Origin of the sequence: Burkholderia theae (assembly GCF_048565265.1) — a bacterium.
GTDB lineage: Bacteria > Pseudomonadota > Gammaproteobacteria > Burkholderiales > Burkholderiaceae > Burkholderia > Burkholderia theae.
Genome location: NZ_CP183461.1, coordinates 282514 through 734575 on the forward strand (window position 1 = coordinate 282514; position 452062 = coordinate 734575).

421 protein-coding genes, 11 tRNA genes, 6 rRNA genes, 1 other RNA gene and 1 riboswitch (2 of these 440 running past the window's edge) are annotated in these 452062 nt (G+C 65.8%); of the genes, 290 read left to right on the forward strand and 149 right to left on the reverse strand.

Translation table 11 applies throughout. From position 1 onward, the window contains the following. Both ACN22W_RS01320 and ACN22W_RS01325 read left to right on the forward strand, forming a co-directional pair. A protein-coding gene (locus ACN22W_RS01320) for an NAD(P)H-dependent flavin oxidoreductase (RefSeq protein WP_419685855.1) crosses the window boundary here: on the forward strand, nucleotides 1-1023 show its 3' portion. 57 nt of this gene lie to the left of the window's left edge; only the last 1023 of its 1080 coding nucleotides appear in the window; its start codon lies off the left edge, out of view; the stop codon is at nucleotides 1021-1023. 442 nt (nucleotides 1024-1465) lie between these two features. Further along, nucleotides 1466-2608 carry a branched-chain amino acid ABC transporter substrate-binding protein gene (locus ACN22W_RS01325; protein WP_343495499.1) on the forward strand — a complete coding sequence of 381 codons (1143 nt, stop codon included), beginning with the start codon at nucleotides 1466-1468 and terminating at the stop codon, nucleotides 2606-2608. A gap of 85 nt (nucleotides 2609-2693) precedes the next feature. Here ACN22W_RS01325 and ACN22W_RS01330 read toward each other — a convergent pair whose 3' ends face one another. Then, nucleotides 2694-3911 (reverse strand): MFS transporter, encoded by a 1218-nt coding sequence (locus ACN22W_RS01330; protein ID WP_419685858.1) that lies wholly within the window; start codon nucleotides 3909-3911, stop codon nucleotides 2694-2696. 221 nt (nucleotides 3912-4132) lie between these two features. On the opposite strand from ACN22W_RS01330, the gene ACN22W_RS01335 reads away from it, so the two are divergent. The 3 genes from ACN22W_RS01335 (at nucleotide 4133) to ACN22W_RS01345 (ending at nucleotide 6840) form a co-directional block, all read left to right on the forward strand. Next, nucleotides 4133-4792 carry a HugZ family protein gene (locus ACN22W_RS01335; protein ID WP_419685859.1) on the forward strand — a complete coding sequence of 220 codons (660 nt, stop codon included), beginning with the start codon at nucleotides 4133-4135 and terminating at the stop codon, nucleotides 4790-4792. Nucleotides 4793-5146: 354 nt separating this feature from the next. Next, the gene (locus tag ACN22W_RS01340) at nucleotides 5147-5440 is read left to right on the forward strand and encodes an H-NS family nucleoid-associated regulatory protein (RefSeq protein ID WP_039324408.1); all 294 of its coding nucleotides are present in this window, start codon (nucleotides 5147-5149) and stop codon (nucleotides 5438-5440) included. Between the two features lie 242 nt (nucleotides 5441-5682). Beyond that, entirely contained in the window at nucleotides 5683-6840 is a 1158-nt protein-coding gene (locus ACN22W_RS01345) for a cation diffusion facilitator family transporter (protein ID WP_129513467.1), read from the forward strand. Between the two features lie 63 nt (nucleotides 6841-6903). On the opposite strand, the gene ACN22W_RS01350 is transcribed toward ACN22W_RS01345, so the two are convergent. The 3 genes from ACN22W_RS01350 to ACN22W_RS01360 all read right to left on the reverse strand — a co-directional run bounded on the left by ACN22W_RS01350 (nucleotide 6904) and on the right by ACN22W_RS01360 (nucleotide 8754). Then, nucleotides 6904-7374, reverse strand: a complete 471-nt coding sequence (locus ACN22W_RS01350) for an Lrp/AsnC family transcriptional regulator (RefSeq protein ID WP_006477376.1) — start codon at nucleotides 7372-7374, stop codon at nucleotides 6904-6906. A 79-nt stretch (nucleotides 7375-7453) separates the two neighbouring features. Continuing rightward, complete coding sequence (locus tag ACN22W_RS01355; RefSeq protein ID WP_419685860.1) at nucleotides 7454-8113, reverse strand: exonuclease; 660 nt, start codon at nucleotides 8111-8113, stop codon at nucleotides 7454-7456. Next, nucleotides 8110-8754 carry an MBL fold metallo-hydrolase gene (locus ACN22W_RS01360; protein ID WP_048248141.1) on the reverse strand — a complete coding sequence of 215 codons (645 nt, stop codon included), beginning with the start codon at nucleotides 8752-8754 and terminating at the stop codon, nucleotides 8110-8112. Before ACN22W_RS01360 ends, ACN22W_RS01355 begins: the two co-directional genes overlap by 4 nt. Nucleotides 8755-9410: 656 nt before the next feature. Between ACN22W_RS01360 and ACN22W_RS01365 the strand changes: the two genes are divergently transcribed. Then, nucleotides 9411-10022: a septal ring lytic transglycosylase RlpA family protein gene (locus ACN22W_RS01365; RefSeq protein WP_193097454.1), complete on the forward strand. Its 612-nt coding sequence runs from the start codon at nucleotides 9411-9413 to the stop codon at nucleotides 10020-10022. Between the two features lie 78 nt (nucleotides 10023-10100). Here ACN22W_RS01365 and rsmI read toward each other — a convergent pair whose 3' ends face one another. Beyond that, a complete protein-coding gene (rsmI, locus tag ACN22W_RS01370) occupies nucleotides 10101-10979 on the reverse strand; it encodes a 16S rRNA (cytidine(1402)-2'-O)-methyltransferase (RefSeq protein WP_419685862.1) in 879 nt (292 codons plus the stop codon). 46 nt (nucleotides 10980-11025) lie between these two features. Here rsmI and ACN22W_RS01375 point away from each other — a divergent pair, with 46 nt between their 5' ends. From ACN22W_RS01375 to ACN22W_RS01395, 5 genes are all read left to right on the forward strand, one after another. After that, nucleotides 11026-11454, forward strand: a complete 429-nt coding sequence (locus tag ACN22W_RS01375; RefSeq protein WP_419687352.1) for a YraN family protein — start codon at nucleotides 11026-11028, stop codon at nucleotides 11452-11454. Between the two features lie 126 nt (nucleotides 11455-11580). Beyond that, on the forward strand, nucleotides 11581-12165 hold the full coding sequence (locus ACN22W_RS01380; protein WP_048248145.1) for an SIS domain-containing protein: 585 nt from the start codon (nucleotides 11581-11583) through the stop codon (nucleotides 12163-12165). Nucleotides 12166-12182: 17 nt separating this feature from the next. Next, the gene (locus tag ACN22W_RS01385) at nucleotides 12183-12983 is read left to right on the forward strand and encodes a BON domain-containing protein (RefSeq protein WP_129513472.1); all 801 of its coding nucleotides are present in this window, start codon (nucleotides 12183-12185) and stop codon (nucleotides 12981-12983) included. 11 nt (nucleotides 12984-12994) lie between these two features. After that, entirely contained in the window at nucleotides 12995-13342 is a 348-nt protein-coding gene (locus tag ACN22W_RS01390; protein ID WP_419685864.1) for a c-type cytochrome, read from the forward strand. 66 nt (nucleotides 13343-13408) lie between these two features. Beyond that, nucleotides 13409-13484 (forward strand) — tRNA-Ala (locus ACN22W_RS01395). 114 nt (nucleotides 13485-13598) lie between these two features. Here the strand turns inward: ACN22W_RS01395 and ACN22W_RS01400 are convergent. The 4 genes from ACN22W_RS01400 to ACN22W_RS01415 form a co-directional block, all read right to left on the reverse strand. Further along, the gene (locus ACN22W_RS01400) at nucleotides 13599-13910 is read right to left on the reverse strand and encodes a hypothetical protein (RefSeq protein WP_419685866.1); all 312 of its coding nucleotides are present in this window, start codon (nucleotides 13908-13910) and stop codon (nucleotides 13599-13601) included. Nucleotides 13911-14034: 124 nt separating this feature from the next. Then, nucleotides 14035-15438, reverse strand: a complete 1404-nt coding sequence (locus ACN22W_RS01405) for an enolase C-terminal domain-like protein (RefSeq protein WP_419685868.1) — start codon at nucleotides 15436-15438, stop codon at nucleotides 14035-14037. A gap of 62 nt (nucleotides 15439-15500) precedes the next feature. After that, nucleotides 15501-16841 carry an MFS transporter gene (locus ACN22W_RS01410; RefSeq protein WP_419685869.1) on the reverse strand — a complete coding sequence of 447 codons (1341 nt, stop codon included), beginning with the start codon at nucleotides 16839-16841 and terminating at the stop codon, nucleotides 15501-15503. A gap of 200 nt (nucleotides 16842-17041) precedes the next feature. Next, nucleotides 17042-18043 carry a LysR family transcriptional regulator gene (locus ACN22W_RS01415; RefSeq protein ID WP_419685870.1) on the reverse strand — a complete coding sequence of 334 codons (1002 nt, stop codon included), beginning with the start codon at nucleotides 18041-18043 and terminating at the stop codon, nucleotides 17042-17044. A gap of 39 nt (nucleotides 18044-18082) precedes the next feature. On the opposite strand from ACN22W_RS01415, the gene ACN22W_RS01420 reads away from it, so the two are divergent. From ACN22W_RS01420 to ACN22W_RS01430, 3 genes are all read left to right on the forward strand, one after another. After that, nucleotides 18083-18799, forward strand: a complete 717-nt coding sequence (locus tag ACN22W_RS01420; RefSeq protein WP_419685872.1) for a glutathione S-transferase family protein — start codon at nucleotides 18083-18085, stop codon at nucleotides 18797-18799. 123 nt (nucleotides 18800-18922) lie between these two features. Next, the gene (locus ACN22W_RS01425; RefSeq protein ID WP_419685873.1) at nucleotides 18923-19549 is read left to right on the forward strand and encodes a DUF2239 family protein; all 627 of its coding nucleotides are present in this window, start codon (nucleotides 18923-18925) and stop codon (nucleotides 19547-19549) included. 16 nt (nucleotides 19550-19565) lie between these two features. Continuing rightward, complete coding sequence (locus ACN22W_RS01430) at nucleotides 19566-20897, forward strand: carotenoid oxygenase family protein (protein ID WP_419685874.1); 1332 nt, start codon at nucleotides 19566-19568, stop codon at nucleotides 20895-20897. Between the two features lie 13 nt (nucleotides 20898-20910). On the opposite strand, the gene ACN22W_RS01435 is transcribed toward ACN22W_RS01430, so the two are convergent. From ACN22W_RS01435 to ACN22W_RS01450, 4 genes are read right to left on the reverse strand one after another with little or no spacing between them, the layout of a single operon-like run. Further along, nucleotides 20911-22077 carry an ABC transporter permease gene (locus ACN22W_RS01435; RefSeq protein WP_419685876.1) on the reverse strand — a complete coding sequence of 389 codons (1167 nt, stop codon included), beginning with the start codon at nucleotides 22075-22077 and terminating at the stop codon, nucleotides 20911-20913. A gap of 2 nt (nucleotides 22078-22079) precedes the next feature. Continuing rightward, on the reverse strand, nucleotides 22080-23234 hold the full coding sequence (locus ACN22W_RS01440; protein WP_419685878.1) for an ABC transporter permease: 1155 nt from the start codon (nucleotides 23232-23234) through the stop codon (nucleotides 22080-22082). A 21-nt stretch (nucleotides 23235-23255) separates the two neighbouring features. Then, a complete protein-coding gene (locus ACN22W_RS01445; RefSeq protein ID WP_419685879.1) occupies nucleotides 23256-23954 on the reverse strand; it encodes an ABC transporter ATP-binding protein in 699 nt (232 codons plus the stop codon). 7 nt (nucleotides 23955-23961) lie between these two features. Then, entirely contained in the window at nucleotides 23962-25167 is a 1206-nt protein-coding gene (locus tag ACN22W_RS01450; protein WP_419685880.1) for an efflux RND transporter periplasmic adaptor subunit, read from the reverse strand. Between the two features lie 239 nt (nucleotides 25168-25406). On the opposite strand from ACN22W_RS01450, the gene ACN22W_RS01455 reads away from it, so the two are divergent. Next, nucleotides 25407-25772, forward strand: coding sequence for a hypothetical protein (locus tag ACN22W_RS01455; RefSeq protein ID WP_226799902.1), 366 nt, complete (start codon nucleotides 25407-25409; stop codon nucleotides 25770-25772). 76 nt (nucleotides 25773-25848) lie between these two features. Here the strand turns inward: ACN22W_RS01455 and ACN22W_RS01460 are convergent, their stop codons facing one another. Further along, nucleotides 25849-26607, reverse strand: coding sequence for a Mut7-C RNAse domain-containing protein (locus tag ACN22W_RS01460; protein ID WP_419685882.1), 759 nt, complete (start codon nucleotides 26605-26607; stop codon nucleotides 25849-25851). A 96-nt stretch (nucleotides 26608-26703) separates the two neighbouring features. On the opposite strand from ACN22W_RS01460, the gene ACN22W_RS01465 reads away from it, so the two are divergent. Both ACN22W_RS01465 and ACN22W_RS01470 read left to right on the forward strand, forming a co-directional pair. Beyond that, nucleotides 26704-27573 (forward strand): NAD(P)-dependent oxidoreductase, encoded by an 870-nt coding sequence (locus ACN22W_RS01465; RefSeq protein ID WP_193097470.1) that lies wholly within the window; start codon nucleotides 26704-26706, stop codon nucleotides 27571-27573. A 74-nt stretch (nucleotides 27574-27647) separates the two neighbouring features. Next, nucleotides 27648-28289 (forward strand): LysE family translocator, encoded by a 642-nt coding sequence (locus ACN22W_RS01470; RefSeq protein ID WP_412022620.1) that lies wholly within the window; start codon nucleotides 27648-27650, stop codon nucleotides 28287-28289. A gap of 75 nt (nucleotides 28290-28364) precedes the next feature. On the opposite strand, the gene ACN22W_RS01475 is transcribed toward ACN22W_RS01470, so the two are convergent. Beyond that, nucleotides 28365-29648, reverse strand: a complete 1284-nt coding sequence (locus ACN22W_RS01475) for an MFS transporter (RefSeq protein ID WP_419685883.1) — start codon at nucleotides 29646-29648, stop codon at nucleotides 28365-28367. 97 nt (nucleotides 29649-29745) lie between these two features. Here ACN22W_RS01475 and ACN22W_RS01480 point away from each other — a divergent pair, with 97 nt between their 5' ends. Continuing rightward, nucleotides 29746-30675, forward strand: a complete 930-nt coding sequence (locus tag ACN22W_RS01480) for a LysR family transcriptional regulator (protein WP_412022618.1) — start codon at nucleotides 29746-29748, stop codon at nucleotides 30673-30675. Nucleotides 30676-30859: 184 nt separating this feature from the next. Here ACN22W_RS01480 and ACN22W_RS01485 read toward each other — a convergent pair whose 3' ends face one another. The 7 genes from ACN22W_RS01485 to ACN22W_RS01515 all read right to left on the reverse strand — a co-directional run bounded on the left by ACN22W_RS01485 (nucleotide 30860) and on the right by ACN22W_RS01515 (nucleotide 38376). Further along, entirely contained in the window at nucleotides 30860-31693 is an 834-nt protein-coding gene (locus tag ACN22W_RS01485; protein WP_129513495.1) for an OmpW/AlkL family protein, read from the reverse strand. 18 nt (nucleotides 31694-31711) lie between these two features. After that, nucleotides 31712-32953 carry a DUF2957 domain-containing protein gene (locus tag ACN22W_RS01490; RefSeq protein ID WP_129513496.1) on the reverse strand — a complete coding sequence of 414 codons (1242 nt, stop codon included), beginning with the start codon at nucleotides 32951-32953 and terminating at the stop codon, nucleotides 31712-31714. Between the two features lie 141 nt (nucleotides 32954-33094). Further along, entirely contained in the window at nucleotides 33095-34525 is a 1431-nt protein-coding gene (locus ACN22W_RS01495) for a DUF2957 domain-containing protein (RefSeq protein ID WP_419685884.1), read from the reverse strand. A gap of 430 nt (nucleotides 34526-34955) precedes the next feature. Then, nucleotides 34956-35906 carry an N-acetyl-gamma-glutamyl-phosphate reductase gene (gene argC / locus ACN22W_RS01500; protein WP_419685885.1) on the reverse strand — a complete coding sequence of 317 codons (951 nt, stop codon included), beginning with the start codon at nucleotides 35904-35906 and terminating at the stop codon, nucleotides 34956-34958. 164 nt (nucleotides 35907-36070) lie between these two features. Further along, complete coding sequence (locus tag ACN22W_RS01505) at nucleotides 36071-36643, reverse strand: flavodoxin family protein (RefSeq protein ID WP_048248166.1); 573 nt, start codon at nucleotides 36641-36643, stop codon at nucleotides 36071-36073. 209 nt (nucleotides 36644-36852) lie between these two features. Continuing rightward, entirely contained in the window at nucleotides 36853-37449 is a 597-nt protein-coding gene (locus ACN22W_RS01510; RefSeq protein WP_419685887.1) for a YbhB/YbcL family Raf kinase inhibitor-like protein, read from the reverse strand. Between the two features lie 240 nt (nucleotides 37450-37689). Next, the gene (locus ACN22W_RS01515; RefSeq protein ID WP_048248168.1) at nucleotides 37690-38376 is read right to left on the reverse strand and encodes an orotate phosphoribosyltransferase; all 687 of its coding nucleotides are present in this window, start codon (nucleotides 38374-38376) and stop codon (nucleotides 37690-37692) included. A gap of 460 nt (nucleotides 38377-38836) precedes the next feature. Between ACN22W_RS01515 and ACN22W_RS01520 the strand changes: the two genes are divergently transcribed. Beyond that, nucleotides 38837-41107, forward strand: coding sequence for an NADP-dependent malic enzyme (locus tag ACN22W_RS01520; RefSeq protein ID WP_129513499.1), 2271 nt, complete (start codon nucleotides 38837-38839; stop codon nucleotides 41105-41107). A gap of 138 nt (nucleotides 41108-41245) precedes the next feature. Here ACN22W_RS01520 and ACN22W_RS01525 read toward each other — a convergent pair whose 3' ends face one another. Further along, nucleotides 41246-44836 (reverse strand): indolepyruvate ferredoxin oxidoreductase family protein, encoded by a 3591-nt coding sequence (locus ACN22W_RS01525; RefSeq protein ID WP_419685889.1) that lies wholly within the window; start codon nucleotides 44834-44836, stop codon nucleotides 41246-41248. A gap of 318 nt (nucleotides 44837-45154) precedes the next feature. On the opposite strand from ACN22W_RS01525, the gene ACN22W_RS01530 reads away from it, so the two are divergent. Continuing rightward, on the forward strand, nucleotides 45155-45349 hold the full coding sequence (locus ACN22W_RS01530; RefSeq protein ID WP_048248171.1) for a hypothetical protein: 195 nt from the start codon (nucleotides 45155-45157) through the stop codon (nucleotides 45347-45349). Nucleotides 45350-45482: 133 nt separating this feature from the next. Here the strand turns inward: ACN22W_RS01530 and hppD are convergent, their stop codons facing one another. After that, nucleotides 45483-46580, reverse strand: coding sequence for a 4-hydroxyphenylpyruvate dioxygenase (hppD, locus tag ACN22W_RS01535; RefSeq protein ID WP_048248172.1), 1098 nt, complete (start codon nucleotides 46578-46580; stop codon nucleotides 45483-45485). A gap of 217 nt (nucleotides 46581-46797) precedes the next feature. Between hppD and ACN22W_RS01540 the strand changes: the two genes are divergently transcribed. Beyond that, nucleotides 46798-47322 (forward strand): Lrp/AsnC family transcriptional regulator, encoded by a 525-nt coding sequence (locus ACN22W_RS01540; RefSeq protein ID WP_011350656.1) that lies wholly within the window; start codon nucleotides 46798-46800, stop codon nucleotides 47320-47322. A gap of 60 nt (nucleotides 47323-47382) precedes the next feature. Here ACN22W_RS01540 and ACN22W_RS01545 read toward each other — a convergent pair whose 3' ends face one another. From ACN22W_RS01545 to paaA, 8 genes are all read right to left on the reverse strand, one after another. Beyond that, nucleotides 47383-48030, reverse strand: coding sequence for a GNAT family N-acetyltransferase (locus ACN22W_RS01545; protein WP_129513502.1), 648 nt, complete (start codon nucleotides 48028-48030; stop codon nucleotides 47383-47385). Nucleotides 48031-48273: 243 nt separating this feature from the next. Next, nucleotides 48274-48879, reverse strand: coding sequence for a TetR/AcrR family transcriptional regulator (locus tag ACN22W_RS01550; protein WP_419685890.1), 606 nt, complete (start codon nucleotides 48877-48879; stop codon nucleotides 48274-48276). Between the two features lie 16 nt (nucleotides 48880-48895). Beyond that, the gene (locus tag ACN22W_RS01555) at nucleotides 48896-49711 is read right to left on the reverse strand and encodes a DUF1835 domain-containing protein (protein WP_419685891.1); all 816 of its coding nucleotides are present in this window, start codon (nucleotides 49709-49711) and stop codon (nucleotides 48896-48898) included. 128 nt (nucleotides 49712-49839) lie between these two features. Continuing rightward, the gene (gene paaE / locus ACN22W_RS01560; protein WP_419685892.1) at nucleotides 49840-50928 is read right to left on the reverse strand and encodes a 1,2-phenylacetyl-CoA epoxidase subunit PaaE; all 1089 of its coding nucleotides are present in this window, start codon (nucleotides 50926-50928) and stop codon (nucleotides 49840-49842) included. A gap of 2 nt (nucleotides 50929-50930) precedes the next feature. Then, nucleotides 50931-51494 carry a 1,2-phenylacetyl-CoA epoxidase subunit PaaD gene (paaD, locus tag ACN22W_RS01565; RefSeq protein ID WP_129513507.1) on the reverse strand — a complete coding sequence of 188 codons (564 nt, stop codon included), beginning with the start codon at nucleotides 51492-51494 and terminating at the stop codon, nucleotides 50931-50933. A gap of 23 nt (nucleotides 51495-51517) precedes the next feature. Next, a complete protein-coding gene (gene paaC, locus ACN22W_RS01570; RefSeq protein WP_048248177.1) occupies nucleotides 51518-52321 on the reverse strand; it encodes a 1,2-phenylacetyl-CoA epoxidase subunit PaaC in 804 nt (267 codons plus the stop codon). Nucleotides 52322-52331: 10 nt separating this feature from the next. Further along, on the reverse strand, nucleotides 52332-52616 hold the full coding sequence (paaB, locus tag ACN22W_RS01575; RefSeq protein WP_034188015.1) for a 1,2-phenylacetyl-CoA epoxidase subunit PaaB: 285 nt from the start codon (nucleotides 52614-52616) through the stop codon (nucleotides 52332-52334). 44 nt (nucleotides 52617-52660) lie between these two features. Next, entirely contained in the window at nucleotides 52661-53659 is a 999-nt protein-coding gene (gene paaA, locus ACN22W_RS01580) for a 1,2-phenylacetyl-CoA epoxidase subunit PaaA (RefSeq protein ID WP_419685894.1), read from the reverse strand. Nucleotides 53660-53858: 199 nt separating this feature from the next. On the opposite strand from paaA, the gene ACN22W_RS01585 reads away from it, so the two are divergent. From ACN22W_RS01585 to rrf (ACN22W_RS01610), 6 genes are all read left to right on the forward strand, one after another. Continuing rightward, entirely contained in the window at nucleotides 53859-55124 is a 1266-nt protein-coding gene (locus ACN22W_RS01585) for an SGNH/GDSL hydrolase family protein (RefSeq protein WP_419685895.1), read from the forward strand. 566 nt (nucleotides 55125-55690) lie between these two features. Beyond that, nucleotides 55691-57223: ribosomal RNA gene (locus ACN22W_RS01590) — 16S ribosomal RNA — on the forward strand. Nucleotides 57224-57286: 63 nt separating this feature from the next. After that, nucleotides 57287-57363, forward strand: a tRNA-Ile gene (locus ACN22W_RS01595). Nucleotides 57364-57404: 41 nt separating this feature from the next. Next, nucleotides 57405-57480, forward strand: a tRNA-Ala gene (locus tag ACN22W_RS01600). A 297-nt stretch (nucleotides 57481-57777) separates the two neighbouring features. Further along, nucleotides 57778-60659 (forward strand): 23S ribosomal RNA (locus tag ACN22W_RS01605). A 183-nt stretch (nucleotides 60660-60842) separates the two neighbouring features. Further along, a 5S ribosomal RNA gene (gene rrf, locus ACN22W_RS01610) occupies nucleotides 60843-60955 on the forward strand. The 16S, 23S and 5S rRNA genes sit together here with 2 tRNA genes alongside, the layout of an rRNA operon. Nucleotides 60956-61690: 735 nt before the next feature. Here the strand turns inward: rrf (ACN22W_RS01610) and ACN22W_RS01615 are convergent. Next, nucleotides 61691-62644, reverse strand: a complete 954-nt coding sequence (locus ACN22W_RS01615; protein WP_419685897.1) for a hypothetical protein — start codon at nucleotides 62642-62644, stop codon at nucleotides 61691-61693. A gap of 554 nt (nucleotides 62645-63198) precedes the next feature. Here ACN22W_RS01615 and ACN22W_RS01620 point away from each other — a divergent pair. From ACN22W_RS01620 to rpsG, 17 genes are all read left to right on the forward strand, one after another. Beyond that, nucleotides 63199-63284, forward strand: a tRNA-Tyr gene (locus tag ACN22W_RS01620). 44 nt (nucleotides 63285-63328) lie between these two features. Further along, nucleotides 63329-63402: transfer RNA gene (locus tag ACN22W_RS01625), tRNA-Gly, on the forward strand. 25 nt (nucleotides 63403-63427) lie between these two features. Further along, nucleotides 63428-63502, forward strand: a tRNA-Thr gene (locus tag ACN22W_RS01630). 64 nt (nucleotides 63503-63566) lie between these two features. Further along, nucleotides 63567-64757 (forward strand): elongation factor Tu, encoded by a 1191-nt coding sequence (gene tuf / locus ACN22W_RS01635; RefSeq protein ID WP_129513512.1) that lies wholly within the window; start codon nucleotides 63567-63569, stop codon nucleotides 64755-64757. A gap of 59 nt (nucleotides 64758-64816) precedes the next feature. Further along, nucleotides 64817-64892 (forward strand) — tRNA-Trp (locus tag ACN22W_RS01640). A 44-nt stretch (nucleotides 64893-64936) separates the two neighbouring features. Continuing rightward, nucleotides 64937-65317: a preprotein translocase subunit SecE gene (gene secE / locus ACN22W_RS01645; protein WP_006482892.1), complete on the forward strand. Its 381-nt coding sequence runs from the start codon at nucleotides 64937-64939 to the stop codon at nucleotides 65315-65317. 1 nt (nucleotide 65318) lies between these two features. Next, nucleotides 65319-65876, forward strand: coding sequence for a transcription termination/antitermination protein NusG (gene nusG, locus ACN22W_RS01650; protein ID WP_006400672.1), 558 nt, complete (start codon nucleotides 65319-65321; stop codon nucleotides 65874-65876). 140 nt (nucleotides 65877-66016) lie between these two features. Beyond that, complete coding sequence (gene rplK, locus ACN22W_RS01655) at nucleotides 66017-66448, forward strand: 50S ribosomal protein L11 (RefSeq protein ID WP_006753591.1); 432 nt, start codon at nucleotides 66017-66019, stop codon at nucleotides 66446-66448. Then, nucleotides 66449-67147 carry a 50S ribosomal protein L1 gene (rplA, locus tag ACN22W_RS01660; RefSeq protein WP_006482906.1) on the forward strand — a complete coding sequence of 233 codons (699 nt, stop codon included), beginning with the start codon at nucleotides 66449-66451 and terminating at the stop codon, nucleotides 67145-67147. A gap of 308 nt (nucleotides 67148-67455) precedes the next feature. Beyond that, nucleotides 67456-67953, forward strand: a complete 498-nt coding sequence (gene rplJ, locus ACN22W_RS01665) for a 50S ribosomal protein L10 (RefSeq protein WP_129513513.1) — start codon at nucleotides 67456-67458, stop codon at nucleotides 67951-67953. Nucleotides 67954-68016: 63 nt separating this feature from the next. After that, nucleotides 68017-68391: a 50S ribosomal protein L7/L12 gene (rplL, locus tag ACN22W_RS01670; protein ID WP_129513514.1), complete on the forward strand. Its 375-nt coding sequence runs from the start codon at nucleotides 68017-68019 to the stop codon at nucleotides 68389-68391. A 377-nt stretch (nucleotides 68392-68768) separates the two neighbouring features. After that, the gene (gene rpoB / locus ACN22W_RS01675) at nucleotides 68769-72875 is read left to right on the forward strand and encodes a DNA-directed RNA polymerase subunit beta (protein WP_129513515.1); all 4107 of its coding nucleotides are present in this window, start codon (nucleotides 68769-68771) and stop codon (nucleotides 72873-72875) included. 21 nt (nucleotides 72876-72896) lie between these two features. Further along, entirely contained in the window at nucleotides 72897-77144 is a 4248-nt protein-coding gene (rpoC, locus tag ACN22W_RS01680) for a DNA-directed RNA polymerase subunit beta' (RefSeq protein ID WP_343494075.1), read from the forward strand. A 152-nt stretch (nucleotides 77145-77296) separates the two neighbouring features. Continuing rightward, the gene (locus tag ACN22W_RS01685; protein WP_419684184.1) at nucleotides 77297-78517 is read left to right on the forward strand and encodes an ISL3 family transposase; all 1221 of its coding nucleotides are present in this window, start codon (nucleotides 77297-77299) and stop codon (nucleotides 78515-78517) included. Nucleotides 78518-78700: 183 nt separating this feature from the next. After that, nucleotides 78701-80548, forward strand: coding sequence for a DNA helicase RecQ (gene recQ / locus ACN22W_RS01690; RefSeq protein WP_129513517.1), 1848 nt, complete (start codon nucleotides 78701-78703; stop codon nucleotides 80546-80548). 227 nt (nucleotides 80549-80775) lie between these two features. After that, nucleotides 80776-81156, forward strand: a complete 381-nt coding sequence (gene rpsL / locus ACN22W_RS01695; protein WP_006400662.1) for a 30S ribosomal protein S12 — start codon at nucleotides 80776-80778, stop codon at nucleotides 81154-81156. A gap of 172 nt (nucleotides 81157-81328) precedes the next feature. Beyond that, nucleotides 81329-81799: a 30S ribosomal protein S7 gene (rpsG, locus tag ACN22W_RS01700; protein WP_006477195.1), complete on the forward strand. Its 471-nt coding sequence runs from the start codon at nucleotides 81329-81331 to the stop codon at nucleotides 81797-81799. Here rpsG and ACN22W_RS01705 read toward each other — a convergent pair. Then, complete coding sequence (locus tag ACN22W_RS01705) at nucleotides 81796-82053, reverse strand: hypothetical protein (RefSeq protein WP_240674427.1); 258 nt, start codon at nucleotides 82051-82053, stop codon at nucleotides 81796-81798. The two genes, rpsG and ACN22W_RS01705, sit on opposite strands and share 4 nt — an antisense overlap. On the opposite strand from ACN22W_RS01705, the gene fusA reads away from it, so the two are divergent. From fusA to dsbD, 33 genes are all read left to right on the forward strand, one after another. Beyond that, entirely contained in the window at nucleotides 81940-84024 is a 2085-nt protein-coding gene (gene fusA / locus ACN22W_RS01710) for an elongation factor G (RefSeq protein WP_240674415.1), read from the forward strand. The two genes, ACN22W_RS01705 and fusA, sit on opposite strands and share 114 nt — an antisense overlap. Before the next feature lie 39 nt (nucleotides 84025-84063). Further along, on the forward strand, nucleotides 84064-85254 hold the full coding sequence (gene tuf / locus ACN22W_RS01715) for an elongation factor Tu (RefSeq protein ID WP_129513512.1): 1191 nt from the start codon (nucleotides 84064-84066) through the stop codon (nucleotides 85252-85254). A gap of 285 nt (nucleotides 85255-85539) precedes the next feature. Beyond that, nucleotides 85540-85851: a 30S ribosomal protein S10 gene (rpsJ, locus tag ACN22W_RS01720; RefSeq protein WP_004199280.1), complete on the forward strand. Its 312-nt coding sequence runs from the start codon at nucleotides 85540-85542 to the stop codon at nucleotides 85849-85851. Between the two features lie 177 nt (nucleotides 85852-86028). Beyond that, nucleotides 86029-86679 carry a 50S ribosomal protein L3 gene (gene rplC, locus ACN22W_RS01725; protein WP_006482922.1) on the forward strand — a complete coding sequence of 217 codons (651 nt, stop codon included), beginning with the start codon at nucleotides 86029-86031 and terminating at the stop codon, nucleotides 86677-86679. Then, on the forward strand, nucleotides 86679-87299 hold the full coding sequence (rplD, locus tag ACN22W_RS01730) for a 50S ribosomal protein L4 (protein WP_011350675.1): 621 nt from the start codon (nucleotides 86679-86681) through the stop codon (nucleotides 87297-87299). The genes rplC and rplD overlap by 1 nt, the downstream gene beginning before the upstream one ends. Next, nucleotides 87296-87610 carry a 50S ribosomal protein L23 gene (rplW, locus tag ACN22W_RS01735; protein WP_004199275.1) on the forward strand — a complete coding sequence of 105 codons (315 nt, stop codon included), beginning with the start codon at nucleotides 87296-87298 and terminating at the stop codon, nucleotides 87608-87610. The genes rplD and rplW overlap by 4 nt, the downstream gene beginning before the upstream one ends. Nucleotides 87611-87612: 2 nt before the next feature. After that, nucleotides 87613-88440, forward strand: a complete 828-nt coding sequence (gene rplB / locus ACN22W_RS01740) for a 50S ribosomal protein L2 (RefSeq protein WP_006482900.1) — start codon at nucleotides 87613-87615, stop codon at nucleotides 88438-88440. Nucleotides 88441-88450: 10 nt separating this feature from the next. Beyond that, nucleotides 88451-88726, forward strand: coding sequence for a 30S ribosomal protein S19 (gene rpsS, locus ACN22W_RS01745; protein WP_004199273.1), 276 nt, complete (start codon nucleotides 88451-88453; stop codon nucleotides 88724-88726). A gap of 12 nt (nucleotides 88727-88738) precedes the next feature. Next, the gene (rplV, locus tag ACN22W_RS01750) at nucleotides 88739-89068 is read left to right on the forward strand and encodes a 50S ribosomal protein L22 (protein ID WP_004199272.1); all 330 of its coding nucleotides are present in this window, start codon (nucleotides 88739-88741) and stop codon (nucleotides 89066-89068) included. An 11-nt stretch (nucleotides 89069-89079) separates the two neighbouring features. Further along, a complete protein-coding gene (rpsC, locus tag ACN22W_RS01755) occupies nucleotides 89080-89880 on the forward strand; it encodes a 30S ribosomal protein S3 (protein WP_006482899.1) in 801 nt (266 codons plus the stop codon). A 2-nt stretch (nucleotides 89881-89882) separates the two neighbouring features. Continuing rightward, nucleotides 89883-90299: a 50S ribosomal protein L16 gene (gene rplP, locus ACN22W_RS01760; protein ID WP_006752927.1), complete on the forward strand. Its 417-nt coding sequence runs from the start codon at nucleotides 89883-89885 to the stop codon at nucleotides 90297-90299. Between the two features lie 9 nt (nucleotides 90300-90308). Further along, complete coding sequence (gene rpmC / locus ACN22W_RS01765; protein ID WP_006400652.1) at nucleotides 90309-90503, forward strand: 50S ribosomal protein L29; 195 nt, start codon at nucleotides 90309-90311, stop codon at nucleotides 90501-90503. Next, nucleotides 90500-90772 carry a 30S ribosomal protein S17 gene (rpsQ, locus tag ACN22W_RS01770; RefSeq protein ID WP_047899582.1) on the forward strand — a complete coding sequence of 91 codons (273 nt, stop codon included), beginning with the start codon at nucleotides 90500-90502 and terminating at the stop codon, nucleotides 90770-90772. Before rpmC ends, rpsQ begins: the two co-directional genes overlap by 4 nt. A gap of 309 nt (nucleotides 90773-91081) precedes the next feature. After that, complete coding sequence (gene rplN / locus ACN22W_RS01775; RefSeq protein WP_006752929.1) at nucleotides 91082-91450, forward strand: 50S ribosomal protein L14; 369 nt, start codon at nucleotides 91082-91084, stop codon at nucleotides 91448-91450. A gap of 9 nt (nucleotides 91451-91459) precedes the next feature. After that, nucleotides 91460-91768: a 50S ribosomal protein L24 gene (gene rplX / locus ACN22W_RS01780; protein ID WP_006477187.1), complete on the forward strand. Its 309-nt coding sequence runs from the start codon at nucleotides 91460-91462 to the stop codon at nucleotides 91766-91768. Between the two features lie 16 nt (nucleotides 91769-91784). Continuing rightward, nucleotides 91785-92324, forward strand: coding sequence for a 50S ribosomal protein L5 (gene rplE / locus ACN22W_RS01785; protein WP_006477186.1), 540 nt, complete (start codon nucleotides 91785-91787; stop codon nucleotides 92322-92324). 7 nt (nucleotides 92325-92331) lie between these two features. Further along, nucleotides 92332-92637, forward strand: coding sequence for a 30S ribosomal protein S14 (rpsN, locus tag ACN22W_RS01790; RefSeq protein ID WP_006482884.1), 306 nt, complete (start codon nucleotides 92332-92334; stop codon nucleotides 92635-92637). A gap of 14 nt (nucleotides 92638-92651) precedes the next feature. After that, nucleotides 92652-93047 carry a 30S ribosomal protein S8 gene (gene rpsH / locus ACN22W_RS01795; RefSeq protein WP_009687199.1) on the forward strand — a complete coding sequence of 132 codons (396 nt, stop codon included), beginning with the start codon at nucleotides 92652-92654 and terminating at the stop codon, nucleotides 93045-93047. Between the two features lie 18 nt (nucleotides 93048-93065). Beyond that, nucleotides 93066-93596: a 50S ribosomal protein L6 gene (rplF, locus tag ACN22W_RS01800; RefSeq protein WP_006758786.1), complete on the forward strand. Its 531-nt coding sequence runs from the start codon at nucleotides 93066-93068 to the stop codon at nucleotides 93594-93596. Nucleotides 93597-93608: 12 nt separating this feature from the next. Then, nucleotides 93609-93974 carry a 50S ribosomal protein L18 gene (gene rplR / locus ACN22W_RS01805; RefSeq protein WP_006477183.1) on the forward strand — a complete coding sequence of 122 codons (366 nt, stop codon included), beginning with the start codon at nucleotides 93609-93611 and terminating at the stop codon, nucleotides 93972-93974. A gap of 14 nt (nucleotides 93975-93988) precedes the next feature. Beyond that, a complete protein-coding gene (rpsE, locus tag ACN22W_RS01810) occupies nucleotides 93989-94507 on the forward strand; it encodes a 30S ribosomal protein S5 (protein ID WP_006752931.1) in 519 nt (172 codons plus the stop codon). 15 nt (nucleotides 94508-94522) lie between these two features. Next, complete coding sequence (gene rpmD, locus ACN22W_RS01815; protein WP_006400644.1) at nucleotides 94523-94705, forward strand: 50S ribosomal protein L30; 183 nt, start codon at nucleotides 94523-94525, stop codon at nucleotides 94703-94705. Nucleotides 94706-94731: 26 nt separating this feature from the next. Then, nucleotides 94732-95166 carry a 50S ribosomal protein L15 gene (rplO, locus tag ACN22W_RS01820; RefSeq protein ID WP_006477180.1) on the forward strand — a complete coding sequence of 145 codons (435 nt, stop codon included), beginning with the start codon at nucleotides 94732-94734 and terminating at the stop codon, nucleotides 95164-95166. Nucleotides 95167-95208: 42 nt separating this feature from the next. Then, nucleotides 95209-96558, forward strand: a complete 1350-nt coding sequence (gene secY, locus ACN22W_RS01825; RefSeq protein WP_006482915.1) for a preprotein translocase subunit SecY — start codon at nucleotides 95209-95211, stop codon at nucleotides 96556-96558. An 8-nt stretch (nucleotides 96559-96566) separates the two neighbouring features. Beyond that, complete coding sequence (gene infA, locus ACN22W_RS01830) at nucleotides 96567-96785, forward strand: translation initiation factor IF-1 (protein ID WP_004521905.1); 219 nt, start codon at nucleotides 96567-96569, stop codon at nucleotides 96783-96785. A 20-nt stretch (nucleotides 96786-96805) separates the two neighbouring features. Further along, nucleotides 96806-96922, forward strand: coding sequence for a 50S ribosomal protein L36 (gene rpmJ / locus ACN22W_RS01835; RefSeq protein ID WP_004199844.1), 117 nt, complete (start codon nucleotides 96806-96808; stop codon nucleotides 96920-96922). 38 nt (nucleotides 96923-96960) lie between these two features. Beyond that, nucleotides 96961-97326, forward strand: coding sequence for a 30S ribosomal protein S13 (gene rpsM / locus ACN22W_RS01840; RefSeq protein ID WP_047899584.1), 366 nt, complete (start codon nucleotides 96961-96963; stop codon nucleotides 97324-97326). 28 nt (nucleotides 97327-97354) lie between these two features. Beyond that, complete coding sequence (gene rpsK, locus ACN22W_RS01845) at nucleotides 97355-97756, forward strand: 30S ribosomal protein S11 (RefSeq protein ID WP_004197937.1); 402 nt, start codon at nucleotides 97355-97357, stop codon at nucleotides 97754-97756. A gap of 154 nt (nucleotides 97757-97910) precedes the next feature. Continuing rightward, nucleotides 97911-98534: a 30S ribosomal protein S4 gene (gene rpsD, locus ACN22W_RS01850; protein WP_129513518.1), complete on the forward strand. Its 624-nt coding sequence runs from the start codon at nucleotides 97911-97913 to the stop codon at nucleotides 98532-98534. A 124-nt stretch (nucleotides 98535-98658) separates the two neighbouring features. After that, nucleotides 98659-99636 (forward strand): DNA-directed RNA polymerase subunit alpha, encoded by a 978-nt coding sequence (locus ACN22W_RS01855; RefSeq protein ID WP_006477176.1) that lies wholly within the window; start codon nucleotides 98659-98661, stop codon nucleotides 99634-99636. Between the two features lie 137 nt (nucleotides 99637-99773). Beyond that, on the forward strand, nucleotides 99774-100169 hold the full coding sequence (gene rplQ / locus ACN22W_RS01860) for a 50S ribosomal protein L17 (protein ID WP_006477175.1): 396 nt from the start codon (nucleotides 99774-99776) through the stop codon (nucleotides 100167-100169). A 201-nt stretch (nucleotides 100170-100370) separates the two neighbouring features. Next, nucleotides 100371-100679, forward strand: coding sequence for a divalent-cation tolerance protein CutA (gene cutA / locus ACN22W_RS01865; RefSeq protein ID WP_419685972.1), 309 nt, complete (start codon nucleotides 100371-100373; stop codon nucleotides 100677-100679). 10 nt (nucleotides 100680-100689) lie between these two features. Continuing rightward, nucleotides 100690-102534, forward strand: a complete 1845-nt coding sequence (gene dsbD / locus ACN22W_RS01870; protein WP_419685973.1) for a protein-disulfide reductase DsbD — start codon at nucleotides 100690-100692, stop codon at nucleotides 102532-102534. A gap of 157 nt (nucleotides 102535-102691) precedes the next feature. Here the strand turns inward: dsbD and hemB are convergent, their stop codons facing one another. Then, on the reverse strand, nucleotides 102692-103690 hold the full coding sequence (gene hemB / locus ACN22W_RS01875) for a porphobilinogen synthase (RefSeq protein ID WP_034209736.1): 999 nt from the start codon (nucleotides 103688-103690) through the stop codon (nucleotides 102692-102694). Between the two features lie 253 nt (nucleotides 103691-103943). After that, a complete protein-coding gene (gene yihA / locus ACN22W_RS01880) occupies nucleotides 103944-104603 on the reverse strand; it encodes a ribosome biogenesis GTP-binding protein YihA/YsxC (RefSeq protein WP_193097485.1) in 660 nt (219 codons plus the stop codon). A gap of 214 nt (nucleotides 104604-104817) precedes the next feature. Here yihA and ACN22W_RS01885 point away from each other — a divergent pair, with 214 nt between their 5' ends. The 5 genes from ACN22W_RS01885 (at nucleotide 104818) to msrQ (ending at nucleotide 110945) form a co-directional block, all read left to right on the forward strand. Continuing rightward, nucleotides 104818-105471 carry a c-type cytochrome gene (locus ACN22W_RS01885; RefSeq protein WP_412022606.1) on the forward strand — a complete coding sequence of 218 codons (654 nt, stop codon included), beginning with the start codon at nucleotides 104818-104820 and terminating at the stop codon, nucleotides 105469-105471. A 200-nt stretch (nucleotides 105472-105671) separates the two neighbouring features. Continuing rightward, nucleotides 105672-107888, forward strand: coding sequence for a cytochrome c biogenesis protein ResB (locus ACN22W_RS01890; protein WP_412022605.1), 2217 nt, complete (start codon nucleotides 105672-105674; stop codon nucleotides 107886-107888). 4 nt (nucleotides 107889-107892) lie between these two features. Beyond that, nucleotides 107893-109083: a c-type cytochrome biogenesis protein CcsB gene (ccsB, locus tag ACN22W_RS01895; protein WP_419685976.1), complete on the forward strand. Its 1191-nt coding sequence runs from the start codon at nucleotides 107893-107895 to the stop codon at nucleotides 109081-109083. 159 nt (nucleotides 109084-109242) lie between these two features. Then, nucleotides 109243-110238, forward strand: a complete 996-nt coding sequence (msrP, locus tag ACN22W_RS01900; protein ID WP_419685978.1) for a protein-methionine-sulfoxide reductase catalytic subunit MsrP — start codon at nucleotides 109243-109245, stop codon at nucleotides 110236-110238. A gap of 20 nt (nucleotides 110239-110258) precedes the next feature. Further along, nucleotides 110259-110945 carry a protein-methionine-sulfoxide reductase heme-binding subunit MsrQ gene (msrQ, locus tag ACN22W_RS01905; protein ID WP_419685980.1) on the forward strand — a complete coding sequence of 229 codons (687 nt, stop codon included), beginning with the start codon at nucleotides 110259-110261 and terminating at the stop codon, nucleotides 110943-110945. 81 nt (nucleotides 110946-111026) lie between these two features. Here msrQ and lptM read toward each other — a convergent pair whose 3' ends face one another. Further along, nucleotides 111027-111305: an LPS translocon maturation chaperone LptM gene (gene lptM / locus ACN22W_RS01910; RefSeq protein WP_419685982.1), complete on the reverse strand. Its 279-nt coding sequence runs from the start codon at nucleotides 111303-111305 to the stop codon at nucleotides 111027-111029. Nucleotides 111306-111341: 36 nt separating this feature from the next. Here lptM and cyaY point away from each other — a divergent pair, with 36 nt between their 5' ends. Then, nucleotides 111342-111668, forward strand: a complete 327-nt coding sequence (gene cyaY / locus ACN22W_RS01915; RefSeq protein ID WP_419685984.1) for an iron donor protein CyaY — start codon at nucleotides 111342-111344, stop codon at nucleotides 111666-111668. An 81-nt stretch (nucleotides 111669-111749) separates the two neighbouring features. On the opposite strand, the gene ACN22W_RS01920 is transcribed toward cyaY, so the two are convergent. Then, nucleotides 111750-114143 (reverse strand): penicillin-binding protein 1A, encoded by a 2394-nt coding sequence (locus tag ACN22W_RS01920; protein ID WP_193097491.1) that lies wholly within the window; start codon nucleotides 114141-114143, stop codon nucleotides 111750-111752. A 220-nt stretch (nucleotides 114144-114363) separates the two neighbouring features. Between ACN22W_RS01920 and ACN22W_RS01925 the strand changes: the two genes are divergently transcribed. From ACN22W_RS01925 to ugpQ, 12 genes are all read left to right on the forward strand, one after another. Further along, on the forward strand, nucleotides 114364-115287 hold the full coding sequence (locus tag ACN22W_RS01925) for a competence protein ComA (protein ID WP_419685985.1): 924 nt from the start codon (nucleotides 114364-114366) through the stop codon (nucleotides 115285-115287). Then, the gene (locus ACN22W_RS01930; RefSeq protein ID WP_419687354.1) at nucleotides 115287-115931 is read left to right on the forward strand and encodes a fimbrial protein; all 645 of its coding nucleotides are present in this window, start codon (nucleotides 115287-115289) and stop codon (nucleotides 115929-115931) included. Before ACN22W_RS01925 ends, ACN22W_RS01930 begins: the two co-directional genes overlap by 1 nt. Further along, nucleotides 115928-116794 carry a pilus assembly protein gene (locus ACN22W_RS01935; protein WP_419685986.1) on the forward strand — a complete coding sequence of 289 codons (867 nt, stop codon included), beginning with the start codon at nucleotides 115928-115930 and terminating at the stop codon, nucleotides 116792-116794. The genes ACN22W_RS01930 and ACN22W_RS01935 overlap by 4 nt, the downstream gene beginning before the upstream one ends. Continuing rightward, on the forward strand, nucleotides 116791-118428 hold the full coding sequence (locus ACN22W_RS01940) for a type IV pilus secretin PilQ (protein ID WP_419685987.1): 1638 nt from the start codon (nucleotides 116791-116793) through the stop codon (nucleotides 118426-118428). Before ACN22W_RS01935 ends, ACN22W_RS01940 begins: the two co-directional genes overlap by 4 nt. Nucleotides 118429-118468: 40 nt before the next feature. Next, nucleotides 118469-119023: a shikimate kinase gene (locus ACN22W_RS01945; RefSeq protein WP_419687356.1), complete on the forward strand. Its 555-nt coding sequence runs from the start codon at nucleotides 118469-118471 to the stop codon at nucleotides 119021-119023. Further along, nucleotides 119020-120099, forward strand: coding sequence for a 3-dehydroquinate synthase (gene aroB / locus ACN22W_RS01950; protein WP_419685990.1), 1080 nt, complete (start codon nucleotides 119020-119022; stop codon nucleotides 120097-120099). Before ACN22W_RS01945 ends, aroB begins: the two co-directional genes overlap by 4 nt. A gap of 40 nt (nucleotides 120100-120139) precedes the next feature. Further along, complete coding sequence (locus ACN22W_RS01955) at nucleotides 120140-121348, forward strand: deoxyguanosinetriphosphate triphosphohydrolase (RefSeq protein ID WP_193097496.1); 1209 nt, start codon at nucleotides 120140-120142, stop codon at nucleotides 121346-121348. A 90-nt stretch (nucleotides 121349-121438) separates the two neighbouring features. Continuing rightward, nucleotides 121439-122773 (forward strand): sn-glycerol-3-phosphate ABC transporter substrate-binding protein UgpB, encoded by a 1335-nt coding sequence (gene ugpB, locus ACN22W_RS01960; protein WP_419685991.1) that lies wholly within the window; start codon nucleotides 121439-121441, stop codon nucleotides 122771-122773. Between the two features lie 96 nt (nucleotides 122774-122869). Then, nucleotides 122870-123754 (forward strand): sn-glycerol-3-phosphate ABC transporter permease UgpA, encoded by an 885-nt coding sequence (ugpA, locus tag ACN22W_RS01965; protein WP_193097497.1) that lies wholly within the window; start codon nucleotides 122870-122872, stop codon nucleotides 123752-123754. Continuing rightward, nucleotides 123751-124596, forward strand: coding sequence for a sn-glycerol-3-phosphate ABC transporter permease UgpE (ugpE, locus tag ACN22W_RS01970; RefSeq protein WP_129513535.1), 846 nt, complete (start codon nucleotides 123751-123753; stop codon nucleotides 124594-124596). The genes ugpA and ugpE overlap by 4 nt, the downstream gene beginning before the upstream one ends. A 32-nt stretch (nucleotides 124597-124628) precedes the next feature. After that, nucleotides 124629-125714 (forward strand): sn-glycerol-3-phosphate import ATP-binding protein UgpC, encoded by a 1086-nt coding sequence (locus tag ACN22W_RS01975; protein WP_048251426.1) that lies wholly within the window; start codon nucleotides 124629-124631, stop codon nucleotides 125712-125714. A gap of 28 nt (nucleotides 125715-125742) precedes the next feature. Next, nucleotides 125743-126507 carry a glycerophosphodiester phosphodiesterase gene (gene ugpQ, locus ACN22W_RS01980; RefSeq protein WP_129513537.1) on the forward strand — a complete coding sequence of 255 codons (765 nt, stop codon included), beginning with the start codon at nucleotides 125743-125745 and terminating at the stop codon, nucleotides 126505-126507. Nucleotides 126508-126670: 163 nt separating this feature from the next. Here the strand turns inward: ugpQ and ACN22W_RS01985 are convergent, their stop codons facing one another. Continuing rightward, nucleotides 126671-127402: an OmpW/AlkL family protein gene (locus ACN22W_RS01985; RefSeq protein WP_193097500.1), complete on the reverse strand. Its 732-nt coding sequence runs from the start codon at nucleotides 127400-127402 to the stop codon at nucleotides 126671-126673. A gap of 193 nt (nucleotides 127403-127595) precedes the next feature. Here ACN22W_RS01985 and ACN22W_RS01990 point away from each other — a divergent pair, with 193 nt between their 5' ends. The 6 genes from ACN22W_RS01990 (at nucleotide 127596) to thpR (ending at nucleotide 138344) form a co-directional block, all read left to right on the forward strand. After that, entirely contained in the window at nucleotides 127596-128309 is a 714-nt protein-coding gene (locus ACN22W_RS01990) for a transposase (RefSeq protein WP_006477151.1), read from the forward strand. Nucleotides 128310-128597: 288 nt separating this feature from the next. Then, the gene (locus ACN22W_RS01995) at nucleotides 128598-133301 is read left to right on the forward strand and encodes a glutamate synthase-related protein (RefSeq protein ID WP_419685994.1); all 4704 of its coding nucleotides are present in this window, start codon (nucleotides 128598-128600) and stop codon (nucleotides 133299-133301) included. A gap of 85 nt (nucleotides 133302-133386) precedes the next feature. Beyond that, entirely contained in the window at nucleotides 133387-134853 is a 1467-nt protein-coding gene (locus ACN22W_RS02000; protein ID WP_048251422.1) for a glutamate synthase subunit beta, read from the forward strand. Nucleotides 134854-135023: 170 nt separating this feature from the next. Continuing rightward, nucleotides 135024-135995, forward strand: coding sequence for a phytanoyl-CoA dioxygenase family protein (locus ACN22W_RS02005; RefSeq protein WP_419685996.1), 972 nt, complete (start codon nucleotides 135024-135026; stop codon nucleotides 135993-135995). A gap of 295 nt (nucleotides 135996-136290) precedes the next feature. Beyond that, entirely contained in the window at nucleotides 136291-137781 is a 1491-nt protein-coding gene (locus tag ACN22W_RS02010; protein ID WP_343494095.1) for an alanine/glycine:cation symporter family protein, read from the forward strand. Beyond that, nucleotides 137778-138344 carry an RNA 2',3'-cyclic phosphodiesterase gene (gene thpR / locus ACN22W_RS02015; RefSeq protein WP_419685998.1) on the forward strand — a complete coding sequence of 189 codons (567 nt, stop codon included), beginning with the start codon at nucleotides 137778-137780 and terminating at the stop codon, nucleotides 138342-138344. The genes ACN22W_RS02010 and thpR overlap by 4 nt, the downstream gene beginning before the upstream one ends. Before the next feature lie 85 nt (nucleotides 138345-138429). On the opposite strand, the gene ACN22W_RS02020 is transcribed toward thpR, so the two are convergent. The 4 genes from ACN22W_RS02020 to ACN22W_RS02035 form a co-directional block, all read right to left on the reverse strand. Then, nucleotides 138430-139713 (reverse strand): D-amino acid dehydrogenase, encoded by a 1284-nt coding sequence (locus ACN22W_RS02020; RefSeq protein ID WP_419686000.1) that lies wholly within the window; start codon nucleotides 139711-139713, stop codon nucleotides 138430-138432. Between the two features lie 25 nt (nucleotides 139714-139738). Further along, nucleotides 139739-141001 (reverse strand): MFS transporter, encoded by a 1263-nt coding sequence (locus ACN22W_RS02025; protein ID WP_129513542.1) that lies wholly within the window; start codon nucleotides 140999-141001, stop codon nucleotides 139739-139741. Nucleotides 141002-141137: 136 nt separating this feature from the next. Then, complete coding sequence (locus tag ACN22W_RS02030; RefSeq protein ID WP_419686002.1) at nucleotides 141138-141905, reverse strand: SDR family NAD(P)-dependent oxidoreductase; 768 nt, start codon at nucleotides 141903-141905, stop codon at nucleotides 141138-141140. Continuing rightward, nucleotides 141902-143671 carry an ABC transporter ATP-binding protein/permease gene (locus tag ACN22W_RS02035; protein ID WP_129513544.1) on the reverse strand — a complete coding sequence of 590 codons (1770 nt, stop codon included), beginning with the start codon at nucleotides 143669-143671 and terminating at the stop codon, nucleotides 141902-141904. The genes ACN22W_RS02030 and ACN22W_RS02035 overlap by 4 nt, the downstream gene beginning before the upstream one ends. A 269-nt stretch (nucleotides 143672-143940) precedes the next feature. Further along, nucleotides 143941-144063, forward strand: a riboswitch (TPP riboswitch). A 225-nt stretch (nucleotides 144064-144288) separates the two neighbouring features. Here ACN22W_RS02035 and ACN22W_RS02040 point away from each other — a divergent pair. The 29 genes from ACN22W_RS02040 to tatC all read left to right on the forward strand — a co-directional run bounded on the left by ACN22W_RS02040 (nucleotide 144289) and on the right by tatC (nucleotide 165703). Further along, a complete protein-coding gene (locus tag ACN22W_RS02040) occupies nucleotides 144289-145425 on the forward strand; it encodes an FAD-dependent oxidoreductase (protein ID WP_419686004.1) in 1137 nt (378 codons plus the stop codon). Between the two features lie 32 nt (nucleotides 145426-145457). Then, nucleotides 145458-145655 (forward strand): sulfur carrier protein ThiS, encoded by a 198-nt coding sequence (gene thiS, locus ACN22W_RS02045; RefSeq protein ID WP_027783340.1) that lies wholly within the window; start codon nucleotides 145458-145460, stop codon nucleotides 145653-145655. Nucleotides 145656-145693: 38 nt separating this feature from the next. After that, complete coding sequence (locus ACN22W_RS02050; protein ID WP_034183640.1) at nucleotides 145694-146509, forward strand: thiazole synthase; 816 nt, start codon at nucleotides 145694-145696, stop codon at nucleotides 146507-146509. Further along, nucleotides 146506-147630: a thiamine phosphate synthase gene (thiE, locus tag ACN22W_RS02055; protein WP_419686007.1), complete on the forward strand. Its 1125-nt coding sequence runs from the start codon at nucleotides 146506-146508 to the stop codon at nucleotides 147628-147630. The genes ACN22W_RS02050 and thiE overlap by 4 nt, the downstream gene beginning before the upstream one ends. A gap of 84 nt (nucleotides 147631-147714) precedes the next feature. Next, nucleotides 147715-148536: an ABC transporter ATP-binding protein gene (locus ACN22W_RS02060; protein WP_027783343.1), complete on the forward strand. Its 822-nt coding sequence runs from the start codon at nucleotides 147715-147717 to the stop codon at nucleotides 148534-148536. Further along, nucleotides 148533-149300 carry a lipid asymmetry maintenance ABC transporter permease subunit MlaE gene (gene mlaE / locus ACN22W_RS02065; RefSeq protein ID WP_419686009.1) on the forward strand — a complete coding sequence of 256 codons (768 nt, stop codon included), beginning with the start codon at nucleotides 148533-148535 and terminating at the stop codon, nucleotides 149298-149300. Before ACN22W_RS02060 ends, mlaE begins: the two co-directional genes overlap by 4 nt. 24 nt (nucleotides 149301-149324) lie before the next feature. After that, nucleotides 149325-149876: an outer membrane lipid asymmetry maintenance protein MlaD gene (gene mlaD / locus ACN22W_RS02070; RefSeq protein ID WP_129513548.1), complete on the forward strand. Its 552-nt coding sequence runs from the start codon at nucleotides 149325-149327 to the stop codon at nucleotides 149874-149876. A gap of 30 nt (nucleotides 149877-149906) precedes the next feature. Further along, the gene (locus ACN22W_RS02075; RefSeq protein WP_343494168.1) at nucleotides 149907-150836 is read left to right on the forward strand and encodes a VacJ family lipoprotein; all 930 of its coding nucleotides are present in this window, start codon (nucleotides 149907-149909) and stop codon (nucleotides 150834-150836) included. A 111-nt stretch (nucleotides 150837-150947) separates the two neighbouring features. Beyond that, entirely contained in the window at nucleotides 150948-151577 is a 630-nt protein-coding gene (locus tag ACN22W_RS02080; protein ID WP_129513550.1) for an MlaC/ttg2D family ABC transporter substrate-binding protein, read from the forward strand. Then, nucleotides 151574-151849, forward strand: coding sequence for an STAS domain-containing protein (locus ACN22W_RS02085; protein ID WP_027788544.1), 276 nt, complete (start codon nucleotides 151574-151576; stop codon nucleotides 151847-151849). The genes ACN22W_RS02080 and ACN22W_RS02085 overlap by 4 nt, the downstream gene beginning before the upstream one ends. 192 nt (nucleotides 151850-152041) lie before the next feature. Continuing rightward, on the forward strand, nucleotides 152042-152968 hold the full coding sequence (locus tag ACN22W_RS02090) for an ABC transporter ATP-binding protein (RefSeq protein WP_419686011.1): 927 nt from the start codon (nucleotides 152042-152044) through the stop codon (nucleotides 152966-152968). Beyond that, nucleotides 152965-153720 (forward strand): ABC transporter permease, encoded by a 756-nt coding sequence (locus ACN22W_RS02095; protein ID WP_048251411.1) that lies wholly within the window; start codon nucleotides 152965-152967, stop codon nucleotides 153718-153720. Before ACN22W_RS02090 ends, ACN22W_RS02095 begins: the two co-directional genes overlap by 4 nt. Before the next feature lie 53 nt (nucleotides 153721-153773). Then, nucleotides 153774-154013: a BolA family protein gene (locus ACN22W_RS02100; RefSeq protein ID WP_006477131.1), complete on the forward strand. Its 240-nt coding sequence runs from the start codon at nucleotides 153774-153776 to the stop codon at nucleotides 154011-154013. A gap of 13 nt (nucleotides 154014-154026) precedes the next feature. Next, nucleotides 154027-155376: a UDP-N-acetylglucosamine 1-carboxyvinyltransferase gene (murA, locus tag ACN22W_RS02105; RefSeq protein WP_419686015.1), complete on the forward strand. Its 1350-nt coding sequence runs from the start codon at nucleotides 154027-154029 to the stop codon at nucleotides 155374-155376. Beyond that, entirely contained in the window at nucleotides 155373-156026 is a 654-nt protein-coding gene (gene hisG, locus ACN22W_RS02110) for an ATP phosphoribosyltransferase (protein WP_048251409.1), read from the forward strand. The genes murA and hisG overlap by 4 nt, the downstream gene beginning before the upstream one ends. Before the next feature lie 24 nt (nucleotides 156027-156050). Further along, nucleotides 156051-157367 carry a histidinol dehydrogenase gene (gene hisD / locus ACN22W_RS02115; RefSeq protein WP_343494105.1) on the forward strand — a complete coding sequence of 439 codons (1317 nt, stop codon included), beginning with the start codon at nucleotides 156051-156053 and terminating at the stop codon, nucleotides 157365-157367. A 143-nt stretch (nucleotides 157368-157510) separates the two neighbouring features. Beyond that, complete coding sequence (gene hisC, locus ACN22W_RS02120) at nucleotides 157511-158584, forward strand: histidinol-phosphate transaminase (protein ID WP_419686017.1); 1074 nt, start codon at nucleotides 157511-157513, stop codon at nucleotides 158582-158584. Between the two features lie 65 nt (nucleotides 158585-158649). After that, nucleotides 158650-159237 (forward strand): imidazoleglycerol-phosphate dehydratase HisB, encoded by a 588-nt coding sequence (gene hisB, locus ACN22W_RS02125; RefSeq protein ID WP_011546606.1) that lies wholly within the window; start codon nucleotides 158650-158652, stop codon nucleotides 159235-159237. Nucleotides 159238-159299: 62 nt separating this feature from the next. Beyond that, nucleotides 159300-159920, forward strand: coding sequence for a YchE family NAAT transporter (locus ACN22W_RS02130; RefSeq protein ID WP_419686019.1), 621 nt, complete (start codon nucleotides 159300-159302; stop codon nucleotides 159918-159920). Continuing rightward, nucleotides 159917-160558 carry an imidazole glycerol phosphate synthase subunit HisH gene (hisH, locus tag ACN22W_RS02135; RefSeq protein WP_129513555.1) on the forward strand — a complete coding sequence of 214 codons (642 nt, stop codon included), beginning with the start codon at nucleotides 159917-159919 and terminating at the stop codon, nucleotides 160556-160558. The genes ACN22W_RS02130 and hisH overlap by 4 nt, the downstream gene beginning before the upstream one ends. Before the next feature lie 163 nt (nucleotides 160559-160721). Next, complete coding sequence (hisA, locus tag ACN22W_RS02140) at nucleotides 160722-161477, forward strand: 1-(5-phosphoribosyl)-5-[(5-phosphoribosylamino)methylideneamino]imidazole-4-carboxamide isomerase (protein WP_343494106.1); 756 nt, start codon at nucleotides 160722-160724, stop codon at nucleotides 161475-161477. Nucleotides 161478-161583: 106 nt separating this feature from the next. After that, nucleotides 161584-162357 (forward strand): imidazole glycerol phosphate synthase subunit HisF, encoded by a 774-nt coding sequence (gene hisF, locus ACN22W_RS02145; protein ID WP_047899625.1) that lies wholly within the window; start codon nucleotides 161584-161586, stop codon nucleotides 162355-162357. After that, nucleotides 162357-162773 (forward strand): phosphoribosyl-AMP cyclohydrolase, encoded by a 417-nt coding sequence (gene hisI / locus ACN22W_RS02150; protein WP_048251404.1) that lies wholly within the window; start codon nucleotides 162357-162359, stop codon nucleotides 162771-162773. Before hisF ends, hisI begins: the two co-directional genes overlap by 1 nt. Continuing rightward, entirely contained in the window at nucleotides 162770-163135 is a 366-nt protein-coding gene (locus ACN22W_RS02155; protein WP_006485344.1) for a phosphoribosyl-ATP diphosphatase, read from the forward strand. Before hisI ends, ACN22W_RS02155 begins: the two co-directional genes overlap by 4 nt. A gap of 68 nt (nucleotides 163136-163203) precedes the next feature. Then, the gene (locus ACN22W_RS02160; protein ID WP_048251403.1) at nucleotides 163204-163596 is read left to right on the forward strand and encodes a DUF4870 family protein; all 393 of its coding nucleotides are present in this window, start codon (nucleotides 163204-163206) and stop codon (nucleotides 163594-163596) included. Between the two features lie 31 nt (nucleotides 163597-163627). Next, nucleotides 163628-163993, forward strand: a complete 366-nt coding sequence (locus ACN22W_RS02165) for a histidine triad nucleotide-binding protein (RefSeq protein WP_129513557.1) — start codon at nucleotides 163628-163630, stop codon at nucleotides 163991-163993. A 94-nt stretch (nucleotides 163994-164087) separates the two neighbouring features. Then, the gene (gene tatA / locus ACN22W_RS02170; protein WP_059232563.1) at nucleotides 164088-164318 is read left to right on the forward strand and encodes a Sec-independent protein translocase subunit TatA; all 231 of its coding nucleotides are present in this window, start codon (nucleotides 164088-164090) and stop codon (nucleotides 164316-164318) included. A 24-nt stretch (nucleotides 164319-164342) separates the two neighbouring features. Continuing rightward, nucleotides 164343-164873 carry a Sec-independent protein translocase protein TatB gene (gene tatB / locus ACN22W_RS02175; RefSeq protein WP_129513558.1) on the forward strand — a complete coding sequence of 177 codons (531 nt, stop codon included), beginning with the start codon at nucleotides 164343-164345 and terminating at the stop codon, nucleotides 164871-164873. A gap of 41 nt (nucleotides 164874-164914) precedes the next feature. Then, a complete protein-coding gene (gene tatC, locus ACN22W_RS02180) occupies nucleotides 164915-165703 on the forward strand; it encodes a twin-arginine translocase subunit TatC (RefSeq protein ID WP_048251400.1) in 789 nt (262 codons plus the stop codon). 206 nt (nucleotides 165704-165909) lie between these two features. Here tatC and ACN22W_RS02185 read toward each other — a convergent pair whose 3' ends face one another. Then, complete coding sequence (locus ACN22W_RS02185) at nucleotides 165910-167115, reverse strand: Do family serine endopeptidase (protein WP_419686022.1); 1206 nt, start codon at nucleotides 167113-167115, stop codon at nucleotides 165910-165912. Nucleotides 167116-167136: 21 nt separating this feature from the next. Here ACN22W_RS02185 and ACN22W_RS02190 point away from each other — a divergent pair, with 21 nt between their 5' ends. The 7 genes from ACN22W_RS02190 to ACN22W_RS02220 all read left to right on the forward strand — a co-directional run bounded on the left by ACN22W_RS02190 (nucleotide 167137) and on the right by ACN22W_RS02220 (nucleotide 172267). Then, entirely contained in the window at nucleotides 167137-167883 is a 747-nt protein-coding gene (locus ACN22W_RS02190; protein WP_419686024.1) for a Nif3-like dinuclear metal center hexameric protein, read from the forward strand. Between the two features lie 218 nt (nucleotides 167884-168101). Continuing rightward, on the forward strand, nucleotides 168102-168722 hold the full coding sequence (gene petA / locus ACN22W_RS02195; RefSeq protein ID WP_129514728.1) for a ubiquinol-cytochrome c reductase iron-sulfur subunit: 621 nt from the start codon (nucleotides 168102-168104) through the stop codon (nucleotides 168720-168722). Further along, nucleotides 168722-170104 (forward strand): cytochrome b, encoded by a 1383-nt coding sequence (locus tag ACN22W_RS02200; protein WP_129513560.1) that lies wholly within the window; start codon nucleotides 168722-168724, stop codon nucleotides 170102-170104. Before petA ends, ACN22W_RS02200 begins: the two co-directional genes overlap by 1 nt. 21 nt (nucleotides 170105-170125) lie before the next feature. Continuing rightward, nucleotides 170126-170884 (forward strand): cytochrome c1, encoded by a 759-nt coding sequence (locus ACN22W_RS02205; protein WP_129513561.1) that lies wholly within the window; start codon nucleotides 170126-170128, stop codon nucleotides 170882-170884. A 94-nt stretch (nucleotides 170885-170978) separates the two neighbouring features. Further along, complete coding sequence (locus ACN22W_RS02210) at nucleotides 170979-171590, forward strand: glutathione S-transferase N-terminal domain-containing protein (protein ID WP_014898290.1); 612 nt, start codon at nucleotides 170979-170981, stop codon at nucleotides 171588-171590. 60 nt (nucleotides 171591-171650) lie between these two features. Further along, a complete protein-coding gene (locus ACN22W_RS02215) occupies nucleotides 171651-172172 on the forward strand; it encodes a ClpXP protease specificity-enhancing factor (protein ID WP_193097516.1) in 522 nt (173 codons plus the stop codon). Nucleotides 172173-172191: 19 nt separating this feature from the next. Then, a tRNA-Thr gene (locus ACN22W_RS02220) sits at nucleotides 172192-172267 on the forward strand. A gap of 68 nt (nucleotides 172268-172335) precedes the next feature. On the opposite strand, the gene ACN22W_RS02225 is transcribed toward ACN22W_RS02220, so the two are convergent. From ACN22W_RS02225 to ACN22W_RS02245, 5 genes are all read right to left on the reverse strand, one after another. After that, nucleotides 172336-172635, reverse strand: a complete 300-nt coding sequence (locus ACN22W_RS02225) for a helix-turn-helix domain-containing protein (protein ID WP_419686026.1) — start codon at nucleotides 172633-172635, stop codon at nucleotides 172336-172338. Nucleotides 172636-172809: 174 nt separating this feature from the next. Then, the gene (locus ACN22W_RS02230; protein WP_080971056.1) at nucleotides 172810-173127 is read right to left on the reverse strand and encodes a hypothetical protein; all 318 of its coding nucleotides are present in this window, start codon (nucleotides 173125-173127) and stop codon (nucleotides 172810-172812) included. Nucleotides 173128-173200: 73 nt separating this feature from the next. Then, nucleotides 173201-173542 (reverse strand): helix-turn-helix domain-containing protein, encoded by a 342-nt coding sequence (locus ACN22W_RS02235; RefSeq protein WP_419686027.1) that lies wholly within the window; start codon nucleotides 173540-173542, stop codon nucleotides 173201-173203. A 274-nt stretch (nucleotides 173543-173816) separates the two neighbouring features. Next, nucleotides 173817-174509, reverse strand: a complete 693-nt coding sequence (locus ACN22W_RS02240; protein ID WP_419686028.1) for a hypothetical protein — start codon at nucleotides 174507-174509, stop codon at nucleotides 173817-173819. Between the two features lie 56 nt (nucleotides 174510-174565). Then, nucleotides 174566-174760, reverse strand: a complete 195-nt coding sequence (locus ACN22W_RS02245; RefSeq protein WP_419686029.1) for a LytTR family DNA-binding domain-containing protein — start codon at nucleotides 174758-174760, stop codon at nucleotides 174566-174568. A gap of 273 nt (nucleotides 174761-175033) precedes the next feature. Between ACN22W_RS02245 and ACN22W_RS02250 the strand changes: the two genes are divergently transcribed. Then, on the forward strand, nucleotides 175034-175237 hold the full coding sequence (locus ACN22W_RS02250) for a hypothetical protein (RefSeq protein WP_048251442.1): 204 nt from the start codon (nucleotides 175034-175036) through the stop codon (nucleotides 175235-175237). Nucleotides 175238-175296: 59 nt separating this feature from the next. On the opposite strand, the gene ACN22W_RS02255 is transcribed toward ACN22W_RS02250, so the two are convergent. Beyond that, on the reverse strand, nucleotides 175297-176097 hold the full coding sequence (locus ACN22W_RS02255; protein WP_129513568.1) for a transporter substrate-binding domain-containing protein: 801 nt from the start codon (nucleotides 176095-176097) through the stop codon (nucleotides 175297-175299). A 328-nt stretch (nucleotides 176098-176425) separates the two neighbouring features. Between ACN22W_RS02255 and ACN22W_RS02260 the strand changes: the two genes are divergently transcribed. From ACN22W_RS02260 to ACN22W_RS02290, 7 genes are all read left to right on the forward strand, one after another. After that, nucleotides 176426-179605 carry a type VI secretion system Vgr family protein gene (locus tag ACN22W_RS02260; protein WP_419686031.1) on the forward strand — a complete coding sequence of 1060 codons (3180 nt, stop codon included), beginning with the start codon at nucleotides 176426-176428 and terminating at the stop codon, nucleotides 179603-179605. A 57-nt stretch (nucleotides 179606-179662) separates the two neighbouring features. Then, complete coding sequence (locus tag ACN22W_RS02265) at nucleotides 179663-184282, forward strand: RHS repeat-associated core domain-containing protein (RefSeq protein WP_419686033.1); 4620 nt, start codon at nucleotides 179663-179665, stop codon at nucleotides 184280-184282. A 2-nt stretch (nucleotides 184283-184284) separates the two neighbouring features. After that, nucleotides 184285-184749: a hypothetical protein gene (locus ACN22W_RS02270; protein ID WP_419686034.1), complete on the forward strand. Its 465-nt coding sequence runs from the start codon at nucleotides 184285-184287 to the stop codon at nucleotides 184747-184749. A gap of 464 nt (nucleotides 184750-185213) precedes the next feature. Continuing rightward, nucleotides 185214-185537, forward strand: a complete 324-nt coding sequence (locus tag ACN22W_RS02275; protein WP_419686035.1) for a DUF7716 domain-containing protein — start codon at nucleotides 185214-185216, stop codon at nucleotides 185535-185537. A gap of 104 nt (nucleotides 185538-185641) precedes the next feature. Next, nucleotides 185642-186079 carry a hypothetical protein gene (locus tag ACN22W_RS02280; protein WP_419686036.1) on the forward strand — a complete coding sequence of 146 codons (438 nt, stop codon included), beginning with the start codon at nucleotides 185642-185644 and terminating at the stop codon, nucleotides 186077-186079. Nucleotides 186080-186185: 106 nt separating this feature from the next. Next, nucleotides 186186-186668 carry a DUF4265 domain-containing protein gene (locus ACN22W_RS02285; RefSeq protein ID WP_419686038.1) on the forward strand — a complete coding sequence of 161 codons (483 nt, stop codon included), beginning with the start codon at nucleotides 186186-186188 and terminating at the stop codon, nucleotides 186666-186668. A gap of 101 nt (nucleotides 186669-186769) precedes the next feature. Further along, nucleotides 186770-187135, forward strand: a complete 366-nt coding sequence (locus tag ACN22W_RS02290; RefSeq protein ID WP_419686040.1) for an immunity protein Imm33 domain-containing protein — start codon at nucleotides 186770-186772, stop codon at nucleotides 187133-187135. A gap of 78 nt (nucleotides 187136-187213) precedes the next feature. On the opposite strand, the gene icmH is transcribed toward ACN22W_RS02290, so the two are convergent. The 3 genes from icmH to tssJ all read right to left on the reverse strand — a co-directional run bounded on the left by icmH (nucleotide 187214) and on the right by tssJ (nucleotide 190053). Next, nucleotides 187214-187996 (reverse strand): type IVB secretion system protein IcmH/DotU, encoded by a 783-nt coding sequence (icmH, locus tag ACN22W_RS02295; RefSeq protein WP_048251034.1) that lies wholly within the window; start codon nucleotides 187994-187996, stop codon nucleotides 187214-187216. After that, entirely contained in the window at nucleotides 187993-189339 is a 1347-nt protein-coding gene (gene tssK / locus ACN22W_RS02300) for a type VI secretion system baseplate subunit TssK (protein ID WP_048251033.1), read from the reverse strand. Before tssK ends, icmH begins: the two co-directional genes overlap by 4 nt. A 102-nt stretch (nucleotides 189340-189441) precedes the next feature. Further along, nucleotides 189442-190053 (reverse strand): type VI secretion system lipoprotein TssJ, encoded by a 612-nt coding sequence (tssJ, locus tag ACN22W_RS02305; RefSeq protein WP_048251032.1) that lies wholly within the window; start codon nucleotides 190051-190053, stop codon nucleotides 189442-189444. A 373-nt stretch (nucleotides 190054-190426) separates the two neighbouring features. Here tssJ and ACN22W_RS02310 point away from each other — a divergent pair, with 373 nt between their 5' ends. From ACN22W_RS02310 to tssA, 9 genes are all read left to right on the forward strand, one after another. After that, entirely contained in the window at nucleotides 190427-191056 is a 630-nt protein-coding gene (locus ACN22W_RS02310) for a tetratricopeptide repeat protein (RefSeq protein ID WP_419686043.1), read from the forward strand. 32 nt (nucleotides 191057-191088) lie between these two features. Continuing rightward, nucleotides 191089-191604 (forward strand): type VI secretion system contractile sheath small subunit, encoded by a 516-nt coding sequence (tssB, locus tag ACN22W_RS02315; protein WP_006484395.1) that lies wholly within the window; start codon nucleotides 191089-191091, stop codon nucleotides 191602-191604. Between the two features lie 15 nt (nucleotides 191605-191619). Next, a complete protein-coding gene (gene tssC, locus ACN22W_RS02320; RefSeq protein WP_048251030.1) occupies nucleotides 191620-193110 on the forward strand; it encodes a type VI secretion system contractile sheath large subunit in 1491 nt (496 codons plus the stop codon). A 71-nt stretch (nucleotides 193111-193181) separates the two neighbouring features. Beyond that, nucleotides 193182-193685, forward strand: a complete 504-nt coding sequence (locus ACN22W_RS02325; RefSeq protein ID WP_048251029.1) for an Hcp family type VI secretion system effector — start codon at nucleotides 193182-193184, stop codon at nucleotides 193683-193685. A 62-nt stretch (nucleotides 193686-193747) separates the two neighbouring features. Beyond that, nucleotides 193748-194233, forward strand: coding sequence for a type VI secretion system baseplate subunit TssE (gene tssE, locus ACN22W_RS02330; protein ID WP_048251028.1), 486 nt, complete (start codon nucleotides 193748-193750; stop codon nucleotides 194231-194233). A 76-nt stretch (nucleotides 194234-194309) separates the two neighbouring features. Then, nucleotides 194310-196145: a type VI secretion system baseplate subunit TssF gene (gene tssF, locus ACN22W_RS02335; protein WP_419686047.1), complete on the forward strand. Its 1836-nt coding sequence runs from the start codon at nucleotides 194310-194312 to the stop codon at nucleotides 196143-196145. Then, the gene (tssG, locus tag ACN22W_RS02340; RefSeq protein WP_412022574.1) at nucleotides 196109-197209 is read left to right on the forward strand and encodes a type VI secretion system baseplate subunit TssG; all 1101 of its coding nucleotides are present in this window, start codon (nucleotides 196109-196111) and stop codon (nucleotides 197207-197209) included. Before tssF ends, tssG begins: the two co-directional genes overlap by 37 nt. 325 nt (nucleotides 197210-197534) lie before the next feature. Next, the gene (gene tssH, locus ACN22W_RS02345) at nucleotides 197535-200204 is read left to right on the forward strand and encodes a type VI secretion system ATPase TssH (protein ID WP_419686048.1); all 2670 of its coding nucleotides are present in this window, start codon (nucleotides 197535-197537) and stop codon (nucleotides 200202-200204) included. Nucleotides 200205-200245: 41 nt separating this feature from the next. Next, the gene (gene tssA, locus ACN22W_RS02350; protein WP_129513580.1) at nucleotides 200246-201367 is read left to right on the forward strand and encodes a type VI secretion system protein TssA; all 1122 of its coding nucleotides are present in this window, start codon (nucleotides 200246-200248) and stop codon (nucleotides 201365-201367) included. A 79-nt stretch (nucleotides 201368-201446) separates the two neighbouring features. Here tssA and ACN22W_RS02355 read toward each other — a convergent pair whose 3' ends face one another. From ACN22W_RS02355 to ACN22W_RS02370, 4 genes are all read right to left on the reverse strand, one after another. Next, nucleotides 201447-202385: an OmpA family protein gene (locus ACN22W_RS02355; protein ID WP_419686050.1), complete on the reverse strand. Its 939-nt coding sequence runs from the start codon at nucleotides 202383-202385 to the stop codon at nucleotides 201447-201449. 4 nt (nucleotides 202386-202389) lie between these two features. Continuing rightward, nucleotides 202390-203379 (reverse strand): type VI secretion system-associated protein TagF, encoded by a 990-nt coding sequence (gene tagF / locus ACN22W_RS02360; RefSeq protein ID WP_048251022.1) that lies wholly within the window; start codon nucleotides 203377-203379, stop codon nucleotides 202390-202392. Continuing rightward, the gene (gene tssM, locus ACN22W_RS02365; RefSeq protein ID WP_419686052.1) at nucleotides 203376-207320 is read right to left on the reverse strand and encodes a type VI secretion system membrane subunit TssM; all 3945 of its coding nucleotides are present in this window, start codon (nucleotides 207318-207320) and stop codon (nucleotides 203376-203378) included. The genes tagF and tssM overlap by 4 nt, the downstream gene beginning before the upstream one ends. A gap of 304 nt (nucleotides 207321-207624) precedes the next feature. Continuing rightward, nucleotides 207625-208470: a M15 family metallopeptidase gene (locus ACN22W_RS02370; protein WP_129513586.1), complete on the reverse strand. Its 846-nt coding sequence runs from the start codon at nucleotides 208468-208470 to the stop codon at nucleotides 207625-207627. A 121-nt stretch (nucleotides 208471-208591) separates the two neighbouring features. Here ACN22W_RS02370 and ACN22W_RS02375 point away from each other — a divergent pair, with 121 nt between their 5' ends. Both ACN22W_RS02375 and ACN22W_RS02380 read left to right on the forward strand, forming a co-directional pair. Then, nucleotides 208592-209539: a phage tail protein gene (locus ACN22W_RS02375; protein ID WP_419686054.1), complete on the forward strand. Its 948-nt coding sequence runs from the start codon at nucleotides 208592-208594 to the stop codon at nucleotides 209537-209539. A 206-nt stretch (nucleotides 209540-209745) separates the two neighbouring features. Beyond that, entirely contained in the window at nucleotides 209746-210774 is a 1029-nt protein-coding gene (locus ACN22W_RS02380; protein ID WP_419686055.1) for a transporter, read from the forward strand. Nucleotides 210775-210795: 21 nt separating this feature from the next. Here the strand turns inward: ACN22W_RS02380 and ACN22W_RS02385 are convergent, their stop codons facing one another. Further along, the gene (locus ACN22W_RS02385; RefSeq protein ID WP_081051886.1) at nucleotides 210796-210948 is read right to left on the reverse strand and encodes a DUF1427 family protein; all 153 of its coding nucleotides are present in this window, start codon (nucleotides 210946-210948) and stop codon (nucleotides 210796-210798) included. A gap of 24 nt (nucleotides 210949-210972) precedes the next feature. Continuing rightward, nucleotides 210973-211950 carry a quinone oxidoreductase family protein gene (locus ACN22W_RS02390; protein ID WP_419686056.1) on the reverse strand — a complete coding sequence of 326 codons (978 nt, stop codon included), beginning with the start codon at nucleotides 211948-211950 and terminating at the stop codon, nucleotides 210973-210975. 161 nt (nucleotides 211951-212111) lie between these two features. Between ACN22W_RS02390 and ACN22W_RS02395 the strand changes: the two genes are divergently transcribed. Next, the gene (locus ACN22W_RS02395) at nucleotides 212112-213032 is read left to right on the forward strand and encodes a LysR family transcriptional regulator (protein WP_419686057.1); all 921 of its coding nucleotides are present in this window, start codon (nucleotides 212112-212114) and stop codon (nucleotides 213030-213032) included. 144 nt (nucleotides 213033-213176) lie between these two features. Here ACN22W_RS02395 and ACN22W_RS02400 read toward each other — a convergent pair whose 3' ends face one another. Then, entirely contained in the window at nucleotides 213177-215345 is a 2169-nt protein-coding gene (locus ACN22W_RS02400; protein ID WP_419686059.1) for a M1 family metallopeptidase, read from the reverse strand. A 642-nt stretch (nucleotides 215346-215987) separates the two neighbouring features. Between ACN22W_RS02400 and ACN22W_RS02405 the strand changes: the two genes are divergently transcribed. From ACN22W_RS02405 to ACN22W_RS02415, 3 genes are all read left to right on the forward strand, one after another. Beyond that, nucleotides 215988-216482, forward strand: coding sequence for an LEA type 2 family protein (locus tag ACN22W_RS02405; RefSeq protein WP_129513593.1), 495 nt, complete (start codon nucleotides 215988-215990; stop codon nucleotides 216480-216482). 117 nt (nucleotides 216483-216599) lie between these two features. Beyond that, nucleotides 216600-217742, forward strand: a complete 1143-nt coding sequence (locus ACN22W_RS02410; RefSeq protein WP_419686060.1) for a methyltransferase — start codon at nucleotides 216600-216602, stop codon at nucleotides 217740-217742. A gap of 89 nt (nucleotides 217743-217831) precedes the next feature. After that, nucleotides 217832-218722: a class I SAM-dependent methyltransferase gene (locus ACN22W_RS02415; RefSeq protein WP_419686062.1), complete on the forward strand. Its 891-nt coding sequence runs from the start codon at nucleotides 217832-217834 to the stop codon at nucleotides 218720-218722. A 40-nt stretch (nucleotides 218723-218762) separates the two neighbouring features. On the opposite strand, the gene ACN22W_RS02420 is transcribed toward ACN22W_RS02415, so the two are convergent. Next, the gene (locus tag ACN22W_RS02420) at nucleotides 218763-219335 is read right to left on the reverse strand and encodes a DUF1415 domain-containing protein (RefSeq protein ID WP_419686064.1); all 573 of its coding nucleotides are present in this window, start codon (nucleotides 219333-219335) and stop codon (nucleotides 218763-218765) included. Between the two features lie 73 nt (nucleotides 219336-219408). Next, nucleotides 219409-220029 carry a TetR/AcrR family transcriptional regulator gene (locus ACN22W_RS02425; protein WP_129513597.1) on the reverse strand — a complete coding sequence of 207 codons (621 nt, stop codon included), beginning with the start codon at nucleotides 220027-220029 and terminating at the stop codon, nucleotides 219409-219411. Nucleotides 220030-220245: 216 nt separating this feature from the next. On the opposite strand from ACN22W_RS02425, the gene ACN22W_RS02430 reads away from it, so the two are divergent. From ACN22W_RS02430 to ACN22W_RS02440, 3 genes are all read left to right on the forward strand, one after another. Then, on the forward strand, nucleotides 220246-221529 hold the full coding sequence (locus tag ACN22W_RS02430) for an MFS transporter (protein ID WP_419687358.1): 1284 nt from the start codon (nucleotides 220246-220248) through the stop codon (nucleotides 221527-221529). A gap of 157 nt (nucleotides 221530-221686) precedes the next feature. Further along, on the forward strand, nucleotides 221687-222292 hold the full coding sequence (locus tag ACN22W_RS02435; RefSeq protein WP_419686066.1) for a nitroreductase family protein: 606 nt from the start codon (nucleotides 221687-221689) through the stop codon (nucleotides 222290-222292). A 187-nt stretch (nucleotides 222293-222479) separates the two neighbouring features. After that, a complete protein-coding gene (locus tag ACN22W_RS02440) occupies nucleotides 222480-223730 on the forward strand; it encodes an Hsp70 family protein (RefSeq protein WP_048251010.1) in 1251 nt (416 codons plus the stop codon). A 96-nt stretch (nucleotides 223731-223826) separates the two neighbouring features. Here the strand turns inward: ACN22W_RS02440 and ACN22W_RS02445 are convergent, their stop codons facing one another. Further along, nucleotides 223827-224030, reverse strand: a complete 204-nt coding sequence (locus ACN22W_RS02445; RefSeq protein WP_006477070.1) for a cold-shock protein — start codon at nucleotides 224028-224030, stop codon at nucleotides 223827-223829. A gap of 420 nt (nucleotides 224031-224450) precedes the next feature. Here ACN22W_RS02445 and ACN22W_RS02450 point away from each other — a divergent pair, with 420 nt between their 5' ends. Continuing rightward, nucleotides 224451-226049 (forward strand): APC family permease, encoded by a 1599-nt coding sequence (locus ACN22W_RS02450; protein ID WP_129513599.1) that lies wholly within the window; start codon nucleotides 224451-224453, stop codon nucleotides 226047-226049. Between the two features lie 109 nt (nucleotides 226050-226158). On the opposite strand, the gene ACN22W_RS02455 is transcribed toward ACN22W_RS02450, so the two are convergent. From ACN22W_RS02455 to ACN22W_RS02485, 7 genes are all read right to left on the reverse strand, one after another. Beyond that, nucleotides 226159-226950 (reverse strand): DODA-type extradiol aromatic ring-opening family dioxygenase, encoded by a 792-nt coding sequence (locus ACN22W_RS02455; protein ID WP_419686070.1) that lies wholly within the window; start codon nucleotides 226948-226950, stop codon nucleotides 226159-226161. A 211-nt stretch (nucleotides 226951-227161) separates the two neighbouring features. Further along, nucleotides 227162-227758, reverse strand: coding sequence for a UbiX family flavin prenyltransferase (locus tag ACN22W_RS02460; protein WP_034183704.1), 597 nt, complete (start codon nucleotides 227756-227758; stop codon nucleotides 227162-227164). A 13-nt stretch (nucleotides 227759-227771) separates the two neighbouring features. Continuing rightward, a complete protein-coding gene (grxD, locus tag ACN22W_RS02465; protein WP_006753626.1) occupies nucleotides 227772-228083 on the reverse strand; it encodes a Grx4 family monothiol glutaredoxin in 312 nt (103 codons plus the stop codon). Between the two features lie 69 nt (nucleotides 228084-228152). Beyond that, nucleotides 228153-228995 carry a peptide chain release factor N(5)-glutamine methyltransferase gene (prmC, locus tag ACN22W_RS02470; RefSeq protein WP_419686072.1) on the reverse strand — a complete coding sequence of 281 codons (843 nt, stop codon included), beginning with the start codon at nucleotides 228993-228995 and terminating at the stop codon, nucleotides 228153-228155. Between the two features lie 7 nt (nucleotides 228996-229002). Further along, nucleotides 229003-230085 carry a peptide chain release factor 1 gene (prfA, locus tag ACN22W_RS02475; protein ID WP_129513602.1) on the reverse strand — a complete coding sequence of 361 codons (1083 nt, stop codon included), beginning with the start codon at nucleotides 230083-230085 and terminating at the stop codon, nucleotides 229003-229005. An 82-nt stretch (nucleotides 230086-230167) separates the two neighbouring features. Next, nucleotides 230168-231466: a glutamyl-tRNA reductase gene (gene hemA / locus ACN22W_RS02480; protein ID WP_048251004.1), complete on the reverse strand. Its 1299-nt coding sequence runs from the start codon at nucleotides 231464-231466 to the stop codon at nucleotides 230168-230170. Between the two features lie 26 nt (nucleotides 231467-231492). Beyond that, nucleotides 231493-232254: a response regulator transcription factor gene (locus ACN22W_RS02485; RefSeq protein ID WP_048251003.1), complete on the reverse strand. Its 762-nt coding sequence runs from the start codon at nucleotides 232252-232254 to the stop codon at nucleotides 231493-231495. Nucleotides 232255-232425: 171 nt separating this feature from the next. Between ACN22W_RS02485 and ACN22W_RS02490 the strand changes: the two genes are divergently transcribed. From ACN22W_RS02490 to ACN22W_RS02505, 4 genes are read left to right on the forward strand one after another with little or no spacing between them, the layout of a single operon-like run. Beyond that, nucleotides 232426-232680: a hypothetical protein gene (locus ACN22W_RS02490; protein ID WP_048251002.1), complete on the forward strand. Its 255-nt coding sequence runs from the start codon at nucleotides 232426-232428 to the stop codon at nucleotides 232678-232680. Nucleotides 232681-232698: 18 nt separating this feature from the next. Continuing rightward, nucleotides 232699-234513: an aminopeptidase P family protein gene (locus tag ACN22W_RS02495; protein ID WP_419686074.1), complete on the forward strand. Its 1815-nt coding sequence runs from the start codon at nucleotides 232699-232701 to the stop codon at nucleotides 234511-234513. 55 nt (nucleotides 234514-234568) lie between these two features. Further along, entirely contained in the window at nucleotides 234569-235120 is a 552-nt protein-coding gene (locus tag ACN22W_RS02500) for a cysteine hydrolase family protein (RefSeq protein WP_419686075.1), read from the forward strand. Next, nucleotides 235117-235740, forward strand: a complete 624-nt coding sequence (locus ACN22W_RS02505) for an HAD family hydrolase (protein WP_129513605.1) — start codon at nucleotides 235117-235119, stop codon at nucleotides 235738-235740. The genes ACN22W_RS02500 and ACN22W_RS02505 overlap by 4 nt, the downstream gene beginning before the upstream one ends. Nucleotides 235741-235870: 130 nt before the next feature. On the opposite strand, the gene ettA is transcribed toward ACN22W_RS02505, so the two are convergent. The 3 genes from ettA to gcvA form a co-directional block, all read right to left on the reverse strand. Next, nucleotides 235871-237538, reverse strand: a complete 1668-nt coding sequence (gene ettA, locus ACN22W_RS02510; RefSeq protein WP_048249762.1) for an energy-dependent translational throttle protein EttA — start codon at nucleotides 237536-237538, stop codon at nucleotides 235871-235873. A 187-nt stretch (nucleotides 237539-237725) separates the two neighbouring features. Further along, entirely contained in the window at nucleotides 237726-238034 is a 309-nt protein-coding gene (locus ACN22W_RS02515) for a DUF3761 domain-containing protein (protein WP_419686077.1), read from the reverse strand. 118 nt (nucleotides 238035-238152) lie between these two features. Further along, nucleotides 238153-239070, reverse strand: a complete 918-nt coding sequence (gene gcvA, locus ACN22W_RS02520) for a transcriptional regulator GcvA (RefSeq protein WP_412022552.1) — start codon at nucleotides 239068-239070, stop codon at nucleotides 238153-238155. 193 nt (nucleotides 239071-239263) lie between these two features. Here gcvA and ACN22W_RS02525 point away from each other — a divergent pair, with 193 nt between their 5' ends. The 5 genes from ACN22W_RS02525 (at nucleotide 239264) to ACN22W_RS02545 (ending at nucleotide 245111) form a co-directional block, all read left to right on the forward strand. After that, on the forward strand, nucleotides 239264-240529 hold the full coding sequence (locus ACN22W_RS02525) for an MFS transporter (RefSeq protein ID WP_419686079.1): 1266 nt from the start codon (nucleotides 239264-239266) through the stop codon (nucleotides 240527-240529). Between the two features lie 81 nt (nucleotides 240530-240610). Continuing rightward, entirely contained in the window at nucleotides 240611-240955 is a 345-nt protein-coding gene (locus ACN22W_RS02530; RefSeq protein ID WP_419686081.1) for an MmcQ/YjbR family DNA-binding protein, read from the forward strand. Between the two features lie 415 nt (nucleotides 240956-241370). After that, nucleotides 241371-242762: a GABA permease gene (gene gabP, locus ACN22W_RS02535; protein WP_419686083.1), complete on the forward strand. Its 1392-nt coding sequence runs from the start codon at nucleotides 241371-241373 to the stop codon at nucleotides 242760-242762. A 378-nt stretch (nucleotides 242763-243140) separates the two neighbouring features. Beyond that, nucleotides 243141-244010 carry an alpha/beta fold hydrolase gene (locus tag ACN22W_RS02540; RefSeq protein WP_419686084.1) on the forward strand — a complete coding sequence of 290 codons (870 nt, stop codon included), beginning with the start codon at nucleotides 243141-243143 and terminating at the stop codon, nucleotides 244008-244010. A gap of 39 nt (nucleotides 244011-244049) precedes the next feature. Then, nucleotides 244050-245111 (forward strand): radical SAM protein, encoded by a 1062-nt coding sequence (locus tag ACN22W_RS02545; protein WP_419686085.1) that lies wholly within the window; start codon nucleotides 244050-244052, stop codon nucleotides 245109-245111. Between the two features lie 75 nt (nucleotides 245112-245186). Here the strand turns inward: ACN22W_RS02545 and ychF are convergent, their stop codons facing one another. Next, nucleotides 245187-246281 carry a redox-regulated ATPase YchF gene (ychF, locus tag ACN22W_RS02550; protein ID WP_343494153.1) on the reverse strand — a complete coding sequence of 365 codons (1095 nt, stop codon included), beginning with the start codon at nucleotides 246279-246281 and terminating at the stop codon, nucleotides 245187-245189. Between the two features lie 246 nt (nucleotides 246282-246527). Between ychF and ACN22W_RS02555 the strand changes: the two genes are divergently transcribed. From ACN22W_RS02555 to ACN22W_RS02570, 4 genes are all read left to right on the forward strand, one after another. Beyond that, nucleotides 246528-247706, forward strand: coding sequence for a UbiH/UbiF family hydroxylase (locus tag ACN22W_RS02555; RefSeq protein ID WP_419686087.1), 1179 nt, complete (start codon nucleotides 246528-246530; stop codon nucleotides 247704-247706). A 90-nt stretch (nucleotides 247707-247796) separates the two neighbouring features. Then, the gene (locus tag ACN22W_RS02560) at nucleotides 247797-248525 is read left to right on the forward strand and encodes a DsbC family protein (RefSeq protein WP_129513613.1); all 729 of its coding nucleotides are present in this window, start codon (nucleotides 247797-247799) and stop codon (nucleotides 248523-248525) included. Nucleotides 248526-248628: 103 nt separating this feature from the next. Beyond that, nucleotides 248629-250428 (forward strand): M61 family metallopeptidase, encoded by a 1800-nt coding sequence (locus ACN22W_RS02565; protein ID WP_419686089.1) that lies wholly within the window; start codon nucleotides 248629-248631, stop codon nucleotides 250426-250428. Between the two features lie 147 nt (nucleotides 250429-250575). Beyond that, the gene (locus tag ACN22W_RS02570; RefSeq protein WP_096472359.1) at nucleotides 250576-251172 is read left to right on the forward strand and encodes an FMN-dependent NADH-azoreductase; all 597 of its coding nucleotides are present in this window, start codon (nucleotides 250576-250578) and stop codon (nucleotides 251170-251172) included. Nucleotides 251173-251282: 110 nt separating this feature from the next. Here the strand turns inward: ACN22W_RS02570 and ACN22W_RS02575 are convergent, their stop codons facing one another. From ACN22W_RS02575 to rpe, 8 genes are all read right to left on the reverse strand, one after another. After that, on the reverse strand, nucleotides 251283-252182 hold the full coding sequence (locus ACN22W_RS02575; protein WP_419686092.1) for a uracil-DNA glycosylase: 900 nt from the start codon (nucleotides 252180-252182) through the stop codon (nucleotides 251283-251285). Nucleotides 252183-252195: 13 nt separating this feature from the next. Further along, a complete protein-coding gene (locus ACN22W_RS02580) occupies nucleotides 252196-252822 on the reverse strand; it encodes a CYTH domain-containing protein (RefSeq protein ID WP_129513617.1) in 627 nt (208 codons plus the stop codon). Further along, the gene (trpC, locus tag ACN22W_RS02585; protein ID WP_419686094.1) at nucleotides 252822-253607 is read right to left on the reverse strand and encodes an indole-3-glycerol phosphate synthase TrpC; all 786 of its coding nucleotides are present in this window, start codon (nucleotides 253605-253607) and stop codon (nucleotides 252822-252824) included. Before trpC ends, ACN22W_RS02580 begins: the two co-directional genes overlap by 1 nt. Before the next feature lie 29 nt (nucleotides 253608-253636). After that, nucleotides 253637-254668, reverse strand: coding sequence for an anthranilate phosphoribosyltransferase (gene trpD / locus ACN22W_RS02590; RefSeq protein ID WP_048249744.1), 1032 nt, complete (start codon nucleotides 254666-254668; stop codon nucleotides 253637-253639). Nucleotides 254669-254681: 13 nt separating this feature from the next. Beyond that, entirely contained in the window at nucleotides 254682-255272 is a 591-nt protein-coding gene (locus tag ACN22W_RS02595; RefSeq protein ID WP_419686096.1) for an aminodeoxychorismate/anthranilate synthase component II, read from the reverse strand. A gap of 13 nt (nucleotides 255273-255285) precedes the next feature. After that, nucleotides 255286-256779, reverse strand: a complete 1494-nt coding sequence (gene trpE, locus ACN22W_RS02600) for an anthranilate synthase component I (protein ID WP_129513619.1) — start codon at nucleotides 256777-256779, stop codon at nucleotides 255286-255288. Nucleotides 256780-257137: 358 nt separating this feature from the next. After that, the gene (locus ACN22W_RS02605) at nucleotides 257138-257902 is read right to left on the reverse strand and encodes a phosphoglycolate phosphatase (protein WP_419686098.1); all 765 of its coding nucleotides are present in this window, start codon (nucleotides 257900-257902) and stop codon (nucleotides 257138-257140) included. A 4-nt stretch (nucleotides 257903-257906) separates the two neighbouring features. Further along, nucleotides 257907-258593, reverse strand: coding sequence for a ribulose-phosphate 3-epimerase (gene rpe, locus ACN22W_RS02610; protein WP_129513621.1), 687 nt, complete (start codon nucleotides 258591-258593; stop codon nucleotides 257907-257909). Between the two features lie 182 nt (nucleotides 258594-258775). Between rpe and apaG the strand changes: the two genes are divergently transcribed. After that, nucleotides 258776-259150 carry a Co2+/Mg2+ efflux protein ApaG gene (apaG, locus tag ACN22W_RS02615; protein WP_083534227.1) on the forward strand — a complete coding sequence of 125 codons (375 nt, stop codon included), beginning with the start codon at nucleotides 258776-258778 and terminating at the stop codon, nucleotides 259148-259150. 19 nt (nucleotides 259151-259169) lie between these two features. Here apaG and ACN22W_RS02620 read toward each other — a convergent pair whose 3' ends face one another. Further along, nucleotides 259170-259313 carry a hypothetical protein gene (locus ACN22W_RS02620; protein WP_014898203.1) on the reverse strand — a complete coding sequence of 48 codons (144 nt, stop codon included), beginning with the start codon at nucleotides 259311-259313 and terminating at the stop codon, nucleotides 259170-259172. 28 nt (nucleotides 259314-259341) lie between these two features. Between ACN22W_RS02620 and ACN22W_RS02625 the strand changes: the two genes are divergently transcribed. Next, nucleotides 259342-260466, forward strand: a complete 1125-nt coding sequence (locus ACN22W_RS02625) for a murein transglycosylase A (protein WP_419686100.1) — start codon at nucleotides 259342-259344, stop codon at nucleotides 260464-260466. A 190-nt stretch (nucleotides 260467-260656) separates the two neighbouring features. Here the strand turns inward: ACN22W_RS02625 and paaK are convergent, their stop codons facing one another. The 5 genes from paaK to paaN form a co-directional block, all read right to left on the reverse strand. Next, a complete protein-coding gene (gene paaK / locus ACN22W_RS02630) occupies nucleotides 260657-261955 on the reverse strand; it encodes a phenylacetate--CoA ligase PaaK (RefSeq protein ID WP_419686102.1) in 1299 nt (432 codons plus the stop codon). 38 nt (nucleotides 261956-261993) lie between these two features. Beyond that, nucleotides 261994-262446, reverse strand: a complete 453-nt coding sequence (gene paaI, locus ACN22W_RS02635) for a hydroxyphenylacetyl-CoA thioesterase PaaI (protein ID WP_048249737.1) — start codon at nucleotides 262444-262446, stop codon at nucleotides 261994-261996. A 1-nt stretch (nucleotide 262447) separates the two neighbouring features. Continuing rightward, complete coding sequence (gene paaG / locus ACN22W_RS02640; RefSeq protein WP_412022540.1) at nucleotides 262448-263239, reverse strand: 2-(1,2-epoxy-1,2-dihydrophenyl)acetyl-CoA isomerase PaaG; 792 nt, start codon at nucleotides 263237-263239, stop codon at nucleotides 262448-262450. A gap of 45 nt (nucleotides 263240-263284) precedes the next feature. Beyond that, on the reverse strand, nucleotides 263285-264487 hold the full coding sequence (gene pcaF, locus ACN22W_RS02645; protein WP_419686103.1) for a 3-oxoadipyl-CoA thiolase: 1203 nt from the start codon (nucleotides 264485-264487) through the stop codon (nucleotides 263285-263287). Nucleotides 264488-264574: 87 nt separating this feature from the next. Next, nucleotides 264575-266281: a phenylacetic acid degradation protein PaaN gene (gene paaN, locus ACN22W_RS02650; protein WP_419686104.1), complete on the reverse strand. Its 1707-nt coding sequence runs from the start codon at nucleotides 266279-266281 to the stop codon at nucleotides 264575-264577. A 129-nt stretch (nucleotides 266282-266410) separates the two neighbouring features. Here paaN and ACN22W_RS02655 point away from each other — a divergent pair, with 129 nt between their 5' ends. From ACN22W_RS02655 to ACN22W_RS02690, 8 genes are all read left to right on the forward strand, one after another. Then, entirely contained in the window at nucleotides 266411-267187 is a 777-nt protein-coding gene (locus ACN22W_RS02655) for an enoyl-CoA hydratase (protein WP_129513627.1), read from the forward strand. A gap of 567 nt (nucleotides 267188-267754) precedes the next feature. After that, nucleotides 267755-269287 (forward strand): 16S ribosomal RNA (locus ACN22W_RS02660). Nucleotides 269288-269350: 63 nt separating this feature from the next. After that, nucleotides 269351-269427 (forward strand) — tRNA-Ile (locus ACN22W_RS02665). Between the two features lie 86 nt (nucleotides 269428-269513). Beyond that, nucleotides 269514-269589 (forward strand) — tRNA-Ala (locus ACN22W_RS02670). 288 nt (nucleotides 269590-269877) lie between these two features. Further along, nucleotides 269878-272759, forward strand: a 23S ribosomal RNA gene (locus ACN22W_RS02675). 184 nt (nucleotides 272760-272943) lie between these two features. Beyond that, nucleotides 272944-273056 (forward strand): 5S ribosomal RNA (gene rrf / locus ACN22W_RS02680). 379 nt (nucleotides 273057-273435) lie between these two features. After that, entirely contained in the window at nucleotides 273436-275511 is a 2076-nt protein-coding gene (locus ACN22W_RS02685) for a molybdopterin-containing oxidoreductase family protein (RefSeq protein ID WP_419686106.1), read from the forward strand. Between the two features lie 136 nt (nucleotides 275512-275647). After that, nucleotides 275648-277321, forward strand: coding sequence for a long-chain fatty acid--CoA ligase (locus ACN22W_RS02690; protein WP_193097571.1), 1674 nt, complete (start codon nucleotides 275648-275650; stop codon nucleotides 277319-277321). Nucleotides 277322-277583: 262 nt separating this feature from the next. On the opposite strand, the gene ACN22W_RS02695 is transcribed toward ACN22W_RS02690, so the two are convergent. Further along, nucleotides 277584-278735, reverse strand: a complete 1152-nt coding sequence (locus tag ACN22W_RS02695) for a porin (protein WP_412022534.1) — start codon at nucleotides 278733-278735, stop codon at nucleotides 277584-277586. 276 nt (nucleotides 278736-279011) lie between these two features. Between ACN22W_RS02695 and coq7 the strand changes: the two genes are divergently transcribed. From coq7 to ACN22W_RS02790, 19 genes are all read left to right on the forward strand, one after another. Further along, nucleotides 279012-279638 (forward strand): 2-polyprenyl-3-methyl-6-methoxy-1,4-benzoquinone monooxygenase, encoded by a 627-nt coding sequence (gene coq7, locus ACN22W_RS02700; RefSeq protein WP_419686108.1) that lies wholly within the window; start codon nucleotides 279012-279014, stop codon nucleotides 279636-279638. Nucleotides 279639-280023: 385 nt separating this feature from the next. Further along, entirely contained in the window at nucleotides 280024-280452 is a 429-nt protein-coding gene (gene mraZ, locus ACN22W_RS02705) for a division/cell wall cluster transcriptional repressor MraZ (RefSeq protein ID WP_006487094.1), read from the forward strand. Nucleotides 280453-280475: 23 nt separating this feature from the next. Further along, nucleotides 280476-281417 (forward strand): 16S rRNA (cytosine(1402)-N(4))-methyltransferase RsmH, encoded by a 942-nt coding sequence (gene rsmH / locus ACN22W_RS02710; RefSeq protein ID WP_419686112.1) that lies wholly within the window; start codon nucleotides 280476-280478, stop codon nucleotides 281415-281417. Further along, nucleotides 281414-281755: a cell division protein FtsL gene (gene ftsL / locus ACN22W_RS02715; RefSeq protein WP_048251118.1), complete on the forward strand. Its 342-nt coding sequence runs from the start codon at nucleotides 281414-281416 to the stop codon at nucleotides 281753-281755. Before rsmH ends, ftsL begins: the two co-directional genes overlap by 4 nt. Continuing rightward, nucleotides 281752-283599: a peptidoglycan D,D-transpeptidase FtsI family protein gene (locus ACN22W_RS02720; protein WP_129513633.1), complete on the forward strand. Its 1848-nt coding sequence runs from the start codon at nucleotides 281752-281754 to the stop codon at nucleotides 283597-283599. Before ftsL ends, ACN22W_RS02720 begins: the two co-directional genes overlap by 4 nt. Then, complete coding sequence (locus ACN22W_RS02725; protein WP_419686115.1) at nucleotides 283596-285134, forward strand: UDP-N-acetylmuramoyl-L-alanyl-D-glutamate--2,6-diaminopimelate ligase; 1539 nt, start codon at nucleotides 283596-283598, stop codon at nucleotides 285132-285134. Before ACN22W_RS02720 ends, ACN22W_RS02725 begins: the two co-directional genes overlap by 4 nt. Next, entirely contained in the window at nucleotides 285131-286537 is a 1407-nt protein-coding gene (locus ACN22W_RS02730; protein ID WP_419686117.1) for a UDP-N-acetylmuramoyl-tripeptide--D-alanyl-D-alanine ligase, read from the forward strand. Before ACN22W_RS02725 ends, ACN22W_RS02730 begins: the two co-directional genes overlap by 4 nt. Before the next feature lie 16 nt (nucleotides 286538-286553). Continuing rightward, on the forward strand, nucleotides 286554-287723 hold the full coding sequence (gene mraY / locus ACN22W_RS02735; RefSeq protein WP_006477019.1) for a phospho-N-acetylmuramoyl-pentapeptide-transferase: 1170 nt from the start codon (nucleotides 286554-286556) through the stop codon (nucleotides 287721-287723). A gap of 28 nt (nucleotides 287724-287751) precedes the next feature. Continuing rightward, on the forward strand, nucleotides 287752-289263 hold the full coding sequence (gene murD, locus ACN22W_RS02740) for a UDP-N-acetylmuramoyl-L-alanine--D-glutamate ligase (RefSeq protein WP_412022530.1): 1512 nt from the start codon (nucleotides 287752-287754) through the stop codon (nucleotides 289261-289263). Next, entirely contained in the window at nucleotides 289260-290543 is a 1284-nt protein-coding gene (gene ftsW, locus ACN22W_RS02745; RefSeq protein WP_048251123.1) for a putative lipid II flippase FtsW, read from the forward strand. Before murD ends, ftsW begins: the two co-directional genes overlap by 4 nt. A gap of 121 nt (nucleotides 290544-290664) precedes the next feature. Further along, the gene (murG, locus tag ACN22W_RS02750; RefSeq protein ID WP_129513637.1) at nucleotides 290665-291768 is read left to right on the forward strand and encodes an undecaprenyldiphospho-muramoylpentapeptide beta-N-acetylglucosaminyltransferase; all 1104 of its coding nucleotides are present in this window, start codon (nucleotides 290665-290667) and stop codon (nucleotides 291766-291768) included. Further along, nucleotides 291765-293162, forward strand: a complete 1398-nt coding sequence (murC, locus tag ACN22W_RS02755; RefSeq protein WP_412022527.1) for a UDP-N-acetylmuramate--L-alanine ligase — start codon at nucleotides 291765-291767, stop codon at nucleotides 293160-293162. Before murG ends, murC begins: the two co-directional genes overlap by 4 nt. Nucleotide 293163: 1 nt before the next feature. Then, nucleotides 293164-294105 (forward strand): D-alanine--D-alanine ligase, encoded by a 942-nt coding sequence (locus ACN22W_RS02760; protein ID WP_048251126.1) that lies wholly within the window; start codon nucleotides 293164-293166, stop codon nucleotides 294103-294105. Between the two features lie 19 nt (nucleotides 294106-294124). Beyond that, nucleotides 294125-294877, forward strand: a complete 753-nt coding sequence (locus ACN22W_RS02765; protein ID WP_129513639.1) for a cell division protein FtsQ/DivIB — start codon at nucleotides 294125-294127, stop codon at nucleotides 294875-294877. 26 nt (nucleotides 294878-294903) lie between these two features. Then, nucleotides 294904-296136 (forward strand): cell division protein FtsA, encoded by a 1233-nt coding sequence (ftsA, locus tag ACN22W_RS02770; protein ID WP_034182640.1) that lies wholly within the window; start codon nucleotides 294904-294906, stop codon nucleotides 296134-296136. Nucleotides 296137-296247: 111 nt separating this feature from the next. After that, nucleotides 296248-297444: a cell division protein FtsZ gene (ftsZ, locus tag ACN22W_RS02775; RefSeq protein ID WP_021159911.1), complete on the forward strand. Its 1197-nt coding sequence runs from the start codon at nucleotides 296248-296250 to the stop codon at nucleotides 297442-297444. 188 nt (nucleotides 297445-297632) lie between these two features. Then, on the forward strand, nucleotides 297633-298139 hold the full coding sequence (locus tag ACN22W_RS02780; protein ID WP_419686123.1) for a peroxiredoxin: 507 nt from the start codon (nucleotides 297633-297635) through the stop codon (nucleotides 298137-298139). A 240-nt stretch (nucleotides 298140-298379) separates the two neighbouring features. Beyond that, a complete protein-coding gene (lpxC, locus tag ACN22W_RS02785) occupies nucleotides 298380-299297 on the forward strand; it encodes a UDP-3-O-acyl-N-acetylglucosamine deacetylase (protein WP_048251129.1) in 918 nt (305 codons plus the stop codon). Nucleotides 299298-299384: 87 nt separating this feature from the next. Then, nucleotides 299385-300748, forward strand: a protein-coding gene (locus ACN22W_RS02790; protein ID WP_419686126.1) for an IS3 family transposase whose coding sequence is annotated in 2 segments (ribosomal slippage) — nucleotides 299385-299847 and nucleotides 299847-300748 — 1365 coding nt in all. Because the reading frame shifts where the segments join, the coding sequence is not laid out codon by codon here. A 76-nt stretch (nucleotides 300749-300824) separates the two neighbouring features. Here the strand turns inward: ACN22W_RS02790 and ACN22W_RS02795 are convergent. Beyond that, entirely contained in the window at nucleotides 300825-301304 is a 480-nt protein-coding gene (locus ACN22W_RS02795; RefSeq protein ID WP_419686128.1) for a DciA family protein, read from the reverse strand. A 256-nt stretch (nucleotides 301305-301560) separates the two neighbouring features. Between ACN22W_RS02795 and secA the strand changes: the two genes are divergently transcribed. From secA to ACN22W_RS02815, 4 genes are all read left to right on the forward strand, one after another. Continuing rightward, on the forward strand, nucleotides 301561-304359 hold the full coding sequence (gene secA, locus ACN22W_RS02800; RefSeq protein WP_129513641.1) for a preprotein translocase subunit SecA: 2799 nt from the start codon (nucleotides 301561-301563) through the stop codon (nucleotides 304357-304359). A 144-nt stretch (nucleotides 304360-304503) separates the two neighbouring features. Next, nucleotides 304504-305745: a bifunctional glutamate N-acetyltransferase/amino-acid acetyltransferase ArgJ gene (gene argJ / locus ACN22W_RS02805; protein ID WP_412022525.1), complete on the forward strand. Its 1242-nt coding sequence runs from the start codon at nucleotides 304504-304506 to the stop codon at nucleotides 305743-305745. Between the two features lie 19 nt (nucleotides 305746-305764). Beyond that, nucleotides 305765-306634, forward strand: coding sequence for an ATP-binding protein (locus tag ACN22W_RS02810; protein ID WP_048251133.1), 870 nt, complete (start codon nucleotides 305765-305767; stop codon nucleotides 306632-306634). Beyond that, on the forward strand, nucleotides 306631-307074 hold the full coding sequence (locus ACN22W_RS02815) for an NUDIX domain-containing protein (RefSeq protein WP_419686131.1): 444 nt from the start codon (nucleotides 306631-306633) through the stop codon (nucleotides 307072-307074). The genes ACN22W_RS02810 and ACN22W_RS02815 overlap by 4 nt, the downstream gene beginning before the upstream one ends. Before the next feature lie 60 nt (nucleotides 307075-307134). Here ACN22W_RS02815 and ACN22W_RS02820 read toward each other — a convergent pair whose 3' ends face one another. From ACN22W_RS02820 to ACN22W_RS02860, 9 genes are all read right to left on the reverse strand, one after another. Then, nucleotides 307135-307335: a DNA gyrase inhibitor YacG gene (locus ACN22W_RS02820; protein WP_193097580.1), complete on the reverse strand. Its 201-nt coding sequence runs from the start codon at nucleotides 307333-307335 to the stop codon at nucleotides 307135-307137. A gap of 28 nt (nucleotides 307336-307363) precedes the next feature. Further along, nucleotides 307364-308119, reverse strand: coding sequence for a cell division protein ZapD (gene zapD / locus ACN22W_RS02825; protein ID WP_048251136.1), 756 nt, complete (start codon nucleotides 308117-308119; stop codon nucleotides 307364-307366). A 109-nt stretch (nucleotides 308120-308228) separates the two neighbouring features. Further along, nucleotides 308229-308837: a dephospho-CoA kinase gene (gene coaE, locus ACN22W_RS02830; protein WP_419686133.1), complete on the reverse strand. Its 609-nt coding sequence runs from the start codon at nucleotides 308835-308837 to the stop codon at nucleotides 308229-308231. A gap of 1 nt (nucleotide 308838) precedes the next feature. Next, entirely contained in the window at nucleotides 308839-309750 is a 912-nt protein-coding gene (locus ACN22W_RS02835; RefSeq protein WP_048251138.1) for a prepilin peptidase, read from the reverse strand. A gap of 45 nt (nucleotides 309751-309795) precedes the next feature. Continuing rightward, complete coding sequence (locus ACN22W_RS02840; protein WP_419686135.1) at nucleotides 309796-311007, reverse strand: type II secretion system F family protein; 1212 nt, start codon at nucleotides 311005-311007, stop codon at nucleotides 309796-309798. After that, a complete protein-coding gene (locus tag ACN22W_RS02845) occupies nucleotides 311004-312278 on the reverse strand; it encodes a GspE/PulE family protein (protein WP_419686137.1) in 1275 nt (424 codons plus the stop codon). Before ACN22W_RS02845 ends, ACN22W_RS02840 begins: the two co-directional genes overlap by 4 nt. A gap of 83 nt (nucleotides 312279-312361) precedes the next feature. Continuing rightward, a complete protein-coding gene (locus ACN22W_RS02850) occupies nucleotides 312362-313657 on the reverse strand; it encodes an HlyC/CorC family transporter (RefSeq protein ID WP_193097585.1) in 1296 nt (431 codons plus the stop codon). 142 nt (nucleotides 313658-313799) lie between these two features. Then, nucleotides 313800-313876 (reverse strand) — tRNA-Pro (locus tag ACN22W_RS02855). A 177-nt stretch (nucleotides 313877-314053) separates the two neighbouring features. Continuing rightward, on the reverse strand, nucleotides 314054-315049 hold the full coding sequence (locus ACN22W_RS02860; RefSeq protein ID WP_129513649.1) for a polyprenyl synthetase family protein: 996 nt from the start codon (nucleotides 315047-315049) through the stop codon (nucleotides 314054-314056). A 210-nt stretch (nucleotides 315050-315259) separates the two neighbouring features. On the opposite strand from ACN22W_RS02860, the gene rplU reads away from it, so the two are divergent. From rplU to proB, 4 genes are all read left to right on the forward strand, one after another. Continuing rightward, nucleotides 315260-315571, forward strand: a complete 312-nt coding sequence (gene rplU / locus ACN22W_RS02865) for a 50S ribosomal protein L21 (RefSeq protein ID WP_006025184.1) — start codon at nucleotides 315260-315262, stop codon at nucleotides 315569-315571. A 24-nt stretch (nucleotides 315572-315595) separates the two neighbouring features. Then, nucleotides 315596-315859 carry a 50S ribosomal protein L27 gene (rpmA, locus tag ACN22W_RS02870; RefSeq protein ID WP_006476999.1) on the forward strand — a complete coding sequence of 88 codons (264 nt, stop codon included), beginning with the start codon at nucleotides 315596-315598 and terminating at the stop codon, nucleotides 315857-315859. A 191-nt stretch (nucleotides 315860-316050) separates the two neighbouring features. Next, complete coding sequence (gene obgE, locus ACN22W_RS02875) at nucleotides 316051-317166, forward strand: GTPase ObgE (RefSeq protein WP_129513650.1); 1116 nt, start codon at nucleotides 316051-316053, stop codon at nucleotides 317164-317166. Between the two features lie 90 nt (nucleotides 317167-317256). Continuing rightward, on the forward strand, nucleotides 317257-318375 hold the full coding sequence (gene proB / locus ACN22W_RS02880; RefSeq protein WP_419686153.1) for a glutamate 5-kinase: 1119 nt from the start codon (nucleotides 317257-317259) through the stop codon (nucleotides 318373-318375). Nucleotides 318376-318471: 96 nt separating this feature from the next. Here the strand turns inward: proB and ACN22W_RS02885 are convergent, their stop codons facing one another. Continuing rightward, nucleotides 318472-319080, reverse strand: coding sequence for a CNP1-like family protein (locus ACN22W_RS02885; protein ID WP_412022520.1), 609 nt, complete (start codon nucleotides 319078-319080; stop codon nucleotides 318472-318474). A gap of 13 nt (nucleotides 319081-319093) precedes the next feature. After that, entirely contained in the window at nucleotides 319094-319741 is a 648-nt protein-coding gene (locus ACN22W_RS02890; protein ID WP_129513651.1) for an RNA pyrophosphohydrolase, read from the reverse strand. Nucleotides 319742-319959: 218 nt separating this feature from the next. On the opposite strand from ACN22W_RS02890, the gene ACN22W_RS02895 reads away from it, so the two are divergent. Together ACN22W_RS02895 and ACN22W_RS02900 are read left to right on the forward strand one after the other, a co-directional pair. Next, nucleotides 319960-321696, forward strand: a complete 1737-nt coding sequence (locus tag ACN22W_RS02895; RefSeq protein ID WP_193097588.1) for a proline--tRNA ligase — start codon at nucleotides 319960-319962, stop codon at nucleotides 321694-321696. Between the two features lie 21 nt (nucleotides 321697-321717). Next, nucleotides 321718-322320, forward strand: coding sequence for a MarC family protein (locus ACN22W_RS02900; RefSeq protein ID WP_129513653.1), 603 nt, complete (start codon nucleotides 321718-321720; stop codon nucleotides 322318-322320). Between the two features lie 81 nt (nucleotides 322321-322401). Here the strand turns inward: ACN22W_RS02900 and ACN22W_RS02905 are convergent, their stop codons facing one another. Together ACN22W_RS02905 and ffh are read right to left on the reverse strand one after the other, a co-directional pair. Next, nucleotides 322402-322953, reverse strand: a complete 552-nt coding sequence (locus ACN22W_RS02905) for a hypoxanthine-guanine phosphoribosyltransferase (protein ID WP_048251149.1) — start codon at nucleotides 322951-322953, stop codon at nucleotides 322402-322404. 94 nt (nucleotides 322954-323047) lie between these two features. After that, nucleotides 323048-324415, reverse strand: a complete 1368-nt coding sequence (gene ffh, locus ACN22W_RS02910) for a signal recognition particle protein (protein ID WP_262540818.1) — start codon at nucleotides 324413-324415, stop codon at nucleotides 323048-323050. Nucleotides 324416-324504: 89 nt separating this feature from the next. Between ffh and ACN22W_RS02915 the strand changes: the two genes are divergently transcribed. The 7 genes from ACN22W_RS02915 (at nucleotide 324505) to ACN22W_RS02945 (ending at nucleotide 332437) form a co-directional block, all read left to right on the forward strand. Beyond that, entirely contained in the window at nucleotides 324505-325398 is an 894-nt protein-coding gene (locus ACN22W_RS02915; protein ID WP_419686157.1) for a cytochrome C assembly family protein, read from the forward strand. 13 nt (nucleotides 325399-325411) lie between these two features. Continuing rightward, nucleotides 325412-325729, forward strand: a complete 318-nt coding sequence (locus ACN22W_RS02920) for a PP0621 family protein (protein WP_419686159.1) — start codon at nucleotides 325412-325414, stop codon at nucleotides 325727-325729. Then, nucleotides 325726-326316 (forward strand): 1,6-anhydro-N-acetylmuramyl-L-alanine amidase AmpD, encoded by a 591-nt coding sequence (ampD, locus tag ACN22W_RS02925; protein WP_193097589.1) that lies wholly within the window; start codon nucleotides 325726-325728, stop codon nucleotides 326314-326316. Before ACN22W_RS02920 ends, ampD begins: the two co-directional genes overlap by 4 nt. A gap of 461 nt (nucleotides 326317-326777) precedes the next feature. Next, a complete protein-coding gene (locus ACN22W_RS02930) occupies nucleotides 326778-329762 on the forward strand; it encodes a ribonucleoside-diphosphate reductase subunit alpha (RefSeq protein ID WP_419686162.1) in 2985 nt (994 codons plus the stop codon). Nucleotides 329763-330125: 363 nt separating this feature from the next. Continuing rightward, nucleotides 330126-331337, forward strand: coding sequence for a ribonucleotide-diphosphate reductase subunit beta (locus ACN22W_RS02935; RefSeq protein ID WP_048251156.1), 1212 nt, complete (start codon nucleotides 330126-330128; stop codon nucleotides 331335-331337). An 82-nt stretch (nucleotides 331338-331419) separates the two neighbouring features. After that, entirely contained in the window at nucleotides 331420-331746 is a 327-nt protein-coding gene (locus tag ACN22W_RS02940; RefSeq protein WP_080971037.1) for a hypothetical protein, read from the forward strand. Nucleotides 331747-331774: 28 nt separating this feature from the next. Next, entirely contained in the window at nucleotides 331775-332437 is a 663-nt protein-coding gene (locus ACN22W_RS02945; protein WP_080971038.1) for a histone H1-like DNA-binding protein, read from the forward strand. Between the two features lie 218 nt (nucleotides 332438-332655). Here ACN22W_RS02945 and ACN22W_RS02950 read toward each other — a convergent pair whose 3' ends face one another. The 10 genes from ACN22W_RS02950 to ACN22W_RS02995 all read right to left on the reverse strand — a co-directional run bounded on the left by ACN22W_RS02950 (nucleotide 332656) and on the right by ACN22W_RS02995 (nucleotide 340911). Further along, nucleotides 332656-333129: a glycine zipper 2TM domain-containing protein gene (locus tag ACN22W_RS02950; RefSeq protein ID WP_047899750.1), complete on the reverse strand. Its 474-nt coding sequence runs from the start codon at nucleotides 333127-333129 to the stop codon at nucleotides 332656-332658. A 19-nt stretch (nucleotides 333130-333148) separates the two neighbouring features. Next, nucleotides 333149-334087, reverse strand: a complete 939-nt coding sequence (locus ACN22W_RS02955) for a carbohydrate kinase family protein (RefSeq protein ID WP_048251158.1) — start codon at nucleotides 334085-334087, stop codon at nucleotides 333149-333151. Nucleotides 334088-334182: 95 nt separating this feature from the next. After that, on the reverse strand, nucleotides 334183-334686 hold the full coding sequence (gene tpx, locus ACN22W_RS02960) for a thiol peroxidase (RefSeq protein WP_048251159.1): 504 nt from the start codon (nucleotides 334684-334686) through the stop codon (nucleotides 334183-334185). 73 nt (nucleotides 334687-334759) lie between these two features. After that, a complete protein-coding gene (locus ACN22W_RS02965) occupies nucleotides 334760-336121 on the reverse strand; it encodes a DUF3426 domain-containing protein (RefSeq protein WP_419686164.1) in 1362 nt (453 codons plus the stop codon). Between the two features lie 45 nt (nucleotides 336122-336166). Further along, nucleotides 336167-337069 (reverse strand): 50S ribosomal protein L11 methyltransferase, encoded by a 903-nt coding sequence (prmA, locus tag ACN22W_RS02970; protein WP_419686165.1) that lies wholly within the window; start codon nucleotides 337067-337069, stop codon nucleotides 336167-336169. 2 nt (nucleotides 337070-337071) lie between these two features. Continuing rightward, nucleotides 337072-338439, reverse strand: coding sequence for an acetyl-CoA carboxylase biotin carboxylase subunit (gene accC, locus ACN22W_RS02975; protein ID WP_193097593.1), 1368 nt, complete (start codon nucleotides 338437-338439; stop codon nucleotides 337072-337074). 84 nt (nucleotides 338440-338523) lie between these two features. Then, complete coding sequence (accB, locus tag ACN22W_RS02980) at nucleotides 338524-338994, reverse strand: acetyl-CoA carboxylase biotin carboxyl carrier protein (protein WP_412022513.1); 471 nt, start codon at nucleotides 338992-338994, stop codon at nucleotides 338524-338526. 66 nt (nucleotides 338995-339060) lie between these two features. After that, a complete protein-coding gene (aroQ, locus tag ACN22W_RS02985) occupies nucleotides 339061-339513 on the reverse strand; it encodes a type II 3-dehydroquinate dehydratase (RefSeq protein WP_111015348.1) in 453 nt (150 codons plus the stop codon). A gap of 194 nt (nucleotides 339514-339707) precedes the next feature. Then, nucleotides 339708-340259, reverse strand: a complete 552-nt coding sequence (locus ACN22W_RS02990; protein ID WP_129513667.1) for a TlpA family protein disulfide reductase — start codon at nucleotides 340257-340259, stop codon at nucleotides 339708-339710. A 7-nt stretch (nucleotides 340260-340266) separates the two neighbouring features. Next, nucleotides 340267-340911, reverse strand: a complete 645-nt coding sequence (locus tag ACN22W_RS02995; RefSeq protein WP_412022511.1) for a UDP-N-acetylmuramate--alanine ligase — start codon at nucleotides 340909-340911, stop codon at nucleotides 340267-340269. A 235-nt stretch (nucleotides 340912-341146) separates the two neighbouring features. On the opposite strand from ACN22W_RS02995, the gene mpl reads away from it, so the two are divergent. From mpl to pyrF, 17 genes are all read left to right on the forward strand, one after another. Continuing rightward, the gene (gene mpl, locus ACN22W_RS03000; RefSeq protein WP_419686166.1) at nucleotides 341147-342532 is read left to right on the forward strand and encodes a UDP-N-acetylmuramate:L-alanyl-gamma-D-glutamyl-meso-diaminopimelate ligase; all 1386 of its coding nucleotides are present in this window, start codon (nucleotides 341147-341149) and stop codon (nucleotides 342530-342532) included. Beyond that, entirely contained in the window at nucleotides 342529-343098 is a 570-nt protein-coding gene (locus ACN22W_RS03005; protein ID WP_048251166.1) for a YqiA/YcfP family alpha/beta fold hydrolase, read from the forward strand. The genes mpl and ACN22W_RS03005 overlap by 4 nt, the downstream gene beginning before the upstream one ends. Nucleotides 343099-343178: 80 nt before the next feature. Continuing rightward, nucleotides 343179-345272 carry an RNB domain-containing ribonuclease gene (locus ACN22W_RS03010; RefSeq protein WP_419686167.1) on the forward strand — a complete coding sequence of 698 codons (2094 nt, stop codon included), beginning with the start codon at nucleotides 343179-343181 and terminating at the stop codon, nucleotides 345270-345272. Continuing rightward, nucleotides 345269-346135: a shikimate dehydrogenase gene (gene aroE / locus ACN22W_RS03015; protein WP_419686168.1), complete on the forward strand. Its 867-nt coding sequence runs from the start codon at nucleotides 345269-345271 to the stop codon at nucleotides 346133-346135. The genes ACN22W_RS03010 and aroE overlap by 4 nt, the downstream gene beginning before the upstream one ends. Nucleotides 346136-346149: 14 nt before the next feature. Continuing rightward, nucleotides 346150-346887 carry a monofunctional biosynthetic peptidoglycan transglycosylase gene (gene mtgA / locus ACN22W_RS03020; RefSeq protein WP_419686170.1) on the forward strand — a complete coding sequence of 246 codons (738 nt, stop codon included), beginning with the start codon at nucleotides 346150-346152 and terminating at the stop codon, nucleotides 346885-346887. A 425-nt stretch (nucleotides 346888-347312) separates the two neighbouring features. After that, nucleotides 347313-348923 (forward strand): S10 family peptidase, encoded by a 1611-nt coding sequence (locus ACN22W_RS03025; RefSeq protein WP_419686172.1) that lies wholly within the window; start codon nucleotides 347313-347315, stop codon nucleotides 348921-348923. An 82-nt stretch (nucleotides 348924-349005) separates the two neighbouring features. Further along, nucleotides 349006-349404, forward strand: a complete 399-nt coding sequence (locus ACN22W_RS03030; protein WP_129513673.1) for an EF-hand domain-containing protein — start codon at nucleotides 349006-349008, stop codon at nucleotides 349402-349404. A gap of 348 nt (nucleotides 349405-349752) precedes the next feature. Further along, on the forward strand, nucleotides 349753-350652 hold the full coding sequence (locus ACN22W_RS03035; protein ID WP_048251172.1) for an IclR family transcriptional regulator: 900 nt from the start codon (nucleotides 349753-349755) through the stop codon (nucleotides 350650-350652). Further along, nucleotides 350649-351674, forward strand: a complete 1026-nt coding sequence (locus ACN22W_RS03040) for a 2-dehydro-3-deoxygalactonokinase (protein WP_419686173.1) — start codon at nucleotides 350649-350651, stop codon at nucleotides 351672-351674. The genes ACN22W_RS03035 and ACN22W_RS03040 overlap by 4 nt, the downstream gene beginning before the upstream one ends. Before the next feature lie 23 nt (nucleotides 351675-351697). Next, nucleotides 351698-352375, forward strand: a complete 678-nt coding sequence (locus ACN22W_RS03045; protein ID WP_419686175.1) for a 2-dehydro-3-deoxy-6-phosphogalactonate aldolase — start codon at nucleotides 351698-351700, stop codon at nucleotides 352373-352375. Next, a complete protein-coding gene (locus ACN22W_RS03050; RefSeq protein WP_193099437.1) occupies nucleotides 352375-353154 on the forward strand; it encodes an SDR family oxidoreductase in 780 nt (259 codons plus the stop codon). The genes ACN22W_RS03045 and ACN22W_RS03050 overlap by 1 nt, the downstream gene beginning before the upstream one ends. Nucleotides 353155-353256: 102 nt before the next feature. Further along, nucleotides 353257-354252, forward strand: a complete 996-nt coding sequence (locus tag ACN22W_RS03055; protein ID WP_129513676.1) for an arabinose ABC transporter substrate-binding protein — start codon at nucleotides 353257-353259, stop codon at nucleotides 354250-354252. A gap of 68 nt (nucleotides 354253-354320) precedes the next feature. Continuing rightward, a complete protein-coding gene (gene araG / locus ACN22W_RS03060; protein WP_129513677.1) occupies nucleotides 354321-355832 on the forward strand; it encodes an L-arabinose ABC transporter ATP-binding protein AraG in 1512 nt (503 codons plus the stop codon). A 70-nt stretch (nucleotides 355833-355902) separates the two neighbouring features. Beyond that, on the forward strand, nucleotides 355903-356916 hold the full coding sequence (gene araH, locus ACN22W_RS03065; protein WP_412022501.1) for an L-arabinose ABC transporter permease AraH: 1014 nt from the start codon (nucleotides 355903-355905) through the stop codon (nucleotides 356914-356916). 29 nt (nucleotides 356917-356945) lie between these two features. After that, nucleotides 356946-357761, forward strand: a complete 816-nt coding sequence (locus tag ACN22W_RS03070; protein ID WP_419686178.1) for an SDR family NAD(P)-dependent oxidoreductase — start codon at nucleotides 356946-356948, stop codon at nucleotides 357759-357761. Nucleotides 357762-357811: 50 nt separating this feature from the next. Continuing rightward, a complete protein-coding gene (locus ACN22W_RS03075) occupies nucleotides 357812-358873 on the forward strand; it encodes an aldose 1-epimerase (RefSeq protein WP_419686180.1) in 1062 nt (353 codons plus the stop codon). Between the two features lie 39 nt (nucleotides 358874-358912). After that, on the forward strand, nucleotides 358913-359740 hold the full coding sequence (gene pyrF / locus ACN22W_RS03080; protein ID WP_048251180.1) for an orotidine-5'-phosphate decarboxylase: 828 nt from the start codon (nucleotides 358913-358915) through the stop codon (nucleotides 359738-359740). 60 nt (nucleotides 359741-359800) lie between these two features. On the opposite strand, the gene ACN22W_RS03085 is transcribed toward pyrF, so the two are convergent. Genes ACN22W_RS03085 through thiL form a run of 3 tightly spaced genes read right to left on the reverse strand, consistent with a single transcriptional unit; the run spans nucleotide 359801 to nucleotide 361866 of the window. Beyond that, the gene (locus tag ACN22W_RS03085) at nucleotides 359801-360301 is read right to left on the reverse strand and encodes a CinA family protein (RefSeq protein WP_129513682.1); all 501 of its coding nucleotides are present in this window, start codon (nucleotides 360299-360301) and stop codon (nucleotides 359801-359803) included. A gap of 31 nt (nucleotides 360302-360332) precedes the next feature. Further along, a complete protein-coding gene (locus tag ACN22W_RS03090) occupies nucleotides 360333-360878 on the reverse strand; it encodes a phosphatidylglycerophosphatase A (protein ID WP_419686181.1) in 546 nt (181 codons plus the stop codon). Beyond that, nucleotides 360868-361866: a thiamine-phosphate kinase gene (thiL, locus tag ACN22W_RS03095; protein WP_419686183.1), complete on the reverse strand. Its 999-nt coding sequence runs from the start codon at nucleotides 361864-361866 to the stop codon at nucleotides 360868-360870. Before thiL ends, ACN22W_RS03090 begins: the two co-directional genes overlap by 11 nt. Nucleotides 361867-362002: 136 nt before the next feature. Here thiL and ACN22W_RS03100 point away from each other — a divergent pair, with 136 nt between their 5' ends. The 4 genes from ACN22W_RS03100 to ACN22W_RS03115 all read left to right on the forward strand — a co-directional run bounded on the left by ACN22W_RS03100 (nucleotide 362003) and on the right by ACN22W_RS03115 (nucleotide 366655). After that, nucleotides 362003-364345: an NADP-dependent malic enzyme gene (locus tag ACN22W_RS03100; protein WP_419687360.1), complete on the forward strand. Its 2343-nt coding sequence runs from the start codon at nucleotides 362003-362005 to the stop codon at nucleotides 364343-364345. A 377-nt stretch (nucleotides 364346-364722) separates the two neighbouring features. Continuing rightward, a complete protein-coding gene (locus tag ACN22W_RS03105) occupies nucleotides 364723-365154 on the forward strand; it encodes a ribonuclease domain-containing protein (protein WP_048251184.1) in 432 nt (143 codons plus the stop codon). 16 nt (nucleotides 365155-365170) lie between these two features. Further along, nucleotides 365171-365737, forward strand: a complete 567-nt coding sequence (locus ACN22W_RS03110) for a barstar family protein (protein ID WP_048251226.1) — start codon at nucleotides 365171-365173, stop codon at nucleotides 365735-365737. Between the two features lie 210 nt (nucleotides 365738-365947). After that, the gene (locus ACN22W_RS03115; RefSeq protein ID WP_419686184.1) at nucleotides 365948-366655 is read left to right on the forward strand and encodes a hypothetical protein; all 708 of its coding nucleotides are present in this window, start codon (nucleotides 365948-365950) and stop codon (nucleotides 366653-366655) included. A 78-nt stretch (nucleotides 366656-366733) separates the two neighbouring features. On the opposite strand, the gene ACN22W_RS03120 is transcribed toward ACN22W_RS03115, so the two are convergent. The 3 genes from ACN22W_RS03120 to speE are packed head-to-tail and all read right to left on the reverse strand — an operon-like array spanning nucleotide 366734 to nucleotide 368843. Next, complete coding sequence (locus ACN22W_RS03120) at nucleotides 366734-367501, reverse strand: 16S rRNA (uracil(1498)-N(3))-methyltransferase (RefSeq protein WP_193097608.1); 768 nt, start codon at nucleotides 367499-367501, stop codon at nucleotides 366734-366736. Nucleotides 367502-367518: 17 nt separating this feature from the next. Continuing rightward, complete coding sequence (locus ACN22W_RS03125; protein WP_193097609.1) at nucleotides 367519-367935, reverse strand: VOC family protein; 417 nt, start codon at nucleotides 367933-367935, stop codon at nucleotides 367519-367521. A 50-nt stretch (nucleotides 367936-367985) separates the two neighbouring features. Further along, complete coding sequence (gene speE, locus ACN22W_RS03130; RefSeq protein WP_048251188.1) at nucleotides 367986-368843, reverse strand: polyamine aminopropyltransferase; 858 nt, start codon at nucleotides 368841-368843, stop codon at nucleotides 367986-367988. Between the two features lie 217 nt (nucleotides 368844-369060). On the opposite strand from speE, the gene tkt reads away from it, so the two are divergent. Next, on the forward strand, nucleotides 369061-371133 hold the full coding sequence (tkt, locus tag ACN22W_RS03135; protein ID WP_419686185.1) for a transketolase: 2073 nt from the start codon (nucleotides 369061-369063) through the stop codon (nucleotides 371131-371133). A gap of 87 nt (nucleotides 371134-371220) precedes the next feature. Further along, nucleotides 371221-372231, forward strand: a complete 1011-nt coding sequence (gap, locus tag ACN22W_RS03140; protein WP_014898111.1) for a type I glyceraldehyde-3-phosphate dehydrogenase — start codon at nucleotides 371221-371223, stop codon at nucleotides 372229-372231. A 77-nt stretch (nucleotides 372232-372308) separates the two neighbouring features. Here the strand turns inward: gap and ACN22W_RS03145 are convergent, their stop codons facing one another. Further along, on the reverse strand, nucleotides 372309-373199 hold the full coding sequence (locus ACN22W_RS03145; protein WP_419686188.1) for a LysR substrate-binding domain-containing protein: 891 nt from the start codon (nucleotides 373197-373199) through the stop codon (nucleotides 372309-372311). A 151-nt stretch (nucleotides 373200-373350) separates the two neighbouring features. Here ACN22W_RS03145 and ACN22W_RS03150 point away from each other — a divergent pair, with 151 nt between their 5' ends. The 4 genes from ACN22W_RS03150 to ACN22W_RS03165 all read left to right on the forward strand — a co-directional run bounded on the left by ACN22W_RS03150 (nucleotide 373351) and on the right by ACN22W_RS03165 (nucleotide 377812). Beyond that, nucleotides 373351-374124 carry an SDR family NAD(P)-dependent oxidoreductase gene (locus tag ACN22W_RS03150; RefSeq protein WP_419686189.1) on the forward strand — a complete coding sequence of 258 codons (774 nt, stop codon included), beginning with the start codon at nucleotides 373351-373353 and terminating at the stop codon, nucleotides 374122-374124. Nucleotides 374125-374277: 153 nt separating this feature from the next. Next, a complete protein-coding gene (locus tag ACN22W_RS03155) occupies nucleotides 374278-375717 on the forward strand; it encodes an MFS transporter (protein WP_419686191.1) in 1440 nt (479 codons plus the stop codon). A gap of 69 nt (nucleotides 375718-375786) precedes the next feature. Next, a complete protein-coding gene (locus tag ACN22W_RS03160; protein ID WP_419686192.1) occupies nucleotides 375787-376743 on the forward strand; it encodes a 2-hydroxyacid dehydrogenase in 957 nt (318 codons plus the stop codon). 10 nt (nucleotides 376744-376753) lie between these two features. Beyond that, nucleotides 376754-377812: an L-idonate 5-dehydrogenase gene (locus ACN22W_RS03165; RefSeq protein ID WP_419686194.1), complete on the forward strand. Its 1059-nt coding sequence runs from the start codon at nucleotides 376754-376756 to the stop codon at nucleotides 377810-377812. Between the two features lie 96 nt (nucleotides 377813-377908). On the opposite strand, the gene ACN22W_RS03170 is transcribed toward ACN22W_RS03165, so the two are convergent. Beyond that, on the reverse strand, nucleotides 377909-379108 hold the full coding sequence (locus ACN22W_RS03170; protein WP_419686196.1) for an MFS transporter: 1200 nt from the start codon (nucleotides 379106-379108) through the stop codon (nucleotides 377909-377911). A 310-nt stretch (nucleotides 379109-379418) separates the two neighbouring features. Here ACN22W_RS03170 and cynR point away from each other — a divergent pair, with 310 nt between their 5' ends. Next, nucleotides 379419-380309, forward strand: a complete 891-nt coding sequence (gene cynR, locus ACN22W_RS03175) for a transcriptional regulator CynR (RefSeq protein ID WP_193097617.1) — start codon at nucleotides 379419-379421, stop codon at nucleotides 380307-380309. A gap of 30 nt (nucleotides 380310-380339) precedes the next feature. On the opposite strand, the gene ACN22W_RS03180 is transcribed toward cynR, so the two are convergent. After that, nucleotides 380340-381062, reverse strand: coding sequence for a FadR/GntR family transcriptional regulator (locus tag ACN22W_RS03180; RefSeq protein WP_412022489.1), 723 nt, complete (start codon nucleotides 381060-381062; stop codon nucleotides 380340-380342). Nucleotides 381063-381275: 213 nt separating this feature from the next. Between ACN22W_RS03180 and ACN22W_RS03185 the strand changes: the two genes are divergently transcribed. The 3 genes from ACN22W_RS03185 (at nucleotide 381276) to ACN22W_RS03195 (ending at nucleotide 384253) form a co-directional block, all read left to right on the forward strand. Continuing rightward, nucleotides 381276-382598, forward strand: a complete 1323-nt coding sequence (locus tag ACN22W_RS03185) for a C4-dicarboxylate transporter DctA (protein ID WP_048251228.1) — start codon at nucleotides 381276-381278, stop codon at nucleotides 382596-382598. 108 nt (nucleotides 382599-382706) lie between these two features. Next, nucleotides 382707-383714, forward strand: coding sequence for an allantoicase (gene alc / locus ACN22W_RS03190; RefSeq protein WP_419686199.1), 1008 nt, complete (start codon nucleotides 382707-382709; stop codon nucleotides 383712-383714). 14 nt (nucleotides 383715-383728) lie between these two features. Continuing rightward, nucleotides 383729-384253, forward strand: coding sequence for an ureidoglycolate lyase (locus ACN22W_RS03195; protein ID WP_048251196.1), 525 nt, complete (start codon nucleotides 383729-383731; stop codon nucleotides 384251-384253). 172 nt (nucleotides 384254-384425) lie between these two features. Here ACN22W_RS03195 and fur read toward each other — a convergent pair whose 3' ends face one another. Beyond that, a complete protein-coding gene (fur, locus tag ACN22W_RS03200) occupies nucleotides 384426-384854 on the reverse strand; it encodes a ferric iron uptake transcriptional regulator (RefSeq protein ID WP_011350926.1) in 429 nt (142 codons plus the stop codon). Between the two features lie 141 nt (nucleotides 384855-384995). On the opposite strand from fur, the gene ACN22W_RS03205 reads away from it, so the two are divergent. From ACN22W_RS03205 to ACN22W_RS03245, 9 genes are all read left to right on the forward strand, one after another. After that, the gene (locus ACN22W_RS03205) at nucleotides 384996-385814 is read left to right on the forward strand and encodes an outer membrane protein assembly factor BamE (protein ID WP_129513698.1); all 819 of its coding nucleotides are present in this window, start codon (nucleotides 384996-384998) and stop codon (nucleotides 385812-385814) included. Nucleotides 385815-385879: 65 nt separating this feature from the next. Then, nucleotides 385880-386677: a 4-hydroxy-tetrahydrodipicolinate reductase gene (dapB, locus tag ACN22W_RS03210; RefSeq protein WP_048251198.1), complete on the forward strand. Its 798-nt coding sequence runs from the start codon at nucleotides 385880-385882 to the stop codon at nucleotides 386675-386677. 18 nt (nucleotides 386678-386695) lie between these two features. Continuing rightward, nucleotides 386696-387364, forward strand: coding sequence for a MotA/TolQ/ExbB proton channel family protein (locus ACN22W_RS03215; RefSeq protein ID WP_193097620.1), 669 nt, complete (start codon nucleotides 386696-386698; stop codon nucleotides 387362-387364). 24 nt (nucleotides 387365-387388) lie between these two features. Further along, on the forward strand, nucleotides 387389-387832 hold the full coding sequence (locus tag ACN22W_RS03220; protein WP_419686203.1) for an ExbD/TolR family protein: 444 nt from the start codon (nucleotides 387389-387391) through the stop codon (nucleotides 387830-387832). Nucleotides 387833-388085: 253 nt separating this feature from the next. Beyond that, nucleotides 388086-390680 carry a leucine--tRNA ligase gene (leuS, locus tag ACN22W_RS03225; RefSeq protein ID WP_193097622.1) on the forward strand — a complete coding sequence of 865 codons (2595 nt, stop codon included), beginning with the start codon at nucleotides 388086-388088 and terminating at the stop codon, nucleotides 390678-390680. 38 nt (nucleotides 390681-390718) lie between these two features. Further along, nucleotides 390719-391270, forward strand: a complete 552-nt coding sequence (gene lptE / locus ACN22W_RS03230; RefSeq protein ID WP_129513702.1) for an LPS assembly lipoprotein LptE — start codon at nucleotides 390719-390721, stop codon at nucleotides 391268-391270. An 18-nt stretch (nucleotides 391271-391288) separates the two neighbouring features. Next, nucleotides 391289-392383, forward strand: a complete 1095-nt coding sequence (holA, locus tag ACN22W_RS03235; protein WP_129513703.1) for a DNA polymerase III subunit delta — start codon at nucleotides 391289-391291, stop codon at nucleotides 392381-392383. 137 nt (nucleotides 392384-392520) lie between these two features. Next, nucleotides 392521-393792 (forward strand): glutamate-5-semialdehyde dehydrogenase, encoded by a 1272-nt coding sequence (locus ACN22W_RS03240; protein ID WP_419686206.1) that lies wholly within the window; start codon nucleotides 392521-392523, stop codon nucleotides 393790-393792. A 17-nt stretch (nucleotides 393793-393809) separates the two neighbouring features. Continuing rightward, nucleotides 393810-394232 carry a CopD family protein gene (locus tag ACN22W_RS03245; protein WP_006760213.1) on the forward strand — a complete coding sequence of 141 codons (423 nt, stop codon included), beginning with the start codon at nucleotides 393810-393812 and terminating at the stop codon, nucleotides 394230-394232. An 89-nt stretch (nucleotides 394233-394321) separates the two neighbouring features. On the opposite strand, the gene ACN22W_RS03250 is transcribed toward ACN22W_RS03245, so the two are convergent. Next, complete coding sequence (locus tag ACN22W_RS03250) at nucleotides 394322-395170, reverse strand: MurR/RpiR family transcriptional regulator (RefSeq protein ID WP_419686208.1); 849 nt, start codon at nucleotides 395168-395170, stop codon at nucleotides 394322-394324. A gap of 293 nt (nucleotides 395171-395463) precedes the next feature. Between ACN22W_RS03250 and edd the strand changes: the two genes are divergently transcribed. From edd to ACN22W_RS03270, 4 genes are all read left to right on the forward strand, one after another. Then, the gene (gene edd / locus ACN22W_RS03255) at nucleotides 395464-397320 is read left to right on the forward strand and encodes a phosphogluconate dehydratase (RefSeq protein WP_419686209.1); all 1857 of its coding nucleotides are present in this window, start codon (nucleotides 395464-395466) and stop codon (nucleotides 397318-397320) included. Nucleotides 397321-397339: 19 nt separating this feature from the next. Beyond that, a complete protein-coding gene (gene eda, locus ACN22W_RS03260) occupies nucleotides 397340-397966 on the forward strand; it encodes a bifunctional 4-hydroxy-2-oxoglutarate aldolase/2-dehydro-3-deoxy-phosphogluconate aldolase (protein WP_048251206.1) in 627 nt (208 codons plus the stop codon). A 223-nt stretch (nucleotides 397967-398189) separates the two neighbouring features. Beyond that, nucleotides 398190-399551, forward strand: a complete 1362-nt coding sequence (locus ACN22W_RS03265) for a GntP family permease (protein ID WP_048251207.1) — start codon at nucleotides 398190-398192, stop codon at nucleotides 399549-399551. A 13-nt stretch (nucleotides 399552-399564) separates the two neighbouring features. Further along, nucleotides 399565-400068 carry a gluconokinase gene (locus tag ACN22W_RS03270; protein WP_419686211.1) on the forward strand — a complete coding sequence of 168 codons (504 nt, stop codon included), beginning with the start codon at nucleotides 399565-399567 and terminating at the stop codon, nucleotides 400066-400068. Nucleotides 400069-400142: 74 nt separating this feature from the next. On the opposite strand, the gene ACN22W_RS03275 is transcribed toward ACN22W_RS03270, so the two are convergent. After that, nucleotides 400143-400790: a TetR/AcrR family transcriptional regulator gene (locus tag ACN22W_RS03275; RefSeq protein WP_419686212.1), complete on the reverse strand. Its 648-nt coding sequence runs from the start codon at nucleotides 400788-400790 to the stop codon at nucleotides 400143-400145. A 274-nt stretch (nucleotides 400791-401064) separates the two neighbouring features. Between ACN22W_RS03275 and ACN22W_RS03280 the strand changes: the two genes are divergently transcribed. Then, entirely contained in the window at nucleotides 401065-402486 is a 1422-nt protein-coding gene (locus ACN22W_RS03280) for an NAD(P)/FAD-dependent oxidoreductase (RefSeq protein ID WP_419686214.1), read from the forward strand. A gap of 70 nt (nucleotides 402487-402556) precedes the next feature. Here ACN22W_RS03280 and purB read toward each other — a convergent pair whose 3' ends face one another. Beyond that, nucleotides 402557-403945 (reverse strand): adenylosuccinate lyase, encoded by a 1389-nt coding sequence (gene purB, locus ACN22W_RS03285; protein ID WP_048251211.1) that lies wholly within the window; start codon nucleotides 403943-403945, stop codon nucleotides 402557-402559. 230 nt (nucleotides 403946-404175) lie between these two features. Here purB and ACN22W_RS03290 point away from each other — a divergent pair, with 230 nt between their 5' ends. From ACN22W_RS03290 to ACN22W_RS03315, 6 genes are all read left to right on the forward strand, one after another. Then, nucleotides 404176-405129 (forward strand): LysR substrate-binding domain-containing protein, encoded by a 954-nt coding sequence (locus ACN22W_RS03290; protein ID WP_048251213.1) that lies wholly within the window; start codon nucleotides 404176-404178, stop codon nucleotides 405127-405129. Nucleotides 405130-405391: 262 nt separating this feature from the next. Next, nucleotides 405392-406678 (forward strand): Glu/Leu/Phe/Val family dehydrogenase, encoded by a 1287-nt coding sequence (locus ACN22W_RS03295; RefSeq protein ID WP_129513711.1) that lies wholly within the window; start codon nucleotides 405392-405394, stop codon nucleotides 406676-406678. Between the two features lie 219 nt (nucleotides 406679-406897). Further along, nucleotides 406898-407791 (forward strand): glutamate/aspartate ABC transporter substrate-binding protein, encoded by an 894-nt coding sequence (locus ACN22W_RS03300; protein WP_164991988.1) that lies wholly within the window; start codon nucleotides 406898-406900, stop codon nucleotides 407789-407791. A gap of 84 nt (nucleotides 407792-407875) precedes the next feature. Continuing rightward, nucleotides 407876-408616: an amino acid ABC transporter permease gene (locus tag ACN22W_RS03305; protein ID WP_129513713.1), complete on the forward strand. Its 741-nt coding sequence runs from the start codon at nucleotides 407876-407878 to the stop codon at nucleotides 408614-408616. Beyond that, nucleotides 408616-409293 carry a glutamate/aspartate ABC transporter permease GltK gene (gltK, locus tag ACN22W_RS03310; RefSeq protein ID WP_129513714.1) on the forward strand — a complete coding sequence of 226 codons (678 nt, stop codon included), beginning with the start codon at nucleotides 408616-408618 and terminating at the stop codon, nucleotides 409291-409293. The genes ACN22W_RS03305 and gltK overlap by 1 nt, the downstream gene beginning before the upstream one ends. Further along, the gene (locus ACN22W_RS03315) at nucleotides 409290-410015 is read left to right on the forward strand and encodes an amino acid ABC transporter ATP-binding protein (RefSeq protein WP_046544940.1); all 726 of its coding nucleotides are present in this window, start codon (nucleotides 409290-409292) and stop codon (nucleotides 410013-410015) included. Before gltK ends, ACN22W_RS03315 begins: the two co-directional genes overlap by 4 nt. Before the next feature lie 122 nt (nucleotides 410016-410137). Here ACN22W_RS03315 and ACN22W_RS03320 read toward each other — a convergent pair whose 3' ends face one another. Both ACN22W_RS03320 and ACN22W_RS03325 read right to left on the reverse strand, forming a co-directional pair. Then, nucleotides 410138-415405, reverse strand: coding sequence for an autotransporter outer membrane beta-barrel domain-containing protein (locus tag ACN22W_RS03320; RefSeq protein ID WP_419686217.1), 5268 nt, complete (start codon nucleotides 415403-415405; stop codon nucleotides 410138-410140). Nucleotides 415406-416055: 650 nt separating this feature from the next. Further along, nucleotides 416056-416967: a class II glutamine amidotransferase gene (locus ACN22W_RS03325; protein WP_419686219.1), complete on the reverse strand. Its 912-nt coding sequence runs from the start codon at nucleotides 416965-416967 to the stop codon at nucleotides 416056-416058. 205 nt (nucleotides 416968-417172) lie between these two features. Here ACN22W_RS03325 and pyrC point away from each other — a divergent pair, with 205 nt between their 5' ends. Both pyrC and rnpB read left to right on the forward strand, forming a co-directional pair. Next, a complete protein-coding gene (gene pyrC / locus ACN22W_RS03330) occupies nucleotides 417173-418237 on the forward strand; it encodes a dihydroorotase (RefSeq protein WP_027788369.1) in 1065 nt (354 codons plus the stop codon). Nucleotides 418238-418374: 137 nt separating this feature from the next. Continuing rightward, nucleotides 418375-418786: RNase P RNA component class A (gene rnpB, locus ACN22W_RS03335), an RNA gene on the forward strand. Between the two features lie 70 nt (nucleotides 418787-418856). Here the strand turns inward: rnpB and ACN22W_RS03340 are convergent. Both ACN22W_RS03340 and ACN22W_RS03345 read right to left on the reverse strand, forming a co-directional pair. Beyond that, complete coding sequence (locus ACN22W_RS03340) at nucleotides 418857-419321, reverse strand: OsmC family protein (protein WP_419686221.1); 465 nt, start codon at nucleotides 419319-419321, stop codon at nucleotides 418857-418859. A 420-nt stretch (nucleotides 419322-419741) separates the two neighbouring features. Then, on the reverse strand, nucleotides 419742-420026 hold the full coding sequence (locus ACN22W_RS03345) for a hypothetical protein (protein ID WP_419686222.1): 285 nt from the start codon (nucleotides 420024-420026) through the stop codon (nucleotides 419742-419744). 311 nt (nucleotides 420027-420337) lie between these two features. On the opposite strand from ACN22W_RS03345, the gene rplM reads away from it, so the two are divergent. From rplM to erpA, 3 genes are all read left to right on the forward strand, one after another. Continuing rightward, on the forward strand, nucleotides 420338-420766 hold the full coding sequence (gene rplM, locus ACN22W_RS03350; RefSeq protein ID WP_009687896.1) for a 50S ribosomal protein L13: 429 nt from the start codon (nucleotides 420338-420340) through the stop codon (nucleotides 420764-420766). A 10-nt stretch (nucleotides 420767-420776) separates the two neighbouring features. Next, nucleotides 420777-421169, forward strand: coding sequence for a 30S ribosomal protein S9 (gene rpsI / locus ACN22W_RS03355; protein WP_048251223.1), 393 nt, complete (start codon nucleotides 420777-420779; stop codon nucleotides 421167-421169). Nucleotides 421170-421386: 217 nt separating this feature from the next. Further along, entirely contained in the window at nucleotides 421387-421758 is a 372-nt protein-coding gene (gene erpA / locus ACN22W_RS03360; RefSeq protein WP_011350956.1) for an iron-sulfur cluster insertion protein ErpA, read from the forward strand. Between the two features lie 102 nt (nucleotides 421759-421860). Here erpA and ACN22W_RS03365 read toward each other — a convergent pair whose 3' ends face one another. Next, nucleotides 421861-423009: an anhydro-N-acetylmuramic acid kinase gene (locus tag ACN22W_RS03365; RefSeq protein ID WP_419686228.1), complete on the reverse strand. Its 1149-nt coding sequence runs from the start codon at nucleotides 423007-423009 to the stop codon at nucleotides 421861-421863. A 142-nt stretch (nucleotides 423010-423151) separates the two neighbouring features. Here ACN22W_RS03365 and tyrS point away from each other — a divergent pair, with 142 nt between their 5' ends. Genes tyrS through ACN22W_RS03380 form a run of 3 tightly spaced genes read left to right on the forward strand, consistent with a single transcriptional unit; the run spans nucleotide 423152 to nucleotide 425534 of the window. After that, nucleotides 423152-424393, forward strand: coding sequence for a tyrosine--tRNA ligase (gene tyrS, locus ACN22W_RS03370; protein ID WP_129513720.1), 1242 nt, complete (start codon nucleotides 423152-423154; stop codon nucleotides 424391-424393). Then, on the forward strand, nucleotides 424390-424848 hold the full coding sequence (dtd, locus tag ACN22W_RS03375) for a D-aminoacyl-tRNA deacylase (protein WP_048251602.1): 459 nt from the start codon (nucleotides 424390-424392) through the stop codon (nucleotides 424846-424848). Before tyrS ends, dtd begins: the two co-directional genes overlap by 4 nt. 23 nt (nucleotides 424849-424871) lie before the next feature. Further along, entirely contained in the window at nucleotides 424872-425534 is a 663-nt protein-coding gene (locus ACN22W_RS03380) for a histidine phosphatase family protein (RefSeq protein WP_193097636.1), read from the forward strand. 57 nt (nucleotides 425535-425591) lie between these two features. On the opposite strand, the gene ACN22W_RS03385 is transcribed toward ACN22W_RS03380, so the two are convergent. The 10 genes from ACN22W_RS03385 to ACN22W_RS03430 all read right to left on the reverse strand — a co-directional run bounded on the left by ACN22W_RS03385 (nucleotide 425592) and on the right by ACN22W_RS03430 (nucleotide 436437). Beyond that, on the reverse strand, nucleotides 425592-426719 hold the full coding sequence (locus ACN22W_RS03385) for a ParB/Srx family N-terminal domain-containing protein (RefSeq protein ID WP_419686229.1): 1128 nt from the start codon (nucleotides 426717-426719) through the stop codon (nucleotides 425592-425594). 143 nt (nucleotides 426720-426862) lie between these two features. Continuing rightward, nucleotides 426863-427816, reverse strand: coding sequence for an oxygenase MpaB family protein (locus tag ACN22W_RS03390; RefSeq protein ID WP_419686230.1), 954 nt, complete (start codon nucleotides 427814-427816; stop codon nucleotides 426863-426865). 24 nt (nucleotides 427817-427840) lie between these two features. Next, nucleotides 427841-428911, reverse strand: a complete 1071-nt coding sequence (ruvB, locus tag ACN22W_RS03395) for a Holliday junction branch migration DNA helicase RuvB (protein WP_412022472.1) — start codon at nucleotides 428909-428911, stop codon at nucleotides 427841-427843. A 394-nt stretch (nucleotides 428912-429305) separates the two neighbouring features. Further along, nucleotides 429306-429887, reverse strand: coding sequence for a Holliday junction branch migration protein RuvA (ruvA, locus tag ACN22W_RS03400; RefSeq protein ID WP_129513724.1), 582 nt, complete (start codon nucleotides 429885-429887; stop codon nucleotides 429306-429308). Nucleotides 429888-430043: 156 nt separating this feature from the next. Next, complete coding sequence (gene ruvC, locus ACN22W_RS03405) at nucleotides 430044-430586, reverse strand: crossover junction endodeoxyribonuclease RuvC (RefSeq protein ID WP_419686231.1); 543 nt, start codon at nucleotides 430584-430586, stop codon at nucleotides 430044-430046. A 151-nt stretch (nucleotides 430587-430737) separates the two neighbouring features. Further along, the gene (gene purH, locus ACN22W_RS03410) at nucleotides 430738-432303 is read right to left on the reverse strand and encodes a bifunctional phosphoribosylaminoimidazolecarboxamide formyltransferase/IMP cyclohydrolase (RefSeq protein ID WP_129513725.1); all 1566 of its coding nucleotides are present in this window, start codon (nucleotides 432301-432303) and stop codon (nucleotides 430738-430740) included. 44 nt (nucleotides 432304-432347) lie between these two features. After that, the gene (locus ACN22W_RS03415; RefSeq protein ID WP_006476892.1) at nucleotides 432348-432581 is read right to left on the reverse strand and encodes a Fis family transcriptional regulator; all 234 of its coding nucleotides are present in this window, start codon (nucleotides 432579-432581) and stop codon (nucleotides 432348-432350) included. Beyond that, nucleotides 432578-433645 carry a tRNA dihydrouridine synthase DusB gene (dusB, locus tag ACN22W_RS03420; protein WP_419687362.1) on the reverse strand — a complete coding sequence of 356 codons (1068 nt, stop codon included), beginning with the start codon at nucleotides 433643-433645 and terminating at the stop codon, nucleotides 432578-432580. Before dusB ends, ACN22W_RS03415 begins: the two co-directional genes overlap by 4 nt. Nucleotides 433646-433781: 136 nt before the next feature. Beyond that, nucleotides 433782-434969, reverse strand: a complete 1188-nt coding sequence (locus ACN22W_RS03425) for a UbiH/UbiF/VisC/COQ6 family ubiquinone biosynthesis hydroxylase (RefSeq protein WP_419686233.1) — start codon at nucleotides 434967-434969, stop codon at nucleotides 433782-433784. A 70-nt stretch (nucleotides 434970-435039) separates the two neighbouring features. Next, entirely contained in the window at nucleotides 435040-436437 is a 1398-nt protein-coding gene (locus ACN22W_RS03430; protein ID WP_419686234.1) for an aminopeptidase P N-terminal domain-containing protein, read from the reverse strand. 186 nt (nucleotides 436438-436623) lie between these two features. On the opposite strand from ACN22W_RS03430, the gene ACN22W_RS03435 reads away from it, so the two are divergent. Continuing rightward, nucleotides 436624-437235, forward strand: coding sequence for a glutathione S-transferase family protein (locus tag ACN22W_RS03435; RefSeq protein WP_048251619.1), 612 nt, complete (start codon nucleotides 436624-436626; stop codon nucleotides 437233-437235). A gap of 122 nt (nucleotides 437236-437357) precedes the next feature. Here the strand turns inward: ACN22W_RS03435 and ACN22W_RS03440 are convergent, their stop codons facing one another. From ACN22W_RS03440 to ACN22W_RS03450, 3 genes are all read right to left on the reverse strand, one after another. Next, nucleotides 437358-438977, reverse strand: a complete 1620-nt coding sequence (locus ACN22W_RS03440) for an FMN-binding glutamate synthase family protein (protein ID WP_419686236.1) — start codon at nucleotides 438975-438977, stop codon at nucleotides 437358-437360. 366 nt (nucleotides 438978-439343) lie between these two features. Beyond that, nucleotides 439344-440498 carry a tRNA 2-thiouridine(34) synthase MnmA gene (gene mnmA / locus ACN22W_RS03445; protein WP_419686238.1) on the reverse strand — a complete coding sequence of 385 codons (1155 nt, stop codon included), beginning with the start codon at nucleotides 440496-440498 and terminating at the stop codon, nucleotides 439344-439346. Continuing rightward, complete coding sequence (locus tag ACN22W_RS03450) at nucleotides 440495-441004, reverse strand: NUDIX hydrolase (protein ID WP_048250763.1); 510 nt, start codon at nucleotides 441002-441004, stop codon at nucleotides 440495-440497. The genes mnmA and ACN22W_RS03450 overlap by 4 nt, the downstream gene beginning before the upstream one ends. Before the next feature lie 286 nt (nucleotides 441005-441290). Between ACN22W_RS03450 and ACN22W_RS03455 the strand changes: the two genes are divergently transcribed. From ACN22W_RS03455 to ACN22W_RS03470, 4 genes are all read left to right on the forward strand, one after another. Then, nucleotides 441291-442430, forward strand: coding sequence for a Re/Si-specific NAD(P)(+) transhydrogenase subunit alpha (locus tag ACN22W_RS03455; protein WP_343492945.1), 1140 nt, complete (start codon nucleotides 441291-441293; stop codon nucleotides 442428-442430). Between the two features lie 11 nt (nucleotides 442431-442441). After that, nucleotides 442442-442759, forward strand: coding sequence for an NAD(P) transhydrogenase subunit alpha (locus ACN22W_RS03460; protein WP_129513733.1), 318 nt, complete (start codon nucleotides 442442-442444; stop codon nucleotides 442757-442759). Beyond that, nucleotides 442756-444210, forward strand: a complete 1455-nt coding sequence (locus ACN22W_RS03465) for an NAD(P)(+) transhydrogenase (Re/Si-specific) subunit beta (protein ID WP_419686239.1) — start codon at nucleotides 442756-442758, stop codon at nucleotides 444208-444210. Before ACN22W_RS03460 ends, ACN22W_RS03465 begins: the two co-directional genes overlap by 4 nt. A 162-nt stretch (nucleotides 444211-444372) precedes the next feature. Then, nucleotides 444373-445398, forward strand: a complete 1026-nt coding sequence (locus ACN22W_RS03470; protein WP_419686240.1) for an IS110 family transposase — start codon at nucleotides 444373-444375, stop codon at nucleotides 445396-445398. 244 nt (nucleotides 445399-445642) lie between these two features. On the opposite strand, the gene ACN22W_RS03475 is transcribed toward ACN22W_RS03470, so the two are convergent. Then, entirely contained in the window at nucleotides 445643-446563 is a 921-nt protein-coding gene (locus tag ACN22W_RS03475) for a LysR family transcriptional regulator (RefSeq protein WP_419686242.1), read from the reverse strand. A gap of 80 nt (nucleotides 446564-446643) precedes the next feature. Here ACN22W_RS03475 and ACN22W_RS03480 point away from each other — a divergent pair, with 80 nt between their 5' ends. Further along, nucleotides 446644-447567, forward strand: coding sequence for a carbon-nitrogen hydrolase family protein (locus ACN22W_RS03480; protein ID WP_048250772.1), 924 nt, complete (start codon nucleotides 446644-446646; stop codon nucleotides 447565-447567). A gap of 72 nt (nucleotides 447568-447639) precedes the next feature. Here the strand turns inward: ACN22W_RS03480 and ACN22W_RS03485 are convergent, their stop codons facing one another. Both ACN22W_RS03485 and ACN22W_RS03490 read right to left on the reverse strand, forming a co-directional pair. Continuing rightward, nucleotides 447640-448326, reverse strand: coding sequence for a helix-turn-helix transcriptional regulator (locus tag ACN22W_RS03485; protein ID WP_419686244.1), 687 nt, complete (start codon nucleotides 448324-448326; stop codon nucleotides 447640-447642). 73 nt (nucleotides 448327-448399) lie between these two features. After that, a complete protein-coding gene (locus ACN22W_RS03490; protein WP_048250823.1) occupies nucleotides 448400-448804 on the reverse strand; it encodes a VOC family protein in 405 nt (134 codons plus the stop codon). A gap of 162 nt (nucleotides 448805-448966) precedes the next feature. On the opposite strand from ACN22W_RS03490, the gene ACN22W_RS03495 reads away from it, so the two are divergent. Together ACN22W_RS03495 and ACN22W_RS03500 are read left to right on the forward strand one after the other, a co-directional pair. Further along, nucleotides 448967-449299 carry an ArsR/SmtB family transcription factor gene (locus tag ACN22W_RS03495; protein WP_129513735.1) on the forward strand — a complete coding sequence of 111 codons (333 nt, stop codon included), beginning with the start codon at nucleotides 448967-448969 and terminating at the stop codon, nucleotides 449297-449299. Next, a complete protein-coding gene (locus ACN22W_RS03500; RefSeq protein ID WP_419686246.1) occupies nucleotides 449292-449756 on the forward strand; it encodes an SRPBCC family protein in 465 nt (154 codons plus the stop codon). The genes ACN22W_RS03495 and ACN22W_RS03500 overlap by 8 nt, the downstream gene beginning before the upstream one ends. 60 nt (nucleotides 449757-449816) lie before the next feature. Here ACN22W_RS03500 and ACN22W_RS03505 read toward each other — a convergent pair whose 3' ends face one another. Together ACN22W_RS03505 and ACN22W_RS03510 are read right to left on the reverse strand one after the other, a co-directional pair. Continuing rightward, nucleotides 449817-451118 carry a THUMP domain-containing class I SAM-dependent RNA methyltransferase gene (locus ACN22W_RS03505; RefSeq protein WP_343492950.1) on the reverse strand — a complete coding sequence of 434 codons (1302 nt, stop codon included), beginning with the start codon at nucleotides 451116-451118 and terminating at the stop codon, nucleotides 449817-449819. A 178-nt stretch (nucleotides 451119-451296) separates the two neighbouring features. Further along, nucleotides 451297-452062: the end of a site-specific recombinase gene (locus ACN22W_RS03510; RefSeq protein ID WP_419686247.1), read on the reverse strand. It continues 1358 nt past the right edge of the window; only the last 766 of its 2124 coding nucleotides appear in the window; its start codon lies beyond the right edge, outside the window; its stop codon occupies nucleotides 451297-451299.

Consider the following 452062-nt stretch of genomic DNA (forward strand, 5'->3'; position numbering starts at 1 on the left):
CTCGTGCAGGCGCCGATGGTCGGCGCGACCACGACCGCGATGGTCGCCGCCGCATCGAACGCCGGCGCGCTCGGCAGCCTCGGCGCCGGCGCGTTCGCGCCCGAGCGCCTCGCGACCGAAGTCGAAGCCATCCGCGCGGCGACCGATCGCCCGTTCGCGGTCAACCTGTTCGTGTTGCCGGACGCCGCGCCCGATGCGGCCACCGTCGCGCGCGCACTGGCGGCGATCGATCCGCTGAACGCGACGCTCGGGCTGCCGCCGGGCGTCGCGCCCGCACGTTACGCACCCGACTTCCGCGCACAGCTCGATGCGCTCGTGGCGTTGCGCGTGCCGGTCGCGAGCTTCACGTTCGGCGTGCTCGACGCGGCCGACGTCGCGCGCCTGAAGGCTGCCGGCACCTACGTGATCGGCACCGCGACGCACGTCGCCGAAGGGCTCGCGTGGCAGGCGGCCGGCGCCGATGCGCTGTCCGCGCAGGGCGCAGAAGCGGGCGGCCATCGCGGCACCTTCATCGGCTCCGCCGACGATGCGCTGATCGGCACGTTCGCGCTCGTGCCGCAGCTCGTCGACGCGACCGGGCTGCCGGTGCTCGCCGCGGGCGGCATCATGGACGGCCGCGGGATCGCGGCCGCGCTCGCGCTCGGCGCGCAGGGCGCGCAGCTCGGCACGGCGTTCCTCACCTGCACGGAAAGCGCGATCGCGGCGGACTGGAAGGCGCGCCTCCTCGCCAGTACCGACACGTCGACACAGGTCACGCGCGCGATCACCGGCCGCCACGCGCGCGGGCTGCGCAACACGCTGATGGCGCGGCTCGGCGAACACGTGGCCGATGCGGCGCCGTACCCGGTTCAGAACGCGTTGACGCAGCCGCTGCGCCAGGCCGCCGCGCGCGCGAACGACGGCGACTACCTGTCGCTGTGGGCCGGCCAGGGCGCGCCGCTCGCGCGGCGGCGCGGCGACGCGCTGACGACGTCGCAGCTCGTCGCTGCACTGGACGCCGAATGGCGTGCGTCGGCCGCGTGAACGACGGGTTCCGTCGACCGCCCGAACGGTCATATCGGACGACGAAACGCGCGTGCTGTCACGCGTGTTTCATTCAATGATCCCGTGCACAAAATACCGAATCGAAATGACACGGGAATGCTTTAAAACCACCTTTCAGCCGGATCCCGGGAATTAGCGGAAACCCTTATCAGGCGGGGCTTGCGACGATATTCGAGTAGTCATTCCAGTGTGTGCATATCAGTAGTGTTACCACTACCCCAAAAAAGTCCCACAAATTAATTTGATCACCTACACTTGCGCGCAAGTACGAGCGGGTGGCTGCTAAAAGCGGCTGTTTTCACGTGCTTGAGGCCAAGTGCATGAACGATGCAACCGGCGAATCGTCCAGTGATTGCAAACACAAGGATGGCAGCGGGGCACCGGGCGATGGCGTTTATTGGGACCGAAACTGGAGACTTACATGAATATCAAAATGCAGAAGCTGTTGCCGATCACCGCTGCGGCGATGCTGTGCGTTGCAGCTGCAAGCAACGCGGCCGCCGATCAAGTCGTCAAGATCGGCCACGTCGCGCCCTTGACGGGCGGCATTGCACACCTGGGCAAGGACAACGAAAACGGTGCACGTCTCGCAGTCGAGGAGATCAACGCCAAGGGTCTCACGATCGGCGGCCAGAAGATTACGCTGCAACTCGACGCGCAGGATGACGCGGCCGACCCGCGGCAGGCCACGCAGGTTGCGCAGAAGCTCGTCGACGACAAGGTCGTCGCGGTGGTCGGCCACCTGAACTCGGGCACGTCGATCCCGGCCTCGAAGATCTACAGCGATGCGGGCATCGTGCAGATCTCGCCGTCGGCGACCAACCCGGCCTACACGCAGCAAGGCTTCAAGACCACGTACCGCGTGGTGGCGACCGATGCGCAGCAGGGCCCGGCACTCGCGAACTACGCGCACTCGAAGGGCATCAAGAGCGTGGCGGTGGTCGACGATTCGACCGCCTACGGCCAGGGTCTCGCGAACGAGTTCGAGAAGAAGGCCAAGGCGCTTGGCCTGAACGTGATGTCGCACGACGCGACCAACGACAAGGCAGTCGACTTCCGCGCGATTCTGACGAAGATCAAGGGCGAAAACCCGGACGCGATCATGTACGGCGGCATGGACGCCACGGGCGGCCCGTTCGCGAAGCAGGCGAAGCAGCTCGGCCTGCGCGCGAAGATCTTCGCGGGCGACGGCGTGTGCACGGAAAAGCTGGCCGACCTGGCCGGCGACGCGACCGACAACATCGTGTGCTCGGAAGCCGGTGCCTCGCTCGAGAAGATGCCGGGCGGCGGCGCGTTCAAGGCGAAGTACGAGAAGCGTTTCGGCCAGCCGATCCAGATCTACGCTCCGTTCACGTATGACGCCGTGTACATCATCGTCGATGCGATGAAGCGCTCGAACTCGACGGATCCGGCGAAGATCCTGTCGGCGATGCCGGCGACGAACTACACGGGCGTGATCGGCAAGACGACCTTCGATTCGAAGGGCGACCTGCAGCACGGCGTGATCTCGCTGTACAACTACAAGAGCGGCAAGAAGTCGCTGCTCGACGAAGTGAAGATGTAACGCAAAAAGCGGTCAACAGTAGGGGTGAAAGCGCGCATGCGGCAACGCATGCGCGCTTTCTTTTTGGCCGGCGTGCGCCGTGCCGTCAGATCTTCAGGTGCGCGAGCACCTTCGGCGCGACGGCCGCGACGAGCGCCGCGCACAGCGCGACGACCGACAGGCCGATGGTCAGGTTCGCGGCCTGCGCGACCGCGCCGATCACGACCGGACCGAACAGCAGTCCGAAATACGCGAGCCCCGCCACATGCGCGAGCCCTTCGGCTGCGTGGATGCCCTTCACGCGCGCGGCGGCCGCGAACAGCACGGGCATCATGTTCGCGAGGCCGAGGCCCATCAGCGTGAAGCCGGTCAGCACCGCGGCCGGATACGGCAGCAGCAGCGCGCCGATCATCCCGGCGCACGCGAGCGACGCGCTCGCGAACACGAGCTGCGGCGCGCCGAAGCGGGCGCGCACGGCGTCGCCCGCGAAGCGCGCGATGGCCATCCCGCCCGAGAACGCCGCGTACGCGGCGCTCGCGAGCGCGGGGCTCGCCGCGACGACGTCGCGCATGTAGACCGTCGCCCAGTCGTACATCGCGCCTTCGGCGATCAGCGCGACGAGCGCGATGCCGCCGAGCATCCACAATGCGGGCGAGCGCCAGCGGTTGCCGCCGCCGTGCGCGTGTTCGTGATGCGGCACATGCGGCAGCACGGCCGGGCTCGCGACCACGAGCACCGTCGCGCTCGCCGCCGCCGCGAGCGCGAGATGCACGGCCGGCGCCATGCCGGCCGACAGCACTGCGCCGCCGGCCGCCGCGCCCGACATCCCGCCGATGCTGAACATGCCGTGCAGCGACGACATGATCGGCTTGCCGAGCGCGATCTCGACCGCGCTGGCCTCGGCGTTCATCGCGACGTCGAGCGTCGCCATCGAGAAGCCGAACAGCGCGAGCACGGCGAGCAGCATCCAGTAGTCGGGCACGACGAGGATCAGCGCCGCGCACGCGGACATCACGAGCCCGCCCGCGAGGCACGCGGTGCGCGAGCCGACGCGCGTGATCCAGCGCGCGATGGTCAGCATCGCGGCGATCGAGCCGCCGGCGACCGCGAACAGCGCGATCGACAGCAGCCCGGGGCTCAGCGCGAACTTGTCGCGCACGGTCGGCACGTGCACGCCCCATGACGCGTACATCATGCCGGCGACGAAGAACAGCGCCATCGACGCGGTGCGCGCGCGCTGGCGGGCCGGGAGCGACAGCACGCGATGCGCGTCGGGCGGCGCGGCGAACGGGGACGACGATTCGGGGGAAGCGGATTCGGACACGGGGAGGCTCGTCAAAAAATGCGCGGACGCACGCGGCGTCCGTCGGATTTGTCCGATTCTATCGAACCGCTTACGATCCTGCCGGGCGATGTCCGTTCGGCCGATGGCCGGGGGCGGGCCGCATCGGCCGTTCGACCGATGCGCGACACGCAGCGCCCGCGGGTAACATCGAAGCACACGCGGCGCGCCCGGCTCGCCGTCCTTCGACCGCAGGAGTCCTCTTGAACATCGATCCCGCCTTCGCCCTGCACCTGCTGCACCGCTGCGCGCTCGGCACGCTCGCCACCCATGCGCGCGATCCGCAGGGCTTCCCGTATCCGACCGTCGTCCCGTTTGCACCCGATGCAAGCCATCGGCCCGTGATCCTCGTGAGCGGCCTTGCCGAGCACACGCGCAATCTCGCCGCCGATCCGCGCGCGGGCTTCCTCGTCGTCGACGCACCCGGCGGCGACGTGCTGAATGCCGAGCGCGCGACGCTGCTCGGCCGGTTCGTGCCGCTCGGCGACGATCCGCATGTGAGCGCGCGCTACCGGCGCTACGAGCCGGACGCCGCGCGCTATCTTGCGCTCGGCGATTTCACGTTCTGGGCGCTCGACATCGAGCGGCTGCGTTATATCGGCGGCTTCGGGCGCATGGGCTGGGTCGACGGCACCCTTCTCGACGCGCTGCCGCCGCTCGCTTTCGACGAGGAGCAGGCGCTGTGGGACGCATACGATGCCGGCGATGCGCGCCGCGACGGGCTCGAATTGCTTGGCGTCGATCGCCATGGCGCCGACTGGCGATGCGACGGCCGCCGCGTGCGCACGCCATTCGACGCGCCGTCGGCCGATACCGGCGCGCTGTGCGACCAGCTGATCGCGTGCGCTCGGGATGTGGCGTGACGTCGCGGGTGCCGATTTGTCCGTTTAGCAAAACGTGCCGTCCGATTTTTGCAAAGCTGTCGTCCTATGAAAGCTTTGATTTTTCGAATGCAGGGTAATTGCGTATGTTGATAGGCCGAATAGACAATCGCTAATGTCCTAATCTCTGTGGAGAGACGTAAAAATTTGAGAAATGGCCGCGGCCGGTCAAAATGACATGTGCGAAATTCAATTGGCCTCGGGATTTTCATGAATACCGCTTCTATCAAATCTTTTTTGTGCTAATCTCTGCCTTCGAAAATCCGAGGCACATATATTTCATGAATGGTGAGCTGGCTGCAGACCGGCGCCATTGGTCAGATAGAAAGGGAAACTATGTCTTCTTACAAGGACCTGCTGGCCCAGCGGGAGAAGCTGGAGAAGCAAATCGAAGAAGCGAAGTCGCGTGAATACGCTGAAGTGCTGAATGACGTGAAGCAGAAAATTGCCGACTATGGCTTTTCGCTCGCCGATCTCGGTCTCAGCCGCGCGAAGGCAGGTAAGGTCGGCCGTCCGCGCGCTGGCGTGGCCGCGAAATACCGCGATCCGGAAACGGGCGCGACGTGGTCGGGCCGCGGCAAGCCGCCGCGCTGGATTGCAGGCAAGAACCGCGAACAGTTTGCGATTTAAACGTTTGTTTAAGTCGTCTGTTCTTCAAAAGAGCCGCGTGTCCGTTCAGGAGCGCGGCTTTTTTGTTTCCGGGTGCCGGCAGGCGCCTGTGCATTGTCATAAAAATGTAAGAATTGCATGTGAATGGAAATGCGACACGTTCGCATAAGCAGTTGATTTAAATGAGGAATTTGTGGGTATTGGACGGGTTCGCGACACGCCTTTGATAGAATTGCGCATCGCACACCGATATCTCATATTTCATGTCCACGTTTTCCGGCGACGCTCAGAGCGCAGATAAGCACGCGGTTGCGCGCAAGAGCACACTCGTCAGTATTGTTCTGAATGTCGTGCTTGCGACATTTCAGATCGTCGTCGGCACGATTGCGCATTCGCAGGCATTGATTGCCGACGGTGTGCATTCGATATCCGATTTGATCTCGGATTTTGTCGTGCTGGTTGCGAATCGGCATAGCGGTGCATCGCCCGATGCCGACCACAATTACGGACACAGCCGCTACGAGACGGTTGCGTCGCTGTTTCTCGGCGCGATCCTGATTGCGGTCGGGATCGGCATGCTCTGGCGGGCCGGCGACCGGCTCGTTAATCTCGAAAACATTCCGGCCGTGCATTTTTCCGCGCTGATCGTTGCGCTGACGGTGCTCGTGTCGAAAGAAGCGCTGTTTCGCTACATGCTGCGCGAGGCGCGGCGCGTGCGCTCGGCGATGCTCGTCGCGAACGCATGGCACGCGCGTTCGGATGCCGCGTCGTCGCTCGTCGTCGCGATCGGCATCGTCGGCAGCCTGGCCGGCGTGCGGCTGCTCGACCCGATCGCGGCCGCGATCGTCGGCTTCATGGTCGCGCGTATGGGCTGGACGTTCGGTTATGACGCGTTGCAGGACCTGTCCGACCGCGCGCTCGATACGGCCGACACGGCCGAGATCCGCGCGCTGCTCGCGGCGACGCCCGGTGTGCGCGACGTGCACGACCTGCGCACGCGCAAGATGGGCGATGCCGCGCTCGTCGACGCGCACATCCTCGTCGATCCGAAGATCTCCGTTTCCGAAGGGCATTACATCGCCGAGACCGCGCGTGCGCGCGTGCTGTCCGACCAGCGTGTGCTCGACGCGCTGATCCATGTCGACCCGGAGAACGACGCGGCGCGCCGTCCGGCGCTCGCGCTGCCGCCGCGCGGCGAGATCGCGGCACGGCTCGAGGCCGCGCTCGCGCAGCGCGGGCTGCGCGCGGCGGCGATCAACCTGCATTACCTGAGTACGGGGCTCGAGATCGACGTGACGCTCGCCAGCGATCCGCACGACACCGATGCGGCGCTGGGCAGCCGGCTCGACGTCGCCGCGCTGGAGCGCGAGTTCGGCGCGCGCCGGATCGGCTTCACGCGCGCGATGCCCGTGCAGGCGTAACAGGGCCGCCGATAACGGTCACCGCGACCGGGAGCCGGCCGGGGAGTCGGCCGCGCCCGCGTGTTACAGCGGCAGTTGCGTGTCGAACTTGATTTCGCGCAGCACGACGCTCGTGCGCACCTGCGACACGGCCGGAATCTTGAAGATGCGCTCGTGCAGGAACACGTCGTAGGCCTTGATGTCCGGCGCGACGATCTTGAGGATGTAATCGGCTTCGCCGGTCGTGCTGTAGCACTCGGTGACTTCCGGGCAGGTCGCGATCTCGCGCTCGAACTGCTCGACGCCGCCTTCGTTGTGGCGGGTCAAGTGCACGTGCGCGAGCGCGCAAACGTGCAGGCCGAGCTTCTCGCGATCGAGCAGCGCCGTGTAGCGCTGGATCACGCCCGACTGTTCCATGTCCTTGATGCGCCGCCAGCATGGCGTGCTCGACAGACCGACCTGGTCGGAGATTTCCTGTACGGAACGGCGCGCGTCGAGCTGCAACAGGCGAAGGATTTTTTGCGAAAAGGAATCGAGCGTCACCTGCGCCTCCATGCGGCAGCTACAACATGCTGAATGTTAGAGGGCCGGGAAAGGAAAGGCAATCTGATGCGGCGCTGTTGAGCGAGATTCGCTAATTTGCCCGCGGATCCGTGGGAATTTGTCCCGCCCCCGCGTTTTCCGACCGATCGGTGTCCGACACGGCGAGGCCCGCGAGCGCGGCCTGCTGCCGGCGCAGGTCGGCGAGCATGTTGCAGAACAGCGCGCCTTGCTCGATCGCGTCGTCGAGCGCGACGTGCGTGTGCGGATGATCGTCGAACCAGTGCTTCGGAAAGCGCGGCTTGATCGCCTTGCGGTACGGCAGGCCCGTGATCGCGAACGCGAGCGTCTTGATGTCGAGCGCCGACCACGAGAACGGGCAACGTCCCGCGAAGCGCATCATGTACCAGAACATGAACGTGAAGTCGAAGCCGGCCGGCATCGCCACGAACACCGGCTTGCCGGGCAGCGCCTCGACCCAGTCGACGTACGCGACCAGCGCTGCCTCGGGCGCCTGCAGGTCGCGCCGGCAGGCGGCCCAGGCTTCGGGCTCGGTCTTCCACCATGCTTCCTGCACCGGATGCGCCTGCGCGCCGGGCAGCGTCTCGAGGTTCGCCGAGAACGTCGCGATCAGCTGCTTGTCCTCGGTGTAGGCGGCCGATGCGAAGCTCAGCATCGAGTGCGGGCCGGGAATCGGGCCGTCGGCCTCGACGTCGGTGCTGACGTAGATTTCCGGGATGGCGGTCTGGTTCATCCGAATACCTTGTCGGACACGAACGGGTTCGTGCGGCGCTCGTCGCCGAATGTCGAGACGGGGCCGTGGCCCGGCACGAACGTGACGTCGTCGCCGAGCGGCCACAGCTTTTCCTTGATCGAACGGACGAGATCCGCGTGATTGCCGCGCGGGAAATCGGTACGGCCGATCGAGCCGGCGAACAGCACGTCGCCGACGATCGCGACGCGATGCGCGCGGCTGAAGAACACGACATGGCCGGGCGTGTGGCCCGGGCAGTGATAGACCTCGAGCGTCTCGTCGCCGAACTGCACGGTGTCGCCATCGTTCAGCCAGTGGTCCGGCTCGAAGGTTTCGGCGGCCGGAAAGCCGAAGCGCTCGCTCTGCATCGGCAGTTTCTCGATCCAGAAGCGCTCTTCTTCCTGCGGCCCCTCGATCGGCACGCCGTAGTGCGTCGCGAGCGTCTTCGCGCCCGCGCAGTGATCGATGTGCCCGTGCGTGAGCAGCACCTTCTCGACCTGCACGTTCTGCCGCGCGACTTCCTGTTCGATCCGGTCGAGATCGCCGCCCGGATCGACGACGGCGGCGCGGCCGGTCTTCTCGCAGACGAGCAGCGAGCAGTTCTGCTGGAACGGCGTGACCGGAATGAGCGTGACTTTCATGGAGACACCGGCGGCTAAAAGGAGCGATTGTACCGGTCGCGCGCGCTGCCTGCCGCCCGCGCGGCGCACGGCGCGACACGCGGCCGAGGGGATTCCCGGAGCATCCCGATTGTTACAACCATAGAGAGAATCAATGGTGTGGAGGGGGTGCTTTTCGAGACAGCCTTTTGGTTTATGTATAATGCGCTCCATTGCGCGTGAATTTCACGCAATTCGCTGGTGTTTCGGCCCCGTTAAATGGGGCGCCGGAAGCACCGTCAAGCATCGGCCGCCGGGGAGTCCGGCGGTGTATCCAGCACCGAATATTCGGTGCTCACGTCTTGTCCGGCCGGGTGCTGCGCGCCCGCCTGCGGCCCTGCTGCCGCGCCGCCGGATGAGGCCTGTGCCGCCGTTCCTGTGCGTTGGTCGTTTCGACGCGCGCGAACGTGAAGTCATGTTCGATGGCGGCATGTGGGGTCTGGTCAGGCTGTTGGGGACAGGTTGCGCCAGACGTGAAAGCTAATCAGGACGGTTGCGGCATAGAGATGAGCCGCGCCCATGCTAGCCGCCTGCTCGCATTGCGAGCGGGGCGTGCACGCATTTGCCGTCCGGGCCGCGTGTCTGCGTTGTGAAGCAGCGTCGTCAAGCACCGGCCCGAACCAGAAGGCGACACGTCGATGAACGTACGAATTCCGAGCCGATTCGGGACCATTGCATTATTTTTTGCGTTGACGGGCTGTGCGGTGCCACCCAGCCAGACCACCGGAAGCGCGAACCAGAAGAACGCGGTCGACAAGACGGCCGCTGCCGCGAAGGCGGACAACGACAAGCAGCAACTGAATTTCGATTCCGCGCTGGCATCGATGCCGGCTGCCGACAGCAAGGACGCGAAGAAACCGTCGCTGGCGGACGCCGAGCCGATCGATGGCAAGGATGTGTCCGACTTCCGCCAGACGGGTCGCGCATCGTGGTACGGGCGGGATTTCCACGGCCGCCGCACCGCGAACGGCGAGCGTTTCAACATGAATGCGCTTACTGCCGCGCACCGCACGCTGCCGCTGTCGTCGTATATCAAGGTGACGAACGCGTCGACCGGCAAGTGGGTCGTCGTGAAGGTCAACGATCGCGGGCCGTTCAAGCGCGGCCGTGTGCTCGACCTGTCGTATGCGGCCGCCAAGGTGATCGGCCTCGTGCATGCCGGCACGGGCCGCGTGAAGATCGAAGGGCTGTCGCCGCAGGAAGCGCGCGAGGCGCGCGACGAAATGGTCGCGTCGCTGTCGGCGAAGTAACGCGGCGGATCGTCCGCTTTTGCACAAAGGGCTGCCTTCCGGCAGCCCTTTGTCGTTTCTGCGCGGCGCCGTCGCGCGTCAGCCTTCCTTCAGCGCGAGCGCACGCGCATACAGCGTGTTGCGCGACGCGCCCGTCAGCGCGGCCGCGAGCTTGGCCGCGCTCTTCACCGGCACTTCTTCCAGCAGCAGCCTGAGCAGCGCGTCGTGCGCGGTGTCGTCGGCTTCGCCGCTCGTTGCCGGTGCGCCTTCGACGACCAGCACGAACTCGCCGCGCTGCCGGTTCGCATCGCCGGCGAGCCAGGTCTGCCCTTCGGCCAGGGTGCCCTGGAACAGCTGCTCGTGTAGCTTGGTGAGCTCGCGCGCGATCAGCAGCCGGCGCGCGGGGCCGAACGCGTCGGCGAGTGCGGCGACGGTTTCGGCGATCCGGTGCGGCGCTTCGTAGAACACCAGCGCGTACGGGTGCGACACCAGCGCCTGCAGCGCGGTCGCGCGCTGCTTGGTCTTCGGCGGCAGGAAGCCTGCGAACGTGAACGCGCCGGCCCAGCCGCCGGCCACGCTCAGCGCGGTCACGGCCGCGCTTGCGCCGGGCAGCGGGATCACCGCGAAGCCGGCGTCGCGCACCGCGTCGACGAGCCGCGCGCCGGGGTCGGAAATGCCGGGCGTGCCGGCGTCCGATACGTAGGCCACGCGTTCGCCGGCGCGCAGCAGGTCGACCACGCGCTGCGCGGCTTCGCGTTCGTTGTGCTCGTGCACGGCGACGAGCGGTTTCGAGATCCCGTAGCGGGCGAGCAACTGGCCCGTGTTGCGGGTGTCTTCGGCCGCGATGCGGTCGACGAGGCCGAGCACGTGCAGCGCGCGCAGCGTGATGTCGGCGGTATTGCCGATCGGCGTGGCGACCACATAGAGCGCGGCGCTCGGGTAGTGCTGCGTATGCGCGAGTTCGAGGAGGGCAGTCATGGCGGGCAATGCGCGCAATCGCGGCGCAGGCGGAACAAGGACGGCATTGTGCCACGCGGCGCCGGCCCGGCCGGGCGACGGGCGCGGTTTGCCGCGTGCGGGCGACAACTTTTCCGGCGCGGCGGGATCCAAACCGGTCGGCGCGGCGTTCGAGCTGCGCGCGCGGCAGTTTCTCGAGCGCCGCGGCCTCGGGTTCGTCGCGGCGAACGTGACGATGCGCGGCGGCGAGCTCGATCTCGTGATGCGCGAGCCCGACGGCATGCTCGTGTTTGTCGAAGTGCGCGCGCGGCGCAGCGTCCGGCATGGCGGCGCGGCCGCGAGCGTCGGCTGGCGCAAGCGGCGTCGTCTGGTCGCGGCGGCGCTCCAGTTCTGGGCACGCCACGGTGCCGGGGCCGCGTGCCGTTTCGACGTCGTCGCGTTCGAGGCCGGGCGGCTCGCGTGGCTGCGCGACGCATTTCGTACCGACGATGCGTAGCCGCGAGCTGTGACCAGATGTAAAGAGTTCTTGCCGGACCCCCGGAGAGGGTGTCGGAGTACGGTAAACTCGCCGCACCCATGATGTCGCGTGATGCGAGCCACGCGCCCAGTTCACCAGGAATCGATGTCAGTCGAACGTATTCAGCAACATTTCCGCGACAGCGTCGCGCTTCATGCCGAAGCGGCCGACGCGCTGTCGCTGCCGATCGCAGCCGCGGTCGACGCGATGTTCGCCGCGCTGGCGAACGGCAACAAGATCGTCGCCTGCGGTGACGGCCCGTCGGCCGCCGCCGCGCACTATCTCGCCGTGTCGCTCGTCGGCGGCTTCGAGCGCGAGCGCCCGGGCCTGCCCGCGATCGCGCTGGCCACCGACGCATCGCAGGCCGGCCTCGTGGGCACGGCGGCTGCGGAACAACTGTTCGCGCAGCAAGTGCGCGTGCTCGGCCAGACGGGCGACATCCTGCTGGTGCTCGATCCGGGCGGCGCATCGCCGCGCGTACTGGCGGCGATCGACGAGGCGCACGAGCGCGAGATGACCGTCGTCGCGCTGACTGGCGGCAACGGCCACGCGGTCGCGGCGGCGCTGTCCGACACCGATATTCCGATCAGCGTGCCCGCCGTTCGCGCGGCACGCATCCACGAAGTCCATCTGCTGACTATCCACTGCCTGTGCGACGGCATCGACGCGATGCTGCTGGGTGAGGATTGAACGAAGGAGAGCCGTCGATGAATCAAAGCCGCGTCAAACAGACGCTCGTCAGAACCACGCTGCTCGTCGCGCTGACGGCGGGCCTCGCCGTGTCGCTGCAGGGTTGCGTGCTCGGAGTCTTGGGCGCAGCGGCCGGTGGTGGTGCGCTGATCGCGACCGATCGCCGTACGCTCGGCGCGCAGACGGAAGATCGCGAGATCCAGGTCAAGGCGCTGTCGCAGATCAACAGCGGGCTGCCGGACCAGTCGCACGTGAACGTGACGGTGTTCAACCGTCGCGTGCTGCTGACGGGCGAAGTGCCGAACGATGCCTCGAAGCAGCGCGCCGAGGAAATCGTGCGCGCGATCAACAACGTGAACGGCATCATCAACGAACTGTCGGTCGAGCCGGCGTCGTCGCTGTCGTCGCGCGCGAACGACTCGTATCTCGAAGGGCGCGTGAAGTCCGAGCTGATCGCGACGAAGGGCTTGTCGGCGAACAACTACAAGATCGTCAGCGAGCGCGGCAACCTGTATCTGATGGGCCTCGTGACGGTCGACGAAGGCAACCGCGGTGCGGAAGCGACGAGCCAGGTGCCGGGCGTCGAGAAGGTCGTGAAGGTGTTCCAGTACATCAAGCCGCAGGACGCGCAGGCGCTGCAGGCCGCGTCGCCCGCGAGCGGCGCGTCCGGCGCGCAGGCTGCCGCCGCGCCGGCGGATGCCGCGACGGTCGGTGCGGTGCCTGACGCGTCGGTGCAGTCCACGCCGCTTCAGCCGCCCGCGCCGATCTCGAATTCGTCGAACGTGCACCCGGGCAACCCGAAGGCCCCGTCGCAATGAAGATCGCGCAGATGAAGCAGATGAAACAGTGGGTGGCGCAGGGCGCCGCGGCCGCGGCGCTCGTGGCCGGCACGCTGGGCGCCGCGCACGCGGACGTCGGCGACGGCCTGAAGGTGGCGCGCAGCAACGCATGCATGGGCTGCCACGCGGTCGACCGCAAGCTTGTCGGCCCGTCGTTCAAGGATATCGCTACACGCTACAAGTCCGATCCGCAGGCCGTGCCGAAGTTGTCGAAGAAGGTGAAGGAAGGCGGCTCCGGCGTTTGGGGTGCGATTCCGATGCCTGCGCATCCGCGCATGAGCGACGCCGACGTCCGTTCGGTGGTCGAATGGGTGCTGGCTGGCGCGCCGTCAAAGTGACGCGTTCGGGGTGACGTAACCCCTATTGCCAAGCGCGGAAATGCGTGTGTATGATGGTCGACTGTTGGGGCGGTAGCTCAGCTGGGAGAGCGTCGCGTTCGCAATGCGAAGGTCGGGAGTTCGATCCTCCTCCGCTCCACCAACGGAATTCGAAGGGCTCGGTCGCAAGACCGGGCCCTTTTTGTTTTCCGCCTTTCCAGCGACCCCTGGCAACGCCGGGGCATGGCTTTCGACGTGGCGCGATGGCTGGCGGCGACTAGGTCAGCAGTTCGTGCACCAGCCGGAACGTCGGCACCGACAACGCGGCGAATCCCGCGGTGATGGCCGCCAGAATCGCCGTCCGCTTCCGCAGCAGCGCGAAGACGACGACCGACAGCACGCAGAACGCGCAGGTCAGCAGGATCATCCACCAGAGCGCCGCATAACCCGCGCCGCCTTCGAAGTTCGACACGTTGCGCGTCATCCAGGTCGCGACATAGCCGGCGACGGTCATGCTCGCGGGCAGGCACAGCACCGAATACAGGACGAAGACGATGATCTGCCGCGGAGTCGGGTCGGGAGACGTCATGGCAAGCGTTACTTTCCGGGTGGACGGGGTACCGAACCGGTCGCCGCGCGGGCAGGTTCAGGCAGCCGGCAGGATGCGGGCGTTTTCGGGGTTTGGCAACCACCGCCCGCCACCCGCCAGCCCGTCACCCGCGCCCGAAACTCGGCCGTTTCGGATCGTACGTCCACCCCGGCACGAGATAGCGCATCGCAACCGCATCGTCGCGCGCCGTGCCGCCAACCGCCTGATACAGCGCATGTGCGGCCTCGACCTGCGCCATGTCGAGTTCGATCCCGAGCCCCGGCCGCTCCGGCACGGCCACCTTGCCGCCGACGATCGCGAGCGGCTCGCGCGTGAGCCGCGCGTCGCCTTCCTGCCAGATCCAGTGCGTGTCGATCGCGGTGATCGTGCCGGGCGCCGCCGCCGCCGCATGCGTGAACATCGCGAGCGACACGTCGAAGTGGTTGTTCGAGTGCGAACCCCACGTGAGCCCCCAGTCGCGGCACAGCTGCGCGAGCCGCACCGAACCCCGCATCGTCCAGAAATGCGGATCGGCGAGCGGGATGTCGACCGCCTGCAGCCGCACCGCGTGATCCATCTGCCGCCAGTCTGTCGCGATCATGTTGGTCGCGGTCGGAATGCCCGTCGCGCGGCGGAATTCGGCCATCACCTCGCGGCCCGAATAGCCGCCTTCCGGTCCGCACGGGTCTTCCGCATAGGCGAGCAGGTGACCTTGCCCGCGGCACAGCGCGACGGCCTCGTCGAGCGACCACGCGCCGTTCGGGTCGAGCGTCGCGCGCGCGTCGGGGAAGCGCGCCTTGATCGCCGCGATCGCTTCCATCTCGTCGGCGCCGGCCATCACGCCGCCCTTCAGCTTGAAGTCGGCGAAGCCGTAGCGCTCGACCGCGGCTTCGGCCTGCTGTGCGATCGCGGCCGGCGTCAACGCCGCTTCGTTGCGCAGCCGGAACCACGGATCCGCCGCATGCGTTTCGTCGCGATAAGGCAGGTCGGTGCGGTGCCGGTCGCCCAGGTAGAACAGGTACGCGAGCATCGGCACCGCGTCGCGCTGCTGGCCTTCGCCGAGCAGCGCCGCGACCGGCACGTCGAGATGCTGGCCGAGCAGGTCGAGCAGCGCGGCCTCGATCGCGGTGATCACGTTGTCGAGCCGCAGGTTGATCTCGTGCGGCTGGCGCAGCACGGCGGCCTCGCCGGCCGACGTGACCTCGTGCCGGATCGTGCGGCCCGCACCTGCATCCGCGCCCGCGCCGGACAGCGCCGCGCGCACCGCGTTCAGCGTCGCCTGGTAGCGGCCGATCGACTGGCCGACCACGAGATCCGTCATGCGCTCGAGCGCGTGGCGGATGCCTTCGCCGCCCGGTACTTCGCCGACGCCCGTGTGGCCGCTGCTGTCGTCGAGGATCACGAGGTTGCGCGTGAAATAAGGCGCGTGCGCGCCGCACAGGTTGAGCAGCATGCTGTCGCGGCCGGCGACGGGAATCACCTGCATGCGCGTGACGCGCGGGGTGCCGGCACGGCGGGATTCGGACATCGGTTCGCTCCTGGTTCCGGTGGCGCGCGGGCCGCCGGACGCGCCGGCGCGGCCCGCGCCGTTCAATGAAGCTCGACGCGGCGGATCTCGCCGACGACGAACAGGTAGCAGATCACGGCGACGAGCGCGTGCGCGACGACATAGACGAGCGCGCCGTTGAACGAGCCGCTGCGGTCGACGATGTAGCCGATCGCGATCGGCGTCGTGATGCTCGACAGGTTGCCGCACGTGTTGAGCAGCGCGCCGCTCAGCCCCGCGATCTGGCGCGGCGCGGTGTCGGCGTTGACGGCCCAGCCGAGCGCGCCGAGCCCCTTGCCGAAGAACGACAGCGCCATGAACAGCACGACGAGCACGTGCGAATCGGTGTAGTTGCAGACGATCATCGACATCGACAGCAGCATGCCGATCACGATCGGCACCTTGCGCGCGACCGACAGCGACCGGCCCTGCTTGAGCAGCGCGTCGGACACGACGCCGCCGAGAATCCCGCCGAGGAACCCGCACACGGCCGGGATCGACGCGACGAGCCCCGCGTTGAGGATCGACATCCCGCGCGCCTGCACGAGATAGACGGGAAACCACGTGATGAAGAAGTAGGTGAGCGCGTTGATGCAGTACTGCGCGACGTACACGCCGATCAGCATCCGGCTCTTCAGCAGCGCCTTCACGTGACGCATCGACGGGCCGCCGCCGCGCGCGCCCGTCGCCTGGTCGATGTTGACGAGCGCGCCGCCTTCGGCGAGATAGTCGAGTTCCGCGCGGTTGATGCTCGGGTGGTCCTTCGGGTCGTACATGGTGCGATTCCACACCAGGACGAACGCGAAGCCGAGCACGCCCATCACCGCGAACACCGACTGCCAGCCGAACGCGTGCACGAGCCAGCCCATCAGCGGCGCGAACACGACGGTCGCCGCGTACTGCGCGGCGTTGAAGATCGCCGACGCGGTGCCGCGTTCGGCGGCCGGGAACCACGCGGACACGATCCGGCTGTTGGCCGGAAACGAAGGCGCCTCGGCCGCGCCGACCAGGAAGCGCAGCCCGAACAGCAGCGCGAACGCGGCCGCGCCGCCGAAGAAGCCGATCGAGCCCTGCAGCAGCGTGAACAGCGACCAGAAGAAGATGCTGAACGCATAGACGATGCGCGACCCGTAGCGGTCGAGCAGCCAGCCGCCCGGCAGTTGCGCGACCACGTACGACCAGCCGAACGCGGAGAAGATGAAACCGATCTGCACGTGGCTCAGGTGCAGCGCGCGGGCGAGGCTCGGGCCCGCGATCGCGATGGCCGCGCGATCCGCGTAGTTGATCGTCGTGACCGCGAACAGGACGGCCAGCACGAGCCAGCGCACGCGCGTGCGCCGGGCCGTTGCCGACGCGGATGCCGGCAGCGCGTGAAGCGGATTCATGACTGTCTCCTCCGAATGGCGGAAGGTGCCGTCGTGCGGCAGGCGCGTCGGGTGCGCGCGTTTTCGTATCGGGTGCCGTCGGCCGGAGGCCGGGCGCCAGACGCCGATGCCGACAGGCAGGGCGTCCGGATCATTCTGTCATGTCGATATTTGCGCTTTCATGCCAATTGCTGACTTGATCGATTCAGCATTTGAATCGATCAAGTCGGTTGATCGCCCGGCGCGCCCGCGTCGCCCGCGTCGTCGCCACCGTCGCCATGATGACGCGCCACGTGCCGCACGAGAAACTCGACGGCCGCGCGTACGCCGGGCAGTTGGCCGCGCCGGTGCGGCATCAGCAGCGTCGTCGTGACGGTGCCGGCCCGCCAGCCGGGCAGCACGCGCACGAGCGCGCCGGATGCAAGCGCGTCGCTTGCGATCCAGTCGGGCAGGCAGGCCAGGCCGAGGCCGGCCGTCGCGGCCTGCAGCAGCAGCGTCGATTCGTCGGCCTGCAGGCGGATGCGCGGCGTCACGTCGACGCTGTCGCCGCCGCGTTGCAGACACCACGGCTGCTGGCTCGGATGGAGCCCGTCGTGCCGCGCGAGGTCGGCCGGCTCGTGCGGTGCGCCGGCGCGCGCGAGATAGTCCGGCGACGCAACGACGACGATCGGCGACGTCGCGAGCGGCCGCTGCACGAGCGCGGAATCGGGCAGCGGGGCGAAATGGCTGCGCACCGCGATGTCGAAGCCTTCCTGCGCGATGTCGACCAGGCGGTCGCTCGCATGAATCTGCAGCAGCAGCTTCGGGTGTGCGATGGCCAGCGCCGGCAGGCAGGGCGCGAGGATGTGCTGCGCAACCGGCACCGAACTCGTGATCCGCGCGACGCCCGCCGGTTCGGCGGCCTGCCGCAGCACCGCGTCGCGCGCGCTCTCGGCCTCGATCACGGCCGCGCGCGCATGCTCGAAGAATTCAGTGCCCACCGGCGTCAGCCGGAAGCTGCGCGACGTGCGATGCACGAGCCGTGCGCCGAGCGTGCGCTCGAGCTCGGCAACGCGCTTGCTGACCGTCGATTTCGGCAGGTCGAGCCGGCGCGCGGCCGCCGACATGCTGCCCGCGTCGACCGCCTGCACGAACAAGTAGAGATCGTTCAGATTCACTGTCAGCGTCCACATGGAGAAACGACGGGTTTCAATTCTAGCGGCTACTGCGCCATCGTTCGCCATGGGAGCATGGTCGCTCGTTCAACTTCCGCGGAATATCCGATGTCCCCGATCCTTCTCTACGGCATTCCCGCCGGCTGCTCGTTCGGCTCGATCGTCGCGCTCGAATGGGCCGGTCGCCCGTATCGGCTGTCGCGCATCACGATGCCCGACCTCGCGACGAGCGACGCGTTCCTCGCACTGAACCCCGTCGCCGAAACACCGGCGTTCGTGACCGCGAACGGCGACGTGCTGACCGAAAGCCTCGCGATCCTCGGCCACGTCGGCGCGCAAGTGCTCGACAGCGGCCTCGCGTTCCGCCAGGGCAGCGCGGATTTCGACCGGCTGAACCGGATGCTGGCCTGGCTGAACACGACATTCTTCAACGCGTTCGGTGCGCTCTGGTACGTGTACGAACACAACATCGAGGGTGCCGAGAAAGCAGCGTTGCAGGCCTACGGCCGCGGCAAGGTGCTGAAGGCGCACCGGCAGCTCGAAGCGCAGCTCGCGCGCGGCGTTGGCCCGTGGCTGCTGGGCGTACGGCGCACGCTGGCCGATGCGTATTTCGCGGGGATCGCCCGCTGGGCCGACTATCACGCGGTGTTCGAGCGCGACGCGTTTCCGCGCATCGCCGCGCTGCGCGCGCGGCTCGCCGACGATGCTGGCGTGCATTTCGCGCACGCGGTCGAGGAAGGCTTGCCGCTGCCGGCCTCGTCGGCGTTCGAAGGGCATGTGTCGCTCGACGACGCGGTGGCAAGCGCGCACGTCATGGCGACCTGACCGCGCAACGCGGTCGCCCGAAGGGCAGGGTATCGGCGATATTTTTACCCGGGTAATATTGACATTCAATTAATACCCGGATAAAAATGGCGTCATTCCGATTCCTGCCCGCAGGTGACCACGATGACAACCTCCATGCTCCTTCCTTCCTACACGGCCTTCGACGGCCACCGCCGGCTCGTGTCGGGCCCGCTTGCGGCGGTCGCGCTCGCGGTCCGGCAGGCGGCCGGCGACGCGATGGCCGGTTCGATCCTGATCTTCGACGATGCGACGGGCCGCTCGATCGACCTCGACCTGCGCGGCACCGCGGACGAAGTGCGCGCGCGTTTCGCGCCGCCGCCGGGCGACGCAGCGGGTGCCGCCGGCGAACCGGCCGGCGCGGGCGAGCAGCGCGGCCGCGGGCGGCCGAAGCTCGGCGTCGTGTCGCGCGAGGTCACGCTGCTGCCGCGTCACTGGGAATGGCTCGGCGCGCAGCCGGGCGGCGCGTCCGTCGCGCTGCGCAAGCTCGTCGAGGACGCGCGGCGCACGCACGCGGCGGCCGACCGGCACCGCGACGCGCAGACGCGCGCGTATCACTTCATGTCGGCGATGGCGGGCGACCTGCCCGGTTTCGAGGAGGCCGCGCGGGCGCTGTATGCGAACGACCCGGCGCGGCTCGCCGAGCTGATCGCCGGCTGGCCGGACGACGTGCGCGACCATGCGCTCGCGCTGGCGCGCGGCGATCTGCCGCCGCCCGCCGAAGACTGCTGAAGGAGCACTGGACACGATGACCGTATTCGATCTGAACCGCGGCGCGCTCGCGCCGGTTACCGACGAGGTCGATCTCGTCGACCTGCGCGTGACCGGCGCCGTCCCGCGCGAACTCGATGGCACGCTGCTGCGCAACGGCCCGAATCCACCGGGCGGCCGCTTCGAAGGGAGCGACATGCTGTCGTGGTGGCCGGAAGCCGCGATGCTGCACGCGATCGCGTTCGAAAACGGCCGCGCGACCGGCTACCGGAACCGCTGGGCGCGCACGCAGCGCTGGGCCGCGGTGCATGCGCCCGGGCAGGTGCCGCATCTGCCCGACACCAATCCGAACGTGAGCGTGCTGCAGCATGCCGGCGAATTGCTCGCGATGGCGGAGGGCGGCGCGCCGTTCGCGATCACGGCCGCGCTCGATTCGCTCGGCGCGTCGCGCCGGTTGGCGGGTTTCGACGGCGGCATGACCGCGCATCCGAAGGTCGACCCGGTGACCGGCGAGCTGATCGCGTTTCGCGCGGACTGGCGCGCGCCGTGGCTGCGCTACGGCGTCGCCGACGCGCAGGGCGTGCAGCGCGTCGATATTGCTATCGATCTGTCGGCGCCGTCGATGATGCACGACTTCGCGATCACCGAAACCCGCAGCCTGCTGCTCGACCTGAACGTCGGCTACGACTTCTCGCTGCTGAAGCAGGGCCACCGGATGCCGCTGCGCTGGCACGACGACCGTCCTGCACGCATCGGCGTGATCCCGCGTCACGGCGGCGACGTGCGCTGGTTCGGCGTCGAGCCGTGCTTCGTCCAGCACGTCGTGAACGCGTACGACTGCGACGCATCGTGCCTCGTGCTCGACGTGGTGCGTTATCCGTGGTTCCTGCGGCTCGACGCGCGCACTGGCCGGTTCGAGGACAACCCGGTCGGCGAGTTGTGGCGCTACGTGATCGATACGGCGAACGGGCTGATCGACGAAGGGCCGCTCGCCGACGGCGGTATCGAGCTGCCGCGCATCAACGAAAGCCGGACCGGGCGCAGCTATCGCTATCTGTATGCGGTCGAGCAGCCGAACAACGCGGAAATGCGCGGCGTGATGCGCTTCGACCACGCGCGCGGTACGTCAATGCATTACGCGGTGCCGGCCGGCGACCAGAATGGCGAACCCGTGTTCGTGCCGCGCCCGGGCGGTGTCGACGAGGACGACGGCTGGCTGCTGGTGATGGTCTACCGCGCGGCGACGGAGTCGAGCGACGTCGTGATCCTCGATGCGCGCGCGATCGACGCGGGGCCGGTCGCGACCGTGCACCTGCCGCGCCGCGTGCCGGCCGGGTTCCACGGCGCGTGGGTGCCACGCATGCGCTGAGCGGCCGTGCGCGTCACTGCGCGCGCAGCGCGTCGACGATCTTCAGCCGCGACGCGCGCATCGCCGGCAGCAACCCGCCGACGAGCCCCATCACGAGCGAGAACAGCAGCGTCTTCACGGCGATCGCGGGCGTCAGCACGAAGCGGAACGACAGGTCCGAGAAGGTCTGGAAGTTGGTCGTCGAGAACGACGCGAACTGCATCAGCGACGCGCACGCGAGCCCCGCGACACCGCCGACGAAGCCGAGCAGCAGCGCTTCCAGCAGGAACGCGGCGAGCACGTTCCTGCGCTTGAAGCCGAGCGCGCGCAGCGTGCCGATCTCGGCGACGCGGTTCGCGACCGACGCATACATCGTGATCATCGCGCCGATCATCGCGGCGATCGAGAAGATCGTCGACAGCGTGATGCCGAGGATGTTGATGAACGTCGACAGCGCCTTCGACTGGTCGCCGTAGAAGGTTTGCTCGCGTTTCGCCTCGTCGGTCAGCCGCGGGTCGACGTCGATGTCGGCCTTGAAGCGCGCGAAGCCGTCGGCGCTCGGGATGCGCAGCACCATCGACGAATAGCTGGTGCGCCGGAACGACTGCATCAGTTGATCGACGTCGCCCCAGATCTCCGAATCGAAGCCGCTGCCGCCCGCGTCGAAGATGCCGACGATGGTCCAGTCGCGCTGCGCGAAATGCAGGCTGTCGCCGAGTTGCGTGCCGCTGAAGCCTTTCGCGATCGCGCTGCCGACGATGATCTCCGACGAGCCGGGCACGAACATGCGGCCCGCCGCCAGTTTCACGTGCGGCCGCAGCGCGAGGCCGGCCGGCGACACGCCGCGGATCACGACGTTCGACGGCTTGCCGGTCGACGTCTTCACGAGCGAGATCAGCACGACGGCTTCCTTCGACACGAGCGGCCGTCCGTCGGGGCCGAGCGCGACGGCCGGGTGCATCTCGAGCGCGTTGGCCTGCTGGTGGTCGATCGAACTCTGGATCTCGGTTTCGGCGCCCTTGCGGATCACCACGGCGTTGTCGGGCTCGCCGGTCGACACGAGCGTCTGCGTGAGCCCCGCGTCGAGCATCTGGACCGTCGCGAACACGAAGATCACGAGCGCCATCCCGCCCGCGGTCAGCGCGGTGGTGAGCCGCCGGGTCCACAGGTTGCGCGCGATGTAGTTGAGCGGGATCGCCATGCCTACCCGATCGCCCGCAGGCCTTCGACGACGCGCACGCGTGCCGCCTGCCACGCCGGCACGATCGCGGCCGCGACGCCGACCGCGACCGAGCACGCGGCCTGTAGCACGACCGTCTCGGTCGACACCTTGAACACCGGGAAGATGCCGCCGGCCGCCTGCTTGAACAGGCTCGCGGCCGGCGGCGTCGCGAGGATCCCGAGCCCGCCGCCGGCCACCGCGATCACGACCGATTCACCGAATACGATCAGCGCGAGAAAGCCGGGGCCGAAACCGAGCGCCTTCAGCGTCGCGTATTCGGCCGTGCGCTCGCGCGCGCTCATCGCCATCGCGTTGGCCATCACGGCCATGATGATCAGGATCACCACGTACGACACCAGGCGGATCGCCGCGATGATCTGGTTCGACATCGCGACGAAGCCGAGCTGGAACGCCTGCTCGGTCTCGGTCAGCGTCTCGGCGAGCGAGTTCTTGAACACGGCGTCGACGCCGCGCGCGATCGTCGCGCCGTCGTCGGGGTTCGCGACGCCGAGCACGAATACGCCGACCTGGTCGGCCTGTTTCGGCGTGCGCTGGCGCACCGTCTCGTTCAGGTAGTCCCAGTGGAACACCATCTGGCGCGTGATCGTCGAATCGTCGCGGCCGTCGAGAATCCCGCGCACGACGAAATCCCACGTGCCGGGATAGATCGTGCCCTTGAGCGGGATCACGTCGCCGATCTTGAAGCCGAACTGCGTCGCGAGCTGGCGCCCGACGAGGCAGCCGCGGCGGTCGCGGTCGTAGTCGGCGCGCTGCTGCGCCGGGATGATGAATTCCGGATACAGGTCGAGATAGTTGTCCGACACCGCGAAGCTCGCGAAGAAGTTCTTCGGGTCGCGGTAGATGCCGCCGAACCAGTTCGAGCGGACCACGGCCGTCACGCCGTCGACGCCGCGAATCCGGTTCTCGTAGCTGACGGGCAGCGGAAACACCAGCGAGATCGCATTGCGCGTGACGAGCCGTCCGCTGGACGCGGCGGCCGCGCCCGCGTACCACGCGTCGACGACGGTGTGCAGCAGCCCGAACGCCAGCACCGCGATCGTGAGCCCGAGCACGGTCAGCAGCGTGCGCAGCCGGTGCCGCATTGCGTTGCGCGCGATCAGCTTCAGCACATACATCGCGCGCGCTCCCGCCGCCGGTCAGCCGGCGTGCCCATCGATCAGCTCCCCTTTTTCCAGATGCACGAGCGACTGCGCGGCGCTGGCCGCGTGCGCATCGTGGGTCACCATGATGATCGTCTTGCCGAGCTCGGCGTTCATCCGCTGCAGCATCGCGAGCACGTCGGTGGCCGACGTGCGGTCGAGGTCGCCGGTCGGCTCGTCCGCGACGATCAGCACGGGGTCGGTGATCAGCGCGCGCGCGATCGCGACGCGCTGCTGCTGGCCGCCCGACAGCTCGGACGGGTAATGGCTCGTCCGGTCGCCGAGATTCACCATGTCGAGCACGAGCTCGACGCGCTCGCGCCGCTCGCGGCGCGACAGGTGCGTGAGCATCAGCGGCAGCTCGACGTTCTCGAACGCGGTGAGCACGGGCATCAGGTTGTAGAACTGGAAGATAAAGCCGACGTTCGCCGCGCGCCATTCGGCCAGTTGCGCCTCGGCGAGCTGCGAGATGTCGAGGCCGCCCACGCGCAGCTCGCCGCTGTCGGGCCGGTCGATGCCGGCCACGAGGTTCAGCAGCGTGCTCTTGCCGGAGCCCGACGGCCCCATCAGCGCGACGAAATCGCCTTCGCCGATGTCGAGCGTGATGTCGGTCAGCACGGGCACGATCTGGTTGCCGCGCCGGTACGACTTCGCGACGTGGCTGATCTCGACGAGGGGCGGCGACGTGTCGTTCACGCTCGCGCTACTTCTTCGCGACGGTCACTTTCGCGCCGTCCTTCAGCTTCTCGCCCGGTGCGAGCACGACCGTGTCGCCGGGTTTCACGCCGCGGAGCGCGACCAGCTCGCCGATCCGCATGCCCGTCGTCACGGCCGCCGCGCGCACGCTGTCGTCCTTCACGACGAACACGACCGGCCGGCCGTCGCGCTCGACCACCGCGCTCGCCTGCACGGCCGTCACGGGTTGCCGGTCCTGCGCCGACACGGGCTTCGACAGGAACGCGATCTTCGCGCTCATGTCGGGCAGCACGCGGTCGTCGCGATCGACGAAGCGCACCTTCACGAGCACGGTCGCCTTCGAGCGGTCGACGGTCGGCACGATGCGCGACACGCGGCCCGCGAAGCGCATGTCGGGCAGCGCGTCGAGCTGGATCTCGCACGGCTGCTCGGCGCGGATCTTCGCGATGTTCGATTCGGCGACGTCGGCCTCGACCTCGAGCGTGTCCATGTCGGCGATCGTCACGACCGCGCCCTTGCTGTCCGACGCGGACGAGAACGGCGTGATGTTGTCGCCGACGTTCGCATGCTTCGCGAGCACGATGCCGTCGAACGGCGCGCGGATCACCGTCTGGTCGACCGCGACCTGCGCGGCCTGCGCATTGGCGTCGGCGGACACGATCGCGGCCTCGCCGCTGCTGAGCGACGCGCGCGCCTTGTTCACGCGGGCCGTGTCGATGTCGAGCTGCGCGGCCGGCACGGCGCCCTTCGGCGCGAGCGCCGCGGTGCGGCGGAATGCGATTTCGGCGTCCTTCAGCTCGGCCTGCTGCACGCCGAGGTTCGCGCGGGCGACCTTCGCCTGGGCCAGCGCCTGCGCGAGCGCCGCCTCGACGTCGCGGCTTTCGAGCCGCGCGATGATCTCGTCCTTCTTCACGCGCGTGCCCTCGAGCACGCCGAGCCATTCGACCCGCCCCTGGCCCTTCGACGCGACCGCGGCCTTGCGCTGCGGCACGACGTAGCCGGTCGCATTCAGTTGCGTGTCGTTCTGGTACGGGTAGGCGGACGTGACGGACGTCGTTTCGACGGTCGGCCGGCCGGTGAGCGCAAGGCCGGCGATGATCGTGACGAGGGCGATCGCGGCGGCGGCCGCATAGCGGACCCACCGGCGTCGGCGGGGTGCCGGTGCGACCGGACGCCGGTCGATTTTCAGTTTGTCCAGATTGTGATCGGGCAATTTGAGCGCCTCGAGACAGCGGCGGTCTGGCGACCGGCCGCGATCCGGTTTCCGGGGAAGGGGACGGATGGACGCCAGTATAAGCGTCGCCCCGATGGCACGCGAGCGCGTTTGTGGGGCCAGTGCGGCGGCCGCCGCACCGGCGCGCCGACGCGGGAAGACGCGGAAAGAAGCGCTCGCCCCCGGGGAAACCCGAGGGGCGCAAGCAACGTGTCAACTCGCCGCGAAGGCGGTGCGTTATGGAACCAGTGCGTCAGGTTTTATTGAGGCGGAACGGCGAAAGCCGGCCTCCCGGCCTGGCGCTCCGATGCGAATGCCTCGCATCTTTCACCGGTTCGTTTGATTTTTTCTCCGCTAAAGGAAGAACAATGAAGAAGACGCTCGCTTCGATCATGACCGCAGCAATCGCACTCGCATCGGTTTCGGCATTCGCACAGGAGTCGGCGTCGGCTCCGGCAGGCGCGATGGCACCCGCCTCCGCACCGATGAAGAAGGATCACAGCAAGCCGAAGCACGCGCTGAAGCAACACGGTTCGGCCAAGGGCAAGGCAAAGGCCGCAGCCGCATCGGCAGCCGGCACGAACGACGCAGGCGCAGCAAACTAAGCGCTTCGCCGGGGCCGGCACTGCCGGCCGCCAGTCGCGAGACCCCGCATGTTTCGGCATGCGGGGTTTTGTTTTTTCAGGCGCCGTGTTCGTCCGCCGGCGTCGGCGGCGTGCGCATCGCGTCGACCACCGTGCGCATGCGCCGCCAGTGCGAGCCTTCCCAGAACACGCGCCGGCACACGTCGCACGCGGCGAAGCGCCGGTGCCGCAGCCCGACGCCGGCCGGCACGCGCGGCGCGGCAGCCGCCGCGTCGAGCGGATGCAGCGGTGCATTGCAGCGCAGGCATAGCCGGAATGGCCGCATGTGCGGCGCGAGATCGAGCCGCGCGAACAGCTCGCGCAGCTGGTCGGCCGGTTGCAGCGCGTGCAGGTAGCAGCCGCGCGCGATCGTGCGCCGCTTGAGCAGTTCGCGGTCGCGGGTCAGCACGATCCGGCCCTCTCGTGCGGCGAGCGCCGCGAGCTCGTCGTCGCGATAGTGGTTGTCGTAGCAGGTGTCGAAGCCCGCGAGGCGCAACAGTTGCGCGAGGCCGCCGAGATGCGCGTCGGCGATGAAGCACCATTGCGCCGGCTGCGGCGCGGTGGCACCGTTTGCCGCCGGCTGCGCGCGCTCCGGAAAGGCTTCGACGCGGTCGCCGTCGCCCAGCGGCCGGTCGAGCGCGGCCGGTGCATCGTTCACGTGGAGCCGGCCGATTTCCGTGTGAGGAATGCCGAGCGCCTCGATCGCGTGCTTCACCGTCGCATCGCGCGCGCACGCGTGCCCGAACGCGCGGTCGCGCTGCGCGCGCGGGAGAAAGGCGTTCAGTTCGTCGTGGAAGCGGAAGGTCGCGGTCGCCATCCGTGCAGTATCGCACCGCGCACGGCCGGCGGCGGGCGCTGCAGACGGCCGCCATCTGTGTTTAACTCGCGGCTCCACGGAGCGAAGGAGCAGGCAATGGATCTCGGATTTATCGGGCTGGGCGAAATGGGGCAGGCGATCGCAACGAACCTGCTGAAGGCGGGCCACACGGTGCGGGTCTGGAACCGGTCGCGCGAGCGTGCGGAGCCGCTCGCGGCATTCGGCGCGCAGATCGTCGACACGCCGGCCGACGCGTTTCGCGGCGATGCCGTGTTCTCGATGCTCGGCGACGACGCGGCCGCGCGCGCCGTGTTCGACGACGCGCTGCTCGCGCAGGCGCCGCGCGGCCTGATCCACGTGAACATGGCGACGGTGTCGGTCGCGCTCGCCGAATCGCTCGCGCACGCGCATGCGTCGCGCGGCATCGATTATGTCGCCGCGCCGGTGATGGGGCGGCCCGACGTCGCGGCCGCCGCGCGCCTGACTATCATGGCGGGCGGCCCGGCCGAGGCGATCGACCGCGTGCAGCCGCTGTTCGACGCGATCGGCCAGAAGACCTGGCGGTTCGGCTCGCTGCCGCAGCACGCGAACGTCGCGAAGATCGCGGCGAACTTCACGCTCGCGTCGGCGATCGAGACGCTCGGCGAGGCGTCCGCGCTGCTGGGCGCGCACGGCGTCGCGATGCGCGATTTCCTCGACGTGATCACGAGCAGCGTGTTTCCGGGGCCCGTCTACGCAGGCTACGGCGGGATGATCGCCGAGCGGCAATACGAGCCCGCGCGCTTCAAGGCGCGCCTCGGGCTGAAGGATGTCCGGCTCGCGCTGGAGGCTGGCGACACCGCGTCGGTGCCGCTGCCGATCGCGAGCGTCGTGCGCGACAGCCTGCTTGACGCGCTCGCGCACGGCGGCGGAGATCAGGACTTCGCGGTGCTCGGCGAAGTCGCGCTGCGCCGCGCCGGCCGCTGACACGACGCGACAGAAGCGCCGCGCGCACGGCATAATCGACGTTTCGGTTTTCCTACATTCAGGCAGAGGCACGCATGAACTTGCATACGTGGTGGCTTTTCGTGGCGACGGTGTTCGTCGTGTCGGCGATTCCGGGCCCGAACATGCTGCTCGTGATGACGCACGGCGCGCGGCACGGGCTGCGGCGCTCGTCGTCGACGATGGCCGGCTGCCTGAGCGCGCTGGTGCTGATGCTGTCGGTTTCGGCGGCCGGCCTCGGCGTGTTCCTCGAAGCGTGGCCCGCGATGTTCAACGCGCTGCGCTTCGCGGGCGCCGCGTACCTGATCTACCTCGGCGTGAAGGCGTGGCGTGCGCGCGTCGATGATGCGCCGCCGGCCGCCGACGTCGAATCGGTGTCGCGCCAGGCTGCGTCGGCATCGCGCTGGGTGCTGTTCCGCAACGGCTTCCTGGTCGCGGGCAGCAACCCGAAGGCGATCCTGTTCGCGGCCGCGCTGCTGCCGCAGTTCATCAACGCGGCCGAGCCGACGCTGCCGCAGTTCGGCATTCTCGTCGTCACGTTCGCGGTGATCGAGGTGAGCTGGTATCTCGTCTACGCGTCGTTCGGCACGCGCATCGGCGCGACGCTGAAGAGCCAGAGCGTCGCGAAGGTGTTCAACCGGCTGACGGGCGGGCTGTTCGTCGGCTTCGGCGCGATGATGGCGCTGGTGCGTCACTGATTTCGAACGGATTCCGGTGCGCCGAACGCCCCGTCCCTCGCAAGAGGGCGGGGCGTTCGACTTTTTACGTCCGCTTCACGGATGCGGGCGAGTCAGCGCCGCAGTGCCGACCCGGCGCCCGGCCGTGAGGCCGAACACCGCGGCCGCGCCGGCGAACGCGAACCCGATGCCGCACACGGCGCTCCAACCGCCCCATGCCCACGCGCTGCCCGCGAGCGCCGCGCCGAGCGCGCCGCCGACGAAGAACAGCCCGACGAACAGCCCGTTCAGGCGCCCGCGCGCGGCCGGGTTCAGCAGGTTGATCTCGCGGCGGCCGATCGTCTGGTCGACGATGACACCCGCGTCGAGCAGCGCCGCGCCGCCGGCGAGCAGCGCAAGCGCGAGGCCGCGATGCGCATGCGCGTCGAAGCCGAACCAGCCGGCGCCCGCGATGCCGAGCACGGCGAGCGCCACGAGCATCGTGCCGTGCGCGATCCGCTGCGCGGCCGGGCCGTGGCCGCGATCGCCGGCGCGGCCGGCGAGCGGCGTGACGATCGCACCGCTGGCGCCGGCGAACGCGAACAGCGCGATCCCGTGCAGGTCGAGACCGAACGGCGGCTGCGCGAGCCGCAGCCCGACGGCGGTCCAGAAGGCGCTGAACGCAGCCATCGCGAGCGCGGCCGACAGCGCGTGCCGGCGCAGCACCGGTTCGTCGGCGAGCAGGCGCCCCATCGACGCGAGCAGCGCGCGGTAGCCGGCCGTGATCGACGGCGTGCGCGACGGCAGGCGCAGCGCGAGCACGACGGCGATCGCGACGTTCGCGAGCGCGGCCAGCGCGTAGAACGCGCGCCAGCCGGCCGAGCCCGCGATCAGGCTCGCGAGCGGCCGCGACAGCAGGATGCCGAGCATCAGCCCGCTCATCACGTTGCCGACCGCGCGGCCGCGCTGCGCTTCGGGCGCCATCGACGCGGCCATCGGCACGAGCATCTGGATCACGCTCGACGCGGCGCCGGCGACCAGCGTCGCCAGCAGAAACACGACGCCCGACCGCGTGAACGCAGGCAGCGCGAGCGCGGCCGCGCAGGCGACGAGCGTCGCGACGATCAGGCGGCGGTTTTCGAGCAGATCGACGAGCGGCACGAGCAGCACGAGCCCGGCCGCGTAGCCGAGCTGCGGCAGCATCGCGACGAGGCCGGCGAGGCCGGGCGGCAGGTGCAGGTCCGCGCTGATCGGGCCCGTCAGCGGTTGCGCGGCGAACAGGTCCATCACGATCACGCCGACCGTCGCGGCGAAGAACAGCGTCATGCCCGCGCTCAGCGCGGGCGGCGCGCCGACGGGTGCGCGAACGGCGCCGGGACAAGGGTTGGCAGGGCAGTTCATCGGAAGCCTGGGGTATGGGTCGAAGGAGTTCCCATCGTAGGCGGCCGATGTTTATGCGACAATTGAAATATGTCTAACATGATTATGCGAGTTTGTTTTGAATACGCGTGATCTCCTGGCGTTCGTCGCGGTGGTCGACAGCGGCTCGATGGTTGCCGCGGCCGCGAAGCTCCACCTGACGCAGCCCGGCCTGACGCGGCGCGTGCAGAACCTCGAAACGCTGCTCGGCGTGCCGCTGCTCGAACGGCAAAGCAAGCCGCTGAAGCCGACCGCGGCCGGGCGCGACGTCTATGCGCTCGCGCGCAACGTGCTGGGCGCGGTCGACGAGCTGATGGCGGCCGGCGCGCCGGACAGCGAGCCGTCGGGCGAGCTGCGCATCGGCGTCCCGCCGTTCCTGTCCGAGCTGGCGCTCGAGCGGCCGATCGACCGGCTGCGCGACGCATTCCCGCGCCTCACGCTGCGCGTGACGGCCGGCTGGTCGCCGGCGCTGCTGCAGGGCATCGAGCGCGGCACGCTCGACGTCGCGGCCGTGATGGTGCCGGCGAGCACGGTGCTGCCCGACGCGTTCACGGCGACGCTGCTCGCCACGCAGCCGACGGTGCTCGTCGCCGCGCGCGACTTTCCGCTGCCGGACGGCCCGTTGTCGCTCGACACGCTGTCGGGTTTTCCGTGGGTGCTGAGTCAGGACGGCTGCGGGATGCGTTCGGCGCTGAGTCGCGCGCTCGGCGCGGCCGGGCTGCCGTTCGACGTCGCGGTCGAGGCGTTCGGCTCGGAGCTGCAGCTGTCGCTCGTCGCGCGCGGCGCGGGCATCGGGATCGCGCCGCCGAACGCGCTCGCGCGCAGCGCGCATCGCGATGCGCTGCGGGTGGTGGAAACGGTGGGGCTGGAGACGCGGATCAACGTGTGGATCGTGCACGCCGCGCTGCCGGGCCGCCTGGTGCGGCCCGTCGCGCTGCTGCGCGACGCGCTGGGCGAGGTGCTGGACGGGGAGATCAGGAAGGGGTCAGAAGCGAACGAAGCGATTTAGAGCCAGCATTCGAGGGAAAATCCTTATTTTCTCTACGGAAATGTTGCATTGCGGAAACTGTTTCGCTATAGTTGCACCTGTCTCCTCCATGTCTCCTCTGATATGGATTCAGCCCGCCTCTTAGGCGGGCTTTTTTTTGCCTGCGATTTTGCCGCAGCGTGCCATTCGTCGCCCGTCGCCGGGCTCAGAACTTGTACGTCATCCCGACGTAGCTGATGATCGGGTCGGCCTTCAGGTCCGATTTCGACTCGGCGAGCACCGAACCGTCGGCCGCCTTGATCGTCACCGTCGACGTCGTCTTCAGCGGGATGTACGTCACCGACGCGATCAGCCCGAAATGCTCGGTCATGTTGTACTGCAGACCCGCGTTGAACACCGGCTGCCATGACGACGACGCCTTCGCCTCCACCGATGTCGTACCCGGCTTGCCCGCGCCCGCCGCGAGAATCGCGCCGAGGTTCTCCTGCGTCTGCTTGATGAAGTTCGTGTTGAGCTGCAGGTCGCTGAACCAGTTGTACGACACGCCGAGGCCGAGGAACGGCCGGAACTTCGCGGTCGCCTGCCCGAAGTAGTATTGCAGCAGCACGGCCGGGCTCCACTGCCGCACGCTCTTCACGATCGGGTTGACCGACGCCAGCCCGATGTTCTGCGTGCCGAGCGCGCCGGCCGGGCCGGGCGGCCTGATCGTGCCCTGGCCCGACACCTTGAACACCGGCGGCACGCCCGCCACCGACGTGACCGCGATGTGGTCGGTCAGGAAGTGGCTGACCGTCAGGCCGACGGTGTCGGCGCCGCTGGTACGCAGCCCGGTGCCCGGCGACGTGAACGACGGCGGCAGCCGCAGCGGCGTGTTGATCGGCGTCGGTGCGACGTTGGTCGTCATCGGCGTGCTGCTCTGTTGCGGCATCACGTGGAACCAGCCCAGCGTGACGACGTTGCTGCCGGCGCTCTGCGCGTGCGCCGCGAGCGGCGCCAGGGCGGCGGCGCCGGCCGCCGCGCAGAGTAGGGTTTTCTTCATCACGGCTTTCCCCTCTGCTTACTGGACGAACGCGCCGATCGTGAAATACGGCGTCGATCCGGCGTTATCGAGGAAACCGAACACGCCACCCGTGAAGATGAACTTGCCGGTCGGCGACGTGCTGCCCGAACCCGTGTGGATCGTCGTGACCGTGCCCGGCACCTTCTGCGTGTAGTCGAGGTCGAGTGCGGTCGCGAGCGAGGCCTGCGACGGCTGGAACGGATCGAGCAGCGTGGCCTGGGTGTTGGTCAGCGCGGTGGTCCGGTAATTGAACTGGCTGTCGACGCCGATGTACTCGCCGTTCTGCGAACCGACCGCGACCATCGATTGCGGCGCGAGGATCGAGATGCTCGATTCGTCGTCGGCGGTGAGGCCCGGCACGCCGTTGCTGTCGGGCGTCGGGTTCGGGTTCGCGACGCCCGTGCGCACGAGGATCGGCACCAGCTGGTTGCGCAGCTTGCCGACGATCATGAAGCCCTTGCCCTGCGGCGTCGTCGACAGCGTCGGCTTCAACTGGCTCTGGTAGTTGTTGGACTGGAATGCGCCGCTGCCGTCCGCGGACTGCACGAAGTTCGTGCCCTGCTGCGTGCACGCGCCGCCGGCGAACTGGCCGGTCGTGTCGCACTTGGTCCACGAGCCGTCCGCGTTGATCGTCACCTTCGCGTCGATCGACGCGGGCGCGAAGTTCTGCGACGGCACTTCGCCGAAGCCGACATGGCTGTACGTGCCCGCGACGTTCGCGATGTTGGTCTCGATCGACGAGAAGCCGATGAACGGGTAGTACGGGAATTTCGTGTCGGGCACCGCGGCCTGGCCGAGCACGCCGCCGAACTGGATTTCCTTGCCGGGAATCGTGCCGCCCGCGACACCTTCGCCGACGAAGATCCGTGCCGGGCGCGTCGGGTCGAGGCTTGCGCCGTTCAGGCGGAACGCGCACTGGTTCAGCTTGTTGGTCGGCAGCAGCGTTTCCTGCGTGAGCGTGCCGCTGTCGACGGTGCCCGCGCGGGTCGGCACGACGGTGCCGGTCGTTTGCGGCACCGGCGATTCGACGTACGTGACCTGCCACGTCATCTTGGTCGTGTCGAGCTGGACCTTGGCGAGTTCGCCGCTGCCCGCACCGCCCGTAAACACGGTGGTGTAATCGAGCGAGGCGGGACAGAGCCGGTCTTCGACGAGCGGGGGCGGATTGTCGCTGCCGCCGCCGCAGGCGGAAAGAAGGGGGGCGGCAAGGGCCGCCGCCAGAATGAGGTTGCGCTTCATGTTGCTCCTCCAGATTTGTCTTGTGCGGCGGCCAGCTCCCTGTCGGCCGCTTCTGTTACTTGTGCTCGTCCTGCCCGCGCCGTGCCACGCGCGTCCTTGCGTCACGCGGCAGCGGGCTGGCCGCCGCCGCGTCCTCGTACGCTATTTGCTGATCTGCGCGCCCACGCCGAAGTACGGTGTCGACGACGTGCTCGAGTTCGCCGACGTCGACGTGACGCCACCGTTCACCGTGCCCTGGATGAGCGCCGCGTACAGCCCGCCCGTCGCGATCACCACGCCCGACGCGGACGGGTAGGCCGCGCCGCTCGGCGGCGTCGTCTTCGCGTTCAGCAGGCCCGGCGTCGCCTGGCCGTAGTCGAGCGAGAAGGCGTCTTCCTCGGCCTGCGTGGTCGGGTTGATGAACGATGCGTTGCTGCCGCGGATCAGTGCGGCCGTGTACTTGAAGTTCGAGTCCGCGCCCGCGTAGCCGCCGTCGATCGCGCCCGACTGGATCGCCGTCGCCGAGCCGAGTACCGCGATGCCCGATTCGTCGTCGACCTGCGCGTCGGTGTGCAGCGGCGGCGTGCCGAGGTTCACGTTGCCCGTGCGCACGATCACCGGCACGGTCGCGCCGTTGAGCTGGCCGATCACCATGTGCGCGGTCGCCGACTTGCCGGTTGCGCCGATGATCGGCAGCTTCGTCTGCGGCAGGATCTGCGGTGCCTTCGTGCTGTCGAAGTAGCCGCCGTTCGCGCTCGTCTTCCACGGATCGCCGGTCGTTTCGCAGCCCGACGCATTCGTCGACGTGCACGCGCCGTTCGCATCGAACGTCTCGCTCGAACTCGCACCTTGCGTCGCGTAGTTGCCCGACGGCACGAGGTGGTAGATCAGCGCGTTGTAGGTGCCCGGCAGCTTCGTGAGGTCCGTCGTCGTGTTCGCGAAACCGAGGAACGGATAGAAGTCGAAGTGACGGTTCGGCACCTGGCCGACGTTCTGGTAGAGCGGGATGCCGGCGAGGCTGATCGTCAGCCCGTCGTACTGCACCGTCGCACCCGGAATGCCGCCGCCCGCGACGCCCATGCCGACCAGCAGCATCGGCGGGTTCGCCGGATTGAAGTCGGCGGCCGTCGAATAGGTCGAGCCGTTCGGTGCGGTGCCCGTGCCCGGCGTGAGGACGAACGCGCAGCGCGTCTGTTCGGCGGTCGGCAGCGTGCCGGTCGGCGGATGGATGACCTTGCCGGCGATCGACGTGCCGACGCGGCTCGGCGTGACCGTGCCGGTCGCGAGCGGAATCGGCGATTCGAGCCACTTGAGCGTGTAGGTCATCGCGACCGCGTCGATGTTGACGCTGACGATCTCGCCGCTACCGGCGCCACCGAGATACGTGCTCTTCACGATGTCGGCGTCGGCCGGGCACAGCGAACCGTTGACGGGCTGCGAAGGCGGCGGCCCTTGCGTGCCGCAGCTCGATCCGGAACATTGGGGCGCATTGATCGGCGCAGGCGCGCCGCCAGAATCCCCCCCACCACAGGCAAGCAGGAAAGGGGTAATGGCAAAGGCCGTTGCCACCCCCTTCGATAAGGTGTGCGACATGCCGCTGTCTCCAATCGTTTAATTGTGCGAGCTAATGTCGCCGCCTTGATTTTTGCTGTCAATTGATGAACCCGTCTAAAAAAGGCGATTGAAACGGATATCGCGTTTTGATTCCTTGTCCGACGCGGCATTCGGTAAGAATTAAAACGAGACGGGGGCTGCCGGAAGCTGCCGGAGTGGGGGATGTGCCACGCTCGGCAGGCTGTCGAACGGCCTTCCCGCGTATAACGGCAGCGTTTAAAGCGACGGTATCCGGTTTATCCCTATTCGGGATTGACTGGAGAAAGAGGGGTGGGCTTAATTCACTGGTAATCGCGCAATGGAAAGCTTGTAAATAATTGTAAATACGCGAACCGGATTTTATTTATTGCCTGATACGAGTAAATAAAAAGCCGGCCAGCGGCCGGCTTTGCATCGCATGAGATGATGATCAGCGCTTGAGGCCCGCGTCCTCGGCTGCGCCGATGTTGAGGTTCATGCACTGGATCGCGGCGCCCGACGCGCCCTTGCCGAGGTTGTCGAGGCGCGCGACCGTGACGAAGCGCTCTTCGTTGCCGAACACGAACAGGTCGACGCGGTTCGTGTCGTTGTTCGCCTGCACGTCGAAGAAACCGCCGTCGAGGTTCGCGTCCGCGTTGAACGGCGCGACGCGCACGAACGCTTCGTCCGCGTAGTACTCGGCGAACACGCGCTGCACGTCCTGCGGCGTCGCGCGCTTCGCGAGCTGTTCGGCCGTGAAGTAGGTCGTCACCGCGAGGCCCTTCAGGAACGGGCCGACGATCGGCGTGAAGATCGGCGGGTTCGCGAGGCCCGTGTGCGCGGCCATTTCCGGCAGGTGCTTGTGCGTGAGGCCGAGCGCATACGGGCGCGGGCTCGCGAGCTTGCCGCCCGGCGCGGCGCTTTCGTATTCGGCGATCATCGACTTGCCGCCGCCGCTGTAGCCGGTGATCGAGTAGCTGTGCGCGGCGAACGTCGGCGCGACGATGCCCGCATCGACGAGCGGACGCATCGCGAGCACGAAGGCCGATGCATGGCAGCCCGGCACCGCGATGCGCTTCGACGTGCGGATCTTCTCGCGCTGCGCGCGGGTCAGTTCGGGCAGGCCGTAGGCCCAGTCGGCGCTGGTGCGGAACGCGGTGCTCGCGTCGATCAGCGTCGTGTTCGGGTTCTCGACCAGCGAGGCCGATTCGCGCGATGCGACGTCCGGCAGGCACAGGAACGTGACGTCCGACGCGTTGATCAGGCGGCGGCGCTCGTCGACGTCCTTGCGCTTCGCTTCATCGATGCGCAGGATCTCGATGTCGCTGCGTGCCGACAGGTATTCGAAGATCTTGAGGCCGGTCGTGCCTTCCTGGCCGTCGACAAAAACTTTGGTGCTCATTTCGCTCTCACTGAATGAAACGGAGGGGCCGCGCCCTGAAACCGCCATTTTAAGACGTCATCCGGCGGGCCTGCACCGCGCGGGGCGAAAAAAAGACGGCCGGCGGGCCGTCTTGTGTCCCTTTGACGCCCGCCGGCGCGGGCGCGAGGGCGTCAGGGGCGTGCTCAGCGGCCGCCGGCAACCCAGCGGGCCGTCGCTTCGGCGATGCGCCGGCCGAACGCCTTCCCGGTCTCGAGGTCACCCGGCAGCGGACCCTCGTCGGGCGTCGAATCCGCCGGCGACTGCGCGAGCAGGCCCGTGGAGCCGCCGAGGTAGTTGATGTCGTTGCGCGTGGCCGCCTTCGAGTTGGCCGGCATCAGGCTCGTGCCGACCCACACCATCCCATGCTGCATCGACAGCGTGACGAAATATTGAATCGTCGAGAACTTGTCGCCGTTCATCGTCGCGGAGTTCGTGAAGCCCGCGGCGATCTTGTCTTTCCACTTCTGCGTGAACCACGCTTTCGACGTTGCGTCGGCAAACTGCTTGAACTGCGCGGACGGGCCGCCCATGTAGGTCGGCGCGCCGAAGACGATCGCATCGGCCGCGTCGAGTGCGGCCCAGCCTGCGTCGTCGAGGTCGCCGACGGCGATCAGGCGCACGGTCGCGCCGGCGTCCTGCGCGCCGGTGTGCACGGCCTCGGCCAGTTTCTGCGTGTGACCGTAGCCGCTGTGATAGACGATGACGATGTTCGACATGAAGCGTTCTCCGGAAAGGAACGGGGTCGGCGGCCGCGGCGGCCTGCCGGGTTATGCGTCGCCGGTGGGCGGCGCGACGGATGCGCGGCGAGGCGCCGCGACCGGTGACCACGAGTCTAGCAAGCTGAAATGACGGGAAAAACGCGCGCGTGCCATGCACGGAAATTCCCGATGGCCGGCAATCGCGACGTGGCGGGGCACGGCGCCCGTTACTGCCCGTAGCTGACCGTGAATTGCGCGGTGCCGATCGCGAGCGTGCCGATCTCGTGCTCGAACATCGGCGCGGGGCGGCCCTGCGCGACGCGCAGGTCGGTGCCCTTCAGCGCGTAGACGGTGATCACGTAGCGGTGCGGCTTGCCGGGCGGCGGGCACGGGCCGCCATAACCGTCGATCCCGAAGTCGTTGCGGGCCTCGCTCGCGCCGATGCGTCGCAGGAAGCCGGACGCGCTCGCGTCGGCGGGCAGGCTCGTGACCGTCGCGGGGATGCCCGCCACGGCCCAGTGCCACCAGCCGTGTCCGGGCGCGTCGGGGTCGAAGATCGTGACCGCGTAGCCGCGCGTGCCGGGCGGCGGGTTGTGCCAGGTGAGCTGCGGCGAGTGGTTGCCGCCCTTGCAGTCGCCGCGGTCGAACACGTTCGCGGCGCGGACGTGTCCGCCGGGTGCCAGGTCGTCGCTCGTCAAGGTGAACGGGCCTTCCGCATGCGCGGGCAGCGCCGCGAAGACGGCGGCGCACAGGAGGGCGGAGAGGATGAATGGAGACGGGCGACCCGATGGCGCAGGCGGGGTGATCCGGCGATCCACACGCATATGGCGCTTCTCCCGTCACGTGGGCCGGGCTGATGCTCCCGGCGTTGTTGGCGTTGTGCGTTGCCCGAGCAGCTGATGGCGGCGATGGATCAAGTCTAGCATTAGGGTTCGATGAGCGATGCACACCGCGACCCGTGGTCGCGACCGGTTCTCGCGCGGGACGATGGACGAAAAAAAGCCGCCTGCGACGAAGCAGGCGGCTTTTTCAGCCAGGGCGCCGGCATGCGAGCCGGCGCGGCGTCACTCCTGGGCGCCCGTCGCGCCGCCGTGCGCGGCCGACCACTCGGCCGGTGCGTGCAGGAACTTCTCGACTTCGTCGAGCGTCTTCGTCTCGAAGTAGCCCGAGGCCTTCGCGACGCGCAGCACGTCCCACCACGTCGCCAGCGCGTGCAGGTCGACGTCGATGTCCTTCAGGACCGACACGCTTTCCTTGAAGATGTTGTAGTGGAACAGCACGAAGCAGTGGTTCACCGTCGCGCCCGCGGTGCGCAGCGCGTTGATGAAGTTGATCTTGCTGCGGCTGTCGGTCGTCAGGTCTTCCACCAGCAGCACGCGCGAGCCTTCTTCCAGATGGCCTTCGATCTGCGCGTTGCGGCCGAAACCCTTCGGCTTCTTGCGCACGTACTGCATCGGCACCATCATCCGATCCGCGATCCATGCCGCGAACGGGATGCCGGCCGTTTCGCCGCCCGCCACCGCGTCGATCTGCTCGAAACCGATGTCGCGCAGGATCGTCGTTTCCGCCATTTCCATCAGGCCGCGGCGCACGCGCGGATACGAGATCAGCTTGCGGCAGTCGATATAGACGGGGCTTGCCCAGCCCGACGTGAAGACGAAGGGTTTTTCGGCGTTGAAGTGCACCGCCTGCACTTCGAGCAGCATTTTGGCGGTCGTATCCGAGATCGACTGACGATCGTAGCCTGTCATGGGCATTCCTTGGGTGTTGAGCGAGGAGCGGGCGCGGGCCCGGTGGCGCAGCAAGGGGAACCTGCCCGGAGGGCCGGGGCGCGATCGGAGAACCAATCGCATCGCTGCGCGCGTAGCCCGACATTTTACCCGATTCAGGCCGGTTTTCGGCGGAATTCGCGCGGGTTCGCCGCGCCGCTCACCACCGGCGAAACAAACGGGGGCGGACCGCTCGCAAGCCGATCTCGGGGATGCGGCGCTGCACCAACGCGTGTCATGCGCGGGGTGTACACTAGGCGACCCTTAGAAATCGTTCAGTACTTTGTACTTTCCTCTTGCCACCCGCCAAGGTTCGATGGCGTGCCGATCCGGCGCGTCGCGTGCCGTCTCGCAGTCGACCATCCCCTCGATTCAAGCAGACGCGGCCGAAGGTGCTGTGAACTGAACCGTCAAAATTTCGCATGTCTCTCGCAGGTCAATCATGGACGAACAACTGAAGCAGGCCGCTCTCGCTTATCACCTGAACCCGAAACCCGGCAAGATTTCGGTCACCCCGACCAAGCCGCTGTCGAACCAGCTCGATCTGTCGCTCGCGTATTCGCCGGGCGTCGCCGCCGCGTGCGAGGCGATCCACGCCGATCCGCTCGACGCGCAGAAGTACACGTCGCGCGGCAACCTCGTCGGCGTGATCACGAACGGCACGGCCGTGCTCGGTCTCGGCAACATCGGCCCGCTCGCCGCGAAGCCGGTGATGGAAGGCAAGGGCTGCCTCTTCAAGAAATTCGCGGGCATCGACGTGTTCGACATCGAACTGTCGGAGTCCGACCCCGACAAGCTCGTCGAGGCGATCGCGATGCTCGAGCCGACGCTCGGCGGCATCAACCTCGAGGACATCAAGGCGCCGGAATGCTTCTACATCGAGCAGAAGCTGCGCGAGCGCATGAAGATCCCCGTCTTCCACGATGACCAGCACGGCACCGCGATCATCGCGTCGGCCGCGATCCTGAACGGCCTGAAGGTCGTCGGCAAGCAGCTGTCCGAAGTGAAGCTCGTGTGCTCGGGCGCCGGCGCCGCGGCGATCGCGTGTCTGGACCTGCTGGTGAACCTCGGCCTGACGAAGTCGAACATCCTCGTCGCTGATTCGAAGGGCGTGATCTACGAAGGGCGCGGCAATCTCGATCCGTCGAAGCAGCGTTATGCGGCCACGACCGACGCGCGCACGCTCGCCGATGCGATCGTCGGCGCCGACGTGTTCCTCGGCTGCTCGAGCGCGGGCGTGCTGAAGCAGGACATGGTCAAGACGATGGGCGACCGGCCGTTGATCCTGGCGCTCGCGAACCCGGAACCGGAAATCCGCCCGGAAGACGCGAAGGCCGTGCGCCCGGACGCGATCGTCGCGACCGGCCGTTCGGACTACCCGAACCAGGTCAACAACGTACTGTGCTTCCCGTTCATCTTCCGCGGCGCGCTCGACGTCGGCGCGACGACGATCACGGAAGAAATGAAGCTCGCCTGCGTGCGCGCGATCGCCGAGCTGGCGCAGGAAACCGACCAGAGCGAGGAAGTCGCGAAGGCGTATGAAGGTCACTCGCTCGAATTCGGGCCGGATTACCTGATTCCGAAGCCGTTCGACCCGCGCCTGATCATCAAGATCGCGCCGGCCGTCGCGCAGGCCGCGATGGATTCGGGCGTCGCCACGCGTCCGATCCAGGACATGGACGCGTACCGCGAGCAGCTCGGCGCGACCGTCTACCGCACCGGCATGGTGATGCGCCCGGTGTTCGCGACCGCGAAGAAGAAGCAGGCCCGCATCGTGTTCGCCGAGGGCGAGGACGAGCGCGTGCTGCGCGCCGCGCAGTTCGTGCTGCAGGAAAAGATCGCGCAGCCGATCATCGTCGGCCGTCCGTCGGTCGTCGAAATGCGCCTGCAGAAGATCGGCTCGAAGCTGAAGGCCGGTGTCGATTTCGAAATCGTCAATCCGGAAGACGACACGCGCTACCACCGCTACTGGCAGGCCTACCACGACATCGCCGCGCGCGATGGCGTGACGCCGGAAGTCGCGAAGGCCGCGCTGCGCAAGTTCAACACGCTGATCGGCGCGATGCTCGTGCACCTGGGCGACGCGGACGGGATGATCTGCGGGATGATCGACACGTTCCACAGCCACCTGAAGTTCATCGAGCAGGTGCTGGGTCGCGCGAAGGGCGCCGAGCACTTCGCGGCGATGAACCTGCTGATGCTGCCGGGCCGCAACCTGTTCGTGTGCGACACGTACGTGAACGAGCTGCCGAGCGCCGAACAGCTCGCCGACATGACGATCCAGGCCGCGGCCGAGATCGAGCGCTTCGGCATCGCGCCGAAGGCCGCGCTGCTGTCGAACTCGAACTTCGGCAGCGCGCCGTCGGCGTCGTCGCGCCGGATGGCCGAGGCCCGCAAGCTGATCGTCGAACGTGCGCCGAACCTGGAAGTCGACGGCGAAATGCACGGTGACGCCGCGCTGTCGGAAATGATCCGCAAGCAGGCATTCCCGGGCACGACGCTGTCGGGCGAAGCGAACCTGCTGATCATGCCGAACGTCGAAGCCGCGAACATCGCGTACAACCTGCTGAAGATGGTCGGCGGCGAAGGCGTGACGGTCGGCCCGTTCCTGCTCGGCGCCGCGAAGCCGGCCCACATCCTGACGCCGGCCGCGACCGTGCGCCGGATCATCAACATGACGGCCGTTGCCGCCGCGAACGTGAACACGAAGTAAGTTCGCGCCCGCGTGTGCCGCGCGTCACGCGCGGCGCAATGAAAAACGCCACGAAGCTTGCGCTCCGTGGCGTTTTTTTATCGCGAAGCGCCGGCGGCGCGGGCGGGCGTCCGTACCGCGAACGCCCGTCGCGTGCCGTTACGCGACCTGCTGGTGCGACTGGCTGCCCGTCGGCGAACGCCACTTCGCGAGCAGCGTGTCCCACTTCTGGCGTACCGCGCGCAGGTTGTTCTCCTTCACGTGGCCGTAGCCGCGAATGCCGTCCGGCAGCGCCGCGAGTTCGAGCGCGAGCGGGCGGTTGGCCGCGTTCAGCTTGGCTGTCACTTCGTCGATCAGCGCTTCGTACTCGCCGATCAGCGCGCGCTCGGTGCGGCGTTCCTCGGTGCGGCCGAACGGGTCGAGCCCCGTGCCGCGCAGGAACTTCGCCTTCGCGAGCAGCCGGAACGCCGACATCATCCACGGGCCGTACGCCTTCTTCACGAGATGGCCATGGGCGTCCGTCTTCGCGAACAGCGGCGGCGCGAGGTGGAATTTCAGCTTCCAGTCGCCTTCGAACTGCGCGGACAGGCGTGCGAGGAACGCGGGATCGGACTGCAGCCGCGCGACTTCGTATTCGTCCTTGTACGCCATCAGCTTGAACAGGTTGCGCGCGACCGCCTCGGTCAGTTGCTCCTGCATCGTGTCGCCGTCCGCCAGCGCGCGCTCGGCTGCGCGCACCTTGTCGACGAACGCCGCATAGCGCGATGCGTACGCGGCGTTCTGGTACGCGGTGAGAAATTCCACGCGCTTAGCGATCAATGCGTCGACCGCCTTCTTCGTGTGCAGCGCGATCACCGTGGCGCCTTGCGCGGGGCGTGCATCGCCGGCCGCGGCCTGCTTCACGCTGGCAAGGTCGTACGCGGCGCGGCGGCCCCAGTCGAATGCGGCGCGGTTCTTGTCGACCGACACGGCGTTCAGTTCGATCGCGCGTTCGAGCGATGCGAGCGTGAGCGGCAGCCAGCCTTTCTGCCACGCGTAACCGAGCACGAACGGGTTCGTGTAGATCGCGTCGCCGAGCAGCGCCACCGCGAAGCGGTTCGCGTCGATGAAATCGACGGCTTCACCGGCCGCCGCGCGAATGTCGTTCTCCGCGGACAGGCCGGGGAATGCCCAGTTCGGGTTCTTGATGAACTCGGCGGTCGGCGTCTGCGCGCTGTTGACGACCACGCGCGTCGTGTCGTGCCGCATCCGCGATGTGCATTCGTCGCCGGCCGTGACGATCGCGTCGCAGCCGATCACGAGATCGGCTTCGCCCATCGCGATCCGCGTCGCGTGGATGTCGGTCGGCGCATGCGAGATCTGCACGTGGCTCATCACCGCGCCGCCTTTCTGCGCGAGGCCGGTGACGTCGAGCACGGTCACGCCCTTGTTCTCGAGGTGCGCGGCCATCCCGAGCAGCGCGCCGATCGTGACGACGCCCGTGCCGCCGACGCCCGTGACGAGCACGCCGTAGGCCCGGTCGATGTCCGGCAGCGTCGGTTCCGGGATCGGCGGCAGTGCGTTGCCGTCGACCGAAACCGCCTTCGGCTTCTTCAACTGGCCGCCCTCGACCGTGACGAAGCTCGGGCAGAAGCCCTTCACGCACGAGAAGTCCTTGTTGCAGCTCGACTGGTTGATCTGGCGCTTCGTGCCGAATTCGGTTTCCAGCGGCTCGACCGACAGGCAGTTCGACTGCACCGAGCAGTCGCCGCAGCCTTCGCACACCGCGTCGTTGATCACGACGCGCTTGGCCGGGTCCGGATACGTGCCGCGCTTGCGGCGACGGCGTTTCTCGGTCGCGCAGGTCTGGTCGTAGATCAGGATCGTCGTGCCTTCGATCTCGCGCAGCTCGCGCTGCACGTCGTCGAGCTGGTCGCGATGATGGATCGTCACGCCCGGCGCGAGCAGCGCCTTCTGGCTGTCGTACTTCTCCGGCTCGTCGGTGACGATCACGATCTTCTTCGCGCCTTCGGACGCGAGCTGGTGCGTGATCTGCGGCACCGTCAGCACGCCGTCGACCGGCTGGCCGCCCGTCATCGCGACGGCGTCGTTGTAGAGAATCTTGTAGGTGATGTTCGCCTTCGACGAGATCGCCGCCCGCACCGCCAGCAGGCCCGAGTGGAAATAGGTGCCGTCGCCGAGGTTCGCGAACACGTGCTTCTCGTCCGTGAACGGCGCCTGGCCGATCCACGGCACGCCTTCGCCGCCCATCTGGCTGAAGGTGCTCGTGCTGCGGTCCATCCACACGGTCATGTAGTGGCAGCCGATGCCTGCGATCGCGCGCGAGCCTTCCGGCACGTTGGTCGACGTGTTGTGCGGGCAGCCCGAGCAGAACCACGGCTTGCGCTCGGTCTGCACGTGCGGCTTCGCGAGCGCCATTTCCTTCGCGTTGATCACCGCGAGCCGCGCGGCGATGCGCGCACGCACGTCGGACGGCAGCTCGAACTTCTCGAGGCGCGTCGCGATCGCCTTCGCGATGATCGCGGGCGACAGTTCGTAGTGCGCGGGCAGCAGCCAGTTGCCCATCGGCACCGACCATTCGCCGCCGGCGCCGTCCTTCTCGTCGAACTTGCCGAACACGCGCGGCCGTTGCCCGTCGGGCCAGTTGTACAGCTCTTCCTTGATCGCGTATTCGAGGATCTGGCGCTTTTCCTCGACGACGAGGATTTCGTCGAGGCCGCGCGCGAACGCTTGCGCGCCCTGCGCTTCGAGCGGCCACACGCAGCCGACCTTGTAGAGCCGGATGCCGATCCGCGCGCAGGTTTCATCGTCGAGACCGAGGTCGGTCAGCGCCTGGCGCACGTCGAGGTACGCCTTGCCGCCGGTCATGATCCCGAAGCGCGCGCTCGGCGAATCGATCTCGATCCGGTCGAGCTTGTTCGCGCGCACATAGGCGAGCGCCGCGTACCACTTGTAGTCGAGCAGCCGCGCTTCCTGCACGAGCGGCGGGTCGGGCCAGCGGATGTTCAGGCCGCCGTCCGGGACGATGAAGTCGGTCGGCAGCACGATCTCGGTGCGATGCGGGTCGATGTCGACCGACGCCGACGATTCGACGACGTCCGTCACGCACTTGAGCGCGACCCACAGGCCCGAGTAGCGGCTCATCGCCCAGCCGTGCAGGCCGAAATCGAGATATTCCTGCACGTTGGACGGGAACAGCACGGGCAGCCCGCAGGCCTTGAAGATGTGCTCGGACTGATGTGCGAGCGTCGACGATTTCGCCGCGTGGTCGTCGCCGGCGAGCACCAGCACGCCGCCGTGCTGCGACGAGCCGGCCGAGTTCGCGTGCTTGAATACGTCGCCCGTGCGGTCGACGCCCGGGCCCTTGCCGTACCACATGCCGAACACGCCGTCGTGCTTCGCGCCGGGGTACAGGTTCACCTGCTGCGAGCCCCACACGGCGGTGGCGGCGAGATCTTCGTTGAGGCCGGGCTGGAAGACGATCTGGTGGGCCGCCAGGTGCTGCTTGGCCTTCCAGAGCGAGAGGTCGAGGCCGCCGAGGGGCGAACCGCGATAGCCGGAAATGAACCCGGCCGTATTGAGACCGGCGGCGCGGTCGCGTTCCTGCTGGAGCATCGGCAGGCGCACGAGGGCCTGAATGCCGCTCATGTACGCGCGACCGCGTTCCAGTGTGTATTTGTCATCAAGCGTGACGGACTTCAGCGCGGCTTCTAGCGACGCGCGTTGGTCTGCGTCTAGCGGGGCATTCATTAACAGTCTCCTCCACCCAGTTTGGGATCACCAAAACTCGACTGCTCCGGCGTCTTTTGAACGCGTCGGCAGTGGCCGGCATATTGGCCGGTTTTAAGCGATGGTAGCACTGGGGCAAACCCGCCGCCCACCGGCCGGATGGCGGCGGCGGGCCAGGAAAACAGGGCACGATGATGCGTTACATCATGTAAATGCATGTAAAGCTGGCCCCATCTGTGGGCAAATGCCGTTAATCTTGTCGGCCTGCCGGAGGTGCCCGGTCGCGTGGGTTTATTTCGACGCAATCGGGGAGGCGCCGGCAGTTTTACAGGAGGTGCAATGAACACACGTCATATCCAGAGTTTTCTGGTCGTGTCCGCCGCGTTTTTCGCGATGACCGGCCCGGTGCACGCGCAAGGCGCAAGCGCACTGGCGGCAGCCGGCGCGCAGATGCGTCAGATCGTGCCGGCCCAGAACACCGACGCGCAGCCGTCGGCCGAGCGCGCCGTCGAGTCGAAGGCGAACGCGCGTTGATCCGGTCGCGCGACCCGCGGGTCGCGCCGGAACGCAAAAAAGGGCGGGAATCCTCGGATTCCCGCCCTTTTTCTTTGTGCCGCCGGATCGCGCAGCCGGCCGGGTTGCCCCGGGCCGCCGCGCGCCGGATGCGTCAGGCCTTGTCCTGCACGACGCCGCGGCGGATCTGGTCGAGTTCGATCGATTCGAACAGCGCCTTGAAGTTGCCTTCGCCGAAACCCTGGTTGCCCTTGCGCTGGATGATCTCGAAGAAGATCGGCCCGATCTGGTTCTCGGTGAAGATCTGCAGCAGCAGGTCGTCGCGTGCGCCGTCGATCAGGATCTTGCGCTTCTTCAGCTCGTCCAGCGATTCGCCGTGGTCCGGCACGCGGCGGTCGACCAGTTCGTAATAGGTGTCGATCGTGTCGAGCAGCTTCACTTCCTTGCTGCGCAGGCCATCGACCGCGCCGTAGATATCGCTGGCGCCGAGCGCGATGTGCTGGATGCCTTCGCCGTGATACGCGTCGAGGTATTCCTGGATCTGGCCGGCGGTGTCCGAGCCTTCCTCGTTGATCGGGATGCGGATCTTGCCGCACGGCGACGTCATCGCCTTCGACTTCACGCCCGTCACCTTGCCTTCGATGTCGAAGTAGCGCACTTCGCGGAAGTTGAACAGGCGTTCGTAGAACTCGGCCCATTCCTGCATGCGGCCGCGGTGCACGTTGTGCGTCAGGTGGTCGATGTAGGTGAGGCCGTGACCGACCGGGTTCGGGTTCGCGCCGGCGATCGGCTCGAAGTCGACGTCGTAGATGCTGATGTCACCGATCGCGCCCGGCTGCGCGCCGTTCTTGCCGCGCCAGCGGTCGACGAAGTAGATCAGCGAATCGCCGATGCCCTTGATCGCCGGGATGTTCAGCTCCATCGGGCCCGTCTTGTTGTCGAAGCCCCATGCACCGAGTTCCAGCGCGTGCTTGTACGCCTTCGCGGCGTCCTGCACGCGGAACGCGATCGCGCAGATCGACGGGCCGTGCAGGCGCGCGAAGCGTTGCGCGAACGAATCCGGTTCGGCGTTGATGATGAAGTTGATGTCGCCCTGGCGGTACACCGTCACGTCCTTGTGGCGGTGGCGTGCGATCGCGGTGAAACCCATCCGTTCGAACAGTTGTCCGAGCGCTTTCGGGTCCGGTGCCGTGTATTCGATGAATTCGAAGCCGTCGGTGCCGACGGGGTTGTCCCAGTTGGGGATCTGCATGGCGTGTCTCCTGTGCTTGGCGATCGGCCGGGGCGATCGACGTGCGCGTGCCCGGCCCGGTTCGATGTCGAAGGCGGCGCACGCGTCGGCGTGCGCAACGAATCGGTACGTGCGACAGAGTGTAGCGGGCGGCCGCGAGCGGAAACTTGCGAAGTTAATCGCGCGCCCCTACGATGGCGCAATTTCCAGTCTCTAAACAATCATTGGAGGGCAGAAGATGGCGCAAGCCGAATTGGATGCCATCGACCGGCGGATTCTCGCGATTCTTCAGGAGAACGGGCGCCTGTCGAACCAGGAGATCGCCGAGCGCGTGAACCTGTCGCCGAGCCCGTGCCTGAGGCGGATCCGGCGGCTCGAGGAGATCGGCGTGATCACCGGTTATGTCGCGCTGCTGAATCCGCAGAAGCTCGGGCTCGACCTGCTGGCGTACGTGAGCGTGCGACTCGAGAAGCGCGGCGGCCTGGCGCCGGTCCGGGCCGACGAGACGTCGGCGCGCGCGGGCGCGACCCATGCGGAGCTGTTTCGCGCAGCCGTGCAGACCTGGCCGGAAGTGGTCGCGTGCCACGCGATGACGGGAGACATGGATTACCTGCTGCGCGTGCAGGTCGAGGACATGGCGCATTTCTCCCGCTTCGTGCAGGAGCATTTGCTGCATCACCCGTCGGTCATCGACGTGAAGACGAGCTTTTCGCTCGAATGCTTCAAGGAGACGACCGCGTTGCCGATTCGATCGGTGCGGTAGTGCGCCGGGCGGGGAAAGGAGGAGCCGGGCGCGCCGCAGGCGCGGCCCGGTCGGCCGACGTTACGCCGTCAGTGCGGCGGGCATCAGCGATTCGATGAACTTCGTCGTGCGGTGTGCCTGGCGCTTGAGCGCGTAGTCGAACACCGCAGCCTGTTCCTGCAGCATCTCGGCGATGATCGTCGAGTGGTCGGCCGGCGGCAACGACAGGTACGCATCGGCTTCGCCGTACGCGTACTCGATCCGCATCCCGGACTTCTTCGCGATGTGCATCATCGTCGCATTGCGCGACAGGCAGTGCATGTACAGCATCGTCACGTGCGTGTTGCGGCTGCGGATCGCCGCGCGCTCGAACAGCTTCGAGCCGACACCGCGGCCGCGCGCGCTTTCGAGCACCGACACGCCGAATTCGGCCGTGCGCTTGTCGCCCTCGGCCGGCAGGTAGGCCAGGTGGCCGACGCCGATCAGTTCGAGGTTGTGGTCGAACACGCCGAACACGGTGTCGCGACCGAAGTCCATCGTGCGGACATAGTTCTCGATCACGTGGTCGGGCACCATCTGGCCGAAGCGCAGCAGGCGGTCCTCTACGTCGAGCGAGAGAAAGTGGGTGAGCATTTGCTCACGGTCTTTGGAAGCCAGTTCCCTGACGAGAACCGGCGCACTACCGGCGGTGCCGACGACATCGGCATTGCCGTTCAATTGCGTGTTCATCGTGGGTTCCTCAAGTGTGACCGTACAGCGGGTTGTGCAACGCAACAGCATTTTACCCGACCGTCAGCCCCCGGATTGGGGAAAACCCGTATTTAACCTTATTTGTGCTGGAGGATGAATTCTAAATCCGCTTAGTTAATTTTCTATCTATTTGATTTTTAACGGATTAAAAATTCATCATATGAAATGCGTGGCGGGCTGTCGCAGTGTGCCCGTCGCGCAACGTTTGCTGCTGCGCGGCAATCAGGCCGTCGGCGTCAGCCCGTGCTCGATCAGGTCGATCACCTGTTCGGCGAAATCGCGGTAGCCGAGGCGGCCGCCCGGCTTCAGCCACGTGAACGTCCAGTTGATCATCCCGAACACCATCATCGTCACGGAAGTCTGGTTTTCCTTCGAGATGCGGTCCGGGTAGGCGCGCGCGAGCTGCCGCGCGAACGCCGCGACGATGTCGCGCTGGCGGTCGAGCACGATTTCCCGCTGCGCGTCCTCGAGATACTTCACGTCGTTGAGCAGCGCGACATGGCGGCTGTGCGACGTCTCGTATTCCGCGAGGAACGCGCGCACGAGCTCGGCGAACGCGTCGCGCTCGCTGAGGCCGCGCCGCTGGCTCGCGGCTTCGACCTCGGCGATGATCAGCATCAGCCGCTTCGTGTAGCGGTCGAGCAGGTCGAACAGGATCGCTTCCTTGCTCTCGTAATAGTGATAGAGGCGTGCCTTCGACGTGCCGCTCGCGGTCGCGAGATCGGACATCGACGTGCTCGGGTAGCTCGTCTGCGCGAACTTCTCGGCGGCCAGATCGAGGATCTGCTCGCGCTGGGATTCGTGGTCGGGCGCTCGGGTACGGGCCATGGTCGAATGCGGAAGATTAGCGGGGCGCGACGGTCGCGCGCACCTGCGTGGAGGAGAGGGCGTCAGGCGCGTCATCCTGCAGCTCGAGCCGGCCGGCGGCCGCGAGTTCGCGGCAGCGCCACCAGGCGATCGAGTCGCTGACGAACAGCCCGCCGCGGTCGGCGTCGGCCATGATGCTGCCGACGAGGCGCCGTGCGGGCAGCCAGTCGGATTCCGCGCGCGCGACGATCAGCGTGTCGAGGTCGGCATAGTGGCCGCTCTTGATCGTGTTGCTGACCCAGTAGCGCAGTTCGGCGTTCAGGTGCTTCGCTTCCTGCCATTCAAGCGCGAGGCGGCCGATGCGCAGCACCGAGATCGGCGCGGCCATCGGCCGTTTCCGCGCGAGTTCGGCCGGCGAGAACATCCCGGTCGCGCACGCCTGGTCGGTGCGCGACAGCGACGCGCGCTGCGCGGCGTCGAGGTCGGCGGCCGACAGCCGCACTTCGTTCAGCCGCTGCGGGACGTTGCGCAGGTGATAGGCGACGCGGCGCAGCAGCAGCTTGTCGCCGACGCTCGGCGCGTGCCATACGACCACCTGGCCCGTGTCCATCGCGAGTTGGTCGAGGCGTGCGAATTCGTCGTCGATTTCCGCGTTCCAGTCGGGAATCTGGTCGCCGAGCACGCGCTGCCAGAAGGCGGCGCGCGTGTCGGGCGTCTCGTCGGCGCCCTTGAGCGGCCCGACGCCGAGATCGTCGAGCAATCCGACGACGCGCTCGTCGCGTCCGGCTTGCGCGAGAGCCTCGCGCAGCGACGCGGCGGCGGTGCCGCCCTGAATCACATGAATGGTACTCATCGGCCTGTCGTCAACAAAAGAAAACCGCCGGCCGGGCGGACGTTGCGATGTCCAGCCGGCCGGCGGCCCCTAGTGTAAGCGAGATGTGTGACGGCGAGAAACCGTCCGGCGCCGCGACGCGACGTCGCTTAACGCTCGTCGTAGCTCACCACGACCTTGTCGCTGATCGGGTGGCACTGGCACGTGAGCACGAAACCGTCCTTCACTTCGTGGTCCTCGAGCGTGTAGTTCTTCTCCATCCGCACTTCGCCCTCGATCACCTTCGCGCGGCACGTGCAGCACACGCCGCCCTTGCACGCGTACGGCAGCGCGAGGCCCGCGCGCAGGCCGACGTCGAGCAGGCTCACGCCTTCGTACGGCAGGCGCAGCTTGCGCTTCTTGCCGTCGAGCACGATTTCCAGGTCGGCGGCCGGCGTCTGGTCGGTGATGTCGACGACCGGCGCACCGGCCTGCGGCAACGGCGTGCCGAAGCGCTCGACATGCACCTTCTCCCGCGGTACGCCGGCTCCCTGCAGCGCGGCTTCGGCCGCGTCCATCATCGGCGCGGGGCCGCAGATGAATGCCTCGTCGATCGCGTCGGCCGGCGTCAGCGTGCCGAGGAATTCCGCGCATTTCGCCTGGTCGAGCACGCCGTTGAACAGCTCGACGTCCTGCTGGTCGTCCGACAGCACGTGATAGAGGACGAAGCGGTTCATGTAGCGGTTCTTCAGGTCCTCGAGCTCCTCCGCGAACATGATCGCGTCGACGCTGCGGTTGCCGTAGATCAGCGTGAACGTGCTGCGTGGCTCGACTTCGAGCGTCGTCTTCACGATCGCGAGCACCGGCGTGATCCCCGAGCCGCCGGAAAACGCGACGTACTGCTTGCCGTGGTCGGCGTTCAGGTGCGTGAAGAAGCGGCCGTCCGGCGTCATCACGTCGATCGTGTGGCCCGGCTTCAGCGAATCGAACGCAAAGTTCGAGAAGCGGCCACCGCGTACGCGCTTGATGCCGATGCGCAGTTCGCCGTCACGGTCGTAGTCCGTCGTGCCGACGCAGATCGAATACGAGCGGCGCGTCTCCTCGCCGTCGATGTGGGTCTTCAGCGTGACGAACTGGCCCTGCGTGAAGCGGTACGCGTCGCGCAGTTCGGGCGGCACGTCGAAGGAGACGGTGACGGCGTCGGCGGTCTCGGGCCGCACGTCGCGGATACGCAGCGAGTGAAATTGCGGGGTCGCCATATTCAGTAGGGTTTGAAGTAGTCGAAGGGTTCGCGGCAGTCGACGCAGCGATACAGCGCCTTGCAGGCCGTGGACGCGAATTGCGCGAGACGCTCGGTGCGGGCGGAGCCGCAGCGCGGGCACGCGGGTGCCGCGACCGGCCGCGGCACGAAACGCACGACGTTTTCCCGCGGCGCGGCGCTGCCGCACTGGCCGACCGGCGGCGCGATGCCGTACGCGCGCAGCTTCTCGCGCGCTTCCTGCGTGATCCAGTCGGTCGTCCACGCGGGTGCGAGCACCGTCTCGATCCGGTGCGGCGGGAGATCGGCGCCCTGCAGCGCGGCGGCGATGTCCTCGGCGATCTGCGACATGGCTGGGCAGCCCGAGTAGGTCGGCGTGATCACGACCTCGAGCAGGCCGTCGTCCGCGCGGCGGACGTCGCGCAGGATGCCGAGCTCGCGGATCGACACGACCGGGATCTCGGGATCGGGCACGGCTTCGAGCAGGTCCCAAGCGCGGGCGAGCAGCGGATCGTCGCGGCGCGCGGCGGGCGTGGCGTGGGCGTGGGCGGCGGTCTGGACGGACATCGTCGGGCTCCGTGGCGTCGGGGTTACCAGGTCGCGCCGGGATGCTGGCGCGCGAGGCTCTGCATTTCCGCGAGCAGGTAGCCCATGTGCTCCGAGTGCTCGCCCTGCTTGCCGGTCGTCACATGCTTCACCGGCGCCGGCAGCGTGAGTGTCGCTTCCGCGAGCGCATCGTCCACGTCCGCGCGCCATGCGGCTTCGATCGAAGCCGGGGCCGGGCCGATGCCCGGTGCGGCGATCGCGTCGTCGACCGCATCGGCGGCGAAGAATTCGCGCGTGTACGGGGCCAGGTAGTCGAGCGCATCCTGCGCGCGGCGGTGCGACTCGTCGGTGCCGTCACCGAGCCGAACGAGCCACTCGCGCGCGTGCTGCACGTGATAGCGGGTTTCCTTCACCGATTTCGCGGCGATCGCGGCAAGCTGCGTGTCGGTCGACGTTTCCAGCGCGCTCCACACGTGGAGCATCAGCGCCGCGTACAGGAAGTTGCGCACGATCGTCACCGCGTAGTCCTTGTCGGCGTGCGCGGTGCCGGCGACCGGGCCGTAGTGCGGCAGCTCGGCGAGCGTGAAGTTCGCGAACTCGCGCTCGGTCCGGAAGTACGCGTAGTCGTCCTCGGTCTTCGTCGCGCCGGTGAGCTGGCGCTCGAGTTCGGCCGCGTGCGTATACAGCATGCGCGCCTGGCCGATGAGATCGAGGCTCATGTTGGTGAGCGCGATGTCTTCTTCGAGGATCGGGCCGTGGCCGCACCATTCGGCATTGCGCTGACCGAGGATCAGCGCGTTGTCCGCGAGGCGCAGCACGTAGGAGAGGTGTTCGGGCGTGATCGTCATGGCGCGGGCGTTACATGTGGTTGACTTCGTCGGGCAGCGTGTAGAACGTCGGGTGACGGTAGATCTTGTCGCCCGCCGGTTCGAACAGTTCGGCCTTCTCGTTCGGATCCGATGCGGTGATCGCCGACGACGGCACGACCCAGATGCTCACGCCTTCCTGGCGGCGCGTGTAGACGTCGCGCGCCATGCGCAGCGCCATCGTCGCGTCGGCGGCGTGCAGGCTGCCGCAATGCTTGTGGTCGAGGCCCTGCTTGCTGCGCACGAACACTTCCCAGATCGGCCATTCCTTGTTCATCACTTTCTCCTGATTCCCTGATTCCTGAATTCGATGGTTGCCGCTCAGGCGGCGTGCTGTTCGGCGCGGGCGCGGCGCTTCGCTTCGTGCGCGAGCGCGGCTTCGCGCACCCATGCGCCGTCCTCGTGCGCTTTCACGCGGGTCGCGAGGCGTTCCTTGTTGCACGGGCCGTCGCCGTTGACGACGCGCCAGAATTCGTCCCAGTCGATCGTGCCGTAGTCGTGGTGGCCGCGCGCATCGTTCCACTTCAGGTCGGGGTCGGGCAGCGTCACGCCGAGTACCTTCGCCTGGTCGACCGTCGCGTCGACGAATTTCTGCCGCAGGTCGTCGTTCGAGATACGCTTGATGCCCCATTTCGCGGACTGGCTGCTGTGGACCGAATCGGCGTCGCTCGGGCCGAACATCATCAGCACCGGCCACCACCAGCGGTCCACGGCCTGCTGGACCATCGCGCGCTGCGCGTCGCTGCCCTTCATCATCGACAGCAGTGCGTCGAAACCCTGGCGCTGGTGGAACGACTCTTCCTTGCACACGCGGATCATCGCGCGTGCGTACGGGCCGTACGTGCAGCGGCACAGCGGGATCTGGTTCATGATCGCGGCGCCGTCGACGAGCCAGCCGATCACGCCGACATCGGCCCAGGTCGGCGTCGGATAGTTGAAGATGCTCGAGTATTTCGCCTTGCCGGCATGCAGCGCGTCGATCAGCGAATCGCGCGACACGCCGAGCGTTTCGGCCGCGCTATATAGATAGAGGCCGTGACCGGCTTCGTCCTGGACCTTCGCGAGCAGGATCGCCTTGCGCTTCAGGCTCGGCGCGCGCGAGATCCAGTTGCCTTCAGGCAGCATGCCGACGACTTCCGAATGCGCGTGCTGCGAGATCTGGCGAACCAGCGTCTTGCGATAGGCGTCGGGCATCCAGTCCTGCGGTTCGATCTTGCCGTCCGCGGCCATCACCGCATCGAACCGCGCCTGCTCGGGCGACTCGGCTGCGGCGTCGAGCGGCGCGACGTTGCCGGGGATGTCGAGGGATTGCGTGTACATGGCGAGGCTCTCGTCCGGTTGAATGTCTGCGAAGTATAAACCAACCGACCGGTCGGTTAATAAATTTCTTGCGGATTTGCGGCGAGACGCGGGTAAACGAGAAACGTCGGGGCGCGATCAGGCGTCGCGACCGCGCTCCGGTGCGTGGTCACCGCATCTTCTGCGGCACAATGCCCGCTTTCCGATGAGGATTTTGCCGATGTCATTTCGAAGCAGTTTCGCCGCGGCCGTGCTGGGTGCGGCCGTTTTTGTGTCGCCGCTCGCAGTGTCGGCCGCGCCGTCCGGGTGGGTTGCTGCGTGGGCAACCGCGCTGCAGCCGATTCCCGACCTTGCCGCGCCGCCGCCGCTCTATCGCGCACCCGACGTGGCCGGGCGGACCGTGCGCCAGATCGTCTATCCGACGGTGTCGGGGCGGGCCGCGCGGATTCGCGTCAGCAATGCCTACGGTCGTGCGCCGCTGGTCGTCGAGGCCGCGAGCCTCGCGCGCGCCGGTGAGGGTGCCGCGCTCGCAGGCGGCGCGGCGGTGCCGGTCCGGTTCGGCGGAAAGGCGTCGGTGACGCTCGCGCCGGGCCAGGAACTCGAAAGCGATCCGGTAGCGATCGACGTGGCGGCCGGGCGGCCGGTTGCAATCAGCCTCCAGATGGGACCGAACCAGCGGATGACGGTCTGGCACCGCGTGTCGAACCAGTTCAACTATGTCTCTGCGCCGGGCGACCACGTGGGGGATCCGAACGCCGCCACGTTCCGCACCCGTTTTACTCAATATGCATGGGTGACCGAGCTGGCCGTCGAAGCGGGTTCCGCGCGAGCCAGCGTGGCGGCGATCGGCGATTCGATCACCGACGGGCTGCGCTCGAGCCTGAACCGGAACCGTCGCTGGCCGGACGCGCTGGCGCGTCGGCTGACGGCGTCGGGCGTGGAGTCGGTCGGCGTCGCGAATCTCGGTATCAGCGGGAACCGGCTGCTCAGCGATTCGGCGTGCTACGGCACGTCGCTGGCGTCGCGGTTCGAGCGCGATGCGCTGTCGCGCGCGGGCGTGAAGGCGGCGATCGTGCTGATCGGGATCAACGACATCAATTTCGCGGCGATGCCGCCGCGCGCGGGGCTCGATTGCGACCACCCACATACGCAGGTCACGACCGCGTCGCTGATCGACGGTTATCGCCGGCTGATCGAGGCGGCACACCGCCAGGGGGTGAAGGTCTTTGGCGCGACACTCACGCCGGCCGGTTTGCCGGCCGGGCGCGAGGAGATCCGGCTCGAGGTGAACCGGTGGATCCGGAGCGGCGGCGGGTTCGACGGTGTGGTCGACTTCGACGCGGTGCTGCGCGATCCGGCACGCCCGAGCGTGCTGCAGCGCCGATACGATAGCGGTGACGGCATTCACCCGAGCGATGCGGGCTACACGGCGATGGCCGAAGCGGTACCGGTCGAGCAGCTCCAGGCTGCCGTGGGCGGCAAGTGACACCCTTCTATATATAGAGTGAAGCGCTGCCGGCGGCCTGGAGGTCGGCAGCGACACCCGGTCCGTCGAGCCCCAAGCCACCGTGCGCGTCAGCGCACGGGGGCTTTTTTTCAAATTTTCTTCACAAAGGGGCTTGCGCGAACGGGGCGGGGTGCATAGAATCACGCCTCTTTCGCGCTAACGGAAACGCAACGCGGGAGAGGGAAGCGGTGCGGTTGGGGTGCGGTGGTAACGAGCCCTGGTAGCACTCGAAGTTGAACCCCGCAGTCGCAACGAAGCAGTAAAAAAGTTGTTGACGAACTGCGAAACACGGTTCATAATCTCGCTTCTCTGCTGCTGAAAACGCAGCGCTGCTGAGAAACACGAAGTTCCTCGCAGATTGCTCTTTAAAAATTAACAGCCGATAAGTGTGGGCGCTTGATGGAAGCGAGCTGATCCTCGGATCAGATAGCAAAAGTATCAAGAGTCTCACACTAAAGTAAGTCAGGTTTATGAAGCAATTCATATTCCTGTCAGCTTTGAGTGAGCGACCGGTTCTTAACCGAACCGAAAACAGTAACAGGTTTAAACTGAAGAGTTTGATCCTGGCTCAGATTGAACGCTGGCGGCATGCCTTACACATGCAAGTCGAACGGCAGCACGGGTGCTTGCACCTGGTGGCGAGTGGCGAACGGGTGAGTAATACATCGGAACATGTCCTGTAGTGGGGGATAGCCCGGCGAAAGCCGGATTAATACCGCATACGATCTACGGATGAAAGCGGGGGACCTTCGGGCCTCGCGCTATAGGGTTGGCCGATGGCTGATTAGCTAGTTGGTGGGGTAAAGGCCTACCAAGGCGACGATCAGTAGCTGGTCTGAGAGGACGACCAGCCACACTGGGACTGAGACACGGCCCAGACTCCTACGGGAGGCAGCAGTGGGGAATTTTGGACAATGGGCGAAAGCCTGATCCAGCAATGCCGCGTGTGTGAAGAAGGCCTTCGGGTTGTAAAGCACTTTTGTCCGGAAAGAAATCCTTGGCTCTAATACAGTCGGGGGATGACGGTACCGGAAGAATAAGCACCGGCTAACTACGTGCCAGCAGCCGCGGTAATACGTAGGGTGCGAGCGTTAATCGGAATTACTGGGCGTAAAGCGTGCGCAGGCGGTTTGCTAAGACCGATGTGAAATCCCCGGGCTCAACCTGGGAACTGCATTGGTGACTGGCAGGCTAGAGTATGGCAGAGGGGGGTAGAATTCCACGTGTAGCAGTGAAATGCGTAGAGATGTGGAGGAATACCGATGGCGAAGGCAGCCCCCTGGGCCAATACTGACGCTCATGCACGAAAGCGTGGGGAGCAAACAGGATTAGATACCCTGGTAGTCCACGCCCTAAACGATGTCAACTAGTTGTTGGGGATTCATTTCCTTAGTAACGTAGCTAACGCGTGAAGTTGACCGCCTGGGGAGTACGGTCGCAAGATTAAAACTCAAAGGAATTGACGGGGACCCGCACAAGCGGTGGATGATGTGGATTAATTCGATGCAACGCGAAAAACCTTACCTACCCTTGACATGGTCGGAATCCCGCTGAGAGGTGGGAGTGCTCGAAAGAGAACCGATACACAGGTGCTGCATGGCTGTCGTCAGCTCGTGTCGTGAGATGTTGGGTTAAGTCCCGCAACGAGCGCAACCCTTGTCCTTAGTTGCTACGCAAGAGCACTCTAAGGAGACTGCCGGTGACAAACCGGAGGAAGGTGGGGATGACGTCAAGTCCTCATGGCCCTTATGGGTAGGGCTTCACACGTCATACAATGGTCGGAACAGAGGGTTGCCAACCCGCGAGGGGGAGCTAATCCCAGAAAACCGATCGTAGTCCGGATTGCACTCTGCAACTCGAGTGCATGAAGCTGGAATCGCTAGTAATCGCGGATCAGCATGCCGCGGTGAATACGTTCCCGGGTCTTGTACACACCGCCCGTCACACCATGGGAGTGGGTTTTACCAGAAGTGGCTAGTCTAACCGCAAGGAGGACGGTCACCACGGTAGGATTCATGACTGGGGTGAAGTCGTAACAAGGTAGCCGTATCGGAAGGTGCGGCTGGATCACCTCCTTTCCAGAGCTATCTCGCAAAGTTGAGCGCTCACGCTTATCGGCTGTAAATTAAAGACAGACTCAGGGGTCTGTAGCTCAGTCGGTTAGAGCACCGTCTTGATAAGGCGGGGGTCGTTGGTTCGAATCCAACCAGACCCACCATTGTCTTGTCTGGCGGTAGTACCTGAGGAATCTGTACTCATGGGGGCATAGCTCAGCTGGGAGAGCACCTGCTTTGCAAGCAGGGGGTCGTCGGTTCGATCCCGTCTGCCTCCACCAATCTTCAACGGGAAGCGTTTGGATCACACGTAAGTGACGTGTGAGACGAGCATTTGCCATTGGCGATTGAGCCAGTCAGAGCGGTACGAAAGTATCGGCTGTCGTTCTTTAACAATCTGGAAGAAGTAAGTAATTTGGATAGCGGAAGCGTCTTGAGATGGACGTGAAAACTATCCGGGTTGTGATTGTATCGATGTATCTCAAGATGATTCGAACTCTATGTTTGACTCAATTGGAATACGGCACAACGCGAAAACTCAACCTGTAACGACTGTCGGAGAGACAGACTCGTTATAGGGTCAAGCGAACAAGTGCATGTGGTGGATGCCTTGGCGATCACAGGCGATGAAGGACGCGGTAGCCTGCGAAAAGCTACGGGGAGCTGGCAAACGAGCTTTGATCCGTAGATGTCCGAATGGGGAAACCCACTCCTTTTGGAGTATCCATGGCTGAATACATAGGCCATGCGAAGCGAACGCGGTGAACTGAAACATCTAAGTAACCGCAGGAAAAGAAATCAACCGAGATTCCCAAAGTAGTGGCGAGCGAAATGGGATGAGCCTTGTACTCTTTATTTGTATTGTTAGCCGAACGCTCTGGAAAGTGCGGCCATAGCAGGTGATAGCCCTGTAGGCGAAAACAGTATGAAAGAACTAGGTGTACGACAAGTAGGGCGGGACACGTGAAATCCTGTCTGAAGATGGGGGGACCATCCTCCAAGGCTAAATACTCGTGATCGACCGATAGTGAACCAGTACCGTGAGGGAAAGGCGAAAAGAACCCCGGGAGGGGAGTGAAATAGATCCTGAAACCGCATGCATACAAACAGTCGGAGCCTCGCAAGGGGTGACGGCGTACCTTTTGTATAATGGGTCAGCGACTTACGTTCAGTAGCAAGCTTAACCGTATAGGGCAGGCGTAGCGAAAGCGAGTCCGAATAGGGCGTTCAGTTGCTGGGCGTAGACCCGAAACCAAGTGATCTATCCATGGCCAGGATGAAGGTGCGGTAACACGTACTGGAGGTCCGAACCCACTAACGTTGAAAAGTTAGGGGATGAGCTGTGGATAGGGGTGAAAGGCTAAACAAACTTGGAAATAGCTGGTTCTCTCCGAAAACTATTTAGGTAGTGCCTCGTGTCTCACCTTCGGGGGTAGAGCACTGTCATGGTTGGGGGGTCTATTGCAGATTACCCCGCCATAGCAAACTCCGAATACCGAAGAGTGCAATCACGGGAGACAGACATCGGGTGCTAACGTCCGGTGTCAAGAGGGAAACAACCCAGACCGCCAGCTAAGGTCCCCAAATATAGCTAAGTGGGAAACGAAGTGGGAAGGCTAAAACAGTCAGGAGGTTGGCTTAGAAGCAGCCACCCTTTAAAGAAAGCGTAATAGCTCACTGATCGAGTCGTCCTGCGCGGAAGATGTAACGGGGCTAAGCTATATACCGAAGCTGCGGATGCGTGCTTTGCACGCATGGTAGGAGAGCGTTCCGTAAGCCTGCGAAGGTGCGTTGAAAAGCGTGCTGGAGGTATCGGAAGTGCGAATGCTGACATGAGTAGCGATAAAGGGGGTGAAAGGCCCCCTCGCCGTAAGCCCAAGGTTTCCTACGCAACGTTCATCGGCGTAGGGTGAGTCGGCCCCTAAGGCGAGGCAGAAATGCGTAGCTGATGGGAAGCAGGTCAATATTCCTGCACCATTGTTAGATGCGATGGGGGGACGGATCGCGGAAGGTTGTCCGGGTGTTGGAAGTCCCGGTCGCTGCATTGGAGAAGGCGCTTAGGCAAATCCGGGCGCAGGATTCAAGGGTGTGGCGCGAGCTCCTTAGGGAGCGAAGCAATTGGAAGTGGTTCCAAGAAAAGCCTCTAAGCTTCAGTCTAATGATGACCGTACCGCAAACCGACACAGGTGGGCGAGATGAGTATTCTAAGGCGCTTGAGAGAACTCGGGAGAAGGAACTCGGCAAATTGGTACCGTAACTTCGGGATAAGGTACGCCCTTGTAGCTTGATGCCCCTGCGGGCAAAGGGTGAAGGGGTTGCAATAAACTGGTGGCTGCGACTGTTTAATAAAAACACAGCACTCTGCAAACACGAAAGTGGACGTATAGGGTGTGACGCCTGCCCGGTGCCGGAAGATTAAATGATGGGGTGCAAGCTCTTGATTGAAGTCCCGGTAAACGGCGGCCGTAACTATAACGGTCCTAAGGTAGCGAAATTCCTTGTCGGGTAAGTTCCGACCTGCACGAATGGCGTAACGATGGCCACACTGTCTCCTCCCGAGACTCAGCGAAGTTGAAGTGTTTGTGATGATGCAATCTACCCGCGGCTAGACGGAAAGACCCCATGAACCTTTACTGTAGCTTTGCATTGGACTTTGAACCGATCTGTGTAGGATAGGTGGGAGGCTATGAAACCGGAACGCTAGTTTCGGTGGAGCCGTCCTTGAAATACCACCCTGGTTTGTTTGAGGTTCTAACCTTGGTCCGTGATCCGGATCGGGGACAGTGCATGGTAGGCAGTTTGACTGGGGCGGTCTCCTCCCAAAGCGTAACGGAGGAGTACGAAGGTACGCTAGGTACGGTCGGAAATCGTGCTGATAGTGCAATGGCATAAGCGTGCTTAACTGCGAGACCGACAAGTCGAGCAGGTGCGAAAGCAGGTCATAGTGATCCGGTGGTTCTGTATGGAAGGGCCATCGCTCAACGGATAAAAGGTACTCTGGGGATAACAGGCTGATACCGCCCAAGAGTTCATATCGACGGCGGTGTTTGGCACCTCGATGTCGGCTCATCTCATCCTGGGGCTGTAGCCGGTCCCAAGGGTATGGCTGTTCGCCATTTAAAGAGGTACGTGAGCTGGGTTTAAAACGTCGTGAGACAGTTTGGTCCCTATCTGCCGTGGGCGTTGGATATTTGAAGGGGGCTGCTCCTAGTACGAGAGGACCGGAGTGGACGAACCTCTGGTGTACCGGTTGTCACGCCAGTGGCATCGCCGGGTAGCTATGTTCGGAAGAGATAACCGCTGAAAGCATCTAAGCGGGAAACTCGCCTTAAGATGAGATATCCCTGGGGACTAGATCCCCTTGAAGGGTCGTTCGAGACCAGGACGTTGATAGGTCAGGTGTGTAAGCGCAGTAATGCGTTCAGCTAACTGATACTAATTGCCCGTAAGGCTTGATCCTATAACAAGTCTGTCTCGATGCCCGTTAGCGCTTTAGCGCTTACGGACATCGAGCGTCGAGTGCAAGGCACTCGACGTACAGCGGTTGAGTAACCGCGTACGTGTGAGATACAACCTCACAACCCCAAAATTACTGCTTCTTCCCGATTGGTCGCGCTGCGAAGCAACGCGACAACCCTCTTTGCCTGATGACCATAGCGAGTCGGTCCCACCCCTTCCCATCCCGAACAGGACCGTGAAACGACTCTACGCCGATGATAGTGCGGATTCCCGTGTGAAAGTAGGTAATCGTCAGGCTCCCTAAGCCAAGAACCCCCGCCCGAAAGGCGGGGGTTTTTGCATTGGAGCGGTGGAAATGTGCACGCCGGTGAAGGGCGGTGCGGCCCCCGAGCTGGCGCTTCGATGGCGTTGATTCAGTCCGGAGCCGGCCACCCACGCGGTTGGCGAAACGTGCTCGGAGCACTCCGGTCGGCCACGCAACAACAACTCGCGCTGCCGAGACCTACATCTTCCTACCCACCCCACGGTTCGCGGCGACAGCGATCGAGTCGGCAGCTAGGCCGATTACACTCGCCAACTCCTACGCTGCAATCCTCCGTCACGGATTTGTTCGTCGTCGGGCTTGGCCTGATGTGGCGTCCCCTCGCGGCTCAATGATCGGCTATCTTGCTCCGTTCAATGCCATACTGAACGCATCATCTGCCAAAGTTGCGATTGCTATTCTGCGGCTACATCGCATGCCGGCGCCCTTGGCGCGGTTCGCATGAGCCAGGTGTCGTGTGCCGCACATGCCCAGCTTTCAGCATGTTTTTGACGTGAGCTCAGAACGGTTGTTACCAGTTGAAGCCGCGCGACCGAACTTTGCCAGGGCCGGCGCCGTGTTGCTATCAGGCTGCGTTCTTGACTCACTCCACCGATCATCATTGAAATTGGCTTCATTCGAGGCCAGGCCAGGGGCGTGCGCAGCTCACTGCAAAAAATCTCGATCTTGGCACCAACCACGACGTGCGAGAGCTCGCGGGCAGGCTGCCATCAGAAGTCGGCGCTGTTCCTTCTGACGAGCACGGGTTGTCCGTCTCGCAACACGTAGATCTCTTCGATGAGCGAATAGGCGGTGCCGCCGAAACAGTCTCGCCCTTCACCCATCAACGCGAAGTGCGTGCCGCCTGCGTCGACGCCGGTCGATCGCACCGTGCACGCGGTACTCGGATCACTGAGTGCGGAATGCTCGGCCGGTGGAAACCGGCGCGTCGTGTTCCGGCCGTGATCCCGAGTCAGCACGAGCATTGCCGGGCAACGAGTGGCGGACGTTGACGACCGATCGTCGCATGTCAGTTTCCCGGCCTCGTCGTACGTATGGGGCGTGGCGAAAGCGCCCGCGTCGAACCCGACGCAGATTCCGTCGTTCAGCTGCACGACGCGGGCATCGTACGGGCATGCGGGATGCCGTGTGTACGCTGCGGATTCGCTGCGATACGCCGACCAGATGCTGACGTTGGTCGGTTTGCACGACGGGGCGACGCAACGAGTGCCGCACTGCAGGACATTCGCCGCGATGGCGGCATCGAGGTTGCGGGGCACCCCAGCGCGTGGGCGCATGTCGTCGCCTAGCAATGGCTGCAGCACGCCGAGGCAGGCTGGGCTGCCGGACTCGTCTTGAGGCGGGTCATCTCGGGCGCCTGCGGCGATCAGGTACGCGGAGGCGTCGTTGAGTAGCCACGCATACGCGATCGCATCCTGATTCACGGGGCGCACCGAGGGCGAGTCAAGGCGCGTCGATCCCAGGCATCCGGCATCGAGCGCCGGCTTCAACCGGTCGTACGCAGCGAGCGCAGCGACTGCCTTTGAAGGTCCCGCTGCGTGGCTTTCAGCCAGCGCCTGCTGGCGAACCTTTGCGATCGTGCTCGAGCGGCACCAGGCATCAGCCGGGCCGGTGGCATGTGCGGTCAAGGCCATGAAAGCCATCACAAGAGCAAGCAGGCGCATGAGAATTGGAACCGGGAGCGGGCAGGTGACCCGGGATGGTATCGCGCGTGCCGCAGAAGTCGGCAAAAACAGGGCGGGGCGACCAGGAACCCGTGCCGAAAGTACAGTCGCAATGTCCGGTGCGGATGCCGGAGTGCTCACGAGCCAATGCTATTGCGCGTGCCGGCCATTGGGCGTGACGAGGCGTCCCCGCGGCACTCGGCAAGGGGCTCGTGCCCATCCATCGATAACCGAGCTGAAGCCCCCGCGAACACTGAAGAAGAGGTCGCCGGCGCCGTCCGGCACGAAATTTGCGGAAATTTGTGCTTACCCGCTTGGCATTGTGCGCCGGAGGCCTTATGATGGCGGTCTTTCGTTTTTAGCGCAGATGAAGTTTGGCGCTGGAAACGGAGTCTGACGAAGATGTGGCGCCGATCGGCAACATCGCGTGCTTGCCTTAGCCGGGCAAGGGGCGAAGATCGGTGGCTGAGCAAGTGTTAGGAAGAGAGTGAAAATAATCTTCCGGATGTGCTTGACAGGGGTGCGATGCACCCCCATAATCGTCAGTTCTCTACGGAGGGGTGCCCGAGTGGCTAAAGGGGGCAGACTGTAAATCTGTTGGCTTACGCCTACGTTGGTTCGAATCCAACCTCCTCCACCAAGAACATCAGCTGAAAGAGCGGTAGGGAATCGTTAGTCGCCCGTGCGGGTGTAGCTCAATGGTAGAGCAGAAGCCTTCCAAGCTTACGACGAGGGTTCGATTCCCTTCACCCGCTCCAGACCGTGAAGTTGAAGCGTAAAAGCGCCCATGTGGCTCAGTGGTAGAGCACTCCCTTGGTAAGGGAGAGGTCGGCAGTTCGATCCTGCCCATGGGCACCAGCAGTACAAGTCAGTGTCTGTTTGCGCGCGGCGCAACCTGTGAAATTCCTTTTGGGAGTCGAAAATGGCCAAGGGTAAATTTGAGCGGACCAAGCCGCACGTGAACGTTGGTACGATTGGTCACGTTGACCACGGCAAGACGACGCTGACGGCAGCGATCACGACGGTGCTGACGAAGAAGTTCGGCGGCGAAGCGAAGGCATACGACCAGATCGACGCGGCACCGGAAGAAAAGGCGCGCGGCATCACGATCAACACGGCACACGTCGAGTACGAAACGGCTAACCGCCACTACGCACACGTCGACTGCCCGGGCCACGCTGACTATGTGAAGAACATGATCACGGGCGCGGCACAGATGGACGGCGCGATCCTGGTTTGCTCGGCAGCAGACGGCCCGATGCCGCAAACGCGTGAGCACATCCTGCTGGCGCGTCAGGTTGGCGTTCCGTACATCATCGTGTTCCTGAACAAGTGCGACATGGTGGACGACGCTGAACTGCTCGAGCTGGTCGAGATGGAAGTTCGCGAACTCCTGTCGAAGTACGACTTCCCGGGCGACGACACGCCGATCGTGAAGGGTTCGGCAAAGCTGGCGCTGGAAGGCGACACGGGCGAGCTGGGCGAAGTGGCGATCATGAGCCTGGCCGATGCGCTGGACACGTACATCCCGACGCCGGAGCGTGCAGTTGACGGCGCGTTCCTGATGCCGGTGGAAGACGTGTTCTCGATCTCGGGCCGTGGCACGGTGGTGACGGGTCGTATCGAGCGCGGCGTCGTGAAGGTCGGCGAAGAAATCGAAATCGTCGGTATCAAGCCGACGGTGAAGACGACCTGCACGGGCGTTGAAATGTTCCGTAAGCTGCTGGACCAAGGTCAAGCAGGCGACAACGTTGGTATCCTGCTGCGCGGCACGAAGCGTGAAGACGTGGAGCGTGGCCAGGTTCTGGCGAAGCCGGGTTCGATCACGCCGCACACGCACTTCACGGCTGAAGTGTACGTGCTGAGCAAGGACGAAGGCGGTCGTCACACGCCGTTCTTCAACAACTACCGTCCGCAGTTCTACTTCCGTACGACGGACGTGACGGGCTCGATCGAGCTGCCGAAGGACAAGGAAATGGTGATGCCGGGCGACAACGTGTCGATCACGGTGAAGCTGATTGCTCCGATCGCGATGGAAGAAGGTCTGCGCTTCGCAATCCGCGAAGGCGGCCGTACGGTCGGCGCCGGCGTCGTCGCCAAGGTCATCGAGTAAGCCAGTTATTCGTTGATCGACAGTTTTGGGGCTGGCAACAGCCGGCCCCAACATGGTTTAGGGGTATAGCTCAACTGGCAGAGCGTCGGTCTCCAAAACCGAAGGTTGGGGGTTCGATTCCCTCTGCCCCTGCCAAAAAAATAGCCACGTGTCCTACGTGGCATTTGTTTTAAGGTGTTATGGCGAATCCATCCGTCGAAACTGTAAATACCTCCGGCGATAAGCTGATGCTGGCCCTGGGCGTATTGTTGGTCTTGGCCGGATTCGTGGGCTTCTTCTGGCTGGCCAATCAGCAGTGGTATGTCCGCGGTGCCGCGTTGGCGGTAGGTATCATCGCCGGCGTGGCCGTCGGGCTCATGTCCGCACCTGGCAAAAGCCTCATCGCCTTTGCCAAGGATTCGTACAAGGAAGTCCGGAAGGTCGTGTGGCCTACCCGCAAGGAAGCGACGCAAACCACACTCGTCGTGTTCGGTTTCGTGCTCGTAATGGCGATTTTCCTCTGGTTGAGTGACAAATCGATCGAATGGGTGATTTTCTCGGCGATTCTGGGTTGGAAATGATATGAGCGATACTCCGGCATCCCCGAGCGGAAAACGTTGGTACGTCGTGCACGCCTACTCCGGTATGGAGAAGAGCGTGCAACGCGCGCTTCAGGAGCGCATCGAACGTGCTGGCATGCAGGACAAATTCGGTCAGATCCTGGTTCCGACCGAAGAAGTGGTCGAAGTCAAAGGCGGCCACAAGGCTGTGACCGAGCGCCGTTTCTTCCCCGGCTACGTGCTGGTGGAAATGGAAATGACGGACGAAACGTGGCACCTCGTGAAGAATACCGCGAAGGTCACCGGTTTCGTCGGTGGTGCGCGTAACCGCCCGACCCCGATTTCCCCGAAGGAAGTCGAGAAGATCATGTCGCAGATGCAGGAAGGCGTCGAAAAGCCGCGCCCGAAGACCCTGTTCGAAGTTGGCGAGATGGTGCGTGTCAAGGAAGGTCCTTTCACGGACTTCAACGGCACCGTCGAGGAAGTCAACTACGAAAAATCGCGCGTGCGTGTGTCGGTCACCATCTTTGGCCGCTCAACACCGGTCGAACTCGAGTTCGGTCAGGTCGAAAAAGTTTGATCCCGATTCGGTGGGCAGCCTTGGCTGCCCACCTTCGCGCTTACGGTCCGCGTTATGGCCGTTGAGGAGCGTCAGTAGCCAGCGGCGAAAGCGCGTTATCACTCACCGAACGTCGTCTGGCGTTCCAACGAGGTTTACAAATGGCAAAGAAAATTGTCGGCTTTATCAAGCTGCAGATTCCTGCAGGTAAAGCCAACCCGTCGCCGCCGGTCGGTCCGGCACTGGGCCAGCGCGGCCTGAACATCATGGAGTTCTGCAAGGCGTTCAACGCGCAGACTCAAGGCATGGAGCCGGGTCTGCCGGTGCCGGTGGTCATCACGGCATTCGCTGACAAGAGCTTCACGTTCGTGATGAAGACGCCGCCGGCGACCGTCCTGATCAAGAAGGCGGCGAAGGTGGACAAGGGCTCGAGCAAGCCGCACACCGACAAGGTCGGTTCGATCACGCGCGCTCAAGCCGAAGAAATCGCGAAGACCAAGATGCCGGACCTTACGGCAGCTGATCTGGACGCAGCCGTTCGCACCATCGCTGGTAGCGCACGCTCGATGGGCATCACTGTGGAGGGCGTGTAAATGGCTAAGATCTCCAAGCGCCGTCAGGCATTTGCCGCCAAGGTTGATCGTCAGAAGCTGTACGCGATCGAAGACGCACTGAGCCTCGTGAAGGAATGCGCGAGCGCGAAGTTCGACGAGTCGATCGACGTCGCAGTCCAGCTCGGCATCGATGCGAAGAAGTCGGACCAGGTCGTTCGTGGTTCGGTCGTTCTGCCGGCCGGTACGGGCAAGTCGGTTCGCGTTGCGGTGTTCGCGCAAGGCGAGAAGGCTGAGCAAGCGCGTGCAGCAGGCGCGGAAATCGTCGGTATGGAAGACCTGGCAGAGCAGATCAAGGCTGGCCAGATGGACTTCGATATCGTGATCGCTTCGCCGGACACGATGCGTATCGTCGGTACGCTGGGTCAGATCCTCGGCCCGCGCGGCCTGATGCCGAACCCGAAGGTCGGTACGGTCACGCCGGACGTCGCAACCGCCGTCAAGAATGCGAAGGCTGGTCAGGTGCAATTCCGCGTCGACAAGGCCGGTATCATCCACGCGACCATCGGCCGTGCATCGTTCGAGCCGACCGCACTGCGTTCGAACCTGTCGGCGCTGATCGAAGCGCTGCAGAAGGCGAAGCCGGCAACGAGCAAGGGCGTGTACCTGCGCAAGATCGCACTGTCGAGCACGATGGGCGTCGGCGTGCGTGTCGACCAGGCTACGCTGGCAGCACAGTAAGCAAGTATTCGGGCCGCTTCGCTCGCGAAGCGGCCTTCATGGGCTTTGGGCGGTTGTTCGTGCGGTAAGGCGGGCAACCGGTTATCAAAGACCGTTGGTGGGGCGCAGCAGGCAGGCGATCCCTTAATTCAAGCCAACGCAGATGGCGAACCCGAAAAAGTTTTGCAGTGGTGAAGCCGCAGGCCGCGAAGTGATTCGCGGTGTGAGGTGGAAATACTCCTAACGAGGTCGGACGCCGTTGTTGAACGAGGTACGTGAGGTTTCGGCCATGCCGGCCGCGCCGAACGTATCGTTTCTGGAGGCTAACCGTGCCGCTTAATAGAGAAGACAAGCAAGCCGTCGTCGCTGAGGTTTCCGCGCAAGTCGCGAAGGCCCAGACCGTTGTGCTGGCTGAGTATCGTGGAATTGCGGTTGGCGATCTGACCAAGCTGCGCGCGCAAGCGCGTGAGCAACAGGTTTACCTGCGCGTGTTGAAGAACACGCTGGCGCGTCGCGCTGTTGAAGGTACGCCGTTTGCTCCGCTGGCAGAGCAGATGACTGGCCCGTTGATCTACGGCATCTCGGAAGATGCAATTGCTGCTGCTAAGGTCGTCAACGACTTCAGCAAGAGCAATGACAAGTTGGTCATCAAGGCTGGTTCGTTCGATGGCAAGGTGATGGACAAGGCTGGCGTGCAAGCGCTGGCAAGCATCCCGAGCCGCGAAGAACTGCTCTCGAAGCTGCTGTTCGTTATGCAAGCGCCTGTTTCGGGCTTCGCGCGTGCACTCGCCGCGCTGGCCGAGAAGAAGCAAGCAGAAGCTGCGTAATCGAGCGTGCATCAGCGTCATTGATCGCTGGCTGTATCCGAATTCAATTTAGGAGTATTTCAAATGGCAATCGCAAAAGAAGACATCCTGGCAGCAGTCGAAGGGATGACCGTTCTGGAACTGAACGAACTGGTCAAGGCATTCGAAGAGAAGTTTGGCGTGTCGGCAGCTGCAGTGGCAGTCGCTGGCCCGGCAGGCGGCGGCGCTGCTGCTGCTGCTGAAGAAAAGACCGAATTCACGGTCGTTCTGGCTGAAACCGGTAGCAACAAGGTCAGCGTCATCAAGGCCGTTCGCGAACTGACGGGCCTGGGCCTGAAGGAAGCGAAGGACCTGGTTGACGGTGCACCGAAGCCCGTCAAGGAAGGCGTCGACAAGGCTGCTGCTGACGAAGCCAAGAAGAAGCTGGAAGAAGCAGGCGCGAAGGTCGAAATCAAGTAAGTTTCGACGCGCTGTGCGAAGGCTGGCGGTATTTTCACCGCCGGCCTTTTTGTGCTTTGTGGGGACGTTATTCTGGCACTCATTCGGGAGCCCGAATAATTGGCCCCAGAAGCCAAAGATAACCGTCTAATCGTTGTCGTTGGTCACGATTGGCGTTTCTCTTTGTCTTCTGAAGCGACTGCAGAAGGCAAGTTTGGTCGGGTAGCGGGCAACACAGGCATCCGCTGCCGTCAGCCAGCGGTTGGTAGCGGCCAACCACCAAGCTTCTCGGCTCGTTCAAGCCGTCGGACGGCCATCGGGTCTCAGTCGGTGAACACTCGGGTTTGAAACGTCCAGGTATTCCGCCTCGATAGCACCCGCCGTGATTCGGAGATCGTATGCAATATTCCTTCACCGAGAAGAAGCGCATTCGCAAGAGTTTCGCGAAGCGCCCCATCGTTCACCAAGTTCCGTTCTTGCTGGCTACCCAGCTTGAATCATTCAGCACGTTTCTGCAAGCCGATGTGCTGGCGACGCAACGCAAGCCTGAAGGTTTGCAGGCCGCCTTCACATCGGTATTTCCCATTGTTTCGCACAACGGTTTCGCGCGCCTCGAGTTCGTGAGCTATGCGCTGTCCTCGCCGGCATTCAACATCAAGGAATGCCAGCAGCGTGGCCTGACGTACTGCTCCGCGCTGCGCGCGAAGGTCCGCCTTGTCATCCTCGACAAGGAATCGCCGAACAAGCCGGTCGTCAAGGAAGTGAAGGAGCAGGAAGTGTACATGGGCGAAATTCCGCTCATGACGCCGACGGGCTCGTTCGTCATCAACGGCACCGAGCGTGTCATCGTCTCGCAGCTGCACCGTTCGCCGGGCGTGTTCTTCGAACACGACAAGGGCAAGACGCACAGCTCGGGCAAGCTGCTGTTCTCGGCACGGATCATTCCGTACCGCGGCTCGTGGCTCGACTTCGAATTCGATCCGAAGGACATCCTGTACTTCCGCGTCGACCGTCGCCGCAAGATGCCGGTCACGATCCTGCTGAAGGCCATCGGCCTCACGCCGGAACAGATCCTCGCGAACTTCTTCGTTTTCGACAACTTCACGCTGATGGACGAAGGCGCGCAACTCGAGTTCGTGCCCGAGCGCCTGCGCGGTGAAGTCGCGCGTTTCGACATCACGGATCGCGACGGCAAGGTCATCGTCCAGAAGGACAAGCGGATCAACGCGAAGCACATTCGCGACCTCGAAGCCGCGAAGACCAAGTTCATCTCGGTGCCGGAAGACTATCTGCTCGGCCGCGTGCTGGCGAAGAACGTCGTCGACGGCGATACCGGCGAAGTGATCGCGAGCGCGAACGACGAAGTCACGGAAAGCGTGCTCGAGAAGCTGCGCGAAGCGGGCATCAAGGACATCCAGACGCTCTACACGAACGATCTGGACCAGGGCCCGTACATCTCGTCGACGCTGCGTGTCGACGAAACGACCGACCGCACCGCAGCGCGCATCGCGATCTACCGCATGATGCGTCCGGGCGAGCCGCCGACCGAAGAAGCGGTCGAGGCACTGTTCAACCGTCTGTTCTACAGCGAAGAAGCGTACGACCTGTCGAAGGTCGGCCGCATGAAGTTCAACCGCCGCGTCAGCCGTGACGAGATCACCGGCCCGATGACGCTGCAGGACGACGACATCCTCGCGACGATCAAGATCCTCGTCGAGCTGCGCAACGGCAAGGGCGAAGTGGACGATATCGACCACCTCGGCAACCGTCGCGTGCGTTGCGTCGGCGAACTGGCGGAAAACCAGTTCCGCGCAGGTCTCGTGCGTGTCGAGCGCGCGGTCAAGGAACGCCTCGGCCAGGCCGAAAGCGAAAACCTGATGCCGCACGACCTGATCAACTCGAAGCCGATTTCGTCGGCGATTCGCGAGTTCTTCGGTTCGTCGCAGCTTTCGCAGTTCATGGACCAGACCAACCCGCTGTCGGAAATCACGCACAAGCGCCGTGTTTCCGCACTGGGCCCGGGCGGTCTGACGCGCGAGCGCGCAGGCTTTGAAGTCCGTGACGTGCACCCGACCCACTATGGCCGCGTGTGCCCGATCGAAACGCCGGAAGGTCCGAACATCGGCCTGATCAACTCGCTCGCACTGTATGCGCACCTGAACGAGTACGGCTTCCTCGAGACGCCGTACCGCAAGGTCGTGGACAGCAAGGTGACCGACCAGATCGACTACCTGTCGGCGATCGAGGAAGGCCGCTACATGATCGCGCAGGCGAACGCCGCGATCGACGAGAACGGCCAGCTGATCGACGAACTCGTGTCGTCGCGTGAAGCCGGCGAAACGATGATGGTCACGCCGGACCGTATCCAGTACATGGACGTGGCGCCGTCGCAGATCGTGTCGGTCGCAGCCTCGCTGATCCCGTTCCTCGAGCACGACGATGCGAACCGTGCACTGATGGGCTCGAACATGCAACGTCAGGCCGTGCCGTGTCTGCGTCCGGAAAAGCCGGTCGTCGGTACGGGCATCGAGCGCACTTGTGCGGTCGACTCGGGCACGACGGTTCAGGCGTTCCGCGGCGGCGTCGTCGACTATGTCGACGCAGGCCGTATCGTGATTCGCGTGAACGACGACGAAGCGGTCGCAGGTGAAGTCGGTGTCGACATCTACAACCTGATCAAGTACACGCGTTCGAACCAGAACACGAACATCAACCAGCGTCCGATCGTGAAGATGGGCGACAAGGTTTCGCGCGGCGACGTGCTGGCCGACGGCGCCTCGACGGACCTGGGTGAGCTCGCGCTCGGCCAGAACATGCTGATCGCGTTCATGCCGTGGAACGGCTACAACTTCGAGGATTCGATCCTGATCTCGGAGAAGGTCGTGGCCGACGATCGCTACACGTCGATCCACATCGAAGAGCTGAACGTCGTTGCACGCGACACGAAGCTCGGGCCGGAAGAAATCACGCGCGACATCTCGAACCTGGCGGAAGTCCAGCTCGGCCGTCTCGACGAATCGGGCATCGTGTACATCGGTGCGGAGGTCGAAGCGGGCGACGTGATGGTCGGCAAGGTCACGCCGAAGGGCGAGACCCAGCTAACGCCGGAAGAGAAGCTGCTGCGCGCGATCTTCGGCGAGAAGGCATCGGACGTGAAGGACACGTCGCTGCGCGTGCCGTCGGGCATGAGCGGTACCGTGATCGACGTCCAGGTGTTCACGCGTGAAGGCATCCAGCGCGACAAGCGTGCGCAACAGATCATCGACGATGAACTGAAGCGCTACCGTCTCGACCTGAACGACCAGCTGCGCATCGTGGAAGGCGACGCGTTCCAGCGTCTCGCGCGCATGCTCGTGGGCAAGGTCGCGAACGGCGGTCCGAAGAAGCTCGCGAAGGGCACGAAGATCGACCAGGCTTACCTGGAAGACCTCGACCACTACCACTGGTTCGACATCCGCCTGGCGGACGACGAGGCAGCGGCGCAGCTCGAAGCGATCAAGAACTCGATCGAAGAAAAGCGTCACCAGTTCGACCTCGCGTTCGAAGAGAAGCGCAAGAAGCTCACGCAAGGCGACGAACTGCCGCCGGGCGTGCTGAAGATGGTCAAGGTGTACCTCGCGGTGAAGCGCCGTCTGCAGCCTGGCGACAAGATGGCAGGCCGTCACGGTAACAAGGGTGTCGTGTCGAAGATCGTCCCGATCGAAGACATGCCGTACATGGCCGACGGCCGTCCGGCAGACGTCGTGCTGAACCCGCTCGGCGTGCCGTCGCGGATGAACGTGGGTCAGGTTCTGGAAGTGCACCTCGGTTGGGCCGCGAAGGGTCTCGGCTGGCGTATCGGCGAAATGCTGCAGCGTCAGGCGAAGATCGAGGAAATGCGCGTGTTCCTGACGAAGATCTACAACGAGTCGGGCCGCCAGGAAGATCTGGAAAGCTTCACCGACGACGAGATCCTCGAACTCGCGCGGAACCTGCGCGAAGGCGTGCCGTTCGCAACGCCGGTGTTCGACGGTGCGACCGAGGAAGAAATGGGCAAGATGCTCAATCTGGCCTTCCCGGACGACATCGCGGAACAGCTCGGCATGAACCCGTCGAAGAACCAGGTCCGTCTGTACGACGGCCGCACGGGTGAAATGTTCGAACGTCGCGTGACGCTTGGCTACATGCACTACCTGAAGCTGCACCACTTGGTCGACGACAAGATGCACGCGCGTTCGACGGGCCCGTACTCGCTCGTCACGCAGCAGCCGCTGGGCGGCAAGGCACAGTTCGGTGGCCAGCGTTTCGGTGAAATGGAAGTGTGGGCACTCGAAGCGTACGGCGCGTCCTACGTGCTGCAGGAAATGCTGACGGTGAAGTCGGACGACGTGAACGGCCGGACCAAGGTCTATGAGAACCTGGTCAAGGGTGATCACGTCATCGATGCAGGCATGCCGGAATCCTTCAACGTGCTCGTGAAGGAAATCCGCTCGCTCGGTATCGACATCGATCTCGACCGCAATTAATCGGACTACGGAGAGAAAGCAATGAAAGCTCTGCTCGATCTATTCAAGCAAGTCCAACAGGAAGAAGTTTTCGACGCGATCAAGATCGGTCTGGCTTCGCCTGACAAGATCCGTTCGTGGTCGTTCGGCGAAGTGAAGAAGCCGGAGACCATCAACTACCGTACGTTCAAGCCGGAACGCGATGGTCTCTTCTGCGCGAAGATCTTCGGGCCGATCAAGGACTACGAGTGCCTGTGCGGCAAGTACAAGCGTCTGAAGCACCGCGGCGTGATCTGCGAGAAGTGCGGCGTCGAAGTGACGCTGGCGAAGGTGCGTCGCGAACGCATGGGCCATATCGAACTGGCCTCGCCGGTCGCGCACATCTGGTTCCTGAAGTCGCTGCCGTCGCGTCTGGGCATGGTGCTCGACATGACGCTGCGCGACATCGAACGCGTGCTGTACTTCGAAGCATACGTGGTGATCGAACCGGGCATGACGCCGCTGAAGGCGCGGCAGATCATGACCGAAGAGGATTACTACAACAAGGTCGAGGAATACGGCGACGAATTCCGTGCCGAGATGGGCGCGGAAGGCGTGCGTGAACTGCTGCGCGCGATCAACATCGACGAACAGGTCGAGACGCTGCGCACCGAGCTGAAGAACACCGGCTCGGAAGCGAAGATCAAGAAGTACGCGAAGCGCCTGAAGGTCCTCGAGGCATTCCAGCGCTCGGGCATCAAGCCCGAGTGGATGATCCTCGAAGTGCTGCCGGTGCTGCCGCCGGAACTGCGTCCGCTCGTGCCGCTGGACGGCGGCCGTTTCGCGACGTCGGACCTGAACGACCTGTATCGCCGCGTGATCAACCGTAACAACCGGTTGAAGCGTCTGCTCGAGCTGAAGGCACCTGAAATCATCGTCCGCAACGAAAAGCGGATGCTGCAGGAAGCCGTCGACTCGCTGCTCGACAACGGTCGTCGCGGCAAGGCGATGACGGGCGCGAACAAGCGTCCGCTGAAGTCGCTCGCCGACATGATCAAGGGCAAGGGCGGTCGTTTCCGTCAGAACCTGCTGGGCAAGCGCGTCGACTACTCGGGCCGTTCGGTCATCGTGGTCGGCCCGACGCTGAAGCTGCACCAGTGCGGTCTGCCGAAGCTGATGGCGCTCGAGCTGTTCAAGCCGTTCATCTTCAACAAGCTGGAAGTGATGGGCGTCGCGACGACCATCAAGGCTGCGAAGAAGGAAGTCGAGAACCAGACGCCGGTGGTGTGGGACATCCTCGAAGAGGTGATCCGCGAGCACCCGGTGATGCTGAACCGTGCGCCGACGCTGCACCGTCTCGGTATCCAGGCGTTCGAGCCCGTGCTGATCGAAGGCAAGGCAATTCAGCTGCACCCGCTCGTCTGCGCGGCGTTCAACGCCGACTTCGACGGTGACCAGATGGCCGTTCACGTGCCGCTGTCGCTCGAAGCGCAGATGGAAGCGCGCACGCTGATGCTTGCGTCGAACAACGTGCTGTTCCCGGCCAACGGCGATCCGTCGATCGTGCCGTCGCAGGATATCGTGCTGGGTCTGTACTACGCGACCCGCGAAGCGATCAACGGCAAGGGCGAAGGCCTGTCGTTCACGGGCGTGTCGGAAGCGATCCGCGCGTACGAGAACAAGGAAGTCGAGCTCGCATCGCGCGTCAACGTGCGGATCACCGAAATGGTCCGCAACGAAGACACGTCGGAAGGCGCGCCGGAATTCGTGCCGAAGATCTCGCTGTACGCGACGACCGTCGGCCGCGCGATCCTGTCGGAGATCCTGCCGCACGGCCTGCCGTTCTCGGTGCTGAACAAGCCGCTGAAGAAGAAGGAAATCTCGCGCCTGATCAACACGGCGTTCCGCAAGTGCGGTCTGCGCGCGACGGTGGTGTTCGCCGATCAGCTGATGCAGTCGGGTTTCCGTCTCGCGACGCGCGCCGGCATTTCGATCTGCGTGGACGACATGCTCGTGCCGCCGCAGAAGGAAACGATCGTCGGTGACGCCGCGAAGAAGGTGAAGGAATACGACCGCCAGTACATGTCGGGTCTCGTCACCGCGCAGGAACGCTACAACAACGTGGTCGACATCTGGTCGGCGACGTCGGAAGCGGTCGGCAAGGCGATGATGGAGCAGCTGTCGACGGAGCCGGTGACGGACCGCGACGGCAACGAGACGCGCCAGGAGTCGTTCAACTCGATCTACATGATGGCCGACTCGGGCGCCCGGGGTTCGGCGGTGCAGATTCGTCAGCTGGCCGGTATGCGTGGCCTGATGGCGAAGCCGGACGGCTCGATTATCGAGACGCCGATTACCGCGAACTTCCGCGAAGGCCTGAACGTGTTGCAGTACTTCATCTCGACCCACGGTGCACGTAAGGGTCTGGCTGATACGGCACTGAAGACCGCGAACTCGGGTTACCTGACGCGTCGTCTCGTCGACGTCACGCAGGATCTGGTCGTGGTGGAAGACGATTGCGGCACGTCGAACGGCGTCGCGATGAAGGCGTTGGTCGAAGGCGGTGAAGTCGTCGAAGCGCTGCGCGACCGTATCCTCGGCCGCGTCGCGGTCGCGGACGTCGTGAACCCGGAAACGCAGGAAACGCTGTACGAATCGGGCACGCTGCTCGACGAAACGGCGGTCGAGGAAATCGAACGCCTCGGCATCGACGAAGTGCGCGTGCGCACGCCGCTGACCTGCGAAACGCGTTACGGCCTGTGCGCAGCCTGCTACGGCCGTGACCTCGGCCGCGGCTCGCTCGTGAACGTCGGCGAAGCAGTCGGCGTGATCGCGGCACAGTCGATCGGTGAACCGGGCACGCAGCTGACGATGCGTACGTTCCACATCGGTGGTGCGGCATCGCGTGCGGCAGTGGCTTCTTCGGTTGAAGCGAAGAGCAACGGTATCGTGCGCTTCACGGCCACGATGCGCTACGTCACGAACGCGAAGGGCGAGCAGATCGTCATTTCCCGTTCGGGCGAAGCGATGATCACCGACGACTTCGGTCGCGAGCGCGAGCGTCACAAAGTGCCGTACGGCGCGACGCTGCTGCAGCTCGACGGCGCAACCATCAAGGCCGGCACGCAGCTCGCCACGTGGGATCCGCTGACGCGCCCGATCATCACCGAGTACGGTGGTACGGTGAAGTTCGAGAACGTCGAGGAAGGCGTGACGGTCGCGAAGCAGATCGACGACGTGACCGGCCTGTCGACGCTGGTCGTGATCGACGTGAAGCGTCGCGGTTCGCAGGCTTCGAAGAGCGTGCGTCCGCAGGTGAAGCTGCTCGACGCCAACGGCGACGAAGTCAAGATTCCGGGCACGGAGCACGCAGTGCAGATCGGCTTCCAGGTCGGCGCACTGATCACCGTGAAGGATGGCCAGCAGGTGCAGGTCGGTGAAGTGCTCGCACGTATCCCGACCGAAGCGCAGAAGACGCGTGACATTACCGGCGGTCTGCCGCGGGTGGCGGAACTGTTCGAAGCGCGTTCGCCGAAGGATGCCGGCATTCTGGCGGAAGTCACCGGCACGACGTCGTTCGGTAAGGACACGAAGGGCAAGCAGCGTCTCGTCATCACGGATCTCGAGGGCAACCAGCACGAGTTCCTGATCGCGAAGGAAAAGCAGGTGCTGGTCCACGATGCTCAGGTCGTCAACAAGGGCGAAATGATCGTGGACGGTCCGGCCGATCCGCACGACATCCTGCGTCTGCAGGGTATCGAGGCGCTGTCGCGCTACATCGTCGACGAAGTGCAGGACGTGTACCGTCTGCAGGGCGTGAAGATCAACGACAAGCACATCGAGGTGATCGTTCGCCAGATGCTGCGTCGTGTGCAGATCACCGACAACGGCGATACGCGCTTCATCCCGGGCGAACAGGTCGAGCGTTCCGACATGCTGGACGAGAACGATCGCATGATCGCCGAGGACAAGCGTCCGGCTTCGTACGACAACGTGCTGCTCGGTATCACGAAGGCATCGCTGTCGACCGACTCGTTCATCTCCGCGGCATCGTTCCAGGAAACGACCCGCGTGCTGACCGAAGCGGCGATCATGGGCAAGCGCGACGATCTGCGTGGCCTGAAGGAAAACGTGATCGTCGGCCGTCTGATTCCGGCCGGTACGGGTCTCGCGTTCCACAAGGCACGCAAGGCGAAGGAATCGTCGGATCGCGAGCGTTTCGACCAGATCGCAGCGGAAGAAGCATTCGACTTCGGCACGCCGAGCGCGCCGGCAGCCGAAGAGCCGCAACAGCACCCGGCAGCCGAGTAAGCGCGGGCGGCGCGAGCCGCCTCGCCTCGCTGTCATCGAAACCGCCCGGTTCTGCCGGGCGGTTTTTTTTTGGTTCATCGTAGGAAACCGTGGAGCGTTTTCGAGCGATTGCATAATCTGACACATGATTTTAAGGATGTCGGAGGAAGCAATTGCTCGATCGAAAGGCACTTCAGGCGCTGGGCTGCTGGACCGGCTATCGGTTGGAACGGGTGGAATGGCCGCAAGGAGAAGAGCGCACGCTGTCGCTATATCTGAGGCCGGTCAGCAAGGTCATGTACTGCGAGCAATGCGGTGCACGCTGCCAGCAAATCCATGAGACGGTGGTTCGTCGAGTGCGCGATCTGCCGCTGTTCGAATATCGGGTGGTGCTGCACGTTCCCCGTCGCCGGGTCTGGTGCGAACACTGCGGCGGCCCGCGACTGGAGAAGCTGGCGTGGCTGGGCCGCTACCAGCGAGTGACGGAGCGGTTCGCCAAGGCTTGCGAGAAGTTGCTGCAAGCGGCCAGCGTACAAGCGGTGGCGGGCTTCTACGATCTGGGCTGGCACACGGTCAAATCGATCGACAAGATGCGCCTGCGAGCACGCGTGGCCGAGCCGGACTGGTCGACGATCCGCTATCTGGCGATGGACGAGTTCGCGCTGCACAAAGGCCATCGCTACGCCACGGTGGTGGTTGATCCGATCGGCCGGCAGGTGCTCTGGGTCGGGCCAGGACGTTCGCGCGAAACGGCGCGAGCCTTCTTCGAACAACTCCCTGAAGGCGTGGCCGAGCGTATCGAAGCAGTTGCGATCGACATGACCACGGCCTACGAGCTGGAGATCAAGGAACAGTGCCCGCAGGCGGAAATCGTCTTCGATCTGTACCACGTCGTGGCCAAGTACGGGCGCGAAGTGATCGACCGAGTTCGGGTGGATCAGGCCAACCAACTGCGAGATGACAAACCAGCGCGGAAGGTTCTGAAGTCCAGCCGCTGGCTGTTGCTGCGCAACCGCCATAACTTGAAACCAGAACAGGCGGTACACCTGAAGGAACTGCTGGCCGCCAATCAATCGCTGCTATGCGTCTATGTGCTGCGCGACGAACTCAAGCGGCTCTGGTTCTACCGAAAGCCAGCCTGGGCGGAAAAAGCCTGGGGGCAATGGTTCGAACAGGCCCAGCAAAGCGGGATTGCCGCCCTGCAAAAGTTCGCCCAGCGCTTGCAGGGGTATTGGCATGGAATCGTGACTCGCTGCCGCCATCCGCTCAATACCAGCGTTGTTGAAGGCATCAACAACACTATCAAGGTCATCAAGCGCAGGGCTTACGGGTACCGCGACGAGGAATACTTCTTCCTCAAGATCCGCGCCGCGTTCCCCGGAATTCCGCGATGAACCTTTTTTTATCCGTCGTTCACGTGCATGACGCGCCTGCGCAACGCTGGCTGCGGCCGCTGCAGGCGGGTCATGCACGCGAACGAACCCTGTCCGATTGGCCAACATTGCACGATTCGCCACGCGTCGTGCGAGCGGGTTGTTAAACTTGCGGTCATCGTTCTGCCGTCCTCGTTCTCATTCATGTCCCGCGCCCTCGAAATTCTCGACGAAGTTTTTGGTTATTCCGCATTTCGCGGCCAGCAGGGCGAGATCGTCGAACACGTCGCCAGCGGCGGCGATTGTCTCGTGCTGATGCCCACCGGCGGCGGCAAGTCGCTGTGCTACCAGATTCCGGCGCTGCTGCGCCGCGAGACCGGGCAGGGCGCCGGCATCGTCGTGTCGCCGCTGATCGCGCTGATGCAGGATCAGGTCGCCGCGCTGCGTGAAGTCGGCGTGCGCGCGGCGTACCTGAATTCGACGCTGTCGGGCGCCGAAGCCGCGGCGACCGAGCGCGCGCTGCGCGAAGGCGAGATCGACCTGCTGTACGTCGCGCCGGAACGGCTGATGACGGGGCGGTTCCTCGAGTTGCTCGAACGCGCGAAGATCGGCCTGTTCGCGATCGACGAAGCGCACTGCGTGTCGCAATGGGGGCACGATTTCCGCCCGGAATACATCCAGCTGTCGGTGCTGCACGAGCGATTCCCGTCGGTGCCGCGCATCGCGCTGACCGCCACGGCCGACGAGATCACGCGCGACGAGATCATCCATCGTCTCGCGCTCGACGACGCGCGCGTGTTCATATCGAGCTTCGATCGCCCGAACATCCGCTACCGGATCGTCGAAAAGGACAACGCGCGTTCGCAACTGCTCGACTTCATCCGCGCCGAACACACGAACGCCGACGGCACGACGGATGCAGGCGTCGTCTATTGCCTGTCGCGCCGCAAGGTCGAGGAAACGGCCGAGTGGCTGAAGGCGCAGGGCGTGCGCGCGCTGCCTTATCACGCGGGCATGGAGTTCGAGGTGCGGCAGAAGCACCAGGAAATGTTCCAGCGCGAGGAAGGTGTCGTGATGTGCGCGACGATCGCATTCGGCATGGGCATCGACAAACCCGACGTGCGCTTCGTCGCTCACCTGGACCTGCCGAAGAGCGTCGAAGGCTACTACCAGGAAACGGGCCGCGCGGGCCGCGACGGGATGCCGGCGAATGCGTGGATGGCGTATGGCCTCGGCGACGTCGTCCAGCAACGCAAGATGATCGAGGAGTCCGATGCGGACGACGCCCACAAGCGCGTTCAGACATCGAAGCTCGACGCGCTGCTCGGGCTGTGCGAGACGATCTCGTGCCGCCGCGTGCGGCTGCTGAACTACTTCGGCGAAGAGAGCCGGCCGTGCGGCAACTGCGATACGTGCCTCGAGCCGCCCGATTCGTGGGACGCAACGCGCGAGGCGCAGATGGCGCTGTCGTGCGTGTTCCGCGCGCAGCGCGCGAGCGGCTTCAATTTCGGCTCCAGCCATCTGATCGAGATCCTGCGCGGCGGGCGTACCGAGAAAGTGTTGCAGCGCGGCCACGACCAGCTCACGACGTTCGGGATCGGCGCGTCGCTGTCGGAACCCGAATGGCGCGCGATTTTCCGGCAGCTGGTCGCGTACGGCTACCTGGCCGTCGATCACGGCGGCTTCGGCGCGCTCGTGCTGACCGAGGCCGCGAAGCCCGTGCTGAAGAACGAGGAAAAGGTCACGCTGCGCCGCTACGTGAAGCCGCAACGCACGCGCCAGTCGTCGAGCCGCAGCGGCACGCGCGTCGATCCGACGGCCGGCATGGGCACGCGGGAGCGCGCACGGTGGGACGCGCTGCGCGCGTGGCGTGCGGAAACCGCGAAGACGGACGGCGTGCCGGCCTACGTGATCTTCCACGACGCGACGCTCGCGGAAATCGCGCGCAACGCGCCGGAGTCGATCGACGACCTGCGCCATATCCCCGGCATGGGCGTGCGCAAGCTCGAACGCTTCGGCGACGAGATCATCGACGTCGTCGAATCGGCCTGACACAGGTGTTCCGACCCTTCCGGTAAACCACGCGGCTGTCCGGTAAATCACGCAAGCCGTTGACTTGGTTGGTATTTCCGGAATATTATGCTGGGTTCCGGTATTCGGTGGGGCAGGTCGCGTTCCAAGGTTCGCGTCCGTTTCGCCGGCCCGGAAGTCAACTGTGCGTCGATTCTCGCTTTGCCCGAAATCGATGCGCGGATTTTGTTCAATTTCAGGAATAAACAATGCCAACCATCAACCAACTGGTTCGCAAAGGCCGTCAGTCGGAAACGACGAAGAGCAAGAGCCCGGCCTTGCAGGACTGCCCCCAGCGTCGCGGCGTGTGCACCCGTGTGTACACGACGACGCCGAAGAAGCCGAACTCGGCACTCCGTAAGGTCGCCAAGGTTCGTCTGACGAACGGCTTCGAAGTGATTTCGTACATCGGCGGTGAAGGCCACAACCTGCAGGAACACTCGGTTGTGCTGATCCGTGGCGGCCGTGTGAAGGACTTGCCGGGTGTGCGTTACCACATGGTTCGCGGCTCGCTGGATACCCAGGGTGTCAAGGATCGTAAGCAAGCGCGCTCGAAGTACGGCGCGAAGCGTGCAAAGGCTGCGAAGTAAGCAGTTTTTGATCAAGGATCGCCGTAGGGCGGTCGAGGCGGGAGTGCCGGATTGCCGGTGCTGTCGAGTAAGTGGTCACCCGGCCAAGCTGGTTAGTCTTGAAGATGTGATCGGGTTTGTTGGTGGCCGCGGGGCTGGATCCAGCTCCAACTGAACAAGTAAAGGAAGAATCATGCCGCGTCGTCGCGAAGTCCCCAAGCGGGAAGTGTTGCCGGATCCGAAGTTCGGCAACGTTGATGTAGCCAAGTTCATGAACATGCTGATGCTGTCCGGCAAGAAGTCGGTCGCAGAGCGCATCGTTTATGGCGCATTCGAACAGATCCAGACCAAGGGTGGCAAGGACCCGCTGGAAGTGTTCACGGTTGCGCTCAACAACGTGAAGCCGGTGGTCGAAGTGAAGAGCCGTCGCGTTGGTGGTGCCAACTATCAAGTTCCGGTCGAAGTGCGCCCGTCGCGTCGTATGGCATTGGCGATGCGCTGGCTGCGTGAGGCTGCGAAGAAGCGCAGCGAGAAGTCGATGGCTCTGCGCCTGGCAGGTGAACTCTCCGAAGCGGCCGAAGGCCGTGGCGGCGCGATGAAGAAGCGCGACGAAGTTCACCGCATGGCAGAAGCCAACCGCGCGTTCTCGCATTTCCGTTTCTAAGCGCCTGGCTGGGCTTTTTCGGAAATAAATTCCGGGCGGGTGCGCTTTTCAGGCGCCTCGCCCGTTTGTGTTGAAGCGCGATGCAGCAGGGCTGCGTCGCGCCATCCCAGTAGAGGATCAAAGTGGCTCGCAAGACTCCTATCGAGCGCTACCGCAATATCGGTATTAGCGCTCACATCGACGCCGGCAAAACGACGACGACCGAGCGCATTCTGTTTTACACCGGTGTGAACCACAAGATCGGTGAAGTCCACGACGGCGCAGCCACGATGGACTGGATGGAGCAGGAACAGGAGCGTGGCATCACGATCACGTCCGCTGCTACCACGGCCTTCTGGAAGGGCATGGGCGGCAACTATCCGGAACACCGCATCAACATCATCGACACCCCGGGCCACGTCGACTTCACGATCGAAGTGGAACGTTCGATGCGCGTGCTCGACGGCGCGTGCATGGTGTACTGCGCAGTGGGCGGCGTGCAGCCGCAGTCGGAAACGGTGTGGCGCCAGGCGAACAAGTACAAGGTGCCGCGTCTCGCGTTCGTCAACAAGATGGACCGTACCGGCGCGAACTTCTTCAAGGTCTATGACCAGCTCCGTCTGCGCCTGAAGGCAAACCCGGTTCCGGTCGTGGTGCCGATCGGCGCGGAAGAAGGCTTCAAGGGCGTCGTCGACCTGATCAAGATGAAGGCGATCATTTGGGACGAGGCGTCGCAAGGCACCAAGTTCGACTACGTGGACATCCCGGCGGAACTCGCCGACACGTGCAACGAATGGCGCGAAAAGATGGTCGAGGCGGCTGCAGAGTCGAACGAAGACCTGATGAACAAGTACCTGGAAGCAGGCGAGCTGTCGGAAGCCGAGATCGTGAAGGGTCTGCGTGACCGTACGATCGCGTGCGAAATCCAGCCGATGCTGTGCGGTACCGCGTTCAAGAACAAGGGCGTGCAGCGTATGCTCGACGCCGTGATCGATTTCCTGCCGTCGCCGGTCGATATTCCGCCGGTTACGGGCGAACTCGAAAACGGCGAGAAGACGGAGCGCCGTGCTGCCGACGACGAGAAGTTCGCGGCACTCGCGTTCAAGATCATGACCGACCCGTTCGTCGGCCAGCTGATCTTCTTCCGCGTCTACTCGGGCGTCGTCAATTCGGGTGACACGCTGCTCAATGCGACCAAGGACAAGAAGGAACGTCTCGGCCGTATTCTGCAGATGCACGCGAACCAGCGCGAAGAAATCAAGGAAGTTCGCGCAGGCGACATCGCTGCTGCGGTCGGCCTGAAGGAAGCGACCACGGGCGACACGCTGTGCGATCCGGCACATCCGATCGTGCTCGAGCGCATGATTTTCCCGGAGCCGGTGATTTCGCAGGCAGTCGAGCCGAAGACGAAGGCTGACCAGGAAAAGATGGGCCTGGCGCTCAACCGTCTTGCTCAGGAAGATCCGTCGTTCCGCGTGCAGACCGACGAAGAATCGGGTCAAACGATCATTTCGGGCATGGGCGAGCTCCACCTCGAAATTCTCGTCGACCGGATGAAGCGTGAATTCGGCGTGGAAGCGACCGTCGGCAAGCCGCAGGTGGCATACCGCGAAACCATTCGCAAGTCGGCCGCGGACGTCGAAGGCAAGTTCGTCAAGCAGTCGGGCGGCCGTGGTCAGTATGGTCACGCAGTCATTACGCTCGAGCGCAGCGAACTGGGCAAGGGCTACGAGTTCATCGACGCGATCAAGGGCGGCGTGATTCCGCGCGAATACATTCCGTCGGTTGACAAGGGTATCCAGGAAACGCTGAAGAGCGGCGTGCTGGCAGGCTTCCCGGTTGTCGACGTGAAGGTCACGCTGACGTTCGGTTCGTACCACGACGTCGACTCGAACGAAAATGCGTTCCGCATGGCCGGTTCGATGGCGTTCAAGGAAGCAATGCGCCGCGCTGATCCGGTTCTGCTCGAGCCGATGATGGCCGTGGAAGTGGAAACGCCGGAAGACTTCATGGGTAACGTGATGGGTGACCTGTCGGGTCGCCGCGGCATCATCCAGGGCATGGATGACATGGTTGGCGGCGGCAAGATCGTGCGCGCCGAAGTGCCGTTGTCGGAAATGTTCGGCTACTCCACGTCGCTGCGTTCGCTGACGCAAGGTCGCGCAACGTACACGATGGAGTTCAAGCACTACGCTGAAGCTCCGAAGAACGTTGCGGAAGCGATCATCAGCGCGAAGTCGAAGTAATTCGCTATCACAATCGATTATTTTTGAAAGAAGAGAATCATGGCAAAAGGTAAATTCGAGCGGACCAAGCCGCACGTGAACGTTGGTACGATTGGTCACGTTGACCACGGCAAGACGACGCTGACGGCAGCGATCACGACGGTGCTGACGAAGAAGTTCGGCGGCGAAGCGAAGGCATACGACCAGATCGACGCGGCACCGGAAGAAAAGGCGCGCGGCATCACGATCAACACGGCACACGTCGAGTACGAAACGGCTAACCGCCACTACGCACACGTCGACTGCCCGGGCCACGCTGACTATGTGAAGAACATGATCACGGGCGCGGCACAGATGGACGGCGCGATCCTGGTTTGCTCGGCAGCAGACGGCCCGATGCCGCAAACGCGTGAGCACATCCTGCTGGCGCGTCAGGTTGGCGTTCCGTACATCATCGTGTTCCTGAACAAGTGCGACATGGTGGACGACGCTGAACTGCTCGAGCTGGTCGAGATGGAAGTTCGCGAACTCCTGTCGAAGTACGACTTCCCGGGCGACGACACGCCGATCGTGAAGGGTTCGGCAAAGCTGGCGCTGGAAGGCGACACGGGCGAGCTGGGCGAAGTGGCGATCATGAGCCTGGCCGATGCGCTGGACACGTACATCCCGACGCCGGAGCGTGCAGTTGACGGCGCGTTCCTGATGCCGGTGGAAGACGTGTTCTCGATCTCGGGCCGTGGCACGGTGGTGACGGGTCGTATCGAGCGCGGCGTCGTGAAGGTCGGCGAAGAAATCGAAATCGTCGGTATCAAGCCGACGGTGAAGACGACCTGCACGGGCGTTGAAATGTTCCGCAAGCTGCTGGACCAAGGTCAAGCAGGCGACAACGTTGGTATCCTGCTGCGCGGCACGAAGCGTGAAGACGTGGAGCGTGGCCAGGTTCTGGCGAAGCCGGGTTCGATCACGCCGCACACGCACTTCACGGCTGAAGTGTACGTGCTGAGCAAGGACGAAGGCGGCCGTCACACGCCGTTCTTCAACAACTACCGTCCGCAGTTCTACTTCCGTACGACGGACGTGACGGGCTCGATCGAGCTGCCGAAGGACAAGGAAATGGTGATGCCGGGCGACAACGTGTCGATCACGGTGAAGCTGATTGCTCCGATCGCGATGGAAGAAGGTCTGCGCTTCGCAATCCGCGAAGGCGGCCGTACGGTCGGCGCCGGCGTCGTCGCCAAGGTCATCGAGTAATATCGACGATCCGCGGATCCCGATGGGGTCCGCGATTCCGCGGCATGCGGTCGTGCCGTCGAAACCGGGTGTCCAGCTTGCGCTGGCACCCGGTTTTGTTTTTCCGGCGCCTGTTGCGTGGATCGATAAACCCGCACCACCACTGCAGAATTTCGTGTAGAATCGCGGGCTTAGCAGTGGAAGTACTGTCCGGAACCTGATGCCTCGCTCCCCGCAGGCCTCACGTTTCACGTTCTTTTGGTGTTCGGCGATGCAACATCGCCTCGCTCTTTTCAAGGAATCGTCATGCAGCAACAAAAAATCCGCATTCGCCTGAAGGCTTTCGACTATCGTCTGATCGATCAATCGGCAGCCGAGATCGTCGATACCGCGAAGCGGACTGGCGCAATCGTCCGTGGCCCGGTGCCGCTGCCGACGCGCATTCAGCGTTTTGACATCCTGCGTTCGCCGCACGTCAACAAGACGTCGCGCGATCAGCTCGAAATCCGCACCCACCAGCGCCTGATGGACATCGTCGATCCGACCGACAAGACGGTTGACGCGCTGATGAAGCTCGATCTGCCGGCTGGCGTCGACGTGGAAATCAAGCTGCAGTAAGGCTTCCAGCGCCGATCGGCTCGCCGGGCGGCGCTAAGTCTTTGATTGCTTGCGGAAAACGAAGAATCGGGCTATACTGCTTGGCTTTTCGCGTATTCGCGTAAAAAAGTTGGGCCTTGCGTGCCCGGCATTTTGTAAATCAGCCCCGACCAATCGCAGTCGGGAATGGAGAAAATGATGAGCCTTGGACTCGTAGGTCGCAAGGTTGGCATGACCCGTATCTTCACGGCGGAAGGGGATTCGATTCCCGTCACCGTGCTGGACGTGTCGGACAACCGCGTGACGCAGATCAAGACTGTTGAAACCGACGGCTACACGGCCGTGCAGGTTGCATTCGGCTCCCGCCGCGCATCGCGCGTGACGAAGCCGCTGGCAGGTCATCTCGCCAAAGCCGGTGTCGAAGCCGGTGAAATCCTCAAGGAATTCCGCATTGACGCGGCCAAGGCAGCCGAGCTGTCGAATGGCGCCGTGGTCGGTGCAGATCTTTTCGAAGTGGGCCAGAAGGTCGACGTGCAAGGCGTGTCGATCGGTAAGGGCTACGCCGGTACGATCAAGCGTTACAACTTCTCCTCCGGCCGTGCCACGCACGGTAACTCGCGCTCGCACAACGTGCCGGGCTCGATCGGTATGGCGCAGGATCCGGGTCGCGTGTTCCCGGGTAAACGCATGACGGGTCACATGGGTGATGTGACGGTGACGGTGCAGAACCTCGAAATCGCTCGTATCGACGCAGAGCGCAAGCTGCTGCTCGTCAAGGGTGCGATTCCGGGCGCGAAGGGTGGCAAGGTTTTTGTCACGCCGGCCGTCAAGACCAAGGGGGCGAAATAATGGAACTCAAGCTCCTGAACGAAAATGGTCAGGAAGGTGCAGTGGTCAACGCATCGGACGTCGTGTTCGGTCGTGACTACAACGAAGCGCTGATCCACCAGGTCGTCGTCGCTTACCAGGCGAATGCTCGCCAGGGTAACCGCGCGCAGAAGGACCGCGAGCAGGTCAAGCACACCACCAAGAAGCCGTGGCGTCAGAAGGGTACGGGCCGCGCTCGTGCCGGTATGTCGTCGAGCCCGTTGTGGCGTGGCGGTGGTCGTATCTTCCCGAACTCGCCGGAAGAAAACTTCTCGCACAAGGTCAACAAGAAGATGCATCGCGCAGGTCTCTGCTCGATCTTCTCGCAGCTGGCCCGTGAAGGCCGTCTGTCGGTTGTCGAGGACATCATCCTCGAAGCGCCGAAGACCAAGCTGCTGGCCGAAAAATTCAAGACCATGGGTCTCGACTCCGTGCTGATCATTACCGACACGGTCGACGAAAACCTGTACCTGGCTTCGCGCAACCTGCCGCACGTGGCAATTGTCGAGCCGCGCTACGCTGACCCGCTGTCGCTGATCTACTTCAAGAAAGTCCTGGTCACGAAGGCTGCGGTCGCCCAGATCGAGGAGTTGCTGTCATGAGCGAGATTCGCAAGAACGATCATCGTTTGATGCAGGTCCTGCTCGCACCGGTGATCTCGGAAAAGGCGACGCTGGTTGCCGACAAGAACGAGCAAGTCGTGTTCGAAGTCGCGCCGGATGCCACGAAGCAGGAAGTGAAGGCGGCTGTCGAGCTGCTGTTCAAGGTTGAGGTTGACTCCGTCAACGTGCTGGTTCAGAAGGGCAAGCAGAAACGCTTTGGCCGTTCGATGGGCCGCCGCAAGGACGTGAAGAAGGCGTACGTTTGCCTGAAGCCCGGCCAGGAAATCAACTTTGAAGCGGAGGCCAAGTAATCATGGCAATCGTTAAAGTTAAGCCGACTTCGCCGGGTCGCCGCGCGATGGTCAAGGTGGTCAACAAGAATCTGCACCAGGGCAAGCCGTTCGCGGCACTGCTCGACTCGCAGAGCTCGACCGCCGGCCGTAACAACAACGGCCGCATCACCACGCGCCACAAGGGCGGTGGTCACAAGCAGCACTATCGTATCGTCGATTTCCGTCGCACGAAGGATGGCATCCCGGCAAAGGTCGAGCGTCTCGAGTACGACCCGAACCGTAGCGCGAACATCGCGCTGGTGCTCTACGCAGACGGCGAGCGTCGCTACATCATCGCCCCGAAGGGCCTGACCGTCGGCCAACAGCTGATGTCGGGTTCGGAAGCGCCGATCCGTGCAGGCAACACGCTGCCGATCCGCAACATTCCGGTCGGTACGACGATCCACTGCATCGAGATGCTGCCGGGCAAGGGCGCGCAAATGGCGCGTTCGGCTGGCACGTCGGCCATGCTGCTGGCACGTGAAGGCGTCTACGCGCAGGTTCGTCTGCGTTCGGGCGAAATCCGTCGCGTGCACATCGAGTGCCGTGCAACGATCGGTGAAGTCGGCAACGAAGAGCATAGCCTGCGCCAAATCGGCAAGGCTGGCGCGAACCGCTGGCGCGGTATCCGCCCGACGGTGCGTGGCGTTGCGATGAACCCGGTTGATCACCCGCACGGTGGTGGTGAGGGCAAGACGGCTGCAGGTCGCGACCCGGTGAGCCCGTGGGGTACGCCGGCTAAGGGTTATCGCACCCGCAGCAACAAGCGCACGACGACGATGATCGTCCAGCGCCGTCACAAGCGTTAAGGAGTAGGCAATGGCACGTTCTGTTAAAAAAGGTCCGTTCTGCGACGCCCATTTGCTGAAGAAAGTTGAGGCGGCTGCAGCTTCGCGCGACAAAAAGCCGATCAAGACCTGGTCGCGTCGCTCGACGATTCTGCCGGATTTCATCGGCCTGACGATCGCTGTTCACAACGGCCGTCAACACGTTCCGGTGTACATCTCGGAAAACATGGTCGGCCACAAGCTTGGCGAGTTCGCACTGACCCGTACGTTCAAGGGTCACGCAGCCGACAAGAAGGCCAAGAAATAAGGGGCAATCAAGATGGAAGTGAAAGCAATTCATCGCGGTGCCCGCATCTCGGCGCAAAAAACGCGCCTTGTGGCTGACCAGATCCGCGGTTTGCCGGTCGACAAGGCGCTGAACGTTCTGACGTTCTCGCCGAAGAAGGCGGCTGGCATCGTGAAGAAGGTTGTGCTGTCGGCAATCGCGAATGCGGAGCACAACGAAGGCGCCGATATCGACGAGCTCAAGATCAAGAGCATCTACGTCGATAAGGCTGCATCGCTCAAGCGTTTCACCGCGCGCGCCAAGGGCCGCGGTAACCGCATCGAGAAGCAATCCTGTCACATCACTGTGACGGTCGGGAATTAAGGAGCCATACGATGGGACAGAAAATTCATCCGACTGGCTTCCGCCTGGCTGTCAGCCGCAATTGGGCTTCGCGTTGGTACGCGAACAACAACAATTTCGCGGCGATGCTTCAGGAAGACATCGGTGTTCGTGAGTACCTGAAGAAGAAGCTGAAGAACGCTTCGGTCGGTCGGGTTGTCATCGAGCGTCCGGCAAAGAACGCGCGCATCACGATTTACAGCTCGCGTCCGGGCGTGGTCATCGGCAAGAAGGGCGAGGATATCGAACAGCTGAAGACGGAACTGCAACGCCGCATGGGCGTGCCGGTTCACGTCAACATCGAAGAGATCCGCAAGCCGGAAACCGATGCGCAACTGATCGCTGACTCGATCACGCAACAGCTCGAGCGCCGGATCATGTTCCGCCGCGCGATGAAGCGTGCGATGCAGAACGCGATGCGTCTGGGTGCCCAGGGCATCAAGATCATGAGCGCAGGCCGTCTGAACGGTATCGAAATCGCACGTACGGAGTGGTATCGCGAAGGTCGCGTTCCGCTTCACACGCTGCGTGCCGACATCGACTACGCGACTTCGGAAGCGAAGACGACCTACGGGATCATCGGCGTCAAGGTGTGGGTGTACAAGGGCGACACGCTCGGCCGCAACGACGCGCCGGTGGTGGAAGAAGTAGCCGAAGACAAGCGTCCGCGTCGCAATGCGCGCCCGGGCGATCGTCGTCCGCGCCGTGACGGCGAAGGCGGCGCTCCGGGTGCTCGTCGTGGCGCACCGCGCCGTGGCGCCGGCAAGCCCGAAGACGGCAAGACTGGAGAATAACGATGCTGCAACCGAAACGCAGGAAGTATCGCAAAGAGCAGAAGGGTCGTAACACCGGCAAGGCGACGCGCGGCAACGCAGTGTCGTTCGGTGATTTCGGCCTGAAGGCGATCGGTCGCGGCCGTTTGACCGCGCGTCAAATTGAAGCGGCGCGTCGTGCAATGACGCGTCACATCAAGCGTGGCGGCCGCATCTGGATCCGGATCTTCCCGGACAAGCCGATTTCGCAGAAGCCGGCCGAAGTGCGTATGGGTAACGGTAAGGGTAACCCTGAGTACTACGTCGCCGAGATTCAGCCGGGCAAGATGCTCTATGAAATGGACGGCGTCACCGAAGAACTGGCACGCGAAGCGTTCCGTCTGGCTGCAGCCAAGCTGCCGCTGAAGACGGCGTTCATCGTGCGCCAGCTCGGCGCCTAAGGAGAAAATATGAAGGCTTCCGAACTTCTCCAGAAAGACCAGGCCGCGCTCAACAAGGAGCTGGCGGACCTGCTGAAGGCGCAATTCGGCCTGCGCATGCAACTCGCGACCCAGCAGCTCACTAACACGAGCCAGCTGAAGAAGGTTCGTCGCGACATCGCACGTGTGCGGACCGTCATGACTCAGAAGGCGAACCAGAAATGAACGATAGCGTGAAAACCTCGCTGAAGCGGACGCTGGTCGGTCGGGTCGTCAGCAACAAGATGGACAAGACCGTCACCGTGCTGATCGAGCACCGCGTCAAGCACCCGATCTACGGCAAGTATGTCGTGCGTTCGAAGAAGTACCACGCGCACGATGAAGCGAACACCTGCAACGAAGGCGATCTCGTCGAAATCCAGGAAACTCGTCCTGTTTCGAAGACGAAGGCCTGGGCAGTGTCGCGCCTCGTCGAAGCAGCTCGCGTCATCTAAGCGGGCAGTGCAGTAGGCAGCAACAGGCACTTCTCCACGAAGTGCTTGAAATCGCAAAGTTTTTGCTTGCGTGACCAGGATTATTTGTTATAATCCTGGTCTTCCCTCTTTATGGGAGCCCCGTCGCGGGCGAAGTTGGTGGGGGAAGCGGACTGGCGCCAGCCTGTCTGAAAGATTCACCGAATTGCGATGGCGGGTTTCGTTTGCCGTCGCTGCTGTTCCAACCCAAGCAGCCGATTGGCTGACGGGACCAAGACTGACCGAATGCATCATGGTGGTGCATCCGGATTAAGTTGGGAAAGACAAACCATGATCCAGACCGAATCTCGGCTCGAAGTAGCCGACAACACGGGTGCACGTGAAGTCATGTGCATCAAGGTGCTCGGCGGCTCGAAGCGTCGTTATGCCGGCATTGGCGACATCATCAAGGTGACCGTCAAAGAGGCAACGCCGCGCGGGCGCGTGAAGAAAGGCGAAATTTACAATGCCGTGGTGGTTCGCACCGCCAAGGGCGTTCGCCGTCAAGACGGCTCGCTGATCAAGTTCGACGGCAACGCCGCTGTGCTTTTGAATAACAAGCTCGAGCCGATCGGCACCCGTATCTTCGGGCCGGTGACGCGTGAGCTGCGTAGCGAACGATTCATGAAGATCGTTTCGCTTGCGCCGGAAGTGCTGTAAGGAGTCGCGATGAACAAGATTCGCAAGGGTGACGAAGTGATCGTCGTCACCGGCAAGGACAAGGGCAAGCGCGGCGTCGTGCTGGCTGTCGGTGCTGAACATGTGACGGTTGAAGGTATCAACCTCGTCAAGAAGCATGTGAAGCCGAACCCGATGAAGGGTACGACGGGCGGCGTGGAAGCGAAGACGATGCCCCTGCATATTTCGAACGTCGCACTGGTCGACGCGAATGGCAAGGCGTCGCGTGTTGGCATCAAGGTCGAGGAAGGCAAGAAAGTTCGCTTCCTGAAGACGACCGGTGCCGTACTGAGCGCCTGACGCAGCGGAGTAAAAAATGGCTCGTTTTCAAGAGTTTTACAAAGAAAAGGTTGTGCCCGGCCTGATCGAGAAGTTCGGTTACAAGTCGGTCATGGAAGTGCCGCGCATCACCAAGATCACGCTGAACATGGGTCTTGGCGAAGCGATCGCTGACAAGAAGATCATCGAGAACGCCGTTGGCGACCTCACGAAGATCGCTGGTCAGAAGCCGGTCGTGACGAAGGCACGCAAGGCAATCGCAGGTTTCAAGATTCGTCAGGGCTACCCGATCGGCGCGATGGTGACGCTGCGCGGCCAGGCAATGTACGAATTCCTCGATCGCTTCGTGACCGTCGCCCTGCCCCGCGTGCGTGACTTCCGTGGTGTGTCGGGTCGTGCTTTCGATGGCCGTGGCAACTACAACATCGGTGTGAAAGAGCAGATCATTTTCCCCGAAATCGATTACGACAAGATCGACGCACTGCGTGGGCTGAACATCAGCATCACGACGACTGCGAAGACCGACGACGAAGCAAAGGCTCTGCTCGCCAGCTTCAAGTTCCCGTTCAGAAACTGAGGTTACCGTGGCTAAACTGGCACTGATCGAACGTGAAAAGAAGCGCGCCCGCCTGGTCGCGAAGTTCGCAGCAAAGCGCGAAGCGCTGAAGGCGATCGTCGAAGACCAAAGCAAGTCGGAAGAAGAGCGCTACGAAGCACGCCTGGAGCTGCAGCAACTGCCCCGCAACGCAAACCCGACCCGCCAGCGTAACCGCTGCGCGATCACGGGCCGTCCGCGTGGCACGTTCCGTAAATTCGGCCTCGCGCGTAACAAGATTCGTGAAATCGCATTCCGTGGCGAGATTCCTGGCCTGACCAAGGCGAGCTGGTAATAGGAGAAACGTAAATGAGCATGAGTGATCCTATCGCCGATATGCTGACTCGCATCCGCAACGCGCAGATGGTCGAGAAGGTATCGGTCGCGATGCCCTCGTCGAAGGTCAAGGTTGCAATCGCGCAAGTCCTGAAGGACGAAGGTTATATCGACGATTTCGCGGTGAAGAGCGAAGGCGCAAAGGCTGAACTGAATATCGCGCTGAAGTACTACGCTGGCCGTCCGGTCATCGAACGCCTCGAGCGCGTGTCGAAGCCTGGCCTGCGCGTCTACCGCGGCCGTAACGACATTCCGCAGGTCATGAATGGCCTCGGCGTGGCAATCGTGTCGACGCCCAAGGGCGTGATGACCGACCGCAAGGCGCGCGCTACCGGCGTCGGCGGCGAAGTCATCTGCTACGTCGCTTAAAGCCGAGGAGAGAGAAACATGTCTCGAGTAGGTAAGAGCCCGATCGCGCTGCAAGGCGCGGAAGTCAAGCTGGCCGACGGCGCAATCACCGTCAAGGGCCCGCTGGGCACCATCACGCAAGCGATCAATCCGCTCGTGAACGTGGCGAACAACGACGGCACGCTGAATCTGTCGCCGGTCGACGAAAGCCGCGAAGCAAATGCACTGTCGGGCACGATGCGCGCGATCATCGCGAATGCCGTGCACGGCGTGACCAAGGGTTTCGAGCGCAAGCTGACGCTGGTTGGCGTCGGTTACCGTGCACAAGCGCAAGGCGACAAGCTGAACCTGTCGCTGGGTTTCTCGCACCCGGTGGTGCACCAGATGCCGGAAGGCGTCAAGGCTGAAACCCCGACGCAAACCGAAATCGTGATCAAGGGGATCAACAAGCAACAAGTCGGTCAAGTGGCTGCGGAAGTCCGCGGTTACCGTCCGCCGGAGCCCTACAAGGGCAAGGGCGTGCGCTATTCCGACGAGGTTGTGATCCTCAAAGAAACGAAGAAGAAGTAAGGGTGCGCAATCATGGATAAGACTCAATCTCGCCTGCGCCGCGCTCGCCAGACGCGTATCAAGATCGCTGAGCTGCAGGTCGCGCGTCTCGCCGTGCATCGCACGAACACGCATATCTACGCTCAAGTGTTCTCGCCCTGCGGCACCAAGGTGCTCGCCAGTGCGTCGACGCTCGAGGCAGAAGTGCGCGCAGAGCTCGCCGACAAGTCGGGCAAGGGCGGCAACGTTAATGCTGCGACGCTGATCGGCAAGCGTATTGCCGAGAAGGCAAAGGCCGCCGGCATCGAATCCGTCGCCTTCGACCGCTCGGGCTTCCGCTACCATGGCCGCGTCAAGGCGCTGGCTGAGGCAGCTCGCGAAGCTGGGCTCAAGTTCTAAGGAAGGAATTCGTCATGGCAAAGATGCAAGCGAAAGTTCAGGCTGACGAACGCGACGACGGCCTTCGTGAAAAGATGATTTCGGTCAACCGCGTGACCAAGGTCGTGAAGGGTGGCCGTATTCTCGGCTTCGCCGCACTGACCGTGGTTGGCGACGGCGATGGCCGCATCGGCATGGGCAAGGGCAAGGCGAAGGAAGTGCCGGTCGCTGTCCAGAAGGCAATGGAACAAGCTCGCCGCAACATGTTCAAGGTGCCGCTCAAGAACGGCACGCTGCAGCACGAAGTGCACGGCAAGCACGGCGCTTCGGCCGTCCTCCTCGCTCCGGCGAAGGCAGGTACGGGCGTGATCGCCGGCGGCCCGATGCGCGCAGTGTTCGACGTGATGGGCGTTCAGAACGTTGTGGCGAAGAGCCACGGTTCGACGAACCCGTACAACCTCGTTCGCGCCACGCTGGACGGCCTGCGTAAGCAGTCCACCCCGGCAGACATCGCGGCGAAGCGCGGCAAGTCCGTCGAAGATATTTTGGGCTAAGCCCGGGTGGTCACCATGTCTGAAAAAACTGTCAAGGTTCAGCTCGTTAAGAGCCTGATCGGGACCCGCGAATCGCACCGCGCGACCGTGCGTGGCCTGGGCCTGCGCCGACTCAACTCGGTTAGCGAGCTGCAGGACACGCCGGCGGTCCGCGGCATGATCAACAAGGTCTCGTACCTCGTTAAGGTCATCGCGTAAGCGGCCCTACGGATCAAGGAGTTGATATGGAATTGAATAACCTGAAGCCGGCAGCTGGCGCCAAGCACGCCAAGCGTCGCGTCGGCCGTGGCATCGGTTCGGGCCTCGGCAAGACGGCTGGCCGTGGTCACAAGGGTCAGAAATCGCGTTCGGGCGGCTTCCACAAAGTCGGTTTCGAAGGCGGTCAGATGCCGCTGCAACGTCGTCTGCCGAAGCGCGGCTTCACGTCGCTGACGAAGGAATTCGTCGGTGAAGTGCGCCTGAGCGACCTCGAGAAGCTGCCGGTCGATGAGATCGATCTGCTCGCACTGAAGCAAGCCGGCCTGGTCGGCGAGCTGACGAAGAGCGCAAAGATCATCGCGACGGGCGAACTGAAGCGCAAGATCGTCGTGAAGGGTCTCGGTGCCACCAAGGGTGCGCGCGCTGCGATCGAAGCGGCTGGCGGTTCGTTCGCCGAGTGACACGCGTAGCGCGTCGTCACTTGCATTCATCGGAGAAGGTACTTGGCTAACAGCCCGAGTCTTGCAAAACCCGGTCGAAGCACGGCGAAATTCGGCGATCTGCGTCGGCGAGCGATGTTCCTGCTCCTGGCGCTGATCGTCTATCGCATCGGCGCGCACATTCCCGTGCCGGGCATCGATCCGGATCAACTGGCTAAGCTGTTCCAGAGCCAGGCGGGTGGCATCCTGGGCATGTTCAACATGTTCTCGGGTGGCGCACTTTCCCGCTTCACGATCTTTGCGCTGGGGATCATGCCGTATATTTCGGCGTCGATCATCATGCAGTTGCTGGCGATCGTCTCGCCGCAGCTCGAGGCGCTGAAGAAGGAAGGGCAGGCAGGGCAACGGAAGATCACGCAGTACACGCGGTATTTCACCGTGGTGCTCGCGACCTTCCAGGCATTCGGTATCGCGGCTGCGCTGGAAAACCAGCCGGGCCTCGTCACCGATCCCGGCATGCTGTTCCGACTGACGACGGTCGTGACGCTGGTTACTGGCACGATGTTCCTGATGTGGCTCGGCGAGCAGATTACCGAGCGTGGTCTGGGCAACGGTATCTCGATCATCATCTTCGGCGGGATCGCAGCAGGGTTCCCGAATGCCGTCGGTGGGTTGTTCGAGCTGGTGCGTACGGGTTCGATGAGCATCATTTCGGCGATCATCATCGTCGTTCTGATTGCCGCGGTGACTTACCTGGTCGTGTTCATCGAACGCGGTCAGCGCAAGATCCTCGTGAACTACGCGAAGCGCCAGGTCGGTAACAAGATCTACGGCGGGCAGTCGTCGCACCTGCCGCTGAAGCTGAACATGTCGGGCGTGATTCCGCCGATCTTCGCATCGTCGATCATCCTGTTCCCGGCAACGATTCTCGGCTGGTTCAGTACCGGTCAGCCGACGGGAAGCTGGATTTCCAATACGTTGCATAACGTTGCGGAAGCGCTGAAGCCGGGCCAGCCGGTCTATGTGCTGCTGTACACGCTGGCAATCGTGTTTTTCTGCTTCTTCTACACCGCACTGGTGTTCAACAGCAGGGAGACCGCAGACAACCTGAAGAAGAGCGGCGCGTTTGTTCCGGGCATTCGTCCGGGCGATCAGACCGCACGATATATCGACCGCATCCTCACGCGTCTGACGCTGGCCGGTGCGATCTACATCGTCTTCGTGTGTCTGCTGCCGGAATTCCTGGTGCTGCGCTGGAACGTGCCGTTTTATTTTGGTGGAACGTCGCTGCTGATCATTGTCGTCGTCACGATGGACTTTATGGCGCAGGTGCAGTCGTACGTTATGTCGCAACAGTATGAGTCACTGCTCAAGAAGGCGAACTTCAAGGGCGGCAACATCCCGATGCGTTAAATAGGACTATGGCCAAAGACGATGTAATCCAGATGCAGGGTGAGGTGATCGAAAACCTCCCGAATGCGACCTTCCGTGTGAAGCTGGAAAACGGCCATGTCGTATTGGGGCATATTTCCGGAAAGATGCGGATGCACTACATCCGCATCCTCCCGGGCGACAAGGTGACGGTTGAGTTGACGCCTTACGATCTGTCTCGTGCGCGGATCGTGTTCCGGGCGAAGTGATTTGAAAAAAGGGTATTATCATGAAAGTGATGGCATCGGTTAAGCGCATTTGCCGCAATTGCAAGATCATCAAGCGCAAAGGCGTCGTTCGCGTGATCTGCAGCTCGGATCCGCGCCACAAGCAGCGCCAAGGCTGACCGCGCGTTTGTTTGCGCTTTTTGTTTGAGGAAAAACAATGGCTCGTATCGCAGGGGTTAACATCCCGAATCACCAGCATACCGAGATTGGCCTGACGGCAATCTTCGGTGTCGGCCGCACGCGCTCGCGCAGCATCTGCGCGGCAGCTGGCGTGGAATTCTCGAAGAAGGTCAAGGACCTGACCGACGCAGATCTCGAAAAGCTGCGTGAAGAAGTGGGCAAGTTTGTCGTCGAAGGCGATCTGCGCCGTGAAGTGACGATGAACATCAAGCGCCTGATGGACCTCGGTTGCTACCGTGGCGTCCGTCATCGCAAGGGCCTGCCGATGCGCGGTCAGCGTACGCGTACGAACGCACGTACTCGCAAGGGTCCGCGTCGTGCAGCGCAAGCGCTGAAGAAGTAAGCGGAACTGACAGTTACAGGAAAACGTAATGGCTAAGGCTTCGAACACCGCGGCGCAACGCGTACGCAAGAAGGTTAAGAAGAACGTCGCTGAAGGCGTGGTTCACGTTCACGCGTCGTTCAACAACACGATCATCACGATCACCGATCGCCAAGGCAACGCACTGGCATGGGCGACGTCGGGCGGCCAGGGCTTCAAGGGCTCGCGCAAATCGACGCCGTTCGCTGCTCAGGTCGCAGCCGAGTCGGCAGGTCGCGTCGCGATGGAATACGGCGTGAAGAATCTGGAAGTGCGGATCAAGGGCCCGGGCCCGGGTCGCGAGTCGGCAGTGCGCGCACTGCACGGCCTCGGCATCAAGATCACCGCGATTTCGGACGTCACCCCGATTCCGCACAACGGCTGCCGCCCGCCGAAGCGTCGTCGTATCTAAGAATGTGCTGGCACGTTCGTGCTAGCGCATTGCCTGTCGCCGCGTAGCGTCGACGGGCTGTGCTTTTTTGATTGACTAAGCCCACCGTTCGCCCCAAAGGGAGCGGACTAGCGCGGATTTCGGTTCGCGTGACTGATTGATAAAGGAATGCAAAGTGGCACGTTATATCGGCCCCAAAGCCAAGCTGTCCCGCCGTGAAGGCACCGACCTGTTCCTGAAGAGCGCGCGCCGCTCGCTCGCCGACAAGTGCAAGCTCGACAGCAAGCCGGGTCAGCACGGCCGTACCTCGGGCGCTCGTACGTCCGACTACGGTACGCAGCTGCGCGAAAAGCAGAAGGTCAAGCGCATTTACGGCGTGCTGGAGCGTCAGTTCCGCCGCTACTTCGCCGAAGCCGACCGCCGCAAGGGCAACACGGGTGAAAACCTGCTGCAACTGCTCGAGTCGCGCCTCGACAACGTCGTGTATCGCATGGGCTTCGGCTCGACCCGCGCTGAAGCGCGTCAGCTGGTGAGCCACAAGTCGATCACCGTGAACGGCGTCGTCGCGAACGTCCCGTCGCAGCAAGTGAAGGCGGGTGACGTCGTCGCGATCCGCGAAAAGGCGAAGAAGCAAGCGCGTATCGTCGAATCGCTGTCGCTGGCCGAGCAAGGCGGCATGCCGAGCTGGGTTGCAGTCGATGCGAAGAAGTTCGAAGGCACGTTCAAGCAAATGCCGGAACGCGTTGACATCGCAGGCGACATCAACGAAAGCCTGATCGTCGAATTGTATTCGCGTTAATCCGATTGACGGCCGAGGTACCCCGATTGCGTTGCGCAAGGAGGGGCCTCGGCTGTTTATTTTCTGGTTGTTACCGGTCAGCCTTATCGGTGTAACGAGCCGAGGGTATTGAAAAGGAAAGCCCATGCAAACCAGTTTGCTGAAACCCAAGATCATCGCCGTGGAATCGCTTGGCGAGAACCACGCGAGGGTGGTCATGGAACCGTTCGAACGCGGTTACGGCCATACCTTGGGCAATGCGCTTCGCCGCGTGCTGCTGTCGTCGATGGTCGGCTATGCGCCGACCGAAGTCACGATCGCCGGCGTGGTGCACGAGTACTCGACGCTTGATGGCGTGCAAGAGGACGTCGTCAACCTGCTGCTGAACCTGAAGGGCGTGGTGTTCAAGCTGCATAACCGCGACGAAGTGACGGTTACGCTGCGCAAGGAAGGTGAAGGCGTTGTCACGGCCGGCGATATCGAGCTGGCTCACGATTGCGAAGTCATCAACCCGAATCACGTGATCGCGCATCTGTCGAAGGGCGGCAAGCTCGACGTTCAGATCAAGATCGAGAAGGGTCGCGGTTATGTGCCCGGCAACGTTCGTCGCTACGGCGAAGATACGGCCAAGATCATCGGCCGCATCGTGCTCGACGCTTCGTTCTCGCCGGTTCGCCGCGTGAGCTACGCTGTCGAAAGCGCACGTGTCGAGCAGCGTACCGACCTCGACAAGCTCGTGATGAACATCGAGACGAGCGGCGTGATCACGCCGGAAGAAGCGATCCGTCAATCGGCCCGCATCCTGGTCGACCAGCTGTCCGTGTTCGCGGCGCTGGAAGGCACGGAAACGGCTGCCGAGGCACCGTCGCGTGCACCGCAGATCGATCCGATCCTGCTGCGTCCGGTGGACGATCTCGAGCTGACGGTTCGTTCGGCGAACTGCCTGAAGGCCGAGAACATCTACTACATCGGCGACCTGATCCAGCGCACGGAAAACGAGCTGCTGAAGACGCCGAACCTCGGTCGCAAGTCGCTCAACGAGATCAAGGAAGTGCTCGCTTCGCGCGGTCTCACGCTGGGCATGAAGCTCGAGAACTGGCCGCCGGCTGGTCTCGACAAGTAAGCCCGGTTGTAGCTGTAGTTGGCAAAGATGCGGATTTTCCTTTAAAATCCGCATCTTGCTTTTTTCGCTACCGGCCCGTGCACCCTTCGAGGTGCGATAGAAGAGCTGGATCAAAACTTTGAATCAAGGAAACTGAAATGCGCCATCGTCATGGTCTGCGGAAACTGAACCGCACGAGCAGCCACCGTCTGGCTATGCTCCGTAACATGTCCAACTCGCTGATCGAGCACGAAGTCATCAAGACGACGCTGCCGAAGGCGAAGGAACTCCGTAAAGTCGTCGAGCCGCTGATCACGCTCGGCAAGAAGCCGTCGCTGGCAAACCGTCGCCTGGCGTTCAACCGCCTGCGCGATCGTGACTCGGTGGCGAAGCTGTTCGACGTGCTCGGTCCGCGTTTCGCGAACCGTCCGGGCGGCTACCTGCGCGTGCTGAAGTTCGGCTTCCGCGTCGGTGACAACGCACCGATGGCACTGGTCGAGCTGCTCGATCGTCCGGAAGTCGACGAAACGGAAAACGTGCAAGAAGCTGAATAAGCTTCCGGTACGCAGCAGTATCTGAAAGGGGCCGAGCAATAGCTTGGCCCTTTTTGTTTTTGAGGCGCCGGCTGCGATCGATTGTCGCAGGCCGGCGCCGGCAGCGTTGCGCGGGCTGCGCTACGATACGGGGCAGCCGGCGTGTTTCCAGCGGGGCGACCCGTGTCGGCAGAAGCCGGTAGACCAGCCAGGAGGGCGCGGATGATAGTGGTGCTGATGCTGACGACGGTGCCCGATGCGGCGACGGCCGCGGCGCTCTCCGACGGCGCGCTCGATGCGCGGCTTGCCGCGTGCGTGTCGGAGCTCGGCGCGATCAAGTCGCGCTATCACTGGCAGGGCAAGGTCGAAACGGCCGACGAGATCCAGTTGCTGTTCAAGACGAGCCCCGTGCGGGCGCTCGAACTGGAGCGATTTATTCTCGCGCATCATCCTTACGAGACGCCCGAAATCGTCTCCTGGCAGTCGACGGCTTCGGCCGCGTACGGTCAATGGGTGACCAGCGAAACTTAACGTCTATTTCATGTTTAACGGTATGGCGCTTCCCGTGCGCGTGCGCGCGCTGCGGTTCCTTGCAGTCCTGTTGTCGTTCGTGCTCGTGCTGGGCGGGCTTTCGGCCGCGCGCGCGGCCGACGATTTTCTCGATCCGTCGGTCGCGTTCAAGTTCAGTGCGAGCGAATCGCCGGGACAGGTGGACGTTCACTTTAAGGTTGCCGACGGCTATTACCTGTACCGCGAGCGGTTCGCGTTCGCGGTGAAGGGCGGGCAGGCGACGCTCGGCGAGCCGCTATTCCCGGCCGGCCACGTGAAGTTCGACCAGACGTTCCAGAAGAACGTCGAGACCTATCGCGACGAAGTCGTCGTGCATGTGCCCGTCAAGCAGGCGTCGGGGCCATTCGAGCTCGCGGTGACGTCGCAGGGGTGCGCGGACGAGGGGATCTGCTATCCGCCGGCCGAGCACGTGGTGAAGGTCGATGGCGCCGCGCTCGGCGCCGCGTCGCCGTCCGGTGAAACGGCTGCCGCGGGCAGCTGGTTCGACAAGGTCACGAGTGCCGATTTCGCGCAGTCGCTGCTCGAAGGGCAGGGCTTCTTCACGATCGTCGCACTGTACTTCGTCGCGGGCGTCGTGCTGAGCCTCTTGCCGTGTTCGTACCCGATGATTCCGATCGTGTCCGCGATCATCATCGGCCAGGGCACGCGCGCGACGCATGCGCGCGGCTTCGCGCTGTCGCTGACCTATGTGGTCGGCATGGCGCTGGTCTACACGGCGCTCGGCATCGCCGCGGCACTGGTCGGCCAAAGCCTCGGCGCGTGGCTGCAGAACCCGTGGGTGCTCGGCGCGTTCGGCGTGCTGCTGGCCGCGTTCGCGGTGTCGCTGATTTCGGGCAAGGACATCGCGCTGCCCGCGCGCTGGCAGAACGGCGCGTCCGAGGCATCGAGCGCACGCCAGGGTGGCCACTTCATTGCGGTCGCGGCGATGGGCGCATTGTCGGCGCTGGTGGTCGGCGCCTGCATGACGGCACCGCTGTTCGCGGTACTCGCGTTCATCGCGCACACCGGCAATGCGCTGCTTGGTGGCGCGGCGCTGTTCGCGATGGGGCTGGGGCTCGGCGTGCCGCTGCTCGTCGTCGGCATCGGCGCCGGGACGGTGCTGCCGCGCGCGGGCGCATGGATGGATGGCGTGAAGGTGTTCTTCGGCATCGTGCTGCTCGCGGCCGCGCTGTGGATCGTGTGGCCGGTGCTGGCGGGCGGGCTGAAGATGGTGCTTGCCGCGCTGTGGTTGCTTATCGCCGCCGCGGCCCTCGGCCTGTTCACGCCGAATGCCGCCGCCGCGTCGATCTGGCGCCGCCTCGGCCGCGGTGTGGGCGCCGCACTCGCGATCTGGGCGGCGACGCTGCTCGTCGGCCTGGCCGCCGGATCGACCGATCCGGTCAAGCCGCTGGCCGTGCTTGCGGCGCGCACGGTAGCGTTGGGCGGCACTGCGGCGGCTGGCGCGGCCGCGCAGGATGGCCCCGCGTTCGCATCGGTGCGCTCCAGTGGCGAGCTCGACGCGCTGTTGAAGACGTCGGGCCAGCCCGTGATGCTCGACTTCTACGCCGACTGGTGCGTGAGCTGCAAGGAGATGGAGCATCTGACGTTTACCGACGCGCGCGTGCAGGCGCGGCTCGCGAAGCTCCATCTCGTGCGCGCGGACGTCACCGCGAACAACCCGGACGACCAGGCGCTGCTCAAGCGCTTCAACCTGTTCGGCCCGCCGGGGATCATCTTCTTCGATCGCAACGGCAACGAGATCGGGCGCGTGGTCGGTTATCAGGCGGCCGAGACGTTCCTGCGCAGTCTCGACCGGGCCGCTGTCCCGACGGTATGACGATGCGCGCCGGGCGCGTGCCGGCGGCGAAACGGGGTGCTCCCGCAGCATGAGCTGACGACTCGGCGCCGACAGGCGGCCTCGATCGGCGACCAACAAAAAAACGGCGGAACACCGAGGTGTCCCGCCGTTTTTCTTTCTGCCTGCCGGTGCGCGATCAGCGTTGCGCTTTCAGCAGACGCGCGGCGTCGAGCGCGAAGTACGTGAGCACGCCGTCGGCACCCGCCCGCTTGAACGCGAGCAGCGATTCGAGCACGACCTTGTCGTGGTCGAGCCAGCCGTTCATCGCGGCGGCCTTCAGCATCGCGTATTCGCCGCTTACCTGGTACACGTAGGTCGGGAAGCGGAACTCGTCCTTCACGCGGCGCACGATGTCGAGATACGGCATGCCGGGCTTGACCATCACCATGTCGGCGCCTTCGTCGATGTCGAGGCGCACTTCGCGCAGCGCTTCGTCGCTGTTCGCCGGATCCATCTGGTAGGTCATCTTGTTGCCCTTGCCCAGGTTGGACGCCGAGCCGACCGCGTCGCGGAACGGGCCGTAGAACGCCGACGCGAACTTGGCCGAATACGCCATGATGCGCGTATGGATGTGGCCGTCGCTTTCCAGCATTTCGCGAACCGCGCCGATGCGGCCGTCCATCATGTCGGACGGCGCGACGATGTCGACGCCGGCTTCAGCCTGCGCACGCGCCTGATCGACCAGGATCTCGATTGTGTCGTCGTTGATCACGTAGCCGTTCTCGTCGAGCACGCCGTCCTGGCCGTGGCTCGTGTACGGATCGAGCGCGACGTCGGTCAGCACGCCGAGCTCGGGGAAGCGCTTCTTCAGCTCGCGTACCGCGCGCGGGATCAGGCCTTCCGGATTGGCTGCCTCACGGCCGTCAGGCGTCTTAAGCGACGGCTCGATGGCGGGGAACAGCGACAGCACGGGCACGCCGAGTTCGACGCATTGCTCGGCGACATGCATCAGCAGATCGACGGACACGCGCTCGACGCCGGGCATCGACGGCACCGGCTGCCGTTCGTTGGTGCCTTCGACGACGAACACTGGATAGATCAGGTCGTCGGTGGTCAGGCGGTTTTCGCGCATCAGGCGGCGGGAGAAGTCGTCGCGGCGCATCCGGCGCGGACGATGAAGCGGATGGAAGCTCATGGCGATTGGACAGAAATCAGGGCGGTAAGGACCTTACGGAACCCTTAGGTGATTTTTGGGAGCGTTGGTATATGATAGCGATCGAGCGGCACGCGTTGCGTGTTGCTCCCCGCTTCTCCTCCCTGAGCGGGTGCCTGTCGTTTTTCGATTAGGCTGTTTGACCCGCCGTTAAACGGCGGGTTTTTTTATGAGCCGGCCGAATCCGCAGGCGCCGTCAGGTGCGCGCCGCCGATCCCGGCCGCGCGTTGCCCGATCATTGTGCTACAGGCGCGATTTCTTCGTCGGCGACGGACGGCCGCACCCAGCTCTCGATCAACTCATGTGCCTCGTCGAGCCCCGTGCGCTTCAATGCGGAGAACAGCTGGACTGTCAGCTTGCCCTGGACGCCCTGGTCGCGATACGCATCGAGCCCCTTTTGTGTGGTCCGTAGCGCATTGATGCTTTCCTGCCGCGTCAATTTGTCGCACTTCGTCAGCAGCGTGTGGATCGGCTTGCCGGTCGGCGTGAACCACTCGATCATGCGGCGATCGAGGTCGGTCAGCGGACGGCGCGAATCCATCATCAGGATCAGGCCGCAGAGCTGCGAGCGGGTCGCGAGATAGGACGACAGCAGCATTTCCCAGTGCGCCTTTGCGGCGCCCGGCACTTCCGCGTAGCCGTAGCCGGGCAGGTCGACGATGTTCGCGACGGGCTCGTCGGCCGGGCCGACGGAGAAGTAGTTGATATGCTGCGTGCGGCCGGGCGTCTTCGACGCGAAGGCCAGCCGCTTCTGGTTGCACAGCACGTTGATCGCCGTCGACTTGCCGGCATTCGAGCGGCCCGCGAACGCGATTTCCGGCTGCACCGTCGGCGGCAGGTCGCGCAGATGGTTGACGGTCGTGTAGAAGCGGGCTTGATGGAGCAGAAAGGCCATGGGAACCGGAAGGACGGGCGGCGCGAGCCGCTTGGTGGAGGCGGGGTAGCCCCGATAGGCGCAGGGGCTTTCAACACGATATTGTACAATACGGCGGTTTTACCGAAGGCCACCGGGCGCCTGCCTCGCGCTTTTATGCGGCTTCTGCGGTAGACTGAACGCCGTCGTTTTTTGCAGAACCTCAAATTCCCACAAGACGAAACAGGGTGTGCGAATGAATCGACTGTGCAAGTCTCTGATGGTGCTTCAGGTTGCAGCAGGGTTCGTAGGTTTCGTAGCAGAGGCAAACGCGGCGGATGCGGCAAAACCGGATCTCGACCGTGGCAAGGCGATTGCCGGGCAAGTCTGCGCGTCGTGTCACGGCGCCGACGGCAATAGCGCATCGGGCAGTTTCCCGAAGCTTGCCGGCCAGCATCCCGAATATCTGGTCAAGCAGTTGAACGACTTCAAGACGCAGCCGGGCGCGAAGGGGCCGGTGCGTACGAACGCGGTGATGGTCGGCTTCGCGAGTGCGTTGAGCGCGGACGACATGCGCAACGTCGCCGCGTACTACGGGTCGCAGACCACGAAGCTCGGCACCGCGCGCGATGCGGCGACCGTGCCGATCGGCCAGAAGATCTACCGCGGCGGCCTCGCCGAGAAGGGCGTGCCCGCCTGTGCGAGCTGCCACGGGCCGACCGGGCAGGGACTCCCGGTCCAGTACCCGCGTCTGTCGGGGCAATGGGCCGATTACACGGTCGCGCAGTTGACCGCGTTCCAGCAGGGTGCCGGCGCGCGTAACAACAACGAGGCGATGCATCAGATCGCGACGCGTCTGTCGGACATCGAGATCAAGGCCGTCGCGGATTACATCGCGGGCCTGCGTTGATCGGTCAGCCGCGAATCGAATGACCGGGCGCCCGAAGGGCGGCCGGAGTCAGAACAAGAAAAGGGTGGGGCGCCGCACCGTTGCGGTTGCCTCGCCCTTTTTTGTCAGCACTCGCCGGGCCGCCCCAAGCGTGCTGACCGCCCCCTTGGGGCAGCGAACATAGTGAGCGTGGGGGCTGTTTCCCCTTAGTCGGAGTTTGAATGAGCGTTACCACGTCGGGGTTGCAGTCGAAGTCGGGCCAGGGTGCATCGAAGCGCGCGATCGAGCTATTGAGCTCGATGCGTTTCGCGATTGCGCTGCTGGTGGTGCTGTCGATCGCGAGCATCATCGGCACGGTCCTGACCCAGGACGATCCGTATCCGAACTACGTGAACCAGTTCGGGCCGTTCTGGGCGGACATCTTCCGCTCGCTCGGCCTGTACAACGTGTACAGCGCGTGGTGGTTCATGCTGATCCTGATCTTCCTCGTCACGTCGATCTCGCTGTGCGTGATCCGCAACGCGCCGAAGATGCTCGCCGATGCGAAGAGCTGGAAGGACAAGGTCCGCGAAGGCAGCCTGCGCGCGTTCCACCACAAGGCCGAATACACGGCTTCCGGCACGCGCGCGACCGTGGCGGCGACGCTCGCCGCGTTCGTCACCAAGGCCGGCTACAAGCACGTCGTGCGTGAAACCGACGGCGCGACGCTGATCTCCGCGAAGCGCGGCGCGATGACCAAGTGGGGCTACATTTCCGCGCACTTGGCGATCGTCGTGATCTGTATCGGCGGCCTGCTCGACAGCAACCTGCCGATCAAATTCCAGATGTGGATGTTCGGCAAGAGCCCGGTCAACACGAGCGCGACGATCAGCGAGATCTCGCCCGACCATCGCCTGTCCGCGTCGAACCCGACGTTCCGCGGTTATGCGTGGGTGCCCGAAGGCCAGTTCGTGTCGACCGCGATCCTGAACCAGCCGAGCGGCTCGCTGATCCAGGACCTGCCGTTCTCGATCCAGCTCAACAAGTTCATCGTCGACTACTACACGACGGGCATGCCGAAGCTGTTCGCGAGCGACATCGTCGTGATCGATCGCGAGACCGGCCAGAAGATCCCCGCGCGCGTCGAGGTCAACAAGCCGTTCACGTACAAGGGCGTGTCGATCTACCAGTCGAGCTTCCAGGACGGCGGCTCGCAGATGCAGATGACCGCCTATCCGATGACGGGCGGCAATCCGAAGACCTTCCCGGTGCAAGGCACGATCGGCAGTTCGGCGCCGCTGCAGATGCCGGGCGCCGACGGCGACACGATCGAATTCTCCGATTTCCGCGCGATCAACGTCGAAAACATGGCCGACGCGAACGGCAAGCCGGACGTGCGCGGCGTCGCGAAGACGGAGTCGCTGAAGGAGGCGTTCGACGAACGGCTCGGCTCCGGCGCGAAGACCTCGAAGCCGACGCAGCTCCACAACATCGGCCCGTCCGTGCAGTACAAGATCCGCGGCAAGGACGGCCAGGCGCGCGAATTCAACAACTACATGCTGCCGGTCGACATGAACGGCGAGCGCGTGTTCCTCGCCGGCGTGCGCGCGAGCCCGAACGATCCGTTCCGCTACATGCGGATTCCGGCCGACAGCCAGGATTCGATCGGCGAATGGATGCGCCTGCGCGCCGCGCTCGAGGATCCGGCCGTACGTGCCGAAGCCGCCGCGCGGTTCGCGCAGCGTTCGCTGCCGGGCACCGACGCATCGTTGCGCGGCCGCCTGCAGGACAGTGCATCGAAGGTGCTGACCCTTTTTGCGGCAAGCGACGACAGCGTCGGCCGCGGCGCCGACGGCCAGCCGGTCGGCGGCTTCCAGGCCGTGGCGACGTTCATCGACCGCTCGGTGCCGAAGGCCGAGCAGGAGAAGGCCGCGAGCCTGCTGCTGCGGATGCTCGAAGGGTCGATGTGGGAGGTCTGGCAGATCGCGCGCGAGCGTGCCGGCGAGCCGGTCGCCCAGCAGGGCACCGATACGATCCGCTTTGTGCAGAACGCGATCAATGCGCTATCCGACAGCTTTCTGTATGGATCGCCGGTCTATTTACAGCTTGACTCATTCAAGCAGGTGCAAGCTTCGGTATTTCAGTTGACGCGCGCACCCGGAAAGAATCTGGTGTATCTTGGCAGCCTGCTGCTGGTTGCCGGCATCTTCTCGATGTTCTACGTGCGCGAGCGGCGCCTCTGGTTCTGGCTCAAGGATGCCGGCTCGGGCGTCGGTGTGGTGATGGCGATGTCCACGGCCCGCAAGACCTTCGATTTCGAGAAAGAATTCGTGCAGACGCGCGACGCGGCCGGCGTCGCCTTGCGCGCCGCACCTCGCGACGCCGCGCCCGCCGGTGCGGCATCGACGGCCCGCCCGCCTGCCGGCGGCGGTTCCGATTCCGAGAATTCCACCCGGTAACATCATGGATCTCACGCAAGTTTCCTCTTCCCATACGGCGTCGGCCCAGGCGCCGATTTCGTCGCCGCTGTTCGACGACCGTCCGTTCCTCGCGCGCCTGTCGCTGTTCGACTGGCTGTTCGCACTGGCGCTCGTGGTGGGCGCGGGCTATGCGCTCGCGCACTACAACGCGCACATGGATTACTACGACAAGGCGGTGATGATCGGCGCCGTGCCGGCGCTCATCACGCTCGGCTGGCGCTGGAAGCCCGCGCGGCTGATGATGGCGTCGATCGCCGTGATGTCGCTGCTGTCGATCCAGATCTACCAGGGCGATCTCGCGCGCGCCGATTCGGCGTTCTTCCTCAAGTACTTCCTGTCGAGCCAGTCGGCGATCCTGTGGATGAGCGCGCTGTTCGTGCTCGCGACGATGTTCTACTGGATCGGCTTGCTCGCGCGCTCGCAAACGGGCGCCGCGATCGGCCAGAAGCTCACGTGGGTCGCCGTGCTGATGGGCTTCACGGGGCTGATGGTGCGCTGGTACGAGTCCTACCTGATCGGTGCGGACGTCGGGCATATCCCCGTATCGAACCTGTATGAAGTGTTCGTGCTGTTCAGCCTGATCACTGCGCTGCTCTATCTGTATTACGAAGGCCACTACGGTACGCGCGCGCTCGGCGCGTTCGTGCTGCTGGTGATCAGTGCCGCGGTCGGCTTCCTGATGTGGTATTCGGTCGCGCGCGATGCGCAGCAGATCCAGCCGCTCGTGCCTGCACTGCAGAGCTGGTGGATGAAGATCCACGTGCCGGCGAACTTCATCGGCTACGGCAGCTTCGCGCTGTCGGCGATGGTGTCGGTCGCGTACCTGATGAAGGAGCGCGGCGTGCTCGCCGATCGCCTGCCGACCCTCGAGGTGCTCGACGACGTGATGTACAAGTCGATCGCGGTCGGTTTCGCGTTCTTCACGATCGCGACGATTCTCGGCGCGCTGTGGGCGGCCGAGGCATGGGGCGGTTACTGGAGCTGGGACCCGAAGGAAACCTGGGCGCTGATCGTGTGGCTCAACTACGCGGCGTGGCTGCACATGCGGTTGATGAAGGGCCTGCGCGGCGCGGTTGCCGCGTGGTGGGCGCTCACCGGCCTGCTCGTGACGACGTTCGCGTTCCTCGGCGTCAACATGTTCCTGTCCGGGCTGCACAGCTACGGCAAGCTGTAAGATTTTCGCCGCTCGTCCGACTATAAGACCGCCGGTGCACTGCGTGCCCGGCGGTTTTCTTTTGTAACGGGCGGGCGACCCGGGCGTCGAACGGCGCACGGTGGGTCGGGTCGAACGCTGATGAAGCGTGCGCGCGGCGCATGCAGGAGGAACTGCACGATGTGGATCAAACGTCCTTTGCGGAACGTACTGACCGGCGGTGATATCGCGCCCAGCGAGATCACGCCGCGCGCGGTGTTCGAGAACCGGCGGCGTATCTTGCAGGCGGCCGGCCTCGCGGCGGCGGGCGGGCTGCTCGGCGGCAGCGGCCCGGCATTCGCCGCGTATGCGTCGCCCGACGCGCGGGCGGCGAAGCTCGCGGCGAAAACGAATCCGAAGTTCGTCGCGGCGGACAAGGTGACGCCGTTCAAGGACATCACGTCCTACAACAACTTCTACGAATTCGGCACGGACAAGAGCGATCCGGCGCAGAACGCCGGCACGCTTCGGCCACGCCCGTGGCGCGTGAGCGTCGAGGGCGAGGTGCAGCACCCGAAGGTGTTCGATCTCGAGGAACTGCTGAAGCTCGCACCGCTCGAGGAGCGCGTGTATCGGCTGCGCTGCGTCGAGGGATGGTCGATGGTGATCCCGTGGATCGGTGTGCCGCTATCCGAGCTGATCAAGCGCGTGCAGCCGACCGGCAACGCGAAATACGTGCAGTTCATCACGCTGGCCGATCCGTCGCAGATGCCGGGCCTCTCGACCCCCGTGCTCGACTGGCCGTACTCGGAAGGGCTGCGGATGGACGAGGCGATGAATCCGCTGACGCTGCTGACGATGGGCGTCTACGGGCAGGTGCTGCCGAACCAGAACGGCGCGCCGGTGCGGATCGTCGTGCCGTGGAAGTACGGTTTCAAGAGTGCGAAGTCGCTCGTGAAGATCCGGTTCGTCGACAAGCAGCCGAAGACGAGCTGGAACACCTATGCGTCGAACGAGTACGGTTTTTATTCGAATGTGAATCCGAACGTCGATCATCCGCGCTGGAGCCAGGCGACCGAGCGGCGCATCGGCGAGGACGGCTTCTTCACGCCGAAGCGCAAGACGCTGATGTTCAACGGCTACGGCGATCTGGTCGCGTCGATGTATCAGGGCATGGACCTGAAAAAGAATTTCTGAGCGCGATGGTGAGAAACGACATGCCTCCTTCGACGCTGACGCCCGCCCGTGCCGCTGGTGCCCGACCGGCCGAACGGGCGGCGCGGGCCGGTGCGATCCGTGGCGCCGCGCCGCGCTGGCTCGTGCCGGCCAAGGTGCTGGTTTTTGCGGCCGGCCTCTATCCGCTCGTGCGTCTCGTGCTGTTCGGGCTGACCGACCGGCTCGGCGCGAACCCGATCGAATTCATCACGCGCTCGACCGGCCTGTGGACGCTCGTGATGCTGTGCATCACGCTGGCCGTCACGCCGCTGCGGCGCATGACGGGGGCCGCCACGCTGCTGCGCTTTCGCCGGATGATCGGGCTGTTCGCGTTCTTTTACGCGACGCTGCACTTCACGACCTATCTGTGGTTCGACAAGTGGTTCGATGTCGTCGCGATCCTGAAGGATGTCGGCAAGCGCCCGTTCATCACGGTCGGTTTTGCGGCGTTCGTGCTGCTGATTCCGCTTGCCGCGACGTCGCCGCGCGCGATGGTGCGCCGGCTCGGCCGCCACTGGGCGACGCTGCACCGCGCGATCTACGCGATCGCGCTGTTCGGCGTGCTGCACTTCTGGTGGATGCGGGCCGGCAAGCACAATCTCGCGCAGCCCAGGCTTTACGCCGCGATCGTCGCTGCGCTGCTGGGCTGGCGGCTGATCGCATGGGGATGGCGGCGCGTGCGTGCGTAACGGCGCGGCCTGAAAAAACAAAAGGCGATGACCGGGAGGCCATCGCCTTGTTTCGCGAGCCGCACGGGCGGCGTCGCGCCGTTACTGCGTGACGGCCGGGCTCGACGCCGGTGCGGGCATTTTCGATGCACCGCTCGACAGCTCGGGCGACAGCATGAGCGGCGTACCGGACGAATCGGGCACACTGTCGGTCGACGCGTTGTCATCGGTAGGCGTCACGTCCGACGGCGGCGTGTCCTGCTGCTGGATCGGCTTCGGCAGCGGAGGCACGGTGGGCAGATAGAGCGCGCCGCTTTGACCGCAGCCGGCAAGAATCGCCAAAGCCGCTACAATCGCGCTCATCCGGAAAACGACTCGCATGATCGTCCCTGAACAATTGAACCGATAGAGTTTAGCATGTCCGATACTGAATACCTGACCCGTGCCGAGGCCGTGCTGACGGCCGTCGAGCGTACCGTCGACACCGCGAACGACGGTGACCACGACATCGATCTGGAGCGCAACGGCAGCGTCCTGACGCTGACGTTCGAGAATGGCTCGAAGATCATCGTCAACCTGCAGCCGCCGATGAAGGAAGTGTGGATCGCCGCGAAGGCGGGCGGATTCCACTACCGTTTCGTCGACGGCGAATGGCGCGATACGCGTACGGGCACCGAGTTCTACTCGGCGCTCACCGAATACGCGACCCAGCAGGCCGGCCTGCCGATCACGTTCAGCGTGTGACGGCCGGGGCGCCGGGCCCCGAACGTCGTACCCAAAGAAAAAGCGCCCCGCGGGGCGCTTTTTTGATGTCCGGGCCGCGTGTCAGTGGCCGCGGAACAGGTTCATGATGTCCTGCTTTTCCTGTTCGTCGACGTGCGGCACCGCTTCGTCGACGTTCTGCGCGACCGGCGCCTGCGGCACACCGACCGTCGACACGAAGCCGTGCCCCGGTGTGAAGTCGGTGAAGTACAGCTCGCTGCCGAGCGATTCGACGCCGTCCGGCACCGTGGGCTTGAACTCGGGCACGCCCTTCAGCGCGGCGCCCATGTAGTCGATCCAGACCGGGAGCGACAGGCCGCCGCCGGTTTCGCGATCGCCGAGGCTGCGCGGGTTGTCGTAGCCGATCCATGCGATCGCGGCAAGCGTGTGCTGGTAGCCGGCGAACCATGCGTCGTGCGAGTCGTTCGTCGTACCGGTCTTGCCCGCGAGGTCGGTGCGCTTCAGCACGTTGGTCCGTGCGCCCGTGCCGCGCTGCGCGACGCTCTGCAGCAGGCTGTTCATCACGTAGGCGTTGCGGGCGTCGATCGCGCGCGGCGCGTTCTGCTCGGCGACGAGCGGCTGCGCGCGCGCGACGATCGCGCCGTTCGGATCGGTGACTTCGGCGATCAGGTACGGATTGACGCGATAGCCGCCGTTCGCGAATACCGAGTACGCGCCGGCCATCTGCAGCGGCGTGACCTGGCCCGCGCCGAGCGCCATCGGCAGGTAGGCCGGATGGCGATCGGCGTCGAAGCCGAAGCGCGTGATGTACTGCTGCGCGTACTTCGTGCCGATGTGGTTCAGGATCCGGATCGACACGAGGTTGCGCGAGCGCTGCAGCGCAGTGCGCATCGACATCGGGCCTTCGAAGCCGCCGCCGTAGTTCTTCGGCTCCCACGGCTGGCCGCCCGTTTCGGCGGCGCTGAAATACAGCGGGCCGTCGTTGATCACGGTTGCCGGCCCGAGGCCCTTGTCGAGCGACGCCGAGTAGATGAACGGCTTGAACGACGAACCCGGCTGCCGCCAGGCCTGCGTGACGTGGTTGAACTTGTTCTTGTTGTAGTCGAAGCCGCCGACGAGCGAGCGGATCGCGCCGTCCTGCGGAATGATCGACAGGAACGCGCCTTCGACCTGCGGCAACTGCGTGATCGACCATTTGCCGGCATCGTTCTTCACGACGCGGACGATCGCACCGGGGCGGATGCGGCGGTTCGGCTGCGCGCTGGTCGACAGCGCGCCCGACGCGAAGCGCAGGTTGTCGCCTTCGATCGTCGCATTGCTGCCGTCGATGAACGCGACCGTGATCTGGCGCGGGTTCGCGGCCGTGACGACCGCGGCAATCAGTTCGCCGTTGTCGGGGTGCTCGAGCAGCGCGTCGTCGATTGCCTGTTCGCGGTCATCGGCACCGGCCGGCAGCTCGATGAAGCCCTCCGGCCCGCGATAGCCGTGCCGGCGCTCGTAATCCATGATCCCCTTGCGCAGCGCGGTGTACGCGACCTGCTGGTCCGCGGAATCGATCGTCGTCACGACGTTGAAGCCGCGCGTGTAGGTTTCCTCGCGGTACTGCGCGTACATCATCTGCCGGACCATTTCCGCGACGTATTCGGCGTGCACGCTGAAATCGCGCCCCGGGCCCTTGACGACGAGCGGTTGCGCGACGGCTTCGTCGTACTGCTCGCGCGTGATGAAGTTCAGCTCGAGCATCCGCTGCAGGATGTATTCCTGGCGCACCTTCGCGCGCTTCGGATTGACGACCGGGTTGTACGCGGACGGCGCCTTCGGCAGCCCGGCGAGCATCGCCGCTTCCGCGAGCGTGATGTCCTTCAGGTCCTTGCCGAAATAGACCCGCGCGGCGCTCGCGAAGCCGTATGCGCGCTGGCCGAGATAGATCTGATTCATGTAGACCTCGAGAATCTGATCCTTCGTCAGCGCGCGCTCGATCCGGTACGCGAGCAGCATCTCGTAGATCTTGCGCGTGTAGGTCTTCTCGCTCGACAGGAAGAAGTTGCGCGCGACCTGCATCGTGATCGTGCTCGCGCCCTGCGACGCGTGACCGTTCGTCAGCGCGACGAAGCCGGCGCGGATGATGCCGGTGAGGTCGACGCCGCCGTGATCGTAGAAGCGCGCGTCCTCGATCGCGAGGATCGCCTTCTTGAGCGAATCGGGCACGTCCTTGAAATGGACGACGTCGCGGCGCTCCTCGCCGAATTCGCCGATCAGCACGTGATCGGACGTATAGATGCGCAGCGGCACCTTCGGGCGATAGTCGGTCAGCGCATCGAGCGACGGCATGTTCGGCCAGGCGACGACGAGCGCGTAGCCGAGCACGAGGCCGCCGGCCACGACGAGGGCCACGCACATCGCGGCGAAGCCGAGCATGACTTTTTGCCACCAGGGCCGCTTTTTCGGCTCCGGGGCAGGAGGCGGGGACGTAGGAGTCGTGGATTGCATAGGCATACCGGAAAACAGTCCCGCGATTATAGCTGCCCGGTAAGACCGGTCCTGACGCGGGCGCCGCCCGCCGGAACATCGCGGGTTGGCGTACCACCAGCATAGTCCTCGCGCGGCCGCCGCGAGCCATTGCTGGCCGTTCGGCCGACTGTCGGCCGCACGCACCGTTTTGCAGAATCAGGCCTCGGAAACGCGGCGTGGGCCGCGACGATCGCGGGAGGCCGGGATGGCGGGACGATGGGGAGCGCGGTTCGCGCAGGGCAGGCACTGGTCGACGGGAATCGACGTCGGCGCGGACGAGGTGAGGGTGGTCGTGCTGAGCCGGCGCGCCCGTGTCGCGGAGGTGTGCATCGAGGGGCTCGAGCGGGAGCCGGTCGGGCTGGCGGGCGGGCCGGACGACGCGCGCTGGGCCGCGGTCGCGCGTGCGCTGGCGGCGGCCGTGTCGCGGCTGTCGGCGGCGGGCGTGCGGTGCGACGCGCGCGGCGTGATGGCGCTGCACGACGACGAGATGCGTACCGCGACGCTGGACCTGGCCGGGCGTGACGACATCGCGGACGCCGCACGGCAGGCGGCCGAGCGAATCTCCGGGCTGGCGCCGGACAGTCTCGCGTTCGACTGGCGACAGGACGGCGGGGCGCGATCCGGTGAGATCGCGGTTGCGGTGGCTCCGCTGGCGCTGCTCGAGCGGCGGATCGACGTGGCGGCCCAGGCCGGTGTTGATCTGACGGCGGTCGACGGCGAGTCGGCCGCCGTGCTGCGCGCGTTGCGTTATGCCGCGCAGTTCGAGCTCGACGTACATGGCGGCTACGCCGGGCTCTGGTTCTGCGACTCGGGCGTGCACGGCTGGCGCATCGACGGCCCGGTGGCCGCACCGGTGCTCACGCTGTCCGGCGCCGTGCCGGGGGCGTTCGCCGATGCATTGCGCCAGCGTGCGCTCGGGGCCGCGCGCTGCGTCCTCGTGGCCGGGGACGAGCGGTGCATCGCCCGCTTCGGTACGTCCGTCGCCGAGATCGGCGACGTGCTCGGCGTGGTAGCGGTGCCGTTCGACTGCACGGGTTGGGACGGGCTGCCGTGCCCGCCCGCCGGCATGCCGCGTGGACCGGCGTTCGCCGTCGCGTTCGGGCTGGCGTTGCGCGGAGTGTGGGAATGATGGCCGGGCGCATTCCGATAAACGTGTTTGGGGCGGGTCCGGACGGCCGCGCGGGGCTCGGCGGCTTCAACCTGCTGCCGTACCGCGAGCGGCTGGCACAGGCGTTGAGGCGTCGCCGGGCCGTGCAGTGCGGTATGGCGATCCTGCTCGGCGTATTCGGCACCGGCTTGTGGACGGGCGTCGCCACCTTGTCGCGGTGGCGGGCGGACGCCGAGCGCGCGAGCGTGGAGGCGCGGCTGCGACAGTTGCAGCCGCAGGTGGGCGCCGCGACGCGCGCCGCCAACGCAGCCGTCGTCATCGCGCAGCGCGGAGTGCAGGCAGCCGCGCTGGCCGAGCCTTACCGGCGCGTCGCAGGGCTGCTGGCGACGCTGGCGCAAGTGCGTGACGGCACCGTCCGGCTCGACGCGCTGCGCACCACAGCGACCGGTGCCGTGCTCGATGCGCGCGCCACGAGTTACCGGGCGGCCGCGCGGTGGCTCTCGGCGATGGCACGCGAGCAGCGTGACTGGCGGATCGACATAGAGGCGCTGAAGCCGGCTTCGGAGGCTCCGGTCGCGGCGGCCGGGATGCCGTTCCGGTTCTCGGTCCAACTGCGCTGGCACGACGCGATGCCGCCGCGGCAACCGACAGGAGGTAGCGCATGACGGCGCTCACGCATCGGGGCGCGTTGCGCGGCGACGCGTGGCTGAGCGGCAAGTGGCGCGTGTCGCCGGCGGCTGCGCATGTCGCAGGCTGTGCGCTCGCGTTCGTCGCCGTACTGGCGGGCGGTATTCATCTGGCGAATTCTGGCGACTGGGGTGGGCTCGCGCACAGTCGCGCGTTGCTGGCGGCGGCGCAGGTGCGTGCGGCCGACGCGCAGCGCGTCCTCGCTGCCGCTGCGCAACGACGCGACGCACATCCGGCGCCAGCGCGCGACGATCGCTTGTCGCGTGTGCCGGAATGGGCCGCGCTGATGCTCGAACTGGCCGATCTCGCCGTATCGAGCGGGTTGAATGGCGTATCGATCGAGCCGCAGGGCGCCGATGGCGCGGTGCCGGATGGCCGGCGCACGGTGCGCATCGTCGCGGATGGCGGCTTTGGCGCGTTGTTGCACATGATCGGCGGGCTGGCGCGCTTCCCGGTACTGGCGGTGCCGTCGGCGCTGCGCGTTGAACGTGGCATGCAGTCGGCGCGGGTGGAAATATCGGTGGACGTGTTTCCGGCGCTGCCGGCGGTAACGGCCGCAGGTGGCACGGTACTGGTTCAGGCCGCCGCGCTCGACATCGATCCCTTCGGTGGGGCTGGCCCATCTGACGCGGAGGGTCGGGCGGCCCGCCTGGCCGGCACGATTCGCGACGCGCGTGCCGGTCTCGCGTTGTTCGACGATGGCGACGGTGCGTTCACGGCCGTGGCGCCCGGGGAAGCACTCGGCGCCGCGCGCGTGGTGCGTGTCGACCCCGCAGCCGTGACGCTCGCGACGGCCGACGGTGCGCATCGGCTCGTCATGGGCGATGGAGGTCGGCCATGACGAGATTTGGATATTGGACACTCGTCGTCTGGGCGGGGTTGACGGCGGCCGGCGCAGGCGCGTCGTTGCCGCCGTTGCCGGCCGCCTGGCCCGCCGTGTCGATGGATGCACGGGTGCCGGGCCTGCCGCCGCCGTCAGGCGTGGCCGGCAGCGTCGGCAATGACATATCGGCGGAGGCCGGTTCTCCGCCGTTCGATCAGGCGGTTCACGCGGCGGTTCAGGTGGAAGCCGAAGCCGCCGCAACGGCCCCCGGGCTTGAAGGGCCGCCGATCCCGTTGGCGCCGCCGGCCCGGATGAGCGACGCCGCGGCACGGCAACCCGGCGATGCGGACGACGCGCGGCGGATCTCGCTGAATCTGCAGGGCGCCGGGCTCGCCGCCGCGTTCGACGCGTTCGCGCGGTTCACGGGGCTCAATATCGTCGTCGGCGAGCAGGTGCGCGGCACCGTGACGTTACGTCTGAACAATGTTCGCTGGCGCGATGCGTTCGACACGCTGCTCGACACGCACGGGCTCGCGATGTCGCGGCGCGGCAACGTGATATGGGTCACGCCGGCGGCGGAACTGGCCGCGCGCGAACGCGAGCGCTTCGAGATGCATGCACGGGCCGCCGATCTGGAGCCGCTCGCGAGCCGTACATTCGCGCTGCGCTACTCGCGCGCGCAGGACGTGCAACGGCTGCTGGCCGGCGCAACCGGCCAGCGCCTGCTGTCGAAACGCGGCGCCGCGGCGGCCGATCCGCGCACGAACCTGCTGTTCGTCACCGACCTTGCCCCGCGTATCGCACAGATCGAGGGCCTGATCGATGCGATCGACCGGCCGTCGCGGCAGGTCCGGATCGAGGCCCGCATCGTCGAGGGGGAGCAAGGCTTCTCGCGCAATCTCGGCGCACGCGTCGCGCTGCGTGCGCAGGGGCGGCCGTCGTCGGGCGACGGCGCCACGTTCACGACGGACGCGCGCAACGCGCTCGACCTTGCCGCGCGGCCGCTCGGTGGCTTCGACGCGGCGACCGCCGGCTTCACGCTGTTCGCCGCGCCGCTCAGCCGCGTACTCGACGTCGAACTGAGCGCGCTCGAGGCGCAGGGGCGGGGCCAGATCGTTTCGCGTCCGCGCGTGGTGACCGCCGATCGCGTCAAGGCGATCGTCGAACAGGGGTCGGAGCTGCCGTATCAGGCCAAGGTCGGCAACGGCATGAGCGGCGTGCAGTTCCGCCGCGCGACGCTCAAGCTCGAGGTCGAGCCGCAGATCACGCCGGACGGGCGTGTGGTGCTCGACCTGGACGTGACGAAGGACAGCGTCGGCGAGCCGACGGCGGCCGGCCCGGCGATCCACACGAAGCACGTGCAGACCCGCGTCGAGGTCGAGGACGGCGGGACGGTCGCGATCGGCGGGATCTATGAACAACTGAACCGGAACGATGTGACGCGCGTGCCGCTCTTGGGCAAAATACCGTTTCTGGGCGCGCTTTTCCGGCACCGCGCGCAGCGCGACCAGCGCAACGAACTGGTCGTCTTCATCACGCCGACCGTCGTCGATGCGCGCTGCGAAGTGCACGGCGCGGGCGACGCAGATGCCGAGAAAACGGGGCCGGAAGCCGCCGGCGCAGGCTCGACAAGGCAGCCGCTTTGCCAGTAAGCTGCGCCACACACCAGCAAGATTGAAGCAGAGGAAGCCGTTGCAAGCGCGGGACCCACATGCAAACGTATTTTTCGTCGGCCTTATGGGAGCGGGTAAGACCACCGTGGGCCGCGCGGTCGCGCGTCGTCTCGACAGGACGTTTTTCGACTCCGACCACGAAATCGAGGCCCGCACGGGCGCGCGCATTCCGGTGATCTTCGAACTGGAAGGCGAGGCCGGGTTTCGCGATCGCGAAACGCAGGTGATCACCGATCTCACGCAGCGCGAGAACATCGTGCTCGCGACGGGCGGCGGCGCGGTGCTGCGCCAGGAAAATCGCGACTGCCTGAAAAACAACGGCATCGTCATCTACCTGCGTGCCAATCCGCACGATCTGTGGCTGCGCACGCGCAAGGACAAGAACCGCCCGCTGCTGCAGACCGAAGATCCGAAGGGGCGTCTCGAAGCGCTGTACGAAGTGCGCGACCCGCTGTACCGCGAATGCGCGGATTTCGTCATCGAGACCGGCCGTCCGTCGGTCAACGGTCTCGTCAACATGGTGCTGATGCAACTCGAACTGGCGGGCGTCATCGCCAAGCCGCTACAAGCATGATTACTGTCAACGTCGATCTGGGCGACCGCGCCTATCCGATTCACATTGGCGCCGGCCTGATCGGCCGCGCCGAGCTGTTCGCGCCTCACATCAAGGGTTCGTCCGTCACGATCGTCACGAACACGACGGTCGATCCGCTCTACGGCGACGCGCTGCGCGCGGCGCTCGCGCCGCTCGGCAAGCGCGTGTCGACGGTCGTGCTGCCGGACGGCGAGGCCTACAAGAACTGGGAAACGCTGAACCTGATCTTCGACGGCCTGCTGACCGAGCACGCGGACCGCAAGACGACGCTCGTCGCGCTCGGCGGCGGCGTGGTCGGCGACATGACGGGCTTTGCCGCCGCATGCTACATGCGCGGCGTGCCGTTCATCCAGGTGCCGACGACGCTGCTATCGCAGGTCGATTCGTCGGTCGGCGGCAAGACGGGCATCAACCACCCGCTCGGCAAGAACATGATCGGCGCGTTCTACCAGCCGCAGGCCGTGATCGCGGACATCGGCGCGCTGACGACGCTGCCCGATCGCGAACTGGCGGCCGGCGTCGCCGAAGTCATCAAGACCGGCGCGATCGCCGATGCGGAATTCTTCGACTGGATCGAGGCGAACGTCGGCGCGCTGAACCGTCGCGAGCCGGCTGCGCTCGCGCATGCCGTGAAGCGTTCGTGCGAGATCAAGGCGAGCGTGGTCGCGGCCGACGAGCGCGAAGGCGGCCTGCGCGCGATCCTGAACTTCGGTCACACGTTCGGTCATGCGATCGAGGCCGGGCTCGGCTACGGCGAGTGGCTGCACGGCGAGGCGGTCGGCTGCGGGATGGTGATGGCGGGCGACCTGTCGGTACGGCTCGGCCTGCTCGACGAAGCGTCGCGGCAGCGCCTCGACGCGGTGATCGCGGCCGCGCATCTGCCGACCCAGGGGCCTGCGCTCGGCGACACGCGCTATATGGACCTGATGCGTGTCGACAAGAAGGCCGAGGCCGGCGCGATCAAGTTCATCCTGCTGAAGCGATTCGGCGATACGCTGATCACGCAGGCGCCGGACGAGGCTGTGTTCGCAACACTGGCGCAGACGACGCGCTAACGGCGGCCCGGATGCCCGGCGCCCCTGACATGGAGGAGACGTGAGCGAGACATCCAGCAGCACACTGCCCGAAGCCAACCGCGCACCCGCTGCGCCGGTGGCCGAGCCGCCGACGCTGGCGGCGCTGGAAGCCCATCTCGCTCCGTATGCCGCCCACGCGTCGCAGTCGCGCGGCCGCCGCCATCCCGAAACGCCGCCGGCGGCGCGCACCGAGTTCCAGCGCGACCGTGACCGCATCGTTCATTCGACCGCGTTTCGCCGGCTCGAATACAAGACGCAGGTTTTCGTCAATCACGAAGGCGACCTGTTCCGCACACGCCTCACGCACAGCCTCGAAGTCGCGCAGATCGCGCGCTCGGTCGCGCGCAACCTGCGCCTGAACGAGGATCTCGTCGAGGCGATCTCGCTCGCGCACGATCTCGGCCATACGCCGTTCGGCCATGCCGGGCAGGACGCGCTGAACGCGTGCATGCGCGAGCATGGCGGCTTCGAGCACAACCTGCAGAGCCTTGCGGTCGTCGACGAGCTCGAGGAGCACTACGGCGCGTTCAACGGGCTGAACCTGTGCTTCGAGACGCGTGAAGGCATCCTGAAGCACTGCTCGCGCGAGAACGCGCGCAAGCTCGGCGCGCTCGGCGAGCGCTTCCTGCAGGGCCGCCAGCCGTCGCTCGAAGCGCAGCTCGCGAACATCGCGGACGAGATCGCCTACAACAACCACGACGTCGACGACGGCCTGCGCTCCGGCCTGATCACGATCGAGCAGCTCGCGGAAGTCGAGCTGTGGCAGCGCCACTACGAAGCGGCGCTCGCCGAATTCCCGCACCTCGAAGGCCGCCGGCTCGTGCACGAGACGGTGCGCCGCATCATCAACACGCTGATCGTCGACCTGATCGACGAGACGACGCGCAATCTCGCGCGCGTCGCGCCCGCGTCGCTCGACGACGTGCGCGCCGCGCCGCCGCTCGTGTCGCACAGCGAGACGGTCGCCGCACAGGCGGCCGCCCTCAAGCGCTTTCTCTTCAAGAACCTGTATCGCCACTACAAGGTGATGCGCATGGCGAGCAAGGCGCAGCGCGTCGTCACGGGGCTGTTCGACGCGTTCATCGAAGATCCGCGCCTGCTGCCGCCGCCGTACCAGTCGGAAGACCAGGCGCAGCAGCCGCGCCTTGTCGCACACTACATCGCCGGCATGACCGATCGCTTCGCGCTGAAGGAATATCAGCGCCTGTTCGTCATCAACGACAACTGACTGTCACAAACGATCACTAGACTTCGCCGGTTCAATGGCGACGGGAATGTTGCACACGCTGTTGGTAACGTTTTCATAGGAGAGAGGTCGATGAAGAAGAAGCCTGCGGGGACCGTGGTTCGTTCGATCGCGCTTGGCGGCGCGCTGATGTTCGGTGTGCAGCATATGGCGCTCGCCGCGACGGAGATCCAGTTCTGGCATGCGATGGAGGCCGCGCTCGGCGAGCGGGTCAACGCGATCGCCGAGCAGTTCAACGCGTCGCAGAGCGACTACAAGATCGTGCCGGTCTTCAAGGGCACCTACGACCAGGCGCTCGCGGCCGGCATCGCCGCCTATCGCAGCGGCAACGCGCCGGCGATCCTCCAGGTGTATGAAGTCGGCACCGCCACGATGATGCAGGCGAAGAAGGCCGTCGTGCCTGTCTACGACGTGTTCAAGCAGGCCGGCGTGCCGCTCGACGAAAAGGCGTTCGTGCCGACCATCTCGAGCTACTACAGCGACGCGAAGACGGGCCATCTCGTGTCGATGCCGTTCAACAGCTCGACGCCGGTGCTGTACTACAACAAGGATGCGTTCAAGAAGGCCGGCCTCGATCCGAACCAGCCGCCGAAGACGTGGGCCGACGTGAAGGCCGATGCCGAGAAGCTGCGCAAGTCGGGGATGGCGTGCGGCTTCACGACCGGCTGGCAGGGCTGGATCCAGCTCGAGAACTACAGCGCATGGCACGGGCTGCCGTTCGCGAGCCGCAACAACGGCTTCGACGGCACCGACGCCGTGCTCGAATTCAACAAGCCGCAGCAGATCGCGCACGTCGCGTTCCTGCAGCAGATGGCCAAGGACGGCACGTTCACGTACGCGGGCCGCAAGGACGAAGCGTCGGCGAAGTTCTACAGCGGCGACTGCGGGATCCTGACGACGTCGTCGGGCGCACTCGCGAACGTGCAGAAATTCGCGAAGTTCAGCTACGGCACGGGGATGATGCCGTACGACGCGAACGTGAAGGGCGCGCCGCAGAACGCGATCATCGGCGGTGCGAGCCTGTGGGTGCTGGCCGGCAAGGATCCGGCGACCTACAAGGGCGTCGCGAAATTCCTCGCCTACCTGGCCTCGCCGGCCGTCGCCGCGAAGTGGCATCAGGACACGGGCTACCTGCCCGTCACGACGGCCGCGTACGACCTCACGCGCCAGCAGGGCTTCTACGCGAAGAACCCGAGCGCCGAAACCGCGATCAAGCAGATGCTGAACAAGCCGCCGCTGCCGTACACGAAGGGGCTGCGCCTGGGCAACATGCCGCAGATCCGCACGGTCGTCGACGAGGAGTTCGAGCAGGTCTGGGCGGAGAAGAAATCGCCGAAGGACGCGCTCGATTCGGCGGCCTCGCGCGGCGACGAGCTGCTGCGCCGCTTCGAGAAGTCGGGCGGCTGAGCACGCATCGCTTCGTGCCGCCGGACGTGCCGCGCTTGCGCGCGTGCCGCCCGGCGGCGCGGTTTCCTTTCCGTTTCGCCTGACCGGATATCCGCGATGCAATCCCGTTCCCGCTTCGGTACGAGCCTGGTGCCGTACCTGCTGATCGCGCCGCAGCTCGCGATCACCGCCGTGTTTTTCCTGTGGCCGGCTGGCGTCGCGCTGTGGCAGTCGACGCAGATGCAGGACGCGTTCGGCACGTCGAGCGAGTTCGTCGGCCTCGCGAACTTCACGCACCTGTTCGCCGATCCGCTGTATCTCGATTCGTTTCGCACGACCCTCGTGTTCAGCTCGCTCGTCACGGTGAGCGGGCTCGTCGTGTCGCTGGTGCTCGCCGCGTGCGCCGACCGCGTGATCCGCGGCGCGCGCGTGTACCGCACGCTGCTGATCTGGCCGTACGCCGTCGCACCGACGATCGCGGCCGTGCTGTGGGCGTTCCTGTTCAACCCGAGCATCGGGCTCATCACGTATGCGCTCGCGAAGGGCGGCATCGTGTGGAACCACGCGCTGAACGGCGGACAGGCGATGTTCCTCATCGTGCTCGCATCGGTGTGGAAGCAGGTGAGCTACAACTTCCTGTTCTTCTACGCGGGCCTGCAGGCGATCCCGCGCTCGCTGATCGAGGCGGCGGCGATCGACGGTGCCGGGCCGGTGCGGCGCTTCTTCAACATCGTGCTGCCGTTGCTGTCGCCGACGAGTTTCTTCCTGCTGGTCGTGAACCTCGTCTACGCGTTCTTCGACACGTTCCCGGTGATCGACGCGGCCACCGGGGGCGGCCCGGCGCAGAGCACGAAGACGCTGATCTACAAGATCTTCGCGGAGGGCTTCCAGGGGCTCGACATCGGTAGTTCGGGCGCGCAGTCGGTCGTGCTGATGATCATTGTCGTCGGGCTCACGGTGATCCAGTTCCGCTTCGTCGAACGCAGGGTGCAATACGCATGATCGAAAATCGCAAGGGCTTCGACCTGTTCTGCCACGCGGTGCTGATCGCGGGCGTCGTGCTGATCGTGTTCCCCGTCTACGTCGCGTTCTGTGCGGCGACGATGAACGCGCAGGAAGTGTTCACGGTGCCGCTGTCGCTGGTGCCGAGCACGCACCTGTTCGAGAACATCGCATACATCTGGGGGCACGGCAGCGGCGGCACGACGGCGCCGTTCGGCCGCCTGCTCGTCAACAGCTTCGCAATGGCGCTCGGCATCGCGGTCGGGAAGATCGCGATGTCGATCCTGTCCGCGTACGCGATCGTCTATTTCCGCTTCCCGTTCCGCAACACGGCGTTCTGGCTGATCTTCATCACGCTGATGCTGCCGGTCGAGGTGCGGATCTTCCCGACCGTGCAGGTCGTGTCGACGCTGCACCTGACGAACACGTACGCGGGGCTCACGCTGCCGCTGATCGCATCGGCGACCGCGACGTTCCTGTTCCGCCAGTTCTTCATGACGCTGCCGGACGAGCTGATGGATGCCGCGCGCATCGACGGCGCGGGGCCGCTGCGCTTCTTCTGGGACGTCGTGCTGCCGCTGTCGAAGACGAGCATCGCGGCGCTGTTCGTGATCACGTTCATCTACGGCTGGAACCAGTATCTGTGGCCGATCCTGATCACGACGGAGGCGTCGCTGTCGACGGCGGTGGTGGGCATCAAGACGATGATCGCGAGCGGCGACGCCGCGACCGAATGGCAGTACGTGATGGCGGCGACGCTGCTGGCGATGGTTCCGCCGCTCGTCGTCGTGCTGGCGATGCAGCGCTGGTTCGTGCGCGGCCTCGTCGATTCCGAGAAATAAATGACGGACGGCAACCGGGAGAAAGACCAAGTATGGCTGCGCTGAGCTTGAAGGGCGTCAGGAAATCCTACGACGGCAAGCAGCACGTGCTGCATGGCATCGACGTGGAGATCGCCGACGGCGAATTCATCGTGCTGGTCGGCCCGTCGGGCTGCGGCAAGTCGACGCTGCTGCGGATGATCGCGGGCCTCGAGACGGTGACGGACGGCGAGATCGCGATCGGCGAGCGCGTCGTCAACACGCTGGAGCCGAAGGATCGCGACATCGCGATGGTGTTCCAGAACTATGCGCTGTATCCGCACATGACGGTCGCGCAGAACATGGGCTACGGGCTGAAGATCCGTGGCATCGAGCGCGCGACGATCGATTCGCGGGTGGCCGCGGCGGCGAAGATCCTCGAACTCGAGCCGCTGCTCGCGCGGCGGCCGCGCGAGCTGTCGGGCGGCCAGCGGCAGCGCGTCGCGATGGGGCGTGCGATCGTGCGCGAGCCGTCGGTGTTCCTGTTCGACGAGCCGCTGTCGAATCTGGACGCGAAGCTGCGCGTCCAGATGCGGCTCGAGATTCAGCGGCTGCATGCGCGGCTCGCGACGACGAGCGTCTACGTGACGCACGACCAGATCGAGGCGATGACGCTCGCGCAGCGCGTGATCGTGATGAACCGCGGTTACGCGGAGCAGATCGGCGCGCCGGTCGACGTGTACGAGAAGCCGGCGACGGTGTTCGTCGCGGGCTTCATCGGCTCGCCGGCGATGAACCTGATGCACGGCCGGCTGTCGGACGACGGCGCGACCTTCACGGTCGCGGGCGGCGGCCCGGCGCTGCCGGTCGCCGGCGCGCCCGGCATCGGCACGGCGATCGCCACCGGGCGCGACTGGGTGCTCGGCGTGCGTCCGGAACACATGACGCCGCAGCCGGGCGTCGCGCAGGCGACGCTGCCCGTCGACTCGTGCGAGCTGCTCGGCGCGGACAATCTCGTGCACGGCCGCTGGGGCAATCATGACGTCGCGGTGCGCCTGCCGCACGCCGACCGTCCGGCGCGCGGCACGGCGCTGGCGGCCGCACTGCCCGCGCACCGGCTGCATTTCTTCGATCCCGAGACCGGCAAGCGTGCCGACTGAACCTGCTGCACCTGGCGAGAGACCGACGATGACTTCCCGTACCGACTGGCCCTACCCACGCGTCGTCGCCCATCGCGGCGGCGGCACGCTCGCGCCGGAGAACACGCTCGCCGCGCTCGACGAGGGCGCGCGACGCGGTCACCGGATGGTCGAGTTCGACGCGAAGCTGTCGGCCGACGACGTGACGTTCCTGCTGCACGACGACACGGTCGACCGGACGTCGAACGGCCACGGGGCGGCGGCGGACATGCGCTATGCGGCGCTGGCCGCGCTCGACGCGGGCGCGTGGCTCGACGCGCGCTTCGCGGGCGAACGGATGCCGACGCTCGAGGCGGCGGCGGCGCGCTGCATCGCACACGGGCTGGCCGCGAATGTCGAGATCAAGCCGTGCCCGGGGCGCGAGCGCGAGACCGGGCAGCGCGTGGCGGCCGATGCGGCCGCGTACTGGCGCGATGCCGACGTCCCGCCGCTGCTGTCGTCGTTCTCGTTCGATGCGCTGCAACAGGCGCGTTCGACCGTGCCGGCGCTGCCGCGCGGGATGCTTTACGAGGCCGTGCCGGACGACTGGCATGCGCAGGTCGTCGGTGCGCTCGGCTGCGTTTCGTTGCATGCAGACCACAAACGGCTCGACGAACCGCTCGTGCGGGCGATCAAGGCTGCCGGGCTGCGGATCCTGGTGTACACGGTCAACGACCTCGAACGGGCGCGCGAACTCGCCCGCTGGGGTGTCGACGCGGTCTGTACCGACCGGATCGACCTGATCGGCCCCGACGCGCTCGACGACATCGCGTAGTGCCGGGTCCCGCGCGATGGCCGGTGCGGGAAGACCCTGAGACAAAAAAACGACGCCCCGACGGGAATCCGCCGGGGCGTTTTGCATCGTGGAGACGTTACGTCACGAAAAATCCGCTACAAATTGCAGCAGGATTAACCATTCCCCAAATATTCGACTACGCTTAGAAGCGGTAACCGACGTTCAGGTACGTCACGATCGGGTTCAGCGAGATGTGAGCCTTCGACGTTTCCGTCAGCGTACCGACCTGGGTCCGCTTGGCCGTCGTGAAGGTCGCCGTCACGCTGACCGGGATGTACGACATCGAGAAGCCGGCAAACCAGTGCTTCGTGAAGTTGTACGTGAAGCCGGCGTTGAACACGGGCGCCCACTGGTTGCTGGTCTGCGCGCTGGTCGGGCCGCCGAGCACGCCGTTCTCGAACGAGCTGTTCGTGATCTTCGCGCCGGTGAACCAGATATACGTCGCGCCGACGCCGACATACGGACGGAACTTCGCGTTGGCGTCGTTGAAGTAGTACTTCAGGAGGAGCGCGGGGCTCCACTGGTACGCGCGGCCGAGCGTACCGAAACTTGAGAACTGGCCCTTGCCTGTGATGTCGAACTTCGGCGGGATGCCGGCGATGAACTCGGTGGCGATGTGGTCGGTCACGAAGTAGCCGGTCGCCAGCGCGAGCGTGTCGGCATCGCTGATGCCGGCACCGGTGTTGGGAACCGACTGGTTGATGGGCGTGCCGCCTACGCCGTACAGGAACAGCGGGTCGCTGCTGTCTTGCGGTGCGAGGTGCAGCCAGCCGGTGCTGACGTAGAAATCACCTGCGGATTGTGCATGTGCCGTACCGCCCGCGAACGTGAATGCGAGCGCTGCGGCCCCCGTAATGGCCAGTTTTCGTTTCATTGTGTCTCCTCCGATCAAAGGCGTGCTCATTATGACGACTGCGTTTAAAACCAAACAAGCTCGTAAGTTAGAGTTTTCTCCCTAGGATTCGTACGACCGTACGCTTTCGCGCGCCGCAGGGACAGGCATTCTACGCAGGTGCGCATTTTCGGACCTACGGGTATTTCCTAACGCGTTCAAACGGACATTCAGCATGGCACGGTTAGCACGACTCTACGTTCCCGACCAGCCGCAGCACGTGATTCTGCGCGGCCTGGATCAGCAACCCGCGTTCGTCGACGACCAGGACTACGAACTCTTCATCGATTGCCTGAAGGCCGCCGCACGCGATCATCACCTGTCGGTGCATGCCTACGTGCTGCTGCCGCGCCAGGTGCAACTCCTCGTGACACCGAGCGACGAGGCGAGCCTGCCGAAGGCAATGCAGGCCGTCGGCCGTCGTTACGTCGCGCATTTCAACCGGCGCTATTCGCGGCGCGGCACCCTGTGGGAAGGCCGCTATCGCGCGACGGTGATCGAAGGCGAGCGCTATTTCCTGCTCGCGAGCCGCGTGGTCGAGATGAGCCCGGTGCGCGCGCAGCTCGTCGCGACGCCCGAAGCCTATCGGTGGTCGAGCTACCGGCATCACGTCGGGCTCACCGTCGACAGCCTGATCACCGACCATCCGCTCTACTGGGCGCTCGGCAACACGCCGTTCGACCGTCAGCGTGCGTACAAGGAGCTGTGCGAGCAGCCGCTCGACGAGCGGCAGGCCGACCAGCTGCAGCAGGCGACGCTCAAGGGCTGGGTGCTCGGCGGCGAGAATTATCGCGAGTGGGCGGCGCGTACCGCGAACCGGCGCGTGTCGCCGCTGCCGCGCGGACGCCCCAGAAAGGTGCGTGAGAACACGCCGCCGATTCAGCAGTAACGCGGGAACGGCGGTCGAGGAGGCGGCGCTGCGTGCGCCGCTTCTTTTTGCACCAAAATGATACGGCCCCAATAAAATGGCACCAGATCGAAGCATCTGTTTAATTGGGGTTCGATCAAGCGGTTTTTGTTGCTATTCCTTTGATTCGTCGCGTATATTCCGAATTCCGGTGGCCCGGGAGAAGCATGCCCAGCCACTGACGGCCGCGCCGTCTCCCGTCGGGAGCGGGATGACGGCAACAAAAAATGGTTCAACGGCCCTCCAGGCCCCCTTTACGACGGTGTCCCCATGAACGACCACCAGCAGCCGCTCGCCGCGGTGCCCGCCGCACAAGGTCTGTACGACCCGCAAAACGAACACGACGCCTGCGGCGTCGGCTTTGTCGCTCACATCAAGGGCAAGAAGAGCCACGAGATCATCCAGCAGGGTCTGAAGATCCTCGAGAACCTCGACCACCGCGGCGCGGTCGGTGCCGATCCGCTGATGGGCGACGGCGCGGGCATCCTGATCCAGATTCCGGACGCGTTCTATCGCGAGGAAATGGCGAAGCAGGGCGTGATGCTGCCGCCGGCCGGTGAATATGGGGTCGGGATGATCTTCCTGCCGAAGGAAAACGCATCGCGTCTCGCGTGCGAGCAGGAGCTCGAGCGCACGGTGAAGGCCGAGGGCCAGGTCGTGCTCGGCTGGCGCGACGTGCCGGTCGACCATGCGATGCCGATTTCGCCGACCGTGAAGGCGAGCGAGCCGCTGATCCGCCAGATCTTCATCGGCCGCGGCAAGGACATCATGGTGACGGACGCGCTCGAGCGGAAGCTGTACGTGATCCGCAAGACGGCGAGCCACCGCATCCAGGCGCTGAAGCTCAAGCACGGCAAGGAATACTTCGTGCCGTCGATGTCGGCGCGCACGGTCGTCTACAAGGGGCTGCTGCTCGCGGGCCAGGTCGGCGTGTATTACCGCGACCTGCAGGACGCGCGCGTCGTGTCGGCGCTCGCGCTCGTGCACCAGCGCTTCTCGACCAACACGTTCCCGGCGTGGGAACTGGCCCACCCGTACCGGATGATCGCGCACAACGGCGAGATCAACACCGTGAAGGGCAACGTGAACTGGCTGAATGCACGCACCGGCGCGATCGCGTCGCACGTGCTCGCCGACGACCTGCCGAAGCTCTGGCCGCTGATCTACCCGGGCCAGTCGGATACCGCATCGTTCGACAACTGTCTCGAACTGCTGGTGATGGCCGGCTACCCGCTCGTGCACGCGGTGATGATGATGATCCCGGAAGCGTGGGAACAGCACACGCTGATGGACGAGAACCGCCGCGCGTTCTACGAATACCACGCCGCGATGATGGAGCCGTGGGACGGCCCGGCCGCGATCGCGTTCACCGACGGTCGCCAGATCGGCGCGACGCTCGACCGTAACGGCCTGCGTCCGGCGCGCTACATCGTCACGGACGACGACCTCGTCATCATGGCGTCGGAAGCCGGCACGCTGCCGATCCCCGAATCGAAGATCGTCAAGAAGTGGCGCCTGCAGCCGGGCAAGATGTTCCTGATCGACATGGAGCACGGCCGCATCATCGACGACAAGGAACTGAAGGACAACCTCGCGAACGCGAAGCCGTACAAGAGCTGGATCGACGCCGTGCGCATCAAGCTCGACGAGATCGAGCCGAAGGCCGAGGAAGTCGCGGCCGGCCGCACGCAGGGCGCCGCGCTGCTCGACCGCCAGCAGGCGTTCGGCTACACGCAGGAAGACCTGAAGTTCCTGATGGCGCCGATGGCGCAGCAGGGCGAAGAGGCCGTCGGTTCGATGGGCAACGACTCGCCGCTCGCGGTGATGTCGAACAAGAACAAGACGCTCTATCACTACTTCAAGCAGCTGTTCGCGCAGGTCACGAACCCGCCGATCGACCCGATCCGCGAGAACATGGTCATGTCGCTCGTGTCGTTCATCGGCCCGAAGCCGAACCTGCTCGACACGAACAACATCAACCCGCCGATGCGTCTCGAAGTGTCGCAGCCGGTGCTCGACTTCAAGGACATCGCGAAGATCCGCGCGATCGACCAGTACACGGGCGGCAAGTTCAGCGCGTACGAACTGAACATCTGCTACCCGGTCGCGTGGGGCAAGGAAGGCATCGAGGCGCGCCTCGCGTCGCTGTGCGCGGAAGCCGTCGACGCGGTGAAGTCGGGCTACAACATGCTGATCGTGTCGGACCGCAAGACGGATGCCGAGCACGTCGCGATTCCGGCGCTGCTCGCCACGTCGGCGATCCACACGCACCTCGTCCAGCAAGGGCTGCGCACGAGCACGGGCCTCGTCGTCGAGACGGGCTCCGCGCGTGAAACGCACCACTTCGCGCTGCTCGCGGGCTACGGCGCGGAAGCCGTGCACCCGTATCTCGCGATGGAAACGCTCGCGAAGATGGCCGAAGGCCTGCCGGGCGACCTGTCGCCGGAGAAGGCCGTCTACAACTTCACGAAGGCGGTCGGCAAGGGCCTGCAGAAGGTGATGTCGAAGATGGGCATCTCGACGTACATGTCGTACACGGGTGCGCAGATCTTCGAAGCGCTCGGCCTGTCGAGCGACCTCGTCGAGAAGTACTTCAAGGGCACGGCGTCGAAGGTCGGCGGCATCGGTCTGTTCGAAGTCGCGGAAGAGGCGATCCGCCTGCACCGCGACGCGTTCGGCGACAACCCGGTGCTGCGCGACATGCTCGATGCGGGCGGCGAGTACGCGTACCGCGTGCGCGGCGAAGACCACATGTGGACGCCGGATTCGATCGCGAAGCTGCAGCACGCGACGCGCAGCAACTCGTACCAGACGTACAAGGAATACGCGCACCTGATCAACGACCAGACCAAGCGTCACATGACGTTCCGCGGCCTGTTCGAGTTCAAGGTCGAGCCGACCAAGGCGATCCCGATCGACGACGTCGAATCGGCGAAGGACATCGTCAAGCGCTTCGCGACGGGCGCGATGTCGCTCGGCTCGATCAGCACCGAGGCGCACGCGACGCTTGCGATCGCGATGAACCGGATCGGCGGCAAGTCGAACACCGGCGAAGGCGGCGAGGACCAGAAGCGCTACCGCAACGAGCTGCGCGGCATCCCGATCAAGGCCGGCGAGACGCTGAAGTCGGTGATCGGCGATGAAATCGTCAGCGACATCGCGCTGAAGGACGGCGATTCGCTGCGCTCGAAGATCAAGCAGGTCGCGTCGGGCCGTTTCGGCGTCACCGCCGAGTACCTCGCGTCGGCCGACCAGATCCAGATCAAGATGGCGCAGGGCGCGAAGCCGGGCGAAGGCGGCCAGCTGCCGGGCCACAAGGTGTCCGAGTACATCGGCAAGCTGCGTTACTCGGTGCCGGGTGTCGGCCTGATCTCGCCGCCGCCGCACCACGACATCTACTCGATCGAGGATCTGGCGCAGCTGATCCACGACCTGAAGAACGTGAACCCGAGCTCGAGCATCTCGGTGAAGCTGGTGTCGGAAGTGGGCGTCGGCACGGTCGCGGCCGGTGTCGCGAAGGCGAAGGCCGATCACGTCGTGATCGCCGGCCATGACGGCGGCACGGGCGCATCGCCGCTGTCGTCGGTCAAGCATGCGGGCACGCCGTGGGAACTCGGCCTGGCCGAAACGCAGCAGACGCTCGTGCTGAACCGCCTGCGCGGCCGCATCCGCGTGCAGGCCGACGGCCAGATGAAGACGGGCCGCGACGTCGTGATCGGCGCGCTGCTCGGCGCGGATGAATTCGGCTTCGCGACGGCGCCGCTCGTCGTCGAGGGCTGCATCATGATGCGCAAGTGCCACCTGAACACGTGCCCGGTCGGCGTCGCGACGCAGGATCCGGTGCTGCGTGCGAAGTTCCAGGGCCAGCCCGAGCACGTCGTGAACTACTTCTTCTTCGTTGCCGAGGAAGTGCGCGAGATCATGGCGCAGCTCGGCATCGCGAAGTTCGACGACCTGATCGGCCGCGCCGACCTGCTCGACACGCGCAAGGGCGTCGAGCACTGGAAGGCGAAGGGCCTCGACTTCTCGCGCGTGTTCTACCAGCCGGAAGAGTGCGAGGACGTCGCGCCGCGTCACGTCGACGTGCAGGATCACGGCCTCGAGCGCGCGCTCGACCACGTGCTGATCGAGAAGGCGAAGGCCGCGATCGAGAACGGCGAGCATGTGTCGTTCATCCAGCCGGTGCGCAACGTGAACCGGACGGTCGGCGCGATGCTGTCGGGCGTGATCGCGAAGAAGCACGGCCACGACGGCCTGGCCGACGACGCGGTGCACATCCAGCTGAAGGGCACGGCCGGCCAGAGCTTCGGCGCGTTCCTCGCGAAGGGCGTGACGCTCGACCTCGTCGGCGACGGCAACGACTACGTCGGCAAGGGCCTGTCGGGCGGCCGGATCATCATCCGCCCGACCAACGACTTCCGCGGCAAGTCCGAGGAAAACATCATCTGCGGCAATACGGTGATGTACGGCGCGATCGAAGGCGAATCGTTCTTCCGCGGCGTCGCGGGCGAGCGCTTCTGCGTGCGCAACTCGGGCGCGACGGCGGTCGTCGAAGGGACGGGCGACCACGGCTGCGAATACATGACGGGTGGCACGGTCGTCGTGCTCGGCGAGACGGGGCGCAACTTCGCGGCCGGCATGTCGGGCGGCCTCGCGTACATCTACGATCCGGACGGCACGTTCGCGGCGAAGTGCAACAAGTCGATGGTCGCGCTCGAGCCGGTGCTGCAGGCGGCCGAGCAGGAGCGCACGGTCGACCGCGCGCTCTGGCATGCGGACACGACGGACGAAGCGCTGCTCAAGGGGCTCGTCGAGCGTCATTTCCAGTTCACGGGTTCGCCGCGCGCGAAGTCGCTGCTGGAAAACTGGGACGCGGCGCGCCGCCAGTTCGTGAAGGTGTTCCCGCACGAATACAAGCGCGCGCTCGGCGAGATCGGTGCGAAGAAGGCGGCGAAGGAAGTGCTGGCCGCCTGAGCGACGAACGACATAGCGAATGCCGCGCGCGCATGACTGCCGCGCGCGGCTCCCCCACCCGATACACCGAACAGAAGAGCACCTTATGGGCAAGGCAACCGGTTTTCTGGAGTTCGAACGCCGCCACGAGGCGTACGAAGCACCGCTCACGCGCGTGAAGCACTACAAGGAATTCGTCGCGGCACTGACCGACGCGGACGCGAAGGTCCAGGGCGCGCGCTGCATGGATTGCGGCATCCCGTTCTGCAACAACGGCTGCCCGGTCAACAACATCATCCCGGACTTCAACGATCTCGTTTACCGCCAGGACTGGCAGCAGGCGATCGAAGTCCTGCATTCGACCAACAACTTCCCGGAATTCACGGGCCGGATCTGCCCGGCACCGTGCGAGTCCGCGTGCACGCTCGGGATCAACGACGACCCGGTCGGCATCAAGTCGATCGAGCACGCGATCATCGACAAGGCCTGGGCGGAAGGCTGGGTGAAGCCGCTGCCGGCCGAGCACAAGACGGGCAAGAAGGTTGCCGTCGTCGGTTCGGGCCCCGCGGGCCTCGCCGCCGCGCAGCAGCTCGCGCGCGCGGGGCACGACGTGACGGTGTTCGAGAAGAGCGACCGGGTCGGCGGCCTGCTGCGTTACGGGATTCCCGACTTCAAGCTCGAGAAGTGGCTGATCGATCGCCGCATGCGCCAGATGGAAGCGGAAGGCGTGACGTTCCGCACCAGCGTGTTCATCGGCAAGGATCCGCTGCCCGAGTCGATCGGCAGCCTCGCGAAGGAAACCATCTCGCCGGACACGCTGAAGGAAGAATTCGACGCAGTCGTGATCGCGGGCGGTTCGGAAACGCCGCGCGACCTGCCGGTGCCGGGCCGCGAGCTCGCCGGCGTCCATTTCGCGATGGACTTCCTGCCGCAGCAGAACCGCGTGAACGCGGGCGACAAGCTCGTCGACCAGCTGGTTGCGAAGGGCAAGCACGTGATCGTGATCGGCGGCGGCGATACGGGTTCGGACTGCGTCGGCACGTCGAACCGCCACGGCGCGAAGCAGGTCACGCAGTTCGAGCTGCTGCCGCAGCCGCCGGAAGAGGAAAACAAGCCGCTCGTGTGGCCGTACTGGCCGATCAAGCTGCGCACGTCGTCGTCGCACGAGGAAGGTTGCGAGCGCGACTGGGCGGTTGCGACGAAGCGTCTCGAAGGCAAGAACGGCAAGGTCGAGAAGCTGATCGCGGCGCGCGTCGAGTGGAAGGACGGCAAGATGCAGGAAGTGCCGGGCTCCGAGTTCGAGCTGAAGGCCGATCTCGTGCTGCTCGCGATGGGCTTCACGCAGCCGGCCGCGCCGGTGCTCGACGCGTTCGGCGTCGCGAAGGACGCGCGCGGCAACGCGCGTGCGGCGACCGAAGGCGATCGCTCGTACTACACGTCGGTCGACAAGGTGTTCGCGGCGGGCGACATGCGCCGCGGCCAGTCGCTCGTGGTGTGGGCGATCCGCGAAGGCCGCCAGTGCGCGCGTTCGGTCGATGCGTACCTGATGGGGCATACGGAACTGCCGCGCTGAGCTGAATAGCGCAAGCGGGTTTCGACGAAAACCGGGCGTCCGACAGGGCGCCCGGTTTTTTTACGTGCACGGCCGGCAGGTTGCCGCTTAACATGCACGGAACACCGTGCAGGGCACCGGCCCGATCGACGACCGATTCCTGCGTCAACCACGATCGCGTCTTGCACACCATGTTTCGAGACAACGCTCCGGAAATCACCCGCCCGTGCTTCACGGCCGACGGCAACCGCGTTCGGCTGGGGGACGTCGTTGCGCTGCTGCTTTCACACGGGCAAGGCCTACATGTCGAAGACCACGCATTCGTCGCGCAGCAGCGGCAGATCGACGTCGACATGCGTGTCGTCGACGCGATCGGCGCGCGGATGACGCTGGAAGGCTTCGCGCAGTTCACGCCGGCCGACGACGTGCGCAGCACCTTCCCGCTTGCCGCGATGCGCGACATGGTGACGAGCCTCGCGCAGACCGGCATTCCGCCGGTGTTCGCTTTCGTGTGCGACGAATTCTGGCTCACCTACTGGCGGCTGCAGAAGGTCGTCGCGGCAGCGCTGGGTACCACGGCCTTCATGCTGATGCCGGATTTCTGGGTTTGGCACGTCAGCGCGAAGGCGGGGCAGGCCGGCTGGAGCATGCACCGCGATGCGGGGGCGAGATCGCTGCTGCCGGACGGGCGCGCCGGCGCGCTGTCGCTGTGGATGCCGTTGACGCCCGTCGATTCGTCCACCGGTTGCGTGATGCTGCTGCCGAAGCATCGCGATCCCGATCACGGCACGGATCGCGTGTCGCAAGCCGGATTCGACGTGCGGGATATCCGTGCGCTCCCCGGCGCCGCCGGCGATCTGATGATGTGGAGCCAGTCCCTGCTGCATTGGGGTAGCCGCGGCAGCACGCTCTCGGAGACATCGCGCATCAGCATGTCGATCGGCGCGCAGGTCGAGGCACTGGGCCCGTTGAATCCGCCGCTGCTGAAGCCCGACGTGTTGCCCGCCGCCGGCCTTCGGCTCGAATTGATCGCCAAGCAGATCCTGCAATACGAGCAATTCGCGGCCATCGACCCGTCTTGGGCACATTTCGCGCGAGTCGTGCTCGCCAGCGGATTGTCCGGGCTGGTCTTCGACATCCCTGTCGAATGGCGGCTTCGCTGACCGGAGGGGCGGTGGCGCACGCGAAGGTTGGCGAGGCGCCGCCGGACAGCTGGTAAATTGCTTCGACACCATGCCGTAACGTCGACAGCGCCGCTGCGTGTCTCACCGTCCGCCTTTGTTCGGCCTTCCGCATTTTCGCGAAGCGTCGTCTAACCTGATGACATCCGTCCTCAATTTCTCGGCATCTCTATTCCTTTCGTTTTGTAATAATCCTTGAAAACTGTCATATCATGTCGCCCCTCGGGCCGCGTTCGCGGTGGCTGCATGTAACTGACCCTATTTACAAGGAAACCGGATGGAAGCATTCGTGCATGGGCTGATCGACGCCGTCAACGGCGTGTTGTGGAATTACGTGCTGATCGCGCTGCTGCTCGGCGCCGGTGCGTGGTTCACGTTGCGGTTCCGGATGATCCAGCTGAAGGCGTTGTTCCTCAGCATGAAACTGGTCGGCAGCAAGGGCGAGCCGGGCAGCATTTCGTCGTTCCAGGCGTTCGCGACCGGGCTCGCGAGCCGCGTCGGTACGGGCAACATTGCCGGCGTCGCGGTCGCGCTGACGGTCGGCGGGCCGGGCGCGATCTTCTGGATGTGGATGACGGCGCTGGTCGGGATGTCGTCGGCGTTCGTCGAGGCGACGCTCGCGCAGATCTTCAAGGTCTCGCACCCGGACGGCAGCTATCGCGGCGGCCCCGCGTACTACATCCAGACGGGCCTGCGTTCGCGCGCCTTCGGCGTGCTGTTCTCGCTGTCGCTGATCCTCGCGTTCGGCTTCGTGTTCAACGCGGTGCAGGCCAACGCGATCGCCGATGCGTTCCATACGTCGTTCGGATTGAGCCGCGAGACGGTCGGCCTCGGCCTCGTGCTGCTGAGCGCACCGATCATCTTCGGCGGCATCCGCCGGATCGCGACGGTCGCGCAGGTGATCGTGCCGCTGATGGCGATCGGCTACCTCGCGCTGGCCGTGTACGCGGTCGCGACGCACATCGCGCTGGTGCCGGGCGTGATCATGCTGATCGTGAAAAGCGCGTTCGGCTTCGAGCAGGCGGCGGGCGGCCTGACGGGTTATGCGGTCAGCCAGGCGATCGCGATCGGCGTGAAGCGCGGCCTGTTCTCGAACGAAGCGGGGATGGGCAGCGCGCCGAACGCGGCCGCGACCGCGAGCACGCGGCACCCGGTCACGCAGGGGCTGATCCAGATGCTCGGCGTGTTCGTCGACACGATCGTGATCTGCAGCGCGACCGCGTTCGTGATCCTGCTGTCGGGCCAGTACGAGCTCGGCACCGGCATGGAAGGCGCGGCGCTCACGCAGCGTGCGATCTCGAGCCACGTCGGCGACTGGGGCGGCATCTACATGGCCGTTGCGATCTTCTTCCTCGCGTTCTCGTCGGTGATCGGCAACTACGCGTATGCGGAAGGCAACGTCGAATTCATCACGAAGCGACGCGGCGTGCTGCCGCTGTTCCGCGTCGCGGTGCTCGGGATGGTGATGTTCGGTAGCGTCGGGCAACTGCCGCTCGTGTGGGCGATGGCCGATACGAGCATGGGGCTGATGGCGATCATCAACCTGATCGCGATCCTCGCGCTCGGCAAGTATGCGCACGCCGCGTGGGCCGACTATCGCCGCCAGCGCGCGGCAGGCGTCGCCGATCCGGTGTTCACGCGCAACACGATCCCGGAGCTCGCGCGCGTGCTGCCGGCCGACGTGTGGGGCGAGCACGGCCCGTTGCCGCAGCGTCCCGCTTCGGCCGATCCGGCGCGCGCGCCGCGTGCCGCGGTGAGCGAGTCATGAACGGCGACCGGCTCCGTGCGTTCGTCGCGCTGATGCCCGATGCGGCGTCGCGCGACGCGCTGCACGCGTTGCCGGTCACCCGCGGAGCGCGGCGCACGCTGCCCGCGCAACTGCACATGACGCTCGCGTTCATCGGCGCGATCGAACGGGAACGTTGCGACGCGCTGGCCGCGCACCTGCCCGCGCTCGCGGCCGCGCATGCGCTGCCGCTGCTGCCGGTCGAGCGGATCGCGTGGTGGCCGAGCCTGCCGCGCGCGCGGCTGATCGTCGCGGAGCTCGAGGCCGAACCCGCGTGCGTCGCGCTGAATGCGGGGCTGGCAACGCTGTTGCGCGGACTCGGCGTGCCGGCCGACCGGCGGCCGTTCCGGCCGCACGTGACGCTCGCGCGGCTGCCGCACGACGCGGTCGGCCAGCCCGCGCACGGTGGCGCGCCGGGGCGGGCGGTCGTGCTGCGCATCGAGGCGCTGACGTTGTTCGAAAGCCGGCTGTCGCACGAGGGCGTATCGCATCGGCCGATCGTGTCGGCGCCGATCGCCTGGGCGGAAGGCCGGGCAGCGGGTTGAGCGGTTCTCGCGACGCACCGCGATGGCCGCACGCTGCGCGTATCGCGCCCGCGCATTGCGTCGACGGCGTTGCCCGGTGCCGAGCCTATCGGTCGTAACGCGCGAGCGTCAGGCCCGACAGATCGATCTCCGGTTCGCGTCCCGTGACGAGATCCGCCAGCACCTTCCCCGAACCCATCGACATCGCCCAGCCCGTCGAGCCGTGGCCGACGTTGAGCCAGAGCCCGTCGATCCCGCTCGCGCCGAGCAGCGGCGGCCCGTCGGGCGTCATCGGCCGGCGGCCGACCCAGAAGCGCGCCGACGCGCGATCGGCCGCGTGCGGAAACCAGTCGTCGAGCACCTTCATCAGCGTATCGAGCGCCTGCTGCCGCAGCGCCGCGTGCCGGTTGCCGAGTTCCGCGGTGCCCGCGACGCGCAGCGTCGGGCCGAAGCGCGTGATCGCCGTCTTCAGCGATTCGTCCATCAGCGCGGCGCGCGGTGCCTTTTCGTCGTCGATAACCGCGAGCGTCGCCGAGTAGCCCTTCACCGGATACAGCGGCACGTCGATGCCGTGCGGGCGCAGCAGGCCGGCGCTGTCGACGCCGAGTGCGACGACGATCGCGTCGGCCGCGAGCGGGGCATCGCTTCGTGCGGCGGCCCCATCGTCCGGTGAATCGATCCGCACGCCGCGCACCTTGCCGCCCGCGACGTCGAGCGCGCGGATCTCGGTGCGAAAGCGGAACGTCACGCCGTTCGCGTCGCACAATGCACGCAGTTCGCGTGTGAAGCGTGCGCAGTCGCCGGCTTCGTCGTCGGGCAGGTAGATGCCGCCGACGGGCGCCTGCCGCGCCCAGCGCAGGCCCGGCTCGATCGCCGTACAGCCGGCCGCGTCGAGTTCGCGAAACGCGATGCCGGCGTCGCGCAGCACCTTCAGCGCGGGCTGCACCATCTCGACGTCGAACGCGCCGCGCAGCAGCTGCAGGTAGCCGCGGCTCGCGCCATAGTCGAACGGATAACGCTCGCGAAACCCGTGCAGGCACGCGCGGCTGTAATATGCGATGCGCTGCATCCGCTGCTTGTTCACGCGGAACCGCTCGAATTCGCATTCGCGCAGCCAGCGCACGATCCAGCGCCACTGCGCGGCATCGAGCGTCGGCCGGAAGATCAGCGGCGACGCGGGCTTGAACAGGTACTTGAGGATCTTGCCGGGCATGCCGGGGGCGGCCCACGGCGTCACGTAGCCGGGCGCGATCACGCCCGCGTTGCCGAGGCTTGTCGCCTGTGCGACATCGGCCTCGCGTTCGATCACGGTGACGTCGCAGCCTGCTTCGCGCAGGTGCCAGGCGGTGGTGACGCCGATCACGCCGGCGCCGAGAACGATCACGTGCATGCGGTTTCCGGAACGAAGCGGGTGCTCACGATGCGACGGCCGGCTCGTCGACGAGCGACTTGCCGCGCGTTTCCGGCAGCACGAGCGCGGCGACGATCACGAGCAGGTAGCCGCCACCGGCGACGAGGCCGATCGCTTTCACGAGCGACATCGACTGCGACAGCGAACCGACGAGGATCGGGAAGAACGATCCGAGCCCGCGGCCCAGGTTGTAGCAGAAGCCCTGGCCCGAGCCGCGGATCGCACCCGGATACAGCTCCGACAGGTATGCGCCGACGCCCGCGAAAATGCCCTGCACGACGATGCCGAGCGGGAAGCCGAGCAGCAGCATCGCGGTATCGGTGATCGGCAGCATCGTGTACGCCATGCCGAGCGAGAACGAGCCGATCGCGAACAGGATGAACGACGCGCGGCGGCCGAGCCGGTCGGACAGGATCGCGCCGACCACGTAACCGACGAACGAGCCGACGATCAACACGACGAGATAACCGCTCGTGTTGAACACGGACAGGTGGCGGACGGTTTTCAGGTAGGTGGGCAGCCAGGTCGTGATCGCGTAGTAGCCGCCGAGCATCCCGGTGCACAGTGCGCTGCCGAACAGCGTCGCGCGCAGGTGCGGCGGCGAGAAGATCTCGAGGAAGTGGCCCGACACGCGGCCTTCGTCGCGCGCGCGGCGCGTGGCCGTGTAGATGTCCGGATCGCTGACGTTGCGGCGGATATAGAGGATCCACAGTGCGGGCACGATGCCGATCCAGAAGCATGCGCGCCACGCGACCTGCTCGGGCAGCAGCGCGAAGAACGCCCAGTAGAGGATCGCGGCCGCGGCCCAGCCGAACGACCAGCTGCTCTGCACGGTGCCCACGGCCTTCGCGCGATGCTCGGGCGAGCGGATCGTCTCGGCCATCATGATCGTCACGACCGACCATTCGCCGCCGAAGCCGAAGCCCTGCAGCGTGCGCGTCGCAAGGAGCTGCCAGAACGAGTGCGTGAAACCGGACAGGCACGTAAACAGTGCGAACGTCGCGATCGTCCATTGCAGCACACGCACGCGGCCGTAGCGGTCGGCGAGGATGCCGGCGACCCAGCCGCCGATCGCCGACGAGATCAGCGAACTCGTCGCGATCATCCCGGCCTCGCTCTTCGACATGCCCCAGGTCGCGATCAGCGTCGGAATCAGGAACGAATAGATCATGAAATCGAACGCATCGACCGCGTAGCCGCCGAATCCGGCGTACAGCGTCTTGCGCTCGCGCGACGACAATTCGTTGAACCACTGGAATGCCTGCATGCTTGCCGTCCCCTCTTGTCTCGTCTCGCGCTGCCGCGTGGCGGTTATTTTACGGTCGCGATGGGGCCGGCCAAAAAAAGGCCGATGCGGGTTCGTGCAGGAAAACGGGGAGGCGGGAAGGAAGGGAGACGCCGCGTCAGAGCGTCAGGCCGCCGTCGATGTGGACGACCTGGCCGGTAATCTGCCGCGCCGCGTCCGACAGCAGGAACGCGATCAATGCGGCAACGTCGTCGGGTTCGGCGATCCGGCCGAGCGGGGTCGCCTGTTCGGCCTGCGCCCACGCGGCGGCGTTGCCGTCGCTCGGCCCGTGATCCTTGCGTGTGAAGCCCGGCGCGACTGCGTTGACGGTGATGCCATGCGCGGCGAATTCGACCGCCGCGGTGCGCACGAGCGATTCGAGCGCGGCCTTTGCGGCGGCGGTCGCCGCGAACGGCGCATCGGCGCGGTAGCGGTGCGCGACGAACGAACTGACCGCGACGATCCGCGGCGCGGCCGACGCTTCGAGCAGCGGCCGTGCGCGACCCGCGAGCGCGGAAAATGCGCCGGGCATCGCCGCGAAGGCGGATGCGAGCGTGTCCGCGGAAAGATCGGAAAAGGCCTGCCGCGCGGCGAAGCCGGCGTTCGCGACGAGCTGGTCGAGCCCGCCGAAGTGCGTGGCAGTCGCATCGACGAGCGTGGCCGCGACGGCCGGTGCGGCGAGATCGCCGGTAAGCGTGATGCACTTCGCGCCGGCCGCCGTGCAGGCGCGCGCGACTTCGGCGAGCCGGGCCCGCGCTGCCTCGTCGGCGCCGCGCGCGTGCAGCGCCAGCGCGATGCCGGGCGCCGCGAGCCGCCGCGCGAGTGCCGCGCCGATCCCCGAACCTGCGCCGGTGATCAGTGCGATGCGCGCGGCGCGTGCACTCACGCCGCGACCTTGTCGCTGTTGTTCACGCGTTCGACGTGGATCGTGCCACCATGGAACGCGGCCAGCGATTCGCGGTGCGCGATGCTGACGATCGCGGCCTTCGGCAGCCGTTCGGCGAACAGGTGGTAGAGGCGTGCCTCGTTGTCGGCGTCGAGCGCGCTGGTGGCTTCGTCGAGGAACAGGAAGTCGGGCTTGTGCAGCAGCACGCGCGCGCCGGCCAGGCGCTGCTGTTCGCCCGGCGACAGCACGCGGGTCCAGTGCGCGGTCTCGTCGAGGCGCTCGACGTAATCCTCGAGGCGGCATGCGCGCAGCGCGTCGCGGCAGGCGTCGTCGCTGAACGTGTCGGGCGTCGCCGGATAGGTGAGCGCGGCCTTCAGCGTGCCGATCGGCAAATAGCTCGTTTGCGGCACGAACATCATCCGCGCGCCGACCGGCGCGTCGATCGCGCCGTCGCCGAACGGCCACAGGCCCGCGAGCGCACGCATGAACGTGCTCTTGCCGGAACCCGACTTGCCGATCACGAGCCAGCGCGAGCCGGGCTCGATCGTGACGCTGCCGATGTTCGCGAGCGCGTTGCCGTTCGGCAGCGCAAGCTTGAGCGACGACGTCGACAGTTTCGCGCCGTCGATGTAGTGCAGGTTGATGCCGCCGTGCTCGGTCGCGGGCGACAGGCTTTCCTTCAGGTGCGACGTGCCCATCACGCGCTTGAATTCGCGCAGACGGTTGACGGTGGCGCGCCATTCGACAAGCGTCGAGTAGCTGTTGATGAACCACGAGAACGAATCGCTGACGGTGCCGAACGCGGACGAGATCTGCATCAGCACGCCGAACGAGAACGCGCCCGCGAAATAACGCGGCGCGGCGACGACGAGCGGGAAGATGATCGCGATCTGCCCGTAGAAGCTCAGCACGAACGTGAGCCGCTTCGTGTACTTCATCACGCGCCACCAGTTGTCGCGGATGCGCGAGAAGAGGCCCTGCGCGTTGCCGGTCTCGGTTTTCTCGCCGTCGTAGAACGCGATCTGCTCGGCGTTCTCGCGCACGCGGATCAGCCCGAAGCGGAAATCGGCCTCGACGCGCTGCTGCTGGTAGTTGATCGACACGAGCGGATGGCCGACCTTCTGGATGATCAGCGAGCCGACCACCGCGTACAGCGCGGCCGCCCACACCATATAGCCCGGAATCGAGATCGGCGTGGCGCCGAGCGTGAGTGTCAGCGCGCCGGCGAGCGACCACAGGATCGTGATGAACGACACGAGCGTGACGACCGTCGACAGCAGGTCGAGCGACAGCGCGAGCGTCGTGGTCGAGAACGACTGGAGGTCGTCGGTGATCCGCTGGTCGGGGTTGTCGGCGAGGCGGTCACGCTCGATCCGGTAGAACGCGCGATCGCCGAGCCACTGGCCGAGGAAGCGGTCGGTGAGCCACTGGCGCCAGCGGAAGCCGAGCATCTGCCGCAGGTAGCGGCCATACACGGCGAGGATGATGAACGCGAACGCGAGCACGGAGAACTGCATCAGCAGGTTCGGGAAGTCGTGGACGTCCTTCGACTGCAGCGCGTTGTAGAACTCGGCGTTCCACTTGTTCAGGCGGACGTTGATCCACACCACGCAGAGATTGATCGCGATGATCGTGACCAGCAGTCCCCACGCGATTTTCCATTCGGACGATACCCAGTAGGGCTTGATGAGGCTCCACGCGGATACCGGGCGCTCGTCCTGTGGCGCGTCGGAGGCGGAGCGGACGGGATCGATCGATTGGGTCATGTGCTTCCTGATGAGTAGCCGGCACGCGGGCCGGGCGAAGCCGGGCGCGCGCCGCGATACGGCATGCCGGGGCGCGGCGCCGACTGACGGCGGGCGCACGGATGGTCGCCCGCGCGTCTTAAACGGCACTTAAGGGCCGGCGGTGACGCGGCAACCGGCCGCTCGCGCGGCCGGCCTGCGGGCATTGTGCCAGAGCGGCGCGGCACGACGGCGAATTTGCCGCATGGGGACAGTTTGCGGCGCTTTCCGCTTTTATGGTCTAATGGCCGACGACGAAACAGGGGTGCTTCGTGCGCGGCCGGCGGATGTTCCAGGCGGCGCAGCGAGGCTGAGAAAGACCCTTCGCACCCGATCCGGGTAATACCGGCGAGGGAAGTTTCTGATCCCGCCGGGCCGCGCTGGCCGCCATCCCACATGGTCAGCGCCCGAGTCCCGCCCGGCCGGCCTTTGCTGCCGGTTTCGTCCTTTTGGGTACGCGCATTGCGCGTTACGGAAGGAATGATGACCGCACAATCTTCAGTCTTTTGCATGGCTCCCGGCCCGATGTCGCGTGCGTTCGCACGGGACGGCGCGTGCGCGTCGACGTTCGTCGTGCGCGCTCGCGCGGAGGGGGTGCGATGAACGTTCCCGATTCACGGCCGGATTTCGCGGTGCTCGGCGGCGGCCTCGTCGGCCGCCTGATCGCATGGCGGCTCGCGGGCGACGGGTTTCGCGTCGCGCTCTACGAGCGTGGCGGCCCGGATGGCGAGCAGTCGGCCGCGTGGATCGCGGCCGCGATGCTCGCGCCGCTCGCGGAAGCGGCGAGCGCGGAGCTGCTGATCACCGAGCTCGGCGCCGCGTCGCTCGCGCGCTGGCCGCAATGGCTCGCGGAGCTGCCCGAACCCGTCTTCTTCCAGCATCACGGCACGCTCGTCGTCTGGCATCAGGCGGACCGCGCGGAGGCGCCGCTGTTCGAGCGGCGCGTGCGCGCGAACGCGCCGGCCGACCTGTTCGACGGCGGCTTCGTGACGCTCGCCGGCGCGCAGGTCGATGCGGCCGAGCCCGCGCTCGCGGGCCGCTTCGCGCGCGGGCTGCTGCTGCCGCGCGAAGGCCAGCTCGACAATCGCCAGGCGCTGCGTGCGCTCGCCGCGGGTCTCGTCGAGCGCGGCGTCGACCTGCACTGGCACGTCACGATCGACGACGCGCACCTGCCCGACGCGCATTTCACGATCGATTGCCGCGGGCTCGGCGCGAAACCCGCGCTGCCCGCGCTGCGCGGCATCCGCGGCGAAGTCGCGCGCGTGCATGCGCCCGGTATCGGGCTCACGCGGCCCGTGCGGCTGCTGCATCCGCGCTATCCGCTGTACATCGCGCCGAAACAGGACGATCTCTATGTGATCGGCGCGACCGAGGTGGAGGGCGAGGACATGTCGCCCGTCAGCGTGCGCTCCGCGCTCGAACTGCTGAGCGCGGCATTCTCCGTGCATCCGGCGTTCGGCGAGGCGCGCATCCTCGAACTCAATGCGCACTGCCGGCCGACGCTGCCCGACCATCGCCCCGCGGTGATCTGGGACGGCGCGTCGACGCTGGCCGTCAACGGCCTGTACCGGCACGGCTTCATGATCGCGCCGGAAGTCGCGCACGCGGCGGTCGCATGCGCCGAAGCCGCGCTCGGCGGCGCGTTCGGCGATGCCGACGCGTTCGCCGCCTGGCGTGACGCCGCGCGCTGGCCGACGCTCCTTCATCACCGCAACGACGCGCGCCAGCCGGCCTGACGCGCGCCGCCGACCGAATCCGACGAAGCCTCATGGATATCCAGATCAACCAACAGACCCTGACGCTGCCCGACGGCGCGACGGTGGCCGACGCGCTCGCCGCGTACGGCGCGCGCCCGCCGTACGCGGTCGCGCTGAACGGCAACTTCGTCGCGCGCACGCAGCATGCGGCGCGCGCGCTCGCGGCGGGCGACAAGCTCGACGTCGTGCACCCCGTCGCGGGCGGCTGAGCGCCGCCGGTTCGTCCCCGCTCTTCCAGGAAAACGACATGACGTCCCTCACATCCGCCGACGCGCTGACGCTGTACGGCGAAACCTTCGCAAGCCGCGTGCTGCTCGGCACGTCGCGCTACCCGTCGCTGCAGTCGCTGTCCGATTCGATCGCCGCGTCGCGGCCGGGGATGGTGACGGTCGCGCTGCGCCGCCAGATGACGGGCGGCACGGCCGAAGCCGGTTTCTTCGACCTGCTCAAGCGCCACGCGGTGCCGCTGTTGCCGAACACGGCCGGCTGCCAGACCGTCGCCGAGGCCGTGACGACCGCGCACATGGCGCGCGAGGTGTTCGGCACCGACTGGATCAAGCTCGAGCTGATCGGCGACGACTACACGCTGCAGCCCGACCCGGTCGGGCTGATCGAGGCCGCCGCGCAGCTGGTCAAGGACGGTTTCAAGGTGCTGCCGTACTGCACCGAGGATCTCGTGATCGGCCGGCGCCTGCTCGACGTCGGCTGCGAGGCGCTGATGCCGTGGGGCGCGCCGATCGGCACGGGCAAGGGCGTCGTGAACCCGTACGGCTTGCGCGTGCTGCGCGAGCGGCTGCCCGACGTGCCGCTGATCGTCGACGCGGGGCTCGGCGTGCCGTCGCACGCGTGCCAGGTGATGGAGTGGGGCTTCGACGGCGTGTTGTTGAACACCGCCGTGTCGCAGGCCACGCACCCCGAGATCATGGCGCGCGCCTTCGCGCAGGGCGTCGAGGCCGGCCGTGCCGCGTATCTCGCCGGGCCGATGGACGCGCGCGAGACCGCGCATGCGAGTACGCCGGTCGTCGGGATGCCGTTCTGGCATCAGGACGGGGGCGGCGCATGAGCGCGCGGTTTGCCGATGCCTTCTGGCCGCCGGCCGACGAGCTGGCCGAAGCGGCCGAACGGATTCGCGCACGGCTCGGCGACTGGCCGCGCGACGCGGCGCCGTGGCGGCTCTGCGTGGCGGTGCCCGACGCGCCGGCCGACGGCGACGTGCTGATCGTGTCGGCCGGCGACCGCATCGCGCAGACGCGTGCGTCGGCCGTCTCGCGGCCCGCGTCGCCGGACGCGGTTGCGATCGGATTCGACGAGCAGGGTGCGGTGCTGCACGCGGCGGGCGTGCGCTACGCGCTCGAAGCCGCGCATCCGCTGGCGGACGACTGGATCGCGGCGCTCGCCGCATTCCTCGATTGCGGCTTCGCACCGGTCGACGCGCTGGTGCTCGCGCTGGCGTGGCGCGACGGCGACGAGACCCGCGCCGCCGACGCCTGGCCGGCCGATGCCGCGCGGTTCCCGCGCGTCGCCGGGTTGCCGGCCGCGCCCGAGCCCGCGTTCGCGCCGTGCCCCGCGCAGCTCGGCCTCTATCCGGTCGTGCCGGATGCCGAATGGGTCGAGCGCGTGCTCGATTGCGGCGTGCGGACCGTGCAACTGCGCGTGAAAGGCGCGGCGCCGGACGCATTGCGCCGGGAAATCGCGCGTGCGGTCGCGGCCGGGCGTCGTTATCCCGATGCATGTGTGTTCATCAACGATCACTGGCAGATCGCTGCAGATGAAGGTGCGTACGGCGTTCATCTGGGCCAGGAGGATCTCGAAACGGCCGATCTGGCCGCGATCGCCCGCGCGGGCCTGCGGCTCGGACTTTCGAGCCATGGTTATTACGAGATGTTGCGCGCGCTGCACGAGCGCCCGAGCTACCTTGCGCTCGGCCCCGTGTACGCGACCGCGACCAAGGCCGTCGCCGCGCCGCCGCAGGGCCTCGCGCGGATTGCCCGCTACGCGCGCTTCGCGGGGGCGCGGGCGCCACTCGTCGCGATCGGCGGGGTGGGGCTCGACGCGCTGCCGGCCGTGCTGGCGACGGGCGTCGGCAGTGTCGCGGTGGTCAGCGCGGTCACGGGCGCGGCCGACTATCGGGCCGCGCTTATTGCGCTGCAGCAATGTTTTGCCGGACAATTTGACAATCATTGACCGCAGGGCCCGGAACGGCGTCACGACATCATTCCAAGGCAGGCCCTATAATTCGGCGTTCTGCGTAAAAGGACTGTCCGCTCCGTGAGCCCCACTCCTCCCGAGACATTGCTGGAACTTCGCGACGTCGACTTCGGCTACGGCGACCGCCTCGTCCTGTCCAACCTGAACCTGCGCTTCGGGCGCGGGCAGGTGGTCGCGGTCATGGGCGGGTCGGGTTGCGGCAAGACGACCGTGCTGCGCCTGATCGGCGGCCTTGTGCGCGCGCGCCGCGGCCAGGTGCTGTTCGACGGCGCCGATGTCGGCGCGCAAACGCGCGACGGCCTGTACGCGCTGCGCCGCAAGATGGGCATGCTGTTCCAGTTCGGCGCGTTGTTCACCGACATGTCGGTGTTCGAGAACGTCGCGTTCGCGTTGCGCGAGCACACCGATCTGCCCGAAGACCTGATCCGCGACCTCGTGCTGATGAAGCTCAATGCGGTCGGGTTGCGCGGCGCGCGCGACCTGATGCCGTCCGAGGTATCGGGCGGGATGGCGCGCCGTATCGCGCTCGCACGCGCGATCGCGCTCGATCCGCAGCTCATCATGTACGACGAGCCGTTCGCGGGCCTCGATCCGATTTCGCTCGGCATTACCGCGAACCTGATCCGCACGCTGAACCAGGCGCTCGGCGCGACGTCGATCCTCGTCACGCACGACGTGCCGGAATCGTTCGCGATTGCCGACTACGTGTATTTTCTGGCCAACGGCGGCGTGCTCGCGCAGGGTACGCCCGACGAGCTGCGTGCGTCGACCGATCCGAGCGTGCGGCAGTTCATCGACGGCGCGCCGGACGGCCCCTTCAAATTTCATTACACGAGCCCGCCGCTCGCAGCGGATTTCGGGCTCGGCGGAGGGCGCGCATGATCAGCGCGATCGGACGTTACGTCATCGACGGCCTCGGGCGCGCGGGCTACGGCACGCGCCTGTTCGTGCGCCTCGTGCTGGAATTCTTCCCGCTGCTGCGCCGGCCGCGGCTTGTCACGAAGCAGATCCACTTCCTCGGTAACTATTCGTTCGTGATCATTGCCGTGTCGGGGCTGTTCGTCGGCTTCGTGCTCGGCCTGCAGGGGTATTACACGCTGAACCGCTACGGCTCCGAGCAGGCGCTCGGCCTGCTGGTCGCGCTGTCGCTCGTGCGCGAGCTCGGGCCGGTCGTCACCGCGCTGCTGTTCGCGGGCCGCGCGGGCACGTCGCTCACGGCCGAGATCGGCCTGATGAAGGCCGGCGAGCAGCTCACCGCGCTCGAGATGATGGCCGTGGACCCGATCAAGACGGTAATCGCGCCGCGCATGTGGGCAGGGATCATCACGATGCCGCTGCTCGCCGCGATCTTCAGCGCGGTCGGCGTGCTCGGCGGCTACATCGTCGGCGTCATACTGATCGGCGTCGATCCGGGCGCGTTCTGGTCGCAGATGCAGGGCGGGGTCCAGGTCTGGGCCGACGTCGGCAACGGCGTGCTGAAGAGCATCGTGTTCGGGTTCGCCGTGACCTTCATTGCGCTGTTTCAAGGGTATGAAGCGAAGCCCACGCCGGAAGGCGTATCGCGTGCGACCACCAAGACGGTCGTGTTCGCGTCGCTCGCCGTACTCGGCCTCGATTTCCTGCTGACTGCGCTGATGTTCAGCTAAGCCTCAGCCAAGCCATATTTTGGGATGACGATGAAAAAGACTGCTCTCGACTTCTGGGTCGGCCTGTTCGTGGTGGTGGGCTTCCTTGCGGTGCTGTTCCTGGCGCTGAAGGTCGGCAACATGAGCTCGCTGTCGTTTCAGCCGACCTACGCGGTGAAGATGAAATTCGACAATATCGGCGGGCTGAAGCCGCGCGCGGCCGTGAAGAGCGCGGGTGTCGTGGTCGGCCGCGTGAAGACGATCGGCTTCGACACGAACACCTACCAGGCGCTGGTGACGATCGATATCGACGGCCAGTACCCGTTCCCGAAGGATTCGTCGGCGAAGATCCTGACGTCGGGCCTGCTCGGCGAACAATATATCGGCCTCGAGCCGGGCGGCGACACCGAAATGCTGAAGGCGGGCGATACGATCACGATGACGCAATCGGCGATCGTGCTCGAGAACCTGATCGGCCAGTTCCTGTACAGCAAGGCCGCCGATGCGGGCGGCGCGAAGCCGGCAGCCGGTGCGCCGGCCGCGCCGGCACCGGTGGCGGTACCTGCGTCGGCTGTGTCCGGTTCGGCAGCCCAATAACCACACGAGAGAATACAGAGGGTAATGACCATGCAGACGATCCGCATCAGGCACGCCGCGCTCGCGGTGGCGGCAGTCGCCGCGTTGAGCGGCTGCGCGACCGTGCAGACGCCGACCAAGGGCGATCCGCTCGAAGGCTTCAACCGGACGATGTACAAGTTCAACGATACGGTCGACACGTACGCGCTGAAGCCGGTCGCGCAGGGCTACCAGTACGTGGTGCCGCAGCCGGTGCGCGACAGCGTCACGAACTTCTTCTCGAACATCGGCGACGTCTACATCGCGGCGAACAACATCGTGCAGTTGCGGATCGCGGACGGCGTCGGCGACCTGATGCGCGTCGTGATCAACACGGTGTTCGGCGTCGGTGGCCTGTTCGACGTCGCGACGATCGCGAAGCTGCCGAAGCACACGGCCGACTTCGGGATCACGATGGGCCGCTACGGCATGCCGTCGGGCCCGTATCTCGTGCTGCCGCTGCTTGGACCGAGCACGCTGCGCGATACGGCCGGCCTCGGCGTCGACTATGTCGGCAATCCGCTGACCTATGTGAAGCCGGACGGCGTGGGTTATGGCCTGTTCGGCGTGAACCTCATCAACACGCGCGCGAACCTGCTCGGCGCGGGCGACGTGCTGAACGCCGCGGCGCTCGACAAGTATTCGTTCGTGCGTAACGCGTACCTGCAGCGCCGCCAGATGCTGATCGACAATGCGCGCGGCGAAGCCGGCTCGACGGCGAGCAACGACGCGCTGCCGAAGTACGATCTGCCGGACGATGGCGCGGCACCGGCGGCAGCCGGTGCGACGGCGCCGGCAGGCGCATCGGGCGCGGCGGTGGCCGCGCCGGCTTCGGGCACGGCCGAATCGCCGAACCCGGCCAGCGAAACGAGCGTGCCGCCGATGCAGGTGGCGCCGCCGTCGCCGGGCGGGTTCCGCTTCCCGAGCATCCGGCTGCACTGACGGATTTACATTCGTTACAGCCGGAAACGATTCAGTCGGTAGCGTGCGCGAACTTGCGCGTAAGCTACCTGCTCCAACCTTCGCATCGACTCATTCATGCAGGTCACTATGATGAAAAAACTGTTCCTGATCCCCGTATTCGCGGCGCTGTTCTCGTTCGGCAGCGCAGCTCACGCGCAAGTCGACCAGTCGAACCCGCAGGCGCTGATCAAGACGGCGACGCAGCAGGTGCTCGACGAAGTCAAGGCGCAGACGATCAAGCAGGGCGACACCAATCGCATCATTACGATCGTCAACAAGGACATCCTGCCGTACACCGATTTCCGCCGCACCACGCAGCTCGCGATGGGCCGCAACTGGCGCACGGCGACGGCCGAGCAGCAGCAGCAGGTTCAGGAGCAGTTCAAGCTGCTGCTGATCCGCACGTATTCGGGTGCGCTCGCGCAACTGAAGCCGGACCAGCAGATCCAGTACCCGCCGTTCCGCGCAGACCCGGCCGACACCGACGTCGTGGTCAAGACGGTTGCGTTGAACAACGGCCAGCCGGTCCAGATCGATTACCGCCTGTACAAGTCGGCGAACGGCTGGAAGGTGTATGACCTGAACGTGCTCGGCGCATGGCTGATCCAGACGTACCAGCAGCAGTTCAACGAGAAGATCCAGCAAAGCGGCGTGGACGGCCTGATCCAGTTCCTGACGCAGCGCAACCAGCAACTTGCCGCCGGCAAGCAGGCGTCGTGAGCGGTTTCGAAGCCGGCTCCTCGCTGACCGTCGCGAGCGCGAAGTCCGCGCTCGCGGACGGTCTTGCGCGCATCGGCGCGGGTGCGACCGCCGTCGATTGCGCGGCGCTGACGCAGTTCGACTCGTCCGCGCTCGCCGTGCTGCTCGCATGGCAACGTGCCGCCAAAGCGCGCGGCGCGACCCTCGACATCCTCAATCTCCCCCCGAAGCTCGCCAGCCTCGCGCGCGCCTACGGCGTCGACGCGCTCATCGAAGGCACCGGGCGACATTGACCCTGTCCGACCGGAGCCTGCCGCGCCAGCCGGCGCGCGCACGCTTCACGCCGTGCGTCTCCGGCGCCGGCTCGACCAGCCGGTTTGCCCTATAATCAAGCGTTTTGCGGGGCAGCCAATCGGCGTCCGGCCCCCATTTTCTTTCGCAGCAAGCACAGAATAGGCGTCGCGGCCATTGCGTCGCGCACAGTCATGTCAGCCATAGAAATCCGTCACGTCAAGAAGCGCTACAAATCGCTTCAGGCGCTCAAGGGCGTCAGCCTGTCGGTCGAGGAAGGCGAGTTTTTCGGTCTGCTCGGCCCCAACGGCGCAGGCAAGACCACGCTCATCAGCATCCTCGCCGGGCTTGCCCGGGCCGACGAAGGCAGTATCTCGGTGCGCGGCCACGACGTCGTCAAGGACTTCCGTGGGGCGCGCCGCGCACTCGGCGTCGTGCCGCAGGAACTCGTTTTCGACCCGTTCTTCACCGTCCGCGAGACGCTGCGGATCCAGTCCGGCTATTTCGGGCTGCGTCGCAACGACGACTGGATCGATGAAGTGATGGCCAATCTCGATCTGACCGAGAAGGCCGACGCGAACATGCGCGCGCTGTCGGGCGGGATGAAGCGCCGTGTGCTCGTCGCGCAGGCGCTCGTGCACCGGCCGCCCGTGATCGTGCTCGACGAGCCGACCGCCGGCGTCGACGTCGAACTGCGCCAGACGCTGTGGAAATTCATCTCGCGCCTGAACCGCGAGGGCCACACGATCGTGCTGACCACCCATTACCTCGAGGAAGCCGAGTCGCTGTGCGACCGCATCGCGATGCTGCGCCGCGGGGAAGTGGTCGCGCTCGACCGCACCGACGCGCTGCTGCGCCGCTTCGCGGGGCTGCAGCTCTATCTGCGCCTCGCGATGGGCGCGCTGCCCGCCGAACTGCGCGGGCTGGAGACCGACCCGGCCGCGCGCGCGCCGGGCGAGCACCTGCTGCGCCTCACGAGCTACGACGATGTCGAACGCATCCTGGCGCAGTGCCGCGCGGCGGGCTGCACGTTCGACGAGATCGAGGTCCGCAAGGCCGACCTCGAGGATGTGTTCGTCCAGGTGATGAACGGGGCCGAGGTGATCGAGGGATTGGCATGAGCGGTTTTCAAACGCTGTTCTACAAGGAACTGCTGCGTTTCTGGAAGGTGTCGTTCCAGACGGTATGCGCACCGATCGTGACGGCGCTGCTGTATCTGACGATCTTCGGCCACGCGCTGTCGGGCCGCGTCGAGGTGTATCCGGGCGTCGAGTACGTGAGCTTTCTCGTGCCGGGCCTCGTGATGATGAGCGTGTTGCAGAACGCGTTCGCGAACAGCTCGTCGTCGCTGATCCAGTCGAAGATCACCGGCAACCTCGTGTTCATGCTGCTGCCGCCGCTGTCGTACCGCGACATCTTCGGCGCGTACGTGCTCGCGTCCGTCGTGCGCGGGCTCGCGGTCGGCGCGGGCGTGTTCGTCGTGACGATCTGGTTCATCCCGATGCACTTCGCGGCGCCGCTGTTCATCATTGCGTTCGCGCTGCTCGGCTCGGCGATCCTCGGCACGCTCGGCTTGATCGCGGGGATCTGGGCCGAGAAGTTCGACCAGCTCGCCGCGTTCCAGAACTTCCTGATCATGCCGCTGACGTTCCTGTCCGGCGTGTTCTATTCGACGCACTCGCTGCCGCCCGTGTGGCGCGAGATCTCGCGTCTCAATCCGTTTTTCTACATGATCGACGGCTTCCGTTTCGGGTTCTTCGGCGCGTCCGACATCAACCCGTTCGCGAGCCTGGCGATCGTTGCCGGTTTCTTCGTGCTGCTCGCGATGATCGCGATGCGGCTGCTCGCGACCGGCTACAAACTGCGTCATTGATATCACTGGCTGCGGCCGCCTCGGGCGGCGCGCGCCGACAGGAGCCTTACACCATGTTGCCGACTCCCGAACAGGTCAAGCAATACATCGCCGGCGGTCTCGCCTGCACTCATCTGGAAGTCGAAGGCGACGGCCAGCATTTCTTCGCGACGATCGTGTCGGCGGCCTTCGAAGGCAAGCGGCCGATCCAGCGGCACCAGCTCGTTTATGCGGCGCTCGGCGATCGCATGAAGCAGGAAATTCACGCGCTCAGCATGAAGACGCTGACGCCCGCCGAATGGCAGAACGCATAACCGGAAAAACTGAGTGCAAGTCACCGTCAACGAGCGCGACGCCGTCAAGAGCGTCGCCACGGCACACCCGGCCGCCAACGGGGAATCGCACGGACATGGGATGGACAAGCTCGTGATCGAGGGCGGCCGCCGCCTGTCCGGCGAGATCGTCGTGTCGGGCGCGAAGAACGCCGCACTGCCGATCCTGTGCGCGGGGCTGCTCACCGCCGATCCGGTCGATCTCGACAACGTGCCGAATCTGCAGGATGTGCGCACCACGCTGAAGGTGCTGAACCAGATGGGCGTGAAGAGCGAGACCGACGGCTGCCGCGTGCAGCTCGACGCGTCGCGCGTCGACAACCTCGTTGCGCCGTACGAACTCGTGAAGACGATGCGCGCGTCGATCCTCGTGCTCGGGCCGCTGCTCGCGCGCTTCGGCGAGGCGAAGGTGTCGCTGCCGGGCGGCTGCGCGATCGGCGCGCGTCCGGTCGACCAGCACATCAAGGGCCTGCAGGCGATGGGCGCCGAGATCAGCATCGAGCACGGCTTCATCGAAGCGCGCGCGAAGCGCCTGAAGGGCGCGCGCATCGTGACCGACATGATCACGGTGACGGGGACGGAAAACCTGCTGATGGCCGCGACGCTCGCGGACGGCGAGACCGTGATCGAGAACGCGGCGCGCGAACCGGAAGTGAGCGATCTCGCACACTTGCTGGTCGCGATGGGCGCGAAAATCGACGGCATCGGCACCGATCGCCTCGTGATCCAGGGTGTCGAGCGGCTGCGCGGCGCACGCCATTCGGTGATCCCCGACCGCATCGAGGCCGGCACGTTCCTGTGCGCGGTCGCGGCGGCGGGCGGCGACGTGATGCTGACGGGCGTGCGCCCGCACATCCTCGACGCGGTGATCGACAAGCTGCGCGAAGCCGGCGTGTCGATCGAGGAAGGCGACAGCTGGCTGCGCGTGAAGATGGACCGCCGGCCGTCGGCCGTGACGATTCGCACGTCGGAATACCCGGCGTTCCCGACCGACATGCAGGCGCAGTTCATGGCCCTCAATACCGTCTCGACGGGCACCGCGCAGGTCGTGGAAACCATTTTCGAGAACCGCTTCATGCACGTGCAGGAGCTGAACCGGCTCGGCGCGAACATCACGATCGACGGCAACACGGCGCTCGTGACGGGTGTCGAGAAACTGTCGGGCGCGAACGTGATGGCGACCGACCTGCGTGCGTCGGCGAGCCTCGTGATCGCCGGGCTGCGTGCCGACGGCGAAACGCTCGTCGACCGCATCTATCACCTGGACCGCGGTTACGACCGCATGGAAGCCAAACTGACCGCCGTCGGCGCGAACGTGCGCCGCCTCTCCGGGAGCCAAGCATGACCGCGCCGCTGACCCTCGCCCTGTCGAAGGGCCGGATTTTCGAGGAAACCCTGCCGCTGCTCGCCGCGGCCGGCATCCAGGTGGCCGAGGACCCGGAAACGTCGCGCAAGCTGATCCTGCCGACGACCGACCCGAACCTGCGCGTGATCATCGTGCGCGCGAGCGACGTGCCGACCTATGTCGAATACGGCGCAGCCGATTTCGGCGTGGCCGGCAAGGACGTGCTGGTCGAGCACGGCGGCTCGGGGCTGTACCAGCCGATCGATCTGAACATTGCGCGCTGCCGGATGTCGGTGGCCGTGTCGGCCGGCTTCGATTACGCGAACGCGGTGCGCCAGGGCGCGCGCCTGCGTGTCGCGACGAAGTACGTCGAGACGGCGCGCGAGCACTTTGCCGCGAAGGGCGTGCACGTCGACTTGATCAAGCTTTACGGCTCGATGGAGCTGGCGCCGCTGGTCGGGCTGGCCGACGCGATCGTCGACCTCGTCAGCTCGGGCGGCACGCTGAAGGCGAACAATCTGGTCGAGGTCGAGGAGATCATGGCGATCTCGTCGCGCCTCGTCGTGAACCAGGCTGCGCTGAAGTTGAAGCGCGCGGCGCTCAAGCCGATTCTCGACGCGTTCGAACGCGCGTCGCAGAATGGCGGTTGAGCGCATCACCGAAACGGAACTCCCATGTCCATCACCATCCGCAGGCTCGATTCGACGAACGAAGGCTTCGGCGCCGCACTGCGCGCGTTGCTCGCATTCGAGGCGAGCGAAGACGCGGCGATCGAGCAATCGGTCGCGCAGATCCTCGCCGACGTGAAGTCGCGCGGCGACGCCGCGGTGCTCGAGTACACGAATCGCTTCGACCGGCTGAGCGCGAGCAGCGTCGCCGCGCTCGAACTGCCGCAGGACGCGCTGCAGACGGCGCTCGACGGCCTCGCGCCGAAGGCGCGCGCGGCGCTCGAAGCGGCCGCGGCGCGCGTGCGCGCGTACCACGAGAAGCAGAAGATCGAATGCGGCACGCATAGCTGGCAGTACACGGAAAGCGACGGCACCGTGCTCGGCCAGAAAGTCACGCCGCTCGACCGCGTCGGCCTGTACGTGCCGGGCGGCAAGGCCGCGTATCCGTCGTCGGTGCTGATGAACGCGATTCCCGCGCGCGTCGCGGGCGTCGGCGAGATCGTGATGGTCGTGCCGACGCCGGACGGCGTGAAGAACGACCTCGTGCTCGCCGCGGCGCTGCTCGGCGGCGTCGATCGCGTGTTCACGATCGGCGGTGCGCAGGCGGTCGCTGCGCTCGCGTACGGCACGGCGACAGTGCCGGCCGTCGACAAGATCTGCGGCCCCGGCAATGCGTACGTCGCGTCGGCGAAGCGCCGCGTGTTCGGCACGGTCGGCATCGACATGATCGCCGGGCCGTCGGAAATCCTCGTGATCTGCGACGGCACGACCGATCCGAACTGGGTCGCGATGGACCTGTTCTCGCAAGCCGAGCACGACGAGCTCGCGCAATCGATCCTGCTGTGTCCGGACGGCGCGTTCCTCGACCGCGTCGAAAAGGCGATCGACGAGATGCTGCCGTCGATGCCGCGCCGGGACGTGATTCGCGCGTCGCTCGAAGGCCGCGGCGCGCTGATCAAGGTGCGCGACATGGCCGAGGCGTGCCGGATCGCGAACGACATTGCACCCGAGCACCTGGAAATATCGGCGCTGGAACCGCAGCAATGGGGCCAGCAGATCCGCCACGCGGGCGCGATCTTCCTCGGCCGCTACACGAGCGAGAGCCTTGGCGACTACTGCGCGGGCCCGAACCACGTGCTGCCGACGTCGCGCACCGCGCGCTTCTCGTCGCCGCTCGGCGTGTACGACTTCATCAAGCGCTCGAGCCTGATCGAAGTCAGCGCCGAAGGCGCGCAGACGCTCGGCGAGATCGCGTCCGAGCTCGCGTACGGCGAAGGGCTGCAGGCGCACGCGAAGAGCGCCGAGTTCCGGATGAGGGGCTGACCGCGCGCTGCGCGGGGCCGGGGCAGGCGCCGACGCGCCGACGCCGGCGGACCCCGAAGCCCGGGGTTGGAGACGAGTGCAGGGCGGCGGCCGCCGCCTTGCCGACCATTTGACGCCGGCGCGACGCACGCCGGCTTGAGACCATGACGACGCCACAAGACATCATCCGCCGCGACGTGCTCGCGATGACGAGCTACCCGGTACCGGACGCGAGCGGGTTCGTGAAGCTCGACGCGATGGAGAACCCGTATCCGCTACCCGAACCGCTCGCCGCGGCGCTCGGCGAGCGTCTCGCGCAGGTCGCGCTGAACCGCTACCCGGCGCCGCGCCCGGCTGCGCTGCTCGACAAGCTGCGCCACGCGATGGGCGCGCCGGCCGCATGCGACGTGCTGCTCGGCAACGGGTCGGACGAAATCATCAGCATGATGTCGGTCGCGTGTGCGCGGCCGGGCGCGAAGGTGCTCGCGCCGGTGCCGGGCTTCGTGATGTACGAACTGTCCGCGAAGCTCGCGCAGCTCGAATTCGTCGGCGTGCCGCTGAAGGCCGACCTGACGCTCGACGTCGACGCGATGCTCGCGGCGATCGACGAGCACCGGCCGGCGATCGTCTATCTCGCGTACCCGAACAACCCGACCGGCACGCTGTACGACGATGCCGACGTCGAGCGGATCGTCGCGGCCGCGCGGCACAGCCTGGTCGTGATCGACGAGGCGTACCAGCCGTTCGCCGAGCGCTCGTGGCTGCCGCGCGCCGCCGAGTTCGACAACGTCGTCGTGATGCGCACGGTGTCGAAGCTCGGCCTCGCGGGCATCCGCCTCGGTTATCTCGTCGGTTCGCCCGCGTGGCTGACCGAATTCGACAAGGTGCGCCCGCCGTACAACATCAACGTGCTGACCCAGGCGACCGCGGATTTCCTGCTCGACCACCTCGGCGTACTCGACGCGCAGGCGGCCGAATTGCGTGCGGAACGCACGCGCCTCGCGCAGGCCGTGGCCGCGCTGCCGGGCGCGACGGTGTTCCCGAGCGCCGGCAATTTCCTGCTGGTGCGCGTGCCGGACGCGGCTGCCGTGTTCGATGCGCTGCTCACCGAGCGGGTGCTGGTCAAAAACGTGAGTAAAATGCAGTCGTTGCTGGCTGAATGCGTGCGGCTGACCGTCGGTTCTCCCGACGAAAACGCCCGCCTGCTGGCTGCTTTGAAACTCGCGCTGCCCGGTTGAGCCCAGGGCGCGGCGGCGCGCGACGATCAATCCCCATTTACATCAGACTCAATCAAGGAATTGCCATGCGTGTGGCGGAAGTCGTTCGCAATACCAGCGAAACGCAGATCCGTGTGAAGCTCGATCTCGACGGCACCGGCCGGCAGAAGCTGGCCACCGGTGTGCCGTTTCTCGACCATATGCTCGACCAGATCGCGCGACACGGTCTGGTCGATCTCGAGGTCGAAGCGCATGGCGACACGCATATCGACGACCACCACACGGTCGAGGATGTCGGCATCACGCTCGGGCAGGCCGTCGCGAAGGCGATCGGCGACCGCAAGGGCATCCGCCGCTACGGCCATTCGTACGTGCCGCTCGACGAGGCGCTGTCGCGCGTCGTGATCGACTTCTCGGGCCGGCCGGGCCTCGAATTCCACGTGCCGTTCACGCGTGCGCGGATCGGCACGTTCGACGTCGACCTGTCGATCGAATTCTTCCGCGGTTTCGTGAATCACGCGGGCGTCACGCTGCACATCGACAACCTGCGCGGGATCAACGCGCACCATCAGCTCGAGACGGTGTTCAAGGCCTTCGGCCGTGCGCTGCGCGCGGCGGTGGAGCTGGACGAGCGTGCGGCGGGGCAGATCCCGTCGACGAAAGGCAGCCTCTGACCTTCCGAACGGACGGACGCTAAGGACAACCTCACGGCTTCGGCGCACGGCGCCGGCTTGCGATGGATCTGCTCAAATCGTTCATTTCGCTGCTTGCGCTGATCAATCCGATCGGCGCGGTGCCGTTTTTCCTGAGCCTGACGGCGCAGCAGACGGACGACGAGCGCCGCCGCACGATCCGGATCGCGTCGGTGTCGGTGTTCTGCGTGATGACGGTGACGACGCTGCTCGGGCAGCAGATCATCGACTTCTTCGGCATTTCGGTCGGGTCGCTCGAAGTGGGCGGCGGGATCATCATGCTGCTGATGGCGATCAACATGCTGAACGCGCAGATCGGCAACACGCGATCGACGCCCGAGGAGCGCCACGAGGCCGAGCTGAAGGACAACATCGCGGTCGTGCCGCTGGCGATTCCGCTGCTCACGGGCCCCGGCTCGATCAGCACGGTGATCATCTATGCGGCGAATTCGCGTCACTGGTATGAGCGGGCCGGGCTGGTCGCGATCGGCGCGGTCCTGGCTTTGCTGTGTTTCGTCGCGATGCGGCTCGCCGAGCCGATCGCGAACTGGATCGGCCGCACGGGCATCAACATCGCCACGCGGCTGATGGGTCTGATGCTGTCGGCGCTGGCGGTGGAATTCATCGTCAATGGACTGAGGGCGCTACTGCCTGCACTGAGATGAAAACTTCGATTGCGATTGTGGATTATGGAATGGGCAACCTGCGCTCGGTCGCGCAGGCGCTCAAGAAGGCCGAACCGGCCGCCGACGTGGCGATCGTCGACACGCCGGCCGCGATTCGCGCGGCCGACCGCGTCGTGCTGCCCGGCCAGGGCGCGATGCCCGACTGCATGCGCTGTCTCGGCGAATCGGGCCTGCAGGAGGCCGTGATCGAGGCGTCGCGCACGAAGCCGCTGCTCGGCGTGTGCGTCGGCGAGCAGATGCTGTTCGACTGGAGCGCGGAAGGCGACACGAAGGGCCTCGGCCTGTTGCCCGGCAAGGTCGTGCGTTTCGAGCTCGACGGCCGGCTGCAGGACGACGGTTCGCGCTTCAAGGTGCCGCAGATGGGCTGGAACCGCGTGCGCCAGTCGCAGCCTCACCCGCTGTGGGACGGCGTGCCCGACGACGCGTATTTCTACTTCGTGCACAGCTATTACGTGACGCCGGACAACCCGGCGCACTCGGTGGGCGAAACCGCCTACGGCGCGCCGTTTACGTCGGCGGTCGCGCGCGATAATCTCTTCGCGACCCAATTCCACCCCGAGAAGAGTGCGGAGGTCGGGTTGCGTCTGTATCGCAACTTCGTACACTGGAAACCGTGAACGTCGCGTGCGTGCCACAGTCGGCGGGCCGGAAAGGCCCGTCGCACGGGGCTTGCCCGCCAAGACGCCGAAAGAGTTGTACTAAACTAGCGAGACGGCGCGGCACCGGTTTGGCCGGTGCGCGCCGGATTCTTTTCTTTTTCCACGACGACATCCGATTGCTATGTTGCTGATTCCGGCCATCGATCTAAAAGACGGTCAGTGTGTACGCCTGAAACAGGGCGATATGGACCAGGCTACGATTTTCTCCGAGGACCCGGCGGCGATGGCCCGCAAGTGGGTCGATCTCGGCGCCCGGCGGCTCCATCTGGTCGACCTGAACGGCGCATTCGCCGGCAAGCCGAGGAATCTCGAGGCGATCGAGGCGATCCTCGACGAAGTCGGCGATGAAATCCCCGTGCAGCTCGGCGGCGGCATCCGCAGCCTCGAGACGATCGAGAAGTATCTCGACGCCGGCCTGTCCTACGTGATCATCGGCACGGCCGCCGTGAAGGATCCGGGCTTCCTGCAGGATGCGTGCACCGCGTTCGCGGGCAACATCATCGTCGGCCTGGATGCCAAGGACGGCAAGGTCGCGACCGACGGCTGGAGCAAGCTGACGGGCCACGAAGTGATCGATCTCGCGCGGAAGTTCGAGGACTACGGCGTCGAATCGATCGTCTACACGGACATCGGCCGCGACGGGATGCTGCAGGGCATCAACATCGAGGCGACCGTGAAGCTCGCGCAGGCGGTCGGTATCCCGGTGATCGCCAGCGGCGGCCTGTCGAATCTCACGGACATCGAGAACCTGTGCGAAGTGGAAGAGCAAGGCGTCGAAGGCGTGATCTGCGGCCGCGCGATCTACTCCGGCGATCTCGATTTCGCGGCCGCGCAAAAGCGCGCGGACGAACTGAACGGCGAACTCGACAACGCGTAACCGCGGTTGTCCCGTTCGCCGGGGCTGCCCGCAGGCGGCCCCGACCGGAAGCCTCGCGCGAGGCTTCCGTAACCGGCCGTCCCATCGCGGCATTTGGCGCAACATCATGGCTCTAGCTAAACGCATCATCCCCTGCCTGGACGTGACTGCCGGGCGTGTCGTCAAGGGCGTCAACTTCGTCGAGCTGCGCGACGCCGGCGACCCCGTCGAAATCGCCCGCCGCTACGACGACCAGGGTGCCGACGAACTGACCTTCCTCGACATCACCGCGACCTCCGACCAGCGCGACCTGATCCTGCCGATCATCGAAGCCGTTGCATCGCAGGTCTTCATTCCGTTGACGGTCGGCGGCGGCGTGCGCGCCGTCGAGGACGTGCGGCGCCTGCTGAACGCGGGCGCGGACAAGGTCAGCATGAACTCGTCGGCGGTCGCGAACCCGCAGCTCGTGCGCGACGCGGCCGACAAGTACGGCTCGCAGTGCATCGTCGTCGCGATCGACGCGAAGCGCGTGTCGGCCGATGGCGAGACGCCGCGCTGGGAAGTGTTCACGCACGGCGGCCGCAAGGGCACGGGCCTCGACGCGATCGAATGGGCGCGCAAGATGGCCGAGCTCGGCGCGGGCGAGATCCTGCTCACGAGCATGGACCGCGACGGCACGAAGTCGGGTTTCGACCTCGCGCTCACGCGCGGCGTGTCGGACGCGGTGCCGGTGCCGGTGATCGCGTCGGGCGGCGTCGGCTCGCTGCAGCATCTCGCGGACGGCATCAAGGACGGCCGCGCCGACGCAGTGCTGGCGGCGAGCATCTTCCACTACGGCGAGCACACGGTCGGCGAGGCGAAACGCTTCATGGCCGACCAGGGCATCCCGGTGAGGCTGTGATGAATACGGAAACGAAATCCCTGCCCGCGTGGCTCGACAAGGTTCGCTGGGACGACAACGGCCTCGTGCCGGTGATCGCGCAGGAAGCGTCGACGAACGACGTGCTGATGTTCGCGTGGATGAACCGCGAGGCACTGGCGAAGACGATCGAGACGCAGCGCGCGGTTTATTACTCGCGCTCGCGCAAGCGCCTGTGGTTCAAGGGCGAGGAGTCGGGCCACGTGCAGCACGTGCACGAGGTGCGGCTCGATTGCGACGAGGACGTCGTGCTGCTGAAGGTCGAGCAGGTGTCGGGCATCGCGTGCCACACCGGCCGGCATTCGTGCTTCTTCCAGAAATTCGAAGGCAACGTCGACAGCGGCGACTGGGTCGCGGTCGATCCGGTGCTGAAAGACCCCGAACACATCTACAAATGACGCAATCCACCGAAGACACGCTGCTGCGCCTCGCGGCCGTGATCGATAGCCGCAAGGGCGGCGATCCCGATCAATCGTACGTATCGCGCCTGTTCCACAAGGGCGACGACGCGGTGCTGAAGAAGATCGGCGAAGAGGCGACGGAAGTCGTGCTGGCCGCGAAGGACGTGCGCCAGGGCGGCGCGCCGACCGCGCTCGTCGGCGAGGTGGCCGACCTGTGGTTCCACTGCCTCGTGATGCTGTCGCACTTCGACCTGAGCCCGGCCGACGTGATCGCCGAACTCGAGCGCCGCGAAGGATTGTCGGGCATCGAGGAGAAGGCGCTGCGCAAGCGCCGCGAGCGCGAGGAAAACGGCGGGTGACAGGCTTTGTCGCGGAACGGCCACAGTGCGGTAAGCTGTAAGAAATGTCATCTAACGGGGGTAGCATCATGACCGATACGCCAAGCCAGTTTCCGCCGCCGTCGGTGCCGGGGGCCGCGGACGCCGAACGCCTGAACGGGCTGCGCACGCTGACTCACGTGCTCTACGGCCTCTATGCGTTTCATTGGTTGACGGGCGGCGTGACGGGCATCATCGCGATCATCATCAACTACGTGAAGCGCGGCGATGTGGCCGGCACGCCGTACGCCGATCACTTCGAGTGGCAGATCCGCACGTTCTGGCGCGCACTGATCGCCTATGTGATCGGGTTCGCGCTGATGTTCATCGTGATCGGATTTGCAGTGATGTTTGTCACATGGATCTGGACGCTGTACCGTATTATCAAGGGTTGGCTGTACCTGAACGACAACAAGACGCTCGATCCGCAGGCGTGGTTCTGACCGGCCGCGTGCGGGCGTCAGCAGGAGCAACATGAGTCACGATCCGAATTGCCTGTTCTGCAAGATCGCGGCAGGCGAGATCCCGAGCACGAAGGTGCACGAGGACGACGAATTCGTCGCGTTCCGCGACATCCGCCCGGCGGCCGAGACGCACGTGCTCGTGATTCCGCGCCAGCATCTGCCGACGCTGTCGGCGGCGAGCGACGGCGATGCGCCGATGCTCGGCCGGCTGATGCTGCTCGTGTCGCGCCTCGCCGAGCAGCTCGGCGTTGCGTATACGGGCGGCGAAACCGGTTTTCGCACGGTGATCAATACGGGCCCGGGCGGCGGGCAGGAGGTCTATCACCTGCACGCGCATATCCTGGCCGGCCCGCGCCCCTGGCAGCGGATGGGTTGACGGCGCGGGGCGTTTCCCCGCATCCGATAGTCGAAGCCGGCGCGTCGCCGGCGATTTGCGCCGCGAAGCGGTGTGGTTGAGGAGATGTTTCATCATGGGTGGATTGAGCATTTGGCACTGGCTGATCGTGCTGCTGATCGTCGCGCTGGTTTTCGGTACGAAGAAGCTGCGCAACATCGGCAACGACCTCGGCAGCGCGGTGAAGGGCTTCAAGGACGGCATGAAGGAAGGCGAGACGCCGGCGGACGCGCAGCAACTGCCGCGCACGGGCTCGGTCGACGTCAACGCGAAGGAAACGACGCGTTCCGATTCGAACAAGGCGTAACGCCCGTACGCTGACAGGCTCGCGATGCTGGATCTCGGTCTTTCGAAGATGGCGCTGATCGGCGTCGTCGCGCTCGTGGTGCTCGGCCCCGAGCGCCTGCCGCGCGTCGCGCGTACGGCAGGCGCATTGTTCGGCCGCGCGCAGCGGTACATCAACGACGTGAAGGCTGAGGTCTCGCGCGAAATCGAACTCGACGCGCTGCGGACGATGAAAACCGATTTCGAGTCGGCCGCGCGCAATGTCGAGACGACGATTCACGACAACCTGCGCGAGCACGAAAAGGAACTGAACGACACGTGGCATTCCGCGGTCGGCGGTCTTAACGAAGGTTCCGGCGATGCCGGGTCCTACGGTTCCGGCACGCCTGCGGCGCCGTCGTGGCGCGGCAGCATGACCGCACTTGCGCCGAAGCGCCGCAACTGGCGCGTCAAGCAGGCGGCGACGCCTGTCTGGTACAAGCGCGCGACCACCCGCCGCACGCACGTGCAGTCGGGCGCCGCGCGTGTCGCGCGCCACCAGCCGGCCAGCCTGCGCCGGCCGACGCGCTTCTTCTGAGCCGAGCGCATGCTCGCACGTTTATCCTACCGAGGGCCGGCGTGAGCGACCCCCAGCAGAACCCGGGCGACGCCCCGGAAGAAACCTTCATTTCCCATCTCGTCGAGCTTCGCGATCGCATCATTCGCGCGGGGCTGGCCGTGATCGTCGTGTTCCTCGGGCTCGTCTACTGGGCGCCCGACATCTTCAAGCTGCTCGCGCGGCCGTTGATGCAGAACCTGCCGAAGGACGGCAAGATGATCGTGACCGACGTTACCGGCTCGTTCTTCGTGCCGATGAAGGTCACGATGCTCGTCGCGCTCGTGATCGCGCTGCCGGTCGTGCTGTACCAGATCTGGGCGTTCGTCGCGCCGGGGCTGTACCAGCACGAGAAGAAGCTCGTCGTGCCGCTCGTCGGCAGCAGCTACTTTCTGTTCCTGTGCGGGATGGCGTTCGCGTACTTCCTCGTGTTCCCGACGATCTTCCGCGTGATGGCGCACTACAACGCGCCGCTCGGCGCCGAGATGACGACCGACATCGACAACTACCTGAGCTTCGTGCTCGGGATGTTCATCGCGTTCGGGGTCACGTTCGAGGTGCCGATCGTCGTCGTGCTGCTCGTCCGGATGGGCGTGCTGACGGTGAAGAAGCTGAAGGAGATCCGCCCGTACGTGATCGTCGGCGCGTTCGTCGTCGCGGCGGTCGTCACGCCGCCGGACGTGTTCTCGCAACTGATGCTCGCGCTGCCGCTCATCGTGCTGTACGAGGCCGGGATCCTGGCCGCGCGGTTCTTCGTGCCGAAGAAGCCGGCCGAAGAGGGCGAGGCGGGGAACGGCGAAGCCGCGAGCTGACGACGGTGCGCCGGGCGGCGCGCGGCGGCTGGCCTTGCGGCCAGGCGTGATGCGGCCCGGTGGCGTTGCCGGCGGAAAGCGGGGCGAGGCCACGTCACCGGCCAACACCACACGGTCTCCGATGCAAAACAAAAGGGCAGCCTCGGCTGCCCTTTTTCATTTCCGTTCACGGCCGGCACGCGGCGGCGCGCCGCCCGCCCCGAACGTCATTCGGTATCGCTGTCCTGCTCGTCGAGCGTCTGTTTCGGCGGCGGCGGGCGCTTGCCGATCACGACGTTCACGTCGAACTCCTTGCCCTTGCGCACGACGTGCACCTTGGTTGGCGTGCCCGGCTTGATCTGCGCGACGACGTTCAGCAGCTTCGTCGTATCGGTGATGTCCTCGCCGTTGACCGTGACCAGGATGTCGCCCGGCTTGATGCCGGCCTTGTCGGCCGGGCCGCCCTGCAGCACGCCCGCGACGATCGCGCCCGATTTCTGCTGGAGCCCGAACGACTCGGCGATTTCCGGCGTGACGTCCTGCGGCTCGACGCCGATCCAGCCGCGCGTGACCGAGCCCGACGTGATGATGCTTTCGAGCACCGTGCGCGCGGTCGATACGGGAATCGCGAAGCCGATGCCGAGCGAGCCGCCCGAGCGCGAGTAGATTGCCGTGTTGATGCCGAGCAGGTTGCCGTTCACGTCGACCAGCGCGCCGCCCGAGTTGCCGGGGTTGATCGGCGCGTCGGTCTGGATGAAGTTCTCGAACGTGTTGATGCCGAGGTGGTTGCGGCCGAGCGCGCTGATGATCCCCATCGTGACCGTCTGGCCGACGCCGAACGGGTTGCCGATCGCGAGCACGACGTCGCCGACCCGCGACTGGTCGGAGCGGCCGAGCGTGATCGTCGGCAGGTTCGTCATGTTGATCTTCAGCACGGCCAGGTCGGTCTCGGGATCGCTGCCGATCACCTTCGCGGTGCCCGTGCGGCCGTCGGCGAGCGCGACTTCGATCTGGTCGGCGCCGTCCACGACGTGCTGGTTCGTTAGAATGTAACCTTCAGGGCTCACGATAACGCCCGAGCCAAGGTTGGCTGCCGGTTCGTCCTGCTGCTTGCGGGCGTTGCGGTCGCCGAAGAAGTAGCGGAACAGCGGATCTTTCGCGCGCGGGTCGGGCGGCAGCGAGCCGTCCTTGCTGGAGAAGACGTTGACGACGGCCGGCATCGCCTTCTGCGCGGCTTCCGCGTACGACGTGGTCGCCGGCGCGCCGCCGATGCCCGGTGCGACTTCCCGCAGCGCAACGATCGGCGTGGCGAGCTGCTTGCCGAGCTGTCCTTGCCGTTGCAGCCATTGCGGCTTGAGCGTCACGACGATGAACATCAGCGCGAGCAGCACGGTAACCGCCTGCGCGAAGAACAGCCAGAAGCGTCTAAGCATCTGAATGGATTAGAGGTTTATATGGATCGGATCGAACTTGAATTGTACTTGAACAATACCCTTGAAACCGCCCGCTTCAAGGACTATTGCCCGAACGGTCTCCAGGTCGAGGGGCGCCGCAAGGTCGAAAAGATCGCCACCGGCGTGACCGCGTCGGTCGCGTTCCTGGAGGCCGCGCTCGAATGGGGGGCGGATGCCGTGCTCGTTCATCACGGCTATTTCTGGCGCAACGAGGCGCCGCAGATCACGGGCCGCAAGTATCAGCGCCTGAAGCTGCTGCTCGCGAACGACCTGAACCTGTTCGCGTTCCACCTGCCGCTCGACGCACATCCCGAATTCGGCAACAACGCGCAACTCGGTGCGAAGCTCGGGCTGATCGGCGAGCAGCGCTTCGGCGACGGCGACCTCGGCTGGATGGCCACGCTGCCGATGCCCGTTTCGCTCGAGCACTTCGTCGCGAAGGTCGAGCGCGTGCTCGGCCGCACGCCGCTCGTGCTCGGCGATTCGGACATGCAGCTGCGCCGCATCGCGTGGTGCACGGGCGCCGCGCAGAGCTATTTCGACGCGGCGATCGATGCCGGCGCGGACGTGTTCCTGACCGGCGAGGTGTCCGAATACGTGACGCACACGGCGGCCGAGAGCGGCGTCGCGTTCGTTGCGGCAGGGCACCATGCGACCGAACGCTACGGAATCCAGGCGCTCGGCGCCCATTTATCCGAAGAATTCGATCTCGAACACCTTTTTATCGATATTCATAATCCGGTCTGAACGACGGATTTGCGGCGGCGCATCGAAATTTCGCAATGAAGCGGGCGCTTAAAAGTGAAATGATTTAATCGCTCCGGTAGTGGGGGAAAACCCTTAACTATCAATCACTTCGAAGGGATTTTCATCTCCGGGCCTTGTAAATGACGACTCCATTCGAGCAAACTAGCGGCGGAATGGAAAGTCGTGACGGAAAATCCAACTCAGAAGTGGGGCGTGTGATGCGAGACAAGGAAGAGAAACGCGTCGACAGCGGCCGCCGTACCTGGCTGATTGCGACATCCGTAGCAGGTGGCGTGGGAGGCGTAGCCACCGTCATACCTTTCGCGGCGTCGCTTGCGCCGTCCGAGAAAGCGAAAGCGGCCGGTGCGCCGGTCGAGGTCGACATCAGTGGCCTGAAGCCCGGCGAGATGGTCACCGTGCCGTGGCGCGGCAAGCCCGTCTGGATCCTGAATCGCACCGATTCGATGCTGGCCGACGTGGTCAAGGCCGACAAGGAAGTGGCCGATCCAACCACGAAATCCCCGTATTCGATGCCGTTGCCCGCGTATTGCGCCAACGAATATCGCTCGCGGGCCGATCGCAAGAACATTCTCGTCGTGATGGCCGTGTGTACGCACCTCGGCTGCACGCCTAGCCAACGCTTCACGCCGGGTCCGCAGCCGAACCTGCCGGACGACTGGCCGGGTGGTTTCCTGTGCCCGTGCCACGGTTCGACCTACGACCTCGCCGGCCGTGTGTTCAAGAACAAGCCGGCGCCTCAGAATCTCGACATCCCGCCCTATATGTTCACGTCGGCGACGTCCCTCGTGATCGGCAAGGACGAGAAAGGAGAAGCGTGATGGCTGGCGACAACAAGGAAGTCTCCACGACAGGTCTCACCGGCTGGATCGACCAGCGCTTCCCGCTCACGTCCACCTGGAAGAAGCACGTTTCCGAGTACTACGCGCCGAAGAACTTCAACTTCTGGTACTTCTTCGGCTCCCTCGCGCTGCTGGTGCTCGTCAACCAGATCGTCACGGGCATCTTCCTGACGATGAACTACAAGCCCGACTCGACGCTCGCGTTCGCGTCGGTCGAGTACATCATGCGCGAGGTGCCGTGGGGCTGGCTGATCCGCTACATGCACTCCACGGGTGCGTCGCTGTTCTTTGTCGTCGTCTACCTGCACATGTTTCGCGGGCTGATGTACGGTTCGTACCGCAAGCCGCGCGAACTCGTGTGGATCTTCGGCTGCGCGATCTTCCTGTGCCTGATGGCCGAGGCGTTCTTCGGCTACCTGCTGCCCTGGGGCCAGATGTCGTTCTGGGGCGCGCAGGTGATCGTGAACCTGTTCTCGGCGATCCCGTTCGTCGGCCCGGACCTGTCGCTGTGGATTCGCGGCGACTACGTGGTGTCGGACGTCACGCTGAACCGCTTCTTCGCGTTCCACGTGATCGCGATTCCGCTCGTGCTGGTCGGCCTCGTGATCGCGCACCTCGTCGCACTGCACGAAGTGGGGTCAAATAACCCGGACGGCATCGAGATCAAGGCGAAGAAGGACGAGAACGGCATTCCGCTCGACGGCATCCCGTTCCACCCGTACTACTCGGTGCACGATTTCTTCGGCGTGTGCGTGTTCCTGATGGTGTTCGCGCTGATCGTGTTCTTCTCGCCGGAGATGGGCGGCTACTTCCTCGAGGCGAACAACTTCGTCCCGGCGAACCCGCTGCAGACGCCGCCCGAGATCGCGCCGGTCTGGTATTTCACCGCGTTCTACGCGATGCTGCGCGCCACCACGGACCCGTTCAAGATCGTGCTGATGATCGTGATCGCGCTGCTCGGCGTGCTGGCGCTGATCCGCGCGCGCGGCAAGTGGAAGGCCGGGCTGCCGGTGCTGGCCGCGGCGATCGTCGTGTTCATGTTCCTGACGGAATCGAAGTTCTGGGGCGTGGTCGTGATGGGTTCGGCGGTGATCACGCTGTTCTTCCTGCCGTGGCTCGACCGCAGCCCGGTGAAGTCGATCCGCTATCGGCCGCTGTTCCACAAGGTGTTCCTCGGGATCTTCATCGCGGCGTTCCTGATCCTCGCGTTCCTCGGCACGCGGCCGCCATCGCCGGCTTCGACGCTGATCGCGCAGGTGTGTGCGCTGATTTACTTCGCGTTCTTCCTCGGCATGCCCGTCTGGACGCCGCTTGGTACGTTCAAGCAGCCGCCGGAGCGGGTGCGCTTCAAGCCCCATTAACGAGAGCGAGGAGAGAACGACATGAAGAAACTGCTTTCGACACTCGCGCTGATCGGGGCGACCGCGTGTGCGCTGCTGGCGGCGCCGGCCGTGCGGGCGGAAGGTAATTTTCCGCTCGACCGGGCGCCCGATAACACGGAAAATCTCGTTTCGCTTCAGCACGGCGCGCAATTGTTTGTAAACTATTGCCTGAACTGCCACAGCGCGAACCTGATGCGCTACAACCGTCTGACGGATCTGGGCATATCCCAGAAGGAGATCGAAACGAATCTCCTGTTCACGACCGACAAGGTCGGGAACACGATGTCCGTCGCGATGCGGCCCGAAGACGCGAAGAACTGGCTCGGCACCTCGCCGCCCGACCTGTCGGTCGAGGAGCGGGCGCGCGGCCGCGACTGGCTGTATACGTATCTGCGGAGTTTCTACCGCGACGATACGCGGCCGACCGGCTGGAACAACGCGGTGTTCGAGAACGTCGGCATGCCCCATGTGTTGTGGCAGCTGCAGGGGCAGCGCACCGCCAGATTCGAAGACAAGACGGACGAGGAGACGGGCGAGAAGGTCCACACGCTCGTCGGCTTCCAGCAGGTCACGCCGGGGACGCTGTCGTCACCGGATTATGATGCTGCGGTTGCCGACCTGGTGGCCTATATGACGTGGATGTCCGAGCCGGCCCAGCAGACCCGCAAGCGCCTTGGCGTGTGGGTGCTGATTTTTCTCGGTGTCCTGACTTTCCTGGCCTGGCGGCTCAATGCCGCGTACTGGAAAGATATCAAGTAATCACGCCTGACCGGCGTGGGGCCGGCGCAAGGCGGAACCCGTGAAAGGGGTTGCGCCGCGTGTCGGCCCTCGGCTTTTTTGAGGAAATGTAAATATGATGGTTCTGTATTCCGGCACAACTTGCCCGTTCTCCCAGCGTTGCCGGCTGGTGCTGTTCGAGAAGGGCATGGACTTCGAGATTCGCGACGTCGACCTGTTCAACAAGCCGGAAGACATTTCGGTGATGAACCCGTATGGCCAGGTGCCGATCCTGGTCGAGCGCGACTTGATCCTGTACGAATCGAACATCATCAACGAGTACATCGACGAGCGCTTCCCGCATCCGCAACTGATGCCGGCCGACCCGGTGCAGCGCGCGCGTGCGCGCCTGTTCCTGCTCAACTTCGAGAAGGAACTGTTCGTTCACGTCAGCACGCTCGAGAACGAGAAGGGCAAGGCTGCGGAGAAGAACCACGAGAAGGCACGCCTCGCGATCCGCGATCGCCTGACGCAGCTCGCGCCGATCTTCCTGAAGAACAAGTACATGCTCGGCGAAGAGTTCTCGATGCTCGACGTCGCGATCGCACCGCTGCTGTGGCGTCTGGATCACTACGGCATCGAGCTGTCGAAGAACGCCGCGCCGCTGATGAAGTACGCCGAACGGATCTTCAGCCGTCCGGCCTATATCGAAGCACTGACGCCGTCCGAAAAGGTCATGCGTCGTTAATGGCATGACGGAGAGGGTGACGCGGCGTGCCGCGCGCCCGCTCCGGGTTCGAGGATTGTGATGCAAGAGATTTCAACGAAGCCTTATCTGCTGCGCGCGTTGTACGAGTGGTGCACCGATAACGGTTACACGCCGCATATCGCGGTGAGGGTCGACAACTCGACGCGCGTGCCGCGTCAGTTCGTGCGTGACGGCGAGATCGTGCTCAACATCAGCTTCGAGGCGACGAGCCAGTTGCAGATGGGCAACGAGTGGATCGAGTTCACGGCCCGGTTCTCCGGGAAGGCGCACAAGATCGAGATTCCGGTTGCCAACGTGCTCGCGATCTATGCACGCGAGAACGGGCAGGGGATGGCGTTCCAGGTCGATGCGGTTGCGGGTGAAGGCGAGGATTCGGGCACGTTCGACGAAGAGGCTGTGCAGGCGGATGATGCGCAGCGCGACGAGCCGCCGTCACCGCTGACGCCGGTTGCCGACAGCGGCGCGAACGAGGAACCGTCCGAAGGTGCCGACGAACCGCCGAAAACTGATGGCGATGGTTCGAAAGGCGGCAGCAGACCTCGCCTCAAGATCGTGAAATGAGGTAGAATCTCGCGCTTACGCCGGCTTAGCTCATCTGGTAGAGCAGTTGATTTGTAATCATCAGGTGGCGGGTTCGAGTCCTGCAGCCGGCACCATATTTAGCAAGGGGTTACGCGATGTTTGCGTAGCCCCTTTCGCATTTGTGGCGTCGTGTACGCGAAAACTACTGCGTGGCTGCGAGGCTTATCACGACGCGACTTCCCGTCGCCTTTGCATAGCCGCACAGCCTGCGCAGCGACGGCATTGTGTGACCACCCTCCATACGCTCGATCGTTGATTGGGTCGTCTGCATCCTCTCGGCTAGCTGTTCCCGAGTCAATCCGGCACGGAGGCGTGCGGCGACGAGTTCATGTGCAACGGCAAGCCCGAACGCCTGCGCATCGTACTCGGCCTTGGTAGCCGGGTCGGCTAGTAGGCGGTTTTTCAGGGTTGCAAGGTCAGTCATCATCCAATCCTTTTTCATTTGTGCACCGGCCGTTTCACCTCGGCATGCAAATCTCCCGCGGCCTTCGCTCTCGCAGGCACACATGAAGCGTGCCGACACATCGTTTGTGATCATAGGGGGCGACGGCCGCGTGTCGTTCACGCAAGCCGATCGTCCCTGGAAACATCGAGCGCCAACTCGCGACGCAGTCGATCAGCCCGTCAGCGACATCCCCGGAAGTTCGAACTGGAATCCGCGCTGCTGGAAGCGTTCCACCACATGACCCCTGACAAGCGGATCTTCGTAATCCGGCGTGATGGAAATCTTCCTGTCTACGTGATTGATGGAGAGATACACATGCCCACCCGGTTCGAACCCGAACAGTTTGAAGTGCGCGTCGATAACCTCCATCCACGGGATGCAGGGCCGATCGGACCACGTGACCGGATCAGGTGAGCGTCGAAGCGGCAACCGAAGGGTGGTCTCCGGTTCCCGGCGCTTGGCGCGTGACTTATGATTGGCGTTAGCCATGGTCAACTCCTGTATTGAGTTGGTTGTGGTCAGCGGGACGCGAGTGCGTCAACACTCACGGCCCGCGCTTCATTCACTGCTTGGCGCTTCCCTTCTCCAAGATCTGGTTCCTGACGATCAACGCATCGAGCAACTCCCGCGCAAGCTCGCAGACATGCGCGGGCATCTTCGAAATGGCCTCTAGCTGGTCTCGTAGCACGCCGCTAGGCTCGCGCTCCCCATCATCGAACACAATCGCATCAGCACTCACCTGAAGCACGATGGCCAGTCGGCGAGTCGCATTCCATTTCGGGAACGCGGATCCATTTTCGAAGCGTCGGATTTGTATGGCGGAGAGCCCGACTGCCTTCCCGAGTTCCCGTTGGGTGAAACCGCGCGTGACGCGGAGCCGTCTCAGACGCTGTGAAAATTCCATATGCGGATCCCAAAATGAGGTCTACTGATTTCGAAACGATCTCTAACAGTTCATCCATAAGTTTCTGGAGACGAGAGATCGATTGCTCGAGGATCAATATAGACCGCGTCGCTTATTGAGAGGGCAAATTGGCCGATCGGATAAGGAACACTGATGAGGCGCTGGAGGGGGGGGGCAGCGCAACGCATGAAGGAATGAGCGCGACCGAGATGAATGTCTTGCTATGGGCGACGAACGCGGTCAATTTCGTCGACAGCCCCGATACCCACTTCCCTTACGTCCCCGCCCCGATCTGCATCACATGCGCCGCACGCAGCGCGTCGCCGAACATCTTCCCCATCGCCGCGCCGCACTTCTTCGCGAGACTGTCCGAATCGAGACATGTCTCCCCATCGGCGCGCGCCTTGTAGATCGGCTTGATCGTGTAACGGGTGCCGGCCGGCTTGTCGTTGGTGGCCGGGACAGCGGTCGTCGTTACATTCGATACTTCCATCTGCCACGTTGCACTGATGGGCGTGCCGTAACGCACCATGTCGGACTCCGTGAACAGGCGGATCGTGTGACTCGGTCGCATGGCCTGCAATGCCGACGGTACCGGATTCGCGAACTTCATCATGTCCAGTTCGACGACTTTCGTCGGCACGTCGGCCATTGCGCCCTGGATGCCTTCGCCGAGTCCGGCGAGATACGCGCGACCTTCGCTGCCGAATGCCGGCGCGTCGAAGATTTTGCCGTCCACGACGATCAGGATCGCGTCCGCTTTCGTCGGTGCGATACCCGCGGTGCCCTCGCCGATGAGATTCGGCGTTGCGACGCAGCCGCTCACGAGCGCTGCAACCACGCACGCTCCGATTCCACGCATTGTTTTCATTACCGGCCTGTCGAGAGAGCGTTGTGTCGGCTCGATGCGATTTAGTCGAGCGCAACGTGTTCTCGCGATTGTGGTGGATGTGGTGTGGTTTGCCAACGTGGTATCCACGCTCGGAACGTAACCCTGTTACTCAGTCCGCAAACAGACCTCGATCACATCTGCCCGAACAACCCCGCATACGCGCGGCTGACCGGCAGCATCTCCGGCTGCCCGTGCACGCGAATTCGCAGCCTTCCCAACAGGTCACGCTCGACCCGATCGATCGCCGCATACGCGACGATCACGCCGCGATGCACCTGCGCGAAACGCGCCGTCATGCTGCTCATCGTCGTCAATCCGGTCGGCATCGAATGGAAACGGCGTGTAACGTGCGCTGTTGCGCCCCCGTTTCGCTGTCACGGTCGCGTCACGGTGCGCCCCTAAGGTTGCACGTTCCCGTCGCGGCGGCATCGCCGGACCGGGAACGTACGCAATCCGCTCGCGACGCCGTGCCCGCGTCGCAGGTGGGCAACCGGGATCTCGCTCCCGGCGGCGCAGCAGTCATGCATCGCGCCAATTCATTCGAAAACAGGATCGACGCCGATTCGAACCGAGTCGCGGACGATCAGGAGACAGGGACCATGCTGAGTCCGCACGAATTCTCGATGCTGTTGCGCATTGCACGTGCGCCGGACAGCGTCGATCAATCGAATCCGGCTTTCGCCGTGCTGGTCGAGAAGCGGCTGGTCGACGCCGCTCAGGCGCGCATGAACGCGGTGGCCGCGCGCCCGGCGCTGACGCCGATCGGCCAGATGCTGCTGGCGCGCTTCGACGAAGCCGCTTGAGGGGACGCGTCACGCCTTCATCGGGACGAAGGGCGTGACGCGTTGCAACACCGCGCTGGTTACTGCGCGACCGGCACCGTCACGTCGCTGCCGAACCAGTGCATCGAGATCTTCTTCAGCGTGCCGTCCTTGTGCAGCGATTCCAGCGCGTCGTTGATCGCCTTCTCGAACTTCGGATTGCCCTTGCGGAACGGGATCGCCATTTCCTGCTTGCCGCCGTTCAGCACCGCACCCGCGCGCAGCGGCAGGTTCGACGTCTTGATCATGTACGGCAGCATCAGGCGATCGTCGAGCGTCGCCTCGATCCGGCCCGCGGCGAGGTCGCGCAGCTTCTCCGGCGCGCCCGGGTACGTCTGCACCTCGATGCCCGGCACGGTGCGCGCCATCTGGTCGTAGTTGGTGCCGAGCGTCACGCCGAGCTTCTTGCCCTTGAAATCGTCGAGCGACTTGAAGTTGCGCGTGTCGTCCTTGCGCTGGATCAGCTGTGCGGCCGAGTACGTGTACGGCTGGCTGAAGTCGAGCGCTTCCTTGCGCTGCGGCGTGATCGTGACCTGGTTGACGATCACGTCGAACTTGCCGGCCTGCAGGCCCGCGATGATGCCGCTCCATTCGGTCGGGATGAACTGCGTCTTCACGCCGAGCTTGCCGGCGACCGCGTTCGCGACGTCGACGTCGAAGCCTTCGAGCTGGCCCGACGTGCCGCGCGAGTTGAACGGCGGATAGGTGCCTTCGAGGCCGACGCGCAACACGCCGGCTTGCTTCACCGAATCGAGCAGATCGTCCGCGTGCGCGGCGACGGCCGTGAAGCCGAGGGCCGACGCGAGCAGCAGGCCCGACAGCAGGAACTTCGAACGTTTCATCTCAGATCTCCAGGGTTCAGTGTTGTGTGTGTAGTGAGCGCAGGGCGCCGGTCGGGCCCGGCGGGCCGCAATACGGGCACATAGACACTACTCGCAACCAAGCCGCGCCGGAAGTCGAATTGGCCCTGATTGCAATCGATTTCAGGGGCCGCGACGGGTGCACGGGCTGGCCGGAATCAGTGCAGGCGGCGTGCGGGCAGAACGAATGACGCGTCATTAATTCCGGTGGGTTTTCAGGGACTGACGTAATTTCTCTGTAAAATCGCGCGAGCGAAATCCAATGCTCGCGCCATCCGAGGGCGCGCCAAAAGAAGAAAAGGCCGTTGCCATGAACATGCAGAACACAGTTGCCGCATTGCGCGGCGGGTTGCTTCAGCAGGACCGGCTGTTGAAGCTCGATACGCCGTTGGGGGCCAATGTCCTGACCGTGCAGCGGGCAGTCGGCCGTTCGCGCATCGGGCGCGCGTACGGGTTCACGCTCGACGTGCTGTCGACCGATAGCGATCTGGAACTTAAAAAACTGATCGCGCAGCCCGTCACGTTGTGGATTCAGCAGAGCGACCGCAGCTACCGGCCGATCAACGGATACGTGCATACCGCGCGCCGGCTGGGCGCCGACGGCGGGCTCACGACCTATCAGCTCGAGTTCGCCGATTTCACCCATTTCCTGAAGTTTCGTCGCGATCAGCGGCTCTGGAACGACACGACCGTCGACCAGATCATCAGCGACGTGCTGAACAAGCATCCGCAGGCGCAGGGTCATTTCCGCTTTGCGCTGTCGAAGCCGCTGCCGAACCGCTCGTACACACGCCAGCACGACACCGACTGGCATTTCGTGCATCGGCTGATGGAGAACGAAGGGCTCTACTGCACATGGCAGCAGGCCGACGACGGCAAATCGCATACGCTCGTCATCACCGACAACCTGCAGGCGTTCACGCCGCTGTCGCCGGAAACCGTGCGCTTCTATCACGGCGGCGCCGCGAGCGAGGCTGACGCGTTCACGCAATGGTCGGGCACGCGCACGCTGCAGAGCGTCACGCGTTCGACGCGCACGTTCGACTACAAGAATCCTTCGCAGCCGTCGAACCCGAAGGGCACGTCGCTGCCGACGATGGGCGGCCAGGGCGAGTTGCCGGATCAGCTCGAAGTCTACGAGTACACGGGCGCTTACACGTATCTGGACCAGACGCGCGGCGACCATCTGACGAAGGTCAGGATGGAGGAGTGGGAGTCGCAGGCGAAGCGCTTCCATGGCGCGGGCGGTGTGCGCGCGATCGACGCCGGACGGCGTTTCACGCTGGCCGATCATCCCGAGCACGATCGCGATTCCGCCGATCAGCGCGAGTTCGCCGCGATCGAGGTGGCGTGGTGGATCGAGAACAACCTGCCCGTCGCGAGCGACAGCGCGGACTTCCCGTACAGCCTGCGCGAGGCATTGACGCAGGCACAGGACGGCTACGGCGCCGATCCCGCGTTTCGTGTGCCGCACGACGATGGGTCGGCCGGCTTCTATCTCGTCGAAGTCGAAGCGCAACGCGTGAACGTGCCGTATCGCAGCCCGTTCGAACATCACAAGCCGGAGATGCACCTCGAGACGGCGATCGTCGTCGGGCCGCAGGGCGAGGAAGTCTATACCGATGAACTTAACCGGATTCGCGTGCAGTTCGTGTGGGACCGCCTGAATCCGGGTAACGAGAACGCATCGTGCTGGGTGCGCGTCGTGCAGTCGGATACGGGCGGCGGCTACGGCGGCGTGCACGTGCCGCGCATCGGCGAGGAAGTGCTGATCGACTACGTCGGCGGCGACTGCGACCGGCCGCTGGCGGTCGGGCGCGTGTACAACGGCGCGAACCAGCCGCAGTGGCATACCGACGGGATCCTGTCCGGATATCGGTCGAAAGAATATTCGGGCGGCGGCTACAACCAGCTCGTGATGGACGACGCGACCGGGCAGAACCGCGTGCAGCTGATGAGCAGCAGCGCGAACAGCCTGCTGCATCTCGGCTACATCATCGACCAGAGCGGCAATTCGCGCGGGTCGTATCTCGGCAGCGGGTTCGACTTGCGCTCCGATGCATATGGCGCGGTGCGGGCGAGCCAGGGCTTGTACGTGACGACGCATCCGAAGTCGGCCAATAGCCAGCCGCTCGATGTGAAAGAGGCGCAACAGCAGCTCGTGACAGGCGAGAGTCTTGTCGAAGCGATGTCGGGCGTGAGCGAGCAGCATCAGGCGGAAAGCCTGAAAGACGCGCAGGACACGATGCGTGCGTTCACCGACGCGACGCAAAGCAGCGCATCGGGCAGCGCGTCCGGCGGACGCACGGCAGGCGGCGGCACCGGCAACGCGAACGCGTTCAAGGAGCCGGTGATGCTGTTCGGCAGTCCGTCCGGTATCGGGATGTCGACGCAGCAGTCGGTGCACGTGGTTGCGAACGATCACGTGAACGTCGCGAGCGGACAGAGCGTGCACGTTGCGGCAGGCAAGTCGCTGCTGGCGAGCATCGGGCAGAAGCTGAGCCTGTTCGTGCAGAACGCGGGGATGAAGCTGTTCGCGGGCAAGGGCAAGGTCGAGATTCAGGCGCAGTCGGACAACGTCGAAGTGACCGCGCAGAAGGCGGTGAAGATCGTGTCGGCAACGGGGCAGATCGAGATCGCGGCCGATCAGGGGATCCTGCTGACGAGCGGCGGCGGGTATATCCGCATTCAAGGCGGGAACATCGAGATTCATACGCCGGGTGCGGTGGATGTGAAGGGCGCGTCACATACGTTCGCGGGGCCGGCGAGCATGGGGTATCCGTTGCCGAGTCCGCGGCCGGATCAGCCGGGGCAACTGGAGTTGTTGCACAAGTACGTGAACGGCGAGGCGGTCAAGGGCGGGTTGTTCACGGTGAGAGACGTGAACGGCGCCGTGTTGAAGAAGGGCGCGCTCGACAACAGCGGCCATACGGTTGTGAGCGGCTTGCCGCCCGGCGCGGTGCGCGTCGAGTTCGGGAAGGACCCGCGCGAGTCGGATCAGCCGGCGAACTATTTCAAGCAGGCGAAGTGGCCGGCCGAGCCCGTCGAGCCGTCGCCGGAAGCCGCGCAGGCAGCGGCAACGGGGCAGCTTGCCAGCCAGTTGCAGGGCATGGCGCCCGCTGCGGCGACGGCTGCCATGGGGCTCGTGAGCGGTGGTGGCGCAGGCGCAGCGCTGGGCGGGCTGGCGAGCTCGGCGTTGCCGGCTGCGGCGGGCGCGCTGGGTGGCGCGGGCGCGGTGTCCGCGTTGCAGACGGCTTCGAGCCTGGGCAGCGCCGCGAAACAGGTGGCCGGAATGGTGCAGGCCGCACGCCAGGGGGGGCTCGCGGCGTTGGCCGCACCGGCTGCGAACGCGGCATCCGGGGCGCTGCAGGGTGCATTGCCCGGCGTCGCCGGGATCGCGGGCAAGGGCGCGACGACGGTGGCGTCGGCGGCCGGTGCCACCGGCATGAAGCTGCCGACGAGCGGTTTTGGCGGACCGCTGAAATCCTGAGAGGGCGGCGCGTCAGCCGTCAAGAACAACTAAATCACGATTTGAACGAATAACGACATGGCACAACAACTTCCGCCGGACGCCGAGAAGGAACAGGCCGTTACCTGGCTCAGTGATATTTCGCCGAAGGATGTCGCGCAAGGCGGCAATCGCTTCGACGCGTGGCTGCGCAAGATCAGCGGCAACCACGTTACGTTCGAGGACGTGAAGACGGTTGCGGGCGCGGTGCCGATCGTCGGCAACATCATGGCGGCGATCGATGCGCTCGGCGATATTGCCGAGATCATTCAGAAGCGCGGCGGGAAGGTTCTCGACTACATGAGCCTGGCGATCAATCTGATCGGCATCATTCCCATTCCGCCGACGCTCGCGCCGTTCCGGATGTCGGCGCGTCCGTTGCTCGCACTCGTGCGAAACCAGTTGCTGATCACGCGCAGCAATCTCGGCGCGGCGCTCATTTCGGTGCTCATCACGCATATCAACGCGACCTGCGCGACGGAGATCGAGGACTTCCTGAACAAGCTGAAGGAAGGGCTCGGGAAGCTGCTCGACGGGTGTGCGGCGAAGGCGGAAGAGCTGATGGTCGCGATCGCGACGGGGATGGATCGTGCGTTGCACGGCCAGCTCTTCGACAACAGCGGCAACCTGAAGCGCGCCGAACAGCTCGCGAAGAAGATGCGCGACAACCGGCCGTGGTATAGCGCGAGCCGGGTGGGTGACGGGCTCAAGTTTGCGTATGAGGGCTATAAGGCACTCGGCAAAACGGTCGGTAACGCGACCGTAGGTACTGCGGCAAAGCTCGCGCCTGATTCGTGGCTCGAGCCGTTTCGCAGCACGGTGGCGTTCCTGAAGACCGAGGCGCCGAAGGTCGCGTCGTCGATCCGTTCGCTGGCCGGCAGTGAGGAAGGCAAGATGATGTGGCTCGTCTTGCAGCTGATCGAGGCGGTAGGGCGCGTGAAGGCGCGTGCGAAGCTTCACGAGCAGAGTGCGGAGGTCAAGCCGGCGGGGAAGGGGCAGGCGAAGAAGACGCGAGAGCAGGAGGGGCTGGAGGCGACTCATGGGCAGGCGCCGGCGGAGGGGGCCGGCAAGAGCGGTTGTAAGTCCTGTGGGCTCGGAGAGTCGCCGGCGTCGATCGATTTTGCATTTGGCGACGAAACCTTCTCGCATGTTGATTTCGATTTCCCAGGTGCACTGCCGCTCGTTTGGGCACGCACGTACCGCTCGCGGCTTTCTGCCTACGACAACGGCGAACTGGGCGCGCGCTGGATTACGCCATATACGACGCGAATCGATATCGAGAACGGGAAGTGGATCTATCGCGACGCGGAGGGACGTAGCGTCGACTATCCGGCACTCGCGGCGGGAACGGTGCACGACGATCTGTCGGAGAACCTGACGTTGTCGCGTCTCGACGATACGTGGGTGACGGTTTCGTATGGTCATGACGAGCTGCACGTGTACGAGCGACGCGGCGATGCGTTTCGCCTTGCGATGCAAAAGGATCGCGCCGGCAACACGATTACGCTCGATTACGATGCGCTCGATCGCCTTGCACGGCTGATCGATGCGAGCGGCAACGTGCTCGCGTTCGAGCACGACAGGCACGGCCGGATCGTGCAGGTCGAACAAGTGCTCAAGGGTGGTGAGCGCCGCACGTTGGCGAGCTACGAATATGACGCAGAGGGCGACCTCGTACGTGCGGTCGATCGCCATGGCAATGCATGGACCTATCAATATCGTCGACATCTTGTCACTCGCTATACCGATCGCACGGGGCGAGGGATGACGCTGGAGTGGGATGGTGCGGAGGCCGACGACAATGCGAACGCGAAGTGCATTCGCGAGTTTGCCGACGACGGCAGCCTCGACATCCGTCTTGCGTGGAATCCGAACATTCGCTTGACGTACGTGACCGATGCACTCGGTCAGATGACGCGGTACTACTTCAACATTCACGGTTACGTGAACCGGATCATTTATCCGGACGGCAACGAGGAATGGTTCCGGCGCGACGAGCATCACAACCTGGTTCTGCACATTCGACAAGACGGCAGCATCGAGCGGATGGAGTATGACGCGCGCGGCAATCGGGTCCGGCATGAGCGTGCGGATGGCAGCGTTGTCGAGATGGTTTACGACGACAAGGACCAGATGGTCCGGACGATCGACCCGAACGGCCATGCGTGGCAGCGCAAGTATGACGACGCGGGCAATGTTGTCGAGGAGCTCGACCCGCTCGAACGTGCGACGAAGTACAGCTACAACGACAAGGGGTTGCCGACGCAGATCATCGATGCGAAAGGTGGTTCGAAAGCGCTCGAATACAACGATGCGGGGCAGTTGACGAGCTATACGGACTGCTCAGCCAAGAAGACCGAGTGGCGTTACGACGACATTGGCCGCGTAATCGAGGCGAAGGATGCAGCGGGTGGGGTGATCGTTTATCGCTACGGTTCGAACGGGCAACTCGTCGAGTTACGCTCACCGGCGGGTGTCGAGCATGTCCAATCGGACGCGGAAGGCCGCTTGCTGAGGCATACCGATCAGCTCAACCGGTCGACGCAATACAGCTATGACCGAGCTGGCCGGATCGCGAGCCGCGTGGATGCACTCGGGCAGACGCTTGCGTATCGCTACGATCGTCTCGGGCGACTGACCGCATTGACTGACGCCAATTCCGCGACGTACCAATTTCATTACGATCCCGCGGGGCGGTTGATTGAGGAACTTGGCTTCGACGGTAAATCGACTCGCTACGAGTACGATCCGGAAAGCGGCAGCCTTCTCGCAGTGAACGAAGCGGGAACAGTAACGTCGATGGAGGTCGACGTGAGTGGCCGCTTGATGAAGCGCACGGCGGGCCAGTGCGAAGAGCGCTTCGCGTACGATCCGAGCGGGCGGCTGATCGAAGCGGTGAACCGGCAGAGCCGTGTGCAGTTCTTCTTCGATCCGGTTGGCAATCTCGTGCGGGAGCATCACGCCTACAGCGTGTTTGGTGAACAACGCAGCTATGTCTGGCATCACGAATACGATGAACTGGGCAACCGGCGGCGAACGGTGCGCCCGGATGGTCATGCGATCGATTGGCTGATGTATGGCTCCGGGCACGTGCACGGGATGCTGTTGGACGGTGAGGAGCGCGTGCAGATCGAGCGCGATGACCTTCATCGCGAGACGGTGCGGATGCTGTCGAGCAAGATCGGGCAACACACGATGTATGACCCGGCGGGCCGCGTGTTGCAGCAGACCCTTCAGCGGACGACATCGCCGGCGCCGTTGTCCGAGCGGCGGTATCGCTACGACGCGACGGGGCAACTGTCGCGCATCGAGGATAGCCGCAAGGGCGGGACGGACTATCGGTACGATCCGGTCGGACGATTGATCGAGGCGATCAGCCCGATTGCGAAGGAACGATTCGCGTTCGATCCCGCGAGCAACCTCGTCGATTCGGTTCGGCAAGAGACGGAGCGGCACGCGCGGCCGAGCCCGGTGAGGCCGGAAAATACGCTGCCAGTCGAGGTTCCGAAGGTACTCGGCAACCTGCTGAAGGCGTATGCGGGGATGCATTTCGAGTACGACGCGCGGGGGAATTTGACCCACAAGCGTACTCCGGCGGGGGAGCAGGAATACGAGTGGGACGAGTTCAACCGCTTGCTGGCGGCGCGCGTGGCGGAGACGTCACGGCAGAGCCAGTCACGTTATTTCTATGATGCGTTCGGCCGTCGAATTGCGAAGGAGGTGAACGGCGAGCGGACGGTGTTCGGGTGGGATGGCGACACGCTTGCGTATGAAAGCGACGGGGCGTCCGGCACGCACTATATTTATGAGCCGGGGACGTTCGTGCCGTTGGCGCAGTATGTGGCTGAGCCGGTGGTGGGAATCGCGACGCCGGAGTGGAAGAGCACCGATCGATATGTGCCGGAGGACGATCCGCTGCAAAAGGTGCCGGAGCGGCGGGCGGATGCCAAGCTGTTCTATTACCACTGCGACCAGATTGGTACGCCGCAGTTGCTGACGGATGATGACGGCGATGTCGTGTGGGAGGCTTCGTACAAGGCGTGGGGTGAGGCGCGGGAAGTGATCGCGCGAGCGTCGAAGGCCGCCGGAATTGCGCCGAGGAATCCGTTGCGGTTCCAGGGGCAGCAAGTCGATGAGGAGACGGGGCTCGCTTACAACCGATATCGGTACTACGATCCCAGCACTGGCAGATTCGTCAGCAAAGATCCCATCGGATTGGCCGGAGGTATGAACGTCTACGCCTATGCGCCGTCGCCCGTTCAGTGGATTGATCCACTAGGATTGGCTAAGACAACTTGCGATTTATACGCATTTGGTAATGCCAGTGGGCCACGCGACCCTAGAGTCCAGGGCGTTAATACGAAGCCAGGACAAAACGCAGATTTGATCGCCGACGCAGATGGAATGGTGGGGCCAACTACTGCAGGGGGGGCGTCGACATTCGGTGATGTTAATAAGGCGCCTATCAGTGGTGCTTATCACAGGCTTCCAGCTGGAACAGAATTGCCGGACGGGATAGATGTCGTCGCAGATGGTAAAGATGTTGGCGGGTCGCATGCTGCAACGCATCATACAATCTGTCCGTCTAAGCGAATGTCTGGACAGACATTCATTGAAAAATTCAAAAATCTGCCTTGGATAAAGGCTGGGAAAAAGTAGTCATGGAAGACAAAGATGCCGATCTGTGGGTCAATCTCAAAAAGACTTTTTTGGAATATATGAGATTGAAAGGAGTGTTTGTGAGAAATCCATCTGCGGTTTCTTTTGTTCAGGGGGCTTTTTCTGTGCCGGATGAAAGGGCGCTAGCCATTGATTTGGTTTCGGGTTATCCGGATGCGGAACGGGTCATCTTTTTCAAGCAGTTGGTTTCAATGGCGAGCTATGTAAATGGCTTCACGGAGAGGTGTAGGGATTTGATATTGGATTTGCCGCGTGACTGGGTGATGAAAAATATCGAAGCTGAGGTCGATGAGTTGCTGGCTGATGGGGATTATGAGGAATATCGCTGTTTGCTAGAGTTGTGTCGTAAGCTGGATCGAGAGTTGATGGTTAAGTTTGCGAGGCGTGCTCTGGATAGTCCTGATGAAGATGTCAAGGATGTTGGGGCGGATTTTTTATCCAGTTAATTTAGCTATGTTCAGTTCAGGTAGGGCCGCACATTAGTGGCCTATCTCTACAGGTACTCTGCTGAGCACCGGCTGGTACGGACCGCTATGTGTCGGAAGAGCGCCCGATACAGAGGTTCCGCAATGGCGGGGGAACGCTATGATGTTCGATTACAACTACGACTAGATCGGTACACGGCTCAGTTCGCATGAGACAGACGGATAGACACCGACAGGATCTGGCGTGATGTGCTGCCAGACGAATTCTCGGGCTGGATCGGTGCATTCGACATCGTGTATTTCGGGCAACCGACCTAGCGGATTGCGGTTCGTCGGGAATGCGCTGTGGAGCATCGGGCGACGTGCAATGTCCGTGACCAAAGACAGCCGGCCAAGCCCACCAGCGTGGAATTGGCATAATCACGGCTTGCCGCCGCGATTTCTCGGCCACCCCGACGATTCACCCAGTTACAACTGCAATACCCATGTCGATCTCCACCGCGACCGAAGTGTCGCTGAAGCACATTCTTGAACACCCTGGCGATTTCTCAGGATGGCTCTGCCTGCCACCGATGCCGTGGACGCTCGATACCGAGGGCATCTTCTCCGAAGACACGAATGACGCAGACACCGACGAAAACACGGCGCCCGTCATCGCGACCCAACCCGGCTGGCAAGTCACTCTGGACAGCGCGACAATCGAGGACATCGTGATCAATGCGCACGACCAGGTCGACGAGCCGAGCGTTACGCAATTGCTCGACGCGTTCGTCTTCTATGTCGAGAACGACGCATTTATCCTGTTCTGACGATGCACTAGTCGCACGATGGCAGGCCGCTGCATTGCCATGCTTCGTCCGGCGTGTAGTTGTCCAACAGAATCTGCAACGAGCGAGCTTTTGGCGAAAACGTGATGACGATCCCCGACGATGTGCATGCCCATTTGTCGAAACAGACCGGTAATGTAGAGCGCGACGATCCGGAAGCTGTACTCGACGCACTCGACCGTCTCCGCATCTCTCGCGACACCGAATTCGCCGCCTTCTATCTCGCGTACCAAGGGCCTTTTATCAGCCGTCGCCCAATTGCCGAGTTATGGGATCTGCTCGACTACTCTGGCATCGTCGCGTCGCTCGACTACGTGCGGGATCGCTATGAGTTTCCGGATCACCTGTTGCCGCTGACATCGGATGAAAGCGAAGGAATGTACCTGTACGATGCGCTGTCTGGTGCGGTCCACGACTACGATTTGAGCCGGCATACGCGATTCATGGCCGGAGAAATCGATGCGCGCTGGGTCACGTTCTCGGCGTTCCTGACGTGGTATTTCGACGACGAGGCTGGAAGTTAGGCCGGTAGCGGTTGAGTGCATGCGAGTATCGCGATGAAACGCGCTGACCAATACGCTTCTGACGCGCTTCTGACCGGAACAAGATTTCACACATGGTGCGAATGACATGCGCGACCACGAATTCGAAGTGATCTACGTCTACGCAGGCCGCTCCAGCGACGGGCATCCGGTTCACGAAGAACTCCCCGCGCGCGAGATCGCCCCAGGCCACTACGAACTGTTGGCGTCCCCTGGGCTCACGCTGAATCTCGCCAAAGGCGACATCATCCGCATCGACGATCCCGATCGCCCCGCGACCGTAGTGAAGCGCGGCGGCAACTACTGTATCCAGGTCTACGGCGACACCATTCCACGCGACGAAATCGACCGGCTCGCACACGAAGTGGAGATCGAACTCGGCGGCACGCTCGACGGTCGCTACGGCGGCTCGCTTGCGCTATCGGTGCCGTCGAAGGCCGGTGACGAGCGAATTCGCGCAGTATTCGATGGCTTTACCGCGAGATCCGGTCTCGCGTGGTACTACGCGAACATCTACCTGAACTTCGAAGATCCCGAGGACGAGACGTTGCTCGATTGGTGGATCGACTGATAACGGAACAGCACCGATCGAGCGACCGGAACGAACACGCGTCGGGCGCCGGCCTACTTTTCATTCGGGCTAACTCGTCGCACGACAGGAAAAGGAATGGAATGAACATGGCAGACGATCCGTCGGCACTGCTTGCGCATCAGGAAGCTATCTGCACGCGATATGGCCTATCTGCCGTCGAACCCGAAGACATGGTTGCCATCGCGATGTCGACGCTTGGGCAGATGCCTGTCTACGGCACGCGTATCGCGCTATCTGAAGGCGACAACATCGGCTGGTTTTTCCATTGCGGCGAATTTTCCGACACCGCCGATTTTTACCAGCCGCTGCACGCCGCGCATCTGTCCACGTACTTGCCGTTGGTTCGACCGTACCTGAGGTTACCGCCCGGCGCGCGCTTCATCATCGACGGCGCCGGCTACGAAGATGTCTGGATGGATTTGCTTGCCGATGACGCATCGCGGTAAGCCCTCGACGGCCCACGACACGCTGCAACAAAAAAGGACCGCTTAGCGGTCCTTTTCGCGCGCAGCAACCCGCACCCCTCAAGGCAACGAAATCGTCAAATTAGCCGACTCCGGCCCGACCTTGATCACCTGCGAATAAGGCGCCAGCGCCTGCAGCGTCTTGTCCTTCAGATACGTGTTGAGCCCGAGGAACCCGAGCAACGCAACCAGCGCAAAGACCGCCCCGATCGCCCACACCGGCACCTCACGCTTCAGCCGATGCGCAATCTGATCCGGCAACGGCCAGTGCGGCGCAAACGGCGCGCGCTTGCCCTTCATATGCGCGATCTCATCCCCGAGCCGCGCCGTCAGATAAGCGAGCTTCTCCGGCCCCTCGAGCAGATACTTGCCCTGGAACCCGAGCAGCAGGCACATATGAAACACCTCGAGCGACTGCAGCCGCGCCGCACCCTGCGCACGACATTCCTCGAGATACTGGAAGAACTTCTCGCCCGCGAGCTGTTCGCCGAACAGCACGAGCTGCAGCGGCCGGCGTTCCCAGTCCGCGCGGATCTTGAACTGCGACGACAGCACCATTTCGTCGATGGCCGCGCAGAACGCGAACTTCGCGCCGTACACGTCCTCGGCGGCGATATTCAGCTTCTTCGCGCCGCGCTCGAAATCCGACAGGAATTCCTGGATCTTCGTGCTGAACTCGCTCGCGCTGTCCGGCTCGCGGCCGTTCTTGAGCAGGAACAGCATGAAGAACCCGTCGTACAGCAGGTCGACCAGCGAACGGGCCTGGAACGCGGAATCCGTCGACGCCGGGGTATGCATGGGGGCCGGCGCGTTGTCGCCGAACAGGGAAGGCGCGTAGCTCATGATGTGACCGCGATCAGTTCGAATTTCAGGTCATTGATGCCAGTCGGCGCGTAGATCATCGCGGACTGGGCCTGCAGCATGCGCTCGTACAGCGCGCCGCGCGAATCGAGCGAGAAGTAGCAGGCGCCGGGTCGCACGGGGATCGCGGGCGGCACCTGCGGCGTGTACGAGAGCCGCACGCCGGGCATCGCCGACAGCACGAGCTTGTCGACGTCGTCGGGCGCGCCGACCTTGAAGCGGGCCGGCACGGCATCGACGAGCTCGACGCTCGGCATGTCCGCGGACACCGCCAGATAGAACTCGGTCTTGTCGTCGATCTTGCCCGAATCGAGGCGGCCGAGATGGAACGACGGACGTACCTCGTCGAGCGTGATCGAGAAGTAGCGTGTCGAGATCACGGTGTCGAGCAGCTCGCGCAGTATCAGGTCGAGACGCGCAAAGCTTGGGCCCGGATCGTCGTGGCGGTACACGGGCAGGTCGGCGAGCGTATAGCCCTTCGAGAACGTCATCAGCTGGCCCGCGAGGCGCAACAGTTCCTGGTACAGCCGCTCGGGATGCAGCGCCGCGTGCTGGTGCAGGTGCGCGAGCGTCGCGAACGCGGCGTTCGCGGTGTGCAGCAGCCAGAACGACGCGATGTCTCCCGAACGGAACTCGATGATGTTCTTCGACGGCTCGCGGTGGAAACCGTACAGCGCGTTCACCTTCGCCTGCAACGCGTCGACCAGCTGGCGCAGCCGCTGGTGCAGGATCGGCGAGGCCTCGATCGCGAGGCACGGCGGAACGAAGCTGTCGTCGATCTCGAACCCGGACGTCGCGGTGCGGCGCACGCGCACGAGCGGCACCGACAGCAACTGGTCACGCGGTTCGCTATGCGCGATCAGCTTGACCTGCGTCTTCAGGAACGTGATGTCGGCTTCGGCCGCGTCGGTGAAGTTGTCGGCGACGCTCGTCTGCTCGCTGACGAAACGCGTCATGAAGCCGGCGGCCGGATCGTCGCTGTAATTGGTGCTGTTCTCGCGCAGCGGGTGCAGCGCGAGATAGAACACGAATTCGTTGATGCCCTCGGGCAGCGTGTCCAGCGCGATCGGCGGCGGCAGCTCGTCGGCCTGCGGCCCGGCGTACAGCGCGCCGTCCGGGAACACGAGCGCGAGTTCGGCAACCCGCAGCACGTTGCTGCCGAGCGCGTCGCGGTCGATGCGCACCGAGCGCACGCCCCAGTTGTAAGGCTGGATCGCCTGGATCGATTCGAACAGGCGCGCTTCGTGGTACGCGTCCTGTCGCTGAAAGTGTTGAGGCCGGAGGAACAGCCCTTCCCCCCACAGCACCTTGGCCGAATAACTCATGTCAAATCCGGTTAATGTCGCGTTGCGAAGTAATCGATTTGTTCGTGCCCGAATTAAATCGCCAATTGTTAACTCTTGTTAATTGACATTCGTGCGTCATGCTTAACCGCAAGAGACCGAAGACAGCATATTCAGCGGTTGCGAAGGCGCACCTTGTTGCGGTGCGATGACGGTGCCGTCGGTGACCGTCATCGCGCAATTATGCAGGCCGATAATTATGCCGGATTTCTCCGACTTTACCGGATCGAACGTCAGTTTCCATCGTTGTAGTGCGGGATCGCGGAACAACGCGACGATGCCGAATGCCTGCGCTTCGCGCGAAACCTTCTCGGTCGCCGTGTAGCGCTGGCCCGGAATCAGCGTGATTTCACGCACGTTCAGCAGGTCGGCGCCAAGCGCGGCCTTTTCCTTGGTCGGATCGGTAAATGCATCGAACGGCGCCTGCTGGAACGACGTCGGGTCCTTCAGCGCATAGAGCCGCACGACGAGCGCGAGCGGCTTGTTGTCGGTCGCGGCATTCAGGTTCGGCGCGGCAGCCAGCGTGAGCCCGATATTGCGCGGCGGCTTTTGCGCGTCCGGCAGGTCGGGCTTGCCGACGCCGGCAGCCTGCAGCACGGCGCTCGCGGCCGAGCCGAGCAGCGGGGCGGCCGCGCATCCGGCCAGAAGGGCGCAGGCAACCAGCGGCAGCGCGTAGCGAATCATGGACGATCTCATCGTGTTTCCGGCGTGCCGCCTTTATCCCTGTCAAAACTGCCGGGTATTTGCGCGTTCAATGCGTATCCCCGGCATTGCACTGTTCAACTATTAAGCACGCCCGCGTCGTGGCAAGCGCTCGGAAATTTTTTCCGCCACCCGGGCGGCTCGTCGCGCAACCAGTAAAACTTGCGTATTCCGGCCGAAAGAAAAACCGCTGCGAGCCTGCAGCGAGAGGCCATTCGCGGGGGTAGCGCCCGGATTTAAAAGGAATTACTCTTCACACGACGATTGAATTATGAAAAATTGATCGGTACTATACCCGCGCGCTTCTTGCAAAGCAAAAGAACCAGATTCTCAACGATTTAAAACTCACGCGCCGGTGGATATAACGATGAAAGACCGTCTCTTCGCAAAACTGTCTGGGGTAGTAGTGGCTTGCGGCGTGATCGCCGGCTGTGCGAGCCAGCCTCCCGCGCCGCCGACTGCCGAGGTGTTCAACAAGTCGCTGGCCGATGCGGACGCGGTTGCGAAGGCAGGTGACCAGGACAAGGCCCTCGGCCTGTATCAGCAGCTTGCGAAGTCGGATCCGACGCGCGAGGAACCGTGGTCGCGCATCGCGCAAATCCAGTTCGCCCAGAACCATTACGGCCAGGCAATCGTTGCCGCGCAGGAAGCACTGCAGCGCGACGCGACCGACCGTCAGGCGAAGAGCGTGCTGGCCGTCGCCGGCCTGCGGATCGCGACGCAGTCGCTCGGCGAGCTGCGCCAGGATTCGTCGCTCGCGGGCGACGCGAAGTCCGACGCGCAGGCGCTCGCGAAGCAGCTGCGCGACACGCTGGGCGAATCGGCGCTGTTCCCGCCCGAAACGAAGGTCGTGAAGCCGCGCCCGCCGCGCCGGATCGTCCATCGTCCGAAGGGCGCTGCCGCACCGGCAGCCGAAGCAGCGGCGACCACCGCGCCGACGCCGCCCGCCACACCGCAAAAGGGCGGCGGTGACCCGTTCGGCGCACTGCGCAACTGACGCGACAACTACAACCAACCTGGGAGCCGTCGATGGCCAAGAAAGAAAGCATTCAGAAAAGCTTGCAGAAAATACGGCCGCCGCGCGTCCAGCTGACCTACGAGGTCGAGAAGGGCGACGCGATCGAGGTGAAGGAACTGCCGTTCGTCGTCGGGGTTGTCGGCGATCTGGCGGGCCAGTCCGAGATCGAGCAGCCGAAGCTGCGCGACCGCAAGTTCGTCAATATCGACCGCGACAATTTTGACGACGTGATGAAGGCGATCGAGCCGCGTGCCGCGTTTCAGGTGGAAAACCGCCTGAGCCCGGAAGGCGGCAAGTTCGCGGTCGACCTGAAGTTCCGCTCGCTGTCGGATTTCAGCCCGGACGAAGTCGTCGAACAGGTCGAGCCGCTGCGCCGCCTGCTCGAGGCACGCTCGAAGCTCGCCGACCTGCGCAACAAGCTCGCCGGCAACGACAAGCTCGAGGATCTGCTGTCCGAGGTGCTGAAGAACACGCAGCAGCTGCAGGAGCTCGCCAAGGGCACCGGCGGCGACAAAGACGGCGAATGACGACGGAGTGTTGAGATGAACCAGCAAACGGCTGCGGCCCAAGCCAGCGGCGCGGAATACGCCGCCGGGACCTCGCTGCTCGACGACATCGTCGAGAAGAGCAAGGTCGCGAAATCCGATTCCGAGCATGCACGTGCGAAGGACCTGATCGGCGAACTCGTGCACCAGGTGCTCGACGGCACGGTGATCGTGTCGGACAACCTGTCGGCGACGATCGACGCGCGCGTCGCGGAACTCGATCGCCTGATCTCCACGCAGCTTTCCGCGGTGATGCATGCGCCGGAATTCCAGCGCCTCGAAAGCACGTGGCGCGGCATGGATTACCTGGTCAAGGAAAGCAACACCGGCCAGACGATCAAGATCAAGGCGCTGCACGCGCCGAAGCGCGACCTCGTGCGCGATTTCAAGGGCGCGAGCGAGTTCGACCAGAGCGCGCTGTTCAAGAAGGTCTACGAAGAAGAATTCGGCACGTTCGGCGGCTCACCGTTCGGTGCGCTGATCGGCGATTACGAGATCTCGCGCCAGCCGGAAGATTTTTACTTCATCGAGCAGATGTCGCGCGTCGCGGCGGCCGCGCACGCGCCGTTCATCGCGTCGGCGTCGCCGGAGCTGCTCGGCCTCGAGACGTTCTCCGATCTCGGCAAGCCGCGCGATCTGGCCAAGGTGTTCGACACGGTCGAATACGCGAAGTGGAAGTCGTTCCGCGACTCCGAGGATTCGCGCTACGTCGGTCTGACGCTGCCGCGCTTCCTCGGCCGCCTGCCGTTCAATCCGAAGGACGGCCAGACCGCGGAACGCTTCAACTTTGTCGAGGACGTCGACGGCACCGAGCACGACAAGTACCTGTGGTGCAACGCCGCGTGGGCATTCGCGGCGCGCCTGACGGCCGCGTTTGACGACTTCGGCTGGTGTGCGGCGATCCGCGGCGTCGAAGGCGGCGGCCTCGTCGAGGACCTGCCGACCCACACGTTCAAGACCGACGACGGTGAAGTCGCGCTGAAGTGCCCGACCGAGATCGCGATCACCGATCGCCGCGAGAAGGAGCTGAGCGACCTCGGCTTCATCCCGCTGGTCCATTGCAAGAATTCCGATTACGCCGCGTTCTTCGCTGCGCAGTCGGTGCAGAAAGCCAAGAAATACAGCACCGACAGCGCGAATGCGAACGCCGTCCTGTCCGCTCAGCTGCAGTACATCTTCTCGGTATCGCGCGTCGCGCACTACCTGAAGGCGATGATGCGGGACAAGATCGGCAGCTTCGCATCGGCGCAGAACGTGGAGACTTTCCTCAACCGGTGGATTTCGCAGTACGTCCTGCTCGACGACAACGCCTCGCAGGAACAGAAAGCGCAATTCCCGCTGCGCGAGGCATCCATACAAGTGTCGGAGATTCCGGGCAAGCCGGGCTCGTATCGTTCGGTCGCGTTCCTGCGCCCGCACTTTCAGCTCGACGAACTCTCGATTTCTCTGCGACTTGTCGCTGATCTGCCCAAATCGGCAAATTCATAAGCGAGCAAAATCGCCCGGGCGGGCCGCCTGGGTAGGACGTTAAAACCACCTCTTTGGGGAGTAGAAGGACCATGTTACACATTCACTTGCAGTTTGGTAGCCCGGCAGTCAAGGGCGAGTCCGCGGACAAGGACCATCAGGGCTGGCTCGAGCTGAAGTCGTGGGATCACTCGATCCTGCAGCCGCGCTCGGCGACTGCTTCGTCGGCCGGCGGCCTGACGCAGACGCGTTGCGAACACGGCGACATGGTGTTCTCGAAGGAAATCGATTCGGCGAGCCCGCTGCTGTACCAGCACGCGTCGGGCGGCACGACGTTCGACGAGGTGACGATCCATTTCTCGCGCGCGGACGGTGAAGGCAAGCGCGTGCAGTATCTGGAAGTCAAGCTCAAGTACGTGATCATCTCGAGCATCGCGCCGAGCGTCCGCGAGGAAGGCCTGCCGATCGAGACGTTCTCGCTGAAGTACGCTGCCGTGCAGTGGAAGCAGACCCAGCAGAAGATCGGCGGCAACCAGGGCGGCAACACGCAAGGCGCCTGGAGCCTGACGAAGAACGACAAGACCTACGCGGTCTAAGGTCGGTTGCGGCAACGGGGCGCGCGGCGTCCCGTTGCCGCTTTAGCAGTGCATGCCGGCCGATGAAACGATTCGAACCCAGTTTTCTCGACAAGCTGTTCGACGACGAACCGCACCTGCCGGCCTCGGCAGCGATGCGGCAATTGTCGCTGGACGAGCTCAAGAACACGGTCGCCCGCGACGTCGAGGCGATCCTCAACACCCGTATCGCGCACACCGAGAACGAACTGGCCGCGCTGCCGGAATGCCAGAAATCGGTGCTGACCTACGGGCTGAACGATTTCGCGGGGCTGAGCCTCGCGAGTCACTACGACCGCGCGTTCATCTGCAAGTCGATCCAGCAGGCCATCGCGCGCCATGAGCCGCGCCTGCAGCAGGTCCAGGTGGCGTTCGAGCTGAACGAGCAGGCGACCAACGCGCTCTACTTCGCGATCCAGGCGCTGCTCGTCGTGCACCCGGCCGAGGAGCCGGTGAGTTTCGACGCGATGCTGCAGCCGTCGACGCTGCAGTATTCGGTCACGCGCGCACGCGCCGCGAGAATGCAGTAAATCAAGCCGCCGAGCGGGCCGGACCGCCCGGTGGTTGATCAGGTCCGGCAGGAAATATTGAGGTTCGGGGTCGTCGATGGAAGAATTGCTGCCGTATTACGAGCGCGAATTATCGTTTTTGCGGCGCTATTCGCGAGATTTCGCCGAACGCTATCCGAAAATCGCGGCACGGCTCGCGCTGTCGGGCGAGCATTGCGAGGATCCGCACGTCGAGCGGATGATCGAGTCGTTCGCGCTGCTCGGCGCGCGCATCAACAAGAAGCTCGACGACGACTACCCCGAATTCACCGAAGCGCTGCTGGAAGTGCTGTATCCGCACTATCTGCGGCCATTTCCGTCGTGTTCGATCGCGCAGTTCACGCCGGCGTCGCCCGGCCAGCAGACCGAGCCGGTCGTGATCGATCGCGGCACCGAACTGAAGAGCCGCCCGATCCGCGGCGTGCAGTGCCGGTTCCGCACTGCCTACGACGTGACGCTCGCGCCGATCCGCATTTCGGAAGCCCGCTACACGCCGGTCGCGCTCGCGCCGAGCGCGACGGTGCTGCCGTCCAATGCGACGGGCGTGATCTCGATCACGTTCGAATCGCTCGCCGCGCAGCTCGATCTCGGCGCGCTGAAGGTGCCGACGCTGCGCGCGCACCTGCACGGCGAGCAGTCGTTCGTCGCCGCGCTCACTGATTGCCTGTTCGTCAACGTGCTCGGCGCGTATGTCGAGCCCGAACGCAACGGCCGCTGGACCGCGCTGCGCAAGCTGCCGATCGCGCAGGCCGGCTTCGGCGAGGACGACGCGCTGATCGACTACCCGGCGAAATCGCATCCCGCGTACCGCCTGCTCACCGAATACTTCGCGTTCCCCGACAAGTTCGATTTCGTCGACTTCGACCTCGCGGCGATCGCGCGTGCGTCGGGCCATTGCCAGCGCGCGACGCTGCATCTGGTGCTGCAGGACGTACGAAGCGATTCGCACGTCGCGCGGCTGCTCGAACTGCTGACGGCGAGCCACTTCCGGCTGTTCTGCACGCCGATCGTCAACCTGTTCCGCCAGCACGGCGAGCCGATCCGCATCACGCACCGCGCGGTGTCGTACCCGGTGATTGCCGAGGCGCGCCGCGCGTTCGCGTACGAGGTGTACTCGATCGACTCGGTGAAGCTCGTGCGGCAGCAGGCGCATGAAGAATCGGTGATCGAGTTCCGGCCGTTCTATTCGCTGCATCACGGCGAATCGGCGCGGATCGGTCATTACTGGTTCGCGCGCCGCAACGACTGGGTCGCGCAGAAGAGCCCCGGCTACGAAACGGAGATCTCGATCGTCGACATCGACTTCGAGCCGACGTCGCCGCAAACCGACACGCTGAGCCTCGACCTCACTTGCACGAACCGCGACCTGCCGGCGATGCTCGCGTTTGGTCTCGAGGGCGGCGACCTGTTCCAGGAAGGCGGTGCGCAGACGAGTGGCATCTCGCTGCTGCGCCGCCCGACGCAGAGCGTGCGCTTCGAGCGCGGCCGCGCCGCGCACTGGCGGCTCGTGTCGCACCTCGCGCTCAATCACGTGTCGCTGGTCGCGCACGGCCTCGCGCCGCTGAAGGAAATGCTGACGCTGTACGACCTGCGGCGCACCGCCGTGTCGATGCGCCAGATCGACGGCCTGGCCGGCATCGAGCAGCGCGGCGCCGTGCAGTGGCTGCCCGGCAAACCGTTCGCGACCTTCGTGCGCGGCATCGAGATCCGCCTGACGATCGACGAGGAGCACTTCGTCGGCGCGAGCCTCGCGTCGTTCGTGCGCGTGCTCGACAGCTTCTTCGGGCTTTACGTCCACCTCAACAGTTTCGTTCAACTAGTCGTCGTGTCGAAGCGCACCGGCGAGGAGATCATCCGATGCAAGCCCCGGACCGGCGAGTCGATCCTGGCGTAGTCGACGCGCTGCTCGACGAACCGCACCGCTTCGAATTCTTCCAGGCGGTGCGCGTGCTCGAAGGACTGTTCGCGCGGCAGGCGTCGGATGCGCCCGGCGCATGGCGACAGGGCGACGTGGTCGCGCAGCGCATCGAATTCCGCAACACGCTGTCGCTCGGCTTTCCGCCGAGCGAGATCGAGGGCGTGCGCTCGTTCGACGACGACGGCGCGCTGCTCGACTCGGGCGAGCAGCGCAAAGCCGCGCTCGCGTCCGGCGAACTCGGCCACGTCGAGCTGACGCCCGCGTTCTTCGGGCTGCTCGGCGCGCAGGGCGCGCTGCCGCTGCATTACACCGAGCAGATTGTCGCACGCGAGCACCATAAGCGCGACCACGCGGCCCGCGCGTTTTTCGATGTGTTTTCGAACCGCGCGACCGCGCTGTTCTATGCGGCGTGGAAGAAATACCGGCTGCCGTTCCATTACGAGCTCGACCGCGACGAGCGCTATCTGCCGCTGCTGCTCGCGATCGCGGGCGTGCCGAGCGACGAGGTGCGCGACAGCCTCGCGGCCGGCGTCGGCGGCGTGCTCGACGAGGCCGTTGCAGGTTACGCGCTGGCCGCGCGGCACCGGCCGATGTCGGCCGCGTACCTGCAGCGCACGCTGTCCGACTATTTCCGCGTGCCGGTGAAGATCGACCAGTTCGTCGGCAAGTGGTACGACGTGCCGCCCGACCAGCTGAGCGTGCTCGGCGAGGTCAACGCGGTGCTCGGCGCGACGGCGCTGGTCGGCGAACGCGTGTGGCAGCGCGACATGCGCGCGCGGATCGTCGTCGGCCCGCTGTCCAAGCGCGACTACGAGGCGTTCCTGCCCGGCGGCGCGCAGGCCATCGCGCTCGAACGGATGCTGACGCTGCTCGCCGGCGTCACGCTCGAGTACGAGGTGAAGCTGGTGCTGAAGCGCACCGAGGTCGGCGCGAGCGTGCTCGGCGCGGGCTCGCGGCTCGGCTGGGACGCGTTCCTCTGCACGCGCGACGCGATCGACGACCGCTCGGACGCACGCTACGAACTGCACGTGATTCACTGATTCCAAGGGTCTGTTTACATATGGAACGCGCATGCGAATGCCCGAAATCGCTCGCAGGGCAAGAAGTGAGGCGCGCCGTTTGGCCGAGCCAAACAAGCGACGAGCGACGCCGCCATGCGGGCGATTTCGGGCATTCCCGTGACATGAATTTTTTAATTTGGGGTTGCCACGAGAACGGCCGCTCGCCGCGTTGCGCTCCTTGCGAATACGTCAGTATTCGCGGCGTCGCGCGCCTCGCGAGCGGCCGTTCTCGTGGCAACGCATGCGCGTTCCATATGTAAACAGACCCTAACAACAACACACAATCGAACCTGAGATCGACGCCATGAGCACGCCTCTGAAGACCCTGATCACGAAACTGAACCCGCTGAGCCGGCGCGCGACCGAGCGTGCGGCGAGCGCGTGCCTGGCGCGCGGCCACTACGAGGTCGATCTGGAGCACCTGTTCCTCGCGTTGCTCGAGGAGCCGGCGGGCGACCTGCCGCTCGCGCTGCGCGCGAGCCGCGTCGATCCGCATGCGCTGCGCGCCGATCTGGAGCGCGAACTGACGCGCCTGAAGACCGGCAATACGCGCACGCCGGTGTTTTCCGTGCACCTGATCGCGCTGTTCGAGCAGGCCTGGCTGATCGCGTCGCTCGATTCGCATCTCGGCCGCATCCGTTCGGGGCACCTGCTGCTCGCACTGCTGACCGCGCCGGATCTCGCGCAGTTCGCGCAGCGGATGTCGTCGCAGTTCGCGGAAGTGAACGTGACGGACCTGAAGCACAAGTTCGACGAGATCGTGGCCGGGTCGAGCGAAGCCGAACCGCGCCAGGCCGATAGCGACGACGGCGGCGTGGCGCCGGCCGCCGATGGCACGGCGCCCGCGGCCGGCCCGTCGAAGACGCCCGCGCTCGACACGTACACGACCAACCTCACGCAGCGCGCACGCGACGGCAAGATCGACCCGGTGATCGGCCGCGAAGCCGAGATCCGCCAGGCGATCGACATCCTGATGCGCCGCCGCCAGAACAACCCGATCATGACCGGCGAAGCCGGTGTCGGTAAAACGGCGGTCGTCGAAGGGCTCGCGCTGCGCATCGCGGCCGACGACGTGCCGCCGCCGCTGCGTGGCGTCGCGCTGCACGTGCTCGACATGGGGCTGCTGCAGGCCGGCGCGAGCGTGAAGGGCGAGTTCGAGAACCGCCTGAAGAGCGTGATCGACGAGGTGAAGAAGAGCGCGCACCCGATCATCCTGTTCATCGACGAAGCGCACACGATCATCGGCGCGGGCGGCCAGGCCGGCCAGAACGACGCGGCGAACCTGCTGAAGCCGGCGCTTGCGCGCGGCGAGCTGCGCACGATCGCCGCGACGACGTGGAGCGAATACAAGAAATACTTCGAGAAGGACGCGGCGCTCGCGCGGCGTTTCCAGGTCGTGAAGGTCGAGGAGCCGAGCGAACCGCTCGCGGCCGCGATGCTGCGCGGGATGTCCGGCCTGATGGAGAAGCACTTCAACGTGCGGATTCTCGACGATGCGATCACCGAGGCCGTGCGCCTGTCGCACCGCTACATCAGCGGCCGCCAGCTGCCCGACAAGGCGATCAGCGTGCTCGACACCGCATGCGCGAAGGTCGCGCTCGCGCACAGCGCGACGCCGGCCGCGATCGACGACACGAAGAAGCGCATCGAGCGGATCGACGCGGAAATCGCGTCGCTGGAGCGCGAGGCGGCCGGCGGCGCGCCGCACGACGAGCGGCTCGCCGAGCTGCGCACCACGCGCGACACGGCGCTGGAGCAACTCGCGAAGGACGAAGCGCGCTACGAAGCCGAGCGCGTGATCGTCGCCGAGATCACCGAACTGCGCGACACGCTCGACAAGGCGCGCGGCCCGTCGGAAGACGGCCAGCCGGTCGACGTGCAGGCGACGCGCGACCAACTCGCCGAACGCGTCGCGGCGCTGCATGCACTGCAGGGCGCCGAGCCGATGGTGCCGCTGCAGGTCGACGGCCACGTCGTCGCCGAGATCGTCGCCGCGTGGACGGGCATTCCGCTCGGCCGCATGGTGAAGGACGAGATCGATACCGTGCTGAACCTGCAGCCGCTGCTCACCGCGCGCGTGATTGGCCAGGACCATGCGCTCGACGCGATCGCGCAGCGCGTGCGCACCGCGACCGCGAACCTCGAGGATCCGAACAAGCCGCGCGGCGTGTTCATGTTCGTCGGGCCGTCGGGCGTCGGCAAGACCGAAACCGCGCTCGCGCTGGCCGACATCCTGTACGGCGGCGAGCGCAAGATGGTCACGATCAACATGAGCGAATACCAGGAAGCGCACAGCGTGTCGGGCCTGAAGGGCTCGCCGCCCGGCTACGTCGGTTACGGCGAAGGCGGCGTGCTGACCGAGGCCGTGCGCCGCAACCCGTATTCCGTCGTGCTGCTCGACGAAGTCGAGAAGGCGCACCCCGACGTGCTCGAGATGTTCTTCCAGGTGTTCGACAAGGGCACGATGGACGATGCGGAAGGGCGCGAGATCGATTTCCGCAACACGCTGATCATCCTGACGTCGAACGTCGGGTCGACCGCGGTGATGCAGGCCTGCCTGAACAAGCCGGCCGAGGAACTGCCGGATCCGGACGCGCTCGCCGAGGCGCTGCGCCCGCAGCTGTACAAGACGTTCAAGCCCGCGTTCCTCGGGCGGATGAAGGTCGTGCCGTACTATCCGATTTCCGACGACGTGCTGGCCGAGATCATCGAGCTGAAGCTCGAGCGGATCCGCCGCCGGATCGAGGCGAACCACAAGGCCGCGTTCGAATGGGACGAGTCGCTCGTCGATGCGGTGCTGGCGCGCTGCACCGAGGTCGATTCGGGCGCCCGCAACGTTGACCATATCCTGAACGGCACGCTGCTGCCGGAGATCGCGGGCCACGTGCTCGGCCGGATCGCCGACGGCGCGGCCATCGCGCGCATCGCGGTGCGTGCGGACGAGGCCGGCGAATTCGCGTACACCGTCGAATGAGCGCGGCCGCGCAACGCAAGCATTGATGAACTGACCGAACCATGCCGATCAATCTCCCCGAGCTGCTGACGCCGATCAGCGATGCGTCGCCCAGCGGCGACGACATGCTGTTTTCAAACGAATTCGACGCGATCCAGGACGCGCGGCGCTACGACGATCCGACGCTCGACCAGGGCGAATGGGTGACCGAGATCAAGGAAGCCGACTGGGGCTTCGTCGTCGACCATGCGGGCGAGCTGCTGCGCACGCGTACCAAGGACCTGCGGCTCGGCGTGTGGCTGACCGAGGCGCTCGCGCTCGAGGACGGCCTCACCGGCCTCACCGAAGGTTATGCGCTGCTCGAGGGCCTGTGCCGCGAGTTCTGGGACACCGTGCACCCGCTGCCCGAAGGCGACGACACCGAGTACCGGCTCGGCAACGTCGCGTGGCTCTCCGGCCGCACGGCCGAGCTGCTGCGCGCGGTGCCGATGACGGACGGCGCGTCGAACGCGTTCAGCACGCTCGACTGGGAAGTGGCGCAGCACGTCGCGCAGTCCATCAAGCGCGACCCCGAACACGCGGACGACATCGCGCGCGGCAAGCCGACGGTCGACCAGATCGATTCGTCGCGGCGCGTGACGCCGATCGCGTTCTACACGGCGCTGCTGGCGAACCTGAAGGCGTTCGAATTCGCGCTCGATGCATTCGAGGAGCGGCTCGTCGAGCGCGCCGGCGATTCGGCACCGAGCTTCCGGCAGGCGCGCGACGCGTTCGAGACCGTGTACCGGCTCGCCGAGCGCTTTGCGCGCGAGCAGGGCTATACGGGCAGCGCGCCGCACGCGCCATCGGCGCCGCAGGCGCAGCCCGAGCGTATCGAGCCGGTTTTCGGCAATTCGATCCAGACCGAGGAGACTCACGTGCAGTCGCAGACCGCTCCGCGTCCCCCGATGACGCAAATGATCGCCGGCATCCAGAACCGTGCGCAGGCCGTCGACCAGCTGCGTGCGGTGGCGCGTTATTTCCGCCAGACCGAGCCGCACAGCCCGGTCGCGTATCTCGCCGACAAGGCGGCCGAATGGGCCGACATGCCGCTGCACAAGTGGCTCGAGAGCGTCGTCAAGGACGACGGCTCGCTGTCGCATATCCGCGAGTTGCTGGGTGTGAGGCCGGACGAGCAGTCGTAAACGCACAACGGGCGGCGCATGACTGCCGCCGCCCGTTGCCTGCCGGTCCGCTCCATGCGGAGCGGCCCATGTCGATCTCTTACTGCCCCACCCGGAACTCGATCCGCCGATTCCGCGCCCGTCCATCCGCCGTGTCATTCGGCGCGATCGGCTGATCCGGCCCGACGCCCGTCGTCGTCATCTGCTGCGGCGGAATGCTCTTCGTGATCAGGTAACCCTTCACCGCATCCGCGCGCGCCTGGCTCAGCGCGATGTTCGACGTCCGGTTCCCCGAGTTGTCGGTGTGGCCGATGATGTCGACCGTGCGGTTCTGCATCTTCGAGAGCGCGGCCGCCATCTGGTCGAGGATCAGCTTGCCCTGCGGCGTCAGCGTCGCGCTGCCCGTCTCGAACTCGATCGTCCGGTTCGCGAGCGTCTGGTCGAGCACGCCTTGCTCGGACGCCGACACACGCAGCCCGTTCTTGATCGTGTAGGTCGGGTTCAGCGTGTTCGCCATGTCGCTCGCGAGCTGCTGCCGCTGCGCCTCGTTGTGCACCTCGCCCTTCATCTCGATCTGCGTGCCGTTGATCTTCAGCTGCCCCTTGCTGATCTGCTTGAGCTGCGCGCCGAGCAGCTTCTGCACGTTCGCGCTCCAGTTCGGCGGCGTCGCGACGTCGCCAACCTCGATCTGGTCGACGACGTTCGTCGCGCCGTAGGTGTCGCGCAGCTTCTGCAGCACGGCGGCCTTGGTTGCCTCGTCGGGCACCTTGCCGCCGACGACCACCTGGCCGGGCGCCGCGTTCGCGGGCGGCGGCGTGATGGTGCCGGCCGTGCCGTGCACCACCGTGCCGGACGCGGTTGCCGGCGCGGTGCCGGGGGACGGCAGCGCGGTCGTCGTGACCGTGCCGTTGCCGACCGGCGTGACGGTCGCGCCGGTGTTCTGCGCGAAGCTCGCGCCGCTGGCAACGAGGCCGGCGGCGAGCAGGGCGGCGAGGGCGGGCGAGAAGCGTGCGCGCCGGACGTGAATCGTGCGATGCATCCCGTCAGCCTCCGATGAACGCTTCGCGGAACGCGTCGATGGCGACGCGCAGCGAGAGTTGCGGTTGGTCGAGGTAGCTGACGAGCTTGCTGATCTGATGATCGTTTTGCGCATGGGCGTCGATCCACTCGGGATCGTCGATGTCGATGTTGTGGGCGGCGTAGGTCTGCGGGTCGACAACGCTCAGCAGCGTCTTTGCCGACGCCCCGTTGAAGCCGATGATGAGCCGTTCGCGCTCGGCGATCGTGCCGATGAAGATCGCGAGCTCGAAGTCGGCCTGCGCGACGAACGGCGCGATCAGTTCCAGCCAGAACGCGGCGACGAGGCTGCGGTAGAACGGATCGACCGGCAGCGGCAGTGTCAGGCCGCGCTCGATGTGCGACGAGCCGCTCTGCATCACCGGCCGCAGCAGCGAGCCGAGCGCGAGCATCGCGCCGCGCAGCCGCACCGGGTGCCCGCTTTCGAGCAGCATCTGCTGGAGCCCATACAGCGACTGGTGTTCGACGAAATCGTTGAAGGTGCCGTCATGCGACGTGCCGGGGCCACCGACGTCGATCGGCACCTGCGTGTCGCCGAGTGCCTGCAGCGCGCCGGGCGGCTCGTCCTTGCCGAGCAGCGGCGGGATCTGCGTGGCGACGCGCGACCACAGCCGCGCGAATGCGAGCGGGCTGCGCGCGAGGAACGCGAGCGGCCGGTCGACCTCGAGCGCGGTTGCGCCGAGGAACGGGAAGCGGCGCATCGACACGTCGTGGCTCGCGACCATGTGGCCCGCGATCGCGAGCTTGCTGCGCGAGCCGAGGAACGCGAAATGCATCGGCTTCGCATCCTCGTAGACGAGCTTCCAGCGCGGATCTTCCGCGAGCAGTTCGAGCGCCTGCGCGATCCAGCGATCGAGCGTCTGCAGCAACTGCGGATTGTGCGGGCTCTTCACGAAGTCGCCGCGCGACGGAATCTTGCCGAAGTAGGCGATTTGCGCCTGTACGGTTTGCGTCATTGCGCCCCCTGTGCATTCGTTGCGTTGGCGGCCGCGACGGCCGGCGCTGCGCCCGGCGTGCCCGTGCCGGACTGGGTCGCGTTCTGCGCGGCGCCCGCGCTCGCGTCGGCGACCGACGACGGCAGCTGCAGGCCGCGCAGGCTCTGCTGCTGCGGTTGGTCGCCGCCACCGCCGGACGGTTGCGACGTGCTGATGATGCGCATCGTCACCGACACGTTCACGCTGCCCTGCACCCACGTCAGGTCGAAGGTGCCGTCCGGACGGCGCTTGCGCTGCGCCGAGTTGATCAGCTTTTCGAGACCGTAGCGGCCCGGCTCGTTGACGAGCTGCACCGTGCGACCGTCGAAGGTCGTCGCGGACAGCGTCGCGCCCGGCGAGCCCTGCGGGTTCGGCCACACGAAGTTGGTCCACTGCGGCGGGGTGTTGCGGTAGCGCAGTTGCTGGCCGTCGATCGCGATCGTGTATTCGGTCGTGCCCGTGCTCGGCTGCGGCAGGATCTGGAACACGGTCTGCGGCTCGGACGCCGCGGCCGCGCTGCCTGCGGCGCCGCCCGCGAGCGGTGCAACCCAGCGCGCGAAGCCGTTCGTGAAGTCCGGCGTGAGCCCGATGCCCATGTCGCCCCACGTGCGGGCGGCGAGCGTGTCGCCGCGGCGCACCGCGAGCGGCCCGAGCGTCGTGCCGACGAACTTCGCGATCGAGCCGTCCGGACCGAACACCTGCGCGATCTCGCCGGCGCCGGCTTCGACCTTCGCGCTCGCCGCGAACGGGTACTTCGTCGCGAGCGAGTTCTGGAACGGCTGGTAGACCTGCGCGTTCCACACCTTGTTGACCTCGGCGCTGGCCGGCTGGATCACGACCGCGAACGCCTGCATCAGCGGCCGCACGAGCAGCGGACGCAGCGACTTGCGTTGCGAATCGGTGAGGCCCGTCAGCATCTGCTCGTCGACGAGCTTCAGCGAATCGGCGAGTTCCGAACCGTTGCCGTCGAGCGTCTGCTGCATCAGCTGGCGCGCGCCGGGGCCCGGGTCGCCCTGGTTCTTGATCACGTTGAAGCGGGTACGGACCTTCGACAGCGAATCCATGTAGCCCTTGAGCATCGACGTGCCGTCATGCGTCGCGACGATCCGCGCGAGCCCGATGAACTCCTGGCCGATCGGACCCATCGGCACCTCGGCCGGATTGCCGTTGATGTCGATGTTGGCGGCCGCCACCTGGCCGGCCTGCGAGCGCGAGAACAGTTGCTTGACCCAGTTCACGACGCCGGTCTGCGCCTTCTTGATCGTCACGTTCGCGAGCGACGGGTTGTCCCACGACGTCTGGTCGTACGCGGTTTCGAGGATCTTGCGGATCGGCGAATCCTGCGGGTCGCCGAGGCGGTTCATCCCGTCGACGGCCTGGCCGAAGCTGCTGAAGCCCTGCACCGCGATGCCCTGCATGAACTTCTGCCAGTGCTGCGCGTACTCGGTCTTGTACATGCCGACGAGCGTCTTTTGGATCTGCTCGGGGCTGCCCTCGAGCGTCAGGTCGTCCTGTGTCGACGTGTTCAGCACCCAGTCCTTCGCCTGCAGTTCCTTGGTCGCCGCGTCGCGGATCGCCGGCTGCACGTAGTCGAACCACGCTTCGCGCGTGAACGTGCCCGGAATCGCGTAGCTGCCTGCAACGAGCCCCTGGTTGCCGTCGCCGACGATGCGCGCGATGGTCATCGGCGCGAAGCGGGTCGACGCGCGTGCCTTGATTTCCTCGTAGACGCGCTGGCGGGCCGGCATGCCGCGCACGACGCGGCGCAGGTTCTCGCGGGTCTGGTCGACGAGCGCGAGGTTCGCGTCGATCATCGGCCAGTCGTCGTCGTTCACGCGCGACAGGTAGAACGAGATCATGCGCTCCGCGCTCTTGATCATCTCGTCACGCGGCATGTTGCCGCGATTCGTCTCGAGCCAGCCGCGCCAGAAGCGGGCGAGCTGGTCGGTCAGGTGTGCCTGCTCGACGTGGCGCTTGTCGGACAGCATCAGGTACGTCTTGAGCGCGTTGTACGCGTCCTGCACGTTGGTCGGCGACGCGTCGCTGTAGAGGCCGCCCTGCGGTGCGGCCGCCTGTTGCGGCGCGGCGGCCGGCGCGGTGCCGGACGCGGCCAGTGCGGCACCGGCCAGCGGCGTGGCGCCTGCCGCGTTCGTCGAGACCGGCAGCGCGCCGGCCTGCACGGCGCCCGACTCGGGCGGGCGCGTCATCGGCACGAGCTGTTCGGGGTGCGCGTTCACGTCCTTCATGAACGAGGCAAGGTTCTGCGACACGGGGGCCAGCAGGATCTGGCGCACGCCGTTGTAGTACTCGGTCAGCAAGTGCTGCTCGAGACGGTCGCCCTGGTACAGGCCGAGCGACACCGACAGCGGCTTGTCGCGGCGGAACTGCTCGAGCTGCTCGATCCGGTCTTCCAGGATGTCCATCGCCTGCAGGCGCGACTGCAGGTCGTTGCGGCCCTGCTGCAGGCGCGTGACGTTGTCGAGGTCGGCCTGCACGTTCGACACGAGCTGCTGGTTGCCGATCGTCGACCAGGTCCAGCCGCCGAGCGCGATCGCGAGCGCCGCGACGAAGCCGAAGAAGGTCGCGTAGCGCAGCCGCGTCTTGTTCGGGCTGGCGAACTGGCGCACCGTCTGGCGGTCCGCGAAGATCACCTTCGAGAACAGGTCGCGCAGGAAGAAGCCGTTCTTCGAGAACGCGCTGTGCGGCTTCGGCAGAGCGTTCGCGTCGAGGCCGAAGCGGTGCGCGATGCGCTGCGCGGCCGCGCTGTTGGTTTCGCCTTCCTGCAGCGCGCTGGTGAAGTAGAAGCCGCGGAAGATCGGCTTGTACTGGAACGGGTTGTTCTCGAACAGCGTCGCGAGGAACGCGCGCAGCGACGGCTTGATCGTCGAGAATTCGAGCGGGAAGCTCAACTGGCCCGGCGACAGCTGGTTGCCGCGCGACAGCGACAGCTGCGCGACGCTGATCTCCTTCAGCCCTTCGTAGAGTTCCTCGAAGTGCGTGTCGAACTGCGCGACGACGTCGCGCTTGTCGTCCGGCTCGTAGGGCAGGGTGGCGCCCCACACGCGGTCGTACTCGTGCTTGTCGTTGCTGCTGAAGAATTCGGTGAAGCCGGTGATCAGGTCGGCCTTCGTGAACATCACGTAGACCGGCGCGAACACCTCGAGTTTTTCCGTCAGCTCCTGAACGCGCTGGCGGAGGTTTTTCGCGAGGTTGATCGCGAATTCGGGGCGGTTGCCGGTGAGTTCGGCGATGCTCGCGGTGACGATGATGCCGTTGATCGGCGCCTTCGGGCGATAGCGCTTGAGCAGGCCGAGGAAGCCGAGCCACTCGCTGCGGTCTTCCTCGTGCACCGAATAGCGGCCGGCCGTGTCGAGCAGGATCCCTTCGGTCGTGAAGAACCAGTCGCAGTTACGCGTGCCGCCGATGCCGTGGATCACGGCGCTGTTCTTGTCCGCGAACGGGAACTGCAGGCCGGAATTGAGCACGGCGCTGCTCTTGCCCGCGGCCGGGTTGCCGATCACGATGTACCACGGCAGTTCGTACAGCGCGGAGCCGCCCGAGACCTGGCCGATCTTCGACGTCTTGATCGTCTTCACCGCGTCCGACAGGCGCGTGCGCAGCACGTCGAGGTCGGCGGTCTTCGCGTCGGGCGCGAGCGCGGCGGCGGCGGGCGCGGTGATCTTGCCGGTTTCCGCCTGCTCTTCCAGCACCTGGCCGAGCTGCTGGTTCGCGCGCTTCACGCGCCAGCGGCGCAACAGCGCGACGACCAGCCACAGCGCGAGGATCGCCGCGAAGGCGATCGCCGCCCACAGGAGCGGCAGCTGCAGCATGTCGGCGACGATGAAGAGGATGGCCGCAAGCGCGACGATCCCGACGATCGAGAGCGTACGCGGATGAGTCAGCACGTTGAGGATGCGTTGCATAGGACGTTCAGGTTCCGGTGCGATTCGGTGAGGCGACGCAGGCGCGCCGAGCGGCAAGGGTGGCGCCGCGATGTGTCGCCACGCTGTCAAACGGGATGAAGAAGGGGGCTGGCATCAATGCGCCCGCGGCATCGGAGAAGGCGCGCGCATTAATGAAAGGACGCTGTGAGATTTAAAACGGAAGTGGCGGCCGAAAGAAATCACGCACCGGAATGCCCGATTTTTTACGCCGCCCATATCGTTTCCTGCCGGGATATTAAAAAGCCCCATGCCGCCCTCATTATTTCCTGTCCGGCAGCCATGGCTAGCTGCCGCGTCCCAGTTTAAAACCGGGTTTATGGTATTCCACGTGCCCGAGATCCATCATTTTCCATCGGCCCCCCCAGGTCAGGCCGACCTGCTCGGCGACCTGGCCGTACAACTGGTAGCCGCGCATCGCCCAAGGATCTTTCTCGGAAATGACCAGCTTGCCGTCGCGCAGGAATGCGTTGTCGGCCGCCAGCCCGAATTGGTGATAACTCTGGAAGGCCGCCGCGTTGGTCACGTTGCCGCCCATCTGCGCCAGCCGGTTTTGCCGTTCCGGGCTCCGGTAACCTTCCAGCAGCGCCATTTCATAACCATATTGTTCGTGCATGATCTTGTAGACCAGCAGCAAACGCGTACGGAAATCCGGATCCAGCAGGTTCCAGTCCCGGCTCGCATCCTTCAGCGCCGGGCGCACCTGTTCGACTTCCTTGGTGGCGAAGACTTCCGGCGGCAGCGGCGGCGGCGGCACGAGCTGTTCGCCCTGCAGCAGCGCGGCGATCTTCTCGTCGGGCACGCGCGCCGTGTCGTCGTACTGGAACAATTGCCGGCCGCGTAACGCAATGGCGACCAATGGCGGCGTCGCAAGAATACCTGCCGATACCATAATCATCAAGCGCCGGCGAACCAGTAAATTTTGCACATCGTTTAAAGCGCCGCGCGTAACGCTTGCCGATTTAACAATCTGACTTCGCGTACGCGTGGCGCGATCGTTCGCACGGCGCGTAAGACGGCCGTGAAACTGGGCAACCGATTCGAAAACGGTCGCGCGGATACCCGGTAAAAGCAACAGTGCCGCAACCGCGACGGCAAGGGCGAAATAGGCGACGAGTGCGACGGCAATCAACGAAATCCCCGGAAATTGGAATTGATTGTGTTTTGCAATGCTTGCTCTTAGAATCAGGCTGCTTCGAGAGGCCGGGCTATATTATCGCGGTGAATTAAACCAGGATTCAATGAGACGCTGAATGAGTGCGCCGGAAAATTCAAATTCGAAAACTCCGCCCAGCCTGCTGTCGGATACTAAACCGGCCAGCGACGGAGGAGCTCAGCAGTCGCGCATTCTCGCGAATCTGGAAGGACGTGTCACGCCGCCGGCCGAATCTCCGCGCCGTTCGCTGAAGGCGCCGATCGCGGCCGTCGTCGCACTGGTGGTTGCCGTCGGTGGCTGGGGCGCATGGCGCATGCAGCAGCATCCGGGTGAGCAGGCCGCCGCCGTGACGGCCGCCGCGCCTGCGGCAGCTGCGCCGGCCAAGGCCGCACCGGCCAGCGACGCCACCGTCCAGGTCGCGCAGAATACCGCGCCCGCCGCGCAGCCGGCCACGATCGTCAACGACGATTCGGCCTCCCAGACCGTTGCATCCGCATCGTCCGCCGCGGACAACAGCCGCCTGTCGCGCGCGCTCGCCAGCGGCGCCGACGACGCATCGGGCGCGGCCACGGCCGGTGCTGCCGCAGCCGCCACGGCCGCCGCGGCCGCGACGACCAAAACCACGAAGGCCGACGCCGCGAAGAGCGCGAAGGTCGCGGCGCATGGCAAGGCAGAGACGAAGGCCGAAGCCCGCAAGCATCGCAAGGAACAGGAGGCCGAGCTCGCACAGGCGAAGAAGCGCCATGATGCGACGCCGACCCGTACCGCGAGCGCGAAGGCGGCCGGGAAGGACGATCCGGATGCCGATTTGCTCGCGGCGCTCGTCGCGCGCACGAAGCCGGCCGACAAGAAAGTCGCCGCGCAGAAGGCGCAAGCCGTGCCGACCAAGACGGCGGCGACGGCCGGCTCGCTCGGGGCGCGCGTGAAGGAGTGTTCGGAGCGCGGTTTCTTCGAGGATCAGCTGTGCCGCTGGCGCGTCTGCGACGGCCACTGGGGCAAGGATCCGGCGTGCCCGAGCGCCGCGCAGTCGGAGACGCGGCAGTAACCTGTCTTGCACGTGCCGTCATGCCGTACCTGCGCCGCCCGTTGGGCGGCGCGTTGCTTTTAGGGCAGGGAAGCAGCCGGTATGATGCCGCGTGACGCTGTCACGCGTGCGTCACGCCCGTCGGGCATACGTCTCCTTTCTTTTCCCGGCGCGGGCCCGCGACCCGCGATGCGCGGCGCGCCGCGCGCCGCACGACCTTCGACACGATGGACCTGATCGTACAGACTTACGGCGCCGATACGTCCGGCATGGTGTGCGGATTCCGCTTCGTTCCGGGCGGATCCGGCGCGCCGCTCGATGCCGACGCGGCCGCCGAGTGGCTGCACACGTGCCGCGCGCACGATGCAGCCGTGTCGGGCGATTTCGCCTGGCTGCACTTCAATCTGGCGCACGGCGCGAGCGAGCGCTGGATGCGCTCGCATCTCGCGCTGCCCGACAGCTTCTTCGCATTCCTCCACGAAGGTTCGCGCTCGACACGCATCGAGCAGGAGGACGGCGCGTTGCGCGCGGTCGTCAACGACGTGATGTTCAACCTCGAACTGACGCCGTCGGAGATCGCGACGCTGTTCGTCCACGTGGAGCGGCGCATCATGGTCACCGCGCGGCTCAAGCCGCTGCGCTCGGTCGACACGCTGCGCGCGTGCGTGCGCGACGGCGAGCAGTTCCGGTCGCCCGCGGAACTGCTCGTGCACCTGCTGCGTGACCAGGCCGACCTGCTGATTCAGATCATGCGGCGCACGAGCGTCGACGTCGACCGCATCGAGGATCGCTTCCTGTCGCAGCGGCTCACGTCGAGCCGCATCGAGCTCGGTGCGATGCGCCGCACGCTGACACGGCTGCAGCGCATGCTCGCGCCCGAGCCCGGGTCGATCTTCCGGTTGCTCGCGAAGCCGCCCGCGTGGCTGCACGCGGAAGACGTGCAGGAGCTGCGCGAATCGACCGAAGAGTTCTCGCTGGTGCTCGCCGATCTGTCGGGGCTCAACGAGCGGATCAAGCTGTTGCAGGAAGAGATCGGATCGCGCCTCGACGAGCAGAACAACCGGACGCTGTTCACGCTGACGCTCGTGACCGTGATCGCGCTGCCGATCAACATCGTCGCCGGCTTCTTCGGGATGAACGTCGGCGGTGTGCCGTTCTCGGAGAACAAGCACGGCTTCTGGCTGATGGTGCTGCTCGTCGCGGGTTTCACCGGGCTCGCCGCATGGTGGGCGTTCCGTCGTCGCGACGACCGTTAGCACCGGCGCCGCATCGGCACATCAACGCAGCAGCGCGATCGCGCGCTCGCCGATCACCATCCCGAGCAGGCCGACGAGCGCGACGAGCGGCGGGGCCGGCGAGCGCACGTGCAGCAGCGCGTACAGCACGCCGACACCAAGGCCTACCGCGAGCGAGGTCACGTAATCCATCATGGCGGTCTCCCGTGCGGCCAGGCGTCAGGGCTTGAGGATGACGCGCTCGCGCGCACCGGCCAGCACCGCGCGATACGCGTCGTGCGCGCGCTCGAGCGGGTACACGTAATCGTCGCCGATCGGAAACGGGCGCAGCGTGCCGTTGCCGAAGCCGGGCGCGAGCGTGTCGAGGATCTGCGCGACCGCGGCGCCGTCGAGCTGGATCGAGTCGACCCCCACGTACGTATGCTGGCCGCGATAGAACGAGAAGATGTCGAACGGCACGCTGCGGTCGATCGTCGAGATGAAGATCTGCCGCGCACCGATCGCCATCGACGCGTTCGCGGCTTCGAAATACGGGCTGCCGACCGTGTTGTAGACGATGTCCGCGCCGTGGCCGCCGGTTGCGGCGCGCACCGCATCGGCGACCGGCCCGCTCGACGCGTCGATCATGCGCACGTCGCCCGACGCATGGCCGCGATAGCCGCCGGGTCCGCGCTCGACGCCGATCACGGTCGCGCCGCGCGCGGTCGCGAGCTGGATCGCGGCCTGGCCGACCTTGCCGTTTGCGCCGAACACGAGCACGACGTCGCCGGCGGCCGGCATGCCGGCCCGGCGCAAGCCCTCGTACGCGGTGACGAACGGCACGCCGATGCCGGCCGCTTCGTCGAGCGTCAGCACGGCCGGTTTGCGGCGCACCAGTGCCGCGTCGAGCACGAGCCATTCCGCATGCGAGCCGTTGCGCCCGACGCCGAGGTCGCCGCCGGAACCCCACACGGGCGCGCCGATCCATTCGGCAGGGCCGTTGCGCACGATGCCGGCCCAGTCGCGCCCGGGCGTGCGCGGCCACACCGCGTGCGGCATGCGCCCGAGCGCGGCCTTCACGTCGCTCGGGTTGACGCCGGCCGCACGCACCTCGATCAGGAGCTGGCCGTCGGCCGGCACGGGCGGGTCGATTTCCCTGACGCGCGCGTCGAGCGACTCGATGTCGGCGGCGGGCGCGTCGAAGCGGATGCTGCGCATGATGATCTCCGTGAAGGATGGTTGCCGTGCGGCCCGGCGGGCCGGCGCGTGCAACGGATGAAAAGGATGACTGCAGTCTAGTCGGCCCGATTTGACGCGGAAACACGCAAAGGCGGATGATTGTTTTGCGATTTGCGCATAGCAAACCCCGAGACCCCCGAATGGACGACTTCCTTTCCCCGCATCTGGCGCTGTTCGTCGACGTGGTCGACCAGCAGAGCTTCTCGGCGGCCGCGCGCCGGCTGGGCGTCGCCGCGTCGTCGGTCACGCGGCGTATCGACCGGCTCGAGGCGCAGCTCGGCATCCGCCTCTTGCATCGCACCACGCATGCGCTGCGGCCGACCGAGGCCGGGCAGTTGCTGTACGGGCGCGCGACGCGGATGCTGGCCGAGCTGCGCGGCCTGCAGGAAGACCTGCACAGCCAGCACGACGAGCCGAGCGGCCTGCTGCGCGTCGACTGTCCGGCGCCGTTCGGCCGGCTGCACCTGATGGCCGCGCTGGCCGCGTTCATGCAGCATCATCCGGCGCTGCAGGTCGACCTGATGCTGACGGACAGCATGGTCGATCTGCAGGGCACACGGCTCGGCTCCGACGTCGATCTCGCGGTGCGCATCGGCCCGCTCGAGGACACGCGTTTCGTTGCGACCGTGCTGGCACCGCAGCGGCGCGTGCTGTGCGCGAGCGCGGCCTACCTCGCGCGGCGCGGCGAGCCCGATTCGCCCGACGCGCTCGCCGGGCACGACTGCCTCGCGTGGCAGGGCGCACCGCCGCCGGGCGCGTGGCACTTCGGCGACCGTCGGCACGCGCCGGCGCAGCCGCGGTTTCGCAGCAATCATTCGGAGGCGTTGCTTGAAGCCGCGATCGATGGTCTCGGGCTCGCGCACCTGCCGACCTGGCTTGCGGGCGACGCGCTGCGCGACGGACGGCTGCGCGCGGTGCTGCCGCAATACGCGGCGGTGCCCGAACCCGCGACGATCCACGTATTGCGCCAGCAGGCGCGCGGCAGCGCCCGCGCATCGCGGCTCGTCGCGTTCCTGGCGACGTGGTTCGCGCAGCCGGCGTGGGACGCCGCATGGGCGTGACGACAAGCGGGCGCGTGGGGCGATGCGGCGACAGGGCTGCGCCGAAATAAAAAAGGGCCTCGCTCGCGAGGCCCGTCAAAGGTCGGGGAGACTGGTACGCCGGCCGGCGCCGCGGGTTGGGCGGCACCGGCCGGGCGCAACCCGTTACTGCGTCACTACCTTGCGCGGCTTGAAGATGCCCTGGTATTGCAGTGCCGGGCGTTCCTTCGTCGTCGGCGCGATGCCGTCGAAGGTCGGCGTCTGGCGCAGCTTCATCGCGGCCGGCGAAGCGACCGAGCCGATCGACGTCGAGCGCGAAGCCGGCGCGAGGTTGTTCGCGACGAGCAGCGCGGCCTCGCTCTGCAGGTTCGACAGCAGCACCGGATCGGTCGAGCGATTGACCTGCGTGAGCAGCCCGCTCCAGGCCGCGTCGCTGTAGTTCACGACGTAGTAGTCAAGCCCGCTCGGGTCCGCGACCACGCCCGTGCAGCCGTCGATCCGCGTCTGCGTCTGCGTATCCTTCAGCGCGAGCGTCGTGCGTTTCGCGAGACCCTGGCCATACGCGAGCGTGATCGGCACCGTCCACTGCAGGCCCGGATACGCGTTCTTGTTCGGGAACGGCTGCTGCTTCAGCGTGACGATCGTCTGGTTCTTCGTCAGGTCGCACTGCGTGTCGAGCGAGATCAGCGGCACGCCGGTCTGGCGCACGTAGCTGTCGCCGATCGCGCCGATCGACTGGCCGCTCTCCTTCGACAGCGCATCCCACAGGCGCTTCGGCGTGCCGTTGCCGAACGAGTAGTCGACCAGGTACTGCTGCAGACCCTTGCGCAGCGTCTGTTCGCCGAGATAGTTCTCGAGCGTCTTCAGCACGTGGCCGCCCTTGTCGTACGTGAACGCGCTCGCGCTCAACACGAAGTCGTTCGACGCCCAGCCGTTGAAGTTCGGTGCGACCGGGAACGCGTTCGGGCCGATGTCGCGATTGATCACGCGGTACTTGTTCTTCACCTGGTCGAGCCAGCTGAACTCGTTGGGGAAGAACTGGATCGTCGTCTTCGTCTCGAAGAACGTCGCGAACGACTCGTTGAGCCACACGTTGTCCCACCAGTCGGTCGTGACGAGATCGCCGAACCACTGGTGCGCGACTTCGTGCGTCAGCACCTCATTGCCGTAGTGCGACATCGGCTGGCCCGGCTGCGGCAGGATGTCGTCGGCGAACTCGAGGATCGACCCCCAGTTCTCCATCCCGCCGAAGTTCAGGTCCTTCTGCTCCTTGAACGCGTCGTTCGCGGCCACCGTGTCGAACTTCGTGAGCGGCAGCGCGATGCCCGTGTAGCGGTAGTAGAAGTCGAGCGCCTGCTTGGTGCGGTCCATCGCCGGCTTCGCCCAGTCGCTCATGCCCGGCGGCGTGAACACGCGCAGGTGCAGGCCGCCCTTGCCGCCCGGCAGCGGGCTGGTGAAGTCGTCCTCGTAGGTGTCGAACAGGCCGCCACCGAAGAACAGCAGGTACGACGGCATCGGCGGGGTCTTCTCGAACTGCACGAGCTTGTAGCCGCCGCCGATGCTGGTCGACGGCTTCTCGGCCGCGTTCGACACGACGCGCCAGCTCTGCGGCACTTCGGCCGTCACTTCATAGGTCGGGCGGAATGCCGGCTCGTCCCAGCCGGGGAACCACTGGCGCGACAGGTTGGTTTCGCCTTGCGTGAGGATCGCGCCGCTCGTCTTGCCGTCGGTGCCCTTCAGGTCGACGCGGAAGATGCCTTCCGCGGCCGAGCAGCCCGGATACGGATCGTTGCCGCAGCTGCCGCCCGTCTTCGCGACGGGATCGTCATACGACTTGAAGTTGATGATGCCCGACCATTCCATGTGCAGCGAATAGGTGCCCGGCGAGATCGAACCGCTCACGGGGCGCAGCTGGTAGAAGTCGCCCTTGTCCTGCGGCGTCGCGATCAGCTGGATGTTGCCCGGTTGCAGCGTGATGCGGCCGTTCGTGAACTTGATCCGGTGGCCGGCGATCACGATGTTGTTGACCGGCTTCAGCACCTTGATCTCGACGTCGGCGCGGCCGTCGAACGCGTTCAGCGCTTCGTTCGGGCGGAACCACAGCCGGTAGTTCACGGGCACCACGGTGTCCGGCAGTTCGACAGGCGATACGCTCTTGTCGACGGTGGATGCGCTCGGCGGCGCGGTGACGGCGGGCGACGAGCCCGGTTGCGGCGCGCCGGCGGAGCTGAGCGCGGAAGCCGAGCCCACGCCGCCATCGTCGCCGCCGCACCCGGCGAGCGCGAGTGCGGCAACGAGCGGCAGATAACGCATCTTGCGAATGTTGATCGACATGACTGAAACCTCGATTGTAGAAAGAATCGTTCAGTGCTGCGAAAGCGCCGGCAAAAGCAAGCCCCTCGCCGTTAATCAACAGCGAAGAAAATGCTAATGACGGATTATTCGAAAAGACGGCGGCCGACTACGTATAGGTAATCATGGTTTACTGCCCCCTCTGGATTTCCGGATGTCGGTTAACTTGCCGGTTCAAAATGGCCGGACGCGTGTTGTACTGAATTGATTTCGCGCGCACGACACGGAGCCGCACGCCCGGCACGGGCGCGCAATCCCTTTGAATCGACGACCTACGGGGCTGGCCGGGCCCGGCCGCCGGACGGCAGGAAGGCGTGTCGCCATTCCGTAAAATCACCGTCATGCGGCTTCAAGGTTTGTCGGCTTGCTCGAAGGATGCGTAAATATACTTGATGGTTTTAGGTAAAGGAAACGAAAAATTTAGAAAGTGCGCCTATTGATTTCTGCACGCTTGATTGAATGCTGGAAGTCATTAATGCGCTTTCCGTTTAGCTGGTGGTTTCGTAGTTTTAATCTATTAACGATCTTGCGTGGCTGCGAAAACTACGAATCCCGGCGCAACGGGGCGTGCTCGGTACAATGCATCGACGACTCGATCACCGATTGCCGCGAGGAGGCCCTCCCATGTCACGTGCCCTGTTCCGTATCGCGCCGCTGCGCGCCGTGCTGCTGCTGTGCGCCGCGGTGTTCCTGCTCGGTGGTTGCGCGGCGCTGTCGCGCGACCCCGTGCGCGTGACGGTCGTCGGGCTCGACCCGCTCGTCGGGCAGGGGCTCGAGATGCGTTTCAGCCTGAAGCTGCGCGTGCAGAACCCGAACGATGCACCGATCGAATACGACGGCATCTCGGTTGCGCTCGACCTGAACGGCACGGCGTTCGCGAGCGGCGTCAGCGATCGCTCGGGCACCGTGCCGCGTTTCGGCGAGGCCGTGCTCGACGTGCCGGTTTCCGTGTCGGCATTCGCGGCCGCGCGGCAGGCGTGGAACCTGCCCGGCGCGGCCGCGAACGGCGAGTTGCCGTATGCGCTGCGCGGCCGGCTCGCGGGCGGCGTGCTCGGCACCGTGCACTTCAACGACGCGGGGACGCTGCGCATGCCCGCGATGCCGGGGTGGGGCGGCTGAGCGGCACGCCCGGTCGCGGCCCGTGCGCGCGCTTTGCCGCGCGGGCAAAGCGCGGTATGGTGTGAGCCGCGCGGCGCGACGCCGCCGCCTGTTGAAGCCAACCGTAACCGAGCTCGTGTGACCGATTTCCCCGTTTTCCACTGGACCGACGCCGACGGCGCCGATCATGACGTGCGCTGGCGCTCCGAAGCCGGTGTGCAACCGCCGAAGCGCGCGGTGTCCGCCGACGACCGCGTCACTGCCGATGCGGCCTACCGCCTTGCCTGCGAGGGCACCGCGCTCGTCTGGCAGGGCGATTTCCAGAATGCGCGCCAGCTCGTGCAGGCGATGGCGCGCCGTGTCGAACGCAAGCCGAAGAAAGCGAAAGAGGCGAAAGCCGTGGCTGGCGTCGACGCGTTCAACCTGCATCGTCTCGCGCAGTCGCAGCGGGCCCGCACGCTCGGGATGCTGCTGATCCCGCTCGACGCCGACTACACGATCCCGCTGCGCCGCGCGCCCGACGTGCGCGCCGCATGCGAGGAGGCGTACGGGCCCGGCGGCGCGCCGTCGGTCGTGTCGCTGCGGGAACTGCTCGGCCTCGTCGGCGCGCATGAATGGCGCAAGAAGGGCGTGCCGATCCCGGCGCTCGGCGGCGCGCCGATCCATCCGTACTACGGCGTGTTCTCGCCGGTGCGCGGCGAATACGTCGAACTTGTCGCGCGCGCGAAGCTGCCGGCGACGTCGCTCGCGTTCGACATCGGCACGGGCACCGGCGTGCTCGCGGCCGTGCTCGCGTCGCGCGGCGTCGAGCGCGTCGTCGCGACCGACCAGGATGCGCGGGCGCTGGCCTGCGCACGCGAGAACGTCGCGCGGCTCGGCCATGCGGACCGGGTCGACGTCGTCGAAGCCGACCTGTTTCCGGCCGGCCGTGCGCCGCTCGTGGTCTGCAATCCGCCGTGGGTGCCGGCCCGGCCGAGCGCGCCGATCGAATACGCGATCTACGATCCCGACAGCCGCATGCTGCGCGGTTTCCTCGCGGGGCTCGCCGCGCATCTCGAACCGGGCGGCGAGGGCTGGCTGATCCTGTCCGATTTCGCCGAGCATCTCGGCCTGCGATCGCGTGACACGCTGCTGCAATGGATCGACGAAGCGGGCCTCGTCGTGCTCGGCCGCGACGATATCCGCCCCGCGCATCCGAAGTCGGCCGACGCCGACGATCCGCTGCACGCGGCGCGCCGCGCCGAGGTCACGTCGCTCTGGCGGCTCGGCGCCCGAGCCTGATCGCGTATTTTCGGTAAACTGTCGCCATTCCTCACGAATTCCCGCCGCCGGGCCGTGGTCGACCGACCGTGGCCCGGCGCCGCTTCCAGATGTCGAACAAGACCCACGAAATCCGTCCGGAGCAGTCCGTCGAGCTGCTGAAGGAACTGCACATCCTCACCCGCGACGGGAAGCTGAACCAGGACAGCCGTCGCAAGCTGAAGCAGGTCTATCACCTGTTCCAGTTCATCGAGCCGCTGCTCGCCGGCGTGCAGGCCGACAAGGGCAGCGTGACGCTCGTCGATCACGGCGCCGGCAAGTCGTATCTCGGCTTCATCCTGTACGACCTGTTCTTCAAGCAGCAGCCGGGGCACGGCACGCCGGCGTTCGCGTCGCACGTGTACGGGATCGAGACGCGCGAGGAGCTCGTCACGCGCTCGGCCGAGCTGGCCGCGCGGCTCGGGTTCGGCGGCATGTCGTTCCTGAACCTGTCGGTCGCCGATTCGATCACGTCGCCGAAGCTGCCCGAAACGGTTGACGTCGTCACCGCGCTGCACGCGTGCGACACGGCGACCGACGACGCGATCCGCTTCGCGCTCGCGAAGCGCGCGCAGCACATCGTGCTCGTGCCGTGCTGCCAGGCGGAAGTCGCGGGCGTGCTGCGCCGGAACAAGGGCAAGTCGCTCGCGAATGCGCTGACCGAGGTATGGCGGCATCCGCTGCATACGCGCGAATTCGGCAGCCAGATCACCAACGTGCTGCGCTGCCTGCAGCTCGAGGCGCACGGCTACCAGGTGAGCGTGACCGAGCTGGTCGGCTGGGAGCATTCGATGAAGAACGAGCTGATCATCGCGCAGTACAAGAACCTGCCGCGCCGGCGGCCCGGCGAGCGGCTGAACGAGATACTCGGGATGTTCGGGCTGGCCGAACTGAACGCGCGCTTCTTCGTGCCGGAAGCCGCGGCGGCGGACGGCGACACCGTCGAGCCGGTCGAGGGCTGACGCGCGGACGGACGGCGCGCCGCGCACGTTGCACGCCGCGTCAGACGTCGTCGCCCGGCCGGCGCATCCATTCGCGCCAGCCGTCGTGGCCGAGGCGGCGCAGCGTTTCCTGATTCCTTTCGTAGATCGCGGACGCGTCCGGGAACGCGTCGACCGCGCGCGCGATGCTGTCCTCGCGCAGCAGGTGCAGGATCGGATACGGCGCGCGGTTCGTATAGTTCTCGATGTCGTCGGGTTCGCTGCCTTCGAACCGGTAGTGCGGATGGAAGCTCGCGATCTGCAGCACGCCGTCGAGCCGCAACTGCTGCACGAGCCGGTCGGCAAAGAACAGCGCATCGTTGTAGTCGACGAAATCGGCGAACGCATGCGGGAAGATCACGAGCGTCGTGTCGACCTGCTGCGGGTCCGCCGCGTCGAGCGCGCGCAGCTCGGTTTCGAGCTCGGCGAGCGCGTCTTCCAGCGTCGTCGCTGCGCTGATCGCGTAGCGCACCTGGTCCTTCACATAGACGCTTTTCGCGAACGGGCACAGATTGAGCCCGATCACCGCGCGCGCGAGCCAGTGCCGCGTGGCGGCGAGGATGTCGTCGTGCGATTCGGGGCGGGTGTCGGTCATCGTGAAACCAGTCGGGCGGGAGAGCGAGGGCCGCATTGTAGCGGGCACGCCGGGGCCGGGCGTGCGCGGCGCGTCATGCGCACGCGGCTTCGATCAATTGCGTGACGAGCGCGGGCGCGGTGCCGATCGGCGTTTCGCCGTGCCGGTAGGTCTGGCTCGCCGCGTAGATGCCCTCGACCACCAGCGCGAGTGCATCGGCGAGCGCTTTCGGCTGACGTGCGCCGGCGCCTTCGCATAGCGCGACGAGCCGCTTCATCAACTGTTCCTTGTTCTGCGCGACGCGCTCGCGGGCCGGGTGCGACGCATCCGGGAATTCGGCGGCGACGTTGACGAACGGGCAGCCGCGGTAGTCCTTCTGTGTCGCGCGCTCGGCAAGATCGACGAAATACTGGATCAATTGCGCTTTCGGCTGGCCCGGATGCTTCGCGGCGCTCGTATCGAGACGCTCGAAGAAGCACGCGTCCATCCGCTCCAGATACGCGAGGATCAGCTCGTCCTTCGACGAGAACTGACGGTACAGGCTCATCTTGTTGACGCCCGCGCGCTCCACGACCGCCTCGACGCCGACCGAGCGAACCCCTTCCTTGTAAAACAGCTCCTCGGCGGCGCGCAGCAGGTGCTCCTGCGCGGTGGCTCCGTCGATCGACCGGCGCGTGCGGCGCGCAAGCGGTTTGGCGATCTCGATGCCCGACATGATGACCCTCGATTGCGTGATGAATTGCTTGACATGTTACCGACTGGTAACTACGATCGCAACACAGTTGTGACCGATCGGTAACAATGCTGGCCGGATCGACAGACAAATGCCAAGCATCGGCCCGGGTCAGCCGATGCGGTGTGCGGCGGAGGTGGCCTGGGTGGGGTGGAGCAGGTGCGATGGCGCCGGCGCCGCCAACGGGAGAGCATGAAGATGAATTGGGTGGTGACACGAATCGGCGGGCGCTTCCACTACGGATGGCTCGCGGCGGCGGTGGTATTCCTGATCCTGCTGGCGGCAGCCGGCACGCGCGCGACGCCGAGCGTGCTGATGGTGCCGCTCGAGCGCGAACTCGGCTGGAGCCGCGCGACGATTTCGCTGGCCATCTCGGTGAACATCGCGTTGTACGGCCTGACGGGCCCGTTCGCGGCCGCCGCGATGCAGCGCTTCGGGCTGCGCCCGACGATCCTCACCGCGCTCGTGACGATGAGCGCGGGCGTTGCGCTGTCGTCGATGATGACGCACAGCTGGCAGATGGTGCTGATCTGGGGCCTGATGGTCGGCTGCTCGTCGGGCGTCGTCGCGCTGACGCTGTCCGCGACCTTCGTCACGCGCTGGTTCCATGCGCGTCGCGGCCTGATCATGGGCATCCTGACCGCCAGCACCGCCACTGGCCAGCTCGTGTTCCTGCCGATGCTGGCGGCGATCGCGCAGCACCATGGCTGGCGGCCGGTCGTGCTGGTCGTCGCGATTGCGGCCGCGATCGTGATTCCGCTGGTCGCGTTCCTGTTGCCCGAACGGCCGGCCGACGTGAAGCTGCGCCCGTACGGCGAGCCGGCGGATGCGCCGCCCGCGCCCGACACGACGAAGGAGAACCCGCTCGCGGTCGCGTTCCGCACGCTGCTGACCGCCAGCCGTTCGCGCGACTTCTGGCTGCTGTTCTTCAGCTTCTTCATCTGCGGTGCGAGCACCAACGGTTATGTCGGCACGCACCTGATCGCGATGTGCAGCGACTACGGGATGACCGAAGTGCAGGGCGCGTCCCTGCTCGCGGCGATGGGCGTGTTCGACCTGTTCGGCACGACGCTGTCGGGCTGGCTGTCCGACCGCTACGACAACCGCGTGCTGCTGTTCTGGTACTACGGGCTGCGCGGGCTGTCGCTGATTTACCTGCCGCATGCGTTCGGGATCGATTTCTTCGGGCTGCCGCTGTTCGCGATGTTCTACGGGCTCGACTGGATCGCAACGGTGCCGCCGACCGTGCGGCTGGCCACCGACGTGTTCGGCAAGGCCGCGGCGCCGGTCGTGTTCGGCTGGATCGTCGCCGGCCACCAGCTCGGCGCGGCGTTCGCGGCGCTTGGCGCGGGGATGCTGCGCGCGAGCCTCGGCACCTACACGATCGCGTCGATGATCTCGGGCGGGCTCTGCATCATCGGTGCGCTAATCGTGCTGCGGATCAACCGCGGCCCGTCGCGTGCGGCCGCGCAGGCGGCCTGACCGCGGTGGCTCGGGCGGCCGCGCTGCCTGCGGCCGGCCTATGCAGGCACGATGATTTGCATAGCGCGGGAGGATCGGGCGCGTAATGGCTCAAGCGGGTATGCTTGCGGTTTGCCGGGGCGTTCGCGCCCCTTCATCGATGTCAGCGAGGAACCGCATGTCCGTCAAACCTGCTCCCACCACTGTTTCGATTCACGATCTGATCGCGGGCCGCTGGAGTCCGCGCGCGTATTCGGATGAGCCGGTCAGCGCCGGCGATCTGCACGCGGTGCTCGAAGCCGCGCGCTGGGCCCCGTCCGCGTACAACGCGCAGCCGTGGCGTTTCATCGTATTCGATCGCACGCAGGACGAAGACGCTTTCAAGCGCGCGTTCGCGACGCTGGTGCCGTTCAACCAGGGCTGGAATGCGCCGGCACCCGTGCTGATCGCGGTGACCGCGCACACGCTCACGCCGAAGGGCGAGCCGGCGCCGACCGCGCTGTACGACGCGGGTGCCGCCGCGATGTCGCTGGTGCTGCAGGCGCACGCGCTGGGGCTCGCCGCGCACCAGATGAGCGGTTTCGACGCGAAGGCGTTCCGCGACGCGTTCGGGATCCCGGCCGACGTCGCGATCCCGTCGATCATCTCGATCGGCCACTACGGCAACGTCGACAAGCTCGATCCGGTGCTGCGCGATCGCGAGAAGGCGCCGCGCACGCGCCATGCGATCGGCGAGGTCGTGTATGCGAGCGCGTGGAAGAAGAGCTTCGACGCGGCAGCCTGATCCGCCAGGCGGGCGGGTTGCGTCGTGCAACCCGTCCGCGCGTCTCCCCGGCGCGCCAGGCCGCGCGCCGGTGCCACCGAAGCCCGTTCCGCGGCACTGGTGGCTGGCCCGGTTGTGATCCCGCGGGCTTCATGTTAAAAAGCCGGTCCTTTCCGTTTTCGCGCCGGCCCTGCTGCGGCAACTTCCCATGACTTACTGCGCGATCGATTTCGGCACGTCCAATTCCGCCGTGGCGCTGCCCGACGGCGACGGCATGCGCCTCGCGCCCGTCGAGGGCGACCACCTGACGCTGCCCACCGCGATCTTCTTCAACAATGACGAAGAGACGGTCGAATACGGCCGTGCGGCGCTGGCCTCCTATATCGACGGTTTCGACGGCCGGCTGATGCGTTCGATGAAGAGCATCCTCGGCTCGCCGCTCGCGGAAACGACGACCGATCTCGGCGACGGCAGCGCGATCGCGTACACCGAAATCATCGCGCGCTTCCTGACGCACCTGAAGCGCAAGGCGGAAGCCCGCGCGGGCGCGCCGATCGGCCGCGCGGTGCTCGGCCGGCCGGTGTTCTTCGTCGACGACGATCCGCGCGCCGACCGCCTCGCGCAGGATCAGCTCGAGGCGGCCGCGCAATCGGTCGGCTTCGCGGATGTTCACTTCCAGTACGAACCGATCGCCGCCGCATTCGATTACGAATCGCGCCAGCAGGCCGAGCGCCTCGTGCTCGTCGCCGACATCGGCGGCGGCACGTCCGACTTCTCGCTGGTCCGCGTCGGGCCCGAACGGATGGCGCGGCTGGAGCGCAAGGACGATGTGCTGGCGCACCACGGCGTGCACGTCGCGGGCACCGACTACGACCGGCGGGTCGAGCTGGCGGCGATCCTGCCCGCGTTCGGCTACCGTTCGCTCGACCCGGAAGGGCGCGAACTGCCGAACAAGATCTATTTCGATCTCGCGACCTGGCACCTGATCAACACGGTCTACACGCCGAAGCGGGTCGGCGAGCTGAAGCTGATGAAGCACCTGTACCAGGATGCGCGACAGTACGACCGGCTCACGAGCGTGGTCGAGCAGCGGCTCGGGCATGCGCTGATGGCGCGCGCGGAAGAAGCGAAGATCGGTGTCGCGGCGGGCGGGGAGACGATGATCGACCTGAACGACGTGGAAGAGGACCTGCTGATCGCGTTCGATGCCGATCGCCTCGTCGATGCGAGCCACGACGACACCGCGCGCATCGTCGACGCCGCGCGCGAGACGGTGCGGCTTGCCGGCATCGCGCCGCGCGACGTCGGCGCGTTGTATTTCACCGGCGGCTCGACGGGCCTCGCGTTCCTGTCGGGCGCGCTCGCGGGCGCGTTTCCGGAGGCGCAACCGGTGTTCGGCGATCGCCTCGCGAGTGTTGCGACGGGGCTCGGCATTCACGCGCAGCGGCTGTTCGGCTAAACGCAGGCGGTTGCATTACCGCCATGCCGAATTAGCGCAGAAAAACAAAAAGCCCCGCCGAAGCGGGGCTTTTTTACACGAATTATCGCGCCAAGCTTAGACCGGACGGATGTTCGCAGCTTGCAGACCCTTCGGGCCCGTCTTCACTTCGAATTCAACCTTCTGGTTTTCTTGCAGCGTCTTGAAGCCTTCGACGCGGATTTCCGAGAAGTGCGCGAACAGATCGTCGCCGCCGCCTTCCGGGGTGATGAAGCCGAAGCCCTTTGCGTCATTGAACCACTTGACGGTACCGGTTGCCATGTTACTTGTTCCTAAAAAGATAAAACGGGGCCGAGGCCCATGGGGTGCGGAAAATCAAGGAAGGGGTAATAGGACCAACCGGAGTACCGTTGATGGGCGAACTACGAAAGAACCAATTCACTCGCCGCTTGAAATCCTGCGAAGTCCTTTATACGGCTAATCGATCGTATGGTCAACCGTATTTCCATGCTCTCAGGGTTATTGCGTAGATCAGGTTTACAAAGCTTGCAGGCCATGCGAATTTTTTGTAGGGGCCGAACGATTTTGGCGCCACGTTTCAGGTGCAACCGTTAAACTACGCGCCGCGTGGACGGGTTGCCCCGATCGGATGACTCGTCCCCCCAAGAATGCGTGCGCGGTGCGGTCCGAGCCGATCCCGGACCGCAGGCCGACCATGCTTTTTGAGACACAGGAGAGGATGTGAAGAGTTCTATTCAACGGAACATCGGCCCGTTTGCATTGATGCTGACGGGGCTGGGTTCGATTATCGGCTCGGGCTGGCTGTTCGGCGCCTGGAAGGCCGCGAAGATCGCCGGTCCGGCGGCGATCTGCGCCTGGATCATCGGCGCCGTCGTGATTCTCGCGATTGCACTGACGTATGCCGAACTGGGCGCGATGTTCCCCGAGTCGGGCGGCATGGTGCGTTATGCGCGCTACTCGCACGGTTCGCTGGTGGGCTTCATCAGTGCATGGGCGAACTGGATCGCGATCGTATCCGTGATCCCGATCGAGGCCGAAGCGTCGATCCAGTACATGAGCACGTGGCCGTATCCATGGGCGCACGCGCTGTTCGTGAACGGCGAGTTGACGACACCAGGCCTGTTGCTGTCGGCCGTGCTGGTCGTCATCTACTTCATGCTGAACTACTGGGGCGTGAAGGCCTTCGCGCGGGCAAACACCGCGATCACGATCTTCAAGTTCCTGATCCCCGGCCTCACGATCCTCGGCCTGATGCTGACGAGCTTCCACTCGGACAACCTCGGCACCGCATCCAATGCAAGCTTTGCGCCGTACGGCTGGTCGGCGGTGCTGACCGCGGTCGCGACGAGCGGCATCGTGTTCGCGTTCAACGGCTTCCAGAGCCCCGTGAACCTCGCGGGCGAAGCGCGCAATCCGTCGCGCAGCGTGCCGTTCGCGGTGATTACGTCGATCCTGATCGCACTCGTGATCTATGTGCTGCTGCAGGTCGCGTACATCGGCGCGGTGAATCCGACCGACATCGCGGCGGGCTGGTCGCACTTCAACTTCAAGTCGCCGTTCGCCGAACTGGCGATCGCGCTGAACCTGAACTGGCTCGCGATCATGCTGTACGTCGACGCGTTCGTCAGCCCGAGCGGCACCGGCACGACCTACATGGCGACGACGACGCGGATGATCTACGCGATGGAGCGCAACAACACGATGCCGAAGATGTTCGGCAACGTGCACCCGCTCTACGGCGTGCCGCGTCAGGCGATGTGGTTCAACCTGCTGGTCTCGTTCATCTTCCTGTTCTTCTTCCGCGGCTGGAGTTCGCTTGCGGCGGTGATTTCGGTCGCGACGGTGATTTCGTACCTGACCGGCCCGATCAGCCTGATGGCCCTGCGCCGTTCGGCGACCGACATCGAGCGGCCGCTGTCGATCCCGGGCATGAAGCTGATTGCACCGTTCGCGTTCGTCTGCGCGTCGCTGATCCTGTACTGGGCGAAGTGGCCGCTGACCGGCGAAATCATCCTGCTGATGATCGTCGCGCTGCCGGTGTACTTCTTCTTCCAGGCGAAGGCGGGCTGGACCGGTTGGGGTGAAGACCTGCGGGCCGCATGGTGGCTGGTCGCGTACCTGCCGACGATGGCCGTGCTGTCGCTGATCGGCAGCAAGGAATTCGGCGGTCACGGCGTCCTGCCGTATGGCTGGGACATGCTGATCGTCGCGGCAATCGCGCTGGTGTTCTACTTCTGGGGCGCGAAATCGGGCTACCGCACCAAGTATCTCGACGAGCGCGAGTCGCACGACGAGATCCTCGAAGGGGTCGGTGCCTGACGCCTGATCTGTCGCCGGATTCGGCGGCGGCGGAACGTGGCAAAAAAAGCCCGCCCGAGCAATGCTCGGGCGGGCTTTTTGTTTGCGGTCGCCGGTTGTCGCGTGACGCTCAGGCGGTTGCGCTCGCGAACACGTAATTCGTCATCGCGAGCACGCGCTGGTAGGTGCCGAGCGACTGGATGCCGAGCTGGTAGTCGTCGTCCGCCGCGCCGAGCGCGGTGAATACCGGCAGCAGATGCTCGTCGGTCGGATGCATCAGCACCGCATGCGGCGCCTGCCGGCGATAGTCGAGCAGCGCGTCGACGTCGCGCGCGGCAAGCTTTGTCTCGAACCAGTCGGTGAAGTCCTTGACGCGCGGGTCCGCATCTTCGGGCGCCGCGCCGAAATCGGCGGCGCGCAGGTTGTGCGTGATCTGGCCCGAGCCGATCACCATCACGCCTTCGTCGCGCAGCGGCCGCAGCGCGCGGCCGAGCGCGAAGTGGTGGGCCGCATCCGCACGCGGCTGGATCGACAACTGCGCGACGGGCACGTCGGCTTCCGGGAACATCAGCAGCATCGGCACCCACGCGCCGTGGTCGAGACCGTGCTCGGTCGTCGCGGTCGCAATGCCGGCCGCGTTCAGCAGCGCGGCCGCGCGCTCGGCGACGTCGGGCGCGCCCGGCGCCGGGTAGCGAATCTCGTACAGCGCGCGCGGAAAGCCGTAGAAGTCGTGGATCGTTTCCGGGTGCGCGGCGACGCTCGCGACCGGCTGCTGCGTGCCCCAGTGCGCGGACAGCATCAGTACCGCGCGCGGGCGCGGCAATTCGGCGCCGAGGTGCGTGAACGCACCGGACGGCAGCGACGGGTCGATCGGCAGCGTCGGGGCGCCGTGGGACAGGTAGAGCGAAGGCAAGCGGTTCATGGTGGTGGCCTGCAAAGGGATTTGCCTGTGACTATAGGCGCGCACCGCGTATTGATAAATCCACGCCGCGGAATTTGATTGGCGCTTGTTTGTTGATAATCGGGGCGATGCGACGCGCACCGAAGCGGGTAGGCGTCCGTGTGCGTGAAATCGAATGAATTGCCGGTGGATTCGGCGAAGATGCCAGAAGAACGGGGCTGCGACAGGCCGCTTACTGCGCGTGCCGGATGCCGGCCCACGGTGTGGTCAGCGGTGCGCTGAGCGCGAACAGGTCGAGTACGCGCGTGACGGTCTGGTCGACGAGTTCCTCGATCGTCTTCGGCATCGCATAGAACGCGGGCAGCGGCGGAAAGACGATGCCGCCCATTTCGGTGACGGCGGTCATGTTGCGCAGATGCGCGAGGTTGAACGGCGTTTCGCGCACCATCAGCACGAGACGGCGGCGTTCCTTCAGCGTGACGTCGGCCGCGCGCGTGATCAGGTTGTCGGACAGCCCGTGCGCGACGCTCGCGAGCGTCTTCATCGAGCAGGGCGCGATCACCATCCCGTCGGTCGCGAACGACCCCGATGCGATCGTCGCGCCGACGTCGCGCACCGAATGCACGACGTCCGCACGGCTTTCGACGTCGGCCTTCGGCAGCTTCAGTTCGTGCTGGATGTTGAGCCAGCCGGCGTTCGAAATCAGCAGGTGCGTTTCGACGCCGCCGGCGGCGCGCAGCAGGTCGAGCAGCCGCACGCCGTAGATCGCGCCGGTGGCGCCGGTGATCGCGACGATCAGCCGGCGTGGCGGCGCGCTGGGAGATGCCATCGAACGGGGAGCGTTACGCGGCGGCGAACAGTTGCTGCAGTTCGCCCGACTGGTACATCTCCATCATGATGTCCGAGCCGCCGACGAATTCGCCCTTCACGTAGAGCTGCGGGATGGTCGGCCAGTTCGAGAATTCCTTGATGCCCTGGCGGATTTCGTCGTCCTCGAGCACGTTGACCGTCTTGAACTGGTCGACGCCGCAGGCCTTCAGCACCTGCACTGCGCGGCCCGAGAAGCCGCACATCGGGAATTGCGCGTTGCCCTTCATGAAGAGCACGACCTGGTTTTCGTCGACGATTTGCTTGATACGTTGTTGGGTGTCCATGACTGACCTTGCGTGTTTGCGGGGCGTTAGATCGAAATGATAGCGGATTTCAACCGGGCGGGCCGGGCATCAGCCCGGCAGGCGGCCACCGGTCGTGCGTTCGATCGCGGCCAGATCGGCGAACGATTCGACCGCGATGAAGCCGTGTGAGACGAGCACCGCGCGTACGGCTTCGGCCTGGTCGTAACCGTGCTCGATCCAGAGCGTGCCGCCCGGTTTCAGATAGGTGCCGGCGCCCGCGACGATCGCGCGGATCGCGCTGAGGCCGTCGGCATCGTCGGTGAGCGCGCCGCGCGGCTCGAAACGCAGGTCGCCCTGCGCGAGGTGCGGATCGTGCTGCGCGATGTACGGCGGGTTGCTGACGATCGTGTCGAATGCGAGCGCCGGGTCGAGCGCCGCGTACCAGTCGCTCTGCAGCCAGTGCAGCGGGCCGCCCGGGCGGTGCGCGTCGAGCAGCTTGTCCGCGTTGCGTTGCGCGACGGCGAGCGCGGCCGTCGAACGGTCGAGCGCCCACACGCGTGCATCGGGACGCTCGGCGGCGATCGACACGGCGATCGCGCCGCTGCCGGTGCCGAGATCGAGCACGGCCGGTTGCGGCAGCCCGTCGATCGCATCGAGCGCGGCGTCGACGAGCAGTTCGGTTTCGGGGCGCGGGATCAGCACGTCGGGCGTCACGTCGAACGGCCGGCCGAAGAATTCGCGCATCCCGACGAGCTGCGCGACGGGCTCGCCGGCCACGCGGCGCGCTTCGAGCGCACGGTAGCGTTCGACCGCGGCCGCGTCGAGCGGCGTGTCGCCGCGCGTGATCAGCTGCGTGCGGGTCCAGCCGAGCGCGTGCGCGAGCAGCACGCGCGCATCGACCGCGTCGAGCGGCGACGCGCGCAGCAGTTCGTCGGCGGTGGTGTCGGGCATCGCGGCCTCAGTCGGCTTCGCCGAGCGACGCGAGCAGTTCGGCCTGGTGCTCGGTGACGAGCACGCCGATCAGTTCGTCGAGATCGCCGTCCATGATCGCCTCGAGCCGGTACAGCGTCAGGTTGATCCGGTGGTCGGTCATCCGGCCCTGCGGGAAGTTGTACGTGCGGATCCGCTCCGAGCGGTCGCCGGAGCCGATCAGGCTCTTGCGCGTCGCGGCTTCCTTCGCGTGCTGCTCGTGATACTGCTTGTCCTTGATGCGCGCGGCGAGCACCTTCAGCGCGCGATCCTTGTTCTTGTGCTGCGAACGGTCGTCCTGGCATTCGACGACGATCCCGGTCGGGATGTGCGTGACGCGCACCGCCGAATCGGTCTTGTTGATGTGCTGACCGCCCGCGCCGGACGCGCGGAACGTGTCGATCCGCAGGTCGGCCGGGTTGATCTCGACCTCGCCGATTTCATCGGCTTCCGGCATCACGGCGACCGTGCAGGCGGACGTATGGATGCGCCCCTGCGTCTCGGTCGCCGGCACGCGCTGCACGCGATGGCCGCCCGATTCGAACTTCAGGCGCGAATACGCACCCTGGCCCGCGATCCGCACGATCACTTCCTTGTAGCCGCCGAGATCCGACGCGCTCTCCGACATCATTTCGACCTGCCAGCGCTGGCGTTCCGCGAAGCGCAGGTACATGCGCAGCAGGTCGCCCGCGAACAGCGCCGATTCGTCGCCGCCCGTGCCCGCACGGATTTCGAGGAAGATGTTGCGATCGTCGTTCGGATCCTTCGGCAGCAGCATCTTCTGCAACTCGACCTCGAGGCGGGTCATGCTTTCGCGTGCGCTGCGGATCTCGTCCTCGGCGAAATCGCGCATCGACGGATCGGTGAGCAGCTCCTGCGCGGCCGTCTCGTCGTTGCGCGACTGGCGCCACAGTGCGTACTGCTCGACGACCGGACCGAGTTCCGCATGTTCGCGGGTCAGCTTGCGGTACTGGTCGAGATCGGCCGTGACGTTTTCGCGGCTCAGCAGGTCGTTCAGTTCGGCCAGCCGTGTAGACAGCTGGTCGAGCTTGCGTTGCATGCTCGTCTTCATGGTGTGGAGCGGCGCTCCCGGGCAAGGGGTATTCGGAAAGGATAGGCCGGCTCGCGGCCGGCGGCAGGGCGACTGGCCGGCGCTAGTGGCCGGATTGGTCGTTCGAGCGCGGTGCGTGCTGGTAGAAGCCGCGCATCAGGTCGATCAGCGAATCGCGATCGGCGCCGTTCACGCGGTTGAGCGCGCTCGTCGGGCCGTGGATCAGCTTGTTGGTCAGCGCCTGCGACAGCGCTTCGAGCACCGCGGCCGGATCGTCGCCGCGCGCGAGCAGCTTCTGCGCCTTGTCGACTTCGGCGCGGCGCAGCGCGTCGGCCTGCGTATGCATGTGACGGATCACCGGCACGACGCTGCGCGTGTCGAGCCATTGCATGAAATTCTGCACGCGCGTCTCGATGATCGACTCGGCCTGCGCGACCGCGGCCTGGCGCGATGCGTTGCCTTCGCGCACGATCGCGCCGAGATCGTCGACGGTGTAAAGGAATACGTCCTTCAGCTTGCCGACTTCGGGCTCGATGTCGCGCGGCACCGCCAGGTCGACCATGAAGATCGGTCGATGGCGGCGCGCCTTCACCGCGCGCTCGACTGCGCCGAGGCCGATGATCGGCAGCGTCGACGCCGTGCACGACACGATGATGTCGAATTCCTGGATGCGGGCCGGCAGATCCGCGAGCGGCATCGCGCGGCCGTTGAAGCGTTCGGCGAGGCGCTGGCCGCGTTCGGCCGTGCGGTTCGCGACGACGAGTTCGCGCGGGCCTTGCGCGGCGAAGTGCGTCGCGCACAGCTCGATCATTTCGCCGGCGCCGATGAACAGCACGCGTTGATCGGACACCTTTTCGAAGATCCGCTGCGCGAGGCGCACCGCGGCGGCGGCCATCGACACCGACTGCGTGCCGATCTCGGTCGTGCCGCGCACTTCCTTCGCCACCGCGAACGTTCGCTGGAACAACTGGTTCAGATAGGTGCCGAGCGCGCCGGCTTCCGTCGCGGTGCGGACCGCATCCTTCATCTGGCCCAGAATCTGGGTTTCGCCGAGCACCATCGAATCGAGGCCGGACGCGACGCGGAACGCGTGCCGGACCGCTTCCGACTGCGGCAGCGCATAGACGTGCGGGGCGAGCTCGTCGACCGGAATCCGGTGATACTCCGACAGCCAGCGGATCGCGCCCTCGCGTGCCGCGCGATCATCGGTCGCGCAATACAGTTCGGTGCGGTTGCAGGTGGAGAGGATCGCCGCTTCGGGCGTATTGGGTGCCTGGGGGCCGAGAAACACGTTCTTGAACGTGACGAGAGCCGGCTTGATTTGCTCGAGCGGAAACGCCACGCGTTCGCGCAAGGCGACAGGCGCAGTGTGGTGATTGATTCCGATCGTGAGGAGTTGCATATCGAGGGCTATCGTTTAGCCCCATATTATAGCGTTTCAGCGATTTCCTCACTCGACGCATACCGGGCATCAGCGTGGCGGGGGCGGGAATTTGGGGGTTCGATCGGCACGCGATCGAGCTGATAGCCGTAGCCGTAGAGCGGCAGCAGCCGGTAGCCGCGCTCCGGCAGCAACCGCAACTTGCTGCGCAGCCGGGACGCGTGCGTATCGAGCGTGCGCGACTTCATGTCGCGGCGGCATGCCCACACCGTTTCGAGGATATGGGCGCGCGACACGGGCCGCGACAGGTTCGCGAACAGCAGTTGCGCGAAGCGGAACTCCTTGGGCGTCAGTGAAACGATTGCTTCGCCGAAGCGCACGAGGCCGTGCGTGGCGTCGAACGCGTATTCCCCATACATTTCGCGCGAGCGGGTCGGCGGCCGGCGCACGCCCGCGCGCCGGCTCAGTGCGTTGACGCGCGCGAGCAGCTCGGGCCCGCTCACGGGGCGCACGAGGCAATCGTCGGCGCCCGCGTGCAGGCACGATACGATTTCGCTTTCGCGCGGCAATTGCATCACGGCGATGGCCGGCAGCCCGGGCAGGATCGTCTGCGCGCGCGGAATGACTTCCTCGGCCGGCTGGTCGCCGGCCCAGTTGCCGGTGATCAGCATGTCGCAGGTGTCGGTGGCGAGCCATTCGAAGAACGCCGTACTGGACGAAAACGCGTGGCACACATGACCGCCCGCAAAGAGCAGGCGATTCAGGAGTGCGGCATGACGCGCCTCCGGATCGATCAGAGCGATTCGCATGAGAATTTCTTCATTACGGCAGCCGGTGCGCGCTTGCCATAACGTCGAGTCGGCCCCTACACTCGAATGTTGGCGGCACCCGGCTGGTCTCGGGTTCGATGGATGAATCGATGCTAGCCGCTGGCAACGTTCACGCCTATGGGACGAATCCGAATTTATCGAAGGCGTCGAATGAACTGGTTTGGAATCCTTGTCCTGGGAGCGGCCGTCGGGCTGTTCGGCCGATGGCTGCATCCGATGCGGCGCACGAGCCGGCCGGCATGGTGGATCGCGGTGCTCGTCGGCATCGCGGGCGCGGCCGCCGCCCGAATGGCCGGCAATCTCTCGGGACTGTTTTACGATGGCGAGACGCTCGAATGGCCGGTCTGCACCGGCGTCGCGTTCCTCGCCGTAGCCGTGACGGTCGCACTGTCGGCCCGTCGCTGAATGCTCTCAGGTGAAATCATGAATGCCCGTCTCCCCGAAGTCTCGTCGGTGCCGGCCCGCCTCGCGCTGCTGCGCGGCGCCATGGCCCGCGAGGGCCTGGCCGCCTATCTCGTGCCGTCCGCCGATCCCCACCTGTCCGAGTACCTGCCCGAGCGCTGGCAGGCCCGCCGCTGGCTGTCCGGTTTCACGGGCTCGGTCGGCACGCTGGTCGTCACCGCGGATTTCGCGGGGTTGTGGGTCGACAGCCGCTACTGGGTGCAGGCCGACGCCGAGCTGGCCGGCACGGGCGTGCAGTTGATGAAGATGACGGGCGGGCAGCAGAGCGCGCCGCACGTCGACTGGCTCGCGCAGAACGTGGCGGCGGGCGCGACGGTGGGCGTCGACGGTGCCGTGCTCGGCGTCGCGGCTGCGCGCGGGTTGACGGCCGCGCTGAGCGCACGCGGCATCGCGCTGCGCACCGATCTCGACCTGCTCGACGCGATCTGGCCCGAGCGGCCGGGGTTGCCCGGCGATGCGGTGTTCGAGCATGCCGCGCCGCAGGCCGACACGACGCGCGCGAGCAAGCTGGCCGAAGTGCGCCGCGCGATGCGCGCGCAGGGCGCGCAGTGGCATTTCGTGTCGACGCTCGACGATCTCGCATGGCTGTTCAACCTGCGCGGCGCCGACGTCAACTTCAATCCCGTGTTCGTTGCGCACGCAATGATCGGCGCCGATCGCGCGACGCTGTTCGTCGCCAGCGGCAAGGTGTCGCCGGCGCTGGCCGCGTCACTCGCGCAGGACGGCGTCGACGTTCGTGCGTACGACGCCGCGCGCGCGTCGCTCGCGGCCCTGCCCGACGGCGCGACGCTGCTGGTCGACCCGCGCCGCGTGACGTTCGGCACGCTCGAGGCCGTGCCGGCCGGCGTGAAGCTCATCGAGGCCGTGAATCCGTCGACGTTCGCGAAGTCGCGCAAGACGTCCACCGAGATCGAGCACGTGCGCGTGACGATGGAGCACGACGGCGCCGCGCTCGCGGAGTTCTTCGCGTGGTTCGAACAGGCGGTGAACCGCGAGACGATCACCGAGATGACGATCGAACAGAAACTCACGGCCGCGCGCGCACGGCGCCCCGGTTACGTGTCGCCGAGCTTCGCGACGATCGCCGGCTTCAACGCGAACGGCGCGATGCCGCACTACCACGCGACGGCCGAGTCGCATGCGACGATCGCCGGCGACGGCCTGCTGCTGATCGATTCGGGCGGGCAATACACGACGGGCACGACCGACATCACGCGCGTCGTGCCGGTCGGTACCGTCAGCGACCTGCAGCGGCGCGATTTCACGATCGTGCTGAAATCGATGATGGCGCTGTCGCGCGCACGCTTTCCGCGCGGCATCCGCTCGCCGATGCTCGACGCGATCGCGCGCGCGCCGATGTGGTCGGCCGGGCTCGACTACGGCCACGGCACCGGGCATGGCGTCGGTTACTTCCTGAACGTGCACGAGGGCCCGCAGGTCATCTCACACTACGCGCCGGCCGAGCCGCACACGGCAATGGAAGAGGGCATGATCACGTCGATCGAGCCGGGCGTGTACCGCCCCGGCCAGTGGGGTATCCGGATCGAGAACCTGGTCGTGAATCGCGCGGCCGGGCAGACCGAGTTCGGCGATTTCCTTGCGTTCGAGACGCTGACGCTGTGCCCGATCGACACGCGCTGCGTGCTGATCGAGATGCTGCACGACGAAGAGCGCGCGTGGCTGAACACGTATCACGCGACGGTGCGCGAGCGCGTCGGCCGGCACCTGAGCGGCGATGCCAAGGCGTGGCTCGACGCGCGCACGCAGCCGATCTGACGCAACGCGCTTCAGCGGCCGGGCGACGGCCGGACAACAACAGCGAGGGCAACACATGGCGGACACCGCAGTGATCGTGGTCGACATGCAGCGCGGGCTGGTGGAGCGGGCGCAGCCCGCTTACCGGCTCGACGACGTGGTGTCGGGCATCAACCGGTTGACGGCGGCGGCGCGCGCGGCGAACGCGCCCGTATGCTTCGTGCAGCACGACGGCGACGCGGACGACGACATCGTGCCCGGCACGTCGGGCTGGGAGCTGCATGCGGGGCTGGTCGTCGGGAGCGACGACTGGCGTGTGCGCAAGCAGGCGAGCGACGCGTTCCACGACACGCCGCTCGCGGCGCAGCTCGAGCGCCACGGCATCCGTTCGGTGCTGATCTGCGGTTATGCGACCGAGTTCTGCGTCGATTCGGCCGCGCGCCGTGCGGCGCTGCTCGGCTACCGGACGATCGTCGTGTCCGACCTGCACACGACGAACGAGCGTGCGCACCTGTCGGCCGCGCAGATCGTCGCGCACCACCACTTCATCTGGCAAAACAATTCGCTGTCGGGCAACGCGGTGACGCCGCGTCCGCTCGCGGACGTGCTGGCCACGGAGTTCGCATGACGATCAAGGCCGTGGTGTTCGATTTCGGCGGCGTGCTGATCGACTGGAGCCCCGAGTACCTGTACCGGGAACTGATTCCCGACGACGCCGAGCGCCGCTGGTTTCTCACGCACGTCTGCGCGATGGACTGGGTGATCCGCCAGGACGGCGGGCAGACGATCGAGGAAGGCACGGCCGAACTCGTCGCGAAGTTTCCCGGGCACGAGGCGCTGATCCGGGCGTTCTACGCGCGCTGGCACGAGATGATCGGCGGCGTGCTCGACGAAGGCGCCGCGCTCGTCGACCGGCTCGACGCGCAGGGGATGCCGCTGTTCGGGCTGACGAACTGGTCCGCGCAGACGTTTCCGTATGCGTGGGAAAACTTCCCGGTGCTGCGGCGTTTCAAGGACATCGTCGTGTCGGGCCGCGTGAAGCTCGTGAAACCCGATCCGGCGATCTACCGCGAGATGCACGCGCGGATCGACCCGCACCTGCCGGGTATCGCGCCGCACGAACTCGTGTTCATCGACGACAACGCGAAGAACGCGGCGGCCGCGACGGCGCTCGGCTGGCACGGCATTCACCACACGAGCGCGGCGGCGACCGAAGCGCGGCTGCGCGAACTGGGCGCGCTCGCCTAGGCGGAGGGCGAACGGCGGTCGAAAAAGAAGCGGGCCACGGGCCCGCTTTTTCGTTTTGCCGATCCGGAAGCGGCCGCCTTCGGCGACCGGCCCCGCGTTGCCGCAGTGCCGGGCGCCCGGGCCGCGACGGTCAGCGGCTGATCGGCTTGTAGCGCAGCCGCTTCGGCTTCGCGGCTTCCTCGCCGAGGCGCGCACGCTTGTCCGCTTCGTATTCCTGGTAGTTGCCGTCGAAGAACGTGACCTGCGAGTCGCCTTCGAACGCGAGGATGTGCGTCGCGATCCGGTCGAGGAACCAGCGATCGTGCGAGATCACCATCACCGAGCCCGCGAATTCGAGCAGGGCATCTTCCAGCGCGCGCAGCGTTTCGACGTCGAGGTCGTTCGACGGTTCGTCCAGCAGCAGCACGTTGCCGCCCGAGATCAGCGTCTTCGCGAGGTGCAGGCGGCCGCGTTCACCGCCCGACAGGTTGCCGACGATCTTCTGCTGGTCGCCGCCCTTGAAGTTGAAGCGGCCGATGTACGCGCGCGACGGCGTTTCGTACTTGCCGACCGTCAGCACGTCGGCGCCGCCCGAGATTTCCTCGAACACCGTCTTCGAGCCGTCGAGCGCGTCGCGGCTCTGGTCGACATACGCGAGCTTCACCGTCGGGCCCATCACGACCTCGCCCGAATCCGGTTGTTCCTTGCCCGTCAGCATCCGGAACAGCGTCGACTTGCCGGCGCCGTTCGGACCGATGATGCCGACGATCGCGCCCGCCGGGATCTTGAGGTTCAGGTTGTCGATCAGCAGGCGGTCGCCGAACGCCTTGCTGACGTTCTTGAACTCGATCACTTCATTGCCCAGGCGGTCGCCGACCGGGATGAAGATTTCCTGCGTCTCGTTGCGCTTCTGGTATTCCTGGCTGTTCAGCTCCTCGAAGCGCGCGATACGCGCCTTCGACTTCGCCTGGCGGCCCTTCGGGTTCTGGCGCACCCACTCCAGTTCCTTCTTGATCGCCTTCTGGCGCGCCGACTCCGACGCTTCTTCCTGCTTCAGGCGTTCTTCCTTCTGGTCGAGCCAGCTGCTGTAGTTGCCCTTCCACGGAATGCCGTGGCCGCGGTCGAGTTCAAGAATCCACTCGGCCGCGTTGTCGAGGAAGTAGCGATCGTGCGTGACGGCGACGACGGTGCCCGGGAAGCGCACCAGGAACTGCTCGAGCCAGTCGACCGATTCGGCGTCGAGGTGGTTGGTCGGTTCGTCGAGCAGCAGCATGTCGGGTTTTTCGAGCAGCAGCTTGCACAGCGCGACGCGGCGCTTTTCGCCGCCCGACAGGTGCTCGATCTTCGCGTCCCACGGCGGCAGGCGCAGCGCGTCGGCGGCCACTTCGAGCTGCTGCTCGGGGCTGCCGCCGTCGCTCGACGCGAGAATCGCCTCGTACTTCGCCTGTTCGGCCGCGAGCGCGTCGAAATCGGCGTCCGGCTCGGCATAGGCCGCGTAGATTTCCTCAAGCTTCTTGTTGGCCTGGAACAGGTCGCCGAGACCGTCCTCGACGGCTTCGCGCACCGTCTTCGTCGGGTCGAGCTGCGGTTCCTGCGGCAGGTAGCCGATGTTCAGGTTCGGCATCGGCGTCGCTTCGCCTTCGATGTCCTTGTCGACGCCCGCCATGATGCGGATCAGCGTCGACTTGCCCGAGCCGTTCAGGCCGAGCACGCCGATCTTCGCGCCGGGAAAGAACGACAGCGAGATGTCCTTCAGGATCTGGCGCTTGGGCGGCACGATCTTGCCGACCCGGTTCATCGTGAAAACGTATTGGGCCATTTGGGTGTGAAAGTCAGAAATGGTTGAGACTGCCGCGCAGCGCGCTGGCGTGGCGGCGTCGGGTGATTCGGTACGGAGCGTGCCGCGCGGGGCGCGGCGGCGTCGCCAGGTGTCGGCGGCGCGAGCGGCTATTGTACTTCGCCGCCGGCTGCCGCTGGCGCGGCGCAGGCATTCGGGCGTGCCGCGTTCACAGCCACGCGGCGACGCCGCCGTGCCCCGAGCACGTGCCGCGCCGATGGCGGCTGAAGCTGTACGTGTCGTCCCGGCAGCGCGCGCTCGCGCCTTCGGGCACGCGGCCCGATCTGGAATGCGCGGGCGCCTGCACGGTCTCGCCGTCGCGGTTGCGATACGTGTCGTGACGGTCGAGATCGGCTTCGTTGCCGTAGCCGGGCGGTGCGCGGTATGCATGCGCCGGAACGGGCACGGTGGCGCAGGCGACGAAGAGCGCGGCCGACAGGGTCGCGATGTGCGTCGCGCGGCGCAGCAGGGCAGGCATGGTCTCTCTCGGTCGGTATGTTGTTGTCGATGTCGGGCCGCCGGCCCGCGCCGCATGTTAGCCGATCGGTTCCGGTTCCGGTTCCGGATCGGCGCCGGCGCCGTGCAGCGGAGCGACGTTACGCCGCGCCGGACATCGACGCCGCGCCGTCGGCCTGCGCGGCATCGAGAATCCAGCGGCGGAACGCGGCCACCTTCGGCCGCTCCGCGTGATGCGGCGGGTAGACGAGGTAGTACGCGAAATCGTCGAGCCACGCGACGTCGGCGAGCTGCACGAGCCGGCCGCTCGCCAGCTCGCCGCGCACCATTGCCGCCGGCAGCAGCCCGGCGCCCTGACCGGCGGCGATCGCCTGCAGCAGCAGGCCCGAGTCGTCGAACGCGGGGCCGCGCGGCGGGCCGAAATCGTCGATCCGCTGCGCGCCGAACCAGATGTGCCAGCCCTTGCGCTCGGCGTCGTGCAAGTGCGGCCAGCCGACGAGCTCGGCCGGTGTCGCCGGCATGCCGAGCCGCGCGACGAGGTCGGGCGACGCAAGGGCCACGATCTCCACCGTCAGCAGGCGCTCGCTGCACAGCCCGATGTAGCGCCCGAGGCCGTGACGGATCGCGACGTCGACGCCGTCGCGCGAAAAATCCGCGAGCGCGTGGCTCGTGACGACCTGCAGGTCGACGTCCGGGCAAGCCTCCCGGAACTGCGCGAGGCGCGGCACGAGCCATGCGGACGCGAAGAACGGCGTGACGCTCACCGTCAGCACGCCGCTGTCGGCGGCGCCCGACACACGCTGCGACGCATCGGCGATCTGCCGGAACGCGTTGCGCACCGGCGGCAGGTAGTCGCGGCCGGCGGCCGTCAGCAGGATGCCGCGATTGACGCGCTCGAACAGCTGCACACCGAGATGCGTCTCGAGCGTGCGGATCATCTGGCTCACCGCGCCGGGCGTGACCGACAACTCCTCGGCCGCCGATTTCACCGACAGGTGGCGGGCGGCCGCTTCGAAGGCGCGCAGCGCGTTGAGGGGCGGCAGGCGGGAACGATTCATTCAGTTTTTCTAAAGCGAAAGGCCGACGAAATATCGTTTGAGGCGATGCGTACGCGCGAGTACCGTTGTCGCATCAGATCGCATCATTTGTGGCTGCCTCTCGGCGGCCGATGTGATCAACATAGTTCAACTATATCCATGAGGCAATCCGGACGCCGCTCGGCGGCCGGTGCGACCCGAGAGGAGCATCGTCATGAACCGCCCGGGCGCATCGCGCCTCTTTTATGGCTGGTACGTGGTCGCGGCTGCGTTTGCCGTCACGTTCGTCGGGTTTGGCAGCGCCTATACGTTCAGCGCGTTCGTCGAGTCGCTGCAGCGGGATTTCGCCGCATCGCGCGGGCAGATCTCGCTCGTGTTCTCGCTCGCCGGCTTCCTGTATTTCGGTTTCGGCATTGTCAGCGGGCCGCTTGCCGATCGCTTCGGCTCGCGGCGCCTCGCCATCGCCGGGATGCTGCTGACGGGCGCCGGGCTCGCGGCCGCCGGCGCCGCGCACACGCTGGTGCAGGTTTATGTCGCGTACGGACTGGGTGTCGGTCTCGGCGTCGGCTGCGCGTATGTGCCGGCCGTCGGCGCCGTGCAGCGCTGGTTCGTGCGCCGGCGCGGCTTTGCATCGGGGCTCGCGGTCGCGGGGATCGGTGTCGGCACGCTCGTGATGCCGCCGCTCGCGTCCGCGCTGATCGCGCATGTCGGCTGGCGCGGCGCGTATTTCACGCTGGCCGTGATCGCGGTGATCGTGGGGGCCGGCATGTCGCTGCTGATCGAGAACGATCCGCGCGGGCGTGGATTGTTGCCGGACGGCGATGTCGCCGGCGACGGCGGCCGGAACGCCGGTGCGGCGGCGGCCGCCGCGACCGTGCATGCCGGCGCGACGGTGCGCGAAGCCGTCACGTCGCGGCCGTTCGCGAGCCTCTATGCGGCATGCCTCGTGTGCTCGTTTGGCGTGTTCGTCCCGTTCGTTCACCTCGTGCCGTATGCGCTCGATCATGGCGTCGCGCCATCGACGGCCGTGCTGCTGCTCGGCGCGATCGGCGTCGGCAGCACGGCCGGCCGCTTCTTCCTCGGTGGCCTCGCCGACCGCATCGGCCGCCGCGCATCGCTGCTCGCGATGTTCGCGGGCATGGCCGTCGCGCTCGTCGCGTGGGCGGGCGCCGGCACCGTCGCGACGCTGGCCGCGTTCGCACTCGTGTTCGGCGTGTTCTACGGCGGCTGGGTCGCCGTGCTGCCGGCAGTCGTGATGGACTACTTCGGCGGGCGCAACGTGAGCGCGATCATCGGCATCCTGTATACGAGCGTCGCGTTCGGCACGCTGATCGGGCCGGCCGCCGCCGGCTTCATCTACGACGCGGGTGGTGGCTATCTCGTGCCGATCCTCGCGAGCGCCGTCGCGAATGCGATCGCATTCGCCATCGTCGCGACCACCGGACGGGCGCCGGCGGCCGCGCGTGCGGTCCGCGGATAAACACATCCGGCTGGGCGCGCCGGGCGATTTCCGGTAGGGTGGCCGGACCGTCAACCATCGACGAACGGTCGGGGAGGCATCGTGACATTCGACGAAGTCCGGCAGATCGTGCTGGCGTGGCGCGGTGTCGAGGAGGGCACGTCGTACGGCACGCCCGCACTCAAGGTGAAGGGCAAGATGCTCGCGCGGCTGCGCGAGGACGGCGACACACTCGTCGTGAAGGGCGTCGGCCCCGACGAGCGCGCGTGGCTGATCGAATCGGAGCCCGACGTGTATTACGTGACCGATCACTATGTGGGCTGGCCGATCGTGCTGGTACGCCTGTCGGCCGCGCATCCCGACGCCGTGAAAAACCTGCTTCTGCGAGAATGGCACGCGATCGTACCGGCCAAGTGGCGCGACGAAGCGGCGCGCGGCTCGAACTGAGCGTTCGGCGCGCCACGCTGCCGACATGCCTTTGACGCCAGCGATCCGACGGCTCGCAAGCCGGCGTCGCACCGGATCAAGCGTTGCATCGGTTCGCATCGATGCAACAAGTGGTTCCATCGAAGTTCTTCAATTGGTTCTTAGTGAAGAACCGTTTGATGCTTACACTCCTTCGCTTCGAAGGCGGCTGACGAAAGCCGATGGAAAGGGCGCACGCGATGCGCCGGCACCCTGCGTGCGGCATCGCACCCGCAGCTTCGCAGACTGCGCGGCGCACCGACCCGAACGGCCCCGTCCGGCCTCATGCCCGCGTGCGATGCACGCGCGGCCGTAGCCGGACTCAAGAACGACAACTCCCCGCGCCGCCTTCATGCGACACCCGGTCGAACCGGAACCGTTTTTTGGAGAGAGACAGATGAGTGGAAGCAACACAGGCCTCGGCACGGGCCTGAAGCAGCGTCACGTGACGATGATGTCGATTGCCGGCGTCATCGGCGCGGGCTTGTTCGTCGGCTCCGGCCACGCGATCGCGGAAGCCGGTCCGGCGTCGATACTCGCGTATGCGATCGCGGGCGTGCTGGTCGTCCTGGTGATGCGCATGCTCGGCGAGATGGCCGTCGCGCATCCCGACAGCGGGTCGTTCTCGACCTATGCCGATCGCGCGATCGGCCACTGGGCCGGCTTCACGATCGGCTGGCTGTACTGGTGGTTCTGGGTGCTCGTGATCCCGATCGAGGCGACGGCCGCCGCAACCATCCTCAATGCCTGGTTCCCGGGCATCGCGACCTGGATCTTCGCACTCGGCATCACGCTGCTGCTTACCATCACCAACCTCTTTTCCGTCAAGAACTACGGCGAATTCGAATTCTGGTTCGCGCTGATCAAGGTCGTCGCGATCGTCGTGTTCCTGTGCATCGGCGGTGCGGCGATCGTCGGCATCGTGCCGGCGCCGGCCGTATCGGGCGTGTCGAACCTGTTCGCGCATCAAGGCTTCATGCCGAACGGCGCCGGCGCAGTGCTGGCGGCGATGCTGACGACGATGTTCTCGTTCCTCGGCACCGAGATCGTGACGATCGCGGCCGCCGAATCGGACAACCCGCAACGCCAGATCGTGCGTGCGACCAACTCGGTGATCTGGCGCATTACGCTGTTCTATCTCGGCTCGATTCTCGTCGTTGCGGCCATCGTGCCGTGGAACGATCCGCTGCTGCCGACGCACGGCTCGTATCAGCGCGCGATGGAACTGATCGGCGTCCCGAACGCGAAGGCGATCATCGACGTGATCGTGCTCGTGTCGGTCGCGAGCTGCCTGAATTCGGCGCTGTACACGGCGTCGCGGATGCTGTTCTCGCTGTCGAAGCGCAACGACGCGCCTGCGTTCCTGCATCGCACCGATTCGACCGGCACGCCGCGGGCGGCCGTGCTCGCGTCGACGGCCTTCGGCTTCGTGACCGTGATCGCGAACTACCTGATGCCGGAGCACGTGTTCGGCTTCCTGCTCGCGACGTCGGGCGCGATCGCGCTGCTGGTGTACCTCGTGATCGCGATCTCGCAGCTGCGGATGCGCAAGACGCTCGAATCGAGCGGCGCCGACCTGACGCTGCGGATGTGGCTGTTCCCGTGGCTCACGTGGGCCGTGATCCTGTTCATCTGCGGCACGTTGACCGTGATGTTCGTCAGCGAGGATCACCGGATGGAAGTCGGTGCGACGGTCGTGCTGGCGTTGCTTGTGCTGCTTGCGTCGTGGCTGAACAAGCGAGGTCGCGATGCGCAGGCGAATGCGGGGCGGCGGGTGTCGGCGATGTGAGGACGCGATGGCGCGGCGGCGAACCGAGTGTCCGCCGTCGGCGGGCGGGGGGATTTCCGTCATGAAAAATGGCCTGACCGGCAAAGCCGGTCGGGCCGTTTTTTTTGGGGGGGGACAAGTGGATACCGCTTGCCGGGGGCGACACGGGGTGCTCGGCAACAGCGTGCGGCATTGGAACTTACCGTCAAAAAATCGAACTCGTCTGATTTCGTTGGCGGCAACAACTTAATACATTGATCACTTCGATAACCGGGGTGAATCGATGAGCAAATCGATTGAGAATCCTTTGTTATGCGGCCAAATTCAGAAACTGGGCCGCAGGTTCGTTTCCGGATTCAGCACGTGTCTTTGCGTGTTCACCGTATCGAGACCAGCGCGATGAGCAGGTCGCCGATATCCCGTGTGCGCGTTGCATTTCATGCCCGCGACGGGTTCCCGTTGGAAGGCACATATTTTCCGTCGGCTTCAGGCGCTTGCTTTCCCGTACTCATTTGTCCCGCGACAGGCATTCGTCAATCCTTTTATTTTCCGTTCGCTGATTGGCTGTGTGCCACCGGGTATCCAGTATTCGTATTCGATTACCGGGGGATGGGGGCGTCGCTCGACGTGCGTCATGTTCGCCAGTCGCGTGCACGCAAACAGGACTGGGGGCAGCTCGACATGCCCGCCGCGCTTGATTGGCTTCTCGGAGAAACCGGTGCAAGCGAAGCGCATCTGATCGGTCACAGTGCCGGCGCGCAACTGATCGGCCTGATGCCGAATCACGCGTCGATCCGTTCGCTATGCGCGATTTCAGCGTCATCAGGATACGTCGGCAACATCCTGTGGCCGAATCGAATTATTGCGTTGTTGCTGGCGAATCTCTACGTCCCGGTTACCGCACGCCTGCTCGGTTATGTGCCAGCCAGGATGCTCGGCTGGGGCGACGATCTGCCCGCGCACGTCGGGCTTCAGTGGGCGCGATGGTGCCGCCATCCCGGGTACATGGCGAACGAGTTCGGGGTCGGCATTGAGCACCACTATTACGACGAATTTTCCGCTCCGGTCACGGTAGTTGCAGCAACCGACGACCCGCTCGCAACGCTGGCCAACATCGAAGACTGGCTACGATGGTTGCCGCAAGCCAGAAGCGCTCTCCATTTCATCAGCCCGGAAAACTGCGATGGCCGAGCAATCGGTCACGTCGGCATGTTCCGCCGCCAGCATTCGTCGCTGTGGCCGGAACTCACCAGAGGATTGCGGAGCTGACGCTCAGGCGTGCTCGGGTCCTCGTACCAGGAGACCAGGATGGACGATTCGATCGGCATGAAGGCGCGCTTCAAAGCAGTCAGAAACGAGGCAAAGGAGACACGCGCGTCGCTTTACCATCTCACGAATCAATGCAACCTGCGCTGCAAGGGGTGCTGGTTCTTCGAAAACGAATTCGACGTCGCGTCGGATGAGTTGAGCGATATGTCACGTCTCGAGGCGCGTGTGAAGGATGAGGCCGAGCGCGGGATCAATGCACCTTTGTTGATAGGCGGCGAGCCAGCGTTGTATCTGGATCGGATAAGCGTATTCAGGAAATACATGCCGAAAGTGTCCGTGTCGACAAACGGCCTTCGACGAATTTCATACGAGGGTTTCGAAGATGTCACCATTGCGGTCTCCGTGTTCGGTGGCGGGCCGCTGGACGACGAACTGCGTGCGATCGGACCGAACGGGAAGCGTTTCACCGGCCTGTTCGGCAAAGCGTTGGCGAATTATCGCGACGACGAGCGTGCTGGATTTGTCTACGCTGTATCGATCGACGGAATTGCTTATATCGAAGAAACGGTGCGCAAGATCCGGGATAACGGAAATCGTCTGCTGTTCAACTACTACAGTCCATACGATGTTGCCGGACCGCTTCGTCGACGTGGCGAGGAGCAGCTCCTGAGCGTATTGCTCGAATTGAAAGTCAAATACCCTGAAACCGTGGCAAGCCATCCGTACTATCTGGCTGCACTCATGCGCGGGGAGACCGCATGGGGAACGTTCGGTCATTCCAGTTGCCCGAGTGTCAGCGAAGGTCATTCGCAGAACGCGGAACGGTTCGCTTCGGGGTGGCCTGCGTTGCCGAAATTCAATGCGTATTGCGCTGACCTGCATACGCTGGCTCGCTGCTGTACTTCAGGAGACTGTGCGAAATGTCGCGACAGCCAGGTAGTGATGTCGTGGTTGCTGGTCAACGCGAGGCATGTGCTGCAGGAAGACGATGGACTCAGGACGTGGACGGAGGTCGCGGAGAGTTATTTCAGCCAATTCGTCTGGTCAAGTTACCATCCGCGCAACCGCGTTGGGCATACATTGGATCGCACAGCGCAGTAGCGCGGCGACTTAGCTCGAATTGAAAAGAAAAAAGCCCGCAAACGCGGGCCTTTTACACGGATACCGAAGCGACGCTCAGACGTTGAACAGGAAGTTCATCACGTCGCCGTCGTGCACGACGTATTCCTTCCCTTCCGCGCGCATCTTGCCGGCTTCCTTCGCGCCTTGCTCGCCCTTGTACGTGACGTAGTCGTCGAACGCGATCGTCTGCGCACGGATGAAGCCGCGCTCGAAGTCGGTGTGGATCACGCCGGCCGCCTGCGGGGCCGTATCGCCGATATGGATCGTCCACGCGCGCACTTCCTTCACGCCCGCGGTGAAGTAGGTCTGCAGGCCGAGCAGCTTGAAGCCCGCGCGGATCACGCGGTCGAGGCCCGGCTCTTCCATGCCCATGTCGGCGAGGAACGCTTCCTTGTCCGCGTCGTCGAGATCGGCGATTTCCGCTTCGATCGCCGCGCACACGGCAACCACCGGCGCGTTTTCGCTTTCCGCGTACTTGCGCACCACGTCGAGGTGCGGATTGTTCTCGAAGCCGTCGTCCTTCACGTTGGCGACGTACATCGCCGGCTTCGCGGTGATCAGGCAGAACGGCTTGAGCAGCGCCTCTTCGTCGTCCGACAGCGCGAGACCACGCACGGCCTTGCCCTGGTCGAGTTGCGCGCGCACCTTGTCGAGCACCGCGACGAGCTTGCCCGCTTCCTTGTCATTGCCCGACTTCGCGGCCTTCGAATAGCGCGCGAGCGCCTTTTCGACGGTGCTCAGGTCGGCGAGTGCGAGTTCGGTGTTGATCACTTCGATGTCGTCGATCGGGCTGACCTTGCCGGCGACGTGAATGACGTTCTCGTCTTCGAAGCAGCGCACGACGTGCGTGATCGCGTCGGTTTCGCGGATGTTCGCGAGGAACTGGTTGCCGAGGCCTTCACCCTTGCTCGCGCCCGCGACGAGGCCGGCGATGTCGACGAATTCGACGACGGCCGGCACGACACGCTCCGGCTTGACGATCTCGGAGAGCGCGTTCAGGCGCGTATCGGGCACTTCGACGATGCCGACGTTCGGCTCGATCGTGCAGAACGGGTAGTTCTCGGCGGCGATGCCGGCCTTGGTCAGCGCATTGAACAGGGTGGACTTGCCGACGTTGGGCAAGCCGACGATGCCGCATTTGAGGCTCATGGAATCCTTCGGACGGGTAAAGCGGCGCGGCCGGACAGGGCACGGCGGCGCGGGAAAAAAGGGCGGCCGGCGCTTGGGGCGCGGCGGGCCGACGGTCAAAAGCGCTATTGTACCGTGCCGACGCCCCGGATTCCGGGCTTGCGCCGAACGGCAGATGCGGCGGGCCGCCGCGCCGCCGCATCCACCCGCGATTCTGCTGATTTCCCGCAAAGTCCGGCCGCGTAAGGGTTTGGCCCCACGGCTATAATGCCCGCCATGACTGCCCACCACACCTTCGATGTCGCCGTGGTCGGCGGCGGGCTCGTCGGCAAGACGGCCGCGCTCGCGCTGACCCAGTCCGGCTACAAGACTGCCTTGCTCGCCCAGCCGGCCACGCCGCGCCCCGCCGATCTCGCGTTCGACACGCGCGTCTACGCGCTGTCGTCCAGCTCGCAGGCCTTGCTCGAGCGGCTGCGGGTCTGGCAGGCGCTCGACCACAGCCGGCTCGCGCCCGTCTACGACATGCGCGTGTACGGCGATGCGCACGCGGAACTGCATTTCTCCGCGTACCAGGCCTCCGTGCCGCAGCTCGCGTGGATCGCCGAATCGTCGCTGGTCGAGACGTCGCTGGATGCCGCGCTGCGGTTCCAGCCGAACCTCACGTGGTTCGATGCGCGCGCACAGGGCTTCGACGTGCGCGACGATGCGGCCGTGCTCACGCTGTCGTCGGGGCAGGTGCTGGAAGCGGATCTCATCGTCGGCGCCGACGGTGCGCATTCGTGGGTCCGTTCCCAAATGGGGGCCAAAGTCGAGCGGCGCGACTACCGGCAGACGGGCGTCGTCGCGAACTTCAAGGCGTCGCTGCCGCACCGCGAAACGGCCTACCAGTGGTTCCACGAAGGCGAGATCGTCGCGCTGCTGCCGCTACCGGACGGTCACGTGTCGCTCGTATGGTCCGCGCACACCGCCCATGCGGACAAACTGCTCGCGCTCGATCCGGCGCAGCTCGCGGCGGAAGTCGAGCGCGTGTCGCACGGCCAGGTCGGCACGCTCGAATGCGTGACGCCGGCCGCCGGCTTCCCGCTGGCGCTGCAGACGGTCGACAAGCTGATCGCGCCGCGCGTCGCGCTCGTCGGCGATGCCGCGCACCTGATCCACCCGCTCGCGGGGCAGGGGATGAACCTCGGGCTGCGCGACGTCGCGGCGCTCGCCGACGCGATCGCGGGCAAGGAAAGTTTCCGCAACCTCGGCGATACGGTGCTGCTGCGCCGCTACGAGCGTTCGCGGCGCGAGGACATCCGCGCGCTGATGGTCGCGACCGACGGCCTGCAGCGGCTGTTCGCGGTGCCGGGCCCGCTCGCGAAGGCCATACGCAATGCGGGCATGGCATTCGTCGGCGCGCAGCCGCTCGTGAAGCGCTGGCTCGTGTCCTCCGCGCTCGGTTGAGCGAACCTTCGGCCGTATCGCAGGTCGGACTCGGTTCCGTTACGGCGTACACTGTGCCGTGCACTCCGATTGAGCTGAAGGAAGATTTCGATGAAAAAAACGATCCGCATCGCGTCGCTGGCGCTGGCCGTCACGATGGCGACGCTGGGCTGCACCGCGCAGGCCGACCAAACCACCGATAAGCTGAAAGCGACGCTGCAGGCCCGTCTCGGCAACGACGCGCCGATCAAGAGCGTGTCGAAATCGCCGGTCGCGGGCCTTTACGAGGTAAACCTCGGCTCGCAGATCATCTATAGCGACGCGGCAGGCGACTACGTGCTGCTCGGCGATCTCGTCGACACCAAGACGCACAAGAACCTGACCGACGCCCGCCTGTCCGAAATCAACAAGATCGACTTCGCGAGCCTGCCGTTCGCGAATGCGATCAAGGTCGTCAAGGGCAACGGCGCACGCAAGATCGCGGTGTTCTCCGATCCGAACTGCCCGTACTGCAAGAAGCTCGAGACGACGCTGCAGTCGATCGACAACGTCACCGTCTACACGTTCCTGTACCCGGTGCTGTCGCCGGATTCGACCGTGAAGTCGAAGGCGATCTGGTGCGCGACCGATCGCGCGAAGACGTGGCAGAGCTGGATGCTCGACCATCACGCGCCGTCCGGCGCCGGCACCTGCGATACCAGCGCGCTCGACAAGAACCTCGCGCTTGGCCGCGGGATGAACGTCACGGGCACGCCGACGATCTTCCTGCCGGATGGCCGCCGCCTGCCGGGCGCGGTATCGGCCGATCAGCTCAATCAGGCGCTCGCCTCGAGCAAGTAACCGACCGACACGCCGGGCCGCAGGGCCCGGCCAGCGAGGGGCGCCCGCATTATCTGCCGGCGCCTCTCTTCGTTTTCGCCGCCGTATTCGACCGATTGCCACGATGACCCAGCCGATCCGCTATTCGATTGTCCCGAAAGATCTTGCCGCGCACCTGTTCGAGGTGTCGGTGACGGTCGCCGATCCCGATCCCGAAGGCCAGCGCTTCTCGCTGCCGGTGTGGATTCCGGGCAGCTATCTCGTGCGCGAGTTCGCGCGCAACATCGTGACGCTCGGCGCGTTCAACGACGCGGGTCGCAAGGTGCGGATCGCGAAAACCGACAAGCACACGTGGCAGGCCGCGCCCGTGAACGGTGCGCTGACGCTGCGCTACGACGTGTATGCGTGGGACCTGTCGGTGCGCTCCGCGTATCTCGACGAATCGGGCGGTTTCTTCAACGCGACGGCCGTGTTCCTGAGCGTCGCCGGCCGCGAGGATGCGCCGTGCGAAGTCGACATCGCGAAACCGGCCGGCGCGGCGTTCCGCACGTGGCGCGTCGGCACTGCGCTGCCCGAGGCGCGCGGCACGAAACGCTACGGCTTCGGCGCGTATCGCGCGTCGAACTACGACGAGCTCTCCGACCATCCGGTGACGATCGGCGAATTCGCGCTCGCGACGTTCGACGCGCACGGCGTGCCGCACGACATCGTGGTCGCGGGGCGCGTGACGCAGCTCGACCTGGAGCGGCTGCGTACCGACCTGAAGCGCGTGTGCGAAGCGCAGATCGCGCTGTTCGAGCCGAAATCGAAGAAGGCGCCGATGGACCGCTACGTGTTCATGACGCTCGCGGTCAGCGATGGCTACGGCGGCCTCGAGCATCGCGCGTCGACCGCGCTGATCTGCAACCGGACCGACCTGCCGGTGAAGGGGCGGCCCGAAACGACGGAAGGTTATCGCACGTACCTCGGCCTCTGCAGTCACGAGTACTTCCACACGTGGAACGTGAAGCGCATCAAGCCTGCGGCGTTCGTGCCGTACGACCTGACGCGCGAGAACTACACGTCGCTGCTGTGGCTGTTCGAAGGCTTCACGTCGTATTACGACGACCTGATGCTGGTGCGCAGCGGGCTGATGTCGCAGGACGAATATTTCGCGGCGCTCGGCCGCACGGTCGGCGGCGTGCTGCGCGGCACGGGGCGCCTGAAGCAGAGCGTCGCGGAAAGCTCGTTCGACGCGTGGATCAAGTACTACCGGCAGGACGAGAACGCGACCAACGCGATCGTCAGCTACTACACGAAGGGTTCGCTCGTCGCGCTCGCATTCGATCTCGCGATCCGTGCGCAGACGCACAACCGGAAGTCTCTCGACGACGTGATGCGTCTGCTGTGGCAACGCTACGGCCGTGATTTCTACCGCGGCAAGCAGGCGGGCGTCGAGGAAAACGAAGTCGAGGCGCTGATCGAAGAGGCGACGGGTGTCGCGCTCGGCCGCCTGTTCGCCGACGCGGTGCACGGCACGCGCGACCTGCCGCTCGCCGAGTTGCTCGCACCGTTCGGCGTGACGCTCGCGCCCGATGTCGCGATTGGCGCGGCCGCGAAACCGACGATCGGCGCGCGCCTGCGCGGCGGCGCGGACTGCACGTTTGCGGCCGTGTACGAAGGCGGCGCCGCGCATCGCGCGGGGCTGTCGGCGGGCGACACGCTGATCGCGGTCGACGGGCTGCGCGTCACGGGCACGAACCTCGACGCGCTGCTCGCGCGCTACCGGCCGGGCGACAAGGTCGAGGTTCACGCATTCCGCCGCGACGAGCTGCGCACCGCAAAGCTGAAGCTCGACGGTCCGGAAGTGACGCGTTACCGGTTGACGGTCGCCGCCAAGCCTGCGGCATCGCTCAAGGCCCGCGAAGCCTGGCTGAAGGGCTGACGACGCAAAGGCGGGAATCGGGGCGCGATCTGTAATTGTTCTGCTGTTGCAACAATCCGTCGCCCTGAACCCGCTTTTTCGCGCTCATGCGGCCACGCACAATGGCGTCACTCGCGCTACCGAAGCGCAACCCAACCGGAGCATGATATGACGACCATTCTGCAAATCAATTCCGCGGCGCGTTCGCAAGGCGCGCAATCCACGCTGCTGGCTAACGAACTGACGGCAAAGCTGCAACAATCGAACCCCGGCGCGAAGGTCGTGGTTCGCGATCTGCTGGCCGATGCGCTGCCGCACCTCGACGAATCGGTGCTCGGCGCGTTCTTCACGCCGGCCGAGAACCGCACCGCGGAGCAGAATGCGATCGTCGCGAAGAGCGATGCGCTGATCGCCGAACTGCAAGCCGCCGACATCATCGTGATCGGCGCACCGATGTACAACTTCGGCATCTCGTCGCAACTGAAGACGTATTTCGACTGGATCGCCCGTGCAGGCGTCACGTTCCGCTACACCGAGAATGGTCCGGAAGGCCTGATCAAGGGCAAGAAGGTTCACGTGGTGACGGCCCGCGGCGGCAAGTACGCCGGTACGCCGAACGATAGCCAGACGCCGTACCTGCGCACGTTCCTCGGCTTCGTCGGCATGACCGACGTGAGCTTCATCTTCGCGGAAGGCCTGAACCTCGGGCCGGACGCGCAAAGCGCCGCGCTGGCCAGCGCACGCGAAGCGATCGCCGCCGCGTAAGGTCGACGCGGGTGCGACGCACCCGCTGGATCGTCCGATAAAAAAACGCCGCGTCCCCGAAGGGGCGCGGCGTTTTTGCATGCCGGCCGGCGAAACAACCAGCCTGGCCGTTACGCGAGCGTTTCGGCCACTTCCGGCAGGCGCCAGTCGATCGGTTCGCGGCTGGCTTCGACCAGATAGTCGTTCGCGAGCGCGAAATGGCGGCAGCCGAGGAAGCCGCGATGCGCGGACAGCGGCGACGGATGCGGCGCCTCGAGCACGCAATGCGCGTTCGCGTCGAACAGCGCGCGCTTTGCCTGAGCGTGTGCGCCCCACAGCATGAAGACGAGCCCGCGATGGCGGCCGGCGAGTTCGCGGATCAGCGTGTCCGTGCATTGCTCCCAGCCGCGCTTCGCGTGGCTCGCGGCCGCGCCGCGCTCGACCGTCAGCACGGTGTTGAGCAGCAGCACGCCCTGGCGCGCCCAGGTGTCGAGGCAGCCGTGACGCGGCGTTTCGTGACCGAAGTTCGCGCCGATTTCCTTGAAGATGTTGCGCAGCGACGGCGGCGTGCGGACGGCCGGCGGCACCGAGAACGCCAGGCCGTGTGCCTGCGGCGTGCCGCGATCGTCGCCGTGGTAAGGGTCCTGACCGAGGATCACGACCTTCACGTCGTCCGGGCTCGTCAGGCGCAGCGCGCGGAACACGTCGGTCGGGTAGACCGTCTTGCCGGCCGCACGCTCGTCGTCGACGAAGCGGCACAGCGGCGCGTATGCGTCGCTGTCGGTGAAGGGTTTCAGCACGTCGCGCCAGACGGCCGGCAGCGCGTCGAATTGCGCGGCGAGGTGCGGAACGTCGGCGGCAGCGGGCTGCGGCGCCGCGGCGGCCGGGGCAGCGGCTTTCTTTGCTGGCTTGCGGCCGGCCGCGGGCGCCGCGGAAGCCGGGGACGGAATGTCGGCCGGTGCCGTTTCCGGCACGGGATCATCGAACAGCGACGCCTGTTGCGGCGCGCGGGAAGTCTTGCGGGTTGCCATGCGTGATGCGGGTTTATTGCGCGCGCAGCCGATAGCCGCGCTGCGCCTTGCTGATGTTTTCGGGAGCGAGGCCCGGCAGCGCCTGCTGCAGTTCGCCGGCGAGCGTCGCGAGCGCCGCTTCCGGGCCGTCGATCAGTTCGAGTTCGATTTCGCTGATCGGTTCGCGGCGCGTTTCGTGTTCCGCCTGGACGACGATCTCGCCGAGGTCCACCGCGGCTTCGACGGTTGCGCCGCCGATTGCGATGCGCCACAGCGTACGCGAAAAATCCGTGCGGAACAGCGCGTGCAGCGCGCCGGCCGCGTCATTGAGAGCGGCGGCGGCTTCCGGCACGTCGCAGGCCGCGACGAGCGCATCGATCTCGAGCGCGTCGCCGGCGACGGGCAGTTCCCATTCGTGGCGGCGATGCAGGCCGCCTTCCGCGCTGCCGACCGTCTTGAAGGTCTGCAACCAGCCATGCGGCGCGCGGCGCACGCGCACCGCGCTCTTCGAGCGGGCCAGCGCGAGATCGGGCGTGTCGTAATAGACGTTCGCGAGCGCGATGTCGTGACCGGGTTCGCCGGTCAGCGTCTCGAAGAAGTGCCGCGCGTCGTCGGCCTGGCCGGCCGGCAGCGCGAGCTTGATTTCCTTTTCGATCGCCATCAGAAGAACATCCGCGCGAGTTCCTCGCCCGGCTGGTCGGCGCGCATGAATGCTTCGCCGACGAGGAACGTGTTGACGTTCGCCGCGCGCATCGTGTCGACGTCGGTGCGCGACAGGATGCCCGATTCGGTCACGACGATACGGTCCTGCGGAATCATGTCGAGCATGTCGAGCGACGTCTGGATCGACGTCTCGAACGTGCGCAGGTTGCGGTTGTTGATGCCGAGCAGCGGCGTCTTGAGCGTCAGCGCCTGTTCCATCTCGTTGCGGTCGTGCACTTCGACCAGCACGGCGAGGCCGAGCGAGTGCGCATACGCCTCGAGGTCCTGCATCAGCGGCGTATCGAGCGCGGCGGCGATCAGCAGGATCGCGTCGGCGCCCATCGCGCGCGCTTCGAGGATCTGGTACGCATCGACGATGAAGTCCTTGCGCAGCACCGGCAGCGTGCAGGCCGCGCGCGCCTCTTCGAGGTAGCGGACGCTGCCCTGGAAGAATTGCTCGTCGGTCAGCACCGACAGGCACGCGGCACCGTGCGCCGCATACGAGCGCGCGATGTCGGCCGGCACGAAATGCTCGCGCAGCACGCCCTTCGACGGGCTTGCCTTCTTGATTTCGGCGATCACGGCGGCGTTGCCGGCCGCGTGCTTCGCACGCAGCGCGCCGACGAAGTCGCGCCGGTCGCGCGCGGATGCTTCCAGTTTCAATGCCTCGAGCGGCGTGCTGCGCATGGCCGCCGCGACTTCTTCGCGCTTGACGGCAATGATTCGGTCGAGAATGTCGCTCATGTGGGTTCCTGCTTGATTCGTAAAGGGAGTCAGCGCTTGAACTGCTGCGTGAAGCGCACGAGTTCGTCGACCTTCGCGCGCGCCTTGCCGCTCGCGATCGCTTCGCGGGCGAGCTGGATGCCGTCCGCGATCGATTCGGCGACGTTGGCCGCATAGAGCGCGGTGCCCGAGTTCAGCGTGACGATCTCGCGGGCGACGCCCGGCTGGTTGTCCAGCGCACCGAGCAGCATCGTGCGCGATTCGTCGGCATTTTCCACCTTCAGCGTGCGGTTCGACACCATCTGCAGGCCGAAGTCCTCCGGGTGGATCTCGTATTCGTGCACCTTGCCGTCGCGCAATTCGCCGACGAGCGTCGCGGCGCCGAGCGATACCTCGTCCATCCCGTCCTTGCCGTACACGACGAGCACGTGCTGCGCGCCGAGGCGCTGCATCACGCGCACCTGGATGCCGACGAGGTCGGGGTGGAATACGCCCATCAACTGGTTCGGCGCGCCGGCCGGGTTGGTCAGCGGGCCGAGGATGTTGAAGATCGTGCGCACGCCGAGTTCGCGGCGCACGGCCGCGATGTTCTTCATCGCCGGGTGATGGTTCGGCGCGAACATGAAGCCCATGCCCGTTTCGGCGATCGACGCGGCCACCTGGTCGGATTGCAGGTCGATGTTCACGCCGAGCGCCTCGAGCACGTCGGCGCTGCCGGACTTGCTCGATACGCCGCGGTTGCCGTGCTTCGCGACCTTCGCGCCGGCCGCCGCCGTGACGAACATCGACGCGGTCGAGATATTGAACGTGTGCGAGCCGTCGCCGCCGGTGCCGACGATGTCGACGAAGTTCGAGTTGTCCTGCACCTCGACGTGGTTCGCGAATTCGCGCATCACGGTCGCGGCGGCGGCGATCTCGCCGATCGTCTCCTTCTTCACGCGCAGCCCGGTGATGATCGCGGCGGCCATCACGGGCGACATGTCGCCGCGCATGATGAGCCGCATCAGGTGCAGCATCTCGTCGTGGAAGATCTCGCGGTGCTCGATCGTGCGCTGCAGCGCTTCCTGCGGGGTAATCGTCATCGTGAGGCTCCGGTCAGGCGGCGTGCGCGGCCGCGGCGCGGACCTGCTTCAGGAAATTCTCGAGCAGCGCATGGCCATGCTCGGACAGGATCGATTCCGGGTGGAACTGCACGCCTTCGACCGGCAGCGTCTTGTGGCGCACGCCCATGATTTCGCCGTCGTCGGTCCATGCCGACACCTCGAGGCAGTCGGGCAGCGACTCGCGCTCGATCGCGAGCGAGTGGTAGCGCGTGACGTCGAAATGCTTCGGCAGGTCGGCGAACACGCCGCGGCAGTCGGTTTCGATCCGGCTTACCTTGCCGTGCATGATGGTCGCCGCGCGCACGACGCGGCCGCCGAATGCTTCGCCGATCGCCTGGTGGCCGAGGCAGACGCCGAGGATCGGCTTCCTGCCCGAAAATTCGCGCAACACGTCGAGCGTGATACCGGCGTGCTGCGGGTTGCTCGGGCCCGGCGACAGGCAGATCGCGTCGGGATTCAGGCGCGCGATTTCGTCGAGCGTGATTTCATCGTTGCGGTACGTGCGTACGTCCTCGCCCAGTTCGCCGAAGTACTGGACCAGGTTGTAGGTGAACGAGTCGTAGTTGTCGATCATGAGCAGCATGGTCAGTCTCCGGTCAGAAGTCGCTATCGAGGCCGTCCTGGACCTGTTCGGCCGCACGCAGCACCGCGCGCGCCTTGTTCTCGGTCTCTTGCCATTCGGATTCGGGCACCGAATCTGCAACGACGCCAGCTGCCGCTTGCACATACAGGTTGCCGTTGTGGATCAGGCCCGTGCGGATCGCGATCGCGAGATCCATCTCGCCCGAGAACGACAGGTAACCGACCGCACCGCCGTACAGCCCGCGCTTGATCGGCTCGAGTTCGTCGATCAGCTCCATCGCGCGCACCTTGGGCGCGCCGGACAGCGTGCCGGCCGGGAACGTCGCGCGCAGCACGTCGTAGTTCGTCATGCCCGGCTTCAGCTTGCCTTCGACCGAGCTGACGATGTGCTGCACGTGCGAATACTTCTCGATGACCATCTTGTCGGTTACCTGCACCGAGCCGATTTCCGCGATGCGGCCGACGTCGTTGCGCGCGAGGTCGATCAGCATCACGTGCTCGGCGATCTCCTTCGGATCGTTGAGCAGTTCGGTCGCGAGTTCCGCGTCGCGCTCGGGCGTGTTGCCGCGCGGGCGCGTGCCGGCGAGCGGGCGAATCGTGACGATCTGGTCTTCGCCGCGCTTTTCCTGGCGCACGAGGATTTCCGGCGATGCGCCGACCACGTGGAAATCGCCGAAGTTGTAGTAGTACATGTACGGCGACGGATTCAGCGAACGCAGCGCGCGATACAGCGACAGCGGATTGTCGCGGTACGGCTTCGTCAGCCGCTGGCCGACCTGGATCTGCATCAGTTCGCCGGCCGCGATGTATTCCTTCGCCTGGCGCACGGCGGCCAGATAGTCTTCCTTCTTGAACTCGCGGAACGTCTCGGTGCGCACGCTCGCCGACGTGACGGGCGGCTGCACGGTCGTGCGCAGGCGCTGCTTCAGCTCGCGCAGGCGGTGTTTCGCCTTCGCGTAGGCCTCCGGCTGGCCCGGGTCCGCGTAGATGATCAGGTACAGCTTGCCGGCGAGGTTGTCGATCACCGCGACTTCCTCGGTCAGCAGCAGCTGGATGTCGGGCAGGCCGAGATCGTCGCGCGGCGCGGTGTTCGCGAGTTTCTTCTCGATGTAGCGCACCGCGTCGTAGCCGAAATAACCGGCGAGGCCGCCGCAGAAGCGCGGCAGGCCCGGGCGCTGCGCCACCTTGAAGCGCGCCTGGAACGATTCGATGAATTCGAATGGGTCGCCGTCATGCGTCTCGACCACCTGGCCGTCGCGCACGACTTCCGACACGCCGTTGCGGGTGCGGATGAGCGTGCGTGCGGGCAGGCCGATGAACGAGTAGCGGCCGAAGCGTTCGCCGCCGACCACCGATTCGAGCAGGAACGAGTTGGCGCCCGCGCGTTCGGGCTGGGCCAGCTTCAGGTAGAGCGACAGCGGCGTTTCGAGATCGGCGAGGGCTTCCGCGATCAGCGGGATGCGGTTGTAGCCTTCGTTCGCGAGCGATTGGAATTCGAGTTCGGTCATGTTCCGGTCCTGTTCGGGACGAGCGGCGGCGTGCGCCAGGGATCACTTGACGCTGCGCGGGTTGCCGTCGGCGAAAGGGCGGTCGATCGAGAAGTGCCTGTTGCCGGCCGGCACTCCGGGCGTGAACGTCGCGAGCCTGCGACCGATCCTGAACGCAAGCGTTCGGACACGGTGGAACTCGAGGTGGTGCGACGATCGGCGCGCGGATGCGCAGCGAGATAAAAAACGGCGCTGAAGACGTGCTTCAGCGTACCTCATCGAAGAGGTTAGCGCGACCAGCGACGCCAGGGCCAGGCTCCCCGGTCGATGCTGCTCAGACTCCGTTTTTTATTCAGAAACATGCGGATGGAAGAAATAATCAGAGGGTTGGCCGGCCGGCATTGTGCGCGGAGATCGCGCGGGCTGCGACCAGCAACGAATCGACTATACCATCCGAATTTATCGTTTGTATAGCCTTGCCGTGGTTGTACCCGTACGGCACCGTCAGCGTCGCCATCCCGGCCGCGCGGCCTGCCAGCGCATCGTTTTCCGAGTCGCCGATCGCGACTGCGGCGTCCGGCGCGACGCCGAGCGCGTCGCAGGCCGTCAGCATCGGCAGCGGATCGGGCTTCTTGCGTGCGACGCTGTCGCCGCCGAGCACGATGCCGAAGCAATCAGCCAGCCCGTATTGCTCGAGCAGCTCGACCGCGAAGCGGTGCGGCTTGTTCGTTACGCACGCGAGCCGGATGCCGGCGGCGCGCAGCGCGTCGAGACCGGCCACGACCTCCGGATAGAGGCGCGTGTGGCGGCCGTTGATCTTCGCGTATTCGGCCTGGTAGATCGCCAGCGCGTCGTCGAAGCGCGCATGCGCTTCGTCGGAGGAGAAGCGCGGCTTCAGCACGCTCTGGATCAGGTGTTCGGAGCCCTTGCCGACGTAGCCGATCACCTCGTCGCGCGACGTGGCCGGCGCGTCGAGTTGCGCGAGCATCCCGTTCAGGCCGGCCGTGAAATCGTCGGCCGTGTCGACCATCGTGCCGTCGAGATCGATCAGCGCCGCGTCGATGCGCGGCGCGGCGAAGCGGATCGGGGCGGCGTCCGTTGCGGCCCCGGCCGGCGCGTGCCCGGCGAGCGACGATTCGGCCATGGCGTCAGCTCTGCTTGACGGTGGCGAGCGCGGCGCGCATCTCGTCGATCACCTTGCGGTAGTCTGGCTTGCCGAAGATCGCCGAGCCCGCGACGAAGGTGTCGGCGCCGGCTGCCGCGATTTCCGCGATGTTGTCGGTTTTCACGCCGCCGTCGACCTCGAGCAGGATCTCGCGGCCCGTGCGCTCGGTGTAGGCGTCGATGCGCGCGCGGGCTTCGCGCAGCTTGTTCAGCGTTTCCGGAATGAACGACTGGCCGCCGAAGCCGGGGTTGACCGACATCAGCAGCACGAAGTCGAGGCGGTCCATCACGTGGTCGAGGTAGTTCAGCGGCGTGGCCGGGTTGAACACGAGGCCGGCCTTGCAGCCGTGGTCACGGATCAGCGACAGCGTGCGGTCGATGTGATCGGAGCCTTCCGGGTGGAAGCTGATCAGGTTCGCACCGGCCTTCGCGAAATCGGGCACGATCCGGTCGACCGGGCGCACCATCAGGTGCACGTCGATCGGCACCTGCACGTGCGGGCGGATCGCTTCGCACACGAGCGGGCCGATCGTCAGGTTCGGCACATAATGGTTGTCCATCACGTCGAAGTGGATCCAGTCGGCGCCGGCGGCGACGACGTTGCGGACTTCTTCGCCGAGCCGTGCGAAATCGGCCGACAGGATGCTGGGAGCGATGCGGAATTGGGTCATGGCAGGGGAGCGGGGACGTTGCGGCGCAAAACCGACATTCTACCGCCCGGCGGCCGGGGCGCGGCGGCGGGCCGTGCGGTTGCAGCCCGATTCCGCATCAAGCAGAATGCCGAACCAAAGCGGCGCGTCCGCGGCCCCGTCGCCCATGCCGGCACGGGCAGTCACACTCCAGCGGAACCATCATGAGTCAGTATCAGTTCACCGTTTCGGTGAAAACCAGTTACTTGCCGGAACAATCCGACCCCGATCGACGTCAATACGCATTCGCGTACACGCTGACGATCCGCAACACGGGGCAGGTCGCGGCGCAACTGATCGCGCGTCACTGGATCATCACGGACAGCGAGAGTCACGTGCAGGAAGTGAAGGGGCTCGGCGTCGTCGGGCACCAGCCGCTGCTGCAGCCGGGCGAGCAGTTCGAATACACGAGCTGGGCCGTGATTGCGACGCCGGTCGGTACGATGCGTGGCGCGTACTTCTGCGTGGCGGAGGACGGCGAGCGTTTCGAGGCGCCGGTCGACGAGTTCGCGCTGCACATGCCGCGCACGCTGCATTGAGCCGAGTGTCCGGAGCGCGTCAGCGTGGCTGGCGGTCGTTGTTGCGGGCGTGCTTCTTTCTTCCCGACGACGTCCAGACGACGATGAAGATCAGCAGGGCAAGCGCTACGAAGGCTTCGAGCGCGAAGATGAGCATCGGATATTGGTCGAGAAAATCTGACATGGCGGTTTCCATCAAGAACGAACATTGTATGTGGTTTGGGCCCCGGTTGGCCGGCTGGATTGTGGCGGCCGCGGCGGCGGCGCTGCTTGCCGCGTGCGGTGGCGCGCCGACGCGGACGTCTGCGCTGAAGCCGCCGACCGGCACGGCGATCGTGCCGGGGCAGGTCGCCGCGAAGCGGCTCACGCCGGTCGCGTGGCAGCAGGTGCCGGGCTGGCAGGACGATTCGCTGCTCGGCGCGACGGCCGCGCTGCGGCAGAACTGCGTGCGGCTCGCGCGCCAGCCGGCCTGGCAGCGCGCTTGCGCGGCCGCCGACCGGCTCGACGAGCTCGACGTCAGCAGCGCGCGCGCCTTCTTCGAAGCGTACTTCACGCCGTTCCAGCTCGCGAACACCGACGGCACGCTCGACGGGCTCGTGACCGGTTATTACGAGCCGCTGCTGCATGGTTCGCGGGTGCGCCGCGGCCCGTATCAATACGCGCTCTATCGCTGGCCGGCAGGTTATCGCGCGGGCTCCGCGCTGCCGGCGCGATCGCAGCTCGAGCGCGCCGGCATCCTGAACGGCAACGAACTCGTATGGGTCGACGATCCGATCGAGGCGTTTTTCCTGCAGGTGCAGGGCTCGGGGCGCGTGCTGCTCGACGATGGTTCGGTGATGCGGGTCGGCTTCGGCGGCACCAACAACCAGCCGTACCGCTCGATCGGCAAGTGGCTGCTCGATCGCGGCGAGCTGACGCCCGCGCAGGCGACGATGCAGGGCATCAAGGCGTGGGCGAAGGCGAACCCGAACCGCGTCGACGCATTGCTCGACACGAATCCGCGGTTCGTGTTCTTCCGCGACATGCCGACCAAGGAAGATGCGCCGCACGGCGGCGCGGACGGCCCGATCGGCGCGCTCGGCGTGCCGCTGACGCCGGAGCGTTCGATCGCGGTCGATCCATCGTCGATCCCGCTCGGCACGCCGGTGTTCCTGCAGACCACGCGTCCGCTGACGAATACGCCGATGAACCGACTCGTGTTCGCGCAGGATACGGGCTCCGCGATCAAGGGCGGCGTGCGGGCCGACTATTTCTGGGGGCTCGGCGACGACGCAGGCGACCAGGCCGGCCGGATGAAGCAGGTCGGCCGGATGTGGCTGCTGTTCCCGAATTCGTGATGCACGGCGGCGCCGGCTGCCCAAGCGCAGCGGCGCCGGTGTTTCATCCGACGTGCTTGATGTGACGTGATGTGACGGGTCGTGCCCGAAACGAAACAGCCCGATCGGTTTTGGCCGATCGGGCTGTTTCTTTTTGGCGCGGCGGGATTGCCGCGCCGCGCGGCCGACGCGCCGTGGGTGGCGCGTTGCGTCAGCCCTTGCGTTTGTCGATGACGCGGCGCGCCTTGCCGACGGACCGCTCGATCCCGTTCACGGGCAGCACGTTGATTACGGCCGTTACGCCGATCAGCGACTTGATGTCGTACGCGAGCGCCTGTTTCGCCGCGTGGATCGCCGCCGTATCCGGCGCGGTCTCGGGGCACGGCTCGACGTTGAGCGTCAGCACGTCGAGCGGGCCTTCCTTCGTCAGCACGATCTGATAGTGCGGCGCGAGCGCGCGTTGCTTGAGCAACTGTTCCTCGATTTGCGTCGGGAACACGTTGACGCCGCGCACGATCATCATGTCGTCCGAGCGGCCGGTGATTTTTTCCATCCGGCGCATCGTCCGAGCGGTGCCGGGCAACAGGCGCGTGAGGTCGCGTGTCCGGTAGCGGACGATCGGCAGCGCTTCCTTCGTCAGCGACGTGAACACGAGTTCGCCGAGTTCGCCGTCCGGCAGCACTTCGCCGGTTTCGGGATCGATGATTTCCGGATAGAAGTGGTCTTCCCAGATGGTCGGGCCATCCTTGGTCTCGACGCATTCGGACGCGACGCCGGGGCCCATCACTTCGGACAGCCCGTAGATGTCGACCGCGTCGATGCCCATCCGCTGTTCGATCGCGACGCGCATGTCATTGGTCCAGGGTTCCGCGCCGAAGATGCCGATGCGCAGCGAACTCTGCACGGGATCGAGGCCCTGGCGCTCGATTTCGTCGGCGATCGACAGCATGTAGCTCGGCGTCACCATGATGATGTCGGGCCGGAAATCCTGGATCAGTTGTACCTGCTTCTCGGTCTGGCCGCCGCCGAACGGGATCACGGTCAGTCCTGCGCGTTCGGCGCCGTAGTGCGCGCCGAGCCCGCCCGTGAACAAGCCGTAGCCGTAGCTGACGTGCACCTTGTCGCCGCGGCGTGCGCCGGCGGCGCGGATCGAGCGTGCGACGAGATTCGCCCACGTGTCGATGTCGCCAGCCGTATAGCCGACGACCGTCGGCTTGCCGGTCGTGCCCGATGACGCGTGGATGCGCGAGATCTGGTCCTGCGGCACCGCGAACATCCCGAACGGGTAACTGTCGCGCAGGTCGCTCTTGGTCGTGAACGGGAAGCGCGACAGGTCGGTGAGCGTCTTCAGGTCGTCGGGATGGACGCCCGCATCGTCGAACTTGCGACGATAGACGGGGGAGTGGTCATACGCATGCCGGAGCGACCACTTGAGGCGTTCGAGCTGCAGCGTGGTCAGCTCGTCGCGTGAGGCGGTCTCGATCGGCTCGAGCGGTAGCGGGGTAGTCATGCATGTCTCCAGTACTTGTTATGTGCGAACCGTCGGCGTCAGCGGTCTTCCGGGATGACCGTGCCCTTGATCTGGGCGGATTTGCCGCGAAACATCGCGACGGTTTCGCCGGTCTGGTTCGTGACGCGGATGTCGTAGATGCCGTGGCGGCCGGCGCGCGCCTGTTCGATCGCCTCGGCGGTCAACACGTCGTTGCCGTGCACGGGGCGCAGGAATTCGATCGAGCAGCCGGCCGCGACCGTGTTCAGGTTGTACGAGTTGCACGCGAACGCGAACGTCGAATCGGCGAGCGTGAAGATGATCCCGCCATGGCAGGTCTGATGCCCGTTCAGGAATTCGGGCCGCACGCGCATCTGCAGGCGTGCGTAACCGGCGCGTACTTCGGCGATTTCCATGCCGAACGCGCGGCTGCATGCGTCCGCGTCGTACATGGCCTGCGCGGTGGCGCGGGCGAGCGAATCGGGGTCGAGCGTGGCGGTGGCGTTCGTCATGTCAACGCCCCTCGAAGCGAGGCGCGCGCTTCTCGATGAATGCCTTCACACCTTCCGCATAGTCGTGCGACTGGCCGAGCTTGCGCTGCAGGTCGCGTTCCAGGTCGAGCTGCTGGTCGAGCGTGTTCGTGACGCTGTCGCGCATCGATTGCTTGATCGATGCGATCGCGAGCGTTGGCTGTTGCGCGAGCTGGGTCGCGAGCTGGCGGGCCGACGCGACGAGTGCGTCGTCGTCGACCGCGCGCCAGATCAGGCCCCATTGCTCGGCTTGTTCGGCGCCGAGCTTGTCTCCGGTCAGCGCGAGCCCCAGCGCGCGTGCCATGCCGACGCGTTGCGGCAGGAACCACGTGCCGCCCGAATCGGGTACGAGCCCGATCTTGACGAAGGCCTGGATGAAACTGCTCGAGCGTGCGGCGAACACGAGATCGCATGCAAGTGCGAGATTTGCGCCGGCGCCGGCCGCCGTGCCGTTGACGGCGGCGATCACCGGAATCGGCAGGCGCTGCAGGCGGCGGATCAGCGGATTGAAGTGCTCGTCGATCAGCGTGCCGAGATCGGTGGATGCGCCCGGCGTGAAGTCGAGGTCGGCCAGATCCTGGCCCGCGCAGAAGCCGCGCCCCGCACCCGTCAGAATCAGCGCGCGGGCGCCGGCCGCTTCGACTTCATCGAGTGCCGACTGCAGTTCGCGATGCATCGCCCGCGTGAAGCTGTTGAGCTTGTCGGGGCGGTTGAGGGTAATCGTGGCCACGCGCGCGGCCTGATCGATATCCAGCTGGATCGCCTGATAGGACATGCAGTGTCTCCTTCATGACTTCGTTATAGGCGCGTGGCGCGGCGGTTACACGCGTTCGATCGCGAGTGCGATGCCCTGGCCGACGCCGATGCACATCGTACAGAGCGCAAAGCGGCCGCCTGTACGCTCGAGTTGATAGAGCGCCGTGGTGATGAGCCGGGCGCCCGATGCGCCGAGCGGATGGCCCAGTGCAATCGCACCGCCGTTCGGGTTCACGCGCGGATCGTCGTCGGCCACGCCGAGCATGCGCAGCACCGCGAGACCCTGCGACGCAAACGCCTCGTTCAGCTCGATCACGTCGAACTGGTCGATGGTCATGCCGAGCTGGCGCAGCAGTTTCTGCGTGGCCGGCGCGGGCCCGATACCCATCACGCGCGGCTCGACGCCGGCGGTCGCCATGCCGATGACGCGCGCGCGGCGGCGCAGGCCGTACTGGTCGGCTGCCTGTGCATTGGCAAGCAGCAGCGCGCACGCGCCGTCGTTGACGCCCGATGCGTTGCCGGCCGTCACCGAACCATCCGCACGCACGACGCCCTTCAGCTTCGCGAGCGCTTCGAGCGACGTCTCGCGCGGATGTTCGTCGCGCGACACGATCACCGGATCACCTTTCTTCTGGGCAATCGAGACCGGCACGATTTCCTCGGCGAGCGTGCCGTCCTGCTGCGCACGCGCGGCCTTCTGCTGGCTGCGCAGTGCGAACAGGTCCTGGTCGGCACGGCTGATGTTGTAGTCGACCGCGACGTTCTCGGCCGTCTCCGGCATCGAATCGACGCCGTGCAGTTGTTTCATCAGCGGATTGACGAAACGCCAGCCGATCGTCGTGTCGAAGATGTCGGCCTGGCGCGCGAACGCGCTCGCGGCCTTGCCCATCACGAACGGTGCGCGCGTCATGCTCTCGACGCCGCCCGCGATCATCAGGCGCGCCTCGCCCGCCTTGATCGCGCGCGCAGCCGTGCCGACCGCGTCCATCCCGGAGCCGCACAGCCGGTTCAGCGTCGTGCCGGGTACGGCGGTTGGCAGGCCCGCGAGCAGCGCCGACATGCGCGCGACGTTGCGGTTGTCCTCGCCGGCCTGGTTCGCGCAGCCGTAGATCACGTCGTCGATCGCCGCCCAGTCGACGTCGAGGTTGCGCTCGATCAGCGCCTTGAGCGGCACCGCACCGAGGTCGTCGGCGCGGACGTCTTTCAGGGCGCCGCCGTAGCGGCCGATGGGGGTGCGAATCGCATCGCAGATGTAGGCGTCTGTCATGGGCGTATCGATGAGCAACGAACCCGCCGGGTGGCGGATTCGTTCATGGTAGAGAACGTGGCGGCGTTTGCACGTCGGCCATTCGGGTTATGCCGGTTGGCCAGCTTCCGCAGGTACCGCCTTCGGGGCAACATGGATGCGGCTTTGCACCACACGGAACCGGTTGGCGACGAACGCCGGGTCGGCCAGCGCCGCGTTGGCTGCCGGGTTCGCGCCCGTGCCGTGGAAGTCGGAGAAGGCGGCCGACTGGTTCACGAACACGCCGCCCGTCAGGTTGATCGACAGCGCGACACCGCCGCGCACCGCTGCGTCGTGTGCGGTGTCGAGGATTGCTTCATCGGTGCTGTAGACGGAGAGGGTCAGCGCGCCATGATCCGCCGCGATTTCGCCGGCGAGATCGAGCGACTGCGCGGTCGAATCGGTCGCGATCACGAACGAGATCGGGCCGAACCACTCCTGCGTGAATTTCTCGCGATCGGCCACGTCGAGTTGCAGCACGAGCGGCGTGCGCACGCGAGCATCGGGGAACGCGGGGTGCTGGAGTGTCAGGCTGTCGGCGAGCACGCGGCCGAGCTGGCGGGCGTCGTCGATGCGTGCGGTCACGCCATCGTTCTGGATTGCGCCGATCAGTTCGACCGAGCGTGCCGGGTCGCCGGTGAGTTTTTGCACTGAAACGGCAATTGCCTGCGCGACTTCGTCGAAGCTCGCATGGCCGTCCGCCGTGCGGATGCCGTCGCGCGGCACGTAGATGTTTTGCGGGGCCGTGCACATCTGGCCGGAGTACAGCGCCAGCGAGAACGCGATGTTCTTGGCGGCGGCCTTCAGGTCGTCGGTCGAGTCGATCACGATCTGGTTGACGCCTGCCTTCTCGGTATAGACCTGTGCCTGATGGGCATGGCGTTCGAGCCACGTGCCGTTCTGCGTGCTGCCGGTGAAGTCGATCAGCTTGATCTCGGGGCGCAGCGCGAGGTCCTGAACGAGGGCGCCGTCGTTGGGCTCGGTCGCGAGGAGCGTGACGACGTTCGGATCGAATCCGGCTTCGCGCAGGACGTCACGAGCGATCCGCACCGTGATCGCGAGCGGCAGGATCGCGCCCGGATGCGGTTTGACGATCACGGTGTTACCGGTTGCCAGATCGGCGAACAGGCCCGGGTAGCCGTTCCAGGTCGGGAACGTGCAGCAGCCGAGCACGAGCCCCGTGCCGCGCGGGACGACCATGTAGCGCTTGTGCATCGCGAGCGGCGGGTTCTTGCCTTGCGGCTTTTCCCAGTGCGCTTCAGCCGGGATGCGGCGCAGTTCGTCCCATGCATAGGCAACTGCCTCGAGCGCGCGATCCTGCGCGTGCGGGCCGCCGGCCTGGAACGCCATCATGAAGGCCTGCCCGGTGGTGTGCATCACGCTGTAGGCGATCTCGAAGCTCGCCCGGTTCAGGCGCGAGAGGATTTCGAGGCTGACGCCGACCCATGCGCTCGGGCCGGCTTCGCGCCACGTGCGTTGCGCGGCGGCCGCGGCGGCGATCAGTGCGTCGGGCGTCGATTTCGGATACCGGATGTCCAGTGCGATGCCGTACGGCGAGCGCTCCGCGCCGACCGTGTCGCCGGACGCCGGCTGATCGAGCGCGAACGTCTTGTCGAGGTGCGACTTGAACGCGGCTTCGCCGTCGGCGCTCGCGCTTTCCCCGTACACTTTGGGACTCGGCATTTCGGCGAACGGGCTCCAGTACCCGCGGCTCTCGATGGCGGCGAGTGCGTGCTTCAGCGTGTCTTCGTGCTTCGTGAACAGTGCGTGGGTCATGGCGGCAGCCTGATGAACGTTGAGAGGGATTGGATCGATTAATTAACCGACCGGTTGGTCGGAGAATGGTAGCATCAAATTATTCGCATGTGCGAGGCGTTTCTCATTTCATTGATCGAGGAGAAATAGATGGCTTACGAGAACATCCTGGTGGAGACCCGGGGGCGTGTCGGGCTGGTTACGCTGAACCGTCCGAAGGCGCTGAATGCGCTGAACGATGCGCTGATGGATGAGTTGGGCGACGCGCTGAAGGCATTCGACGCGGACGACGACATCGGCGCCATCGTCGTGACCGGGAGCGAGAAGGCGTTTGCGGCCGGCGCGGACATCGGCATGATGGCGACCTACTCCTATATGGATGTTTACCGGGGCGACTACATCACGCGGAACTGGGAGACGGTCCGCGAGATCCGCAAGCCGATCATTGCGGCGGTCGCGGGCTTTGCGCTGGGCGGCGGCTGCGAGCTCGCGATGATGTGCGACATCATCTTCGCGGCGGACACCGCCAAGTTCGGCCAGCCGGAAATCAAGCTGGGCATCATGCCGGGTGCGGGCGGCACCCAGCGTCTGCCTCGTGCGGTGTCGAAGGCGAAGGCGATGGACATGTGCCTGACCGCGCGTTTCATGGACGCCGCCGAAGCGGAGCGCGCGGGGCTCGTGTCGCGCGTGCTGCCGGCCGACAAGCTGCTCGACGAGGCGATTGCCGCCGCGACGACGATCGCCGAGTTTTCGCTGCCGGCGGTCATGATGGTCAAGGAGTCGGTGAACCGCGCGTACGAGACGACGCTGGCCGAAGGCGTCCACTTCGAGCGCCGGTTGTTCCACTCACTGTTCGCGACCGAAGACCAGAAGGAAGGGATGGCGGCATTCGTCGAGAAACGGAAGCCGGCGTTCAAGAACCGCTGATTGGGCTGCACCGCAGCGGGTGTCGGCGACGGGTTGGTACCGATTGCCGGCATGATTGCCCGGTCCTTTCTATCAAGAGCCCCCGTGCGCGTCAGCGCACGGTGGCTTTTTCAAATTTTCTTCACAAAGGGGCTTGCGCGAACGGGGCGGGGTGCATAGAATCACGCCTCTTTCGCGCTAACGGAAACGCGGCGCGGACGAGGGAAGCGAAGCAGTGTGAGTGTCTGGTTTCGGACGCTGGCGCTGCCGAAGAAGTTGAACCCCGCAGTCGCAACGAAGCAGTTAAAAAGTTGTTGACGAGCTGCGAAACACGGTTCATAATCTCGCTTCTCTGCTGCTGAAAACGCAGCGCTGCTGAGAAACACGAAGTTCCTCGCAGAATGCTCTTTAAAAATTAACAGCCGATAAGTGTGGGCGCTTGATGGAAGCGAGCTGATCCTCGGATCAGATAGCAAAAGTATCAAGAGTCTCACACTAAAGTAAGTCAGGTTTATGAAGCAATTCATATTCCTGTCAGCTTTGAGTGAGCGACCGGTTCTTAACCGAACCGAAAACAGTAACAGGTTTAAACTGAAGAGTTTGATCCTGGCTCAGATTGAACGCTGGCGGCATGCCTTACACATGCAAGTCGAACGGCAGCACGGGTGCTTGCACCTGGTGGCGAGTGGCGAACGGGTGAGTAATACATCGGAACATGTCCTGTAGTGGGGGATAGCCCGGCGAAAGCCGGATTAATACCGCATACGATCTACGGATGAAAGCGGGGGACCTTCGGGCCTCGCGCTATAGGGTTGGCCGATGGCTGATTAGCTAGTTGGTGGGGTAAAGGCCTACCAAGGCGACGATCAGTAGCTGGTCTGAGAGGACGACCAGCCACACTGGGACTGAGACACGGCCCAGACTCCTACGGGAGGCAGCAGTGGGGAATTTTGGACAATGGGCGAAAGCCTGATCCAGCAATGCCGCGTGTGTGAAGAAGGCCTTCGGGTTGTAAAGCACTTTTGTCCGGAAAGAAATCCTTGGCTCTAATACAGTCGGGGGATGACGGTACCGGAAGAATAAGCACCGGCTAACTACGTGCCAGCAGCCGCGGTAATACGTAGGGTGCGAGCGTTAATCGGAATTACTGGGCGTAAAGCGTGCGCAGGCGGTTTGCTAAGACCGATGTGAAATCCCCGGGCTCAACCTGGGAACTGCATTGGTGACTGGCAGGCTAGAGTATGGCAGAGGGGGGTAGAATTCCACGTGTAGCAGTGAAATGCGTAGAGATGTGGAGGAATACCGATGGCGAAGGCAGCCCCCTGGGCCAATACTGACGCTCATGCACGAAAGCGTGGGGAGCAAACAGGATTAGATACCCTGGTAGTCCACGCCCTAAACGATGTCAACTAGTTGTTGGGGATTCATTTCCTTAGTAACGTAGCTAACGCGTGAAGTTGACCGCCTGGGGAGTACGGTCGCAAGATTAAAACTCAAAGGAATTGACGGGGACCCGCACAAGCGGTGGATGATGTGGATTAATTCGATGCAACGCGAAAAACCTTACCTACCCTTGACATGGTCGGAATCCCGCTGAGAGGTGGGAGTGCTCGAAAGAGAACCGATACACAGGTGCTGCATGGCTGTCGTCAGCTCGTGTCGTGAGATGTTGGGTTAAGTCCCGCAACGAGCGCAACCCTTGTCCTTAGTTGCTACGCAAGAGCACTCTAAGGAGACTGCCGGTGACAAACCGGAGGAAGGTGGGGATGACGTCAAGTCCTCATGGCCCTTATGGGTAGGGCTTCACACGTCATACAATGGTCGGAACAGAGGGTCGCCAACCCGCGAGGGGGAGCTAATCCCAGAAAACCGATCGTAGTCCGGATTGCACTCTGCAACTCGAGTGCATGAAGCTGGAATCGCTAGTAATCGCGGATCAGCATGCCGCGGTGAATACGTTCCCGGGTCTTGTACACACCGCCCGTCACACCATGGGAGTGGGTTTTACCAGAAGTGGCTAGTCTAACCGCAAGGAGGACGGTCACCACGGTAGGATTCATGACTGGGGTGAAGTCGTAACAAGGTAGCCGTATCGGAAGGTGCGGCTGGATCACCTCCTTTCCAGAGCTATCTCGCAAAGTTGAGCGCTCACGCTTATCGGCTGTAAATTAAAGACAGACTCAGGGGTCTGTAGCTCAGTCGGTTAGAGCACCGTCTTGATAAGGCGGGGGTCGTTGGTTCGAATCCAACCAGACCCACCATTGTCTGACGTGTCGGTGATCGTTAGCGCTTTAGCGCTTACGAGTACCCCAAGCCGACCGGCTAACACCTGAGGATATCTGTACATGGGGGCATAGCTCAGCTGGGAGAGCACCTGCTTTGCAAGCAGGGGGTCGTCGGTTCGATCCCGTCTGCCTCCACCAATCTTCAATGACAAATATTCGAATGAAGTTTGTTCGAGTCTTTGTCATTGGCGATTGAGCCAGTCAGAGTGATACGTAGTATGTATCGGCTGTCGTTCTTTAACAATCTGGAAGAAGTAAGTAATTTGGATAGCGGAAGCGTCTTGAGATGGACGTGGAAACTATCCGGGTTGTGATTGTATCGATGTATCTCAAGATGATTCGAACTCTATGTTTGACTCAATTGGAATACGGCACAACGCGAAAACTCAACCTGTAACGACTGTCGGAGAGACAGACTCGTTATAGGGTCAAGCGAACAAGTGCATGTGGTGGATGCCTTGGCGATCACAGGCGATGAAGGACGCGGTAGCCTGCGAAAAGCTACGGGGAGCTGGCAAACGAGCTTTGATCCGTAGATGTCCGAATGGGGAAACCCACTCCTTTTGGAGTATCCATGGCTGAATACATAGGCCATGCGAAGCGAACGCGGTGAACTGAAACATCTAAGTAACCGCAGGAAAAGAAATCAACCGAGATTCCCAAAGTAGTGGCGAGCGAAATGGGATGAGCCTTGTACTCTTTATTTGTATTGTTAGCCGAACGCTCTGGAAAGTGCGGCCATAGCAGGTGATAGCCCTGTAGGCGAAAACAGTATGAAAGAACTAGGTGTACGACAAGTAGGGCGGGACACGTGAAATCCTGTCTGAAGATGGGGGGACCATCCTCCAAGGCTAAATACTCGTGATCGACCGATAGTGAACCAGTACCGTGAGGGAAAGGCGAAAAGAACCCCGGGAGGGGAGTGAAATAGATCCTGAAACCGCATGCATACAAACAGTCGGAGCCTCGCAAGGGGTGACGGCGTACCTTTTGTATAATGGGTCAGCGACTTACGTTCAGTAGCAAGCTTAACCGTATAGGGCAGGCGTAGCGAAAGCGAGTCCGAATAGGGCGTTCAGTTGCTGGGCGTAGACCCGAAACCAAGTGATCTATCCATGGCCAGGATGAAGGTGCGGTAACACGTACTGGAGGTCCGAACCCACTAACGTTGAAAAGTTAGGGGATGAGCTGTGGATAGGGGTGAAAGGCTAAACAAACTTGGAAATAGCTGGTTCTCTCCGAAAACTATTTAGGTAGTGCCTCGTGTCTCACCTTCGGGGGTAGAGCACTGTCATGGTTGGGGGGTCTATTGCAGATTACCCCGCCATAGCAAACTCCGAATACCGAAGAGTGCAATCACGGGAGACAGACATCGGGTGCTAACGTCCGGTGTCAAGAGGGAAACAACCCAGACCGCCAGCTAAGGTCCCCAAATATAGCTAAGTGGGAAACGAAGTGGGAAGGCTAAAACAGTCAGGAGGTTGGCTTAGAAGCAGCCACCCTTTAAAGAAAGCGTAATAGCTCACTGATCGAGTCGTCCTGCGCGGAAGATGTAACGGGGCTAAGCTATATACCGAAGCTGCGGATGCGTGCTTTGCACGCATGGTAGGAGAGCGTTCCGTAAGCCTGCGAAGGTGCGTTGAAAAGCGTGCTGGAGGTATCGGAAGTGCGAATGCTGACATGAGTAGCGATAAAGGGGGTGAAAGGCCCCCTCGCCGTAAGCCCAAGGTTTCCTACGCAACGTTCATCGGCGTAGGGTGAGTCGGCCCCTAAGGCGAGGCAGAAATGCGTAGCTGATGGGAAGCAGGTCAATATTCCTGCACCATTGTTAGATGCGATGGGGGGACGGATCGCGGAAGGTTGTCCGGGTGTTGGAAGTCCCGGTCGCTGCATTGGAGAAGGCGCTTAGGCAAATCCGGGCGCAGGATTCAAGGGTGTGGCGCGAGCTCCTTAGGGAGCGAAGCAATTGGAAGTGGTTCCAAGAAAAGCCTCTAAGCTTCAGTCTAATGATGACCGTACCGCAAACCGACACAGGTGGGCGAGATGAGTATTCTAAGGCGCTTGAGAGAACTCGGGAGAAGGAACTCGGCAAATTGGTACCGTAACTTCGGGATAAGGTACGCCCTTGTAGCTTGATGCCCCTGCGGGCAAAGGGTGAAGGGGTTGCAATAAACTGGTGGCTGCGACTGTTTAATAAAAACACAGCACTCTGCAAACACGAAAGTGGACGTATAGGGTGTGACGCCTGCCCGGTGCCGGAAGATTAAATGATGGGGTGCAAGCTCTTGATTGAAGTCCCGGTAAACGGCGGCCGTAACTATAACGGTCCTAAGGTAGCGAAATTCCTTGTCGGGTAAGTTCCGACCTGCACGAATGGCGTAACGATGGCCACACTGTCTCCTCCCGAGACTCAGCGAAGTTGAAGTGTTTGTGATGATGCAATCTACCCGCGGCTAGACGGAAAGACCCCATGAACCTTTACTGTAGCTTTGCATTGGACTTTGAACCGATCTGTGTAGGATAGGTGGGAGGCTATGAAACCGGAACGCTAGTTTCGGTGGAGCCGTCCTTGAAATACCACCCTGGTTTGTTTGAGGTTCTAACCTTGGTCCGTGATCCGGATCGGGGACAGTGCATGGTAGGCAGTTTGACTGGGGCGGTCTCCTCCCAAAGCGTAACGGAGGAGTACGAAGGTACGCTAGGTACGGTCGGAAATCGTGCTGATAGTGCAATGGCATAAGCGTGCTTAACTGCGAGACCGACAAGTCGAGCAGGTGCGAAAGCAGGTCATAGTGATCCGGTGGTTCTGTATGGAAGGGCCATCGCTCAACGGATAAAAGGTACTCTGGGGATAACAGGCTGATACCGCCCAAGAGTTCATATCGACGGCGGTGTTTGGCACCTCGATGTCGGCTCATCTCATCCTGGGGCTGTAGCCGGTCCCAAGGGTATGGCTGTTCGCCATTTAAAGAGGTACGTGAGCTGGGTTTAAAACGTCGTGAGACAGTTTGGTCCCTATCTGCCGTGGGCGTTGGATATTTGAAGGGGGCTGCTCCTAGTACGAGAGGACCGGAGTGGACGAACCTCTGGTGTACCGGTTGTCACGCCAGTGGCATCGCCGGGTAGCTATGTTCGGAAGAGATAACCGCTGAAAGCATCTAAGCGGGAAACTCGCCTTAAGATGAGATATCCCTGGGGACTAGATCCCCTTGAAGGGTCGTTCGAGACCAGGACGTTGATAGGTCAGGTGTGTAAGCGCAGTAATGCGTTCAGCTAACTGATACTAATTGCCCGTAAGGCTTGATCCTATAACAAGTCTGTCTCGATGCCCGTTAGCGCTTTAGCGCTTACGGACATCGAGCGTCGAGTGCAGCGCACTCGACGTACAGCGGTTGAGTAACCGCGTACGTGTGAGATACAACCTCACAACCCCAAAATTACTGCTTCTTCCAAGATTGGTCGCGCTGCGAAGCAACGCGACAACCCTCTTTGCCTGATGACCATAGCGAGTCGGTCCCACCCCTTCCCATCCCGAACAGGACCGTGAAACGACTCTACGCCGATGATAGTGCGGATTCCCGTGTGAAAGTAGGTAATCGTCAGGCTCCCTAAGCCAGAAACCCCCGCCCGTAAAGGCGGGGGTTTTTGCATTTCGGCGGCCGAAATGTACGCGGGTTGGGCGAGGTCCTCGCCGCCCAAGCCACACTCTCTCTCAGCGCAACCTATTGCGTCACCGAATTCTCTCAATGATCGATATGTTTCGTGATTTACTGGCATATTGATCCCATCTTCGATCAAAGCTGCACTCCGAACACAGCGTTGGCAGTGCAGTTCGCTCCCCGCGAAGACATGCGTCGCAACTGAAACCCCCCCGTTCCTCCCAACGCTCTTCGCGGTCAAATAGCCCAAGATCCGTACGAAATGAACGCTTTATTCGGCGCGTCCACGTAAAATTTGCGAATCCCCATCCCAGCATTCAAAACGATGAACGCCGCCACACAGGTAGCCCGGGCCGTTTGCCCGCACGATTGTCCGGACACGTGCGCAATGCGCGTGACCGTCGAGAACGGCAAGGCGATCAAGGTGACGGGAGATCCCGACCATCCGCCGACGCAGGGCGTGCTGTGCACGAAAGTCAGCCGATACGCCGATCGTGTTCATCATCCCGATCGCCTCACGGTCCCGCTGAAGCGCGTCGGCGCGAAGGGGGAAGGGCGTTTCGTACCGATCAGCTGGAACGAAGCGTTCGACGAGATCGGCCGTCGCTTCGGGGAAATCGCCGTGCGTGCACCGGAAGCGATCGTGCCGTACAGCTATGCGGGGACGATGGGGCTCGTACAGGGCGAGGGCATCGCCCAGCGGTTCTTCCACAAGCTCGGCGCATCACGGCTCGAGCGCACGATTTGCGCGGCCGCCGGCGCGGCGGGGCTTCGTTACACATACGGCGGAAGTCTTGGCATGCACCTCGAGCATTTCGAGGAAAGCGAGCTGATTCTGATATGGGGCGCGAACCCGATCGCATCGAGCCTGCACTTCTGGACGCGTGCGCAGGAAGCAAAGCGCCGCGGCGCACGTCTCGTCGCGATCGACCCGTACCGGTCGCTGACAGCGGAGAAATGCCATCAGCACATCGCATTGAAGCCAGGTACCGACGGCGCGTTTGCGCTCGGCATGATGCACGTGCTGATGACTGAAGGTCTGCTCGATCACGACTATATCGCCAGCCATACGCTCGGCTTCGACGCGCTCAAGGAGCGGGCGATGTCCTATCCGCCGGAGCGCGTTGCGCGGATCTGCGGCATCGACGTGTCGGAACTGGTTGACCTTGCGCGTCGATACGGCGCCACCCGCAAGGCATCGATTCGTCTCAATTACGGCATGCAGCGCGTCCGGGGCGGCGGCAACGCCGTGCGCGCGATTGCAAGCCTGCCGGCGCTGACGGGGGCGTGGCGAGATCGGGCCGGCGGGCTGTTGCTCTCGTCGTCGGAATCCGCACCAGTGAACCAGTCGGCACTGCTGCGCCCGGATTTGATGCCGGGTTGGCCGCACAAGCTGCCGCGCATCATCAACATGAACGCGATCGGTGACGCGCTGTTGCACGCGGGCGACGCGACGTTCGGGCCGAAGGTCGAGGCGGTGATCGTGTACAACTCGAATCCGGTGGCCGTCGCGCCGGATTCTTCGAAGGTCGCGGCGGGGTTCGCGCGCGACGATTTGTTCACGGTCGTTCTCGAGCATTTCAAGACAGATACCGTCGATTTCGCCGACATTGTGTTGCCGGCTACCACGCAGCTCGAGCATCTGGACGTCCATAAATCGTACGGCCATACCTACGTGATGGCGAACCTGCCGTCGATTCCGCCGGTGGGAGATGCACGGCCGAATACGGAGATCTTCCGCGGCATCGCGCGCAGCATGGGACTCGACGAGCCCGCGCTCTATCACAGCGACGAAGAGGTCGCGCGCGCGGCGCTCCGGTGGGACGATCCGGCGCTCGACAGCGACTGGGATACGCTGAAGCGGGACGGCTGGCTGAAGCTCAAGCTGCCGGAAGCGCCGTTCGCGAATGGCGGTTTCCGCACGCCGTCCGGCAAGTGCGAGTTTTACAGCGCACGGCTCGAGCAGATGGGCATGGACCCCGTTCCCGACTACCTGCCGCCGTTCGAATCAGCCGAGGCCGCGCCCGAGCTTGCTGCACGCTATCCGCTCGCGATGATTTCGCCGCCAGCCCGTCACTTCCTGAACAGCACGTTCGTGAACGTCGACAGCCTGCGTACGACGGAAGGCGAGCCGCATCTCGACATCCACCCGTCCGACGCCGAAGCGCGCGGCATTGAGGAGGGCGACGTCGTCCGCATCTTCAACGACCGCGGATCGATGCAGGCGCTCGCGAGAGTTACCGATCGCGCTCGCGCGGGGCTCGTTGTCGGGCTGTCGATCTGGTGGAAGAAGCTGTCGCCGGACGGCAGGAATGCGAACGAGGTGACGAGCCAGGCGCTGACCGATCTCGGCAATTCGGCGACGTTTTACGATTGCCTTGTCGAAGTTGAGCGGATTTGATCGAATACCCCCGTATGATCAGACGAATTTCGACGGAAGTTCGAAGTGGACATCTAACCCTGTTGTATCGGGACGGGCGAGCCGTTACGATGCGTTTTAGCACGACCATTCGAAAATCTGTGAGGAGACGCGCGGTATGGAAAAAATTTGGCTGAAATCGTACCCACCCGGCGTTCCAGCCGAAATTGACGCGTCTCCTTACCCCTCTGTCCCTGACCTGCTCGACGAAAGCTTCCGGCAGTATCGCGACCGCACGGCGTTCGTCTGCATGGGCAAGGGCATCACCTACGGCGAACTCGACACGCTGTCGCGCCAGTTCGGTGCGTGGCTGCAATCCCGTGGCCTCGCGCGCGGCGCGCGTGTCGCGATCATGATGCCGAACGTGCTGCAGTACCCCGTGGCGATTGCCGCGGTACTACGCGCCGGCTACACCGTCGTCAACGTCAATCCGCTCTACACGCCGCGCGAGCTCGAGCATCAACTGAAGGACAGCGGTGCGGAGGCGATCGTCATCCTCGAGAATTTCGCGTCGACGCTGCAGGCCGTCATCGCCAATACGGCCGTCAAGCATGTCGTCGTCGCGTCGATGGGCGACCTGCTGGGCATCAAGGGATGGCTCGTCAATTACGTCGTGCGCAACGTGAAGAAGATGGTGCCCGCGTGGCAGCTTCCGTCGTTCACGCGCTTCAAGGCCGCGCTGTCGGAAGGCGCGCGGCAGGCGTTCAAGCCGCTGAAGATCGGCCCCGACGACGCCGCGTTCCTGCAATACACGGGCGGTACGACCGGCGTGGCGAAGGGCGCGACGCTGCTGCACCGGAACATCGTGTCGAACGTGCTGCAGGCCGGCGCCTGGCACCATCCGGCGCATGAGAAGTACCCGGAGGTGAAACAGTTCGTGACGGTTGTCGCGTTGCCGCTGTATCACGTGTTCGCGCTGACCGTCTGCGGCTTCCTGACGATGCGCACGGGCGGGATGGGCATCCTGATCCCGAATCCGCGCGACATCGCCGGCATGATCAAGGAACTGAAGGGCTACCAGATCTCGACGATTCCGGCGGTCAATACGCTGTACAACGCGCTGCTGAACCATCCCGAATTCAACCAGCTCGACCTGTCGAAGCTCGTGATCGCCAACGGCGGCGGCATGGCGATCCAGGAAGGTGTCGCGAAGCGCTGGTATGAAAAGACCCATACCGCGATCATCGAAGGCTACGGGCTGTCCGAAACGTCGCCGGTGGCGACCTGCAACCCGGTGACGGCGACCGAATACAGCGGGACGATCGGCCTGCCGCTACCGTCGACGGAAGTAGCGATCCGCGACGACGCCGGCAACGACGTTGCGCTCGGCGAGCCCGGCGAGATCTGCATCCGCGGGCCGCAGGTGATGGCCGGCTACTGGAACCGGCCGGACGAGACCGCGAAGGTCATGTTCCCGGACGGCTTCTTCAAGACGGGTGACGTCGGCGTGATGGATGCGCGCGGTTACGTGAAGATCGTCGACCGGAAGAAGGACATGATTCTCGTATCCGGCTTCAACGTGTATCCGAACGAAGTCGAGGACGTCGTGGCGTCGCATCCGGGCGTGTTCGAGGTGGCGGCGGTCGGCGTGCCGGACGAGCATTCCGGCGAAGCCGTGAAGCTGTTCATCGTGAAGAAGGACCCGGCGCTCACCGACAAGGACATTCTGGCGTACTGCAAGGAGCGGCTCACCGGGTACAAGCGCCCGAAGCTGGTCGAATTCCGCACGGAGCTGCCGAAAACGAACGTCGGCAAGATCCTGCGGCGCGAGCTGCGCGACGGACGCGCGTAACGGCGCGTCGGAACGCGCGGTCGAACGAAAAAAGCCCGGCTCGTGCCGGGCTTTTTTGTTTGCGGCGCCGATCGGAAGCGGAGGGTTCCCGAGGGGGAGGGCGGCCGGCCGTGCGTTTCGACGCAACGGACGGGCGCGGAGCACCGCGACGCGTGCAACGCGACCGTCCGAGCCGCCGCGCGCGGGGCCCTGCTGCCGCACCGGAAAAGAAAAAGGCGCCCGAAGGCGCCTTCAATGTACTGCGGCTTGTCAGGCAAGCTGATTAGAACTTGTGACGGATGCCGACGCGTGCTGCGACCTGGTTGCTGGTGCTCGAACCAGCGAGACCGTTGATCGCTGCCGTTGCCTGGATGACGTTGCCGTTCGCGTCGAGCACGTTGCCCGATGCGTGCTGGTACACGCCGATCGCGTAGACGTCGGTGCGCTTCGACAGGAAGTAGTCGACGCCCAGCGAGCCCTGGTGGTACTTGGCTGCCGAGCTGCCGTTGATCTTGCTGCCTTGCGTGTAGTCGTACGCAGCACCGAGAATCAACGCCGGAGTCAACTGATACTTGAAGTTGAGTTCGCCGTTGTTGAACGTCGCGCTTTGGTTCACGAACGGACCGGCCGAGAAGCCCTTGAACTTCGTGTTCGAGTACGTCGCGCCGATCGTCGCTGCGCCGAACGTGTATGCGCCGCCCGCACCGATGACCTGGTACGTGTTCGCGTTGTTCGCGTACGTGCCGTAGACCGGCGACGAGACCGACGAAGACGCGGAACCGTTGTTGAACATGCCGCCGAACTGGTTCGGCGTGCGTGCGTTCAAGTAGCCGACGCCCAAGACCAGCGGGCCGTTGTTGTAGCCTGCGCCGAGCGACCAGACCTGGTTCTTCGAGAACTGGCCGGCTTGACCGCCGAAGCTGTACAGGCCGCCGAACGAGAAGCCGCCGTAGGTCTGGCTCGTGAACTTGACTGCGTTGTTCACGCGGTACGCGTTGTTGAAGTTGTCGAGGTCGCCCGGGTGAGCGGCGATGTAGCCGCCCCACTGGTCGCCTGCCTCGAGCGGGCCGACGAAGTCGACGACGGAGTCGTATTGACGACCCAGCGTGACCGTACCGTACTGGCTCGAAAGGCCGACGTAAGCCTGACGGCCGAACATCAGGCCGCCCTGGCCGAGCTTGCCGCTGTTCACGTCGAAACCGTTTTCGAGGGTGAAGATCGCCTTCAGGCCGCCACCGAGATCTTCGGTGCCGCGCATGCCGAAGCGGCTGCCTTGCATCACGCCGCTGGCCATGCTGTACAGATGCTTGCCGCCCGCGTTGTTGTTGAAGAGCAGGCCTTCATCGATGATGCCGTAAAGCGTCACGCTGCTTTGCGCATGGGCAGCGCCAGCGAACGCGCCCAGCGCGACGAGCGCGAGAAGCGACTTTTTCATTAACGGATCTCCAAGAATCACTGAATTTTTTTGGCGGGGCGGATAGTTATGTTCTGTTGACGGGCCCCATCAACTTCGCAAGAAGTCGGACGTAATGTAGCAAAACCGTTTTTTGCCACAAAGCGAAATGGCGTAGCGCAAGGCCGCCATGTTTCCTTTATGCAACAATGGTTAAAATCACGGGTTAACCGCAATTTCCGCTGAATAATCAAGTCGGTTACGCAGCGGACTCGTGCCCTTGCCGCTCGCGGCAGCACACGCAGCCAGGAGAACAGGATGGTGTTGGATGAACTGATCAGCGAATTCGATCGCGGCCTGCGATCGCTGACCGGCATTAGCCGGATGAGCCGCCCGGTGCCCGTGCCGGCCGAGGCGCCGGCCGTCGAACTGACGCCTGCGGAGCGCTCGCATGCCGCCGGGCTGATGCGCGTGAACCACGTCGGCGAGGTCTGCGCGCAGGCGCTCTACCAGGCGCAGAAGCTCACCGCGCGCACGGCGTCGGCGAAGGCAATGTTCGAGGAGGCTGCGCGCGAGGAGGAGGACCACCTCGCGTGGACCGCGCATCGCCTGAAGGAGCTCGACTCGCGCCCGAGCCTGCTGAACCCGCTGTGGTACGCCGGCGCGCTCGCGATCGGCGTGGCGGCCGGCACGCTCGGCGACAAGGTCAGCCTCGGCTTCATGGCCGAGACGGAGCGGCAGGTCGAGAGTCATCTCGAAGGCCACATGTCCGAGCTTCCGGAGACCGACACCGCGTCGCGTGCGATCGTCGACCAGATGCGCATCGACGAAGTGAAGCACGGCAAGGCCGCGACCGACGCCGGCGGGATCGAGCTGCCGCTGCCCGCGCGGATGCTGATGCGCGCCGCGTCGAAAGTCATGACGAGCACTGCGTACTATCTCTGAGATTCGCACCGGGCGACGCGCGACGTCGCCCCGGTTCACCGCCCCCGATACCGCCCGCTTACTCCTCGTTTTCCCGCCCCCGAAAGCCCCGTCCTCACGCGTGTCTGGCCCATCTTTCTCACGTATCACCTTCACAAGTTGCACTAGCTCATTCATTTATAACGGTTTTTGGAATGAGGGGCCGCATGAGCATGTGCGCGTAAGTCCTTGTTCTAACTAACAAAATTCGTCAAAAAAGCGGGCCGCTCCCTTGACCGTGCCACACCCTTCCTCTAAAGTGGGAGACAGTGTGAGAAAGTGTATTTTTGTGTGATTTAGCAGGCTGTTCCGGCTAAATTCTCAGCATTGAGCGGGTGCTTCGGTGCCCTGAACGGGAGAGCGGAAAGTGTTCCAAGGGGCGTCGGCGCTGACGCTCGATGCGAAAGGGCGGATGTCGGTGCCGGCTCGCTATCGCGAAGCGCTGCAAGGACAGGCAGAAGGACGGGTGACTGTGACCAAGCACCCGGACGGCTGCCTGTTGCTGTTTCCGCGCCCCGAATGGGAAGTGTTCCGCGCCAAGATCGCCGCGTTGCCGATGGACGCGCACTGGTGGCGGCGGATTTTTCTCGGCAATGCGATGGACGTCGATCTCGACAGCGCGGGCCGGATTCTTGTATCGCCCGAGCTGCGTATGGCGGCCGGACTGGAAAAGGAAGTCATGTTGTTGGGAATGGGTAGTCACTTCGAGCTGTGGGATTCGCAGACCTACAACGCGAAGGAGCAGGCAGCGATGGCGCAGGGCATGCCCGACGCGCTGAAGAATTTCACGTTCTGATTGCGGTGACGGAGACGCCCGCGATGGGAAACGAATTGCAGCATCGGACAGTGCTGTTGGACGAGGCGGTCGCGTCGCTCGTGACGCGCCCGGACGGCATTTATGTCGACGGTACGTTCGGGCGCGGCGGTCACAGCCGTGCGGTGCTCGCGCGGCTGGCGGCGGACGGGCGGCTGATCGCGTTCGACAAGGATCCGAGAGCGATCGAGACGGCGCAGGGCATCGAGGATGCGCGCTTCTCGATCGTGCATGACAGCTTTGCATCGATGCGCGACGCGCTTGCGGCGCGCGGCGTCGAGAAGGTGTCGGGTGTGTTGCTTGACCTGGGCGTGTCCTCGCCGCAGGTGGACGATCCGGCGCGCGGCTTCAGCTTCCGCGCCGATGGTCCGCTGGACATGCGAATGGATCCGACGCGCGGCGAGTCGGCGGCCGAATGGCTCGCGCGGGTTTCGGTGCAGGAATTGACGGAGGTGATACGAGATTATGGGGAAGAACGGTTTGCTTTTCAGATTGCAAAGGCGCTTGTTGCTCGCCGGGCAGAGTCCGACCGTCTTGGGCCTCTCGACACCACGGGCGAGCTTGCCCAAATCGTGGGTCACGTCGTCAAAACCCGTGAGAAGGGCAAGGATCCGGCAACCCGCACCTTTCAGGCTATACGGATTCACGTCAATCAAGAGCTTGCGGACCTGCAAGTCGTACTAGACGCGGCACTGTCGTTGCTGGAGCAAGGGGGGCGGCTGGTGGTCATCAGCTTTCATTCACTCGAGGACCGGATCGTCAAGCGATTCATGCAGGCGCACGCGAGTGCGCCTGCGGTCGATCGTCGCCTGCCGATCCGTGCCGTCGACCTCCCGAGCCCGCCGCTCAAGATCATCAGCCGCCAGTTTCCGAGTGAAGCGGAAGTCGCCGCGAATCCGCGCGCCCGGTCCGCCGTGATGCGCATTGCGGAGCGCGTCACGCCATGAGCCGCTTCAACATCTTCCTGCTGATCATCGTGATGGGTTGCGCGCTGTCGGTCGTCAACTCGACCAACCAGCAGCGCCAGATCTTCATCCAGTTGCAGCGTGCGCAGTCGCAGGAGCATCAGCTCCAGCAGGACTACGCGCAGCTTCAATATCAGCAGAGCGCGCTGTCCAAGACGTCGCGCATCGAGCAGCTCGCGAACGATTCGCTGAAGATGCAGGCGATCACGACCGGCCGCACGCAATACCTGACGCTGGCGCCGGGCGCCGCGAAGGCGATCGACGCGCCGATCCCGGCTTCGGCCGATACGACCGGCAAGGGCAAGGGGGGCGCGCAATGAAGCCGTCCCCGAAGCGCCAGAACGTGAAATTCTCGTCGAGCCCCGTGCTGGGCGTGCATCTGCCGATGTGGCGCTCGAAGTTCGTCGTGTTCATGCTGTTCATGGCGTTCGTCGCGCTGGCCGCGCGGGCGTTCTGGATCCAGGGGCCCGGCAACGCGTTCTACCAGAAGCAGGGCGAGAGCCGCTACCAGCGCACGATCGAGCTGCCCGCGACGCGCGGCAAGATCCTCGACCGTAACGGGCTCGTGCTCGCGACGAGCCTGCCCGTGCGCGCGATCTGGGCGATTCCCGACGCCGTGCCGGACGATCTCGACGCCGACAAGGTCAACCAGCTCGGCAAGCTCCTCGGCATGACGCCGAAGGAACTGCGCGTGAAGCTGTCGGAAGACAAGGGTTTCGTCTACGTGAAGCGCCAGGTGCCGATCGACGTCGCGGACAAGGTCGCCGCACTCGACATCCCGGGCGTCTACCAGCGCAACGAATACAAGCGCTTTTATCCGGAAGGCGAGATCACCGCTCACCTGATCGGCTTCACGAACGTCGAGGACGAAGGACAGGAGGGCGTCGAACTCGGCGACCAGAAGATGCTGTCCGGCACGTCGGGCGTGCGTCGCGTGATCAAGGACCGGATGGGGCACATCGTCGAGGACGTCGCCGAGCAGATCCCGCCGCACAACGGAACCGACGTCGATCTGTCGATCGACAGCAAGATCCAGTACATCGCGTACGCGAACCTGAAGGCCGCCGTCGACAAGTTCAAGGCGAAGGCCGGTGCGGCGATGGTCGTCGACGTGCGTACCGGCGAGGTGCTCGCGCTCGTCAACTACCCGACGTACAACCCGAACGACCGCTCGCGCATGACGGGCGAGCAGTTGCGCAACCGGATCATGACCGACGTGTTCGAGCCGGGTTCGATCATGAAGCCGTTCACGGTGTCGCTCGCGCTCGATCTGCATCGCGTGACGCCGAACACGCTCGTCGAGACGGGCAACGGGCATTTCGTGCTCGACGGCGCGCCGATCACCGACGACGCGGGCTTCGGCACGCTGACGGTCGGCGGCGTGATCCAGAAATCGAGCAACATCGGCGCGACGAAGATCGCGATGACGATGCGGCCCGAGGAAATGTGGAATATGTATACGAGCATCGGCCTCGGCCAGGCGCCGAAGGTCGGTTTCCCGGGCGCGGTGGCCGGCCGCCTGCGGCCGTGGAAGAGCTGGCGCCGCATCGAGCAGGCGACGATGTCGTACGGCTATGGCCTGTCGGTGTCGCTGTTCCAGCTCGCCCGTGCGTACACGGCGATCGCGCACGACGGCGAGCTGATGCCGGTGACCATTTTCAAGACCGACCCCAATCAGCAGGTGACGGGCACGCAGGTGTTCAACCCGACCACCGCGCGCGAAGTGCGCGCGATGCTCGAGACGGTGGTCTCGCCGGGCGGCACGTCGCCGGATGCGGCCGTGCCGGGCTATCGCGTCGGCGGCAAGAGCGGTACCGCGTACAAGCATGAAGGCCATGGCTACACGCGCAAGTACCGCGCATCGTTCGTCGGGATGGCGCCGATGCCGAATCCGCGCGTCGTCATCGCCGTGTCGGTCGACGAGCCGACCGCCGGCAGCCACTTCGGTGGCGCGGTGTCGGGCCCCGTATTCTCTGCGATCGCCGGCGACACGATGCGCGCGCTGAACGTGCCGCCGAACATGCCGATCAAGCAGCTCGTCGTGTCTGACGATTCGCCGGCAGCACCCGCCGCATCGGGGCCGCAAAAGCTGGCCGCAGGTGGCGGTGCGAAGCATATGATCGTGTCCAGCACGACGCGTAATTCACCAGGAGTTGTTCGATGAGCGCCGCCCGCAGTTCCCATCCGGCGCATCAGCAGATCGCAGCCGCGCTTGCGTGGCTGCGTCAGCATGTGACCCCCGCAGCGCAACTGCATGCCGACACGCGCAGCCTCAAGGCCGGCGACGTGTTTCTTGCGTATGCGGTCGACGGGGCGGATAACCGCGCGTTCATCGCCGATGCCGTCGCACGCGGTGCGGTTGCCGTGCTGTATCAACCGGAAGGGCTGGCCGCCGCGCCGGCCGTGCCCGTCGCGCTCGCGGTGCCGGCGCTCGACCAGCTCGCCGGCGAGATCGCCAGCGGCTGGTACGGCGATCCGAGCGACAGCCTGCTCGCGGTGGGCGTAACCGGCACGAACGGCAAGACTTCGTGCACGCAATGGATCGCCACCGCGCTGACGGCGCTGCACCAGCCGTGCGCGGTGATCGGCACGCTCGGCAGCGGGATGCCCGGCCAGCTCGTGCCGACGGGCTTCACGACCCCCGACGCGCCGCAACTGCAGCGCAGTCTCGCGAAGTTGCGCGACGCGGGCGCGAAGGCCGTGGCGATGGAGGTGTCGTCGCACGCGCTGCATCAGGGGCGCGTGAACGGGACGGCATTCGACATCGCGGTGTTTACGAACCTCACGCAGGATCACCTCGACTATCACGGCACGTTCGACGCATACGAGGCCGCGAAGGCGAAGCTGTTCGCATGGCGTGGCCTGCGCACCGCGGTCGTCAACCGCGACGACGCGGCTGGCCAGCGCCTGCTCGAGAAACTGGCCGGTCGCGTGCGCACCATCGCGTACGGGATCGGCGACGCGCAGGCACCCGACGCCGATCGCGAACTGGTCGCGCTCGACGTGCGCGCCACCGCGACCGGCACGGCATTCCGCCTGCGTTCGTCGTGGGGCGACGCCGACGTCGAAGTCGGCACGCTCGGCACGTTCAACGTCAGCAACCTGCTCGCCGTGCTCGGCTCGCTGCTCGCGGCCGACGTGCCGTTCGACGCGGCGATTGCCGAGATCGCGCGGCTCGAGTCGGTCAACGGCCGGATGCAGCGGCTCGGCGGCCGGCTGCAGAACGACGAACCGCTCGTCGTGATCGACTACGCGCACACGCCCGACGCGCTCGAAAAGACGCTCGACGCGCTGCGCCCGATCACCGCGGCGCGCGGCGGTCGGCTCGTCTGCATGTTCGGCTGCGGCGGCGATCGCGATGCGACGAAGCGGCCGCTGATGGGCGCGATCGCGGAACGGCTCGCCGATGAAACCGTCGTCACGAGCGACAACCCGCGCAGCGAAGATCCGCAGCGCATCATCGACCAGATCGTCGCCGGCATGACCGCGCCCGATCGCGCACGCCGGATCGAGGATCGCGCGAGCGCGATCCTGCAGGCCGTGCGCGGTGCCGCACGCGAGGATGTCGTCGTGCTGGCCGGCAAGGGCCACGAGGCAACGCAGGAAATCATGGGCAAGAAGCGCACGTTCTCCGACCAGGATCACGCACGGCTCGCGCTTGCGGCGCGTGCGACGCACGGCAAGGGAGGCGGCGAATGACGATGCTCAGTCTCGGCGAGGCCGCCCGCCTGATTCCCGGCGCAACCGTCCACGGTGATGCGGGCGTCACGTTCGACCGCGTGTCGACGGACAGCCGCACGGTCGGCCCGGGCGACCTGTTCGTCGCGCTGAAAGGCGAGCGCTTCGATGCGCACGACTTCCTCGGCGACGTCGCCGCGCGTGGTGCTGCCGCGGCGCTCGTCGCGCACCTGCCGGCGGGTGTCGCGCTGCCGGCGATCGAGGGCGGCGAAACGCGTGCCGCGCTCGGCGCGCTCGCACACGGCTGGCGCAAGCGATTCCCGCTGCCGCTCGTCGCGGTGACGGGCAGCAACGGCAAGACGACCGTCAAGGAAATGATCGCGTCGATCTTCGCGGCGGCGGTCGGCGCCGACGCGCGGCTCGCGACGGCCGGCAACCTGAACAACGATGTCGGCCTGCCGCTGACGCTGCTGCGCCTGTCGGCCGCGCATCGTCTCGCGGTGATCGAACTCGGCATGAATCACCCGGGCGAGACCGAAATCCTCGCGCGTCTCACGGCGCCGACGGTCGCGCTCGTCAACAACGCGCAGCGCGAGCACCAGGAATTCATGGCGACGGTCGAAGCGGTCGCGCTCGAACACGCGGCCGTGATCCACGCGCTGCCGCCGGACTGCGTCGCGGTGTTCCCGGCCGACGATGCGTATGCGGGTATCTGGCGCGTCGCGGCAACCGGCAACCGGATTCTCGATTTCGCGTTGCACGATGCCGAACGGCAGAACGACGCGCAGGTCACGGGCCGCCTTCACGGCGGTGAGCTCGCGATCGACACGCCGGCCGGCGCCGTCACGGTGCGGCTGCGCGCGCTCGGCGAGCACAACGCGCGCAACGCGCTGGCCGCGACGGCCGCGGCGCTGGGCGCCGGCGTTGCGCTGTCGGCGATCAGGCAGGGCCTCGAATCGTTCGAGCCGGTCAAGGGCCGGCTGCAGGTGAAGCAGGCGAGCGCCGGCAGTCTCGCGGGCGCGACGGTCGTCGACGATACGTACAACGCGAATCCCGATTCGATGCGGGCCGCGATCGATGTGCTCGCCGCGCAACCGGCGCCGCGCGTGCTGGTGATCGGCGACATGGGCGAGGTCGGCGACGAAGGGCCGGCGTTCCATCGCGAGATCGGCGCGTATGCGCGCGAGCGCGGAATCGACGCGCTGTTCGCGCTCGGCGACGCATCGCGCGATGCGTGCACCGCATACGGCGACGCGGCTCGCCATTTCGGCGACGTCGATTCGCTCGTGGCGGCGCTGCTCGCTGCGGGCTACGGCGCGCAGGCGACGGTGCTCGTGAAGGGCTCGCGGTACATGAAGATGGAGCGCGTGGTCGACGCGCTGACGAACCAACCCGCAGCGGGCACGGCGCCCGCTGCACACTGAGTAGAAGGAAGGAAGCATGCTGCTGGCGCTGGCGCAATGGCTGCAAGGTGACGCAAGCTTTTTGCGCTTGTTCACGTACCTCACGTTCCGGGCGGTGATGGCCACCATCACCGCGCTCGGGATCGGGCTCGTGTGCGGACCGTGGGTGATCCGCAAGCTGACGCAAATGAAGGTCGGGCAGGCCGTTCGCAAGGACGGTCCGCAGACGCACCTCGTCAAGTCGGGCACGCCGACGATGGGCGGCGTGCTGATCCTGATCGGCATCGCGGTCGCGACGTTGCTGTGGGGCGACCTGACGAACCGTTTCATCTGGATCGTGATGCTCGTCACGTTCGGTTTCGGCGTGATCGGCTGGGTCGACGACTACCGCAAGGTCGTCCACAAGGACCCGCGCGGGATGTCGTCGCGCGAGAAGTATTTCTGGCAGTCGGTGATCGGGCTGTTCGCGGCCGTCTACCTCGCCTTCAGCGTGTCCGAGGCGAACAACGTGCGCGTGTTCGACCTGTTCATGGCGTGGGTGCGCAGCGGCCTGTCGATGGGGCTGCCGGCACGTGCCGACCTGATGCTGCCGTTCCTGAAGTCGATCAGCTACCCGCTCGGCGTATGGGGCTTCATCGTGCTGACCTACTTCGTGATCGTCGGCGCGAGCAACGCGGTGAACCTGACCGACGGCCTCGACGGCCTCGTGATCATGCCGGTGGTGCTGGTCGGCGCGTCGCTGGGTGTGTTCGCGTACGTGATGGGCAGTGCGGTGTACTCAAAATACCTGCTGTTCCCGCACATCCCGGGCGCGGGCGAACTGCTGATCTTCTGCTCCGCGATGGGCGGGGCAGGGCTCGCGTTCCTCTGGTACAACACGCACCCCGCGCAGGTGTTCATGGGCGACGTCGGCGCGCTGGCGCTCGGCGGCGCGCTCGGCACGGTCGCGGTGATCGTGCGCCAGGAAATCGTGCTGTTCATCATGGGCGGCATCTTCGTCGCGGAGACGCTGTCGGTGATGCTGCAGGTTTCGTGGTTCAAGTACACGAAAAAGCGTTACGGCGAAGGGCGACGTCTGCTGAAGATGGCGCCGCTGCATCACCATTTCGAATTGTCCGGCTGGAAGGAAACGCAGGTGGTGGTGCGTTTCTGGATCATCACGCTGATGCTGTGCCTGTTCGGTCTGACCACCCTCAAGCTGCGGTAAAGGAAAGGTAACAAGGATGTCTGGCGAGATGTTTGGAGATCGGCAACGGCCGATGGTACTCGTACTGGGGCTCGGGGAATCGGGTCTCGCGATCGCGCGATGGTGCGCGAGGCACGGGTGCCGGCTGCGCATTGCTGATACCCGCGAGGCGCCGCCCAACCTTGCCGCGCTGCAGGCCGAAGGCATCGATGCGGAATTCGTCGGCGGGGCGTTCGCGCCCGCGCTGCTCGACGGCGGTGTCGAGATCGTCGGGCTGAGCCCCGGGCTGTCGCCGCTCGAACCGGCGCTCGCGGCGCTGGTCGCGGCCGCGAACGAGCGCGGGATCGCGGTGTGGGGCGAACTGGAATTCTTCGCGCAGGCGCTGCGCGCGCTCGGCACGAGCGGCTACCAGCCGAAGGTGCTTGCGATCACGGGCACCAACGGCAAGACCACGACGACGAGCCTCACGGGCCTGCTGTGCCAGCGCGCGGGCAAGAAGGTCGCGGTCGCGGGCAACATCAGCCCCGCGATGCTCGACCGGCTCGCGGGCGCGATCGACGAAACGGCGCTGCCCGACGTGTGGGTGCTCGAACTGTCGAGCTTCCAGCTCGAGACCGCGCGCACGTTCGCGCCCGATGCAGCCGCGATCCTGAACATCACGCAGGACCACCTCGACTGGCACGGCAGCTTCGATGCATACGCGAAGGCAAAGGGCCGGATCTTCGGCGCAACGACGACGCGCGTGCTGAACCGCGACGATGCCGCCGTGATGAAGTTCGCGCCAGCCGCGGGTGCGGCCGACGCACCGCGCACGGTCACGTTCGGCCTGAACGAACCGGCGCAGGACGGCGACTACGGCCTGTCCCGCGACAACGGCATCGCATGGTTGGTGGAAGCCGTCGATCGCGACGCGCCGGATGAAGTGGCGACGACCCGCCGGCGCAAGCGCGACGCCGCGCATACGCCCGACATCGGGCAGAAGCGCCTGATGCCGGCCGACGCGCTGCGGATTCGCGGGCTGCACAACGCGGCGAATGCGCTGGCCGCATTCGCGCTCGCGCGTGCGATCGACCTGCCGGCCGCACCGTTGCTGCACGCGCTGCGCGAATACCGCGGCGAAGCGCATCGCGTCGAAGTGATCGCGACGATCGACGACGTGGACTACGTCGACGACAGCAAGGGCACGAACGTCGGCGCGACGGTTGCCGCGCTCGACGGGCTCGCGCAGAAGATCGTGCTGATCGCGGGCGGCGACGGCAAGGGGCAGGATTTCGCGCCGCTGGTCGCGCCGGTCGCACGCTGGTGCCGCGCGGTGATGCTGATCGGCCGCGACGCGCCGGCGATCCGCGACACGCTCGCCGAAACGGGCGTGCCGCTCGCCGACCACGCGACGCTCGAAGGCGCGGTGCACGCGGCGGCCGACCTGGCGGAGCCGGGCGACGCGGTGCTGCTGTCGCCCGCGTGTGCGAGCCTCGACATGTTCAGGAACTACGCCCATCGCGCGGATGTATTCCGCGCTGCGGTCGACGAAATCGCCATCGACAAAGGAGCGACGCCATGAGCTGGTCCGATCGCATCGTCTCCCGTTTCAACGACCGGCGCGATGCCGGCGGCAATGCCGCGGGCGGCCGCGTCTCGTCGGCCACGCGCGCCGCGACGGGCGGCCTCGCGAGCGTCGTCAACGGCGTGCGCCCGAGCCGTTCGCGGATGCTCGACTTCGACTATTCGCTGCTGTGGGTGGCGATCGCGCTGCTTGGGCTCGGCGTCGTGATGGTGTATTCGGCGTCGATCGCGATGCCCGATTCGCCGAAATACGCGTCGTATCACGATTACGCGTTCCTGATGCGCCACTGCGTGTCGCTCGTCGTCGCGTTCATCGCGGCGGTGGTCGCGTTTCGCGTGCCGGTGTCGACGTGGGACAAGTACGCGCCGCATCTCTTCCTGATTGCACTCGTCAGCCTCGTGATCGTGCTGATCCCGCACGTTGGCAAGGGCGTGAACGGTGCGCGCCGCTGGATTCCGCTCGGCATCACCAACATGCAGCCGTCGGAAATCATGAAGCTCGCCGTGACGATCTACGCGGCGAACTACACGGTGCGCAAGCAGGAATACATGCAGAGCTTCGCGAAGGGCTTCCTGCCGATGGCGTTCGCGGTCGGCCTGGTCGGCGCGCTGCTGCTGCTCGAGCCCGACATGGGCGCGTTCATGGTGGTCGCCGCGATCGCGATGGGCGTGCTGTTCCTGGGCGGCGTGAACGGCAAGCTGTTCGGCGGCCTCGTCGCGACGGCGGTCGGCACGTTCACGATGCTGGTATGGCTGTCGCCGTGGCGTCGCGAGCGGATCTTCGCGTATCTCGATCCGTGGGACGAACGCTACGCGCAGGGCAAGGCCTACCAGCTCACGCACTCGCTGATCGCATTCGGTCGCGGCGAATGGTTCGGCGTCGGTCTCGGCGGCAGCGTCGAGAAGCTGAACTACCTGCCGGAGGCGCATACCGACTTCATCCTCGCCGTGATCGGCGAGGAACTCGGCTTCGTCGGCGTGCTGGTCGTGATCCTGCTGTTCTACTGGATCGTGCGCCGCGCGTTCGAGATCGGCCGCCAGGCGCTCGCGCTCGATCGCACGTTCGCGGGCCTGATGGCGAAGGGCATCGGCATCTGGTTCGGCGCGCAGACATTCATCAACATGGGCGTGAACCTCGGGCTGCTGCCGACCAAGGGCCTGACGCTGCCGCTCGTGAGCTACGGTGGCTCCGGCATTCTGCTGAACTGTGTCGCTCTTGCGGTGCTGCTGCGGGTGGACTATGAAAATCGCGTGCTGATGCGGGGAGGGAAGGTATGACCTCCCCGCGTCAGTACGCGATTTCGGCGAAGGCTAACTTCGTGCGCGAAGCGTGCGAAGTTAAGCGCAGCGGCCGTAGCCAAAACGCTCGTTCATTCTTGTTGATGCGCGGAGGGAAGGTATGACCGCGTCGCGACGCACGCTGATGGTGATGGCAGGCGGCACCGGGGGCCACGTGTTCCCGGGGCTCGCGGTCGCGCACCGGATGGAAGCGGCGGGCTGGCGCGTCGTGTGGCTCGGCAATCCGGCCGGGATGGAAGCGACGCTCGTACCGAAGCACGGCATTCCGATGGAGTATGTGCGGTTCGGCGGGCTGCGCGGCAAGGGCCTGAAGACCAAGCTGACGCTGCCGCTCAACCTGCTGCGCGCGTGCTGGCAGAGCCTCGGCGCGTTGCGCCGCGTGCGGCCGGACGTCGTGCTCGGGATGGGCGGCTACATCACGTTCCCGGCGGGCGTGATGACCGCGCTGTCGGGGCGCCCGCTCGTGCTGCATGAACAGAATTCGATCGCGGGCCTGACGAACAAGGTGCTCGCGAAACTCGCGAAACGCGTGCTCGTCGCGTTCCCCGGCGCGCTGCCGCACGCGGAATGGACGGGCAATCCGATTCGTGTGGAACTTGCGCGCACGGAACCGCCCAAAGCACGCTATGCATCGCGCAGCGGCCCGCTGAACGTGCTGGTCGTCGGCGGCAGCCTCGGTGCGGCCGCATTGAACGAAGTCGTGCCGCGCGCGCTGGCGATGCTGGCGCCGGGCGAACGCCCGCGCGTCGTGCACCAGGCCGGCGCGAAGCACATCGACGCACTGAAGGCGAATTATGAAGCGGCCGGTTTCGCGGCCGGCGAAGACGCACGGCTCGTGCCGTTCATCGACGACATGGCGGCCGCGTATGCGGCGGCGGATCTCGTGATCTGCCGGTCGGGTGCGATGACGGTGTCGGAGATCGCGGCGGTGGGCGTGGCGGCGCTGTTCGTGCCGTTCCCGTACGCGGTCGACGATCACCAGACGACCAATGCCGCGTTCCTTGCCGATGCGGGCGCGGCCGTGCTGGTGCAACAACGCGACCTGTCGGCGGAACTGCTTGCCGACTGGCTGCGCGGCCAGTCGCGGGCATCGCTCGCGGAAATGGCGGAACGTTCGCGCGCGTTGGCGAAGCCCGAGGCCACCGAAGAAGTCGCGCGTGTGTGCGCGAAGGCGGCCGGCGCGAACCTGGAAGAACTGCAATGAAACACATCGTCAAACACATTCATTTCGTCGGGATCGGCGGCGCGGGCATGAGCGGCATCGCCGAAGTGCTCGTCAATCTCGGCTACGAGGTCAGCGGCTCGGACCTGTCGCGCAACGCGGTGACCGATCGTCTCCAGGCGCTCGGCGCACGGATCGCGATCGGCCACGACGCGGCGAATATCGAGGGCGCGAACGCGGTCGTCGTGTCGACGGCCGTGCGCTCGGACAACCCGGAAGTGCTGGCCGCGCGCCACAAGCGCGTGCCGATCGTGCAGCGCGCGGTGATGCTCGCGGAACTGATGCGCCTGAAGCAGGGGATCGCGATCGCCGGCACGCACGGCAAGACCACGACGACGAGCCTCGTCGCGAGCGTGCTCGCCGCGGGCGGCCTCGATCCGACCTTCGTGATCGGCGGCCGGCTGATCAGCGCCGGCGCGAATGCGCGGCTCGGCACGGGTGATTTCATCGTCGCCGAGGCCGACGAGTCGGACGCGTCGTTCCTGAACCTGTATCCGGTGATCGAAGTCATCACGAACATCGACGCCGACCACATGGATACCTACGGCCATGATTTCGCGCGACTCAAGCAGGCGTTCATCGAATTCACGCAGCGCCTGCCGTTCTACGGCAGCGCGGTCGTGTGCGTCGACGATCCGAACGTGCGCCAGATCATTCCGTTCATCTCGAAGACGGTGGTGCGCTACGGCCTGTCGCCCGACGCGCAGGTGCGCGCGGAAGACATCGACGCGCGCGACGGCCGGATGTATTTCACGGTGATTCGCGAAGGGCGCGCCCCGCTCGCGGTCGTGCTGAACATGCCGGGCCTGCACAACGTGCAGAACGCGCTCGCGGCGATCGCGATCGCGACCGACCTCGACGTGGCGGACGAAGCAATCCAGCAGGCGCTGGCGGAATTCAACGGCGTCGGCCGGCGCTTCCAGCGTTACGGCGACGTGCCGACCGCGGACGGCGGCCAGTACACGCTGATCGACGATTACGGGCATCACCCGGTCGAGATGGCCGCGACGATCGCGGCCGCGCGCGGCGCGTTCCCGGGCCGCCGCCTCGTGCTGGCGTTCCAGCCGCACCGCTACACGCGCACGCGCGACTGCTTCGACGATTTCGTCAACGTGCTGTCGACGGTCGATGCGCTGGTGCTGACGGAAGTCTACGCGGCCGGCGAGGCCGCGATCCCGACGGCCAACGGCGACGCGCTGTCGCGCGCGCTGCGCGCGGTGGGGAAGGTTGACCCGGTGTTCGTCGCGACGGTCGACGACGTGCCGGACGCATTGGCGAAGGTCGCGCAGAACGGCGACGTGGTGATCACGATGGGCGCGGGTTCGATCGGCGGCGTGCCGGCGAAGGTCGTCCAACACACGCAACAGAAGGGATGACATGAGCGGGATCGATCCGAAACGTTTCGGCAAGGTGGCGGTGTTGTTCGGCGGAGAATCCGCCGAGCGCGAGGTGTCGCTCACCTCGGGCCGCCTCGTGCTGCAGGGCCTGCGTGACGCGGGCGTCGATGCGCATCCGTTCGACCCGGCCGAGCGGCCGCTGTCGGCGCTGAAGGACGAGGGTTTCGTGCGCGCATTCAACGCGCTGCACGGCGGCTACGGCGAGAACGGCCAGATCCAGGGCGCACTCGATTTCTACGGGATCCGCTACACGGGCAGCGGCGTGCTCGGGTCGGCGCTCGGTCTCGACAAGTTCCGCACGAAGCTCGTGTGGCAGCAGACGGGCGTGCCGACGCCGCCGTTCGAGACGGTGATGCGCGGCGACGACCTCGCGGCGCGCGCGCCGGAAATCGTCGCGAAGCTCGGCCTGCCGCTGTTCGTGAAGCCGGCGAGCGAAGGCTCGAGCGTCGCGGTGCTGAAGGTGAAGACGGCCGACGCGCTGCCGGCCGCGCTCGAGGAAGCCGCGACGCACGACAAGATCGTGATCGTCGAGAAGAGCATCGAGGGCGGCGGCGAATACACCGCGTGCATCGCCGGCGATCTCGACTTGCCGCTGATCAAGATCGTGCCGGCGGGCGAGTTCTACGACTACCACGCGAAGTACGTCGCCGACGATACGCAGTACCTGATCCCGTGCGGCCTGCCGGCCGAACAGGAAGCGGAACTGAAGCGCATCGCGCGCCGCGCGTTCGACGTGCTCGGCTGCACCGACTGGGGCCGCGCGGATTTCATGCTCGACGCGGCAGGCAATGCGTATTTCCTGGAAGTGAACACGGCCCCCGGGATGACCGACCACTCGCTGCCGCCGAAGGCCGCGCGTGCGGTCGGCATCAGCTATTCGGAACTGGTCGTGAAGGTGCTGTCGCTCACGCTCAACGACTGACGCAGGAACGGAACGACGTATGTGGAACAACGTTCGCCAACTCAACCTTGCCGCCAGCGCGCTGTACGCGCTGCTGCTGCTCGTGTTGGCGGCGGCCGGCTGCTACTGGCTGATCCAGCGCCCGACGTTTGCGCTGCGCGAAATCCGGATCGACGGCGACACCGAGCACATCAACTCGCCGACGGTGCGCGCGGGCGTGGTCGGCCGGCTGAAGGGCAATTTCTTTACCGTCGATCTCGACACGGCGCGCGCCGCATTCGAGCAGATGCCCTGGGTGCGCCATGCGAGCGTGCGCCGGGTGTGGCCGAATGCGCTGGCTGTCACGCTCGAGGAGTACAAACCGCTCGGGACCTGGGGCAGCGACCAGCTCGTGAGCGTCGACGGCGAGCTGTTCACCGCGAACCAGGGCGAGCTGGATCAGGAGCTGCCGGCGTTCGACGGCCCGGAGGGCAGTGCGAAGGAAGTCGTCACGCGGTATCGCGACTTCGGGAAATGGTTTGCGCCGCTGAAGGCGGCGCCGGAAGAAGTGACGCTGTCGGCGCGGTACGCGTGGACGGTGAAGCTGTCGAACGGCATGCAGGTGGAGCTGGGCAAGGAACGCAACAGCGACACGCTGCATGACCGGAGCCAGCGCCTTGTCGCCGCATGGCCGGCCGTCACGGAGCGCTGGGGCAACGACATCGAGTACGCGGACCTGCGTTATCCGAACGGATTCGCAATTCGTGCGGCAGGCATGCGGTTCCTGACCGATACCGACAAGCGCAAGAAGTAACGAGAGATCACACGCAAGAGCACTTTATGAGCAAAGACTACAAGGATCTGCTGGTTTCCCTCGACATCGGCACGTCGAAGGTGGTGGCCATCGTCGCCGAGCTGAAGGGCGAGGGCCACTACGAGGTGATCGGTCTCGGCCAGAGCGAGTCGAAGGGTCTGAAGAAAGGCGTGGTGGTCAATATCGAGGCCACCGTGCAGTCGATCCAGCGCGCGCTCGAGGAAGCCGAGCTGATGGCCGACTGCAAGATCACCAACGTGTTCACGGGGATCGCGGGCAGCCACATCCGCAGCTTCAACTCGAGCGGGATGGTCGCGATCAAGGACAAGGAAGTCACGCAGACCGACGTGGCGCGCGTGATCGAGACCGCGAAGGCGATCAACATCCCGACCGACCAGCAGGTGCTGCACATCCTCACGCAGGAATTCATCATCGACGGCCAGGAAGACGTCCGCGAGCCGATCGGGATGAGCGGCATCCGCCTCGAAGTGAAGGTGCACATCGTGACGGGCGCGGTGAGCGCCGCGCAGAACATCGTCAAGTGCGTGCGCCGCTGCGGTCTTGAAGTGAACGACCTGATCCTGCAGCCGCTCGCGTCGTCGCTGGCCGTGCTGACGGAAGACGAGAAGGATCTCGGCGTGGTGCTCGTCGACGTCGGCGGCGGCACGACGGACATCGCGATCTTCGCCGAAGGCGCGATCCGCCACACCGCGGTGATTCCGATCGCCGGCGACCAGATCACGAGCGACATCGCGATGGCGCTGCGTACGCCGACGCCGGATGCGGAAGACATCAAGGTCGGCTACGGGATCGCGAAGCAGGCGCTCGCCGATCCGGACGAGATGGTCGAAGTGCCGGGCCTCGGCGAACGCGGCCCGCGCACGCTGTCGCGCCAGGCGCTCGCGGCCGTGATCGAGCCGCGCGTCGAGGAACTGTTCTCGCTCGTGCAGCAGGTCGTGCGCGAGTCGGGTTACGAAGAACTGCTGAGCTCCGGCGTGGTCATTACCGGCGGTGCCGCGATGATGCCGGGCATGGTCGAGCTCGGCGAAGACATTTTCCTGAAACCGGTGCGCATCGGCGCGCCGGAGTATGCAGGCGGCCTCTCCGACGTCGTGCGCAATCCGCGCTACTCGACGGCGATGGGGTTGCTCGTCGAAGGCAGCGCTCAGCGCATGCGCGGCCGCAAGGTCGCCGTGCAGTCCGGCAACGCGGGGCAGGTGTTCTCGCGGATGAAGGAATGGTTCCTGAGCAACTTCTGACGAACCGAATCGAAATTCGCGCCGGTGCCGGCGGCTGGCGCGCGACAGGGGGTTGCCCGATCTCCTGCCGAATAACGGCCGAGTAGCAGTAATTCTCTTGACGGAGGCAACATGGAATTCGAAATGCTGGAAACCGAAACCAACGGCACCATCATCAAGGTGGTGGGCGTTGGCGGCGCTGGCGGCAATGCCGTACAGCACATGATCAACCGCGGCGTGCAGGGCGTCGACTTCATCGTGATGAACACGGACGCGCAAGCGCTGTCGCGTTCGCGCGCATCGTCGGTGATCCAGCTTGGCAACACGGGCCTCGGCGCCGGTGCGAAGCCGGAAATGGGCCGTGCGGCAGCGGAAGAAGCGCGTGAGCGCATCGCCGACGCACTGCGCGGTGCGCACATGGTGTTCATTACGGCCGGCATGGGCGGCGGTACGGGCACGGGCGCGGCACCGGTGGTCGCGCAGATCGCGAAGGAGATGGGCATTCTGACGGTCGGTGTCGTCAGCAAGCCGTTCGAGTTCGAAGGCGGCAAGCGCATGCGCGTCGCTGAAGCAGGTTCGCAGCAACTGGAGGATCACGTCGACTCGCTGATCGTCGTGCTGAACGACAAGCTGTTCGACGTGATGGGCGACGACGCCGAGATGGACAAGTGCTTCCAGTGCGCGGACGACGTGTTGAACAACGCGGTCGCAGGCATCGCTGAAATCATCAACGTCGATGGCCTCGTGAACGTCGACTTCGAAGACGTGAAGACGGTGATGGGCGAGCAGGGCAAGGCGATGATGGGCACGGCGACGGTCGCCGGCGTCGATCGCGCACGCCTCGCGGCGGAACAGGCCGTGGCGAGCCCGCTGCTCGAAGGCGTCGATCTGTCGGGTGCGCGCGGCGTGCTGGTCAACATCACGTCGAGCCGTTCGCTGCGCCTGTCGGAAACGCGCGAAGTGATGAACACGATCAAGAGCTACGCGGCGGAAGATGCCACGGTGATCTTCGGTGCGGTGTACGACGACGCGATGGGCGATGCACTGCGCGTGACGGTCGTGGCGACGGGTCTGGGCCGTGCGGCGAAGAAGCAGCAGTCGGCACCGATGACGCTGCTGCGCACGGGTACGGACAATCAGCCGGTCAGCGCGGTCTCGCACGGTTATGCACCGGCGCATCACGTCAGCACGGCCGACTACGGCGCGCTCGATACGCCGGCGGTGTGGCGCAATTCGCGCGAAACCGCGGCATCGCACGTGCAGGCGCTGCAGGAGAAGGGTGTCGACACCTACGACATTCCGGCTTTCCTGCGCAAGCAGGCTGACTGACGCAAACACAGGCGAAGCCGCGGCGAAATCGCCGCGGTATCGCCGGCGTGACGGATGCTACGGACCACGACAGGCCGCGTCGGATACGACGCCGGGCCGGGAAACGTGCCCTCTTCGCTTCGGCGGGGCGGGATGGGCCGTGCTGTCCGCAACACGCTGAAAAACCGTATCGCTATGAGGGACCAGCCATGATTCAAGTGGGCGACGCGCTGCCCGACGCGCAATTGTTCGAATTCATCGACGACGCGCGCGAAGGGTGCACGCTGGGGCCGAACGCCTACAGCGTGCGCGACCAGGTCGCGGGAAAGCGGGTGGTGATCTTCGGATTGCCGGGCGCTTTCACACCGACCTGCTCGGCGCAGCATGTGCCGGGCTATGTCGAGCACGCCGAGCAACTGCGCTCGGTGGGTATCGACGAGATCTGGTGCGTGTCCGTCAACGACGCATTCGTGATGGGCGCATGGGGACGTGATCTGCACACCGCGGGCAAGGTGCGCATGATGGCGGACGGCAGCGCGGTTTTCACTCATGCGCTGGGGCTGACACAGGATTTGTCCGCGCGTGGCATGGGAATTCGTTCCCTGCGTTACGCGATGGTGATTGACGGCGGTGTGGTCAAGACGCTGGCCGTCGAGGCGCCGGGCAAGTTCGAAGTGAGCGATGCGGCGAGTGTTCTCGCGACGTTGACGTCCTGATCGTGCGGTGCGCCGTTGCCTGCCGGCAACGCTGCGCACCGGCCTCAGGGCAGTTGTAACACGGGCTGATGACCGGAAACGCCTCCGTTCCGGGCATCGGCCCGTCCCGTATCGGCGCGGGTAAACTGCCGAAACAGATTGATACGCAGTTTCAAACAGCGTTGAATAGGGAATTACGCTATAATCCCGCCTATCGAATATAACTCCTGATTGACATCTTCAATCAAGACGAAGACCACCATGCTGAAGCAGCGCACCATCAAATCCATCGTCAAGACCGTGGGGATTGGTGTCCACTCGGGCCGCAAGATCGAGCTCACGCTCCGTCCCGCCGCGCCCGGCACGGGCATCGTTTTCTCGCGCGTTGACCTGCCCACGCCCGTCGACATTCCCGCCTCGGCGATGTCGATCGGCGACACGCGGCTCGCGTCGGTGCTGCAGAAGGATGGCGTGCGCGTGTCGACGGTCGAGCACCTGATGTCCGCGTGCGCGGGCCTCGGCATCGATAACCTGTATGTCGACGTGACGGCCGAAGAGATCCCGATCATGGACGGCAGCGCGGCGACCTTCGTGTTCCTGATCCAGTCCGCCGGCATCGAGGAGCAGAACGCGCCGAAGCGCTTCATCAAGGTGAAGAAGACGGTCGAAATCCGCGACGGCGACAAGTTTGCGCGTCTCGATCCGTATTTCGGCTTCAAGCTGAAGTTCTCGATCGATTTCCGGCACCCGGCAGTCGACAAGACGGGCCAGGAACTCGAGGTCGATTTCGCGAATACGTCGTACGTGCGCGAGATCGCGCGTGCGCGCACGTTCGGCTTCGCGCACGAGGCAGAGATGCTGCGCGAGATCGGCCTGGCGCGCGGCGGCAGCATGGACAATGCGATCGTGCTCGACGAGTACCGCATCCTGAACAACGACGGGCTGCGCTACGACGACGAGTTCGTGAAGCACAAGATGCTCGACGCGATCGGCGACCTGTACGTGATCGGCCATCCGCTGCTGGCGTCGTACACCGCGTACAAGTCGGGCCACGGGCTGAACAACGCGCTGCTGCGCGAGCTGCTCGCGCATGAAGACGCGTACGAGGTCGTCACGTTCGACGATCCGCAGGCCGCTCCGCGCGGCTTCGCGTTCGACGCGCAGACGGCGTTCGCCTGACCGGCATTCGGCATCGGTAATAAAAAAGCGGCCCGCTGAACTGCACCCCAAAAGTTGGACATCCGTTCGACCTTTGGGGTGTTTTTCATGGCGAAGTACGATGAGCAGTTCAAGCAGCGACTAGTCGAGGCGTATTTGCGCGGGGAAGCTGGATGTAAGGCGCTATCCGCGCGCCATGGCATACATTACGCACTGCTGGAGCGGTGGGTTGCGGCATACCGCGAACATGGGGCCGCGGGTCTGAGCCGAAAGTACGGCAACTACGACGTCCAGTTCAAGATGCAAGTTTTGCAGCGGATGAGGGACGAGAATCTTCTGGTCCGGCAAGTCATGGCCTTGTTCGATATACGAGCGCCCGGAAGCATCACCAAGTGGGCTCGCCTGTATGATGAGGGCGGCCTTGATGCCCTAGCGCCCCGTTCGCGTGGCCGCCCACGAAAGATGACCATCACTCCACCAGACAAGCCCACCGAAGATAAGGCACCAGACGCGCGCACGCGCGAGGATTTGCTCAAAGAGAACGAATACCTTCGAGCGGAGATCGCCTACCTAAAAAAGCTCGATGCGCTGCTGCAGGCGAAGAAGCAAGCAGCGCAAAAGAGAAAGCGCAAATAGTCCAGGAACTGCGGAGTTGCCACCCGCTTGCTAGCTTGCTGAAGGTGGCCAAGTTGGCACGCAGCACGTTCTACTATCAGCTCAACGTACTGGAGATGGGAGATCGGCACGCGGGTCTCAAGACGGAGATTCGGACCATTTACGATCACCATCGAGGGCGTTACGGCTACCGACGCGTCACGGAAGTGATCCGACAGACAGGGAGGCTGATCAACCGCAAGAAAATTCAACGGCTGATGCAGCAACTCCAACTGCGATCCTTGGTGCGCCCCAAGAAATACCGTTCCTGGAAAGGCGAAGTTGGTCTGGCAGCGCCGAACCTGCTGGCACGCCAGTTTGAAGCCGAGCGACCCAATCAGAAGTGGGTCACGGATGTCACGGAATTCAACGTGGCTGGTCAGAAGCTGTACCTGTCGCCCGTGCTGGACCTGTATAACGGTGAGATCATTGCCCATCAGATCGCACAACGACCCAGCTTCGAATTGGTCAATGGCATGCTGAAGAAGGCACTGCGGGTACTGCGGCCCAGAGACCAACCGCTATTGCATTCGGATCAGGGTTGGCAGTACCGGATGCCGGCCTACCGACGCACACTTGAGCATCATGGGCTCACGCAAAGCATGTCGCGCAAGGGCAATTGCCTTGACAATGCGGCCATGGAAAGCTTCTTCGGCACGCTCAAATCCGAATGCTTCCGGCTCGAACGCTTCACCTGCGTGGATCAATTGCGCGATGCCCTAGAGCAATACATTCGTTACTACAACCACGAACGCATCAAGCAGAAACTCAAAGGGCTGAGTCCCGTGCAATACAGGACTCAGCCCTTGGCAGCCTAGCCTTTAACCGTCCAACTTTACGGGGTCAGCTCACGCGGGCCGCTTTTTTATTGGCCGGCCGCCGCCGGCGGCGCGCTCAGCGCGGCGATTTCGCGCCGTGCCGGGCCGCCATTCGTGCGAGCGCAGCCTGCAGCGGCGACGGTTCGAGGTGATCGGCGAGGTCGCGTAATGCAGCGGCGCCGACCGAGGTCATCCGCGCCTGCTTCACGTGCGGCGGCTCCGGCGCGTCCTTCGGACGCACGCGCACGCGCAGCGTCGTGACGGGCCAGCCGCGCTTCTGCAGATCGGCGAGCAGCCGCGGCTCGACCTGCCGCAGCCGGGCGGCCAGCGCATTGTGCGCGGCAAAGAGGGTCAGGGTGCCGTCCTTGATGAAGCCCGGTTCGACATGATTCGCAAGATAGTCGGGCAGCAGCGCGCACAGATCGCGCTGCAGCGACGTGACCTGTTCGACGCCGACGCGCAGCGCCGCAAACGCGTCGGTGCGGTTGAGCACTTCGGACACGGGCTGGGGGCGAAATGCGGCGAGCGGGCCGAAACGCTTGGAAAATCGGTTCATCGAGGCATTCTTCGGGCGCGCACGCGCGCGGACGTTGACGCCGATTGTACCCGCGCGGGCCCGTGCACGGGCGGCTTTCGCCCCGTCGGCCCGGCCGTCGGCGCGTTATGCCCGTCCGGCCGAGACACGGGCGCACGCGTCCCCGCGTGCTAAAATTCACCGTTTGAGTCCACTAATTCGCTAAGCCGCCGAGGCTCGGGCGTCGGGGCGCGCAACACGCGCCGGGCGCCGGTGCTGCGACGCAGGATCCGATCCGATGACAACCGGTTTTCTCCAGAAAATTTTTGGCAGCCGCAACCAGCGGCTCGTCAAGCAATACCAAAAGACCGTCACGACGATCAATGCGCTCGAAACGCAGATCGAGAAGCTGACGGACGACCAGTTGCGCGGCAAGACGGACGAATTCCGCCAGCGGGTCGCGGCCGGCGAGTCGCTCGACAAGCTGCTGCCCGAGGCGTTCGCGGTCTGTCGCGAGGCAAGCCGCCGCGTGCTGAAGATGCGGCACTTCGACGTGCAGATGATCGGCGGCATGGTGCTCCACTACGGCAAGATCGCGGAAATGCGCACCGGCGAGGGCAAGACGCTCGTCGCGACGCTGCCCGTGTACCTGAATGCGCTGGCGGGCCGCGGCGTGCACGTCGTGACCGTCAACGATTACCTCGCGCAGCGTGACGCCGAATGGATGGCGCGCCTCTACAACTTCCTCGGTCTGTCGGTCGGCATCAACCTGTCCGGCATGGAGCACGACCAGAAGCAGCAGGCCTACGCGGCGGACATCACGTACGGCACGAACAACGAGTTCGGCTTCGACTACCTGCGCGACAACATGGTCTACGAGACCGACGCGCGCGTGCAGCGAGCACTGAATTTCGCGGTCGTCGACGAAGTGGACTCGATCCTGATCGACGAGGCGCGTACGCCGCTGATCATTTCGGGCCAGGCCGAGGATCACACCGAACTGTACGTGCGGATGAACGCGCTGCCGCCGCTGCTCGAGCGCCAGATCGGCGAGGAGAAGGCCGACGGCACGGGCGTCGAGAAGCCGGGCGACTACACGCTCGACGAGAAGGCGCGCCAGGTGTTCCTGACGGAATCGGGCCACGAGAAGGCCGAGCGGCTGCTCGCCGAATGGGGCCTGATCGGCGAGGGCGAGAGCCTGTACGCGCCGCAGAACATCACGCTGATGCACCACGTGTACGCGGCGCTGCGCGCACACACGCTGTTCCACAAGGATCAGCACTACGTCGTGCAGAACGGCGAAGTGGTCATCGTCGACGAATTCACGGGCCGCCTGATGGCCGGCCGCCGCTGGTCCGACGGCCTGCACCAGGCGGTCGAGGCGAAGGAACACGTGAAGATCCAGAGCGAGAACCAGACGCTCGCATCGATCACGTTCCAGAACTACTTCCGGATGTACGCGAAGCTGTCGGGCATGACGGGTACCGCGGACACCGAAGCGTACGAATTCAACGAGATCTACGGCCTCGAGACGGTCGTGATCCCGACCAATCGTCCGCCGAAGCGGATCGACAAGCAGGACCAGATCTACAAGACGGCCAAGGAGCGCTACGACGCGGTGATCCGCGACATCCGCGACTGCTACGAACGTGGCCAGCCGGTGCTGGTCGGCACGACGTCGATCGAGAACTCCGAGCTGCTGTCGCACCTGCTGAAGCAGGCCGGGCTGCCGCACGAGGTGCTGAACGCGAAGCAGCACGAGCGTGAAGCCGCGATCGTCGCGGAAGCCGGCCGTCCGAAGCGCGTCACGATCGCGACCAACATGGCCGGCCGCGGCACCGACATCGTGCTCGGCGGCAACGCCGAGAAGCAAGCCGCGTTCATCGAAGCCGATGATGCGATTCCCGCCGACGAGAAAGCGCGCCGCATCAAGCAGCTGCACGACGAGTGGGAAACGCTGCACGAGCAGGTGAAGGCCGCGGGCGGCCTGCACATCATCGGCACCGAGCGCCACGAATCGCGCCGGATCGACAACCAGCTGCGTGGCCGTGCGGGCCGCCAGGGCGATCCGGGTTCGTCGCGCTTCTACCTGTCGCTCGACGATCCGCTGCTGCGCATCTTCGCGGGCGACCGCGTGCGCTCGATCATGGATCGCCTGAAGATGCCGGAAGGCGAGGCGATCGAGGCCGGCATCGTCACGCGTTCGATCGAATCCGCGCAGCGCAAGGTCGAAGCGCGCAACTTCGACATCCGCAAGCAGCTGCTCGAATACGACGACGTGTCGAACGACCAGCGCAAGGTCATCTACCAGCAGCGCAACGAACTGCTCGAAGCACACGACATCACCGAGACGATCTCCGCGATGCGTCACGGCGTGATTGCCGAAGTCGTCCGCCAGTTCGTGCCGGAAGGCAGCATCGAGGAGCAGTGGGACGTGCCCGAGCTCGAGGAAGCGCTGCGCAACGACTGGCAGCTCGACCTCGCGATCCAGGAAATGGTGAACGAGTCGACGTCGATCACGGCCGAGGAGATTCTCGACGCCGTGATGACGGCCGCCGACGAGCAGTACGAGGCAAAGGTCGCGATGGTCGGCCGCGAATCGTTCAGCGCGTTCGAGCGCTCGGTGATGCTGCAGACGGTCGACCGCCTGTGGCGCGAGCACCTCGCGGCGCTCGATCACCTGCGCCAGGGCATCCACCTGCGCGGTTATGCGCAGAAGAACCCGAAGCAGGAATACAAGCGCGAAGCATTCGAGCTGTTCGCCGCGATGCTCGAGGCGATCAAGCAGGAAGTCACGCGGGTCGTGATGAACGTGCAGATCCAGTCGCCGGAGCAGCTCGAGGAAGCGGCCGAGCAGATCGAGGAGCGCGGCGGCCATCTCGAGAACGTTGAGTACCAGCACGCCGAGTTCGCCGAAGCCGCTGCGCCGGTGGCCGGCGGGGCGGCTGTTGCGGCAGCCGCCGCGACGGCCGACATGGTCGGCAGCGCGATGGCCCACAGCGGCCCCGGCGGCGAGATGCCGAAGGTCGGTCGCAACGATCCGTGCCCGTGCGGCAGCGGCAAGAAGTACAAGCACTGTCACGGGAAGCTGTCATGATCGACGGCGGCGCGCGTGATGCGTGCCGCTTCGTTCGCAGCTTCGAATCAGTGATGTGAGTTGCGGCGGCCCGCGCGTGCGGCCGCCGGTTCTTCCAATCGATGCCGGCACGTGCCGGCATTTTCCATCCGGCAGGTGTGCCCCATGGCTGTCAATTTTCCGTCGATCGATCCCGCCCAACTCCATCCTGTCGCCGGCGTCACGCTCGGCTGGGCGGAAGCGAACATCCGCAAGCCGAATCGCAAGGACGTGCTGGTCATCTCCGTCGACGAAGGGGCGACGGTCGCGGGCGTGTTCACCGAGAACCGCTTTTGCGCGGCGCCGGTAACGGTTTGCCGCGAGCACCTGGCGAAGGTGCGCGCGGGCGGCGCGGGGATTCGCGCGCTCGTCGTGAACACGGGCAATGCGAACGCGGGCACCGGCGAACCGGGTCTCGTGAACACCCGCGAGACCTGCACCGAACTCGCGCGCCTCGCGGGCATCGAGCCGGCGCAGGTGCTGCCGTTCTCGACCGGCGTGATCCTCGAGCCGCTGCCGATCGACCGCCTGAAGGCCGGGCTGCCGGCGGCGCTCGCGAACCGCAAGGCCGCGAACTGGTTTGACGCCGCGCAGGCGATCATGACGACCGACACGCTGCCGAAGGCCGCGTCGCGGCAGGTCGCGATCGACGGTCACACGGTCACGCTGACGGGCATCAGCAAGGGCGCGGGCATGATCAAGCCGAACATGGCGACGATGCTCGGCTTCCTCGCGTTCGACGCGAACGTCGCGCAGCCGGTGCTCGACAGCCTCGTCAAGGAAGTTGCCGACCGCTCGTTCAACTGCATCACGATCGACGGCGATACCTCGACGAACGACTCGTTCATCCTGATCGCGTCGGGCAAGAGCACGCTGCCGGCGATCACGTCGACCGATTCGCCGGCCTATGCGGCGCTGCGCGATGCGGTGACGGAAGTCGCGCAGCTGCTGTCGCAACTGATCGTGCGCGACGGCGAAGGCGCGACGAAATTCATGACGGTGCAGGTCGAAGGCGGCAAGAGCGTCGCCGAATGCCGCCAGATCGCGTACGCGATCGGCCATTCGCCGCTCGTGAAGACGGCCTTCTACGCATCCGACCCCAACCTCGGCCGGATTCTCGCGGCGATCGGTTATGCGGGCGTCGCGGATCTCGACGTCGGCAAGATCGACCTCTATCTCGACGACGTGCTCGTCGCGAAGGCGGGCGGCCGCAACCCGGCCTATCAGGAAGAGGATGGCCAGCGCGTGATGAAGCAGAGCGAAATCACGATCCGCGTGCTGCTCGGCCGCGGCGACGCGCAGGCAACCGTCTGGACGTGCGACCTGTCGCACGATTATGTGAGCATCAACGCGGATTACCGCTCCTGATCGGGAGCGCTCGAACGACATGGACAAGCTTGAACAGTTTCTGACGCGCGCGGAAGCGCTGCTCGGCCGTCTCGAAGGGATGCTGCCGCCCGCGCCGGCCGCCGTCGACTGGAACGCCGCCCACGCGTTCCGCTGGCGCAAGCGCCAGGGGCGCGGCTACCTGCAGCCGGTGCCGGCCGCATCGTCGATCACGCTTGGCGACCTGCACAACATCGATCGCCAGAAAGGGCTGATCGAGCAGAACACGCGGCAGTTCGTGCAGCAGAAGCCGGCCAACAACGTGCTGCTGACCGGCGCGCGCGGCACCGGCAAGTCGTCGCTGATCAAGGCGTGCCTGAACGCGTATGCGAAGGACGGGCTGCGCCTGATCGAAGTCGACAAGGACGATCTGCACGATCTCGGCGATATCGTCGATCTGATCGCGCAGCGCCCCGAGCGGTTCATCGTGTTCTGCGACGACCTGTCGTTCGAGGAGGGTGAATCGGGCTACAAGGCGCTGAAGGTCGCGCTCGACGGCTCGATCGCCGCGCAGTCGGACAACGTGCTGATCTACGCGACGTCGAACCGCCGCCATCTGCTGCCCGAGTACATGAGCGACAACGAGTCGTACAAGCATCTCCCGGATGGCGAGATTCACCCCGGCGAAGTCGTCGAGGAGAAGATCTCGCTGTCGGAGCGCTTCGGCCTGTGGGTCAGCTTCTATCCGTTCAAGCAGGACGACTACCTCGGCATCGTCGCGCACTGGCTGCGTCATTTCGGCTGCGAGGATGCGGAGATCGAGTCCGCACGCGGCGACGCGCTCGTGTGGGCGCTCGAGCGCGGTTCGCGGTCGGGGCGCGTCGCGTGGCAATTCGCACGTGACTGGTCGGGCCGCAAGGAGCAGGCATGAGCGCGGATCTCGCACAGGGTGCCGTACGCGCGCCGGATGGCCGCAAGGTGACGGAAGTGGCGGTCGGCGTGATGGTGCAGCCGGATGGCAGGTACCTGCTTGCGCAGCGGCTGCAGGGCAAACCGTATGAAGGCTACTGGGAGTTTCCGGGCGGCAAGCTGGAGGCCGGCGAAAGCGTCGAGGCCGCGCTGGCACGCGAACTGCACGAGGAACTCGGCATCGTCGTCACGGCCAGCCATCGCTGGCACACGCTCGAGCACGATTATCCGCACGCGTACGTGCGGCTTTATTTCTGCAAGGTGACGGGCTGGACGGGCGAGCCGCACAGCAAGGAAGGGCAGGCGTTCGTGTGGCAGCAACTGCCGGTCGACGTCGCGCCGCTGCTGCCGGCGGCACTGCCGGTGCTCGAACTGCTCGAGAAGGAAGCGGCGTCGCACTGACGCCGTCGCACCCTGCCGAAAAGGCGGGCCATATCGACGGCGGGCGGTGCCGCGAGCCGCTCAGCTGTCGCGGCGGCCGTCCTCTCCGTCTTCCTCCGACGAGGGGCCCTCGTCGGAGGTGCCGCCGATCCGGTACTTTTCCGCGGCCCATGCGCCGAGGTCGAGCTGCTTGCAGCGGGCCGAACAGAACGGACGGAACTGATTTTCAGGCGTCCAGCGCACTTCGGCGCTGCACGACGGGCATTTCACAACGGTAGTCATACGAAAGCATTGATCCGGCACGCGGCCGTTACAGATTGCACAGTGTCAGATGGAACGGCACGTCGATGTCCACCGCGCGCGGCCGCACATCGCCGTCCTGCATGGTGAACCGTACCCACAGCATGTATTTGTTGGCGCTCGCTTCGGGAATGACGCGCAGCTCCGGCGGCACGCGCACCTGCATCAACTGGTAGGTGCGGCCGGACAGCATCTGCTGGTAGCTGCCCTGCATTGCCATGACCTTCGACGCCTGACCCGATTCGCGCGCGAGGCGCAGCACGATTGCCGCGGCGTCTCGCAGCGGCAGCATCGGCATGATCCACTTTGCGATGTCCTGGCGCCGCTGCTCGGCGGGCCATTGCTGCCACGCGTAATACGACGGCAGGTCGAACTTGCACGTGCCGCCGGGAATGACCGCGCGGCTGCGGATGCTGGCGAGCCACTCGTTGTCGACGAGGTGCTGGCCGGTCTTGCCCTGCATCTGCGCGAGATTCGCGAGCGTCTGCTCGATTTCGCCGAGCACGGCTTCGAGCGCGTTCTGCTCGATGCCCGGATTGCCGCGAAAGGGGGCGAGCGTCTGGCGTTGACGTTCGAGCTCCTTCATCAGATCCGATTTCAGGTCCGCGCGGCCCGTTACCTCGGCGATTTCGAACAGCGTCGTCAGCGCGACGTGGTGTTCACGCGGGTCCTCCTGAGCCAAAAAGAACGTGAAGCGCTCGAAGAGATCTTCGAGGCGCAACAGCGTGCGAATTCGCTCGTTGAACGGATACTCGTAAAGAATCAAGCGCGCTCGCCTCTTGGGTAGGGATTGAAACAATGCAGGACATTCTAATGCTCACTCTCTACCCTAGCAACGCGCCAATTTCGTACGCCATCAGGATCGCATGCAATGCTCAGTGCGCGGCGGCCGCGAATCCGAGATAGCGTTGGTGCAGTGCATCGACCTGCACGGCGAGCGCAGCGGGCGTCGTCGCGTCGTTGATGATCACGTCGTCGGCCGCCGCGAGTCGGGCTTCGCGCGTTGCCTGCCTCGCGATGATCGCCTCGACCTGCTCGCGCGTGAAGCCGTTGCGCTGTATCACGCGTGCGATTTGCGTTTCTACCGGGCAGTCGACGACGAGTACGCGATCGCTACGCGCCTTCCAGTTGCCGGACTCGACGAGCAGCGGCACGACGAACATCACGTACGGGCCCTGCGCTTCGCGGGCTTCGCGATCGGTCTCCGCGCGGATCAGCGGATGCGTGATTGCTTCGAGGCGCCGGCGCGCGTCGTCGTCGCTGAAGATCAGGGTGCGCATCTTCGCGCGATCGAGCGAGCCGTCGGTGGCCACGAAGCCGCGGCCGAATGCCTGTTCGATCGCCGGCATCGCGAGGCCGCCCGGTGCAGTGATGCGGTGGGCAATCAGATCGGTGTCGACGAGCGATGCACCTCGCGCGGCGAACAGGTCGGCGACGGTTGTCTTGCCGCTGCCGATGCCGCCGGTGAGCCCTACTGCGAACATGTCAGCCTCCGAGCGCCGCATAAAAAGGGGTACCGAAAAACAGCGTCGCGACGCCGCCTGCCGCGAGGAACGGGCCGAACGGAATCGGCTCCTCGAAGCGCATGCGGCCGCGCCAGGTCGCGACCAGCCCGACGATCGCGCCCGTCACCGCGGCGAACAGCACGACCTGCGGCAGTGCGGCCCAACCCATCCACGCGCCGAGCGCGGCAAGCAGCTTCAGGTCGCCGAAGCCGATGCCCTCGATGCCGCGCAACCATTTGAACAGCCAGTAGATCGACCACAGGAACAGGTAGCCGGCGATCGCGCCGATCACGGCCGAGCGCAGCGACGTGAACGTACCGCCGAGGTTCAGCACGAGCCCCGCCCAGAGTAGCGGCAGCGTCATCGAGTCGGGCAGGTAGCCGGTGCTGATATCGATTGCGCTCATCGCAAGCAGCGCGGCGCACAGCGCGAAGGCGGCAAGCGCGGCGACGGTCGGGCCGAACGCCGCGAGCGAGCCGGCGGCGAGCAGCGCGCACGCGAGCTCGACGAGCGGATAACGGATGCCGATCGGGTGGCTGCAGCGCCGGCAGCGCCCGCGCAGCATCAGGTAGCTGACGACCGGGATGTTTTCCCATGCGCGCAGCACGTGACCGCAATGCGGGCATGCGCTGCGCGGGCCCCACAGATCGTAGCGCGGCGGATAACCGTCGTCGGGGGCGGCGCCGGTGTTGCCGGTCGCTTCGGCGATCTCGGCCTGCCACGCGCGTTGCATCATCACGGGCAGCCGGTGCACGACCACGTTCAGGAAGCTACCGACACAGAGACCGATGACGACCGCGAACGCATACTGCAGCGCGGGCGGCAGCATCGCCAGCGCGAGCAGCGTACTCTCGGGCGAATCGGGAACGGCGGACAGGGGCGCTGGCGTCATGAGGCTCAAGGTTCGGACTAAAAGGCGACAGAATCGGTTGCGATGCTACACCACGTTGCCGAGCTGAAGGATGGGCAGATACATCGCGATCACGAGGCCGCCGACGAGTGCGCCCAGCACGATCACGATCAGCGGTTCGCCGAGCGCGGCGAGCGTTTCGAGACGCGCATCGAGCTGGCGTTCGCACAGCGCGGCGATGTCGGCGAGCATCGTGTCGAGCGCACCGGTTTCCTCGGCGACGGCGATCGGCTGCACGACGTCGTCGGGAAAGCAGCCGGCCGACTGCATCGCGTCGGCGAGACGCGCGCCGCGCAGCACACGTGCGGCGATGTGCGCGGTGGCATGCTCGAACACCGGATGGCCGGCCGTGCGCTCGAGCGTGGCGAAGGCGTCGGCAAGCGGCACACCGGCGCCGAGCAGCGTGGCAAGCGAGCGGCACCAGCGGGCGACCGCGAACCGCCCGAGCGCGCTGCCCGCGAGCGGCGCGTGCAGCAGGTGCCGTGCGACCGCGTGGCGCAGCGGCGCCGACCGCCGAAGCGCTTGATGTGCGGCAAGCCCTGCTGCCGCGGCACCGGCAACCAGCACGCCACCCCACGCCGACAGCGCGGAGGACACCGCGAGCAGCGCGCGGGTCGGCGCGGGCAGTGCGGCGCCGAAACCGTCGAAGATCTGCCGGAACGTGGGTACGACCCACACCATCAACGCAGCCGAGATCGCGAGCGCGAACAGGATGACGGCCGCCGGATACGCGAGCGCGGCGCGCAGCTTGCGCCACTGCGCGTCGGCGCGCTCGCGGTGTTCCGCAACCCGTGTCAGCACGATGCCGAGCGAGCCGGATGCTTCGCCGACCTCGATCAGCTGGCGATACAACGTGCCGAATTGGGACGGATAGCGTGCGAGCGCGTCGGCGAAGCGGCGCCCGCCGACGATCTCGCGGGCGAGGCCCGTCGCGATGCGCGGCAGGCCGTCGCGCGTACGCGTACGCGCGAGCATCTCGAGCGACGGCGCGAGCGGCAGCCCGGCTTGCAGCAGGCTCGCGAGCTGGCGCGTGAAGCGTGTGACGTCCCGTGCGCCGGCCGTCGGCGGCCGGGCCGGCCCGCGGACATCGAGCGACAACACCGCGATGCCGTCGCGCGAGAGCGTGGCGCGTGCAGTGGCGGCGTCGAAGGCAATGACACCCCCGCGGCACGGCGTGCCGTCGCGGCGGCGGCCGCGCCACGCGAAGCGGGTTTCGCGCGGTGGCGTGCGCATGCTCATGCCACGGGTGTCGCGGCGACGGCTTCCGCGATGCTCGTCGTGCCGTCCCGGACACGCGCGAAGGCCGCGTCGCGCAGATTGCGCATGCCGGCGGCCGCCGCGCATTGCGCGAGTTCACCGACGCTCGCCCGCGCGACGATGCGCTCCGCCAGCTCGGGAGACACCGGCATCGTCTGATGCAGGCCGATGCGGCCGCGATAGCCGATACCGTGACAGGCGGAACAGCCCCGCGCGACGAACGGCCGCCATCCGCCTGCCAGGGCCGCGGGGTCGCAGCCGGCTTCCCGCAGCACGCGCGCCGGTGCGTCCGAGTGCGCGCGGCAGGCGGTGCAGAGCCGCCGGACGAGACGCTGCGCCGTGACGAGGTGCAGCGCGGCCGCCAGGTTGTACGGTGCGACGCCGATGTCGAGCAGCCGCGCGACGGCTGCCGGCGCGTCGTTCGTGTGCAGCGTCGACAGCACGAGATGGCCGGTTTGCGCAGCCTTGATCGCGACGTCGGCCGTCTCCGCGTCGCGAATCTCGCCGACCATGATGATGTCCGGATCCTGCCGCAACAGCGCGCGCAGCGCGGTCGCGAAGGTGAGCCCCGCCTTTTCGGCGACACCGACCTGGTTGATCCCGTCGAGCTGGATCTCGGCGGGATCCTCGACCGTGCAGACATTGTGCGCATCGCGATCGAGCATCTGCAGCGCGCAGTAGAGCGACAGCGTCTTGCCGCTGCCGGTCGGGCCCGTGACGAGCACGAGGCCATGCGGTGCGCGTATCGCGGCCTCCATCGCGGCCGCCTGCTGCGCGTCGAAGCCGAGGCGGGCGAGCGTGAGATCGGGCGGCAGCGTGTCGAGGCGCCGCAGCACGATCTTTTCGCCGAACAGCGTGGGCAGCGAACTGACCCGGTAGTCGCCGCGCGTGCCGCCGTCGATCGAGATGCGCAGCCTGCCGTCCTGCGGGAGCCGCCGCTCGGCGATGTCCATGCGCGCGAGTACCTTGATCCGCGTGACGAGCGCGTCGCGCAGATGAACGGGGGGCCGCGCATGTTCATGCAGCACGCCATCGATGCGCAGGCGGATGCGCCAGCCGGCTTCGAACGGTTCGACGTGGATGTCGGACGCGTCGCGCACGCGTGCCGCGTGAAGCGTGTCGGTCAGTAACCGCACGGCCGGTGCATCGTCGAGCTGGGCCGCGTCGAGCGCGCGTGGCGCGGCGGCGGGCGACGCATCGGCATGGAGGGGCGGCTGCGTGCGCAGTGGCGCCCCGGGAGGAGGGAAGTGCATGTGAGCCGGCGCGTTGGCCGCCTGTTGACCGTGACCTGCAGATGGTCGCGCGTCGCGGGCGGCGCCGGCAGTCGGCCGTTCGGCTAGCGCGTGGCGGCGCGTGCGGTGCGCGCGCCGCTGCGCGGCTTGAAGATCTTGACGGTGCGCACGGCCTGATCGTCGCTGCGCATCACCTCGAGCATCACGTCGCCGATTTTCACGCACACGTCGTCTTCCGGAATTTCCTCGAGGATTTCGAGAATCAGCCCGTTCAGCGTCTTCGGCCCGGTGGTCGGCAGCTTCAGGTGCAGCCAGCGGTTCAGCTCGCGCAGCGGCATGCTGGCCGAGACGATGCATTCGCCGTTCTCGTCCCAGCCGCCGGCACGTTCGCTGCGCGGCATCGACGTCGTGAATTCGCCGATCAGTTCCTCGATGATGTCTTCGGGCGTGACGAGCCCTTCGAGCTCGCCGTACTCGTTGACGACGAGCGCGGTGCGCTGCCGCGATTCCTGGAAATACTGGAGCTGCTGGACCACCGGCGTGCCCGACGGCACGTAGTACGGCTCGGCGAGCAGCGAGCGCAGCGTCTCGCGGTCGAAATCCTGGTTGTGCAGCGCGGTGAGCGTCTTGCGCACGTGCAGCACGCCGAGCACCTTGTCGATGTCGCCTTCGTAGACGATCAGGCGGTTGTGATAGCAGGTTTCGAGCTGATGCAGGACGTCGTCGAGCGGCGCGTAGAAGTTCAGCGACTCGATCTGGCGGCGCGGCACCATCACGTCGTCGACCGTGATGTTCTCGAGATCGAACAGGTTGAGCAGGATGCTGCGGTGCTTGGTCGGCATGAAACTGCTCGACTCGAGCACGATGGCGCGCAGCTCGTCGGCCGACATCCGCTGGTCGCGGCCCTTCTTTGTATTGATGCGCAGCACCCACAGCACGCCGTTCGCGAGCGCGTTGACGAACCAGACGAGCGGCTTGAATACGCGCATCAGCGGCGCGATCACGAGGCTCGCGGGCAGTGCGATGCGTTCGGGGAAGGTCGCGCCGACGATCTTCGGCGCGATTTCCGCGAACACGATGATCAGGAACGCGACGATGCCGGTCGCGATCGACAGCGCGAGGTTGTTGCGGCCGAACGTATGGAGCGCGAGCGACGTCGTCAGGACCGGGATGATCGTGTTGAACAGGTTGTTGCCGATCAGGATCACGCTGAGCAGCAGGTCAGTCCGCGTCAGCAGTCCCTGCGTGGTTTTCGCGCCGAGCACGCCCTGGCCGGCGAGATGCTTCAGCCGATGGCGGTTGAGCGCCATCATCGCGGTCTCGGAAATCGAAAAGAAGCTGGAACAGAGAAGAAGCAGGAAGACGGCGCCGATTTGCGCCCATAAGGGAATTTGGTCCACGCGTCGGAAAGGGCAGTGAAGGACAGGGATGGAGGGAATATAGCAGAGGCCGGCGACCGCGATGTGTCGTGCGCGACACGATGGGTCCGCTGCGGCCGGACAAAAAAAAACCGTGCACGCAGTGCACGGTTTTTCACAAATCTGGTCGGGGTGAGAGGATTCGAACCTCCGGCCTCTACGTCCCGAACGTAGCGCTCTACCAGGCTAAGCTACACCCCGATTTGTACTCTTCCGATTTCGCAGTCTTTTTCAAGACCGCTGCGTCGTCGAGCAAGAACGTAACTATAACGACGTTTTTTCGAAAATGGAATACCTTGGCGAAGAAAATTTTCGAGACGGGTGATCGCCCCGTGTCGAACATGCGTCGTCACGGCGGTGGCGACGCATGCGATGCGCTCAAGACTGCCGCGACGTCGAGTACGAGCACAGCTCGAGCAGGCTTTCCTTATAGATCGAATCGGGGAATGCCGCGATCGCTGCCGCTGCCGCCTGCGCTTCCTGGCGCGCGCATTCGAGCGTGTGATCGAGCGCGCCCGAGCGCGTGATCGCTTCGAAAATCGTGTCGAAGCGATCGGTGCCGCCCTGTTCGATCGCCTCGCGAGCAAGCGCCGACTGTTCGGGCGTGCCGCGTTCGATCAGATAGATGAGCGGCAGCGTCGGCTTGCCTTCGCGCAGGTCGTCGCCTGCATTCTTGCCCATTGCCTCGACGGTGCCCGCATAGTCGAGCCAGTCGTCCATGATCTGGAACGCGGTGCCGATCCGGCGGCCGTATTCGGCGGCGGCAGCCTCGGTCGGCGCATCGGCGCCCGAGAGCACCGCACCCAGGCGCGCCGACGCCTCGAACAGCTTGGCCGTCTTGTAGCGGATCACCTGCATGTAGCGCGTTTCGTCGACGTCCGCGTCGTGCATGTTGAGGAGCTGCAGCACCTCGCCTTCGGAAATGATCGTCGTCGCTTCGGACAGGATCTCCATCACGCGCATCTTGCCGACGCCGACCATCATCTCGAACGAGCGCGAATAGAGGTAATCGCCTACCAGCACGCTCGCCGCGTTGCCGAACAGCGCATTGGCGGTCTGGCGGCCGCGGCGCAGCTCGGATTCGTCGACGACGTCGTCATGCAGCAGCGTAGCCGTGTGGATGAACTCGACGACGGCAGCCAGCACGTGCCGCTGATGCGACGTTTCGCCGAGCGCGCCGGCGACGAGCAGCAGCAACGCCGGACGCAGCCGCTTGCCGCCCGCGCCGATGATGTACTCGGCGATCTGGTTGATCAGCAGCACGTCGGACGCGAGGCTTTGCCGGATAACGCGATTCACCTGCTCCATGTCGCTGGTGATCGGAGCGAGCAGGTGGGCGGCGCTGAGGGTGGGGGAGGCGGTGGACGACGACATGATGATGGAATTGGGTGATGCCGCGGATTATAAGTCGAATCCGCGATATCCCGGTCTGTCGGACGCGCCGCGGCCGTGATTTTGGCCGTCCGGCCGAGGCCCGTGCGCGGTAATCGTCGATCGGTTTTGACTTCGGTGCTAACCCCATGTATAATCACGTGTTTTCCGCGCGTGGTGTGCGGAAAATTTGGATCCAGAGTGAGGTTCTCAATGTACGCGGTCATAAAAACCGGCGGCAAGCAGTACAAAGTTGCCGTTGGCGAAAAACTCAAAGTAGAACAGATACCGGCTGACATTGACGCTGAAATCACGCTCGACCAGGTTCTCGCAGTGGGCGAAGGCGAATCGATTAAGTTCGGTACGCCGCTGGTCAGTGGGGCTTCCGTCAAGGCCACCGTTGTGTCGCACGGTCGTCATGCCAAGGTCACCATCTTCAAGATGCGTCGCCGGAAGCACTACCAAAAGCACGGCGGCCACCGCCAGAACTACACTGAGCTGCGCATCGACGCGATCAACGCGTAAGCGCCTCGGTAAAGGAGCAATCAGATGGCACACAAAAAGGCAGGCGGCTCTTCCCGGAACGGCCGCGACTCCGAGTCGAAACGTCTCGGCGTGAAAGTGTACGGCGGCCAGGCAATCAATGCCGGCGGCATCATCGTGCGTCAGCGCGGTACGCGTATGCACGCAGGCGAGAACGTCGGCATGGGCAAGGATCACACCCTGTTCGCGCTGGTCGACGGTCACGTGAAGTTCGCGACGAAGGGCGCGGACAAGAAGCATCTGGTCATCGTTGTCCCGGCGGCTGCCTAAGTTTATTTAGGCACCAAGGGCTTCGTAGCCGAAAGGCCCCGCAGTCTTCGCGGGGCCTTTTTTTATTGGGTCGCCGGGCGCATGTGCGTGCCGGCGACCGTCGCGTGACCGGCGTACGATCGGCCGAACGGCAGATTGTTCAAGCGCGCCGGCGCGCGGCACAATAGCGGAAATACTGGGCGGAGTGACGAATGAAGTTCATTGACGAAGCACGAATCGAAGTCATCGCCGGCGACGGAGGCGATGGCAGCGCTTCGATGCGCCGCGAGAAATTCGTCCCGTTCGGCGGGCCGGACGGCGGCGACGGCGGCCGGGGCGGTAGCGTTTACGCGATCGCCGACCGCAACATCAACACCCTGATCGACTACCGTTACGCGAAGAAGCACCTGGCGCGCAACGGCGAAAACGGTCGCGGCTCGGATTGCTACGGCAAGGGCGGTGACGACGTCACACTGCGCATGCCGGTCGGCACGATCATCAGCGACATGGATACCGGCGAACTGATCGCCGACCTGACCGAGCACGACCAGCAGGTGATGCTCGCGCAGGGCGGCTCCGGCGGGCTCGGCAACCTGCATTTCAAGTCGAGCACGAACCGCGCGCCGCGCCAGAAGACGGACGGCAAGCCGGGCGAACGGCGCATGCTGAAGCTCGAGTTGAAGGTGCTCGCCGACGTCGGCCTGCTCGGCATGCCGAACGCGGGCAAGTCGACGTTCATCTCGTCGGTGTCGAACGCACGGCCGAAGATCGCCGACTACCCGTTCACGACGCTCGCGCCGAATCTCGGCGTGGTGCGCGTCGGCCCGAGCAAGAGCTTCGTGATTGCCGACATCCCGGGGCTGATCGAGGGTGCCGCCGAAGGCGCGGGCCTCGGGCATCAGTTCCTGCGCCACCTGCAGCGCACCGGTGTGCTGCTGCATCTGGTCGACCTGGCCCCGTTCGATGAAAGCGTCGATCCGGTCGCTGAAGCGACCGCGATCGTCGGCGAGCTGCGCAAGTACGACGAGGCGCTCTTCGAGAAGACGCGCTGGCTGGTACTCAACAAGCTCGACATGGTGCCGGAAGACGAGCGCAAGGCGCGCGTCGCCGATTTCCTCGATCGCTTCGGCTGGGACGGCCCCGTGTTCGAGATCTCGGCGCTGACGGGCCAGGGCTGCGAAGCGCTGTGCTACGCAATCTACGACTACCTGTCCGAACATTCGGACGCGCATCGCGCGGCTGAGGCGGAAGATCTCGCGGCGGACGTGCGTTTCCGCGATGCGCCGCCGCCTGCGGACGGCGGTGCAGTGCCGGGCGACGACGCCTGAGCGGTTCCAGAACGCGCCGGGCGTGCCGCCCGGCGTCGGCGTTCAATCGCGCCCGGCCGGGCAGGCATCAGATACAGGAGACAGTGCAGGATGCGTTCGATCATCGCGGATTCGAAGCGATTGGTGGTGAAGGTGGGTTCCAGCCTCGTGACCAACGACGGCAAGGGGCTCGATCATGCTGCAATCGGCCGCTGGGCGGCCCAGATCGCTGCGCTGCGCGCTCAGGGCAAGGAAGTCGTGCTCGTCAGTTCGGGGGCGATTGCCGAAGGGATGCAACGGCTCGGCTGGAGCAAGCGGCCGCGGGAAATCGACGAGCTGCAGGCCGCTGCCGCGGTCGGCCAGATGGGGCTTGCGCAGGTCTATGAGAGCCGCTTCACCGAGCACAACATCCGCACCGCGCAGATCCTGCTCACGCACGCCGACCTGGCGGACCGCGAGCGTTACCTGAATGCGCGTTCTACGCTGCTCACGCTGCTGCGGCTCGGCGTCGTGCCGATCATCAACGAGAACGACACGGTCGTCACCGACGAAATCAAGTTCGGCGACAACGACACGCTCGGCGCGCTCGTTGCGAACCTGATCGAAGGCGATGCGCTGATCATCCTGACCGACCAGACGGGGCTGTTCACGGCCGATCCACGCAAGGATCCGAAGGCGACGCTCGTCGCGGAGGCCAATGCGGGCGCGCCGGAACTCGAGGCGATGGCGGGCGGTGCGGGTTCGAGCCTCGGCCGCGGCGGGATGCTGACGAAGATCCTCGCGGCGAAGCGTGCGGCGCATAGCGGCGCGAACACGGTGATCGCGAGCGGCCGGGAGTCCGACGTGCTCGTGCGTCTGGCGGCCGGCGAGGCGATCGGCACGCAGTTGATCGCACGTACCGCGCGGATGGCGGCGCGCAAGCAGTGGATGGCAGACCATCTGCAGGTGCGCGGCCATGTCGTGATCGATGCAGGCGCGGTCGAGAAGCTGACGGCCGGCGGCAAGAGCCTGCTGCCGATCGGCGTGATCGACGTGCAGGGCGCGTTCGCGCGCGGCGAGGTGATCGCGTGCGTCGGCCCCGACGGGCGCGAAGTGGCGCGCGGGCTCACCAACTACAGCAGCGCGGAGACGAAACTGATCCACCGCAAGCCGAGCGGCGAGATCGAGGCCGTGCTCGGCTACATGCTGGAGCCCGAACTGATCCACCGCGACAACCTCGTGCTGGTGTGACCGCCGGCTCCGGATTCGGCAGTCAAATAAAAAAGCCCGCATCAAGCGGGCTTTTTTCATGCGGCGGGACGGGCGTATGGCCCGCACCGCACGCCGTCAGCGCAACTGCGTCATCGCGGTGCGGTGAAACCGGATGTTCTCCAGGATTTGCTGGGTCGAGCCCTGCGGCATCTTGTTCGAGCAGAAGTAGTCCTGGTAGAGCGACGAGTGGTAGGCATTCAGTTCGCCGTTCTCGATGCGCTGCCAGTCGTTTTCGACCGTGCGGTCCCAGCCGTCGTGATCCGAATTCAGGCCGGCGTACTGTCGCCATTCATACGTGTCGCAGCGGATGCCTTCGTAGTTCACGTTGCGCGCGCCGGCTGGGCTCGTGATGACGACCGCGTAGCGCACGACGCCGTCGGTGCCGACCGCGAGCGACTTCGCATCGACGAAGAACTTGAGCGGCGTGTTCTGCGATACGCTGAACGGCAGCAGGTCTGCCGCTTGCGGCAGCGGCGGCAGCGTGTCGACCGCGTTTTCCTTCCAGTTGCCCTGACGGTCCAGCAGATACACGAACTCGCTGTCATCCTTGTTGGTCGGCGTCTTCGAATTCGCGCAACCGGCCAGGGTGGCCGCCGCGGCAATCGATGCGAGCGCGAGAGCAATCGCTTTCAAAATGCATTCCTCGTAAAAAAAGGGCGCGACACCAAGGTCGCGCCCGGTCATGCAGTCCGACTCGTTATTTGCCGACGATCACGCGGGGCGGCATCTCGTCCAGCGTGCCCGCTTCCACTTCGATCTCCGAACAGACTACCGATGTGTCGACAATCGTCAACGTCTGCTGGGCCTGTACGCCGATGACGCGCGGATAGCGCGACAGGCGCGGGCCACGCGGCTTCTCGGCTCGCTGCGCCGGGCGGCGCAGGAAGCGCGACAGTTCCGTCAGCGCCAACTGATAGACATCCCGCTTGAACTCGATTACCGCATCGAGCGGCACCCAGTACTCGTTCCAGCGCCACGCATCGAACTCCGGGTGATCGGTCGCGCGCAAGCAAATGTCGCAATCGCGTCCGACCATCCGCAGCAGGAACCAGATCTGCTTCTGGCCGCGGTAATGACCGCGTACTTCGCGTTTGATGAACTTGTCAGGCACCTCGTAACGCAACCAGTCGCGCGTGCGACCGATTATCTTGACGTGTTCCGGATGCAGGCCCGTTTCCTCGTGCAATTCCCGGTACATCGCCTGCATGGGGGTCTCGCCGTACTTGATCCCACCTTGAGGAAACTGCCAGGAATGCTCGCGGAGCCGCTTGCCCCAAAACACCTCGTTGCGCGCGTTCAAGAGGATGATGCCGACGTTCGGGCGAAAGCCTTCACGATCCAGCATACAACCACCTTCGAATCCTTTAAAATTGCTTTGATTATAAACAGATAACGGGCGCTGCGCACCGTGACGGAGCGAATCCGCGCGGGGTGTGCCGGTTGAATTGTCCCTGATTGGTCTGCTAAGTCATCTGCGCCATCGTCGTTCGTCGCGCGCAGCTTTTTCACCTTGAAACTTTTTCGGGCGCCCCGCCTGGGGGCGCCGTTTTTGGAACCGTCCGCATGAAAGCTTCCCGTTTCTTTATCGGCACCCTGAAAGAAGCACCCGCCGACGCAGAGATCGTCAGCCACAAGCTGATGGTACGCGCCGGCATGATCCGTCGCGTCGCCGGCGGCATCTATAACTACCTGCCGGTCGGCCTGCGCTCGATTCGCAAGGTCGAGGCGATCGTGCGCGAGGAAATGAACCGGGCGGGCGCGATCGAGCTGCTGATGCCGGCGGTGCAGCCGGCCGAACTGTGGCAGGAATCGGGCCGCTGGGAGCAGTATGGCCCCGAGCTGCTGCGCTTCAAGGACCGCAAGGACAACGATTTCGTGATCGGGCCGACGCACGAGGAAGTCATCACCGACATCGCGCGCAACCAGATCAAGAGCTACCGGCAGATGCCGGTGAACTTCTACCAGATCCAGACGAAGTTCCGCGACGAGATCCGTCCGCGCTTCGGCGTGATGCGCGGCCGCGAATTCATCATGAAGGACGCGTACTCGTTCGACAAGGACGCGGCGGGCCTGAACGAGTCGTATCGCAAGATGTACGACGCGTACGTGCGCATCTTCACGCGCCTCGGCCTCGAATTCCGCGCGGTCGCGGCCGACAGCGGCTCGATCGGCGGCAACTTCTCGCACGAATTCCACGTGATCGCCGATACCGGCGAGGACGCGATCGCCTACTGCCCGACGTCGGAGTTCGCGGCGAACATCGAGGCAGCCGAAGCGCTGCCGCTGATTGCCGAGCGCGCGGCGCCGGCCGAAGCGATGGAGAAGGTCGCGACGCCCGGCAAGGCGAAGTGCGAAGCCGTCGCCGAACTGCTGGCCATCCCGCTCGAGCGCACGATCAAGTCGATCGTGCTTGCGACCGACAACGAAGGCGCCGAGCCGACCATCTGGCTCGTGATGCTGCGCGGCGATCACGACCTGAACGAGATCAAGGTGTCGAAGCTGCCGGGCCTGAAGAACCACCGCTTCGCGACCGAGCAGGAAATCGTCGAGTGGTTCGGCACGCCGCCGGGTTATCTCGGTCCGGTCGGCACGAAGAAGCCCGTGAAGGTGATCGCGGACCGCACGGTCGCGAACATGAGCGACTTCGTCGTCGGCGCGAACGAGGTCGACTATCACATCGCGGGCGTGAACTGGGGCCGCGACCTGCCCGAGCCGGACGTCGCCGACGTGCGCAACGTGAAGAAGGGCGATCAGTCGCCGGACGGCAAGGGCGTGATCGACATCTGCCGCGGTATCGAAGTCGGCCACGTGTTCCAGCTCGGCACCAAGTATTCGGAAGCGATGGGCGCGACGTTCCTCGACGAGTCGGGCAAGCCGCAGCCGATGCTGATGGGCTGCTACGGCGTCGGCGTCACGCGCATTCTCGGTGCGGCGATCGAACAGAACTTCGATGACAAGGGCATCATCTGGCCCGAGTCGATCGCGCCGTTCGAGGTCGTGCTGTGCCCGATGGGCTATGACCGCAGCGACATGGTGCGCGAGTCCGCCGACAAGCTGTACGCGGAACTCTCCGCGGCCGGCATCGACGTGATCCTCGATGACCGCGGCGAGCGCCCGGGCGTGATGTTCGCCGACTGGGAGCTGATCGGCGTGCCGCATCGCCTCGTGATCGGCGAGCGCGGCCTGAAGGAAGGCAAGATCGAGTACCAGGGCCGCCGCGACGCCGAAGCGACGTTGCTGCCGGCCGATGAGGCTGCGGCGACGGTCGCGGAGAAGATCCGCGCCGCGCTCGCACGCTAAGCACGGCGACCGGGGGACACGATGGAATACACGTTCCTGTCTGCCACCGTGCTCCTGGTGCTGATCACCGATCCGCTCGGCAACATCCCGCTGTTCATTTCGGCGATGCGGGATGTGCCGCGCGAGCGGCGCGTGAAGCTGATCCTGCGTGAAGTGGGGATCGCGTTCGTGATCCTGCTGTTCTTCATGGTGGTCGGCGACCGCTTCCTGCGGATGATGAGCCTTACCGACCTGTCGCTGCGGCTCGGCGGCGGGATCGTGCTGTTCCTGATCGCGCTGCGGATGATCTTCCCGCATCCGGACGGCGCGCTCGGCAGCGATCCGCGCGCGGGCGGCGAACCGTTCATCGTGCCGCTCGCGATTCCGGCGCTCGCCGGGCCGTCCGCGCTGGCGACGGTGATGCTGCTGACGTCGCAGGCGCCGGGCAAGATGTTCGAGTGGGTCGGCGCGCTGACGGTCACGATGATCGTCTGCGCGATCACGCTGGTCCTGGCCGAGCGGATCCAGCAGTGGCTCGGCGAGCGGACGGTCGCGGCGTTCGAGCGGCTGATGGGCCTCGTGCTCGTCGCGATTTCGGTCGAGATGCTGCTGGCCGGCATCCGCGCGTTCGTGCACCAGTTGTAGGGTGGACGGCAGACGCACGAAAAAAAGCGGCGCTCCGGGAAACCGGAGCGCCGCTTTTTATTGATAGGGCGGGCAGGGCGATCAGACGTTGGTGGTCAGCGCGCGGATCGTCGGCAGGTTGCGCCAGTATCCCTTCGCGTCCATCCCGCAGCCGAACACATAGCGGTCCGGCACCGGGAAGCCGCAGAAGTCGGGATGCAGCGGCTTCGCCTTCGCGAGCGTCTTCTCGCACAGCACGGCCGACATGAAACGCTGCGCGCCCATGTCGAGGATACGGTCGCGGATCGCGGCCATCGTCTCGCCTTCGTCGAGGATGTCGTCGAGCACGAGCACGATCCGGTCCTTCACCGATTCGCGCGGCGCGACGCGCCAGTGCATCTCCGGGCTGCCCTGCGTCGTGTTGCGGTAGCGGGTCAGGTGGATGTAGTCGAATTCGAGCGGGAAATCGAGATGCGGCAGCAGCATCCCGGTAAACACCGCGGCGCCGCCCATCACCGAGAGAACGAGCGGGAACGCATCGCCGATCTCGGCGCGGATCGCGTCGGCCATCCTGGAGATCGACGCGTTGACGGCGTCGGCCGAGACGATCTCTTCGGAGTGGTTGAAAATGTGGAGGGCTTCTTCGCGGTTCATGTGTTCTGGCGGGCAGTCGGTATACAAATAAGAATGAAGCAGAACGGACGGCGCGCGCTACAGCAAAAACCCGCGCGCCGGCCGACGGGCGGAATCAGCGCATGCCGGGCATCATGCCCTTCAGGCCGCGCATCATCTTCTGCATGTTGCCGCCCTTCAGCTTCTTCATCATCGTACGCATCTGGTCGTACTGGTTCAGCATCCGGTTGACTTCCTGCACCGGCACACCCGCGCCGGCCGCAATGCGGCGCTTGCGCGTCGCCTTGATGATCTCGGGTTTCGCGCGCTCGGCGGGCGTCATCGAGCTGATGATGCCTTCCATCCGGCGGATCTGCTTTTCGGCCTGGCCCATGTCGGCGCCGGCCGCCGCCTGCTGGAATTGTGCGGGCAGCTTGTCCATCAGCGACGACAGGCCGCCCATGTTCTTCATCTGCGAGATCTGCGCGCGGAAATCGTTCAGGTCGAAGTCGCCGCCTTTCTTGACCTTGTCGGCGAGCTTTTGCGCGGCCTGCACGTCGACGCCGCGCTGCGCCTCCTCGACGAGCGCGAGGATGTCGCCCATGCCGAGGATCCGGTTCGCCATCCGGTCGGGGTGGAACACCTCGAGGCCGTCGAGCTTCTCGGCGACGCCGACGAACTTGATCGGCTTGCCCGTGATGTGACGCACCGACAGCGCGGCACCGCCGCGCGAATCGCCGTCGAGCTTGGTCAGCACGACGCCCGTGAGCGGCAGCGTGTCGTTGAACGCCTTCGCGGTGTTGACCGCATCCTGGCCGAGCATCGCGTCGACGACGAACAGCGTTTCGGCCGGCTTCAGCGTGTCGTGCAGCGCGGCGATTTCCTGCATCATCGCCTCGTCGATGCCGAGGCGGCCGGCCGTATCGACGATCAGCACGTCATGGTAGTGGCGCTTCGCCCAGTCGACAGCCGCGATCGCGATGTCGACGGGCTTCTGGTCCGGCGTGGACGGGAAGAAATCGGCGCCGACCTGTTCGCTCACCGTTTTCAGCTGCATGATCGCGGCCGGGCGATACACGTCGCACGACACGGTCAGCACCTTCTTCTTGTACTTCTCGCGCAGCAGCTTCGCGAGCTTGCCGGCGGTCGTGGTCTTGCCCGCGCCCTGCAGGCCGGCCATCAGGATCACGGCGGGCGGCGTGACCGCGAGGTTCAGCTCGGCGGCCTTGCCTTCGTAGTCGCCGCCGATCACGGCGGTCAGTTCCTTCTGGACCACGCCGACGAGCGCCTGACCCGGCGACAGGCTGCTGATCACCTCTTCGCCGAGCGCCTTTTCCTTGACCTTGGCGATGAATTCGCGGACGACCGGCAGCGAGACGTCGGCCTCCAGCAGCGCGAGACGCACCTCGCGGAGCATCTCCTGGGTGTTCGCCTCGGTAAGCCGGGCCTCGCCGCGCAGCGTCTTGACGACGCGCGCCATCCGTTGAGTGAGATTGTCGAGCATGGGGAGCGATGGACAGTGGGGCCCGAAGGCGCGGCGGAACCGAACAAAGGGAGCCGTCGCGGGAAGGGGGCCTAGTGTAAACTTCGAACATGGATATTGTACTGTATGCCCTCACCGCATTCCTGTACGGCGGCCTCGCCGTCGCAGGCTGGCGCACGCACCGCCAGGGCGCGACGCCGCTCGTCGCGAGCGTGCCGGCCATGCCGGTTCCCGCGTCCGCCGCGTCCGGGATGAGCGGGGCCGGCCGCGGGCTGCTGTTCGCCGCGCTCGTCGCGCACGGCGTGCTGCTCCATACGACGATCTTTCCGCACGACGCGATGGTGTTCGGTTTCGCGTTCGCGCTGTCCGCGATGTTCTGGCTCGGCGCCGGCATCTACTGGATCGAGAGCTTCTTCTTCCCGCTCGACAGCCTGCGCCTGCTGGTGCTGCCGCTCGCGTGCGGCGCGTCGCTGCTGCCGCTGATGTTCGGCGGCGTACGGGTGCTTCCTTATGCCGCAGCGCCGCTGTTCAAGCTGCACTTCCTGATCGCGAACATCGCGTACGGCCTGTTCGCGATCGCGGCGCTGCACGCGATCCTGATGCTGATGGTCGAGCGGCGCCTGCAGTCGCTGCGCAGCGGCGGGCGCGACGGCTCGACGGGCTGGATCGCGAGCTGGCTCGAAACGCTGCCGCCGCTGCTCACGCTCGAGAAGCTGCTGTTCCGCCTGATCGGCGCCGGCTTCGTGCTGCTCACGCTGACGCTCGCGTCGGGCATCCTGTTCAGCGAGCAGGTCGATGCGCGCGCACTGCGGCTCGACCACAAGACCGTGTTCGCGATCCTGTCGTGGCTGATGTTCGGCGGCCTGCTGGTCGCCCGCAAGACGTCGGGCTGGCGCGGGCGCGGCGCGGCGCGCTGGGTGCTCGTGTCGTTCGCCGCGCTGCTGCTCGCGTATGTCGGCAGCCGGTTCGTTTTCGAGGTGCTGCTGCACCGTTCCGTGGTTTGACCGCAGGTTTCCGATGCGACAGATTCTTCTCCTGATTCTTCTCTTCTTCGCGGGTTCGTGGATCGCGCGCAAGCTGCGCCAGGCCCAGGAGCACGCACAGGCGCGTACCGGCCGCGGCGCGGGTCACGACGGCACGCCCGGCTCCGGCTCGGCCGGCGCGGCGCGCCCGAACGGCGACGCGCGTTCGCTGCCCGAGCCGATGGTGCGCTGCGCCGAATGTGGCGTGCATGCGCCGAAGGGCGATGCTGTCGCCGCGGGCGGAGAATACTTCTGCAGCGCCGAGCACGCGCAGCGCCACGCGGCGCGCGCGAGCGGTCACGACGCACGATGAACGACGCGCCGCTGCTGTCGGTCGACGCGAACGGCTGGGTGCGCGAAGCGCGCCATGCGCCGTCGCCGAACTTCGAGGCGCGACCCGCCGGTGCGGTGCCGACGCTCGTGGTCGTCCACAACATCAGCCTGCCGCCCGGCGAATTCGGCGGCGACGCGATCGAGGCGCTGTTCCTGAATCGCCTCGACTGCGACGCGCACCCCTATTACCAGAGCCACCTGCGCGGCGTGCGCGTGTCCGCGCACTTCCTGATCCGCCGCGGCGGCGAGCTCGTACAGTTCGTGTCGTGCGACGAGCGCGCGTGGCACGCGGGTTCGTCCGAGTTCTTCGGCCGGCCGCGCTGCAACGACTTCTCGATCGGCATCGAGCTCGAAGGCGCGGACGACGTGCCGTTCGACGACGCGCAGTACGCGACGCTCGCCGCGCTTTCCCGCGCACTCGCCGCACGCTATCCGGTCGACGCATTCGCCGGGCACTCGGACGTTGCGCCGGGCCGCAAGACCGACCCGGGCCCGCACTTCGATTGGCAACGCTTCGCGAGCGATGCCGGTTTTTCCGCCGAATACTTTCCTTTCCGTCAGCACTGAGCGCGGGGTTTTTGAACCGGCGAAAATTTTTTTCCCGACCAATGCCTTGTCACGTCTGCCCCTCCGGGAGCCGGGGGTGATGTCAATACCTTCAGCGCAAATTATCCGTTTTGACCTCGTCCGAATGTCCACTATACTTGGTGCCAGTTGAGCGGTTCTGCACTAGATATAGTGTGTGTCGCAGGGGAAACCCGAGCGACACCGGCCGGCGGGCAACGCCGGCGGACAGGGTTCTCAGGGCGGCGCGTCAGGCCGGCGGTCCGGGCGTCGCGATCAGCGCAGCGAACTTCGACGGGGCAGGGGATACATGACGAAGCACACGACCGGATCGGTTGTCGCGCATCGACCGAACCGGCTTCCCCGGCGCATCGCTCGCCTCTTACCGCTCGCGCACCGCGTTGCGCAGCGTTCGTTTTAATCCGCGGTTCTCTCCGCACCATCCAACACCAGGAGCTTTGCACATGCAAACCACCGACAACGCGACGTCCCAGTACGAGAGCGCCTCGAGCCGTCCGCTCGGCGGGACCGAACAGGGCGCAAAGGCGCTCGCGCCGCAGGCCACGTTCGCCGACTACAAGGTGATCCGCCGCAACGGCAGCGTGGTGTCGTTCGAGCCTTCGAAGATCGCGATCGCGGTGACCAAGGCTTTCCTGGCCGTCAACGGCGGGCAGGGCGCGGCATCGGCTCGCGTGCGCGAGCAGGTCGAACAGCTGACGCACAACGTCGTGCGCGCGCTCGTGCGCAGCCGCCCGAACGGCGGTACGTTCCATATCGAAGACATCCAGGACCAGGTCGAACTCGCGCTGATGCGCGGCGGCGAGCACAACGTCGCGCGTGCCTACGTGCTGTATCGCGAGAAGCGTCACCTCGAGCGCCAGCATTCGGGCGAGGAAGCGGCGGTGGGCGGCGAGTCGAACACCGGCATCAACGTCGTCGACAACGGCGTCACGCGTCCGCTCGACCTGAACGCGCTGCGCGCGCTGATCGCGTCGTCGTGCGACGGCCTCGGCGCTGCGGTTAACCCTGAGCCGATCGTCGCGGAGACGGTGAAGAACCTGTACGACGGCGTGCCGATGAGCCAGGTCTACGACTCGGCGATCCTCGCTGCGCGCACGATGATCGAGAAGGATCCGGCATACAGCCAGGTCACCGCCCGCATCCTGCTGCACACGATCCGTCGCGAGATCCTCGGCGAGGAAGTGGTGCAGGCCGAGATGTCGGCGCGTTACTCGGAATACTTCCCGCAGTTCCTGAAGCGCGGTGTCGACGCCGGCCTGCTCGACGACAAGCTGCTGCAGTTCGACCTGAAGCGCCTCGGCGACGCGCTCGACGCGAGCCGCGACATGCAGTTCGGCTACCTCGGCCTGCAGACGCTGTACGACCGCTACTTCCTGCACGTCGAAGGCACCCGCATCGAAATGCCGCAGGCATTCTTCATGCGCGTCGCGATGGGCCTGTCGCTGAACGAGATCGACCGCGAAACGCGCGCGATCGAGTTCTACAACGTGCTGTCGAGCTTCGACTTCATGAGCTCGACGCCGACGCTGTTCAACTCGGGCACCCACCGCTCGCAGCTGTCGTCGTGCTACCTGACGACGGTCGCGGACGATCTCGACGGCATCTATGAAGCGCTGAAGGAAAACGCGCTGCTGTCGAAGTTCGCCGGCGGTCTCGGCAACGACTGGACGCGTGTGCGCGCACTCGGCTCGCATATCAAGGGCACGAACGGCAAGTCGCAAGGCGTGGTCCCGTTCCTGAAGGTCGTCAACGACACGGCCGTCGCGGTCAACCAGGGCGGCAAGCGCAAGGGCGCGGTCTGCGCGTACCTCGAATCGTGGCACCTCGACATCGAGGAGTTCCTCGAGCTGCGCAAGAACACGGGTGACGATCGCCGCCGTACGCACGACATGAACACGGCGAACTGGATTCCCGACCTGTTCATGAAGCGCGTGATGGAAGGCGCCGACTGGACGCTGTTCTCGCCGTCGACCTGCCCGGACCTGCACGACAAGTTCGGCGCGGCGTTCGAGACGGCTTACACGGCTTACGAAGACAAGGTCGCGCGCGGCGAGATCAAGCTGTTCAAGAAGATCCCGGCGGCGCAGCTCTGGCGCAAGATGCTCGGCATGCTGTTCGAGACGGGCCACCCGTGGATCACGTTCAAGGATCCGTGCAACATCCGCTCGCCGCAGCAGCACGTCGGCGTCGTCCACTCGTCGAACCTGTGCACGGAAATCACGCTGAACACGAGCGACACCGAAATCGCGGTGTGCAACCTCGGCTCGGTGAACCTCGTCGCCCACCTGGTGAAGCAGGCCGACGGCAGCTACGCGCTCGACCACGACAAGCTGAAGCGCACGATCAGCGTCGCGATGCGCATGCTCGACAACGTGATCGACATCAACTACTACGCGGTGCCGAAGGCGCGTAACTCGAACCTGAAGCACCGCCCGGTCGGCATGGGCATCATGGGCTTCCAGGACTGCCTGCACCTGCTGCGCACGCCGTACGCGTCGGAAGCGGCGGTCGAGTTCGCCGACCGTTCGATGGAAGCGGTCTGCTACTACGCGTACTACGCGTCGACCGAGCTGGCCGAAGAGCGCGGCCGCTACTCGAGCTACCGCGGCTCGCTGTGGGATCGCGGCATCCTCCCGCAGGACACGCTGAAGCTGCTGGCCGAAGCGCGCGGCGGCTACGTCGAGGTCGACACGTCCGAGTCGCTCGACTGGACGACGCTGCGTTCGCGGATCGCCTCGCACGGCATGCGCAACTCGAACTGCGTCGCGATTGCGCCGACGGCGACGATCTCGAACATCATCGGCGTGTCGGCATGCATCGAGCCGACCTTCCAGAACCTGTACGTGAAGTCGAACCTGTCGGGCGAATTCACGGTGGTGAACGAGTTCCTGGTTCGCGACCTGAAGGAACGCGGCCTGTGGGACGAGGTGATGGTCTCCGACCTGAAGTACTTCGACGGCATGCTGTCGCGCATCGACCGCATCCCGGCCGACCTGCGCGCGATCTACGCGACCGCGTTCGAAGTCGACCCGACGTGGCTGGTCGAGGCGGCATCGCGTCGCCAGAAGTGGATCGACCAGGCGCAGTCGCTGAACATCTACATGGGCGGCGCGTCGGGCAAGAAGCTCGACGAGGTCTACAAGCTCGCATGGCTGCGCGGTCTGAAGACGACCTACTACCTCCGCACGATGGCGGCGACGCACGTCGAGAAGTCGACGGTCGCACACGGCGCGCTGAACGCCGTGCCGACGGGCGGTTCGAGCAGCGGCGGCGCGCAAGGCGCAGCCGGCGGTTTCGGTGCGGCAGGCGGCGATGCGTCGTCGGGCGCGATCAACGCGGCGGCACTCGCACCGGTCGAGGCCGACGGTCCGGTGTGCACGATGCGTCCGGGCGATCCGGGCTTCGACGAGTGCGAAGCGTGCCAGTAACGCAGTGCGTATGACCTGAAGATGTGCCGGGCGGCGTGCACGACAACCGATCGAGGTTGAAGTGTGCGCCGCTCTCTACTAAAAAAATGATAAGGAATCTGTAACGCGGCACCTGCGTTGCAGGCAGTGACAAGCGATCGAAACATCCCCGACGACGTCGCGTTTCGATCAGCGTTCGATGCGTTGAATGCACCTCGCGATACACGCGCGACACACGTCGCGCTCTGCATGAACGACGATGCGTTGCTCAAAGTGTTGTATCGAGGTCGCAACGCGAATCGAAAAAAGGATTTTTCGTGAGCGAACCCTTTTATCGCTCAGGAAAAGATGGTACAAACCGTTCTAAATTGATGGTGAGAATTTATGCTCAACTGGGATGAAGAGAAGACTGCCGTAACTCCCGCGAGCGGAGCGCAGCAAAACGCGATGCGCACCTCCGCCGGGATGGCTGTCGGAATGCAGGCTGCAACGCCTGCCGCCCATCAGGTCCGCGACATTTTCGAAGGCGATCTTGCGGTGCCGCCGCAAGCATCGGCTGTTCCCGCCGGCGGTTCGGAAGCGCGGGTCAATGTCGCCGACAAGCGCATCATCAACGGCCAGACTGACGTCAATCAGCTGGTGCCGTTCAAGTACAAGTGGGCGTGGGAAAAGTATCTGGCCGGTTGCGCGAACCACTGGATGCCGCAGGAAATCAACATGTCCCGCGACATCGCACTGTGGAAGGACCCGAACGGTCTGACCGAGGACGAGCGCCGCATCGTGAAGCGCAACCTCGGTTTCTTCGTGACGGCCGACTCGCTCGCGGCGAACAACATCGTGCTCGGCACGTACCGCCACATCACGGCGCCCGAGTGCCGGCAGTTCCTGCTGCGCCAGGCGTTCGAAGAGGCGATCCACACGCACGCGTACCAATACATTGTCGAATCGCTCGGTCTCGACGAAGGCGAGATCTTCAACGCGTACCACGAGGTCTCGTCGATCCGCGCGAAGGACGAATTCCTGATTCCGTTCATCCACACGCTGACGGATCCGGCCTTCAAGACCGGCACGCTCGAAGCGGATCAGAAGCTGCTGAAGTCGCTGATCGTGTTTGCCTGCATCATGGAAGGCCTGTTCTTCTATGTCGGGTTCACGCAGATCCTCGCCCTCGGCCGCCAGAACAAGATGACGGGTGCTGCAGAGCAATATCAGTACATCCTGCGCGACGAGTCGATGCACTGCAACTTCGGCATCGACCTGATCAACCAGATCAAGCTCGAGAATCCGCATCTCTGGACCGCGGAATTCCGCGCCGAGATCCGCGAGCTGTTCAAGCAGGCTGTCGAACTCGAATACCGCTACGCCGAGGACACGATGCCGCGCGGCGTGCTGGGTTTGAACGCGTCGATGTTCAAGAGCTATCTGCGCTTCATCAGCAACCGTCGTTGCCAGCAGATCGGCCTCGATCCGCTGTACCCGAACGAGGAAAACCCGTTCCCGTGGATGAGCGAGATGATCGACCTGAAGAAGGAACGCAACTTCTTCGAGACGCGTGTGATCGAGTATCAGACGGGGGGCGCGCTGTCCTGGGAATAACCCGCAGCAGCGAACCCGTTACATGATGGAGCAGCCGGCGGCCTCTCGGCCCCGGCCCAAGGTTTAGGAGCAAGAACGCCTGATGCAAAGCATGCCCGGTGCCTTAACGGCCCAACGATACGACCGGCACTTTGCGAACCCTTCAGTGGGATGGGCAAACTTCCCTCCGGATAAAGCGGACGGCCGTGTGGCGGTCCGCTTGATCAAGCGATTAGGGGTAGCGGCGCGAGGTGCGCCGGCTACCGACTTGATTTGGCGCGCGAGGCCGGGTGGTCACGCGCGCCATACCGTATTCATTAGCGTAAGCGCGTGGTATCCGCGTACGCCGATGAATAGCCCGCTTCGAAGCGCACGTCCTGAACAGCGTCCGCGGGAAGCGGGTTTTGACGAAGGGTGTAGTTTGAACTGACTCTCATCTGAACCTGAAGGAGAACAACATGGCTACTGCCAAGAAGAAACCGGCTGCTAAGAAAGTTGCTGCCAAGAAGACCGTTGCGAAGAAGGCTGCAGCTCCGGCGAAGAAGGCCGCTGCGGTGAAGAAGGTTGCTGCGAAGAAGGTCGCGGTGAAGAAGGTTGCCGCGAAGAAGGCAGCACCGGCGAAGAAGGCCGCTGCGAAGAAGGTCGCAACGAAGAAGGTTGCAGCGAAGAAAGTCGCAGTGAAGAAGGTTGCCGCGAAGAAGGCGGCACCGGCGAAGAAGGCCGCTGCGAAGAAGGTTGCAGCGAAGAAAGTCGCAGTGAAGAAGGTTGCTGCGAAGAAGGCAGCGCCGGCCAAGAAGGCTGCTGCGAAGAAGGCCGCGCCGGCGAAGAAGGCTGCTGCGAAGAAGGCTGCGCCTGCCAAGAAGGCTGCTGCGAAGAAGGCTGCGCCCGCCAAGAAGGCTGCCCCTGCGAAGAAGGCTGCCGCTCCGGCGAAGAAGGCCGCTGCTCCGGCGAAGAAAGCCGCTGCTCCGGCGAAGAAGGCTGCTGCTCCGAAGAAGGCCGTCGTGAAGAAGGCTGCACCGGCAACCACCGCGTCGACCGCATCGGTTGCGCCGGCATCGGGCGTGAAGACCGCGCTCAACCCGGCAGCGGCATGGCCGTTCCCGACCGGCAGCCGTCCGTAATCGCGGCTGACCAGCACCACCCGGGCACTCACGTGGTGTCCGTGGGTTGAGTAGCGCTACTCAATCAGTCCCGCCATCTGGCTCAGGTGGCGGGCTTTTTTTTGTCCGTGTTCTGTTCGTTCATGCGTCGGCCGCGGCGAGTACGGACGAAAAAAAACGCATGTGCAGCTTCGCACATGCGTTCGACCGCGGCTTGCGCCGCGTGCTGAGGTACCTGGTTAGTGCGTGACGCGCGTGACGCCGCCGCTCGACAGCAGTCGCACACGCTCGCCGGCGCGGAATGCTTCGCCGCTTGCTGCCTGCGTGATCGAGCGCAGATCGCCGTTGTCGAGGCGCACGGTGATTTCGACACCGTTCGCCGTGCTGAGGTTTTCGCCGACTGCGTTGCCCGCGACCGCGCCGACGAGACCGCCGGCGATCGCCGTCAGGATCGATCCCTTGCCGCCGCCGATCGCGCTGCCCGCAACCGCGCCGAGTGCGCCGCCGCCGAGCGTGCCGATCGCGCTGCCGCCGCCGTCGGACTGGATGCGTACCGCACGGACGCTTTCGACCACGCCCATGCGGACCGTCTGCTCGCGCTGCGCCTGGCCGACGCTATAGACATCGGCCGAACCCGGTGCCGTGAAGCAGCCGGCGAGGGTCAGCGTGGCCGTCAGCATGGCCGCGAGCGTGAGGGTTTTTTTCGTCAACATCTTTGCTCTCCCACAATATTCATTTGAGACTGTACCCGAAGGCAGCCTCGAAGCGCGCGTCGATCTCGGCGCGCGTTAGTACGTAAGTCTGGGGCCCCTGGTGGGCGATCTTGAGCGAGCCCATGAGGCTCGCGAGGCGGCCGGTGGTTGCCCAGTCGAGGCCGTTCTCGATGCCGTACAGCAGGCCGCCCCGGAAGGCATCGCCGCAGCCGGTCGGATCGACGACGCGCTCGGCACCCACGACGGGAATCTGTTCTTCGCCGTTTTTGTGAAGAATGGTGGAGCCGTGCTCGCCGCGCGTGATGATCAACGCCTGAACCCGGCTGGCGATTTCCTGTTCGGACCAGCCCGTCTTGTCGCTGACGAGCTTGCCTTCGTAGTCGTTGACCGCGACGAACGTCGCGAGTTCAATGATGCGGCGCAGCGTCGCACCGTCGAACAGCGGCAGGCCCTGGCCCGGATCGAAGATGAACGGGATGCCGGCCTTCGCGAATTGTTCGGCGTGCTGGACCATCCCGTCGAAGCCATCCGGCGCGACGATGCCGAGCTTCACGCCCGGCACTTCGTCCGCGCGGTTCAGGTGCGACTGCATCATCGCGCCCGGGTGGAATGCGGTGATCTGGTTGTTGTCGAGATCAGTGGTGATCATCGCCTGCGCGGTGTGCGTATCGGGCACCACGCGCACGCTTGCCTTCGACAGGCCGAGGCTGTCGAGGCGCTCGAGATAGCGGTCCGCGTCGTTCGCGCCGACCGTCGCCATGATGCGCGCGTCGCCGCCGAGCATGTGCAGTGCGTAAGCGATGTTCCCCGCGCAGCCGCCGAATTCGCGACGCATCGTCGGCACGAGGAAGCTCACGTTGAGAAGGTGAACCTGGTCGGGCAGGATGTGCTCGCGGAACCGACCTTCGAAGGTCATGATGTTGTCGTAGGCGAGCGAGCCGCAAATCAGCGTAGTCAAGGCGTGCGTTCCTGTAGAGAGCAAAGGGAGGCGCCGCCCGGCCGGCGCGCGGCGGGCCCGTCGGGCCTCGCGCGGCAGGGCCGGGCGGCAGCGGATTACTTCAGTGCGGCGAGCGCGGCGTCGTAGTTCGGCTCGTCCTTGATCTCGCCGACGAGTTCGGCGTGGATCACCTTGTCCTGCGCGTCGAGCACGACGACCGCACGTGCGGTCAGGCCGTTCAGCGGGCCGCTCGTCACGTCGACGCCGTACGCGTTCGCGAACGCGCGGCCGCTGCGGAACGTCGAAGCCGTCACGACGTTCTCGAGGCCTTCGGTCGTGCAGAACCGCGTGGCGGCGAACGGCAGGTCGGCGGACACGACGACCACGACCGTGTTGTCGAGCGACGATGCGGCTTCGTTGAACTTGCGGGTCGACGTCGCGCAGGTCGGCGTGTCGAGGCTCGGCACGATGTTCAGCACCTTGCGCTTGCCGGCGAAGCTGGCGAGCGACAGGTCGGCGAGGTCCTTGCCGACCAACTTGAAATCGGCGGCTTGCGCACCGACGGCCGGGAACGTGCCGGCGAGATCGATCGGGTTGCCACCCAGCGTAACTTTGCTCATGTTCGTGCTCCGAAATAGCGCGCCGCTCGGGCGCGCGGGTTGAGACGGGCGCGCCTGCGCGCGCCGCGGCGCGTCACGGATAGAAGATCTGGACGCGGAAATTCGAGGCGGGCGTGCCGTTCGTTTCGAGGCGGACGATCATCGTCTGCGTCGTACCGGGCGGCAGCCCGGCGTCGATCGGCGTGCCCGGGCGCACGTAGTCGCGCGGCGCGAGCACGCGGCGCACGGTTACGTGATTGGTGTCGTCGAGCAGCGTCAGCTCGAGCGACGGATACGCCAGCGCGACGCGATAGCGGTTCGTCAGCGGTACCTTCAGTTCGAGCTCGCGCGGGCCGTCGAGCTGGCGCAGGTCGGTCGCGTCGAGCCGCAGGCCGTCGATCGCGCGCGGCGGCGCGACCGTGCAGCCGAGCGGCGCGCAGGCCTGCCGGAACCAGCCCTGCGTGACGGGCCAGTAGATCATCAGCGTTTCGCGTTGCCACCACGCGAGTTGCGCGACGAGCAGCACGGCCAGCACGGCGGCGACCAGGCCGCCGAAAAAGCCGCCGAGCATCCCGCGCCGCTGCGGCGCGCGCGTCTCGCGCGTGACGGCGAAGTGCGGGCGATCGTCGTCGGTCAGCGCGGCCGGGAACGGGGCGACCGGCTCGTCGGTGGCCGCGGTCGGTGTCTTGTCGTGCCGCGTGATGCCGGCGCTGGGTTCGGGCTCGGGTTCGGCTTCGGTTACAGCCGGTGCCGGAGCAAATGCGAAACGCGGTTCGCGCGGCGCGCGTTCGTCTTCCGGCGCGGCGAAGTGCGTGTTGCCGACGGGCTCGGCGTCATCGGCAGCGGTATTCGCGTCTGACGGAACGTGGGCGACGAAGCGGGGCTCACGCGGGTCGCGCTCGACGGTCGGCGACGCAATGGGGGCGGCCGGAACTTCCGTTTCGTGTTGCGGCTGTGTCGAATGCGCTTCGGTCGGTGACTCGATGGCGGCGGAGGCGTCCAGTTCGGCCGGGGAGGAGGCGATCGGTGCGGGCGTACCCGACAGGTGAATGACACCGGCTTCCGTGTCCGGGAGCGCGAGCGGCACCAGTGGCTCGGTGCGTATGGTCTCCACGCTGTGCTGCAGCGACGGATCGACACCGGCGTCGAGCCACGGCGCCCACATGTCCCAGCCTTCCGGCTTGTAATCGGTGTCGGATGGCGACCCGGCGGCCGGTGTGCCGGTGAACAGCCGTGGCGGCGCGGCCTGCTGGTGCGCGTCGCCGTCGTCCGGCGCGGCAGCCGTTTCGGTCAAGACCGGTTCGGGCTGCTGCGCGTGCTCGGGAACGAGCGATTCGGACGCGTTGAAGACTTCGTGGCAATGCCCGCAGCGCACGAGCCCTTGATGCAGCGAGAGCTGTTCCTGCTGCAGCCGGAAGACGGTTTCGCAATGAGGGCAGCGCGTCGCAAGAAGCATGTCGAGCCGGGCGGCCTGCTGGCCAGAGTGAAGGACAGCGCTATTCTAATGGCTTTCCCGCCGGGTTCCGGCGAGGCATACCCAACCTTCGTGTTCGCGCCAGACCGCGATGTCGACGTAGCGCGCGTAGACAGCCGCGACTTCGTCCGCCTGACGCGCGAGCACGCCCGACAGCGCGATGCGCCCGCCCGGTTTGACCTTCGACGCCAGCATCGACGCCATCAGCTTCAGCGGGTTCGACAGGATGTTCGCGACGACGATGTCGAATTCGCCTTCCGGGCATGCATCGGGCAGCCCGTACGTGACTTCCGCACGGTTGCGTTCGCTGTTCTGCCGCGCCGATTCGACCGCCTGCGGATCGATGTCGATACCGATGACGGGGTTCGCCCCGCATTTCTTCGCGAGGATCGCGAGAATGCCGGAGCCGCAGCCGTAGTCGAGCACCGACTGGCCGGGCTTCACCGACTGCTCGAGCCATTCCATGCAAAGGCGCGTGGTCGGGTGGCTGCCGGTGCCGAACGCGAGGCCGGGGTCGAGTTCGAGGACGAGCGCGTCGGGATCGGGCGCATCGTGCCACGACGGCACGACCCAGATCCGCTCGCCGATCGGGATCGGTTCGAACTGCGATTGCGTGAGCCGTACCCAGTCCTGTTCCTCGACTTCGCGGACGGTGAAGGTCGGCGTCTCGGTGACGCCGATTTCATTCGCGGCCGCCGCGAGCAGCACGGCCGGCTCGTGGTCGGCCGACAGCAGCGCGACCACGCGCGAGTGCTGCCACGCGGTGCGATCGGGCACGAGGCCCGGCTCGCCGAAGAGCGGCTGTTCGTCGGGCGTGTCGGCGTCGGCGTCCTCGACGGACACCGACAGCGCACCGAGTTCGAGCAGCGCGTCGGACAATGCCTCCGCATGCTCACGGGCCAGTTCGACGACGAGTTCGCGATAACTCATGCTTACGCTTCTTCCGGTGCGACCTGCTGCTTCTGCGCGAGCCGGTTTTCGAGGTAATGGATGCTGGTGCCGCCTTCGACGAACTTCGAGTCGATCATCAGCTCGCGGTGCAGCGGGATGTTGGTCTGGATGCCTTCGACGACCATTTCCGACAGCGCGATGCGCATCCGGCGGATCGCCTGGTCGCGCGTGGCGCCGTAGGTGATCAGCTTGCCGATCATCGAATCATAGTTCGGCGGCACGAAATAGCCATTGTAGGCATGCGAGTCGACGCGCACGCCGGGGCCGCCCGGCGTATGCCACGACGTGATCCGGCCCGGCGACGGCGTGAACTTGAACGGATCCTCGGCGTTGATCCGGCATTCGATCGCATGTCCGCGGAACTGGATGTCGCGCTGGCGCAGCGCGAGCTTCTCGCCGGCCGCGATGCGGATCTGTTCCTGCACGATATCGACGCCGGTGATCATTTCCGACACCGGGTGCTCGACCTGCACGCGCGTGTTCATCTCGATGAAGTAGAACTCGCCGTTTTCGTACAGGAACTCGAACGTGCCCGCGCCGAGGTAGCCCATCTTCTTGCATGCGTCCGCGCAGCGGTCGCCGATGCGGTCGATCAGGCGGCGCGGAATGCCGGGCGCCGGCGCTTCCTCGATCACCTTCTGGTGGCGGCGCTGCATCGAGCAATCGCGCTCGCCGAGCCAGATCGCGTTCTTGTACGCGTCGGACAGCACCTGAATCTCGATGTGGCGCGGGTTCTCGAGGAACTTCTCCATGTACACCTGCGGGTTGCCGAACGCACGGCCGGCTTCCTCGCGGGTCATGTTGACCGCGTTGACGAGCGCGGCCTCGGTGTGCACGACGCGCATCCCGCGACCGCCGCCGCCGCCGGCGGCCTTGATGATGACCGGATAGCCGATCGAGCGCGCAATCTTCACGATCTCTTTCGGATCGTCCGGCAACGCGCCTTCCGAGCCCGGCACGCACGGCACGCCGGTCTTGATCATCGTCTGCTTCGCGGTGACCTTGTCACCCATCATGCGGATCGTTTCCGGGCGCGGGCCGATGAACGTGAAGCCCGACTGCTCGACGCGCTCCGCGAAATCGGCGTTCTCCGACAGGAAGCCGTAGCCGGGGTGGATCGCCTCGGCATCGGTGACTTCCGCGGCGCTGATCAGCGCCGGCATGTTCAGGTAGCTCAGGTTCGACGGGGCCGGGCCGATACAGACGGCTTCGTCCGCGAGGCGCACGTACTTGGCTTCCTTGTCGGCTTCCGAGTAGACGACCACCGTCTTGACGCCGAGCTCGCGGCACGCGCGCTGAATGCGCAGCGCGATTTCACCGCGATTGGCAATGAGGATTTTTTCAAACATAGCGAGTATTCGTCTCTTCGAGGGGCGCGCGAACGGCGCCTGGCGAGCATCGGCGGCGCGCGGCCGGCTGGCCGCGCGGCGGGCTTAGCCGATCACGAAAAGCGGCTGGCCGTATTCGACGGCCTGGCCGTTCTCGACGAGGATTTCCTTGACCACGCCGGCCTTGTCCGACTCGATCTCGTTGAGCAGCTTCATCGCTTCGATGATGCAGATCGTCTGGCCTTCCTTGACCGTGTCGCCGACCTGGACGAACGGGTCGGCGCCCGGCGACGGTGCGCGATAGAACGTGCCGACCATCGGCGACGTCACGACATGGCCCTGCGGCACGGCGGGCGCTGCAGCGCCGGCTGCCGGTGCAGCGGCACCTTCGGTCGGTTGCGCGAACGACGGAGCGGGCGCGCTGACTTGCGGGACATACCCAGCCGTCGGCTGCACGTAGACCGGCGGCGCGTTCTTGACGATGCGCACCTTGCCTTCGCCTTCCGTCACTTCCAGCTCGGAGATGCCGGATTCGGAGACGAGGTCGATCAGAGTTTTCAGCTTACGAAGATCCATCGGGAATTCCCCTTTCAATACGTAAAAGCGCCGGTTAGGGGCCGGCGCTGAATCTAGATCGCGAAATCAGCCGCGCGACGTGCCTTGCAGCTTGTCCAGCGCGTACTCGAGCGCGTACAGATAACCTTTCCAGCCAAGCCCGCAGATCACGCCTTCGGCCTGGTCGGAAAAGTAGGAGTGGTGCCTGAACGCTTCGCGGCGATGCACGTTCGACAAGTGAACCTCGACGAACGGGATGCCAACGCCGGCGATCGCGTCCCGGATCGCGACGCTCGTGTGCGTATACGCGGCCGGATTGATCAGGATGAAATCGGTCTGTTCCTCCCGCGCGGCCTGGATGCGGTCGACCAGCGCACCTTCATGGTTGCTCTGGAACGACGACAGTTCGGCACCGGCTTCCCGGGCGCGTGCGGCAAGCGCCTGATCGATCTGCGCCAGCGTGACGTGGCCGTACACCTCCGGTTCCCGGGTGCCGAGAAGGTTCAGGTTGGGGCCGTGCAGCACCAGCAATCGTGTCATGGTCGCTTCTATTTCTGCGGAATTGCGCGAACTTTAGCGCTATTTAGAGAATTTTGTCTAGTTTCGCCGAACGGCCGCGCGCGCCGGACCCGCAAGAATTACCGGTGCGGATGCAAAGTATCGGCGAATTCACGCGAAATTGCGGCGATCGACCTACAAATCGCCGCCAACGTGCGGGCCGTCGTTCGGGCAGATTACAGCGCGTCGAGCGTCTTTTTCAGCTCGGCCGGCTGGATTTGTCCCAATTTTGTCTCGCGAATCTTGCCGGTCTGGTCGATGACGACCGTGAACGGCAACGCACCGGCGGTATTCCCAAAATTACGGGCCAGATCGGCGCCCGCATATCCGCTGACGAAAACCGGATAGTCGACCTTCACTTTCTGCAGAAAGTTCTTCACGTTCTGCCCGGAATCGACGCCGATCCCGATGAAACGGATGCCTTTCTGCTTGTACTGGTGCGACAGCGCGACGAGCTCGGGCATCTCCTCGACGCACGGGCCGCACCACGACGCCCAGAAATTGACGACGACCTTCTGGCCCTTGAAGGCCGCCAGCGTGACCGGCTTGCCGTCGACGTCCGTCAGCGACGACGCCCACAACTGGTCGACCGGGTTGCCCTGTGCGGCGGGCGCGGCGACGGCGACACCGTCGTCGGCACTGCCGCGGAACCAATGGCCGGCGGAGATCCCGCCGGCAACGGCGGCAGCCGCGACCACCGCGAGCGCCATCATGCGTTTCATCATCATCGTTGAATCATTCCGGTTCGGAAGGGGCCTTGCCCGCCTCGACGAGCGCGCGCAGCGCGGTGGCATCCGCGCGGGCGACGCGGCCGCGCGCGTCGGCCTTGACCGCACCGCGCAGGTCGTCGCTCGCATAGAGCGCGAGGTGGATGCCGATTGCGTCCACGTCGCGCCGCGGGCGCCACAGGAAACTCAGCGTCTCGACGTCGTCGCGGCCCGCGAAGTGCCGCGTCTCGGACACGTCGTACTGGACGTTCTGGTTCAGCAGGTAAATCGCGACGTCCTTCGGGTTGTCGGGGAATGCCTGCAAATGGATGTCCGAATGCGCGTTCGCGGTGCCGTTCAGCACGGCGCCCGTCACATACGGACGGAACTCGGCGAGCCGCTGCATCCAGTCGAGCGCGACTTCGCGCAGGCGGCGCAGTTCGTCCGGCTGCGTATCGCTCTGGAACAGTGCGAGGTACTCGCGCAGTTCTTCCTCGATCTGGTCGTTATCCGGCAGCCATTCGCCGGCAACGCGCGAATCGCCCAGCAACTGGCGCGCGGCCTTGCGTTTCGCGCTGGCGTAGTCCAGGCCGTCCTCCGCGATCAGGCGGGCGGCGGACTGGGCGATTTCCTCGCGGACGCGCCGCGGGTCGACAAGAGGTTTGCGAGACATGATCCGGCAATCATACTCGATCGCTGCGGCGCCCGAGCACGGGGGCGGCCGCCTGCCGCCCGGCGCGTCGGCGCCGTTCGCGCGCATCGTTCGGGCCGCCGGGCATGGCAGGCCGTCAGTTACAATACTGCTCTTTGTGTCGCGGCGACGAGCGCCGGTCGCACGGCCTGTCCGGCGCGCCGCAGACGCATCTTTTCCGAATCGACGGCGCCCGGCGGCGCGAAAGCATTCATCTATGCACATCCACATTCTTGGCATCTGCGGCACCTTCATGGGCGGTCTCGCCGTACTCGCGCGCGAGGCGGGCCACACGGTGACGGGTTGCGACGCGGGCGTCTATCCGCCGATGAGCACGCAGCTCGAGTCGCAGGGCATCACGCTGATCGAGGGCTACGGCGCCGAACAGATCGACCTGAAACCGGACCTGTTCGTGATCGGCAACGTCGTCACGCGCGGCAACCCGCTGATGGAGGCGATCCTCGATCGCGGCCTGCCTTACGTGTCGGGCCCGCAGTGGCTCGGCGAGCACGTGCTGGCGGGCAAATGGGTGCTGGCGGTGGCGGGCACGCACGGCAAGACGACCACGTCGTCGATGCTCGCGTGGCTGCTGGAAGACTCGGGGCTGAACCCGGGTTTCCTGATCGGCGGCGTGCCGCTGAACTTCGGCGTGTCGGCGCGGCTGACCGATTCGAGCTTCTTCGTGATCGAGGCCGACGAATACGATACGGCGTTCTTTGACAAGCGCTCGAAGTTCGTCCACTACCGGCCGCGCACCGCGGTGCTGAACAACCTGGAATTCGATCACGCCGACATCTTCCCGGATCTCGCCGCGATCGAGACGCAATTCCATCATCTCGTGCGTACCGTGCCCGGTGTCGGCCGGATCGTCACGAACGGCCGCTCCGACGCGCTCGAGCGCGTGCTGGCGCGCGGCTGCTGGAGCGAGGTCGAGCGGTTCGGCGTCGACGGCGGCTGGCAGGCGCTGCCGGCCGAGGACGGCGTGCCGGTCGACGAGCGCTTCGCGGTGTATGCGCACGCCGAACGCGTCGGCGAAGTCGCGTGGCAGGTGCAGGGCGATCACAACCGGATGAATGCGTTGGCAGCCATCGCCGCCGCGCGCCACGTCGGCGTGCCGCCCGCGCAGGCCGCCGCGTCCCTCGCATCGTTCCGCAACGTGAAGCGCCGCATGGAAGTACGCGGCAGCGTGGACGGCGTGACCGTGTACGACGACTTCGCGCACCATCCGACCGCGATCGAAACCACGATCGCCGGCCTTCGTGCGCGCATCGGCAGCCAGAATGCCCGCATCCTCGCGGTGCTCGAGCCGCGCTCGAACACGATGAAGCTCGGCGTGATGAAGTCGCAATTGCCGGCGAGCCTGGCCGATGCCGATCTCGTGTTCGGTTACGGCGCGCCGACGGGGCGCGACGCGCTCGGCTGGAATCTCGCCGAGGCGCTTGCGCCGCTTGGCGGCAACGCGCGCGCGTTCGATGATCTCCACCTGCTGGTGAAGGCCGTCGTCGAGGCCGCGCGCCCGGGCGACCACGTGCTCGTGATGAGCAACGGCGGCTTCGGCGGCGTGCACCAGAAGCTGCTCGATGCGCTCGGGAGCCGCACGTGATCCTGTATCTGCACGGCTTCCGGTCGTCGCCGGAATCGCAGAAGTCGCGGCTTCTCGCCGCGCGCATGGCCGAACTCGGCCGTACGGACGAGTGGCGCTGCCCGTCGCTGTCGGTGTCGCCGCTCGAGGCGATCGCCGTCGCGGAAGCCGAGGTCGCGGGCGCACGCGACGTGACCGTGATCGGCAGCTCGCTCGGCGGCTATTACGCGACCTGGCTGGCCGAGAAGCACGGCTGGAAGGCCGTGCTGCTGAATCCGGCCATCGTGCCGCAGCGCGATCTCGAGCAGCATCTGGGCGAACAGCCGCTGTGGCACGGCGGCGGCACGATCGTCGTCGAGCGCCATCACCTGCACGAGCTCGACGCGCTGCGGGTGCCGGCAATCACGCGTGCTGAACGCTACTATCTGTTCGCGGCGACCGGCGACGAAGTGCTCGACTATCGCGAGATGCTGGCCCATTACCCGGGCGCGAACACCCGCGTGATCGACGGCAGCGATCACGGGATCAGCGAATTTGCCGACTATGTCGACGACGTTCTCGCGTTTTGCGACGGAAAAGCGCGATAAACCGGCCCCGTGCCGATCGAATCCCCATCATCATGCGGCGCCGCCGACGCGGCGCCCGGCAGTCTGAACGAGAGTACTGAGTGAACGTTTTCTTCGAGGAATCGGGCAGTTTCAAGGCGGGCAGCGTGCTGTCGCGCCAGGGCGACGCATTTCAGGTCGAGTTGCCCGGCGGGCGGCGTGCGAAGGTGCGCGCGAAAGACGTACTGATCGAATTCGACAAGCCGGCCGCGGGCGAGCTGATGCAGGAGGCCGACACGGCCGCGCAGCAGATCGATCTGGATTTCCTGTGGGAATGCGCGCCGTCCGACGAGTTCGCCTATACGGCGCTGGCCGCGGAGTACTTCGGCGCGACGTACGGCCCGGTCGAGCGTGCGGCGCTGGTGCTGCGGCTGCACGGCTCGCCCGTCTATTTCCGCCGCAAGGGGCGCGGCCAGTACCAGCGCGCGCCGGAAGAGCAGCTCAAGATGGCGCTCGCGTCGCTCGAGCGCAAGCGCCAGCAGGCGCTCGTCCAGGTGCAGTATGAAGAGGAACTGAAGGCCGGCAAGCTGCCGGAAGCGTTCGCGGGCAAGGTGCTCGGGCTGCTGACGCGGCCGGACAAGAACGCGATCGAATACAAGGCGATGGAAGCGGCGGCCGGCGCACGCGGCGTGTCGCCGGCGCGCCTGATGCTCGACTGCGGCGGCATCGCGTCGCCGCGCGCGCTGCACGAGGCGCGCTTCCTCGCGGAGTTCTTCCCGCACGGCACGGGCTTTCCGCCCGTCACGGTCGGCGCGCTGCCGGACGACCTGCCGCGCGCGAACGTCGAGGCCTTCTCGATCGACGACATCACGACGACCGAAATTGACGACGCATTCTCGGTCGAGCACCTGTCCGACGGCCGCGTGCGGATCGGCGTGCACATCGCCGCGCCGGCGCTCGGCATCGTGCGCGGCGACGCGGTCGACGCGATCGCGCGCACGCGCCTGTCGACCGTCTACATGCCCGGCGACAAGATCACGATGCTGCCGGACGACGTCGTCGACGTGTTCACGCTGAAGGAGGGCGATTACCGCCCGGCGCTGTCGCTGTACATCATCGTCAACCGCGAAACGCAGGACATCGTCGCGAACGAGACGCGCGCCGAACTCGTGTTCGTGAAGAACAACCTGCGTCACAACACGCTCGACGAGCTCGTCAACGAAGAGACGCTCGCGGCCGGCACCGGCGAGTATCCGCACAAGGACGACATCGCCGTGCTGTGGCCGCTCGCGCAGGCGCTGTTCGAGAAGCGCCAGCTTGCGCGCGCGGGCTACGGCCTGAAGCGCGAAGTGCAGCGCAACACCGACTACAACTTCTACGTCGACGGCGAGCACGTGTCGATCACGCCGCGCCGCCGCGGGTCGCCGCTCGACTTGATCGTGTCGGAGCTCGCGATCCTCGCGAACTCGACCTGGGGCGCGTTCCTGCATGACCACACGGTGCCCGGCATCTACCGCTCGCAGCGCGGCTTCGGCGCGCCGGGCCCGAAGCGCACGCGGATGCAGACGACGGCCGCGCCGCACGAAGGCCTCGGCGTGCCGCAGTACGCGTGGAGCACGTCGCCGCTGCGCCGCTACGTCGATCTGGTCAACCAGTGGCAACTGCTCGCGTGCGTGCAGCATGGCGTCACCGCGAAGCTCGCCGCGCCGTTCAAGCCGAAGGATGCCGACCTGTATGCGGTCGTGCAGGGCTTCGACGACACCTACACGGCCTACGCCGACTACCAGCGCCGGATGGAGTATTTCTGGTGCCTGCGCTGGCTCGCGCAGGAGCAGAAGAAGCAGGTCGTCGCGGCGGTGGTGAAGGGCGATCTCGTGCGCCTCGAGGAAATTCCGCTGCTGCTGCATGTGCCGGGGCTCGGCGTGCATGCGCGCGGCACGCGCGTGCTGCTCGACGTGATGTCGCTCGACGAGCTGACGATCGAGGCGTCGGTGCGGTTGTTGAACGTGCTCGATGCGCCGACCGTGACGAGCGGCGATGCGGCCGAGGAAGAGGATGACGCCGAAGGCGGCGACGACACGCTGATCGACGCGGAAGACGCCACGGCGGAAACCGAGGCGGAAGCGCTGGCCGAAGCGGACGGTGCGGCGGCGGATGTCGGCGGCGAAGCCGCGAGCGGCAACGGCAACGATAGCGAAGAGGGGCGTGCATCATGAACGCGGCTGCGTCGACGAGCGGCGCCGACCGCTACGTGGTGTTCGGCAACCCGGTGGCGCACAGCAAGTCGCCGTTCATCCACGCGCAGTTCGCCGCGCAAACGGGCGAGCCGATCGACTACACGCACCGGCTCGCGCCGGTCGACGGTTTCGAAGCGGCCGTGCGTGCGTTCGTCGCCGAAGGCGGTCGCGGCGCGAACGTGACGGTGCCGTTCAAGCTCGAAGCGCATGCGCTCGCCGACACGCTGTCGCCGCGCGCGGCGGCGGCGGGTGCGGTGAACACGCTGCGCATCGACGCCGACGGCCGTATCCACGGTGACAACACCGATGGCGTCGGTCTCGTGCGCGACATCGAGTCGAACCTCGGCGTGTCGCTCGCGGGCGCACGCATCCTGCTGCTCGGCGCGGGCGGCGCCGCGCGCGGTGTCGTGCTGCCTTTGCTCGACCGCGCGCCGCTGTCGATCACGATCGTGAACCGCACCGCGAGCAAGGCCGAGGCGCTCGTCGGCCAGTTCATGCAGGCCGCGCACGATGCGGGCTGCACGCTCGCGGGCGGCGGCCCCGACGTGGTGCGCGCGGAGCCGTACGACGTGATCGTCAATGCGACGGCCGGCAGCCTCGACGCGGCGCTGCCGGCGTGCGACGCGGCCGCGTTCGGCGCGGGCACGCTGGCGTACGACATGATGTATGGCGCGCAGCCGACCGTGTTCATGCAGCATGCGGCGTCGCTCGGTGCGCGCACGGCCGACGGGCTCGGGATGCTCGTCGAGCAGGCGGCCGAATCGTTCTTCATCTGGCGCGGTGTGCGGCCGGACGGTGCACCGGTGCTTGCCGCGCTGCGCCAGGCGCTCGCGGCGAGCTGAACGGAGCGCGGCAGGTGGCGGCGGTGAGCGGCACGCAGCGCACGCGGACGGTCAGCCCGGCCCGCTGGATCGTCTATGCGGGGGCGGTGTTCGCGGGCGCGTGGCTCGCGACGCAACTGTTCTATCTCGCGCAGATCGCGCTGTGGTCGTTCGTGAATCCGGGCTCGACCGCGTTCATGCGCACCGACGCATGGTGGCTGTCGCGCGAGCAGCCGCCCGCGCAGATCCAGCACCAGTGGGTGCCGTACGACCAGATCTCGCGCAACCTGAAGCGCGCGCTGATCGCGTCGGAAGATTCGACTTTCGCGACCAACAACGGCTACGACGTCGACGCGATCCTGCAGGCGTGGGAGAAGAACAAGGCGCGCGGCCGGATCGTCGCGGGCGGCTCGACGATCACGCAGCAGCTCGCGCGCAACCTGTTCCTGTCGCGCGAGAAGAGCTACATCCGCAAGGGGCAGGAGCTCATCATCACGTGGATGCTCGAAACGGTGCTCGACAAGGAGCGGATCTTCGAGATCTACCTGAATTCCGTCGAGTGGGGGCGCGGCGTGTATGGCGCCGAAGCGGCCGCGCGCTATTACTACAAGATCCCCGCGAGCCGGCTCGGCGCGTGGCAGTCGGCGCGCCTCGCGGTCATGTTGCCGAAGCCGCGCTGGTTCGATGCGCACCGCGGTTCGGCCTACCACGCGCAGCGCGCGGCGATCATCGCCCGCCGAATGGGCGCGGCCGCGCTTCCGCAATCCGAGTGAGCGGCGCGTTCGCGCCGTCGCATTGTCCGTTTCGCCGCCGACGCGCCGTTTGTGCGCTGCAGCGCATTCGTGTCACGCGCATTTCGGGCCATATCCATTAGACGAATTCGTCTATTTCGCTTTACTGAGCAATACGTGCGATCGCGCGATTTTATTGGGCGATATGGCACGAAATCCGCACTTTTTTAGTATTGCCGGGTAAATGCGAAAGTCGATGAAAGGCGCATGAAATGCAACGTTTCATGAATCGAAGCATTCCTGAAAGGTGTGCGCTGCATCGGTCTCCCGCCAAATATTTCAAAATTTTTCAAAGCTGACGGGCTCGCGTATATTGGCCAGCGCCTCGGCTTATCGGCCGCAATCGAGGCGGGGGGCGGCTTATCAGGCTGCTCGATACAAAAACATCCGAGAGAAGGAAAGCAACAATGCCAGCGAGCAAAGCCAAGCTGTTGTTGGGGGTTGTGTTCTCTTCGCTGATCCTGACGGCCTGCAACGACGACGTGACGTCGTCCGCCGCTTCCAGCGCCGACAATTCAGCCGATCCCGCCAGCCAGGTGGACAGGGCGTACAACGATCCCAACAGTTATTCGTCGAGCGCGACCGCGTCGCTCGACGCGTCCGCCGCGGTGGAAAAGGCCGCCGTCACGCATCACCAGATCACGCTGAACGGCAAGACGATCCATTACACGGCCACGGCCGGCCACCTCGTCGCGCGTAATCCGCAGACGGGCGCGCCCGAAGCGTCGTTCTTCTACGTCGCCTACACGGCCGACAACCAGCCCGCGGCGAAGCGGCCCGTCACGTTCCTGTACAACGGCGGCCCCGGCTCGGCATCGGTGTGGCTGCACCTCGGCTCGTTCGGCCCGCGGCGGATCCAGACGGGCGACCCGAACGCGAACACGTCGACGTTCCCGTTCGTCGACAACCAGGAAAGCCTGCTCGACACGACCGACCTCGTGTTCGTCGATGCGATCGGCACCGGTTTCTCCGAAGCGGTTGCGCCGAACACGAACCAGTCGTTCTGGGGCGTCGACCAGGACGGCGGCGCGTTCCGCGATTTCGTGGTCCGCTACCTGACCGTGAACCAGCGCAACGATTCGCCGAAATACCTGTTCGGCGAGTCGTACGGCACGCCGCGCACCGACGTGCTCGCGAACCTGCTCGAGACGGCCGGCGTGAAGCTCGCCGGCATCGTGCTGCAGTCGTCGATCCTGAACTACAACACGAACTGCGACATGGCGAGCGACTACATCGGCAACTCGAACAACGGTTCGAGCCCGGTGAGCTGCGCAGGCTTCGTGCCGTCGTACGGCGCCGTCGGCGCGTACTACCAGCTCGACAATCCGAACCCGTCGAATCTGCCGCAGTATGCGGACCAGATGCGGCTGCTGACGGCCGGCAGCTACGCGCCTGCCGTGAACGCGTACCTCGCGAGCCATACGCCGCCGCCGCCGAATCTCGTCACGACGATGGCGAACTCGACCGGCGTGAAGCAGGCGCTGTGGAACGCGAACTTCAACGTGATCCCGACCTTCTTCGACAACAGCTTCCAGTTGTCGCTGGTCCCGGGCACGCTGATCGGCCGCTACGACGCGCGTGTGAACGTGCCCGTGTCGAGCCCGCTCGCGGCGGACGGCGATCCGTCGAGTTCGTTCATCACGAAGCCGTTCACCGACACGATCGGCAGCTACCTGCCGAACGAGCTGAAGTACACCGCACAGTCGGCCTACTCGTTGAGCAGCAATGCGATCAACACGTGGGACTGGACGCACGACGGCCTCGCGATGCCCGACACGATCCCCGATCTTGCCGCGGCGCTGACGCTGAATCCGTCGCTGAAGGTGCTGTCGCTGAACGGGTATCACGACATCGCGACGCCGTTCTACCAGACCGAGCTCGACCTCGCGCGGCTCGGGTCGCAACCGAACCTGACGATCAAGGACTATCAGGGCGGACACATGGTCTATCTCGACGATACGTCGCGTCCGCAGGAGAAAGCCGACCTCGTGACCTTCTACAACGCGGCCGCGCACTGATGCGATGCGCGAGGCCGGCGACCGGCGCCCACGGTGGCGCGTCGCCGGCCGTCGACGACCTCATTCCAGACTGGAGCCTGATATGAAGAATCGTTTCATCGTCGTTGCCGCGGCGCTCGTTTGCGCCGGCGCCGCAGCATCCGTTTCCGCGTTCGCGCAGGCGAGCGACACCGCCGCACCGGCGCGCGCGCGCCAGGCGCAGCTCGGCGATCCGTACGTGCCGCCGGCCGCACGCAAGCCGACGGCCGGCACGCAGACGACGGGCGCCGCGCTGCATGCGCAGGTGGTGCGCAAGCTCGCGCGGCAGTTCGACGCGGCCGATACGCAGAGCACGGGTTCGATCACCGAGGCGCAGGCGCGTGCGGCCGGCCTAGGTTATGTCGCGAACCACTTCCGGCAGATCGACGCGAGCGGCAACGGCCGCGTGTCGTTCTCCGACGTGCAGCGCTACATGCAGGCACGCAGCACAAGCCAGCAGTAAGCGCGACGGATGTGGACAAACGGGGGCGGAACCTGCGTGACAGCGGGTTCCGCCCCCGTGCACTTGGCGCGGCCGTTTCATCCTGCAGGTGGCGGATGTTCGCCGAATTCTCATTATCTGGGCAACGCATTCAAATATTGGAGACAAGTGCGTGCGCTCCTATAATCCGAAGCACATCGACAGCTTCGGACCCACGCATCGCGCGGCGCCCGACGCACACGGAGACACATTCCATGAAGTTCGCCGGGCGCTTCCCTCGGTGCATCGACCGCCGCCACGCCGCAGCACCGGACGCAGTTCCGGCGCCGCGCGAGCGGCTTCACCGATTCCGTTGAAGAAGCCCGCTCCATGACCAAGATGCCCGTACCCCTTGCCCTCGACACCCGGCGCGCGACGCCGGACGATACGTCGCTGACCGACAGCATCGGTGCGACCAGCACGCCGCTCGATCTCGCCGCGCAGCAGGCCGGCACGCAGACGCTGCTGCGCGGGCTCGCGATCCTCGAGGCGATCGCGAACGGCGCGCGCGACATGCGTGCGATCGGCGCTGCGCTCGGCACGACGCGCAGCACGACGCACCGCCTCGTCAGCAGCCTCGTGCAGGCGCGCTACCTGCGGCAGGTGCAGGGCGGTTACCTGCTCGGCCCGAAGCTGATCGAGCTCGGCACGATCGCGCTCGAACAGATGCCGCTCACCGCGGTGGCGCGGCCGCATCTCGAAGCGCTCGCGGAAGCGACGCTCGACACGATCCATCTCGGCGTGCGCGACGGCGATGACGTGCTGTACATCGACAAGATTCCCGGCACGCGCGGCCTCGAGATGCGTTCGCGCGTCGGCCACCGGATGCCGCTCGCATCGACGGGCATCGGCAAGGCGATGATGCTCGACCTCGATCCCGATCTGTGGCGCTCGCTGTTCGAGGCCGCGCGGCGCGCGCTGGCCGGCGTCAATTTCAAGCCCGACAACCGGCCCGAGACGAGCGCGTTCCTGCAGCGCATGGCCCATTACGCGGCCGGCGGCTATACGTTCGATCTCGAGGAGAACGAGGCGTCGATCCGCTGCGTGGCCGCGCCGATCCGCGACGCATCGGGCGCGGTCGTCGCGGCCGTATCGGTCGCGAGCACGATTCCGTACATGCCGCATGACCGGATGGACGAACTGATTCCGCTCGTGCAGCGCGAAGCGCGAGCGATTTCCGCGGAACTGGGCTGGAGCCCGCCGCAGGGTACTCGCAGGATCAAACGATGACGACTTCGACCCGGCCCGTTCCGGATGCCAGCTCCGCCACCCCGTCGCTGATCGCGCTCGACTGGGGCACGACGTCGCTGCGCGCCTATCTCTACGATGCGCATGGCGCGCTCGTCGACTCGCGCAGCCGTGCGGCAGGCGTGATGCATGTCCCGGGCGGCGGCGCGCGCGCGTTCGACGCGGTGTTCGAGGAAGCGTGCGGCGACTGGCTCGACCGCACGCCCGGCCTGCCGGTGCTCGCCGCCGGAATGGTCGGCAGCGCGCAGGGCTGGCGCGAGGCGCCGTACGTCGCGGTGCCGGCCGGTGCCGACGCGCTCGTCGCGGGCCTCATCACGGTGACGACGTCACGCGGCGCGACGGTATCGATCGTGCCGGGCGTGATCGCGACGGGCGAATTGCCCGACGTGATGCGCGGCGAAGAAACGCAGATATTCGGTGCACTCGCGAGCGATCCCACGCTTGGCGCCGATCGTTCAGGGGTACTGATCGGCTTGCCGGGCACGCATGCGAAATGGGCGTGGGTGAAGGACGGGCTGATCGAGCGCTTCCAGACCTTCATGACGGGCGAGCTGTTCGCGGTGCTGCGCGACCACACGATACTCGGCCGCACGATGCGCGCGGGCGCGTCGCCCGACCACGCGGCGTTCGTGCGCGGCGTGTCGGTCGCGCGCGGCGCGCAGCGCACGGGGCTGCTCGCGACGATTTTCAGCACGCGCACGCTCGGCCTGACCGACCGGCTCGCGCCCGATGCGCAGGGCGACTACCTGTCGGGCCTGCTGATCGGCCATGAACTCAACGCGCTCGACGCGATGCTCGCGGAGCGCGGCATCGCGCTCGCGTCCCAGCCGCTGCGGTTGATCGGCGACGACGGCCTGTGTGCGCGCTACGTCGCCGCGCTCCGCGAATTCGGCCACACGCATGCACGGGTCGTCGCGCATGCGACCGAGCGCGGCCTGTGGCGGATCGCGTCGCGCGCCGGGCTCGTGCGTGCGGACGGCGAGCCCGTCTTCGCCGACCAATGAACCGATTGCAGAGGAACCCCGTCATGCCGTCCGACCTTACGTTGCCCGCGCCGTACACGCCCCACGCCGCACTGATGCGCGCGTTCGATGCGTGTCCGCTGATCGCGATCCTGCGCGGGATCACGCCCGCCGATGCGGCCGACCATGGCCATGCGCTCTACGAAGCCGGCTTCCGGATCGTCGAGGTGCCGCTCAACTCGCCGGACCCGTTCGGCAGCATCGCGGCGCTGCGGCGCGCGCTGCCCGACGACGCGATCGTCGGTGCCGGCACCGTGCTTCGTGCGGAGTACGTCGACCGCGTGCAGGACGCGGGCGGCGCGCTGATCGTGATGCCGCACAGCGACGCGGCCGTGATCCGCCGCGCACGCGAGCGTGGCCTCGCGAGCGCACCGGGTGTCGCGACACCGACCGAAGCGTTCGCGGCGCTCGCGAACGGCGCCGACGTGCTGAAGATGTTCCCGGCCGAGCAACTCGGCGTGCCCGTCGTGAAGGCGTGGCGCGCGGTGATCGACCGCGCGGTGCCGCTGATCCCGGTCGGCGGCATCTCGCCCGACAACATGCAGCCGTTCCTCGCGGCCGGCGCGAACGGCTTCGGGCTCGGCTCGGCGCTGTACCGGCCCGGCCAGCCGGCCGATGCGACCGCGGCGAACGCGCGCGCGTTCCAGGCCGGATTGCGCGTCGCGCGCGGCGGAGCCGCATGATGGGCCGCCTCGCGGGCAAGGTCGCGATGGTGACGGGCGCGGGCCGTGGCATCGGCGCCGCGATCGCCCGTGCGTTCGCTCGCGAGGGCGCGGCCGTCGCGCTCGTCGATCTCGACTTCCCGCAGGCGCAGCATACGGCCGCCGCGATTGCGCACGACACCGACGGCGCGCGCGTGCTGCCGCTGCATGCGGACGTCGCGCGGCAGGATTCGGTGCGCGCCGCGCTCGTACAGACCGAGGCGGCGTTCGGCCCGCTCGACGTGCTGGTGAACAACGCGGGCATCAACGTGTTCGCCGATCCGCTGACGATGACCGACGACGACTGGCGCCGCTGCTTCGCGGTCGACCTCGACGGCGTGTGGCATGGCTGCCGCGCGGCGCTGGAAGGGATGGTCGAGCGCGGTCGCGGCAGCATCGTGAACATCGCATCGACGCATGCGTTCCGGATCATCCCGGGCTGTTTTCCGTACCCGGTCGCGAAGCACGGCGTGCTGGGCCTCACGCGCGCGCTCGGCATCGAATACGCGGCGCGCAACGTGCGCGTGAACGCGATCGCGCCGGGCTACATCGAGACGCAGCTCACGCGCGACTGGTGGGACGCGCAACCCGATCCGGCCGCCGCGCGCGCCGAGACGCTCGCGTTGCAGCCGATGAAGCGGATCGGCCGGCCGGAGGAGGTCGCGATGACGGCCGTGTTCCTGGCGTCCGACGAGGCGCCGTTCATCAATGCCGCGTGCATCACCGTCGATGGCGGGCGCGCGGCGCTGTATCACGACTGACGCAACGATTCGAAAGACCGCACGTGCGACGGCCGCGCGCACGCTGCGTCGAAACCAACAAGCGGCTGCATCCTGTTCGATGAAGACAAGGAGACACTGGAGATGAAACGCAGAACGTTCGTAACGCTGGCCGCGGCTGCCGCGGTGGTGATGGGCAGCCCGGTCGCGCACGCGGCCGATCCGGTCAAGATCGGCTTTCTGGTGAAGCAGCCGGAAGAACCGTGGTTCCAGGACGAGTGGAAGTTCGCCGAGATGGCGGCGAAGGAAAAGGGCTTCACGCTCGTGAAGATCGGCGCACCGTCGGGCGAGAAGGTGATGAGCGCGATCGACAACCTGTCCGCGCAGAAGGCGCAGGGCTTCATCATCTGCACGCCCGACGTGAAGCTCGGGCCGGGTATCGTCGCGAAGGCGAAGTCGCACAACCTGAAGATGATGACGGTCGACGACCGCCTCGTCGACGGCGCGGGCAAGCCGATCGAGGCCGTGCCGCACATGGGGATTTCGGCGTACAACATCGGCAAGCAGGTCGGCGACGGCATCGCGGCCGAGATCAAGAAGCGCGGCTGGGACATGAAGGACGTCGGCGCGATCGACATCACCTACGAGCAGCTGCCGACCGCGCACGATCGCACGAGCGGCGCGACCGACGCGCTGGTGGCCGCCGGTTTCCCGAAGGCGAACGTGATCGCGGCACCGCAGGCGAAGACCGACACCGAGAACGCGTTCAACGCGGCGAACATCGCGCTCACGAAGAACCCGCAGTTCAAGCACTGGGTCGCGTACGGCCTGAACGACGAGGCCGTGCTCGGCGCGGTGCGCGCGGCCGAAGGGCGCGGCTTCAAGGCGGACAACATGATCGGTATCGGCATCGGCGGTTCCGATTCGGCGATGAACGAATTCAAGAAGCCGCAGCCGACGGGCTTCTACGGCACCGTGATCATCAGCCCGAAGCGCCATGGCGAGGAAACCTCGGACCTGATGTACACGTGGATCACGCAGGGCAAGGCACCGCCGGCGCTGACGCTGACGACGGGCATGCTCGCGACGCGCGACAACGTGTCGAAGGTGCGCGAGGAGATGGGTCTCGCATCGAAGTAAGCGGCCCGCCGGCTGCCGCGGCGATGCGGCGGCCGGCGGTCGATCGGTTTCGGAAGTGGGGAGACGACGTGTCAGCGGCACTGCGTTTTGACAATATCGGCAAGGTATTTCCCGGCGTGCGCGCACTCGACGGCATTTCGTTCGACGTGCATGCGGGCGAGGTACATGGCCTGATGGGCGAGAACGGCGCGGGCAAGTCGACGCTGCTGAAGATTCTCGGTGGCGAATACCAGCCCGATGCGGGCAGCGTGCTGGTCGACGGCCAGCCCGTGCAGTTCGCGAGTGCGGCCGCGTCGATCGCGGCCGGCATCGCGGTGATTCACCAGGAGCTGCAGTACGTACCCGACCTGACGGTCGCGGAAAACCTGCTGCTCGGCCGCCTGCCGAACGCGTTCGGCTGGGTGAGGAAGCGCGAGGCGAAACGCCATGTGCGCGAGCGGCTCGCCGCGATGGGCGTCGATCTCGATCCCGACGCGAAGCTCGGGCGGCTGTCGATCGCGCAGCGGCAGATGGTCGAGATCTGCAAGGCGCTGATGCGCAACGCGCGCGTGATCGCGCTCGACGAACCGACCAGCTCGCTGTCGCATCGCGAGACCGAGGTGCTGTTCAAGCTCGTCGACGACCTGCGCGCGCAGGGCCGCGCGCTGATCTACATCTCGCACCGGATGGACGAGATCTACCGGCTGTGCGACGGCTGCACGATCTTCCGCGACGGGCGCAAGGTCGCGTCGCACGCGTCGCTCGACGACGTGCCGCGCGAGCGGCTCGTCGCCGAGATGGTCGGGCGCGAGATTTCGGATATCTACCATTACGCGCCGCGCGCGCTCGGCGACGTGCGGTTCTCCGCCGAAGGCGTCGACGGCCCGGCGCTGCGCGAGCCCGCGAGCTTTTCGGTGCGCGCGGGCGAGATCGTCGGCTTCTTCGGGCTGGTCGGCGCGGGCCGCAGCGAACTGATGCGGCTCGTGTACGGCGCGGACCGCCGACGTGCGGGCGTGCTGACGCTCGACGGCGCGCGCATCGACGTGAAGCGCACCGGCGACGCGATCCGCCACGGCATTGTGCTGTGCCCCGAGGACCGCAAGGAAGAAGGGATCATCGCGATCGCGTCGGTCGCGGAGAACATCAACATCAGCTGCCGCCGCCATTCGTTGCGTGCGGGGCTCTTCATCGACCGCAAGACCGAAAACGAAACGGCCGACCGCTTCATCCAGCGGCTGAAGATCAAGACGCCGAACCGGCGGCAGAAGATCCGCTTCCTGTCGGGCGGCAACCAGCAGAAGGCGATCCTGTCGCGCTGGCTCGCGGAGCCCGACCTGAAGGTCGTGATCCTCGACGAACCGACGCGCGGGATCGACGTCGGCGCGAAGCACGAGATCTACGACGTGATCTACCGGCTCGCGGAGCGCGGCTGCGCGATCGTGATGGTGTCGTCGGAACTGCCGGAAGTGCTCGGCGTGTCCGATCGCATCGTCGTGATGCGCGAAGGCCGGATCGCCGGCGAGCTGTCGCGCGAACAGGCGAACGAGCACGCGGTGCTGAACCTCGCGCTGCCGCAGACGAGTGCCGCCCAGGCGGCCTGACGCGGCGCACGACATTCGAATCGACCAGGCGCGGCGCGGGCCGCGCGATGCAGGAGCAGGAGACACAATCATGCAAGTCAGGGAAAACCTCGCCAGCGCAGCCGTGAAGCCGTCGGCCGACACGCTGGTACCGCAGAACGACCGCCAGAAGTGGTGGCAGCATCTGACCGAATACAGCCTGATCGCGATCTTCGCGGTGATGTTCGTGACGATGTCGCTGACGGTCGATCACTTCTTCTCGATCGACAACATGCTCGGGCTCGCGCTGTCGATCTCGCAGATCGGCATGGTCGCGTGCACGATGATGTTCTGTCTCGCGTCGCGCGATTTCGACCTGTCGATCGGCTCGACCGTCGCGTTCTCGGGCGTGCTGTGCGCGATGGTGCTGAACGCGACCGACAACACGTTCGTCGCGATCGTCGCGGCGGTCGCGGCGGGCGCCGCGATCGGCTTCGTGAACGGCGCGGTGATCGCCTACCTGCGCATCAACGCGCTGATCACGACGCTCGCGACGATGGAGATCGTGCGCGGGCTCGGCTTCATCGTGTCGAAGGGGCAGGCGGTCGGCGTGTCGTCGGATACCTTCATCGCGCTCGGCGGGCTGTCGATGTTCGGCGTGTCGCTGCCGATCTGGGTCACGCTGCTGTGCTTCATCGCGTTCGGCGTGCTGCTGAACCAGACCGTGTACGGCCGCAACACGCTCGCGATCGGCGGCAACCCCGAGGCATCGCGGCTCGCGGGGATCAACGTCGAACGCACGCGTGTATACATCTTCCTGATCCAGGGCGCGGTGACGGCGCTCGCGGGCGTGATCCTCGCGTCGCGCATCACGTCGGGCCAGCCGAACGCCGCGCAGGGCTTCGAGCTGAACGTGATCTCCGCGTGCGTGCTCGGCGGCGTGTCGCTGATGGGCGGCCGCGCGACGATCTCGGGCGTCGTGATCGGCGTGCTGATCATGGGCACCGTCGAGAACGTGATGAACCTGCTGAACATCGACGCGTTCTATCAATACCTCGTGCGCGGCGCGATCCTGCTCGCGGCGGTGCTGCTCGACCAGCTGAAGAACCGCGGCGTACGCGACTGACCCGACCCGCCTTCACGGAGACGAACCGCATGACCATCGACACGTCCGCGCACGACCCGCTCACCGCGAGCCCTGCGCGTTATGCAAGTTACCCGAGCCTCGCGGATCGCGCGGTGCTGATCACGGGCGGCGCGACCGGCATCGGCGCGTCGTTCGTCGAGCACTTCGCGCAGCAGGGCGCACGCGTCGCGTTCGTCGACCTCGACGCGGACGCCGGCACGGCGCTGGCGGAAAGCCTCGCGCATGTGCCGCATGTCCGTCACTCGCCGCTGTTCATCCAGTGCGACCTGACCGACGTCGACGCGCTGCGTCATGCGATCGACGCGATCCGTGCGCGAATCGGCGCGATCGCGGTGCTCGTGAACAACGCGGCGAACGACACGCGCCATGCGATCGGCGACGTGACGCCCGCATCGTTCGACGCGGGCATCGCGGTGAACCTGCGCCACCAGTTCTTCGCCGCGCAGGCGGTGATCGACGACATGAAGCAGCAGGGCGGCGGCTCGATCGTCAATCTCGGCTCGATCAGCTGGATGCTGAAGAACGGCGGTTATCCCGTCTACGTGATGGCGAAGGCGGCCGTGCAGGGCCTGACGCGCGGCCTCGCGCGCGACCTCGGCCCGTTCGGCATCCGCGTGAATTCGCTGGTGCCCGGCTGGGTGATGACCGACAAGCAGCGCCGGCTGTGGCTCGACGACGCGGGCCGCGCGGCGATCAAGGCCGGCCAGTGCCTCGACGCCGAACTGCTGCCCGGCGACCTCGCGCGGATGGCGCTGTTCCTCGCGGCCGACGACAGCCGGATGATCACCGCGCAGGACGTGATCGTCGACGGCGGCTGGGCCTGACCGTTCGCACCGACCTGCATCGTTTCTTCGACGAAGGAAAGGAGCTCATCATGACCGCCACGTCCTCGCACGCATCGTCGTCCACCAGCCAGTCGCGCCGCGCCCGGCTGGCCGCCGCCGCGCAGCCGGTCAGCCCCGGCCCGCAGACGGCCGCCTTCGCGCAGGGCGTCGGCGCCGCGCATGCGGCGGCCGTCACGCTGTCGAACGCGTCGCTGCGGCTCGACGTGCTGCCGCACCTGGGCGGCGGCATCGCGCGCTTCGACTGGCGCGGCGACAACGGCGCGATGATGCCGGTGTTCCGCCGCTGCGAGCATCCGGAGACGGCGACGGACCCGAACGAGCTCGCGTGTTACCCGCTGCTGCCTTATTCGAACCGGATCGGCGACGGGCGTTTCGAATGCGACGGCCGCAGCGTCGCGGTGCCGCGTAACCGCCGCGACGAGCCGCTGCCGATCCACGGCGACGGCTGGCTCGCGCCGTGGCAGGTGGACGATGCGACCGACACGACGCTGCAACTGTCGCTCGATCGCACCGGCGGCGCGCCGTATGCGTTCCGCGCGATCCAGTCGTTCGAACTCGACGATGCGACGCTGTCGATCGCGCTGTCGATCGAGAACGCGGGGCGCGCCCGGCTGCCGTTCGGGCTTGGCGTGCATCCGTTCCTCGTGCGCGACGCGGTGACCGAGCTGGCCGCGGCCGCCGGCGGGCTGTGGCTGTCGGGCGCCGATTTCCTGCCGGTGCGGCACGTGAGCGTGCCGCCGGCCTGGCAGTTCGGCGTCGCGTATCCGTTGCCGGCCGCGCTCGTCAATCATGCGTTCACCGGCTGGGGCGGCCACGCGACGGTGAGCTGGCCGCGCCGCAGGCTGTCGCTGACCGTCGCGGCCGACACCGACGCGTACGTGCTCTATACGCCGCCCGGCGAGGATTTCTTCTGTTTCGAGCCGGTGGATCATCCGATCAATGCGATGAACCTGCCCGGTGGCGCGGTCGCGCACGGGATGACGCTGCTCGCGCCGGGCGAGCGGCTCACGCGGCGTTTTGCGTTCACCGTCGAGCGCGCCGATGCGCGCAGCAATGCCGCGACACGCGAGGGACGCCGGCGACGCGGGTAAAATACGCGGTCTACCAACGGTTTGCCGCGAGTACCCGCCATGTCTTCCCCGCTTACTTTCATTGAATCGCTGCGCGCCGCGTGGCAGCGCACCAACTCGTTGCTGTGCGTCGGCCTCGATCCCGAGCCGTCGCGCTTTCCCGTGCAGTTCGACGGCCAGCCCGACGCGATTTTCGAATTCTGCCGGCAGATCGTCGACGCGACCGCGCAGTACGCGAGCGCGTTCAAGCCGCAGATCGCCTACTTCGCCGCGCATCGCGCGGAAGACCAGCTCGAACGGCTGATCGCGCACATCCATCTCCAGCATCCGGGCCTGCCCGTGATCCTCGACGCGAAGCGCGGCGACATCGGCAGCACGGCCGAGCAGTACGCGCGCGAAGCGTTCGAACGCTATCGCGCGGACGCGGTCACGGTGAACCCGTACATGGGCTACGACTCGGTCGAACCGTACTTCGAGCATGAAGGCAAGGGCGTGATCGTGCTGTGCCGCACGTCGAACCCGGGCGGCTCCGACCTGCAGTTCCTCGATACGAACGGCCGGCCGCTGTACCAGGTCGTCGCCGATCTCGCGGCGAACAAGTGGAACGCGAAGAACGGCCAGCTCGGCCTCGTGGTCGGCGCGACGTTCCCGAAGGAAATCGAGATCGTGCGCGGGATCGTCGGCGACATGCCGCTCTTGATTCCCGGCATCGGCGCGCAGGGCGGCGACGTGCAGGCGACCGTCAACGCGGGCCGCACGGCCGACGCGACGGGCATGATGATCAACTCGTCGCGCGCGATCCTGTACGCGAGCAACGGCGAGGATTTCGCCGAAGCCGCGGCGCTCGCCGCGCAAAAGACCCGCGATACGATCAACGCGTATCGCTGAAATGTGCAGGCCGCCCGCCCGGGCGGCCTGTTGCCGAGCCCGCGCGCGGCGGGCCGCGCTTCAGCCTTCGCGCTCGTCGAGCAGCTTCAGGAGCCCGCGCAGCGCGTGCACGGCCGCCTGCGTGCGGATCTGTTCGCGGTCGCCCTTGAACACGAGCGTCTCGACGTCGGTATGCAGCCGGTTGCTCCAGCCGAACGACACGGTGCCGACCGGCTTCTTCTCGCTGCCGCCCGCCGGGCCCGCGATGCCCGTGACCGACAGCGCGACCTGCGCGCGGCTGTTGCGCAGCGCGCCTTCGGCCATCGCGCGCGCGACCGGCTCGCTGACGGCGCCGTGCTTGTCGATCAGCTCGGGCGGCACGCCGATCATCTCGATCTTGGCCTGGTTCGAATAGGTGACGAAGCCGCGCTCGAACCACTGGCTGCTGCCGGAGATGTCGGTGATCGCCGCGGCGATCATGCCGCCGGTGCAGGATTCGGCGGTGGCGAGCGTCAGGTGCTCGTCACGCAACTTGTTGCCTGCGCGGATCGCAAGCTGGTGGACGACGGAATCGGTTGGCATGCGCGTCGGGAAACGGGAGTCGGGAAATCGGTCAGCCGACGACGGAGCGCCACAGGGCGATCACGAGCAGCGTCATGAACGCGGCGATCAGGTCGTCGACCATGATGCCGAGCCCGCCTTTCAGGCGACGGTCGAAGTAGCGGATCGGCGGCGGCTTGAGCATGTCGAAGATGCGGAACGCGACGAACGCCCACAACTGGCCGACGAACGTCGCGGGCGTGACGAACAGCATCACCAGCCAGATCGCGACGATCTCGTCCCAGACGACGGGCCCCGGATCGGACGTGCCCATCTTCCTCGCGGTGAAACCGGTGATCCACGTGCCCGCCACGAAGCCGGCCGCGATCAGCCCCCACCATTCGGGCACCGTCAGGTAGCGGTTGAGCACGACGAACGTGAGCCAGCCGAACAGCGAGCCGAACGTGCCGGGCATGATCGGCGCGAGCCCGCTGCCGAAGCCGAGCGACACGATGTGCGCCGGGTGCGACAGCATGAAGCGCGCGTTCGCACGCTTCGGCGCGTTCGGTGCGGCGTCGGGCTCGGTCGCGGCGTGCGCGGACGTCGGGTCAGTCTGCATGGAAGTGATCGAAGCCGTGCAACGTGAGAGCCAGGGGGGCGCCGGCGGCGTCGCGCCACGTGATCGTGGGCTGCTCCGACGGGGCGGACAACGCGCGTATTGTACCGACTCGCGTGACCGCAACGCCGGCCGTTGCGCCGGCCGCTTCGACCGCCGCGCGGGCCGCGGCCGGCGCGGTGAAGCACAGCTCGTAGTCGTCGCCGCCCGCCAGTGTGCAGCGGCGCTGCACGTCGGGCGACAGCGTCGCGAGCGCGGCCGAGCGTGGCACCGCATCGGCGTCGATCTCGGCGCGCACGTTCGAGCGCGTGAGGATGTGTTGCAGGTCGCCGGCGAGGCCGTCCGAGATGTCGAGCGCCGCGTGCGCGACGCCCGCGAGCGCAAGGCCGAGCGCGACGCGCGGCTCGGGGCGCTCGAGCGCGCGCCGGAACGCGGCCGCTTCGTTCGCGCCGGCGGCCCATTCGCCGCGTGCGACGCCGAGGCCGGCGCGCGCGTCGCCGAGCGTGCCGGACACCCAGACGTCGTCGCCGTCGCGCGCGGCATCGCGCCGCAGCGCCGCGTCGGGTGCGACTTCGCCGAAGACGGTCACGCACAGGTTCAGCGGCCCGCTGGTGGTGTCGCCGCCGATCAGCTCGCAGCCGAACCGCTCGGCGAGCGCGAACAGCCCGTTGCTGAACGCCTCGAGCCATGCCGCGTCGGCACGCGGCAGCGCGCACGCGAGCGTGAACGCGCGCGGCTCGGCGCCCATCGCCGCGAGGTCGGACAGGTTGACCGCGAGCGTCTTGTGGCCGAGCGCGTCGGGCGCGACGTCAGGGAAGAAGTGGCGGCCTTCGACCAGCATGTCCGTCGAAATGGCCAGCAATTTCCCGGATCGGGGTGTGATCAGCGCGCAATCGTCGCCGATGCCGAGCGTCGACGCGCGCGTGCCCTGTGCCGCGCGGCGCGCGAAGAAGCGTTCGATCAGCGAAAACTCGGAGAGGGCGGCTGGCACGGCGGATGGATCCGATACGGTTGAAGGAACGGCATTGTACGAGGCGAACGGCGGGTGTTCGTGTACCGTTCTGGACATTTTTGTCGCGGCTGTCGCACCCGAAACGCCGGTCTGGCGGCCGGTGATTGGCGCTACAATGCCGTCGAAGAGTTATTCTAATCCGCCCGTCAAGAGACACATGTCCACGCAAGCCTCCTCCAAAGCCAAGCTCCGCGAAGCCGCGCTCGACTATCACGAATTCCCGACTCCCGGGAAGATCGCGATCGCCCCGACCAAGCAGATGATCAACCAGCGCGACCTCGCGCTCGCGTATTCGCCGGGTGTGGCGTTCGCGTGCGAGGAGATCGTCGAGAATCCGCTCAACGCGGCGCGTTTTACCGCGCGCAGCAACCTGGTCGGCGTCGTCACGAACGGCACGGCGGTGCTCGGTCTCGGCAACATCGGCCCGCTCGCGTCGAAGCCGGTGATGGAAGGCAAGGCAGTGCTGTTCAAGAAGTTCGCCGGCATCGACGTGTTCGACATCGAGCTGAACGAGTCGGACCCGCACAAGCTCGTCGACGTGATCGCCGCGCTGGAGCCGACCTTCGGCGGGATCAACCTGGAAGACATCAAGGCGCCGGACTGCTTCATCGTCGAGCGCGAGTGCCGCAAGCGGATGAAGATCCCGGTGTTCCACGACGACCAGCACGGCACCGCGATCGTGGTGGCCGCGGCCGTCACGAACGGCCTGAAGGTCGTCGGCAAGGACATCAAGAAGGTGAGGCTCGTCGCGTCCGGCGCCGGCGCGGCCGCGCTCGCGTGTCTCGACCTGCTGGTCGACATCGGCCTGCCGATCGAGAACATCCTGGTGACCGACCTGGCCGGCGTGGTCTACAAGGGCCGCACCGAACTGATGGACCCGGACAAGGAGCGTTTCGCACGCGAAACGGAAGCGCGCACGCTGGCCGAAGTGATCGACGGCGCGGACATCTTCCTCGGCCTGTCGGCCGCCGGCGTGCTGAAGCCGGAGATGGTGAAGGGCATGGCCGAGCGCCCGCTGATCCTCGCGCTCGCGAACCCGACGCCGGAAATCCTGCCGGAAGCGGCGCTCGAAGTGCGCCCGGACGCGATTCTCGCGACCGGTCGCACCGACTACCCGAACCAGGTCAACAACGTCCTGTGCTTCCCGTTCATCTTCCGCGGCGCGCTCGACGTCGGCGCGACGACGATCACGCGTGAAATGGAGATCGCCGCCGTCAACGCGATCGCCGAGCTCGCGCAGCACGAGCAGAGCGACATCGTCGCGACCGCGTACGGCATCCAGGACCTGTCGTTCGGGCCCGAATACCTGATTCCGAAGCCGTTCGATCCGCGCCTGATCGTGAAGATCGCGCCGGCCGTCGCGCAGGCCGCGATGGACGGCGGCGTCGCGACGCGCCCGATCGAGGACATGGAGGCGTACCGCGTCCACCTCCAGCAGTTCGTGTATCACAGCGGCACGACGATGAAGCCGATCTTCCAGATCGCGCGCGCCGCGCCGGAAGAGAAGAAGCGCGTGGTGTTCGCGGAAGGCGAAGAAGAGCGCGTGTTGCGCGCCGTTCAGATCATCGTCGACGAAAAACTGGCGACGCCGATCCTGATCGGCCGCCCGTCGGTGATCGAGCACCGTATCCACCGCTACGGCCTGCGCTTGAATCCGGGCGTCGACTTCACGGTCGTCAACACCGAGCACGACGAGCGTTACCGCGACTTCTGGCAGACGTACTACAAGCTGATGGCGCGCAAGGGCATCAGCGAACAGCTCGCGCGCGTCGAGATGCGCCGCCGCACGACGCTGATCGGCGCGATGCTGGTGAAGAAGGGCGAAGCGGACGGGATGATCTGCGGCACGATCAGCACCACGCACCGCCATCTGCACTTCATCGACCAGGTGATCGGCAAGCGCCCGGGCTGCAGCGTGTACGCGGCGATGAACGGCCTCGTGCTGCCGGGCCGCCAGATTTTCCTGGTCGACACGCACGTGAACGTCGATCCGACCCCGGAACAACTGGCCGAGATCACGATCATGGCCGCGGAAGAAGTGCGCCGCTTCGGCATCGAGCCGAAGGTCGCGCTGCTGTCGCACTCGAATTTCGGCACGAGCAACGCACCTTCGGCGAAGAAGATGCGCGATACGCTTGAGATCCTGCAGGAACGCGCACCGGAGCTGAAGGTGGACGGCGAGATGCACGGCGATGTCGCGCTCGACGCGGCGCTGCGCAAGGAAATCCTGCCGGAATCGACGCTGGAAGGCGAAGCGAACCTGCTGATCCTGCCGAACATCGACGCCGCGAACATCGCGTACAACCTGCTGAAGACGGCCGCCGGCAACAACATCGCGATCGGGCCGATCCTGCTGGGCGCTGCCCAGCCGGTGCATGTGCTGACCGAATCGGCGACCGTTCGCCGCATCGTCAACATGGCAGCGCTGCTGGTCGCCGACGTCAACGCCACGCGCTAAGCAAAAACGAACGCGCCAGGCCGGTCGAACCGGCGTGGCGCGTCGGGCGAAATTGTAAACAAAAGAAAAAAGCGGCGTGCCCGCAATGGGCACGCCGTCGGGCAGGGCGCAAACGCGCTTCCCTCAAGCAACAGCAGCATCTCTCACCGCTCCGGGTAGCGAGCGTGGCAAGGAGGCAGGTCTTGCCATGGAGAAATGCCGCTTGTATTTTATCCTGTGTAAGATAAATGTAGTGTAATTTCGGTAAGAAATGCGCAAATCGGCGCGTCGTCGGGCTTTCGATTCCCAAACGGACATTGATTCGCGCGGCCAATAACGCTACGCTAACGCCTTTGTTGGTCGTCAACTACTTGATTTAACAGCGGGAACCCTGGTTCATGGCACGCAAGTGGCTCCGCAACGGCGCGCTCGCGTCCGTCTTCGCGATGTTCGCGATGGGTATCGTCGGCACGCCGACGGGCAGTCTGGTTTCCGCCGCTTACGCACGGGAGGCCGTTTCGGCCGACGTGGCCGCGAGCGGGCTCGATACGATTCCGACCGCCAGTCTTCCGCGCGAGGCCGTGACCACGCTGGGCCTGATCGGCGCCGGCGGTCCCTATCCGTACGAGAAAGACGGCGTCGTGTTCGGCAACCGCGAGCGGATCCTGCCGAAGGCGAAGCGCGGCTACTACCATGAATACACGGTGCCGACGCCGCGTGCCCGCAATCGCGGCGCGCGCCGGATCGTCTGTGGCGGGCCGTTGCGCCGGATCGACAACTGTTATTACACGGGCGACCACTACAACAGTTTTAAACGTATTGTTGAATGACTTCGGGATGAATGGCATGAGCGACTCCATCTACGCGCACGATACGGCGACGGCGGCGGAACTGTTCGCGACCGGCGACGGCAATCTGTTTCAGCGCGTGATCCAACTTCACGCGGCGGCGCAGGCCGGCAGTGCGCCGGAGCAACAGGAAGCCGAGCCCGGGCTTTCATCGAACGAGGAGCCTATGAGCCTTTTCACGAGCGTGCGACCTAATCTCGTGCAGTCGATCCGCGCGTTCCGCGTGCAGGATCTCGCCGACGAAGCCACCCGGCTCGGCCAGCATTTCCTGTACGCGTTTTGCGGCGCCGCGCAGTCGAAGCAGGAAGTGATGGAAACGATCGCGACGTCGTTCCTGTTTCCGAAGCATTTCGGGAAGAACTACGACGCGCTGTACGACTGCCTGACCGACCTCGTCGCGAAGGCCGGCGCGCAGCCCGGTTTCGTGATCGTGCTCGAAGGGCTGCCGATCGCGCAGAAATTCGACAAGGAAGGGCGCGAGACGCTGCTCGACGTGTTCCGCGAAGCGGCCGAGTTCTGGGCCGAACGCAAGGTCGCGTTCCGGGTGTTCTACTCGTTCGCGTAAGCACGCATCGGCCTGCGGCCGATCCGGCAAGAAGCCCGCCTCGAGCGGGCTTTTTTGCGCCTGCGCGACGCGTCCGGGCCGGTGCGCCCTTCGCTTGCCGACATCGGCCTTTCATCTGGCGCCATTTTTCGAGACAATTCTGGTCGGCCCGGCTGCGGCAGCCGCCGCATCGGGTGCGTACAACAAACATCGAGAGAGGGCTGTCTTCCCATGAATATTTCCCGTTCCGCACACGCCGTCGTGTTGCCCCTGCTGGTCGCGGCCGGCGCCGTGCATGCCGCGCCGCTGACGCCCGAGCAGACCGTCGACCTTTACATCGGCGCGCTCGTCAACGGCGACGTGTCGAAAGCCCGTGAATTCAACGACGCGGTTCGCGCGAGCTACAGCGGCAAGGACGCGCTCGACATCAACGTGCTGTCGACGATGGGCGACTCGATGCGCAAGGACATGGCCGACGGGATACTGGCGCCGATGCCGCCGAAGGCGAGTACCGCGTTGCGTCCGTCGGTCGAGAGCATGGCCGCCGCTTATCAGCGCGCGCTCAATCGGTCGGAATGCAAGACGACCGGGTCGTCGCAGCGACCGAACTCCGATGTCGAGGGCGCGACGATCGCGACGGTCGAATTCGCTTGCCGCGTGGCGGATGCGGGGCCGGGCGCGAAGGCGCTGGAGGCGAAGCTGGGGCCGAATCGGCGCCTGAAGAGCGAGGCGGCACGCATTGCGTCGCTCAAGACGATCTTCTCGGGGATCGCGCAGGTGCTGGACGATGCACCGGTGACGCACCCGGTGACGGGCAAGATCGACATTTACAGCCTCAAGGAGGGCGGCTGGACGACCGGTAGCCCGGGCGACGTGCTCACGCCGGTGGTCGACGCATTGTCCGATTCGATGCCGCACGGCTCGTCGAGCGACAAGTAACGTGCGATAAACCGCGACGTCAACGTCGCGTGCGAGCGGGGAAGGGCCGTGCCGCGTCGCGGCGGCACACCCTGCTCGTTACCACCCGCCCCAACGCGCGGCTAACGCCGCGAGCACGGCCGCACCGGCCGTCTCGGTGCGCAGTACGCGCGGCCCGAGCGACAACGCGGTGAATCCGCGGGCGCGCGCCGCGTTTTCCTCGTCGGGCGACAGCCCGCCTTCGGGGCCGATCAGCAGCGTCACGGTGGCCGCGGGCGGCGCGTCGGGCAGCGACGCAAACGAGATGCTCGCACGCGGCGACAGCAGCAGCCGCAGCTCGCCGTCGGCCGGTGTGGCAGGCAGCGTATCGAGCCACGCGTGGAAGCCGGCGACCGGAGCAACGTCGGGTACACGGTTGCGTCCGCACTGTTCGCACGACGCACGCACGACGCCGCGCCAGTGTGCGACGCGCTTGTCCGCGCGTTCGCCGGACAGCTTCACGACGCCGCGCGCGGTCGACAGCGGCACGACCGCCGCGACGCCGAGCTCGACGGCTTTCTCGATCACCCAGTCCATCTTGTCGCCGCCGGCGATGCCTTGCGCGAGCGTCACGCGGTAGGGCGGTTCGGCTTCGGCCGGTTCGAACGTGTCGATCTGCGCGATCGCGCTGCGCTTGTCGATCTCGACGAGCCGCGCGCGGTACTGGCCGCCGGTGCCGTCGAACAGCGCGAGCACGTCGCCGGGCTGCAGGCGCAGCACCTGTGCGTGGCGTGCGACGTCGGCCGGCAATGCGAGTGTTGCGTCGGCGCGCAATGCGGCTTCGACGAAAAAGCGCGGCACGGCCGCGGTGGTGGTGGCTTCGTTCATGCGTGTTGCGGTGTCGGTCATGCGTGGAGACGGTGTCCGAGCGCCCATCGGTAGCCGTCGAGATCCTCGATCTGCGCGAAGCGGTCGCCCCAGAACTGGTCTTGCGGCGCGCTCAGCGATTTCGCGCCCGCGTCGAGCGCGCGCTGCCAGGTGGCGTCGACGTCGTCGACATACAGATAGAACGATTGCGGCGCGGTCGTGTTCGCGCTTTTCGGCGTGAGCGCGGTCGAGCCGAACGCGCCTTCGGGCGCGAACATCACGATCAGCTGGCCGCGATAGGCCATCTCGACGTGCATGATCGCGCCGTCCTCGTCGTGCACGTCGCGCAGCTCGAAGCCGAATGCGGCCTTGAAGAAATCGATGGCCGCGCGCGCGTTGCGTACGGCCAGATAAGGCGTCAACCAAGGCACGTTGGCCGGACGTGGATCGGTCATCGGTAGTTCTCCTGCGTGGGGAAAGCGGAACGGCTCGACCGCCCGGGTGCTCAGCGGCGAGCGCCCAGTGTATCGCGCAGCGCGCAGGGCAGGGCAAAGAGGGACGCATGCAGCCGCGCGTCGTAGTAGCGCAAGCCCTGCACGCGACGGGCGGCGAGCCGGTCGTCGATGTCGTGCGCGAACAGCGCGGCCGCATCGAGCGTGTCGCTCGCGATCGCCATCAGCCACTGCGAGCCGTACAGCGGCACGTGCGCGGACAGCGGATCGACGACCGCGAAGCTCGCGCGCAGGTCGTCGAGCAGCGCGGCGATGCGCGTGGCATGGAACACGGGCGAGCCGAGGTGCATCGAGATCGCGCCGCACGGCGTGAGGATCCGCTTGAGCCGCGCGTAGAACGCACGCGTATAGAGGCCGGCCGCCGGCGAATCGGGCGGCGTGAGGTCGAACACGACGAGATCGAAATGCTCGACGGTCGATTCGACGAAATGCGCGGCGTCGCCGATCACGACCTCGACGCGCGGGTCGTCGAGCGCACCCTGGTGCACGTCGTCGAGATAACGGCGCGCCATCCCGACCACCTCGTCGTCCAGCTCCGCGATCACGATCCGCTCGATGCACGCGTGCTTGAGCAACTGGCGCGCCGCGCCGCCGTCGCCGCCGCCGAGCACGAGCGCCTTCCTGGGCGACGGATGCGCGAGCGCGGCCGGGTGCGTCATGCACTCGTGATAGACGTACTCGTCGCCGACCGACGTCATCGGCTGGCCGTCCAGCGTAAACAGGCGGCCGAGCTGCGGCGTTTCCCAGACCTCGATCTGCTGGTGCGGCGACGCGACATGCGCGAGCCGCCGCGCATTCGGGAAGCCGTAGGTGGCGTCGGGCGTAGGGTGAAAGAGAAGCGTGGTGCTCACGGGCGGGGCCGCTGAGGGCAGGCAGTTCTGACGTCTGAATTATAGGAGGCGCGCGGTTTGACGGAAAACCGTGCCGGAACACTACGCGCGGACAAGGGAAATGTCAGCCCATCTGTTAAAATGACGAGCTTTGCAGCCCCGTCCGTAGGCTCCGTCCGCTTCGCGTCCGTCAGGCGCCGCACCGCGCGCCGGGAACGATTGACGCTCGAGCTTCCGGATGCCGCCGTGCCCCCGTTTCCTCGACTCGTTCTCCGGACTCGACATGACGACTTCGTCTCCCGCCTCCACCACCCTGATGGCCAACGCGATCCGTGCGCTCGCGATGGACGCCGTCCAGCAAGCGAACTCCGGCCACCCCGGCATGCCGATGGGCATGGCCGAAATCGGCGTCGCGCTCTGGTCGCGCCACCTGAAGCACAACCCGACGAACCCGCACTGGGCAGACCGCGACCGCTTCGTGCTGTCGAACGGCCATGGCTCGATGCTGCTGTACTCGCTGCTGCACCTGACCGGCTACGACCTGCCGATCGAAGAGCTGAAGAACTTCCGCCAGTTGCACTCGAAGACGCCGGGCCACCCGGAATACGGGATCACGCCGGGTGTCGAGACGACCACCGGCCCGCTCGGCCAGGGTCTCGCGAACGCGGTCGGCATGGCGCTCGGCGAAGCGCTGATGGCCGACGAGTTCAACCGCGACGGCGCGAAGATCGTCGATCACCACACGTACGTGTTCCTCGGCGACGGCTGCCTGATGGAAGGCATCTCGCACGAAGCCTGCTCGCTCGCGGGCACGCTGAAGCTGAACAAGCTGATCGCGCTGTACGACGACAACGGCATCTCGATCGACGGCGACGTCGTGAACTGGTTCCACGACGATACCCCGAAGCGCTTCGAAGCGTACGGCTGGAACGTGATCCCGAACGTGAACGGCCATGACGTCGACGCGGTCGACGCGGCGATCGCGAAGGCGAAGCTGTCGGACAAGCCGACGATGATCTGCTGCAAGACGGTGATCGGCCAGGGCGCGGCCACGAAGGCGGGCGGCCACGACGTGCACGGCGCGGCGCTCGGCGCGGAAGAAATCGCGAAGACGCGCGAAGCGCTCGGCTGGAAGTGGGAGCCGTTCGTGATTCCGCAGGAAGTCTACGCGGCATGGGACGCGAAGGAAGCCGGCAAGCGCGCTGAAACCGAATGGGACGCGACGTTCGCCGCCTATCGCGCCAAGTTCCCGGCAGAAGCCGCCGAATTCGAGCGCCGGATGGCGAACAAGCTGCCGGCCGACTGGGCGCAGAAGGCGGCGGCGATCATCGCCGGCGCGAACGAGCGCGGCGAGACGGTGGCGACCCGCAAGGCGTCGCAGCAGGCGATCGAAGGCCTGGCTGCCGCGCTGCCCGAACTGCTCGGCGGCTCGGCCGACCTGACCGGCTCGAACCTGACCAACTGGAAGGCGTCGAAGGCCGTCCGCGCGAATCCGGAAGGCCCGGGCGTCGTGCTGGGCAACCACATCAACTACGGCGTGCGCGAATTCGGCATGAGCGCCGCGATCAACGGCCTCGCGCTGCACGGCGGCCACAAGCCGTTCGGCGGCACGTTCCTGACGTTCTCCGACTACAGCCGCAACGCGCTGCGCGTGGCCGCGCTGATGAAGGTGCCGTCGATCTTCGTGTTCACGCACGATTCGATCGGCCTCGGCGAAGACGGCCCGACGCACCAGTCGATCGAGCACGTGTCGAGCCTGCGCCTGATCCCGAACCACGACGTCTGGCGTCCGGCCGACACGGTCGAAACGGCCGTCGCATGGACCCACGCGGTCGCCGCGGATCGTCCGTCGAGCCTGATCTTCAGCCGCCAGAACCTCGCGTTCAACCCGCGCACCGACGCACAGATCGCCAACATCGAGAAGGGCGGTTACGTGCTGAAGGACTGGGACGAAGAGATCGTCGCGCGCAAGATCATCCTGATCGCGACGGGCTCGGAAGTCGAACTCGCGATGAAGGCCGTCGAGCCGCTCGCGCAGCAGGGCATCGCGGCGCGCGTCGTGTCGATGCCGTCGACCAACGTGTTCGACCGCCAGGACGCCGAATACCGCGAACGCGTGCTGCCGCACGGCGTGCGCCGCGTCGCGATCGAAGCGGGCGTGACGGCCTTCTGGCACAAGTACGTCGGCCTCGAAGGCGGCGTCGTCGGGATCGACACGTTCGGCGAATCGGCGCCGGCCGGCGTGCTGTTCAAGTACTTCGGCTTCACCGTCGAGCACGTCGTCGAGACCGCCAAGGCCGTGCTGGCCTAAAGACATACGCGACGCGCGCCCCCTGCCGCGCGCGTCGCACCGTGAAGCTGCACGAAACGAATTTTTTCAGCCATCAGGAGATAGACCATGACGATTCGCGTCGCAATCAACGGCTACGGCCGCATCGGCCGCAACACGCTGCGCGCGTTTTATGAAAACGGCAAGAAGCACGATCTCGAGATCGTCGCGATCAACGACCTGGGCGATGCGAAGACCAACGCGCACCTGACCCAGTACGACACCGCACACGGCAAGTTCCCGGGCGAAGTGTCGGTCGACGGCGATTACCTCGTCGTGAACGGCGACAAGATCCGCGTGCTGGCGAACCGCAACCCGGCAGAACTGCCGTGGGGCGAGCTCGGCGTCGACGTCGTGATGGAGTGCACGGGCTTCTTCACGACCAAGGAAAAGGCAAGCGCGCACCTGAAGGGCGGCGCGAAGAAGGTGATCATCTCGGCGCCGGGCGGCAAGGACGTCGACGCGACGATCGTCTACGGCGTGAACCACAACGTGCTGAAGGCCGAGCACACCGTCATCTCGAACGCATCGTGCACGACGAACTGCCTCGCGCCGCTCGTCAAGCCGCTGAACGACAAGATCGGCCTCGAAACCGGCCTGATGACGACGATCCACGCGTACACGAACGACCAGGTGCTGACGGACGTCTATCACGAAGACCTGCGCCGCGCGCGTTCGGCCACGCATAGCCAGATCCCGACGAAGACGGGCGCTGCTTCGGCCGTCGGCCTCGTGCTGCCGGAACTGAACGGCAAGCTCGACGGTTACGCGATCCGCGTCCCGACGATCAACGTGTCGGTCGTCGACCTGTCGTTCATCGCCAAGCGCGACACGACGGTCGAGGAAGTCAACGCGATCATGAAGGAAGCGTCGGAAGGCGCGCTGAAGGGCATCCTCGGCTACAACGACGCACCGCTGGTGTCGATCGACTTCAACCACAACCCGGCTTCGTCGACGTTCGACGCGACGCTGACCAAGGTGTCGGGCCGCCTCGTCAAGGTGTCGAGCTGGTACGACAACGAGTGGGGTTTCTCGAACCGCATGCTGGATACGGCTGTCGCGTTCGCGAACGCGAAGTAATCCCGCACGTTGCGCGGCCTCCGCAAAGCGGCACGCGCGGCAAACGAGCCCGGCCCGGTTTTCCGGCCGGGCTTTTTTTATTGCGCCGACGCTGCCGTCACCTGCTCGAGCGCGTCGACGAAGGCGCGCTTCAGCGGGCTGTCGAGGTCGGTCCACGCGAGGCCGATGCCGGTCCGGTGCCCGGCCAGGTCGAGCGGCCGTGCGAGCACGTTCGGCGGCAGCGCGCTGGCGGCTTCCGCCGGGATCAGCCCGATGCCCATGCCGGCCGCGACGAGCGCCAGCATCGTCGTGAATTCCCCGAACTCCTGCGCGATCTCGAGCGTCGTGCCCGCGCGGCTCAGCGCGAGCAGCATGTCGTCGTGAAAGCCGGGCGCGTAGCGGCGTGCGAGCACGAACGCGGGCTGGCCGCGCAGCGCGGCCGGCGGGATCGCGTCGTGGGCGGCGAGCGGGTGGTCGAACGGCAGCGCGACGACGAAACCTTCCTCGAGCACCACGCGCGTGTCGATGCCCGCATACGCGGCCGGCAGCCGGATCATCCCGAAATCGATCCGCCGGTCGCGCAGCGCGGCGATCTGGGCGGGTGTCGGCATGTCCTTCAGTTCGAGCGTGATCAGCGGATAACGCTCGCGCATCGTGCGCAGCACGGCCGGCAGCAGCGTGGGCAGCACCGACGACACGAACGCGATCCGCAGCGTGCCGATCTCGCCGCGGCTCGACAGCCGCGCCATCTGTTCCGCGCGCGCGGCCTGCTGCAGCGTGGCCCGCGCTTCGGGCAGGAACACGCGCCCCGTATCGCTCAGTTCGACCTTGTGCCGGTCGCGCTCGAACAGGCGCGCGCCGAGCTCTTCCTCGAGCGCCTTGATCTGCATGCTCAGCGCGGGCTGCACGATGAACAGGCGCTGCGCGGCGCGCCCGAAATGCAGCTCTTCCGCGAGCGTGACGAAGGCGCGCAATTGCTTGAGTTCCATGGGCGGCGGGCAGGCGAGGGCGGTAATCAGATTTCATGATAACCGCATCAAAAAAGACCATTGGCGCGGTGCCCGGCCGGCAGCCGAAGATACCGTCAACGAGAGACCGGCCGCGACGGGCGCCCGGCTCCACCGGCACGAGGAGACATGCATGACGAACGCGCTTGAACGGTTCCGCCTGGACGGCCGCCGCGCACTGATCACGGGTTCCGGACGCGGGATCGGGCTGACGCTCGCTCGCGGGCTCGCGGAAGCCGGCGCGGCGATCGTCATCAACGATCGCAATGAGGAAAAGGCCGCGGCGCTCGCGCGCCACTTCCGCGAGGAAGGTTTCGCGGCCGACCATGCGGTGTTCGACGTCGCCGAGCATGCGCAGGTGCGCGCGGCGATCGACGATTTCGAGGCGCGCGTCGGCGCGATCGACATCCTCGTGAACAACGCGGGCATCCAGCGCCGCGCGCCGCTCGACACCTTCGAGCCCGACGACTGGCATGCACTGATGCGCGTGAATCTCGATGGCGTGTTCAACGTCGCGCAGGCGGTCGCGCGTCACATGATCGCGCGCGGCCACGGCAAGATCATCAACATCTGCTCGGTGCAGAGCGAGCTCGCGCGGCCGACGATCGCGCCGTATGCCGCGACGAAGGGCGCGGTGCGGATGCTGACGAAAGGGATGTGCGCCGACTGGGCGCGCCACGGCATCCAGGCGAACGGCCTCGCGCCCGGCTATTTCGAGACCGAACTGAATCGCGCGCTGGTCGACGACGCGGCGTTCTCGGACTGGCTGTGCAAGCGCACGCCGGCCGGCCGCTGGGGGCGCGTCGACGAGCTGTGCGGCGCGGCGATCTTCCTCGCGTCGGCCGCCTCCGATTTCGTGAACGGCCAGACACTGTTCGTCGACGGCGGGCTGACCAGCGCCGTCTGAGCGGCGGCGCGCCCGCGCGATGCGCGGCGTGCCGTCGGCCGGCTTCGGCCGGCATCCGAATTCCCAGAAGAGCCCGCCGCACGAGCGGGCCGATGTCCCGGCGCGCGCCGCGTAGCCAGGTTCCGGAACGGAAGCAGGAGACAGGAGACAACGATGGATCGCACTTCCCCGCCGCCCGCGCGGCACGATGCCGTGCCGGCCGAGACCGTCGAGCGCCGCGGCGTCGACACGAAGCAGCTCAACCGCGCGGCATGGACCTGCTCGCTCGGCAGCGCGCTCGAATACTACGATTTCGCGTTGTACACGCTCGCGTCGGCGCTGGTCTTCGGGCCGCTGTTCTTTCCCGGGCAAACCGCGGAGATGCGGCTGATCGCGAGCTTCGGCACCTACTTTGTCGGCTTCGCGGTGCGCCCGCTCGGCGGCGTCGTGTTCGGCGTGCTCGGCGACCGGATCGGCCGCAAGTTCGTGCTGACCGCGACGGTGCTGCTGATGGGTGTCGCGAGCACGCTGATCGGCGTGCTGCCGACTTTCGCGACGGCCGGCTATTGGGCGCCCGCGCTGCTCGTGCTGCTGCGCATCCTGCAGGGCCTCGGCGCCGGCGCCGAGCAGGCCGGCGCCGCCGTGCTGATGACCGAATACGCACCGCCCGGCAAGCGCGGCTTCTATGCGTCGCTGCCGTTTCTCGGCATCCAGCTCGGCACCGTGCTCGCGGCCGCCGTCTATTTCCTGCTGCTCGCGAACCTCGACCGTGTCACGGACGGCTGGGGCTGGCGCGTGCCGTTCCTGTTCAGCGCGGTGATCGTCGCGGTTGGGCTCTACATGCGCGTGAGGCTGCACGAGTCGCCGACCTTCGTGCGGCTGGAAAAACGCGCGCAGGTCTCGGCGAATCCGCTGAGGAGCGCGGTCCGGCATTCGAAGCGTTCGCTGCTGATCGGCATCGGCCTGCGGATGGCCGAGAACGGCGGCTCGTCGATCTACCAGGCGCTCGCCGTCAGCTATCTCGCGGGCGTGATCGGGATGAAGGGGCCGATCGGCGCGCTCGCGCTGGTGTGCGCGGCGACGGTCGGCGCATGCACGGTACCGCTGGCGGGCCGGCTGAGCGACCGCTTCGGCCGCGTGCGCGTGTATCGCGCGTTCGCGTGGCTGCAGCTCGCGCTCGCGTTCCCGGTGTGGTGGATCTTCAGCCAGGGGAACGTGGTCGCGAGCGTCATCGCGATCTCGGTCGCGCAAGGCTTCGCGAACTGGGGGATGCTCGGCGCGCAGGCCGCGCTGCTGCCCGAGCTGTTCGGCGCGCGCCATCGCTACATGGGCGTGTCGTTCTCGCGCGAAGTATCGGCCGTGCTCGCGGGCGGGATCGCGCCGCTGGTCGGCGCGACCCTCATCGCGACCGTGATCGCGCTGCACGGCGGCGACCACGCGGCCGGCGTGCGCGCGTGGGTGCCGATCGCCGCCTATCTGGCGCTGCTGACGCTGATCACGCTGTTCACGACCGCACGGATGCCCGAAACGCTGAACCGCGATCTCGACGATCCGCTCGATGCGGCGCAAACCGCGCCGGCGCCGGACGCCGACCCGCTCGCGCGGCACGCATGAACGGGCCGGGCGGCCGACGCGGCCCGGCATGGTTTCGCCTTCAATTCACCTCGACAGGAGCAAGCGCAGATGGCGCACGAATCGACCCAGCGGCCCGCACTGCTGATGACGGGCCCTTACCAGCCGTGGGACGACGCATGGCTGTCGGCCGGCTACGACGTACACCGGTTGTGGGAGGCCGCCGACCGCGCGGCGTTCCTCGCCGAACAGGGCGCCGGCGTGCGCGCGATCGCGACACGCGGCGACCTCGGCGCCGATACCGCGCTGATCGCCGCGCTGCCGAAGCTCGAGATCATCGCGTGTTATGGCGTGGGCACCGACGCGATCGATCTCGCCGCCGCGCGCGAACGCGGCATCCGCGTGACGAACACGCCCGACGTGCTGACCGGCGACGTCGCCGATCTCGGCGTCGGGCTCGCGCTCGCGATGATGCGGCGGATCGGCGCCGGCGACGCGTACGTGCGCTCCGGCGCATGGCGCGACGGCGACATGCCGCTCGTCACGCGGCTCTACGGCAAGCGCGTCGGCGTGGTCGGCTTCGGCCGCATCGGTTCGACACTCGCGCGCCGGCTGTCCGGATTCGACGTCGAGCTCGGCTACTTCGACGTCGCGCCGCGCGCGGACAGCCCGTACCGTTTCTTCGGCGATCTGGCCGAGCTGGGCGGCTGGTGCGACCTGCTGATCGTCACGCTCGCGGGCGGGCCGTCGACTCGCGGGCTCGTCGACGCACGCGTGCTCGACGCGCTCGGGCCGCATGGTTATCTCGTGAACGTGTCGCGCGGCACGACCGTCGACGAACCCGCGCTGCTCGACGCGCTCGAGCGCGGCGCGATCGCCGGTGCCGCACTCGACGTGTTCTGGAGCGAACCGCGCATCGACCCGCGTTTCCTCGCGTTGCCGAACGTGCTGCTGCAGCCGCATCATGCGAGCGGCACGATCGAGACGCGTCAGGCGATGGGCTGGCTCGTGCGCGACAACCTCGCCGCGCACTTCGCCGGCGAGCCGCTGCTCACGCCGGTCGTCTGAGGAGAGTGTCATGCGTATGCGTTGCATGTGTGTCGTGATCCACGGGCCGAACGACCTGCGGGTCGAAGAGCAGGATGCGGGCGAGATCGGCCCGGGCCAGGTGCGCGTCGACGTCGCGATGGGCGGCATCTGCGGCTCCGATCTGCATTACTTCCGGCACGGCGGTTTCGGCGCGATCCGGCTGCAGCAGCCGATGGTGCTCGGCCACGAGGTTGCCGGCACGGTCGCGGCGGTCGCGCCGGACGTGACGTCGGTGAAGGTCGGCGATCGCGTCGCGGTCAATCCGAGCCGGCCGTGCGGCGCGTGCCGCTATTGCCTCGAAGGCCTGCCGAACCAGTGTCTCGACATGCGCTTCTACGGCAGCGCGATGCGGATGCCGCACGTGCAGGGCGCGTTTCGCAACGCGCTCGTGTGCGACGCGGTGCAGTGCGTGAAAGTGGCCGAGCACGTGCCGCTGTCGCTCGCGGCGCTCGCCGAGCCGTTCGCGGTCGGGCTGCATGCGGTGTCGCGCGCGGGTCCGCTGATCGGCAAGCGCGTGCTGGTGTCGGGCTGCGGGCCGATCGGCGTGCTGGCGGTCGCGGCGGCGCGCGTGCACGGCGCGGCGGAGATCGTCGCGACCGATGTCGTCGAGGCGCCGCTGGAAGTGGCGCGCTCGCTCGGCGCCGACCGCACGATCAATGCGGCGACCGATGCCGGATGGGTCGCGCGCTACGCCGCCGACAAGGGCACGTTCGACGTGATGATCGAGTGTTCGGGCAATGAGCGTGCGCTGCGCGACGGTCTGGACGTGATGCGTCCGCGCGGGGTCGTCGTGCAGCTCGGACTCGGCGGCGATGTCAGCCTGCCGCAGAACGTCGTGGTCGCGAAGGAGCTGTCGATTTGCGGATCGTTCCGCTTCCATGCGGAATTCGCGCTTGCGGTGCAGTTGATCAACGCGGGGCGCGTCGACCTGCGGCCGGCCGTGACGCGCGTGTTCCCGATGCGCGACGCGCATCTGGCGTTCGAACTGGCCGGCGACCGACAGCGCGCGATGAAGGTGCTGATCGATTTCGCGGACGAGTCCGCCTGATCGTCCGGCGCCAGCCCACAACACGTCGGTGAAAGCAAAAAAGGCACGCCCGCGGTTCGCGCGGCGTGCCTTTTTTCGTGGCGATCTGGAAACGGATTACTGCGTGACCTGCCGTACGCCGACGCGCTGCGAAGCGAGCCACAGCGCGATCAGCACGCCGGCAAGCGCCGCGCCCGCGATACACACGCCGCGCCAGCCGTCGATGCCGTACGCGACGCTCGCCGCGAACGACCCGAGCGCGCCGCCGATGAAGTAGCTCGTCAGGTAGATCGTCGTCACGCGGCTGCGCGCGTTGCCCGCCAGCGCATAGATCACGCTCTGGTTCGAGATGTGCATGCCCTGCACGCCGACGTCGAGCAGCAGGATGCCCGCGATCAGCGCCGCGAGCGAGTGCGCGCCGGTCGCGATCAGCGCGAACGATGCGAGCACGGCCGCCGCGAACAGCCCCGTCGCCGCATTGCCGTGGCCGCGATCGACGAGCCGGCCGGCCGACGTTGCCGCGAGCGCACCCACCGCGCCGACGATCCCGAACAGGCCGATCCGACCTTCGGAATAGCTGTATGGCGGCTGGCTCAGCAGAAACGTGAGGCCCGTCCACAGCAGGCTGAAGCACGCGAACACGAGCGCGCCGTAGGTGGAGCGCAGCGCGATCAGCGGTTGCGCGCGCACCAGTGCGACCAGCGACTTCATCAGCGCCGCATAGTCGACGCGCGTATCGCGGCGATCCTTCGGCAGCTTCACGGCGAGCACGCCGGTCAGCGCGAGCACCATCACCGCGGCGATGCCGTACACCGCGCGCCAGCCGAACCCGTCGGCGATCGCACCGGCCGCGACGCGCGCGAGCAGGATGCCGAGCAGCAGCCCGCTCATCACGGTGCCGACCGCGCGGCCGCGCGAACGCGCGTCGGCGAGCGATGCCGCGAACGGCACGAGCAGCTGCGTCGAACACGTGACGAAGCCGACCGCGACGTTCGCGACGACGAACATCGTGAAGTTCGTGCTGAACGTGACCGCGACCAGCGCGACGACGTTGAGCATCAGCAGCCGCACGATCAGCGTATGGCGGTTGACCGCGTCGCCGAGCGGGACGATCAGCAGCAGGCTTGCCGCGTAGCCGAGCTGCGTCAGCGTGACGAGATAACCGAGCTCGGTCGGCGCGCGCCCGAAGCTGTGCGCGATCGCGGCGAGCAGCGGCTGCGCGTAATAGATGTTGCCGATGACGATGCCGCACGCGCAGGCGAACAGCAGCGTCATGCCGCGGGTCAGGGGAGGATGGGTGTCGTGATGCGGTTCCATGGTCGCGAAAAACAGCGGCGCCGGCCGGCGGCACGGGGCCGTTGGCTGCGCGGGGTGACGGAAATCGGGGCCGGCGTCGACGGATCGGCGGTGAACCGATGCGCGCCGGGCGGATCGCGGCCGATGCCCGGATCGGGCGGGCGGCGGATCGCCGTGCGGCGGGCGAGGGCAGGCGGGCCCGGGCGTGCCGTTCCGGTGCGGCCAGGCGCGGTGCAGCGGAACGGATGTGCGTATCATGCGGGAATCGAACCATAGCGTCCAAGACTGGATCGTTATGGTATCCATTGGTAAAACCAATACGTTGGCCGCGATGCTTCTCCGCCATATCCGCTATTTCCTGGCCGTCGCCGAGCAGCGCAGTTTCACGCGCGCGGCCGACGCGCTGCACGTGTCGCAGCCGACGCTGTCGCAGCAGATCCGCCAGCTCGAGGAAACGCTCGGCGTGCAGCTGTTCGACCGCTCGGGCCGCACGGTGCAGCTCACCGAATTCGGCGAAGTCTATGCGCGCCACGCGCGCGCCGCGCTGCACGAACTCGATACGGGGCAGCGCGCGCTGCACGACGTCGCCGATCTCGGCAGCGGTTCGCTGCGGCTCGCGATGATGCCGACCTTCGCGGCCTACCTGAGCGGCTCGCTGATCGACGCGTTCCATGCCGATTATCCGAACGTCGCACTGACGATCGACGCGATGCCGCAGGAGCGCATCGAGGCTTTGCTTGCCGACGACCGGCTCGATGCCGGCTTCGCGTTCGTGCCGCCGCGCGCGCCAGATATCGACGCGCTGCCGCTATGGGACGAACCGCTTGCGCTCGTGACGGGCCGCACGCACCGCCTTGCGCGGCGCCGCCGCGCGCTGACACCGGCCGAGCTGAGCGGCGAGCCGCTGGTGCTGCTGAGCCGCGCGTTCGCGACGCGCGAGAGCATCGACCGCTATTTCATCGAGCATGGCGCGCGGCCGTTGATCGCGATCGAGACGAATACGATCAGCGCGGTGCTGGAGCTCGTGCGCTGCGGCCGGCTCGCGACGGTGCTGCCCGATGCGGTCGCGCGTGAAAGCGCCGGCCTGTGCGCGCTGGAGATCGATCCGCCGCTGCCGACCCGCACGGCCGCGCTGCTGACGCGCAAGGGCGCATACCGCAGCGTCGCGGCGCGCGCGTTCATCGAGCGCGCGCTCGCGTATCGCGATCCGTCGGGAGGTTGACCGGTACGACCGGGCGGCGGCCCGGGCGCGTTACGCGCCCGGTGTCGGGAAGAAGATGCCCGCGCGCTGCGCGGCGTTCGCGATGTGCGTTTCGATCGCGGTGCCCGCGGCGGCCGCATCGCGCGCGATCAGCGCGTCGACGATCGCGCGGTGCTCGTGCCACGTCGACAGCAGCAGCTCGCGCCGGTAGAACGGCATGCGCTGGCTTTCCTTCATGATGTCCGCGCTGCTGCGCAGGACCGATTCGATCGCCGCGTTGCCGGCGAGATGGATGATCCGCATGTGGAAGTCGAAGTCGAGCTGCGACGCCGCGTCGAGCGCGCTCTCGGTCAGCGCGACGTGCAGGTCGGCGAGGTTCTCCTCGAACCACGCGATGTCGTCATCGCTGACGACGTGCGCGGCCATCCGCGCGGCAAACCCTTCGAGCGCATAGCGCATCTGGTACGTGTCGGGCGGCGACGATTGCTCGGCGAACCGCCATGCATGCGCGGCCGTTGCCTGCGCGCTTTCGACGTACACGCCCTTGCCCGCGCGGATGCGCAGCATGCCGAGCGCCTCGAGCGTCGACAGCGCCTCGCGCAGCGACGCGCGGCTGATCTCCAGCTCCTCGGAGAGCTGACGCTGGGCCGGCAGCAGGCTGCCGACCGGATAAACGCCTGCCTCGATCCGGTCGCGGATCGTCGCGATGGTGGCGTCGGTCACGGTATGCGGAACATTTTTCATGATGTGAACGATGGCCGGTCTGACCGGCATTGTAATCCGCACATGCGCGGTGCATGACCGCCCTACGGGTAAGCCACGATCAGGCACGCTTTCGGGGCAACCGGGCGCGTGCGGAGGGGGCGGGAAATCCCTATTTTGTCCGTCCTTGACGCCACTATATCGGCTTCCTACTATCCTCCATAACATCACTGGTCTTACCAGTATGAACAGACGAAACTGCAACCGTTGGATCGGGAGAGCGCCGTGTCGAAATTCTTCAATTCGCTGTTTGGCCGGGTAGTCGTCGCATTGATCCTGGGGGTCGCGCTAGGCGCGTTCTTCCCGCATTTCGCCGAGTCGTTGCGACCGCTCGGCGACGGCTTCCTGAAGCTCATCAAGATGGTCATCGGCCCGATCGTGTTCTGCGTCGTGGTCAGCGGGATGGCCAACGCAGGCGACCTGAAGAAGGTCGGCCGGGTCGGCCTGAAAGCCGTCATCTACTTCGAGATCATGACGACGCTCGCGCTCGGCATCGGCCTCGTGCTCGCGTGGCTCACACGCCCGGGCGTCGGGATGAACATCGACCTGCGCTCGCTCGACGCGTCGTCGCTCACGTCGTACGCGAAGAACGCCGAAAGCCTGAAGGACACGGCCGGCTACCTGATGAAGATCATCCCCGAGACCGCGATCGACGCGTTCGCGAAGGGCGACATCCTGCAGATCCTCGTGTTCGCGGTGCTGTTCGGCTCCGCGCTGTCGCTGCTCGGCGACAAGGCGCAGCGCGTCAACTCGCTGATCGAGGAACTGTCGCACGTGTTCTTCCGGATCATCGGCTTCATCATCAAGCTCGCGCCGCTCGGCGTGCTCGGTGCGATCGCGTTCACGACCGGCAAGTACGGCGTCGCGTCGCTCAAGCAGCTCGGCTACCTGGTCGCGGTGTTCTACCTGAGCTGCTTCGTGTTCGTCACGGTCGTGCTCGGCATCGTGATGCGGCTCGCGGGTTTCTCGGTGTTCAAGCTGATCCGCTACCTGCGCGAGGAACTGTCGATCGTGCTCGGCACGGCGTCGTCGGATGCGGTGCTGCCGCAGGTGATGCGCAAGCTCGAATACATGGGCGTCAAGGATTCGACGGTCGGCCTCGTGATCCCGACCGGCTACTCGTTCAACCTCGACGGCTTCTCGATCTACCTGACGCTCGCCGTGCTGTTCATCGCGCAGGCCACCAACACGCCGCTGTCGACGCATGACCTGATCGTCGTGCTGCTCGTGTCGCTCGTCACGTCGAAGGGCGCGCACGGCATCCCGGGTTCGGCGATCGTGATCCTCGCGGCGACGCTGTCGGCGATCCCGGCGATTCCGGTGCTCGGCCTCGTGCTGATCCTGCCGGTCGACTGGTTCGTCGGCATCGCCCGCGCGCTGACCAACCTGATCGGCAACTGCGTCGCGACGGTCGTCGTTGCGGTGTGGGAGAACGACATCGACCGCGCCCGCGCGACACGCGTGCTGAACCGCGAGCTGCGCTACGTGCCGGCCGAAGAGGAAGGCCGCACGGCGCCGGTCGCCGGCGACCAGGCTCACGCGCTCTGAGCGCGCCGCCGCGCGGGGCGACCTCCTCCCCCCGGTTGTCCCGCGCGATCGATTGACTTGCTGCTGGCGCCTCGACGCGCCGGCGCTTTAAAACATAGTGGAGACGACATGGCAGCCCCCATCCTCGATCCGAACGCGCCGGCGTTTACGCGGCGTTACATGAACCTCGCCGACCCGCGCCTCGGTGCGCAGGCGCTCTTCGCCAGCGACGAATTCTTCGCGCCGAAGGAGCGCATGCTGAATCCCGAGCCGGCCGTGTTCATTCCCGGCAAGTACGACGACCACGGCAAGTGGATGGACGGCTGGGAAACGCGCCGCAAGCGCACGACCGGCCACGACTTCTGCGTGGTCCGCCTTGCGCGGCCGGGCGTGATTTACGGCGTCGATCTCGACACGAGCCACTTCACCGGCAATTTCCCGCCGGCCGCGTCGATCGAAGCGTGCAGCGCCCCCGGCGACACGCCGCCCGACGACGCCGAGTGGCGCACGATCGTCCCCGCGACGACGTTGCAAGGCAATTCGCATCACTACGTGAGCGTCGACGACGCGCAGCCGGTCACGCACCTGCGCGTGAACCTGTATCCGGACGGCGGGCTGGCGCGGCTGCGCGTGTACGGCCAGCCGCAGCGTGACTGGCGCGACGTGCCGGCCGGCGAGCTCGTCGATCTCGCGGCAATCGAGAACGGCGGTCATCTCGTCGCCGCGAACAACCAGCACTTCGGCCCGGCATCGCAGATGCTGATGCCGGGGCGCGGCGCGAACATGGGCGACGGCTGGGAAACGCGGCGCCGCCGCGAGCCCGGCAACGACTGGGCGATCGTCGCGCTCGCGCGGCCGGGCATCATCCGGCGCGTCGAGGTCGATACGGCGTTCTTCAAGGGCAACTTCCCCGACCGCTGCTCACTGCAGGCCGCGCGGGTAGCGGGCGGCACCGACGATTCGCTCGTCACGCAGGCGATGTTCTGGGCCGAACTGCTCGGCGAGCAGAAGCTGTCGATGGACCACGTGCATACGTTCGACCAGCTCGCGGCGCTCGGCCCCGTCACGCACGTGCGTTTCAACATCTTCCCGGACGGCGGCGTGTCGCGCCTGCGTCTGTGGGGCGAGCCGGCTTGAAGGAGGGTAACGGCATGAGCGGACCACACATCCTGCGCGTCGAGCGCCTGACCCGCGAAGCGTTCGCGCCGTTCGGCGACGTGATCGCGCTCGAAGGCGCGCGGCATTTCCCGATCAACGGCGGCACGACCGAACGCTTCCACGATCTCGCGACGATCGACGTCTGCGCGGACGGCGGCCGGCCGCTCGTCAGCGTGTTTCGCGCGCAGCCGCGCGCGCTGCCGGTCGCCATCACGCTGATGGAGCGCCATCCGCACGGCAGCCAGGCTTTCATCCCGCTCGCGGCCGTGTCGCGCTACGCGATCGTGGTCGCGCCGGCCGGCGAATTCCGGCCCGACGCGATGCGCGCGTTCCTGGCCGAAGGCTGGCAGGGCGTGAATTATGCGAAGGGCGTCTGGCACCATCCGCTGCTCGCGCTCGACGCGGTCAGCGATTTCGTGATCGTCGATCGCGGCGGCTCGCAGCCGAATTGCGACGAGATCCCGCTCGACGTCGCGTGGGCGCTCGAGTTCGAACCAGCCTGCGCGAGCACGGCCTGACGCGACGCGCAGCCGGCGCCGGGTTCCGGGCGCGGGCGGCGCGAGACGGCCGAAGGGCTTTCGTAAGCGTTCCGAACCGGTCCGCGCGCGGCGCGCGGCACGATCCCGAAAAGAACACGGCCCGGGCGGCGAAATGCCGGCCGGGCCGTGCTGCGTGCGCGAGTCGCGCGCTTTAGTGCTTGCGGTGCGGGCAGTTCTCGGTGGTGCAGGAACCGTACATCGCGAGCGAGTGTTCCTGGAGCCGGAAGCCGCGCTCCTTCGCGATGGCCTGCTGGCGGCCCTCGATCTCGGCGTCGAAGAATTCCTCGACGCGGCCGCAATCGAGGCACACGAGGTGGTCGTGGTGCGAACCTTCGTTCAATTCGAACACGGCCTTGCCGGATTCGAAGTTGCTGCGCGTGAGCAGGCCGGCCTGCTCGAACTGCGTGAGCACGCGGTAGACGGTGGCGAGCCCGATGTCGAGCTGCTCGTTGAGCAGGTTGCGGTAGACGTCTTCGGCCGTCAGGTGGCGCACCGGACTCTGCTGGAAGATCTCGAGAATCTTGAGGCGCGGTAGGGTGGCCTTGAGCCCAATATTCTTGAGATCCGTCGGATTGGTCATGGCTAGGCATCCCTAGAGTACAATGCAGGGCTTCAATGTTACCGGCTTTTCGCCGTTCCAGAAACACGCGCGGCCTGCATACGGGCCAGCACGGTGAAGGAAATGATCCCAGAATCGCTTTCGCACTTTCAGAGGAGTCGCATGCGGAGTGCCATCATCGCTGCCGCCGCCGTTGCGGCGCTGGCTGGTTGTTCGTCGTACGACAGCGTGACGCAGCGCATCGCGCAGAGCATCACGCCCTATCGGATCACCGTCGTGCAGGGCAACTTCGTATCGCAGGAGAAAGCCGCGCAACTGCAGGTCGGCATGACGCGCGAGCAAGTGCGCGCGTTGCTCGGCACGCCGCTGCTGGCGGACATGTTCCACGCCGACCGCTGGGATTACCTCTTCTACTTCAAGCGCGGCTCGACGGCAGTCGTCCAGCAGCGCGATCTCGTCGTGACCTTCGCGGGCGATCGCCTCGCGGGCTGGACAGGCGCAGACAACCTGCCGTCCGAGCTCGACCTGCTGGCCGACATCGACGGCGACCGCGGCGGCAAGAAGGCGAAGGCGGCCGCGGCGGCGAGGGCCGCTTCCGAGGCGGCTGCCGCGAGCGCTGCGCAAGCGGCGAGCGCGCCGGCGCCGGATACCGTCGCCAGCCCGTCCGTCGTGCCGGCGTCCGGCGCGGTGGTCGACCAGGATGCGAACGCGCAGGCTGCCCGCGCGGCCAACCGCGCGACCAACCAGGTGTCGGGTCAGGGCTCGAACGCGCGCCGTTTCGCGCCGTCCACGCAGGCTGCCGGCGGTGCGCCGGTGCCGGGCGGCCAGCCGCCGGGCGCGGTGCCGGCGATTCAGCCGCAGTTCCAGTTCCATCGTCCGCCGCAGCCGAACGTGTCGAACGAGGCGTCGCCGCCGGTCGGCCCGCAAGGCTCGGACACGCTGCAGAACCAGCCGATCACCGCGCCGGCCCAGTCGCAGTAAGCGGCCGGCAAGCGGAAACAGGGCGGCATGTGCCGCCCGCCTTTAGACCTGTCGTGTAGAAAGCCATGAAGATTGCGATTGCCGGCGCATCGGGCCGTATGGGCCGGATGCTGATCGAAGCCGTTCTCAACGATCCCGATGCACAGCTCGTCGGCGCGCTCGACCGCGCCGATTCGCCGTTCCTCGGTCAGGACGCGGGCGCGTTCCTCGGCAGGGAAACCGGGATCAAGCTGACCGACGACCTCGACGCCGTATTCGCGCAGGCCGACTACCTGATCGATTTCACGCGCCCGGAAGGCACGATCGCGCACATCGAGGCCGCGCTGCGCCACGACGTGAAGCTCGTGATCGGCACGACCGGCTTCACCGCCGAGCAGAAGGCCGAACTGCAGGCCGCGGCCGGCAAGATCGGCATCGTGTTCGCGGCGAACATGAGCGTCGGCGTGAACGTCACGCTGAAGCTGCTCGAATTCGCGGCGAAGCATTTCTCGCACGGCTACGACATCGAGATCATCGAGGCGCATCACCGCCACAAGGTCGATGCGCCGTCGGGCACCGCGCTGATGATGGGTGAAGCCGTCGCCGGCGCGCTCGGCCGCTCGCTCGACGATTGCGCGGTGTACGGCCGCCACGGCGTGACGGGCGAGCGCGATCCGTCGTCGATCGGCTTTGCCGCGGTGCGCGGCGGCGACATCGTCGGCGACCACACCGTGCTGTTCGCCGGGATCGGCGAGCGCATCGAGATCACGCACAAGTCGTCGAGCCGCGTGTCGTACGCGCAGGGCGCGCTGCGCGCGGTCCGCTTCCTGTCGGCGCGCGGCGCCGGCCTGTTCGACATGCAGGACGTGCTCGGCCTGCGCTGACACAACGGGGAAACTCCGATGGCGATTCCCACCGGCGTTGTCCACTACCTCGAAAGCGGCGATGCGATCACGCACGCCGTCGCCTATGTACTGCTGGCGATGTCCGTCGCCAGCTGGTGCTTCCTCTTCATGAAAGCCTGGCTGCTGGTCCGCGCGAAGCGGCAGGGGCCGCGTGCGCTCGCCGCGTTCTGGCGCGCGCCGTCGCTCGACGCGGGCATTGCCGCGCTCGCCGGCGCCGATCGCGAGCGCGTGTTCGTGCCGCTCGCCGAAGCCGCGCGCGATGCGGCCGACGACCACGATCCAGCCGCGCTGGCCGCGCGGGTCGAGCGCAACGAACGCGTGCTGCGCGCGTTGCGCCACGCGATGCTGCGCTCGCAGCGGCGTCTCGAATTCGGCCAGGTGCTGCTCGCGTCGATCGGCAGCACCGCGCCGTTCGTCGGGCTGCTCGGCACCGTGTGGGGCATCTACCATGCGCTCGGCAGCATCGCCGCGAGCGGGCAGGCGCAGATCGAGAACGTCGCGGGGCCGGTTGGCGAGGCGCTGATCATGACCGCGTTCGGGCTCGTCGTCGCGATTCCGGCGGTGCTCGCCTACAACATCCTCGGGCGGCTCGTGCGGCAACTCGCCGAGGAACTCGACGGCTTCGCGCGCGACCTGCACGTGTTCGTGTGCGCGCAGGAAGCCTGACGCGCCCATCCCGGAGGAGCAACCATGGCATTCGGCGGACTCGAGCACCACAAGACGTCCGCGCCGATGGCGGAGATCAACATGACCCCGCTGATCGACGTGATGCTCGTGCTGCTCGTCATCTTCATCATTACCGCGCCGCTGATGACGCATGCGATCCGGCTCGACCTGCCCAAGGTCGCGGCCAGCGTCGCGCGCGACACGCCGCAATCCGTCACGCTGTCGATCGACGACTCAGGCAAGCTGTACTGGGACGATACGCCCGTCGCGCTCGACGCGCTGCCGGCGCGCTTCCGGGCCGCCGCCGCGGGCGCCGCGCCGCCCGAGCTGCGGCTGCGCGCGTCGCGCGCGACCCGCTACGACGTGATCGCGCAGGTGATGGGGGCCGCGCAGGCCGCGGGCCTCACGCGGATCGGCTTCGTGACCGACATGCCGCCGCAGGCGGGTGCCGCCGGCGCGAAACCCTGACACCTCGTCGTGTTGAGGGCCCAAGCCCGCGAGACCGGCCGTGCGGGCCGGCACGGGCGGTATAATCGACGTTTTTCCCGGTCTGCAGGGTTTCCCTGGTCATCCGGAGCTCGTCCGGGCGTTCCGGGTTCTGCCGGCAACCGCGGTCGGGCCTGGAAACCGCCAGCCTGTTCCCGCGCCGGGCAAGCGCGATTTTCGATCCACACCTGCGCGCGAGCCGTCGCGCCGCTTAAAGCCTAGTCCGAACCACACCATGCACGAGAGATACGTACCCGCCGACGTCGAAGCCGCCGCCCAGGGCGACTGGCGCGCAGCCGATGCCTACAAGACGAAGGAAGATTCGCAGAAGCCGAAGTTCTACTGCGTGTCGATGCTGCCGTATCCGTCCGGCAAGCTGCACATGGGTCACGTGCGTAACTACACGATCAACGACGTGATGTACCGCTATCTGCGGATGAACGGCTACAACACGCTGATGCCGATGGGCTGGGACGCGTTCGGGATGCCGGCCGAGAACGCCGCGATGGCGAACGGCGTGCCGCCCGCGAAGTGGACCTACGACAACATCGACTACATGAAGGGCCAGATGCAGTCGATGGGCCTCGCGATCGACTGGTCGCGCGAAATCGCGACGTGCAAGCCCGACTACTACAAGTGGAACCAGTGGCTGTTCCTGAAGATGCTCGAGAAGGGCATCGCGTACAAGAAGACGGGCACCGTGAACTGGGACCCGGTCGACCAGACCGTGCTCGCGAACGAGCAGGTGATCGACGGCCGCGGCTGGCGTTCGGGTGCGCTCGTCGAAAAGCGCGAGATCCCGATGTACTACCTGCGGATCACGCAGTACGCGGATGAGCTGCTGAACGATCTCGACGGCCTCGGCTGGCCCGAGCGCGTGAAGATCATGCAGCAGAACTGGATCGGCAAGAGCTTCGGCGTGAACTTCGGTTTCCCGTACGAACTCGACGGCGAGCAGAAGCTGTTGCGCGTGTTCACGACGCGCGCCGACACGATCATGGGCGTTACGTTCTGCGCGATCGCGGCCGAGCACCCGCTCGCCACGCGCCTCGCGCAGGACAAGCCCGAGCTGCTGGCGTTCATCGACGAATGCAAGCGCGGCGGCGTCGCCGAGGCCGACGTCGCGACGATGGAGAAGAAGGGCGTCGCGACGGGCTTCTCGGTCAAGCATCCGCTCACGGGCGAGCCGGTCGAGGTGTGGATCGGCAACTACGTGCTGATGAGCTATGGCGAAGGCGCGGTGATGGGCGTGCCGGGCCACGACGAGCGCGATTTCGCGTTCGCGAAGAAATACGACCTGCCGATCAAGCAGGTGATCTCGGCCGAAGGCCAGGCTTACTCGCTCGACGCCTGGCAGGAGTGGTACGGCGACAAGGAAACCGCGGTCTGCGTGAACAGCGGCAAGTACGACGGCCTGCGCTATGCGGACGCGGTCGACGCGGTGGCGGCCGACCTGAACGCCGGCGGCTTCGGCGACAAGCAGGTCACGTGGCGCCTGCGCGACTGGGGCGTGTCGCGCCAGCGCTACTGGGGCACGCCGATCCCGATCATCCACTGCCCGTCGTGCGGCGACGTGCCGGTGCCGGAGCAGGACCTGCCGGTCGTGCTGCCGGAAGACCTCGTGCCGGACGGCTCGGGCAACCCGCTCGCGAAGTCGGAAGCGTTCCTGAACTGCACGTGCCCGAAGTGCGGCGCGGCCGCGAAGCGCGAAACCGACACGATGGATACCTTCGTCGATTCGTCGTGGTACTTCTCGCGCTACACGGCGCCGGACGCCGAGACCATGGTCGACGCGCGCACCGACTACTGGATGCCGATGGACCAGTACATCGGCGGCATCGAGCACGCGATCCTGCACCTGCTGTATTCGCGCTTCTGGACCAAGGTGATGCGCGACCTCGGCCTCGTGAAGTTCGGCGAGCCGGCGAAGAACCTGCTCACGCAGGGGATGGTGCTGAACGAGACGTTCTACCGCGAAGACGCATCGGGCAAGAAGACCTGGTACAACCCGGCCGACGTGACGGTCACGCACGACGACAAGGGCCGCCCGGTCGGCGCGACGCTGAACACGGACGGCGAGCCGGTCGTGCTCGGCGGCATCGAGAAGATGTCGAAGTCGAAGAACAACGGCGTCGATCCGCAGGTGCTGATCGACCTGTACGGCGCCGATACCGCGCGCCTGTTCACGATGTTCGCCGCGCCGCCCGAGCAGCAGCTCGAGTGGTCGGGCGCGGGCGTCGAGGGCGCGAGCCGCTTCCTGCGCCGCGTATGGAGCTTCGGCTACGGCAACAACGAAGCGCTCGCCGCGCGCGCGGGCTTCGATGCGGCCGCGCTCGGCGAAGCCGACAAGGCGCTGCGCCGCGAGATCTACAGCGTGCTGAAGCAGGCCGATTTCGACTACCAGCGCCTGCAGTACAACACGGTCGTGTCGGCCGCGATGAAGATGCTGAACGCGATCGACGGCGCGAAGGGCGCGACGCCCGGCGTGCTGCGCGAGACGTACGGCGTGCTGCTGCGTGTGCTGTACCCGGTCGTGCCGCACGTCACGTTCGAGCTGTGGAAGACGCTCGGCTACGCGGACGAATTCGGCACGCTGCTCGATGCGCCGTGGCCGAAGGTCGACGAGGCTGCGCTCGAGCAGGCCGAGATCGAACTCGTGCTGCAGGTGAACGGCAAGGTGCGCGGTGCGCTGAAGGTCGCGAAGGACGCGAGCCGCGAGGCGATCGAAGCCGCGGCGGTGGCCGACGACGCGTTCGCGAAGTTCAGCGACGGCAAGCCGGCGAAGAAGATCGTCGTCGTGCCGGGCCGCCTCGTGAACATCGTCGTCTGACGGCCGCCGGCCGTCGGACGTACACAGAAGGAGCGAAGGTGATCCGCAGATCGTTTTTGATGCTCGTCGGCAGTGCGGTCGCGCTGTCGGCATGCGGCTTCCAGCTGCGCGGCCAGCAGGACTACGCGTTCAAGCACCTGCTGGTGACCGGCGCGCCGGCGCCCGTCGAGGCGCGGCTGACGCGCCTCGTCCAGGCCGGCAGCGACACGAAGATCGTCAAGTCGGCGGATGACGCCGACGCCGTGCTGCGCGTGTGGGAGGCGCGTGGCCAGAACACGCTGACGCTCAACCAGTTCGGCTCGGCGCAGGAATACGCACTGTTCTATACGCTGAACTACACGCTGACGAGCAAGGACGGCACCGTACTGATCCCGCCGAGCGTGATCGCGCTGAACCGCGCGATGACGTACAGCGATCAGTACACGAACGCGAAGGCGCAGGAAGCCGACATCCTGTACGGCGACATGCAGAGCGATGCGGTCGACCAGCTGATGCGGCGTCTCGCGATCGTCCACTCGCTGACGCCGGCGCCGGAGGACGTGGTGCCGGGCGTCGCGCCGCGCGCACCGCTGCCGCCGCCGCCGCTCTGATCGTCGGCGCACGCACCGATGCAATTGCGACTTGATGCGCTGGAGCCGCACCTCGCGAAGGGGTTGGCCGGGCTCTATACCGTCTACGGCGACGAGCCGCTGCTCGCGCAGGAAGCGTGCGACCGCATTCGTGCGGCCGCGCGCGCGGCCGGCTTCACCGAGCGTTCGGTGCATACGGTCGAGCGCGGCTTCGACTGGAGCGTGCTGCTCGGCGCGACCCAGGCGATGTCGCTGTTCGGCGAGCGCCAGCTGATCGAGCTGCGCATTCCGTCGGGCAAGCCCGGCAAGGAAGGCGCCGATGCGCTGAAGACGCTCGCGGCCACGCCCAACCCCGATGCGCTGATGCTCGTCACGTTGCCGCGCCTCGACGCGGCCACGCAGAAATCCGCGTGGTTTACCGCGCTGCAGAACGGCGGCGTCGCGCTGAAGATCGATCCGGTCGACCGCGCGCAACTGCCGAACTGGATCGGCCAGCGTCTCGCGATGCAGGGCCAGCGCGCCGCGCCCGGCGAGGACGGGCGGCGCGCGCTGCAGTTCATCGCGGAGCGCGTCGAGGGCAACCTGCTCGCCGCGCACCAGGAAATCCAGAAGCTCGGGCTGCTGTATCCGCAAGGCGCGCTGTCGTTCGAGCAGGTGCACGACGCGGTGCTGAACGTCGCGCGCTACGACGTCTTCAAGCTGAACGAAGCGATGCTCGCCGGCGACGCCGCGCGGCTCGCGCGGATGATCGACGGGCTGAAGGGCGAGGGTGAGGCGATCGTGCTCGTGATGTGGGCCGTCGTCGAGGAGTTGCGCACGCTGCTGCGGATCAAGCGCGGTGCGGACGCCGGCAAGCCGTTGGCGACGCTGCTGCGCGAGAACCGCGTGTGGGGGCCGCGTGAGCGGCTGATCGGCCCCGCGCTGAACCGCGTGTCGGCACCCGCGCTCGAAAAGGCGCTCGCGTTTGCCGCGAAGCTCGACCGGCAGGTCAAGGGGCTCACGGCCGTCATGCCGGGCCGCCGTACGCAGGACGAGCCGCCGCCCGATCCGTGGGACGGGCTGTTCCAGCTCGCGATGACGGTTGCGGGCGCACGCGGCGAACGACCGCCGGCCGCGGGTCGCGTGCGGCGTTAAGTCCCTCCGGGCCGTCAGCGCGCACTGCGCAACCCGCTTACAATGCTTCGATGGTCGGGGCGGCCATCCGGCCGCCGCCCCACATGCTTCCCCACGAATTCATGCCGCCCAGCGCGGCTCGCTTCTCGAGTCACACGATGGATATCGATCAGTACATGACCGACCTGGGCCGCCGCGCCCGGCACGCTTCCCGCGCGATGGCGCGCGCCAGCACGGCTGCGAAGAACGCGGCGCTCGACGCCGTGGCCCGCGCGATCGAACGCGACGCGCAGGCGCTGAAGGAGGCGAACGCACGCGATGTCGCCCGCGCCCGTGAAAAGGGGCACGATGCGGCGTTCATCGACCGCCTGACGCTGTCGGACAAGGCGCTGAAGACGATGGTCGAGGGCCTGCGCCAGGTCGCGTCGCTGGCCGATCCGATCGGCGAGATCGGCAACCTCAAGTTCCGCCCGAGCGGGATTCAGGTGGGCCAGATGCGCGTGCCGCTCGGCGTGATCGGCATCATCTACGAATCGCGTCCGAACGTGACGATCGACGCGGCCGCGCTGTGCCTGAAGTCGGGCAACGCGACGATCCTGCGCGGCGGCTCCGAAGCGCTCGAATCGAACGCGGCGCTCGCGAAGCTGATCGGCGAAGGTCTCGAGGCGGCCGGCCTGCCGCAGGATGCGGTGCAGGTCGTCGCGACGGCCGATCGCGCGGCGGTCGGCAAGCTGATCACGATGACCGACTACGTCGACGTGATCGTGCCGCGCGGCGGCAAGAGCCTGATCGAGCGCCTGATCAACGAGGCGCGTGTGCCGATGATCAAGCACCTCGACGGCATCTGCCACGTGTACGTCGACGATCGCGCCGATCTCGACAAGGCGCTGACCGTCTGCGACAACGCGAAGACGCACCGCTACGGCACCTGCAACACGATGGAGACGCTGCTGGTCGCGAGCGGCATCGCGGCGACGCTGCTGCCGCCGCTCGGCAAGCTGTATCGCGACAAGCAGGTCGAGCTGCGCGTCGATGCGGCCGCGCGCACGGTGCTTGCCGATGCGGGCGTCGGGCCGCTCGTCGATGCGACCGAGGAAGACTGGCACACCGAATATCTCGCGCCGGTGCTCGCGATCAAGGTCGTCGACGGCCTCGACGCCGCGGTCGAGCACATCAACCATTACGGCTCGCATCACACGGACGCGATCGTCACCGAGGATCACGACCGCGCGATGCGGTTCCTGCGCGAGGTCGATTCGGCGAGCGTGATGGTCAACGCGTCGACGCGCTTCGCGGACGGCTTCGAATTCGGCCTCGGCGCGGAAATCGGCATCTCGAACGACAAGCTGCACGCACGCGGCCCCGTCGGCCTGGAAGGGCTGACGTCGCTGAAGTACGTCGTGCTCGGACACGGCGAAGGCCGCCAGTAAAGCGAGGCGCACAACCGATGGCAATGCTCTGGGTCAAGACGTTCCATATCGTTCTGATCGCCGCGTGGTTCGCGGGGCTCTTCTACCTGCCGCGCATCTACGTGAACCTGGCCATGGAGACCGATCCGGCCGCGGTGCGGCGCCTGCTGCTGATGGCGCGCAAGCTGTTCCGCTTCATGACGATGATCGCGGTGCCGGCGCTGGCCTGCGGGCTGTGGCTCTGGCTCGTGATCGGCATCGGGCAGGGGCAGGGCTGGATCCATGCGAAGGTGACGGTCGTGCTGCTGCTCGTCATCTATCACGCGTACTGCGGGCACCTGCTGCGGGTGTTCGAGCGCGGCGAGAACCGCCGCACCGACAAGTGGTATCGCGTGTTCAACGAGCTGCCGGTGCTCGGCATGCTCGCGGCGGTCGCGCTGGTCGTGATCAAACCGTTTTGAGCGGTGTTGCCGGCGAGGTGCGGCCGGCGTCGATCCCTGCGCAACGGCGCCCTGCGGGGCGCCGTTTGTCGTTTACGCGCGGTTCCTTTTCAGTCCTTCGTGCCGTCGTCGATCCGGCGGCGCGTGATCGCTTCCTTCGCGCGGCCGACCCGTTCCATCAGCGCGGGGCCACGCGACAGCGCGACGCCGACCGCGAGGATGTCGCCGATCGCGAGATGCGACATCCGCGACGTCATCGGCGAGAACACGTCCGTTTCCTCGGCGACGTTCGACGCGAGGCTGACCGTCGCGAGCTTCGCGAGCGGCGAATGGCTCTGCGTGATCGCGACGACCTTCGCGCCGCACGCGAGCGCGGAGCGCGCGGCGTCGACGATGTCGCGCGTGCGGCCGGTGTTCGAGATCGCGACGACGACGTCGTGCGGCCCGAGCAGTGCCGACGACATCGAGAACGTGTGCGGATCCGAATACGCGACGCTCGGCACGCCGAGCCGGAAGAACTTGTGCTGGATGTCCTGCGCGGCGATGCCCGAGCCGCCGGCGCCGTAGAACTCGATGCGCGACGCGTTCGACAGCAGCGCGATCGCATCGGCGACGCTGCCCGCGGACAGGCTGTTGCGCACCTCGATCAGCGCGCCGATCGTGCGGTCGAACACCTTGCCGATGATGCCGGGCGCCGGTTCGTCGTGTTCGACGTCGCGATACACCGACGACACGCCCGGCGCGACGCTCTGCGCGAGCCGGATCTTGAATTCGCGAAAGCCGCTGCAACCGAGCGCCTGGCAGAAGCGCGCGATCGTTGGCTGGCTGACGTCCGCGCGCGTCGACAGCTCGGTCATCGCGAGGTCGAGCACCTCGCGCGGCGCGGCGAGGATGTAGTCGGCGAGCTTGCGCTCGGACGGGCGCAACTCGGCGCGGATCGCTTCAATGCGAGGCAGCATGGGACGGCAGGCGGTAATCGGGTTCGGATGAGCGAGTGTATCGCAATCGAATTGTAGAAAATCTACATAAAAATACTAGCTACATCATTGTCCTTTCGCGGCGGTGTTGGGGGCATGAATTAGGGTTTTCACTAGGTTAAGCCTTGCTGGTGGCGGGAGTAAGGGTTGCGCGTGAATCGATCTGCATTGCATGCGTGTAGTTTTTCTACTAGACTGACTTCGTTCTGTCGATGCATTCGACCGTCCCCACGATTCCAACCGCCGGTGTCGGCCGGCATACAGGAGCGCCCAGCATGACGTCGCTGCACCCCACCCTGGCGAAGGTCACCGAACGCGTGATCGCCCGCAGCCAATCGACCCGTTCCGCCTATCTGCAGCGCATCGACGGCGCGCAGGGCAAGTTCCCGGCGCGCGGCGCGTTGTCCTGCGCGAACCTCGCGCACGGCTTCGCGGGCCTCGAGGGCAACGACAAGTTCGCGATCAAGGCGATCCGCGAGCCGAACATCGGCATCGTGTCCTCGTACAACGAGATGCTGTCCGCGCACGCGCCGTACAAGGATTTCCCCGAGATCATCAAGGCCGCCGCGCGCGAGAACGGCGGTGTCGCGCAATTCGCGGGCGGCGTGCCGGCGATGTGCGACGGCGTCACGCAGGGTAATCCGGGGATGGAGCTGTCGCTGTTCTCGCGCGAGGCGATCGCGATGGGCACGGCGATCGCGCTCACGCACAACATGTTCGACGCGGCGCTGTGCCTCGGCATCTGCGACAAGATCGTGCCGGGCCTGCTGATCGGCGCGCTGCAGTTCGGCCACCTGCCGACGATCTTCGTGCCGGCCGGCCCGATGACGAGCGGCCTGTCGAACGACGACAAGGCGAAGATCCGCCAGCAGTTCGCGACCGGCCAGGTCGGCCGCGACGCGCTGCTCGAAGCCGAATCGGCCGCGTATCACGGCCACGGCACCTGCACGTTCTACGGCACCGCGAACAGCAACCAGATGCTGATGGAGCTGATGGGGCTGCACCTGCCGGGTTCGGCCTTCGTCCATCCGCACACGCCGCTGCGCACCGCGCTGACGGCCGAGGCCGCGCGCCGTGTGCTCGACCTGACCGTCGAGCGCGGCCACTACACGCCGATCGGCCATGTGATCGACGAGAAGGCGATCGTCAACGGGATCGTCGCGCTGCTCGCGACGGGCGGCTCGACCAACCACACGCTGCACCTCGTCGCGATCGCGCGCGCGGCCGGCGTGCTGATCGACTGGAACGATTTCGACGAGTTGTCGGCCGTCGTGCCGCTGCTCGCGAAGATCTACCCGAACGGCAAGGCCGACGTGAACCATTTCCACGCGGCCGGCGGCGTCGCGTTCCTGGTGCGCAACCTGCTCGAAGGCGGGCTGCTGCACGAGGACGTGACGACGGTCGCCGGCAAGGGCCTGTCGCACTATACGAAGGAGCCGAAGCTGATCGACGGCAAGCTGACGTGGGTCGACGGCGCGGCCGAGAGCCACGACCCGAAGGTGTTGCGCGGCATCCGCGACCCGTTCCAGCCGGACGGCGGCCTGCGCCTGATGCAGGGCCGGCTCGGCCGCGGCGTGATCAAGATCTCGGCGGTCGCGCCCGAGCACCGCAAGGTGACGGCGCCCGCGATCGTGTTCGATTCGCAGGAAGCCGTGCAGGCGGCATTCGATCGCGGCGAGCTGAAGCGCGATTTCGTCGCGGTGGTGCGCTTCCAGGGCGCGCGCGCGAACGGGATGCCCGAGCTGCACCGTTTGACGCCGCTGCTCGGCGTGCTGCAGGATCAGGGCTTCCACGTCGCGCTGGTGACCGACGGGCGCATGTCGGGCGCGTCGGGCAAGGTGCCGGCGGTGATCCACGTGTCGCCGGAGGCGCTGCTGGCCGGCCCGCTCGGCAAGGTGAAGACGGGCGACACGCTCGTGATCGACGCGGAAGCCGGCGTGCTCGACATCGAGGTCGACGCCGCCGAGTGGCACGCGCGCCCGGTCGCGCAGCCGCAGCACCAGGCCGAGAATGAAGTCGGTTTCGGGCGCGAACTGTTCGGCGTGTTCCGCGCGGCCGCGGCGCCGGCCGAGCAGGGCGCATCGGTTTTCGGGACGCTGGTCGGCGAAACGGCCGTCCGCGTCGCCGCATGAATTTCAAGGAGTGTTATCGATGAAGACGATTGGTGAAATCGTGAAGCTGGGCCCGGTCATTCCGGTGCTCGCATTCGACTCGGTCGAGCAGGGCGAACAGGTGTCGCGCGCATTGCACGCGGGCGGCGTGAAGGTGCTCGAGATCACGCTGCGTACGCCGGCCGGCCTGGAAGCGATCCAGCGCGCGAGCCAGCTCGCGGACGACATCGTCGTCGGCGTCGGCACGATCACGAAGCCCGAGCATTGCGCGCAGGCGAAGCGCGCGGGCGCGAAGTTCGGCGTGTCGCCGGGCCTGACGAAGGACCTGCACCTCGCGTCGCTCGACGCGGGCCTGCCGCTGCTGCCGGGCGTGATGACGCCGAGCGACATCATCCAGGCGCTCGAATTCGGCTACGAGATCGTGAAATTCTTCCCCGCGCAGCAGGCGGGCGGCGTGCCGATGCTGCAGGCGTTCCACGGCCCGTTCCCGGCGCTGAAGTTCTGCCCGACCGGCGGCATCACGGTCGAGAGCGCACCGAATTTCCTGAAGCTGCCGAACGTCGTGTGCGTCGGCGGCTCGTGGCTCACGCCGAAAGCCGCGCTCGCCGCGCAGGACTGGGCCGAAGTCACGCGCCTCGCGCAAGCCGCGAGCCAGCTGCCCCGCTAAGACTTGTACGAAATGGTAGTCTGACCCTCGGAGAACAAGCGCTTAGTGCTTGTTTTACCGAGGGTTTTTGCTGATGGAACCGGTTCTATCCGTGGACCGTAAAGATAAGTAAAATTCAGCGTCCTGACGGCGGGTGGGGGACCTCCCGTGTTTCGGAGACCTGCATAGCCGGGCATACTCGCAACGACTCGCCCGGTTCGAACAATTCTAGGAGGAGTGCCACATGGGGGCTGTCCAAGGCAGCATGCTGCTCGTATTCACGCTGATCGCGATTGCCGCGCTGATCCTGATGATCGCGCGCTACAAGATCTACCCGTTCCTGGTGCTGATCATCGTTTCGCTCGGCCTCGGTCTCGTCGTCGGCATGCCGATGGACAAGATCGTCAAGTCGTTCGAGACGGGCACCGGTGGCACGCTCGGCCACATCGCGATCGTCGTCGGCCTCGGCACGATGCTCGGCAAGATGATGGCCGAATCGGGCGGCGCCGAACGGATCGCGACCACGCTGATCGACTGGTTCGGGGAAAAGAACATCCACTGGGCGATGATGTTCGTCGCGATCATCGTCGGCCTGCCGGTGTTCTTCGAAGTCGGCTTCGTGCTGCTGATCCCGATCGCGTTCAACGTCGCGAAGCGCACCGGCAAGTCGCTGCTCGTCGTCGGCCTGCCGATGGTGGCCGGCCTGTCGGTCGTGCACGGGCTGATTCCGCCGCACCCGGCCGCGCTGCTGGCTGTCCAGCAATACGGCGCCGATATCGGCAAGACCATCGCGTTCGGCCTGCTCGTCGGCGTGCCGACCGCGATCATCGCGGGCCCGATGTTCGCGCTGATGATCTCGAAGTTCGTGAAGCTGCCGGAACACAACCCGCTCGCCGCGCAGTTCGTCGATTCGCACACGGATGGCCGCAAGCGCGAACTGCCGAGCTTCGGCATCACGCTGTTCACGATCCTGCTGCCCGTCGTGCTGATGCTCGTCGGCAGCTGGGCCGACCTGCTGTTCACGCCGAAGTCGCTGCCGAACAACCTGCTGCGCTTTGCCGGCAACTCGGACGTCGCGCTGCTGATCGCGGTGCTGGTCAGCTTCTGGACGTTCGGCGCGAAGCAGGGCTTCAACCGCGACCAGATCCAGAAGTTCTGCAGCGAGTGCCTGGCGCCGATCGCCGGGATCACGCTGATCGTCGGCGCGGGCGGCGGCTTCGGCGGCGTCCTGCGCGACAGCGGGATCTCGCAGCAGATCGTCGAGACCGCGAAGCACGCGCACCTGTCGCCGCTGCTGCTCGGCTGGTTCGTCGCGGCGCTGATGCGTCTCGCGACGGGTTCGGCGACGGTCGCGATGACGACGGCCTGCGGCATCGTCGCGCCGATCGCGGCGGCGGCCGGCACGACGGTCAGCCCGGAGCTGCTGGTGCTCGCCACGGGCTCGGGCTCGCTGATCTTCTCGCACGTGAACGACGGCGGCTTCTGGCTGATCAAGGAGTACTTCGGGATGACGGTCGGTCAGACGTTCAAGACCTGGTCGTTGCTCGAAACCATCATCTCGGTGCTTGGTCTGAGCTTCACGCTGCTGCTGAGCCTGGTTTTGTAACAAGGGGTAGTCAATGATTCTGATCGCAATGGGCGTGTCGGGCGCGGGCAAGTCGCGAATCGGCGAAATGCTGGCGGAACGCCTGTCGTGCAGCTATACCGACGGCGACGCGTTTCACAGCGCGGCGAACAAGGAAAAGATGCACCACGGCATTCCGCTGACCGACGACGACCGCTGGCCGTGGCTGCGCGCGATTCGCGCGGCCATCGAGGAAAAGCAGCGCGCGGGGGAGACGGCCGTCTTCACCTGCTCGTCGCTGAAGCGGTCGTACCGCGACGTGCTGCGCGGCACCGACACCGACGTGCGGTTCGTGTATCTGCAGGGTTCGTTCGAGGTATTGCACGAGCGCCTGAAGACCCGCACCGGCCATTTCTTCGATCCGTCGCTGCTGAAGAGCCAGCTCGACACGCTCGAGGAACCGGGCCCGGACGAAGCGATCGTGGTCAGCATCGAGCTGACGCCCGAGCAGATCGTCGATCAGGTGATGACGAAGATCGACAGCGCGCATCCGCACTGAGCGCGGTTCGCGGCAATACGTGATGAAAAAGGCGCCCTTCGGGGCGCCTTTTTCGTTGGCGGCCCGCCGGCCGGTCAGGCCGCGTGCGCGCGCATCGCGATGCCGTCGAGCAGAACGTCGAGCATCGTGTCGTGCACGGCCGCCGGATCGAGCTGCGCATAGAGCGGCGCGGCCGACTTGACGAGCGGATGCTCGGTGTCGGACAGCGCGTGCATTTCCGCGAGCTCGACGTCGTTCGCGGGCCGCGTGAGCCCGCCGGCCTCGGCGGCGGCGAGCCCGATCACGCTCGCATACCAGCCGACGCACACGGCCGGCAGCGCCGGGCGCGGGATGCCGGCGTCGACCAGCGCGCGATGCACGGCCTCGATGTGCGCGAGATCGGCGGGCCCCGTGCTCATGTGGCGCTGCAGGAGCGCGAACGCGGCAGGGTGGCGCAGCGCGAGCGCGCGGTACTGGCGCGCGAGGTCGCGCAGCCGGTCGCGCCACGGCAGCGCGTCGTCGACCGGCACGAGCGAACGCGACAGCGCGTTCGCGATCGCGCGGCTCAGGCCGTCCTTCGACTTGAAGTGGTACAGCACGCTCATCGGATCGCAGCCGACCGATTGCGCGAGCTTGCGCACGCTGAATGCGGCTTCGCCGACGTCTTCGAGCAGCGCGAGCGCGGCCGCGACGATCGCGTCCTTGTCGAGGCCGCGCGGGCCCTGGGCGGGTTTGTCTTTCATCGATGCGGGCTGGCGGCCGGCGCAGGCCCGGCCGTAAACTTGACGAAAGCTTATTCTACACTGTAGAATTATTTCTGCGATGTAGAAATTGGGTGTCCCGGCACCTTTCAATACGTGCTTTCGCACAGTCCGGGATCCAGGCGGCACACGCGTGCCCGCCGTCAACACGGGCCATTGCGCCCCTTTTCTCGTTGACACCCATGTGGAACCGGCTGCCCCACACGCAAAGCCAACAGGCTCTTCGAAGGTGGCCCAAGACCATGCAAGTGCAATCATGACTTCCAATCACCAACCCCTGATCCAGGGCGAATCGCGTTTCGAGCAAACGCAACTGAACATCGAAAAAGACAACTGGAACTGGTGCGACCCGGCCCGTTACGACGGCGAGCGCCCGGCCAACTGGTACGAGGCGTCGCTGTCGCGCCACGCGAACACCGCGCCGCTCGCGCACGACGCCGTATGCGACGTGCTCGTGATCGGCGCGGGGCTGCTCGGCGCGTCGGCCGCGCTGCATCTCGCGGAAGCGGGCGTCGACACGATTCTCGTCGACAAGCATCACGTCGGCTCGGCGGCATCGGGCCGCAACGGCGGTCAGCTCACGCCCGGCCTCGCGCGCTGGGAAGCCGCCGACATGATCGATTACCTGTCGCACGACGATGCGAAGCGGCTGTGGCGCTTCGCGTCGGCCGAATCGATGGGGCTGATCGATGCGATCGGCGCGCGTTACGCGCTCGATCTCGACCGCAAGCGCGGCCACATCACGGCGGCGGTCCACCCGGGCCACATGAGCGCGCTGCTCGACGGCGCGGATGCGCGCCGCCATCTCGGCGACGCGGGCGTGACGCTCGTCGGCCGCCACCAGTTGCATGACGAATACGTGCGCTCGGGGCTGTACCACGGCGCGGCGATCGACACGATCGGCGGGCAGATCCATCCGCTCGCGCTGGTGCGCGGCCTCGTGCACGGCTTCCGGCTGAACGGCGGCGCGCTGTTCGAGGGCACCGAGGTGCTCGAGCTCGACGACACGCCGGCGGGCGTCGTCGCGACGACGCCGGGCGGCACGATCACCGCGCGCAAGGGTGTCGTGCTCGCGCTGCACAACACGACGTTCCGGCTGCTCGACGACGGCGCCGCGACCACCGTGCCGTTCTTTACCTACGTGAGCGTGACGGCGCCGCTCGACGTCGACGTCGCGACGCTGATGCCGGCCGGCATGCCCGTGTACGACACGCAGTTCCAGATCGACTACTACCGGCCGGTGCGCGGCAACCGCCTGCTGTTCGGCGGGCAGGGTACCGGCAGCTGCTGGGCGCAGCCCGACGTCAACGCGTATCTGATGACGCGGCTGAACACGGTGTTTCCGCAGGTCGACGGCCAGTTCGCGCTCGACTACTGCTGGAGCGGCGTCAGCGATTTCACGCTGAACGGCGCCACCGACAGCCGCAAGACCGACGGCCGCGTGCCGATGTACATGGTGCAGGGCTGGAGCGGTCACGGCGTCGCGCAAACGGTGCGGATCGGCAAGGCGATCTGCGACGATTTCGTCGGACGCAACGACGATTTCTCGATGCTCACCGGCATCGACCACCGCGCGATTCCGCTCGGCCGTCAGTTGTCGCCGATCGCGATCCCGGCCGCGAAGGCCGCGATGAGCGTGATGAGCGCGCTCAACCCGGGCCGGATGATTTCGTTCTGAGCGCCTGAAAGGAAAAAAGCCCGATGCGAGCGATCGCATCGGGCTTTTTCGCGTCTGGCGACGGCGGCGCTTACGCGATCCGCTTCGCGAGTTCGACGGCCTTGCCGATGTACGACGCGGGCGTCATCTCGAGCAGGCGATCCTTCGCATCCTGCGGGATCGCGAGCGTGCCGACGAACTGCTGCAGCGCTTCGCGCGTGATGCCCTTGCCGCGCGTCAGTTCCTTCAGCTGCTCGTACGGGTTCTCGATGCCGTAGCGGCGCATCACCGTCTGCACCGGCTCGGCGAGCACTTCCCAGCAGTTGTCGAGATCTTCGTTCAGGCGCTGCGGATTCACTTCGAGCTTGTCGAGGCCGCGAATCAGCGAGTCGTACGCGAGCAGCGAGTAGCCGAGCGCGACGCCCATGTTGCGCAGCACCGTCGAGTCGGTCAGGTCGCGCTGCCAGCGCGACACCGGCAGCTTGTCGGCGAGGTGGCGCAGCGTCGCGTTCGCGAGGCCCAGGTTGCCTTCCGAGTTCTCGAAGTCGATCGGGTTGACCTTGTGCGGCATCGTCGACGAGCCGATTTCGCCGGCCTTCGTCTTCTGCTTGAAGTAGCCGACCGAGATGTAGCCCCACACGTCACGGTCGAGGTCGAGCAGGATCGTGTTCGCGCGCGCGACCGCGTCGAACAGCTCGGCCATGTAGTCGTGCGGCTCGATCTGGATCGTGTACGGGTTGAACGTGAGCTTCAGGCGGTTTTCGATCACGTCGCGCGAGAACGCTTCCCAGTCGAATTCCGGATACGCGGACAGGTGCGCGTTGAAGTTGCCGACCGCGCCGTTCATCTTGCCGAGGATCTCGACCTTCTCGATGCGAACGATCGCACGGGCGAGGCGCGCGGCGACGTTCGCGAGTTCCTTGCCGAGCGTCGTCGGGCTGGCCGGCTGGCCGTGCGTGCGCGACAGCATCGGCTGTTCGGCGTGCGCGTGTGCGAGCGCGACGAGGCGCTGGTAGACCGTGCGCAGCGCCGGCACGATCACGTGTTCGCGCGCGCCGGCGAGCATCATCCCGTGCGACGTGTTGTTGATGTCCTCGGACGTGCACGCGAAGTGGATGAATTCGCTCGCCTTCTCGAGTTCGGCCTGGCCCTTCACCGATTCCTTCAGCCAGTATTCGACGGCCTTCACGTCGTGGTTCGTCACGCGCTCGATTTCCTTGATACGTGCGGCGTCGTGCGCGGTGAAGCGCTCGGCGAGCTGCAGCAGGAACTGCTCGGCGGCGTCGGAGAAACGCGGGACTTCCGCGAAGCCGGCGCGCGACAGCGCGATCAGCCAGTGCACCTCGACGGTGACGCGGTGGCGCATGAAGGCGGCTTCGGAGAGCCAGTCGCGCAGCGCTTCGGTCTTGCTGGCGTAGCGGCCGTCGATGGGCGAGAGCGCGGTGAGGGCGAAAAGCGTATCGGGACGAGTGTCGGACATGATCGGGCGGGCCTTGAAGCCGGGGCAAGCGAGGGGAGGAGAATCCGGCATTTTACCATCGGCGCGGGACGATCCCGGCCGCGGCCGGCCGGCGGGTGCCGTCGCGGGCGAACGCCGCGCCGGCGCCCGTCCGCAGCGGGCCGCCGGGCCGCTCGCCGCGCCGCCGGCCGGGCCCGGCCGCCGGTAGAATGCAGGCTTCTTCCCGACCGCCGCCCGCCGCGCCCGCCTGCATGGAACTGAAATGGCTCGAAGACTTCGTTTCGCTCGCGGAAACGCGCAGCTTTAGCCGGTCCGCCGAACTGCGGCACGTGTCGCAGCCGGCGTTCTCGCGGCGCATCCAGGCGCTCGAGGCATGGCTCGCGACCGAACTGATCGATCGTTCGGTCTATCCGACGCGCCTCACGCAGGCCGGCCAGATCTTCTACGAACAGGCGCTGACGATGCTGTCGCAGGCGCACGAGGCCCGGACGCTGTTGCGCGGCCACGTCGGCGCGCCGGTGCCGACGATCGAGTTCGCGGTGCCGCACACGCTGTCGCTCACGTATTTCCCGCGCTGGCTGCAGCGGATCGAGGCGAAGATGGGTCAGGTCCACACGCGGCTGCGCGCGCTGAACGTGCACGACGCGGTGCTGTCGCTCGTCGAGGGCGGCTGCGATCTCGTGATGGGCTACCACCACCCGAGCCATCCGGTCGCGCTCGACCCGGCGCGCTACGACATGCTGGTCCTCGGCAGCGAGCCGATCAGCCCGTTCTCGGCGCCCGGCCGCGCCGGCCGGCCGCGCTATACGCTGCCCGGCACGGCCGACGCGCGTGTGCCGTACCTGTCGTATACGCCGAACGCGTATCTCGGCCGGATGACGGAAGTCATCGTCGCGAACGCGCCGACCCGGCTGTTCCTCGATCGCGTTTATGAAACCGACATGGCCGAAGGGCTGAAGGCGATGGCGCTTGCGGGCCACGGCGTCGCGTTCCTGCCGCACAGCGCGGTCGAGGACTCGGTTGCCGGTGGCCGCCTGATCCGGCTCGACCGGTCGGTGCGCGGCGGCGCGCATCCGTTCACGCTGACGATGGAGATCCGGCTGTACTGCGACAAGCTCGCGCTGCAGGGCGACGATCCGCGCCAGAAGCTGGTGCGGGCGCTGTGGGACGTCGTGCGCGACGAGCTGCGCGATACCGACGCCTGATTGTGGCCGCTTGAAGGCGGCGGGCTGACGGCGACCTTGCGGCGCCTGTCGGACGGCTGTCCGGCGGCCGGCCCGCACCCGACAACACGATTTTTCGCGGACGCGATGCATGACCGATCGCGGGCGTTCTTGCGCAAATCGACCGCAGATTTGCGAAAAATCGCGATCATGCAAGAAACGCATAATCGAATAAGCAAACGGCATTGGATAAAAAAAACGGGTTTTTCGACAATGTGCGCACCTGTTGACCGTTGGAGCATCCATGTCTTCGCAATTGCAGTCCATCCCGTCCTACCTGCACGCCGACGATCTCGGCCCGTGGGGCAACTACCTTCAGCAAGTCGATCGCGTCGCGCCGTACCTCGGTTCGCTGTCGCGCTGGCTCGAGACGCTGAAGCGTCCGAAGCGCATCCTGATCGTCGACTGCCCCATCGAGCTCGACAACGGCACCGTCGCGCACTTCGAAGGCTATCGCGTGCAGCACAACGTGTCGCGCGGCCCGGGCAAGGGCGGCGTGCGCTACCACCAGGACGTGACGCTGTCGGAAGTGATGGCACTGTCCGCATGGATGTCGGTCAAGAACGCGGCCGTGAACGTGCCGTACGGCGGCGCGAAGGGCGGTATCCGCGTCGACCCGCGCAAGCTGTCGCGTGGTGAGCTCGAGCGCGTGACGCGCCGCTACACCAGCGAAATCGGCATCATCATCGGCCCGAACACCGACATTCCGGCGCCGGACGTCAACACCAACGAACAGGTGATGGCGTGGATGATGGACACCTACTCGATGAACCAGGGCCAGACGTCGACCGGCGTCGTGACCGGCAAGCCGATCGCGCTCGGCGGTTCGCTCGGCCGCAAGGAAGCAACGGGCCGCGGCGTGTTCGTCGTCGGTTCGGAAGCGGCGAAGAAGAAGGGCCTCGAAATCGCAGGCGCGCGCATCGCGGTGCAGGGCTTCGGCAACGTCGGCGGCATCGCGGCGAAGCTGTTCCAGGAAGCGGGTTCGAAGGTGATCGCGGTGCAGGATCACACGGGCACGATCTACCAGCCGGCCGGCCTCGATTCGAACAAGCTGCTCGACCACGTCGCACGCACGGGCGGTGTCGCGGGCTTCGAAGGCGCTGAGCCGATGCCGAACGACGAGTTCTGGACGGTCGAAACCGACATCCTGATCCCGGCGGCACTGGAAAACCAGATCACCGAGAAGAACGCAGCGAAGATCCGCACGAAGATCATCGTCGAAGGCGCGAACGGCCCGACGACGACGGCGGCGGACGACATCCTGAGCGCGAACGGCGTGCTCGTGATCCCCGACGTGATCGCGAACGCGGGTGGCGTGACCGTGTCGTACTTCGAGTGGGTGCAGGATTTCTCGAGCTTCTTCTGGACGGAAGACGAGATCAACCACCGTCTCGAGCGCGTGATGCGCGATGCGTTCGCCGGCGTGTGGGCGGTCGCGGAAGAGCACAAGGTGTCGGTGCGCACGGCGGCGTTCATCGTTGCGTGCAAGCGCATCCTGATGGCGCGCGAAATGCGCGGCCTCTACCCCTGATCGTCGACTTCGATCGATTCATGACGCAATCCACCCGATTGCGGATATGAACCCTCGCGGGCGGTGCCGGATCCGGCACCGCCCGCGCGCGCATTCGGGGTGCCCGGAGCCGGGAGGAAGGCTTCGCACGGGGCGATTCGTAGTGCGGTAAACAACCAGTACTTTCAAAAATATTACTTTGATACACTGGCGCGGGTTTTAGCCAAGGAGATGACCAAAATGAAATACCAAAAGGCTGTCCTGATGATCGCGGCGCTTTGCGCATTCGCAAGCGGCGCGCATGCTCAGGAGACGGGCACGCTGAAGAAGATCAAGGACACGGGCGTGATCGCGCTGGGCCACCGCGAATCGTCGATCCCGTTCTCCTACTACGACCAGAACCAGCAGGTGGTCGGTTATTCGCGCGAATTCCAGATGAAGGTGGTCGACGCGGTGAAGAAGAAGCTGAACCTGCCGAACCTGCAGGTGAAGAACATTCCGGTCACGTCGCAGAACCGCATTCCGCTGGTGCAGAATGGCACGGTCGACATCGAGTGCGGCTCGACGACCAACAACGCCGAACGTCAGCAGCAGGCTGCGTTCTCCGACACGATCTTCGTGATCGGCACGCGCCTGATGACGAAGAAGGATTCGGGCGTCAAGGATTTCGCGGACCTGAAGGGCAAGACGGTCGTGACGACCGCCGGCACGACGTCCGAGCGCCTGCTGCGCAAGATGAACAACGAGAAGCAGCTCGGCATGAACATCATCAGCGCGAAGGATCACGGCGATTCGTTCAATACGCTCGAATCGGGCCGCGCGGTCGCGTTCATGATGGATGACGCGCTGCTCGCGGGCGAGCGTGCGAAGGCGAAGCAGCCGGGCGAGTGGGTGATCGTCGGCACGCCGCAATCGGAAGAAGCGTACGGCTGCATGATGCGCAAGGGCGATACCGATTTCAAGAAGGTCGTCGACGACGCGATCTCGCAAGTCGAGAAGTCGGGCGACGCCGCGAAGATCTACGCGAAGTGGTTCGAGAACCCGATTCCGCCGAAGGGGCTGAACCTGAACTTCCCGCTGTCCGATTCGATGAAGAAGCTGTACGCGAACCCGAACGACAAGGCGCTCGACTGACCGCACGGCCGTTGATGCAGAAATGACGCTAATGAGACGGAAGAAGCCACGCTTCTTCCGTCTCTTTTTGCTGGAGTCTTGCCCATGTCTTACCACTGGAACTGGGGCATCTTCCTGAGCCCCGTGTCGACCGGCGAGCCGACGACTTATTTCGGATGGCTGATGTCCGGCTTCTGGGTGACGATCGAAGTGTCGCTCGCCGCCTGGGTCATCGCGCTGATCGTCGGATCGCTGTTCGGCGTGCTGCGCACCGTGCCGAACAAATGGCTGTCCGCGCTCGGCACCCTGTACGTGTCGATCTTCCGGAACATTCCGCTGATCGTGCAGTTCTTCGTCTGGTATCTCGTGATACCCGAGTTGCTGCCCGCGTCGATCGGCACCTGGATCAAGCAGTTGCCGCCCGGCACGCAGTTCTTTACCGCGTCGATCATCTGTCTCGGCCTGTTCACGGGCGCGCGCGTGTGCGAACAGGTGCGCTCGGGGATCAACGCGCTGCCGAAGGGCCAGCGCGCCGCCGGCCTCGCGATGGGCTTCACGCAATGGCAGACGTACCGCTACGTGCTGCTGCCCGTTGCGTACCGGATCATCGTGCCGCCGCTCACGTCGGAATTCCTGAATATCTTCAAGAACTCCGCCGTCGCGTCGACGATCGGCCTGCTCGACCTGTCCGCGCAGGCACGCCAGCTCGTCGACTACACCGCGCAGACCTATGAGTCGTTCATCGCGGTCACGCTCGCGTACGTGCTGATCAACCTGGTCGTGATGGCGTTCATGCGCTGGATCGAAGCCCGTACGCGGCTGCCCGGCTATATCGGAGGCAAGTGATGCATCAGTTCGACTGGAGTAGTATTCCCGGCGCGCTGCCGACGCTGTGGACGGGGGCGATCGTCACGTTGCAGATCACGCTGATCGCGATCGTGATCGGGATCGTCTGGGGCACGCTGCTGGCGCTGATGCGGCTGTCCGGCGTCAAGCCGCTCGCGTGGTTCGCGCAGGGCTACGTGACGGTGTTCCGCTCGATCCCGCTCGTGATGGTGCTGCTGTGGTTCTTCCTGATCGTGCCGCAGCTGCTGCAGGGCGTGCTCGGGTTGTCGCCGACGATCGACATCCGTCTCGCATCGGCGATGGTCGCGTTCTCGCTGTTCGAAGCCGCGTATTATTCCGAGATCATCCGCGCCGGCATTCAGTCGGTGCCGCGCGGGCAGGTGAACGCCGCGTTCGCGCTCGGCATGAACTACGCGCAGGCGATGCGCCTCGTGATCCTGCCGCAGGCATTCCGCGCAATGGTGCCGCTGCTGCTCACGCAGGCGATCGTCCTGTTCCAGGATACGTCGCTCGTGTACGTGATCAGTCTCGCGGACTTCTTCCGCACGGCCGCCAACGTCGGCGATCGCGACGGCACGACCGTCGAGATGGTCCTGTTCGCCGGCGCATGTTATTTCGTGATTTGCTCGTTGGCGTCTGTTCTCGTCAAGAGTCTCCAGAAAAAGGTCACACGATGATTTCCATCAAGAACGTTTCGAAGTGGTACGGCCAGTTTCAGGTCCTCACCGACTGCACGACCGAGGTCAAGAAGGGCGAAGTGGTCGTCGTGTGCGGCCCGTCGGGCTCCGGCAAGTCGACGCTGATCAAGACCGTGAACGGCCTCGAGCCGTTCCAGCAGGGCGAGATCCTGGTGAACGGCCAGTCGGTCGGCGACAAGAAGACGAACCTGTCGAAGCTGCGCTCGAAGGTCGGGATGGTGTTCCAGCATTTCGAGCTGTTCCCGCACCTGTCGATCACCGAGAACCTGACGCTCGCGCAGATCAAGGTGCTCGGCCGCGGCAAGGACGAGGCGAACGAGAAGGGCATGAAGTTGCTCGATCGAGTCGGCCTGAAGGCGCATGCGCACAAGTTCCCGGGCCAGCTGTCGGGCGGCCAGCAGCAGCGTGTCGCGATCGCGCGCGCGCTGTCGATGGACCCGATCGCGATGCTGTTCGACGAACCGACGTCCGCGCTCGATCCCGAGATGATCAACGAAGTGCTCGACGTGATGGTCGAACTCGCGCAGGAAGGGATGACGATGATGGTCGTCACGCACGAGATGGGCTTCGCGAAGAAGGTCGCGCATCGCGTGATCTTCATGGACAAGGGCGCGATCGTCGAGGACGACCGCAAGGACGATTTCTTCTCGAATCCGAAATCGGAACGCGCGAAGGACTTCCTCGCGAAGATCCTGCACTGAGCGTTCGCGTATCGCGTGCGCTTCGTGCGCGCCCATGCGAAACCGCCCGGCCGAACGCCGGGCGGTTTTTTTTCGCCGGCTGCCGTTGCTCGCAGCCGGCGGACGGGGCCGTGCGCCGTTCGTTACCAGCTGTACCGGTAGCCGACCTGCCCGACGACGCCGCGCCGATACGCGCCGCCGATGTTGCGCGCGATCTTCGCATTCGCGTACAGCTCGCCCGACTTGCCGAAGCCCGCGGTCACGCCAACGCCGAGCTCGTACCACGTGCGGCCGAGATGCGTCGCGAACGGCGTGCCGCCGACGACGGTCTGGCCTGGCGACAGGAAGTCGTGCAGCACGTCGGCCGTGAAGTACGGCGTCGCGGCGCCGCCGCCCGAATCCGCGGCAAGGTTCGGCCGGAAGATGCGCACGCCGACGCGGCCGCGCAGCGCGTTGGTCGTCGTGCCCGACACGGCCGACACGTTGTCGTTGAACCCGTTCAGTTTCAGGTACTGATACATCAACTGCGCCTGCGGCTCGACCGCGATCGGCGTGTTGCCGATCGCGAACGGCTTGCCGACCTCTTGCGACAGCGCGAAGCCGAAGCCGTTCTGCGACGCCTCGTTGCCGTAGCTGTCGCGATAGCGGTTGCCGTAGTGCGTGACCTGACCGACGCTGTCGAAGTACGTGCCGTCGGACAGATAGCGCGTCCAGTAGCCGCCGACGCTCTGCGCGTGCATCTCGACCGAGCCCGTCGACGTCGACAGGTTCGGCGACGCGGCGCGTGCCATATCGCTGAAGCTCGCGTTCGACACGCCGATGCTGGCCGTCACGCCCGCATGCGTGCTGCCGCCGCCGTTCGGCGCCTGGTCGAGCGTCCAGTCCTTGCCGAACTGCGCGAAGAACGTGCGTTCGTCGGCCGCGAAGCGGCCCGCGTCCGCATCGAGGCTCTCGCCGCCGATGCGCCCCCACACGCCGTCGCGGTTGCCGGGCTGCTGCTTCCCGAGGTTGTAGATGTCGCCCACGCGCTCGTGCAGCTTGCCGAGCGTCGAGAAGCCGTAGTCGGCGTTCAGCAGCGGCGTCAACGCGTAGCCGGCGACGCCCGGGCGATACGCGAGCGTGCCGCCGTTGCCATTCCCGTTGCCGCCGCCGCCGTTCGTGGTGGCCGGATCGATCGGGTCGCCCGGGTCCGTCGAGTCGAGTTGCGAACGCAGGTACCAGTTGTTCGTGCCGCTCTGGCCGCCGCGGTAGAGCCGGTACTCGTAGGCGCCGGCCTGCACGGGGCCCGCCAGCTGGAATGCCGACGCCGTGGTCGTGCCGCCGTTCGTGGCGACGACCACGGGAATCCCGTCGCCCCTGGTCTGTGCGCCAGTGCCGGCCGTATTGGCGATCTTCAGGCCGGTCGTGCCGCTCGCGGCGCCGCCGTTCACGATCAGCTGGTCGGTCGGCGACGCATCGGTGCCGAGATACGTGTTGAGCGCGATCGTGCCGCCGTTGCCGACGTAGCTGCCGGTCGTCAGCGTCTTGTAGCTGCCCGTGAGCGTCGGCGAGCCGACCGGCGCGGCGAACGCGACCAGGCCCGCGTTGTTCAGGCTGCTCAGCACCGAGCTGCCGGTCATGCGCCATGTGCTCGTGCCGTCGATCGTCAGCGCGACCGGATCGATCTTGCCCGTCAGCGTCGTGCCGTTCGCGAGGAACACGTTGCCGGTGCTCGATGCGTCGGAGACGATGTCGCCGGCGAGGTTCACCGCCGACGCGTTGAACGTCACGTTGCTGCCGTTCACGAGATTCAGCAGCGTACCGTTGCCGGCCGTCACGACCGTGCCGTTGCGCACCGCGATGTCGGCCGTGCCGCCGCGCGCAAGGAATGCCGGCCCGGCGGCGGACGTCACGCTACCGCCGTCGACGAGCACCGAGCTCGTCGCGCCGTTCGCCAGTGTGTCCGACGTCAGCACGCCGGCCGTCGCGCCCTTGAGCGTCGTGCCGGTCAACGCGAGCACGCCGCCGCTGTCCGCGGTCGCACCATTGCCGGCCGCGCTGGCGATCGACGACCCCGCATCGGCGACGCGGCCGCCGTTCTGCGCGACGACGCCATCGGCCGCGCCGCCCGACGCGGTGACGGTCGCGCCCGACAGCAGCGCCGTCGCACCGCCGTCCATCACGATCGCATGCGCGCCGGCGCCGGTCGTCGCGACGGTCGTGCCGTTGGCCGCGAGCGTCGAAGCCGCGCCCGACACGAACAGGCCGCGCGCGTTGGCGCCGGCGGTGCGGACGACCGTTGCCGCATCGGTCGCGATGCGCGCGCCCGCGCCGGTCGACGTGAGGCCATCGGCGCCGTTGCCGGTGGTGGCGACCTGCGTGCCGGACAACACGATCGTTGTGTTCGCGCCGAGGTTGCGGATCCCGCTGCCCGATCCGCCGACCGCGATCGACGTCGCGCTGGCCGCGAGCCCGCCGCCCGATACGGTCGAGTCGATCAGCACGCCGTCGGCGCTGCCGTTCGCGATGACGGTGCCCGCTCCTGATAGTGCGACCGACGCGCCGGCGCCCGTCAGGCGCACGCCCGCGATGCCGTCGTCGGCTTCGATCGAACCCGTGTTGGCGAGCGTCGCGGACGCGCCCTGCACGAGCGCGCCGGTGCCGTCGGATACGCGGATCGTCGACGCGTTGTTCACCGTGCCGAGCGTGCCGGCCACGACGCCGGTCGAGCCGGCGCCCGTCAGCAGCACCGTGTCGCGGTTCTCGAGCGTGCCGAGGTTTTGCGAGACGAAGCCCGTCACGCCGGCGGTCGACGACGTGACGGCGGCGTCGTTGATCAGCGTCGTCGCGGCCGGCGCGCCGGCATTCGCGCCGGTGAGGTCGTGCGCCTGGCCGTCGACGACGCCCGCAATGGCGCCGGCCGCGTTCAGGTTGATCGTCGCACCCGCGTCGATCGTGCCCTTCGCGCCGCCTTCGACCGCGATCGCGATGCTATTCGCGCCGTTGACGTTGTAGATCGCGTTGCCGGTCGACAGCGTGGTGCCGGCGTCGGTCGCGAGCACGCCGTGCGCGCGCTGACCGTTGACGTCGGTCGTCAGCGCGCCGGCCGTCGACGCGCCGGTGTAGGACGCGCCGCCCGCGACGCGGAACAGCGTCGAGTCGTCGGTGTCGACGCTGAGGTGCTGCGCGGCGACGTTGATCTTCGAACCGGCGCCATACGCGTAAAAGCCGATCTGGCTGGTGCCCGACATGAACGCGGGCACCGCGTTCGCACCGACGTCGATCGTCGCACCCGAGCGCGCGTGCACGCCGATCGCGCCGGTGCCCGTCAGGTTGAGCGCGCCGTCGAGCGTCGCCTTCGCGAGCGGCCCTTCGGCCCACACGCCGTAGTTGCGCGTGCCCGATGCGGGATCGAGGCCGCCGGCCACGTTGATCGTGCCGGTCGAGGTCGCGGCGGTCGCGTTCGTGCCGGTTCCGACGACCATGATGCCGATGCCGTTCACGCCGTTCAGCGTGATGGTGCCCGTGTTGGTCACGGTCGCGGCGGTGTCGGAGGCGAGCATGCCGACGTTGGCGAGCGGCGTGCCGGGCGCCGCGCCGTTGACGACGATCGTGCCCGCGTTGTTCAGCGTGCCGGACGACGAGCCGATGCTCGCCAGCGCGGCGCCGTTCTGCGTCTGCGAGCCGATCACGATCGTGCCGAGGTTGCTCGCGGTGCCGGATGCGCCGAGCAGGATGCCGTACGCGTGCGCGGACAGCGCGACGTCGTTCGCGGCCTCCGGCGACGCGGCGTCGTACTGGGCCGCGCGGCCGAGGTAGATCGTGCCGCCGGCTTCGTTCGTGAAGCTGCCGCCGTCGACGAGGCCGCCGATCACCTGGCTGTCGAGCGTCGTCGCGTTGACGCCGACGTTGATCGTGCCGGCGTTCGATGTGCTCGCGCCGCCCGTCGCGGCCACCGCGTAGTTCTGCAGGTCCGGGCGCGTGCTGTTGAATGTCCACGCGCCGACGTTCATCACGCCGTGGTTGACGAACGTCGTGCCGGCGCCGTTCGCGTAGACGCCGTTGCCCTCCGTGTACGCGTTGAGGCTGAAGTTGTCGGGCAGCGCGGTGCCGCCCGTATTGAAGTTGTCGCCGGCGGCGTAACCGGACGAGATCACGCCGTTGTTGACGCCGCTCGCGCCGGTCAGCAGGCGCACGAGCGTGAAATCGCCCGACAGGCGTCCGTCGTTGACGAAGTGCGCGCCGTTTTCGGCGAGGACCGCCGAGCTCGAGTCGATCGTGTTGGTGCCGCGGAAGTCGATCTGGCCATCCTTGCCGATGTGCAGCGTCGCGTTCGCGCCCGTGCCGTGCAGCACCGACAGATAGTTCAGCGGCAGCGCATTCTTGTCGCCCGGCGACACGTTGTTCGCATACTCGAAGGATTGCGTGGAGAACGTGACGGCCTGGCTGAACGCGTTGTCGTAGGCGGCCTGCGAACCGAGCGCGCCGCTCTGGACCGACCGCACGAGAAAGTTGTTGTACGCGGCGAGCGACGCGGCATCGGTGACGGTCCACGCACTGCCGTCGAACGCGGTGAAGGTGCCCGCATAGGCCGGCACGTCGAGCAGGACATGGCTGACGGGGCCGCCGCTCGCGAGATAGTCGCCGGTGCCGAGCCAGATCTGGTTGCGTGAATTCCAGTTGACGACGCTTTTCGCGGCGCCCGTGCCGTCCGCGACGAACAGGTCGCTGTTCTTCGGCGCCATCGTGATCGCGTTGCCGGCTGCCGCAGGCGAGCTCGCCGGGTTGCCGATCGACACGTCGAGCGTGCCGCCGGAGCTGTCGACCGTGCCGATCCGCGTGTTCACGTACTGGTTGCCGTTCACGTCGTGATAGACGGGCACGCTGGTCGAACCCGCGCTCGACGCGGCAAACGTGGTCGAGTCGTAGGTGGCGACCGACGCATGGCCGCCGGTGATCGCGTCGGGCGTGCTGACGCTCTGCGTCTTGCCGCCGATCGACAGCAGCGGCTGGTTGGGATTGCCCGACACGACGGACGTGCCGCTGAGCGGCGTCAGCGTGTAGCCCATGTCGCCGGTCGCGCCGGTCCATGCGCCCGTCAGGCCGACCCGGTCGCCGCCCGACACGGTCGTGGCGCCGGCCAGGTTGTCGTTGACGGTCGGGCTGAAACTGCCGAGCGCGCAGTTGCCGCCGCTCGCGACCGCCGCGCCGCTGCCGCACGTCGACGCATACGCGGAGCCGGCCGACAGCGCGGCCAGCGCGGCGCTCAGCGCCGCGACGCGAAACGGCGACCGGCGCGCGGCCGCGCGTACGGCACGGCGGCTTGTGCCGGATTCGCTGCCCGAACGCTTGCCGCGCGCCCGTGTCGTTTCCGCAACCGCGACCCAGCAGCCGGCGGCCTCGCTCCATATCGATCGAAATGAGTGATTCACGACAAGCCTCTCTTTCTTTTTTTGAAGTGGTATTCACCGCGCTGCGGTGAAATCGCAATCCGCGGTGGAGAAATGGCCTGAATGGACGTGCAGCGGCCGTGGCCGTTTCTGCGCCAATCGTGATTCGTTACACCGAGGATGAGCGGAGTCTACTGATCGAGAGGGCGCTCGATTATCAAAAAAATAATGAATGTGGCGATAATGCCGACTTCTGGCGGTATATTTTGATTGTGTGATGAATCGAACTGAAAGCCTTTGTGGATAAGGCTTTTGGAGATTTTGAAGACATCAAGCGATGAATGCTGGATCGGTGGGGTGGCGCACGGTTTGCATCGGGATGGTGCGCTAAAATATGGCTTCCGGATTATATGTATTGCGAATCCGCTGATTTATTTATTTTGTATTTGTGTTATTTTCGCTCGGAAATTAATTAAATCAAGCGAATGTTGTGCGGTGTTGATTCGATATGCCCGAGTGTGGTTCGGATGAAACGAATTCGGCGCCGGGCGAGCGTTTTCTCCGGCCGCGAAGGTCGCCGCATCGCGTGCGCACGCAACCGAACGCAACCGAACGCCGCAACCGGGCGTTGCGGGCGATTGTCTTGCGGTGTCGTGTCGTGGCGAAGAGGGAAGGGCGCCGCCGCGCCGTGCTCAGAAGTCGATCGCGTCGTCGGAATCGACGTCGGCGGCGGTTGCGAGCGCCTCGCGCGCGTCGCGCGGCGCCGATGCCGACGCGTCGAGCGCCGGATTGCGCAGCTTCTCGAGCACGCGCTCGGGCACCGGGATCTGCATCCGCGCGGCGACGTCGCCGCACTGGAACATGATCAGCTCGCCCGGCTCGAACGCGGTCCAGACTTCGTTGTCGGTGAGCGGCTGCGTCGCGATCACCGCGACGCGATCCTCGGGCGTCGTGTATTTCGCGAAGTCGATCGACAGGTCTTCGTCGACCAGATGCGCGGTCGAGAACGGCCAGCGCCGCACGAGGTAGTGCAGCCGAGTCGAGCAGTGCGCGAAGAGCGCCTGGCCGTTCGACATCAGGAAGTTGAACACGCCGTGATCGGTGATGCCGCGCGTCAGCTCGCCGACGCGCTCGAACAGCTCGGGCAGCGGCGGCTGCGCGCCGGGAAATGCCTCGCGCAGCCCCTGCATCAGCACGCAGAACGCCTGTTCGCTGTCGGTCGTGCCGACTGGATGGTAGACGCTGCTGTCCATGTCCGGTGCGTAGTCCTGCAGGTCGCCGTTATGCGCAAAGATCCAGTGCCGGCCCCACAGCTCGCGCATGAACGGGTGGCTGTTCTCGAGCAGGATGTGCCCTTGCGTCGCCTTGCGGATGTGCGCGATCGTGTTCTTGGACTTGATCGGGTAGCGCTTCACCATTTCGGCGATCGGCGAGGTGGCCGACGCCTGGTGATCGATGAACAGGCGGCAGGCCTTGTCCTCGAAGAACGCGATGCCCCAGCCGTCGGCATGGTGATCGGTGAGCCCGCCCCGGGCCGCGAAACCTGTGAAGGAGAATGTGACGTCCGTCGGCGCGGCGCAGTTCATTCCTAAGAGTTGGCACATTTTACTTGGGGCGGCAGGCAGAGGCGGGGGGTAACGAACCGGGCGAACCCCGGTACAATGCGGCTTCTAGCATATCACCGAGCCCTCAGCGGTAAAAAGCGGATTCCGCCGGCCGAAGGCCTCGTGTTGCGGTTTGCCGTCAGTCGGCCCGCGCACGCGGGTTCCGGCCCCGCCGATGGCCGGCACGTTCCTCACGATGCCTCCTATGACTGCCTCGAACGCTTCCTCCCCGGCGACGCTCTCGCTCGCCCGTCCCGACGACTGGCACCTGCACCTGCGGGACGGCGACATGCTGGCCGCCGTGCTGCCGCACACCGCGCGCCAGTTCGGCCGCGCGATCGTCATGCCGAACCTGAAACCACCGGTGACGACCACCGCGCAGGCGCAGGCCTATCGCGAGCGCATCCTGGCCGCGCTGCCGGCCGGGATGACGTTCGAACCGCTGATGACGCTGTACCTGACCGACAACACGCCGCCCGACGAGATCCGCCGCGCGCGCGAAAGTGGCTTCGTGCACGGCGTGAAGCTGTACCCGGCCGGCGCGACGACGAATTCCGACCACGGCGTCACCGATCTCGCGAAATGCGCGAAGACGCTCGAGGCGATGCAGGAAACCGGCATGCCGCTGCTCGTGCATGGCGAGGTGACCGATGCGTCGATCGACCTGTTCGACCGCGAGAAGGTCTTCATCGACCGCGTGATGACGCCGCTGCGCCGCGATTTCCCGGGCCTGAAGGTCGTGTTCGAGCACATCACCACGAAGGACGCGGCCGACTACGTGCGCGATGCCGACGCCGCGCCCGGCCTGCTCGGCGCGACGATCACCGCGCATCACCTGCTGTACAACCGCAACGCGCTGTTCGTCGGCGGGATTCGCCCGCACTACTACTGCCTGCCCGTGCTGAAGCGCGAGACGCATCGCGTCGCGCTGGTCGAAGCCGCGACGTCGGGCAACCCGCGCTTCTTCCTCGGCACCGACAGCGCGCCGCATGCGCGCGACGCGAAGGAAACCGCGTGCGGCTGCGCGGGCTGCTACACGGCGCTGCACGCGCTCGAGCTGTATGCGGAAGCGTTCGACCACGCCGGCGCGCTCGACAAGCTGGAAGGTTTCGCGAGCTTCTTCGGCGCCGATTTCTACGGGCTGCCGCGCAGCGCCGAGACCGTGACGCTGCGCCGCGAGGCGTGGGAGCTGCCGCGCGAGATCTTCGCGGGCGATACGCCGGTCGTGCCGTTGCGCGGCGGCGAGACGATCGGCTGGAAACTCGCGTGACCGGTGCGCCGCCGCGCGAAACCGGCCACACGGCCGGTAGCGGGGCGGCGGATTTCGCGCGGATCGACTGGTCCGCGCCGCGGCTTGCGCATGACGCTGAGCCCGGCCGCGTCGCGCAGTGCTAGAATGCGCGTCGCAAAGCAGGCCAGGCAGTCGCGGCCTCGCCGCCTTCGGGCGCGCGGGGGCGAGGAAAGTCCGGACTCCACAGGGCAGGGTGATGGCTAACGGCCATCCGTGGCGACACGCGGAACAGGGCAACAGAAAGCAAACCGCCGATGGCCCGGCGCAAGCCGGGATCAGGTAAGGGTGAAACGGTGCGGTAAGAGCGCACCGCGGCGACGGCGACGTTCGCCGGCACGGTAACCTCCACCCGGAGCAATTCCAAGTAGGCAGGCGCGCATTTTCGGATGCAGGACGGGGCCCCCGTCTCGTCTGCGGGTAGGAAGCTTGAGCGCGTCAGCAATGGCGCGCCTAGAGGAATGGCTGCCACGCGCTGGGCGCTTCGGCGCGCAGCGTGCACAGAATCCGGCTTATCGGCCTGCTTTGCCGTTCGAATGCGAAAGGGCCGGCGTCTCCTTGCGGAGCGCCGGCCCTTTTTTCATGCGCACGCGCCGTGGGTTCAGGCGGCGACGATGTCGAACGAGTGCGTGAGTTCGGCCGTCTTCGCGATCATGATCGACGCGGAGCAGTACTTGTCGTGCGACAGGTTGATCGCGCGCTCGACCGTGGCCGGGCTCAGGTTGCGGCCCGTGACGGTGAAGTGGAAGTGCACCTTCGTGAACACCTTCGGATCCTCGCTCGCGCGCTCGGCCTTCAGCGTGACCGAGCAGCCGGTGACTTCCTGGCGGCTCTTCTTCAGGATCAGCACGACGTCATAGGCCGTGCAGCCGCCGGTGCCGAGCAGCACCATTTCCATCGGGCGCGGCGCGAGGTTGTGGCCGCCGCCTTCGGGCGCGCCGTCCATCGCGACGAGGTGCCCGCTTCCGGTCTCGGCGGAAAACGCCATGCCGTCCTGACCCATCCAGCTTACTTTGCATTCCACGCTTGCACTCCAGCGTTGCCTGATTCGGATTCGATCCGGCATTGTAGCCCGCAGCGCAACGCTCGGCTGATGCACCGCACGACGTGAAATGCCGGACCCGGGCGGGCGCGGCGCGGCAGCGCGTCGGACGACAATTTCCTTGCTGCTTTTAGGGGTTTTACTCTAGGCGGGGCGGATTCGCGATGGTGTTATCGGGTCTTATGCCACTGATTTCAAAGAAGAAATGCTTTTTCGAGACGCCTTGTTATAAATTTCACATCATGGTGTTTGATTTCGTAATGCAAATTTTCTTGTGAAGTCGGCGGCGCGTTCGTATAATGAGCCTCATTGGTTGTCGCGCTGCGGCAACCTCCGCATGTCTCCTCCACCCTCCTCCTTAGGTGGATTAAGCCCGAACCAGCCGTTCGGGCTTTTTTTCGTCCCATGCAAACATCGTCGCGCGGTTTGCGCGCCCCGGCATCGTCAGGCGGGCTGCCGCGCGGCCGGCTGCGACGTCGCGTCGGGCGCGGTGCCGCGCGAGCGTGAATCAGGCGCCGGCGCGTGGCCGCGTGCGCAGAAGTGGCGTACGCGTTCGCGCACCGCGCGCAGGCGGGCGACGCGATCCTCGGCATGGGCGGTCCGGGCTTCGGCAATGCGCGCATCGAGCGCGTCGAGCTTGGCTTCGCAACTGGCGTGGGCGGCGACGGCAGGCGCCGCGGCGGCCACCAGCGTGGCCGCGAAGAAGGGCGTAAGTCGTTGTTTCATCATGCTTGCTTGTTGTTTTCCGTGTTCGGCCGGTCTGGCGCGGCGAGGTCAGGTGCCGCGCGTCGATGGGTGCCTCCCCGGGCGCTCGGATCGCCTGGCTTGTCGGGGCACGAACGGATTTTGGCCCATTTCGGGCGCCGCGGACACGGGACGTGGATTCCCTTTGACCGCGTCGCCGTATTTCCTTTATAATTCAGGGCTTTTCCGCATTCATGCCCACGGAAAAAGAACAGGGAGAGCCTGCACCGCGCCTCGAAGCGCACACAGACAAGCAGGAAGAACACATCGGGCAAAGCATTTTTTTTGGATCGATCATGAAGACGTTTTCCGCAAAAGCCCATGAGGTGACGCGCGAATGGTACGTGATTGACGCGACGGATAAGGTTCTCGGCCGTGTTGCCAGCGAAGTGGCACGCCGTCTGCGCGGCAAGCACAAGCCTGAGTTCACCCCGCACGTCGACACTGGTGATTTCATCATCATCATCAACGCCAGCAAGTTGAAGGTCACGGGCAACAAGACTCTGGACAAGAAGTACTACCGTCACTCGGGCTACCCGGGCGGCATCTATGAAACGACGTTCGGCAAGATGCAAGAACGCTTCCCGGGCCGTGCGCTCGAGAAAGCGGTCAAGGGCATGCTGCCGAAGGGCCCGCTCGGCTACGCGATGATCAAGAAGCTGAAGGTCTACGCAGAAGCGACGCATCCGCACTCGGCTCAACAGCCGAAGGCGCTCGAGATCTAAGGGGACCCACATGATCGGTAACTGGAACTACGGTACGGGCCGCCGCAAGAGCGCAGTCGCTCGTGTCTTCATCAAGGCTGGCAAGGGCGACATCGTCGTCAACGGCAAGCCCATCGCCGACTACTTCTCGCGCGAAACGTCGCTGATGATCGTGCGTCAACCGCTGGAACTCACGAACCACGGCCAGACGTTCGACATCAAGGTGAACGTGAATGGTGGCGGTGAAACGGGTCAGGCAGGCGCAGTGCGCCACGGCATCACCCGTGCACTGATCGACTACGATGCGACGCTCAAGCCGTCGCTGTCGAGCGCAGGCTTCGTGACGCGCGATGCGCGTGAAGTCGAGCGTAAGAAGGTCGGTCTGCGCAAGGCACGCCGCGCCAAGCAGTTCTCGAAGCGTTAATTCCGCTTCATGGCCTCGCCGCTTTCGGGCGGCGTCCGCCGGAAAAACCGCCAGCTTTCACGCTGGCGGTTTTTTTATGCCCGCTTGCAGCCCGTGCAGCGGCGGTTCGCATGGGTACGTTTGATGAAATCGACAAGAACCTATTGATTTCATGGACTTCAGCACGATCTTCTGATCGGCCCTACAATAGCGGCTAAAGCTTTTTGGAGAGTTCGCAATGAACGCTGTTACCGAATCCGCAGCAACGACGGCCGAAATGCCGGTTCCGTTCGTCTTCACCGACGCCGCGGCCGACAAGGTCAAGCAACTGATCGACGAAGAGGGCAATCCCGACCTGAAGCTGCGCGTGTTCGTGCAGGGTGGCGGCTGCTCCGGCTTCCAGTATGGCTTCACGTTCGACGAGGAAGTCAACGAGGACGACACCGTGATGAACAAGAACGGCGTCCAGCTCCTGATCGACTCGATGAGCTACCAGTACCTGGTTGGCGCCGAGATCGACTACAAGGACGACCTCAACGGCGCCCAGTTCGTGATCAAGAACCCGAACGCGAGCACCACCTGCGGGTGCGGTTCGTCGTTCTCGGTCTGAGCGCACGGCAGATTCCTTCCGGTTCGCCGGAATGAAAAACGGGGCTTCATGCCCCGTTTTTTTGCGCCCATACGCGGCGAGCACAGCGCGGCTGGATTCGAATCAGCGCGGATAGAGCGCGCCGAGCACGCGGTCGCCGGCCGCACCGGTGACCGTCGCGAGATTGCCGGGCTGGCGCGCGGTGAAGCGGTATGCGAGCCACGCGAACGCGAGCGCCTCGACCTGTTGAGGCGGCACGCCGAGCGCGGCCGTCGTATCGACCGTGGCCGGCACGCCGGCCTCGCGCAGCGCTTGCCTGAGCGCGTCGAGCAGCACCGGGTTGCGCGCGCCGCCGCCGCACACGAAGACAGCCTTGCAGCTGGCGGCGTGCTGCGCGATCTCGCGTGCGACCGACACGGCGGTGAGCGCCGTGAGGGTCGCCTGCACGTCCTCCGGCGCGACCTGTGCGAACGCGGCGAGCTTCGCGTCGAGCCACGCGGGGTTGAACAGGTCGCGTCCGGTGCTTTTCGGCGGCGGCGCGGCGAAATACGGCTCGTCGAGCAGCGCGTCGAGCAGCGGCGTGTGCGCGGTGCCGCGTGCGGCGAACTTGCCGCCGTCGTCGTACGGCTTGCCGAGATGGCGGGTCGCCCATTCATCGATCAGCGCATTCGCGGGGCCGCAGTCGAAGCCGCGCACGTCGCCGCCTTCGCCGGGCAGGATCGTGATGTTGCTGATCCCGCCGAGATTGCAGACAACGCGCGTCTCGCCCGGCGCGCCGAACACCGTTGCATGGAACGCCGGCGCGAGCGGTGCGCCGTGGCCGCCCGCGGCGACGTCGCGGCTGCGGAAATCGGCGATCACGTCGACATGGGTCAACTCGGCGAGCAGCGCCGGATTGTTGAGCTGCCGCGTATAGCCGCGCTCGGGGCGATGTCGCACCGTCTGGCCGTGCACGCCGATCGCGCGGATCTGGTCGCGCGACAGCCCGGCCGTGCGCTGCAGTTCGTGGCAGCACACCGCGTAGCGCGTGACGAGTGCGTTGGCCGCGAGCGATTCGCGGTCGATCTCGTTGTCGCCGGGCTGTTGCAGCGCGAACAGCGCGTCGCGCAGCGATTGCGCGAATCCGACGAACGCTTCCGCGAGTACGACCGGCGCCTTGCCGGTCTCGAAACGCACGGCGACACCGTCGACGCCGTCCATGCTGGTTCCCGACATCAGCCCGAAGTAGATGCCGTCGGCCGGATGGGCGTTTTGCGGAGGTCGTTGCGGCACGTTGGGTTCTCCTCGATCATGCGGCGCGGGCCGGTGCCGCGCGTCTTGCGCCCGATTATCCGCGTAACGTGACGCGTCGTTAAGCGATGCGCGCGCAAGTTATGGGAAAATCCCTGTTTTTGCGACATTCTTCCTGGCACCGATGAGCACCGAACCCAGTTCCAAGCCTGTTTTCCCGATCACCGACGAAGTCCGGCATGCGCTCGCCGTCACGAAGCGCGGCGTCGACGAGCTGCTGATCGAGGAAGAGTTCGCGCAGAAGCTCGCGCGCAGCGCGGCCACCGGCACGCCGCTTCGCATCAAGCTCGGCCTCGACCCGACCGCGCCCGACATCCACATCGGCCATACGGTCGTGCTGAACAAGATGCGCCAGCTGCAGGACCTCGGCCACACGGTGATCTTCCTGATCGGCGATTTCACGTCGCTGATCGGCGATCCGTCGGGCCGCAACGCGACGCGCCCGCCGCTCACGCGCGAGCAGATCGAGTCGAACGCGAAGACCTACTTCGAGCAGGCCGCGCTCGTGCTCGATCGCGAAAAGACCGAGATCCGCTACAACAGCGAATGGTCGATGCCGCTCGGCGCGGACGGGATGATCAAGCTCGCGTCGCGCTACACGGTCGCGCGGATCCTCGAGCGCGAGGATTTCACGAAGCGCTTCCAGGGCGGCGTGCCGATCTCGATCCACGAATTCCTGTACCCGCTGATGCAGGGCTACGATTCGGTCGCGCTGAACGCCGATCTCGAACTCGGCGGCACCGACCAGAAGTTCAACCTGCTGGTCGGCCGCGAACTGCAGAAGCAATACGGCCAGGAACAGCAGTGCATCTTGACGATGCCGCTGCTCGAAGGCCTCGACGGCGTCGAGAAGATGTCGAAGTCGAAGGGCAACTATGTCGGCATCAGCGAGAAGCCGACCGACATGTTCGGCAAGCTGATGAGCATTTCGGACACGCTGATGTGGCGTTACTTCGAACTGCTGTCGTTCCGCAGCCTGGACGAGATCGCCGGCTTCAAGCGCGAGGCCGAAGGCGGCCGCAACCCGCGCGATTTCAAGGTGCTGCTCGCGCAGGAAATCGTCGCGCGGTTCCATTCGCAGCCCGACGCCGAGCGTGCGCTCGAGGACTTCAACCACCGCGCGAAGGGCGGTGTGCCGGACGACATTCCGTCGGTCACGCTCGCCGGCGCACCGCTGGCGATCGGCCAGTTGCTGAAGCAGGCCGGCCTGGTGCCGTCGACGAGCGAGGCACTGCGCAACATCGAGCAGGGCGGCGTGAAGATCGACGGCGCGATCGTGTCGGACAAGGGCCTGAAGGTCGAGGCCGGCGAGTTCGTCGTGCAGGTCGGCAAGCGCCGCTTCGCGCGCGTCACGCTGACCGCATGATCGCGCTGATCCAGCGCGTGAAGCGCGCCGACGTGCGCGTCGGCGAGCGCACGACGGGCGAGATCGGCGCGGGCCTGCTCGCGCTCGTCTGCGCGGAGCGCGGCGACACCGACGCGGCGGCCGACAAGCTGCTGGCGAAGATGCTCGGCTACCGCGTGTTCAGCGATGCGGCCGGCAAGATGAACCTTCCCGTGTCGAACATCGACGGCGAGGGCCGCGCGGGCGGCCTGCTGCTCGTGTCGCAGTTCACGCTGGCGGCCGATACCAACAGCGGGCTGCGTCCGAGCTTCACGCCGGCCGCGCCGCCCGACGAAGGCGCGCGGCTGTTCGACTACTTCGTCGCGGCCGCGCGTGCACGCCATCCGGTCGTCGAGACGGGCGAGTTCGGCGCCGACATGCAGGTGTCGCTCGTCAACGACGGTCCCGTGACGTTCTGGCTGCAAGTGCGGCCCTGATTCTTTCCCGGAGACGCCCCGCGATGGCGACCACGCAGATTCTTTTCATTCGCCATGGCGAGACGGCCTGGAACCGCATCAAGCGCATCCAGGGCCATATCGACATCCCGTTGGCCGACTCGGGGCTCGCGCAGGCGCAACGGCTGGCCGCGCGGCTCGCACGCGAAACGCGTGACGGTGCGCGCCTCGACGCGGTTTATTCGAGCGACCTGATGCGCGCGCAGCAGACCGCTTTGCCCTTTGCCGACGCGCTCGGGTTGCCGCTGCTGCTGCGCGAAGGGTTGCGCGAGCGCTCATACGGCGCGTTCCAGGGGCACGACAGCACCGAAATCGAGGCGCTGTTTCCGGACGCGTACGCGGCCTGGCAGACGCGCGATCCGGGCTTCGCGCCGGAAGGCGGCGAGTCGCAGCGCGCGTTCTATCACCGCGTGCTGCATGCGCTCGAGCCGATCGTCGCCGCGCATCCGGGCGGCCGGATCGCGTGCGTCGCGCACGGCGGCGTGCTCGATTGCGTGTATCGCTTCGCGAACGGACTCGATCTGTCCGCGCCGCGCAACTATCAGTTGCTCAACACCAGCATCAACGTCGTCGATTACGTGGACGGCCGCGCACAGGTCGTGCAGTGGGCCGACGTGTCGCACCTCGATGCCGAGAGCGACGACGACGGGTATCGCAAGGTACTCTGACTGAGTGTGAGGGCCCGCCCGGCATGGCCGGCCGGGCTTCCCCCTCGAGCGTGATCCTTACTGCGGCAGCCCGTGGCGCATCTTGTAGTCGAGCGCGTATGCGATCTTGCCGGGTTTGTCGGCCGTGATTGGCTGGCGCAGCTTGTCGAATTCCCCCTTGTTGTATTTCTTCCCGCTGTTGATCGCATCGGCGCGCCCGAGGTCGGCGCCCGTCTTGCCGTCGATCACCGGGTCCGTGGCCGCGACCATGCGCGTCGACGCGTTCCAGACCGCATTCAGGTAGCCCGTGTCGGCCTTTGCCGGATCGGGGTCGGTCGCACCGGCGCGCGTCAGGTCGTAGCCGGCGAGCGAGAACGTGCCCGGCTGCGCGCGCAGCCAGTCGGACCAGTAGAATTCGAGGTAGTCGGTGCCTTGCGCGGGCTTGCTGTAGCCGATGTCGCGCGTGAAATAGACGAGCGACCGGTAGCGGTCGTTCGTCATCCCGAGCTTCAGGCCGAGCCCGGTCGGCAGTTGCGCGACGGCGATCGGTTTGCCTTCGCCGTTCTTCAGGCGTACATAGCCGCGGTTTTGCATCTGCTGCCAGAACGCGTCGCCCGAGTAGTCGCTCAGGTTGTCCTTGACGACGACGTGCACGTGCAGCGCCGGGCCGCCGTCGGGTGTTTCGTAGTAGGTCGACAGGCCGTGGTGGCCGTCGGTCAGGTACAGCGCATCGCCGTTCGGGCCGATCACGACGGGGTTCAGCACCGAGCGGTCGCGGGCGTTCGCGTCGGTCGTCGAACACGCGTAGCTCGCGGGTTCGCGCAACGACGATTTGGCCGTGTAGCCGCTCGATGCGACGCCGCCGAGCCCTTCGTCCGCGCAGAAGTCGTCGAATTTCTTGTCGGGCTGCAGTTCGTAGCGGCCGAGCTTGTAATAGATCTGGTCGTAGCCGATCGCGCCCTGCGTCGGATGGAGATCGCCGAGCGTCACGTCGATCAGGTCGCCCGCGCGGGCGGCCTTCCACTTGCCCGGTTGCGGCGTGACGGTGGCGGGCGGCGTGGGGGCGGGCGTTGTCGTCGTGCCGCCGGACGGCGTCTGCGCGTCCGTGCGCGCGACGGCGGTGACATCGTCGCCGCCGCAGGCGGTCAGGGCGAAGACGGCGGACAGGCTGGCGGCAAGGGCGAAACGGATCGGCAGGCGTGGCATCGCGGGCATCGGGTGTCGGTCGGGTTGGCAGGACACCGCGCGGGTAACGGACATGCGGGACGTGTGACCGTGTGCGGGTGCGAGCCCGTCAGCTTGTCACATGAATTTGACGGTAAATTGAAATGTTCTGAGGAAGCTGATCGTCAGGCCGGCGGATCGCCGTCGACCGGTGTCGCGGTCGCGCGGCGGCGCGCGCGTTTCGACGCGCCGTTGACGAGCGCCCAGCGCAGCACGGGGGCGACGGTCCGTACGCCGGGCCGGACCACCGCGCGACGCAACGGCGCGAACGTCGACACGCCGAGCATGCGCTGTGCCCACGGCGGCAGCAGGTCGATCCCGGCATGCATCACCAGCGACGCGGCCGGCCGCAGCGCGGGTGTCGCGACCGGCACATTCAGCAGGATGGACATCACTTCGAAGGTATGCGGCCCGGCCTCGAGTTCGGGCTGCATGCGCGCGAGATAGGCGGCGACCTCGGCGCGCGAGCGGGGCACCTCGTGTGCGCCGAGCAGTTCGGCGATCAATGCCGTTTCGGCGTAGTAGCGGTCCTGCAATTCGCCCGGCAGCGCCGGATTCACGTAGCACAGATGCGCGGCGAGGAAGCTCGATACTTCCGCGATATGCACCCAGGTCAGCAACGCCGGATCGTCGGCGCGGTATGGCCGACCGTCGGGTGCGGTACCCGCTATGCGCGCGTGGATCGCCTTCACGCGTTCGATCAGCGCGAGTGCGTCCGCGCGACTGCCGAACGTCGTGCCCGTGATGAAGGTGGCGGTGCGCCGCAAGCGGCCGAGGATGTCGGTGCGAAACGACGAGTGATCCCACACGCCCGCGAGTGCGAGCGGATGGAGCGCTTGCAGCAGCAGTGCGGCGATGCCGCCGGTCATCATCGACGTGAAGTCGGCATGCACGCGCCAGCAGATGGCGTCGGGGCCGAACAGCCCGGGATCTCCGGGTGGCGAAGAGAGGTCGAGCGACGGGCCGCCGCCACCCGCGGTCAGGTGCGTGATGCCGGCCACGAGCCGCTTGCGGATCGGCTCGGCCCAGCGCGGGCCCGGTGCAGGTGCGGCGGGGTGGCGGCTGGGCGGCGTCGTCATGGCGGGTACGGCTCGGGGGACGGGCTACTTCCCGTCGGGGACATCCCACGCGCCGCGTTCGGCGCGGCCGGTGTCGGGCACGGAGAGCCCGAAGTGGCGATAGGTGAGCAGCGTCGCGACGCGCCCGCGCGGCGTGCGCTGCAGGAAGCCCTGCTGGATCAGGTACGGTTCGATCACGTCCTCGATCGTGTCGCGCTCCTCGCCGATCGCCGCCGCGAGGTTGTCGAGGCCGACCGGGCCGCCGTCGAACTTGTACAGGATCGCCTCGAGCAGCTTGCGGTCCATCAGGTCGAAGCCGACCGGATCGACGTCGAGCATCGCGAGCGCGGCATCGGCGACGGCCGCGGTGATCTGGCCGTCGGCCTTCACTTCCGCGAAGTCGCGCACGCGGCGCAGCAGCCGGTTCGCGATCCGCGGCGTGCCGCGCGCGCGCTTCGCGATTTCCAGCGCGCCGCTCGGATCGATCTGTGCATTCAGCAGCGACGCCGAGCGTCGCACGATGCGCGACAGTTGCTCGGCGTCGTAGAACTCGAGCCGCGCGACGATCCCGAACCGGTCGCGCAGCGGGTTGGTCAGCATCCCGGCGCGGGTGGTTGCACCGACGAGCGTGAACGGCTGCAGGTCGAGCTTCACGCTGCGCGCGGCCGGGCCTTCGCCGATCATGATGTCGATCTGGTAATCCTCGAGTGCCGGATACAGGATTTCCTCGACGACCGGCGACAGCCGGTGGATCTCGTCGATGAACAGCACGTCGTTCGCTTCGAGGTTCGTCAGCAGCGCGGCGAGATCGCCGGCGCGTTCGAGCACGGGGCCCGACGTCTGGCGCAGGTTCACGCCCATCTCGCGCGCGATGATGTGCGCGAGCGTCGTCTTGCCGAGACCGGGCGGCCCGAACAGCAGCACGTGGTCGAGCGGCTCCGAGCGGCGCTTGGCGGCTTCGATGAAGATCTCGAGCTGGCCGCGCACCTTTTCCTGGCCGACGTAGTCGTCGAGCTGGCGCGGCCGCAGCGCACGTTCGAACACCTCCTCGTGCGACGAGGCGGGCGTGGCGGCGATGATCCGCTGCTCGGTGGCGAGTTTGTCGGTTTCAATCATGCGGCCATTGTACCGCGCGGCGCAGTCCCGCCCAGGGCCTGCTCCCGCTAATAACGGGCTTGCGAACGAGCCTTGCCGGCCGTAGTGCAAGGAGCAAGGAGCGCCGTTTGGCCGAGCCAAACAAGCAACGCGCGACGCCGCAATACGGCCGGCAAGGCTCGTTCCCCTGTTTGGAAAAATTCATTCGTGGGGCTGGCCACCAGAAGGGCCGATCGCTGCGTCATGCTCCTTGCGAATACGTCGAGTATTCGCTTCGTCGCAATCCTTGCGCTCGGCCCTTCTGGTGGCCAGCGCAAGCCCGTTATTAGCGGGAGCAGGCCCTTGACCGAACGGCCGACTGGCGAGCGCCGCGCGGCCGCGTGATACTGGCTTCAACAGCCGGTGTGGCCGCGCGTTACGCCTTCGACAACGCCTTCAGCGCAAGCTTGATGCCTTCGGACACGCCGGTGCCGGCCGGCACGTTCTTGATCGCCGCAAGGCCTTCCTTTTCGGAGTAGCCGAGCGCGAGCAGCGCGTTGAGGATGTCGGTCGCGTGGTCGGACGGCGATGCGGCGCCGGCGAGCGCGCCGAGATCGGCGCCGAGCTTGCCCTTCAGTTCGAGCAGCAGGCGCTCGGCCGTCTTCTTGCCGATGCCGGGCAGGCGCGTGAGGCGCGCGGCGTCCTGCATCGTCACGGCCTGCGCGAGCTCCTGCACGCTCATGCCGGACAGCACGGCGAGCGCCATGCGCGCGCCGATGCCGGTGATCTTCAGCAGCTCGCGGAAGGTCGTGCGCTCCTGCAGCGTCAGGAAGCCGTACAGCAGGTGCGCGTCCTCCCGGACGATCTGCTGCGTGAGCAGCACGACGCGCTCGCCTGTTTGCGGCAGGTTGTAGAAGGTGCTCATCGGCACGTCGATTTCGTAGCCGACGCCGTTGCAGTCGACGAGCAGGTGAGGCGGGTTCTTTTCGAGCAGGATGCCGGCGATGCGACCGATCATGGGAGGCGGGATGCGAGGAAGAAAGCGCGAGTGTAGCGCACGCGCGGCGCAATGCCGACGGGATCGGCCGTCAGGCCGAAGCAAGGCGTGTCGTGTACGCGCCGTGCGCGGTCAAGACGGTCGATCCGGCGTGCCGGGCGACGGCATGCACCGGCGTCAGCCGACCAGCCGCCCGCGCCGCACGCGCAGCCCCTTCTTCGCGAGCGCCGGCGCGAGGCCGCCGAGCGTGCTGAGTGTCGTGCCGCCGTGCGCATGGCAGATCGCCATGCCGAGCGCGTCGGCTGCGTCGGAGCCCGGTTGTCCGGAGAGATTGAGCAGCCGCGTGACCATTTCCTGCATTTGCGTCTTGGTCGCGCGGCCGTAGCCGACGACGGCCTGCTTGAGCTGCAGCGCCGTGTATTCGGCGACGGGCAGGCCGCCCGCGACGAGGCCGCAGATCGCGGCGCCGCGCGCCTGGCCGAGCAGCAGCGTCGACTGCGGGTTCACGTTGACGAACACCTTTTCGATCGCGGCCTGGTCGGGCGCATGTTCGCGCACGATCGCCGAGACGCCCTGGAAGATCGTGCCGAGCCGGGTGGCCAGGTCGGCCGTCGGCGTGCGGATCACGCCGCTCGTGACATAGGCGAGCTGGTGGCCGCTGACGTCGATGACGCCGAAGCCGGTGACGCGCAGGCCAGGGTCGATGCCGAGAATTCGCATGAGTGAGGAGAGTTGCCTGATGCAGCGATACTACAACGAATGGTGCAGCGACCCGGCGGCATGGTCGCGCGCCGGGGCGTCGCGCAATAAAAAACCCGGCGGGTGCGACGCCGCCGGGCTTGCGTACAGCGGCCGCGCGGGCCGTGTGCGATCAGTGACGGAAGTGGCGCACGCCCGTCAGGATCATCGCGATGTTGTGCTCGTCGGCCGCGGCGATCACTTCGTCGTCGCGCATCGAGCCGCCCGGCTGGATCACGCAGGTCGCGCCGGCTGCCACGACGACGTCGAGGCCGTCGCGGAACGGGAAGAACGCATCCGACGCGACGGCCGAGCCGGCCAGCGTCAGGCCTGCATTCTGCGCCTTGATGCTCGCGATGCGTGCGGAATCGACGCGGCTCATCTGGCCCGCGCCGACGCCGAGCGTCATGCCGTTGCCGCAGAACACGATCGCGTTCGACTTCACGTACTTCGCGACGCGCCACGCGAACAGCAGGTCGTCCATTTCCTTCGGCGTCGGCTGGCGCTTCGTGACGACGCGCAGCTCGTGCGGCTGCACGTTCTTCGAGTCGAGCGACTGCACGAGCAGGCCGCCGCCCACGCGCTTCAGGTCGAATGCGTTATGACCGTCGCCGAGCGCGATTTCGAGCAGGCGCACGTTCTGCTTCGCGGTGAACACCTGCTTCGCGGCGTCGGAGAACGACGGTGCGATCAGCACTTCGACGAACTGCTTCGCGACAGCCTGAGCGGCCGCTTCGTCGACTTCGCGGTTGAACGCGATGATGCCGCCGAATGCGGAGGTCGGGTCGGTCTGGAACGCCTTCGCGTAAGCGTCGGCCGAGTCGTTGCCGACCGCGACGCCACACGGGTTCGCATGCTTGATGATCACGCAGGCCGGGGCGTCGAACGTCTTCACGCATTCCCACGCCGCGTCCGAATCCGCGATGTTGTTGTACGACAGTTCCTTGCCCTGCAGCTGGCGGTAGTTCGCGAGCGCACCGGCTTGCGGCGCGATGTCGCGGTAGAACGCCGCGCTCTGGTGCGGGTTCTCGCCGTAGCGCAGGTCCTGCACCTTGTCGAACGCGATGTTCAGCGTCGCCGGGTACGCGTTGCGCGATGCGTGCTGCAGCTCGTCGGTCAGGCTCGTCAGGTAGTTCGTGATCGCGCCGTCGTATTGCGCGGTGTGCGCGAACACCTTCGTCGCGAGGCGGAAGTTGGTCGCGTAGCCGACCGCGTTGCCGTTCGCCTTCATTTCATCGAGCACGACCGCGTAGTCGGCCGGATCGACGACGACCGTCACGTCGCGATGGTTCTTCGCGGCCGAGCGCAGCATCGTCGGGCCGCCGATGTCGATGTTCTCGATCGCGTCGGCGAGCGTGCAGTCGTCCTTCGCGATCGTCGCGACGAACGGATACAGGTTCACGACGAGCAGGTCGATCGTCGGGATGCCGTGCTGTTCCAGCGCCTGCATGTGCTCGGGCAGGTCGCGGCGGGCGAGGATGCCGCCGTGCACCTTCGGGTGGAGCGTCTTCACGCGCCCATCGAGCATTTCCGGAAAGCCCGTGTAGTCGGCCACTTCGGTAACGGGCAGGCCCGCGTCGGCGAGCAGTTTCGCGGTGCCGCCCGTCGACAGCAGCTTGACGCCGAGGTCGGACAGCGACTTCGCGAAGTCGACGATGCCGGTCTTGTCGGAAACGGAAATGAGCGCTTGCTTGATCATGATGGAACCACCAATAGCCAGGGAAACGGGGACGGGACGGCCGGCTACAGCAGGCCGTGCTGCTGCAGCTTCTTGCGCAGCGTATTGCGATTGATGCCGAGGTACTCCGCGGCGAGCGACTGGTTGCCGCCTGCCTGTACGAGCACGACCTCGAGCATCGGCTTTTCGACGCAGGACATCACCATTTCATAGACGTCGTGCGGATTGGAGCCGTCTAGATCCCGGAAATACACGTCCAGGCTCTCGCGGACACATTGTTCGATGTTGTGCTTGCTCATGCTGCTAACTGGTTATGGTCGTCCGACTCGCCCTGGCCGTTTTCCTCTTCGTCATCGACATAGACGAGATGGTCCGACAGCGCTTTTTGCGCCTCGAAGAATTCATTGACGGCGGCGAGTTGCTCGCGGGTGGAATCGAGCGTGTTCATCCTGTGCCGGAACCCGTTGGCACCGGAAAGGCCGCGAGTGTACCAGCCGATGTGCTTGCGCGCAGTACGGACTCCCGTGAATTCACCATAGAAAGCGTAGTGGTCTTCCAGGTGTTCGTTCATCACGTGCTGGATCTCGTCGATCCGCGGCGGGGGCAGCAACTCGCCAGTTTGCAGGAAATGATCGATTTCGCGGAACAACCACGGCCGGCCTTGCGCGGCGCGACCGATCATCAGTGCGTCGGCGCCCGTTGCGTCGAGCACGGCCTTCGCCTTCGCGGGCGACGTGATGTCGCCGTTCGCGACGACCGGAATCCCGACGGCCGCCTTCACGGCCGCGATGGTTTCGTATTCGGCGTCGCCGCGGTACAGGTCGGCGCGCGTGCGGCCGTGCACGGTCAGCATCGAGATGCCGGCGGCTTCGGCCAGGCGCGCGACCGTGATCGCGTTCTTGTGCTCGCGGTCCCAGCCGGTGCGGATCTTCAGCGTGACGGGCACTGCATCGGGCCCCGTGCCGACCGCCGCGACGACGGCCTCGACGATCCGTTGCACGAGCGGCTCGTTCTGCAGCAGCGCGGAACCGGCCGCGACGTTGCAGACCTTCTTCGCCGGGCAGCCCATGTTGATGTCGATGATCTGCGCGCCGTTGTCGACGTTGTAGCGGGCCGCTTCAGCCATCATCGCCGGATCGGCGCCCGCGATCTGCACCGCGATCGGCTCGACCTCGCCTTCGTGGTTCGCGCGCCGCATCGTCTTCGCGCTTTTCCACAGCTGCGCGTTGGACGCGACCATCTCGGACACGGCGTAACCGGCCCCCAGCTGCTTGCACAGCTGGCGGAACGGACGATCCGTCACGCCGGCCATCGGTGCGACGAACAGGTTGTTACGCAATACGTGAGGGCCGATAACGGGCATCGCAATGGCACCGCCCGCGACAGGTGCGGGCATGAAAAGGGCGGACGGAAACGCGCATTTTACCGTATTCCCATGCCCCGCCGATTTGACCCGGTTTGCGTGGTCCGGCCGGGCGCACCCGGAGGTGCGCCGCGCGTCAGTTGCGCTGGCCGAACATCATCTGGCGCGCGATCACCTTCTTGAGCGGCGGCACGAATTCGAGCGCGGTGAGCGCGGCGCCGCGCAGCAGCGGGAGCGGGCCCGAGTCGATCGTAAACAGGCGCGCAAGCGTGTCGGTCGCGCCGATCGTGAAGCGCCGGTCGAGCGCGCGGCGTGCGTTGAAGGCCGCGAGCGCGGTCGCTTCGAGGCCTTGCGCGGACAGCGTGTCGACCAGCGTATGCGCATCGCGCAGCCCGAGGTTGAGCCCCTGGCCCGCGACGGGGTGCAGGGTTTGCGCGGCATTGCCGACGATCGCGACGCGGCCGCTGACGAGCGTCTGCGCGGCGTTCAGGCCGAGCGGGAACGCCGCGCGGCCCGCGATCGCGACGAACTGGCCCATGCGTTCGCCGAACGCGCTGCCGAGCTCGCGCAGGAGCGCGTCGTCGGGCAGCGCGGCGCGGCGCGCCGCTTCGTCGGGCGTGCAGCACCAGACGAGCGCGTAGTCGGCCTGGCGCGGCCCGCCGAGCGGCAGCAGCGCGAGCGGGCCTTCGTGCGTGAAGCGCTCCCATGCGACGTTCGGGCGCGGTGCCGAGACCGTCACCGTGCCGACGAGCGCGGTCTGCCCGTAGTCACGGCGCTGCTGGCCGGCGTCGGCCGCCTGTTCGTGGAACAGCCCGCCTTCCGCGTTGATGACGATGCGCGCGCGCAGCGTGCGCTCGCCTTGCGGGCCGTCGAGCGTCAGCGTGACGCCGTCGGCATCCTGCTGCGGCGCGCGCGCGGTGGTCGACGTGAGCCAGTCGACGCGCGTGCCGCGCACGGCGCCCGCAAGCGCCTGCACGAGCGAGCCGTAGCGCACGACATAACCGAGCGCGGCGAGGTCGTGCTCGTCGCGGTCGATCAGCGTGCGGCCGAAATGGCCGCGCTGCGACACGTGGATATGTTCGATCGGCGTCGCGTCGGCGGGCCACGCGAGCGTGTCGAGCAGCACGCGGCTGCCGTGCGAGACGGCGATCGCGCGCGGGTCGTTCACGCTCGCGACCGGTTCGCGCGCATCGATCAGCGCGATCGACGCGTGTTGGGTTGCGCTGCGGCGCGCGAGCCAGCCGGCGAGCGCGAGCCCGACGGGGCCGGCGCCGACGATGGCGAGGTCGTAGTCCGGCGTGGCCGGGGAGGAAGCGGTCGTCATCTTGATTCGTGATACGGAAATAACGGTCGACGGCAGGTCGACGGCGGCGCGACGAACAGGCGGCGGCCGGTCATGCGCCGTGCGCCGCGCCTGCGCGCATCAGCGCTTCGATCTCGTCCGCGGCGACGGGCACGCCGCGCGTGATCAGCTCGCAGCCGTGCTCGCGCACGATCGCGTCGTCCTCGATGCGGATGCCGATGTTCCAGTACTCGGGCGGCACGTCGTCGGCTGCCCGCACATACAGGCCGGGTTCGACGGTCAGCGTCATGCCGGGCTTCAGCGTGCGCGACGGCAGCGCGCCGTTGCCGTCGCGCTCGGCGAGCCGCTCGCGGTAGTCGCCGCAGTCATGCACGTCCATCCCGATCCAGTGGCCCGTGCGGTGCATGTAGAAGCGCGTGTATGCGCGCTCGGCAATCACGTCGTCAACGTTCGAGAAGCGTGTTTTCGGAATGATGCCGGTGTCGAGCAGCCCCTGCGCGAGCACGCGCACGGCCGCGTCGTGCGGCGCCTCGAACGGCACGCCCGCGCGCGTCGCGTCGATCGCGGCCTGCTGCGCGGCGAGCACGACGTCGTACAGCGTGCGCTGCGCGGGCGAGAAGCGCCCGTTGGCCGGGAACGTGCGCGTGATGTCCGACGCATAGCCGTCGAGTTCGCACGCGGCGTCGATCAGGATCAGGTCGCCGTCCTTCGCGGCCGCGTTGCCGGCCGGGTAGTGCAGCACGCACGCATTCGCGCCGGCCGCGACGATCGAGCCGTACGCGGGCGCCTGCGCGCCGTGCTTGCGGAACAGGTACAGCAGCTCGGCCTCGAGTTCGTATTCGCGGATGCCGGGACGGCACACCTGCATCGCGCGGCGGTGCGCGAGCGCGGAGATGTGCGCGGCGCGCATCATGATCGCGAGTTCGTGTTCGTCCTTCACGAGCCGCATGTCGTCGACGAGCGGTGTGAGGTCGAGCATCGCGTCCGGTGCGGCGACACCCGTGCGCGCCAGTGCGCGCACCGCGTCGAGCCAGCCCGCGAGCTGGCGTTCGAAGTCGGCCGATGCGCCGAACCGGTAGTGCACGGTGCCCGCGTCGGCGAGCAGGCGCGGCATCTCGGTGTCGATCACGTCGACCGCGAACGCCGCGTCGAAGCCGAACGCATCGCGCGCGGCTTCGGGGCCGTAGTGGAAGCCTTCCCAGATCTCGCGGTCGGGATTCTTGCCGCGGCAGAACAGGATCGACTCCGGCGCGCCGTGCGGCGCGGCCGCGTTCAGCACGAGCACGGCATCCGGCTCGGTGAAGCCCGTCAGGTAATGGAAGTAGCTGTCGTGCCGGTACGGGTAGGCCGTATCGCGGTTGCGCAGCATTTCCGGCGCGGTGGGGACGATGGCGACGCCGCCGCCCGCGGCGCGCAGTGCGGCAAGCACGCGTTCACGGCGTTGGCGGTAGACGTCGACGGCGATGGCGGTATCGAGGGGCGCATTCATCGTGCGATTGTAGCGCCGCCGGACGCGGCGCGTGAGAGGGGCGGCCGCGAGCCGCGCCGGCAGGCCCGCGTGGCGGCTGTTGCAAACCATCCACAGGCCGGCCGGGCGATTTTCTACCGCGCGACCCTGCCCGGTTATGATCGGCGACAACGTATACTCTCGGCGGTTCCCTTAAAAAGGCAGATGATGAAATTAATCGGTTCGCTCAGCAGCCCGTACGTCCGAAAGGCGCGGATCGTGCTTGCTGAAAAGAAGATCGACTACAAGCTGGAGCTCGAGAACGTGTGGGCGCCGGAGACGGATATTCATGCATCGAATCCGCTCGGCAAGGTCCCGTGCCTCGTGATGGAGGATGGTGCCGCGGTGTTCGATTCCCGCGTGATCTGCGAATACGTCGATACGCTGTCGCCGGTCGGCAAGCTGATTCCGCCGTCGGGCCGCGAGCGCGTCGAAGTGCGCTGCTGGGAAGCGCTGGGCGACGGCGTGCTCGACGCGGCGGTCGCGATTCGTCTCGAATACACGCTGCGCGACGACGTGCAGCGCAGCGCAAGCTGGATCGCGCGCCAGCAGCGCAAGATCGACGATGCGCTCGTCGCGATGTCGCAGGGCCTCGGCGGCAAGACGTGGTGCGTCGGTAATCATTACACGCTCGCCGACATCGCACTCGGCTGCGCGCTCGGTTATCTCGACTTCCGGATGCCCGAACTGAACTGGCGCGAGCATCACCCGAACCTCGACAAGCACTTCGTCAAGCTGCAGCAACGGCAGTCGTTCGCGGACACGCTGCCGCAGAACTGAGCCGCGGCCGGCCGCGCGATCAAGCGTGCAAGTATTCACGCATTCGGCAGACAAAAGAAAAGCGCCCCGCGGGGCGCTTTTCTTTTTGCCGGGCCGCCGCCGGAGCAGGGCGGCCGCGAGCGTCACTCGATCGACGCGTACACGGCCTCGCCGAGCGTGAACGAATCGCTGCGCGCAATCGGCCACCAGCTGTCGTACAGCGTGAAGCCGCAATGGTTGCCGTCGAGCAGCGCGCCGGGCTTCAGGTACTTCAGCAACTGCGACATCAGCCGGACCTCGTGCGGCGAGATGCGCTGCACGATGTGATGCGCGCGCAGCTCCGACGGATGCGACAGGCCGGCCGCCTGCACGAGTTCCTGCAGCGCGTGCAGCGTATTGCGGTGGAAGTTGTACACGCGGTCGGCCTTGTCGGGCACGACGAGCGCGCGCTGGCGCACCGGGTCCTGCGTCGCGACGCCGGTCGGGCAGCGGCCCGTGTGGCAGGTCTGCGCCTGGATGCAGCCGACCGCGAACATGAAGCCGCGCGCCGAGTTCACCCAGTCCGCGCCGATCGCGAGCGTGCGCGCGACGTCGAACGCGGTGATGATCTTGCCGCTCGCGCCGATCTTCACGCGATCGCGCACGCCGATCCCGACCAGCGTGTTGTGCACGAGCAGCAGCCCTTCCTGCAGCGGCACGCCGACGTGGTCGGTGAATTCGAGCGGCGCCGCGCCCGTGCCGCCTTCCGCGCCGTCGACGACGATGAAGTCCGGCACGATGCCCGTCTCGACCATCGCCTTCGCGATCCCGAAGAATTCCCACGGATGGCCGACGCACAGCTTGAAGCCGGTCGGCTTGCCGCCCGACAGCGTGCGCAGCCGCTCGACGAATTCGAGCAGCCCGCGCGGCGTCGAGAACTCCGAGTGCGTCGCGGGCGAGATGCAGTCCTTGCCCATCGGCACGCCGCGCGTCTCGGCGATCTCCGGCGTGATCTTCGCGGCCGGCAGCACGCCGCCGTGGCCCGGCTTCGCGCCCTGCGACAGCTTCACCTCGATCATCTTGACCTGAGGATCGGCGGCCTGCTTCGCGAACTTGTCGGGGTTGAACGTGCCGTCGTCGTTGCGGCAGCCGAAGTAGCCCGACGCGATTTCCCAGATGATGTCGCCGCCGTTCTCGCGGTGGTACTTCGACAGCGAGCCTTCGCCCGTGTCGTGCGCGAACCCGCCTTTCTTCGCGCCGAGGTTCAGCGAGCGGATCGCGTTCGCGGACAGCGAGCCGAAGCTCATCGCCGAGATGTTGAAGATCGAGATGTCGTACGGCTGCGCGCGATTCGCGCCGACGCGGATGCGGAAATCGTGGTTCGGCAGCTTCGTCGGCGCGAGCGAGTGGCTGATCCATTCGTGCGCGACGGCCTTCACGTTCAGCTCGGTGCCGTACGGGCGATTGTCGGCGACGTTCTTCGCGCGCTGGTAGACGAGGCTGCGCTGCGCACGCGAGAACGGTTTCTCGTCGGTATCGTCCTCGACGAAGTACTGGCGGATCTCGGGCCGGATGAACTCGAACAGGAAGCGGAAGTGGCCCCAGAGCGGGTAGTTGCGCAGGATCGCGTGACGGTCCTGGTTCAGGTCGTACACGCCGAGCGCGACGAGGGCGGCGGGGATGATGATCCACAGCCAGGAAAGCACGTGGATCGACGCGAGCGCGGCCGTTGCGACGAGCAGCAGGATGGCACACCACATCGCCAGATAGCGTCGTGAAAGCATGGGGACTCCTAGGGTCTATTCATGTATGGAACGCGCATGCGAATGCCCGAAATCGCCCGCAGGGCAAGGAGTGAGGAGCGCCGTTTGGCCGAGCCAAACAAGTGACGAACGACACCGCCATGCGGGCGATTTCGGGCATTCCCGTGGAATGATCTACTTAGATTTGGGGTTGCCACGAGAAGGGCCGCTCGCGGCGTCGCGCGCCTCGCGAGCGGCCCTTCTCGTGGCAACGCATGCGCGTTCCATACATGAATAGACCCTGCATCTTGAAATACCGCCATGCGTGCGCTGCGCGGCGGTCTGCCGGCCTCGGCGGAATCGTGTTCCGCCGGGCGCGGCGTGCCGCAAGTCTAAACCGAATATGTGTCAGCGTGCGTCGGCGAGCGCCGGGGCGCGACCTTCCGCCGGTGCGGAAGGGCTGGTCGCCGCGGATTCGATGATGCCGCCGCCGAGACAGATCTCGCCGTCGTACAGCACGGCCGACTGGCCGGGCGTGACGGCCCACTGCGCGTCGTCGAACGCGAGCGAGAAGCGCGCTTCGCCTTCCGGACCGGATGCGGCACCGCCGAACGTGCACGCCGCATCGGCCTGCCGGTAGCGTGTCTTCGCGCCGCACGCGAAGCCTTCCGCCGGCGGCTCGCCCGCGACCCAGCTCACGTTGCCGGCGACGAGCTCGCGCGACAGCAGCCACGGATGATCGTGGCCCTGCACGACATACAGCGTGTTCGACGCGATGTCCTTCGCGGCGACGAACCACGGTTCGCCGCTGCCGTCCTTGCTGCCGCCGAGGCCGATGCCCTTGCGCTGGCCGAACGTGTAGAACGCGAGGCCGATGTGCTTGCCGACGACCTTGCCGTCGGGCGTCTTCATCGGGCCGGGTTTCGTCGGAAGGTAGCGGTTCAGGAAATCGCGGAACGGCCGTTCGCCGATGAAGCAGATGCCCGTCGAATCCTTCTTCTTCGCGTTCGGCAGCCCGATCTGCGCGGCGATCTCGCGCACCTTCGTCTTCGGGATCTCGCCGAGCGGGAACATCGTCTTCGACAGTTGCGCCTGGTTCAGCCGGTGCAGGAAGTACGACTGGTCTTTCGTATGATCGAAGGCCTTCAGCAGTTCGAAACGCCCGTCGCGCTCGCGCACGCGCGCATAGTGGCCGGTCGCGATCATTTCCGCGTCGAGCGACATCGCGTGATCGAGGAACGCCTTGAACTTGATCTCGGCATTGCACAGCACGTCGGGGTTCGGCGTGCGGCCGGCCGAGTATTCGCGCAGGAACTCGGCGAACACGCGGTCCTTGTATTCGGCGGCGAAGTTGACGGCTTCCACGTCGATGCCGATCAGGTCGGCCACCGACACGACGTCGATCCAGTCCTGGCGCGTCGAGCAGTATTCGCCGTCGTCGTCGTCTTCCCAGTTCTTCATGAACAGGCCGACCACGTCGTAGCCCTGTTCCTTCAGCAGCCACGCGGTCACCGACGAATCGACGCCGCCCGACATGCCTACCACTACACGGCGCTTGCTCATTTGTTGACCGCCTGACGTTCGAATGCCTCGGGGCGCGGCGCGACCGAATGCGTGTGCACGAAATCGAGCGGAATGCGCCGCCCGGCGAGATAGTCGTCGACGCAGCGCATCACCGCGGGCGAGCGATGGCGCTCGCTGCACGCGCGCAGTTCGTCGGCCGTCATCCACAGCGTGCGGACGATGCCGTCGTCGAGCGCGTGGCCCGCGACCGGCTCGCCGGCCGTGCCGCAGAACGTGAAGCGCAGGTAGGTCGCGCCGGCGGTGCCGGGGCGCTCGTAGTGCGCGAGATAAACACCGACGAGCGCGTCGGGCGTGAACGGGTGCGCGGTTTCCTCGAGCGTCTCGCGGATCACGGCGTCGGCCAGCGTTTCGCCGGCCTCGAGATGGCCGGCCGGCTGGTTGATGCGCAGGCCCGTCGAGGTTTCTTCCTCGATCACGAGAAAGCGGCCGGCGTGCTCGACGAGCGCCGCGACCGTCACATGCGGGGTCCAGATTTCGGGTTTCATGGATCGGCATTTTACCGGTTGCGCCCGAACGCTGCCGGCCGTCTGATCAGACGATAGATGAATCCGACCCTCGCGGATCATCCGTCCCGCCGATGCGCGGCGGCGCGGGCCGGGCTAATGTCTCATTCGCGCACGATCGTGCGGAATGTGCTGGCGCGACCATCGCTTTCGGTTAAAGTGCAGCGTAAATGCCGTTGCTCGTGAGCCGGTAAGTCAGCCTGTCCGGCTCGTTGTGCAGTAAAAATTGCAAGAAAAGAAATACTGACAATGACTGGAGGAACTGACGATGCATATTGGAGTGCCTGCTGAAACGCGGGCGAACGAGGCGCGTGTGGCTGCGACGCCGGAAACCGTGAAGAAATACGCGGCTGCCGGCCATCGCGTCAGTATCGCGAAAGGGGCGGGCAGCGCAGCCAGTTATCCCGACGAAGCCTATGCGTCCGCCGGTGCCGAATTGACCGACCAGTCGGCTGCTTTTGATGCCGACATCGTGCTGAAGGTCCAGGCGCCCACCGACCCCGAACTGCCATCGCTGAAGCGCGGCTCCGTGCTGGTCGGCATGCTCGAGCCGTTCAATGCCGAGCAGGCGGCGAAACTCGCGGCAGCCGGCGTGACCGGTTTCGCGCTCGAAGCCGCGCCGCGCACGACACGCGCGCAGAGTCTCGACGTGCTGTCGTCGCAAGCGAACATCGCGGGCTACAAGGCCGTGCTGGTTGCTGCCGCGCTGTATCCGCGCTTCTTCCCGATGCTGATGACTGCCGCGGGCACGGTGAAAGCCGCGCGCGTGCTGATTCTCGGCGCGGGCGTTGCGGGCCTGCAGGCGATCGCGACCGCGAAGCGGCTGGGCGCGGTGATCGAGGCGTCCGACGTGCGGCCGGCCGTGAAGGAGCAGATCGAGTCGCTCGGCGCGAAATTCCTCGACGTCCCGTTCGAAACCGACGAAGAGCGCGAGGCCGCGCAGGGTGTCGGCGGTTATGCGCGCCCGATGCCGCCGTCGTGGCTCGGCCGCCAGGCCGCGCTCGTGCACGAGCGCGCGAAGCAGGCCGACATCGTGATCACCACCGCGCTGATTCCGGGGCGCCCGGCGCCGACGCTGATCTCGGTCGAAACCGCGCAGTCGATGAAGCCCGGCTCGGTGCTCGTCGATCTCGCGGCCGGCCGCGGCCCGGAATTCGACGGCAGGAAGAGCGGCAACTGCCCGCTGACGGTCGCCGACGAGGTGATCGTGCACAACGGCGTGACGATCGCCGGCTACACGAACCTCGCATCGATGGTCGCGTCGGACGCGTCGGCGCTGTACGCGCGCAACCTGCTCGACTTCATGAAGCTGATCGTCACGAAGGAAGGCACGCTGAACATCGACCTGACCGACGACATCGTCGCCGCGACGCTGCTGTGCCGCGACGGCGAAGTCACGCGCAAATAACGGAGGAGACCATGGAAGTCATCAATCACACGGTGATCAACGTGATCATCTTCGTGCTGGCGGTGTACGTCGGCTACCACGTCGTCTGGAACGTCACGCCGGCGCTGCATACGCCGCTGATGGCCGTGACCAACGCGATCTCGGCGATCGTGATCGTCGGCGCGATGCTCGCGGCGGCGCTCACCGTCGGCGTGACCGGCAAGTTCTTCGGCACGCTCGCGGTCGCGCTCGCGGCCGTCAACGTGTTCGGCGGCTTTCTCGTGACGAGGCGAATGCTCGAGATGTTCCGCAAGAAGGAGCCGAAGGCGGCGAAGGAGGGCGCGCGATGAGCATGAACGTCGTTACGCTGCTGTACCTCGTCGCCTCGGTGTGCTTCATCCAGGCGCTGAAAGGCCTGTCGAACCCGAAGAGCGCGCGGCGCGGCAATCTGTTCGGGATGGTCGGGATGGCCATCGCGATCCTCACGACGGTCGCGCTGATCGTCAAGCAGGCGGCCTGGCTCGGCGCGAACCTGCCGCTCGGCCTTGCACTGGTGCTCGGTGCGCTGATCGTCGGCGGCGGGGTCGGTGCATTCGTCGCCGCGCGCGTCGAGATGACGAAGATGCCGGAACTCGTCGCGGCGATGCACTCGCTGATCGGTCTCGCGGCCGTGTGCATCGCGTATGCGGTGGTGTCGGAGCCGGAAGCGTTCGGGCTCGTGCCGCAGGACGCCGTCGCGGCGAACTTCATCCCGTACGGCAACCGCGTCGAGTTGTTCATCGGCACGTTCGTCGGCGCGATCACGTTCTCCGGTTCGGTGATCGCGTTCGGCAAGCTGTCGGGCAAGTACAAGTTCCGGCTGTTCCAGGGCGCGCCGGTCGTGTACGCAGGCCAGCACCTGATCAACCTGATGCTCGCGATCGCGATGCTCGGCTTCGGCATCCTGTTCGTCATCACGCAGGCGTGGCTGCCGTTCATCATCATGACGGCGATCGCGTTCGTGCTCGGCGTGCTGATCATCATCCCGATCGGCGGCGCGGACATGCCGGTGGTCGTGTCGATGCTGAACTCGTACTCGGGCTGGGCGGCGGCCGGCATCGGCTTCTCGCTGAACAACGCGATGCTGATCATCGCAGGCTCGCTGGTCGGCTCGTCGGGTGCGATCCTGTCGTACATCATGTGCCACGCGATGAACCGTTCGTTCTTCAACGTGATCCTCGGCGGCTTTGGCGGCGAGGCGGCGGCCGGCGGTGCGGCGGGCGGGCAGGAGCAGCGCCCGGTGAAGTCGGGTTCGGCCGAGGATGCGTCGTTCATGCTCGGTAACGCGGAATCGGTCGTGATCGTGCCGGGCTACGGGCTGGCCGTCGCCCGCGCGCAGCACGCGCTGAAGGAGCTGACCGACAAGCTGATCGAGAAGGGCGTCGACGTGCGTTATGCGATCCACCCGGTTGCCGGGCGGATGCCGGGCCACATGAACGTGCTGCTCGCGGAAGCGGAAGTGCCGTACGACATCGTGTTCGAGATGGAGGACATCAACGGCGAGATGGGCCAGGCCGACGTGGTGCTGGTGCTCGGCGCGAACGACGTGGTGAACCCGGCCGCGAAGAACGATCCGAAATCGCCGATCGCGGGGATGCCGATCATCGAGGCGTACAAGGCGCGCACGGTGATCGTCAACAAGCGCTCGATGGCGGCCGGCTACGCGGGCCTCGACAACGACCTGTTCTACATGGACAAGACGATGATGGTGTTCGGCGATGCGAAGAAGGTCATCGAGGACATGGTGAAGTCCGTCGAGTAACGCGCGTACCGGCAACGCGTCCGCCTGCTTCGATTCGCGGGCGGTTCGCCCGGAACGGCCCGACCGGCGCAAGCCGGTCGGGCTTTAATGAGATGGTCAGCCTGACCGAAACGGCCCGATCAGCGTACGCTGATCGGGCCGTTTCCTTTCTGGGAGATCATCATGGGCACCGCGACGTTGATCGGGATCGATCTAGGCAAGCACTGCTTCTTTCTACATGCGCAGGACCGTCACGGTCACGAAGTCTGGCGCAAGAAGGTGACGCGTACTCAGTTGCTGGTTTTGCTGGCGGGTTGTCCAGCCAGCACAATCGCCATGGAGGCCTGCGCGGGTGCGCACTGGCTTGCGCGCAAACTGCAGGTGTTCGGGCATCAGGTACGCCTGATCGCGCCGCAATTTGTCCGCCCCTTTGTGAAGGGCAACAAGACCGACTTCGCCGATGCCGAAGCAATTTGCGAGGCCGCTTCTCGCCCCAGCATGCACTTTGTGGCAATTAAGACGCCGGATCAGCAGGCACTGATGGCGTTGCATCGAGTACGCGAAGCACTGGTGAGCGAGCGCACCGCCACGGTCAACCAGGCTCACGCGTTCCTACTCGAATTCGGTATCAGCTTGCCGGTCGGCGCGCTTGCCATTACCCGCCTGCCAATCTTGCTCGATGATCCAGCATCGACACTGCCGCCCCGGCTGGTGGCGATCCTGCAGCGCTTGCATCGGCGATATGGCCAACTCAGCGAGGAGATCGCCCAGTGCGACGGCGAACTCAAGCGCCAACTCGCTGAGGACAACGCGGGGCAGCGGCTCATGACGATCCCCGGAGTCGGTCCGATCACGGCCAGCAATCTGCTGGCGATGGCCGGTGATGTGCATGCGTTCAAACGTGCTCGCGACTTCGCTGCTTCGTTGGGGTTGGTACCTCGTCAGCATTCGACGGGAGGACGCCCGACCTTGCTCGGTATCAGCAAGCGAGGCGACAAGCGCCTGCGATGTTTGCTGATTCAAGGCGCAAGAGCCGTCATGCGTTACGTCGAGCGCCGTACCGATGCATTGGGTATCTGGGTGCAAGCGCTGCTGCGTCGCCGTCATGGCAACGTTGTCGCCTGCGCGCTAGCCAACAAAATGGCCAGAATCGTATGGGCGATTCTGGCCAGGGGCGGCGAGTACCGGGCTCATCCGGCTATCGCCTGATCGAAGTACCTGCCTGCTTTTGCGACCTCTGATCCGTGATGAAGACAATCGGCTCACGGCCCGACAGAAAACCTGACATGAAATTCAGTCTCGCAGACTGACGCTTTTTTAAGGCCTGTCGGGCGCGGCTTCTCATCGAGGGCCGGGCGCGATCCGCGCCCATTTCGAGCCCGGATACATTAGCGCAAGCCTTTCTATCTTAGTCACTGTCCAAGGTTGCAAAAAACAGGCTGACCATACATTTTCATGGTGCGACGAGGTTCGCGACGCAGGCGGCGATCGTGTCCCGCACGCGCACGATCGCCGGGTCGCGCTGCGTGCTCGTGCGCCAGCCGATTTCGACCGGATAGCGCGGCAGTTCGACCGGGCACGCGAGCGCGCGCAGCGGGGTCGATTGCGCGATCGCGCGCGCCGCGTGTGCGGGAATCGTCGCCACCGCGTCGGAGCCGGCGAGCAGGTACGGCAACGCGGCGAAATGCGTGGTCGATGCCGCGACGCGGCGCTTGTGGCCGAGCGCGGCCAGCGCCTCGTCGACGATCCCGATCACGCCACCCGACGACACGAGCAGGTGGTCGCGCCGCAGGAAATCGGCGAGCGTGAGCGTGCGCGGCGGCCGCGCGCGGGCGGCCGGATCGATCAGGCACGCATAGCCGCCCGTCGCGACCGCGCGGCGGCTGAGCCCGTTCGCCGAGAAGCCGCCCGACGCGATCGCGAGATCGACGCCGTGCCGCAGCAGCGCGTCGCCGGCGATGCCGCTGTGGGTCTGCCGGAAGATCAGCCGGATACCGGCGGCCTCTCGCGCGACCGCGTCGATCAGCGGGCGGCCGAGCGCGATCTCGAAGTCGTCCGACAGCCCGATCGAGATCGTGCGGCCGACGCGGTCGCCGCTGTCGGCGGCGATCGCGAGGCTTTCGCGGCAGCGGTCGAGCGCATCGGACAGGATCGGCTTCAGCTCGTCCGCGCGCGGCGTCGGCGCGAGCCCGCGGCCGGTGCGCACGAACAGCGGATCGGCATAGATCACGCGCAGCCGCGCGAGCGCCGCGCTGACGGCCGACTGCGTGAGATCGAGCCGCAGCGCCGCGCGGCTTGCGCCGCCTTCCTCGTACAGCGCCTCGAATACCTTCAGCAGGTTCAGGTCGAGGCCGGCGATATCATCCGCATTCATGACAGTTATCGTTTTATCGATTTGATCGATGACATCTTATCGATAAAGATGGCGACATCCCATTCACCGGAGACGCCCTCATGTCCACATCCGTCATCGCCGCGCTGCAGATCGGCGCATCGCCCGCCGGCACGCGCGCCACGCTCGATACGATCCTCGGCTACGAAACCGCGATCCGCGACAGCGGCGCGTCGCTCGTCGTGCTGCCCGAGGCCGTGCTCGGCGGCTATCCGAAAGGCGAGATCTTCGGCACGCGGCTCGGTTACCGGCTGCCCGAAGGCCGCGATGCGTATGCGCGCTACGCCGCGCAGGCGATCGATGTGCCGGGGCCCGAAACCGACGAGCTGGCCGCGCTGTCGCAGCGTACGGGCGCGAGTCTCGTGGTCGGCGTGATCGAGCGCGGCGGCAGCACGCTGTACTGCACCGCGCTGTTCTTCGATCCGCGCGACGGGCTCGTCGCGAAGCACCGCAAGCTGATGCCGACCGGCACCGAGCGGCTGATCTGGGGGCAGGGCGACGGCTCGACGCTGCCGGTCGTCGACACGGCCGCAGGGCGTGCGGGTGCCGCGATCTGCTGGGAGAACCACATGCCGCTGCTGCGCTGCGCGATGTACGCGAAAGGCGTGCAGATCTGGTGTGCGCCGACCGTCGACGAGCGCGACCTGTGGCAGAGCTCGATGCGGCACATCGCGCACGAGGGGCGCTGCTTCGTCGTGAGCGCGTGCCAGGTGCAGCCGTCGCCGCGCGCGCTCGGTATCGACGTGCCGGGCTGGGATCCCGAACGGCCGCTGATCCGCGGCGGCAGCGTGATCGTCGGGCCGCTCGGCGACCTGCTGACGGAGCCGCTGATCGGCGAGGCCGGGCTCGTGACCGCACGTATCGATACCGACGAGCTTGTGCGTGCGCGCTACGATTTCGACGTCGTCGGCCACTACGCGCGCGCCGACGTGTTTTCGCTGCACGTCGACGAGCGGCCGAAGCGGCCGGTGGTGTTCGGCGGGTAGGAACGGCGAGGCGGGGAACAAACGGCGGCGGCGCGCGGCACGCACGTGGTGCGCGCCCGCCGTCGTGCCGCGTCAGCGCATCGGCGCTTCCGCGATCCGCATGTAGTCGGCGATCCGCCGTCCTTCCATGTCAGGAAACTGCTCGTGCACGGAGATGTCGCCCATCCGCGCGATGTCGAAGGTGCGGAAATCGTCGCGCAGCTCGCACCACGCGCCGATCGTCCAGCGGCCGCCCCAGTAGACGAGCCCGAGCGGCCACACGCGGCGTTGCGAATGTGCGCCGAGGCGGTCGCGGTAACCGAAGCTGACGACGTGGCGCGTGTCGATGGCCTGGTGGATCGCGTCGACTTTCGCGCAGAACGTCTCGTCGATGTGGAACGACGGCGCGAACACGGGCAGGCGGTCGAGCGCCGTGCGCTTGTCGGCCGGCATCGCCGATGCGATCTTCGCGAGCGCCGAGCGGGCGCCGCTCGCGAAGCGCGCCCCGCCCCAGGTTTCGAGCATGCGCGCGCCGGTGGCGAGTGCCGCGAGCTCCTCGGCCGTGAACGTGAGCGGCGGCAGGCTCGCGTTGCGGTTCAGCCGGTAGCCGATGCCGGCTTCGCCTTCGATCGGCACCCCTGACAGTTGCAGGTCGCGCACGTCGCGATAGACCGTGCGCGGCGACACCGACAGCCAGTCGGCAAGCTGCTGCGCGGTCGTGAGACGACGCCCGCGCAACAGCTCGGCGATCTGGAACAGGCGGTCGGCACGGCGCGTCATGGCAGCACCTCGATTCCTTCGGCAACGGGGACTTCGCGATGATAGCGCCGCGCCGGCCCGATGGCCGATGCGCTCAATGGCATTTCGGCGCGTGCAGGCCGACGCGGTTGCCTTCGGTATCGATCAGGTAGCCGATATAGCCGTAGTTGTTCGGCAGTTCGACGACCGTGCCCTGCACGATGCCGCCCGCGCGCTTCGCGCGTTCGAGCGCCGCGACGACCGACTCGCCGGCGTTCAGGTACACGAGCACGCCGTTCGCGCTCGGCTTCATCTGCTGCGGATCGAACACGATGCTGCCGCCCGTGCTCGACGCATCGCGATCGAACGTGGCCATCGGCACGCCGCCGATGACTTCGCGCTGCAGCGTCGTTTGCAGCACGGTTTCGTAAAAGCGGATCGCCCGGTCGAAATCGAGGGACGGAATGTCGAACCACGCGATCGCGCGCTCGAGGGTTGCGGTGGCAGTTGCGGACGTCATGACGAGCTCCTTGTTCGTTCGGGTTCTGTGTGGAAACCAGCCTTGCATTGCGCCGGGATTGCAGTGTGATCGCGGCCTGCTGACACCGTATTGTCAGTAGAGTTGTCACCCTTGACATGCAACCGTTTGGTTGCATAATAAAGCCGTTGACCCGGGAGCGGCATGGATCTTGTTTTCAAGGCGCTGGCCGATGCCACGCGCCGCCAGTTGCTCGACCTGCTGCATGCGAAAAACGGCCAGACGCTGTCGGAGCTGTGCGACGGGCTCGCGATGAGCCGGCAGGCCGTGAGCAAGCATCTCGCGCTGCTCGAGGCCGCGAACCTCGTCGCGACCGCGTGGCGCGGCAGGGAGAAGCTGCACTACCTGAATCCGGTGCCGATCCATGACATCGCGGAACGCTGGATCGGCAAGTTCGAACGTCAGCGCCTGCAGGCGCTGGCGGATCTCAAGCGCGGGCTGGAAGCGGCCCGCGAGACAGGAGACGACGATGGGTAATCCCGCTTTTGTGTACGTGACTTTCATCGCAGCGACGCCCGAACGCGTGTTCGACGCGCTGACCAATGCCGAGCTGACGAAGGACTACTGGGTGCGGCATCGCAACGCGTCGCCCGACTGGCGGCCGGGCTCGCGGTGGGAGCATCAGGACTACGACGATCCGTCGCGCGTCGACATCGTCGGCGAAGTGGTCGAGAACGATCCGCCGCACCGGCTGGTCGTCACGTGGCGTACGCCGTCAGGAGACGGCGAGGAATCGCGCGTGACCTATCTCGTCGAGCCGTTCGAGGGCGTCGTGAAGCTGACCGTCACGCACGACGGGCTCGTGGCCGGTTCGGAGATGGATCGCGGGATTCGCGGCGGGTGGCCGGTCGTGCTGTCGAGCCTGAAGACGCTGCTCGAGACGGGGCAGGCGCTGCCGTTCACGATGGCGCGCTGGTCGAAGTCGAAGCACTGACCGGCGCCGGGGGGAGGCGCGCGCGGGCGCCGCGATGGCGGCCCCGCGCGCTTGCGTTGCTTACGCGTCGCCTTCCGGCGTGGCCGGGCGCGCCTTCACGCTGCCGGCGATCAGGTCGAAGCGGAACAGCCGGCATTCGAGCGCGCCGTTGAACAGCGGCGTCTTTGCCGATTCGCGCAGCCGCAGCTGGCCCGGCAGCGAACGGTCGGACGTCAGCAGGAATGCCTGCCAGCCCGTGAAGCGCTGCTTCAGCGCATCGCCGAGCGCGTTGAAGAACTCGCTGTCCGGCGCGTCGGTATGCGTGCGGCGGAACGCGTCATCGTTGCCGCGGTTGCGGCCGGTTTCGCGCACCTCGCCGCGCGCGCTGCGGCCGCGCACTTCGATCCGCTCGCCGTACGGCGGGTTCGCGAGGATGATGCCCGGCCCGTCGCACGGCGGCGTCATCCCGCGTGCGTCGACCTGCTTGAGCCACACCGACGGCACGCCCGCGCGCTCGAGGTTCGCGCGCGCCTTCTCGAGCATGTCGCCCGAGATGTCGCTGCCGTACACGCCGAGCGCGTCGGCGCGCTTGCCGCGCGCCGCGCGCTTCGCGTCCAGCGCCGGCACCTTCAGGCCCTGCCACGCGGTGATGTCGTACTGCTTGAGTTTCTCGAAGCCGAACCGGCGCTCGACGCCGGGCGCCACGCCGAGCGCGATCTGCGCGGCTTCGGCGAGGAACGTGCCGCTGCCGCACATCGGGTCGTACAGCGCGGTGCCGGGCGTCCAGCCCGTCAGGCGCAGGATGCCGGCCGCGAGGTTCTCGCGCAGCGGCGCCGCGCCCTTGTCGAGGCGCCAGCCGCGCTTGAACAGCGGCTCACCCGAAGTGTCGAGGTACAGCGTGCATTCGTTGGCCGTCAGGAACGCGAACACGCGCACGTCCGGCGCACCGGTGTCGATGCTCGGGCGCGCACCGGTCTTGTCGCGCATCCGGTCGCAGATCGCGTCCTTCACGCGCAACGTCGCGAATTCGAGGCTCTTCAGCGGCGACTTGATCGCGGTGATGTCGACGCGCAGCGTCTGCGTTGCCGCGAACCAGCGCTCCCACGGCTGCTCGAGCGCGAGCGCGTAGACGTCCTGCTCGTTGCGGTACGCGCGGTGCGCGATCTTCAGCAGGACCCGGCTCGCGATTCGCGAATGGAGGTTCGCGGCCATGCCGGCCGCCCAGCCGCCACTGAAATGGACGCCGCCCGGCACCTGCGCGCCCGCGGTGAACGGCGCGCCGTTCAGGTGTCGGCCGGCGATTTCGGCCAGCTCGGCGGCAAGCGCCGCTTCGAGGCCGCGCGGGCAGGGGGCGAAGAATTCGTACAGGGTGGGCGAGGACATAAGGCGGGGGAAGACGTGCAAAAGTCCACTATTGTACGCGGCGCGGGCGACCGGGGCCGGGGTTGCGTCGCGGGGCGGCGCGTTTCGGCGCGGCGACGAGCGCGCGACGGCCGCGATTGCGTGCCGGGAGGCCGGTGTGGCGGCACCCGGCCGGGCACCGCCATACCGGCCCGCAGGCTCAATGCGAGCCCGGCTGACCGGCGCGCGTGGCCTGACCGCCGGCCGGCCAGAACAGCGCGAGCGGATTCGACAGCATCGTGCGGACGATCGCGGCGACGAGCGCGCGCACCTTGGTCGGGCGCAGGCTGCGCGAACGCACGGCCATCGTGAACGCGAGCGCGAAACTCACGAGCACGTTGAGGATCGCCATGCTGAGCACGCCGGCGCCGGCCCACCACAGCTCGGGCGTCCCGAGCGCATCTTTGCCCAGCACGCCGAGCGCGATTCCGATCGAGCCGGCCGACAGCGTCACGTGCCGCACCTCGAACGGGAACATGAACACGGTGACGATCGCCGGAATCAGGCCGAGCATCAGGCCGAGGCCGACGTTCGCGACCACGCCGGCGACGTTCGAGCGGCAGAAGTGCGCGAGCTTCGCGGCGCCGGCCGCGCCGAGCGTGAGGCGCAGCCGGCGGTTGTACGTGAGCGCGTCGCCGACCCGGTGCAGCACGAACCAGTTGTCGGCCCAGCCCGCGAGCAGGCTCGACGCCCACAGCAGCACGCCGGTCAGCGCCGCGTAGAACGGCGTCGGTCCGAGCAGCGAGAACGAGTGCAGCGTCGCGTGCGCCTTCTCCGGCGAGATCAGGTTCGCGTGCAGCACGTTGCCCGCGAACAGTTGCACGAGCAGGCACACGGGCAGCACGACGAGCACGTTGCCGGAAATCGCGGCCGCCTGCGTGCGGATCAGCGCGATCACCGACGAGACGAACGTCTTCACGCCTTCG

Excerpts from the sequence above, each read along its gene's own strand:
- rplL (WP_129513514.1), top strand. The coding sequence starts at position 68,017 with ATGGCAATCGCAAAAGAAGACATCCTGGCAGCAGTCGAAGGGATGACC.
- argJ (WP_412022525.1), top strand. The coding sequence starts at position 304,504 with ATGGCTGTCAATTTTCCGTCGATCGATCCCGCCCAACTCCATCCTGTC.
- ACN22W_RS02500 (WP_419686075.1), top strand. The coding sequence starts at position 234,569 with ATGGCGGACACCGCAGTGATCGTGGTCGACATGCAGCGCGGGCTGGTG.
- argC (WP_419685885.1), bottom strand. The coding sequence starts at position 35,906 with ATGAGCACCAAAGTTTTTGTCGACGGCCAGGAAGGCACGACCGGCCTC.
- tssA (WP_129513580.1), top strand. The coding sequence starts at position 200,246 with ATGCCGATCAATCTCCCCGAGCTGCTGACGCCGATCAGCGATGCGTCG.
- ACN22W_RS02325 (WP_048251029.1), top strand. The coding sequence starts at position 193,182 with ATGTTACACATTCACTTGCAGTTTGGTAGCCCGGCAGTCAAGGGCGAG.
- mnmA (WP_419686238.1), bottom strand. The coding sequence starts at position 440,498 with ATGAGCAAGCGCCGTGTAGTGGTAGGCATGTCGGGCGGCGTCGATTCG.
- ACN22W_RS02290 (WP_419686040.1), top strand. The coding sequence starts at position 186,770 with ATGAACATGGCAGACGATCCGTCGGCACTGCTTGCGCATCAGGAAGCT.
- ACN22W_RS02040 (WP_419686004.1), top strand. The coding sequence starts at position 144,289 with ATGAACGTTCCCGATTCACGGCCGGATTTCGCGGTGCTCGGCGGCGGC.
- aroQ (WP_111015348.1), bottom strand. The coding sequence starts at position 339,513 with ATGACACGATTGCTGGTGCTGCACGGCCCCAACCTGAACCTTCTCGGC.
- ACN22W_RS01440 (WP_419685878.1), bottom strand. The coding sequence starts at position 23,234 with ATGTATGTGCTGAAGCTGATCGCGCGCAACGCAATGCGGCACCGGCTG.
- ACN22W_RS02415 (WP_419686062.1), top strand. The coding sequence starts at position 217,832 with ATGTCGAACAAGACCCACGAAATCCGTCCGGAGCAGTCCGTCGAGCTG.
- ACN22W_RS03385 (WP_419686229.1), bottom strand. The coding sequence starts at position 426,719 with ATGCCACGCCTGCCGATCCGTTTCGCCCTTGCCGCCAGCCTGTCCGCC.
- ACN22W_RS03245 (WP_006760213.1), top strand. The coding sequence starts at position 393,810 with ATGGCAATGCTCTGGGTCAAGACGTTCCATATCGTTCTGATCGCCGCG.
- hisI (WP_048251404.1), top strand. The coding sequence starts at position 162,357 with ATGAATACGGAAACGAAATCCCTGCCCGCGTGGCTCGACAAGGTTCGC.
- ACN22W_RS03305 (WP_129513713.1), top strand. The coding sequence starts at position 407,876 with ATGTCTTACCACTGGAACTGGGGCATCTTCCTGAGCCCCGTGTCGACC.
- ACN22W_RS03155 (WP_419686191.1), top strand. The coding sequence starts at position 374,278 with ATGGATCGCACTTCCCCGCCGCCCGCGCGGCACGATGCCGTGCCGGCC.
- petA (WP_129514728.1), top strand. The coding sequence starts at position 168,102 with ATGCGAGACAAGGAAGAGAAACGCGTCGACAGCGGCCGCCGTACCTGG.
- ACN22W_RS01460 (WP_419685882.1), bottom strand. The coding sequence starts at position 26,607 with ATGGCGACCGCGACCTTCCGCTTCCACGACGAACTGAACGCCTTTCTC.
- eda (WP_048251206.1), top strand. The coding sequence starts at position 397,340 with ATGAAGACGATTGGTGAAATCGTGAAGCTGGGCCCGGTCATTCCGGTG.
- ACN22W_RS03220 (WP_419686203.1), top strand. The coding sequence starts at position 387,389 with ATGGCATTCGGCGGACTCGAGCACCACAAGACGTCCGCGCCGATGGCG.
- tyrS (WP_129513720.1), top strand. The coding sequence starts at position 423,152 with ATGAGCACCGAACCCAGTTCCAAGCCTGTTTTCCCGATCACCGACGAA.
- rplX (WP_006477187.1), top strand. The coding sequence starts at position 91,460 with ATGAACAAGATTCGCAAGGGTGACGAAGTGATCGTCGTCACCGGCAAG.
- secA (WP_129513641.1), top strand. The coding sequence starts at position 301,561 with ATGACAACCGGTTTTCTCCAGAAAATTTTTGGCAGCCGCAACCAGCGG.
- ACN22W_RS02915 (WP_419686157.1), top strand. The coding sequence starts at position 324,505 with ATGGATATTGTACTGTATGCCCTCACCGCATTCCTGTACGGCGGCCTC.
- ACN22W_RS03460 (WP_129513733.1), top strand. The coding sequence starts at position 442,442 with ATGGAAGTCATCAATCACACGGTGATCAACGTGATCATCTTCGTGCTG.
- thiS (WP_027783340.1), top strand. The coding sequence starts at position 145,458 with ATGGATATCCAGATCAACCAACAGACCCTGACGCTGCCCGACGGCGCG.
- paaK (WP_419686102.1), bottom strand. The coding sequence starts at position 261,955 with ATGACTACCCCGCTACCGCTCGAGCCGATCGAGACCGCCTCACGCGAC.
- ACN22W_RS01360 (WP_048248141.1), bottom strand. The coding sequence starts at position 8,754 with ATGAAAGTCACGCTCATTCCGGTCACGCCGTTCCAGCAGAACTGCTCG.
- ACN22W_RS03180 (WP_412022489.1), bottom strand. The coding sequence starts at position 381,062 with ATGCCGGTCAGACCGGCCATCGTTCACATCATGAAAAATGTTCCGCAT.
- ftsL (WP_048251118.1), top strand. The coding sequence starts at position 281,414 with ATGAGCCGCTTCAACATCTTCCTGCTGATCATCGTGATGGGTTGCGCG.
- ACN22W_RS02425 (WP_129513597.1), bottom strand. The coding sequence starts at position 220,029 with ATGTCGGGCATCGAGATCGCCAAACCGCTTGCGCGCCGCACGCGCCGG.
- ACN22W_RS02940 (WP_080971037.1), top strand. The coding sequence starts at position 331,420 with ATGCAAAGCATGCCCGGTGCCTTAACGGCCCAACGATACGACCGGCAC.
- hppD (WP_048248172.1), bottom strand. The coding sequence starts at position 46,580 with ATGCAGATCCCCAACTGGGACAACCCCGTCGGCACCGACGGCTTCGAA.
- ACN22W_RS03105 (WP_048251184.1), top strand. The coding sequence starts at position 364,723 with ATGGCACGCAAGTGGCTCCGCAACGGCGCGCTCGCGTCCGTCTTCGCG.
- ACN22W_RS03325 (WP_419686219.1), bottom strand. The coding sequence starts at position 416,967 with ATGTGCCAACTCTTAGGAATGAACTGCGCCGCGCCGACGGACGTCACA.
- ACN22W_RS02215 (WP_193097516.1), top strand. The coding sequence starts at position 171,651 with ATGCAAGAGATTTCAACGAAGCCTTATCTGCTGCGCGCGTTGTACGAG.
- ACN22W_RS02655 (WP_129513627.1), top strand. The coding sequence starts at position 266,411 with ATGGCTTACGAGAACATCCTGGTGGAGACCCGGGGGCGTGTCGGGCTG.
- ACN22W_RS03035 (WP_048251172.1), top strand. The coding sequence starts at position 349,753 with ATGACCAAGATGCCCGTACCCCTTGCCCTCGACACCCGGCGCGCGACG.
- ACN22W_RS02540 (WP_419686084.1), top strand. The coding sequence starts at position 243,141 with ATGAGCAGGTCGCCGATATCCCGTGTGCGCGTTGCATTTCATGCCCGC.
- tssB (WP_006484395.1), top strand. The coding sequence starts at position 191,089 with ATGGCCAAGAAAGAAAGCATTCAGAAAAGCTTGCAGAAAATACGGCCG.
- ACN22W_RS01985 (WP_193097500.1), bottom strand. The coding sequence starts at position 127,402 with ATGAAACGAAAACTGGCCATTACGGGGGCCGCAGCGCTCGCATTCACG.
- infA (WP_004521905.1), top strand. The coding sequence starts at position 96,567 with ATGGCCAAAGACGATGTAATCCAGATGCAGGGTGAGGTGATCGAAAAC.
- ACN22W_RS01405 (WP_419685868.1), bottom strand. The coding sequence starts at position 15,438 with ATGTCCGAATCCCGCCGTGCCGGCACCCCGCGCGTCACGCGCATGCAG.
- ACN22W_RS03215 (WP_193097620.1), top strand. The coding sequence starts at position 386,696 with ATGGCGATTCCCACCGGCGTTGTCCACTACCTCGAAAGCGGCGATGCG.
- ugpA (WP_193097497.1), top strand. The coding sequence starts at position 122,870 with ATGCAATCCCGTTCCCGCTTCGGTACGAGCCTGGTGCCGTACCTGCTG.
- ACN22W_RS01505 (WP_048248166.1), bottom strand. The coding sequence starts at position 36,643 with ATGTCGAACATCGTCATCGTCTATCACAGCGGCTACGGTCACACGCAG.
- ACN22W_RS02625 (WP_419686100.1), top strand. The coding sequence starts at position 259,342 with ATGTGGTTTGGGCCCCGGTTGGCCGGCTGGATTGTGGCGGCCGCGGCG.
- ugpB (WP_419685991.1), top strand. The coding sequence starts at position 121,439 with ATGAAGAAGAAGCCTGCGGGGACCGTGGTTCGTTCGATCGCGCTTGGC.
- ACN22W_RS03450 (WP_048250763.1), bottom strand. The coding sequence starts at position 441,004 with ATGAAACCCGAAATCTGGACCCCGCATGTGACGGTCGCGGCGCTCGTC.
- ACN22W_RS03115 (WP_419686184.1), top strand. The coding sequence starts at position 365,948 with ATGAATATTTCCCGTTCCGCACACGCCGTCGTGTTGCCCCTGCTGGTC.
- gabP (WP_419686083.1), top strand. The coding sequence starts at position 241,371 with ATGAGTGGAAGCAACACAGGCCTCGGCACGGGCCTGAAGCAGCGTCAC.
- ACN22W_RS01430 (WP_419685874.1), top strand. The coding sequence starts at position 19,566 with ATGACCGTATTCGATCTGAACCGCGGCGCGCTCGCGCCGGTTACCGAC.
- ACN22W_RS02885 (WP_412022520.1), bottom strand. The coding sequence starts at position 319,080 with ATGACCGGGCGCGACCTTGGTGTCGCGCCCTTTTTTTACGAGGAATGC.
- ACN22W_RS02005 (WP_419685996.1), top strand. The coding sequence starts at position 135,024 with ATGTTTCGAGACAACGCTCCGGAAATCACCCGCCCGTGCTTCACGGCC.
- ACN22W_RS02490 (WP_048251002.1), top strand. The coding sequence starts at position 232,426 with ATGAACTGGTTTGGAATCCTTGTCCTGGGAGCGGCCGTCGGGCTGTTC.
- ACN22W_RS02285 (WP_419686038.1), top strand. The coding sequence starts at position 186,186 with ATGCGCGACCACGAATTCGAAGTGATCTACGTCTACGCAGGCCGCTCC.
- ACN22W_RS02730 (WP_419686117.1), top strand. The coding sequence starts at position 285,131 with ATGACGATGCTCAGTCTCGGCGAGGCCGCCCGCCTGATTCCCGGCGCA.
- ACN22W_RS02575 (WP_419686092.1), bottom strand. The coding sequence starts at position 252,182 with ATGGCAACCCGCAAGACTTCCCGCGCGCCGCAACAGGCGTCGCTGTTC.
- ACN22W_RS01340 (WP_039324408.1), top strand. The coding sequence starts at position 5,147 with ATGTCTTCTTACAAGGACCTGCTGGCCCAGCGGGAGAAGCTGGAGAAG.
- ACN22W_RS02780 (WP_419686123.1), top strand. The coding sequence starts at position 297,633 with ATGATTCAAGTGGGCGACGCGCTGCCCGACGCGCAATTGTTCGAATTC.
- ACN22W_RS03030 (WP_129513673.1), top strand. The coding sequence starts at position 349,006 with ATGAAGAATCGTTTCATCGTCGTTGCCGCGGCGCTCGTTTGCGCCGGC.
- ACN22W_RS02905 (WP_048251149.1), bottom strand. The coding sequence starts at position 322,953 with ATGAACCGCGAAGAAGCCCTCCACATTTTCAACCACTCCGAAGAGATC.
- dusB (WP_419687362.1), bottom strand. The coding sequence starts at position 433,645 with ATGCCCGTTATCGGCCCTCACGTATTGCGTAACAACCTGTTCGTCGCA.
- ACN22W_RS03125 (WP_193097609.1), bottom strand. The coding sequence starts at position 367,935 with ATGACCGATCCACGTCCGGCCAACGTGCCTTGGTTGACGCCTTATCTG.
- rpoC (WP_343494075.1), top strand. The coding sequence starts at position 72,897 with ATGAAAGCTCTGCTCGATCTATTCAAGCAAGTCCAACAGGAAGAAGTT.
- rpsM (WP_047899584.1), top strand. The coding sequence starts at position 96,961 with ATGGCTCGTATCGCAGGGGTTAACATCCCGAATCACCAGCATACCGAG.
- ACN22W_RS02460 (WP_034183704.1), bottom strand. The coding sequence starts at position 227,758 with ATGGCATCTCCCAGCGCGCCGCCACGCCGGCTGATCGTCGCGATCACC.
- ftsZ (WP_021159911.1), top strand. The coding sequence starts at position 296,248 with ATGGAATTCGAAATGCTGGAAACCGAAACCAACGGCACCATCATCAAG.
- fur (WP_011350926.1), bottom strand. The coding sequence starts at position 384,854 with ATGACCAATCCGACGGATCTCAAGAATATTGGGCTCAAGGCCACCCTA.
- ACN22W_RS02430 (WP_419687358.1), top strand. The coding sequence starts at position 220,246 with ATGAATTGGGTGGTGACACGAATCGGCGGGCGCTTCCACTACGGATGG.
- paaN (WP_419686104.1), bottom strand. The coding sequence starts at position 266,281 with ATGACCCACGCACTGTTCACGAAGCACGAAGACACGCTGAAGCACGCA.
- rpsS (WP_004199273.1), top strand. The coding sequence starts at position 88,451 with ATGGCACGTTCTGTTAAAAAAGGTCCGTTCTGCGACGCCCATTTGCTG.
- ACN22W_RS02525 (WP_419686079.1), top strand. The coding sequence starts at position 239,264 with ATGAACCGCCCGGGCGCATCGCGCCTCTTTTATGGCTGGTACGTGGTC.
- ACN22W_RS03465 (WP_419686239.1), top strand. The coding sequence starts at position 442,756 with ATGAGCATGAACGTCGTTACGCTGCTGTACCTCGTCGCCTCGGTGTGC.
- ACN22W_RS02570 (WP_096472359.1), top strand. The coding sequence starts at position 250,576 with ATGACGACCATTCTGCAAATCAATTCCGCGGCGCGTTCGCAAGGCGCG.
- rplM (WP_009687896.1), top strand. The coding sequence starts at position 420,338 with ATGAAGACGTTTTCCGCAAAAGCCCATGAGGTGACGCGCGAATGGTAC.
- ACN22W_RS01585 (WP_419685895.1), top strand. The coding sequence starts at position 53,859 with ATGTCATTTCGAAGCAGTTTCGCCGCGGCCGTGCTGGGTGCGGCCGTT.
- hisG (WP_048251409.1), top strand. The coding sequence starts at position 155,373 with ATGACCGCGCCGCTGACCCTCGCCCTGTCGAAGGGCCGGATTTTCGAG.
- ACN22W_RS02200 (WP_129513560.1), top strand. The coding sequence starts at position 168,722 with ATGGCTGGCGACAACAAGGAAGTCTCCACGACAGGTCTCACCGGCTGG.
- proB (WP_419686153.1), top strand. The coding sequence starts at position 317,257 with ATGCGTTCGATCATCGCGGATTCGAAGCGATTGGTGGTGAAGGTGGGT.
- ACN22W_RS02205 (WP_129513561.1), top strand. The coding sequence starts at position 170,126 with ATGAAGAAACTGCTTTCGACACTCGCGCTGATCGGGGCGACCGCGTGT.
- dsbD (WP_419685973.1), top strand. The coding sequence starts at position 100,690 with ATGTTTAACGGTATGGCGCTTCCCGTGCGCGTGCGCGCGCTGCGGTTC.
- paaA (WP_419685894.1), bottom strand. The coding sequence starts at position 53,659 with ATGTACACGCAATCCCTCGACATCCCCGGCAACGTCGCGCCGCTCGAC.
- ACN22W_RS02165 (WP_129513557.1), top strand. The coding sequence starts at position 163,628 with ATGAGTCACGATCCGAATTGCCTGTTCTGCAAGATCGCGGCAGGCGAG.
- ACN22W_RS03430 (WP_419686234.1), bottom strand. The coding sequence starts at position 436,437 with ATGAATGCGCCCCTCGATACCGCCATCGCCGTCGACGTCTACCGCCAA.
- ACN22W_RS02795 (WP_419686128.1), bottom strand. The coding sequence starts at position 301,304 with ATGAACCGATTTTCCAAGCGTTTCGGCCCGCTCGCCGCATTTCGCCCC.
- ACN22W_RS03505 (WP_343492950.1), bottom strand. The coding sequence starts at position 451,118 with ATGTCCTCGCCCACCCTGTACGAATTCTTCGCCCCCTGCCCGCGCGGC.
- ACN22W_RS02840 (WP_419686135.1), bottom strand. The coding sequence starts at position 311,007 with ATGAGCATGCGCACGCCACCGCGCGAAACCCGCTTCGCGTGGCGCGGC.
- cyaY (WP_419685984.1), top strand. The coding sequence starts at position 111,342 with ATGTCCGATACTGAATACCTGACCCGTGCCGAGGCCGTGCTGACGGCC.
- ACN22W_RS03270 (WP_419686211.1), top strand. The coding sequence starts at position 399,565 with ATGATTCTGATCGCAATGGGCGTGTCGGGCGCGGGCAAGTCGCGAATC.
- ugpQ (WP_129513537.1), top strand. The coding sequence starts at position 125,743 with ATGACTTCCCGTACCGACTGGCCCTACCCACGCGTCGTCGCCCATCGC.
- rplC (WP_006482922.1), top strand. The coding sequence starts at position 86,029 with ATGAGCCTTGGACTCGTAGGTCGCAAGGTTGGCATGACCCGTATCTTC.
- hisB (WP_011546606.1), top strand. The coding sequence starts at position 158,650 with ATGCGTGTGGCGGAAGTCGTTCGCAATACCAGCGAAACGCAGATCCGT.
- ACN22W_RS02935 (WP_048251156.1), top strand. The coding sequence starts at position 330,126 with ATGCTCAACTGGGATGAAGAGAAGACTGCCGTAACTCCCGCGAGCGGA.
- ACN22W_RS02260 (WP_419686031.1), top strand. The coding sequence starts at position 176,426 with ATGAACATGCAGAACACAGTTGCCGCATTGCGCGGCGGGTTGCTTCAG.
- ACN22W_RS03275 (WP_419686212.1), bottom strand. The coding sequence starts at position 400,790 with ATGAAAGACAAACCCGCCCAGGGCCCGCGCGGCCTCGACAAGGACGCG.
- rpsC (WP_006482899.1), top strand. The coding sequence starts at position 89,080 with ATGGGACAGAAAATTCATCCGACTGGCTTCCGCCTGGCTGTCAGCCGC.
- tkt (WP_419686185.1), top strand. The coding sequence starts at position 369,061 with ATGCCGCCGTGCCCCCGTTTCCTCGACTCGTTCTCCGGACTCGACATG.
- ACN22W_RS02035 (WP_129513544.1), bottom strand. The coding sequence starts at position 143,671 with ATGACCCAATCGATCGATCCCGTCCGCTCCGCCTCCGACGCGCCACAG.
- rplQ (WP_006477175.1), top strand. The coding sequence starts at position 99,774 with ATGCGCCATCGTCATGGTCTGCGGAAACTGAACCGCACGAGCAGCCAC.
- aroE (WP_419686168.1), top strand. The coding sequence starts at position 345,269 with ATGAACGCGGCTGCGTCGACGAGCGGCGCCGACCGCTACGTGGTGTTC.
- tssF (WP_419686047.1), top strand. The coding sequence starts at position 194,310 with ATGGAAGAATTGCTGCCGTATTACGAGCGCGAATTATCGTTTTTGCGG.
- ACN22W_RS01530 (WP_048248171.1), top strand. The coding sequence starts at position 45,155 with ATGAACACACGTCATATCCAGAGTTTTCTGGTCGTGTCCGCCGCGTTT.
- ACN22W_RS02235 (WP_419686027.1), bottom strand. The coding sequence starts at position 173,542 with ATGGAATTTTCACAGCGTCTGAGACGGCTCCGCGTCACGCGCGGTTTC.
- ACN22W_RS02685 (WP_419686106.1), top strand. The coding sequence starts at position 273,436 with ATGAACGCCGCCACACAGGTAGCCCGGGCCGTTTGCCCGCACGATTGT.
- ACN22W_RS02620 (WP_014898203.1), bottom strand. The coding sequence starts at position 259,313 with ATGTCAGATTTTCTCGACCAATATCCGATGCTCATCTTCGCGCTCGAA.
- rpe (WP_129513621.1), bottom strand. The coding sequence starts at position 258,593 with ATGACCCAATTCCGCATCGCTCCCAGCATCCTGTCGGCCGATTTCGCA.
- hemB (WP_034209736.1), bottom strand. The coding sequence starts at position 103,690 with ATGAGCTTCCATCCGCTTCATCGTCCGCGCCGGATGCGCCGCGACGAC.
- ACN22W_RS02435 (WP_419686066.1), top strand. The coding sequence starts at position 221,687 with ATGTCCGTCAAACCTGCTCCCACCACTGTTTCGATTCACGATCTGATC.
- ACN22W_RS02355 (WP_419686050.1), bottom strand. The coding sequence starts at position 202,385 with ATGCATCGCACGATTCACGTCCGGCGCGCACGCTTCTCGCCCGCCCTC.
- ACN22W_RS03090 (WP_419686181.1), bottom strand. The coding sequence starts at position 360,878 with ATGCAGACTGACCCGACGTCCGCGCACGCCGCGACCGAGCCCGACGCC.
- purH (WP_129513725.1), bottom strand. The coding sequence starts at position 432,303 with ATGATCAAGCAAGCGCTCATTTCCGTTTCCGACAAGACCGGCATCGTC.
- ACN22W_RS02255 (WP_129513568.1), bottom strand. The coding sequence starts at position 176,097 with ATGAAACGTTCGAAGTTCCTGCTGTCGGGCCTGCTGCTCGCGTCGGCC.
- rplK (WP_006753591.1), top strand. The coding sequence starts at position 66,017 with ATGGCAAAGAAAATTGTCGGCTTTATCAAGCTGCAGATTCCTGCAGGT.
- tpx (WP_048251159.1), bottom strand. The coding sequence starts at position 334,686 with ATGAGCAAAGTTACGCTGGGTGGCAACCCGATCGATCTCGCCGGCACG.
- ruvB (WP_412022472.1), bottom strand. The coding sequence starts at position 428,911 with ATGATTGAAACCGACAAACTCGCCACCGAGCAGCGGATCATCGCCGCC.
- ACN22W_RS03165 (WP_419686194.1), top strand. The coding sequence starts at position 376,754 with ATGCGTATGCGTTGCATGTGTGTCGTGATCCACGGGCCGAACGACCTG.
- ACN22W_RS02390 (WP_419686056.1), bottom strand. The coding sequence starts at position 211,950 with ATGCGCAGCATCCGCTTCGACGCGCCCGCCGCCGACATCGAGTCGCTC.
- ACN22W_RS03265 (WP_048251207.1), top strand. The coding sequence starts at position 398,190 with ATGGGGGCTGTCCAAGGCAGCATGCTGCTCGTATTCACGCTGATCGCG.
- prfA (WP_129513602.1), bottom strand. The coding sequence starts at position 230,085 with ATGAAGACGAGCATGCAACGCAAGCTCGACCAGCTGTCTACACGGCTG.
- ACN22W_RS02845 (WP_419686137.1), bottom strand. The coding sequence starts at position 312,278 with ATGCACTTCCCTCCTCCCGGGGCGCCACTGCGCACGCAGCCGCCCCTC.
- ACN22W_RS02100 (WP_006477131.1), top strand. The coding sequence starts at position 153,774 with ATGTTGCCGACTCCCGAACAGGTCAAGCAATACATCGCCGGCGGTCTC.
- ACN22W_RS03500 (WP_419686246.1), top strand. The coding sequence starts at position 449,292 with ATGGGTAATCCCGCTTTTGTGTACGTGACTTTCATCGCAGCGACGCCC.
- ACN22W_RS03070 (WP_419686178.1), top strand. The coding sequence starts at position 356,946 with ATGACCATCGACACGTCCGCGCACGACCCGCTCACCGCGAGCCCTGCG.
- ACN22W_RS02190 (WP_419686024.1), top strand. The coding sequence starts at position 167,137 with ATGGATCGGATCGAACTTGAATTGTACTTGAACAATACCCTTGAAACC.
- ACN22W_RS02010 (WP_343494095.1), top strand. The coding sequence starts at position 136,291 with ATGGAAGCATTCGTGCATGGGCTGATCGACGCCGTCAACGGCGTGTTG.
- mraY (WP_006477019.1), top strand. The coding sequence starts at position 286,554 with ATGCTGCTGGCGCTGGCGCAATGGCTGCAAGGTGACGCAAGCTTTTTG.
- ACN22W_RS01930 (WP_419687354.1), top strand. The coding sequence starts at position 115,287 with ATGGCCGGGCGCATTCCGATAAACGTGTTTGGGGCGGGTCCGGACGGC.
- ACN22W_RS03340 (WP_419686221.1), bottom strand. The coding sequence starts at position 419,321 with ATGCCGGATCGAATCCGAATCAGGCAACGCTGGAGTGCAAGCGTGGAA.
- hemA (WP_048251004.1), bottom strand. The coding sequence starts at position 231,466 with ATGCAACTCCTCACGATCGGAATCAATCACCACACTGCGCCTGTCGCC.
- rpsE (WP_006752931.1), top strand. The coding sequence starts at position 93,989 with ATGGCAAAGATGCAAGCGAAAGTTCAGGCTGACGAACGCGACGACGGC.
- ACN22W_RS03495 (WP_129513735.1), top strand. The coding sequence starts at position 448,967 with ATGGATCTTGTTTTCAAGGCGCTGGCCGATGCCACGCGCCGCCAGTTG.
- ACN22W_RS03485 (WP_419686244.1), bottom strand. The coding sequence starts at position 448,326 with ATGACGCGCCGTGCCGACCGCCTGTTCCAGATCGCCGAGCTGTTGCGC.
- rpmJ (WP_004199844.1), top strand. The coding sequence starts at position 96,806 with ATGAAAGTGATGGCATCGGTTAAGCGCATTTGCCGCAATTGCAAGATC.
- msrQ (WP_419685980.1), top strand. The coding sequence starts at position 110,259 with ATGCCTCCTTCGACGCTGACGCCCGCCCGTGCCGCTGGTGCCCGACCG.
- ACN22W_RS02920 (WP_419686159.1), top strand. The coding sequence starts at position 325,412 with ATGCGACAGATTCTTCTCCTGATTCTTCTCTTCTTCGCGGGTTCGTGG.
- ACN22W_RS01615 (WP_419685897.1), bottom strand. The coding sequence starts at position 62,644 with ATGCGCCTGCTTGCTCTTGTGATGGCTTTCATGGCCTTGACCGCACAT.
- ACN22W_RS02160 (WP_048251403.1), top strand. The coding sequence starts at position 163,204 with ATGACCGATACGCCAAGCCAGTTTCCGCCGCCGTCGGTGCCGGGGGCC.
- ACN22W_RS02945 (WP_080971038.1), top strand. The coding sequence starts at position 331,775 with ATGGCTACTGCCAAGAAGAAACCGGCTGCTAAGAAAGTTGCTGCCAAG.
- ffh (WP_262540818.1), bottom strand. The coding sequence starts at position 324,415 with ATGCTCGACAATCTCACTCAACGGATGGCGCGCGTCGTCAAGACGCTG.
- ACN22W_RS02230 (WP_080971056.1), bottom strand. The coding sequence starts at position 173,127 with ATGGCTAACGCCAATCATAAGTCACGCGCCAAGCGCCGGGAACCGGAG.
- ACN22W_RS01390 (WP_419685864.1), top strand. The coding sequence starts at position 12,995 with ATGAAGCAGATGAAACAGTGGGTGGCGCAGGGCGCCGCGGCCGCGGCG.
- accC (WP_193097593.1), bottom strand. The coding sequence starts at position 338,439 with ATGTTTGAAAAAATCCTCATTGCCAATCGCGGTGAAATCGCGCTGCGC.
- ACN22W_RS03470 (WP_419686240.1), top strand. The coding sequence starts at position 444,373 with ATGGGCACCGCGACGTTGATCGGGATCGATCTAGGCAAGCACTGCTTC.
- ACN22W_RS02405 (WP_129513593.1), top strand. The coding sequence starts at position 215,988 with ATGTCACGTGCCCTGTTCCGTATCGCGCCGCTGCGCGCCGTGCTGCTG.
- rpsH (WP_009687199.1), top strand. The coding sequence starts at position 92,652 with ATGAGCATGAGTGATCCTATCGCCGATATGCTGACTCGCATCCGCAAC.
- edd (WP_419686209.1), top strand. The coding sequence starts at position 395,464 with ATGACGTCGCTGCACCCCACCCTGGCGAAGGTCACCGAACGCGTGATC.
- ACN22W_RS03435 (WP_048251619.1), top strand. The coding sequence starts at position 436,624 with ATGAAATTAATCGGTTCGCTCAGCAGCCCGTACGTCCGAAAGGCGCGG.
- gap (WP_014898111.1), top strand. The coding sequence starts at position 371,221 with ATGACGATTCGCGTCGCAATCAACGGCTACGGCCGCATCGGCCGCAAC.
- trpE (WP_129513619.1), bottom strand. The coding sequence starts at position 256,779 with ATGACCGAACTCGAATTCCAATCGCTCGCGAACGAAGGCTACAACCGC.
- ACN22W_RS01380 (WP_048248145.1), top strand. The coding sequence starts at position 11,581 with ATGTCAGTCGAACGTATTCAGCAACATTTCCGCGACAGCGTCGCGCTT.
- yihA (WP_193097485.1), bottom strand. The coding sequence starts at position 104,603 with ATGGCCTTTCTGCTCCATCAAGCCCGCTTCTACACGACCGTCAACCAT.
- ACN22W_RS02265 (WP_419686033.1), top strand. The coding sequence starts at position 179,663 with ATGGCACAACAACTTCCGCCGGACGCCGAGAAGGAACAGGCCGTTACC.
- ACN22W_RS02270 (WP_419686034.1), top strand. The coding sequence starts at position 184,285 with ATGGAAGACAAAGATGCCGATCTGTGGGTCAATCTCAAAAAGACTTTT.
- hisD (WP_343494105.1), top strand. The coding sequence starts at position 156,051 with ATGTCCATCACCATCCGCAGGCTCGATTCGACGAACGAAGGCTTCGGC.
- ACN22W_RS01890 (WP_412022605.1), top strand. The coding sequence starts at position 105,672 with ATGAGCGTTACCACGTCGGGGTTGCAGTCGAAGTCGGGCCAGGGTGCA.
- ACN22W_RS02400 (WP_419686059.1), bottom strand. The coding sequence starts at position 215,345 with ATGTCGATCAACATTCGCAAGATGCGTTATCTGCCGCTCGTTGCCGCA.
- tatB (WP_129513558.1), top strand. The coding sequence starts at position 164,343 with ATGCTGGATCTCGGTCTTTCGAAGATGGCGCTGATCGGCGTCGTCGCG.
- tssC (WP_048251030.1), top strand. The coding sequence starts at position 191,620 with ATGAACCAGCAAACGGCTGCGGCCCAAGCCAGCGGCGCGGAATACGCC.
- ACN22W_RS03250 (WP_419686208.1), bottom strand. The coding sequence starts at position 395,170 with ATGCTGCCTCGCATTGAAGCGATCCGCGCCGAGTTGCGCCCGTCCGAG.
- ACN22W_RS02080 (WP_129513550.1), top strand. The coding sequence starts at position 150,948 with ATGAAAAAACTGTTCCTGATCCCCGTATTCGCGGCGCTGTTCTCGTTC.
- rpsK (WP_004197937.1), top strand. The coding sequence starts at position 97,355 with ATGGCTAAGGCTTCGAACACCGCGGCGCAACGCGTACGCAAGAAGGTT.
- ugpE (WP_129513535.1), top strand. The coding sequence starts at position 123,751 with ATGATCGAAAATCGCAAGGGCTTCGACCTGTTCTGCCACGCGGTGCTG.
- ACN22W_RS02580 (WP_129513617.1), bottom strand. The coding sequence starts at position 252,822 with ATGGCGATCGAAAAGGAAATCAAGCTCGCGCTGCCGGCCGGCCAGGCC.
- ACN22W_RS01940 (WP_419685987.1), top strand. The coding sequence starts at position 116,791 with ATGACGAGATTTGGATATTGGACACTCGTCGTCTGGGCGGGGTTGACG.
- thiE (WP_419686007.1), top strand. The coding sequence starts at position 146,506 with ATGAGCGCGCGGTTTGCCGATGCCTTCTGGCCGCCGGCCGACGAGCTG.
- ettA (WP_048249762.1), bottom strand. The coding sequence starts at position 237,538 with ATGGCCCAATACGTTTTCACGATGAACCGGGTCGGCAAGATCGTGCCG.
- ACN22W_RS02245 (WP_419686029.1), bottom strand. The coding sequence starts at position 174,760 with ATGCCGACCGGATTGACGACGATGAGCAGCATGACGGCGCGTTTCGCG.
- ACN22W_RS01550 (WP_419685890.1), bottom strand. The coding sequence starts at position 48,879 with ATGGCCCGTACCCGAGCGCCCGACCACGAATCCCAGCGCGAGCAGATC.
- rplN (WP_006752929.1), top strand. The coding sequence starts at position 91,082 with ATGATCCAGACCGAATCTCGGCTCGAAGTAGCCGACAACACGGGTGCA.
- icmH (WP_048251034.1), bottom strand. The coding sequence starts at position 187,996 with ATGAGCTACGCGCCTTCCCTGTTCGGCGACAACGCGCCGGCCCCCATG.
- tssK (WP_048251033.1), bottom strand. The coding sequence starts at position 189,339 with ATGAGTTATTCGGCCAAGGTGCTGTGGGGGGAAGGGCTGTTCCTCCGG.
- ACN22W_RS03390 (WP_419686230.1), bottom strand. The coding sequence starts at position 427,816 with ATGACGACGCCGCCCAGCCGCCACCCCGCCGCACCTGCACCGGGCCCG.
- ACN22W_RS03055 (WP_129513676.1), top strand. The coding sequence starts at position 353,257 with ATGAAACGCAGAACGTTCGTAACGCTGGCCGCGGCTGCCGCGGTGGTG.
- ftsA (WP_034182640.1), top strand. The coding sequence starts at position 294,904 with ATGAGCAAAGACTACAAGGATCTGCTGGTTTCCCTCGACATCGGCACG.
- ACN22W_RS02725 (WP_419686115.1), top strand. The coding sequence starts at position 283,596 with ATGAGCGCCGCCCGCAGTTCCCATCCGGCGCATCAGCAGATCGCAGCC.
- tuf (WP_129513512.1), top strand. The coding sequence starts at position 84,064 with ATGGCAAAAGGTAAATTCGAGCGGACCAAGCCGCACGTGAACGTTGGT.
- rpsQ (WP_047899582.1), top strand. The coding sequence starts at position 90,500 with ATGAACGATAGCGTGAAAACCTCGCTGAAGCGGACGCTGGTCGGTCGG.
- rpsI (WP_048251223.1), top strand. The coding sequence starts at position 420,777 with ATGATCGGTAACTGGAACTACGGTACGGGCCGCCGCAAGAGCGCAGTC.
- ACN22W_RS02090 (WP_419686011.1), top strand. The coding sequence starts at position 152,042 with ATGTCAGCCATAGAAATCCGTCACGTCAAGAAGCGCTACAAATCGCTT.
- ACN22W_RS02420 (WP_419686064.1), bottom strand. The coding sequence starts at position 219,335 with ATGACCGACACCCGCCCCGAATCGCACGACGACATCCTCGCCGCCACG.
- ACN22W_RS01935 (WP_419685986.1), top strand. The coding sequence starts at position 115,928 with ATGACGGCGCTCACGCATCGGGGCGCGTTGCGCGGCGACGCGTGGCTG.
- tssJ (WP_048251032.1), bottom strand. The coding sequence starts at position 190,053 with ATGAGATCGTCCATGATTCGCTACGCGCTGCCGCTGGTTGCCTGCGCC.
- ACN22W_RS03290 (WP_048251213.1), top strand. The coding sequence starts at position 404,176 with ATGGAACTGAAATGGCTCGAAGACTTCGTTTCGCTCGCGGAAACGCGC.
- rplV (WP_004199272.1), top strand. The coding sequence starts at position 88,739 with ATGGAAGTGAAAGCAATTCATCGCGGTGCCCGCATCTCGGCGCAAAAA.
- tagF (WP_048251022.1), bottom strand. The coding sequence starts at position 203,379 with ATGACGCAAACCGTACAGGCGCAAATCGCCTACTTCGGCAAGATTCCG.
- murD (WP_412022530.1), top strand. The coding sequence starts at position 287,752 with ATGTTTGGAGATCGGCAACGGCCGATGGTACTCGTACTGGGGCTCGGG.
- ACN22W_RS02835 (WP_048251138.1), bottom strand. The coding sequence starts at position 309,750 with ATGACGCCAGCGCCCCTGTCCGCCGTTCCCGATTCGCCCGAGAGTACG.
- ampD (WP_193097589.1), top strand. The coding sequence starts at position 325,726 with ATGAACGACGCGCCGCTGCTGTCGGTCGACGCGAACGGCTGGGTGCGC.
- ACN22W_RS03120 (WP_193097608.1), bottom strand. The coding sequence starts at position 367,501 with ATGAACGAAGCCACCACCACCGCGGCCGTGCCGCGCTTTTTCGTCGAA.
- rpsG (WP_006477195.1), top strand. The coding sequence starts at position 81,329 with ATGCCGCGTCGTCGCGAAGTCCCCAAGCGGGAAGTGTTGCCGGATCCG.
- paaG (WP_412022540.1), bottom strand. The coding sequence starts at position 263,239 with ATGTCCTATCAGGCGATCCAGCTGGATATCGATCAGGCCGCGCGCGTG.
- ychF (WP_343494153.1), bottom strand. The coding sequence starts at position 246,281 with ATGAGCCTCAAATGCGGCATCGTCGGCTTGCCCAACGTCGGCAAGTCC.
- tssE (WP_048251028.1), top strand. The coding sequence starts at position 193,748 with ATGAAACGATTCGAACCCAGTTTTCTCGACAAGCTGTTCGACGACGAA.
- hisF (WP_047899625.1), top strand. The coding sequence starts at position 161,584 with ATGGCTCTAGCTAAACGCATCATCCCCTGCCTGGACGTGACTGCCGGG.
- ACN22W_RS02375 (WP_419686054.1), top strand. The coding sequence starts at position 208,592 with ATGAGTGCGCCGGAAAATTCAAATTCGAAAACTCCGCCCAGCCTGCTG.
- secE (WP_006482892.1), top strand. The coding sequence starts at position 64,937 with ATGGCGAATCCATCCGTCGAAACTGTAAATACCTCCGGCGATAAGCTG.
- ACN22W_RS02950 (WP_047899750.1), bottom strand. The coding sequence starts at position 333,129 with ATGTTGACGAAAAAAACCCTCACGCTCGCGGCCATGCTGACGGCCACG.
- ACN22W_RS02695 (WP_412022534.1), bottom strand. The coding sequence starts at position 278,735 with ATGAAAAAGTCGCTTCTCGCGCTCGTCGCGCTGGGCGCGTTCGCTGGC.
- ACN22W_RS02820 (WP_193097580.1), bottom strand. The coding sequence starts at position 307,335 with ATGACTACCGTTGTGAAATGCCCGTCGTGCAGCGCCGAAGTGCGCTGG.
- paaC (WP_048248177.1), bottom strand. The coding sequence starts at position 52,321 with ATGACGATCACGCCCGAACACCTCTCCTACGTGCTGCGCCTCGCGGAC.
- rsmI (WP_419685862.1), bottom strand. The coding sequence starts at position 10,979 with ATGACTGCCCTCCTCGAACTCGCGCATACGCAGCACTACCCGAGCGCC.
- ACN22W_RS03110 (WP_048251226.1), top strand. The coding sequence starts at position 365,171 with ATGAGCGACTCCATCTACGCGCACGATACGGCGACGGCGGCGGAACTG.
- mlaD (WP_129513548.1), top strand. The coding sequence starts at position 149,325 with ATGACGATGAAAAAGACTGCTCTCGACTTCTGGGTCGGCCTGTTCGTG.
- grxD (WP_006753626.1), bottom strand. The coding sequence starts at position 228,083 with ATGGACACCCAACAACGTATCAAGCAAATCGTCGACGAAAACCAGGTC.
- ACN22W_RS02025 (WP_129513542.1), bottom strand. The coding sequence starts at position 141,001 with ATGCAGGCATTCCAGTGGTTCAACGAATTGTCGTCGCGCGAGCGCAAG.
- cutA (WP_419685972.1), top strand. The coding sequence starts at position 100,371 with ATGATAGTGGTGCTGATGCTGACGACGGTGCCCGATGCGGCGACGGCC.
- cynR (WP_193097617.1), top strand. The coding sequence starts at position 379,419 with ATGCTTCTCCGCCATATCCGCTATTTCCTGGCCGTCGCCGAGCAGCGC.
- lpxC (WP_048251129.1), top strand. The coding sequence starts at position 298,380 with ATGCTGAAGCAGCGCACCATCAAATCCATCGTCAAGACCGTGGGGATT.
- ACN22W_RS02095 (WP_048251411.1), top strand. The coding sequence starts at position 152,965 with ATGAGCGGTTTTCAAACGCTGTTCTACAAGGAACTGCTGCGTTTCTGG.
- alc (WP_419686199.1), top strand. The coding sequence starts at position 382,707 with ATGGCAGCCCCCATCCTCGATCCGAACGCGCCGGCGTTTACGCGGCGT.
- ACN22W_RS03170 (WP_419686196.1), bottom strand. The coding sequence starts at position 379,108 with ATGGAACCGCATCACGACACCCATCCTCCCCTGACCCGCGGCATGACG.
- ACN22W_RS02380 (WP_419686055.1), top strand. The coding sequence starts at position 209,746 with ATGGACCTGATCGTACAGACTTACGGCGCCGATACGTCCGGCATGGTG.
- murG (WP_129513637.1), top strand. The coding sequence starts at position 290,665 with ATGACCGCGTCGCGACGCACGCTGATGGTGATGGCAGGCGGCACCGGG.
- ACN22W_RS03160 (WP_419686192.1), top strand. The coding sequence starts at position 375,787 with ATGGCGCACGAATCGACCCAGCGGCCCGCACTGCTGATGACGGGCCCT.
- ACN22W_RS02050 (WP_034183640.1), top strand. The coding sequence starts at position 145,694 with ATGACGTCCCTCACATCCGCCGACGCGCTGACGCTGTACGGCGAAACC.
- ftsW (WP_048251123.1), top strand. The coding sequence starts at position 289,260 with ATGAGCTGGTCCGATCGCATCGTCTCCCGTTTCAACGACCGGCGCGAT.
- ACN22W_RS01420 (WP_419685872.1), top strand. The coding sequence starts at position 18,083 with ATGTCCCCGATCCTTCTCTACGGCATTCCCGCCGGCTGCTCGTTCGGC.
- ACN22W_RS02280 (WP_419686036.1), top strand. The coding sequence starts at position 185,642 with ATGACGATCCCCGACGATGTGCATGCCCATTTGTCGAAACAGACCGGT.
- ACN22W_RS01400 (WP_419685866.1), bottom strand. The coding sequence starts at position 13,910 with ATGACGTCTCCCGACCCGACTCCGCGGCAGATCATCGTCTTCGTCCTG.
- murC (WP_412022527.1), top strand. The coding sequence starts at position 291,765 with ATGAAACACATCGTCAAACACATTCATTTCGTCGGGATCGGCGGCGCG.
- ACN22W_RS03440 (WP_419686236.1), bottom strand. The coding sequence starts at position 438,977 with ATGCTTTCACGACGCTATCTGGCGATGTGGTGTGCCATCCTGCTGCTC.
- rpmD (WP_006400644.1), top strand. The coding sequence starts at position 94,523 with ATGTCTGAAAAAACTGTCAAGGTTCAGCTCGTTAAGAGCCTGATCGGG.
- ACN22W_RS02275 (WP_419686035.1), top strand. The coding sequence starts at position 185,214 with ATGTCGATCTCCACCGCGACCGAAGTGTCGCTGAAGCACATTCTTGAA.
- ACN22W_RS03475 (WP_419686242.1), bottom strand. The coding sequence starts at position 446,563 with ATGAATGCGGATGATATCGCCGGCCTCGACCTGAACCTGCTGAAGGTA.
- tssG (WP_412022574.1), top strand. The coding sequence starts at position 196,109 with ATGCAAGCCCCGGACCGGCGAGTCGATCCTGGCGTAGTCGACGCGCTG.
- dtd (WP_048251602.1), top strand. The coding sequence starts at position 424,390 with ATGATCGCGCTGATCCAGCGCGTGAAGCGCGCCGACGTGCGCGTCGGC.
- gcvA (WP_412022552.1), bottom strand. The coding sequence starts at position 239,070 with ATGAATCGTTCCCGCCTGCCGCCCCTCAACGCGCTGCGCGCCTTCGAA.
- thpR (WP_419685998.1), top strand. The coding sequence starts at position 137,778 with ATGAACGGCGACCGGCTCCGTGCGTTCGTCGCGCTGATGCCCGATGCG.
- rplU (WP_006025184.1), top strand. The coding sequence starts at position 315,260 with ATGTACGCGGTCATAAAAACCGGCGGCAAGCAGTACAAAGTTGCCGTT.
- ACN22W_RS01495 (WP_419685884.1), bottom strand. The coding sequence starts at position 34,525 with ATGTCGCACACCTTATCGAAGGGGGTGGCAACGGCCTTTGCCATTACC.
- ACN22W_RS03100 (WP_419687360.1), top strand. The coding sequence starts at position 362,003 with ATGCCGTCGAAGAGTTATTCTAATCCGCCCGTCAAGAGACACATGTCC.
- rplF (WP_006758786.1), top strand. The coding sequence starts at position 93,066 with ATGTCTCGAGTAGGTAAGAGCCCGATCGCGCTGCAAGGCGCGGAAGTC.
- rplE (WP_006477186.1), top strand. The coding sequence starts at position 91,785 with ATGGCTCGTTTTCAAGAGTTTTACAAAGAAAAGGTTGTGCCCGGCCTG.
- ACN22W_RS01975 (WP_048251426.1), top strand. The coding sequence starts at position 124,629 with ATGGCTGCGCTGAGCTTGAAGGGCGTCAGGAAATCCTACGACGGCAAG.
- ACN22W_RS03205 (WP_129513698.1), top strand. The coding sequence starts at position 384,996 with ATGCGGAGTGCCATCATCGCTGCCGCCGCCGTTGCGGCGCTGGCTGGT.
- ACN22W_RS01325 (WP_343495499.1), top strand. The coding sequence starts at position 1,466 with ATGAATATCAAAATGCAGAAGCTGTTGCCGATCACCGCTGCGGCGATG.
- purB (WP_048251211.1), bottom strand. The coding sequence starts at position 403,945 with ATGTCCGACACTCGTCCCGATACGCTTTTCGCCCTCACCGCGCTCTCG.
- ACN22W_RS03480 (WP_048250772.1), top strand. The coding sequence starts at position 446,644 with ATGTCCACATCCGTCATCGCCGCGCTGCAGATCGGCGCATCGCCCGCC.
- apaG (WP_083534227.1), top strand. The coding sequence starts at position 258,776 with ATGAGTCAGTATCAGTTCACCGTTTCGGTGAAAACCAGTTACTTGCCG.
- ACN22W_RS02890 (WP_129513651.1), bottom strand. The coding sequence starts at position 319,741 with ATGCTGGATCGTGAAGGCTTTCGCCCGAACGTCGGCATCATCCTCTTG.
- ACN22W_RS01470 (WP_412022620.1), top strand. The coding sequence starts at position 27,648 with ATGAACTTGCATACGTGGTGGCTTTTCGTGGCGACGGTGTTCGTCGTG.
- erpA (WP_011350956.1), top strand. The coding sequence starts at position 421,387 with ATGAACGCTGTTACCGAATCCGCAGCAACGACGGCCGAAATGCCGGTT.
- ACN22W_RS01435 (WP_419685876.1), bottom strand. The coding sequence starts at position 22,077 with ATGGCGATCCCGCTCAACTACATCGCGCGCAACCTGTGGACCCGGCGG.
- ACN22W_RS02395 (WP_419686057.1), top strand. The coding sequence starts at position 212,112 with ATGGACGACTTCCTTTCCCCGCATCTGGCGCTGTTCGTCGACGTGGTC.
- ACN22W_RS02720 (WP_129513633.1), top strand. The coding sequence starts at position 281,752 with ATGAAGCCGTCCCCGAAGCGCCAGAACGTGAAATTCTCGTCGAGCCCC.
- ACN22W_RS03040 (WP_419686173.1), top strand. The coding sequence starts at position 350,649 with ATGACGACTTCGACCCGGCCCGTTCCGGATGCCAGCTCCGCCACCCCG.
- ACN22W_RS03050 (WP_193099437.1), top strand. The coding sequence starts at position 352,375 with ATGGGCCGCCTCGCGGGCAAGGTCGCGATGGTGACGGGCGCGGGCCGT.
- hisA (WP_343494106.1), top strand. The coding sequence starts at position 160,722 with ATGTTGCTGATTCCGGCCATCGATCTAAAAGACGGTCAGTGTGTACGC.
- ACN22W_RS02155 (WP_006485344.1), top strand. The coding sequence starts at position 162,770 with ATGACGCAATCCACCGAAGACACGCTGCTGCGCCTCGCGGCCGTGATC.
- ACN22W_RS03380 (WP_193097636.1), top strand. The coding sequence starts at position 424,872 with ATGGCGACCACGCAGATTCTTTTCATTCGCCATGGCGAGACGGCCTGG.
- ACN22W_RS02860 (WP_129513649.1), bottom strand. The coding sequence starts at position 315,049 with ATGTCGTCGTCCACCGCCTCCCCCACCCTCAGCGCCGCCCACCTGCTC.
- ACN22W_RS02900 (WP_129513653.1), top strand. The coding sequence starts at position 321,718 with ATGGAATACACGTTCCTGTCTGCCACCGTGCTCCTGGTGCTGATCACC.
- ACN22W_RS01555 (WP_419685891.1), bottom strand. The coding sequence starts at position 49,711 with ATGAGTACCATTCATGTGATTCAGGGCGGCACCGCCGCCGCGTCGCTG.
- ACN22W_RS01385 (WP_129513472.1), top strand. The coding sequence starts at position 12,183 with ATGAATCAAAGCCGCGTCAAACAGACGCTCGTCAGAACCACGCTGCTC.
- leuS (WP_193097622.1), top strand. The coding sequence starts at position 388,086 with ATGCACGAGAGATACGTACCCGCCGACGTCGAAGCCGCCGCCCAGGGC.
- ACN22W_RS02020 (WP_419686000.1), bottom strand. The coding sequence starts at position 139,713 with ATGCACGTGATCGTTCTCGGCGCCGGCGTGATCGGCGTCACCACCGCC.
- prmC (WP_419686072.1), bottom strand. The coding sequence starts at position 228,995 with ATGCCCGACACCACCGCCGACGAACTGCTGCGCGCGTCGCCGCTCGAC.
- ACN22W_RS02455 (WP_419686070.1), bottom strand. The coding sequence starts at position 226,950 with ATGAACCGCTTGCCTTCGCTCTACCTGTCCCACGGCGCCCCGACGCTG.
- mpl (WP_419686166.1), top strand. The coding sequence starts at position 341,147 with ATGCACATCCACATTCTTGGCATCTGCGGCACCTTCATGGGCGGTCTC.
- ACN22W_RS01995 (WP_419685994.1), top strand. The coding sequence starts at position 128,598 with ATGAACGACCACCAGCAGCCGCTCGCCGCGGTGCCCGCCGCACAAGGT.
- trpC (WP_419686094.1), bottom strand. The coding sequence starts at position 253,607 with ATGAGCGACATTCTCGACCGAATCATTGCCGTCAAGCGCGAAGAAGTC.
- ACN22W_RS02505 (WP_129513605.1), top strand. The coding sequence starts at position 235,117 with ATGACGATCAAGGCCGTGGTGTTCGATTTCGGCGGCGTGCTGATCGAC.
- ACN22W_RS03300 (WP_164991988.1), top strand. The coding sequence starts at position 406,898 with ATGAAATACCAAAAGGCTGTCCTGATGATCGCGGCGCTTTGCGCATTC.
- hisC (WP_419686017.1), top strand. The coding sequence starts at position 157,511 with ATGACGACGCCACAAGACATCATCCGCCGCGACGTGCTCGCGATGACG.
- ACN22W_RS03240 (WP_419686206.1), top strand. The coding sequence starts at position 392,521 with ATGGATATCGATCAGTACATGACCGACCTGGGCCGCCGCGCCCGGCAC.
- rplR (WP_006477183.1), top strand. The coding sequence starts at position 93,609 with ATGGATAAGACTCAATCTCGCCTGCGCCGCGCTCGCCAGACGCGTATC.
- ACN22W_RS01855 (WP_006477176.1), top strand. The coding sequence starts at position 98,659 with ATGCAAACCAGTTTGCTGAAACCCAAGATCATCGCCGTGGAATCGCTT.
- ACN22W_RS01415 (WP_419685870.1), bottom strand. The coding sequence starts at position 18,043 with ATGGCGAACGATGGCGCAGTAGCCGCTAGAATTGAAACCCGTCGTTTC.
- ACN22W_RS01520 (WP_129513499.1), top strand. The coding sequence starts at position 38,837 with ATGGACGAACAACTGAAGCAGGCCGCTCTCGCTTATCACCTGAACCCG.
- ACN22W_RS01475 (WP_419685883.1), bottom strand. The coding sequence starts at position 29,648 with ATGAACTGCCCTGCCAACCCTTGTCCCGGCGCCGTTCGCGCACCCGTC.
- ACN22W_RS02250 (WP_048251442.1), top strand. The coding sequence starts at position 175,034 with ATGCTGAGTCCGCACGAATTCTCGATGCTGTTGCGCATTGCACGTGCG.
- ruvA (WP_129513724.1), bottom strand. The coding sequence starts at position 429,887 with ATGATCGGTCGCATCGCCGGCATCCTGCTCGAAAAGAACCCGCCTCAC.
- ACN22W_RS02815 (WP_419686131.1), top strand. The coding sequence starts at position 306,631 with ATGAGCGCGGATCTCGCACAGGGTGCCGTACGCGCGCCGGATGGCCGC.
- ACN22W_RS02895 (WP_193097588.1), top strand. The coding sequence starts at position 319,960 with ATGAAAGCTTCCCGTTTCTTTATCGGCACCCTGAAAGAAGCACCCGCC.
- ACN22W_RS03415 (WP_006476892.1), bottom strand. The coding sequence starts at position 432,581 with ATGAGCAAGCACAACATCGAACAATGTGTCCGCGAGAGCCTGGACGTG.
- ACN22W_RS02130 (WP_419686019.1), top strand. The coding sequence starts at position 159,300 with ATGGATCTGCTCAAATCGTTCATTTCGCTGCTTGCGCTGATCAATCCG.
- ACN22W_RS02930 (WP_419686162.1), top strand. The coding sequence starts at position 326,778 with ATGCAAACCACCGACAACGCGACGTCCCAGTACGAGAGCGCCTCGAGC.
- ACN22W_RS03315 (WP_046544940.1), top strand. The coding sequence starts at position 409,290 with ATGATTTCCATCAAGAACGTTTCGAAGTGGTACGGCCAGTTTCAGGTC.
- ACN22W_RS02965 (WP_419686164.1), bottom strand. The coding sequence starts at position 336,121 with ATGCTTCTTGCGACGCGCTGCCCTCATTGCGAAACCGTCTTCCGGCTG.
- ACN22W_RS01490 (WP_129513496.1), bottom strand. The coding sequence starts at position 32,953 with ATGAAGCGCAACCTCATTCTGGCGGCGGCCCTTGCCGCCCCCCTTCTT.
- ACN22W_RS02605 (WP_419686098.1), bottom strand. The coding sequence starts at position 257,902 with ATGGCCGAATCGTCGCTCGCCGGGCACGCGCCGGCCGGGGCCGCAACG.
- ACN22W_RS03425 (WP_419686233.1), bottom strand. The coding sequence starts at position 434,969 with ATGACGACCGCTTCCTCCCCGGCCACGCCGGACTACGACCTCGCCATC.
- ACN22W_RS02485 (WP_048251003.1), bottom strand. The coding sequence starts at position 232,254 with ATGCGAATCGCTCTGATCGATCCGGAGGCGCGTCATGCCGCACTCCTG.
- ACN22W_RS02185 (WP_419686022.1), bottom strand. The coding sequence starts at position 167,115 with ATGCTTAGACGCTTCTGGCTGTTCTTCGCGCAGGCGGTTACCGTGCTG.
- paaE (WP_419685892.1), bottom strand. The coding sequence starts at position 50,928 with ATGGCGACCCCGCAATTTCACTCGCTGCGTATCCGCGACGTGCGGCCC.
- dapB (WP_048251198.1), top strand. The coding sequence starts at position 385,880 with ATGAAGATTGCGATTGCCGGCGCATCGGGCCGTATGGGCCGGATGCTG.
- ACN22W_RS02225 (WP_419686026.1), bottom strand. The coding sequence starts at position 172,635 with ATGAAAAAGGATTGGATGATGACTGACCTTGCAACCCTGAAAAACCGC.
- trpD (WP_048249744.1), bottom strand. The coding sequence starts at position 254,668 with ATGACGATTACCCCGCAGGAAGCGCTGCAGCGCACGATCGAGCACCGC.
- ACN22W_RS01920 (WP_193097491.1), bottom strand. The coding sequence starts at position 114,143 with ATGCCTATGCAATCCACGACTCCTACGTCCCCGCCTCCTGCCCCGGAG.
- ACN22W_RS02000 (WP_048251422.1), top strand. The coding sequence starts at position 133,387 with ATGGGCAAGGCAACCGGTTTTCTGGAGTTCGAACGCCGCCACGAGGCG.
- ACN22W_RS02385 (WP_081051886.1), bottom strand. The coding sequence starts at position 210,948 with ATGATGGATTACGTGACCTCGCTCGCGGTAGGCCTTGGTGTCGGCGTG.
- ACN22W_RS03150 (WP_419686189.1), top strand. The coding sequence starts at position 373,351 with ATGACGAACGCGCTTGAACGGTTCCGCCTGGACGGCCGCCGCGCACTG.
- ACN22W_RS02690 (WP_193097571.1), top strand. The coding sequence starts at position 275,648 with ATGGAAAAAATTTGGCTGAAATCGTACCCACCCGGCGTTCCAGCCGAA.
- pcaF (WP_419686103.1), bottom strand. The coding sequence starts at position 264,487 with ATGACAGACGCCTACATCTGCGATGCGATTCGCACCCCCATCGGCCGC.
- ACN22W_RS02595 (WP_419686096.1), bottom strand. The coding sequence starts at position 255,272 with ATGCTGCTCATGATCGACAACTACGACTCGTTCACCTACAACCTGGTC.
- ACN22W_RS03455 (WP_343492945.1), top strand. The coding sequence starts at position 441,291 with ATGCATATTGGAGTGCCTGCTGAAACGCGGGCGAACGAGGCGCGTGTG.
- ACN22W_RS02760 (WP_048251126.1), top strand. The coding sequence starts at position 293,164 with ATGAGCGGGATCGATCCGAAACGTTTCGGCAAGGTGGCGGTGTTGTTC.
- rplW (WP_004199275.1), top strand. The coding sequence starts at position 87,296 with ATGAGCGAGATTCGCAAGAACGATCATCGTTTGATGCAGGTCCTGCTC.
- ACN22W_RS02565 (WP_419686089.1), top strand. The coding sequence starts at position 248,629 with ATGACCCAGCCGATCCGCTATTCGATTGTCCCGAAAGATCTTGCCGCG.
- coq7 (WP_419686108.1), top strand. The coding sequence starts at position 279,012 with ATGGTGTTGGATGAACTGATCAGCGAATTCGATCGCGGCCTGCGATCG.
- ACN22W_RS02555 (WP_419686087.1), top strand. The coding sequence starts at position 246,528 with ATGCCCGCCATGACTGCCCACCACACCTTCGATGTCGCCGTGGTCGGC.
- ACN22W_RS01525 (WP_419685889.1), bottom strand. The coding sequence starts at position 44,836 with ATGAATGCCCCGCTAGACGCAGACCAACGCGCGTCGCTAGAAGCCGCG.
- rpmA (WP_006476999.1), top strand. The coding sequence starts at position 315,596 with ATGGCACACAAAAAGGCAGGCGGCTCTTCCCGGAACGGCCGCGACTCC.
- ACN22W_RS01545 (WP_129513502.1), bottom strand. The coding sequence starts at position 48,030 with ATGAACACGCAATTGAACGGCAATGCCGATGTCGTCGGCACCGCCGGT.
- ACN22W_RS01455 (WP_226799902.1), top strand. The coding sequence starts at position 25,407 with ATGGAACCAGTGCGTCAGGTTTTATTGAGGCGGAACGGCGAAAGCCGG.
- ACN22W_RS02515 (WP_419686077.1), bottom strand. The coding sequence starts at position 238,034 with ATGCCTGCCCTGCTGCGCCGCGCGACGCACATCGCGACCCTGTCGGCC.
- aroB (WP_419685990.1), top strand. The coding sequence starts at position 119,020 with ATGATTACTGTCAACGTCGATCTGGGCGACCGCGCCTATCCGATTCAC.
- ACN22W_RS02995 (WP_412022511.1), bottom strand. The coding sequence starts at position 340,911 with ATGTCTCGCAAACCTCTTGTCGACCCGCGGCGCGTCCGCGAGGAAATC.
- mlaE (WP_419686009.1), top strand. The coding sequence starts at position 148,533 with ATGATCAGCGCGATCGGACGTTACGTCATCGACGGCCTCGGGCGCGCG.
- msrP (WP_419685978.1), top strand. The coding sequence starts at position 109,243 with ATGTGGATCAAACGTCCTTTGCGGAACGTACTGACCGGCGGTGATATC.
- ccsB (WP_419685976.1), top strand. The coding sequence starts at position 107,893 with ATGGATCTCACGCAAGTTTCCTCTTCCCATACGGCGTCGGCCCAGGCG.
- rsmH (WP_419686112.1), top strand. The coding sequence starts at position 280,476 with ATGGGAAACGAATTGCAGCATCGGACAGTGCTGTTGGACGAGGCGGTC.
- ACN22W_RS02310 (WP_419686043.1), top strand. The coding sequence starts at position 190,427 with ATGAAAGACCGTCTCTTCGCAAAACTGTCTGGGGTAGTAGTGGCTTGC.
- ACN22W_RS01345 (WP_129513467.1), top strand. The coding sequence starts at position 5,683 with ATGTCCACGTTTTCCGGCGACGCTCAGAGCGCAGATAAGCACGCGGTT.
- tssM (WP_419686052.1), bottom strand. The coding sequence starts at position 207,320 with ATGCAACGCATCCTCAACGTGCTGACTCATCCGCGTACGCTCTCGATC.
- rplB (WP_006482900.1), top strand. The coding sequence starts at position 87,613 with ATGGCAATCGTTAAAGTTAAGCCGACTTCGCCGGGTCGCCGCGCGATG.
- ACN22W_RS01925 (WP_419685985.1), top strand. The coding sequence starts at position 114,364 with ATGGCGGGACGATGGGGAGCGCGGTTCGCGCAGGGCAGGCACTGGTCG.
- lptM (WP_419685982.1), bottom strand. The coding sequence starts at position 111,305 with ATGCGAGTCGTTTTCCGGATGAGCGCGATTGTAGCGGCTTTGGCGATT.
- ACN22W_RS03195 (WP_048251196.1), top strand. The coding sequence starts at position 383,729 with ATGAGCGGACCACACATCCTGCGCGTCGAGCGCCTGACCCGCGAAGCG.
- paaI (WP_048249737.1), bottom strand. The coding sequence starts at position 262,446 with ATGACGAACGCCACCGCCACGCTCGACCCCGATTCGCTCGCCCGCGCC.
- ACN22W_RS01485 (WP_129513495.1), bottom strand. The coding sequence starts at position 31,693 with ATGAAGAAAACCCTACTCTGCGCGGCGGCCGGCGCCGCCGCCCTGGCG.
- obgE (WP_129513650.1), top strand. The coding sequence starts at position 316,051 with ATGAAGTTCATTGACGAAGCACGAATCGAAGTCATCGCCGGCGACGGA.
- paaB (WP_034188015.1), bottom strand. The coding sequence starts at position 52,616 with ATGAACAAGGAATGGCCGATCTGGGAAGTGTTCGTGCGCAGCAAGCAG.
- ACN22W_RS03085 (WP_129513682.1), bottom strand. The coding sequence starts at position 360,301 with ATGCCAACCGATTCCGTCGTCCACCAGCTTGCGATCCGCGCAGGCAAC.
- gltK (WP_129513714.1), top strand. The coding sequence starts at position 408,616 with ATGCATCAGTTCGACTGGAGTAGTATTCCCGGCGCGCTGCCGACGCTG.
- pyrF (WP_048251180.1), top strand. The coding sequence starts at position 358,913 with ATGTCTTCCCCGCTTACTTTCATTGAATCGCTGCGCGCCGCGTGGCAG.
- ACN22W_RS01350 (WP_006477376.1), bottom strand. The coding sequence starts at position 7,374 with ATGGAGGCGCAGGTGACGCTCGATTCCTTTTCGCAAAAAATCCTTCGC.
- rplO (WP_006477180.1), top strand. The coding sequence starts at position 94,732 with ATGGAATTGAATAACCTGAAGCCGGCAGCTGGCGCCAAGCACGCCAAG.
- rpsL (WP_006400662.1), top strand. The coding sequence starts at position 80,776 with ATGCCAACCATCAACCAACTGGTTCGCAAAGGCCGTCAGTCGGAAACG.
- nusG (WP_006400672.1), top strand. The coding sequence starts at position 65,319 with ATGAGCGATACTCCGGCATCCCCGAGCGGAAAACGTTGGTACGTCGTG.
- ACN22W_RS01990 (WP_006477151.1), top strand. The coding sequence starts at position 127,596 with ATGGCACGGTTAGCACGACTCTACGTTCCCGACCAGCCGCAGCACGTG.
- rpoB (WP_129513515.1), top strand. The coding sequence starts at position 68,769 with ATGCAATATTCCTTCACCGAGAAGAAGCGCATTCGCAAGAGTTTCGCG.
- tssH (WP_419686048.1), top strand. The coding sequence starts at position 197,535 with ATGAGCACGCCTCTGAAGACCCTGATCACGAAACTGAACCCGCTGAGC.
- ACN22W_RS01515 (WP_048248168.1), bottom strand. The coding sequence starts at position 38,376 with ATGACAGGCTACGATCGTCAGTCGATCTCGGATACGACCGCCAAAATG.
- ACN22W_RS01465 (WP_193097470.1), top strand. The coding sequence starts at position 26,704 with ATGGATCTCGGATTTATCGGGCTGGGCGAAATGGGGCAGGCGATCGCA.
- ACN22W_RS01540 (WP_011350656.1), top strand. The coding sequence starts at position 46,798 with ATGGCGCAAGCCGAATTGGATGCCATCGACCGGCGGATTCTCGCGATT.
- ACN22W_RS02545 (WP_419686085.1), top strand. The coding sequence starts at position 244,050 with ATGGACGATTCGATCGGCATGAAGGCGCGCTTCAAAGCAGTCAGAAAC.
- ACN22W_RS01425 (WP_419685873.1), top strand. The coding sequence starts at position 18,923 with ATGACAACCTCCATGCTCCTTCCTTCCTACACGGCCTTCGACGGCCAC.
- ACN22W_RS03045 (WP_419686175.1), top strand. The coding sequence starts at position 351,698 with ATGCCGTCCGACCTTACGTTGCCCGCGCCGTACACGCCCCACGCCGCA.
- ACN22W_RS03145 (WP_419686188.1), bottom strand. The coding sequence starts at position 373,199 with ATGGAACTCAAGCAATTGCGCGCCTTCGTCACGCTCGCGGAAGAGCTG.
- tatA (WP_059232563.1), top strand. The coding sequence starts at position 164,088 with ATGGGTGGATTGAGCATTTGGCACTGGCTGATCGTGCTGCTGATCGTC.
- ACN22W_RS02495 (WP_419686074.1), top strand. The coding sequence starts at position 232,699 with ATGAATGCCCGTCTCCCCGAAGTCTCGTCGGTGCCGGCCCGCCTCGCG.
- ACN22W_RS03075 (WP_419686180.1), top strand. The coding sequence starts at position 357,812 with ATGACCGCCACGTCCTCGCACGCATCGTCGTCCACCAGCCAGTCGCGC.
- coaE (WP_419686133.1), bottom strand. The coding sequence starts at position 308,837 with ATGTTCGCAGTAGGGCTCACCGGCGGCATCGGCAGCGGCAAGACAACC.
- araH (WP_412022501.1), top strand. The coding sequence starts at position 355,903 with ATGCAAGTCAGGGAAAACCTCGCCAGCGCAGCCGTGAAGCCGTCGGCC.
- prmA (WP_419686165.1), bottom strand. The coding sequence starts at position 337,069 with ATGAGTTATCGCGAACTCGTCGTCGAACTGGCCCGTGAGCATGCGGAG.
- ACN22W_RS02560 (WP_129513613.1), top strand. The coding sequence starts at position 247,797 with ATGAAAAAAACGATCCGCATCGCGTCGCTGGCGCTGGCCGTCACGATG.
- rplD (WP_011350675.1), top strand. The coding sequence starts at position 86,679 with ATGGAACTCAAGCTCCTGAACGAAAATGGTCAGGAAGGTGCAGTGGTC.
- ACN22W_RS01365 (WP_193097454.1), top strand. The coding sequence starts at position 9,411 with ATGAACGTACGAATTCCGAGCCGATTCGGGACCATTGCATTATTTTTT.
- ACN22W_RS02445 (WP_006477070.1), bottom strand. The coding sequence starts at position 224,030 with ATGGCAACCGGTACCGTCAAGTGGTTCAATGACGCAAAGGGCTTCGGC.
- ACN22W_RS03025 (WP_419686172.1), top strand. The coding sequence starts at position 347,313 with ATGCCAGCGAGCAAAGCCAAGCTGTTGTTGGGGGTTGTGTTCTCTTCG.
- pyrC (WP_027788369.1), top strand. The coding sequence starts at position 417,173 with ATGACTGCCTCGAACGCTTCCTCCCCGGCGACGCTCTCGCTCGCCCGT.
- paaD (WP_129513507.1), bottom strand. The coding sequence starts at position 51,494 with ATGTCCGTCCAGACCGCCGCCCACGCCCACGCCACGCCCGCCGCGCGC.
- recQ (WP_129513517.1), top strand. The coding sequence starts at position 78,701 with ATGTCCCGCGCCCTCGAAATTCTCGACGAAGTTTTTGGTTATTCCGCA.
- hisH (WP_129513555.1), top strand. The coding sequence starts at position 159,917 with ATGAAAACTTCGATTGCGATTGTGGATTATGGAATGGGCAACCTGCGC.
- ACN22W_RS02765 (WP_129513639.1), top strand. The coding sequence starts at position 294,125 with ATGTGGAACAACGTTCGCCAACTCAACCTTGCCGCCAGCGCGCTGTAC.
- ACN22W_RS03295 (WP_129513711.1), top strand. The coding sequence starts at position 405,392 with ATGTCTTCGCAATTGCAGTCCATCCCGTCCTACCTGCACGCCGACGAT.
- ACN22W_RS02210 (WP_014898290.1), top strand. The coding sequence starts at position 170,979 with ATGATGGTTCTGTATTCCGGCACAACTTGCCCGTTCTCCCAGCGTTGC.
- ACN22W_RS03280 (WP_419686214.1), top strand. The coding sequence starts at position 401,065 with ATGACTTCCAATCACCAACCCCTGATCCAGGGCGAATCGCGTTTCGAG.
- rplP (WP_006752927.1), top strand. The coding sequence starts at position 89,883 with ATGCTGCAACCGAAACGCAGGAAGTATCGCAAAGAGCAGAAGGGTCGT.
- ACN22W_RS01410 (WP_419685869.1), bottom strand. The coding sequence starts at position 16,841 with ATGAATCCGCTTCACGCGCTGCCGGCATCCGCGTCGGCAACGGCCCGG.
- ACN22W_RS01510 (WP_419685887.1), bottom strand. The coding sequence starts at position 37,449 with ATGCGTGTGGATCGCCGGATCACCCCGCCTGCGCCATCGGGTCGCCCG.
- rpsJ (WP_004199280.1), top strand. The coding sequence starts at position 85,540 with ATGCAGCAACAAAAAATCCGCATTCGCCTGAAGGCTTTCGACTATCGT.
- ACN22W_RS03345 (WP_419686222.1), bottom strand. The coding sequence starts at position 420,026 with ATGATGAAACAACGACTTACGCCCTTCTTCGCGGCCACGCTGGTGGCC.
- ACN22W_RS03490 (WP_048250823.1), bottom strand. The coding sequence starts at position 448,804 with ATGACGTCCGCAACTGCCACCGCAACCCTCGAGCGCGCGATCGCGTGG.
- ACN22W_RS02810 (WP_048251133.1), top strand. The coding sequence starts at position 305,765 with ATGGACAAGCTTGAACAGTTTCTGACGCGCGCGGAAGCGCTGCTCGGC.
- ruvC (WP_419686231.1), bottom strand. The coding sequence starts at position 430,586 with ATGCGAATTCTCGGCATCGACCCTGGCCTGCGCGTCACCGGCTTCGGC.
- rplA (WP_006482906.1), top strand. The coding sequence starts at position 66,449 with ATGGCTAAGATCTCCAAGCGCCGTCAGGCATTTGCCGCCAAGGTTGAT.
- holA (WP_129513703.1), top strand. The coding sequence starts at position 391,289 with ATGCAATTGCGACTTGATGCGCTGGAGCCGCACCTCGCGAAGGGGTTG.
- ACN22W_RS02075 (WP_343494168.1), top strand. The coding sequence starts at position 149,907 with ATGCAGACGATCCGCATCAGGCACGCCGCGCTCGCGGTGGCGGCAGTC.
- tuf (WP_129513512.1), top strand. The coding sequence starts at position 63,567 with ATGGCCAAGGGTAAATTTGAGCGGACCAAGCCGCACGTGAACGTTGGT.
- ACN22W_RS02990 (WP_129513667.1), bottom strand. The coding sequence starts at position 340,259 with ATGATGATGAAACGCATGATGGCGCTCGCGGTGGTCGCGGCTGCCGCC.
- accB (WP_412022513.1), bottom strand. The coding sequence starts at position 338,994 with ATGGATCTTCGTAAGCTGAAAACTCTGATCGACCTCGTCTCCGAATCC.
- ACN22W_RS01885 (WP_412022606.1), top strand. The coding sequence starts at position 104,818 with ATGAATCGACTGTGCAAGTCTCTGATGGTGCTTCAGGTTGCAGCAGGG.
- ACN22W_RS01355 (WP_419685860.1), bottom strand. The coding sequence starts at position 8,113 with ATGAACCAGACCGCCATCCCGGAAATCTACGTCAGCACCGACGTCGAG.
- ACN22W_RS02440 (WP_048251010.1), top strand. The coding sequence starts at position 222,480 with ATGACTTACTGCGCGATCGATTTCGGCACGTCCAATTCCGCCGTGGCG.
- rpmC (WP_006400652.1), top strand. The coding sequence starts at position 90,309 with ATGAAGGCTTCCGAACTTCTCCAGAAAGACCAGGCCGCGCTCAACAAG.